Origin of the sequence: Streptomyces violaceusniger Tu 4113 (assembly GCF_000147815.2) — a bacterium.
Lineage (GTDB): Bacteria > Actinomycetota > Actinomycetes > Streptomycetales > Streptomycetaceae > Streptomyces > Streptomyces violaceusniger_A.
This window is the reverse complement of the sequence record NC_015957.1, coordinates 10,203,475-10,657,107: the sequence shown is the minus strand read 5'-3', so window position 1 is coordinate 10,657,107 and position 453,633 is coordinate 10,203,475. Positions and strand designations below refer to the sequence as shown.

Here is a 453,633-nt window from a genome sequence, read left to right as displayed (position 1 = left end):
ATGTGCCATGCGATGTCGCCGGGCGTTCCCTTGCCCCTAGGCTGGGAGGGGAACCGCGCTGTCTTGGTGTCGGCCACCGGTTTGACCGGATGGCGTAACCGCGCGTACCGTAACCAGGTCGAGTTGTCGATGGCTGCTGCCGCCTGCCTCCGATGGGCAAGGATCACGGGCGATATGACCTGTGGTCGTGAAGCGGTGCACTCGGGCGTATTGCGAGCTACTCGTGGGCGCACGGTGACAGCCAAGCGATAGACCGCCACCATCCGATTCATTTCTGGAGCCCCCGAGTGAGCAAGCGCACTTTCCAGCCGAACAACCGTCGCCGCGCGAAGACCCACGGCTTCCGGCTGCGTATGCGCACCCGTGCCGGCCGCGCGATCCTCGCGTCCCGCCGTAGCAAGGGTCGCGGACGCCTGTCGGCCTGAGCAGCCTGATCCAAGGTCCATGACGTGCTGCCTACCGAGCATCGGCTGAGGCGGCGCGAGGACTTCGCGGCCGCGGTACGCCGAGGACGCAGGGCCGGTCGCCCGCTCCTTGTCGTGCATCTTCGTACCGGCCTCACCAGCGGTGATACGGACCCGCACGCACCAGGGGAGAGTGCTCCTCCGGCGCGTGCGGGTTTCGTCGTAAGCAAGGCGGTCGGCGGCGCCGTCGTCCGCAATCTGGTGAAGCGGCGACTGCGTCATCTGATGCGGGACCGCATCGATCGTTTTGGCGCAGGTAGCCTTGTGGTCGTACGGGCGCTGCCCGGCGCGGGTGAGGCGGGTCACGACCAGCTGGCCCGCGATCTCGACACGGCAGTGCAGCGGCTACTGGGAGGGGTGCCGCGATGAAGTACCCGCTGCTGTGGTTGATCAAGCTGTACCAGTGGACCATCAGCCCGATGCTGGGACCGGTCTGCAAGTACTACCCGTCGTGCTCGCACTATGGCTACACGGCCATTGACCGGCACGGCGCGGTAAAAGGAACGGCGCTGACGGCCTGGCGCATCTTGCGCTGCAACCCATGGTCGCTCGGTGGCGTCGACCACGTTCCGCCCCGGAAGCGTCCGGTGTGGCACCAGCGGCTGCGGAACCGCCTCGGCGGGCATCCGACTGTGGAGCCTGCCGCACAGCCCGAGACCCAGCCCAACGCCCAAGGAGCCTGATTCGTGGACACGATCCTCGGTCCTCTTTATGACGTAGTTTCCTGGATCATCGTCCAGTTCCACTCGTTCTACAGCCTTATTTTTGATCGAGACAGTGGCTGGGCGTGGGGTCTGTCCATCGTTTCGCTGGTGGTGCTGATCCGTATCTGCCTGATCCCGCTCTTTGTGAAGCAGATCAAGTCGACGCGGAACATGCAGGCGCTCCAGCCCAAGATGAAGGCGATCCAGGAGCGCTACAAGAGCGACAAGCAGCGTCAGTCCGAAGAGATGATGAAGCTGTACAAGGAGACGGGGACCAACCCGCTCTCCAGCTGCTTGCCGATCCTCGCCCAGTCGCCGTTCTTCATTTCGCTGTACCAGGTCCTCAACCACATCGCGAACAACAAGACGGTCGGCGTCATCGACCAGAACCTGCTGGACAGCGCTCGTAACGCTCATATCTTCGGTGCTCCGCTGTCGGTGAAGTTCATGGACTCGGCCTCGAAGGTCGAGTCCCTCGGCGCCTCGCTGACCGATGTCCGCATCGTGACGATCACCATGATCATCCTGATGTCGGCGTCGCAGTTCTTCACCCAGCGCCAGCTGATGACCAAGAACGTCGACCTCACGGTGAAGACGCCGTTCATGCAGCAGCAGAAGATGCTGATGTACGTCTTCCCGGTCATGTTCGCCGTCTTCGGCATCAACTTCCCCGTCGGTGTCCTCGTGTACTGGCTGACCACCAACGTCTGGACCCTGGGCCAGCAGATGTTCGTCATCCGCCGTAACCCGACCCCGGGCAGCATCGCCTTCAAGGCCCGCCAGGAGCGGCTGCGGGCCCAGGGCAAGCTGAAGGAGGAGCCGGCCGAGGTCGTCGCGAAGGAGGCGGCCGAGACGGCGCGCGCCAACCGTCAGCAGCCCAAGCGCCAGACCAAGGCGCAGCGCTCCACGACCGGCCACAGCAGGGCCGGCGCGCAGTCGGATTCCTCGGCCTCCACCGAGAAGTCCGCTGAGGCCAAGCCCGACGAGAAGCAGGGCGCGGGGCAGAAGAAGGGCGCGCAGGGCGGCAAGCCGGCCGGCGGCTCGGCCTCCGGCTCCTCCCGTGGCGCGAAGTCCGGCCAGCGCAAGGGCCAGCAGCGCCCCAAGCACCCGTCCAAGAAGTAACGAAGGAGTCCATCCGTGACGGAAGGCACCACCCCGGCCGCCGAGGGTGTCGACACCCTCTCCCGCCTTGAGCAGGAAGGGGAGATCGCGGCCGACTACCTCGAGGGGCTGCTGGACATCGCGGACCTCGACGGCGACATCGACATGGACGTCGAGGCCGATCGCGCAGCGGTGTCGATCATCAGCGACTCGACCAGCCGCGATCTGCAGAAGCTGGTCGGTCGCGACGGTGAGGTGCTGGAGGCCCTTCAGGAGCTGACCCGCCTCGCAGTGCACCGGGAGACCGGCGACCGCAGCCGGCTGATGCTCGACATCACCGGATACCGGGCCCGTAAGCGTGCCGAGCTGACCGAGCTGGGCACCAAGGCTGCGGAGGAGGCGAAGGGCACCGCTCAGCCGGTGAAGCTGAAGGCGATGACGCCCTTCGAGCGGAAGGTGGTGCACGACGCTGTGGCCGCCGCCGGGCTGCGCAGCGAGTCCGAGGGCGAGGAGCCCCAGCGCTGCGTGGTCGTGCTTCCGGTCTGAAGCGGTTCCGCATCGTGATCCACACGGCCCCGTCTGCACGCAGACGGGGCCGAATCTTGTCAGCCTTACATCATCGTTCAGCACAGTGTTCGGTACGGAAGGACGGTCCCCGTGACGGAAGCAGCGGAGCTCCCCCCGGCGCCCCCCGAGGCAAGGGACGTATTCGGTGACCGCTTCCCGGAGGCCGTGCGCTACGGCGAGCTGCTGGCCGATGTGGGAGTGACGCGCGGGCTGATCGGCCCGCGCGAGGTGCCGCGGCTGTGGGAGCGGCATCTGCTGAACTGCGCCGTGCTCTCCGAAGTGGTGCCCGAGGAGGTCACCGTCTGCGATGTGGGGTCGGGGGCCGGGCTCCCCGGTATCCCGCTCGCCCTGACTCGCCCTGACCTCCAGATCACGCTTCTGGAGCCCTTGCTGCGGCGGACGAACTTTCTGCGGGAGGTGGTCGAGCTGCTGGGGCTGGAGCATGTGACGGTGGTGCGCGGCCGTGCCGAGGAGGTCCTCGGGAAGCTGACCCCGATGCATGTGGTGACGGCTCGGGCGGTGGCCCCGCTGGACCGGCTGGCCGGCTGGGGGGTTCCGCTGCTGCGCCCGTACGGCGAGATGCTGCTCCTGAAGGGCGACACCGCCGAGGAAGAGCTGAAGCAGGCCCGGGCCGCGTTGGGCAAGCTGGGTGTGGTGGAGGCCTCGGTGCTGCATGTCGGTGAGGGAGTGGTGGACCCGCCCTCGACGGTGGTGCGGGTCGAGGTCGGGGAGAGCCCCGGGGGTGTGCGCTTCGCCGCGAAGCGGGCCAAGGCTGCTCGCCGGACGCCGCGCCGTCGGCCCTGAGCCGAGAGTATTGCTCCATACAAGCTGGCAAAACTACGCATACCGGAGTGTCGCGACCAATCGGCGAGAGCTCCCGTGCATCGTGTTTCACGTGAAACGTCGCTCCCTGCTGCATGGAATCATCAGTCGCGGTCGTGCGGCGGCCTCGCCCCGCGACCGCCGACCCCGTATGAACGTGGATTCATCCACAGGAGAACGGACCTCGCTGGTTCACGACCCCAAAAGCATGGCAGGCTCTGCTTATTGCGAGCCTGATGTCGAGGAGAGTGAATCCTTGCGGTCCGACGCCAACATCGCGGGGCCGATGACCGATCCGGTCCCCGGCCCCCGTACCGAATCGCCGGGGGAGGATGTTTCACGTGAAACGCCACCCCCGATGGACGACACCCCTATTGGCCGTGCCGCTCAACTGGCGGTAGAAGCTCTGGGCCGTGCCGGTGAGGGTCTTCCCCGGCCGGAACAGACCCGGGTGATGGTGGTCGCCAACCAGAAGGGCGGGGTCGGAAAGACCACGACCACGGTCAACCTGGCCGCCTCGCTCGCCCTGCACGGTGGTCGGGTGCTGGTGATCGACCTCGACCCACAGGGCAATGCTTCGACGGCGCTGGGGATCGACCACCATGCCGAGGTCCCATCGATCTATGACGTGCTGGTCGACAGCAAGCCGCTGTCCGATGTGGTGCAGCCGGTCCCGGATGTGGAGGGGCTCTTCTGTGCCCCGGCCACGATCGATCTCGCCGGTGCCGAGATCGAGTTGGTCTCTCTGGTGGCCCGGGAAAGCCGGCTGGAGCGGGCCATCCAGGCATATGAGCAGCCGCTGGACTACATCCTGATCGACTGCCCGCCCTCATTGGGGCTGCTGACGGTCAATGCACTGGTGGCCGGTGCCGAAGTGCTGATCCCGATCCAGTGCGAGTACTACGCGCTGGAGGGTCTGGGGCAGCTGCTGCGGAACGTGGATCTGGTGCGGGGCCATCTCAACCCCAAGCTCCATGTCTCGACGATCCTTCTGACGATGTACGACGGCCGCACCCGGCTGGCCTCCCAGGTCGCGGACGAGGTGCGCAGCCACTTCGGCGGTGAGGTGCTTCGGACGAGCATTCCCCGATCGGTGCGCATCTCCGAGGCCCCCAGCTATGGGCAGACCGTCCTCACCTATGACCCGGGGTCGAGTGGGGCGCTCTCCTATCTCGAGGCGGCCCGTGAGATCGCCCTCAGAGGCGTCGGGGTGCACTACGAGGCCCAGCACGTTCATGCCTTGCCCGAGCTCAGCCAGCACGACCAGCACAGTATGCAGGAGGGGATTCAGTGAGTGAGCGACGCAGAGGACTGGGCCGTGGGCTCGGTGCCCTGATCCCTCCCGCGCCGAAGGGAGCGGACAACGCCGCGTCCTCGGCGGGGGCGGGAACGGTCACGACGACCGGGGCCACCACCTCACCGACCGCGGTCCCGGTGCTCACCCAGGAGCGCGGAGTGGCGGCGGCCAAGGTGGCCGCACTGTCGACGCACATCGCTCCGCAGGAGCCCGAGCCCGCACCGCGGGAGGCGGAGCCCGAGGCCGCGCCGGCGGTGATGCCGGAGGAGGTGGCCGGGGCGCACTTCGCCGAGCTGCCGCTGGACTTCATCACCCCCAATCCGCGACAGCCCCGTGAGGTCTTCGACGAGGACGCGCTCGCCGAACTGGTCACCTCGATCCAGGAGGTCGGTCTCCTCCAGCCCGTCGTCGTACGGCAGTTGGCGCCGGAGCGCTATGAGCTCATCATGGGCGAGCGCCGCTGGCGGGCCTGCCGTGAGGCCGGGCTGGAGAAGATCCCCTCGATCGTCCGGGCCACCGACGACGAGAAGCTTCTGCTCGACGCGCTGCTGGAGAACCTGCACCGGGCCCAGCTGAACCCGCTGGAAGAGGCGGCGGCGTACGACCAGTTGCTGAAGGACTTCAACTGCACGCATGACGAACTGGCCGACCGCATCGGACGCTCGCGTCCGCAGGTCTCCAATACGCTGCGGCTGCTGAGGCTCTCCCCGTCCGTTCAGCGCAGGGTGGCGGCGGGGGTTCTCTCCGCGGGCCATGCGCGGGCGCTGCTGTCCGTGGACGACGCGGAGGAGCAGGACCGGCTGGCCCATCGCATTGTCGCCGAGGGGCTCTCGGTGCGTGCGGTGGAGGAGATCGTCACCCTGATGGGATCGCGATCCGGCGGTACGACGAAGACCAAGAGCCCGAGGGCGGGTGCGAGGGTGTCCCCCGCGCTCACGGATCTGGCGTCGCGTCTCTCCGATCGGTTCGAGACGCGGGTGAAGGTCGACCTCGGTCAGAAGAAGGGAAAGATCGTCGTCGAGTTCGCCTCGATAGAGGATCTCGAGCGGATCCTCGGCTCGCTGGCTCCCGGTGAGGGGCCGGTACTGGAGCAGCCGCTCTCCTCGGAGGGCGGAGCGGAGGACGAGGACGAGTGAGGCGCTGTCCGTGCGGCCATGCCGCACGGAAGGGCAGTGCGGGGCGGGTCGTGTTCCGACATGGTCGGAACACGACCCGCTGTTTGCCCAAGGGCGGTATCGGTGCAATCTCGGCACGGATACGATGCGATCAGGCAGGGCGGATCCAGGTGGAGGCGCCGCATGTGGAGGGCAGGGCCATGCGATCGGTGAGCCGCACCGGACTGGTGGCCACAGGATTGGGCCTGGGAGCTGTCGGCGGCTTCGTCGGCAGTCTGCTCAGGGAGCGTAGTGCGCTGTCAGCCGCCCGTGGCGCGGCTGGCCACGGAAGTGAAGGACTGGCTTCATGGGGCGTCGGCTCGTACCGCTCACGTTGGACAATCTCCCGGACATCCCCAAGCGCTGTCGCGCCTGTGTCTTCTGGGAGCTCGATCCGGTCAGCGGCGAGGCAGCCGTAAGGACTGGCCGGCCGGAGGTGGAGAAGGAGGCATGGATCTCGGCCGTGCTGCTGGAGTGGGGGTCCTGCGGCCGGGTGGTCTATGTCGACGAGGTTCCGGTGGGCTTTGTGCTGTACGCGCCTCCGGCGTATGTGCCGCGTTCCACGGCCTTCCCGACCAGTCCGGTCGCGGCGGATGCCGTCCAGCTGATGACGGCGTGGCTGATGCCCGGATATCAGGGGCAGGGGCTGGGCCGGGTGATGGTGCAGACCGTCGCCAAGGATCTGATGCGCCGGGGCTTCAAGGCGGTGGAAGCGTTCGGGGACGCCACCTGGAAGGAACCGGCGTGTGTGCTGCCCGCCGATCACCTGCTGGCCGTGGGCTTCAAGACCGTCCGGCCGCATCCGCGCTATCCCCGGCTGAGGCTTGAGCTCAGGACGACGATCTCCTGGAAGGAGGATGTCGAGCTGGCGCTGGACCGGCTGCTCGGCGCCGTCCAGAAGGAGCCTGCGCTTCGGCCGCTGTAGAGAGTTCCACGTGAAACACGAAAGGGGCTGCCCTCACGGGCAGCCCCTTCGCGCATCAGCGCGAGGCGTGGTTCGCTCAGCCGATGAAGTCGGCCAGGTCGCGCTCGATGGCCGCCTTGGGCTTGGCGCCGACGATGGTCTTGGCGACCTCGCCGCCCTGGTAGACATTGAGCGTCGGGATGGACATCACGCCGTACTTGGCGGCCGTCGCCGGGTTCTCGTCAATGTTGAGCTTGGCGATGACGATCTTGTCGGGGTGCTCGGCCGCGATCGCCTCCAGCGAGGGGGCAATCTGGCGGCACGGACCGCACCACGCGGCCCAGAAGTCGACGAGTACCGGCTTGTCGCTCTTGAGGACCTTCTCCTCGAAGTCGGCGTCCGTCACGGTGACCGTGGCACCGGCCATGGCAATCTCCTTAGTGAGTTGGTGCAGGGGTGGGAAGCGAAGTCAGACGGTGGCGTCGCCCTGGCCCAGCGAGGCGAGGTACCGCTCGGCGTCCAGCGCCGCCGAGCAACCGGTGCCGGCCGCGGTGATCGCCTGACGGTAGGTGTGGTCCACGACGTCGCCCGCGGCGAAGACACCGGGCAGGTTCGTCCGGGTGGTGGGCGCATCCACCTTGAGGTAGCCCTCGTCGTCCAGGGCCAGCTGGCCCTTGAACAGCTCGGTGCGCGGGTCGTGGCCGATCGCGATGAACAGTCCGGTGACCGGCAGCTCCGAGGTCTCGTCCTTCTTGACATCGCGGAGGGTGAGACCGGAGAGCTTGCCGTCGCCGTGGATCTCCTCGACCGCGCTGTCCCAGACGAACGAGATCTTCGGGTCGCTGAAGGCCCGCTCCTGCATCGCCTTGCTTGCGCGCAGGGTGTCCCGGCGGTGGACCACCGTGACCGACTTGGCGAACCGCGACAGGAAGGTCGCCTCCTCCATGGCCGTGTCGCCGCCGCCGATGACGGCGATGTCCTGGTCCTTGAAGAAGAACCCGTCACAGGTGGCACACCAGGAGACACCGCGGCCGGAGAGCTCGTCCTCGCGCGCCAGCCCCAGCTTGCGGTGCTGAGAGCCGGTGGTCACGATGACGGTCTTGGCGCGGTGGACCGTACCGGCGGAGTCGGTGACGGTCTTGATCTGCTCGGTGAGGTCGACCGCGATTACATCGTCCGGGATGAGCTCGGCGCCGAAGCGCTCGGCCTGAGCCCGCATGTTGTCCATCAGGTCGGGGCCCATGATCCCGTCCCGGAAGCCGGGGAAGTTCTCCACATCGGTGGTGTTCATCAGGGCACCACCCGCGGTCACGGAGCCTTCGAAGACCAGCGGCTTCAAGGCAGCGCGGGCGGTGTAGAGCGCGGCCGTATAGCCCGCGGGCCCGGAACCGATGATGATCACGTTGCGGACGTCGCTCACGGATGTCTTCCTTGTCTCTGCCGACTGCCGGACTGCTGACTGGGCGGGCGGCTCCGGGTGCCCCCGGAATTCCACTGCCACCCCACCCAACGGATCCTACGGGTCAGGCATTCCCGAGCGCTGTCAGGCAGGGCCCCGGGGCGCGCGGTGTGCCTCAGGGACGCGGATAGGTCCGGGTCACCAGGAGTTCCCCGGGAGACGACGGAGACGCCGAGACGCAGGACGCGTCGATCACAAAGGCATCGACGAGCGAGCTGTCGGAGGGGTGCGGGAGGACGACGATATAGGCGGTCTGGCCGTCGTAGGTGTCCTGCTGCGCCGCGAGAGCCGGTTCCTTGCGGCCGGTGCCGCTCTGTACACAGGACGGCACATTCGGGTCGTCGTCGGCGCGCAGCGGCACATCGGGTGAGTTGCCCTGCCCGGTGACCCCGTTCGACGCGGTGGACTTCCGGTCGGCGAGCAGCTCGTGCACGCGGTCCTTGAGCGTGCCCGAGGAGAGGGTGGACTTCCCGGAGCTCTGGCTGGCATGGGCCTGGGTGCCGCTGTCGCCGTGATCACCCGAGGAGCCGCCCTGGATGAAGAAGGAGCCGACGCCGATCACCGCCGCGGCGCAGGCGCTGCCGAGGACGACCTTGGGCCAGCGGCGGGCGCGGCCCGGGCGGGCGCCGGGTCCGGTGGACCCTCGCGCCGGTCCGGTGGCCCCACGCGGGCGGCCGGCGGGCCGGTCCGCCGCGGTGGAGGACTTGGACGGGGACTTCACGGTGTCGGAGGCGGGGATGCCATTGGCGGTTTCACGTGAAACCGGCGTGGGTTCCGGGTGCGGATCCGGAGTTTCACGTGAAACATCGGCCACCGCCTCGGGGGCGGTCGCGTCAAGGAGCGCTTCGGCGGCCAGCGCCGCGTCGATGCGGCCCGCGATATCGGCGGGCATCCGCACCGGCCCTGGCAGGGTCCCGAGCAGGGAGCGGATTTCTTCCAGGGACGTCGATACGTCCGCGCACAGCACGCAGCTCGCGAGGTGAGTGCGCACATCGACGGCGCGGGACGGAGAGAGCAAACCCTCGGTGAGTGCGGAGATCTCCGCGACTTCAGGGTGCTCGTCCGTGTCCGTCGAGGATGTCACGCTCGCCCACCTCCGCCCTTCACGGCATCTGTGTCGTTCGGTCCTGCCGTCGGTGGGACGGACGTCCCCTGCGTCCGGTTCCTTCCCACGCCCGAGGGTGAGCTACCCCTCCCGCTGGGATGGAGATGTGAGAGCAGCGGCAGCAGTCGTGCGCGGCCCCGGGCACAGCGGCTCTTCACGGTGCCGGTCGGCACGTCCAGGACCTTCGCCGCCTCCGCGACGGGATAGCCCTGCATGTCGACCAGCACCAGGGCCGCGCGCTGCTCGGGAGGGAGGGTGCGCAGCGCCCGGAGCAGTTCGCGATGGAGATCACCGCGTTCGGCGGGAGCGGCGGCTGATTCATGGGGTTCCAGAAGTTGCTCGAGCCGCTCGGTGTCGTCCACGGGGGAGGTGCGACGGGAGGCGGCCTTGCGGGCCCGGTCCAGACAGGCATTGACCGTGATCCGGTGCAGCCAGGTCGTCACGGCGGACTGGCCCCGGAAGGTGTGGGCGGCGCGGTAGGCGGAGACGAGCGCGTCCTGGACCGCGTCGGCCGCTTCCTCACGGTCGCCGAGGGTACGCAGCGCCACCGCCCAGAGTCTGTCGCGGTGGCGCCGCACTATTTCGCTGAAGGCGTCCGGGTCGCCGTCGACGTGCCGGGCAAGGAGCTCGCCGTCGCTCGCCCCGCCGATGGTGGCGTCGTCCAACGTTGAGCCCCTCCCCTCTCGGCCGACCGTAGAGGGTCAGCCCTTGACCTTGATCTCCGAGATGCCGCCACGGTAGCGATCAGCGGTGCTGGCCGGAAGCTCGGTGATGTGAACCAGGACGTAACGCGTCCGTACTGGCTTGTCGAGAACGGTGGTCAGCTTCTTCCCGGAGCTCTTCAGATCGGTGAGGTGCTTGGAGAAGGCGCTGAGTGAGGTGGGGTTGGAGGCGGAGGGATCCGCGGCGAGTACTTCCACCTTCTGGCCGGCGCGGTAGAAGTCGATGTCGATACTCGCGACGCTTTTGGCGCTGCCGAGGTCGACGACGATGCCGCTGCCCTGCTTACGCTGGGGCAGGTTACCGAAGTTCGGGTAGTTCCAGAACTCCTTGGTCACCCAGGCGGTGGCCGCGTCGCCGTCCACGGCTCCATTGACCTTGTCGGCGGCGAAGGGCGGACCCAACGGGGAGAACTCCGTGGCGCTCGAGATGTCGAGCGGCTTGCCCACGAGCTGGTCGCCCTTGCCGTCGTCCTTCTCGCTGGAGGACTTGCCCGGGTCGGTCTTGTTCTCCTCCTTCAGGAGGGTGTCCGCGAGCTGCCAGCTGCCGAGGCCGAGGGCGGCGATCAGAAGGGCGGAGACGGTCCACTTGAGGGCCTTGCCCGTGCGGCTCTGCAGCGGCGGCGGAGGCGGCATGGGAGCGGCCGGGCGGGCCGTGTGCGCGGCGCCGCCACGGTTCGGCGGCTGGCCGTACACGCCCTGTTGGTACGTCGTGCGCGAATACGCCGGCGAAGGGGTGTAGGCGGGCTCGGGCGGCCGGATGCGCGGCATGGCCGCGACGGCCTTGGCCAGTTCCTCGGGGGTGGTGCAGGGCTGGTCCTGACGGGAAGCGGTGGCCCCGTCGTTGACCAGGGCGCGCATCGCGAGCTCGGACAGACCGCGGTGCACTCCCGCGCGGACCTGGTCGGGGGCGATCAGGCCCACGCCCTTGGGCAGCCCGGAGAGGCCGTAGGCGTCGGTGTCGTACGGCCAGCGCTGAGTGAGCGCCGCGTACAGCAGCGCGCCGATCGCCTCGGTATCCGTGCGCTGCGGGTGGTCGACGCTGATACCGCGCAGGGCGGCCATGACGGCGAGTCCCCGGATGCGGTACTGGCCGGACTCGGTGCGCAGCACGGAGCCGGGGTTCAGCCGCAGATGGGCCAGGCCCTCGCGGTGAGCGGCGGCCATGGCCTGGGAGACCTGGCTGACCAATTGGTAGGCGTCGTGCGGCTCGAGCGGCCCGGCGGCCAGCACGGCGGTGAGTTCGGTGGCGTCGGGAAGCCACTCATGGACGACATAGACGAGATCGTTCTCCTCGACGGCGTCGAGGACCTGGACGAAGCGGGGATCGCCCAGCAAGGCCGCCGAACGGGCGGCGGCGAGCACCGGCCTGGCGCGCGGATGGTCGGCGGGCAGGACATGCACGCCGACGGCACGCCGCAGCTTCTCGTCCACAGCACGCCAACTGCTGAATCCGTCCAGACGGGTGACGCACTCCTCCAGACGATAGCGTCTGGCCAACTTGTGACCGCTGTGCAGCTCTAGGGGGCCCGCTTCGGCCGCGGCGCCCACCTCTTCGGTGACCGCGGCCTCCGTCCCCTTACCGACCTTCTCTTTCGTCCCCGCCCCGTCGGCCGTGGCCTTGCCCGCCTCGGCGGTCAGCGGCTCCTCTCCACCGCTGTCGGCCACGTCGACGGCAGCCGTGCTCCGTTCCGCCACCGTCGTTCCTGCCTCCCCATCCGTTGCGCCTACTCCGAGCCAAGACAATTGTGCCCACAGTCCGCCGCTATGCACGACACGCGGTGGCGGACGATGGTTGTGCTCAATGATCAGCGTCCGAGTCGTCCGCGCACCATACCGACCATGGCCGTCAGCTCCTCAACGCGCATCCGTTTCGCAGCAATGTAGAAGACCGCGATAAGAACGAGACCGCCGCCCAGCAAACCCGCTACAGAGCCGGCGATGCCCATTCCGAGGGTTTGCATGATGGTGTACGCCGAGCCGCCGCCCAGGAGGGCGGCGGGGATGCTGGCGCCCGCGAGGCGGGTGTAGGTGCGGATGACGCGGGGGCCGTCCAGATCGCCGCCCAGCCGGTCGCGCAGCCGCTTCCAGGCCACGCCCACGCCGGTCGCGTAGGCCAGACCGTAGGCGGCCGCCATACCGGCGACGGCCCAGCGGGCGGGGAGCACGACATAGGCGAGCGCGGAGCCGGCGGCGTTGACGGCAGCGACGATCACCGTGTTGTAGAAGGGGGTGCGGGTGTCCTCGTAGGCGTAGAAGCCGCGGAGGACGACGTACTGCACGGAGAAGGGGATGAGTCCGAGGCCGAACGCCATGAGGATGTAGCCCATGGCTTGGGCCGTCTCGGTGCCCGACGTCCCGAAAAGCAGGGTGCAGAGGGGGATACCGAGCGCGATGAAGCCGAAGGAGAGGGGGACGATGGCGACGGCGGAGGTGCGCAGGCCCTGCGAGATGTCGTCGCGGACCGCTCCGGGGTCGCCGTCGTGGGCCGCCCGGGAGAGCCTGGGGAGCAGAGCTGCCATCACCGACACGGTGATGATGGCCTGCGGCATGTTCCAGATGAGCTGAGCACTCGTGTAGCCGACGTAGCTCGCTCCTGGGTGGCCCCCGTTGTCGGCCTCCGTACCGGCCGCGGTGGCGAGCTGGGTGACCACGATGTTGCCGGCCTGGTTGGCGAGCACAAACAGCACGGTCCACTTGGCCAGTTTGGCGGCCTTGCCGAGTCCGTGGCCACGCCAGTCGAAGCGTGGCCTGAAGCGGAAACCGGCTGCCCGGAGATAGGGGAACATCGCCAGGGCCTGGACGGTGAGGCCGAGGAGTGTGCCGATGCCCAGCAGCCGGATGCCTTCCGGCGTGATGGTCGTGACACCCATGTTGGAGTTGCTGGAGGTGCCGAACACCCAGATGAAGAGGCCGAAAGTGGCGATGACGACAATGTTGTTGAGGACCGGGGTCCACATCATCGCGCCGAACTTGCCCCGGGCGTTGAGGATCTGACCGACCACGACGTGCACGCCCATGAAGAAGATGGTGGGCAGGCAGTAGCGGGCGAAGGTGACCGCAACCTCGTTGGAGGGGGGATCGCTGGCGATGTCCGCAGAGAGCATCCGGATCAGTGCCGGAGCCGCGAACAGTGAAACCGCGACGAGGCTGCCGAGCGCGACCATCGTCAAGGTGAGCAGACGGTTGGCGTAGGCGACTCCGCCGTCGTCGTCCTCCTTCATCGAGCGCACGAGCTGTGGGACGAAGACGGAGTTCAGGCCGCCGCCGACGGTGAGGAAGTAGATCATCGCGGGCAGCTGGTAGGCGACCTGGTAAGCCTGGCCGAGGCTGGCGGCGCCGAGGCCCGCGACGATCACCATCTGTCGGACGAAGCCGGTCAGACGGGAGACCAGGGTGCCTGCGGCCATCAGCGCGCTTGACTGCAGCAGACTCCCGGCCCGGCCCCCTGAGGGCTTCTTCGGCTCCGGCTCGGCCGCGGGGGCGGTCACGACGGGAGCGGCCACCGTGGGAGCGGCGGCCGCGGCATGGGCGGACTCGGATCTCGACGGTCCGGGGACCGGTGCCTGCCCCTGTGCGGGCGCCTGCCCGTGCGGGTAGTTCTCCGGGCCTTGCTGGTAGCCCTGGCCCTGGGCGGCCCCGGGGTCATAGGGCTGCTGATCGCGGTAGAGATGCGCGAAGGCGTCCCGCTGCGGCTGCTGTGGCGCGCCGTAGCCGTCGCCGGGCCCCGGATACCCGGGGCCCGGCTGACCGCCGGTGTACGGCTGCTGTGCCGCGCCCTGGTGGCCGGGGGCGGCTGCGCGCGGGTCGGGGCCCTGCGGTGTGGGGGGCTGCTGGTAGTGCTGCTGCTGGTAGCCACCCTGCTGCGGTGTGTGGGGGGCGTGCCGGTCGTACAGCGGATCTGTCAGCGGGTCGTGGGCGTAGCGGTCCTGCGTCGGATACGGGTAGGGCGTGAAGCTGCCCGTCGCGTACGTATCGTCCAGATACGGATCCGGTGCGTAGTACTGCTGGCCGTACGACTGGCGCGGGTCGGCCTGGGGGGCCTGGTGGGCGTCGCCCAGATACGGATCGCGCTGGTGCGGTTCCTGTCCGTAAGGGTCGTGGGAGCCGTGAGGAGAAGGCTGCGGCGGTGGTGGCACTCGGCCATCACCGTCATACGGCGCGTTCATCGCTACCCCACCTCATCGTCCGCTGCGGCCGACCGGCCCCGGCCTTGCTCAACGCTCCACTTTCTCACCCGAGCCGGACGGGCCAGCGCTTTGCGATCCGGTGTCCGCCGCCGGGTCACTCGGCTGCTCGGGCACGAGGGCGTGCGCGGGGTCACGCCGGTCGGTCTCCGAGGCCTCGCTGTCGTCCTCATCCTGCCCGTGCGCCGTCTCGGCGTCTTCCCCGTCTCCGCCGTCCTCACCGCTCCTGGCGGCCGCGCGCTTGCGCTGGACGTAGATCCGGACACCGGCGAGGACCAGCAGCAGCACACCGCCGGCGATCACGAGAATCACGGTCGACGTGATTTCGGTGACATTCACCTCGAACAGCATCTCGCGGCCGTAAGGCTGTCCGTCCGGGGTGTAGAGCTGGGCCGACACCCACACCGGGCCGTTCGCGTTGGCCGTGGTCCCGAACTTCACGGACTGGCTGTGGCCGCCCTCCACATTGACCAGCTGAGGGTCGCTGATCGCCAGCCGGTTGCCCTGCTGGGAGCGGAGGACGAGCCGCAGCTCGACACCCTGCACCAGGTTGTTCTGCAGGGTCACCGGGACGGTCGCGCTCCGCCCGGAGAGGGTCATGTCCGTCTTGGGGACCAGGCGCACCTTCTTGGTGAGCCCGGACAGATAGGTCTGCACGTCGTGCCGGAAGCCGGCCGCGTTGTGTGCCTCGCTGCGCCATGAGGTCGACATCTCGCGCCTGATCGCGTTCCCGAAGGGAGTGACCACCCGGTACTTGGCGGTCAGAATCGGCTCGAAATTGTCCAGGGTCTTCTGGGTCTCCTGGATCCTGTCGAACGCCTCGGTGGGCAGTTCCCGTGCGCGCAGCGACCGGGGGTACGAGCGGGAGCTCGGCACCCGCTGGGTGGCGCTCGGGTCGGGCTTCGCCTTCGCGGCCTGTCCCAGGCTCAGCGGCTGCGTCCACTGCCCGGAGAGGCCCTCCAGGGCCGCCGCCATCGCCTGCGCCTGGCTGGTGGTGGGCGTCCGCTGGGGGGCGACCACGATGCTGCGCTGCTTGTCCGGCGCCTGCAGGTTGAACATCTGGCTCTGGGCCAGGAACGTCTGGATGGCGAGGGTGGAGTTCTCCGCCTTGGACATGTCGCCGGTGAAGGCCGTCGAGAGCCGTGCGTCGGCGACCACCGCCGTATTGCCGCCGCCGATCTGGCGGGCCGCGGTGGGGGTGTAGGGGAGTCCACCGGTCTCGCGCAGGCTGTCGCTGCGGGCGATGACGTTGTGCGCGCCCGCGGAGGTGGCGACGTCCACGATCGAGGAGTCGACCGCCCCGTCCACGGGCCAGGCGAAGTCCGTGCGCGGCCTCACCCCGAGGATGGTCTCCATGGTCGTCGAGGCGAGCTCGGTGGCGTCCTGGAGGTGGCTGAGGGTGCCGGTGACGTTCTTGCCGCGGTGGGCGAGCGAGGCGAGGTCGGGGTCGGCGAACGGCAGCGCGACCACCTGTTTGCCGTCCACGGCCTTCTGCAGGGCGTCGAGCCACTGCTTGGCGACCGTCTGGCCGTGGCCCGCCGTGGTCCCCTTGCCCGAGGGGTTCTGGACCTCGTACTTCTTGGTCATCGCGTCGACCGTGGCGAGCAGGTCGGGGTCGATCACCCAGGTGATGGGGAGGTTCTTCCCCAGGGCGACCATCTGCTGGAGACGGCCGCCGGGGGCCAGCTCCTCGGCGAGGCGGTCGTCCCGGAAGATCGGGGTGCGGTCCTCGTCGTTGTCCGTGCGCGCCGTCACATGGGTGGCGGAGATCAGTGGCCACAGATAGGTGAGCTGGGACTTCTTCGTTGCCGTGCCGGACTGCCAGGGCAGGAAGGTCCGCTCGATGCCCAGCACCTGCGGCCAGGGCTGACTGGAGGTGCCACCGGTGAGCGAGACGCCGAGCTGATAGACGCCGTTCTCCCCGAGGTGCAACTGGTCCACCGGTATGGAGAGGGAGAAGTCACGGCTGGCGCCGGCGGACAGCTTGCCGATCTTCTTGGCGTATTTGCCGTCCATCTCGGTGCCGTCGAGGCCCTCCGTATAGCCGGTGCGGTGGGCGGCGGTGTCGATCGCGCTGCGGCCGTCCATGGTCGGACCGACGCGGAGGCCCACCCGGGCCCCCGACACCGTGCTCTTGGTGTCATTGGTGACGGTGCCGCTGACGGTGAGGGTGTCGCTCTTCTTCGGCGCGGTGGGGGTCAGTGAGGTGATGGAGACGTCCACCGACCGCGAGCCGGTGGCCTTGCTCTCCGCGTGGGCGGCGGGCGCCGCCGGAATCTGTGTCAGGCCCGCGAGCATCGGCGCCGCGGCGAGCAGGGCCGCTGTGCGCCGCAACCATCGTCGTGCGCGAGCGGAAGTTGTCCCCCGGAGGTCTGCCGCATCGGCCACGCGCTCGCCCGTCCCTTGTCGTCAGTAGGTCGTCAGTGGTCGTCGCAATGTGCGTCCACGAAATGGTAACGATGCCCGCTGTGGCGAAGTGCTGTGGATGGCTCCACAAGATCGTTACGCAGTGGTGGTCCGCGTCGGGTGTGGAGTCCGCGGGGCGCACGGCCACGTACCCTGTTCTGTTGTGCCGAACGCCAACAATGACAGCCGACCCCCGCAGCCGACCAATGAGCTCAGCCAGGTGCAGCGCCGCGCCGTGGGCGAGCTTCTGCGGGTCTCTCCCGTCGCCGACGATCTTGCCCGTCACTTCCAGCAGGCCGGTTTCCGCCTGGCCCTGGTTGGCGGCTCGGTACGGGACGCGCTGCTCGGCCGGCTCGGTAACGATCTGGACTTCACGACGGACGCCCGGCCGGACGAGGTATTGAAGATCGTACGGCCGTGGGCGGACGCGGTGTGGGATGTCGGCATCGCCTTCGGCACCGTCGGCTGCCGTAAGGACATGGCTGCAGGAAGCGGGTCGGATCAGAGCTTCCAGATTGAAATCACGACTTATCGGTCAGAAGCCTATGACCGGACATCCCGGAAGCCCGAGGTGTCGTACGGCGACTCCATCGAGGAGGACCTGGTCCGTCGGGACTTCACGGTCAACGCGATGGCCGTGGCGCTTCCGCAGAAGGAGTTCATCGACCCGCACCACGGTCTGGAGGATCTCGCCGCCCGGGTGCTGCGCACCCCAGGGACGCCCGAGGAGTCCTTCTCCGACGATCCGCTGCGGATGATGCGTGCCGCGCGCTTCGCCGCGCAGCTCGACTTCGAGGTGGCCCCCGAGGTGGTCGCCGCGATGACGTCGATGGCCGACCGTATCGACATCGTCTCGGCCGAGCGGGTACGTGACGAGCTCAACAAGCTCATCCTGGCCGATCACCCCCGTGAGGGGCTGCGGCTGCTGGTGGAGACCGGGCTTGCCGACCGCGTCCTGCCGGAGCTTCCGGCGCTGCGCCTGGAGCGTGATGAGCACCACCGCCACAAGGATGTGTACGAGCATTCGCTGACGGTGCTGGACCAGGCCATCGACCTGGAGGCCGAGGGGCCCGATCTGGTGCTGCGGCTGGCCGCGCTGCTGCACGACATCGGTAAGCCCAAGACGCGCCGCTTCGAGAAGGACGGCCGGGTCTCCTTCCACCACCACGAGGTGGTGGGAGCCAAGATGACCAAATACCGGATGACGAAGCTCAAGTACTCCAATGAGCTGATCAAGGACGTCTCACGCCTTGTCGAGCTGCATCTGCGCTTCCACGGCTACGGCACGGGGGAATGGACCGACTCCGCCGTCCGTCGCTATGTCCGTGACGCCGGGCCGCTGCTGGACCGGCTGCACAAGCTGACCCGCTCGGACTGCACCACCCGCAACAAGCGGAAGGCTACGGCGCTCTCGCGTGCGTACGACGGCCTCGAGGAGCGCATCGCCCAGCTTCAGGAGCAGGAGGAGCTGGACTCGATCCGCCCGGATCTGGACGGCAACGAGATCATGAAGATCCTCGGAATCCCCCCGGGGCCGCAGGTCGGCAAGGCGTACAAGCATCTGCTGGAGATGCGGCTGGAGCACGGCCCGATGGAGCGGGAGACCGCGATCGCCACGCTCCAGGAGTGGTGGGACGCTCAGTCGGAGGGCTGAGCCCCTCCGGTTTCACGTGAAACATCGACCCGCTGGGCGTGCTCCCGGTCATGTTTCACGTGAAACCTGACGAGCAGCGCGGTGGCCGCGTAGATCAGCGCCACACAAATCAGCAGTCGGGCCGATCTGCCGTCCGGCGGCAGTATCACCGCGGCGACCGCCGCGGCTCCCACGAAGGCGACGTTGAACAGCACGTCATAGAGGGAGAAGATCCGGCCGCGGAAGTCATCGGCGATGGCGGACTGCACCACGGTGTCGGTGGCGATCTTCGCGCCCTGGGTGACGAGCCCGAGGACGAACGCGGCGATCAGTATGGGGGCGGGCTCGAAGGGCAGCCCGAGACCCGGCTCCAGAAGGGCCGCGCTTCCCGCACACACCATGACCCAGGAGAGCCGGCCGTCCGGCCGGGAGGACGCAGGCTTCCTGAGCCGGGCCACCGCCCATGGCGTGATCACCGCCGCCGCGAAGAAGCCCGCGCCCGAGACGCCGACGGCCAGCCCCAGAAGCGCGAGCCCCTCGGACTCGGTGTCGGCCCATGCGTAGCGGCAGAGCATCAGTACCGTCACCGTGAGCGCCCCGTAGCAGAAGCGCATCAGCGTCATCGCGGCCAGCGCCACGGTGGGATCCCGGCGCTCCAGGAGATGGCGTACACCCGCGGCCAGACCCCGCGCGGTGCTCATCAGGGCTGCGGGGAGACGGGGTTGAAGGGCCGCGGGATCCGGCCCCAGCAGGCCCGGGGCCATCGACAGGGCCGTGAGCCCGGCGATGAGATAGAGGGCGGCGCCCACCAGGACGACCAGCGCGTCCGACGAGGTGCCTCCCGGGCCGGAGAGCCGGACGATGAAGGCGAGGCTGCCCCCGGCCGTGGCGGCGAGCGTTCCGGCGGTGGGCGAGAGGGAGTTGGCCATGACCAGACGTTCCGGGCTGTCGACGACCCGCGGCAGGGCCGCCGAAAGACCGGCCAGCACAAAGCGGTTGACGGCCGTCACCGACAGGGCCGAGACGTAGAAGAGCCACTCCGGCACCTGACCGAGGACCAGCACGGCGGTTCCGGTGGCCAGTCCCGAGCGCAGCAGATTGCCGTAGAGCAGGACCTGCCGCCGGCGCCAGCGGTCCAGCAGCACACCGGCGAAGGGGCCGAGCAGGGAGTAGGGGAGCAGCAGAACGGCCATGGCGGAGGCGATGGCCGTGGCGGAGGTCTGCTTCTCCGGGGAGAAGACCACATACGTGGCGAGTGCGACCTGGTAGACGCCGTCAGCCGCCTGGGACAGCAGGCGGATGGTGAGAAGGCTCCGGAAGTCACGCAGTTGCAGCAGTACGCGGAGATCACGCACAACAGGCATGACATCAGCCTCACACACCACACGGGCCTCCGGGTGTATTACCCGAAGGCCCGTGATCACGCGGCGGGAATCAGCGCATGGCGCGTCAGCGCTCGACCTCGCCCTTGATGAACTTCTCCACGTTCTGCTGCGCCTCGTTGTCGAAGTACTGCACCGGCGGCGACTTCATGAAGTACGAGGAGGCGGAGAGGATCGGGCCGCCGATGCCGCGGTCCTTGGCGATCTTCGCGGCGCGCAGCGCGTCGATGATGACACCCGCGGAGTTCGGGGAGTCCCACACCTCGAGCTTGTACTCCAGGTTCAGCGGGACATCGCCGAACGCGCGGCCCTCCAGGCGGACATACGCCCACTTGCGGTCGTCCAGCCAGGCCACGAAGTCCGAGGGGCCGATGTGGACGTTGTCGGCGCCCAGATCGCGGTCGGGGATCTGGGAGGTGACGGCCTGGGTCTTGGAGATCTTCTTGGACTCCAGGCGCTCCCGCTCGAGCATGTTCTTGAAGTCCATGTTGCCGCCGACGTTCAGCTGCATGGTGCGGTCCAGGACGACGCCCCGGTCCTCGAACAGCTTGGCCATCACGCGGTGCGTGATGGTCGCGCCGACCTGCGACTTGATGTCGTCACCGACGATCGGCACCCCGGCCTCGGTGAACTTGTCCGCCCACTCCTTGGTGCCGGCGATGAAGACCGGAAGGGCGTTGACGAAGGCGACCTTGGCGTCGATGGCGCACTGGGCGTAGTACTTGGCGGCGTCCTCGGAGCCGACCGGGAGGTAGCAGACCAGAACGTCGACCTGCTTGTCCTTGAGGACCTGGACGACGTCGACCGGGGCCTCGTCGGACTCGTCGATGGTCTGGCGGTAGTACTTGCCGAGTCCGTCGAGCGTGTGGCCGCGCTGGACCGTGACACCGGCCGTCGGCACGTCGCAGATCTTGATGGTGTTGTTCTCACTGGCGCCGATGGCGTCCGCGAGGTCCAGGCCGACCTTCTTCGCGTCCACGTCGAAGGCGGCCACGAACTCCACGTCGTTCACGTGGTAGTCGCCGAACTGCACGTGCATCAGACCCGGCACGCGGGTGTCCGGGTCGGCGTCCTTGTAGTACTCGACGCCCTGTACCAGCGAGGCGGCGCAGTTGCCCACGCCGACGATGGCTACACGAACCGAACCCATTCCGGTTGCTCCCTGTGTGTACTGGATGAGGCCCCGCGGCTGCCGGGCCTCACTTGGCGGTGTCATCGGACGGATCCGGCCGGGATCCACCCCGGTGCCGGGGCGGGCCGTCCGCATCTCCTGACTGGTCCTGCTCCTGCTGTGGCGGCCGGTCCTCATCCCGCTCGATCGCCCGGTCCTGCCCGGCGGTGCCGTCGCGCTGGTCGCGCCCGGCCCGCTCGCTCTCGATCAGCTCGTTCAGCCAGCGGACCTCGCGCTCCACCGACTCCATCCCGTGCCGCTGCAGCTCGAGGGTGTAGTCGTCCAGCCGCTCGCGGGTGCGGGCCATGGCGGCGCGCATCTTGTCCAGGCGCTCCTCCAGGCGGCTGCGCCGCCCTTCGAGCACTCGCATCCGAACGTCTCGTGACGTCTGGCCGAAGAAGGCGAAACGGACGCCGAAGTGCTCGTCCTCCCAGGCGTCCGGCCCGGTGTGGGCGAGCAGCTCCTCGAACCGCTCCTTCCCCGCCGCCGTGAGCCGGTAGACGATCTTGGCCCGGCGGCCGGAGAGGGGCGCCGCGAGGGCGTCCTGGGAGGCGCTGCCGGATTCCTCGATCAACCAGCCATTGGTGACCAGCGTCTTGAGGCAGGGATAGAGGCTGCCGTAGCTGAACGCCCGGAACACCCCGAGCGACGTGTTGAGCCGCTTGCGCAGCTCGTATCCGTGCATCGGGGACTCGCGCAGCAGGCCGAGTACGGCGAACTCCAGGACGCCGGAGCGTCTGCTCATTCCCCGCCTCCCCTCTCCTCCGAGCCAGCTATGTCGAGCTGATGTATCGACTCGATACATCAAGACGATAGATCCGTGCCCCCGGCGGGACAAGAGGGCCCACGGTGAACGCCGTCACATCATCAATTCGTGGCATTCAATCTGACGGTTATGGAGTGAAGGTGGCGGCTGGGCGGGTTTTGACCGTGCGTACTCTGTTCGCCATGCAGACCTATGGGAACCAAGTGACGCCGCGATGCGTCCTCGTCCCGGATGCAGTGCGTCCGGTTGCCTGGTGCGACCGGACCGCACATTGGGGGGACCGGAAGCCATCTGCCGCTTTCAGGCGATAGCGCCTGCCCGAGGAGAAGTCGTTCCATGAGCGAGCACCGTCGCAAACCGCCGCAGCCCCAAGGCGGCGGACGAGCAGCGGCCCGGCGAGCCGGACAGCAGTCGTCCGGCCGCCGCGCAGCACCGACGCACAACGCCGCAGCCGGGTCGGAGGCCACCCCCCAGGGGGAAGAGCGTCCTTACGGCGGCCGCGCGGCAGCCCGCCGCGCCGCACAACGCGGCGGCGGCCGTAGACGAGGAGCCGATCCGGGCGCCGGCGGCGCGGGCCACTCCGGTCGCGGTGGCGGCCGGCGGGGGGCCGGCGGCGGCCGCGGACCTGGCTCCGGGGGCGATGGGCACCCCGGCAAGAAGCGCTTTATCGATTACCCGCGTGGGGGAAGGTCGGGTCTCCGGCACTGGGTTCCGTCCTGGAAGCTGGTGACGGGAACTTTCCTCTTCTTCTTCGCGGTGCTGCTCGGCGCCGTCGGCATAGGGCTGTGGCTGGTGCAGGTGCCGACCGCCCAGGCCGCGTCCCAGACCCAGAAGAACGTCTACTACTGGGCGGACGGCAAGCAGATGGTGGTCTCCGGTGGTGGTGACCTCAACCGTCAGATCGTCCCCCTCAGCAAGATCCCCAAGTCCATGCAGAACGCGGTGATCTCCGCGGAGAACGCCAGCTTCTACCAGGACTCCGGCGTCGACCCGATGGGTATCGCGCGCGCGGTCGTCAACATGGCGCGGGGCGGCGCGACCCAGAGTGGGTCGACCATCACCCAGCAGTTCGTGAAGAACACCTACCTGGACCAGTCGCAGACGCTCACGCGCAAGGTCAAGGAGCTGTTCATCTCCATAAAGGTGGGCGCGACCAAGGACAAGGACTACATCCTCGGGAGCTACCTGAACACCGCCTACTACGGACGTGGTGCCTACGGCTGCCAGGCGGCGGCCCGCGCTTACTACGACCGTGACTGCTCGGCCCTGACGCCCAGCCAGAGCGCCTTCCTGGCCTCGACGCTGAACGGCCCCAACCTCTACGACCCCAACGGCGGCTACGGCGCCGCGGCCACCAAGGAAGCCAACACCAAGCGGGCCAAGCAGCGCTGGGAGTGGACCCTGCGGCGTGAGGTCGCCGTGCACAGGTTGAGCAGGACCGAGGCCCAGGAGTGGATCGGCAAGGGTTTCCCGATGCCGCAGGACCCGAAGGTGGCCACGAACAAGCAAGGCCAGATCGGCTATCTCACCGACCTCGCCGACAACTACATCATCGCCAATACCGGCATCAGCAAGTCGAAGCTGGACAAGGGTGGCTATCAGATCCACACCACCTTCGACCGGAAAAAGATCAGTGAGCTGACCCGGGCGGTCGAGAAGGTCTCCAAGGAGAACATCAAGCCGAAACAGCGCGAGCCGGACAAGTACGTCCAGTTCGGCGGCGCCTCGGTGGAGCCCAAGACGGGCAAGGTCCTGGCCATCTACGGCGGCAAGAACGCGCTGGAGCACTACCGCAACAACGCCGACTACACCGGTGTCCAGGTGGGCTCTACCTTCAAGCCCTTCGTGATGGCCGCCGCGATGACCAATGGTGTCCGCGATCCGAAGGGCCCACGGGAGCAACCCGATTCCGAGCGCACCCTGGTCGCGCCGAACAGTGTCTACAACGGCGACAACAAGGTGACCCTGAAGGACTACGACGGAACCGTCTGGCACGACAAGGACGGCAAGGAGTGGCACCAGCGGAACGACGGTGACGAGGACAAGGGCCCGGTCAGCCTGCGCACCGCGATGCAGTACTCGGTGAACACCCCGTTCATCCAGCTGGGCATGGACATCGGCACCGACAAGGTGCGGGACTCGGCCCTGGCCGCGGGCCTCAGCAAGGAGCAACTGGCGTCGATCACACCGACGTTCTCGCTCGGCACCTCCGCACCCAGCGCCATCCGGCTCGCCGGGGCGTACGCCACCTTCGCGGCCAGCGGCGAGCAGGCCGACCCGTACTCGGTGGAGCGGGTCGAGGACAAGAACGGCTCCGTCTACGACCACAAGCAGGACGCCCAGCTCAAGCGGGCGTTCGACTCGAACGTGGCGAACAACGTCACCGACGTCCTGGAGAACGTGGTCCAGCACGGCACCGGCACCTCGGCGAAGATCGGCCGGCCGGTGGCGGGCAAGACCGGAACCACCGACGAGAACAAGTCGGCCTGGTTCTCCGGCTACACCCCGCAGCTGTCCACCGCGATCGGCATGTGGCGGGTGGACGACCAGGCCAAGAGCCAGAAGTTCCTGTCCATGCGCGGTGTGGGCGGTCAGAAGACGATCCACGGCGCGTCCTTCCCGGCGGAGATCTGGGCCGACTACATGCGCGGTGCCCTGCAGGGCAAGCCGGTCAAGGACTTCCCCGCGGCTACCCCGATCGGTCAGAAGGTCTTCGGCGAGGACGCGAGCCCGAGCCCGACCCCGACGACGGAAAAGCCTCCCGCGTCCCCGTCGGAGACGCCTTCGGAAACCCCGTCGGAGACGCCCTCGGAGACGCCGTCCGGCAGCCCGACCCCGACGGGCACCTGTGACCCGCTCGACTTCAACTGCAACAACGACGGCGGGAACCAGAACGGCGGCGGCCAGAACGGCGGTCCGGGCGGTCCCACCACATCGCCGACCTCGGATCCGCCGGGCGGGCCCGGAGGCATATTCGGCGGCCCGACCGGGGCCCGACGGAGGGCTAGCCCGTAGCCCCGTACGACCCGTTCACCACTCGCCGGCCGCACCGGAGCGAACCCCGCTCCGGCGCGGCCGGCGCCGTTCCGGGCCCTGAACGGCCCTCTGCGCCTCTCGCACCCTGTTTCCCGCCCCGGGACCCACCGAGCCGTCCGCGGCGCGCTCAGCGGCCGCTGGGGCGGTCCTGACTCCTGCCGCCGGGCTCGTACGGCAGGATGGGGGCCATGAGCGTGCGCGAGGACCCACAGGCCGAGCCCGTCAGGCCGACCGCCGAGGACCCGCTGGCCGCGGCCGGCAGCGAGCTGATCGGTGGGCCGGCCGGGCGCCGGGCCCTGCTCGGCACGAGCTGGTGGACCCCGGTGCGGATCGTGGCGATCGCCGCCATCGGCATGTTCGCCCTGGGCATGGTGCAGAAGTTGCCGTGCTACGACGGCGGCTGGTTCTACGGCGCCACCGCCCAGTACACCCACGCCTGCTACTCCGACGTACCGCACCTCTACAACGGCCGCGGCTTCGCCATCGACCTCGTCCCGTACTTCAACCGCATACCGGACAGCGTCTCGGGCGGGATGCAGTACCTGGAGTACCCGGTCCTCACCGGCCTCTTCATGGAGGTCGCCTCCTGGCTGACCCCGCACGGCGGCTCCATCCAGGACCGTGAGCAGATCTACTGGCTGGTCAACGCGGGCATGCTGATGGTCTGCACCGCGGTCATCGCGGTCTGTGTGGCCCGTACGCACCGCCGCCGCCCCTGGGACGCGCTGCTGGTCGCCCTGGCCCCCGCCTTCGCGCTCACGGCCACCATCAACTGGGACCTGCTCGCCGTCGCCCTTACGGCCGCCGCCCTGCTGATGTGGTCCCGCAGCCGCCCGCTGGCCGCCGGTGTGCTGCTGGGGCTCGCGACGGCCGCGAAGCTCTACCCCGGGCTGCTGCTCGGCGCGGTGCTGGTGCTCTGCCTGCGGGCGGGGCGGCTGAGGGCCTTCTGGACGGCGACGGGCGGAGCCGCGGCCGCCTGGCTCGTGGTGAACCTCCCCGTGATGATCACCACACAGGGCGGTGGCCTGCACATCCGCGAGGGCTGGAAGACGTTCTACACCTTCAGCCAGGAGCGCCCCGTCGACTTCGGCTCCCTGTGGCTGATCATCTCGCAGCGCACCGGGAACCCCCTGGAGGACGTCAACACCTACGGAACCCTCCTGATGGTCCTGGCCTGCATCGGGGTGGCGGCGCTCGCTCTGTGCGCCCCGCGCCGTCCGCGCCTGGCTCAGCTCTCCTTCCTGATCGTCGCGGCGTTCGTGCTCACCAACAAGGTCTACTCACCGCAGTACGTGCTGTGGCTGATCCCGCTGGCGGCACTGGCACGGCCGCGCTGGCGGGACTTCCTGGTCTGGCAGGCGTGCGAGGTCATGTACTTCCTCGGGATCTGGATGTACCTCGCGTACACGGGCAGCGGCGACCAGCACCGGGGGCTGCCCGCGGAGGGCTATCAGCTGGCGATCGCCGTGCATCTGCTGGGGACGCTCTATCTGTGCGCCCTGATCGTCCGGGACGCGCTGGTGCCGGAGCGGGACCCGGTGCGCAAGGACGGGGCGGACGACCCCGGAGGAGGCGTGCTGGACCGGGCCCCGGACACGTTCGTGCTGGGACGGGCGCGGCGCGCTTCCCGGTACGAGAGCGCGCCGCTGGTGGACTGGGGCGTCCATCGGGAGTGAGCCCCCGGACGGGAGCCGCTCCCGGCGGCGCGCGCTTCAGCGGTCGAAGAGCCGGTCGAACTGCGTCGTGGTGTGCCGCAGATGCGCCACCAGCTCATCCCCCACCTGGGGTGCCTGGACATCACCGGGCACGAACAGGATGGACACCTGCATATGCGGCGGCTCGGCGAACCACCGCTGCTTGCCCGCCCATACGAACGGCGAGAGGTTGCGGTTGACGGTCGCGAGGCCGGCGCGGGCGACCCCCTTGGCGCGGGGCATCATCCCGTGCAGCGCCTTGGGCGCCTCCAGGCCGACGCCGTGGGAGGTGCCGCCCGCGACGACGACCAGATGGCCGTCGGAGGCGGACTTCTGCTGGCGGTAGCCGAAGCGGTCGCCCTTCGCCACCCGGGTGACGTCGAGCACCGAGCCCCGGTACTCCGTCGAATCGTGGTCGCCCAGCCACAGCCGGGTGCCGATCCGCGCCCGGAAGCGGGTCTGCGGGAACTGCTGCTGCAGCCGGGCCAGTTCCTCGGCCTTGAGGTGGCTGACGAACATGGTGTGCAGCGGCAGCCGTGCCGCCCGCAGCCGGTCCATCCAGGCAATGACCTCCTCGACCGCGTCCAGGCCGTCGGTGCGGTCGAGCGGGAGGTGGATGGCGAACCCCTCCAGCCGGACGTTCTCTATCGCGGCGTGCAGCTTGGGCAGGTCCTGCTCGGTGATGCCGTGCCGCTTCATGCTGCTCATGACCTCGATGACCACGCGCGCGTTCACCAGGCCGTAGACGCCGTCGACCGACGAGACCGAGCGGATCACCCGGTCCGGCAGCGGCACCGGCTCCTCACCGCGCCGGAAGGGGGTGAGTACGAGCAGGTCACCGCTGAAGAAGTCCTTCATCCGGGCGGCCTCGTAGGTGGTCCCGACCGCGAGGACGTCGCTGCCCATGCGGGCTGCCTCCTCGGCCAGGCGCTCATGGCCGAAGCCGTAGCCGTTGCCTTTGCAGACCGGGACTATCCCTGGGAACTGCTGGATCACCGTCTGCTGGTGCGCCCGCCAGCGCGCGGTGTCGACGTAGAGGGTGAGCGCCATTGGCCGGTCCCGGAACCTTTCTCGTTGCCGCGGTGTATTGGAAGTATGGGAAACAGCGAATCGTGGTCAGCGGCGCGACATGTAGATGTCGAGTGCCTTGTGCAGGAGCTTGTTGAGCGGGAAGTCCCACTCGCCGAGGTACTCGGCAGCCTGCCCACCGGTGCCCACCTTGAACTGGATCAGACCGAAGAGATGATCTGTCTCATCGAGGGAATCGCTGATGCCGCGCAGGTCGTAGACGGTCGCGCCCAGCGCGTACGCGTCGCGGAGCATCCGCCACTGCATCGCGTTCGAGGGCCGGACCTCACGCTTGTGGTTGGCCGAGGCGCCGTAGGAGTACCAGACATGGCCTCCGACGATCAGCATCGTGGCCGCGGCCACGACCTCGTTCTCGTGCATCGCGAAGTACAGCCGCATCCGGTTGGGGTCCTCGGTGTTGAGGGCCGTCCACATGCGCTGGAAGTAGCTGAGCGGGCGCGGCCGGAAGTGGTCGCGCTCCGCGGTGATCTCGTAGAGCCGCTGCCACTCGGGCAGATGCTCGTAGCCGCCCTGGACGACCTCGACACCGGCCTTCTCGGCCTTCTTGATGTTGCGGCGCCACAGCTGGTTGAAGCCCTTGTGGACATCCTCCAGGGAGCGGTTCTCCAGCGGCACCTGGAAGACGTACCGCGGCTGGACGTCACCGAAGCCGGCCCCGCCGTCCTCGCCCTGCTGCCAGCCCATGCGCCGCAGCCGCTCGGCGACCTCGAAGGCGCGCGGCTCGATGAAGGTGGCCTCGACATCGCGCAGCCGCTTGACGTCGGGGTTCTGGATGCCCGACTTGATCGCGGTGGAGTCCCAGCGGCGGATGATGACCGGCGGGCCCATCTTCACGGAGAACGCGCCCTGCTGCTTCAGATGCGCGAGCATCGGGCGCAGCCAGTCCTCGAGGTTGGGCGCGTACCAGTTGATGACCGGGCCCTCGGGGAGATAGGCGAGATAGCGCTTGATCTTGGGCAGCTGCCGGTAGAGGACGAGGCCGGCGCCGACGAGCTGGCCCGTGGCGTCGAACCAGCCGAGGTTCTCCGAGCGCCACTCCGACTTGACGTCAGCCCATGCCGGGACCTGCATGTGGCTGGCCGCGGGCAGGCTCTGGATATACGCCAGATGCTGCTCTCGGCTGATCGTCCTCAGGGTCAGGCTCATGCGGGGCGCTCCTCGGCAGGTTTGTCCCCAGGGTCGGGGCTCCGGCTCTCGCGCCGAAGCCTACTGCGACCGGGACGCGCCCCGTTCGGGCCTGTGGGCAACCAGGCTCCGGGCGGGCTCAGCCCAGCACGCCGCCGAAGAGCCCTCCGTGTGCCATGCCGAGGTAGAAGCCGACCCCCGCGGCACCGAGTCCGATGATCAGCACGAACCGCTCACCGGTGGTCGCGGAGATCAGCTGGCCCCAGGCGCCAGTGATCATTCCGACCAGCCCGGTCCATGAGCTGACCAGGTGGAGCTGGGTGAAATGAGCCGTGACGAAGGCGATCGCCCCGATCACCAGCGTGGTCACGGCGAAAGCGTTCTGAACGGGATGCGACTTGCCATCGGTGTCCAGGAAGGAGAGCAAGCCGTGATGGGGTCGTGCTGCCTGTGCCATGGGGCACCTCCAGGTAGGCCCATAGAGCAAAGCGGCGAACTGTAATGCCGCTCACACCCGATGTGTACAGATTGCGGGCTAAGACGCCCGGATTTCAAGCGGGAGGCCGTAGCCAGGTACTGTGTACCGTCCGCGGTGGTGTCTGCACAGGCGCCGAAGCGGATACGCATCACGACCCTCCTGCCACGGAACGACCGTGGCCGCTGAGTCCAAAGGAGGTGGGTTCCACATGCGTCACTACGAGGTGATGGTCATCCTCGACCCCGATCTCGAGGAGCGCGCTGTCTCCCCGCTGATCGAGAACTTCCTTTCCGTCGTCCGTGAGGGCGAAGGCAAGGTCGAGAAGGTCGACACCTGGGGCCGTCGTCGTCTCTCGTACGAGATCAAGAAGAAGCCCGAGGGCATCTACTCGGTCATCGACCTGCAGGCAGAGCCCGCGGTCGTCAAGGAGCTCGACCGCCAGCTCAACCTGAACGAGTCGGTCCTCCGGACCAAGGTCCTCCGTCCCGAGACCCACTGACGCGTAAGCGTTCAGCGGTCATCGGGGCCGTATCGCAACGAGTAGCAAGCAGCCCAGCAGTACCCGCCGAGAGGTTCCCCCAATGGCAGGCGAGACCGTCATCACGGTCGTCGGCAATCTCGTCGACGACCCCGAGCTGCGTTTCACCCCGTCCGGTGCGGCGGTCGCGAAGTTCCGCGTCGCGTCCACTCCCCGTACCTTCGACCGGCAGACCAATGAGTGGAAGGACGGCGAGAGCCTCTTCCTCACGTGCTCGGTGTGGCGGCAGGCCGCGGAGAACGTGGCCGAGTCCCTTCAGCGCGGCATGCGCGTCATCGTGCAGGGTCGTCTGAAGCAGCGGTCCTACGAGGACCGTGAGGGGATCAAGCGCACGGTCTATGAGCTGGATGTCGACGAGGTCGGCGCCAGTCTGCGCAACGCCACAGCCAAGGTCACCAAGACCACCGGTCGCGGTGGTCAGGGTGGTTACGGCGGTGGCGGTGGCGGTGGCGGCGGCCAGGGCGGCGGAGGCGGTTGGGGCGGCGGCCCCGGCAACTCCGGCGGCGGTCAGCAGGGCGGCGGCGCTCCGGCCGACGACCCGTGGGCGACCGGCGCACCGGCCGGCGGCCAGGGCGGCGACGGCGGTGGTGGCTGGGGCGGCGGCTCCGGCAACTCCGGCGGCGGCTACTCGGACGAGCCGCCCTTCTAGGCCCGGAGCGCCGTTTCACGTGAAACCACGTGAAACAAGAGCGCTCGGTCTGGTCAGGGCGACCAGCACATACTTCTTGATCACACTGGAGAGAGACAATGGCGAAGCCGCCTGCTCGCAAGCCTAAGAAGAAGGTTTGCGTGTTCTGCAAGGAGAAGATCTCCTACGTCGACTACAAGGACACGAACCTGCTGCGGAAGTTCATTTCCGACCGCGGCAAGATCCGTGCCCGCCGGGTCACCGGCAACTGCACCCAGCACCAGCGTGACGTCGCCACGGCTGTGAAGAACAGCCGTGAGATGGCGCTGCTGCCCTACACCTCCACCGCGCGATAAGGGAAGGGTGACCCAGTCATGAAGATCATCCTCACCCACGAGGTCTCCGGCCTCGGCACCGCCGGTGACGTCGTGGACGTCAAGGACGGTTACGCCCGTAACTACCTCGTTCCGCGTGGTCTGGCGATCCGCTGGACCAAGGGCGGCGAGAAGGACGTCGAGCAGATCCGCCGCGGTCGTCGCATCCGCGAGATCGCCACGATCGAGCAGGCCAATGAGGTCAAGGCTCGGCTTGAGGGCGTCAAGGTGCAGCTGAAGACCCGTGCCGGCGACGCCGGCCGGCTGTTCGGCTCCGTCACCCCGGCCGACATCGCTTCGGCGATCAAGGACGCGGGTGGTCCGGACGTGGACAAGCGCCGTATCGAGGTGCAGTCGCCGATCAAGACCCTGGGCGCGCACCAGGTCTCGGTCCGTCTGCACGCCGAGGTTGCCGCCAAGGTCGGCGTCGAGGTCGTCGCCGCCTGACGACCGTGACGGTCGCCTTTGGCACCGTGCACCGGAGGGCCGCACCCTGTGGGGTGCGGCCCTCCGTCGTGCCCGGGGGACCGGTGGCTCTGGTCTTGTCCGGGGACGCGCGTGCTGTGGTCCGGTGGGGCTCAGCTTCGTACCGCGCCGGTGACGATCCAGCGGCCGGAGCGGGTGCGCAGCCACAGGGTCGCCAACCGGACCGACATCATCAGCGCCATCGTGCACCACAGCGCGGTCAGCCCGCCGCCGAACGAGGGGACCAGCAGCGCCACCGGGGCGAAGGCGGCGAGGGTGACGATCATCGCCCAGGCCAGATACGGCCCGTCGCCCGCGCCCATCAGCACGCCGTCGAGGACGAAGACCACACCCGAGACCGGCTGGATGAGGGCCGTCACCAGCAGGGCGGGCAGCAGGGCGTCCCGTACCGCGGCATCGGTGGTGAACAGGGGGATGAACAGCGGCCGGGAGGCGACCACCAGCAGACCCAGCGCCACGCCCGAGGCGATGCCCCAGTGCACCATGCGGCGGCAGGCGGCCCGTGCCCCCTCCTCGTCGCCCGCCCCCAGATAGCGTCCGATGATCGCCTGGCCCGCGATGGCGATGGCATCCAGGGCGAACGCCAGCAGACTCCACAGGGTGAGCACGATCTGATGGGCGGCGATGTCGGTGTCGCCGAGGCGGGCCGCCACGGCCGTCGCGATCAGCATCACGGCGCGCAGCGAGAGCGTACGGATCAGCAGCGGTGTCCCGGCGTGGGCGCAGGCCCTGATCCCGGCGGCATCGGGCTTCAGCGAGGTGCCATGGCGCCGTGCGCCCCGGATGACCACGGCGAGGTAGACGGCGGCCATGGCGTTCTGGGCGATCACCGTGCCCCAGGCCGAGCCCGCGATGCCCAGCCCGGCCACGTAGACCAGGGTGACGTTGAGCGCGGCGTTGGCCCCGAAGCCGCCGATGGCGACATACAGCGGGGTGCGGGTGTCCTGGAGGCCGCGGAGGACCCCGGTGGCGGCGAGCACCACCAGCATCGCGGGGATGCCGAGGGTGCTGATCCGCAGATAGGTGATGGCATAGGGCGCGGCGGTGTCCGAGGCGCCGAAGAGGTCGATGAGGGCGGGGGCGGTGGGAAGGGCCACGGCGATGACGGCGGCGCCGAGCAGCAGGGCCAGCCAGATGCCGTCCATGCCCTGCCGGATCGCCCCGGCGAGGTCGCCCGCGCCGACGCGGCGGGCGACCGCCCCGGTGGTTGCGTAGGCGAGGAAGACGAAGATGTTGACGGCGGTGGCGAGCAGGGCCGCGGCGACGCCCAGACCGGCCAGCTGGGTGGTGCCCAGATGGCCGACGACGGCGCTGTCGACCATGACGAAGAGGGGTTCCGCAACGAGCGCGCCGAAGGCGGGAAGCGCGAGTGCGACGATCTCGCGGTCGTGGTGGCGCAGGGTGCTCCGCGCGCTCGTGGGGGCCTGTGTCATGAGGGCAATGTAATCGTCCACAGGTAAGAGACACAAGCCATCACCAGTCCTTACAAGGCGGCGTGCGGGACGATCTTCTCTGCGCCCTTTGTCGTGATCTTGTGCCGGGGGCGAAAGTTTTTCTTCTGCACAGCCCCTGGATAGAGAAACCGCAGGTCAGGGTTGGGTCCTTGGGGTGATTGTGTGTTTGTCCACAGCACTGTCCCCCGACCCGTGCACAGGTTCGCGCGACTTACCCACAGGATGGATCCCATCATCCACATGCCCTGTGGATAACCAAGTTGGCTGGCGGTCCCGACGGGCCTAACGTGGTCCGGCGCCCGCCACCCGATTCGGCCCTGGAATCCCCAGCCTCCGATGCGCCGTGTCCGGAAAGCCGGCCGCTCAGTTGTGTCATAGCCGTGCCGTAAGAAGGACGGGCACGGCGAGGTTCGCTTCGCGGACGGGAGGAGGTGACGGGGTGAGCGTTCCCGAGCCCATGGACGACCCCTGGGCGGACTCCGGCCCGTCCGACCGGTTCCCGTCCCCCCGCTTCCGGCGTGGTGAGGGCGGCGGCCGGGGCCGCGACGGTCAGCAGGACCGCGACGGAGGGGGCGGCTCCGCCTGGGAGGGCTCCGGCTTCGAGCGCGTTCCGCCCCAGGACCTCGACGCCGAGCAGTCCGTGCTCGGCGGCATGCTGCTCTCCAAGGACGCCATCGCCGATGTGGTGGAGGTCCTCAAGGGCAATGACTTCTACCGGCCCGCCCATGAGACCGTCTACCAGGCCATCCTGGACCTCTACGCCAAGGGCGAGCCGGCCGACCCGATCACGGTCGCCGCGGAGCTGACCAAGCGCGGGGAGATCGCCCGGGTCGGCGGCGCCTCGTATCTCCACACCCTGGTCCAATCGGTTCCCACCGCCGCCAACGCCGAGTACTACGCGGAGATCGTCCACGAGCGCGCCGTGCTGCGCCGCCTCGTCGAGGCGGGCACCCGCATCACCCAGATGGGATACGCGGCGGACGGGGACGTCGACGAGATCGTCAACAACGCCCAGGCGGAGATCTACGCCGTCACCGAGCAGCGCACCAGCGAGGACTATCTGCCGCTCGGCGACATCATGGAGGGCGCGCTCGACGAGATCGAGGCGATCGGCTCACGCAGCGGGCAGATGTCCGGGGTGCCCACCGGCTTCACCGACCTGGACTCCCTGACGAACGGTCTGCACCCGGGCCAGATGGTCGTCATCGCCGCCCGGCCCGCGATGGGTAAGTCCACCCTGGCCCTGGACTTCGCGCGGGCCTGCTCGATCAAGCACAGCATGCCGAGCGTGATCTTCTCGCTGGAGATGGGCCGCAACGAGATCGCGATGCGTCTGCTCTCCGCCGAGGCCCGGGTGGCGCTGCACCATATGCGCTCCGGCAGCATGACCGACGAGGACTGGACGCGGCTGGCCCGGCGGATGCCGGATGTCTCCCAGGCCCCGCTCTTCATCGACGACTCGCCGAACCTGTCGATGATGGAGATCCGCGCCAAGTGCCGCCGGCTCAAGCAGCGCAGCGATCTGCAGTTGGTCGTCATCGACTATCTCCAGCTGATGCAGTCCGGCGGCGCCCGGCGCCCCGAGAGCCGTCAGCAGGAGGTCTCGGACATGTCGCGAAACCTGAAGCTGCTGGCCAAGGAGCTGGAAGTGCCGGTCATCGCGCTCTCCCAGCTCAACCGAGGCCCCGAGCAGCGCACGGACAAGAAGCCGATGGTCTCCGACCTCCGAGAGAGTGGATCCATCGAGCAGGACGCGGACATGGTCATCCTGCTCCACCGCGAGGACGCGTATGAGAAGGAGTCACCGCGCGCGGGTGAGGCGGATCTGATCGTGGCCAAGCACCGTAACGGCCCGACGGCCACGATCACGGTCGCCTTCCAGGGCCACTATTCGCGCTTCGTGGACATGGCGCAGACCTGATACGAGGCGAGTGAGGTCTCAGGTCGACGTCGTCAGCTCATGTCGCGGGTCGGAGTCCCGCTCTTCGTGGTTTCGGCAAAAAACTTTGTCGATTCGCCACGGGCGGGGGCAGGTTGGTGGCGGACGCGACCCCACCACGTGAGGCATGGCCATGGACACACAGTTCTGGGATGACTTGTATCGCAGCCGCGACCAGCTCTTCAGCGGCGCGCCCAACGGAGTGCTCGTCACCGAGGTCACCGACCTACCGCCGGGGCAGGCGCTCGACGTGGGATGCGGTGAGGGCGCCGATGCCGTCTGGCTGGCCCGGCGCGGCTGGCAGGTCACGGCGGTCGACATCTCCCGGGCCGCCCTGGAACGCGCCGTCGTGGCCGGCACGGACGTCGAGGGCCGCGTGGCGTGGACACGCGCCGACCTGACCGGCACGCCGCCCCCGGCCGCCGCGTTCGACCTGGTGTCCGTCCACTACTTCCCGCTGGCACACCAGCCGGACCACACCGCGCTGCGCGGCCTGCTGGACGCCGTCGCCCCCGGCGGCACCCTGCTCTTCGCCAGCCACGCGCTCGCCGATCTGTCCCCGGACCCCGAGCAGGGCTTCGACCCCGGCGACTACTACCAGCCCGACGAGATCGCCAGGCTCCTCGACGACGACTGGACCGTCCTGATCAACGAAACCCGCCCCCGTACCGCTCCGGCCCCCGCCGGTACCCATCACACGCAGGACACCGTCCTGCGAGCGCGACGCCTGCGGTAACGGCGGTCGTGGCGGGGTCGATTTCGGCCATCACCTGCCCCGGGGCTGGCCGGGTCAGGGCTGCAACTGGTGGCCCAGGGCCGCGGCCTTCTCCACGCGCCGGGCGAGGACCTGCTCATGGAGGTCCGTCATCTGTCGCAGCGCGTCCTTACGGTCGCGTTTGGAGAGCCGGTCGATGTAGAGATGCCCCGAGAGATGGTCGGCCTCGTGCTGCAGACATCGGGCGAAGTAGCCGGTGCCCTCGATCACCAGCGGGTTGCCGTCCTTGTCGACGCCGCGGACCACGGTGCGGTCGGTGCGTGGTACGTCCATCCGTGCGCCCGGTACGGACAGACAGCCCTCGGCGTCCTCGATGAGCAGCCGCTCGGCCGGATCGGGCTGGTCCAGGACGGGGTTGATGATGTGGCCGACATGCCGTACGCCGTTGTCGTCCGGGCAGTCGTAGACGAACAGCCGCAGCTCGACGTCGACCTGATTGGCGGCCAGCCCGGCGCCTTCGGCGATGTACATGGTGAGGAACATGTCGTCGATGAGGGCGCTCAGCTCGGGTGTGCCGAACTCGGTCACCTCCCGGCAGGAGCGGCGCAGAATCTCCTCACCGACCTCGGTGATCCGGCGCGGTGAACCGCGCTCGGCCTCGGGGGGCAGCGCCGGATACGAGCCGACGGGTTTCCCCTGCACCAGGACGCGCACCGCTGACCTCACCTTTTCCGCCCCCACTGATGGCCGCCCCCGCTGATGGTCATGTCCGGCCAACGTAGCAGGGGCGGTTCGGCCGCGGCTCCGGCTCGGTCAGATCGCCTCGGCGAGCTCCTCCAGCAGCCGCCGCTTGCTGCGGGCCCCGACCAGCGACCGCACCGGCTCGCCCGCCCGGAAGAGCATCAGCGTCGGCATCGACAGCACCCCGTACGCGTTGGTGGTGGACGGGTTCTCGTCCACGTCGAGCTGCACCACCTTCAGCCGGTGGGCCTCCTCCTGCGCGATCTCCGCCAGCACCGGCGCGATCATCCGGCACGGCGGGCACCACGAGGCGGTGAACTTCACCAGTACCGGCAGCTCGGCCGTCAGCACCTCCTCGCCGAAGGTGGCGTCCGTGACCGTGGCCACTCCCCCGGTGTGTGTCAGCGACATCTCATCTCTCCTTCGGAGTTGTTCGGGGCTGTTCGGAGTCGTTCGGAGTCGTTCGGAGCCGTTGTGGTGACGGTGGGACGGCGGGACGGCGGGGCTCACGGCCCGGGCGGCGTCAGCTCGCAGCGCGGCTCCGGGGCCCCTGCGGGCGCCGTCGCCGCGGCCTCCAGCGCCGCGCGGGCCAGCTCCGCCTGGGCGAGCTGTGTCCCGACCCGCTCCCGGATGGCGCTCAGCCGGCCGATGCACTCGTCCAGCTCGGCCAGCTTGCGCCGGTAGACCTCCAGCGAGGCGGGGCAGGAGTCACCGGCCGGATGGCCGGATCGCAGGCATTCGACGAACGGACGCGTCTCCTCCAGCTCGAAGCCGAAGTCCTGCAGTACGCGGATCTGCTGGAGCAGCCGCAGATCGTCCTCGTCGTACGACCGGTACCCATTGCCGGTGCGGCGCGCGGGCAGCAGCCCGAGCGACTCGTAATAGCGCAGGGTGCGGGTGGTGGTACCCGCCCGTTCGGCCAGCTCTCCGATCCGCATGTCCTGACGGTAGACCTTGACCCTGACGTCAAGGCCAGACCGCGGTGCGGTCCCGGGCCGTGGCCCGGCCGCTGACGATCGGCCGGCCGATGGCTGCCCGCTGTCGGACCTCCGCCGTACAGTGCCGACATGACCACACGCGACGCGGATGAGTTCACGGAACCGCTGCCCGCCACCCGCCGTGCCCTGCTGCGGCGCGTCGCCATCGGCCAGACCGAGGGCCGTGCCCCGTCCCTGGTGGGGGCCGTGATGCGGGAGGGGCGGCTGGTGTGGACGGGTTCGCGTGGCGGCGTGGACGGATCCGCACCGGACGCCGACACCCAGTACCGCATCGGCTCCTTGACCAAGACCTTCGTGGCGGTGCTGGTGCTGCGGCTGCGTGACGAGGGGCTGCTGGACCTCGGCGATCCGCTGGCCAAGCATCTGGACGTGCCGCAGGCCGAGGGCGCGACCGTGGCCCAGCTCCTCTCCCACACCTCGGGGCTCGCCGCCGAGGCCCGCGGCCCGTGGTGGGAGCGCACGCCCGGGGCGCTGCGGCCCGAGACGGCCGATATCTTCGGCGAGCGCCCGCTGGTCCACCCCGCGGGCCGCCGTCACCACTACTCCAACCCCGGTTTCGCGCTGCTCGGCGCGCTGGTCGAGCGGGTGCGCGGAGCGCCCTGGGGCGAGGTGCTGGCCCATGAGGTGCTGGAGCCGCTGGGGATGGGGCGTACGTCGCTGGAGCCGCGCGCCCCGCACGCCGGGGGCTGGGCCGTGCACCCCTGGGCGGATGTCCTGCTGCCCGAACCGGCCGAGGACACCGGACGGATGGGCCCGGCCGGGCAGCTCTGGTCGACCGCCGGGGATCTGGCCCGCTTCGCCGCCTTCCTGCTGGACGGGGACGAGCGGGTGCTCGGCGCGGAGTCGCTCGCCGAGATGCGGGCGCCCGCCGTCGCCCCCGAGGAGAGGGACTGGGACGGCGGCTACGGCCTGGGGACACAGCTCGTCCGCCACGGCGGGCGGTTCCTCCACGGCCACATCGGCTCCATGCCCGGCTTCCTGGCCTCGCTGTGGGTGAGCGCCGAGGACCGGCTGGCCGGGATCGCGCTGGCCAACACCACCGCGGGGCCCACGATCGGCGCCATCGCCGCCGACCTCATAGGGATCGTGGCCGAGCACGAGCCGCGTATCCCCGAGCCCTGGCGGCCGCTGACCGACGCCGATCCGGCGCTGCTGGCGCTGACCGGGCCCTGGTACTGGGGCCCTCGCGCCTACCACCTGCGGCTGCGCGCGGACCGCGGACTGGAGCTCTCCCCGGCCACCCAGGGAGGCCGGGCCTCCCGCTTCAAGGCCGAGCCGAATGGCACCTGGACGGGGCTCGACGGCTATTACGCGGGGGAGACGCTGCGGGTGGTCGAGGGGGAGGGCGGCGCCCCCGCCCATCTGGACCTGGGCACCTTCGTGTTCACCCGGGAGCCCTACGCCCCGGACGGCGTGGTGCCCGGCGGGGTGGACCCGGAGGGCTGGCGGGCGCTCTGAGGGGGAGGGGGCGGGAGCGGGGTGCCGTGATCCGGGGCGCGGCGGGCTCCGACGGTTCGCAGGCTTCGGCGCTCGTAGCCTGACCCCGCCAGTGGTACGCACGGCCGGGGGCTGGGCCGGCGGTGCGGCAGGGTCAGGCCAGCGGCAGCTTGAAGCCGACGTGGCTGGCCTCGAAGCCGAGCCGCTCGTAGAAGCGGTGGGCGTCGATACGGGTCGCGTCCGAGGTGAGCTGCACCAGGGCGCACCCCTCGCGGCGCGACTCCTCGACGGCCCATTCGATCAGTTGGGTGCCGAGCCCGCCGCCCCGCTCCTCGGAGTGGATCCGGACCCCCTCGATGATCGAGCGGGTGGCGCCGCGCCGCGACAGCCCGGGGATCACGGTGAGCTGGAGCGTGCCGACGGTGCGGCCGTCCCGGACCGCGACGACCAGCCGCTGCTGGGGATCCTGGTCCAGCCGGTCGAAGGCGGCACAGTACGGGGCCGGGTCGTCCAGGGACTCCCGGTGGGCGCCGAGCGGGTCGTCCGCGAGCATGGCCACGATCGCCGGGATGTCGTCGGCGGTCGCGCGCCGTATCTCGAAGTCGCTCATGCGGTGAGCCTACGCCGGGGCCCGCGAGCCCCTGACGGGCGGAGGGGAGGGGCCAGGGGCAGGGACAGGCAGCGTCCCGGCCGGTGGCGATCAGTACGCTGCGGTCAGCACGCGGCGATCAGTACGTGGCGGTCAGCCTCTCGACGGCGGCGACCAGCGGGGCCAGCTCCGGCCGCCGGGCGGCGTCGCCCAGGGCCTCGCGCAGCGCCGCGTCATGCGTCGGCCGCGCCTCCTCCAGGAGCTTGAGCCCCTCGGCGCTGACGTTGGTGTAGATGCCGCGGCGGTCGCTTGGGCAGATGTAGCGGGAGAGCAGCCCACGGTCCTCCAGCCGGGTGACCAGCCGGGTCGTGGCGCTCTGGCTGAGCACGACGGAGTCGGCGAGCTGCTTCATCTGCAGATGTCCGCCGTCGCCGTCGTGCTGTCCGCTGAGGACGTTGAGCACGGAGAATTCGCGGACGCTCAGATCGTGCCCGGCCTGCAGCGCACGCTCGATATGCGTCTCTATCCGGCCGTGCAGGGAGGACAGGGCGCACCAGCCCTGGGCGAGGGCCTGCCCCGCGGGCGGGGCGACGGCGCCGTGCGTCTTCTCCGGCATGGAACCCCTCCTTGGTGGGTGAGCGGATTCCAGGATAGTCCAGCGATGAAAAAGACCGCGTATGCAATTATCGGTGCTTTGTCGCCCGCAGCCGCCGCCCCCGGGCGGTCAGCCCCCAGGGCTTGATCACCGAGATCGCGGTGAGAAAGGTATAGACGCTCAGGCTGACCGACGGCGCCACGACCAGATCCGTGGTCGCGCCGACCGCCTGGCCCGCCACCACATCGGCCATCGCGGCGTTGATGCTGGCGCGCAGGGCGAAGGCCGTGGCGGCGGTGGTGAGCAGCGTCAGCCAGAACTTCACGTACACCCACCGGTGGCGCGCCAGCCCCCAGGGCGTCCCCAGCGACAGCACGATCCCGCTGGCCAGCGACAGCAGGCTGATCGGAATCAGCAGCCAGTCGCCCAGCACATTCATGGACCGGTACACCGCCCCGGCCTCTTCGGCGGAGTCGGCGACGGCCCCGGTGATCCCCAGGGCCAGCATCCCGAGGGTCAGTCCGAGCCATCCGACGGAGACGACGACATGCACGACGAGGAGGCCCCGGCGGACGGGGCGGGTGAGCTGCTGCATGCCCCCACCGTGGCGGCGCCGCGGCCACCGCGGCGTCTGACGGCAGGAGTATCCACACGTACTCCCGGCGGCGGGCGCGCGGGCCGTGACGGCGGCGCCGGCCAGAGCAGGGCCCGGACAGGGCGGCGGCAGTGCAGGGCAGGACCGGGGCGGCGGCGGGGCCCGGGCCGTGGGCAGAGCAGGACCGGGGCGGCGGGGCCCGGAGGGTTGCCTCTACGCTCGGCTGATATGACCAGACTGCATCTGTTCGATCTGGACGGCACACTCATCCACGGCTCCGCCGCCGCGATCGAGATCTCCCGGCAGCTCGGTCTGGAGCGGGAGATCGCCGCGCTGGAGCGGGGGTTCGCGGGCGGGGAGATGACGACGGCCCAGTTCGCGGAGCGTGCCTGCGCGCTGTGGGAGGAGCTGACGGAGGACCATGTGGCGGCGGCGTTCGAAGGTGCGCCGTGGCTGGCGGGGATCCGTGAGGTGTGGGCGGACATCCGGGCGCGGGGCGAGCGCTGCGCGGTGATTTCGCTCTCGCCGGGGTTCTTCGTGTCGCGGCTGCTGGAGTGGGGCGCGGACGCCACCCACGGATCGGCCTGGCCCGCCGTGCCGTTCCGGGAGCCGGTGGATCCGGCCGGGATCCTGACCCCGGCCGCGAAGGTCCGGATCGCCGATGAACTCTGTGCGAAGTTCGGGTTGACCAGGGATCACTGTGTGGCCTACGGGGACTCGCTCTCGGACGCGGAGCTGTTCACGGTGGTGCCGGTCTCGGTCGCCGTGAACGCCGACCACCATGTGAGCGAAATCGCATCCCACGCCTATGCCGGTCGTGATCTCCGAGAGGCTTACGAATTGCTGGGTAACCGCACGTAACTATCGGTAATTACACGAGTTGGCAGGTGTAACGAATGCGGTGTACTTGGGGCTTGTGAATTCATCCGGGGCCGGTAGGGTCGGGTCCGGTTCCGTGCGGCGTGCTGTAACGGGGTCAGAACGGGCATCCCAGGCCAACCGGCATAACGGGAACGCGGCCCCCGTTCCCCGGACTTCGGGCTATGTGCCCGGGGTGGGGAACGAGCGTGGCATGCTGCCCGGAAGAGAGTCACGGAGAGGGTCGGTACGACCATTCTCGCTTGAACCAGGGCACCAGGACGGGGAATTGCGGGCACATTCCGGCAGCGGAAGTGCGAAGACCGACAGAAAGATGTTCGAGGCGAGGCAACCATGGACGCTCCGACCACCACATCGTCGGCCGGCAGCGACGGCTCCGGCGGAAACAGTGGCGACTGGGGCTGGTTCACCCCGAGCAGGCGACCGGCCGAGGAGCAGGGGGCCCCGGACCGGCAGAGCGATGAGCGTGCGCCCAGCCGCCCGGTGAATCCGATACGGCCGGTCGGCACCGGAGCCGACCGCCGTACGCCCGTGGAGCCGCCCCCCGCGCCCGGCCCACCCGGCCCAGGGGTATCCGGTCCGCGACCGGGCGACCGCCGGGTGGACGAGCGTCGGGTGGACGACCGCCGGGTGGACGAGCGCAGGGCCCCCGGCCCCGCGACCCCCGGCCCAACGGCCCCCGGACGCGAGGAGCATCAGCGTCCCGACGAGGCGGCCCCGGCCCCGCAGGACGTGCGGCCCGGCCCCGACTCGCCGTTCGCCGTCCCCGAGACCGCTTCGCCCGACGCGATCCTCCTGCGCCGCACGATGGCCGAGGTCGAGCCCATCAGCGACAAGGTCACCTCGTACTTCTACGCGCTGCTCTTCGTCCAGCACCCCGAGCTGCGGCCGCTCTTCCCCGCCGCCATGGACGCCCAGCGCGACCGGCTGTTCAAGGCGATACTGACCGCCGCCCGGCTCATCGACGACCCCGACATCCTCACCGACTTCCTCACCCGGCTCGGCCGCGGCCACCGCAAGTACGGCACCCAGCCCGAGCACTACCCCGCGGTCGGCGAATGCCTGATCGGCGCGCTCACCCGCTACGCGGTCACCACCTGGACCGACGAGGCCGAGGCCGCCTGGGTGCGTGCCTACACCGCGATCTCCCAGATCATGATCGACGCGGCGGCCGAGGACGAGCTGCGCGCCCCCGCGTGGTGGCAGGCCGAGGTGGTCGGGCATGAGCCGCGCACCCACGACATCGCCGTGATCACCGTCCGCCCGGACCAGCCGTACCCCTTTCTGGCGGGCCAGTACACCTCGGTGGAGACGCCCTGGTGGCCGCGGGTGTGGCGGCACTATTCGTTCGCCTCGGCGCCGCGCTCCGACGGGCTGCTCTCCTTCCATGTGAAGGCCATCCCGGCCGGATGGGTGTCCTCCGCGCTGGTGCACCGGGCCCGCCCCGGCGATGTGATCCGCCTCGGGCCCCCCGCCGGGTCCATGACGGTCGACCACTCCAACGACAACGGGCTGCTCTGCCTGGGCGGCGGCACGGGTATCGCCCCGATCAAGGCGCTGGTCGAGGACGTCGCCGACTACGGCCGCCACCGTCCGGTCGAGGTCTTCTACGGCGCCCGCAATGATCACGACCTGTACGACATCGACACCATGCTGCGGCTGGCGCAGAAGCATCCGTGGCTCGCGGTCCGCCCCGTCGTCTCCGACGGCCCGACCAACGGCCTCAGCGGCCGGCTGCCGGACGCCGTGCGGCAGTACGGCCCGTGGAACGCGTTCGACGCGTATCTTTCCGGTCCGCCCGGGATGATCCGCAGCGGTGTCGACGCCCTGGTGGGCATCGGCATTCCGTCCCACCGCATCCGGCACGACTCCATCGAGGAGCTCGCCGCGGCCGCGGAATAGGGCGCGCGGACGGCAGACGGCGAAACACCGACATGAGGCAGGCATTCCGGCGATTCCGGACGGCGAATCAGTAGGACGGGGACGAGAACCGTGGACAGTGCGGAGCACCTCGACGATCGCACGTGGCGTCCGGGGAGCGACGGCGAACACCTTCTGCAGGGGCGGCTGGACACGGTCGACCGCGCCGACCGCTTCTACGACGACCAGGTGCTGGACCACCTCAACGTCCGGATGCGGGAGTTCATCGACCGCCAGGAAATGTTCTTCCTGGCCACCGCCGACGGGCACGGGGAGTGTGACAACACCTTCCGTGCCGGCCCGCCCGGCTTTCTGCGGGTACTCGACGCGCGCACCCTGGCCTATCCCGAGTACCGGGGGAACGGCGTCCTGGCCAGCCTCGGCAATATCCAGGAGAACCCCCACGTCGGCATTCTCATGGTCGACTTCTTCCGGGACCGGATCGGGCTGCATGTGAACGGCCGGGCCCGGGTGGTGGAGGACGCCGAGATGCGCGAGGCGCACCCCGGCCTGCCGGTGGACCCGGTACGGGGGCGGCGCGCGGTGGTCTGGGTCGAGGTGACCATCGAGGAGGCGTATATCCACTGCGCCAAGCACATCCCGCACCTCCAGAAGGTCCCGACGCAGCGACGCAGCGGCGGCGGCGACAACCGGCACCGCGGCCCCTCCGGTGACCAGGCCCTCGAGCACGACCGGGAGCGGGACTGGGGGACGGACGACGTCAAGCGGAAGGGCGGCGACTTCTTCGGCGCCGCCGCCGAGGCGCGCGACGGCCGCAGGAACCCGCCCGCCCCGCCCACCACCGCCCCAACGACCCCAACGACCCCAACGACCCTAACGACCCCACCGGCCCCGCGACCGGCGGACCTGCCCGGCCAGCGCGCCCCGGTGGCCCCGGCGGTCCGGGTGCTGCTGGCCCCGCCTGTTCCGTACGCCCCAGTGGTCCCGGGTACGCAGACTCTGGCCATGGCAGCCGTCGCGGGCCCTCAGACCCCGGTCACCCCGGCGGCCCCGGCCATCCCGGGGCTTCAGGCCCCGCCTGTCCCGTACGCCCCGGTGGTCCCGGGTGCTCGGCCCCTGGCCACGCCAGCCGCCTCGGGCTCTCAAACCCCGGTCACCACAGCAGCCCCGGTCGTCCCAGGTCCTCAGGCGCTGGCCACCCCGGCGTTCTCGGGCCCCCAGATCTCAACCGCCCCTGCTGTCCCGGACCTTCAGGCCCCAACCGCCGCCCCGGCAGCCTCGGCTGCCCCGGGTCCCCAGATCCCGGCAGCCCCGACGGTCGCGGACCCTCGGACCCTGGCGGTCCCGGCGGTCCCGGGCCTTCAGGCCCAGGCGGTCCCGGTGGGCCCGGCAGTTTCGGGCCCCCAGGCCCAAGCGGCACCGGCCGCCCCGGGCCCCGTCCCAGCCGTACCGCCAGTCCCAGCCATACCGCCCGTCCCAGCCATACCACCCGTCCCATCCGTACCGCCCGTCCCGGCCGCCCCACGGGCGCCGCGCTCGGTGGACCTTCCTGGCGAGGCCGCGCAGGCCGCTGCCCAGGCCGTCTCGGCCTCGCAGGCCCCGGCCGCCCCACCCGCCCTGTGGCCGGTGGACCTTCCCGGCCAGACCGTTCCGGTCGCCTCGGGCCCGCAGACCCCGGCGGCCCCCGCAGCCTCGGACCCTCAGACCTCAGCCGTCTCAGGCGCCCCAGCCGTCCCGGCCACCCCGGACCCCCAGACCCCATCAGCCGCGCAGGCCGAACCGGCTGACTCGGCTGGGCAAGCGCCGCAGCCCTCCGTGGCGCGCGCTGATCTCAGCCCGGCCATCCGGCCGGAGGTACGCCCCGACGCGGGGCCCGAGGCCTGGCGTGAGGAGGCCGAGCGGGTGCTGGCCGAGGCGCGTCAGCGGGCGGCCCGGAAGACCCAGCAGCCGTTCGGCGGCTGGTTCCGCTAGGTCCTGCCCCGCGCAGGCCCGCCCGGCAGGCGCTAGCCGAGGTCGTCCGCGAGCAGGGCCAGCACGCCCTCGATGTTGGCGTCGAGGTAGGCCCGCAGCGAGGGCGGCACCACCCCGACCGAGGCGATCCCCTCGCGGGTGAACGGGACGCTCACCACGTCGTACTCCCCGCACGGCTCGTCCACCTCCGGGCCGTGCCGCCGGGTGAGGTCCATCGAGGCGAGTCTGCAGACGAAGAAGTGCTGCACCTTCACTCCGCCGGAGCCGCCGGAGCCGCCAGCGCCCTGGGCGCCTTCGGCGCCGTCCGCGCCCTCCGCGCCCTCATCGGGATGGGAGACGGTGTCCACGAACGCGGGCACCACATCGGTCACCTTCGCCCCCAGCTCCTCGTCCACCTCGCGGTGCAGGGCCTCGACGACGGTCGCGTCCTCGGGCTCCATCCCGCCGCCCGGCGTGATCCAGTACGGCGCCTGGCCGGGCTTGGTGCGCTTGATCAGGATTATCCGGGGCGCGGCCTCGCCGTCGAGGAGAATGGCGCGAGCGGTGCGTTTGACCACAGGTCGTTCGGTCATGCAGGACATCTGCCGCACCCTTCGCCCCGCGAAACCACTTACTCACCAATCGACAGCCGCGCGCAACAGCCAATCGTGCGCCCGCGCGATATGCGGCAGCGCGAGCGCCCCCGTCCGCACCACCAGGAAGTAGGTACGCAGCGGTGGCACCGGCGGGTTGAGCAGCGCCACGATCTCCCCCGCGTCCAGCGCGTCCATGCACAGATAGCGCGGCAGGACGCCGAGCCCCGCGCCCTCCGCGACGCAGGCGAGCACCGCGCGCAGATCGGGCGCGATGATCGTGCCGGCGGTGACCGGCCGGGTGTCGAAGACGGCCGACCAGTAGCGGGTGACCAGCGGCAGGCTTTCGTGCACCTCGACGACGGGCAGCGCCTCCAGCGCGCGTACCCCCTTGACCTGGAGCACCGCGGGACCGCCGAGCCGGGCGGCCCAGCGCGGGGCCGCGACCAGCACGTGCTCCTCGTCGCACAGCGGGGTGGCGGTCAGCAGCCGGCCCCGCGGCCGGGCGGTGGTGATGACCAGGTCGTGATGGCCGGCGCCGAGCCCCTCGAACAGCTCCTCGGTGCTGCCGAAGGCGCAGCGCACCGCCAGGCCCTGGGTGACGAGGGTGGTCAGCGCGGGCAGGGCGCGCAGCGCGGTGAACTCCGGAGGGCCCGCGAGATGCAGGGTGCGCAGCGCCGAGCGGTCGTCGTCGAGACCCGCCTCGGTGATCTCCACCAGGGCGTCGAGATGCGGCGCGGCCTTGTGGGCGAGTTCGTCCCCGACGGTGGTGGGGACGACGCCGCGCGCCGTACGGAGGAACAGTGGGCGGCCCAGCTGCCGCTCCAGGGTGCGTATCTGGCCGGTGACGGCGGGCTGGGAGAGCCCGAGCAGCCCGGCGGCGCGGGTGAAGGACCCGGCGCGGTGGACCGCCACAAAGGTGCGTAAGAGGGCCAGATCCATGCGGTTCCCCTCGCCTCGTCGCGCCCCGAACGCATGCCAACTATAAATATGCCGATAGGTCCATGTCGCTACTGTGATTGGACACTGACGCTGAGTCAACTAGCCTTGTTCGAGCGGTTCTCCACGAGAAGAACCGGGGCGTCTCAAGCCACGAGGGGGGAGGCTTGAGACGCCCGCACAGGCGTACCCGCTCGCTTTCAGCCACCCGTCGCGGCGCAGGCCGCATCGAGCGCCCGCAGCACATCGGCGATCAAATCGTCCGGGTCCTCCGCGCCCACCGAGAACCGGATGAAACCCTCGGGCACCGCGTCGCCGCCCCACCGCCCGCGCCGCTCCGCCGTGGAGCGCACACCGCCGAAGCTGGTGGCGTCGTCCACCAGCCGCAGCGCGTCCAGGAAGCGCTCCGCGCACGCCTTGTCCGGCAGGGTGAAGGAGACCACACAGCCGAAGCGCCCGCCGCGCATCTGCCCGGCCGCGAGCCGGTGGGCGGGATCGGTCGGCAGACCGGGGTGGCGCAGCCCGGTGATCTCGGGGCGGTCGCGCAGCGCCTCGGCGAGGGCCAGGGCGGTCGCCGCCTGGCGGTCGACGCGTAGCTGGAGGGTGGCCAGGGAGCGGTGGGCGAGCCATGCCTCCATGGGGCCGGGGATCGCGCCCACGGTCTTGCGCCAGGCCCGTACCTCCGCGGCGAGCCGCGGATCGCGGCAGGTCACATAGCCGAGCAGCACATCTCCGTGGCCGGTGAGCGCCTTGGTGCCGCTCGCCACGGCGAAGTCCGCGCCGAGCTCCAGCGGGCGCTGGCCGAGCGGGGTGGCGAGGGTGTTGTCGACGGCGACCAGCGTGCCGCGGGCGTGCGCGGCCTCGGCGAGCCGGCGGATGTCGCAGACGTCCAGTCCGGGATTGGACGGGGTTTCCAGCCACAGCAGCTTCGTCCGGTCGTCCAGGGCGGCGAGCTGGGCGTCCTCGCCGGTCGGGGCGGTGCGCACCGTGACCCCGTAGCCCTCCAGCCGCTCGACCAGCGCCGGGAGGAGCTGATAGCCGTCCGACGGCAGTACGGCCGCGTCGCCCTGGCGGAGCTGGGACAGCAGCACGGCCGAGATCGCGCCCATACCGGAGGAGAAGACGACCGTCTCGGCGTCGGTGTCCGGTGACTCCAGCTCGCTGATCGCCCGCTCCAGCAGGGACCAGGTGGGGTTGGCGTCCCGGCCGTAGGTGTAGGGGCCGACGGGGTCGCCGGGGAGGTGGTAGTGGGCGGCGAAGACCGGACCCGGCAGCGTCGGCTCGTACGCCTCGGCCTCGGGCAGTCCGGCCCGTACGGCGCGGGTGCCATCGCCGGTCATGCGGGCTCCTTCCCCGGGTCGTCGTCGGCAGGGCCATCGGCGGCCGACACGCTCCTCTTGCTCTCGGCGCTCTGGGCGGCCCTCTCCGGGGTCTCTTCGGCGGTGTTCCCCGCGGCGTCGAGGGCCTCGGTGACCGCGTCCAGCAGCCCGCCGCCGGCGGCCTCGATCATCTCCAGGCACTCCTCGAAGTCGTCCGTCCCGCCGAAGTAGGGGTCGGGTACATCGAGGCCGCCCAGCGCGTTCTGGTCCGCTTCCGGGTCGTAGCTGCGCAGCAGCCGTACCTTCGCGGCGTCGTGCGGGGTCGGCGCGAGCGCGCGCAGCTCATGCAGATGGCCGCTGTCCAGGGCGATCACCAGATCGAGGTGATCGAACCAGTCGGCCCGGAACTGCCGCGCGATGTGATTCTGCTCATAGCCGTGGGCGGTGAGCACGTCGATGGCGCGGCGGTCGGCCCCGTCGCCCTCGTGCCAGGGCCCGGTGCCCGCACTGTCCACCTCGACACGGCCGTCCAGCCCGGCCTCCGCGGCATGGGCGCGGAAGACGGATTCGGCCATCGGCGAGCGGCATATGTTGCCGGTGCAGACAAAGCAGACACGGTAGGGCGACGGGTCTCTCATGCCTCCCATCATCCCCGGCCGGGATCAGTCCTTGTCATCGGGCAGCACGACGTGCAGGGCCCACGCGACTATGGAGACGATCAGGCCGCCGAGCACCGCGGTGCCGAAGCCGTCGACGTGGAAGCTCAGATCCAGCTTTCCGGCCAGCCAGGAGGTCAACAGCAGCATCAGGGCGTTGATCACCAGCGTGATCAGCCCGAGGGTCAGGATGAACAATGGAAAAGCCAGGAGCTTGACGATCGGCTTGACCACCACGTTCACCACGCCGAAGACCAGCGCGACGAGAATGAGGGTGAGCGCTTGGCGGCCGGTGTTGTCACCGGTGAGCGTGATGCCCTTGAGTAGCCAGATGGCGACGCCGAGGGCACCGGCGTTCGCGATCGTCTTGACGAGAAAATTCTTCATGGTTGAGATCGTCGCAGACAGGCCCCGCGGCAGGCAGGGGCCCCGTAGGCAGGGGTGGAGAGCGAATGAAGGCGTTCCGGCTGGATGAGCTGGAGGCGGAGCGGGCCGCGAACAACGGCGCGTATCTGCAGTTCCTGCGGGAGCGGAACATGTCCGTGGGGCTGTACGCGCTGGACGCGGGCCAGCCCGACTCACAGTCGCCGCACAACCAGGACGAGGTCTACCTGGTGGTGAGCGGCCGGGCGTCGGTCACGGTGGGAATGGAGACGACGCAGGTGGCGCGGGGCAGCGTGGTGTACGTACCGGCGGGCGCGGCGCACAAGTTCCACCACATCACCGAGGACCTGAGGGTGCTGGTGGTGTTCTCGCCTCCGGAGGGCTGATGCCGCCGGAGGGCTGACACCGGCCGAGGGTGATGCTGCCCGAGGGCCGGTGCCGCCCGAGGCTTGTCCACCGTGGAGCCGATGCGTGGCGGGACGGTCCCGTAGGGGTCCGCTCAGGGGAGGACGGGGGGCGAGGGACGCCCACGCGCTTCCGTCCCGTCCTAGCATCGAGGCAGGGAAGACCGGCCGTCGGCGTCCGGACCCACGGCTCGGAGAGAAAGCAGGGAGTGACGTGACCACGAAGGGGATATTCCGGGGCTTGCCGTGGTGGGTGACCTGGATCGCGATACCGGTCCTCATCCTCGCCGTGTTCGGCGGCCTGATCATGAGCGTGATCGGGTTTCTGGTGAGCTTTGTCTTCAAGGCGCTGCTGCTGGTGGCGCTGATCGCCGGGCTGGTCTATGTCGTACGGAAGTTCACCGCCTGACCCGCCCCGCCTGACCCGCCCCGCGGCGCTCGCCGCGTCCCACAGGGCCTGACGCATCCCCCGCAGGCCCTGTGGACCCCCACCGCGCGTGGATACGCCGCGCGGGGGATACCGCCGGGGCGGGAGCGCGGTCCGGCGCCACCCCTGCCGTTAAAGTGCGAGACCTCGGCGTTCTTCCTCTCGGCGTCTGCCTCGCAACAACACCCCGGGGGTGCCTGTTGACGACAGCGATCTTCGATACGGCCGGTGCGCCGGCCCCGATCTCCCGCCCACCGGGCCCACGTCGTCCGGCCCCGCGGGTCTCCCCACGGCAACACTGGCCATTTTCGTTCCCTCACACGAGGCAAACCGACTCCGCACAGCGATCGAGTCGCTACGCTCCAGAGTCGGCCATGCGCAAACAACCCGGGGCGGCGAACGATGCGTGACATGCGTGACACAGTTCAGGCGGAAGTGACGATGACCTTCCTGGTCTCGCAGGATCTCTCCTTTCGGATCCCGGTCGAGCTGTCCTACGACAGCAGCGACCCCTATGCCGTCGAGATCACCTTTCATCTGCCCGGCGACGCGCCGGTGAGCTGGGCCTTCGCGCGGGAGCTGCTGCTGGATGGGCTGAGCAGACCCACCGGCGAGGGGGATGTGCGCATCGCTCCCGCCTCCCCCGAGGGGCTCTCGGACGTCTTCATCAGACTCCAAGTGGGCTGTGAACGGGCCCTGTTCCGGGCCGGGGCCGCGCCTCTGGTGGCCTTCCTCGATCGGACGGACCGGGTGGTGCCTTTCGGCCAGGAGCCGGCGGCCTGCGATCCGGTCGGCGATCTCGACGCCGAACTCCACCGCATCCTCGCCGAGGACCGGTTCGCGGGCTGAGCGCCGGATACGCGGCGGCGGGCCGAGGATCGGTGTGCCGCGGCCGAGCCGTCCGCCATCACCTAACCGGCCGGATCACCGAGTCGGTCGGGCGGCGTGCCCGGTTGGTGGCTGAGCGTCTCGTCGTGCCCTCGCCCAGCGTCTCGTCGTGTCCCCGCCCGGCGGCCCAGCGTGCCGTCCCCGATGGCTCGTCGTGCCCTCGCCCGGCGGCTGTGTCCTCGCCCGGCGGCCCTACGTGCCATCGCCCGACAGCTCGGCGTGCCGTGGCCCGGCCGCTCAGCGCGTCTTGGCCCGGCGCCGCCGCCCGCGTCCGCCCCGGCCGGTCCGGGCCCCCTGGGCGCCGCCCACGTCGGCCCCCCGCTCCGCGCCGCCCTCCGCCGCCGGGGCGCGGTCAGCGGAGACCACGAGCACGGCCAGCGCCGTGGTCACCGGCACCGAGGCGACGAGCCCGATGCTGCCCACCAGCGTCCGTACGATCTCCTCCGCGACGATCTCGCTCGTGGCGACCGTGCCCACACCGCTGTCCGCGATGGAGAACAGCAGCAGCAGCGGAAGCGACGCGCCCGCGTACGCCAGCACCAGCGTGTTCACGACGGAGGCGATGTGGTCCCGTCCGATCCGCATCGCCGCCCCGTAGAGCCGGCGCCGGGACACGGTCGGGTCGGCGGCCCTCAGCTCCCACACCGCCGAGGTCTGGGTGACCGTCACATCGTCCAGCACGCCCAGCGAGCCGATGATCACGCCCGCCAGCAGCAGCCCGCGTATCTCGATGTTCGGATAGAGGCCGTGCACCAGCCCGGTCTGGTCGTCCGTATTGCCGGTCAGGCTCGCCCAGGCGATGAAGAGCGAGCCCAGCACCCCGATCAGCAGCAGTGACACCAGTGTGCCGAGCACGGCGACCGATGTACGGGCCGTGAGCCCATGGCACATATAGAGCGCGAGAAGCATGATCGCGCTGCCCCCGACGACCGCGACCACCAGCGGATTGGAACCCTGGAGTATCGCCGGGAGGATGAACAGCGTCAACACCCCGAAGCTGATCGCCAGCGCCACCAGCGCGAACACTCCGCGCAGCCGCCCCACCACCACGACGGCGAGCGCGAACAGCCCCGCCAGCAGCGCCATCGGCATCGACCGGTCGACGTCGGACACCGAGTACTGCAGATCCTTGGGCGCCTTGGGGGCGTACGCCAGCTTCAGCTCCTGCCCGGCGCTGAACTGACGCGAGGCGTTGGGCTGGACTATTTCGGGAAAAGTGCGGCCTTTGTCCTTCCCCGAGGTGACCTCGATGGTGGCCTTCTCGCAGACACTCTTCTTCCCGCCCTGCCCGGGGGCGCCGTTCTGGGCGGCGCTGTCCTGGCCGGGCTCGGTGGGCGCCTGCGGCTGGGCGTTGACGTCGGCGCAGCTCAGCTCCTCGACCTTCACCACCCGTCCGGCGACGGTCTGCTGGTCGAAGCCGAGACCGCTGCGGCCGCTCGCCTTGTGGTCGGGCGTGCCGCCCGGCCAGAGCACGATCAGACCGGCGACGACGGCGACGGCGAAGGGGATGAGCACCGCCGCGATGATCTTGCGGAGGCGGGCGGAGACGGGAGCGGCGGGGCCATGACCGTGGGAGTGGCCGTGGGAGTGGCCGTGGCCGTGGTCGTGCGCCTGGTCGGAGGGGCGGGGCTGCTCGGGCGGGTGGTCCTGCTGGATGGCGGTCACCGTCGCATCATCGCAAGAGGGGTGGGCCCCCTGTTCAGCACTGTGGATAAACCGTTAGCGTGGGCGCGAACCTTTGCAATCGCGGGAGCTCGGAGCACCGGGCTGAGAGGGCGCTGACGCTGACAGCTGCGCCGACCGCTGAACCTGTTACCGGGTAATGCCGGCGTAGGGAGTGGGTCTCATGACTCAGCAGGATGCATCATCGCGCGCCGAGAAGGCCGAATTCGGCTGGCATAAGGGATATGTCCCGGGTTCGCGCCCGGATCTTCACGTCCCGGTCCGCCGAGTGCACCTCACCAACGGCCAGGATGTGACGCTGTACGACACCTCCGGCCCGTACACCGACCCCACCATCGAGACGGATGTCCGTCGTGGCCTGGCGCCGCTGCGGCAGAACTGGATCGTCGCCCGCGGCGACACGGAGGAGTACGCGGGCCGTCCCGTCCGCCCCGAGGACGACGGAATCAAGCACACCTCGCCCCGCGGGGGGCTGCGCAACCTCGACGCGGTCTTCCCCGGCCGCCCGCGCCAGCCGCGGCGCGGCCGGGCGGGCGTCCCCGTGACCCAACTCGCCTATGCGCGGCGGGGCGAGGTCACGGCGGAGATGGAGTACGTGGCGATCCGCGAGAACGTCTCCCCCGAGGTGGTCCGGGAGGAGATCGCGGCGGGCCGCGCCGTCCTCCCGGCCAATGTCAACCACCCGGAGATCGAGCCGATGATCATCGGCAAGCGGTTCCTGGTGAAGGTCAACGCCAACATCGGCAACTCCGCCGTCACCTCCTCCATCGAGGAGGAGGTCGAGAAGATGACCTGGGCGACCCGCTGGGGCGCCGACACGGTCATGGACCTCTCGACCGGCCGCAACATCCACACCACCCGTGAATGGGTGCTGCGCAACTCCCCGGTCCCCATCGGCACCGTGCCGCTCTACCAGGCGCTGGAGAAGGTCGACGGCAGGGCCGAGGAGCTGACCTGGGAGATCTACAAGGACACGGTCATCGAACAGGCCGAGCAGGGCGTCGACTACATGACCGTCCACGCCGGCGTCCGGCTGCCGTACGTCCCCCTGACCGCCCGCCGCAAGACCGGCATCGTCTCCCGCGGCGGCTCCATCATGGCGGCGTGGTGCCTCGCCCACCACCAGGAGTCCTTCCTCTACACCCACTTCGAGGAGCTCTGCGAGATCCTCGCGGCGTACGACGTCACCTACTCACTGGGCGACGGACTGCGCCCCGGGTCGATCGCCGACGCCAACGACGAGGCGCAGTTCGCGGAGTTGCGCACGCTCGGCGAGCTCAACCGGATCGCCAAGGAGCACGGCGTCCAGACGATGATCGAGGGCCCGGGCCATGTCCCGATGCACAAGATCAAGGAGAACGTCGACCTCCAGCAGGAGATCTGCGAGGAGGCCCCCTTCTACACCCTGGGCCCCCTCACCACCGATATCGCTCCCGCCTACGACCACATCACCTCCGGCATCGGCGCCGCGATGATCGCCTGGTGGGGCACGGCGATGCTCTGCTACGTCACGCCCAAGGAGCACCTGGGCCTGCCGGACCGCGATGACGTCAAGACCGGCGTGATCACCTACAAGATCGCCGCCCACGCGGCCGACCTGGCCAAGGGCCACCCGGACGCCCAGGCATGGGACGACGCGCTCTCCGACGCCCGCTTCGAATTCCGCTGGGAGGACCAGTTCAACCTGGCCCTCGACCCGGACACGGCCCGCTCCTTCCACGACGAGACCCTCCCGGCGGAACCGGCCAAGACGGCGCACTTCTGCTCGATGTGCGGGCCCAGGTTCTGCTCGATGAAGATCTCCCAGGACATCCGCCGCGAACACGGCGGCGCGATGGACGCGGCGGAGGCGGAGGCCGGTATGGCCCAGAAGTCCAAGGAGTTCGCGGAGGCGGGCAACCGCGTCTATCTGCCGATCGCGGACTGAGGCGGACTACGGGATAGGGGTCGTACGTCGCTGCCGTGCAGCGGACGCGGGCGCTTTCCTCTGCTTCCCGTTGGCCCGTTTCACGTGAAACATCCCTTCGAGCGTCGGTCCGTGCTCCGAGTCGCCCTTTGGGGCGGTCGGAGCGCGGGCCGCGGGGTGGTTCACGCGGTGAGTGCGGCGACGACTCGGTTGGTCATCTCCTCCTGGGTGGTCAGTGGCGTCGGGGTGTACGAGAGGACGAAGCGGAGTGTCTGGTCGCGGGTGGCGAACATGCGGGTGCGGTAGCCGTATGTCTCGCCGGTCTTCCCCCAGAACGTCACGCCGTTCACCGTGGCCGTCTGCAGGCCGAGGCTGTAGCGGGCCGGGGTGCCGTCCAGCATCCGTACGGAATCCGGGGGCAGGGTGAAGAGCTTGTCCAGCGCGTGGGGCGGCAGCAAGGCGCCGGAGAACAGGGCCCGCTGAAAGCGGGACAGGTCGTCGAGGGTCGAGATCAGCTCGCCTTCGCCCCAGGCGCTGGACTGGTTGTACACGGTGATATCGCGCAGCGACCCGTCGGTCATCCGCAGATAGCCGTGCACCTGCGGACCGTGGAGGCGGGGGTCCTGGCCCGGCAGCAGGGTCCGGGTCAGGCCCAGTGGGCGTAGGACGCGGGACTCGATCGCCTGGCCGTAGGGGCGGCCGGTCAGCTTTTCGATGATCAGGGCGAGCAGGACGTAGTTGATGCCCCGGTACTCCTGTGTGGTCCCCGGATCGAACTTGAGCGGGTCGTGGGTCACCGTCTCGACCCACTCCCGCGGTGTCCACCGGTCCCAACGATGCCGCAGGACCCCTTCCGGAGTGCTGTCGTCCGGCAGCCCTCGATGGTCGGGCAGTCCGCTGGTGTGGTTGAGCAACTGGGCCACGGTGATGCGGCGGGAGAACGCGGAGGGCAGCAGATCCGGGAGGTACCGCCCGATGGGGGCGTCGAGCTCCACTCGGCGCTCGGCCCACAGTTGAAGGACCACGGTGGCCACGAACGCCTTGGTGACGCTGCCCGCACGGAAACGGTCGTCCGGGCGTACGGACCGCCCGCTCGCGAGGTCCGCCGCTCCGGCCGTGCCGTACCAGTGGTCGCCCCGGCGGTCGACGCGCAGTTGCGCGGAGGTCGTGGGTGGACGGGAGAGGTCGCTGATGGCGGCCTGCAGGGCGGCTTCGTCGGACGCGGTGGTCAGCGCGGTGGTTGACGTGGTGGTCCCCGCCGCCGCGCGGGCGCCGGTGGTCCCGGCCACGGCCAGCAGCGTTCCGGCCGCGCAACCACCCATGAAGGTACGTCGGGTCAAGGAAGTCATGGTCAGTCATGCTGTCGAGGCAGCCGTGCCCCGCCATCCGGGATGACCCCACGTGCACCCTCACGCGTGCCCGGAGTGACCCCGGGGCGGCCCCGGACGCGGGTTAGTCCGGCTGGTGCTCCGGCCCGCCGTAATCGGGGCTGGTGAAGTCCGGGCTGCTGTAGCGGGGGCGGGCCTTGGGGCCTTCGCCGTCGGTGCTGAAGCCGGGGCGGCTGTAGCCGAGGTGCGGGGTGCGGCTGACCGTTTCGGGGTTGATCGGGACGTAGGCGGAGGGGGACGGGGCCGAGGGGTTGGCCAGGGCCTCGCGGAGGAACGGCAGGATGCCGCGCTCCAGCAGGGCCTGACGCCAGACCTCTCTGGCGCGGTCCACCTCCTCGAGCTGCTCGCTGCGCGCCTCGCCCCGGATCGCGCTGGAGCCGTTGCGCAGGGCGGTCAGGAGCAGTCCGACGGCGGCGATCAGGATGCCCGCGGCGGTCAGCGCGGCGAAGAACCAACCCGCGGTGACCATCGGCTGGGCGATGGAGGGGGCAGGGTCGAGCACGTTGAGGACGTAGCCGACGATGAGGAAGATGATCGCGGCGGTTCCGGCGAGCACCGGCGCCAGGACCGCGAGCATGGCGACGAGCCCGGCCCCCGCGGCGTCCTGCATCGCGCCGGCGAGCCCCACCGTGCCGTCCGGGTGCTCGCGCTCGCTCACATCCCCGGCGAGCGGGAAGAGCGGCGCGGGCTCGCGCAGTTTGGCGCGAGTTTCGCGGTAGTCCTGATATTCGGCGGCCGCGCATGCCGCTATCGCGGCCGAGGCGCCGAGTGCCATCGTGCGCAACTGCTCGGCTGTGAGCCGCTGCCCGACACCGGTGAGGTCCGGGCGATGGTCGGCGGTGCGCAGTGCCTCGTCGAGAACCCGCTCGAACTCCGGGCGGTCCTCGGTCAGCAGGTGCGGAGCGCTTTTCATGGTGCATCCCCCGATGCTCCGTAGGGCCGTGACGCCGGCTTGCGCCGGGCAGTCGGGCGGAAACGGAGGAGAGCCTGCGACGGATAAGCCGATGGTAGAGCCGATCCGGCGCGGGGTGACAGCAAGTTTCGCGAATTGCTCCCGCGCCGGTGAAGCTCCCTATCTGCCCCGAGCAGCGTCCGCTGAACCCTCAGCCGGCCAGGGGAAGTTGAACGACCAGCAGTTTTCCGGCCATGGTGACGCCGCCGTCCATGGCCACGGCGAGATTGTCCGCGTAGACATGCGGTCCCTCGACGGCGGGTGTGCCGCCGTCCTCGCCGTCCTCGGAGCCGACCTCGCCCAGCAGATACGGGATGGGGCTGTGGCCGTGGACGATGCGCTCCCCGCCGTAGGTGTCGAGCAATTCGCGGGCCGCCATGGGCCCGGCGTCCTCGTCGCGGAAGGCGAACCGCTTGGTGAACTTGCGGAACAGGTCCCAGCACTCGTCGGCGTCGCTGCGCTGCAGCGTCTCGGTGACGGTGTCGTTGACGGCCTCGATCGAGTCGCCGTAATCCAGATAGGCGGTGGTGTCGGAGTGGACCAGCAGATGCCCGTCCTCCTCCGCCATCGCGTCCAGCCGGGACATCCACTGGAGGTGGTGGTCCTCGAGCCGCTCCATATCGCTGCGCTGGCCGCCGTTGAGCAGCCAGGCGGCCTGGAAGGAGGCGGTTCCGGCACCGGAGTTGACGGGCGTGTCGCCGAACCGCTTGGCGCCGATCAGCAGCAGCTCGTGATTGCCCATCAGCGCCTTGCAGTAGCCACCCGCGGCCGCGGCCTCGGCGGAGAGCTGCATGACCAGGTCGATGACCCCGATGCCGTCCGGACCGCGGTCGGTGAAGTCGCCGAGGAACCACAACCGGGCGTTGCCCGCGGCCCAATTGCCCTTCGGGTCGATCAGGCCCTCGGCGGCGAGCGCCTCGCGCAGCTCGTCGTGGTAGCCGTGGACATCGCCCACGACGTACAGCGGGCCGGGCCCCTCGTCCTCGGCGAGCGGGCCGTGCTCGGGCTCGGGCAGCGAGGTGAGCGCGACGGTGGGGCGGTCCTGCGGCGGGACGAGCGGGGTGTCCGGGATGGTGTGCCCGGGGCCCAGGACCGGGAGCCGCTCGGTCGGGGTGTACTCGGCGGGCGGCGGCGTGGCGGGCGCGGGCGGCGCTTCAGGAGCCGGAGCCCCTGGTGCGGGCACCCCCGGTGCGGGCACCCCTGGAACCGGCGCCCCAGGAGCCGCCGGCACGGGCGCGGCGGGGCCCGGCGCCGCGGGCGCGGGCCCGGGCGGTACGGCTCCGGGCGCGCCCATGCTGGGCGGGGTGAACGCCCCGTACGCGGGCACGGGCGGGGTGGGCACCCCGTACGCGGGCACGGGTGGGATCGCAGCCGTGGTCCCTGCCGTGGCTTCCAGACCGGCCCCCTGAGTCATCGACCCCTCCACCATCACGCCGCCGTCCCACCTTGTGGACCTTGCCTGGTCGACGGCGGTCCGCGGTGTCGTCCGCCCATCATAGGAATGACCGTGAGGGCTTGTGACGCACCAGGGTGCCGTCAATCGGTGCTCGCTCCTGCTTGGTCGGACTTTTATCCCGGATTGGCCCGGTAGGGGAAGCCCATTGGACTCAGGTCCTCCTCGGGTCATCCTTGAGTCGCCCTCAGGTCAGCCTCCGGCACGGCTGCGCGGGGCGCTGACCGTCGTACGCGGCGGACGGCGCTGTGACGACGTCCGCACGATCAATTCGGTGGGTATGACCTGCTCGACGGGGTGGTCGGTATCAAGGCCCTCGATGGCGTCGATGAGCAACTGTACGACCGCCGTGCCGATCCGGCGGGGTTTGAGTGAGAGGGTCGTGATGGGCGGCTCGGTGCTGCGGTAGACGGTCGATTCGCTGCAGCACACCAGCAGCAGATCGTCCGGGACGCGCAGTCCGTAGCGGCGGGCGGCGGCGAGCAGATCGGTGCCGTTGGGGTCGAAGAGGCCGTAGACCGCGTCGGGGCGGTCGGGGCGGGCGAGCAGCCGGTCGGCGGCGACGGCACCGGCACAAGGGTCGTGGGCCGGGTACGCCTCATAGACCGGATCCTGTCCCACGCGTTCGCACCACCGCAGATACGCCGTGGTGGACAGTCGGGTGTAGGTGTCGGTGGACGTCCCGGTGAGCAGTCCGATCCGGCGGGCGCCGGCCTCGGCGAGATGGTCGAGCAGTCCGATCACCGCCGCCTCGTGGTCGTTGTCGACCCAGGCGGTGACGGGGAGGGCGCCGGCCGGGCGGCCGTCGCTGACCACGGGGATGCCCTGGTGTAAGAGCTCGGTGACGACCGGATCGTGGTCGGAGGGGTCGATCACCACGGTGCCGTCGAGGGCGACGTTGGACCACACGTCGTGGCGGGAGGTGGCGGGGAGGATGACGAGGGCGTAGCCGCGGGCCAGCGCGGCGGAGGTGGCGGCTCGCGCCATCTCGGCGAAGTAGGCGAACTCGGTGAAGGTGAAAGGTTCATCCCCGTACGTGGTCACGGTCAGGCCGATGAGGCCGGACTTGCCGGTACGGAGGGTGCGGGCCGCTGCGGACGGGCGGTAGCCCAGCCGCTCGGCGACCTCGCGAACATGGCGGCGGGTGGCCTCCGGGAGCCGGCCCTTGCCGTTGAGCGCGTCGGAGACGGTCGTGATCGAGACCCCGGCGGCGGCGGCCACATCCCGGATGCCCGCCCGCCCTAACCGGCGGCCGGCCGACCGGCTCACCTGGTGCTTCCCTGCTGCTGTCATGGCCAGCCGATAGTAGGGCTCGGGTGGGAGGGTTACGCGATTCCGCCATCGGTATTCGGAAGGCACGTTTCTGCATGAACGCCCCCCTCAATTCCCTTGGAAGTGAAGCCAGTTGGGGGATCTACCGGGCCTCTGGTCGCCCCTGGCATATCCACGCCTACTGATTGATACATGTCTCGAAGAGGTCTCAACTCACCTGCACGGGTGATGCGCGCCACGGCGCTCGCCACCGGCGCGCGCGGAAAAGCGGGGCGCTCCCCCCGGTGGGTACGCGGGCGCCGGGGGCGGGTACGCGGCGGCGCCCGGCGGGTACGCGAGACGGGGGAATCCTCATAAGGTGTGCAGTATTGCCGTGTGCGAACGCTGTACACGGTCCGGGACAGGATGGGTCGAGGAGGACTGTCGGTGACCGAGAAGAGCCCCAAGCTGCGTGCCGCGCTGGACGGCGTTCCGACGTACAAGCCCGGCAAGCCGGCCGCCACGGGGGGTCCCCTGGCCTTCAAGCTGTCTTCCAACGAGAACCCTTATCCGCCGCTGGCCGGGGTGCTGGAGACCGTGGCGGACGCCGCCGCGTCCTTGAACCGCTATCCGGACCTCGCCTGCACCGCGCTGATCGCCGAGCTCGCGGAGCGCTTCGAGGTGCCGCTGGAGCATCTGGCCACCGGAACCGGTTCGGTCGGCATGGCCCAGCAGCTGGTCCAGTCCACGGCGGGTCCGGGCGATGAGGTGATCTACGCCTGGCGGTCCTTCGAGGCATATCCGATCATCACTCAGATCGCGGGCGCGACCTCGGTACAGGTTCCGCTGACCGATGCCGAGGTCCACGATCTGGACGCGATGGCCGACGCGATCACCGACCGCACCCGGCTGATTTTCGTCTGTAACCCCAACAATCCGACCAGCACCGTCGTGCGCCGGGCCGAGCTGGAGCGGTTCCTGGACCGGGTGCCGTCCGATGTGCTGGTGGTGCTGGACGAGGCGTACAACGAGTTCATCCGGGACGAGCGGGTCCCCAACGGCGTCGACCTCTACCGCGACCGGCCGAACGTCTGCGTGCTGCGCACCTTCTCCAAGGCGTACGGCCTGGCCGGGCTGCGGGTCGGCTTCGCGATCGCCCATGAGCCGGTGGCGGCGGCGCTGCGCAAGACCGCGGTGCCGTTCGGCGTCAGCCAGCTCGCCCAGGACGCGGCGGTGGCCTCGCTGCGCAGCGAGGACGCGCTGCGGGAGCGGGTGGACGCACTGGTCACCGAGCGGGGCCGGGTGTGGGAGGCGCTGACCGCCCAGGGGTGGACGGTCCCGGACTGCCAGGCGAACTTCGTCTGGCTGCGGCTGGGGGAGCGCACGCTCGACTTCGCGGCGGTGTGCGAGGCGGCGGGCGTGGTGATCCGTCCGTTCCCGGGCGAGGGGGTGCGGGTGACGATCGGCGAGCGCGAGGCGAACGAGATCTTCCTGCGGACCGCGGAGGAGTTCCGCAAGGAGCTGTGAGCCCCGCCTGAGCCCCTGGGCGCACAAGGGGCCCATCGGCCCCTCCGTAAGGTGCGCAGCATACCCGGACGTGCCCCATTCGCCCCCTCCCACCCCCTGTGGGAGGGGGCGAAGCCATGTGCGTATCATTGCTTGTGAATGTGAATACGTTCACAAGCTCGTTTCGCGGGCAGGCACGACCGTAAGGAGAGATTCAGGTGAATCTGGCTCTGGCGCCGGAGACGCTGGCCCGATGGCAGTTCGGCATCACAACCGTCTACCACTTCCTCTTCGTGCCACTGACGATCTCTCTCGCCGCCATCACGGCGGGTCTGGAGACCGCCTGGGTCCGCACGGGCAAGGAGAAGTACTTCCACGCCACCAAGTTCTGGGGCAAGCTCTTCCTGATCAACATCGCGATGGGTGTGGTCACCGGCATCGTGCAGGAGTTCCAGTTCGGTATGAACTGGTCGGACTACTCCCGCTTCGTCGGTGATGTCTTCGGTGCCCCGCTCGCGATGGAGGCCCTGCTGGCCTTCTTCTTCGAGTCCACCTTCATAGGTCTGTGGATCTTCGGCTGGGACAAGCTGCCCAAGAAGATCCACTGCGCCTGCATCTGGATCGTCTCGATCGGCACGATCCTCTCGTCGTACTTCATCCTGGCCGCCAACTCCTGGATGCAGCATCCGACCGGCTACACCATCGACAAGGCCACCGGAAAGGCCCAGCTCACCGACATCTGGGCGGTGCTGACCCAGAACACCACCCTCGTCGTGGTCTTCCACACCCTGACCGCGGCCTTCCTCACCGGCGCCGCCTTCATCATCGGCATCTCCTCCTTCCATCTGCTGCGGGCCAAGCGCCGCCGGGAGCGTGGCGAGGAGCTGGGCGAGCAGCGGAAGAAGCAGATCGGGGCGATGCGGGCCTCGCTGCGGGTGGGCCTGGTCGTCGCGGTCATCGCGGGGATCGGCACGGCGCTCAGCGGTGACCAGCTCGGCAAGGTGATGTTCGAACAGCAGCCGATGAAGATGGCGGCGGCCGAGGCGCTGTGGGACACCCAGGCGCCCGCGCCCTTCTCGATCTTCGCCGTCGGCGATGTCAGCAAGGGCCACAACAGCGTCGAGCTGGAGGTCCCCGCCGCGCTCTCCTTCCTGGCGCACAGCAACTTCAGCGATGCCGTCCCCGGGATCAATGACATCGCCCAGCGGGAGGCCGACGCCTACGGCGGTCAGCCCGATGACTACATCCCCAGCATCTTCATGACCTTCTGGGGCTTCCGGCTGATGATCGGCTTCGGCATGACCTCGTTCGTCGCCGGGCTGATCGGGCTGTGGACGACCCGGCGCAAGCGGTGGCTGGCACCCGCCTTCCGCACCGGCGAGGACGAGGTGCCCCGGCTCATGCTCACCAAGAAGCGCGAGATGAGCCCGCTGCTGTCCACCTGGTCCTGGCGGATCGGCATCCTCACCATGGGCTTCCCGCTGATCGCCAACTCCTTCGGCTGGATCTTCACCGAGATGGGCCGGCAGCCCTGGGCGGTCTACGGGCTGATGAAGACCGCCGACGCGGTCTCCCCCGGGGTCGGCCAGACCGAGGTGCTGATCTCCCTCGGTGTCTTCACGCTGCTGTACGGGGTGCTCGCGGTGATCGAGGTGCGGCTGCTGACCAAGTACGCCAAGGCCGGACCGGACACCGACGAGAAGCCGCCGGCCAAGGACCCGAAGCTGCGGCTGCCCTCGGGCGGTCCGGGCGGTCCGGGCAGTCCGGACGGCGGGGCCGCCGCCGAGGACGAGGACGCCGACAAGCCGCTGACCTTCGCGTACTGACGGCCGGAGAGAATCATGAACCTTCACGACTTCTGGTTTCTGCTGATCGCCTTCCTGTGGACGGGCTACTTCTTCCTGGAGGGCTTCGACTTCGGCATCGGCGTGCTGACCAAGCTGCTCGCCCGCGACCGCACCGAGCGCCGGGTCCTGATCAACACGATCGGACCGGTGTGGGACGGCAATGAGGTCTGGCTGATCACGGCGGCCGGGGCGACCTTCGCCGCCTTCCCCGACTGGTACGCGGCGCTCTTCAGCGGCTTCTATCTGCCGCTGCTGGCCATCCTGGTCTGCCTGATCCTGCGCGGTGTCGCCTTCGAGTACCGGCACAAGCGCCCCGAGGACCGCTGGCAGCGCAACTGGGAGGATGCGATCTTCTGGTGCTCGCTGCTGCCCGCGTTCCTCTGGGGCGCGATCTTCGCCAACCTGGTGCACGGGGTGCCGATCGGCCGGGACGGGAACTACGCGGGCGGTCTGCCGGACCTGATCACGCCGTACGCCCTGCTGGGCGGGGCGGTCACGCTGGTGCTGTTCACCTTCCACGGCGCCGTCTTCGCCGCGCTCAAGACGTCCGGGGACATCCGGACGAGGGCACGGCGGTATGCGACCGGGCTGGGCCTTGCCACCGTCGTGGTCACGGTGCCGTTCCTGGCCTGGACGCAGAGCGACAGGGGGAACGCCCGCAGTCTGGTGGCGGTCGTCATCGCCGTCCTGGCGCTCGCCGTGGCGCTGGTCATGAACCGGCGGGGGCGTGAGGGGTGGGCGTTCGGGCTGTCCGGGGTGGCCATCGCGGCGGCCGTCGCGATGCTCTTCCTGGCCCTCTTCCCCGACGTCATGCCCTCCTCGCTGGACCCGAAGTGGAGCCTGACGGCGGCGAACGCGGCCTCCAGCCCCTATACGCTCAAGATCATGACGTGGGTCGGGGCGATCACGATGCCGCTGATCATGGCCTACCAGGCGTGGACGTACTGGGTCTTCCGTAAGCGCATCGGTACCCGGCACATCCCCGCCGCCCACTGATGCTTCGGGTGGTGTGTTTCACGTGAAACCAATCGACCCCCGGCTGCTGCGGTACGCACGGGCCACCCGGTTCTTCCTGGCCGCCTCCGTGGCGCTGGGCCTGGCCGGAGCGGGTCTGGTCATCGCGCAGGCGATGCTGATCGCCGAGATCGTGGTGGGCGCCTTCCAGCGGGGCGAGGACGTGGGGGCGCTGACGCTCCCGCTGGGGCTGCTGGCGCTGGTCGCCGTCGGCCGGGCGGTCGTCTCCTGGCTGACCGAGCTGGCCGCCCATCGGGCCGGTGCGGCGGTCAAGTCGGAGCTGCGGCTGCGGCTGGTGGAACGGGCCGTGCGGCTCGGGCCGAGCTGGCTGGACTCCCAGCGGACCGGTGCGCTCACCACCCTCGCCACCCGGGGCATCGACGCGCTGGACGACTACTTCGCGCGCTATCTGCCCCAGTTGGGGCTGGCCGTGGTGGTGCCGGTGGCGGTGCTGGCCCGGATCGTCACCGCGGACTGGATCTCCGCGCTGATCATCGTTGCCACCCTGCCGCTGATCCCGCTGTTCATGATGCTCATCGGCTGGGCCACCCAGTCCCGGATGGACCGCCAGTGGCGGCTGCTGTCCCGGCTGTCCGGACACTTCCTCGATGTCGTCGCCGGACTGCCGACCCTCAAGGTCTTCGGCCGGGCGAAGGCCCAGGCCGCCTCGATCCGCGCGATCACAGCCGACTACCGGCGGGCCACGCTCAAGACGCTGCGGCTGGCCTTTCTGTCCTCCCTGGCCCTGGAACTGCTCTCCGCCGTGTCGGTCGCCCTGGTCGCGGTCGACATCGGAATGCGGCTGGTGCACGGCGAGATGGACCTCTTCACCGGCCTGGTGGTGCTGGTGCTCGCCCCCGAGGCGTATCTGCCACTGCGGCAGGTGGGCGCGCAGTACCACGCGGCGGCGGAGGGGCTGGCGGCGGCGGACGAGGTGTTCGCGGTGCTGGAGCGCGAGCCCTCGAACACGGGCGGTGCGCCGGCCCCCGACGCCCGGAGCGCCGCGCTCACGCTGGACGGGCTGGTGGTCCGCCACCCCGGGCGCCGCGAACCGTCCCTTGCCCGGACCTCGTTCGAGATCCGCCCGGGCGAGACGGTCGCCGTCGTGGGCCCCAGCGGCGCCGGGAAGTCCACGCTGCTGAACGCCGTGCTGGGCTTCGCGGAACCGGACGAGGGCCGGGTGCGGATCGGGGGCCGCGATCTGGCCGCGCTGGACCCGGAGAGCTGGCGGCGCCAGATCGCCTGGGTGCCCCAGCGCCCGTATCTCTTCGCCGGGACGATCGCGGAGAACGTCCGGCTGGCCCGGCCGGACGCCGAGGACGCGGCGGTACGGGCCGCCCTGCGGGACGCGGACGCGCTGCGCTTCGTCTCCGCCCTGACGGACGGGATCGAGTCCCGGCTCGGCGAGATGGGCGCGGGGCTCTCCGCGGGCCAGCGGCAGCGGATCGCCCTGGCCCGCGCCTTCCTGGCCGACCGGCCGGTGCTGCTGCTGGACGAGCCGACGGCCAATCTGGACGGTGAGACGGAGGCGTCGGTCGTCGAGGCGGTGCGGCGGCTGGCCGAGGGCCGCACGGTGCTGCTGGTGGTCCACCGCCCGGCACTGCTTCCCCTGGCCGACCGCGTGCTGCGGCTGCCGGGGCCGGACGCTTCTGGTGGGCCTGCCTTCTTGTCGGAGGCTTCTGGTGGACCGGTCCTCCTGCCGGACGCTTCTGGTGGACCGGCCCTCTTGCCCGACGCTTCTGGTGAACCGGTCCTCCTGCCGGACGCTCGGCGTGAGTCGGCGGTGGGCGGCGTGCGCCCGGGGCCGACCGTCTCGCTCCGGCCCGCCTCTGGCGGGGACGGCGCCCACCTGTCCGTCGCGTGTGCCGACGGGCGCCCGCTTGCTGAGGCGCGCGGATCCGTGGCGGGCGGATCCGTGGCGGGCGGATCCGTGGCGGGCGGATTCGCGGTGGGCGGATTCGCGGTGGGGGCGGTCACGGAGGCGGGGTCGGCGCCGTCTCCGTCGGCCTCACCGGGCACGGATGAGCGTGTCGACGTGGCGCGGGCGCCGGGCCGTGGGGGTTCGGCAGCGGGTGAGCCCGCCATCGGTCACGACGTCGGGCTCCTCCGCTCGGGGCCCGGCGCGGGCCCTCCTCCGCCCATGCGCTCCGGGCCGGACGCTGACGCTGACGCGGGCTCGGAGCGATCACCGGCCGTCGTGTCCGGTGGCGCGCAGGAACCGGCGGCGGACGCCGCATCCGGTGGGCGGCTGGGCGAGGCGCGCACGGAGGCGGACGGCGCGGGCTCGGTCGCGCGGGATGGGTTGGCCGCGTCGTATGGTCCGGCCGCGGGGGACGGCTTGACCGCACGGGACGGCTTGACCGCACGGGATGGCTTGAGCACGCGCGACGGTTCGACCACGCTGGTCGGCCCGGTCGCGTCGCGTGGCTCGGCTGCGTCGCGTAGCTCGGCCGCACGTCCGCGCCGGGGCGCGTTGGCGCGGGTGCGGGGCGCCGCGCGTGGCGGGCGGGGGCGGTTCGGGCTGGCGCTGCTGCTCGGGAGCCTCGCCCTGCTGAGCGCGGTCGGGCTGATGGCCGTCTCCGGTTGGCTGATCTCCCGGGCCGCGCAGCAGCCGCCCGTGCTCTATTTGATGGTGGCGGTCACCGCGACCCGGGCGTTCGGGATCGGCCGGGCCGTCTTCCGCTACGCCGAACGCCTGGTCTCGCATGACGCCGTGCTGCGGGTGCTGGCCGAACTGCGGGTCGCCGTCTACCGGCGGCTGGAGCGGCTGGCGCCCGCGGGGCTCGGCCGGACGCGCCGCGGCGATCTGCTCTCCCGGCTGGTGGCCGATGTGGACGCCGTCCAGGACTACTTCCTGCGCTGGCTGCTGCCCGTCGGCACCGCGCTGACGGTGGGCGCGGCCTCGGTGGGCTTTCTCACCTGGGTGCTGCCGGAGGCCGGGGCCGTGCTGGCGGTGGGGCTGCTGGTGGCGGGGGTCGCGGTGCCCGTCGTGTCCGGGGCGCTGGCGCGGCGGGCGGAGCGTCGGCTGGCACCGGCGCGCGGTGCCCTGTCGGCGCAGGTGGTCGATCTGCTGGCCGGGGCCGCCGAGTTGACCGTCGCGGGTGCGCTGCCGCGTCGGCTGGACGCGGTGCGCCGGGCCGATGGGGTACTCACCCGGATCGCCCGGCGGACGGCGGCTGCCGCAGGCACCGGTGCCGGGCTGTCCGCCCTGGTCTGCGGGCTGACCGTGGCGGCCGCGGCGTGGGTGGGGGTGCCGGCCGTGGCCGACGGCCGGATCCACGGGGTGTGGCTGGCGGTCGTGGTGCTGACCCCGCTCGCCGCCTTCGAGGCCGTCGCGGGGCTGCCGCTCGCGGTGCAGCACCGGCAGCGGGTGCGACGGGCAGCGGAGCGGGTGTACGAGGTGCTGGACGAGCCGCTTCCGGTGCGCGAGCCCGACGCGGCGCGGCGCGAGGAGGCGCCCGGTGCGCCGTATCCGCTGGTGCTGCGCGGGATCACCGCCCGCCACCCCGGGCAGTGTGCCCCCGCGCTGGACGGGTTCGGCCTGGAGCTGCGGCCGGGCCGCCGGGTCGCGGTCGTCGGCCCGTCGGGGGCGGGCAAGAGCACGCTCGCCCAGGTGCTGCTCCGCTTCCTGGACACCGACGGCGGCACGTACACCCTGGCGGGCCGGGACGCCGCCGCGCTCGACGGGGACGCGGTGCGGCGGCTCGTCGGCCTCTGCGCCCAGGACGCCCACGTCTTCGACAGCTCGCTGCGCGAGAACCTGCGACTGGCCCGCCCCGGCGCGAGCGATGACGAGCTGCGCGCGGCGCTGGCCGCGGCCCGGCTGCGGGACTGGGTGGACGGGCTGCCGGACGGCCTGGACACGCTCGTCGGCGAACAGGGCGCACGGCTCTCCGGCGGTCAGCGGCAGCGGCTGGCGCTGGCCCGCGCGCTGCTGGCGGACTTCCCGGTGCTGGTGCTGGACGAACCGGCCGAACATCTGGACCTGCCCACGGCCGACGCGCTGACGGCCGACCTGCTGTCGGCGACCCAGGGGCGCACCACTGTCCTGATCACGCACCGGCTGGCGGGCCTGGACACGGTGGACGAGGTGATCGTGCTCGACGGGGGCCGGGCCGTCCAGCGCGGGACGTACGGGGAACTGGCCGCAGCCGACGGGCCGTTCCGCCGGATGCTGGAGCGCGAGGCAGTGGAGGACGGAGTCCTGGTGGGCGCCGGGCACCCGGGCGCTGGGCATATGGGCGTGGGGCACATGGGCGCCGGCTAGGCGGCTCTGTCCGGCGGATCGTCGCGGGCCCGCGACGCCTGGCACGGCGGCCCCGGCTACGGCTGGGAGGCGCCTCCCCCGGCACCGCAGGGAGGCGTCCTCCGGCATCGCCGCGAGGCGCTCCGGCAGCAGACGGCGCGGGCCCCGGCAACGGCCGCAGCGGCTGCGCCACGAGCTGCCGCGGGCCGCGGCACCAGACGGGCGCGGGGCCCGGCAGCGGACGGGCGCGGGGCCCGGCAGCGGACGGGCGCGGGGCCCGGCAGCGGACGGGCGCCGGGCCTGGCAGCGGACGGCGCGGGTCACGGCGCCAGCCCGCAGCGGGCTACGGCAGGAGTTGCCGTGGGCTACGGAGTTAGCTGTCGCGGGTTACGGCACCAGACGGGCGCGGGGCCCGGCACCAGCTGCCGTGGGTTACGGCACGAGTTGCCGTGGGCTACCGCACCAGACGGGCGGGGCGCGGCACCGGACGGCGCGGTCCCGGGTAACGGCCGCAGCGGGCTTTGGTACGAGCTGCCCTGGGGCTACGGCGCTGGCTGTCGTGGGCCGCGGCATCAGGCAGGCGCGGGGCGCGGCAGCGGACGGCGCGGTCCGGGGCAACGGCCGCAGCGGGCTTTGGTACGAGCTGCCCTGGGGCTACGGCGCTGGCTGTCGCGAGCTACGGCATCAGACGGGCGGGGCGCGTCACCAGACGGGCGCGGGCCGCAGCGGGCTACGTCGCCATCTGCCGTGGGCCAGGGCGCCGGCCTCAGCGGGCCTCGCGGTGTCAGCCGACTGATGTCGCAGGCGCCAGTCGACCGATGCGTAGGCGACGAAGATCCACCGGACCGGGCCCAGCGCGAGCAGCGGCGTTCATCTGCGCCATTCATTAGGCTCGACGGCATGGCGGCCGCTGCGCCCTCCCCCGACCCCCTGGACCTGGCCGCGGAGGCGACCCGGGGTCTGCGTGGGCTGTCCACCGAGCTCACGGCGCGGCTGCCGCGGCTGCTGGAGGCGATGCGCTCGCTCGGCGACGGGCCGGACGCGCACACCGTTCTCGACCGGATCGTGCGCACTGCGGCCGAGCTGGTCGGCGCCCGCCGCGCCGCGATCGGGGTGCACCATGCCGACGGCGACGCCGCCGGAGGGCATGGCGGCCTGGCCGATGTGGTCACCTACGGCGACACCGACACCGACACCGACACCGACACCGACACCGACACCGAGGCCGACACCGACACCGAGGCCGAGCGGGAGCGGTGCGCAGCGCTGCTCGCCGACGCACGGCGTACCGGAGCGCCGTCGGCCGCCCAGCCGACGGGCTCGTATCTCAGCGTTCCGCTGCGGGTCGGGGAGGAGGTCTTCGGCACCCTCTGCCTCGTCGGGAAGCGGGATGGCGGTCCGTTCACCGAGTCCGACCGGCAGTTGGTCGAGGTGCTGGCGACGGAGGCGGGGATCGCCATCGGCCACACCCGCGTCCAGGGGGCCACCCGGCAGCGCGAGCGCTGGATCGAGGGATCGGTGGCCGTCACCCAGGCGTTGCTGTCCGGCGGCGCCGGGGACGGGTCGGCCCTGGTCGCCGAGAAGGTCCGGGAACTCGCGGACGCGGTGGTGGGGATCGTGCTGCTGCCGGAGGAGGGCGAGGGCGGGCTGAAGGTCGCGGCGGTGGCCGCCGATGAGCGGTCCGGGCTGCTCGGCGCCGTACTTCCGGCTCGCTCCCCGGCCGTGCCGAGGCTGCTGGCCGGGCAGCCGGTCGTCATCGAGGACCCGGCAGCCGACCCGTTGCTCGGCACCGGCGTCCCCGGGCGCTACGGGCCGAGCCTGATGGTCCCGCTGAGCAGCGGGGACCGGGTGGTCGGCGTGCTGGCCACCGCGCGCGAGCCCGGCGCCCGCCCGTTCACCGCGACCGAGCGCACGCTGGCCGCCCAGTTCGCGGCGCAGGCGGCGGTCGCGCTGGTGCTCGCCGAGGCGCAGCGCGACCGGGAGCGGCTCGCGGTCGTCGAGGAGCGCGACCGGATCGCCCGCGATCTCCACGACCTCGTCGTCCAGCGGCTCTTCGCGACCGGGATGCTGCTGGAGAGCGCGGAGCGCCAGTCGGACGCGCCGGAGGTGCGGGAGCGGATCGAGCGGGCCGTCGAGGAACTGGGCGCCAGCATCCAGGAGGTGCGGACGGCGATCTACGCGCTGCAGCAGACCCCGCCCGAGACGCCGCCCGGGCTGCGTGGCCGAGTGCTGCGGGAGGTCAGGGCGGCGGCCGTGCCGCTGGGCTTCCAGCCGTCCCTGACCTTCATGGGACCGGTGGACTCCCGGGTCGGTACGGCGACCGGCGCCCATCTCGTCGCGGCGCTGCGCGAGGCGCTGTCCAACGCGTTCCGGCACGCGCGGGCGGAGCAGATCGAGGTGGTCGTGGACGCCACCGGGCGGCTCGCGGACGGGCGACCGTCGGTGCGGTTGACGGTCGCGGACGACGGGATAGGCGTGCCCGCGGGCGGGCGGCGCAGCGGTCTGACGAACCTGGTGCGGCGGGCCGAGGCGCTGGGCGGGTCGAGCGGCGTCGGCCCCGGGCTCGGGGACGGCGGGCGCGGTACGACGGTGGTGTGGGAGGCGCCGCTGCCGAGCGAGGGCGTCTGACGGCGCCGTGCGCCTGACGGCGCCGTGCGCCTGACGCCGCTCTGCGCCTGACGGCGGCCGTATCCCTGCGTCTGCCGCACTCCTGTGTCCGCCGCACGCCTGAAGCCGCCGTATGCCTGACGCCGCTGTGCGTCTGACGGCGCCGCACGTCTGATGCCGCTGTATGCCTGACGTCGCCGTATGCCTAACGCGGCTGTGCGTCTGCGTCTGCGTCTACCGTGCGCCTCGCCGCTGTGCGCCTGACATCGGCCATATGCCTGACGGCGGCTGTGCGTCTGACGCCGCCGTATGCCTGACGCCGCCGCCGTACGCCCGCCTCTGCCGTACGCCCGCCTCTGCCGTACGCCTGACCCGTCGTCGCCCGGTGAGGGCGATGCCCGGCGGGCCGCTGTGTGCCCGACACGCCGTTGTGGGGCGCTGGTTGTCGCCCGCCCGGCCCAACGCCTCACCTACGCGGGCCAACTAGCGCGCCGTCGGAGTGCGGGTCGTGGTGGCCGACGGTGGGATGAGTCTCGCGGGCCGTTCGGACTTTCGTATCCCATCGCACTCCGCGACAGATGTTGGCCCGACCGCGGGGAAGGAATTCATGACGTGAACAGCCAGAGTCCCACTCCCAAGCGATCCCGGACGCGCCGCCGGGTCCTCTTCGCCGCCCTTGCTGCGGCGAGCCTCGCCGGCCAGGTGCTGACCATGTCTCCCGCCGCTCAGGCGGACGACACCCTGGGCGGCGGCCGTCCCAAGCCGCCGCGGCCGCCGTCCATCATCCACGGGGTCCAGGAGTTCACCACGGACGGCACCTTCACGCCTCCCGCAGGCGTCACCTCGGTGCACATCCAGGCGTGGGGAGCGGGCGGCGGTGGCGGCGGCGGTGGTGGCGGCGCCAGCGCCACGGCGACCGGCAGTGGCGGCACCGGCGGTGGCGGCGGATCCGGCGGCTTCACCTGGTGCGTCATTCCGGTCACGCCCTTCGCCACCTACACGGTGGACCTGGGCACCGGTGGCGGCGCCGGTACCGCCGGTCCCGGCGGCACCGGTACGGCTGGTGCCGGAGGCGCCGGTGGCACCGGTGGCAACGGTGGCGCGACGTCCCTGGTCTCCACCATCGGTACCCAGCTCATCGCCGGTGGCGGCACGGGCGGCACGGGCGGTGGCGGTGGTACGGCCGCTCCGGGCATTCCGGGCAACGGCGGCACCGGCGGCACCGGCGCCTGCAACAGCTTCTCCGCGGTGAACCGCACCGGTGAGAACGGGGCGTCCGGTGCCGACGGCGGCGCGGGCGGCGACGCGGTCGACGGCATTGTCGAGCTGCCTCCGACGAACACCAGCGCGGGCGGCGACGGCGGCGTCGGCGGCCCCGGTGGCAACACCCCGGGCAGCGCGGGCGCCCCCGGTACCGCCGGCGGCAACGGCTACCTGGTCTTCTTCTGGTAAACGCGGTCGTGCGGACCGCCGCCCCCCGGCCCCACGGCCGGGGGGCGGTCGCGTGCGCTTCAGCCCGCCAGGATCCGCTCGACGATCCGCTCGATGACGGCGGCGACGCCGTCCTCGGTGTTGGCGCCCGTGCGGTGGGTGGTCGCGGCGAGCACATCCGGATGGGCGTTGGCCATCGCGTAGGAGGTGCCCGCCCACATCAGCATCTCCAGGTCATTGGGCATGTCGCCGAACGCCACGACCTCCGCGGCGGAGATCCCGCGCTCGGCACAGCACCGGGCCAGCGTGCTGGCCTTGCTGACCCCGAGCCCGCTGACCTCCAGCAGGGCGGACGGGCTGGAGCGGGTGAAGTCGCCGTAGTCCCCGGCCACCGAGCGGGCGAGCTGGAGGAAGGCGTCGGGTGCCAGCTCGGGGTGGTGGGCGAGCAGCTTGAGGACCGGCATGTCGGCGTGCGCGAATCCGTCGTGGAGCAGCTTCTCGGCGGGGGCGACGATCGCGCCCGGGGCGAGGTGGAACGGCGGGTACTCCGGTTCGTAGAAGATCCCGCCGCTGCGCTCGACCGCGAAGGACGTGCCGGGCGCGGCCTCGCGCAGCGCCTCCACGACGGCGAGGGCCTGGTCGGCGGCGAGCGGGCGGACCTCGATCGGCAGTCCGCCCTGGTGCAGATCGACCACGGCGGCGCCATTGGCGCAGATCGCCAGGCCGTGACCATGCACATGGGCGCTGACGACGTCCATCCAGCGGGCCGGGCGGCCGGTGACGAAGAACACCTCGATGCCCGCCCGCTCGGCCGCCGCGAGCGCCGCCACGGTGCGGTCGGAGACCGTCTTGTCGTCCTGCAGCAGGGTGCCGTCGAGGTCGGTGGCGATCAGTCGGGGCCGGGCCGGGGCCGGGCGGGAAGGCTCTGGGGCCGGGGTGTTCGGCCGCTCGGTCGCAGGAGTCACGGCAACCATCCTCCCGCATATGCCGCTCATCAGTGCCGGGGCTGTGCTCGGGTGGATCGTCGGGAGCCTACGGCGCTGATGGGCGCTGATATCGGTGCGGCGTTGTCACACCCACCGCTTAGGCTCGCCCTATGCGAGTGAGCACCGTGATCCTGCCCGCCTACCGCTGGTCCGAGCGCGGCCGGGAGATATGGCAGCGCGCCGAGGAGCTGGGTTTCCACGCGGCGTACACCTATGACCACCTGTCCTGGCGCAGCTTTCGCGACGGGCCCTGGTTCGGGGCGGTTCCGACGCTGACGGCGGCCGCGGCGGCGACCTCCCGGCTGCGGCTGGGCACCCTGGTCACCTCCCCGAACTTCCGGCATCCGGTGACGCTGGCCAAGGAGCTGATCACGCTGGACGACGTGTCCGGCGGGCGGATCGCCCTCGGCATCGGCGCGGGCGGCTCCGGCTTCGACGCGACGGCGCTGCTGCGGGGCGCCGAGGAGCCGTGGTCGCCCCGGGAGCGGGCGGACCGCTTCGGCGAGTTCGTCGAGCTGCTCGACCGGCTGCTGACGCACGATGTGGTGACGCACGAGGGCACCCACTACAGCGCCCACGAGGTGCGCAACATCCCCGGCTGCGTGCAGCGGCCGCGGCTGCCGTTCGGGGTGGCCGCCACCGGTCCGCGCGGACTGCGGCTCACGGCGCGATACGGGCAGGCGTGGGTGACCACGGGCGACCCGAAGATCGCCGAGACCGGCACCCCGGCCGATTCGGTGGCTGCCATCGCCGGTCAGATCGACCGGCTGGGCCAGGCGTGCGCGGAGGCCGGACGGGACACCGGCGACCTCGGCAAGATCCTGCTCACCGGTTTCACCCCGGCGGCCGCAGGGCCGCTGAGCTCGGTGGACGCCTTCGTGGACTTCGCCGGACGCCATGCCGAGCTGGGCATCGACGAGATCGTGCTGCACTGGCCGATCCCCGATTCGATCTTCGCGGCCGACCTGGGGACCTTCGAGAAGATCGCCACGGAGGGCGCGGCACAGATAGCCGGATAGCGGGCGGCATGAATCGCCGGATAGCGGGCGATACGGATCGCCGGATAACCGAATAAAGGCCGCGGCGCAGATCGCCCTATAAGCGGCAGAATCGGGTATAGAGCCTTTGGCGTCGCGTCACTCGGGAGGCATCCCATGCCGCATACCCGCTATCCCCCGGACCGGGGGCTGACCACCCGCATGGTCATGACGATGTTCTTCATCGGGCTGCTCTATGTGGTCTTCATCGGTGTGCTGCTCGCCGTGTTCAAGGGCGCCTGGCCGCTGATCGTGATCATCGCGGGAGGGCTGTTCGTGGCGCAGTTCTGGTTCAGCGACCGGATCGCGGCGTTCAGCATGGGCGCCCGGGAGGTCACCCCGCAGCAGGCCCCCGAGCTGCACGGCGCGGTGGACCGGCTGTGTGCCCTCGCGGATATGCCCAAGCCGCGGGTGGCCATCGCCGACACCGATGTGCCGAACGCCTTCGCCACCGGCCGCAATCAGCGCAACGCGCTGGTGTGCGCCACCACCGGGCTGCTGCGGCGGCTGGAGCCGGAGGAGCTGGAGGGCGTGCTCGCCCATGAGCTCTCGCATGTGGCGCACCGCGATGTGGCGGTCATGACCATCGCCTCCTTCCTCGGCGTGCTGGCGGGCATCATGACCCGCGCGGCGCTGTGGGGCGGTCTCAGCCGGGGCAGCCGTAACAACAACGTGGGCATCGCGGTGCTGCTCATCCCCCTGATCAGCGCCGTGGTCTACGCGATCAGCTTTCTGCTGACCCGGCTGCTGTCCCGCTATCGCGAGCTGTCCGCCGACCGCGCCGGCGCACTGCTGACCGGGCGGCCCTCGGCGCTCGCCGCCGCGCTGACCAAGGTGACGGGGCAGATGGCCCGGATCCCGACCCGGGATCTGCGCAAGGTCGAGCCGTTCAACGCCTTCTTCTTCGCGCCCGCGCTCTCCGGGGAGAGCGTCAGCCGGCTGTTCTCCTCGCATCCGCCGCTGGAGCGGCGGCTCGACCAGCTCGCCCGCATCTCCACCCAGCTCGGCCAGGCGGGAAGGGGCTGAGCGTGAGGATCTTGGACGCCATCCTGGGCCGCAGCAAGCCGGTGCGCCCCGACCTCGACCGGCTCTTCGGGCTCCCGGGGGCTGCGGTCAGCCTGGAGGCGGGGGCGGGGTTCACCTCGACCGGGCGGGGCTCGGTCTGTTTCGCGAGCGTGGAGGGCGGCGCGTTCTCCCAGCTCCAGCGGGATGTGCGGGAGCTGCTGGACGCGGATACGGACCGGGGCGGGGTGCCCGTGGAGTTCAGCCAGGACGCGTACGGCTACACCTGGCTGCTGGCCCGGCAGCCGTCGGACGATGTGCCCGCCCTGGTGAACGATCTGCACGCGGTCAATTCGCTGCTCCAGGACGGCGGGTTCGGGCCTCAGCTGCTGTGCTCGCTGATCGGCTTCCAGGACCCGGCGGGGCGTTCGCTCGCGTTGGTGTATCTCTACAAGCGCGGCACCTTCTACCCCTTCGCGCCGCTGCCGGGCGCCGCGGAGAAGCGGGACAACGGGCTGGAGCTGCAGGTGCGGGCGCTGCTTGGGGACGATCTGCGGATCGAGGAGGACCTGAGCCGCTGGTTCCCGGTCTGGGGCGCACCGGGTCTCTAGCGGTCCGGTTCCCCGGCTGGATGGTCCCCAGCCGGACGGGCCGACTCCGCCCGGATGAAGCCGTCCGACTCCCCGAAGTGATCAGTGATCCGGCCCAACTCCCCCCGGGCTAAGGGGAATTCACGGACCGGACAGGCCCTCAGGCATAGGAATGGGCTCGCGGGGCACCTTCTACCTTCGACATCGCATGCCGGAAGGTGACCTGACGCCCGGGGGAGGGCCGAATGAACTACTTGCGCGGCTTCATCCCATGGATCGCTCTCGCGGTCGTGTCGACATTTGGCTGGCAGTGGGGCGCCCTGGCCGGGCTGGTGCTGGGTGGGGCGATGCTGGTGCGGGCCCGTAAGGCGGGCATGGCGGCCGACGCCCTCATCCTGGAGGGCAGCACGGTGGCCTTCTTCACCGCGCTGACGATCTGGGCCTTCGCCCGGCCGGACAGCGGACTCAAGGACTACATCGGGGCGCTGGCGCTCAGCTGGCTCGCCGTCACCGCCTGGACGACGCTCGCCGTGGGGCGGCCCTTCACCACCGGTGTCGCCCGCCGCCAGGCACCGCCCGAGGTGTGGGACACCTACGTGTTCAAGCGGATCAATGTGGTGATCACCCGGGCCTGGTCCACCGCCTTCACGCTTTCCGCAGCGGCCATGGTCGTGGTGATCTCCGGCGGTCTGGGCATGGTCGCGGCGCTGGCGGTCCAGTTCGCGGGGTTCGTCCTTCCGGCCCTGTTCACCGCGTGGTACCCAGGATGGGCACGGTCGCGGCTCACACCGGCCGCACACCGGGCATAAGCCTCCGGAATATCTGTGGATACCCGGGGTAACCCCCGCCCATCGGGGCCTGTCCCCTACGGGCGCGTCAGACCCGAGGACGAGGGGAATCCCACCGTCTGGAGTGACGCCGCCTCTGGCTCACACCACTACGGTCGAACACGTGACTGTGATCGCCACCGAAAGTCTGAGCAAGCGGTTCCCCCGCGTCACCGCGCTCGACCGGCTGTCCGTCGACATCGCACCAGGAGTAACTGGCCTGGTGGGTGCGAACGGCGCCGGTAAGTCCACGCTGATCAAGATCCTGCTCGGGTTGTCCCCCGCCAGCGAGGGCCGCGCTTCCGTGCTCGGTCTCGATGTGGCCAAGGACGGCAGCGCCATCCGCGAAAGCGTCGGCTATATGCCCGAGCACGACTGTCTGCCGCCCGATGTCTCGGCGACCGAGTTCGTCGTCCACATGGCGCGCATGTCCGGGCTGCCGCCCTCCGCCGCCCGTGAGCGCACGGCCGACACGCTGCGCCACGTCGGCCTGTACGAGGAGCGATATCGCCCCATGGGCGGCTACTCCACGGGCATGAAGCAGCGGGTCAAGCTGGCCCAGGCGCTGGTGCACGACCCCCGCCTGGTCCTGCTGGACGAGCCGACCAACGGCCTGGACCCGGTCGGCCGCGATGAGATGCTCGGCCTGATCCGCCGCGTCCACACCGACTTCGGCATCTCGGTCCTGGTCACCTCGCATCTGCTCGGCGAGCTGGAGCGCACCTGCGACCACGTCGTGGTCATCGACGGCGGCAAGCTGCTCCGCTCCAGCTCCACCAGTGACTTCACCCAGGCGACGGCCTCGCTCGCGGTCGAGGTGACCGACACCACCGACCACCCGGACGGCACCAAGGCGCTGCGCACCGCCCTCGACCTGGCCGGGCTCACCGTCCAGCCCGCCGGCCGCGGCGCCGACGGGGCGCCCGGCTCGGACCATGTGCTGCTGGTCGACCTCGCGAGCGAGGAGACGTACGACACGGTCCGCGACACCATCGCGGACCTCGGCCTCGGCCTGGTCCGCATGGAGCAGCGCCGCCACCGCATCGCGGAGATCTTCCGGTCCGACGACGATGCGGATGCCCCGGATGCCCCGGACGGCAAGACGAAGCCCGCAGGACCGGCCGGCGCAAGCGCACACGGGAACGGAGGTGCCGTCGATGCCGCCTGAGACCGTGACCCAGCAGCAGCGTGCCGACGTCATTCACAACATCGGCTACCGCCACTACGACGGCCCGCGCCTCGGCCGCGCCTACGCCCGCCGCTCGCTCTTCTCCCAGAGCCTGCGCGGCGCCTACGGCCTCGGCCGCTCGGCGAAGTCCAAGGTCGCGCCGATGCTGCTGTTCGCCGTGATGTGCATGCCCGCCGCGATCATCGTCGCGGTGGCCATCGCCATCAGCGCGAACAAGCTCCCCGTCGAGTACACGCGCTACGCGATCATGCTGCAGGCCGTGATCGGCCTGTACACCGCCTCCCAGGCGCCGCAGTCCGTCTCCCGGGACCTCCGCTTCAAGACGGTCCCGCTCTACTTCTCGCGGCCCATCGAAACGGTGGACTATGTGGTGGCCAAGTTCGCCGCCATGGCCTCCGCGCTGTTCATCCTCACCGGCGCGCCCCTGCTGATCCTCTATGTCGGGGCACTGCTCGCCAAGCTCGACTTCGCCGATCAGACGAAGGGCTTCGCACAAGGACTGATCTCCGTGGCTCTGCTCTCGCTTCTCTTCGCCGGCATCAGCCTGGTCGTCGCCGCGCTCACCCCGCGCCGCGGCTTCGGCGTCGCCGCCGTCATCGCCCTGCTGACCATCTCCTACGGCGCGGTGTCCGCCGTCCAGGCCATTGCGTGGAACGAGGGCGACTCCGGGCCGGTGAGCTGGATCGGACTGTTCTCGCCGATCACCATCATCGACGGGGTGCAGACGGCCTTCCTCGGTGCCGCCTCCTCCTTCCCCGGCGGGATCGGCCCCAGCACCGGAACCGGGCTCGTCTACGTCCTCGTTCTCCTCGGCCTGATCGCCGGCTCGTACGGGCTGCTGATGCGCCGCTACCGGAAGGTCGGCCTGTGACCACGATCGCCATCGACAACGTCTCCCGCTGGTTCGGGAACGTCGTGGCCGTCAACGACGTGACCATGAACATCGGCCCCGGGGTCACCGGGCTCCTCGGTCCCAACGGCGCCGGCAAGTCCACCCTCATCAACATGATGGGCGGCTTCCTGGCTCCCTCCACCGGGTCCGTGACCCTGGACGGCGACCAGATCTGGCGCAATGAGCAGGCTTACCGCCACATCGGCATCGTCCCCGAGCGCGAGGCGATGTACGACTTCCTCACCGGCCGCGAGTTCGTGATCGCCAACGCCGAGCTGCACGGGCTGCCCGATCCGCGCGGTGCCGCCCGTAAGGCGCTCGACACCGTCGAGATGGACTACGCGGGCTCCCGGAAGATCGCCACGTACAGCAAGGGCATGCGCCAGCGCGTGAAGATGGCCTCCGCGCTGGTGCACGAGCCCTCTGTGCTCCTCCTGGACGAGCCGTTCAACGGCATGGACCCCCGGCAGCGGATGCAGCTCATGGATTTGCTGCGGCGGATGGGAGCGGAGGGCCGCACCGTGCTGTTCTCCTCGCACATCCTCGAGGAGGTCGAGCAGCTTGCGGCGCATATCGAGGTGATCGTCGCGGGCCGGCACGCCGCCTCCGGCGACTTCCGCAAGATCCGCCGGCTGATGACGGACCGTCCGCACCGCTATCTCGTACGGTCCAGCGACGACCGCGCGCTCGCGGCCGCCCTGATCGCCGACCCGTCGACCACCGGTATCCAGGTCGACGCGAGCACCGGCGCCGACGGCGGACTGCACATCCAGGCGGTCGACTTCGCCCGCTTCACCGAACTGCTGCCCCGGGTCGCCCGTGACCAGCACATCCGGCTCCTCACGGTCTCGCCCTCCGACGAGTCCCTGGAAAGCGTCTTCTCCTACCTCGTCGCGGCCTGAAAGGAGCCCATAGCGATGTCCTCGCTCTACCACCCCACCGTCGCACGGCTCACCTACCGGGCCCTGCTCGGCCGCCGCCGGGCACTGATCCTCTTCTCACTCCCCGGTCTGCTGCTGTTGATCTCGCTCGCCGTACGGCTGCTCACCGGAGCCGACGACGAGACGGCCGACGCGATCCTCGGCGGCTTCGCGATGGCCACCATGGTCCCGCTGATCGGCGTGATCGCCGGTACGGGCGCGATCGGCCCGGAGATCGACGACGGCTCGGTCATCTATCTGCTGGCCAAGCCGGTGAAGCGGCCGACGATCATCTTCACCAAGTTGATCGTGGCCATCGGCGTCACGGTCGCCTTCTCCGCCATCCCCACCCTCCTCGCGGGTTTCCTGCTGAACGGCAACGCGAATCAACTCGCCGTCGGCTACGCCGTCGCCGCCGCCGTGGCCTCGATCGCCTACAGCGCCGTCTTCCTGCTGCTGGGCACCGTGACCCGGCATGCGGTGATCGCGGGGCTGGTCTACGCCCTGGTGTGGGAGACCTTCTTCGGCAGCCTGGTGGCCGGGGCCCGCAAGCTCAGCGTTCAGCAGTGGGCGCTGGCGATCGGACAGAAAGTCGCGGACGGCGATGTGATCTCGTCGGATGTCGGCCTGGCGACCGGCGTCATCCTGCTGCTGGCCGTGACCGTGGGCGCGACCTGGTACGCGGGCCGCAAGCTGCGCACGCTGACCCTCGCGGGGGAGGAGTGACCACCGGCGCGATCTGCGCGACCCGCGCGAGGTGACGCCCGGCGCCCGGGGGTCCGTGCACGCCTTACGGGCGCCAGGGGCTCGTGCGCGCCTTATGGCGCCCAGGAGTTCGTGCACGCCTTACGGCCGCCACCGCGCAGGGACGGCGGAGCGGCCGCCGGTTGTCTCCGCGGTGGCGGCGGTCGTCGTGACGGCCGCCGCCGCGGCGTGTCCGGGGGCCGCGTTGGCCTGGCCCAGGGCGGAGGCCACGGCCGCGGACGAACCGAGCAGGACGGTCGCCGCCACACAGGCCACCGTCCAGGGGGCCCGCAGCACCCTCCGCCAGGGCCGCCGGGTGCCGCCTCCCGCCATGGCCCGTGCCGTGGGTGGCCTTCGCCTCGGCCATACCGCTCGTACCGCTCGTACCGCTCATGCAGCTCGTGCCACTCACGCCGTCCTCCGGTCCTCGTCGATGCCGATGACACCGAGAGTGGCGGCGGGAGTTGTCGGCCGGCCCTCCGCGGCCTGAGGGCCGGCTGTGAAGGCGTAAGGCCGCTCGGGCTCAAGCCGTTCGGCCCTCCGGGCCGCCGCTCAGGACCGGATCTTGCGGTCGCGTCCCGCGCCCAGGCCCAGCACCGCCAGCACCCCGCACACCGCCAGCATCAGCGTGAGCGGCAGCTCCCAGCCGCCGATGGTCTGGTGCACCACGCCGAGCGCCAGAGGGCCCACCGCGGCCAGCAGATAGCCCCAGGTCTGCGCCATTCCGGACAGCCGCGCCGAGGTGTGGGCGTCCCCGGTCCGCAGCACCATCATGGTCAGCGCGAGCCCGACGGCCCCGCCCTGCCCGACCCCGATCAGCGTCGCCCAGACCCACGCCCCCGAGACGGGAGCCACCAGCAGGCCCGCGATACCGGCGCCCATCAGCGCCGCGACCGCGACGGCCAGCGTCCGCTGGGAGCGCATCCGGCCGGCGAGGGTGGGCACCACGAACGAACCGACCATCTGCAGCATGGTGCTGAACGCGAACACCAGCCCGGCCGTGTTCTTGCTCATGCCGTGGTCGGTGAAGATCGTCGGCAGCCATGCGATGCAGACGTACGCGATCGACGACTGCAACCCCATGAACAGCGTGACCTGCCAGGCCAGCGGGGAGCGGCTCAGCCTCGGCCCCGCGTCCGGCGTCGTCCTTACGGGCGTCGCCGCGGGCTCACCGTGGTGCGTTCCGCGCCGCGCGAGCACCGTCTGGGGTATCCAGACCAGCGCCGCGACCGCCGCCAGCAGCGACCAGGAGGCGAGCGAACCCCGCCAGCCGCCGAGCGCGTTCTCCAGGGGTACGGCGGAGGCGGCGGAGACCGTCGCCCCGCCGATCATCGAGGTGGTGTAGAGCGCGGTCATCCCGGCGGCCCGGTGCGGGAAGTCACGCTTGACCAGGCCCGGCATGAGCACATTGAGGAACGCGATCCCGCTGCCGACGAGGGCGCCTCCGGCGAAGAGCGCCATCACCGGCGGTGCCACGCGCAGCAGGATGCCGCCGATCAGCAGCGCCAGCGCGCTCAGCAGCACCGCCTCGGTGCCCCAGCGCCGGGCGAGCCGGGGCGCGAAGGGCGAGGCCAGGCCCATGAAGATCAGCGGAATGGTCGTGACCAGGCTGCTCATGATCGCGGACAGCCCGAAGTGGCCGCTGATCTCACCGAGCAGCGGGGAGACCCCGGCGAGCGCGGCCCGCATGTTGAGCGACGCCAGCACGATGCCGATCAGGAGAAGGGTGGGGTGGGCCCGCAGGGTGCGCCGCGCGGCGGCCACCTCGGGGGTCGGCCGCAAATCCGTCTCGGCGTCCAAGAGCAGGGGTTCGGCCTCGGGGCCGGGGGTGTGCGGGCGTGGCAAGAAGAGCTCCGTTCCGGTCGTGGTGGAGGTGGTGGGGTTGGGGTGATCCGGGTCGCGGGGAAGCCCGCCAAGAGGGGCTCAGCCGGTGGCGAGCAGGGCTTCGACGGCGCGTTTCGGCGCCTCCAGCAGCGCCCGCGCCGCCGCCTCGGCGGCCGCCGGGTCGCCGGAGGCGATGGCGTCGACGAGGGCGCGGTGGTCGGCGGGGACGATGCTCGGCACCTCGCGGTCGCCGAGCGAGGCCACCAGCGAGTCGCGCACCGAGCTGCTGAACCAGCCGTAGGTCGCGCTCAGCGCGGCGTTGTGCGCGGACTCCACCACGGCGGTGTGGAACTCCAGGTCATGGGCGGCGTGCAGCTCATGGTGGCCGTCCGCGGGCCGCTCCCCGGCGTGCCCGAAGGCCTCGAGCGACTCCAGCGCCGCCCGCATCCGCCGCAGATCGTCGGGGCTGTGCCGGAGCGCGGCCAGCCGCGCGCCCTCCGCCTCCAGCGCGATCCGCAGCTCCAGCACATCCCGGATCCCGGCGCGCCGCACACCCCACATGACCTCGGCCGGGTCGGTCGTGGAGACCACGAAGGTGCCCTCGCCCTGCCGGGACTGCAGCATCCCCGCGTGCACGAGGACGCGGACCGCCTCGCGGACCGTGTTCCGGCCGACCTGGAGCTGTTCGGCGAGGGCATGTTCGGTGGGTACGCGGTCGCCGACCTTCCACTCACCCTCGGCGAGCTGCGCCCGCAACTGCTCCACCACGGTGTCGACCAACGACCGCCGCCCAGCCGCCCGCAACGCCATCCTCTCGGCTCCCTCACTCGATTCACCCGGTTGCCCAGTCATCCTACAACTTTACCGAAAGGCCCGGTGGGCAGGGCGCCACCCCGCCCACCGAGCTCCTCCGATCCGCTACCCGCGCAGCCGCTTGGCGCGCCGCGCCCGCCGCTGGACCGACTCGGCCTTGAGTGTGGAGACGTCCCTGCGGACCTCGGTCATGTCCTCACCGAGATCGCAGAGCCGCTCGCTCATGGCGCAGATGACCCGCCCGTGCGCGTCGAGCCGCCGGTCCATGCCGTCCAGCCGAGCGGAGACTTTGGCCATCCACGGCGCCAGCTCGCGCAGCGTGGAACCGACATCAGCCAGACACGCCTCGACGGCGTCGAGGCGGCCGCCGATCGGCCCGGCCAGCATCCGCTCGGTGAGGATCCGTTCGAGCGGGAGCTGATCCGTTCCGGCTTCCGGTCCGCTCCGGGCCGACTCCTCGACATCGAGGAGATAGGCGCGTACCCGCCTGGCGATATCGCTGTCCCGCAGCAACATTGCGACGTTGAGTACCGCCCGGCGGGGGTAGAGGGTGAGCTGGGTGCATGCCTGTGGATAACTCCGATCCCATAGGTCCATTGTGGACCTATGGAAGCCTTGCAGGTCAGTGCCTCGGAGCGTATGCATCCCGTTGCTGTGGAACTCCTCCCGGTGCCGTTTGGTCAAGCTCTTGACGGCTTCTTCCCCAACCTCGAAGTACTCCGCGACCATGCGTGTGGTGATATGCAGCCCATCCGGCAGCATGGTCAGGATCTTGACCTTGTCGAGGACATCCGTCCGCTCTATGACGCTGTCGCGCAGCGCGCGCGACTCCAGTAGTGCGATCTCAGGTGGCATATGTGTGCCTTCCGGTCTGAAATTCGGGTGATGGTCACGCCCCACCAGCCAGGGGCTAGGCCGCCCGTATCCAGGGACCAGGAGCGGAGGCTGCCTACCTCTTTCGGACCCAACCGCCGTGACATCGCTGCCCGTCGATCCGTCGCCCGGCCGAGGCTCCAACTCGCGTTGCCTCCGCGCATAACGCGTATATGGAAGAACGATCCGATCGCGCAAGGGTTACTCGCACCGCGTGCGTTGACGGACGTCGGCCTCACGCGGCGAAGGGGCGGGCGCCATCGGGCGCCCGCCCCTTGTGACTCGTCGTCCACCGCTCAAGCGTGGACCGGCTCCGCCGGGGATTGCTCGGGGGTCGGCTTCGGGGGTGCTCCGCCGGGGCCGCCGCGGACGACGGCGAGGACCAGCAGGCCCGCCGCCAGGGCCGCGATGCCGGAGATCAGGCAGATGCGGTCGAGCCCGGCCGCGAACGACTCGTGGACGAGCGTGCGCGCCGCGTCCGCGTGGGCCGGAGGCGCGGAGGCGATCACGGCGTCGGCGTGGCCGCCGCTGATGGCCTCGGCGGCCTGTCCGGCAGCCCGGGCCGGGACGGTGCCGCTGTCGTCGACCATGTCCCGCACCCGCGTCGCGAAGACCGTGCCCAGGACGGCGATCCCCAGCGCGTAGCCGAGCTGCCGGAAGGTGTTCACCGCGCCGCTGGCCATGCCCGCCCGCTCCGGCGGGGCCGAGCCGAGGGCCGCCGAGACCAGCACCGGCATGGCCAGGCCGATCCCCAGACCGGCCAGCGCCAGGCCCGGGACGAAGGCCGTCCAGTCCGCGTCCGGGGTCACCATCGCCGCGTTGACCAGCGCGCCCGCGCCCACCATCAGCAGTCCGCCGCCGAGCGCCCGCCCGGGGGCGACCCGGTCCAGCAGCCGTCCGCCCGCCGCGCCGACGACCAGCGAGACGCCCGCCATCGGCGTCACCGCGAGCCCCGCCTGCACCGGGCTCATCCCCAGCACCGACTGCAGCCACAGCCCGGCGTAGGTGAGGTACGGGAAGGCCCCCGCCTGCAGCAGCAGGGCCGCCGCCATCAGCACCGCGAACGTCGGGCGCCGCAGCAGCCCCAGGTCCAGCAGCGGCTGCCGCTTTCCGCGCTCCAGCACGGCGAAGGCGAGCAGCGCGATCGCCGCCGTCACCAGTGTGGCGACCGTCCCGGTGTCGGCCCAGCCCTCCTCACCGCCGCGCATCAGCCCATACGTCAGCGCCCCGGCGCTGACCGTGAACGAGGCGGCGCCCGGCCAGTCGATCCGTACGCCCGGCGCGCCGCGCGACTCGTCGATGGAACGGAGCGTGATCCACACCGCGATCGCCGTCAGCGGCAGATTGACCAGGAAGATCGCCCGCCAGTCGACGTACTCGGTCAGCACCCCGCCCAGCACCGGGCCGATCGCCGCGGCCGCCCCGCTCGTACCGCCCCACACCCCGAAGGCGATACCGCGGTCGCGGCCGGAGTAAGTCGCCATCAGCAGCGGGGTGTTGGTGGCGAACATGGCCGCCGCCCCCACCCCCTGGACGGCGCGGGCCGCGATCAGCACCCCGGCGTCCGGTGCCAGACCGCAGACCAGGGAGGAGACCGCGAACACCGCGAGGCCGACGACATACAGCCGCCGCCGTCCGAAGAGGTCCGCCGCCGAACCGGCCACCATCAGCAGCGCGGCCAGCGCCAGGGCGTAGATGTCCATCACCCACTGGAGGGAGGTGAAGGACGCGTCCAGACCCCGCGCCACCTGGGGCAGCGCGGTGTTCACAATCGTGACGTCTATCAACAGCATGAAATTGCCGAGCGTGATGGCGGCGAGCGGCCACCATGATCTGCGCATGACTGACTCCGGGATTCGGGACGTGCCGACAAGGGGACGCGAGGGCCGATCCCGATGACGGTCCGGCGGTCCCGCGGCTCTTACGGTCGTCCTGACCGGTCCGCACCTCCAGCCGGCACCGCCCCGGTGGCAATATCCGACGTCCGCTAGCTTTGTGCGGTGGAATCCGACGCGTACGACGACCTGGACCGGGCGCTGGTGCATGCCCTTCAGCTCGACGGCCGGGCCCCCTTCAGCCGGCTCGCCGAGGTGCTGGGCGTCTCCGACCAGACCGTGGCCCGCCGCTACACCCGGCTGCGGACGACGGGAGCGGTCCGGGTGCTGGGGCTCACCGACCCGGCGGCGGTCGGCGATGTGGTCTGGCTGGTGCGGGTGCGGTGCCTGCCGGACGCCGCGCTGCCGGTGGCCGAGGCGATGGCCCGGCGGGCCGACACCTCCTGGGTGCATGTGCTCTCCGACGGCACCGAGGTCGCCGCGTCGACACGGGCGGCGTCCGGCCTGGACAGCGACGCCCTGCTGCTGCGCAAACTCCCGCAGACGCCACGGGTGGTGGGAGTGAGCGCGCACTGCGTGCTGCATGAGTTCTACGGCGGCGAGCGGGGCCTGGTCAACAAGACCGAGGCGCTGACGGCCGAGCAGGTCGGGCGGCTGCGCACGCCCGCCGCGGACCGGTCGAAGGGGCCGCGCGGGCCGGTGGGCGCCGAGGACGGCAAGCTGCTGGACGTCCTCGCGCGGGACGGGCGGGCGCCGCTGGCCGAACTGGCCGCCGCCACCGGCTGGTCGCAGTCCACGGTGCGCCGCCGGCTGGCCGATCTGCGCGCCGACGGCACCCTGTACTTCGACGTCGACTACACCCACCGGATGTTCCATCAGAGCGTCACCACCACGATGTGGCTGTCGGTGAGGCCGTCGGATCTCGCCGCCACCGGGCAGACACTCGCGGATCACCCCGAGGTGGCGTTCGCATGTGCGACCACCGGGACGAAGAATCTGATGGCGACCGTGGTCTGCACCGATGTCCCGGCCCTCTACACCTATCTGACCACCCGCATCGCCGAACTGTCCTCCGTGCTGGACATGGAGACCGCCCCGATCCTCCGAAGGGTCAAGGGCCCGGGGCCGCTGTTCGCCCCTCCCTCCCGGGTGCCCCGGCGCGCCTCCTGAACGGCCGCCGCAGCGGCGGTAGTTGGAGGAAAGTCCGAAACTCTGCTGGTCGAACTCTGTTCATCTCTACGTCGGTGTAGATCTTGACGATTGTCAGGGACCTGCCCAACTCTTGGCGTGCGCTGGATCACACCGCGCCGCCCCCCTGCGCCACAAGCCTTTTGAGGGGGCGTCAGAGGTAAAAACGGAGGGAACCCGAATGCGTCGCCTCGTCACGAGTCTCGCGGCCACCGCTGTCACCGCGGCCACCGCCATCGCCCTGGCCGCACCCGCCCAGGCGGCCCCCGCGGACAAGCCGCAGGTCCTCGCAAGCTGGACGCAGACCAGCGTCGGCAGCTACAACACCTGGGTCGCGGCGCGCAACAACCAGGGTGCCTGGGCCGCCTACGGGTTCGACTGGTCCACCGACTACTGCAGCAGCTCCCCCGACAACCCCTTCGGCTTCCCCTTCCAGACCGCCTGCGCCCGGCATGACTTCGGCTACCGCAACCACAAGGCGATGGGCATCTTCGACGCCAACAAGGCGCGCATCGACAGCGCCTTCTACGAGGACCTCAAGCGGGTGTGCAGCGCCTACAGCGGTGCCACCAAGACGTCGTGCGACGGTACGGCGTGGACCTACTACCAGGCGGTCAAGATCTTCGGCTGACCCCTCCTGGGCCGGGATCCCTCGGCGGCGGCCGAGGGATCCCGATCACCGCTGCAGGGCCCGGCTGCCGGGCGGTCCGCCGAGGCGGCCGCACCGGCATCCGGCCGGTTCACCGGTGCGCTGCCGTCACCGGTGCGCTGCCGTCACCGGAGCACTGCCGTCACCGGCGCGCCGCCGGGAAGAGCCGTTCCAGCACCACGGCGATGCCGTCCTCCGCGTTGGACGCGGTGATCTCGTCGGCGACGGCCTTGAGGTCCCGGTGCGCGTTCGCCATCGCGACAGCGTGCTTCGCCCAGCCGAACATCGGGATGTCATTGGGCATATCGCCGAACGCGATCGCGTCGTCGGCGGTCATCCCCAGCCGGCGCGCGGCCAACGACAGGCCCGTGGCCTTCGTCAGCCCCAGCGGCAGCAGCTCCACCAGCCCGGTGCCGGCCATCGTCACCCCGACCAGGCCCCCGGCGGCCGTCCGGGCGGCGTCCGCGAGCGCGTCGTCGCCCAGCTCGGCGTGCTGGATGTAGAGCTTGCTGATGGGCTGCGACCACAGCTCGGCCGGGTCCGTGAACGGCACCAGGGGCATCCCCTCGTGGTCCATCCGGTAGCCCTCGCCGAACAGCACCTCGCCGTCCAGCCCGTCGCGGGCCGCGGCCAGCGACAGCGGGCCGATCTCCGCCTCGATCTTCTCCAGCGCCAGCAGGGCCACCTGGCGGTCCAGCGTGACGGAGGTCAGCAGCCGGTGCTCACCCGCGTGGTAGAGCTGCGCGCCCTGACCGCACACCGCGAGCCCCTGGTAGCCGAGGTCGTCGAGTATGTGCCGGGCCACCGGGACGGTCCGCCCGGTGACCACGATGTGCGCGGCGCCCGCCGCGGTGGCCGCGGCGAGCGCGTCACGGGTCCGCGCCGAGACGGTGTGGTCGGGGCGGAGCAGCGTGCCGTCGAGGTCGGTGGCGACCAGTCGATAGGGAAGCTCGTCCGTCGGTCCGGCGAGCTCGTCCGTCGGTCCGGCGTGCGTCACCGTGCGACCGGTTCCAGAACCTCGCGTCCGCCCAGGAACGGCCGCAGCGCCTCGGGCACCCGGACCGAGCCGTCGGCCTGCTGGTGGTTCTCGAGGATCGCGACGATGGTCCGGGTGACCGCGCACAGCGTGCCGTTGAGCGTGGCCAGCGGACGGACCTTCTTGCCCTCGCGCATCCGGATCGACAGCCGCCGCGACTGGAACTCGGTGGTGTTGGAGGTCGAGGTCAGCTCGCGGTACTTGCCCTGCGTCGGGATCCACGCCTCGCAGTCGAACTTCCGTGTCGCCGACGAGCCCAGGTCACCCGAGGCCAGGTCGACCACCCGGAACGGCAGCTCCAGCGAGGTCAGCCACTGCTTCTCCCAGTCCAGCAGCCGCTGGTGCTCGGCCTCGGCGTCCTCCGGGGTCGTGTAGACGTACATCTCGACCTTGTCGAACTGGTGCACCCGGAAGATCCCCCGGGTGTCCTTGCCGTACGACCCGGCCTCACGGCGGAAGCAGGAGGAGAACCCGGCGTAGCGCCGCGGGAGTGCGTCCGCCTCCAGGATCTCGTCCATGTGGTACGCGGCCAGCGGCACCTCGGAGGTGCCGACCAGGTAGAGGTCGTCCTTGTCGAGGTGGTAGACGTCCTCGGCGGCCTGGCCGAGGAAGCCGGTGCCCTCCATGGCCTTCGGCTTGACCAGCGCCGGGGTGAGCACCGGGGTGAAGCCCGCCGCGGTGGCCTGTGCCATCGCCGCGTTCACCAGTGCGAACTCCAGCAGGGCGCCGATGCCCGTCAGGTAGTAGAAGCGGGAGCCGGAGACCTTGGCGCCGCGCTCGGTGTCGATCGCGCCGAGCAGCTCGCCGAGCTCCAGATGGTCCTTGGGCGCGAAGCCCTCGGCATCGAAGTCGCGCGGGGTGCCGATCGTCTCCAGGACGGCGAAGTCGTCCTCGCCGCCGACCGGGACCTCGGGGTGGACGAGATTGCCCAGCTGGAGCAGGAGCTGCTGGGTCTCTTCCGCGGCCGCGTCCTGCTCGGCGTCGGCCGCCTTGACGGCGGCGGACAGCTCGCCCGCCTTCTTCAGCAGCTCGGCCTTCTCGTCACCGGAAGCCTTGGGGATGAGCTTGCCGAGCGCCTTCTGTTCGGCGCGCAGCTCGTCGAAGCGGACACTGGAGGACCTGCGCCGCTCGTCGGCGGTCAGGAGGGCGTCGACGATGCCGACGTCCTCTCCACGGGCGCGCTGGGAGGCGCGCACACGATCGGGGTCCTCACGGAGCAGGCGAAGGTCAATCACCCCACCAGGTTACCGGTGTGACCTCGGGTGCTCGACGCGATATTCCTTTGCGTCCCGTTTTGCCCTCTTTTGGGGCTGTGGGTAAACCGGGGAATTCCTGCGACGGCCACCGTCAAGGAATGCGTGCGCATTCCCCGAAAAGGAGCAAAGAGGCGGCGTCGAGTCGACCTTCTTCCCTTGTGTGCAGGGTGAGTTGAGGCCCGGTTGTCCACAGGGGTGAGGGGAAGCCCCGGAGTTATCCACAGGCTGTGTGTGAGATCTGTGGATGTCGCGGTCATCGCTTAGCCCCCCAAGTGCTCGGCGATGGATTCCCCTACCAAACCGCGTTCACACACTCCACAAGAGAGGAATCCCTCACTCCAAAGAGTTGGTCGAGGGAATTGGAGTGACAGGTGAGTAATGTTCGGTGATGAGGGTGCATGCGGCTTATGTGGCGATGCGACCGTCTCGCCGGATTGGTGATGTCGACTTATCCCCAGCATGCCGCATCACCCTGTGGATAACTTTTCCGCAGCGATTCCGACGATCCCCAGCACCGACGATCCCCAGCACCGGCGTGCCCCAGCACCGGCGTGCCCCAGCACCGGCGTGCCCCAGCACCGGCGTGCCCCAGCACCGGCGTGCCCCAGCACCGACGTGTCCCGGCGCACGCTCGCTACGGTCGGCCGCTACGGGCGGGGTTCGGCTCAGGCGCGCTTACGAGTGGGCTCGGCTCAGGCCCGGCCGTCCTGGCAGCGGGCCAGCCACTCCGCCGCCTCCGTGAACGCCTCGTCCGAGGTCCCGTGGCGCAGCTCCGCCAGGTCCTCCGCCGTCACACCCGCCCGGGGGTACGAGCCCAGGAACCGCACCTTCGGGCAGACCCGCTTCAGCCCCATCAGGGCCGAGCCCACCCGCCGGTCGGTGATGTGCCCCTCGCAATCCACCGAGAAGCAGTAGCGGCCGATGCCCTCGCCGGTCGGGCGCGATTCGATCCGCATCAGGTTGACCCCGCGGGCGGAGAACTCCTGCAGCAGTTCCAGCAGCGCGCCCGGGTGGTCGTCCCCGAGCCAGATCACCACGGACGTCTTGTCCGCGCCCGTCCGGGCGGCGGGCCGGGCGGGGCGGCCGGCCAGGACGAAGCGGGTCATCGCGTTCTGCGCGTCGTGGATGTCGGTGACCAGCGGCTCCAGACCGTACCTGGACGCCGCGAACTCGCCCGCGAACGCCGCGTCGTACCGCCCCTCCTGCACCAGCCGCGCGCCGTCCGCGTTCGAGGCGGCCGATTCCCACAGGGCGTCCGGGAGGTTCGCCGCCAGCCAGTTGCGGACCTGGGGCTGGGCGACCGGATGCCCGGTCACCGTCTTGATGTCCGCGAGCGCGGTGCCCGGCCGTACCAGCAGCGCGAAGCTGATCGACAGCAGCACCTCGCGGTAGATCATCAGCGGTTCGCCGGTGGCCAGCTCGTCGAGGGTCGCGGTGACCCCGCCCTCGACCGAGTTCTCGATGGGGACCAGCGCGGCCGCCGCGGCACCGGAGCGCACCGCGTCGAGCGCCACCGGCACCGAGACCATCGGCACCAGCTCCCGGGTGGCGGCCTCCGGCATGGACCGCAGGGCGGCCTCGGTGAAGGTGCCCTCGGGGCCGAGGTAGGCATAGCGGCTGGCCGACATCACGGTCGCTCCCTGTGATCAGACGAGACCGCCACGATACTCGCGTCCGCGAAGCGGGCGGACCCGCCGGTCACCCCTTGGACGCGGGCGACCGGGGGCGGCTCGTCCCCGTCTCCTATCCCTCCAAGAGTGCCTGACCCACGTACTCTCCCGGGGCACAGCCCGGGGGCACCGCGAACAGCGCGCTGGCCTCGTGCCGCAGGAACCGCGACAGATCGTCGCCCAGGTCCAGCTTCCGCTGCACCGGGACGAACCCCTTCATCGGATCCGCCTGCCAGGCGATGAAGAGCAGTCCGGCGTCCGGCGCCCCGTCGTCGCGGAAGCCGTCGTGGTACGAGAAGGGCCTGCGCAGCATGGCGGCGCCCTGGTTGGACGCGGGCGCCGCGACCCGCACATGGGCGGCGCCCGCGATGGCCAGCGCACCGTCCCCGTTGACCTTGTCGAGCCGGACCGGGGTGGTCTCCGTGCCGCCGGACAGCGGGGCGCCGTCGGACTTGCGGCGGCCGACCACCTTCTCCTGCCGCTCCAGGGAGAGATGGTCCCAGGTGTCCAGCAGCATCCGGATGCGCCGGACGACCGCGTAGGAACCGCCCGCCAGCCACGCGGGCTCCCCCTTCTCCGGTACGAAGAGCCGCCGTTCGAAGTCGTCGTCGGCCGGCTTGGGGTTGTTGGTGCCGTCGATCTGTCCCATGAGGTTGCGGGTGGTCATGGGGCGGTCGGTGGCGCCGGGGGTGCGGTTGAAGCCGTTCATCTGCCAGCGCAGCCGGGCCGTGCCCGCGGCCTCGCGCTGCAGTGCGCGCAGCGCGTGGAAGGCGACCAGCGCGTCATCGGCGCCGATCTGGATCCACAGATCGCCGTTGCTGCGCTTGGGGTCGAGGGCGTCCGAGACGAAGTCGGGGAGCGGAGCGAGTGCCTCCGGCAGTTGGTCGTCGAGTCCCGCCTTGCCGAAGAAGGTCCGGCCGAAGCCGAAGGTGACCGTAAGCGACGAGGGACCGGCGTCCAGCGCGATCCCCGTGTCGCCCGGTGGGGCCTCGCCCGCCATCAGCTCCTGGGCCGTGCGCGACCAGCGGCGCAGCAGTGCGGCGGCCGCCTTACGGTTCGCACCGGGCGCCAGGTCGAAGGCGAGGAGATGGCCATGGGCCTGGAGGGGGGTGGTGATGCCCGCCTGGCGCCTGCCGTGGAAGGGCACAGCGGTCGCGCCCAGGGAGCTGAGGGGTTCGGGTGCCTCCCGCGTCGCCTCGGACGCGTAGGCTCCGGCGGCTCCGCCCGCGACCAGTCCGGCCGCGCCGGCGGCGCCCGCCGAGCCCAGCAGACGCCGCCGGGAGATGCCGGACGAGGGTGCTTGCTCTGTCGTCATTGAGCGACTTTCACGTTCCTGGTCTCCGTCACCTGGTCGATGTCGGAGGTTCGTACGGTCAGGGAGAGCTGCCAGGTGCCGGCCATGGGGAGCTGGACGGTCTTGGCGCTCCAATGCCCGGTCGAGAGGCGCTCGAGCGGGATGCGCAGCGGCCCGATCCCCTTCGACTTGAGCGTCAGCGACAGCTTGACCTCGGGGACGTCCACGGGACGGTCGGCCAGGTCGGTGGTGAAGACATGCAGCGCGTTGTCACCCGGCAGAGCGGGTTCGATCATGACAACGGCCTTGCCGCGGCCGCTCTTGGGGCCCGTGTTGTAGGGGACCAGCACGCTCACCGGGTCGACGTTCAGCTGCCCGCCGGGCTTCGTGGCCGAGGCGCTCGCCTGCTCGGTCTCGGCCCGGCCGGGCTGGGTGCCGCTCAGCACGGTGGCCACCGCGAGCAGCACGACGGCCACGACGGTCTCGGCGATCACCGACTGGCGCAGACCGCTGCGCTCGCGGTCGGCGTCGCGCTCCCGCAGCGTGGCGGTCTTGTCCTCGGCGGCCCGCTGACGGGCGAGCTGGGCGGCGCGTTCGGGATCGGCGTCGGCGTCGGCGTCGGCGTGGCCGGAACCGGCGCCGTCACCGGGCCCGTCACCGGACTCGGTCTCGGCGTCGGCAGAGGTGTCCGCCGGGGTGTCGACCGCCGCGTCGGCCGCGCCGGTACGGACCGGCTGCGCGGCCTTCACCGCTGTCTTGGCCTCCGCCTTGGCCTCGGCCTTGGTCCCGGCCTTCGCCTCGGCCTCCACCGTGGCCTCCGCGTCCGTCTCCTCCGCCGTGTCCGCGGTGGCATCCGTAAGGCGGCCGGTCCAGCGTCGCGAGATGGCCGCGATGCCCAGGAGCACCGCCACCAGACCCACCTTGACCAGCAGCCATCGCCCGTACTCGGTGTCGGTCAGCGCGCCCCAGGAGCCCACCTGCCGCCACGACTGGTACAGCCCGGTGACCACCAGGGCGACGACCGACCCGAAGGCCAGCCGCGAGAAGCGGCGCACGGCCGCCCGCCCGATCGGCTCACCCGCCCGGAGCGTCACCGCGAGCGAGGCCAGACCGCCCAGCCATACCCCGACCGCGATCAGATGGATCATGTCCACCGGCATGGCCAGTTGCCGTTGGAGGCCGACCGAGGCGTGCTCGGCCATCGCCCAGGTCGCGGAGAGGCCCACCGCCATCACCGTGCCGCCGAAGCCCAGCCCGAAGGCGAGGTCCTGGCGGCGCCGCGCGTCCGCCTCCCGCTCCCCGGTGCGACGGGTGTACGAGCCGAAGAGAACGGCCAGGAAGACCGCCGCCGCGCCGAGCAGCAGCAGCCGGGACAGCAGCGCCGCGCCCGGCTTGGTGGACAGCACATCGCCCAGCCTGCCGAGATCGAGGATCCCGCCGATCCCCTCGCCGTCGGTGTACGGCCCGCGCAGCAGCAACAGCAGCAGGCTGGCCGTGAAGACCGTCACCCAGCCGCCCACGGCGATCTTCCGCACCGGGCGGGAGGACCGGCAGAGCCCGGCGAACACACTGCCGCCCACCAGGGCCGCGAACCCGCCGTAGGCGGCGTACCGGCCGATCCCGTAGAGCGTGCTGACGGTGCTGTCGGACGCCTCGCCCGTGGGCACCTTCGCCGTGGTCTTGGACGGGGTGCCGATGGAGAAGGTGAACGCGCCGCTCACCGGGTGGCTGTCCTCCGAGACCGCCTTCCACGCCACCGTGTAGGTGCCGTCCGGAAGCCCGGAGTGCAGCCCGGCGGCGGCGGTCGACGACTTGCCGCCGACATGGGCGGTCTTCCCGGTGTCCACGCGCTTGCCCTTGGGGTCGAGCACGCGCACCGAGTCGCCGGAGAGCAGCACGCCCTCCGAGAAGTTGAGCGTGACCTCCCTGGGCGCGGTCTGCACCACCGAGCCGTCGGCGGGGTCGGTCGAGGTGAGCGCGGCATGCGCGGACGCGGAGCTCGCGCCCACGCTCAGCGCGCACAGCAGCGCGGCGAGCAGGGTGCCGCAGATCGCCATCAGGCGCCGGGCGGTCGCGGTGGTCCGGGAGGGGGTCGCGGTGGTCCCGGCGGGGGCCAGGGAGGTCAGCGAGGGCATCGGGTGTCAGTCCTTGGGGCGGTACGTCGTCGGCTCGACCGGGACTTTGATCTCGATGGGGGCGGATGTGGCGAAGTGCAGGGTGAAGCTGACCTTCTCACCGACCTTCGGCCGGTGGGAGAGGTTTGTCAGCATCAGATGATCTCCGCCGCTGGACAGCTCGAGCCGGTTGTCCGCCGGGACATCGAGCGAGCTCACCTGCTTCATCCGGGTGCCCTTGGTGGTGTGCAGGGTGACCTCGGAGGCGAGCGGGGTGGTGACGGACGTCAGCTCGTCGGCGCCGCCACCGGCGTTCCGTACGGTCAGATAGCCCGCCGCCATGTCGGCCATGGGCGGCTGGGAGACGTAGGCGCCGGTCACGGACAGCTTGGGGTCGCCCCCGCCCTTCCCGCCGCCGCCGCCGCCGTCGTCGTCGTCGCCCGAGCAGGCGGCGAGCGTGGCGGACAGACCGAGGGCGAGGACCACGGCGGCCGCCTTACGGATGCCGGGAATGCCAGGGGCTGCCGCCGTCACGGGTTCCGCCCCTCGATGATCTTTGGCAGGTCCTTGGCGTAACGATCCGCCGTGGCTTCCGTCGTGTAGATCCAGTGGCCCTTGTCGTCCTTGGGCGAGAAGCCGACCACCTCGGCGCCGTGGCTGACGGTGATGCTGCCGTCCTTCTCCTTCTTCGGCTTCTCGATGAAGATGCCCAGCGGCCGGGCGGCAGCCTCGATGGTGTTGAAGTCGCCGGTCAGGCCGACGAAGTCGGTGCCGCCCTGGGCGTCCAGCCAGGAGCGCATCCGCTTGGGGGTGTCCCGGGCCGGGTCGGTGCTGACGAAGACGACGCGCAGCTTCTCCCGCTCGGCCTTGGGGAGCTTCTTCACGGCGAGGGCGACGTTGCTCATGGTCAGCGGGCAGACGTCCGGGCAGTGGGTGTAGCCGAAGAAGAGCAGGGTGGGCCGGCCCTTGGTCTCCTTGAGCAGGTCGTACTTCTTGCCGTCGGTGTCGGTGAGGGCGAGGTCCGGCTTGGCCTTCGCCTGGTCGAGGACGATGGCCTGCCCCGACTTCTGGCCGCCCTTGACCTCGGCGGCGGCCGCGTTGTCGCCCTTGCCGCCGCTGTCCGAGCCGCCGCAGGCGCTGAGGGTGAGCGCGGCGGTGGCGACGATGGCGGTGGCCAGGATTTTGGTGCGCATGGAGCTGTTCTCCAAAGAGGGAGGTGGTTCGGTGGCGCGCGGAGGCGGCGGACACGGGGCCCGCCGCCCCCGCCGGGATCACGCGGTCGGTTCAGGACCGGAGGTCACCGGCGGTACACGCGTCTCGGTCGGGTGACCGGCGGTCAGGCGGAGCGGCGGCGGCTGACGACCACGCCGTAAGCGACCCCGGCGGCGCCGATGACGATGCCCACGATGCCCAGCACCCGGGCCGTGGTGTCGCTGCTGTCCTTGTCGTCGGAGGAGTCCGCCGAGGCGGAGTTCTCGGCGCCGGCCTTCTCGGAGCCGCTGTCCTTGCCCTGTCCGGAGGCCGCGGCGGCGTCATGGCCGTCCGAGCCCTTGGCCGGCGCGACCAGCTTGAGCACCGGCGCCGGGTTCTCCGGTTCGGCGGCGCCCTCCTTGGGCTCCTCGATCCAGCGCACGACCTCCTTGTTGTCGTACGTCTGGAGCGCCTTGAAGGCGAGCTGGTCGGCGTCGTCGGGGAGCTGGCCGACCGACAGCGGGAACTGCTGGAACATTCCCGGCTCGACCTTGCCGCCGGACCAGGTGACCTTGGTGACCGCCTCGGTGATCTTCTCGCCCTCCATCTCCATGGGCTTGGCGAGCTTGGACTTGGTGACCTTGACGTCCCAGCCGGGCACCGGCTGGGGCATCACCGAGGCGAGCGGATGGTCGGCGGGCAGGGTCACCTCGAGCTTGACGGTGGAGGCGTTGTCGCGCTCGTTCGGCACCTTGAAGTTGATGGTGCTGTAGCCGCCCTTCTCGGCCTGGCCGGGCTGCACGCTGACGTGCGCGAAGGCGGGGCCCGCGGTGAGCAGGACCAGGCCGCCCGCGGTGAGGGCTCCGATGACCGGCAGACGGCGGAGACGCATGGCGTTCATGTCAACACTCCAGGGACAGGAATGATCAGATGGGTTGGCGCGCCTGCGGCGACGTCGCGGCCACCCTCCGGTCCCGCTGGAGGAGCGTCGCGTCGGTCAGGCCGCGAGGTCGCAAGCCGGCGGTCCCCGCCTGATCACGCTGTGCTGGAGGGCGAGGGCTGTCGTCCCGCCCTCGTTCCGCTCGGCCGTGCGCGGTCGGCACGGCCCGCCGTAAGGCGCGTCCGAAGGGGCCAGAAGCACCCGTACGAGCTTCAGGGCAGCGCGCAGCGCCCGTACGAGCGCGGCCTCCGCGACCCCTCGCGCCCCGTCCACCGACAGCCGCACCGCCCGCCATACGGCCATCTCGCCCCGGCGCAGCAGCCAGCCGATGGCGAGCGCGGCGAGCAGATGGCCCAGGGTCATGGGCAGCGACGGCAGCAGGCCCGCCATCCCGGCCGCCTGCTCCGCCGGGGCGGCGGACGACGGCATGGTGTGCGGGCTGTGCGCGGCGGACGGGTCGATGCCCGCGTGCGCGACGATCCGATGCGCCGTGGCGGCGTCGAGCCGTCCGGGGCCCGACGCGCACAGCAGCCTGGCGGCCAGGCCGATGACGTGGCCCTGGGCGGCGTCGGCCCGCTGGGCGGCCTCCTCGGCGGCCGTCGCCCGGTGCTGCCCGAGCGCGAAGAGCGCGTGCAGCGCGAGCTGCCCGATGGCCAGCAGGGCCGCGATCCCGGGCAGCGACCGCTCCCGCCCGGCCAGCGTCAGCGCCACCGTGAACATCGCCGCGCAGCCCACGCCCACCGTCCACAGCGGCACGGTCGCGCAGGAGGCCAGCACATGCCCCGCCGCGGACAGCACGACGCAGACCGCGGTGAAGACCGCGGCCCGCAGCATTCGCAGATCGGCGCCGGCACGGGCGACAGGGGAAGCCATGGCGGCGACATCATCCCACTGGGAGGGCGCGTTCCCTACGGCGGGTGGGGCGTACCGGCGCACACCAGGACAGCCCATACACCGGTTCGCGCATCGAGCGCGTCCGCCGAATGAGCGGAGTCACGTTGATAAGACGCTTACGGACCATGGACCCAGGCAATACGTAACGGTATGTCGAGCCGCGGCCGGGAGGCTGGAGCATGAGCATCTGGTGGTCACTCCATTTGCCCCGCGAGGCGGCGAGCGTTCCGCTCGCACGACGACTGCTCCTCGGCACCATGGAGACGGCCGGAGTCGATCCGGAGATCTCCTACGATCTGTCGGTCGCCCTCTCCGAGGCGTGTGCGAACGCGGTGGAGCACGGGGGCCGCGACGGCACGGGCGGGGATTACCGAGTCACGGCCTATATCGACGGCGACACCTGCCGTATCGAGGTCACCGACTCCGGCCCCGGCTTCGCCGGACGCGGTGCCGTCCGCCGCGAGGGCCGCACCCGGAACGAGCGGCGTCCGGCGGGCGCGCCGAGACCACAGCAGCCGCGCAGTCCGGCTCCGCCCCAGGCGGAGCACGGGCGGGGGCTTTTCCTCATCGAGGCTCTCACCGACCATGTCCGCTACCGGGACCGTCCGGGGCGCGGCGGGGTGGTGGTGAGCTTCGACAAGATCCTCAAGTGGCGTGAAGGGGCGCTGCTGAGGGCGTCGTAACCGCGTCGTAGCCCTTCAAGGAACTCAGGAACCTCAGAGAGACGTCAGGAGGCCCCAGGAAAGCTCAGGACATCAGGTGGCCGTCTGTTCGGTCTTATTCGGTCTGTTCGGGCGGCAGGGCACGGCACAGGGCGTCCAGCGCTCCCGCGAAGGAGTGCTCGGGCGGGGTGGCGTAGCCCACCACGAGCCCGTCGGGGTGCGGTGTGGTGGCGTCCGGATGGCGGTAGTCGCCGAGGCCGTCGAGCGCCAGCCCCTGCCAGGCGGCGGCGCGCCGGGCGGATCGCTCGGTGCCGGGCGGTAGCTCCAGCACCGCGTGCAGACCGGCCGCGATCCCCGAGACGCGGACATGGGGCGCGCGTTCGGCGAGGGTGGCGACGAGCTGATCGCGCCGGCGGCGGTAGCGCTGGCGCATACGGCGCACATGGCCGTCGTAGCCGCCCGATTCGATGAAGTCCGCGAGGGTCAGCTGGTCGATGACGCCGGTCCAGCCCTCGCGCTCCCCCTTGGCGGCCAGCACGCGGTCGACGAGCTGGTCCGGCAGGACCATCCAGCCCAGCCGCAGGGCCGGGGAGAGGCTTTTGCTGACCGAGCCGAGGTAGAGCACCCGGTCGGGGTCGAGGCCCTGGACGGCGCCCACCGGACGGCGGTCGTAGCGGAACTCCCCGTCGTAGTCGTCCTCCAGGACCAGACCGCCGGTCTTCCGCGCCCAGGCGACGGCCGCGGCCCGCCGCTCGGGGTGCAGCGGACCGCCGGTGGGGAACTGGTGGGCGGGGGTGAGCAGGGCCGCCCGTAGGCCGTCGAGGGCGGCCAGTCCATCCGTAAGGGCGCCATCGGCGTCCAGCGGAAGCGGGATCGTACGGATCCCGGCGGAGCTCAGAAGCGAGCGGTGGAACGCCAGGCCGTAGGACTCGACGGCCATCCGGGGACGCAGCAGCCGGGTGCCGCTCAGCAGCCGCAGGGCGTGCGCGAAGCCCGAGCAGACGACGATCCGGCCGGGATCGGTGCGGACGCCGCGGGCGCGGGCGAGGTAGTCGGCCAGGGCGCGGCGCAGCTCCGGGCGGCCGCGCGGATCACCGGGGCCGAACGCCTCATGCGGCGCGGCGGTCAGCGCGCGGCGGGCCGAGGCGAGCCAGGCGGTGCGGGGGAAGGCGGCGGCGTCCGGCTGGCCCTGCAGCAGGTTGTGCACCGGTCGCGGGGCGGGCCGGGGCGTGCGATGACCCCCGGTCGCCCCGGTCGAACGCCCGCCGAGCCCCCGGCCGGGCGTGCGCCGCCGGGGCGGGGGCGGTGCGGGGCGGGGCGCCACCCGGGTCCCGGAGCCCTGGCGGGCGGTGAGCCAGCCCTCGGCGACCAGCTCGGCGTAGGCGTCGGCGACCGTGTTCCGGGCGATGCCCAGGTCGGCGGCGAGCGAACGGTAAGGCGGCAGCCGGGTGTCCGGGGCGAGCCGGCCGTCGCGGATGGCCTCCCGCAGCGCGGCCATCAGGGCGGTCCTGCGGCTGCCCGCGCGGGTCAGCTCCAGATGGAGGTCGCTGCCGAGGATCTCCGCCGAATTGACCCATGAATCTGCCATGGAAATGCACCCTACAGAGGGTCGCTTAGCGGCCTAATTTCATTCCCATGACGACTACGACAGCGACAGCGACGACGGCACAGACGACGACCACAACGGCCACGGCGACGACGCGGCAGACCGGCCGGGTCGACTTCGCGAAGGCCGCCCCCAAGGCGTTCAAGGCGCTGATCAGCCTGGACGCGGCCGCCCGCGAGGGCCTGGACCCGGCCCTGGTGGAGCTGGTGCAGCTCCGCTCCTCCCAGCTCAACAACTGCGCCTACTGCCTCCATATGCACACCACCGACGCCCATAGGGCGGGCGAGAGCAACGAGCGCATCGCCCTGGTGGGGGTCTGGGAGGAGGCCGGGAAGGGCGGGTTCTACACCGAGAAGGAGCAGGCCGCCCTGGCGCTCACCGAGGCGGTCACGCTGCTGCCGGGCGGGGTCCCGGACGAGGTCTACGAGCGGGCCGCCCGGCACTTCGAGGAGCGGGAGCTGGCCCAGCTCATCGCCCTCATCTTCACGATCAACTCCTGGAACCGGATCGCGGTGACCACCCGCAAGGTGCCGGGACAGGGCTGAGAACGGACTGTGGGGAGCGGCGTCGCCGCTCCCCACAGGGTCACGTGGTCAGACGATGAGCCGCCGCCTCACGCGGTCAGGCGGGCCATCCACGCCTCGACGTCGTCGGCGGTCCGCGGCAGCGCGGCCGACAGCACGCGGTTGCCGTCCTCCGTCACCAGGATGTCGTCCTCGATGCGGACGCCGATGCCCCGGTACTCCTCGGGCACGGTCAGATCGTCGGGCTGGAAGTACAGCCCCGGCTCGACCGTCAGGCACATCCCGGGCTCCAGGGTGCCGTCCACATACGTCTCGGTGCGGGCCACGGCGCAGTCGTGGACGTCCATGCCGAGCATGTGGCCGGTGCCGTGCATCGTCCAGCGGCGCTGCAGCCCCAGCTCCAGCACTCGCTCCACCGGGCCCTCGACAAGGCCCCACTCGACGAGCCTGGTGGCCAGGACGTGCTGGGCGGCGTCGTGGAAGTCGCGGTACTTCGCACCCGGCCGGACCGCGGCGATGCCCGCCTCCTGCGCCTCGTACACCGCCTCGTAGATCTTGCGCTGCAGCGGGCTGTAGGTGCCGTTCACCGGCAGAGTGCGGGTCACATCGGCGGTGTAGAGGGTGGTGGTCTCCACGCCCGCGTCCAGCAGGAGCAGATCGCCGGAGCGGACCGGGCCGTCGTTGCGCACCCAGTGCAGCGTGGTGGCGTGCGGGCCCGCGGCGCAGATGCTGCCGTAGCCGACGTCGTTGCCCTCGACCCGGGCCCGAAGGAAGAACGTTCCTTCGATATAGCGCTCGGAGGTCGCCTGCGCCTTGTCCAGAACCTTGACGACGTCCTCGAAGCCGCGGGCCGTCGAGTCGACGGCGGCCTGAAGCTGCCCGATCTCGAACTCGTCCTTGACCAGGCGCTGCTCGCTGAGGAAGACCCGCAGCTCCTCGTCGCGCTCACCGGTGATCTTGTCGGCCAGCGCGGCCTCCAGAGCGGCGTCGTGACCGCGCACGATACGGACCGGGCCTGATGCGGCCTTGAGCTCGTCGGCCAGCTCGCGGACGTCCTTGGCGGCCAGGCCCAGCCGCTTCTCGGCCTCCGTAAGGCTGAGCCGGCGGCCGACCCACAGCTCGCCCTGGCCGTCCAGCCAGAACTCGCCGTTCTCCCGGTTGGAGCGCGGCAGCAGGTACAGCGTCGCGGTGTGGCCGCCGCCCGCCTCGGGCTCCAGCACCAGCACGCCGTCCTCGGTCTGGTCGCCGGTGAGGTACGCGTACTCGGTCGAGGCGCGGAAGCCGTAGTCCGTGTCGTTGGAGCGGGTACGGAGATTGCCCGCGGGGATGACCAGGCGGTCGCCCGGGAAGCGCGCGGAGAGCGCGGCGCGGCGGCGGGCGGTGTGCGGAGCCTGCTCGACGGGCTCCAGGTCGTGCAGCTCGGTGTCCGCCCAACCGGACTGCATGTTCGCCGCAAGCTCGTCGGAAACGCCTGGGTAGAGGCCGTTCTTCCGCTGCTTGACGGGCTCCTCGCCTTCCGGGTTCTCCGGGGCTTCGGGAGTGGGCTCCTCGGTCACGTCTTCCTCCTCGAACTGGACCCCACCCATCGTATGTGCGGGGGCGCGGCGGCAGGGAGGGCCCGAAGCCCGGGGCGGCCACGGCTCCAGCGGGTGCCGTGGTCCCCCTCGAGCCTCAGTCGGACTCGAGCCTCAGTCGAAGTGGGCCACGAGCAGGACGAGGTCCTCGGTGCCGTCCTCCGAGGGCCGCCCCACGGGGGCCGCCGGGCCGTCGGGGAGGACCGTACGGAGCACATGGTCGGCGAAGGCGTCCGGATCGCCCCGGACGCCCTTGGGAGCGCTCGCCGCGGCCGTGTGCAGCCGGGTGAAGGCCCGGTCCATCGGCTCACCGGTGCGGTGGAGCAGCCCGTCGCTGTAGAAGAGGAGCGTCTCCCCGGACGACGGTTCGATCTCGACGCTGGGCGCCTCCCAGCACGAGAGCATCCCCAGCGGCGCGGACAGAGTGGTCTCCACGAACTCGGTGCGCCGCTCCCCGGTGAGCAGCGGCGGGCAGTGCCCGGCCCCGGCCAGCACCACCTTGCGCGTCCCGGGCTCGCAGTAGGCGAAGAGGGCGGTCGCGGAGCGGGCGGGCTCGGTCAGCCGCAGCAGCAGCTCCAGATCGGACAGGACGGCGACCGGGTCCTCGCCCTCCATCACCGCGTACGCCCGCAGCGAGGCCCGCAGCCGCCCCATCGCGACCACGGCGCTCGGCCCGGAACCTGTGACTCCGCCCACCGAGAGCCCGAGCGCCCCGTCCGGCAGCGGCAGCGCGTCGTACCAGTCGCCGCCACCGTGCGGACCGGGGTGGTGGCGGACGGCCAGACGCACCCCGGGGACCCGGGGCAGCCGGGTGGGCAGCAGCTCCTCCTGGACGGTCGCGACGGCGGCGCGGGCGCGGGAGAGCTCGATCAGCCGGGCGATGTGCGCGGCGGCGTACTGGCAGTACAGGCCCACGAGATGGCGCTGGCGCTCCCCGGGCTCGGCGGGCTCGTCGTAGAGCCAGGCGGCTCCGCCGAGCCGCCCGGAGGGGCCGCCTGCGCCCATGGCGGCAGCGATACCGGGCGGGGCGGCGGCCGATACGCCATCGCGACCGTGGCCGGTGCCAGGAGCGCTCGCCGTGCCGGGAGCGCCGGGGGCCGGGCGGTCGCCCGCGCCCGCCGGGGAGCCGGTGCCGGACCCGTCCGCGTCGGGGGCGGGCGAGGGGATGGCGGTGAGGCCGGGCGCGGTACAGGGGGTGGTCCGGAACGGGTCCAGCGGCACCGCGTAGCTCGCGGCGAAGCCGAGCCGTGCGGCCACCTCGCGGTGGCGCGGGTCGAGGTCGGCCTCGCCGGCGATATCGGGGTGGGTCACATCGGCACGCCGCTCACCACCCGGTTCGGGCAGCCCGTCGAGGAGATGACCGGCGGAGGCGGAGCCGCGCGGGATGGTCTCGATCTGGCCGAGATCGGCGTGGCCGAGGCCGAGCCCCACGGTGGTCACCGGGCCGAGTCCATCGGCCGGTTCGAGCGCCACCAGCCCGCGCCGGGCGCCGACCAGGGCCGCGCCCGCGCGCAGCAGTTCACGCAGCGCCTCGTCGAGCGTCCCGGTCCTGACCAGCCGCTCGGTGAGCTCATGAAGGGTGGTGAGATCCGAGACCCAGCTCGCGAGCCGGTCCTGAACACCGGAGTTGGCATCGGTCAGGGGCGGAGGAACGGGGCCCGGGACGGGGTCCGCAGTTTGCGTGGGCGAGGGGAGGGAAGGATCGTTTCCAGCCACTTTCGGCGCGTGGGGCGAGTTCATGGCCCGCTGCCTTCACCCGCCGGGTCCGGCTCGCTCAATAGCATCGCAAACCCCCTGTCGTGCTGCGCCGCTACCGTGCCGCTACTGTCTCCAGATGTACACGGAGCGGAGATGCGATGTCCAGCATCGTCCCGGTGGTCTTGTTGGTGTCTGGGGGGAATTGAACTTGGCTGAAAAAAAGTCGTTAGGCTGTCCCTTCGAGGTCGACTGACGTCATTCGACAGCGCGTCGTCTGCACCGCGGCGGGTACACATTCGGAGAAGGGGCAGGGGCAGTTCGGATCGCCCCGGAACCCCGCGGCCGGTCCAGGCGTCATAGACCACAACGGCCGCGCCCATCCCCGAGTGGCGAGGAACGCACCAACCGGACGGCAAGCGCCATGCGCGCGCCACCCCTCGCCACGTTCCACGCTCGGCCCGCGGCATGATGCGCTGCCTTGTACGCGCAGTGACTTGTGATCCACCTGCTGTGACGGGCTGAATGATGCCGTACAGCGCCACGTAGTGCCAAGTGAAGTGCCATCTGAAGTGCGATGTAGTGCGACGGACAGCCCTCGGCGTTAACGGAAAGGAACGAGCGCTCATGCGCGAGATCCTCGGAAGGCGACGCAAGTTCTCGCTGCGGCGCGGCGCGCGATCGCCGCTGCTGCGTGCGGCGCTCACCTGCGCCACCGAGTGGCAGTGGCCCGTGGTCCCGGGCGTCGGACTCCGGTCCGGCGGCGGACGGCCCCGGGTATGCGGCTGCCCCGACCCGGAATGTGCGGTTCCGGGTGGACATCCGTTCGACCCTGTTCTCCTTGCCGCCACCACCGACCCGCGCATGGTGCGCTGGTGGTGGGGCAACCGGCCCACCGCGCCCCTGCTGCTGGCCACCGGCGGCCCCGCGCCCTGCGCGGTGAGCCTGCCCGCGGTCGCCGCGGCGCGGGCGCTGGCGGTCTTCGACCGGGCGGGGGTGCGGCTCGGCCCGGTGGTCGCGACGCCCACCCGCTGGTCGCTGCTGGTGGAGCCGTACTCCCTCGAAGACCTCGGCGAGCTGCTGAACCAGCAGGACTGGGTGCCCAGCTCGCTGCGGTTCCACGGCGAGGGCGGCTATGTGGTGCTGCCGCCGTCGCAGACGGGCCTCGGGCGGGTGCGCTGGGAGCGGCCGCCGCTGCGCCGCTCCGGGCGGCCCTGGCTGCCTCAGGTGGCCACGGTGGTGAACGCCTTGGTCGAGGCGAGCACCAGCGCGCCCGACGGAGGCAGCCGGCTCGCCTATTGAGGGCGGGCCCCGGGTGCGGGGGTTCGGGGGCCGCTGAGCGCGAGGCTCAGGGGCAGGGATGTGTGGGGCTCGGAGGCCGGGGAGGCGTTTCCCTGGGCTCCGAGCCCGCTCTTTTCCGGCGGTGGCACAGCGCTCTCAGGGCAGGATGCCGAAATTCAGGGCGCTGGGGTTCCGGGCTCCGAGGTCAGGGCTCCGCGCTTCGGATTTCGGGCTCAGGCGCTGGGCTCGGGCTCCGGGCCCAGGCTCCGGACTCACGCTCCGGACTCGAAGTCCGGGCTCAGGCTCCGGGAGCAATTCCCGCGGCGCCGAAGGCAATTGGTCCGTACCTTCTCCCGGCCGCCTCGTGCCGCCCCGCCCGTCTCTCGCGCCGGCGTCCGGACGCGGACATGGAAGCGCCCGGTCGCTGGCGACGGGGGATGCACCAGCGACCGGGCTTTTAGAACCGTAACAAGAGATCGGCCGATAGCAAATTCGATCGCGGATTTCCGGACGCCTATTTGCAGGGCGTAACGGTGAGTTGTGAGCAGCGTCACGTCCCCCCGGTGGCGCCCTCCGGCCGTCCGGCGACCGTCAGCTCAGCGTCACCTGACGGTTGGTGAGGCCGCCCCGGGCGCGCCGCTGCTCGGGCGTCAGCGGGGCGTCGGAGGCGAGCGCCTCCGCGAGCCGCTCGGCGAGGTCCACGGCCGGCTTCTCGGTGTCCTCGGCGCTCATCCCGCGGGGCAGATCCCACACCGGCACCGTGAGCCCGTGGGCCCGGAACGAGCCCACCAGCCGGGTGTTGTCGCCGAGCGAGGAGGCACCCGCGGCGTGCAGCCGCGCGAGCGCGTCGAGCAGCTTCTCCTCGGGGTGGGACATCACCCAGCGCAGGTGGTTCTTCTCCGGCGTCTCACACCAGTAGGCCGCCTCCACAGCGGTGAGCCGGGCGGTGGGGATCGCGGCCGCGTTGGCCCGTTCCAGGGACGCGGCGACCTCTCCGGTCGCGTTCGCGGCGTCGTCGACCCAGAACTCGAACCCCTCGTGCAGGGTCGGCGAGAAAGTGCCCTTCGGGTCGAGCAGATCCTGCAGCCGTGGACCGTCGCCCGGAGCCCGCTCGGCGGCCACCGGAGTGCCCGGATCGGCGGTCAGCGCCCGGCGCAGGGTGTCGGCCAGGTCGCGGCTGATGTCCCCGGAGGGCGTGTCGTTCTGCAGACCGAGCAGCACGGCGCCGCTGTCACGGCGCAGCGCGGGCCACGCCATGGGCAGCACCGTCGCCAGGGTGACCGACGGAACCCCCTCGGGCAGTCCTTCGGCGAGGGGCAGCTCGACGGTCGCGGCGGGCACCAGCTCGCGCAGGGCCACCCAGTCGCATTCGTTGGGGAGCCCCTCGAAGGGGCGCTGCACCAGCTCGGTGGCGGCGTGTGCGGCTTCCCTGCCGTGACAGGCCTTGTAGCGACGGCCCGAACCGCACGGGCAAGGCTCCCGCGCGCCCACCACAGGGATCTCGCCGTTGGCGGCCTGTGGCCCTGTGGCCTTCGTCTGTGGGCGGCGCTTCTTGGCCATGGTGAGGCTGTCTCCCGATCTGCGGCTCAGGGCTTGCTCGTACGCCCGTGACGGTCTGCGTACGGCCGCGGCAGTGCTCTCTTACGGCGCGTACGACTGGTACGGGCGCGAGCCTAGCCCTTTGGCCGAACCGCGTCGGCTCCATGAGCCGCGTCGGCTACGCGAGCTCGTCCAGATCGGCGAAGTCCAGCTCGCGATCGAAATCGGGGTCGATGTTCGCCTCGACGTTCGGGCCCAGGTTCGCGTCGAGGTCAGCATCGAGGGTCGCCCCGAGACTCGGCCCCAGGTTCGCGTCGAGATTGGCGTCGAGCTGCGCGTCAAGATTCGCGTCGAGGCTCGGACGCAGCCCGGAGGCCAGCTCTGTACCCAGGTCGGGGGAGAGGTCCGGGGGAAGCACGACACGACGGGCGAAATCGTCGTCAGGCGGAAGAAGGGCCCATACGGTGACCTCGCCGACTCCGTCCCGCACGCCCCATTCCTCGGCCAGCGACATGATGATGTTCAGCCCGCGACCGCCGCGTGCGGTCACCGAGGGATTGGCCGGAAGTGGCCTTGTAGGTCCTCCGCCGTCCGTCACCTCGACCGTCAGCCGGTCGTGCTCGTCGACGCTCCATGCGGCCCGGACCGTGCCGCCACCATGGCCGGAACGCCAAGGGCGGCCATGTCGCCATGCATTGCTGAGCAGTTCTGAAAGGATCAATACAGCGTCGTCTATGACCGAATCCGATACCCCAGTCCTGCCCAAATCGACACGCATCCGCTGTCTTGCCGCGCGGACACCCGCAGGACCATGGGGTACGGCCATGGTCGACGACGTCGGCACCTGCCGTGCCACCACCAACGCCACCCCCGAGACCTCCTTCGCCCCACGCCACGGGATGAATGCCCCGCGGTGCTGGAGCGGAAACCGGCCAAGTGGCATCGCGTGACGCACTCGTCACGATCGAATACGTACCGAACGCGCCGGTGCACGCCTTGTAATGCCCATTATGAGCGTCCGAGTTGGGACAGTACCTGTTTGGGGCGATTGGTGATCAGTGCGTCGACCCCGAGGCGGACGCACAGGTCGACGTCCTCCGGTTCGTCGACGGTCCACACGTGCACTCGGTGCCCCTCACGCTGCAGTCGCGCCACATAGCCGGGATGGTTCCGCACGATCCGGATGCTCGGCCCCGCGATCCGCACCCCGGCCGGCAGTTGCCCGTCCCGGTGGCGCGGCAGTATGAACTGCATCAGGTAGACGGTCGGGATGGCGGGGGCCCCGGTGCGGATCCGGTGCAGTGAGCGCGCTGAGAAACTCATCACACGGACGGGTGAACGTTCGCCGGGCGGCGGCGCGTCCAGGCCGTAGCGGCGCAGCAGCGTGAGCAGCCGCTCCTCCACCTGGCCCGCCCAGCGGGTGGGGTGCTTGGTTTCGATCGCCAGTTCGATTTGGCGTCCCGCGTCGGCGATGAGCGCCAGAAGCCGTTCCAGGGTGAGGACGGAGGTGCTGTCCCGGCTGTCGCGGTCCGGCTCCTCCTTGTCGGTGGCCCGGCCCTTCCAGGAGCCGAAGTCCAGGGCCGCCAGATCGGACAGCTCCAGCGCCGAGACCGCGCCCCGGCCGTTGGAGGTGCGGTCGACGCGGCGGTCGTGGACACAGACGAGGTGGCCGTCGGCGGTCAGCCGGACATCGCATTCCAGGGCGTCGGCGCCCTCCTCGATTGCCTTACGGTAGGCGGCCAGGGTGTGTTCCGGGGCATCCTCGGAGGCCCCGCGGTGGGCGACGACGGAGACGGTGGGCGGCCCGGGGTGGCTGTCCCGGGCAGGGCGCGCATAGGTCACCGCGTTATGGTGCCACCGCCCGGTGATAGCCGGTGGACTCGGCCCCTCCGTACGTTCGCACGGAATGGCGGTGGGTCGAATTGTCCGGGATAAAGGGTGGTAGTCCGCAGGACCGCCGCTCCTTACGGCCGTCTGACGCGCTGTGGGAAAAGCTGATGACGGTAAGACGTACACGTGGGCCGTCGAGGAAATCTGTCGTGCACCTGAGGAGATTGCTGTGAGCACCGAGAACGAGGGCTCTGCCGTTCCGCCCGCGCCCGGGTCGCATCCGGCCCCTCCGGCGCCGCACCCGAACCCGGCCGTACCACCCGCGCCGGACTATGAGCCCACCGCGGGGCGGCCGACCGCACCCGACGCGCCAATAGGCCCGTCCGACGCGGCAGGGCCGCAGGGAGCGCCCGGCGCCTCGGGCCCCGGCGCGGACGCCGGCCAGTCCAGCACGTGGTGGTCGGCCGACGGCGGACAGCAGCCCGGCGGCCCGGGCGAAGGACAGGGTGGGCAGGGCGGCCCGGGCGGACCGTGGGGGACCGCTCCCGTGCCGCCCTCCGGCCCCTCCGAGCGCAAGCCCCGTGGACTGGTCGCCGCCATGCTGGCCGCCGTACTGGTCGCGGGCGCCATCGGCGGCGGCATCGGCTTCTGGGCCGCCGACCGGGAGAGCAACGGCAGCGACACCACCACGGTCTCCGCCTACGGCAACCCCAAGACGGAGAGCCGCGCGCCCGGCTCGGTGTCGAGCATCGCCAACAAGACCCTGCCCAGCGTCGTCACCATCGAGGCCCAGGGCAACAACGGTGAGAGCGGCACCGGCACCGGCTTCGTCTACGACAAGCAGGGCCACATCCTCACCAACAACCACGTCGTCGCCTCGGCCGCCGACAACGGCAAGCTGACCGCCACCTTCTCCAACGGCAAGCGGTACACCGCCGAGGTCGTCGGCCGCGCCCAGGGCTACGACGTCGCCGTGGTCAAGCTCAAGAACGCCGCGGGCGCCAAGCTCGACCCGCTCCCGCTCGGCAACTCCGACCGGGTCGCCGTGGGCGACGCCACCGTCGCCATCGGCGCCCCCTTCGGCCTCTCCGGCACCGTCACCACCGGCATCGTGAGCGCCAAGAAGCGCCCGGTCGCCTCCAGCGACGGAGGCGGCGGCAACGCCTCGTACATGAGCGCCCTGCAGACCGACGCCTCCATCAACCCGGGCAACTCCGGCGGCCCGCTGCTCAACGCGGACGGCGGCGTCATCGGCATCAACTCCGCCATCCAGTCCGCCGGCAACGGCAGCGGCCTCGGCGAGTCCCAGCAGTCCGGCAGCATCGGCCTCGGCTTCGCGATCCCGATCAACCAGGCCAAGAACGTCGCCGAGCAACTGATCAAGACCGGCCAGCCCACCTACCCGGTGATCGAGGCCACGGTCAGCACGAAGGACTCCGCCAACGGCGCCACCATCGCCTCCAACGGCAGCGGCGGCAGCCCCGCCGTCGTCCCCGGCGGCCCGGCCGACAAGGCGGGCCTCAAGTCCGGCGACGTGATCACCAAGCTCGACGACATGGCCATCGACAGCGGCCCGACCCTCATCAGCGAGATCTGGACCCACCAGCCGGGCGACAAGGTCACTCTCACCTACAAGCGCGGCGGCAAGGTGTCGAAGGCGGACGTCACTTTGGGGAAGCGCAAGGGTGACAGCTGACACGCTAGGCTGATCCCCGCGCCACCGCGAGTGGCGCGGGGAGGCTTGCCCGAGCGGCCTAAGGGAACGGTCTTGAAAACCGTCGTGGCAGCGATGTCACCGAGGGTTCAAATCCCTCAGCCTCCGCGCAGGTCAGCGACGTAGCTGGTCGGAAGGGGTGTCCCTGGTTCGGGGGCACCCCTTCTGCGTGTCCGCCGTCTCGCCTTGTCCCGCCGGAATCCCGCCGTTGACCAGCGCGTGTGGGCCAGGCGTGGGCCAGGCGTGGGCCAGGATCTGGCGTGGTTCCCGGCGCCTTGCGGGGGCTCTCCCGGAGAGTGCCTCAGCGATTCGCCGCAGCTCATAGGCTCAGGCTCGCTCGGCGTGGAACGTTCGGCGTGGACACGTGGCCGTCGCGCAGGACTGAAGCCTCCACGAGTACGGCGACATCGGCCGTTAGCGAGCGGTCGGCGCCTTTGTCCGTCAGTCAACGGGCGGCGGCCACCGTGCCGTAGGTGGACCAGCCGCCGAGGAGTACGACACGCCTGTGCGGGTTGAGCGGGTGCGGCGCCCGGACGACATAACCGCAGTCCCGCGTGACGAACCTCTTGGCCGCCAGGGCGTACGGATCAAGAGGCCCAGGGCCCGGCTGGGGTGAGGTGACTGGGCTATGAGTGGATCGTTCCGTCGGTGTTGGACGGGGTACAGGACGAGGCTGCGCCGACGCAGAACTCGTTGCCTTCTGGGTCAGCCATCAGGATGTGGTGCCCGTCGAACTCCTGCAGGGCGTTTCCGCCCGCTCTTATGAGTCGGTCGGACTCTGTTCTTATCCGCGCCCACCGTTCGTCAGGGCTGCCGTGTCCTGGCACCCGGATGTCGATATGAAGCCGGTTCTTCGCTGTCTTCCGCTCGGGGACCTTGAGGATGGAGAGCCTGGGGCCGATGCCGTCGGGATCGCAGAGCCACGCGCCGTCGTCCGCAGAGTCGTCCTCTGGCAGATCGAACTGTGCGAGCCACTCCTCGCGGGTTCTGAAGGGAGCGGGCGGCGGCTCGTCGACATATCCCAGGGCCGTTTTCCAGAACTCGGCGAGGAGCTTCGCGTTCGTGCAATCAAAGGTCAGATCGATTCTGGCTGCCATGTCAGGACCGTACTGCGCGCCGCTGACAGTCGTGGCCGAGCCGATGGAGCGCCTGCTGTGTGTGGGCCATTGGTGGGCGCGGGCTCCTGGCGTTAGCCGTTCGAGGCAGAGGGGGCGTCGGCGGGCCTGGCTGGGGGTGGGCGGGGTTAGATCTGGCCGAAAAGCTATGGGGTGGGTGTTGGTGCAGGTCAGGGCGGGTGGAATAGGCGAGTGGGGGTGGGCTGGGTGGCGGGGGTGGGGGATGTGGGCTTTTAGTTGTAGCTAAAGGTGGGATCCTGTCGCTGAGGGGTTGAAGCCCAACGGTCGGCACCATGCGCTGGGAGGGTGATGAGTGTGCCGTGGAAAGGCAAGGGTTCGAAGGGGGAGGCCGTGGACTGTGCGGGGGCTCGGCTGGCGCGTCAGGCCACCGTGGAGGTCGCGGGGTTGCTGGGGAAGCGCGACATGAGCCGTGCTGACCTCGCCCGGCTCATGGAGGTCAGCCCGGGGAGGGTGAGCCAAATACTTTCCGGGGACGAGAATCTGACGCTGCGGAGTCTCGCTGCCGTGGCCGAGGCCCTGGATCTGGACATCAAGATCAGTTTTGTGGAGCCCAAGGAGGACGGGGCTCGTCGGACGCGTGGGCTGGGCGATGGGTCCGATGCCTTTGTCTACGCTCCCTGAGCGTGTGTGTCGGGGTGCGTCCCTGACGGGCGTTGTGGTGTGCGGTGTCGCGCCAGGGGTGCGTCGTGTCAGGGGCGTGTCGCTCAGGGGTGCGGGGTGCCTGTCGTGGCCAGGGGCCGCGCCGCCAGGGCCTCGTCGCGGAGCCGCGTGAGCTCGCGGTCGCCGCTCCGCTTGCCGGTGCGGTAGCCGAACTCCAGCATGCGCGCGCAGGCGTCCATGGCCATCGCCAGGGCCTGACGGCGGTCCTCCGCCTCCTCGCGGGTCGGGGTGTGCAGCTCCGGCGGGAACTCCTGGACCTCGCGCTGCCGGCATCTCGCCTCGATATCGGCCTCGACCTTGGTCGCGTCGTCCAGGAGTTGGTCCACCTCCTCGTACAAGGTGTTGATCGTCGTCCTGTCCTTGGTCGCGGCGGCGCAGCCGCGCAGGTGGCGGCGGGCCTCGAAGGCGAACATGCGCAGTTGGGCCACGTTCTCGAAGTCGCGGACCAGCCGGTGGCAGTGGATGTACATGTCGTGGACCAGCCGCCGCTCCAGCTCGCTCAGCAGCACCGCGATGCCCAGCGTGATCACGGCCACGAAGGGCGGCGTGGACTGCTGGTTCTGCTGCTGACGGACGCGAGGCGCCAGGGCCCCGCCCGCGGCGGCAGCGGCCACGGCGGGGGGCACATCGGCGGCGTGCGGCAGCAGCAGGGCGATGGTGAGCAGGGCCGCCGCGCAGGTGCAGGCGATGATTCCGCAGCACAGCGCCGCGGACCTTACGGTTCCCAGCAGGCGGCCCTTGTCGGAGAACCGGTGGACCAGCGAGATCCAGGTGACCAGTGCGCAGACGCCGATGGGTAACGCGAAGTCCGCGAACCACCCCTGTGCGTAGAGCTCGTGCAATGCTCCCCCTGCTCGCGCCTTGGTACCGGTGCGCCGGAGGCGGTCGGCCGGTCACCGGTCGGCCGGTCAGCGGTCACCGGTCGCCGAGCACCGGTCACGGGGAGAGCGGGAATCCGTTCACGGTCCGCCTCAGGGGCGGAAGCACCGGCGAGCGGGCCTGGTTCCTGCGCCGCCTGGTGACCGCGTCGTGCGGTCCCTGCGCCTTTCGGTTCCTGTACGGAGCGCCTCGTCGCGTGGTCACGATAGTGCTCCTCGTTCACGTAACGCACGGCTCACCGTCCGTATACCGCTGGATCGCGCCGCCTCTGGCGTTCTGCCGTACGGCTGCCGCCACTGCTCCGTTCAGCCGGCCCGGGCGTATGCGTCAGGCCCACGCGTCCGGGGGCTGGAGATGGCGGGCGGCGCTGCGGGCCGCGGAGGCGACGGTGGCGCGGGCCTCGCGCGGGGCCAGGCCGGTGTCGAGCGCGGCCTCGATCAGGGCGGGGGCCAACTCCGGCCCGGCGCCCGTCTCGTAGGCGCGGCAGGCGGCCCAGAACAGCCGGTCGTTGCGCTGGCCCTCCCGTGAGGCGCGGACGAACCGTACGAGCCCCTCCAGGGCCGCGGGATGCGGGCCGGGGGACGGCGGCCCGGGGGACGGTGGGCCGGGGCGGTACGAGCGGTGCGGGGCCGGGCGCGGGGGTGTGAGCAGGCGCAGCAGGGCGGCCGGGGCGGGCGCCGGGGCCCAGGCGGGGGAGTCCGGCGCGAGGCGGTAGCTGCCGTGCGAGCCGGATGAGCCGGGGCCGACCAGATAGCCGCCCAGCCCGCGGATGTCGATGCCGGGGGCCAGACGTCCGGCGGAGTTGGGGACGGCGAGGCCGGGCGGGCCGCACAACCAGAGATGGCGGCCGCCGCTCGGGGTGAGCACGGTGACCGTAAGGGGGATGGCGAAGGCATGCTCGCGGGCCAGCCGGGCGAGGGCGGCCAGACCGTCCGCGGTCAGACCGTCCGTGCTGTCCGTGCCGTCCTTACCGCTTGCACCGGGCTTCCTGGTCCTGGCCCGACCGTCCGTGGCGCCCGCTCCCCCGGGTCCTCGGGGTCTTCCTGGTCTTCCGTCCTTGAGATCGAGGTCGAGGCCGATGAGGTGGTACGGGGCGCGTCCGCAGGCGATGCCGTAGCCGGTGGCCCAGGGGGCGGCGGCGAACAGGGCGCGGATCGCCTCGGGGTCCGCCGACGCGTCATGGACTCCGTGGCCCAGCCGGCCGCATTCGCCGCGGCACGGCAGAGGCGCGGGGTCGTGGTGGTGAGGGGAGCGCACGGCGGGCAGCTTCGCGCGGGTCAGCGGGATCACGCGGAAGCCGTGGGCCGCGGCGGTCAGGGCGTGGGCAAGAACATGGGCGAGTGCGGGATTCGCCATGTGACCCATTTTCGGACAAGTGTTCGGTAATGGGAAGGGGGCCCGGCAAGTCGCCGAGGATGGCCGAAACTATGCGGAACCGGTTCCCTCGTAAGGCCCACCCTGCGGCGGGGCGGGGTGCGCGCCCCGTGCCGGCGCACCGCCGCACCCGGCGCATCGGCGCGGTGTGGGGAGTGGAGGTGTGTCGGGCGTTTAAAACAGGTTCATCATGCTTGCGTGGTAATTCCCATGGCCCGTGCGCATCGTCCGGGAATCGGTGGGCAACTCTGCTTCCGCGACACTTCCCGAGCGTCGGAGGATCGGAGGAATCGAGATGGTGAGCACAAAGGCAGGCTCCGGCCGCACCTTCACCGCGCCGCCGTTCTCCGCGTCCAGCGCGGGGCGCGGCTCCTGGGATCTGCCCCGATCGCACGGGGGCAGGTCGCCGCCATCGCGGACGCCCGCACGGGAAACGCAGGGGTGGGGCAATGTCCGATCGATCTGAGTGAGCTGTGGTGATTCATTGAGCGAACCGGGACGGGTGAGGTCGTGCGGTCGCGCGGTGGCGTATCGACGCCATCGCGCGATCGTGCGTGGTGGCCTTGAGGTGTGGCGGCCTGGTTCGGTGTTCTTGACGGGGTCGACTTATCTGACGGATAGTCAGGTTGCTTTCTACGGCAGACATGCGGCAGGGGCAGCGATGACGCGCGATGAGCTGCACGACCTGGATGACCTGAATGAGCTCGATGAGCTGTACGGACGGCTGAGAGCGTACGAGGGGCGGACGGCCGCGAGCGGCGGCGCGGGCAGGGACCCGGTCAACGAGCCCATGATCAGGCACTGGTGCGAGGCGATGGGCGACACCAACCCCGCCTATCCGGATATCGCCCCGCCGACCATGCTGCAGGCGTGGACGATGGGCGGACTGGCCGGGCACCCGGGCGGTTCGGCCCGCTCCGAGGCGTACGACGAGCTGCTGGCGTTGCTCGACGACGCGGGCTGCACCTCGGTGGTCGCCACCGACTGCGAGCAGGAGTACCTGCGGCCGCTGCGCCCCGGCGACCGGGTCACCTTCGACGCGGTCATCGAGTCGGTGTCGCCGCGTAAGACCACCAAGCTGGGCACCGGATACTTCGTCACCACCCGGATGAACGTCCGTACCGGGGACGGGGAACTGGCCGGCACCCACCGCTTCCGCATCCTCAAGTACGCACCCGCGCGGCCGAAGGCGGAGCCGGAGCGGGAGCCGAGACGGGAGCGGGAGTCGGAGCGGGCGGCCGACCGCCCCCGTCGTCCTCGCCCCGTCATCAACCGCGACAACGCGGGCTTCTGGGAGGGCGTCGCCCGGCATCGGCTGCTCATCCAACGCTGCCTGGACTGCGCCGCCCCGCGCTTCCCGTGGCTGCCGGGGTGTGGGGCGTGCGGTTCCCAGCGGTGGGAGGCGGTCGAGGCGTCCGGCGCGGGCACGGTGTTCAGCTATGTGGTCATGCATCATCCGCCCTTCCCCGCCTTCGACCCGCCCTACGCGGTCGGCCTGATCGAGCTCGCGGAGGGGGTGCGGATGGTCAGCGGCATCACCGGGGTGCCGTACGACAAGGTGCGCATCGGCATGCCCGTCGAGCTGGAGTTTCTGCGCGTGGACGAGGAGCTGGAGCTGCCCGTGTTCCGGGGTGCCGAGGCATGAGGGACGGACGAGGCGAACCCTCCGGCGGAGCTGGTGGACCCGGCGGAGCTGGTGGATCCGGTAGACCCGGTAGACCCGGTAGACCTGGCGGACCTGGCGGACCTGGCGGACAGTACGGACGAGGAGGCGGCCCTATGACGGTGCGTACGGGCGATGAGTTGCCCCCGCTGCGTATCCCGATCACCCGGACCCTGATCGTCGCCGGAGCCCTCGCATCCCGGGACTACCAGGATGTGCACCACGACGCCGAGGCGGCCAAGGAGAAGGGCTCCCCGGACATCTTCATGAACATCCTCACCACCAATGGCCTGGTCGGCCGGTACATCACCGATCACTTCGGGCCGCGGGCCCGCCTCCGTAAGGTCGCCATCCGACTCGGCGCGCCCAACTACCCCGGCGATGAGATGGTGTTGACGGGTGAGGTTACCGCGGTCGCGGAGGGTACGGCGGAGGTCGCCGTCACCGGCAGAAACGGCATCGGCCACCATGTGACCGGCAAGGTCACGGTGCAGCTCCCCACCGACGCCCCGGGAACCGGTGACGCCCGTAAGGGGAGCACCGACGCCCCAGCGACCACTGGCACCCACACGATCACCGACGCCCCCACCACCACCCCGGGGACCCCCCGATGAGCGCCCGTAAAGCGGACACCCTGGGCGGCCGGGCCGCCGTCGTCGGCATCGGTGCCACCGAGTTCTCCAAGGACTCGGGCCGCAGCGAGCTGAAGCTGGCGGTGGAGGCCGTCCAGGCGGCCCTGGACGACGCGGGCCTCACCCCGGCCGATGTGGACGGGCTGGTCACCTTCACCATGGACACCAGCCCCGAGATCACCGTGGCGCAGGCGTGCGGCATCGGCGATCTCACCTTCTTCTCGCGCGTCCACTACGGCGGGGGCGCGGCCTGCGCCACCGTGCAGCAGGCCGCGCTCGCCGTCGCGACCGGCGTCGCCGAGGTCGTCGTCTGCTACCGCGCGTTCAACGAGCGCTCCGGGCGCCGCTTCGGCTCCGGCGTACAGCACCGCGAGCCGTCCGCCGAGGGCGCAGCGCTCGGCTGGTCGCTGCCCTTCGGGCTGCTGACCCCGGCCTCGTGGGTCGCCATGGCCGCCCAGCGCTATCTGTACGCCTATGGGCTGACGCCCGAGGTTTTCGGCCATGTGGCCGTCACCGACCGCCGCCACGCGGCCACCAACCCGGCCGCGTACTTCCATGGCAAGCCGATCACCCTCGCCGATCACGCCGCCTCCCGCTGGATCGTCGAGCCGCTGCGGCTGCTCGACTGCTGCCAGGAGACGGACGGCGGTCAGGCGCTCGTCGTCACCAGCGTGGAACGGGCGCGCGACCTGCCGCGTCCGCCCGCCGTGATCACGGCCGCGGCGCAGGGCGCGGGCCGCGGCCAGGAGCAGATGACGAGCTTCTACCGCGACGACCTGGCGGGCCTTCCCGAGATGGGGGTGGTCGCCCGGCAACTGTGGCGCGGCAGCGGGCTGACCCCGGCCGATATCGACGTGGCCATCCTCTACGACCACTTCACGCCGTTCGTACTGATGCAGCTCGAGGAGTTCGGCTTCTGCGGGCGCGGTGAGGCGGCCGGATTCGTCGCCGAGGACGCGCTGCCGCTCAATACCCACGGCGGTCAGCTCGGTGAGGCGTATCTGCACGGGATGAACGGGATCGCCGAGGCCGTCCGCCAGATCCGCGGCACCTCCGTCAACCAGGTGCCGGGGGCCGCCCGCGCCCTGGTCACCGCGGGCACTGGGGTACCGACATCCGGGCTTCTCCTCGGCGCAGACGGCTGAACCGCGCGCGTGTCGGCGGTATCGGGCCGCCGAGATCCACCTTCACTCCTCATATGACCCGAAGAAAGCAGAGCAGGCGGAGCAGGCCGAGCAGGCGGAGCAGGCGGAACAGTTCGAGCAACTGGCAGGCCACAGGCTGGACCGCCGGTCTGGCCGCGGCGCTGGCCACCGCGATCGCCGGTGCCACCCCCGCCGCCTCGGCGGAGGTCCTGCCCGACCCCCGCCCCCTGGGCGCCAAGGTCTTCCAGGGCTGGGCCTTCGACACCTGCCACGCGCCGTCCCTCGCCACCCTGCGGGCGTGGAACAGCTCCCGCTACCGCGCCGTCGGCGTCTATTACGCGGGCCGCGGCCGGGCCTGTGCGAGCCAGCCCAACCTCACCGTCTCCTGGATGCGCGGGGTCAAGAGCATGAAGTGGCGGGTGCTGCCCATCTTCGTCGGATCCCAGGCCCCCTGCGTCCGCAGCGCCAACAAGAAGCATGTGCCGATCGGCAGCAAGCCCTTCTCCCAGGGGCGCGCGGAGGGCAAGGACGCGGTCGCGCGCGCCAAGGCGCTGTCCCTGAAGAAGCGCAGCGCCCTCTACCTCGACATGGAGGCGTACGACCTGACGAAAACGAGCTGCGCCGCCAAGACGCTCTCCTTCATCCGCGGCTGGAACCGCGAGGTCCGCTCGCGCGGCTTCTTTCCCGGCTTCTACAGCAGCGCCGAGTCCGGGGTGCGTCATGTGGAGCAGGCCCGCCGGGCCGGGGTCCATGACCTGCCCTCCGCCATGTGGTTCGCCCGCTGGAAGGGGAAGCCGTCGCTGTACGGTGAGCCGGCGCTGGCCAAGAGCGCGTGGAATCCGCACCGCCGCATCCACCAGTACAAGGGCAACGTGGATGTGACGCACGGTGGCCGGACGCTGCGCATCGACCGCAACAAGGTGGACGCACCGGTCGCGATCATCAAGTGACCCACCGCCACCGGCCCCCGTCCGGGACACCCTTGGATCCTCCGAGGCATCCTCCGAGGTGTCCTCCGAGGCATCCTCCGAGGTGTCCTCCGAGGCATCCTCCGAGGTGTCCTCCGAGGCATCCTCCGAGGTGTCCTCCGAGGTGTCCTCCGAGGTGTCCTCAGAGGCGTCTTGGGAGGCATCTTCGGGGAATCGTCGGGAACTCTCCCGGAGCGCCTTCGGGGACGCTCCCGGGGAACCGTCGGGAGGAACCCTGACCCTCGGCTCGCCCCCTCCCCCCGGAGGAGGTGGTGCCAGCCCCACCCGTACACCCTGAGGCTGATCCCTCTTCGGCACTTATGGCCGATCCGCTCCGACCTGCCCGGCTCCTAGCGTTAAGCCATGACCACGACCGTGTGCACAGGCGTATCCGCCGCCGCGTTCCCGTCGTTCACTTCGTATGTACGGGCGCGGGGGCCGGTGCTGTTGCGCACCGCCCGCTCGCTGACCTCCAACGTGTGCGACGCCGAGGATCTGCTGCAAACCGCGCTGACCAAGACGTACCTGGCGTGGGAGCGTATCGAGGACCACAACGCGCTGGACGGCTATGTGCGGCGTGCGCTGGTCAACACGCGAACCTCGCAGTGGCGCAAGCGCAAGATCGACGAATTCGCCTGCGAGGAACTGCCCGAGCCCGAGACGGTGCCCGCCCCGGACCCCGCCGAACGGCAGGTCGTCCGCGACGCGCTGTGGCGGGCCGTACTGCGGTTGCCGGACCGTCAGCGGGCGATGGTCGTCCTCAGGTACTACGAGGACCTGAGCGAGGCGCAGACGGCGGAGGTACTCGGGGTGTCCGTCGGGACCGTCAAGAGCGCGGTCTCGCGCGCCCTCAGCAAGCTCCGCGAGGACCCGGAACTCGGCTACGCGGCGTGACCGGCCGGACGGCGGCCGACGGGGGCTGACCGGGGGACCGTCCCGGAGGTCGGCAGGGGGACCGACGGGCGATCGACGGGCGACCGACGAGGTCCGGGGGTAGTGACATACCGAGCGGTCGGCTGCAGAATCGGCGGAACCTCAGCCCGCGCGTAACCGGAACCCTGGAGGCCCCGGTGCTCAGCACGATGCAGGACGTACCGCTGACCGTGACCCGCATCCTCGTGCACGGGGCACTCGTGCATGGCCGTACGGCCCATGTGACCACCTGGACCGGTGAGGACGAGCCCCGGCGCCGCAGCTTTCATGACGTGGGCATGCGGTCGATCCAGTTGGCGAACGCGCTGCGCGATGAGCTCGGGGTCGAGCCGGGGCAGGCCGTGGCCACCTTGATGTGGAACAACGGCGAACATCTGGAGGCGTATCTCGCGGTCCCCTCCATGGGCGCCGTACTGCACACCCTCAACCTGCGGCTGCCCACCGAGCAGCTCGGCTGGATCGTGAACCACGCCGCCGATCGCGTGATCATCGTCAACGGCTCGGTGCTGCCGCTGCTCGCCCCGCTCCTGCCCGGCCTCACCACCGTGAAGCACATCGTGGTCGCGGGGCCCGGTGACCGTTCCGTTCTGGACGGCTGCGCCGCCCGGGTCCATGACTACGAGGAGCTGATCGAGGGCCGGCCGCGGCACTACGCCTGGCCGGAGATCGACGAGCGGCAGGCCGCCGCGCTCTGCTACACCTCGGGGACGACCGGGGACCCCAAGGGCGTGGCCTACAGCCACCGCTCCATCTACCTGCACTCGATGCAGGTCAACGCCGCCGAGTCGTTCGGAATGTCCGGGGGCGACACCCTGCTGCCGGTGGTGCCCATGTTCCACGCAAACGCATGGGGCACCGCGCATGCCGCCTTTATGGCGGGCGCCTCGATACTCATGCCCGACCGCTTCCTCCAGCCCGAGCCGCTCGCCGAGATGATCGAGCGCGAACGTCCCACCATCGCGGCCGCCGTCCCCACCGTCTGGCAGGGGCTGCTCGCCGAACTCGACGCGAGGCCGCGGGAGGTGAGCTGTCTGCGGGACGTCTTCATCGGCGGCTCGGCCTGCCCGCCCGCCCTGATGAAGGCGTACGAGGAGCGCCACGGCATCCACGTCGTCCATGCGTGGGGCATGACGGAGACCTCTCCGCTCGGCTCCGTGGCCCATCCGCCGGGCGGGCTCTCGGCGGAGGACGGCTGGCCGTACCGGCTGTCGCAGGGCCGCTTCCCGACGTCCGTCGAGTGCCGGTTGATCTCGGCGGACGGCGAAGTCGTGCCATGGGACGGGAAGACGCCGGGTGAGCTGGAGATACGGGGGCCGTGGATCGCGGGCGCGTACTACGGAGGGGCGGACGGCGAGCCCTTCCGCCCCGAGGACAAGTTCACCGAGGACGGCTGGCTGAAGACCGGCGATGTCGGCACCATCAGCCCCGAGTGCTATCTGACGCTGACCGACCGGGCCAAGGACGTCATCAAGTCGGGCGGCGAGTGGATCTCCTCGGTCGAGCTGGAGAACCAACTGATGGGCCATCCGGAGGTCGCGGAGGCGGCGGTGGTGGCGGTGCCGGACGCGAAGTGGGGCGAGCGGCCGCTGGCCACGGTGGTGCTGACGGACGGCGCCACGGTCGACTACGAGGGCCTGCGGGCCTTCCTCGCCGAACGGGTCGCGCGCTGGCAACTGCCGGAGCACTGGGCGGTGATCCCGGTGGTGCCGAAGACGAGTGTGGGGAAGCTCAACAAGAAGGTGATCCGCAAGCAGTACGCGGACGGGGAGCTGGACGTGACCACGCTGGGCCTGTGACCACACTGGGCTGAGGAAACCCGGGTCGGGGGCGCGGGCCGAGCGGGCCCGAGCCTCCGCCCATCGGTGACGCGGTCACCGTAAGGCCGAGTGTCTCCTTACGGGCGGCACGTCACCGTAAGGACAGCAGGTGTGCCCTTACGGGCGGCACGTCACCGTAAGGACAGCAGGCGTGCCCTTAGGGGCGGCACGTCACCGTAAGGACAGCAGGCGTGCCCTTACGGGCCGCACGTCACCGTAAGGACCGCGCGCGTCAGTTGGTGCCGATCTTCGCCAGCAGGTCCACGATCCGCGACTGCACCTCCGCGCTCGTCGAGCGCTCGGCGACGAACAGCACCGTTTCGCCCGAGGCCAGCCGCGACAGATGCGCCGGATCGATGTCCGCGGAGGTGTAGACGACCAGCGGGGTGCGGTTGAGCAGTCCGTTGCCGCGCAGCCAGTCGACGATCCCGGCCCGGCGGCGGCGTACCTGCATCAGGTCCATCACCACCAGATTCGGCCGCATCTGCCCCGCGAGCGAGACCGCGTCCGCGTCCGTCGCCGCGCGGGCGACCTGCATCCCGCGCCGCTCGAGCGTCGCCGTAAGAGCAGCCGCGATCGGCTCGTGCTCCTCGATCAGCAGAACGCGCGACGGATGCTGCTCGCTGTCGCGCGGTGCGAGCGCCTTGAACAGGACGGCCGGGTCGGCGCCGTATGCCGCCTCCCGCGTCGCCTGGCCGAGCCCCGCGGTCACCAGCACCGGCACCTCGGCGGCGACCGCGGCCGTACGCAGCGACTGCAGCGCGGTCCGGGTGATCGGCCCGGTCAGCGGATCGACGAACAGAGCCGCCGGGTACGCGGCGATCTGCGCGTCGACCTCCTCACGGGAGTTCACGATCACCGGACGGTAGCCGCGGTCGCTCAGCGCCTGCTGGGTGGACATGTCCGGCGCGGGCCACACGAGGAGGCGGCGCGGGTTGTCCAGCGGCTCCGGGGGCAGTTCGTCGTCGGGCGGCGGGGTGCGGTCGTCGACGATCTCGACGGCGCCGTTGGGCCCGTCCAGCGGCTCCGGCCCCTCGGCGCCCTCGTCCGGCGCGCCGATGGCGAACGCACGGCCCGAGCTCTGCGACGCACTCGCGGCACGCTGCGGCTGCGCCCCCGGCCCGGGCTGGGGGCGGGGCTGAGCGCCGGTCTGCGCCCCGGGGTGCGGTTGCGAACGGCTGCCGGCCGGCTGCAGTTCGGCCGAGGTGCCCTGGTCCGCCATCTCGGGCCGGGCGGCCAGCTTGCGGCGCCTGCCGGAGCCCAAGCTGGTGCCTCCGGAGGGCGTCTGGGGCTGGCCCTGCTGCGGCTGGCCCTGGGGGTGCTCCCCCACCTGCTGGGCGAACGGCACCCCTTGGCCCAGGGTGCGCACGCTGATCGCACGCCCCTGGGCGGCGTCGGCGCTCTGCGGGGCCTCGGCGGGCAACGGCTGCGGACGGGGCTGCATGGGCGCGTCCGGCCACTGCGTCGGCTGCTGGGCCGGTCGGCGCCCGCTCGCCTCGGCGGGCTGCGGACCACCCGGGCCACCTGGACCACCCGGGCCACCCTGGGCCGCCTCCGGCTGCTCCTCGGCCAGTGGCCGCCGGGCGCGGCGACGTCCGGTGGGCGGGACATCCTGCGGCTGACCGCCGCCGGTGTCCTGGCCCCAGTTGGGCTGCTGCTCCTCGGGCGTACGGGCGGCGGGCAGCGCGGGCCTGCCCGATCCGACGGGCTGAGCGGCGCCGGAGCCCTGGGCCTGCGGCTGCGGCTGGGGCCGACGCGGGTCCTGGCCCCGCGCCTGACCGGGGTCGGACGGCCAGCCCCCGGGCCGTGCGGCGCCGTTGGGGGGTACGGGCTCGCCTCGTACGGCCAGGCCCCCGCCCGGCTGCGGCTGAGGCGCGCCGCCCCGCGCCTCGCGGGCGCCGTGCTGAGCCGGTACGAGCCCGGCCGGGCCGAGCTCCGGCGGCAGCGCGCCGGGCTGCGCCCGGTCGGCGGCGGCCGGGGGCAGCGCGAAGGGAGAGCGGACGAGACCGGGCTCCCCCGTCGGCTGCGGCTGAGCTTGGGGCTGCGCCTGGCCCTGGGGCTGCGCCTGGGCCTGGCCCTGGGGCTGGCCCTGGCCCTGGGGCTGCGCCTGGTCGGGCGCCGGCAGCTCCGACGCCTCGGCCAGCGTGCGGCGGGCGCGGCGCCGTCCGGTGGGCGGGACCTCTTCCGGCTGGCCTGCGCGGGTGTCCTGGCCCCAGTTGGGCTGCTGCTCCTCGGACGTACGGGCGGCGGGCAGCGCGGGCATGCCCGATGCGACCGGCTGGGCGGGCCGCTGGGGCGTGTCGGAGGCGGCCGCGGGCAGAGCGAGGGCAGGCCGACCGCCCGTGCCCTGGGCGGGGGCACCGGCAGCCTGAGGGCCGCCCTGCTCCTGCGCCGGGGCGCCGCGCCGGGCGCGGCGGCCCTGGGGCTGCTGCTGGGCCGGAATGCCCTGAGGCGGCACAACGCCCATGGCGGCGGCGCCCGTCGGCTGCGGACCGGCGGCCGCGGCCGCCGCCTCGTCGGGGTGGGGGCGCGCCCTGCGCCGCCCGGTGGGGCGTGGAGTGTCCCCGGCCTCGGCCGCGCCCTGCTGCTGGGCCGCGGTGTCCTCGCCGACGACCGCGGGAAGTGCGGCGGGCGCGCCCGGGGCGCCCTGCTGCGCGGCGGTGCGCGGGTCGGCCGTACGGGGGTCGGCCGTCTGCGGGTCGGCCTTACGGAGGTTGGGCGGAGGCGTACCGCCCTGTGCGTCGTTGCCTTGCGTGCCGTTGCCCTGCGTACCGCCGCCGCTGGTGTCGCCTGGCGTGCCGCCGGGGGCCGCGCCGTGTCGGGCGCGGCGTCCGGTCGGGGTCTGGCCGGTGGCGTTGCCGCCCACGGTGCCCGTGCCCGCACCCGTACCCGAGTCGGTGCCCGCGCCGGAGGTGCCCTGTCCCTGCGTACCGTCGCCCTGCCCGGCGGTGTCGCCGTCCGCGCGCTCCTGCTCGGCCGCGGCCGCCGCCGAGATCGGCACCTCCAGGACGTAGGCGTGTCCGCCCATGCCCGGCATCTCATGGGTCTGGAGCACGCCCCCGTGCCGGCGCACGATCCCGCGCACGATCGGCTCGTGCACCGGATCGCCGCCCGCGTACGGCCCGCGGACCTCGATCCGTACGACATCGCCGCGCTGCGCCGCCGCGACCACGATCGTCGAGTCGCTCGCCGAGCTGCCCGCGGCGGTGTTGCCGGTGGAGTCGACCCCGGCCACGTCCGCGATCAGATGGGCGAGCGCCTGGGCCAGCCGCTCCGGGTCCACCTCGGCGTCGATCGGCGGCGCGTGCACGGCGAACTGCGCGCGCCCCGGGCCGATCAGCTCGACCGCGCCCTCCACACTGGCCGATACGACCTCGTCCATCGAGACCGTACGGCGGGCCAGCTCCTCGCTGTGCGCGTCGAGCCGCTGGTAACTCAGGACGTTGTCGACGAGCGTGGTCATCCGGGTGTAGCCGGCGGCGAGGTGGTGCAGGATCTGGTTGGCCTCGGGCCACAGTTGCCCGGCCGGGTCGTCGGCGAGCACGCCGAGCTCGCCGCGCAGCTGCAGCAGCGGTCCGCGCAGCGACTGGTCCAGCACGGCGAGAAGCTGGCTGTTCCGGGCGGTTACGGACTCCAGTTGTGCCGTGTACCGCGCGCGCTCCTCGGCGAGCTGCGTCCGCAGCTCCTCCACGGTCTTCGTGTGCTGGGCGGTGAGGTTCTCCAGCTCCTCGGCGTGCTGGGTGGTGAGGCTCTCCACCTTCTCCGTGTGCTGGGTGGTGAGGCGCTCGACCTCCTCCGTGTGCTGGGTGGTGAGGCTCTCCACCTCCTCGGCGTGCTTGGCCGCCATGGCCTTCTCGGCACGCCGGTCGGTGAAGGTCATCACCGCGCCCACGAGTTGCTCGCCGTCGCGGACGGGCGCGGTGGTCAGATCGACCGGGACCTCGCTCCCGTCCTTCGCCCACAGCATCTGGCCGCGCACCCGGTGCTTGCGGCCGGAGCGCAGGGAGTCGGCGAGGGGCGATTCCTCGTACGGGAACGGGGAACCGTCCGGGCGCGAGTGGTGTACAAGAGAGTGAAGCTCCTGACCGCCCATGTCGCTGGCCCGGTAGCCGAGGATCTGCGCGGCGGACGGGTTGACGAGGACCACCTTGCCCTCGGTGTCCACGCCGACCACGCCCTCCGCCGCCGCGCGCAGGATCATCTCGGTCTGGCGCTGCTGACGGGCGAGTTCGGTCTCGGTGTCGAGCGTCCCGGTCAGGTCACGCACGATGAGCATCAGCAGCTCATCGCCGGTGTAGCTGTACTGATCGGCGTAAGGAGTCCGCCCGTCCTCCAGATTCGCGCTGGTCACCTCGACGGGAATCTGCGCCCCGTCGGTGCGCCGGGCCATCATCCGGGTCGGCTTGATGCCGTCCCGTGGCGCCGACTCGGGGCGCCGCATCGACCCGGGAATGCGATTGGGATCGAAGGAGGGGAGCAGATCGAGCAGACCACGGCCGACCAGGGCGGTGCCCGGAGCCTCGAAGGACTCCAGCGCGATGTGGTTGGCGTTGACGATCGTGCCGTTGCAGTTGACGAGCAACAGCGCGTCCGGGAGGGCGTCGAGTATCGCTGCGAGGCGAGCAGCGCCTCGGGATGGCCTGCTGCTCACGACGACGCTTCCTCCCTGACTACTGCATCTTGCTGACACTCGCAGTCATTCTGCCGTCCCGTCTGCGGAGTGTCTCTAGGGGAGTCTACGGCCACCGAAGCCGGACGTGACGGCGGATGAGAGGGAGGTCGCAGCACGACGTACGCGTCTCGACGCACGCCCGGACAAACTTCTCCGTGCTCTCCTCTTCCCACTCCCGTCCCAATCCCCAGGTCAGCTCCCAGGCGTGCGCAAAACGACGGAGAACCGATTCCATCGGGCGATTTCACACCCGTTGGTGCGGTTGAACCAGGCGTTGACGGGACGCCCCGCCCAGTGACCCGTCACCCGGGCCGTGGCCGGCCCGCCGTACTGCCCGGTGCACATCGCATCGGGCGACACCGGCGCGAACGGATCCCGGCCCCACACGGTCTGCGAATCCAGCTGCGCACACGCGGCCCGGGCCCGGGGATGCGTACCGCCGGTCGGGTGGCAGCCCAGCACGAAGGTCGAGGCGTCGTCGGGATCACCGTTCTGGCTGACGGTGATCATGAGCCGATCGGCGCTCTCCCCGTCGAACGGCAGGGGCAGCGGCAGCGGCGTGGCCCCGGCGGGGGCCAGCGCGCCCGCCATGGCGGCGGTCGTCAGAACGGCGGTGACGACGAGGCGGTGCAGCAGGGGCATCGGGGCACTCCTGGAGTGATCAGACGGGGGCGCGCTGCCCCTGCCCCGTCTAACGCGCCGCCGCCGCGCGCGTTGCGCCGCCATAAGGGCTGCGCTCCGGCATTGGGGCTGCTCCCGGGCGTTAGGGCTTTGCGATGGGCCCCGCCCGCCGAGTACCGTAGTCCGCGATTGGTGACATCCCGCAGGGCTGTGACATCATCTGCACACACCACATCGCGCTCGCGCGAGCGAAACCGGTGTGCTGGAGGCTTCGCCTAGTCTGGTCTATGGCGCCGCACTGCTAATGCGGTTTGGGCCCTAAAGCCCATCGAGGGTTCAAATCCCTCAGCCTCCGCTCTCTGATCAGGGAGCCCGTGCCTATGGCGTGGGCTCCCTGTGTCGTTTCCGCGGGACGCCGCAAACGATCACGGAAGCGACCCGGCACGCCGATGCCCGCCCACGCTCCCCTCACTACGGTGACCGTGACCGTGACTGCGACGCCGGACGACCGCGGCCCCATAACCCTGCCAATCCCGGACTCTCACCGAGGCGACGCAGAGCGACTGCCTTGTATCCCTCCGTGAAGACGGCCGTCACTGCCCAAGCGCCTCGCGACGCGAAGGCCCGCTCCCCGATGTCTCGCGACGGCCGCTCCGGTAGCCCCCGAAAACGGAGTTTTCGCAGGTCAGTAGGGGTGTGGGAAACGGATTTCGCCTGGCGGCAGAGGTCATGTAATGTTGTCCCCGCAACGCCGACCGGCAAGAAAAACCGCCGGGAAGCCAAGCGCTCGTAGCTTAACGGATAGAGCACTTGACTACGGATCAAGAGGTTGCAGGTTCGAATCCTGCCGAGCGCGCACCAGCCAGAGGCCCCTTCCCATCATGGAAGGGGCCTCTGGCGTGTGGATGACATCAGCTCTGACATGAACCGCCGGGAGACGCTCGGGGCAGGGCCGGTGAGCCGGCCGCTGGGCGGTCACTCTTCTGGTGCGGTGGGGCGGAACAGCGCCAGGAAGCCGCCTAGCAGAGTGAACGCGAGAAGGAACAGTTCCGTTTCCACCCTGCTGACGCCGCCCTCGGTCATCTGAGTCCCGAGAATGATCCACGCCGCCGATCCCATGGTCACCAGCAGCTGATTGTCGCGCTCCCGCAGCAGCCGCATCCCTGACCACAGCAGCAACGGCACCAGCGTCAACCAGGCGAATGTGGCCAGAGCCCCTTCGATAAACCCTGTGCCGATGCCCCCGTCCGGGTTGGCATGTCGCGCTTCCGACTCCCACTGCTCGGCGGATTCCCACACCCAGTACGTCCCATGGGCGGCGGTTGCCGAGACGACGATCCCCTTTAACCAGCGGCATAACCTGCTGCTCAACATGGCTTCACCATGCACAGCACAGTTCTCGAGCACCTGAGTACCCATACTCAAAGAGGGCCAGGAGGTGCAGAGAAGGGGGCCTGACGACCACCGCTCCCCGCCTGCTTGAAGTTGTTGAGGGGCTACGCGTCAGGCATCGCCGTACGGCGTCGGCCTCGCGCAGCCGTCTCGGACGAGCCCACGCTCGCCATGGACGCGCGGAAGAAGCTCGTGATGATCATTCGGAATCCCGTGTGGCCCGTCTGGTTCGCGTGACGCAGACACCACACCTCCGGCTGCTTGGCCTCCTCAGCGGCGCCGGATGAGTCGTCGCACGTCGTGCATTCGGCCTCCAAGATCGGCGGGCTTCCTGTGACGTCTGCGCTCAGGGTCCAATCGCCCTGCCGTATGACGGAGTTTCCGGCGGCCGTCACGAGTGCCCCTCTCTACGCTCTTCACCGGCCAGTGAGGCCCGTTCGTCGACAGGAAGTGTGAGGACGGCCCAGACCGCCTTGCCCACGGCTGCCCGTGGGGTCACGCCCCAGTGATCGGCGAGCGATTCGACCAGGACCAGCCCTCGGCCGCGTACGGATTCGGGGGTGGGAGTCCTCAGTTTGGGTAGCTGGTCGGCCGCGTCGTGAACCTCGAGCCGCACCTTGTCGCCCTGGTGCAGATAGCGCGTCTCGATCTGGCGCCCCGGCACCCGTGCATGACGTACGGCGTTCGTTATCAATTCGGACAGCACCAACAGCGCGACCTCTTCGACCGCGATCAGCCCCCAACCAGCCAGAGCCTTACGCAAGTCGGCTCGGGCCAGGGCGACACAACGGGGGTGGCGGGTCCAACGCCTTACCACCACTCGTCCTTCAGGGCCTGTCAGCTCTGGCCTCATGGCCACAAGAGTGCAGGTGAGCCGCCCTCACCGGGACAGCCAACGGGGTACCCCAGGCAGTGCAATGGGGTACCCCAACACTCGGCGCGATCTACGCTAAATGTGACGCATGTCCCTACACCTCGTGAGCGGCCGATGAGTGAACGTGAAGCCAGGCGCAGCGGATACCCCCTCACCATCCCGGCCCGCTTGCTCAACAGCGAGGACATGAAACGGGCGTGCAGACGAAGGAACTTCGGGGAGATCTTCCGACTCGTCAACAGACGAGCCCCAGCGAGCTACGCGGCAATCGCCGCTGCCGTCACCAAGATGACCAGCGCGCGCGTCGGCGACGTGATCCGAGGTGATCGAGGCATTCGCAGCGTCGCCGTCATGGAACGCATCGCTGATGGACTGGGCATTCCCGGCCACATGCTCGACCTGCCCGAGCGGCCGTGGGAGGGTACCCCGTCACCGGGCGCCGCTGCCCAGGACCAGGCTTACGCTCGCAGTAGTCCAGACGGCTCGAACGACCCCACACCCTTACCTGCAACGGGGGCGATCTCTGGTCTGCCGATTGTGCACGTGGACCCCTCGAATTCGGCGGACGCGGATGCGCTACCCGAAATCGTTCTGGTTTCGGTGTACGTCGATGGAAGGGAGCAGATCGTGCCGATAAATCGCCGGGCCCTTCTCGGGCACGCAATTGGTGTCGCCCTGCAAGGAAGCGGGCCCCTCCGCGCCGTGAACGCTTCCGCTGAGATCGTGCGTCCCAAGCCCGCCAGACCACACCGACTCGCCGCCGGACGAGGCGAAGCAGCGATCGAGCACTTCCGCGACATGTGGCACACGCTGGTCAGGGCCGACAACCTTTTCGGCCCGCGTCACGCCCTCGCGGGAGTCCATCAGCAGCTCGACATGTTGCAAGGTCTTCTGGAGGACAGCAGGGGCGAGCACCGGCAAGAGCTGCTGAGGCTCTCGGCCCAGTACGCCGAGTCCGCCGCGTGGCTCCACGAGGACTCCATGGACGTGTCCAGCGCGGAGACCTGGACGAGCCGGGCCATGGAATGGGCCATGGAGGCCGGAGACGAAGCCATGCTCTCGTGGACCCTGTTCCGTCGCAGCCAGCTTGCGGCCGGGAAGAAGAACGCAGGCCAGGCGATCGGACTCGCGCAGGCTGTGCAGCGCCACGAACGAGCACTCACACACCCGATGAAGGCCGCCGCCATTCAGCAGGAAGCGCAGGGGCTTGCCCTCGACGGGGACGAGGTCGCCTGTCTCCGAAAGCTGGACGAGGCCCACGAGTTCGCCGCCATCGCCGAATCCTCCGGTGACGCCCGATCCGGCCACGGGGATTTCTGCACGTCCAGCTACATCGAAATCCAGCGCGCGAATTGCTGGCTCAACCTGTCCCGACCGGACCTGGCAGTCTCCACCTTCCAGACCGCGCTGGCCGAACTCCCGGACGTCTACCAGCGTGACCGAGGATTCGCCCAGGCGCGGCTCGCTATGGCCTACGTGGGAATCCAGGAGTACGAGCAGGCCGCCGCCGAGGCCGCAGTCGTTCTCGACATGGCCCGCGGCTCCGGTTCCGGCCGCACTCTGCAAGAGGCAGTGACGGCGGTCAACGCTCTCGCGGCGGCGAGTAATGTTCACGCTGTGCGGGACCTACTCGACGCAGTCAAGGAGAATGCGGGGTTCTGATGGCCACGTCGAACGAACTGACGGCCATGCGGCGAGCAATCGCCATCTCTGCCCAGGGCCTCGGGACGACGAGCCCCAACCCGCCCGTCGGGTGCGTGATCCTCGACCGCGACGGCGTACCGGTCGGCGAGGGATACCACCTCCGCAAGGGCGACCACCACGCCGAGGTGAACGCACTCACCGCAGCGGGGGAGCGGGCCGAGGGCGGCACGGCGGTCGTGACCCTGGAGCCCTGCAACCACCACGGCCGGACCCCGCCATGCCGACAGGCACTGATCGATGCCAAGGTGTCCCGCGTCCTGATGGCCGTCATGGACCCCACCTCACGCGGAGAGGGTGGTGCGGCGGTCCTGGAACAGGCCGGCATCGAGGTAGAGCGCGGTGTCCTGGAGCAGGAAGCGCTGCTCGTTCTCGGCCCGTGGCTGCACTCACTGCGTACGGGAAGGCCACACATCACCTGGGCGTACACCGTCGGTGCAGATGGCTTTGACGAGGACGGCGCGGGCATTGCCGAGCTACGCCGCACACACGATCTTGTGATCCGACGGACCGGGGCGATCGAGGAAGGCGCGCCAGGAGGCCATGGGACAGAGGTTTTCCGTACGCCTAGCGGACCGCTCGGAGACGTCCCCGGCAAGGCTCTGGGCACCTTGGCCGATGCAGGCGCACGTTCGGTGCTGATTGAGGGCAGCGCAAACGAAGTGGCCCAGTTGCTTGCCGATGCTGTTGACCGCCTGATCATTGACGTGCCGAGGACTCCGCCGTCATCGAGGCCGATCACAGCGAGCGCGGTGGGGCCGGAGCTGGTCCCCAGTGGGTTCCGGCTGGTTGGTGTGCAGCCGCATGGTCTATACGTGCGCCTCATGGCAGAGCAGGCGTTTGCAGATCAGTAGCCGGACCGGGGGCTACGAGCCGCACGCTCGCTACTCATCCCCGCCGCGTATGGTCGCCGGACTCGGTTGGCCCGGTCCGACCTCGTGTGGAACGACGACGATTTGATACTCGTCCTCGTAGACGATCCTCCCTGGATCTGACGATCGCATCATGCAGCACGCGATCCCGTGAGCAGCAAGGATCTCCAGGTAGCCGTCTACTCGCTTGATCAGGTCCTGCGACGTGGACTTGAACCAGGCCGCCGCCCCGGGGTGAAGCTCACGGTCGTAGACCCCCGGATCGACGGAGGAGGGGTCAGGATAGGCCGCGTTGTACCAGTCATTGTTAGCCCGTCTGAAGCGCTCCTGCTCAGCGGTCAGCTTCCCGTCCCGCGCTAGCCCATTGACCAGTCCAAACACGCCTGTGAAGTGTCCGCGCCTATTTCGGACTGTGCTCTGGAAGCGTACGTATAGCGCTTCGTTCGCAAGCCATCCTGCTTCGCTGATCTTCACAGCGAAGATGCTAAGGCTCCGGCTGACCGCGTGTCCCACGGACAGCGTAGGAGCTATGCCGATGGATGGCGGATCTGACAGCGGATGGTGACATCAGCGCTGACATCAACGGTGGCACACAACGTCCGCCAACGGCGCGCGTCGAACACCATGTCAGAGGACCGCCGAGGCCCCCACCAGCCCCCCGCCCGAACCTACGGATCAAGAGGTTGCAGGTTCGAATCCTGCCGAGCGCGCACCAGCTCAGAGGCCCTTCCGATCACCGGAAGGGCCTCTGGCGTATGCGTTGACATCGAGCAGCGGGCCGATATCCCGGTGTCCGCGCTTGTGGACATGCTGTCCGAGGCCCGTGAGCGGATGGACGTACTGGTGTACGCCGCTGTCTTCCTGTAGGAGGCGTACCCCCGGCTCAACGACCTCAGTTCGGGCATGGGATCGAGTGCGGTGTGGGCGACCGCGACGCCGGTAGGGGAGGACTGGCCATGGCGCGGACCGAGTACTACGACGACCCGGACGCACCCGAGCCGAACAGCTTGGTGGTCGCCGCCTCCGCCGTCGTCACCGATGAGGCTGGCCGCATCCTCCTCCAGCGCCGCCGGGACAACGATCTCTGGGCGCTCCCCGGCGGTGGCACGGAGATGACCGACTCTCTGCCGGGTACGGCGGTCCGCGAGGTCAAGGAAGAGACCGGGCTGGACGTCGAGATCGCGGGTCTCGTCGGCACGTACACCGACCCTCGGCACGTCATTGCTTACACGGACGGCGAGGTTCGTCGTCAGTTCAACGTCTGCTTTACCGCTCGGGTGGTTGGTGGGCAACTCGCGATCTCGGACGAGTCCACCGAACTGCGGTTCGTGCCTGACGGAGAGCTGGACGTGTTGCCCATGCACCACACACAACGTCTCCGGCTGCACCACTTCCTTGAGCAGCGCGAGCAGCCGTACTTGGGCTGAGAAATGTGTGGGGCAAAATCAGACCTTCGGTCAAAGTTGATGTTTTCCCAGCTCAGCGGGTGTGGCGCGCATCGGCGTAAGCGTACTGTTATGCGCCGCTGCGTTGTGTTAGCCGTCTGTTAGTCGAACGCCAACGCGGTCTTCGAAGCTGATTGTCGTCCGGGAGCGAGACAAGACAACGCAGCAATGGGAGACACGATGAGCACCACCACCACCAACCGCTTCCGCGGCCGTGCCGGCCGCCGCATCGCCGCCACTATCGTCGCCGCCGCGGCGCTGGGCCTGGGGGCCACGGCCTGCGGGCCTGACTCCGATGCTGCGGACTCCGGCGGCTCCTCGGCCTCTTCGACCGCGTCCCCCTCGCAGCAAGCCTCGAGCCAGCCCACGAGCGGCTCCTCCTCGGGCAACTCCGGCTCGCAGGGCCAGAACGGGGGCGGTACCGCCGACGCGGGTAAAAGCCTCACGATCGTCGGCAAGATGGAGTACCTCGCGCCCGGCAAGCTGATCGTCAAGCCTGAGGACGGCGGCACGGACCAGGCGTTCTTGGTCGCCAACGCCACGACCATCCGCGGCGCGGCCGCGATCTGCACCGCCCCCGACGGCAGCGTGGCCATCGGCGACGACGGCTACGGCACCGCGAAGTGCACCGTGGACGAACTGGAGAAGGCTGCGAAGACCAACAGCGTGACCGTCCGCGTCACCATGGACCGCAAGTCCGGTGGTGCCGATACGGTCGAGGAGAAGTACCACCCGTAAGTCGTCGTCTTGGGCGTGAACGCCCTTGCCGCCCCGGTGTGGCATCTGCGGCGAAGCAGCTAAGAGGCCCCTTCCAGAGATGGATGGGGCCTCTTGCGTTGTCCAGTGACGGTGGTCGTCGCCTGCGGCACCTGGCGGGTTAGTTCTTACGGCGGCGCCGTTGTCCATACGGGCCGCGGCGATCGTGTGTGCGCCACTCCTCCTCATGGATGTCGCGGTCTTCGTTGCCCGCGGTGCTTCCAGGAGTCGGGATTGTCTCCCCGGCGTCGATCCTGGCCTGTGTCGAGGTGAGTTTGCGGTCGGAGCGCTCGTCATCCGAATGCTTGCGCTCAGGCAGCGGTCCCGGGGACGGCGGTGTGTGCGCTATCTGCTTGGTCTTGTGGCGCTGCGGCTCAGGGGTGGTGTTCCCTGCCTCCGCGCCGTTCTGATGCGACCGTGACGTACCGCTCATGGGCAGGGCCCCCGCCTCACTGAAATTCCCTGACAGTGTGTTCAGAGCATTCTCTGGAAGGGCTGCGGGGAAACGGAGTTCAGCACCCGTGGGTGCTGCCCATGTGCCTTTCGATCCTGCCGGAGCTGGCGGCGTCTGGCGTGTATTTATTGCCAGCCTTATCCGTCGGACGTTCCCGCGTATGCAGAGGGGCTGATGACGGAGCAAAAGAAATGCCCTCAAGAGCTGAGGAACGCTCTTTCGGGCATGGCTAAGACGACGTCCTATGTGGTGAGTCGAACGAGTCGTTTGTAGCAGCAGAGCGCGGCGGCGAGTCCGAGAAAGGCCAGGTAGTTGCGGGGGTGGCGCTCGTATCGGGGGCTGAGTCTGCGGTGCCCGCACGTGCGCGGAGTCCAGGACGACACGGGAGACATCGATGAGACCGGCGTCGTCCAGCCGGTGCAGGACTGCTTCGTGGAGACGGCCCCAGACGCCGACTCTCGACCAGATCATGAACCGCCGGTGCACCGTCGACTTCGACACCCCGAAGCACGGCGGCAACGCCCGCCAGGAACAGCCGCTGACCAGCACATAAATGATCGCTGCGAACAGCGTCTCATCAGGCGTGTTCTGCGTGCCGCCACCCTGCGGCCGTGCCCGGTCCTCCGGAATCAACGGCCTGGCGAGCTCCCACAGTCCGTCCGGAACTATCCAACCCCATGTCCCCTGCCCCATGAACAGGTCATACCCAACTCACCACAGATGACTTCGTCTTAAGCGCTGGGCCGCCCAGATGAAGATCCGTATCGTCGGCCTTCCGGGGCCGGCCCGCGGCGTTGACGACCGCGTCGGCCCCAGCGTCGGCGACGAGCGCCGCGATCCGCTCCGGTCCTGCTGTTACAGATCGAAGCCCGCGGGGATACCCGGACGATGCCGAGATCCGGCCGGAAGAAGCCCTCGCTCAGCGTCGTACGTAACCGTGGACCGGAAAGGCGGCAGGACCGTCGTGCATCACCCCCGTAACGAAATGATCCGCTTCCTTGTGCGGGCCGCGTCCACGCCCGTGAAGTGGGCTGATGCACTTTCCGACAGCAGGCGGTCCGTTCTTCCGCTACTTGCGCATGTGGCACGCCGTGGCGGCCTCCCTCGTAGTGGTGGCGGTGGTGGCGTTCCTCGTCCTTCGGCCGTCCGGCGGCGCGCGTGCGGTCCCCAACAGCCCCTGTCGGGCCGTCGATTCGGCGCGCGAGGCCACGCCCGCGACCCCCGACCTCGACGGGGACGGCTTCGTCGATCTGGTGCACGAGATCTCCGAGACGGAGAACTTCGACCTGTTCGTCGTGCCCGGCTCCGAGCACGGTCCTGACCCCGACCGCACGACCGTCTTCGCCCACGACGACCTCGGTGTGCCGCACGACGTCCAGACGGGCGACGACCCGTTGCAGCCCACGGTCGCCGACCTGGATGAGGACGGCCACGCCGACCTCGTCGTGAGCGGCGCCGCCCAGGTCCTGTGGGGAGGCCCCAAGGGCCCGCGGGTCGGCGGAGCGCACGGGCGTGTGCCACTACCGGGCAGCGGATACAGCACCGCGCCGGTCGCCGGCGACTTCGACGGGGACAGCCACACCGACCTCGCGGTGTTCAGGGACTCGAACGAGGCTCGGGAACTGGTTGTCCTCAGGGGACCGTTCAAGCGCTCCGGCGCCCCGGTCAGGACCGTGGAGATCCCCAGCCCGGTCCACGAGGGCGCGTCACCCGTGCTGGTCGCCGGGGACGCGAACGACGACCGCGCCACCGATCTCGCGCTCTACGACTCTCCGTGGGATCCGCCTCTGCTGTTCACAGGCGGCGCCCGTACCGCCGGCGGCCTGAGCAAGGAACCCGAGCGGCTGCCGGAGGGCGAGAACGTCGTCTTCGGCGACTTCGACGGCGACGGGCGCCAGGACATCGCCATTGGTCGGAGCTTCGTCGACAGCTACGACGAGGTCGACACGCCCCACCGGCGCGGCCAGGTCAGCGTCCGCTACGGGAAGGAGCAGGGGAAGTGGGTCACCATGGACGGCGGCGACTTCAAGGAGGGCTTCGGCGCCAGGCTCGCCGTCGGGGACTTCAACGGCGATGGCTGCGACGACCTGGCCGTACAGCTCACCAAGAAGAAGGAGGCGGGGGACGCGCGAATCGAGGTGCTGCGGGGCGGCTCCGAGCACGGGCTCGGATCGAAGCCCTGGCGCTCCACCAAGCGGTCCGTGCCGGGTGACGACGGCCCCGACGGCGGCACGCTCTTCGCCGTCCACGACTGGGACGGTGACGGCCGCGCGGAACTGACCCTTCTCGGCGAGGACAGGTGGTGGATCACCGACGGCACGGGCCGCGACGAGGCATCCTTCCCGGTCGCCCCCAGCAAGGATCAAGGTTCGTAGGCACATGCTTGCTGTCCCGGGCACGTAGTTCCGGGCCCCGTAACGGGTGCCGCTCGGCCGCCTCGGCGATCACGTCCTCCAGCGGAGCCTCGACGACTCCGGCGTCCCGCCACTGCCGAAACCGGTTGTGCACGGTGGACCAGGCGCCGCACCGGTCCGGCATCTCCCGCCACTGGGCTCCCGAGCGGAACTTCCGGATCACTCCACCTTCGCAGCGAGGGCGAATCCAGCAAATTGATCACGACTCGATGCAGCCCTCTGCTGCTACAAACGACTCGTTCGACTCACCACATAGGACATCGTCTAAGAGATGTCGCCGTGAGGTCGGGACGTGGACCTGGGCGGCGTTGCTTGGACGATCTACGGATCAAGAAGTGTTTGGGTCGGAGCCGGACCGCCGTTGCATCTCGGCAGTGATGGCCCAGCGCTCGTGGTCTCTCCACTCGCCGTTGATGAACTGGAAGGCTGTCGAGTAGCCCTCGCGCTGGAACCCCAGGCGCTTGATGAGGTTCAGCGAGGAGGTGTTGTCAGGCTGGATGTTCGCCTCCAGCCTGTGCAGTGCCAGCTGACCGAAGGCGAGCTGAAGCACGAGTCTCAGTCCTTCGGTCATATAGCCACGGCCGGTGGTGGACGCGTAGGCGGTATAGCCCACGGTCCCGCTCTGGAGGGTGCCCCTGACGATGTTGTTGATGTTGATGCCGCCCACGATCGCACCTGTGCCGTTCAGACAGATCACAAAGCCTTCGTGGGTGGGCTGCTCGATCCGCTCAAGGTAGCTCTCGAAAGCTTCCGGCGTGTGATCGCGGGCGCCTAGCCAGGGGCGGAGCATCTCGGCGCTTTCTTGGGCCAGCGCTGTGAGTTCGTCGTAGTCCTGACAGCGGACGTGGCGTAAGGCCACTCGCGGCCCGTGCAGGAGGTAGCTGGTGATTGCCATCCGGGGATCCTATGCAGCCTGCTCGTGGACCCCGGAGGCGGGAATTGCTGCGAGGGCTCACTGGTGCTGGACCGGCGGGCAGTAGCCGGTGTCCGAGCCGATGCTGTTGATCTCGGCGTTGGACCTGGAGTCGTCCGCGTAGTTGATCTGGTTGGTGCAGCGCATGCCGGGCTTCATGGGGGTGCCGGACGGGGTGGCGGACGAGGTGCCGGCCTTTTGCGGCTCCGGGCAGTAGCCGGTGTCTGCGCCGATGCTGTTGATCTCGGCGTTGGACCTGGAGTCGTCCGCGTAGTTGATCTGGTTGGTGCAGCGCATGCCGGGCTTCCTGGGGGTACCCGACGGGGTGCCCTTGGCGGAGTCCTGGTCCGAGCCCTGGCTGGGCTTGGCCGCGGAGGTGGGGGATTGCGTGGCGCTCACGGAGGGGGATGAGGACGAGGAGTTGGTGTCGCCGTCCTGGCAGGCGGTGAGCCCGAAGGCGGCGATGGTGATCAGCATGGCGGCGGCGGCCTTGCGGGCGTGGCGGACTGCGGTGCGGTGCGACATCTTCATTCCTGTTCGCTCGACGTGGTGTTTCGGCTTCGTGAGAACAAGACTGCCGGGCACCGCTGGCGATCTATCGCTGTACGGCTAACGCCCCGCTAACGTCCGGGGCGGATCGTCGGCAGTTCGGTCGCGAGCGTCGGCAAACGGGCTCCCCGCCGCATCGTTCGCAGCGGGTGCCGTCGATGCCGTCGATCACGGTTTTGTTGGGACATGCTGGTGGCCCGCGCCGCCCTGAGCGTCTTGTGTCCCGCCGGTGAACGAAGGATCCGCTATGCCTGAGCGACCGATCCTGGTCTTCGACGTCAACGAAACCCTGCTCGACCTGGATGAGCTCCGCCCCACCTTTGACAGGATTTTCAACGACCCCGGCGCCCTGCGCCTGTGGTTCGCCAACCTGGTCACCTACTCCGAGGCGCTCACGCTCAGCGGAGCGTACGTTCCGTTCACCGACATCGGCGGTGCCGTGCTCCGGATGCTCGCCGCCACACGCGACCTCACGATCAGTGACGCCGACGGTGCCGAGCTCACAGAGCGGTTCGCCGCCATGCCGCCCCATCCCGAAGTCCCGGCGGCCCTGCGCCGGCTGCGCGACCACGGCTTCCGGCTGTTCACGCTCACCAACAACTCGCTGGAGGTCTCCGAGCGGCAGTTGGAGCGGGCGGGGGTGGTCGATCTGTTCGAGCGCTGCTTCAGCGTCGAGACCGTACGACGCCATAAGCCGGCGCCGGAGGTGTACCAGGGGGTGGCCGCCGCGCTCGAGGCCGATCCTGGGGACATCTGCATGATCGCGTGCCACGTCTGGGACACGATCGGCGCTGCGGCGGCCGGTTGGCAGGCCGCGCTCATCCTCCGCGAGGGCAACGCGCCCCTCGACGTCGGCCCGCAGCCCGACTACATCGGGCAGGACCTCGACGCGATCGCCGACCGGCTGATCGAGCGGTATGGCGGTCGTGGCCCGGATCGAGGGTCGGATGGGGGGTCAGATGGAGGGTGAGCGATGCCATAACCGTTGATGCTCTGGCGAGGGCTCGGTGGTGGGACAGCGGCGGAGGGAGCGTGCGCGTCGCCACTCGCCGCCATCACTCCAGCGGTGCTGCGCCGTCGTGAGCCCAGGGAGTGACGACTACCTGGTTCGGGTCCTCGTAGATGATCTTTCCTGGGTTCGATGATTCGATTCGCTCGCAGGCGACTTCATGCAGGGCGAGGATCCTCAGGTAGCCGTCCACCCGGGCGATCAGTTCCGGGGCGGTGGCTTTGAACCATGCCACGGCTCCTGGGTTGTGTTCGGGGTCGTAGACCGAGGGATCGACCTCGGAGGGGCTGGCGAAGTTGGCGTTGAACCAGTCGTTGCCCGCTCGCCAGAATCGATAATTCCTCATCACTCAGTTGGCCTGCCCGCGCGAGGCCGTTGGCCAGTGCGAAGACACCGGGGAAATGGCCTCGCGGGCTTCGGACGGTCCCCTGAAACCTCACATATAACGCGTCACTCATGGCCGCATCTGCTGGGGCAGGGTGAGGATTTCGGCTCCGTCGTCGGTGATGGCGATCGTGTGCTCGCTGTGCGCCGTCCGGCAGCCTGTCGCGCTGCGGAGGGTCCAGCCGTCGGCATCGGTGACGAGCTGGGCGGTGTCGGCCATGACCCACGGCTCCAGCGCCAGCAGCAGCCCAGGGCGCAGCTTGTAACCGCGGCCGGGCCGTCCGGTGTTCGACACGTGCGGGTCCTGGTGCATCGTCGATCCGATGCCATGGCCTCCGAACTCGGTGTTGATCGGGTAGCCCGCCTCGCTGAGGACCGTGCCGATGGCATGGGAGATGTCGCCGATGCGAGCCCCGGGCCCGGCGGCGGCGATCCCCGCGGCCAGTGCGCGTTCGGTCGCGTTGATCATCGCGACGCTCTCCGGGGGCTTGGCGTCGCCCACGATGAAGCTGATGGCGGCGTCTGCGGCGACTCCGGCCTTGGAGACGGCGAGGTCGAGTGTCAGCAGGTCGCCGTCGGCAAGCGCGTAGTCGGACGGCCGCCCGTGGAGCACGGCGTCGTTGACGGCGGTGCAGATGTAGTGGCCGAACGGGCCGCGTCCGAAGGACGGCTCGTAGTCGACGTAACAGGACAGCGCCCCCGCCTCGACGATCATGGCCTTGGCCCACCGATCGATGTCCAGAAGGTTGGTGCCGACCGTGCTACGGCCCTTCAGCGTGTGCAGGATGTCGGCGACCAGAGCGCCTGTGTCCTTTGCTCGGGTCAGTTCGGTGGGGCTCAGGATCTCGATCATGCGGCGTCCTTCTCACGTACTCATGTGCTCATGTAACCAATAACTATACCGGGCTTACTATACCGGTATTAGAATCGGGGCCATGGTCAGGTTGCCGCTCACTCCCGCAGAGGTCGAGCGCGGGCAGCGCCTCGGCGCCCTCCTCCGTCGGGCCAGGGGGGAGCGCTCGATGCTCGACACCGCGCTGGACGCAGGTGTCTCACCGGAGACCCTTCGGAAGATCGAGTGCGGTCGCGTAGCCACCCCTGCCTTCCCGACCATCGCGGCGATCGCCGATGTCCTCGGTCTTTCGCTCGATGAGGTGTGGGCCGAGATCAACCGGCCTGACGGCGAGGTCGGACCCACGGGGTCGGGTCGCACCGCACGCGAGCGGTTGGCCTCCTGAGTCCAGGGCCCCGCAGCTCCGTTGCACCGATCGGCTCTCTCAGCGCGTGCCGATCTATCAGTGCGTGCCGACCCAACGCTGGATGGCTGTGCCGAGCTCCTTGAGGACGGCGTCGTCGGACGAAGCGGTGACGCGTGAGGTGGCCCAGCTGATGACGCCGTCCGGACGTACGAACAGGCTGGGCGGCGACGTGTCGGAGGCGGGGTCCGACGTGTAGGCGATCCTGTGCTGCAGTGGGCGCGCGGCCTGGGCGAAGCGGCCGTAGGGGGAACGGCCGAGGAGGACGAAGCGGCCGTCGTGGGCGTGGTCGGCGAGCCGGTCGCCGGAGGACAACGTGACATCCCCGGTGATCGATCCGACCGGTGTCGCTGCCCGCGTATCAACGTCGGCTGACGTTCGCCTTCGATGCGCTGGCCGGCGGATTGCCCAGCGGCGGATCCCCCAGCGGTGGATCTCCCAGCGTCGGGTGACGAACTTCAGGGCCGGTGAGGCCGGACGGGGCGATGAGGTCAGGCAGGCCTAAATTTCCGCTCTGTGCTGCGGCGCCATGAGCTGGTGGCAACTGGTCGCGGTGAGCCTTTCCTGCGCTCTTGTGCTGGTGGTGCTGTTCGCCGGGGTGATCGTCGGCGGGCTGCTGGTCGCCAGGGACGCGCTGGTCGATGACTATCCGCCCGCGATCCGCGAGCGCCATGGACCGCAAGGCGCGCGGGGGAAGCGGGCGGCCGGGGTCATGGGCGCGTTGAACGCGGTCATCTGCTGACGATCCTCGGCTACGGGGCGGTCGTCGGAGCCGTCTCGGTCGTGGTCGAGGTGCTTCGCCGAGTCGGTGTGGGGAGGGTGGATTTCCCTTAGCGGGGAGAACGACGTAGAGTTACGTTCATCGACGCGGGGTGGAGCAGCTCGGTAGCTCGCTGGGCTCATAACCCAGAGGTCGCAGGTTCAAATCCTGTCCCCGCTACTCGGATACCGAGGGCCCGGCACTTTTCCAGTGCCGGGCCCTCGGTCGTTCGGCCCTGTTGTGGCTCGAGCAGCGGGAACCGGAGCGTCCCGCCGCGGTCCCCGTCGCCGTCACCCCGCTGCCGTCAGTGCTTGACCTTCCAGCTCACCGGCCGTTCGGTGTCGTCGCCTGTGCTGTACGTCACCACCGACGGCCGTATGCCGTTCGGCACCAGGAACACCTTGCACAAGGACACCTTCGCTCCCACCGCGAAGTCGTCCGGGTCCTTGCCCGGGCATGCCGCCACCTCGGTGTCGCCGGTGATGAGCGGCTGGTCGTCCACACCGTTGGTGTCCTCGAGCCCGGTGGGGGTGTTGAGGAAGGGGTAGTGGAGGGAGTTCTCGCCGATGTTCTCGAAGGTCATGGTGACGTAGTACGGCTGGGTCGTCCGTACGTCGGACGGTTCCGTGCCCGCCTTCTTCAGCTCCGCATGTGTGCCCTTGCGCACGCTCATCGCCGTGACCCGCAGGGCGCCCCGTATGTGGTCCGAGCCGCTCTTGTAGGTGATCGACGTGGGCTCGCCGAGCCGGAGCGTCTTGCCGCCGTCGCCGTCGGTCGCCAGGTCGGCGCGGGTCGCGGACTGCCGTTGGCCGGAGCCGGACGCGGCGGTGTCGTCCTCACAGCCGGCGGTGGCGAGGCCGAGGAGGGTGACGCCGAGGGCGCAGATGAGAGCGGCCCGGGATCGGGTGGCGCGAGGCGGGCGGTTGGGCATGGATGGTCCCCCGTGGCTGGTCGTGGTCGGTGACGACGTCGGGCGGGCGGCTGGCCTCAGGCGGTGGCCTTAGGTGGTGGCCTTAGGCGGTGCCTTAGGACGTGGCCTCAGGCGGTGGCCGCCTGGTCTCAGGCGGATACGCCGGTGCCGGAGCGTCGGTTCACCTTGTCGGTTCCCCTTGTGGTGATCTTGTCACCGCAGATCATCATGGGCGTGACAAAACCACTGGTTGAGGCTGTGATCAACTCGCCGTGGCCCTGAGACCAGGCTGTAGCACAGACACCCGGGGCAACTACCGTGATCCGCATGGACGATCCCGCCGTGGTGTCGGTGCAGCGATTCTGGCAGGAGCTCGGGCTGCCCGGACTTATCGATGTGCACACCCACTTCATGCCGCAGCGCGTACTGGACAAGGTCTGGGCCTACTTCGACGCCGTCGAGCCCCGCTGGCACATCACCTACCGCGAGGAGGAGGACGAACGCCTCGCGGTGCTAAGAGCGTTCGGGGTGCGGGCCTTCACCTCGATGCTCTATCCCCACAAGCCGGACATGGCCCGGTGGCTGAACGACTGGTCGGCCGGGTTCGCCGCCCGTACGCCCGACTGTCTGCACACCGCGACCTTCTTCCCCGAGCCTGGCGTCGAGGGGTACGTGGGCGCGGCGCTCGAGGGCGGGGCGCGGGTGTTCAAGGCCCATGTGCAGGTGGGGGCGTACGACCCGGGCGACGCGCTGCTCGACCCGGTGTGGGGCACGCTCGCCGAGAGCGGGACGCCCATCGTCATCCACTGCGGATCGGGGCCCGACCCGGGCAAGTACACCGGACCGGAGCCGGTGGGGCGGGTGCTGGCCCGTCATCCTCGGCTGCGCCTGATCATCGCGCATATGGGGCTGCCGGAGTACGCGGACTTCCTGGCGCTGGCGGAGCGGTACGAGGGGGTGTATCTGGACACCACGATGGCCTTCACCGACTTCACCGAGAGCCGGTGGCCGTTTCCGCGGGCGGAGCGGGGAAGGCTGGCCGCGCTGGGGGACCGGGTGCTGTTCGGGAGCGACTTCCCCAACATCCCGTACGGGTATCTGCATGCGCTGGACGCGCTGACGCGGATCGGCCAGGACGAGGAGTGGCTGCGCGCGGTGTGCTACGGGAACGCGGCGCGGCTGTTCGGGATCTCGGGGATATCCGGGATATGAGACGGCCCGCCCGGCGCCATGTCGGCGCCGGGCGGGGGAGGGAGTGAAGGGCTGAGGGGTTGCGGGCTGAGGGACTCAGCCCTTGTCCAGCGGCAGCGCCTCGGCCAGCGTGCGCCACTGCGCGCGCGGGACGTCGGCCAACGGGCTTTCGGTCACCGCCTGGATCGCGACATGGTCCGCGCCCGCGGCCAGGAACTCGTCGACGCGCGCCCGGATCACCTCCGCGTCACCGAGGGCGAACATGGCGGAGATGAGACGGTCGCTGCCACCGTCCGCGAAGTCCGCGTCCTCGAAGCCCAGCCGCCGGAAGTTGTTGGTGTAGTTGGGCAGCGCCAGGTAGCGGGCGAGGTAGCCGCGGGCCGTGGTGCGGGCGCGGTCCAGATCCGTGTCGAGGACGACCTTCAGCTCCGGCGCGAGCACGGAATCTTTCCCCAGGATGTCGCGGGCCTCGGCGGTGTGCTCCGGAGTGACGAGATACGGATGCGCGCCGGCCGCGCGGTCGCGGGCCAGCTCCAGCATCTTGGGGCCCAGGGCGGCGAGGACCCGCTGGGAGGCGGGAACCGGGGACGGAGCGGAGTCCAGGGCGGTCAGGTACTCCTTCATCGCCGTGTACGGACGCCGATAGCGCTCACCGGCGAGCGCGCTGTGGCTGACGCCGAGGCCGAGGAGGAAGCGGCCGTCGTGGGCCGCGTTGAGCGCGGTGTGCCGCTCGGCCACGTAGGCCGCCTCGTGGTCCCAGATGCTCAGGATTCCGGTCGCGATGGTGATCCGGGAGGTGGCGTCCAGCAGGACGCCGGCCTGATCCGGGCTGGGGCTGCCACCGAGCCAGATCGCGCCGTACCCCAGCTCGTCCAGTTCGGCCGCCACCTCGCTGACCTGCTCTGATGGTAGGGAATCCGTCTTCAGGGCCGCGGTCCAGACGCCGATCTTGCCAAGTGCGGGACGAGAACTCATACAGGGGGAAGCCGGAGAGTCCTTCCGCTTATTCCGTGGCCCCGGGTTGTTCCGCGTTCCCCGCAGGCGTTCCGCGTTCCCTGCCGTCGTTCCGCGTTCCCTGCCGTCGTTCCGCGTCCCTCGCCGTTGCTCCGTGTCCCCACGGGTGCTCCGTGTCGCCACAAGATTCTCAGGTAATTCACAGGTAGCCGAAAGCGACCTCTCAGGACCCGCCCGGAGGGTGGGGCCCATGATGCCGACCTCGCCCCATGGGCGTACCGAGCTGCTACGCCCCGACGGGAGCCCCGTCCGGGTGCTGGTCGTGGACGACGAGTCGGCGCTCGCCGATCTGCTGTCGATGGCACTGCGCTACGAGGGCTGGGAGGTGCGCACCGCGGGCGACGGCGCGGAGGCGATCCGGATCACCCGTGAGCTGCGCCCGGACGCGGTGGTCCTGGACGTCATGCTGCCCGATATGGACGGGCTCACGGTGCTGGGGCGGCTGCGCCGCGAACTGCCCGATATCCCGGTGCTGTTCCTGACCGCGCGGGACGCGGTGGAGGACCGGATCGCGGGGCTGACGGCGGGCGGCGACGACTACGTCACCAAGCCGTTCAGCCTGGAGGAGGTCGTCGCCCGGTTGCGGGGCCTGCTGCGCAGGTCGGGGGCGGCGGCCGCGCGCAGCGAGTCGGTGCTGGCCGTCGGCGATCTGATCCTCGACGAGGACAGCCATGAGGTGTCGCGCGGCGGCCGGGAGATCCATCTCACCGCGACCGAGTTCGAGCTGCTGCGCTATCTCATGCGCAATCCGCGCCGGGTGCTCAGCAAGGCGCAGATCCTCGACCGGGTCTGGAGCTATGACTTCGGCGGCCAGGCCAACGTCGTCGAGCTCTACATCTCGTATCTACGGCGCAAGATCGACGCGGGGCGCAGCCCGATGATCCACACCCGGCGTGGCGCCGGGTATCTGATCAAGCCCGGGGAGTAGCACCGTGGCGCACCCCCCGATCCGGCCGTCCGGGGTCCCTGAGCCGCCTGGTGTCCCTGAGCCGCCTGGTGTCCCTGACGCGCCTCGTGTCCCTGAGGCGCCCGGTGTCCGTGAGACGTCTGCCGTCCCCGGGCCGCCCGGCGCCCCCGAGGCGCCTCCCGCCCCCGGGCCGCCCCGGAGCGCCGGAGCGGCGCAGGGGCGGGCGCACGCCCGGCGCGCTCAGCGGGGCGGGCGCCGCCCCTGGTCCCTGCGCACCCGCCTGGTCGTCTCGGCCGTCGCGCTGATCGCGGTCGTCTGCGCGGTGATCGGCACGGTCACGACCCTCGCCCTGCAGTCGTACCTCCAGGGCCAGGTGGACGACGATCTGCGCGCATCGGTCGGGCGGTTCCTGAACAAGCCGGGCCCGGCGCGCGAACTCCCCCGGGACGATGTGCTCTTCGTCGCCTCGCCCGGTCAGCCCATCGGCACGGTGGGGGCGCGTATCGGCCAGGACGGCGAGATCTCCAGGTCCGGCAAGAGCAATGACTCGCCCATGACGAACGACATGGATGTCGAGGGCCGGGTGGACTCCCTGACCAGCGGACAGCGGAAGGCGCTCGCGGCCGTCCCCCTGGACGGACAGGTGCACACCATCGATCTGCCCGGCCTCGGCGGCTATCGGGCCGTGGCCCAGTGGGACCACCGGGAAGGCGGCATCATCCTCGCCTTCCCGCTCGGCCAGACCCAGGAGACGGTCAACACCCTCATCCTCGTGGAGTTCTGCGTGGCCGCGGCCGGGCTGGTAGCGGCCGGGATCGCCGGGGCCGCGATGGTCGGCATCTCGCTGCGCCCGCTGCGCCGGGTGGCCGCGACCGCGACCCGGGTCTCCGAACTCCCCCTGCACAGCGGGGAGGTGGCGCTGCGCGAGCGCGTCCCGGCCTCGGAGGCCGATCCGCGTACCGAGGTCGGCCAGGTGGGCGCGGCGCTCAACCGCATGCTCGGCCATGTGGAGTCGGCGCTCGCGGCCCGCCAGGAGAGCGAGACGCGGGTGCGGCAGTTCGTCGCCGACGCCAGCCATGAGCTCCGTACGCCGCTCGCCTCGATCCGCGGCTACGCCGAGCTGACCCGGCGCGGCCGGGAGGAGATCGGGCCAGACACCCGGCATGCCCTCGGCCGAGTCGAGTCCGAGGCCGGGCGGATGACGGGGCTGGTCGAGGATCTGCTGCTGCTGGCCCGGCTCGACGCGGGCCGGCCCCTGGAATATGCGGAGGTCGATCTGTCCCCGCTGGTCGTCGACGCCGTCAGCGATGCGCGGGCGGTCGGCTCGGACCACGAGTGGCGGCTGGAGCTGCCCGATGAACCCACGGTCGTCCACGGTGACGACGCCCGGCTGCACCAGGTGCTGGTCAACCTGCTCGCCAACGCGCGTACCCACACCCCGGCCGGTACCACGGTCACGGCGCGGGTGCTGTGGGGCGGGCCGCAGGCGTCGCCGTGCCCCTCGCCGTATCCGGCGCCGTACGGCCTGTCCTACGGGGCGCCGTACGGCCTGTCCTACGGGGTTTCCGGCGGGGTGTCCCCCGGGGCCCCCGGGACCGGTGGCCCCCGTGGGCACCGTAAGGGCGGCGGCTCGCCGTATGCCCCGCCGTACGGATCGCTGTACGGATCGCCCTACGCGGCCGCCCGCGCCGCCGTGGCCACCGGGGCCTTCGGCCCGCCCCAGCCGCCCTCGTACGTCTCGCTGGAGATCGAGGACGACGGTCCGGGCATCCCGCCCGAGCTGCTGCCGCATGTCTTCGAACGGTTCGCACGCGGCGACGCCTCGCGCTCCCGCGGCGCGGGCAGTACGGGGCTCGGCCTGGCCATCGTGCACGCGGTCGTGGCCGCGCACGACGGGCAGGTGACGGTGGACAGCGTTCCCGGGCGCACCGTGTTCGGCGTCCACCTGCCGGTCCACCTGCCCGTCCACCGGGGCGTTCACCAAGGCGTTCACCAGGCTGTAACGGACTCACAGGCAGGCCACAGGCTGACCACACAGCCGTGACAGCGCGGCTCGCGACTGTCGACCTCATGCGAACCGACACCCCTCTCGGGGCTCCGCCCGAGACACCCCTGCAGACCTTGCCCGTGCGCGGGCCGGTGATGGCCGAGCTCGGCCGTCCGGTGCTGGACGTCGTCATCCCCGTCTACAACGAGGAAGCGGACCTCGAGCGGTGTGTGCGACGGCTCCACGACCATCTGGCCCGCACCTTCCCGTACGGCTTCCGGATCACCATCGCCGACAACGCCAGCACGGACCGCACGCCCGAGCTCGCGGCCCACCTCGACGAGTCCATCGAGGAGGTGACGGCGGTCCGGCTGGAGCAGAAGGGGCGCGGGCGGGCGCTGCGCACCGTGTGGTCGCTGTCCGAGGCGCCCGTGCTCGCCTATATGGACGTCGATCTGTCCACGGACCTCAAGGCACTGCTGCCGCTGGTCGCCCCGCTGATCTCCGGTCACTCCGACCTGGCGATCGGATCGCGGCTGGCGCGCAGCTCACGCGTGGTGCGCGGGCCCAAGCGGGAGTTCATCTCGCGGGCGTACAACCTGATCCTGCGCGGCAGCCTGGCCGCCCGCTTCTCCGACGCCCAGTGCGGTTTCAAGGCGATCCGTAAGGACGTCGCGGAGCGGCTGCTGCCGTTGGTCGAGGACACCGGGTGGTTCTTCGACACCGAGATGCTGGTGCTCGCCGAGCGGGCCGGGCTGCGCATCCATGAGGTGCCGGTGGACTGGGTCGACGACCCCAACAGCACGGTCCACCTCGTGAAGACGGCCACGGAGGACCTCAGGGGCGTGTGGCGGGTGGGGCGTGCGCTGGCCACCGGTGGGCTGCCGCTGGACCGGGTGCGCCGCCCGTTCGGCGACGATCCGCGCGACCGCGAGCTGAGCGGGGTGCCGAAGGGCCTGGCCCGCCAACTCGTCGGGTTCTGTGTGGTCGGCGCCCTGAGCACGCTGGTCTATCTGCTGCTGTACTCCCTCTTCCGGCTGGGCACCGGCCCGCAGATGGCCAACGCGCTGGCGCTGCTGCTGTCGGCGCTCGGCAACACCGCGGCCAACCGGAGGCTCACCTTCGGGGTACGCGGCCGGGACCGCGCGATGCGCCACCAGGCCCAGGGGCTGGTCGTCTTCGGCATCGGCCTCGTGCTGACCAGCGGCTCCCTCGCCGCTCTGGACGCCGCCCCCGGCACCGCCTCGCACGGCACCGAACTGGCCGTGCTGATCGCGGCGAACCTCGCCGCGACCGTTCTGCGCTTCCTGCTCTTCCGGGCCTGGGTCTTCCCGTCGGACAGCGGGGCCACCACCGACGACTTGAGGAACGACAACCGATGACGACGTACGACCACGGCACCCGGGACGTCGGACCGCCGCCCTCGCAGCCCCCGGCGGCCCCGCAGCCTCCACAGCCCCTGGCGGCTTCGGCAAGCCCGGTGGCTTCGACGACCCCGGCAGGCCCGGCGGCCCCGGACGGGCGGCAGGCGGCGCGGCCACAGGCCACCGGCGGCTCGCGCCTGACGCGGGCCTGGCGGGGACGGCCGGAGGACCCGCGCTGGGCGCGGCCCGCCCTGTGGGCCCTGCTGGCCGTGACCACCGTGCTCTACCTCTGGAGCCTGGGCGCGTCCGGCTACGCCAACCAGTTCTACTCGGCCGCCGTGCAGGCGGGCAGCGAGAGCTGGAAGGCGTTCTTCTTCGGCTCCTCCGACGCCGCGAACTCCATCACCGTCGACAAGCCCCCGGCCGCGCTGTGGCCGATGGCCCTGTCGGTGCGGCTCTTCGGCCTCTCCTCCTGGGCGGTCCTCGTCCCCGAGGCGCTGATGGGCGTCGCGACGGTCGGGGTGCTGTACGCGGCCGTACGCCGCAGGTTCAGCGCGGCCGCCGGGCTTATCGCGGGCGCGGCGCTCGCGGTCACCCCGGTCGCGGCGCTGATGTTCCGCTTCAACAACCCCGACGCGCTGCTGTGTCTGCTGATGGTCTCGGCGGTCTACTGCGTGCTGCGCGCGCTGGAGGACGCCCGCACCAAGTGGCTGCTGCTCGCGGGGGTCTGCTTCGGCCTCGGCTTCCTCACCAAGACTCTCCAGGCGTGGCTGATCCTGCCGCCGCTCGTGGTGGTGTACGCGGTGTGCGCCCCGGCGAAGTTCGGCCGGCGGATCGGGCAACTGCTGCTCGCGGGGCTCGCGATGGTGGTCTCCGGCGGCTGGTGGGTCGCGATCGTCGAGCTGTGGCCGGCGTCCTCGCGTCCGTACATCGGCGGTTCGCAGCACAACAGCTTCCTGGAGCTGACCTTCGGCTACAACGGTCTGGGCCGGATCAACGGCAATGAGACCGGCAGCGTCGGCGGGGGCGGCCGGGGTGGCGGCGGTGGCGGTGGCGGCGGGTGGGGCGAGACCGGGATCGACCGGCTCTTCGGCTCCGACATGGGCGGTCAGATCGCCTGGCTGCTGCCCGCGGCGTTCATCCTGCTGGCGGCCGGTATCTGGCTGACCTGGCGGGCGGGGCGCACCGACACCCGGCGCGCGGCCTTCCTGGTGTGGGGCGGGGCGCTGCTGATGACGTTCGCCACCTTCAGCTTCATGTCCGGGATCTTCCACCAGTACTACAACATTGCCCTGGCGCCCTATATCGCGGCGGTCGTGGGCATGGGCGCGGCGCTGCTGTGGGAGCGGCGGAACGAAGGCGGGCGGGCCGGGTCGGCGGCCTCGGCGGTGCTGGCCGTCACGGTCGCGGTCACCGCCTATATGTCGTACGTCCTGCTGGGGCGGTCGGCGGACTGGTACCCCTGGCTGCGCTGGGCGGTGCTGATCGGCGGGCTCGCGGCGGCGGCCGGGCTGCTGCTGCCGGCGCGCCTCGGCCGGAAGGCGGCGCTGGCCGCGGCGGGCCTCGGCCTCGCGGCGGGGCTGGCCGGGCCGGTCGCGTACACGCTCAACACGGTGGACACCCCGAAGCGCGGCTCCATCGTGACGGCAGGTCCGTCGGTGGCGGGCGGTATGGGCGGCCCCGGTGGCGGCTTCCCGGGCGGCGGCCGGATGGGCGGCCCGGGGACGCAGAACGGACGCCAGGGCGCGGGCCAGCAGGGGCAGGGCCAAGGCCAGGGCAATCAGCAGGGTGGCCAGGCCCAACAGGGCCAGGGGCAGGGCGGTCGGCAGGGCGTGCCGGGCGGGGGCACCGGCGGCGGTCAGCCGGGCGGTCAGAATGGCTTCCCCGGCGGGGGTTTCCCGGGCGGCGGCCAGTCTCCGCAGAACGGTAAGGGCAACGCCCAGGGTCAGGGCCAGGGGCAGAACGGCCGCCCGGGCATGCTGCCCGGTGGCGGCATGGGCGAGGGCGGCCGGCGCGGCGGCGGCATGGGCGGACTGCTCGACGGTCAGCAGGTCGATGCCAAGACGGAGTCGAAGCTGGAGAGGAACGCCGACGACTACACCTGGGCGGCCGCGGCGATCGGTTCCCAGAACGCCGCGAGCTATCAACTCGCCACCCAGAAGCCCGTGATGGCCATCGGCGGCTTCAACGGCAGCGACCCGTCCCCGACGCTCGCCCAGTTCAAGGAGTATGTGAAGCAGGGCAAGATCCACTACTTCATCTCCTCGGGCACCGGTATGGGCGGCGGGCCGGGCGGTGGCCAGGGGGCCTCGTCCCAGATCACCTCCTGGATCGAGGCCACCTACAAGAAGGTCACCGTGGGCAGCACCACGCTCTATGACCTGACACAGAAGTCCTCGAAGTCGTCGGCGTCCTCGGCGTCTTCCAAGTCCTCCGACTGACGCTCGAGTCCCGTACGTACGGGCCGGTGGCCGGGTTTCCCCCTGGTCGCCGGCCCGTACGCGCGTGCGGCGCGTGGACGATAATTCGCTGTACGCCGTACAGCGGTGCTTGTACGGTGTATAGCGCAACCACGTCGTCATACACCGTAGAAGCCCTGCCTGGAGTCCCCATGACGGTCTCGACCGCCGACGCCGCCTCCGCCCCACCCGGCCAGTCCCCGGGTGGTCATCCACAGCGCTGGCTGATCCTCGCCGTGATCTGCCTCGCCCAGCTCACCGTGTTGCTGGACAACACGATCCTCAATGTCGCGGTCCCCTCCCTCGCCCGGGAGATGGACGCGAGCACCGCCGAGATCCAGTGGATGATCAGCGCCTATTCGCTGGTCCAGTCGGGGCTGCTGCTCACCGCGGGCAATGCCGCTGACCGCTACGGCCGTAAGAAGATGCTGGTCGCGGGGCTGGCCCTGTTCGGGATCGGCTCGCTGTTCGCGTCGCTGGCGCAGGGGGCCGGCCAGCTCATCACCGCCCGCGCGGGCATGGGGATCGGCGGAGCGCTGCTGATGACCACGACGCTCGCCGTCGTGGTGCAGATCTTCGACGCGGCCGAGCGGACCAAGGCGATCGGCCTGTGGGGCGCGGTCAGCTCGCTCGGCATCGCCGCGGGGCCGCTGATCGGCGGCTCGCTGCTGGAGCACTTCTGGTGGGGCTCGATCTTCCTGATCAACATCCCGGTCGCGCTGCTCGGGCTGATCGCCGTGATCTGGCTGGTGCCCGAGTCCAAGGACCCGGTCGGCGACCGGCCCGATCTGCTGGGCGCGGTGCTCTCCACCATCGGTATGACCGGGGTCGTCTACGCGATCATCGCCGGGCCCGAACACGGCTGGACCTCGGTCCGGGTGCTGCTGTCCGCCTTCATCGGGGTCGTGGTGCTGACCGGTTTCGCGCTGTGGGAGCGTCATATTCCGTATCCGATGCTGGACATGCACTTCTTCAGGGACCGCCGCTTCGTGGGCGCCGTCGCGGGCGGCATCCTCGTCGCCTTCGGCATGGGCGGTTCGCTCTTCCTGCTCACCCAGCATCTGCAGTTCGTGCTCGGCTACGACGCGCTGGACGCGGGGCTGCGCACCGCGCCGCTCGCGCTGGTGATCGTGGCGCTGAACCTCACCGGGGTCGGCGCCCGGCTGCTGCCGAAGCTCGGGACGCCACTGACGATCGTCAGCGGTATGGGGCTGCTCGCGGTCGGCCTCGCGCTCATCGCGGTCCTCGGCGCGGACGGCTACGGCGGACTGCTGCTGGGGCTGGTGGTGATGGGGACCGGGATCGCGCTCGCCATGCCCGCGATGGCGAACGCCATCATGTCGGCCATCCCGCCGGAGAAGGCGGGGGTGGGCGCGGGCGTCAACGGCACCCTCACCGAGTTCGGCAACGGGCTCGGGGTCGCCGTCCTCGGCGCCGTGCTCAACTCCCGCTTCAGCTCGCTGCTGCCCGCGGCCGCCGCCGGAGCCGGCTCGCTCCCGGCCGCCCTCGCCGCGGCCCGTACCCCCGGGGACCGGGCGGCCGTCACGGACGCCTTCTCCTCGGGCCTGGAGACCAGCCAGCTCGTCGGCGCGGCGGCCGTGCTGGCCGGCGGGCTGCTGGCCGCGCTCCTGCTCAGCAGGGCCGAACGATCTTCACAGGAGGCCCCGGCGGCATAGCATCTGCAGGGAGTGAGGTGCCCTGTGCCGAGTCCCGGGACACGTGGTGCCAGCGCATCGGAGAAAGAGAGGCGCCGCCATGGCAACCGGCAGCCGTACCGTCCGCCCGCGGTCCAGCGTCTGGCTCTCCGAACGCAAGGCCCCCAAGCGCAAGGGCGATCAGCAGCCCGTCGGGCTCGACCATGTGAAGATCGTCGCGGCGACGATGCGGCTGCTGGACGCCGAGGGTCTGTCGGGCTTCTCGATGCGGCGGCTCGCGGCGGAGCTCGGCGTGACCGCGATGTCGGTCTACTGGTACGTGGAGACCAAGGACCACCTGCTCGAACTCGCCCTCGACGCCGCGATGGGCGAGATAGCGCTGCCCATGGAGGCGGTCGGGCCCGTCGAGGGCCAGGAGCACTCCCCGGCCGAGCCGCGGAACTGGCGTGAGCAACTGCGCCAGCTCGCCGCCGAGTACCGGCAGGTGATGGTCCGCCACTCCTGGCTGCCGGCGCTGCTGGGGGAGTACCTCAACATCGGGCCCAACGCGGTGGTCTTCAGCAACGCCGCGCTGGCCGTGATGCGCAACAGCGGACTGCCGGACGACAAGATCACCAGCGCGCTGTCCCTCGTCTACCAGTTCGTCTACGGCTTCGGCACGATCGAGGGCCGCTTCGCCGCCCGCTGCCGGGCGGCGGGACTCACCCAGGACGAGCTGTTCCACGAGACGATGAGCTCGGTCGCGGACCGGATGGAGTTCGACGAGTCGCGGAAGATCATGAAGGCTCGGGGCGGCAATACGGTCGAGGAGATGCGGGACCGCGACTTCACCTTCGCCCTGGACCTCGCGATCGCCGGTATCGAAGCCCTGCGCGACCGGTAGCGCGTGCCGGGCGGGCCGGGGTGCGGATCTGCTCACGCTGTACGGAGTCATCGACGATGCGCGTGCCGGGCGGGCCGGGGTGCCGCGGATCTGCTCACGCTGTACGGAGCCGTCGATGACGCGCGTGCCCGGCGGGCCGGGGTGCCGCCCGGGACATCGGCCGCCGGAACGGTCTGGCCGCCGGAACGGTCTGGCCGCCGGGCGGGCTGGGCGCTGACCGGTCGGGCGCCGGGACATCGGCCCCCGGACGGTCAGGGCGCCGACCGGTCAGGCCGCGGGGCGGTCAGACTGCGGCGCGGTCGGGCCGCCGGCGCGGTCAGAGCCCGACCGGTCAGCCTGCCCCGAGCGGTCAGGCCGTCGGGAGCTCCTCGCCCTGCACCGCCTGTATGTCCAGCTCCACCCGCAGGGTCGTGCCGATCGCCGCGATGCCCGCCGCGACCACCTGGTTGTAGTTCATCGCGAAGTCCTCGCGGCGCAGCTCGGCGATGGCCCGGAAGGCCGCCCGCACCCCGCCCCAGGGGTCGGGGCCCGTCCCCAGGTACGTCAGGTCCAGGTCCACGTCCCGGACGACGCCGTGCATCGACAGCTCGCCATGGACCGTCCAGCGGTCGGCCCCGGCCGCGCTCAGATGCGTGCTCCGGTACGTCAGCTGCGGGAACGCCTCCACATTGAGGAAGTCGGGCGACTTCAGATGGCCGTCCCGCATGGAGTTGCCGGTGTCGATGCTGGCCGCCTGGATGACCGCCTCGACGCGCGACTTCTCGATGTCCTCGCCGACCTCGATCCGCCCGCCGAACTCCGTGAACCGGCCGTGCACGCTGGAGATCCCCAGATGCTGGGCGACCGCGGCCACCGTCGAATGCGCCGGGTCGAGCGTCCACACACCGGGCGGGGGAAGTTCTACCCCGCCCTGACGTGCCAGCACCACCGTGCCCACGTCGGCCCGCCCGGAGGCGGTGACGATCGCCGTGGACGCGACCGGGGCATAGCCGACGGCGGTGGCGATGATCGTGTACGGCCCCGGCGACAGCGGCTCGTCGGTCCGCACGGCGCCGTCCCCGTTGGCCTGCGCGCGCAGCACCTGCGCGCCCGTCATATCCGTGACGGTCAGCACCGCGTGCTGGACCGCCCAGCCGTCGCGGGTGTGGATCCGGGCCCGCAGTCCCGCTCCCCCGCCTGCTCCTGCTCCTGTGGTCGTCATGCCGCGTTTCGCTCCCGCTCGGGTGTCGCTCGTGTTGCTCGTGCTGCTCGTGCTGCTGGTCGTGCTGGTGTTGCTGGTCGTGTTCGTGGTACTCGTCGAGCTGGTCGTGCTCGGCGCGTTCGCCGGGTACGTCGTGCTGGTGCGCCGGATCCGGGCGGCGGTGTAAGGCCGTCCCCTGCCTTCACTACACCGCCGCCGGGATCCGGGTTCCAGGACCGGCGGAAAAATCCGCCACCCGGACCGGGCCCGGGGCGCGTCTCCGCTCTTACGCGCCCCGGGCCCGGAGTTCCGTCACTCGCCCGGGTGGGCGAGCTCGACGTCGTGGCCGTCGACGCCGGGCCCGGAGACCGTCAGCGCCCCCGCGACCGGCGGGTAGCCGCTCGCGATGACCGTGTAGTCGCCCGCGTCCAGGTCGGTGAAGGCGTACGCGCCGTCCTCACCGGTGGTGGAGGTGGCGACCACGTTCCCGGCCGCGTCCACCAGGGTGACCCGCGCGTCCGGCAGTGGGCGCCGGTCGGCACCGGCCCGGACTATGCCCTGCACCCGGGCACCGGCCTGCAGGGCTATCTCCACCCGGGTCAGACCCTGGGCGCTTACCTCGACGGGGAGGGCCGCGGGCCGGTAGCCCGGCGCGTTCACCGCGAGCGTGAAGGTCCCGGAGACCAGTTCCTCGAAGCCGAAGTCGCCCTGCTCACCGGTCTTCCCGGTGGCCAGCACCTCGCCGCGGACATCGGTGACCACGACCATCGCCGCGTCGACCGGACGGCCGTCGGCGGCGCCGCGCACGGTGCCCACCAGACCGCTGGTGCCCGACAGAACGATGTCGAAGCCGAGCGGGTCGTCCCCGACCACGATCGTGGACGCCTGCGGCTGGTGGCCGTCGGCCGCCGCGATCAGGACGTACGAGCCGGAGCTCGGCGCGTCCAGGGCGTACGAGCCGTCGGGGTGCGCCACCGAGCGGCCAAGCTGCCGTCCGGCGAGCGAGATCAGCGTCACCGCGGCGCGGGCGACGGGGCCGCCGTCCGCGTTCCGCACGAAGCCGTGCACACCCTGCCGGGGCTGATGGTCCGCGCCGTCGCCCCCGGCGGAGGCGAAGGCCGCCAGGCGCTGCGGGGCGGTGGCCGCGAGGGCACCGCCCGAGTCCGGCTCGGGCATCCCGGCGGCCGGGGCGCCCACGAGCGCGGGCTCGAGGTCGGCGACCTGGCCGGCGGCGGCCGTGGCCGCCATCGCGTCGGCCGGGGTGGCGTCGGTGGCCGGGGCGTCCGAGGTGGCCGCGGCGGACTGCTGGGAGCCGGAGTTGGTCTTCAGGGCGACCTCCTTGATGAACAGGGTCAGCAGAAGGCCGAGCAGCGCGGCCGGGGCGGCGAAGAGGAAGACGTTCCCGACACCGTGGCCGTAGGCGCTCTCCATGATCGTGCGCATCGGCTCGGGCATCGCCTTGACGTCGGGGATGCCACCGCCGCCGGTGCCGGCGTGGCTCAGCGCGGCGCCCTTGGGGCCGAGTCCGGCCAGGCCGTCCTTGACGTAGTGGGTGACGCGGTTGGCGAGCACCGCGCCGAGCGCCGAGACGCCCACCGCACCGCCCAGGGAGCGGAAGAAGGTGACGACGGCACTGGCCGCGCCCAGGTCCTGCGGGGCCACCTGGTTCTGGGTGGCCAGAACCAGGTTCTGCATCATCATGCCGATGCCGAGGCCCATGAGCGCCATGTAGATCGCCATGTGCCAGTACGGGGTGTCGTACCGGATGGTGCCCAGCAGTCCGAGGCCCGCCGTCACCAGCACACCACCGATGACCAGCCATGCCTTCCAGCGACCGGTCTTGGTGATGACCTGACCGGAAACGGTCGAGGAGATGAACAGGCCACCGATCATCGGGATGGTCATGACGCCCGACATGGTGGGCGTCTCACCCCGTGCAAGCTGGAAGTACTGGCTGAAGAAGACGGTGCCGGAGAACATCGCGATACCGACGAAGAGCGACGCCAGCGAGGCAAGGGTGATCGTCTTGTTGCGGAACAGCCGCAGCGGGATGATCGGCCTCGCGCGCCTTGGACTCGATCAGGATGAAGATCAGGCCGAGCGCGATCGAACCGCCGACCATCGCGTAGGTCTGCCACGAGATCCAGTCGTACTTGTCGCCCGCGAAGGTCACCCAGAGCAGCAGCAGCGAGACCGCCGCGCTGATGAAGAAGGCGCCGGTCCAGTCGACCTTGACGTCCCGCTTGACCACCGGGAGCTTCAGGGTCTTCTGCAGCACGATCAGCGCGATGACGGCGAACGGAACGCCGACGTAGAAGCACCAGCGCCAGCCCAGCCAGGAGGTGTCGGTGATCACGCCGCCCAGCAGCGGACCGCCGACGGTCGCCACGGCGAAGGTCGCGCCGAGGTAGCCGCTGTACCGGCCGCGCTCACGCGGGGAGATCATCGCCGCCATGACGACCTGGGCCAGGGCGGACAGACCGCCGACGCCGACGCCCTGCACCACACGGCAGGCGATCAGCATGCCGGGGTTCTGCGACAGACCGGCCACCACGGAGCCCGCGACAAAGATCAGCAGGGCTATCTGGACCAGCAGCTTCTTGCTGAACAGATCGGAGAGCTTGCCCCACAGCGGGGTGGCGGCGGTCATGGCCAGCAGGGTGGCGGTGACGACCCAGGTGTAGGCGGACTGGCCGCCGTGGAGATCGGCGATGATCTCGGGCAGCGCGTTGGAGACGATCGTCGACGACAGGATCGCGACGAACATCCCCAGCAGCAGCCCGGAGAGCGCCTCCATGATCTGCCGGTGGGTCATCGGCGTCGAGGAGTCCGCGTCGTGGCCCTGATGGGCCCGGTGTCCTCCTCCGCCGTGCTTGGCGTGGGCGGGGTGCCCCGCGGGTCCCCGCACACCGCCGTCCGGTGTGGTCGTTGCCATGAAGTTCCTTAACGTTGCGAAGGCGTACGGGTGATGCTGGTCTCGGCCTGATGCGGCAGGGCCCGGGAACGCGTGTCCCCGAAACTCCTCCGCAATCGGTCGAGAAGTTCGTTGAGGTGGTCGACGTCCTCGTCCGACCAGTCGCTCAGACAGTTGGCGAGCGCGTCCGTGTAGCGCTCGGACACCTGGCCGAGCAGGGTTTGTCCGCTGGCGTTGATGGTCAGCAGCCGCGACCGCCGGTCGAGCGGGTCGGCCTTGCGGTCCACCCAACCGCGGTCCGCGACATGTGCCACATGCCGGCTGGTCACCGACATGTCGATGTCGAGCAGCTCGGCGAGCTTGCTCATGCGCATCTCGCCGTAGCGGTCGAGGAGCATCAGGACGATGGCGGCGCCCGATGGGCAGTCGGCCGGCAGGACGCGCCCGAGCCCGCGCTTGACGGTGCCGATGGCGCTGAGCTGCCGGGCCAGCTCCTCGTAGTGGCGCTGTGTGGCCACGGCACCCCCAGAGGGATTGGTCAGTTGCTTAAGGCAACCATAGAAGAAGTTAGTTGCAACAGGCAAATGAAAGGGCGGTCTGGGCGGTAAATTGCCGTTAAAGAGTCGTTCTGGAGTCGGTCAAGTGGGGTGGCTGAGGCGTGCGGTGCCGCTGAGACCCGGGGGTGTCCCGGAATCCGCTCGTTCGCTAGGGTCGGGGCCCATGGCGAACAACCCCCAGAGCCCCAACGGCAACCAGGACCCGTCCGGTTCCACTCAGATGTTCCGCGCCTTCGTCGACGAGGGCACGCGACAGCCTCAGGCGTCCACCGGATCGAGCGGCGGTTCGCGCGTCGGTCTGATCGTCGGCGTGATCGCGGCGGTCGTGATCGTCGCCGCGGTGGCCTGGCTGGCGCTGGGCTGAGCCCCGAAACCCTGACGCTTCCAGCGGGGGCATGAGCTCCCGCTGGACCTTACGGCTGCCGGGCCGGCCTTACGGCTTCCAGGTGACCGAGACGTCCCTGGTCTCGATATGCATGCCCAACGGCACCCGCCAGTCGTCCACGCACACCGTCCAGGTCTTCTCCTTCTTCTGACCCGCGCCGATCGGCGCGGGCAGCTCTTCCTCGGACTTGAGCGTCGCCCAGTCGATGCCGAGGAGGTCGATCACATGCGTCGAGAAGGTGACGGTGCCCGAGGCGACAGCGGATCCTCCGGTGTTGTGGAACTCGACCTTCACCTTCTCGCACCAGCGCTCATCGGTCGCCGTGCGCTCCGGCTTGCCGACTTCGAGGACGGCCGGACCGGTGGGCGTGGGGGAGCCGGAGGGGCCCGAGGGGTCCGAGCCGGGTCCGGAGGGCGAGGGCTCGCCCGGCCCGTCGCCATTGGGTCCGTTGCCTTTGGGCCCGTCGTCGCCCTTGGGGCCGTCGTCCGTACGCCCCGGGGTCCCGGAGCCGCCCTTCCCACCGCCCGGGCCGTCCGTACGCCCGGGGGCCGGTGGCGATGCCAAGGGCGCCCGGGAGGCCGGTCCGTCCGTTCTGCCGTCCCCGGTGGCGGTGGGGCCGGACGCGCCCCGATCGCGCTTCCCGTCCGTGCCGCTCTTACCGTCGCGATCGTCCCCTGTGCCGTCCTCGTCCAGGGGCACCAGGTCGACGCCGCCCTTGGGCGGTAGGGCCTTCGCGCTCCGCTGGCCGTCGGGCCCGGCCGCCCCGGCGGCGACATAGCCGTCGCCGCCTGCGCCGCAGCCGCTGAGCAGGGCCCCCAGGCACAGCGCGGCCGCCGAGGAGGCGAGTGCCGTGCCTCGGCGGCCGGTTGTCCGGCTCGATGCGTATCGCATCGGGCCAGTGTGTCTGACGGCCCGTCAGGTGTACAGGGATCCGACAGGGCGACCGGCCGGTCCGGCTCAGTCCGAGATCAGGCCCTCGCGCAACTGGGCCAGGGTCCGGGTGAGCAGCCGGGAGACATGCATCTGGGAGATCCCGACCTCTTCGCCGATTTGCGACTGCGTCATATTGGCGAAGAAGCGCAGCATGATGATCTGGCGCTCGCGCGGCGGCAGTTTGGCCAGCAGGGGCTTGAGCGACTCGCGGTACTCCACGCCCTCCAGGGCGCTGTCCTCGTACCCCAGCCGGTCGGCGAGCGACCCCTCGCCGCCGTCGTCCTCGGGGGACGGGGAGTCCAGCGAGCTGGCCGTGTAGGCATTGCCCACCGCGAGCCCGTCGACCACGTCCTCCTCCGAGACGCCCAGCGCCGTGGCGAGCTCGGGGACGGTGGGGGAGCGGTCGAGCCTCTGGGACAGCTCGTCACTGGCCTTGGTGAGCGCCAGCCGCAGCTCCTGCAGCCGCCGCGGGACCCGCACCGACCAACTGGTGTCACGGAAGAACCGCTTGATCTCGCCCACGACGGTCGGCATGGCGAACGTCGGGAACTCCACACCCCGTTCGCAGTCGAAGCGGTCGATCGCCTTGATCAGGCCGATGGTGCCGACCTGGACGATGTCCTCCATCGGCTCGTTACGGCTGCGGAACCGGGCCGCCGCGTAGCGGACGAGCGGGAGGTTCAGCTCGATGAGGGTGTCACGGACGTAGCCGGCTTCCGCACTGTCCTTGTCGAGTGTGGCGAGCCGCAGGAAGAGGGAGCGGGAGAGGGTGCGGGTGTCGATGGCGTCGCAGTCGTCAGGCATGAGCGGTGCATCGTTGTTGAGCACCTTCGAGCTGCCCAGTTCTACGGACATGCCACCCCCTAGAGGTCGCGGACGGATCCCAGCTGCGCGGTTGGCGTCCGACGCAGCCTCCCCCTGAATACCGGAGGTCGGGCCCCGTCAAACGCGGTTCCTGCAGAATGTCACATGTCGGCAACACGCTGTAGCGCCAAGTCGACATTACAGCCTTGAGGTGCCGGGGCGCAGGTCCCTCGCAAGGATCAGGACTCGATCCGATTTGCGGACCTCAGCCTGGCGAAGCTGCGGGACAGCAGCCGGGACACATGCATCTGCGAGACGCCGAGCTCGGCGCTGATCTGAGATTGCGTCAGATTGCTGTAGTAACGCAGCAAAAGGATACGCTGCTCGCGCTCGGGCAGTTGTACGAGGAGATGGCGCACCAGATCGCGGTGCTCGACTCCGGCGAGCGCCGGATCCTCGTAACCGAGCCGGTCGACCAGCCCGGGCAGTCCGTCGCCCTCCTGGGCGGCCTCAAGGGAAGTGGCGTGATAGGAGCGGCCCGCCTCGATACAGGCGAGCACCTCCTCCTCGCTCAGCTTGAGCCGTTCGGCGATCTCGGCCGTCGTCGGGGAGCGGCCGTGCAGCACGGTCAGGTCCTCGGTCGCGCCGTTGACCTGCACCCACAGCTCATGCAGCCGGCGCGGCACATGGACGGTGCGGACGTTGTCGCGGAAGTAGCGCTTGATCTCGCCGACTACGGTCGGCATGGCGAACGTCGGGAACTGCACCCCGCGGTCCGGGTCGAACCGGTCGATCGCGTTGATCAGGCCGATGGTGCCGACCTGGATCACGTCCTCCATGGGTTCGTTGCGGCTGCGGAAGCGGGCCGCGGCGTAGCGGACCAGCGGCAGATTGGCCTCGATCAGCGCGGCGCGCACACGGGTGTGCTCGGGGGTTCCCGGGGTGAGGCCCGAGAGCTCGGCGAAGAGCACCTGGGTGAGCGCTCTGGCGTCAGCCCCGCGGCTTCTGCCGCTTTCGCTGCCGCCATCGCTCTGGGGCGGGGTTCTGGGCGCGGTACGGGCCGACACGGTCACGCCACCCCTTCACAGTTACTCACCCGGCAAAAGCGGTCATAGCATCACAAGACATGTGCACTGTGTGCAAGCACCGCTTTACCACGTGTTGGTGGAGGAATCGCCAAATAAGGGGCTAAATGGGGTTGCAGTTCGAGAGGTGGGAGCGGGGTGGATCGAGGCTATTTGGTCAGTTCCGTCATGAAGTCGCCGACGCTCGTGGCGGCGTCCGATATGCCCTCGAAGCCGACCTGGACGAGGTCGGCCGCCCTGGCCGGCGTCTTGATGATCGTGTACAGCACGAAGACGATCAGCATATAGAGCACGATTTTCTTCGCCTGGGCCATCTGTGCTGCCTCTCCCGCTGTGCCCCTGTGCAGTCGCGAGAGTCTATCCACACCTCTGGCGCATCAGTCGCATCAGTCGGATGAACAGACCGGTGTTGTGGAAACGGTCCTTCGCCGGTGTGGGCGCCGCGCTACAAATGGGTGGATTCTGGAGAAAGAGGGAGTGACACCAGGCAACACCAGTGGCGGCAGAAGGAGCGGCGGCAGCGGCTCGGGGTGTCGGCGGAGGGAGCGGAGATGCGTGTCGGTGTGCTGACCGGCGGCGGTGACTGCCCCGGGCTCAACGCCGCGATCCGCGGCATCGTCCGAAAGGGCGTGGAGGTGCACGGCTTCGAGTTCGTCGGCGTGCGGGACGGCTGGCGCGGCGTGCTCGAAGGAGCCATCGTGCCGCTGGACGTCCCGGCCGTGCGCGGCATCCTGCCGCGCGGCGGCACCATCCTCGGCTCCTCCCGGACCAACCCCCTGGCCAGCGAGGACGGCGTCGGCCGAGTGCGGGAGACCCTCGCCGAGTACGAGGTGGACGCGCTCATCGCGATCGGCGGCGAGGACACGCTCGGAGTCGCCGCGGCACTGGGCGGCGAGGGCATCCAAGTGGTCGGGGTGCCCAAGACGATCGACAACGACGTGGCCGGCACCGACTACACCTTCGGCTTCGACACCGCCGTCAATATCGCCACCGAGGCGATCGACCGGCTGCACACCACCGCCGAATCCCACACCCGCGCCCTGGTGGTCGAGGTGATGGGGCGGCACGCCGGCTGGATCGCGCTGCACTCGGGCATCGCGGGCGGGGCCAACGTCATCCTCATCCCCGAGCAGCCCTTCGACATCGGCCAGGTCTGCGCCTGGGTGGAGAACCGCTTCAAGATCAGGTACGCACCGATCGTGGTGGTCGCGGAGGGGGCCGTGCCGAAGAAGGGGCAGATGGTGGTCAAGGACTCCAGCCTGGACGAGTTCGGCCATGTCCGGCTGTCCGGTATCGGCGAGTGGCTGGCCCATGAGATCGCCGATCGCACCGGCAAGGAGGCCCGCACCACGGTCCTGGGCCATATCCAGCGCGGTGGCACGCCCAGCGCCTTCGACCGCTGGCTGGCCACCCGCTTCGGGCTGCGCGCGATCGACACCGTCAAGGACCAGGACTTCGGCACGATGGTGGCGCTGCGCGGCACGGACATCGTGCGCATACCGCTCGCGGAGGCCACGGCGGGCACCAAGACCGTCGACCCCGCGCTCTACTCCGAATTCGGGGTGTTCTTCGGCTGAGCGCTCAGAGCGCGGGATGCGGCACGACCGCCACCGGGCAGTGGGCGTGGTGCAGTACGGGATGGGCGACCGGCCCCAGCCGCAGCTCGGTCGGCCGGGTGGCCGCACGGCGCCCGATCACCAGCAGCCCGGCCCGCTCCGAGGCCCTCACCAGCGCCTCCGCCGGATTGAGCAGAATGACGTCCGGCACCACCGTGACCTCCGGATATCTCTCCCGCCACGGCCGCAGGGCGTCGGAGACCACCTGGCTCTCCTGGTCCTCCCACATCGCGCGGTCCTCCTCCAGCACCGTGAGCATCCAGGCCGACGGGGAGGCCGGGGGCAGCGCCCACGCATGCACGACCCGCAGCGGCACGCCCCGCTCCTGGGCGGCGCGGAACGCGAAGTCGGCCGGTGCCTGTGCCGGGGCATGCGCGTCGAAGCCGAGCTGCACCTCGTCCGTATGCGCACCGTCCCATCCGTCGCCCGTACACCGCGCCTCCGGGACCGTGACGACCGGGCACTGGGCCATCGCCGCCACCCGCAGCGCCACGGAGCCCACCGCCAGCCCGTCGAAGCCTCCCCAGCCCCGGGCCCCGACCACCAGCAGCCCGGCGCCCGCGGCGGCCGTGAGCAGTGCCTCGGCCGGTTCGGCGGCGGTGTGCTCCCCTTCGATCTCGAGGTCCGGATCGCGCGCCCGGAAGTCGGCGACCGTCTGCCCGAGCATCTGCTCGCCCACGTACTGCCAGGCGTCCGCCCCGGGCACCGGCGAGACCCTGCGCGGCAGCGGCGGACTGGCGTGCACCAGCCGCAGCACGCGCCCGCGCCGAGCCGCCTCCCGCGCGGCCCATTCGGCCGCCGTAAGGCTGCGCTGCGATCCGTCGACCCCCGCCACGACAGCGCCGCTCATCCGGGTCCTCCTCGGCTGCCGTCCGTTTTCCGGTCCGTTCCCCTGCCAACTGGAGCAGGTCCGTTTAGTCTAGATACGCGGCGAACATCCGACATGGTCGGAGGGGGCGCCGCACACAGACCGCGAGGGGTAGCGACCGCCCCCGGTCCGGGCCACCGGACCGGGGGCGGTTCTGCGAGCGGCGGCGGCCAAACACGGGCCAAGTCCCCCAAAAGTGGGGTGAGATGTCGGGGTTTCGGGGGAAGCGGGGGCGTGCGGGGCGAGCGCAGGATGGGGAGCGAGGTAAGGGAAGGAGAGGGAAATGCGCTCGATCTCATGGCACCTCACCTCACGTCGCTCAGCACTCTTCGTCGGTTTCGTCGTCGTGGTGGCCGTCGTGGTGGTCCTTGGGATGGTCTCCTCCTCCGAAAAGGCCTCCGGGAAAGCTTCCAGAGAGGCTTCCGGGGAAGCCCCCCGATTCGCCTCGACGGTCGAATACCGGCGCGAACCCGTCGGAAAGACGTCCGTCCCCGCGTTCACCTCCTCCGCCGGCCATGACCGCAAACACGTGGTCTCGCCCTCCAACGGAGGCCGGGCCTTCCGCGGCGACACCCCCGGTCTCTACGCCGGCGTCCGGAACCGGCAGCCCTGCGACCGGCAGGGACTGACCCACGACCTCGACGCCGACAAGAAGAAGGGCGCGGCCTGGAGCCGGGTCCAGAACATCAGCCCGGACGACATCCCCGGTTTCGTCCAGCGGCTCACGAGCGCCACTCTGCGCTCCGACACCTACGCGAAGACCTACGGCTACCGCGGCGGGGTGAAGCCGGTGTCCGCCGTCCTCCAGGCCGGAACGGCGGTTTTCGTCGATGAGCACGGCGCGCCCGTCGTGAAGTGCGACTCCGGAAATCCCGTGCGGGTCTCGGCCCCGCCGCGCAACGCCAAGCCGACCTTCACCGGGCCCCAGTGGAACGGTTTCTCCCGGACCACGGTGACCGTCATCCGGCCGGCCACGAAGAACGTCAAGCACCTCGTCCTGGTGGGCATCGGCAAAACCGAGCTCCTGAAGCGCCCGCTCGGCGACGGCGACGGCAGCGGGAACCCGCGCGACACCGTGCTGGCACGGGCCGACTACCCGTCCACCCTGGCGATGCCGGGCGAGCAGCACGCCCCGCGCCTGCGGGAAGCGCCGAAGATCAGCCTGAAGCCGTCCGACCGGTTCACCCCGCTGGAGACCGATCGCCCGTCCGGGACCCCCTCGCAGCAGTCGCAGCCCTCCGACCAGCCCTCCGACCAGCCGTCGGATCCGGGCCAGCAGCCGCAGGACCAGCCCACGGACCCGGGTCAGCAGCAGCCGCAGGATCAGCCCTCCGACCCGGGGCAGCAGCAGCCGCAGGACCAGCCCACGGACCCGGGTCAGCAGCAGCCGCAGGATCAGCCCTCCGACCCGGGGCAGCAGCAGCCCCAGCCGCAGGACCAGCCCTCCGACCCGGGCCAGCAGCAGCCCCAGGATCAGCCCACGGATCCGGGCCAGCAGCAGCCGCAGCCCCCGCCCCCGCCGCCCCCGAACCAGCCGCCGCCCAACCAGCCCCCGCCGAACCAACCGCCCCCGAACCAGCCCCCGCCCCCGCCGCCCCCGAACCAGCCCCCGCCGAACCAGCCCCCGCCGAACCAGCCCCCGCCGAACCAGCCGCCGCCGAACCAGCCCCCGCAGGACCAGCCACAGCAGCAGCCCGACCCCAACCAGCAGCAACCCCCGCAGCAGCCGCCCCCGTCCGGCCCCTGACCGCCAGGGCCGCCCTGGCTCCGCCGTAGTAACGGCGTCCGTTCGGCGCAACCGAACGGACGCCGGGCGCGCTCCGCGCACCGTCCGGCGACAGCATGGTGACCATGGTCCTGCCCGCGTTCCTGACCAGGACGATCAGGCTGCTGCTCGGCCGTGCGGATCGGCCGCTGCATACCCAGGCGGCCGTCGCGGCCACGCTCGTCCTCGGCGTGGTCATGCTGCTCGGGCGGACTCGGTGTTCGCGGGGGCGATGTTCTTGTTGAAGCGGAGCAGGTTGTCGGGGTCCCAGGCGGCCTTGACAGCCCGCAGCCGCTGGTGCTTGGCCTGGCTTCCGTGGACTCCTCGGCGCCATTCCTCGCCCAGGTCGTCGGTGAGGTTGGTGTAGCCGTTGGTCAGGGAGTGGGGTCGCAGGGCGGCGTCGACGGCTGTCGCCCATTGCGCGTATGGCGAGTCCTGCTCGGGCGTGTCCCACATGGCGATCGCTTCCCACAGCCAGGCGGCGCCCTCGCGGGAGAACGCGGTCTCGTCCTCGGCGGTGTCCTGGGAGATCGCGCCGCCCATGCACCACAGGTTGATCGTGGTGGCAGCGCCGGGGTTGGGGGGTGCGGAGGACCCATGGGTCAGGAGGGCGTCGATGGCATCGGCGGACAGGGCCGGAAGGTAGCCGCCCGTTGAGTTCATCCGCTTGCCGTGCGGAGCGATGGCGTCCAAGAGGCTGTTCGCCCGCAGCCACGGCATCGGGGTGACCAGGTTGGCCAGCGGGCGGGCGAGTGCGGCGAGCGGGGCGATGGCCTCGTCGGCCTTGCCGAGGTCGCCGGTGTAGACGGGGACGAGGACGAGGACCGGCTTGCCGTGCACTTCCTCGGGCAGCGTCGGCGCGGGGGCCAGGGTGATCGCGGTGAGCAGGCCCAGCTCGCGCGGGGCGGTGGCCATGTGCGCGGGGAGCCGGCCGAGGACGTCGGCGGCCCGGTCGAAGCCGACGATCAACTGACCGGCCACGACGTCCGGCCCGACCGGGTGCGCGCGGTACTCGAATGCGGTGACGACCCCGAAGTTTCCGCCCCCGCCGCGCAGCGCCCAGAACAGTTCCGGGTTCTCGGTCGCGTCGGCGCGGACCTTGCGTCCGTCCACGGTGACCATGTCGCAGGCCAGCAGGTTGTCGACGGTGGCGCCGTAGCGGCGCATCAGGTGGCCGATCCCGCCGCCCAGGGTCAGGCCGGCCACCCCGGTGGTGCTGACCGTCCCGGCGGGTACGGCCAGGCCGTGCCGCTGGGCGGCGGCGTCCAGCTCACCGAGCAGGACGCCCGGCTGGGCCCGTACCACCCGGGTCACGGGGTCGACGGCGATCGCCTTCATCGGCGAGAGGTCGACGACCAGGGCGCCGCCCGGCATCGCGTATTCGTCGGAGCCGTGTCCCCCGCCGCGTACGGCGACCGGGATGCGGCGGGCGGAGGCGTAGCGCAGGACGGTCGCGACGTCGTCCTCGTCGGCGCACTGCGCGATCAGCGCGGGCCCCTCGTCAGCGGCGCGGCCTTGGTACAGGGCCCGTGCGGCGTCGTAGCGGTTGTCGCCCGGGCGCAGCACCCGGCCGCGGAAGCCGACGGGGAAATCGGTGTGGGGGTCTGCCGAGACGGTCATGTGAGGGCCTCCTCAAGGGGATGCGGCACAGCAGCAGCTAACCGGAAATTCAATTTCCGGTTACGCCATCGCAGGCTAACATCGGGATCACATGAGCCCAGCCACGCCCCCCGCAGACCGGCCACTTCGCGCCGACGCCCGCCAGAACGTCGAGCACATCCTCGACGTCGCCCAGGAGGTCTTCGCCGACCTCGGCTACCAGGCGTCGATCGCGGAAGTCGCGAAGCGCTCCGGCTTGGGCATGGGCACGATCTACCGCCACTTCCCGAACAAGGCCGTGCTGGTCGAACGCATCGCGATCAAGGTGATGCGGGAGAGCCTGGCCGAAGTGCGGGGCGCCCTCGCCGGAGAACCGGCCACCTGGCCCGCCTTCACCGGGGTCGTACGCCACATGACGAGCCTGCGCAGCAGCCAGCTCTTCCCCGTATCGCGTGGGCGGGCCACCGAAGCGGGACCGGAACTCGTCGCCGTCCGCACCCAGCTCCTGGCCGCCTTGGAGGACCTGGTGACCCGGACCCAGCAGGCGGGCATCCTGCGCGACGACGTCAACGCCTACGACATCGTCCTGATGCTGAACTCCATCCCGCCGCGGCACACAGCCGACACGGTGGATGACGAACCCGTGTCCGACCTGGCCGACCGCTACATCGGCGTCCTCCTGGACGGGCTGCGGGCCCCCGGCTCCGAGCCCCTGTCCCGACCCGCCCCCGGCCGCCGGGAGATCGACCAGTTCTTCCGCACCACGCAGGGGCTCTGACGGAGGATCACAGCCCGTCGGACGGGAGGCGTTGTCCGGGGCCGAGCGACAACCGCGCTGTACGGCGTGGCGGGCGTCGGGGTCGGTGGGGCGGGGTTCCCACAGCAGGCCCCGTCATCGACGGCCGTTTCGGCAGGTCGGCTGGGGTCACGCGGGGCTCACGTGCCGGGACGTGTCCACACGACTGGTGGACACATCCACCCGCAAAACACCCCTCTGCCCTGCGATTCCGCAGTTCAGAGGGGTGTGAGAGCGGTAGCGGTGGGATTTGAACCCACGGAGGAGTTGCCCCCTCACGCGCTTTCGAGGCGCGCTCCTTCGGCCGCTCGGACACGCTACCGAGAGAGAGCCTAGCGGACGGGTGGCCGGGAACCGAAATCGGTTCCGGGACGGGGCCGGGACGGGGCCGGGCGCAGGGGTCAGGACTTGCGGAAGAAGGCGGTCAGGGGGGCCGCGCACGCCTCCGCCAGGACGCCCGCGATGACCTCGGGGCGGTGGTTGAGGCGGCGGTCGCGGACGACGTCCCAGAGGGAGCCGACCGCGCCGGCCTTCTCGTCCACGGCGCCGTAGACCAGCCGGTTCAGGCGGGACAGGACGATCGCGCCGGCGCACATCGTGCACGGCTCCAGGGTGACCACCAGGGTGCAGCCGGTCAGCCGCCAGCCGCCGAGGTGGTGGGCGGCGGCTCGGAGGGCGAGGACCTCGGCGTGGGCCGTGGGGTCGCCGTGGGCCTCGCGCTCGTTGCGGCCGCGGCCGAGTACCGAGCCGTCCGGGCCCAGCACGACGGCGCCGACCGGCACATCTCCCGTCTCGGGTGCCCGTACCGCCTCCTCCAGCGCCAGGCGCATCGGGGCGCGCCAGGGATCGCGCAGGGGGTCGGGTTCGGGGCCGGGCAGGAGGCCGGTCAGCGGATCGGTCATGACGTCAGTGTGGATCGGTTCATGCGGATCGGTTCGGTTCGCGATTCGTGTGGATCACTTGGATCAGTGCGGTGACGGGGCGGGTGGCATGGCTGCGGCGGTCAGCGCACCGCCTCCAGCCCCTCCATGCTGCAGCCCAGCATCTCGGCGATCGATTCGAGGGCGTCCCCGTCGAGAGACTTCAGCTCCTTCTCGTCCATGCCGTAGTCGGCCAGGATGTCGGCGTCGCCGAGCGGGCCGAGCGGGACCGGGGCGTCGTCCGCGTCCTCGTCGTCCCGGTCCGGCTCGCCGTCCTCGGTGCCGTCCAGGTCGACCAGGCTGTCCAGATCGTCGTCGGGGTCCCGGCCGAGCAGCTCGTCGGTGAGCATCGTGCCGTACGAGGTGCGGGCGGCCGCTGCCGCGTCCGATACGTAGATGTGCGGGTCGTCCTCGCCGTCCACACGGACGACGCCGAACCACGCGTCTTCGTGCTCGATGAAGGCCAAAACCGTGTCGTCGTCCTTGGAGGCCAGACGGGCCAGTTCGATCAGATCCGTCAGGGTTTCCACGTCATCGAGCTCTGTGTCGCTCGCTTCCCACCCTTCTGCGGTGCGCGCGAGCAATGCGGCGAAGTACACCGTGACTCTCCCACTGGTCATAGGCGTGCCGGGGGCGGGCGGGACAGTGTCCCACCCCAATCGGAATCGTGGCAGAAACCGTCGCGTCGCGAGAGGTCTTCCACGCTGCGTCGTGCACCAGTCCAAAGAGATGTGGCTCACGCGGACGGAATCGAAACGCGCGGAAACCCCCTCCGGCGGTTCGGTGGAAGCCCACCAGGGATCACCAGGAAAAGGTCCGCATGTGTATCGCCCGGCGCATCCGGGCCGCGCGGGCCTGGCGGGGACGCACCCGGTTCCGCACCGCTCTGGCCTCGTTCAGCGCGCGCAGGAAGCGGTCGCGACGGCGGCGGCGTTCCGCGGAGGTTTCCTTCGCGGTCGCGTCGGCCATGGTCAATCACTCCTCGGGGCCGAGGTGTCGCCCGGGGGCACCCCGGGCGCTGCTGCCCACTTTCCCCCGAAACAGCGGTTTGATTCCAGTGCGGCGGCAGACGGTTGAGCGCGGGGGAGGCGCACGGAGGGGGCGGACGGGGTCACCGGCGGCAGCCGGGCTCCGGAGGCTCGGTTAGTGTCGTTGCCATGCGGACCCACGTCGTCGACCACCCGCTGGTGGCGCACAAACTCACCACGCTGCGCGACAAGCGCACCGACTCCCCCACCTTCCGGCGGCTCGCCGACGAGCTGGTGACCCTGCTCGCGTACGAGGCCACGCGCGATGTGCGCACCGAGCAGGTCGACATCGAGACCCCGGTGACGGCCACGACCGGAGTGCGGCTGTCCCATCCGCGCCCCATGGTCGTGCCGATCCTGCGGGCCGGTCTCGGGATGCTCGACGGCATGGTGCGGCTGCTGCCCACCGCGGAGGTCGGCTTCCTCGGCATGATCCGTGACGAGGAGACGCTCCAGGCGTCCACCTACGCCACCCGGATGCCCGAGGACCTCTCCGGCCGTCAGGTCTACGTCCTGGACCCGATGCTCGCCACCGGCGGGACGCTGGTCGCGGCGATCAGGGAGCTGATATCGCGGGGCGCCGACGACGTGACCGCGCTGTGTCTGCTGGCGGCGCCGCAGGGTGTCGAGCTCATGGAGCGCGAGCTGGCGGGCGCGCCGGTGACGGTGGTCACCTCGTCCATCGACGAGCGGCTCAACGAGCAGGGGTACATCGTGCCCGGGCTCGGCGACGCGGGTGACCGGATGTACGGGAGCGCGGGCTGAGCCCTGCTTGAGGCAGCGGCCCAGGGTGCTCTCACGCGAGTGGTAGGCGCCGGGTCAGCGGCAGGGCTTTCCGGAGGGCGCGGGCGAGGGCTTGGCCAGGGCGGCCAGCGCCTTGTCGGCGTCCTTCTGCTTGACCAGGTCCTTGAAACTGTTGCCGATGATCAGGTCGACGTCCTTGCCGTTGCGCGCGTCGTTCTTGGTCTGGGCGCCGCTGAGCTGAGTGCCGAGCACGTTGAAGGCCCCGTCGCCGGCGCCAGGTGCGCCGAGCAGCATCCCGGCGGTCTTGACCTTCTTGTCGTACTCCTCCGGGGCGTTGCCCACCTTCCCGATCTTGAAGCCGCGCTTCTCCAGCTCCTTCGCGGTGTCCTTGGCGAGGCCGGAGCGCGTGGTCGCGTTGTAGACGTTGACCGTGATCTGGTGGGGCTTGGGCAGTTTCCCGCCGGTACGGCCCTGCCGGCCGCCCTGACCGCTCTGGCCGCTGTCGGACCGCCCGGACTTCGCCTTCTCGTCGGGGCGCTTGTCGCCGCGCTCGCAGTCCCCGGTGCCGTGCGCCGCGCGGACCGTCTGGTCGTCGCTGTCTCCGGAGAAGACGTCGATGAGCTGAAGTGTTCCCCAGCCGACCAGGCCGAGCGTCAGGACCGAGCCGAATGCGGCGAACATCAGCCGCCGGCGGCTCCGGGGTCGGCTCATCCGCGGATAGCGATTGCCCGTAATGCGGTACTTTCCGCCCATGCCGGGAGGGGTCAGCATGCTCATGAGCGCAGCGTAGTGCGGCCAGGTGGCGATGCCTACTAAATGATCAATGGTTGGTGCTCAGACCAACCCGAAAGGGTCAACAGAGATCGGAAGTCGATCAGCGACGATCGGTCACCGGGGGTGCGGGCGCGGTCAGCCCTCGAGCTCCAGGACCCGCGCGTGCAGCACCTGGCGCTGCTGGAGCGCGGCGCGCACCGCCCGGTGCAGCCCGTCCTCCAGATAGAGATCGCCCTGCCATTTCACGACATGGGCGAAGAGGTCCCCGTAGAACGTCGAGTCCTCCGCGAGCAGCGTCTCCAGGTCGAGCTGCTGCTTCGTCGTGACCAACTGGTCAAGACGTACCGGGCGTGGGGCGACATCCGCCCACTGGCGGGTGCTTTCCCGTCCGTGGTCGGGATAGGGCCGACCGTTTCCGATGCGCTTGAAGATCACACGGAAAGCCTACCGGGCAAGCCCCTTCCGGCGCAGCCAAGGCGTCCGAGTGCCGGGCCGGGGCCGATCTTCACCGGGCTCGGGAAAACGGAAAAAATGCTCGAAAGGGACTAGGCGCTCAAAGGGGGTCGGAGTAACGTGAAAAGCAGCCTGCGGGGCGAGCGAGGGAGCTTGACCGGAGAGGCGCTCAGGACAGAGGACGTAAGTCCCCCGGAGCGCTTCCTAGAGGGCCGGGCTGAGAGGCTCGAAGGTCGGGGAGACCTGAGAGCGACCTCCACTACCTGATACGGACAATGCCGCCGAAGGGAGCCCACCTCGCAGGTTTTGTCCTGCCCGCGCACCATGGCCTCATGGCTGTTCCCGAGCGTCCTGTTCCCGAGCGTCCGCCGGAGCCGGATCGAGCGGTGGACGGTGCGCCGGAGCGCGCGCCGGAGCCGCGCCGCTGTCTGGTCACCGGGGCCACCGGCTATATCGGCGGCAGGCTGGTGCCCGAGCTGCTGGCCGCGGGGCACCAGGTGCGGTGTGTGGCCCGCTCGCCCGAGAAGCTGCGCGATCACCCATGGGCGGGGCGGGTGGAGACCGTACGCGGCGATGTGACCGACGAGGAGTCCATCGGCGCCGCCATGGCGGGCGTGGACGTCGCGTACTACCTGGTGCACGCGCTGGGCACCGGACCCGGCTTCGAGGAGACCGACCGCCGTGCCGCCCGGATCTTCGGCGATCGGGCCCGGGCCGCGGGAGTCCGCCGGATCGTCTATCTCGGCGGGCTGACCCCGGGCGGGGTCCCCGAGCGCACGCTGTCGCCCCATCTGCGGTCCCGGGCCGAGGTGGGCCGGGTGCTGCTGGACTCCGGGGTGCCGACGGCCTTCCTACGGGCCGGGGTGATCGTCGGCTCGGGCTCGGCCTCGTTCGAGATGCTCCGCTATCTCACCGAGCGGCTGCCGGTGATGGTGACGCCCCAATGGGTGCACACCCGCACCCAGCCGATCGCCGTCCGCGATGTGCTGCGGCTGCTGGTGGGCTGCGCCGCGCTGCCGGACGAGGTGCACCGGAGCTTCGACATCGGCGGCCCCGACGTCCTCACCTACCTCGACATGATGCGGCGGTACGCGGAGGTGACCGGGCTGCGGCGGCGTCTCGTCGCCCCGGTGCCGGTGCTCACGCCCAGGCTGTCCAGTCTCTGGGTCGGCCTCGTCACCCCCGTACCGGGCGCCATCGCCCGCCCGCTGGTGGAGTCGCTGCGCCATGAAGTGGTGTGCGCCGAACGGGACATCGTCCGCTATGTGCCGGACCCGCCGGACGGGCCGCTCGGCGTGGACCGCGCGCTGGAGCTGGCCCTGCGGCGGGTCCGCGACGCGAAGGTGGCCACCCGCTGGTCCTCCGCCGCCACCCCCGGCGCGGCCGGCGATCCGCTGCCCACCGACCCCGACTGGGCGGGCGGCAGCCTCTACCAGGACCGCCGCGTACGCGTGGTGGACGCCTCGCCGGAGGACGTCTGGCGGGTGGTGGAGGGGATCGGCGGGGAGAACGGGTGGTACTCGATGCCGCTCGCCTGGGCGCTGCGCGGCTGGATCGACACCCTGGTGGGCGGCGTCGGACTGCGCCGGGGCCGCCGGGACGCGGCGCGGCTCAGGGTGGGGGACAGCCTCGACTTCTGGCGGGTGGAGGAGGTCCTGCCGCCCCGGCTGCTGCGGCTGCGGGCCGAGATGCGGCTGCCGGGCCTGGCCTGGCTGGAGATGACGGTCGACCGGGACGCGCGGGGCGGGACGGTGTACCGGCAGCGGGCGCTGTTCCATCCGCGCGGCCTCGCCGGACATCTCTACTGGTGGGCGGTCGCGCCCTTCCACGCTCTCGTCTTCGGCGGGATGGCGCGGAACATCGCCGCCCGGGCCGAGAAGGACGTGGCCGGGACGGACAGGGGCGGGACGGACGCGGCCGGGACGAGGGCCCCCGCGTCCCGCTCGCGGTGAACCCCGCCGTCGGCCCGGCGGGTCCCGGGCTCTCCGGACTCGCGAGCCCCTTTGGTTCCGTACTCCCAGGACTCCTGAGCCCGGCGGGTCCCGGGCTGCTGAGCCCCGCCGTCACCGGGACCCGTTCGACCCGTTCGAGGACCCGTTCGGGGATGCCTTCGGCCGCAGTCCCTCCAGGGCGATCGGCAGATGCCGGGGCCCGCGCAGCACCGCGTTGCGCCGGTAGGTCGGCGGGTCCTCCAGCAGCCGGGGCCGGTCCAGCCGCCGGGCCAGCTCGGTCAGCGCGATCTGCGCCTCCAGCCGGGCCAGCGGGGCGCCGAAACAGCTATGGATGCCGCTGCCGAAGCCGAGGTGCTGGTTGTCCCTGCGCTGCGGATCGAACCGGTCGGGGTCGAGGAAGCGCTGCGGATCGCGGTTGCCCGAGGCCAGCAGCAGCCAGACGGACGCCCCTTTGGGAATGGTCACGCCCGCGATGTCGATCTCCGAGAGCGGGGTGCGCTGGGGCAGCATCTGCACCGGCGGATCGAACCGCAGCAGCTCCTCCACCAGCGGGACGACCAGATGGGGAGCCTTGCGCAGCCGGGCGAGCACATCGGGGTTGCGCAGCAGGGTCAGCATTCCGTTGGTGATGAGGTTGACGGTGGTCTCATGCCCCGCCACCAGCAGCAGCGTCGCGGTGCTCAGCAGCTCCACACGGCTCATCCGCCCCTCCGGGCCCTGCCCGTTGACCAGGTCGGAGAGCATGTCGTCGCGGGGTGCGCGGCGGCGCTCCTCCATCAGCTCGGACAGGTACATCGCCAGTTCCGTACGGGCCTGCCGGGTGATCCGCCGCCGCTCGGCGGCGTCCGCGTCCGGGTCGGGGTCCAAACTGGCGGCGAGGGTCTCGGCCCAGACGTGGAAGCGCGGCTCGTCCTCCCGTGGCACCCCGAGCAGCCGGCAGATCACGGTCACCGGGAAGGGGTAGGAGAAGTGGTCGACGAGATCGATCCGGTCCCGGCCCTCGAAGCCGTCGATCAGCTCGCCGACGATACGGGTGAGTTCGCCGCGCATGGCGTGGAGCCGGCGCGGGGTGTGCGGCGGGCCGAAGGGCGCCATCGCGAGCCGGCGCAGCCGGTCGTGCTCGGGCGGGTCCAGCCGCAGGAAGCTGGGCGGCAGCTCCGGGTCGTCCTCCTCGGCCAGCTCCGGGGCGGCCTCGGGGTCCAGGTTGCGCGCCTCGGAGCTGAGCCGGGGGTCGTGCAGCAGACCGTGGATCTCCCAGTAGGTGGAGACGATGTACGGGCCCTCCTCGTCGTGCACCACGGGCGTCTTGCGCAGCTCGGCGTAGATCGGGTACGGGTCGGCACGATGGGCGTAGTCGGTGATCTGCCGCGCGAGTGAGCCTTGCGTCTGCGTCATGGCTGAGTGAGTTCCTTCGTCGGGGTCGTCCCCCTGCTCAGCATCGGTGAGGCGGCCCGGGCCCGCGCGTACAGCCCGGCCAAAGGGGCGAACGCACGACCGGGGCCCGGGGGAAGAGGGGCGGCGGTCCGTCGCTCGCTACCATGTACCGCCACGCGCCGGGCGCGTGCGGTGTGGAAGGAGACGGTGTGACGGACCACGACCGGACCGGCGGGCCCGGCTGGCCCCGCCGCCCCCGTCGGCGTGGCCAGGGCGAACTGGAGGCGCAGGTGCTCGCGGCGCTGCGCCGGGCGCCGGGGCCGGTGACCGCCGCATGGGTGCAGGAGCGGATCGAGGGCGAGCTCGCCTACACCACGGTCATGACGATCCTGTCCCGGCTGCACGCCAAGCAGGCCGTGACCCGTGAACGCGCGGGCCGCTCCTTCGTCTGGCGGGCGGCGTCGGACGAGGCGGGGCTCGCGGCGCTGCGGATGCGCCGGGTGCTGGACGGTCAGGACGACCGCGAGGCGGTCCTGGCCAGCTTTGTGACCGGGCTGACCCAGGACGACGAGCGGCTGCTGCGCGACCTGCTGAGCGATGTGGCGGAGGAGCCGGAGGACTGACCGATGGGTGTCTTCGTCTTCCTCCCGCTGGTTCTGCCCTTGACGGCGCTGCCGATCGCCCGGCTCGCCGAACAGCATCTCCACCCGCGCACCGCCACCCGGCTGCTGACGCTCGTCGGCACCGTCCTTACGGTCTGCTCCACGCTGTGCCTGGGGCTGCTCATGGTCGTCGGCACGGCACAACTGCCGGGCAATCCGCTGCCGGACAGCTGGTCGGACCCCGAAGTACGGGCGGCGGTGCCCTGGGACGTGGTGGCCGGAAAGGCGGCGATCGGCGCGCTGGGGGCGGTGGCCGTGTCCTGTACGGCCACCTGTCTGCGCCATGTACGGGTGCGGCGGGACGCCCGGCTCGCGCTCGCCGGGCTGCCGGAGTCACCGGTCGCGGTGCTGCCCGACGACAAGGCGTACGCGTACGCGCTGCCCGGGACCTCCGGGCGGGCCGGGAAGCCGGGCCGGATCGTGGTCTCCACCGGGATGCTGGACAGCCTCAGCCCCCACGAGCGGCGGGCCCTGATCGCGCATGAGCGCGCCCACCTGACCGCGCACCACCACCGCTATCTGCTGGCCGCACAGCTCGCGGCGCGGGCCAACCCGCTGCTGCGGCCGCTGCGGACCGCGGTGGACTACTGCGCCGAGCGCTGGGCGGACGAGGAGGCGGCCCGGGAGGTCGGCGACCGCCGGGTCACGGCGCGGGCGGTCGGCAAGGCCGCCCTGGTCTCCCACGGCACGCCGGGACCGGCCCTCGCCGGGTTCGCCGCGCCGGGGCCGGTGCCGCGGCGGGTCGCGGCGCTGCTGGGGCCGGTGCCGCCGTCCCGGCACTGGCCGCCGACGTGGACGGCGGCGGGGCTGGCCCTGTGGATCGCGGCGGTGGGCACGGCCGCGTCCGCCCTGTCGTCGGCGAACGCGGCGGTCGCCCTGGTCCTCGTCCTGCACGCCGCGACGCCGCTGTAGGACGCGCCTTACGGCTAGCGGCTTGCGGCTTGCGGCTTGGCGCCAACGACGTGCGGCTTATGGCATGCGGGGCCGTCTTACAGGTCGAACTCGGCCGGCGGGAGGTCCAGTGCGTAGCACGCCTCGCGGACCATGGCCTGCTCGGTCTTGTCGAAGTTGCCGTCGGCGCCACCGATGACGATGCCGATCTGGATGACGGCGCGCGCCTCGGCGGGCTTCTTCTTGGCCTTGGCGACCTCCTGCATCACGCTCACCTTGCCGAAGTCGAAGTCGGCGGTGAGCTTGTTGAGGTAGTCGTTGAAGCGCCGCTGCAGATCGTCGGCCGGGAAGTTCTGCAGCACGTCATTGGTGGCGATGAGCTGGGCGACGCGCTGCCGCTCGGACGGGTCGACCGAGCCGTCCGCCGCCGCCACCAGGGCACACATCGCCATGCTCGCGTCGCGGAACGCGCCGCTCTTCAAGTCGTTCTTCTTCTCGACGAGCTGAGTCTGCATCGTCTGGGCGGATTCCTTGATGCGGTCCCACAGGGCCATGGCCACTCACACTCCATAGGGTCGTTAGCATCTACAGTTGTGTAGAAGTTAGCAGGCGGGGTCGGTCAAGGCCGGGCGGATCGGCCCTCTTCATCGCTCTCTGAACTTCCCGGAGGGGTAAACAAGTTCCCAAGTTGAGGAGGTGAAGGATGCGCTGGGCTGGGCGTAAACCGTCGTACGCGAGAGCTGAGCCTTTTCGGGCGAGGCGCGGCGGGCGCCACTATGGTGCGTGGAATGTTCCACTCCGCAACCCTCCGCCGAAACCTGGAAAGAGGCGGGATTTTCCCCGCAGGTTCCCCAGGAGGCAGTATGTGATGAACGTCTCGTCCTTACTGCCCGCGCGGCGGGCACCGGCGACCCCGCCCCCCGAGGCGGTACCGGCCTCGTCCCCCGCGCCGAAACAACGTGACGCGTTCTTCGACAACGCCAAGTACCTGGCGATCGTGCTGGTCGCGATGGGACATGCGTGGGAGCCCCTGCGGGGCGGCAGCAGGGCGGCGGCCGCGCTCTACATGACCGTCTACACGTTCCATATGCCGGCGTTCGTCCTCATCTCCGGCTACTTCTCGCGGAGTTTCGACGTCCGGCCGGACCGGCTCAAGCGCCTGATCACGGGTGTCGCCGTCCCGTACCTCCTCTTCGAGGTCGCGTACACCTTCTTCAAGCGGTGGGCGGGCGACGATCCGTCCTATCCGATCACCTTGCTGGACCCCTGGTACCTGACCTGGTTCCTGATCGCGCTCTTCGCCTGGCGGCTGACCACGCCGCTGTGGCGGATCGCGCGGTGGCCGGTGGCGCTGGCTCTCCTCGTCGCCGCGCTCGCCACCTGTTCACCGAATATCGGTGACGACCTCGATCTGCAGCGGGTGCTGCAGTTCCTGCCCTTCTTCGTGCTGGGGCTGCATCTGCGGCCGGAGCACTTCCGGATGATGCGGCGACGCGAGGTCAGACGGCTGTCCGTGCCGGTGGCCGCCGCCGCGGTGGTCTTCGCCTACTGGGCCGTGCCGCGGATGAACCCGGCGTGGCTCTACCGCCGGGACAGCGCGCAGGAGCTCGGGGCGCCGTGGTGGGCCGGGCCGGTGATGACGTTCGCCCTCTTCGGCTGCTCCATGGTGCTCACCGTGTGCTTCCTCGCCTGGGTGCCCCGGCGCCGGATGTGGTTCACGGTGCTCGGCGCCGGGACGCTGTACGGCTATCTGCTGCACGGCTTCCTCGCCAAGGGCTCCCGCTTCTGGGACTGGTACGACCACCCATGGCTGCACCGGCCGCTGGGGGAGATCGCGGTGACGGCGGTGGCGGTGGCCGTGGTGACCGCCCTGTGCACACCGCCCGTCCAGCGGATGTTCCGGTTCGCGATGGAGCCGCGGATGGAATGGGCCTTCCGGCCGACCGCGCGGCCCGGCGGCAGAGCCGCCGCCGACCGGCCCGGCAGTACCGAAACGGCCCGGACGGCGACCGCGTCCGCCTCCCGCTAGGCGCGGGTCCGCCTTCCGCCAGGCGTGCTCACGTGCCCCGCCAGGCGCGCTCACCGCGCCCCGTGGTGACCCGGCCGACGGCCCTTGCCACGGGCGCGGTGGGCGGTGGGCGGTGGGCGGTGGGCGGTGGGCGGCACGGTGAGCGGCGCAGGGTACCGGTCTCGGCAGCGCATTCGTGTGACTAATGAGGCTTTCGGATAGGCCGAGAGTGGCATGGGTAGCCCGTAGCCGACCCCGGTCCGTAGCCGGACGGCTACGGGTCACCGTCGCACGGAGAGGTGCCGGCCCAGCAGTGACACAGCCCTTTCAACTCCCCGAGTTCTACATGCCATATCCGGCCCGGCTGAGCCCCCATGTCCAGGAGGCACGGGAGCACTCCACCCAATGGGCCCGCGCGAAGGGAATGCTCGAGGGCTCGGGGATCTGGGAGCAGAAGGATCTCGACGCCCACGACTACGCCCTGCTGTGCGCGTACACCCACCCCGACTGTTCCGGCGCGGAGCTCTCGCTGATCACGGACTGGTATGTGTGGGTCTTCTTCTTCGACGACCACTTCCTGGAGACGTTCAAGCGCTCCCAGGACCGTGAGGCCGGTAAGACGTATCTCGACCGGCTGCCCGCCTTCATGCCGATGGATCCGGCCGCCGGGACCCCCGAGCCCACCAACCCGGTGGAGGCGGGGCTCGCGGATCTGTGGGCGCGGACGGTGCCCTCGATGTCGTCGGACTGGCGGGCCCGGTTCCGGGAGAGCACCGAGAATCTGCTCAACGAATCGCTCTGGGAGCTCTCGAACATCAACATCCACCGGGTCCCCAATCCGGTCGAGTACATCGAGATGCGCCGTAAGGTCGGCGGCGCGCCCTGGTCGGCCGGGCTGGTCGAGCATGCGGTGGGGGCCGAGGTGCCGGCGATGATCGCCGGGTCGCGCCCGATGCGGGTGCTGCGCGACGCCTTCGCGGACGCGGTGCATCTGCGCAACGACCTCTTCTCCTACCAGCGGGAGATCGAGGACGAGGGCGAGCTCAGCAATGGCGTCCTGGTCCTGGAGACGTTCCTGTGCTGCACCACCCAGGAGGCGGCCGACTCCGTCAACGAGCTGCTCACCTCACGGCTGCGGCAGTTCGAGGACACCACGCTCACCGAGCTCGGCCCGCTCTTCGCCGAGCACGGACTGGACGCGGCGGCCTGCGCGGGCGTCCTCGCCTACGTCAAGGGGCTCCAGGACTGGCAGTCCGGCGGCCATGAGTGGCATATGTGCTCCAGCCGCTATATGAACGGCGCGAACGAAGCGGGCGGCGCTCACGGCGCCGACGAAGCGGGCGGCACCGGCCAGGCGGCCGAGCCCGGGGCATGGTCCCCCTTCGCGCTCAGCGGCCTCGGTGTCTCCGCGGCGAGCCTGCCGCTGACCACCGGCCGGGCGGAGGCGGCCAGGGCGCGCACGTTCAGCCATGTCCCGTTCCAGAAGACCGGGCCGTCCCTGCTGCCGGACTTCTTCATGCCGTTCCCCCTCCGGCTCAACGCGCATCTGCCCACCGCCCGCCGCCATCTGACCGACTGGGCACACCGGATGGGCATCCTCGAACCGCAGCCCGGCCTCCCCGGTTCGCAGGTCTGGGACGAGGAGCGGCTGCTCGCCGCCGATCTGTCGCTGTGCGCGGCGGGCATCCACCCGGACGGCTCCCTGGACGAGCTCGACCTGGTGTCGGGCTGGCTGGCCTGGGGCACCTACGCGGACGACTACTATCCGGCGGTCTTCGGCCGCACCCATGACCTCGCCGGAGCCCGGGCGTGCAACGCCCGGCTCGGGGCGTTCATGCCGCTCGACGCCGGTCCCACCCCGGCCCCGGTGACCGCGCTGGAGGGGTCGCTGGCCGATCTGTGGGCCCGTACGGCGGGCCCGATGGAGGACTCGGCGCGCCGCGATCTGCGGCAGTCCATCGAGGACATGACCGCCAGTTGGCTGTGGGAGCTGGCCAACCAGACCAAGAACCGGATCCCCGACCCGGTCGACTACATCGAGATGCGCCGGCACACCTTCGGCTCCGACCTCACCATGAGCCTGTGCCGGCTGGCGCGCGGACGGCGGGTGTCGCCCCAGATCTACCGCAGCGGCCCGGTCCGGTCGCTGGAGAACGCCGCCATGGACTACGCGACGCTGCTGAACGACGTCTTCTCGTACCAGAAGGAGATCGAGTTCGAGGGCGAGGTCCACAACGGCGTCCTCGTCGTCCAGAACTTCTTCGACTGCGACTATCCGACCGGGGTCGCCGTCGTGAACGATCTGATGACGTCCCGGATGCGGCAGTTCCAGCATGTCGCGGAGCATGAGTTCCCCGTGCTCTACGACGACTTCGGCCTGGCGCCGGAGGCCCGGAAGACGATGGACGGCTATGTGCGGGAGCTGCGCCACTGGATGACCGGGATCATGAACTGGCACCGGGAGGTCCCGCGCTACCGCGAGGCGGAGCTGCTCCGCGCGCACCGGCGGCCGGTGGGGGCCGGGGCCGGATCGGGTGCGCGGCCGGTGGCCCCGTGGCACGGGCCCACCGGGCTCGGCACCTCGGCCGCGCGGATTCCGGTGCCTGCCGGGGCCCGTTCGTAACGTCCTTACGGCCCGCACGGTCCGCCCTGACGTCCTTACGGCCCCCCTGACGTCCTTACGGTCCCCCTGACGTCCTTACGGTCCGCACCGCCGTGGAGGACCCCGGGCCGGTCGCCCGTCTCCGTCCCCCGCCTCGTTCCCCGTCTTGTTCGCGGGGACAAGGCAGGGGACCGCTTGTTGGCCGCCCGGCACGAAGCCCGGCGCATTCTGCGGCCGGGGCTGCTGGCCGACCTTCAGCTCCTCACGGTCAGCGGGTTCATCCAGATCGTGCCGGGGCTGCTGGCGGCGATCGGCCGACGGCGGCTGCTGACCACTCGGGGGGCGCTGGCGGGTCTGGTGATCGGTGAGGCGGTGGTGACCTGGCTGACCCTGGCCGAGGTGGACACCCGCCATGTGAACGCGGGCTTGGTCGCACTGGCAGTCAATCTGCTGGTGGCGGTCGTCGGGACGATGCTCTTCCCTGGCCCGGCCGCTTCCCGAACCATGGATTCCGCCCCCGACACCGGCCCGTCGGAGCGGGGCCCCGAGCCCGGCGGCGGGACGATCCGCGCGGCGATGACCACCCAGGAAGCGGCGATGACCACTCAGGAACAGGAAGGCGAGCGACGGTGACGACGACGGATCACGACCTCTGCTTCAGGAGCGCGCTGGAGCTCAGCCGCCTGCTGCGCACTCGCGAGCTGTCCGCGCGCGAGCTGCTCGAGGCCCATCTGGCCCGTATCGAACGGGTCAACCCCGACATCAACGCGATCGTCACCCTCGTCGCGGACCGGGCCCGCGAGGCCGCCGAGGAGGCCGATGAGCGGATCGTCGCCGGTGCGGAGCTCGGGCCGCTGCACGGGCTGCCCATCGCCCACAAGGACACCCACAACACCGCGGGTATCCGCACCAGCCATGGCTCACCGCTCGCCGACGGCGTACCCGACCGGGACGATCTGATCATCGAACGGATCCGGGCCGCCGGGGCGATCACCATCGGCAAGACCAACGTGCCGGAGTTCGCGGCCGGTTCGCACACCTTCAACCCGATTTTCGGCGCCACCCACAACCCGTACGACCTGGGCCGCAGCGCGGGCGGCAGCAGCGGGGGCGCGGCGGCCGCGCTGGCCTCCGGCATGATCCCGATCGCGGACGGCAGCGACACCGGCGGTTCGCTGCGCAACCCCGCCTCGTTCTGCAATGTCGTGGGCCTGCGCCCGTCGCCCGGACGCGTCCCCGTCTGGCCCGCGGCGACCGCCTGGGGCACCCTCGGCGTCAAGGGGCCGATGGCCCGCACCGTGGCCGACACCGCCCTGCTGCTGTCCGCCGTGGCCGGGCCCGATCCGCGGTCGCCGATCGCCTTGGAGGAGCCCGGCGCCCGCTTCGCCCGCCCCCTCGACCGCGATCTGACGGGGCTGCGGGTGGCCTGGTCGCCGGATCTCGGGGGCCTGGTGCCGGTCGAGCCCGAGGTGGCCGCGGCGGTCACCTCGGCGGTGGAGGTCTTCACCGACCTTGGCTGCGTCGTGGAGCGGGCGTGCCCGGATCTGACCGAGGCCGAGGAGGTGTTCCGGACGCTGCGGGCCTCCATGTTCGAGGTCGCCTTCGGTGCGCTCATGGACCGCCACCCCGACGGGCTGAAGCGGGCCATCCGGGAAAACGCCGAGGCGGGGCGCAAGCTGACCGGGCCGGACGTCGCCCGCGCCGAGATGCTGCACACCACCCTCTACCACCGCGTCCGGGACTTCTTCGACCGCTATGACGTGCTGCTGCTCCCGGTCAGCCAGGTGGTGCCGTTCGATGTCGGCATCGAGTACCCGACCGAGATCGCCGGGGTGGCCATGGACGACTATCTGGACTGGATGCGCTCGGCGTATCTGATCAGCTCGACCGGCAGTCCGGCGCTGTCCGTACCGGCCGGGTTCACCCCCGGTGGGCTTCCGGTCGGGGTGCAGATCGTCGGGCCGCACCGGGCGGACTTCGCGGTGCTCCAGGTCGGCCATGCCTTCGAGCGGGCCACCGGGCACTGGCGGCGGCGCCCGGCCGGGATCGGGTGACCAGGTTCCCGGGGCGGTGGCGGGCGGGGTCGGCGGGCGGAGCGGCGGATCGGCGGGTCGGCAGGCGAAAAACACGCGATACCGCCCGCCTGTCCGGCTGTGGCTGCGTGCGCTGCGCCGACTGTAGATCGCGGCTGTAGACCGCGGCCGTAGACCGGCTCCGGGTCTCGGACCGGGGGCGTTTGTCCCGGGCGACATGGCCGGTCCGTGCGCTGCCGGTCCCCGGGACAGTGCGGTGCTCGGCCCCGCCCGCCGATGATGGTGTTCCACCCATGGGAAGGAGCACATCCGTGCCCGCTGCCACCGGTCCGTCCCGTGCCACCGGCCCGTCCCGCCCACCCCGCAGCGCCATCGTCATCGGCGCGGGCATGGTCGGCCTCGCCACCGCCTGGTCGCTGCGGAACCACGGTGTCGAGGTCACCGTCGTGGAGCGGCGTCACCCCGCGGCCGGGGCGTCCTGGGGTAACGCCGGCTGGCTCTCCCCGGCCCTGACGCTGCCGCTGCCCGAACCGGCCGCCCTCCGCTACGGGCTGCGCAGCCTGGTCTCCCCCGAGTCGCCCGTCTACATACCACCCCGGCCCGATCCCCGGCTCGCCCGCTTCCTGCTCTCCTTCACCCGGAACTGCACCCCGCGCCGCTGGCGCGTGCTGGCCGCCACCTTCGCCACGCTGAACCGCCATGCGCTGGACGCGTACGACGCCCTCGCGGCGGACGGCGTCGCCGAGCCGACCCGGCCCGCCGAACCCTGTCTGCTCGCCTTCCGCACCGCGGCCGAGCGCACCGCGATGGTCGAAGAGCTGGAGCGGGCCCGCGCGGCCGGTTTCTCGATCGCCTACGAGCAGATCGACGGGGACCGGGCCCGCGAGCTGGAGCCGGCGCTCGGCGACGGCATCGGCGCGGCCGTCGAACTCCACGGCCAGCGCTATCTGAACCCGGGGAACTTCGTCCGCGCGCTGGCCGACGCGGTGCGGGAGCGCGGCGGCGAGATCCTGGAGCGGACGGAGGTGTCCGGAATCCGGGACCTCGGGCGGGGCGTGGCCGTCACCACCTCCCAGGGGCAACTCCGCGCGGACGTCGCCGTCGTGGCCACCGGCGCCTGGCTGGACGGGCTGGTCCGCCCGTTCGGGGTCCGGGTGCCGGTCCAGGCCGGACGCGGCTACAGCTTCAGCGTGCCGGCCGAGGGCGCCCCCACTCGTCCCACGTACCTGGCCGCCCAGAAGGTTGTCTGCACCCCGCTGGGCGAGGGCCGGGTGCGGGTCGCCGGGATGATGGAACTGGCGCCCGTGGAACGGCCGGTGGACCCGCGCCGGATCCAGGCGATCATCGCGGCGGCCCGTCCGCTGCTGCGCGGCATCGACTGGGACGCCCGTACGGACACCTGGGTCGGCGCCCGCCCCTGCACCCCCGACGGCCTGCCGCTGATCGGCCCGACCGCCTCCCCGCGCGTCTACGTCAACGGCGGCCACGGCATGTGGGGCGTGGCCCTCGGCCCGCTCAGCGGACGGCTGCTGGCCGACGCCATCGCGACCGGCACCTCCCCGGCCGAACTGGCCCCGCTGCATCCGCTGCGCTGATCCGCGGCTGTCCCCGGCTCTGCCTCTGTGCCTGTCGTCGAGCCGATCGTCCGGTCCTGTCGTCGGACCGATCGTCCGGGCGCAGGTTTTGGCCCAGCGCTCTCGGAAACCCGCCGTGGTGAGCGACACGACCGCATCGAAAGGAGTCACCGATGAGCACCGTGCGGGAGTCCGTCGAGGTTGGGGTTCCGCTCCACACCGCCTACAACCAGTGGACGCAGTTCACCGAGTTCCCGAGGTTCATGGAAGGTGTGGATCAGGTCACCCAGGTGGACGAACGCCACAACCACTGGGCGACCTCCATCGCCGGTGTGCACCGGGAGTTCGACACCGAGATCGTGGATCAGCTTCCCGATGAGCGCATCGCATGGCGCACCACCTCCGGTGAGGTGCAGCAGCAGGGCCTGGTGACCTTCGAGCCCTTGGACGAGCGCCACACCCGGGTCAATCTGGCCCTGGTCTTCCAGCCGAGCGGGATGGCGGAGAAGGCCGCGGACCTGACCGGGACGCTCGACCGGCGGGTGAAGGGGGACCTGCGGAGGTTCAAGGACTTCATCGAGCGGCGCGGCGAGGCGGAAGGCGCCTGGCGCGGCCGGATCTCCCCCGGCTGACCACACCGCGCGGCCGGATCTTCCCCGGCCGACCGCGCCGATTCCATACGTCCGTGAGGGGCGCCGACCGCACCGGTCGGCGCCCCTCACGCGGGTCCGATCTCTCAGATCTTGCTCATCCGGTCATACCGGGAGCAAGCTGGATGTATGGGTGTTCAAACGGCGCCTACGCTGATCACATCCGTACAGCGGGCCTTCCGGCTGATGGAGGTGGTGGGCGCGCATGAGGGCGGTGCGCCGGCCAAGCGGCTCGCACGGGAGACGGGGCTGCCGTTGGCGACCACGTACCACCTGCTGCGGACGCTGGTCCACGACGGCTATGTGCGCCGGCTGGAGGACGGCGGTTTCGTGATCGGCGACAAGCTGCGCACCCTCGAATCCGGAAGCCGGGAACAGGCGCTGCTCGCCCGGGTCCGGCCCACCCTGACCGCCCTGCGCGACGAGCTCTCCGCCGCCGCCTATCTCACCTTCTACGACGAGGGCGAGATCCGGATCGTGGACATCGTCGACGGCCCGCAGGCGCCCCGGGTCGATCTCTGGGTGGGGTGCGAGGACGCCGGGCACGCCACCGCGCTGGGCAAATGCGTACTGCGCGAGCTGGACGACGACGCCCGCTACGACTATCTGTCCCGCCACCCGCTCGTCGATCTCACCCCGCGCACCGTCACCCGCTCCGACGATCTGCTGCGCCGGCTGGACTCCCCGACCGGCAGTCCGCTGGTCGCGGACCTGCAGGAGTACGCCCTGGGCACGGTCTGCTTCGCGGTGCCGGTCCACTGCGGGGACCGGCTCGGCTCGCTCGGGATCTCGCTGCCGGCGGACCGGCTGGCCCGGCTGGCGAGGACGGATCCGCACCGTGAGCTGTTCCGGACCCACCTGGTCCCGACGGCGAACCGGGTGAGCAGGCACCTCTCGCTCACTATCTGAAAACGCGGCGCTTGCCGACCTATGGAATCGCTGTTTCTCTGGATGTAACGGACATCTCCGGTATCACTCGTCTCCAGTGGAAGAGAGCAGCGAAGCAGGTCATGTTCCCGGCCCGACTCCGCCCGTCCGACCCTGACCAGCTGGTCGGCCGTCGGCAATTCGCCCCCGCGGTCCCCGTCCTCATCATTTGTGGGGTGGCCCTGCTGGCCCTCGTCACCTCGGAGGGGCTTGCCTGGCTGCCGCTGCTCGCCGTCGGCCCGGCGCTCGCCGCCGCCCAATGCGGACCGTACGGGGTGATACGCATCGGGCTGCTCGCCGTGGCGGTGGGCGCGTTCCTGGGCATCCAGGGCGCGGAGCCGGTGCGCACCCAGGCGATCCTGCTGGCCACACCCGCCGCCGTGTCCCTGGCGAGCTGCGGGGCCAGTGCCCTGCGCATACGCCGGGAGCGGGTTCTCGCCGCCGTCCGATCGGTCGCCGAGGCCGCCCAGAACGCCCTGCTCCAACCGGTGCCCGCCCGGGTCGGCCAGTTCCAGGTGGCCGTCCGCTACAGCGCCGCTGCCGCGGAGGCGAGGGTGGGCGGCGACCTCTATGCCCTGCTGCCCACCCCGTACGGGGTCCGGCTGATCGTCGGCGATGTGCGCGGTAAGGGGCTGCCCGCGGTGAGCACCGCCGCGCTGGTGCTCGGCGTGTTCCGCGAGGCCGCCTACGACGAACCCGACCTGCTCGACGTCGTCGCCAGGATCGAGCGCAGCCTGTCCCGCAACCTGGCGCCCGACGACTTCGTCACCGCCGTGGTCGCCGGATACCCCAACGACGGCCGGATGGAGCTCGTCAACTGCGGACACGCCCCGCCGCTGCTGGTCGGCGAGTCCGGCATCATCGCCATCGAGCCCACCCGCCCAGCCCCGCCGCTCGGTCTGGCCTCCCTGGGCGGCGATCTGCCGAGCCTCCAGGTGGTGCCGTTCGCCGGCGGGGACCAACTGCTGCTCTACACCGACGGGGTCATCGAGGCGCGGGACCGCGGCCGGGAGTACTTCCCGCTGCTGGAGCGGGTGCCGCGGCACGTCTGCGACGAGCCGTCCCGCACGCTCGCCTCGCTCCACGACGAACTGCTGACTCATGTGGGCGGGCGGCTCCACGACGATGCGGCGCTGCTGCTGCTGCGTAAGCCGGTGCTGGGCGCGGTGCACGCGGCGGCCGACATGCCGTCGGTGTCGTCGGCGTGAGCCGTATGCCGTCGAGGTGAGTCGCGCGCATGGCGCGACCGGCTCAGACGACGCCCTGGGCGGCCATCGCCTCCGCCACCCGCACGAAACCGGCGGCGTTCGCGCCCAGGGCGTAGTCGTCGGGAGAGCAGTCGTAGCGGTCGGCGGTGGTGCGGCACAGGGTGTGGACCTCGGTCATGACGGCCGCGAGGCGGGCCTCGGTCTGGGCGAAGGTCCAGCGCTCGCGGGAGGCGTTCTGCTGCATTTCCAGGGCGGAGGTGGCCACCCCGCCCGCGTTGGCGGCCTTACCGGGGCCGAAGAGCACATCGGCCTCCCGGAAGATCTCGATCGCCGCCGGGGTGCAGGGCATGTTGGCGCCCTCGGCCACGGCCAGTACGCCGTTCTTGACCAGGGCGATCGCGCTCTGCTCGGTCAGCTCGTTCTGGGTCGCGCAGGGCAGGGCGACCTCGCAGGGCACCTCGAAGACCGAACCCCGGCCGGAGAAGACGGCGCCCGGCTTGGCGGCGGTATAGGCGGCGATCCGCTCCCGGCGGACCTCCTTGATCTCCTTGAGCAGGGCGAGGTCGATCCCGTCCGGGTCGACCACATGGCCGGAGGAGTCGGAGCAGGCCACCACCCGCCCGCCGAGGGCGTGGACCTTCTCGATGGCGTAGAGGGCCACATTGCCGGACCCGGAGATGACGACCGTAAGGCCGTCGAGATCCTTCTCACGGGTGCGCAGCATCTCCTGGGCGAAGTGGACGGTGCCGTACCCCGTGGCCTCGGTACGCGCGGGTGAACCGCCCCAGCCGACCGGCTTACCGGTCAGCACACCGGCCTCGAAGCGGTTGGTCACCCGCTTGTACTGGCCGAAGAGATAGCCGATCTCCCGGGCGCCCACCCCGATGTCCCCGGCGGGCACGTCCGTGTGCTCGCCGAGGTGGCGGTACAGCTCGGTCATGAAGGACTGACAGAACCGCATCACCTCGCCGTCCGAGCGCCCCTTGGGGTCGAAGTCCGCACCGCCCTTGCCGCCGCCGATGGCCAGGCCGGTCAGCGCGTTCTTGAAGATCTGCTCGAAGCCGAGGAACTTCACGATGCCCAGATTGACGCTGGGGTGGAAGCGCAGGCCGCCCTTGTAGGGGCCCAGCGCGCTGTTGAACTCCACCCGGAAGCCCCGGTTGACCTGCACCTCGCCGTCGTCGTCCACCCAGGGCACCCGGAAGACGAGCTGCCGCTCCGGTTCGCACAGCCGCTCCACGATCCGGGCGTCCAGATACTCCGGATGCGCGCCGAGCACGGGGGCGAGGGTCGGCAGCACCTCGCGTGCCGCCTGGTGGAACTCGGACTCCCCGGGGTTGCGGTGCACGATCTGCGCGTAGACGGCCTCGATGCGGGCGCTGACATCCATGGGTGGCTGATGCCTCTCTGTTGTCTTCTGTCTCATATGCCGGTCCTGTGCGGATGTCCAGGATCTTGTCCCCGGCGGGGTTCACCACGGCGGCGCGCCCAGGGAGTCGCTCGCGGACCGGGAAGGTCAGGCGATGGTGGAGCCTGCTCCACCCCGGGGTGGGGGCCGTACCACCTGCAGGTACGGGACTGTGCTCTCTCCCGCGCGTCCGCGCCCGTTTCTAGCGTTCTCGGTGACCGGCGGAACGGTTCGATCCGCCCGGAGTTGACGGAGGGGCGGACAGATGAAGAGGCAGTGGCGCGGCCGTACGACGGCCACCGCGGAGCAGACGGGGACCCGGCACCACGCGCTGACCCTGGACGGGGTCACCCGGGAGTACCGGTCGGGGGTTGTGGCGCTGCACCCCATCCATCTGACGGTGCCGCGCGGACGGTTCCTCGCGGTGATGGGCCCCTCGGGGTGCGGGAAGTCGACCTTGCTGCAGTGCGCCGCAGGGCTCGACCGGCCGACGGCGGGCACGGTGCGCATCGGCGGCACCCAACTGTCCTCGCTGAACGAGGCGGCGCTGACCCGGCTGCGGCGGGAGCGGATCGGCTTCGTCTTCCAGGCGCACCACCTGGTGCCGTCGCTGAGCGTCGCGGAGAACGTCGCCCTGCCGCTGATGCTCGGCGGCGAGAGCCCCGGCGACCGGCATCTGCGGGCCCTCGCGGCGGTCGGGCTGGGGGACCGGGGCGGCGCCGTGCCGTCGGAGCTGTCCGGTGGGCAGTGCCAGCGAGTGGCCATCGCCCGCGCGCTGGTGACCACGCCCGACATCGTCTTCGCCGACGAGCCGACGGGGGCGCTGGACCCCGCCGCCGCGGAGGAGGTGCTGACGCTGCTGCGGCAGGCCGTCGACCGTGACGGCCATACGGTCGTCATGGTCACCCACGACCCGTTCGCCGCCGCCTGGGCCGACGAGGCGCTGTACCTGATGCGGGGGAAGCTGGTCTGGCGGCAGGAGCGGCCGGAGGCGGCCGACATCCGCCGCGTCCTCAAGGAGCTGGGAGGGCGGACGGCATGAAGGTCGCCGCCCTGCTGGCCGCTCGCGCCACCCGTGCCCACCGTAAGGCGTGGACCGCCGTCTTCGCCGCGCTCACCCTCACCTCCCTGCTGCTCGGCGCCTTCGGGCTGACCCTCGTCTCCGCCTGGAGCGCACATCCACGGGTGGAGCGGTACGCCGGGGCCGACCTCGTCGTGGCCGGCGACCAGACCACCCGCTTCAGCGCCGCGTCGCTGGGCGACCGCGAGACCGTGAGCGCCGGGCTCACCGAGCGGGTCCGGATCCCCCGTACGGCGCTGACCGCGGTGCGCGCGGTGCCCGGGGTGCGGACGGCCGTCGCCGACGTGGAATTCCCGGTGGGCCGCGCGGGCCGGTCCGCCATCGGACGGCCCTGGGAGGCCACTCAGTTGGCGCCCTACGCGCTACGGACGGGGCGCGCCCCGCAGCGCGCGGGCGAGGTCGTGACAGGCGGCGGCGCGGGCCGCGTCGGGGCGCGGCTGACGCTGCGCGTGGGCGGCCGCGACACGGCGTACACCGTCGTGGGCGTCGCCGAAGGGCCCGGCACCGCCGTCTGGTTCACCGGCGCCGAGGCCCGCCGCCTGGCCGGCCACCCGGAGTCGCTGGACGCCGTCGGGGTCGTCGCCGAACCCGGCACGGACCCGGGGGAGCTGGCCGGGCGGGTGCGGAAGGCCCTGGCGGCGGCCGGTGTCACCGACGTCGGGCACCGCGCCGAGGGCGACCCGGCCGCGGTCCGCGTCCTGACCGGGGGCGAGCGGGGCGAGGCCGAGTTCCTGGCCGCCGCGCCCGCCCGCGGCGAGCTGCTGGCGGCGCTCGGCTCCGTGGCCGGTGCCGTCGTCCTGGTGGCGCTGCTCGTGGTCTCGTCGACCATCGTCCAGGCGCTGCGGCAACGCTCCCATGAACTGGGCCTGTTGCGGGCGGTCGGCGCCACACCGGGACAGTTGCGCGGTGCCGTGGGCCGGGAGGTGGCGCGGGTCGCGGCCTGGGCGGCGCCGGCGGGCGCTGTCGGGGCGGTCCCCGTGTACCTGGGGCTGCGCGCACTGCTGGACGCCCGGGGCGCGCTGCCCACCGGACTCGAGCTGACGCTGCCCCCGCTGCTGTGGCCCGTGCCCCTGGTCACCGCCGCCGTCACCGTCCTGGTGGCCGGGATCGCGGCGCTCATCGGCTGCTCCGGGACCGCCAAGCTGCGCCCGGCGGAGGCGCTGCGCGAGCGGGCACCCGGCAGTGCGCGCCGCATCACGGGGCTGGTGCTGTTGTTCGTGGGCGCGAGTTCGGCCGGAACGGCCGCCCTCCAGCAGGGCGCGACCGCGGCGGCCGCGGCCGGCGGGGCGGCGGTGACGATGGTGATCGCCTGCGCCGTGCTCGGACCGTGGATCGCCGAGGGGGCGATGCGGCTGCTCGGCGCTCCGCTGCGGCTGTTCGGCCCCGGCGGCCGCCTCGCCGCCGCCAACTGCGCCGCGTCCGCCCACCGGCTGGGCGCGGCGATCACCCCGATCGTGCTGGTCACCGCGTTCGCCGGGGTCCAGCTCGCCGGGGGCGCGACCATGACCCACGCGGGGGACGCCCAGGCCCGCCGGGTGCTCCGCGCCGATCTCGCGGTGCGCGCGGACGGCGGGCTCCCGGCCGGGGCGGTGGAGCGGATCCGCGAGGTCCCGGGGGTACGGGCGGCGACGGAGGTCGTCCCCGGCACGGTGCTGCTCGCGCAGAGCCGGCTCGGTGCGCCCGAACTGGAGCGGCTGCCGGTCTTCGGCGTCACCCCGGAGCGGCTGACCCACACCCTCGACCCGGGGGTGCGGGACGGGGACCTCGCCCGGCTCCGGCCCGGCACGGTCGCCGTCGGCACCGACCGGGCGGACTCCCTGGGCGCACGGCCCGGCTCCACGGTGACCCTGCGGTTCGGCGACGGTCAGGAGACCCGGCTGCGCGTCGTGGCGACGTACCAACGCTCCCTCGCGCTCGGGGACTTCCTCCTCTCCCGCGAGGACCTGCTGCGCCACACGTCCCTGCCCGCCACGGGCCGGGTCCTGGTCGCGACCGCGCCCGATGCCGACCGTAAGGCGGTCACGAAGGCCCTGGCGCGTGCGGTGCCCGGGGCCCGCGTGGAGCGGGACCCGGCGCCGGTACGGGGTGAGGCGGCGGAGCAGGCGCTGGCCGAGGTGGTATCGGTGGCGGTCGTCGGGGCGGTCGGCGGCTTCACGGTGATCGCCGTCCTGAGCACCCTCGCCCTCATCGCCACCGGCCGCCGCCCCGAGCTGCGGCTGCTACGTCTGGCGGGCGCGGGCCGCCGCCAACTGCGCCGGATGCTGCGCCTGGAGGCCGCGGCCACGGTGCTGACCGGGCTGGTGGTGGGGGCGGCCGTGGCCTCCGTACCGCTGCTGGCCTTCAGCATGGCCATGGCGGGCACGCTGCCGTACCTGCCGCCGGTACAGGCCGCGGTGATCGTCGCGGTGGTCGTGGTGACGGCGGCGGCGGGGTCGCTGCCACCGGTGTGGACGACGCTGCGGGGGCGTTATCCGCGGTCTTCCAGCCCCTCCGGCGTTTGAGGAGCGGGGTCCGGGGCGGAGCCCCGGTGGGGGTGAGGGGGCGGAGCCCCCTCTTTCGGGAAGGGGCGGGGTGGGGAAAGCCACGGCTCACGCAGCCGCGAACGCTGCCGGAACCGAGATCTCGGTGGGCCCGGGACCCGCACCGGGCCCGGGACCCCCACGGACCCAGGACCCCCCACCCGCACCGGGCCCGCGACCCCCACCGGGCCCCGCCCTACCGCTTGTCCGCCGACTCCCCCATGCCCGCCCCCTTGTTGAGATACGCCAGCACCGCCAGCACCCGCCGATGCCCACTGTCGCTAGGCGGCAGCCCCAGCTTCGCGAAGACATTGCCGATGTGCTTGCTGACCGCGCGCTCCGAGACCACCAGCGTCCGCGCGATCGTGGTGTTGTCCCGCCCCTCCGCCATCAGATGCAGCACCTCGCGCTCGCGCGGCGTCAAGGCGTCCACCGGATCGTCACGGCGGCGGGTCATCAGCTCCTTGACCACCTCGGGATCCAGCGCCGTACCGCCCGCGACCACCCGCTCCAGCGCGTCCAGGAACTCCTCGACCCGCCCCACCCGGTCCTTGAGCAGATAGCCGAGCCCGCCCGCGCCATCGGCCAGCAACTCGGTCGCGTAGGTCTCCTCGACGTACTGCGAGAGCACCAGCACCGGCAGGCCGGGAATCTCCCGCCGCGCCGCGAGCGCCGCGCGCAGCCCCTCGTCGCGGAAGCCCGGCGGCATGCGGACGTCGAGTACGGCCGCGTCCGGACGGTGTTCGAGGAGGGCGGGCAGCACCTCGGGGCCGCTGGAGGCGACCGCCACCACCTCATGCCCGGCGGAGTTCAGCAGCAGGACCATGCCCTCCCGCAGCAGAGCGTTGTCCTCGGCGATCACCACACGCACGGCAGCTCCACTTCGATCAGCGTCGGCCCCCCGACGGGGCTGGTCATCTCCACGGTCCCGTCGAGCGCCGCGACCCGGCGCCGCATGCCGAGCAGCCCGCTGCCGCCCGCGGGATCGGCCCCGCCCCGCCCCTCGTCCCGTACCGCGACCCTCAACCTATCCCTCATCCGCACGAGCTCGACCGACGCCCGCTCGGCCCCGCTGTGCTTGGCCGCGTTGGTCAGCGCCTCCGCGATCACGAAGTACGCGGCCGCCTCGACCGCCGCCGGCGCCCGGGGCCCGTCCTCCACCCCGTCGTCGTCCACGGACACCTCGAGCCCGCTGCCGGCCGCGAGCGCCCTTACGGCGCCCACGAGTCCACGGTCGGTGAGGATCGGCGGATGGATGCCGCGCACGACATGGCGCAGCTCGGTGAGGGCCTCCTCGGCCTGGTCCTGCGCGTCCTCCAGCAGCTTGTGCGCCGCGTCGGGGTCCTTGTCGTACGCGCGCCGCGCCAGCCCCACCCGCATCGAGAGCGCCACCAGACGCGCCTGCGTACCGTCGTGCAAATCCCGCTCGATGCGCCGCAGTTCGGCCCCGTGCGCGGCGACGGCGCCCGCCCGGGTCTCGGACAGCTCCTCCACCCGCTCGGCGAGCCGGGTGGTGCGCAGCGCCTCCGGCGACGGCAGCAGCAGCGCCCGCGACCACGCCGCGTCGAGGTCGACGAGCCGTTCGATCAGCGGCAGCACCACGGCCCGCTGCTTCAACAGCCCGCACCACACCCCGTCGGCCATCAGCCCGACGACCCACACCGGCATCGCGCAGCAGGCCAGCAGCCAGCCGTAGACGGCGTGGGCGGCGAGCCAGCGCAGATCGCGGTACGTGCCCGGATCCCCGACCGCGGTCCGCACCCGCGCGAACACCTCCCCGTTCAACGGCTGGTACGCCTCGGGCACGGGCTCCCCGGTCCAGGCGCCCACCCACCGCCGCTTGTACCCGGCCGTCCTGCGCACCAGCAGTACGGACTCGGGCAGCACCCCCGCGCCCACGACGGTGACCATCGCGACGGCGGCGAAGAGCGCCACCCCGATGAACAGATACGAGGCCAGGGCGATCCCGGCCCCCCGCAGCAACTCCACCGAGGCCCGCCCCGCGCGCCACACCGTCTCCCGCATGGCGGTCAGGCTAAGTGACGGAGCGGGTTCACGGCAGCGGGGGTGTAGCGCGCTACACCATCGGTTCGGGGGCGCGGCCCATCGAGGCGGCGGTGCGGAAACGGGATCGTAGACCTCAGACAAGGAACGGCCGCGACACCGGCGGCCGACACCACGGCCCACCAAGGGCCCTCCGAAAGGAACCCCCGATGAAGTCCCTGCTCTGGCTGGTCCTGACCCTCGCCGCCATCGTCAACGTCGCCTCCAGCTTCGCCTTCACCGGCACCGAGCAGATCGTCATCAGCTCCGTCACCGGCCTCACCGCCATCGGTACCGCCACGGGCCTGTACATGACGCGTGACCGCCGAGCCGCCTGACAGGACAGCGCTCGCGAAGGCGCGGGCCAGGTGGGTGCCCAGGTGTCCCAGGCATTGGCTCCGGGTGGAGAGGCCGTGGTCTACGGCGCGCTCTCACCCCATCGGCAGACCGGCCCGGCGGCGCTGACGATTCCGCTGTCGGCGCGCTCCCTCATCTACGAGACCAAAGCGGTCCGCGGCTTCTGGCTGAACCGCTGGTTCGGCACCGCCTCACCTACGGATGTCCTGCGCGCGCTGTCCGAGGTGCGCGGCCTCGTCGCCGATGAAGTGCTGAGCATCCCCAAGGCCGGCCGTTCCCGCTCGAACGCTTCACCGAAGCCCTCTCGTTCGCCGGAACACCTGCGCACGGCGCCAAACCGCTCTTCGTCTTCGAAGACGGCCGGGACTGAGACGACGAGCAGGACGCGGTATTCGCCGGTCAGCCGACGGCGATGACGAGTTTGCCGCCCTTGGGCGTGCGGTTGCGTTCGAGTTCCATGAGCGCCGCGATCGCTTCGGTGAGCGGTACGGTGCGAGCGATCGGCAGCCGCAGTGTTCCCTCCCCGGCGGCTCGCGCGACTTCTTCGAGGTCGCTCGTAATGGGCTGGGCGATCATGACCTGGTAGGGCCCGGGCAGCGCGCTTCTGGCGAATTTCGCAGGGGTGGGGGTGATGTCGATGATGCGGCCGCCGGGCTTCAGCAACGTCCGTGCCGCTTTGATCGGGAGCGTACCGGCGGTGTCGAAGACGAGGTCGAATCGTCCGCTGAGCGCCGCGGGGTCGAAGTCGAAGTCGACGACCGGGGTGATGCCCAGGTCGTGCGCGTCGTGCGCGGCGGTCGCGCGGCAGCTACCTCCCACCGAGGCGCCGCGCACCATCGCGGTCTGGGCGGCGGCGCGGCCGACTCCGCCGAGGCAGCCGTGGATGAAGACTGCCTGCCCGGGCTGCACCTTCGCTTTGCTGGTTATGGCCTGCAAGGCGGTGAGCCCGACAGTGGGGATCGCGGCGGCCTGTTCGAAGGAGAGCTCCGTCGGCTTCTTCACGACCGCCTTCTCCTCGGCAAGGACCATCTCGGCGAACGCCCCCGCCGCCTTGATGCCGGCTCCGCCGAGCACCGCGTCGCCGACGGCGAGCCGGGTGATGCCGTCGCCGACCGCCTCGACGACGCCTGCGAAGTCGTGACCCAGCCCGCGCGGGAAGCTACGGCCGCTCATGATCTTCATCTCGCCGTTGCGGATCTTCCAGTCCATCGGGTTGGCTGCCGCCGCCCGTACCCGGACCAGGATCTCGCCGGCGCCGGGCCGTGCGGGCTCGAAGTTCTCGAGCCGCAACACCTCAGGCCCGCCGTACTGGTGGTACTGGATGCGCTTCAGCGTCGCCATTCGAGACCTCCGGAGAGTGATGTCATCAAGCGACATCACCGTACCACCTGTGATGTCACCTGATGACATCAGGGGTGGGTGATGAGATCCGCGTCGGCACGGAGTGTCACCAAGTGGCGATCGCCTAAGCTCGTGCCATGGGACGGTGGGAGCCTGGGGCCAGTAGTCGGCTGCGCGAGGCCGCGCTGGCGCTGTATCTGGAACGTGGCTTCGAGCAGACCATGGTGGCCGATATAGCCGAACGGGCAGGCGTCACCGCCCGCACCTTCTTCCGGTACTTCGCCGACAAGCGCGAGGTTTTCTTCGACGCGTCGGCCGAACTGGAGGAGAAGTCGCTCGCCGCCCTGGAGGCGGCGCCGGCAACAGCGCCGCCGCTGGACGCCGTCGCGGCCGCGCTCGTCGCCGCGGCCGAGGTCATCGGCGGCAACCGTGAGCTCGCACGGGTGCGCCAGGCGGTGATCATGGCCAACGCCAGTCTCCGCGAACGTGAGCTGATCAAGCTCACGTCCATGTCGGTCGCCGTGGCCGACGGGCTGCGACGGCGGGGTGTCGGCAACGCCGAGGCCAGCCTGGCCGCCGAGACAGGTGTCGCCGTGTTCCGTGTCGCCTTCGAGCGATGGGTAAACGCCGCCGAGGACCGCGCGTTGGGCGACGTCATCCGCGAGACGCTGGCCCAACTGCGGACCTTGACCGCCGCAAGCTGATCCACTCACCGGCGAGCCTGGATGGCCCATGGGCCCATGGGCCCGCGGGCCGAAAGGCCGCGCTGGGAAGTGACTGTCCGTAGAAGGAGTTGTCGTCCAGCGGCAACTGCAACCAAAGCTGCGACCACACACGCCGAAGGGCCCCACCGCGAACGGGTGGGGCCCTTCGACATCGTGCCCGGTGAGGCACTGGCGGAGGATACGAGATGCGAACTCGTGAGGGGTTGCCCCCAACACGCTTTCCAAATGTTCGTCTGCGAGTCCGGGGTTGAGCTGTGGTGTCCTCACCTGCGACGGCACGGGGCTGAGGGTGTGTAGTGGACGGTGCTGAACGGCAGCGAATGCAACCAGAACCGCAACCAGGGTCAGTTCCTGCTCACACTCCGCGCCAAGCGCTGAGCAGTTCCTCAGGGCCGTATACCGCCTGAAGACCGGAACAACCGACCCCGCTGCGGGAGACCGCCACGAGCGGTACCGGCTCGCCGGTGATCGCTGCCCGGTGCTTCTGCAGTGCGGCCAGGTCGTGGCTGTCGAACGCGGAGTTCTCCAGCCACTTGACCGAGCCGAGGAAAAGCAACTGTTTGGCCACCGGCTGCCGGTCGGCGCCAACCAGGTCGATTTCGATGTCGTTGCTGCGGGTCCAGTACCCGCCGATCGCCGGGGCGGCGGGCAGGGGCCCGTCCGGCAGAAGGCGGGCGAGGGATTCCCGGACCAGCGGCTCGATCGCGCGGCCACGCCAGCTCGTCCACTGCTCCTTGATCCGGCTCAGCGTGAGATCTCCCCGCATCCGCTCGATCTCCGCCATGTGCGGATCCAGAAACGCGAGCCAGAAGCGCAGGTAGGGGTCGGCCACCCGGTAGCGGCGTTCCTTCGACGGCCTCAGTGAGAGCGGCAGCTCGGCGGCTACGACCCGTTTCTCGGTCAGGACGTCAGTGGCTCGGGTAAGAGTGGTGTGGGCGATGCCGCCAGCCGCGCGAGCGATGTTGGTGAAGGTTCGCTCGCCCGATCCGATGGCCCGCAGGACCTCCCTGCTCATCGCCTGCGGTGGAAACTCCGCGGCCAGTGAGCGCTCGGCGGAGACCAGCAGTGCCGAGATCGGATTGTCCAGGGAGTCACGGAGGAACTCCCAGACATCCGCTCCGGCCCGCCACTCGGCGCAGACCAGGGGGAGACCCCCCGTGATCAGAGTGGCGTCGAGCGCGGCTGCCGGTGACAGGCCGAGCATCTCGCCGATGTCGGCCGGGTTCAGTGGTCCCACGATCATTTCCCGGCCCCGCTGGTGAAAGGGACGGTCGTAGTTGTTCAGCGCCTCCATCATCGACAGATCGGACCCGACCAGGAGGAGAAGTACCGGCTTGCGGCTGAGCAGCCGGTCCCATGCCCGCTGGAGCATGCCTTCGAAGGCGTCGATGCGGTCCATGAGATACGGAACCTCGTCGATGACGACGACGCTGGGAGAGTCGTCGGGCAGGATCTCCGCAAGCAGCCTGAGTGCTGCATTCCACTGATCGGGGGTCTCCTCGTGGAACAGTCCCCGCTCCGGCAGGGTGGACCTGGCGACGGCGTCGAGCAGCTTCGTCAGCTCGTCCTCCGCCGTGCCGCCCGCCGCGGTGAAGAAGAGGTACGGGGTCTCGGCGCGCCGGAGCAACTCCTCGACGAGGCTGGACTTGCCCACCCGCCGTCTTCCCCGCATGAGGATGCACTGCCCCGGTTTCCCCGACCCGGCGGCGCCCTGAACCGCCTGCAAGGCGTTGCGGAGCACGTTCAGCTCGCGGTCCCGCCCGATGAAACGACGCACGACAAGTTTCCCGATAGCGATAGTCTCGGTAGAGACTCGTGCGCGTCTGATCGGCGTGTGCGGGTAGGGGTATCGCGCGGGTCGGGTCAGTCGCGGGTGGCGCCCTGCGGCCAGACCACTCGGGTGGGGAGGCCGGTGTGCTCGGCGTAGGCCACGACGTCGGCGGTGCCGCCGTAGCCGGCGCCGATCACTTCGCGGTGGCCCGCTCGATCCATTCGCGGTGGGCCGTCAGGTCGGTGTAGATGCCGGGTCCGGTGGCACACTCCGGATCGGCGTCGCCGTCGCGGCTGGTCGCCCCGATCAGTTCCCACCGCCCGGGACGGCCCTTGATCTGCGGCCCGCCGGAGTCGAGGATGCACGCCTGCGCGTTCTTGGTGGGGCTGTCGGTGCACAGCTCGTTGTCCGCGTTGTAGTTCTCGCTGCACCGGTCGTCGGGGACGATTTTGGTGTCCAGTTCCTGCAGACGGATCGGGGGATCCGGGCACTCGCTGCCGTCCTCGCAGGTCATTCCCCAGCCGAGGATCCGAGTGTCGGTGCCCGTCGGAGCTGATTCTGCGGCCAGCTTGATGGGCTTCGCGTCCACGGGGTGGTCCAGCTTCATGACAGCCACGTCGTTGCGGAACGGCTCGTAGGAGAAGTCCGGGTGTGTGATGACCTTGGTGACCTTCGCTTTGGCACCCTTCGTGCGATCGAGGTCGCCGACCTGGACGGAAAGCTGCTGGGGCTTGACGTTCACCGTGCAGTGCCCGGCGGTCACGATCCAGTCCGGTTTGATCAGGGAGGCTCCGCAGTAGTGGTGGCCGTCCTTCTGCACGCTCGCCATGAATGGGTACGGTGAGGTGGCGTCGTGTCCCCCGATGATCGCCGATGCCGACGGTGTCACGGCCATGGTGAGCGTGATCGCCCCCACCACTGCGCACAGTGCCGCCTTGCCGCGTTTGGCCATCTGTCTCTCCTGTGTCTCGTTGAGGGTACGGTCACCCGCGAAGCTCAAGACCGTCTCCGGTCAGGCCGCGCCGAAGGCGAAGACGATCCACGCCACCGTCATCCCGGCCCCGTGCCGGGAGGTGAAGATGCTGGTCGGCGCAGCGGTGACCAGTGCGTCCATCCTGTTCCGGGCGGCACTCTCGGCGCGTCACCCTTTCCGCTCGGGTGGGCCTGACCGAAAGTCGTACGGCACTCCGGCTGGATCGTGCTGCGGGACGACCGCGAGGTGACGGGGAAGTCGCCGACGACACCTCAGCCGAGGACACCGCCCCGGATGCGCTGCGTGCTGGGCGTACCGGGGACGGCGGATACCGTTGCAGGCGATGTTGACCGTACGCGGACGAGGTGGTGGCGTGAGTGACCGTCAAGGTAGTCCTCCTCGACGACGAGGAGTTGGTGCGCAAGGGCATCCGGATGGTCCTCCACGCCGAGCCGGACATCGAGGTGGTCGCCGAAGGCGATGACGGCTCGGTGGCAGTGGATCTGGTGGCCGAGCACCGCCCGGACGTGGTGCTCACCGACATCCAGATGCCCCGCGTCGGCGGCCTGGAGGTCGCCCGGCGGCTCGCCGCGCTGCCCGATCCTCCCGCCGTCGCGGCGCTCACCACCTTCGACGTCGACGAATACGTCTACGCCGCACTCCAGCACGGCGCGGCGGGCTTCCTGCTCAAAGACACCTCGCCGCGCGAACTGGCCGACGCGGTACGGGTCCTCGCGCGCGGCGAGGCGATGCTCTCACCCCGCATCACCACCAAGCTGCTGGCCGCCTTCGCCACTGGCGCGGTCGCCCCGCAAGCGCGATCGCGGATGGCGGAGCTGACCGCCCGCGAGCGCGAGGTCGCCGTGGCAGTCGCCCAAGGCCACAGCAACTCCCAGATCGCCACCGACTTGTTCGTGAGCCAGTCCACGGTCAAGGTCCATCTCAGCCGGATCATGACCAAGCTCGACGCCGCCAACCGCACCCAGGTCGCGCTCATCACCCACGACGCCGGACTGACCTGAGCGCCTGACTCATCGGCGACGTCGCCGAACGGGTTCAGCACGGACGTACGAGGCCGGCTTGATCACCGAGTGCTGCGGGGCCGATCCTGTCGAACACGACGTGTGGCGGATCGGAGAGACGGGTGCTCGGCGGAACGCCACGATCCCCGGCAGGGTCAAGCTCCGGTTGTGGGCGCTCCGGGCACCGAGGTGGGCAGCGCGGCATCGATCCGGAAGCCCCCGTCACCGGTGGGCCCGGACTCGATGGTGCCTCCGGCCAGGCGGACCCGCTCCGTCAGCCCGATCAGCCCGTGTCCCCCGCTGGGCAGCAGAGGCTCACCGTTGGCAGCTGGCTCGGCGGGCATCTCAGGCGGGCCGTTGACGATCCGTACCCGCACGGTTCGCGGGCCGAATGCGAGGTGAATCTGCGTCGTGGCGCCTGGGGCGTGCTTGTGCACGTTGGTCAGAGCCTCCTGCACGACCCGGTGTGCGGCACGCTCGACCGGCTCTGCCAGCGGCTGCGGCGCGCCCTCGACGAGCACGGTGACGGGCAGCCCGGCGGTCCGGGAGCCGTCGGCCAGCTCGGAGATCCTGTCGACGGCCGCGTCGGCGACGGGCCGCCGCTCGGCCGACGCGGCGCAATCGTGTGCCGCGGCCCCTGACTCACCCTTCGCAGCGCCGCTTCCCGCGAGTGTCGGTGGCTCCCCGGCACCGGCGGCCGGGCCGTTTCTGAGGAGCCCCAGCATCTCGCGGAGTTCGGTGAGCGCGCGCCGACCGGCCGTCTGGATGATCTGCGCGGTCTCGCCTGCCACCTCCGGGTCGTGAGTGGCAACGCTGAGCGCGTTGGCGTGTACGACGATCAGACTCACCTGGTGGGAGACCACGTCGTGCATCTCGCCGGCGATGCGCCGGCGCTCCTCTTCCCGCGCGGCCTCGGCGACAAGCCGCTGTTCCCGCTCGGCGCGCTCCGCCCGTTCGACGAGACCGGCGACGACGACGCGCCGTTGGCCCACGTAGAGCCCCAGCAGCAGCGGCACCATGCAGGAGAAGACGAAGTTCACCGCGAACCAGGTCACCACGGTCCGAAAGCTGGACCATACTGCCGCATTCCAGGGCGCGAGGGCCACCAGCCCGACACCGGCCGAGGCCCAGGCGATCCGGCGGCTGTGCGGGCCGCGATAGGCGCCCTCCGCGTAGTAGGCGAGGGGCGTTGCGAAAGCCGAGACCTGGAGGACCTTGGCGAGCAGTCCGACGGCGAGTACCAGTTCGGGGGTTCGGCGCCGTGCGAGCAGCGGCAGTGCGCTCACCGCGGCGATCAGCAGGTTCGCCCAGGGAGCGGCCGGTCCCAGGTAGGGGTTCTGGAAACTGTTCCACACCGCGAGCAGCAACGCGACGACCGTCAGCACCAGGTCCGCGGCGCGCGCCGGGGGGAGAGGCGAGCGCGATACGGGCCGCTTCGCGAAACTCTGCGCTGTGCCCCCGTCGCCGGAGGGCAGGAGCGCCCAGCTGCGCAGCGTGTTCCCGAGCTGGCGGGTGCGACTGGTGGTTCTCACCTGGTGAGGATAGAAGGCGGCCAACCGCAACAGCTCGGGCGGCTTGTTCGCGTAGCCGATGGCTCGACAGCCGTGCGGTGGGCAGCTTCGACGTCGGCCCGAGCGTCGGCCCCAGCGTCGGCACCGTGACGGCGGCTGACGGCTGCGCCGGTGGTCGCCACCGAGTCGTTGATCCGGGCCGTTGATCCGGATTGCCGCCGGACACGTCGGGCAGGGCGTATTCCCCGCTTTGCCTAACCGGCCACCTCGTACTGCCCGACCTCACGGAAGTAGCGCAGGGCTTCCGGGGAGCCGTCGTTGAGGGCAGCGTTGGCTGCGGCGCGCAGGGCATCACTGATGTTCGGAGCCGCGAGCATGCGCGCTATGTAGACGGCGTCGTCCTCGGCTTGGGCCAGCCGGAAGCCGGTCTCCAGCCAGGCGCGCATCTCCTCCGGGGAGTTGTTGTCGAGGAGCTTGTCGGCCTCCGGGGCTTGACCCTGGACCGTGGACACCGGTTGTCATGCGGCGGTGGTCAGCGTAACTGATCGTTGTTCGAAGACGATCGGACTGACCTGACCGATGCTGGAGTGCCTTCTCCTGGTGTTGTAACGGGTGACCCACCGGAACACCGCGAGCCTGGCTTCACGGGATCCTGACCAGCGTTTCTTGCCCTGAAGCGTCTCGCGTTTCAGGGTCGCGTTGAACGATTCAGCGGCGGCGTTGTCCGCGCTCGTGCCCACCGCACCGCGTGACCTGGTCACACCGAGGTCCATGCAGACCTGGGCGAACTCCTGCGAGGCGTACTGAGCTCCGTTGTCGCTGTGGAAGATCGCCCCGCTCAGGCCGCCGGCACCCCGGGCCGCGGCCGCGGCCTTGAGCGCGTCGGTGACCAGCCCGGTGCGCATGTGATCGGCGATCGACCAGCCCACCAGTCGCTTCGAGCACAAGTCCAACACCGTTGCCACATACAGGAATTGGCCATTGCCGATGGGGAGGATAGGTTATGTCGCCCACGTATTTCGTGTTCGGTTCGGCCGCGGTGAAGTCGCGTCGCAGCAAGTCCGGCACCGGCGTCGCCGACGGCTCGGAGATCGTGGTGCGGACCTTCTTGCACAGGTGGAAGCCAACGATGTCCCAGGCGCGCATGACGCGGGCGACGCGCTTGTGATTGACGTGCACGGCGCCGTAGTGCTTTGCCTCGATCGCGGCGACGAGTCCCCTGCTCCGAGGGTGGACCATGGCCCGGCGGCTCCGCTCGGCCTCCTGGTGGTCCAGGATGGCGACATCGCACTCATGCGCCACCTTCGACGTGGTGGCCGCTACGAATACTCCCAGGTGGATCTCCAGCCTCTTCTGTGTGCCCGCGAAGCCCACCAAGACGTGGGTGAAGTCACCCGACCACAAGTTTCCGGGGGACCTGCGGAAACGCAGGGCAGTAGCAGGCTTCCTGCCGTCCTGAGTCAGCAGCGCAGTCCCACCTGCTGCCCGTGCGGCCTCAAGGCATACGACAAGCAGGGATGCCTCGTACAGGTCGGACTCGTCGGCGTTGCCGCGATACACAGGCTGCAGAGCACCGATCGCCTGCTCGATGGCCAGCGCCAGATCGTCCCTGTTCGCTGGATGGCCTCCTCGGGTATCACGGGTTCCTCGGACAGCAGCTCGCGGACGACCGTCAGGGCGACCCGGGCACGCTCCGTCTCCGCTTTGAGGTCGAGGTAGGAGAGCGGCTCCAGTTCCGGATCGCCGAACTCGATCGTCAGCTCCATCTCTCGCTTCAAGGCGATGTCCAGTGTTGCCTTGCGCGATGCGTACATTGTCTCGGCAAGCGTGAGCAGGGCTGATCGTACGAGCTCCATGCGCTCGTCGTCGGTGTACGGGAGCACGGCGATGTCAGCCTTGCCAAGGGGCGGGAGCTCGGCCTCCGCCAGTCGGCTGGCGCGTGCTTCGTACTCCCCCTCCTGTCTGAGTCGCTGCTCGGAAGCTACTCGGCCCTGCCGGACTTCCTGCTTCAGCTGATCGGCGAGATCCGGCAACTCTTCTGCGAGTTGCATCATGATGTGCGCGAAATGATCACTGCTGTCGACAGACAGGCTGCCCTCCCTGATCTCCGGTTCAGGACTGTAACCACTCGGTCTGACAGTCGCGCCGGTGATCGACGTTCTGGTGGCAAGCAGCAGCCACGAAGGAGCGGATAGTCAAGACCACCTCGCGGTACATGCCGGCGGCTGATCGCACGCGGTGGCGGGGAGCTGGTCGGTGACGAGGAGCCTCTACGTAATGCCCGCGTGTAGGGGGTGATGACGAGATCAGCTTGCCGAGAGGAGATAGACCGGACCTGCAGGGCCAGCGAGGAGGGCTGGTCCGTCAGCGACGCCCAGCACATCCGCGATCTCGCCGCTTCACCCTCCCCGGGAGTCGGCGCAGCCGTCCCGGAACCCGAAGCTGATTACGGCCATCGAGCGGGCGGCTGTTTCCGCCGCGCTGGGCTGCCCGCCGTGGGAACTCGGGCCGTGCACCGTGTGTGGTCCGCTGATGCACAGGTACAGGCAGGACGCCGCCATGTTCTGTGGTGCGTCCGCGCCGTTCTCAACGGCCGGTAGCTCCGGCGTCGCATCGACGGGGAACTGAGACCACACACGCCGAAGGGCCCCACCGCGAGCGGTGGGGCCCTTCGACATCGTGCCCGGTGAGGCACTGGCGGAGGATACGAGATTCGAACTCGTGAGGGGTTGCCCCCAACACGCTTTCCAAGCGTGCGCCCTAGGCCTCTAGGCGAATCCTCCGCGGGAAACAATACAAGACCGGATGCCGTGCTCGCGAACTCGTTCCCACCCGGGTCCATCCGCTAAGGTGGGGGCCAGCCCCTCACGTGGCGCTATCTCACCGAACTCCCCCAGGGCCGGAAGGCAGCAAGGGTAAGTGGGCTCTGGTGGGTGCGTGAGGGGCGCCTTGCGTCTGCGGGGGGTGTCTTGCGTCTGCGGGGGGTGTGGGGATGCGGGCGTGGTCCGGTTGTCGGCGGTCCCCGATATCGTCGTAAGCGTGTCGTCCCTCGCGCTGTACCGCCGCTACCGCCCCGAGACCTTCGCGGAGGTCATCGGGCAGGAGCATGTCACCGGCCCGCTGCAGCAGGCGCTGCGCAACAACCGGGTCAACCACGCGTATCTCTTCAGCGGTCCCCGCGGGTGTGGCAAGACGACCAGTGCGCGCATCCTGGCCCGCTGTCTGAACTGTGAGAAGGGTCCCACTCCGGCGCCGTGCGGCGAGTGCCAGTCGTGCCAGGACCTCGCGCGGAACGGACCGGGCTCGATCGATGTGATCGAGATCGACGCCGCGTCCCACGGTGGTGTGGACGACGCCCGTGAGCTGAGGGAGAAGGCGTTCTTCGGGCCCGCGTCGAGTCGTTACAAGATCTACATCATCGATGAGGCCCATATGGTCACCTCGGCGGGGTTCAACGCCCTGCTGAAGGTGGTCGAGGAGCCTCCGCAGCATCTCAAGTTCATCTTCGCGACCACCGAGCCGGAGAAGGTCATCGGCACGATCCGGTCGCGTACGCACCACTATCCGTTCCGGCTCGTGCCGCCCGGGACGCTCCGCGAGTATCTGGGCGAGGTCTGCGGGCGCGAGGCGATCCCGGTCGAGGACGGGGTGCTGCCGCTGGTGGTGCGGGCAGGGGCCGGGTCGGTGCGGGATTCGATGTCGGTGATGGACCAGCTCCTCGCGGGCGCGGCCGACGACGGTGTGACCTACGCCATGGCGACCTCGCTGCTCGGTTATACGGACGGCTCGCTGCTCGACTCGATCGTGGACGCCTTCGCGGCGACCGACGGGGCGGCGGCGTTCGAGGTCGTCAACCGCGTGATCGAGGGGGGCAACGACCCCCGGCGCTTCGTCGCCGATCTGCTGGAGCGGCTGCGCGATCTGGTGATCCTCGCCGCCGTGCCGGACGCCGCGGAGAAGGGGCTCATCGACGCCCCGGCCGATGTGGTGGAGCGGATGCAGGCGCAGGCGTCGGTCTTCGGCGGCGCCGAGCTGAGCCGCGCGGCGGACCTGGTCAATGAGGGCCTTACGGAGATGCGCGGCGCCACCTCGCCGCGGCTGCAGCTCGAGCTGATCTGCGCCCGGGTGCTGCTGCCCGCCGCCTTCGACGATGAGCGGTCGGTGCAGTCGCGGCTGGAGCGGCTGGAGCGCGGGGCCCTCGCGGGCGGCCTGGGCGGTGGAGCCGGTGCTGGTGCTGGTGGCGGTGCTGGTGGTGGCTTCGCTGGGGCGGCGGGGCCCGGGCCCGCCATGGGGTACGTACCGGGGCCCGACGCTCACGCTCCGGCCGCGCCCCCCGCCGCCGGGCCGTCCGGTCCGGCCGCCGCGCGTGCGGCGATGGCCGGGGGCGGGTCCGGGCAGGGGCAGGCCCCAGGGGGGCCGGGCGGCGCCGAGGCCCCCGACGGGTGGCCCGCGGGTGCGCGACCGGCCGCGGACAGCGGTCCGGGCGGCGCCGCAGACGGAGGACAGCCGGCCGGTGCCCCGGCCGCGCCCGTGGAGGGCGGCGGCGGGCAGCGGCCCGGAGCATGGCCGTCGGGTGCCCAGTCGCCTGCGGTGGAGGGCGGCGGATCGCGGCCCGGAGCCTGGCCCACCGCCTCGGCGCCTGGTTCCGGTGCGTCTGGTGCGTCTGGTGCGTCTGGTGCGGGCGGGCCGTCTGGTGCGTCCGCACCGTCTGGTGCTTCCGATGTCGGCGGTGCGACCGGTGGTGGCGGTGCGTCCGGGGGTGCCTCCGGTGGTGGGGCGCCCGCCAGACAGCCCGGTGGCTGGCCCACCGCCACCGCGCCGGGGCAGGGCGGCGGCCCACCTGCGCAGACGCCCGCGGCGCCCTCCGCGCCGACCGCGTCTTCCGGGCCGGCCTCGCCTCCCGCGTCCGCCGCGCCCTCCGCACCCGCGCAGGGCGCACCGAGCATGGCGCAGGGCGCCGTGCAGGTGCGGCAGATGTGGCCGGACATTCTGGAGGCGGTCAAGAACCGCCGCCGCTTCACCTGGATCCTGCTGAGCCAGAACGCGACGGTGTCCGGCTTCGACGGCACCACCCTCCAGCTCGGCTTCTCCAACGCGGGCGCGCGCGACAGCTTCGTGGGCGGCGGCAGCGAGGATGTCCTGCGGCAGGCGCTCCAAGACGCCATCGGCGTGCAGTGGCGGGTCGAGGCGATCGTCGACCCCTCGGGCGGCACCGGACAGCAGGGCGGCGGCCCGGGCGGCCTCGGGGGTCCGGGCGGTTCCGGCGGCTTCGGCGGAGGCGGTGGCGCCACCGGCGGTGGTGGCTTCGGCGGTGGTGGCGGCTTCGGTGGCGGGAGTGGCCCCGGTGGCGGTGGCCCCGGCGGCGGTGGCCAGTCCGCCGCGCCACGGCAGTCCGCGCCCCGGCCCGCGCCCGCCTCCCCGCCCCCGGCCGCCCCCGCCGCGCCGTCCGGCGCCGTGGACGCGAGCCCGCCCCCCGAGGCGGCGTACCGGGAGCCCGAGCCTCCGCGGGTCGCGCTGGAGGACGACATGCCGGCCGAGGACGACCCGGACCTGGACGACACCGCGCTGAGCGGGCACGACCTGATCGTTCGCGAGCTCGGTGCCACGGTGATCGAGGAGATCGTCAACGAGTAGGAGGCGTGGGCCCGGCACCCATGCCCTATGTAGCCGTGTCTCCTCCGTACGGCGTAGAGCAGGGCGCTCGGGGAGCACGTAGGCTCGGGCTATCGAAGAGAACGACTGTCGAGCGCCAGGAGCGAAGCCGTGATCCCCGGTGGTGGCCAGCCGAATATGCAGCAGTTGCTGCAGCAGGCTCAGAAGATGCAGCAGGACCTCGCCGCGGCCCAGGAGGAGCTGGCCCGGACTCATGTCGAGGGTTCCGCGGGCGGTGGCCTGGTGAAGGCGACCGTGACCGGTTCCGGTGAGTTGCAGGGCCTGGTCATCGATCCCAAGGCCGTGGATCCTGAGGACACGGAGACCCTCGCGGATCTGGTCGTCGCGGCCGTCCGTGACGCCAACAACGCCGCGCAGGAGCTCCAGCAGCAGAAGCTCGGCCCGCTCGCCCAGGGGCTGGGCGGTATGCCCGGGCTCCCGTTCTGATCCTCGGGTCCGCCGGGTCTCCTGGGTCCCTCGGGTCCCCCGGTCCCTGGGATTCCGGATCCTCGGGTCCTCGGTTCCTTGGGTTTTCGGGTCCCCGGGCTCTCCAATCTCATAGGGTTCCGTAATCCCACCGGGTCCCCAGGGCTCCCCGGGGCCCACCCGGCTCTCCGGGCCCGGCCGCGGGACCACGGCGGCCCCGGCAGCGAGGGTGCGGCGCAACCGAATATTCATATGCAGTACAGCCACCGCGCGGCGGCGCGAGATTGGATGAAGGCGTGTACGAGGGCGTGGTCCAGGACCTCATCGACGAGTTGGGCAGGCTGCCCGGCGTCGGTCCCAAGAGCGCGCAGCGGATCGCCTTCCACATCCTCCAGTCCGAGCCCACCGACGTCCGCCGCCTCGCGCATGCGTTGACGCAGGTCAAGGAGAAGGTGCGGTTCTGCGCGGTCTGCGGGAACGTCGCCGAGGCCGAGCAGTGCCGCGTCTGCCAGGATCCCCGCCGCGACCGCGCGATCATCTGCGTGGTCGAGGAGCCGAAGGACGTCGTCGCGATCGAGCGGACGCGTGAGTTCCGGGGCCGCTATCACGTGCTCGGCGGGGCGATCAGCCCCATCGAGGGCGTGGGCCCGGACGATCTGCGGATCAGGGAGCTGCTCGGGCGGCTCGCGGACGGGACGGTCACGGAGCTCATCCTGGCCACCGATCCGAATCTGGAGGGCGAAGCCACCGCCACGTACCTCGCGCGCATGATCAAGCCCATGGGTTTGAAGGTCACTCGCCTGGCCAGCGGCCTCCCTGTCGGTGGAGACCTGGAGTACGCCGACGAGGTCACGCTGGGTCGTGCCTTCGAAGGGAGAAGACTTCTCGATGTCTGACGCAACGCTGCACGACGCCCACCCGGACCCGGACGACTTCGCGGTCCAGATCTCCGACCAGATCGAGAGCTTCATCGTCGCGGTCACCGAAGTCGCCAAGGGGGACGAGCCGGACAGCGCTGTGCCGTTTCTGCTCCTCGAGCTGTCCCAGCTGATCCTCGCGGGCGGCCGGCTCGGCGCGCACGAGGACTTCGTTCCGGACGAGCGGTACGAACCGGACGTCGGCCCGGAGCCGGATGTCGACGAGCTGCGTGAGCGCTTCGCCGTGCTGCTGGAGCCGGTGGACATCTACTCGGAGGTCTTCGACCCGTACGTGCCGCGCAGCCAGCCCGTCGCCTGCCGGATCTCCGACGATCTCGCCGGGATCATCACCGATCTGCGGCACGGGATGGCCCACTACCGCGAGGGCCGGATCAGCGAGGCGCTGTGGTGGTGGCAGTTCTCGTACCTCTCCAACTGGGGGACGACCGCCTCGGCGGCCCTGCGCGCGCTGCAGTCGCTGGTCGCGCACGTACGGCTGGACAGCCCGCTGGACGAGCTGGACGGCCTGGACACGGACAGCAACGCGGGCGGTGACGAGGAGCTCGCGGAGGAGGCCGGCCGGGTCATGGCGGCGGAGATCGCGGGACCGCTCGGCCTGCGCTCGGGGCCGCGCTGACGGGTGCCCGGGCCGCGCTGACAGGTGCCCGGGCCGCGCTGACGGGTGCCCGGGACGGCCGCCCGGGGCCGCGCCGAGGCGCGCCCGGGACGGCCGACGGGAAGATCTACAACGGACCGCGGGGGCGACCCGCGGCCCGTCCGAGCCTGTGAGCTGGGTTACGTTCCCGTGTGCTTCGGCGGCGAGCGGGAAGGGTTCGTCGCTGAGCGGGTGGGAGGGATGCGGGGAATCTCGCGGACGCATGGACGTATGCGTCGTGTGATGCCCCCTGTCTCCTGCCCTCCTTGATCACTTTGTGAGGCATTCGTCTCGCTATGTGATATTGGGAGGGTGAATTCCGGCCGCTCGTTAAACTGAGCCGACCGCATTATTGAGAGCTGCGAGGAGCGCACGTGGGCCTTGTCGTGCAGAAGTACGGAGGCTCCTCCGTTGCCGATGCCGAAGGCATCAAGCGGGTCGCCAAGCGAATCGTGGAAGCCAAGAAGAACGGCCACCAGGTGGTCGTCGTGGTCTCCGCGATGGGCGACACGACGGACGAGCTGATCGATCTCGCCGAGCAGGTATCCCCGATTCCTACTGGGCGCGAGTTCGACATGCTGCTGACCGCGGGAGAGCGGATCTCCATGGCCTTGCTGGCGATGGCGATCAAAAACCTCGGTCACGAGGCGCTGTCGTTCACCGGCAGCCAGGCGGGAGTCATCACCGACGCGGTTCACAACAAAGCACGGATCATCGACGTCACGCCGGGCCGCATCCGTGACGCGCTCGAACTCGGCGCGGTCGCGATCGTCGCGGGCTTCCAGGGCGTGTCCCAGAAGAGCAAGGACATCACCACCCTCGGCCGGGGCGGTTCGGACACCACCGCGGTCGCGCTGGCCGCGGCCCTGGACGCCGAGGTGTGCGAGATCTACACCGATGTGGACGGCGTGTTCACCGCCGATCCGCGCGTGGTGAAGAAGGCTCGCAAGATCAACGAGATTCCGTACGAAGACATGCTGGAGCTCGCCGCGAGCGGTTCCAAGGTGTTGCACCTGCGCTGCGTGGAGTACGCGCGCCGGTACAACATCCCCATCCACGTACGGTCGTCTTTCTCCGGCCACCAGGGCACCTGGGTGCGCAACCGGCCGGAAGCGGGAGAAGGAGAAGAAGGCATGGAGCAGGCGATCATCTCCGGGGTCGCGCACGACACGTCCGAGGCCAAGGTCACGGTCGTCGGGGTGCCGGACAAGCCGGGTGAGGCCGCGGCCATCTTCCGCACCATCTCCGACGCCGAGATCAACATCGACATGGTGGTGCAGAACGTCTCCGCCGCGTCGACCGGGCTGACCGACATCTCCTTCACGCTGCCGAAGACGGACGGCCACCGGGCGATGGAGGCGCTGACCAAGGCGAAGGCGCTGATCGGCTTCGACTCGCTGCGCTACGACGACCAGATCGCCAAGATCTCCCTGATCGGTGCCGGAATGCGCACCAACCCGGGGGTCACCGCGACCTTCTTCGAGGCGCTGTCGAACTCCGGGGTCAACATCGAGCTGATCTCGACCTCCGAGATCCGCATCTCGGTCGTCACCCGCGCCGACGATGTGAAGGACGCGGTGGTGGCCGTGCACAGCGCCTTCGGCCTGGACAGCGACAGCGATGAAGCGGTGGTTTACGGAGGGACTGGCCGATGATCGGTCATGGCGGTGCCGCCGGGGGCGACAAGCCCACCCTCGCGGTCGTCGGTGCCACCGGCGCCGTCGGCACCGTCATGCTCTCGATCCTCTCGGAGCGTGCCGACATCTGGGGCGAGATCCGGCTGATCGCCTCGCCCCGCTCGGCCGGCCGGAAGCTGACCGTCCGGGGTGAGCAGGTCGAGGTCATCGCGCTGAGCGAGGAGGCGTTCGAGGGCGTCGACGTCGTGATGTTCGACGTACCGGACGAGATCTCGGCGCGGTGGGCGCCCATCGCGGCGAGCAAGGGCGCGGTGGCCATCGACAACTCCGGCGCGTTCCGGATGGACCCCGATGTCCCCCTGGTGGTGCCGGAGGTGAACGCGCACGCGGCCCGGGTCCGCCCGCGCGGCATCATCTCCAACCCCAACTGCACCACCCTGTCGATGATCGTCGCGATGGGCGCGCTGCACGCCGAGTTCGGGCTGAGCGAGCTGATCGTCTCCTCGTACCAGGCGGTCTCCGGTGCGGGCAAGGAAGGCATCGACGCCCTGCGCGAGCAGCTCGCGCTGGTCGCCGGTACGGAGTTGGGCACCCATCCCGGGGACGTACGGCGGGCGGTGGGCGACACCGGGCCGTTCCCGGCGCCGATGGCGCTCAATGTGGTGCCGTTCGCCGGTTCGCTCAAGGAGGACGGCTGGTCCTCCGAGGAGCTCAAGGTGCGCAACGAGTCCCGCAAGATCCTGGGGCTGCCGGAGCTGAGGGTCACCGCGACCTGTGTCCGGGTGCCCGTGATCACCACGCATTCGCTGGCCGTGCACGCGCGGTTCGAGAACGAGGTGACGGTCGAGGCGGCGCACGAGATCCTGGCGGGCGCCCCCGGTGTGGTGCTGTGCGACAACCCGGCGGAGGGCGAATTCCCCACCCCCGCCGACGCCGTGGGCACCGACCCCACCTGGGTGGGCCGGGTGCGGCGGTCGCTGGACGACCCGAGAGCGCTGGAGCTGTTCGTCTGCGGCGACAACCTGCGCAAGGGCGCGGCGCTGAACACCGCGCAGATCGCGGAGGTCGTCGCGGCGGAGCTGGCCGGCGGCGCCGCCGCGAGGTGAGAGGGCCGCAGGGCCCGTCACGTCACCACGAAGTAGGACCCACCACCACGTAGGGCCCATCACGAAGCAGGACCCACCACGAAGTAGGCTCCGCTGCCCGGTGACGATCCGTGATCAAGTGAGGGGACCGGGCCGCCCTAAGGTGAGCGGCCGTCTTAAAGTGACGTTTCACCAGTGCGCCGACCGGCAGATGTGAATATCCTGTGTGCATGTCACTGGCCTGGACCAGCTGAGCTGGGCCGTTGATCTGATCGACGTATTCGCTCCCCGCCCGCTGCAACCGGCAGTGGGCGGGGAGCGTCTTTCCAGCCGCCCCGTAGTGGGCGCAGGGATAACTGGGGCATTGGGGAAGAATTGATGCGCATGGGGGCATTGAACGCATCGTCAAAAGCGGTGCCTCGCGCGTACAACCCTGACAGGGGGCGGCGTGTCCAACAGGCGTGGCAGAGGTATTCGGCATCGCAACGGTTCCAGGGCGCGGCGGCGCGGCGGTACGCCCCCCGCGTACGCCAGGTGGCATGCCGGTGATCGCGCCATGGCCGACGGCCCGCCCCGCGCACATCACAACAGGGCGCGAGGACACTGACGACGCGATGGCAGCGGGCACCACAGTCGATCACCTCACCGAGACCTACCGCGCCCATTACCGGTCGCTGCTCGGTCTCGCCGCGCTCCTTCTCGACGACACCGCGTCCTGCGAGGACGTCGTGCAGGAAGCGTTCATCCGTGTGCACTCGGCGCGCAAGAGAGTCCGGGATCCCGAGAAGACCCTTGCCTATCTGCGGCAGACGGTCGTCAATCTCTCCCGCTCCGCGCTGCGTCGGCGCATCCTCGGGCTGAAGCTGCTCTCCAAGCCGATGCCCGATATGGCCAGTGCCGAGGAGGGGGCGTACGAACAGCTTGAACGCGATCAACTGATCAAGGCGATGAGGGGACTTCAGCGCCGTCAGCGTGAGGTTCTCGTGCTGCGCTACTTCGCCGATATGACCGAGGCCCAGGTGGCCGAGACGCTGGGCATATCGCTCGGCTCGGTCAAGGCGTACGGCTCGCGCGGCATCGCGGCGCTCCGCGTCGCCATGGAGGCTCCGGCATGAACCACATCACACATACGCCGGACCCGGAGGACCCCGGGCGGCGGACGGGCCATGAGCCCGAATCCCGAGAACCAGTGGAGTCCACGGAGCCGATCGAATCGGTAGAGCCGACGGAGTCCACGGAGGCCGGTGAGTCCGCGGGGTCTGCGGATTCCACGGGAGCCGAGGAGGCCGGCGGGTCTGCGGAGGCCGGTGAGTCCGGCGGGTCCGCCCGGTCCAGCGGATCCACGGGGGCCGAGGAGTCCACCACGCCCGCAGGGGCCAGGAAGTCCGCTGCGTCCGGGCAGGGGCGGGTGACGTCCCTGACGCCCCCCCGTCTTCAGCTCGACGACGACGGGCCCGGCGGTGAGGACGAGGAGGCGCTGCGGCTGCTGCTGCACCGCGCCGTCGACGATCTCGAACCGTCCTCCGACTCCCTCGACCATCTGCGGCGCGCCGTGCCCGCCCGCCGTGCGCGGCGGCGCCAGGCCCTGGTCGGGGCCGCGGCCGCGGTGGTGCTCGGCTGCGCGGCCGTACCGGCGCTGGTGCACGTCGCGACCACCAGCAACGGCGCGGACGACCGCCCGGCCAATGCTGCCAGCAGCCAACGTACCCCTGAGACCAGCGGCGGCCGGCACGGCGAGGGCAGCGGCGGCAAGGGCTCCGACGGGCCCGCCGACACGGTCGAGCAGGACAAGGGCGACAAGGACAAGGACAAGGGGAAGGACAAGCCGCCGAAGGGCGAGGAGGAAGGCGGCCCCGGCGGTACGGCCCCCGACCCCTCCAACACGCTGAACGCCACCTCCCCCACTTGCAGCCGCGCCCAGCTCACCAGCGGTGGCGCCGGATCGGTCGGGGCGGCCGACGCCGAGGGGCGGGTCTACGGCTCGTTCCGCGTCGCGAACATCTCGGACAGCGCCTGCACGGTCGAGGGCAGTGGCTCGGTGGGCGGGAGCGCCCAGGGCGGTGCGGACGCCTCGCGGATCCTCGTCGTCGACCACACGGCGGGGGACGCGGCCGCAGGGCTGCCCGACCCTTCCCTCCAGCCGGGCACGCTCATCCTCAAGCCCGGCCAGGCGTACGAGGTCAAGTTCGCCTGGATCCCGACGGCGGGCGGCGGCACCAGCGGCTGCTCCACCACCGGCACACCGACCCCCGATCCGTCCACGGACCCGGCCCAGGACGGGCCGCAGGACAACCCCAGCACGGGCGAGCCGGGCGGTGGCGGTGGTGGCGGCGGTGAGCCGCAGGACGCGAGCGTCCTGGTCAGCCACACACCGGAGGCGGGTGACCCGGCCGCGGCGAGCGTGACGATCGGCGGCGCCTGCGCCGGAACGATCTACCGCACCGGTCTGCTGGCGTCCCTCTAGATCTGCTGGCGTCCCTCTGGGGCAGTGGGGCAGCGGCCGCCTGGGGAGCCTCCCCCGGGAGGCCGCTGCGGCGCTCCTGACACGCCGCGGCGGGATCCCGGGGCCGACGCGCGGGGGTCTGCGGGGCGGCCCCGCCGCCGGGACCCCGACGCGAGGCCCGTACCGTGGTGGTGTGTATCGGTTTCTGCTGACACCCCGCTGGTGGGTGATCAACGTGTTCACCCTGCTGGCGATCCCGGTCTGCCTCTTCATGGGGAGCTGGCAGCTCAGCCGCTTCGAGACGCGCGTCGACACGCACAACCAGCAGCGGGACGACGCGTCCCGCGAGCGGAAGGCCGCGGCCCGGCCGCTGAGCGACCTGCTGCCGGTCACCGCGAAGACCTCCGGGAAGCGGGCCACCGCCACCGGCCGATACGACACCACACATCAACTCCTCGTGCCCGACAGGCGGCTGGACGGCCGCGACGGCTTCTATGTGCTGACCCTGCTCCGTGTGGACGCGGACGGGGACGTCGGCGGAGGCAAGGGCGTGGCCGACGGCAAGGACGGAGCCGGGGCCAAGGGCATGGCCGGGGCCAAGGCGCTGCCCGTCGTCCGTGGCTGGCTCCCCGGCGACGCCGACGATCCGGCGGCCGCCGCCAAGGTGCCCGCACCTCCCTCCGGTGAGGTGACCGTCACAGGGGCCCTCCAGGCGTCCGAGCACGAGGGCGGCGACGGGGTGAGCGCGGCCGGCGGCCTCCCCCGCGGTCAGCTGGGCATGATCAGCGCCGCCTCCCTGGTCAACCTGGTGCCGTATCAGGTGTACGACGCCTGGGTGACTTCCTCCCAGGCTCCCGGGGCCCTGAAGCCGGTGCCCCCCACGGCGGCGGAGGGCACCGGGCTCGACATCAAGGCGTTCCAGAACCTGGGCTACACCGGTGAGTGGTTCGTCTTCGCGGGCTTCGTGATCTTCATGTGGTTCCGGCTGTTCCGCCGCGAGGCCGAGGCGGCCCGCGATCTGGCCCTCGGCATCACACCGCCCGAACCGACGGCTCCGACGGCGCCGGGTGCGGACCGGACCCCAGATGACGCCGAGCGAACTCGATCTCCAAGCGCAACTGCTTGATCCGCTCCTCGACGACCAGCGAGCCGTGCCCCGCGTCATAGCGGTAGACCTCATGCGGGGCGCCGCGCTGCTCGAGCCGCTCCACATAGTTGTCGATCTGCCGTATGGGGCAGCGGGGGTCGTTCAGCCCCGCCGAGATGTAGACCGGCGCCCGCACCTGATCCACATAGGTCAGCGGGGACGACGCCTCGAACCGCTCCGGCACCTCCTCCGGAGTGCCGCCCAGCAGGGTGCGGTCCATCGCCTTCAGGGCCTCCATCTCGTCGTGGTAGGCCGTCACATAGTCCGCCACCGGGACCGCGGCCAGCCCCAGCGCCCAGGAATCCGGCTGCGTCCCGATCCCCAGCAGCGTCAGATAGCCGCCCCAGGAACCGCCGGCCAGCACCAGCCGCTCGGGGTCGGCGAGCCCGGAGGCCACCGCCCACTCCCGTACGACCGCGATGTCCTCCAGCTCGATCAGCCCGACCCGGTGCTTGAGCGCGTCCGTCCACGCCCGCCCGTAACCGGTCGAGCCGCGGTAGTTGACCCGCACCACGGCGAAGCCGTGGTCCACCCAGGCCGCGGGGCCCGCCGCGAAGGCGTCGCTGTCATGCCAGGTCGGCCCGCCGTGGATGTCGAAGACCGTCGGGAAGGGGCCCTCGCCCGCGGGCTTCTGCACCAGCGCGTGCACCCGCCCGCCGGGGCCGTCCACCCACGCGTCGGTGACCCGCACCGACTCCGGGGCCGCGAAACCGGGCGGGTCCAGCACCGTCCGCCCGCTCGTCGACCGCACCTGGGGCGGCTTCTCGGCCGACGACCACAGGAACTCCACCGTGCCGTCCGGCCGCGCCATGGCGCCCGAGATCGTCCCCGCCGGGGTCTCCAGGCGGGTCAACTCGCCGGAGCCGAGGCCGTACCGCAGCAGCTCGCTGCGCGCCTGATGGCTGTGCTCGACCAGCAGCGCCGATCCGTCCGGGAACCAGTCCGCCCCCACGTCACCGGGCAGATCGATCGCCAGCGCGGTCTCCACACCGGTCACCGGATCCCACACCATGGGCTCCCACCGGCCGCGCCGCTGGTGCCCGACCAGCAGCCGGGTGTCCCCCTCGACGGGCGCGAAGCCCATCACGGACAGGCCCAGCTCCTCGGTGCCGCCCTTGGTGTCGTCCAGCTCCGCGACGGCCGTTCCGTCCAGCCGCAGGACCCGGATCGCCGAGTGCATCGCGTCGCCGTGCTCGGTGTGCTCGATCGCGATCAGCGTCCCGTCATGGGAGAGATCGCCCACTCCGGCGGACTCGCGATGCCGGTAGATCTCCTCGGGCTCGCCGCCCGGCCGCACCACATGGATGGTCGAGCCGTCCTCGTCGGTGGAGCGCCCCACGACCGCCGTGCCGTCGCGGCCCAGCGCGAGCCCCGCGGGATAGGAGGGGTCCAGGCCGGGGGTCGCGGGCTCGTCGGCCGGGCGCTCGTCCCCCTCGCCGGCGCTGAACGGCTGACGCAGCCAGACCCCGAACTCATCGCCATCGGTGTCCGAGAACCACCAGATCCACCGGCCGTCCGGCGACAGCACCCCGTCGGTCGTCCCGTTCGGGCGGTCCGTGACCTGCCGCTGCGCACCGGTCGCCCGATCCCATGCGTACAGCTCGTATGTGCCCGTGGCGTTCGAGACGAACAGTGAGTGGTCCGGGGCTTCTTCCGCCCAGTCGGGCAGCCCCACTCGCGGCGCCCGGAAGCGCTTTTCCCAGTCCGGCATGGACTCCGTGCTCTCAGTCATGCTCACCATTCTGCGCCGCACCCCGACATACGCGCTGGCGTCGCCCCGCGCCTGTGGATAACGTTCCCGGCGGGATGGACGGGGGCCGTACACCGAGGGGGAGCTGATGGCCGATATAGCCGCGACAGTGGAGACATACTGGGCAACGGCCCAGGCCAGGGACTGGCGGGCATTCGGTGCCACGCTCGCCGACGACGTCCGCTACGAACTGCCGCAGACCCGCGAGCGGGTGCTCGGCCGGGACGGCGTGGTCCGCTTCAACGCCGAGTACCTGGGCGAGTGGAGTCTGGAGGTCGAGCGCGTCATCGCCGACGGCGAGCAGGCGGTCTCCTGGGTGCGCTTCAGCGAGGACGAGGAGGAGACACAGGCGATCAGCTTCTTCACCGCCTCGGCGGACGGCCGGATCCAGACGATCACCGACTTCTGGCCGACGCCGTACGAGCCTCCGCGTGAGCGCGAGCAAATGGTCGAGCGCTTCTGAGCTGTTCTGGACGCTTCTGGCTGCTCGCGGGTGATGCCGGGCAGCAGCTTGAACGTTTCCGTCCGCACCCGTCCGTAGCTCCTCAGTGCGCGATTCCGCCCCTTCCCCCGGGTCCCACCTCTCCGGCCCCTACCCCTCCGGTCCCCACCTCTCCGGCCCCAGCCCCTGCCCCTCCCGTTCACCCCGTCCCCTCCCCGGGCTCCGCTACCTCAGCAGCACCGGCAGCTCGTCCACGCCATAGACGATGGAGAGCTTCCGGAAGGAGAGCTTCTCCGCCGGTACGGCGAGTCGCATCTCCGGGAACCGCCGGATGAGCGCGGGGTAGGCGGCCCGGAGTTCCATCTTGGCCAGCTCGGCGCCGATGCAGCGGTGGATGCCGTATCCGAAGGCCAGATGCGAGGGGGCCTGCCGGTGCGGATCGACCCGCTCCATGTCCGGGCCCAGCTTCTCGTCGCGGTTGGCCCCGCTCAGTGAGCACAGCACCAGATCGCCGGCGGAAATCCGCGTGCCCGCGATCTCCATGTCCTCGCGGGCGAATCGCGGGAAGGCCACCTGCACCACCGTGAGATAGCGCAGCAGCTCCTCCACGAACGGGTCCACGGCATCGTCGTGATCACGTATGGCGGCGAAGTGCTCGGGGGCCTGGAGCAGCACCAGCGTGCCCAGGGCCAGCATGCTCGCGGTCGTCTCCAGACCGCCGGTCAGCACCCCGTCGGCGAGCCCGGCCAGCTCCTGGTCGTCGAGTTCATCGCCGTGCTCCTTGACCAGCATGCCGAGCAGCCCGTCGCCGGGCGTCTCACGCTGCTTCCGGACGATCCCGTGCAGATAGGAAAGGGAGTCCGACATCGCGCCGAGGGAGGCGTTCGCCCCGCTGAAGAGGTCGAACCGCGCGGTGCTGTGGCGCTGGAAGTCATCGCGGTCCTCGTACGGCACCCCGAGCAGTTCGCAGATGACCAGCGCGGGAATGGGGAGAGCGAACGCCTCCACGAGATCCACCGGGCCCTCGGCCGCCGCCATCTCGTCGAGGCGCTCCTCCACGATGGAGTGGATGAGCGGGGTGAGCCTGCTGAGCCGCCGCATGGTGAATTCGGGCGTCAGCAGGCGTCGCAGTCTCGTATGCGTCGGTGGATCGCTGAAGCCGAGACCTCCCGGATTCTGCTGCGGGGCGACGCCGATGTTCCGTTCCGCGAGGTTGGTGAAATCGGAACTGAACCCCTTCGCCTTTCCGAGCACCGCTTTGGTCTCGTCATATCCGGTGACGAGCCAGGCATTAATGCCGAAAGGTAGCCATATCTTACTGATGGGTTCTTTTGCCCTGGTTCGGGACAGGTCGGCAATGGGGTCGAGTCCATCGCGCCTCAGCGGCGCCAGCGTGGCGTCCGGGAGGAACGACATCTTGGACAAGTCGAAGCCATTCTTCTGAATTCTCGAAAAGTACTTGCGGCCCAGCCAGGAGACGATGTTTGAGCGGAGGTTCGACATGGGCGCAATACTGCCCTGCCATGGCCGGCCGGCCATGCTCCGGTGCCGGACGTGCCCCGGTGTGATGCGCCACAACGCACGTGCTCCCTGCTCGGGCGGGCGCGCCGGTGGGCATCAAGGTGGCGCCGACCGCAAAATCAGAGGAAAGTGGAGATATCGGGCAGGAAGCGCGAGCGATGACGGCTGCCTGCGGGACGCCTGTGGCGCCCCCAGGGACATGAGTGAGGTGAGCGGCTTTGCGGGAGAGGTTCCGTGCTGTCCAGGGCGCACCGTGCTGGGTGAGTCTCATGGCAGCGGATCTGGACCGCGCGCACACCTTCTACGGAGAGCTCTTCGGCTGGGGCTTCCGCCCCACCCGGCAGGGGCACGGCCGTTACACCATCGCGTACACCGAGGGCGGCGTACCGACCGTCGGCATCGGCGCCTCGTCCCCGTCGGCGGGGGTGACCCTCCCGGTCACCTGGACCACGTACTTCGCGGCGGACAGCGCGGACGAGGTGGCCTCGCGCGTCCAGGAGCGCGGTGGCACGGTCGCGGTCGGGCCGCTGGAGTTCGGCAGCGGCCGGGTGGCCTGGGCGGCCGACCCGGACGGGGCCAACTTCGGCATCTGGGAGGGCGATCTGACCTCCGCCTGGTGGGGCGAGCGCAGACCGGGCGCGCCCGTATGGCTGGAGCTGCGCACCCGCGACGCCTTCGAGGCGGCGCTCTTCTATGGGCAGGTTTTCGGCTGGGACAGCCAGGAGCGCGAGCGCTGCGACGTCCGCTTCGAACATGACCGGGTGGTCCTCCATATCGACGGTAAGGCGGTCGCGGGGCTGCGCGGCGGCGCCCTCGAGGCCGCCCCGGACCCGAACGTCCGGCCCCGCTGGCGGGTCTACTTCTGCGTGAAGGACGTCGACGAGGTCGCCGAACGCGCCGCGGAGCTCGGCGGCGGCATCCTCTCCCCGCCGGCCGACACCCCTTATGGGCGCGTCGCGGCGCTGCGCGACCCGGAGGGCGGGATCTTCAACGTGGCGGCGGTCAGGAAGGAAGCCGCCGACGGGGATTCCGCCTCCGTGGCGTGCGGCTGAGGAACTGGGCCTCGACGGTCGGAGGTGGTGCCGCCTACGATCGGAGATACGGCATCGCGTGTCGGTCACCGGCTGGGTGAGGCATGGAGGTGCCCGTGAGATTGCCTTACGGAGGCATTCCACAGTGTCTGTCGAGTTGAATCACACGATCGTCCATTCTCTGGACAACCGCGAATCCGCAGAATTCCTGGCGAATATCCTCGGTCTCGAGGCGGGAGAAGAGTGGGGCCCGTTCGTTCCGCTGGAGACGAGTAACGGCGTCACCCTGGACTTCGCCACCATTCCCGGTGAGTCGATCGTCATGCAGCATTACGCGTTCCTCATCTCGGACGAGGAGTTCGACGCGGCTTTCGAGCGGATCCGGCAGCAGGGGGTCACGTACTACGCCGATCCCCATCTGAAGCAGCCGGGCGAGATCAACCACCACCACGGCGGGCGCGGGCTGTACTTCATGGACCCGGCCGGTCATGGCATGGAGATCATCACTCGCCCGTACGGCAACGAGGAGTAGCCCGGGGCGGCCCTGGAACATGGGCCCTGAATCGGGCAGACCCTGAACCACGAGTGGGCCGGGGCGCACGCGCCCCGGCCCACCTTCGTCGCGGTCAGCGGTCAGCGGTCAGCGGTCAGTGGTCAGTGGTATCAGTGTTCGGCGATCAGCGGCCGGTGGTCAGCCGGGGCGGTCCTCGTCGTGCTCCATCCGGTCCCGGCGCTCTCGCCACTCCCGGACGACCTCGTCGATGTCGAAGGGCGTGAGATGGAGCGGCGGGCCGGGCGGGGGCCGCCGGATCGCCTCCCGGATCTTGTCATTGACCTCCGAGAGGATCTCCCGCACCCTCCGTTCCGATCGCGCCTTTTCCACGGCGGCGAGCGCGTCCTCCGCCTCTTTGCGCAGCACGAGTGTCGGCGGCAGAAACGACAGATTCTCGCGGGCCATCTTCTCCTTGACCCACCACAGATCGTCGTAGCGCTTGTCGAGGCTCGGGAGAGGCTTTCCCTTTCCCGGGAGGTTCGCGAACGCGCCGCGTTCCTCCGCCTCGCGGATCTGCCGGTCGGCCCATGTTTCGAAGCTGATGCCCGGTGGCTTTCGCTCGGTCACCCTGAGATTCTCCCTCGGACGGTGCGAAACGCGCCACAGGCCGTTTCAGCCCGCTTGTCGGATGCGGAGAGGAGCTTGCTTGTCAGGGCTTGCCCGTCAGGTCAGAGGTGGGAGGCGAGGACCGGCAGCAGATCCTGGAACGTCCGGCCGGTGGCGGGCGCGCCGATCGCCGACATCTGCCAGGCCCCGCCCGTCCCGCCCTCGCGGTGCACCTTGGCCATGATCTGGGCCGTGTAGGGGCCGCCGCCGCTCAGGGTGTAGCGGGCCAGCTCCTGTCCGTTGGTCTCGTCGATCAGACGGCAGAAGGCGTTCTGCACCTCGGCGAAGGTCTGCCCGGTGAAGGAGTTCACCGTGAACAGGATCTGATCGACATGGGCCGGAACGCGCTGCAGATCGATCAGGATCGATTCATCGTCGCCGCCCTGACCGGTGCCACCGACGAGGTTGTCGCCGGTGTGCCGTACGGATCCGTCGTCGCTCGTCAGATGCTGGAAGAACACGACGTCGACGGCTTCCCGCCCGGCGAAGAGCACGGCCGAGGCGTCCAGGTCGATCTCCTTGGCGGTCAACCGGGCGAGCAGCCCCTTGCGCGGCGCGGCCTGCCAGCCCAGGCCCATGCGCACCGCGCTGAGCTCGCCCCCGTCGGACTTGCTCAGGTTGATCCGCTGGCCCTTGGCCAGATTTACGGTCATGTGCTTCCTTTCTCGCTCTTCTGATTGATCCGAGACGGTTTTTGCGACATCTTCAGCCGGTCGCGCAGAAACGGCAGGATGCCGCGGTGAAGCAGGGCCCTCAGCCAGGCGTCGCGGGCCGTGGCCACGGCCGCGTCGTCCCGGCGCCCGACGTGGGACGGGTACGGGTACGGATGCCGTTGGGAGCGCGGGTGCTGGTCGGGGGCCGAGGTGCGGTGGCGTACGGCGGTGGCGAGCAGGCAGGCCACTCCCGCCGCCAGAGTGACCGCCGCGATCGTCGCGCTGGTCAGCCCGGCGGTCAACAGTGCCCCGGCCAGCTCGCGTTGGGAGTGAAAGAGCTTCAGCAGTCCGCCGAGGAGCAGAAAGGCCGCGGCCGAGACACCGGCCAGAGCCGGTGCGAGGACGGCGAGCGCCGGCAGCAGCCCGCGGACGCCGGCTGCGGGGGAGGGGGCGCCCGCAGTAGACGGGGCAGCCGAGGCAGAAAGGGCGTGCGTAACGGGCGCGGTGGACGGGCTCATCGCCGCGGCGGTGCGTTGCCGGAGGTACGCGGCGTATTCGGGCGCGGCGGCCGTCGCGATCGCCTCGCTCTCCACCAGTGCCTGGGAGCGCAGCCGTTGGATGTCCGCGTCCCCGGTGGCTCCGTTGCGCCGCAGGGCCTCACGGATCTCCGCCATACGCAGCGCCTGGTGCAGCGCCCGCTCGAAGTCGGGCCTGTCCTCGGCCTGTAACCCGGGTGGGGCGGTCATGTCCGCTTCCTCGACGTGGAGCCGTGTCCGAACCGTGTGAGCTGCGCGAGCCATTTGGCGGCGGGAGCCATCTGGCCAGGCGAACCGCGTGGCTGCGCGAACCGGCCGTCGGGCCCGCCTCAGGGGGGAAGGGCGGGCCCGACGGCCGCGGGGGAGGGCGTCAGAGATTGACGCCGAAGTCGGAGGCGATGCCCGCGAGCCCCGAGCCGTACCCCTGGCCGACCGCGCGGAACTTCCACTCCGCGCCATTGCGGTAGAGCTCGCCGAAGACCATCGCCGTCTCGGTCGCGGCGTCCTCGCTCAGGTCGTAGCGGGCGAGTTCGGCGTTGTCGGCCTGGTTGACCACCCGGATGAAGGCGTTGCGGACCTGGCCGAAGTTCTGGTCGCGGCCGTCCGCGTCGTGGATGGAGACCGGGAAGACGACCCTGGCGATCTCGGCCGGCACGGCGGCCAGATTGACCTTGATGGCCTCGTCGTCGCCCTCTCCTTCACCGGTCAGATTGTCGCCGGTGTGCTCCACGGAGCCTTCGGGGCTGGTGAGGTTGTTGTAGAAGACGAAGTGCCGGTCGGATGCGACCTTCCCGGCCTCGTCGCACAGCAGGGCGCTCGCGTCGAGGTCGTAGGCGGCGCCCGTCGTCGTCCGCACGTCCCAGCCCAGGCCGACGACGACCGCGCTCAGGCCCGGCGCCTCCTTGCTCAGCGAGACATTGCCGCCTTTGGACAGGGAAACTCCCACGTTCTCCTCCAGGTGCTCGGTGGACCGGAGTTAAAATCTACAGCACTGTAGAAATACGTGGGGTGGGGGCGCAGAGGTTGGCGCGATCTGGCGGACCGGGACCGGGGCCGGGGCGGGGTCGGGGACGTCAGGCAACCGGCCCATCGACCGACCACCACCCGACCACCACAGACGCATCGGCCTACGCGGTGGCGAGCGACACCTCGGTCGACTTGATCAGCGCGGTGACGCGGCTGCCCTCGGTGAGCCCCAGCTCCGCCGCGGCGTCCTGGGTGATGGCGGCCGTGAGCTCCTGGTCACCGCCGATGGCGATGACAACGGTGGCCATGGCGGCCCCGAGGGTGAGGCGGGTGACCGTGCCCGGGAAACGATTGCGGATGCTCAGCCCCGAGACCTCCCCGGTGGCCAGGGCCACCTCAGTGGCCTTGGCCAGCGCCGTGACCTCCGATCCCTCCCCGATGCCGAGCTCCTTCACGGCGCTCATGGTCACGGCGGCCGTCACCATCTGCCCCCCGGACAGCCGTCCCTGGACCGTGGCCATGGCCTCGCCCGGGGTCACGGACACGACGGTGGCGGGGAGCTGATTGCGGATGCTGAGACTCATGGGTGCACCACCCCGGAGGCGGAGGTCAACGGCCTGATACGCCTCACCCTAGATGATCGATTCCAAGGGGTGCCTGCGGAGACGAGAGCGAGGGCATCCAAGATCGTTTTGTGACGAACAACCTGGACACCCTCGCGACAGCACTCTATGCGACGACCGACGATCTGCTGAAGGAGCGTCCGGACTTGGCGCCGTGGCGGCCGGCCGTGGGGATCGCGCCGCAGCTGACCGACGCCGAGCTGGTCACACTTGCGATGATGCAGGCCATGCTCGGTTTCACCTCCGAGGCCAGGTGGCTCCGGCATGCCCGGGCCCACCTGCGCCACCTCTTCCCGTATCTGCCGCAGCAACCCGGCTACAACAAGCGGCTGCGCAAAGCCGCCGACCTGCTCCGCCGGATCACCCGGATGCTGGCCACCAGCACCTCAGTGTGGAACGACGACGTATGGACCGTGGACTCCACACCCGTGGAATGCGGCCGCTCGCGGGAGACCGTCAAACGCTCCGACCTGGCCGGATGGGCCCAGTACGGCTACTGCGCCAGCCACAGCCGCTTCTTCTGGGGCCTGCGCCTCCACCTGGTGTGCACCCTCCAGGGCCTGCCCGTCGCCTTCGCCCTGACCGGAGCCAAAGCCGACGAACGCGAAACACTGCTGGACCTGCTCGCGGCCGAACCGGACCTCCTCGCCGCCCGGCCCGGCCAGACACTGATCGGCGACAAGCACTACTTCGGCCGCACCTTCGAACAGGAACTCGCCCGGCAGGGCATCCAGTTGCTACGGCCGACCCGCAAGGGCGAACGGCAGCGGCCCGGCGGAACCCTGTTCAAGCCGTTGCGGCAGGTCATCGAGTCGGTCAACGAGACCTTCAAGGGGCAACTCGACCTCGAACAGCACCGAGGGCGCACGCCTGGAGGTGTCATCGCCCGCGTCATGCAGCGAATACTCGCGCTGACCGCCGTGATCTGGCACAACGATCACACCGGACGAGCCACCCTCCGTTCGCTCACCTCGTACGATCACTGACCCCTTGGAATCGATCATCTAGGCACCCGCCCAAGGATCCGCGCGCCGACGCACGACGCTTCCCCACAACGCACACCCCCCACGACCACCCCGCCCCCTACGACGCCTGACCACCCCCGCACCGCCCGCCCACCCCCACGTACGATCGGACGGATGCGCCCCTCTCCCGTCGGCCTCGTCCGCGAATTCCACCTGGCCTTCGGCCTCGAGGCCCGTACGACCCCCACCGAGGTCTCACCGGAACTCGCCGCCCACCGCCAAGACCTACTGGCCGAGGAATGCGCCGAAGTAGCCGAGGCGAGCGCCCACGGCACCGTAGACCACCTGGCCCATGAACTGGCCGACGTCGTCTACGTCGCCTACGGCACCGCCCTGGTCCACGGCATCGACCTCGACGAGGTGATCGCCGAGATCCACCGGGCCAATATGACCAAACTCGGCCCCGACGGCCGCCCCACCCTGCGCGCCGACGGCAAAGTCCTCAAGGGCGCCCACTACCAGCCCCCCGACCTCCCGGCCGTCCTGCGCCGCCAGGGCTGGACCGACGCCTCCGCATAGCGACACAACGCGGCACGGGGCGGCCGCAGAGATCCTGCAGTGGGCGGAGGGCGCACACACCGGGTGGCGCCCGAGCGGTATGCGGAAGACAACGCGGAAGCCGCACTGCGCCTGACCGAGAGCTGACCAGGACGCACCGCCCCGACGGCATCTTTGGTGCCGCAGCCACGAGTTGACTGACCGCTAGTTCATGCCCCGTGGCTGTACGTCCTACGAGCGCTGATCCGCCCAGACGGGGGCGAGATGGGGCCGGCCGATCGGCGTCGCGACGCGCGCAGGCCGCGACAAAGTACTGCGCGCCAACTCATGGCCCTCGAGATGGCCCCCGGAACGCGTCAGGGGCCCGATCCGCTTTTGCGGACCGGGCCCCTGACCTGTGTTCCTTCAGTCGGGGTGGCGGGATTTGAACCCACGACCTCTTCGTCCCGAATAAGGTCCGGGCGGGGGCTGTACCTGTCCTGAGTGATGTTCGTACAGGTCAGGGCTTTGGTATGAGTCGGTCTCGCACGGTATTCGGGAGGCGCTGGGAGAAGATCTTCTCCCGGATTTCTCCCAGCGCTGTGGGTCCAGCAGGTGCGTCCCCGCGCCACGCCGATCACCGTGCGAGCGGCACTGGCTCCGGCGCAGGCGTCTCGTCCACGAATCCGTGATCTGTCGATCGGGTGAGGCGTTGCGCCAACCATCCAGAGACCCGCGGCCCACCGTTGACGGCGTCTCCCTCGTGCACGGTGCGGACGTGCTCGAACCCCTGGCGCAGGTAGTAGCACTGGAGTTCCTCGTTCGTCGTCCACGCGTCCAATCGAAGCCACTTGGCCGACGCTCTGTAAGCCCGATCTCCTGCCCAATTCAGCAACCGGCCACCGAGGTTTTGGCCTGCGTGCGTGCGCGCCACGGTGAGCTTGTTGGCGAAGATGGATGGCTCGCTCATCTCTGCCTCCGTCCAGAGCCCGTCTTCAGCCTCCGGGGTGAGGGTGATGGTCGCGGCGGTCTGGTCTCCGTCACGGACCATGAACACGGTGCCCGTCTCGATGCTGGCGAGCAGCAGATCCCCCGGGTAGGGGCGGCTCCACTGGTCGGTGCCAAGCTCCTTCAACCACGACGCGGCTTCCTCTCGGAAAGCAATCAGCTTGGGCAGCTCACTGGGCTGAGCGGGGGTGATGATCACAGATCCTCGTCTCGACCGGCCAGGTCGCCGATCTCGTAGTTCATGCGGTTCAGATCGCCGCGGAATGTGGTGACGGTGCACCGAATGGGCTTCTCGTCGGAGTAGCCCGTGCGCGTCCAGAGCAGGACCGGGACGCCAGCGCCGATCTCCAGAAGTCGCGCTTCCTCAGGAGTCGGCATCCGGGTGGCGATCTCATCGAAGTACCCGATCTGACTGATCCCGTGATCCGCGAGGTAGCGAGTCGTCCCGTCCGCGATATCTCCGGGCTCGGCCAGCCGTGGGGCCCGCTCCACGAGCCACCCCGGGTAGTACGTCGCTTGCGTTGACCAGGGCACATCGTCCACGTACCGGTGACAGAAGCGGAGCACAGTCTTTGCCCCCTCCTTCACCTTCAGCCGCGCCGCGATCTCTTCCGGCGCGGGGAGCATCTCGACGCGGAAGGTCTGGTGCGGTCGCCGACCCGCGTTCGTCACGTCGGTGCTGTAGGCGTCGCCGTTCTGCGGGAAGCTCAGGTTCTCGAACCGGGACGCGTTGAGCTTGAACACTTCGTGTGAGCGCACCTCGTACCCGAGTCCCTGACTGGACGAGATCAGCCCCTCCGTGACCAGCAGGTTCAGCCCAGACCGGACAGTGTTACGCGAGGCTTCGAACCGGGCGGACAGCTCACTCTCTGATGGGAGGCGTGCTCCGGGCGGGTAGGCCCCGTTGTCGATCTCTCGACGCAGCGCGTCGGCCACTTGCCGGTACTTCGGCTGTTTGTTCATTCCCCCATCATGACGCACTCGCGCAACTTGTTGGTACAGGCGGGTTGACGCGGACCGCCCCAACGGTGCAGAGTCATCTTCATCAACTTGTTCCTACAAGTTGAGCAAGGGGCTCAACCCGTGCAAGCGGGTCCGGGCCCTGAGTAGCGCCCGGAAGCCCTTCACAAGGGGGTGTAAAGGAAGCGTCTGCTGCTTGAGAACTTCATAGGTCCCAGTCAAAGCCGCTGATGGGAGGTGTGCGGCACGGCTGGTGGCAGACCAACGGACGGCGCGTAGAGCGTCCCTGCGGGGTCGAGGGTGCAACTCCCTCCCCGTCCGCTATCCGCTCGGAGTTCCCGAGCGGCGAAGGGCCGGACCATCCGGCCCCGCCCAATCTGGGGAGGGCTTATGTGGAGCAGCATCATCGCCGTGGTGGGCACCCTGCTGGGATCGGCCGTGGCGTACGTCTTACAGCAGCGGGCCGGGCGGATCGAGCGGGCCGAAGCCCGCACCGAGGCCCGTCGGCGTGACCGGCTGGCCGCCGTGACCGCGCTGGTGGCGGCGCTCGCCGAGCACCGGCGGGCGATGTGGGTCCGTGAGGATCTGCGGATGACCGGCGACGCCCCCGAGGCGTACGCCGCTGCACGGGCCGACAGTCACACCACCCGCGCCGCGATCACCGCACCCCTGACCACGGTCGCGCTCCTGGCCCCCGAGCTGGCCGGGACGGCTGAGGAAGCGGCGCGAGCCACCTACGCCCTGCGCGGGGCCCCTGACCCCAACGCGCTTGCCGCTCGTCGGCAGGACGCCATCGCGGCTGCTGACCGGCTGGTGACGTCGGCCGCCGCTCAGTTCTAAGGCCCGTCCCCGACGGACCTTCCCACCACCCCAACGGCGCGCGGCTCCGGTGCTGGAACACCGGAGCCGCTTTCGGGCCGTACCACCGTGAGAGGAATCACGACCCATGAAGTACATCGGTGCACTTCAGGCGGTTGTTACCGCCGACCTGTCCGACCGCGAGCCGACCGGCGCTGAGCTGGACGCGATCGACCTTGAGATGCCGCTCATCACGGCCGAGGTCGAGTTGCTGGACGTGCAGATCATGACGCTTGACCGGCCGGTCTCGGAGCTGGACGCCCGCCGTATCCGCCGGGCTCGCCGCCGGGTGCTGGCCGCCCGCCGGGAGCTGGCGAACCGCACCGCCGACCTGAGCACGTCGGAGGTGGGAGCGTGAGCGCCCCGGGGACGTCGACCGCCACCGCGATGGATGCGCGGGTGGATGCGAACCTGACGGCTGCGTATGCGGACGTCAAGGCCGAGATGGCCCGTACCGACAACAAGGTCGCTTTACTGCTGGCGTTCGATGGCGCGGTCATGGCTGGTCTGTGGACCGCCGGGACCGGGCTGTCCCTCCCGGTCGCCGCGCTGGTGGTCGGCGGGGTGGCGGTTGCGCTGCTGCTGGCCTCGATCGGCGTGCTGCTGGCCGCGGTCCGCCCCCGCCTCGGTGGGACCGATCGCTGCTCGTTCCCCTACTGGGCCGGTCTGACGGCCGAGGAACTGCGGGCGGACATGCGCCAGGACCGCCGCCCGGCGGCCATCGTGACGCTCTCCCGCATCGCGGTCGCGAAGTTCGAGCGGCTTCAGCTCGCGGTCGACCTGATCCGGTACGCGAGCATCCCGCTGGTGATCGCGGCCGGTACCGCGATCGGGGGTGCGCTGTGAGCGAGCCGACCACGAACGCCCGCCCCGGCCCGCTGCCCGAGGACGTTGCCGACCTGCTGCGCGCTGTCCTCGAAGCGCTCGACATCCCGTACCCGGCCACGATCGGCGACAGCGACGTACACGCCCGCATCCTCGGCGACCGGGTCATGCACACGGTGATCGCCCTCCACGGCGCCCTCGACGACGAGGGTCCGGACCTCGGCATCGAGTGGACGACCGCCTATCTGCGGAAGCGGCTGGCCGAGCGCCCGCCGACCGGTTACCGCGCGGCGGGCGACCCGCGCAGCGCGGAACGGAGCAGGGAGGTCGAGCGGTGAACCGCAAAGCCAAGGCCCTGCTCGTCCTCGCTCTGGTGGGCGTGGTCGGGATGGCGTTCCGGGTGTCGTGGAACGCGCTGCGGGACGTGGCTACGGCCATCGGCGCCGATCCGACGGCCGCGACGCTGTACGCGTACGTGGTCGACGGCCTGATGGCTCTGGCGCTGATCGCCCGGCTGGTGCTGACGGCCGAGTCGGACCGGAAGTTCGCGCTGCGGGTGCTGGCCTTCTACACCACCGCCTCACTGGTGCTGAACTACGTTCACGGGCTCGTTCCCGAGCTGCACGGCGGTTCGGTCGGTCCCGGTCGGCTGGCCGACTTGGGCAAGGTCGGTTGGCTGCTGGTGCTGCTGGCGACGTCGCTTCCGGTCGGGTCGATCTATTTCGGGTCGGATCTGGTTGCCAAGGTGCTCCACCACCGACCCGAATCGACCGCAGATGCGGAGAAAGCGGCTGAGACCGAGAGTAATCGGTCTATGTCTGACCTGGGGGAGTCGGCCGACGAACCTCCCGCCCCGATCGCCGACCCAATGCCCCTTCCGGCTCCTGCTCCGGTCACACTGCCCGTTCCCGACCGGTCGGCTCCGGTCGGCGCGGCGGTACCGGCTGAGTCGGCCCGCCCGCGTCGGACGCCCGGTCGGGTCCCCCCGTCGGCCCGGCCCGCCCGACCGAAGCGGACGCCCGCCCAACTCCTTGATGAGGCCCGGAAGGCTACCGCCGACTGGTCGGATGAGGAGCTGACGGCCGACCGCATCCGCAAGGAGGTCCGGACGTCGGCGGAGAAGGCGCGCGGTCTGCGGGATGCGCTCCGTGCTGAGCGGGCCGAGCGGGTGACGGACGACGCCGTTACCGATTCTCGTCAGCCTGACACAACGCCTGTGGCCGCCTGATGTCCCCGGCATTCGGCAAGTGCTACGACCCCACCGGCACCACCTGGGGCCTGGCCACGTACCCGTGGAAGCTGGCCCCGGACGGCTACGCGACGCGCCGTCAGTTACGGGCCCGGGGGCTGCGTCCGGGTGGTCAGCCGATAGCGGCGCAGGTGATGCGCCGCTCCCGCCGCCGGAAGTCTGGCGTGTCGGTGGCCTACCTCTACCGCCTGGACCTGGCCAAGCCGGTCCGGCCCATGACCCCCGGCCGGTGGGCGGCACTGGCCAAGGCCATGACCGCCCGCCGCACCTGCCCCCAGTGCTCCACGGACGCCGGTTACTGCATCCCCACTTCGCTCGGGGTCTGTGTGACCTGCGCCTATCCCGACGATTTCACGGAGGCAGCATGAACGAGCCCCTGCCCTACCACCCGCCGGGTGACCCGGTCCCCGACCCTCTCACCCCCGACCTGTACGGCCCCGTCCAGCAGCCGCTGAGCGGGGCCGTTGAACTGGCCGCCGACCGCGGCCCCGTGGTCTACGTGCCCAGCCCCAACGGGGGCATGGTGCCCGTGCTGAAGGACCTCCTGCCGACCGCCCCCGCCCCCGCACCGGCCCCGGTCCCGACCGGGATGGACCCCCAGGCGCAGCGCATCTGGGCTACCGGCATCGGCGGCGGCGCGTTCGCCGCCGGGACCGGATGGGGCCTGGGCCAGTTCTTCGGCGCCCTCACCGGCATCGGGAGCGGGTCCCTGCTGTGGATTGTCGGCCTGCTCCTGGCCGCCAAGACCGTCACCGGCCGGGACCGCGGTGGTGACACCTACATCACCAACAACCACACCACGAACCGGTGGTGGGGCCGCTCCACCACCGGCATCCGCAACCACTGACACCGAAGGGAGCCCGCCCGCATGGAAGCCATCGTCCGCGCCGCCGCACAGATCCTGGTCATCGAGGAAGCCCGCGCCTACGTCGACGCGATCGGCCCCACCGACCTGAACGACCCGGGACGGCTCGCCGGTCACCTCATGGCCGCCGAAACGCTCCTGATGCGGATCGCCGAAGCCTTCACCGAGTCCGAGCCCACCACCACCTGACCCGCACCCGAGCACGCCCACACCCCGCACACCCAATCCGTGCTGTGACCAGGAAGGACACCCTGTGAGCGAGGTCTACCGCTCCTACACCCCGGCCGAGAAGCGCAAGCGCGCATGGCTGCTCGTACGCACCGTCAAGCAGGCCGCCGCCGACGCTGTCGACCCCAAGCTTGACCGGCAGATCGACCGCATCGACGCCGCCGCCGAAGAGCGCGGACAGCGTGAGGCGAGCGCGCTGTTCCGGCAGGACCAGAAGGCCAAGGTCGCACTCGCCGCCGCCAAGGCCGCCGAACGCGCCGCGCGGGGCAAGGACCGCGCCGCCGCCCGCGACGCACGCAAGGAAGCCGAGAGGCGGGCGCGCGCCACCGAGCAGGCGATCCGCCGCGCGGGTCTGTAGCCGCGCCCCGGGGCGGCCATCCCGGCCAAAGGACACCGGCCGCCCCGGGGCCCTACCGGCCCACATCTCACACACGCTCAGGCCAGAGGAGTACCCATCATGACTCAGGCACCCGAGATGGGAAGCCTGCACGACCTCGACGAACACCGCGCGGCCAAGGAAGCCGCCGACCCCCCGGTGAGCCTGGACAAGGCTGGCCCCGCACCCGCGGAGACTGTGCCGGCCGAATCGGCCCCGGCGGGTGAGGCGGTGGACCGGGCGGACAACCCGCTTGCGGACTGGCTCACCGTGCCGGACGCGCCGGTGCTGCCGGTGTGGGCCCGCTCGCGTGCCTCGGTGGTGGCGAACGTGACCGCGCTGGGGCGGCTGACGTGGTGGCACACCCGCTACCACGGCGTCCGCACCCCCAAGTACCTCATGAAGGCCGTTCTGTTGGCCGCGCGTGGCTTCTTCCGGGCCTGTGTGGGCCTGTGGCCGACCCTGTCGGCGCAGGACCACAGTGCGGCGGTGAAGGCGCTTCGGGTGCAGTCCAAGGCGCGGCCGGAGGATGTGGAGCTTGCGGTGCGGCTCCAGGCGGCGCATGCGGAGCGGACCCGTACCCGTCGCTGGCGGTTCGGTGCCGCGGCCGTCGCCGTGGCCGCCGCGGCAACCGGGGTCGCGCTGGCGCCCCCGCTGGTGCAGGTGGGGATGACGGCGGCCGTGATCACCCCGCTGGCCTACCTCGGGCGGGGGAAGGAGACGCGGCTGCTGGATCAGGCGGCGCCGCCGGTCCGGGTGGACATGTCCGCCCAGCAGCTCAATGACGCGCTTAGGGCTGCTGGCCTCCTCAAAAGCGGCGGCGGCAAGGAGGAGAAGGACCTTCCGAAGGTCTCTTGCACGATGGGCCCGGTCCGCGATGGCCGCGGCTGGGCCGTGATCTTCGACCTTCCCCGCGGCGGGGGCAAGACCGCTTCCGACGTGCTGGCCAAGCGCGAGGTCATCGCCCAGGAACTCGGGGTGGACGAGATCCAGGTCATCATGTCCCGCGTGCGCGCGGCCAAGGGCGGCAACGCGGGCCGCGTGTCGATGTGGGTGGCCGATGATGACCCCTACCTGGGCACTCCGAACCCCTCCCCGCTGGAGAAGGCCGAGCGGTTCTCGATCTGGGAGCCGGTCCCCTTCGGGCAGGACGCCCGCGGCACCCGCGTGGCCATCCCGGTCATGTGGCAGTCGATGTTCTTCGGCGGCCTGCCCCGCCGCGGCAAGACCTTCTCCCAGCGCCTTCTGACCGCGGCCGGACTGCTGGACGCCTACGTGCGGCACTACGTCGCGGACGGCAAGGGCGGCGCGGACTGGATGCCCATGAAGACCGTCGCCCACCGCCTCGTCATGGGTGCGGAGGATGACGCGATCGAGGCGCTGAAGGCCATGCTGGCTGAGCTGCTGGCCGAGATGGAACGGCGCTTCGCGCTGCTGCGGGACCTGCCCACCTCGGTGTGCCCGGAGGGCAAGCTCACTCCGGAGATTGTGGCGAAGTACAACCTGCCGGTCATCTTCGTGACGATCGATGAGCTGCAGGAGTACTTCACCGCGATGGAGCGGGAGGACCGGGAGCAGGTCATCAACGACCTGTGCCGCATCGCGCGCCGCGGCCCCGCCGCCGGGTTCATCTCCAACTTCGCCTCCCAGCGCCCCGACGCGGAGAGCGTGCCGCCGAAGCTGCGGGAGATCATCACCATCCGCTACTCGACCCAGGTCGTGGACCGCACCAGCAGTGACATGGTCCTCGGCAAGGGCAAGGCAGCCCAGGGCGCGGACGCCTCGGTGCTGTCGGAGGATCACATGGGTGTCGGCGTGCTGGTCACCGGCCCCGCCTCCTACGTCACCGTGCGGGCCGACCTGATGGACGGGCCCACCTTCGCCGCGCTGTGCCGCAAGGGCCGTGCGCTGCGGGAGGCCGCCGGGCAGCTCACCGGCGACGCCGCCGGGGACGTGACCGCCGCCGCGGACGCGGCGGGGATCACTGTCCCGGCGATCGTGTCCGATGTGCTGGAGGTTATGCGGCACTCGCCGCGGATGTTCACCACCGATCTGCTGGCCGCGCTGGTCAACCTCGATGAGGACACCTACGGCGACTTCAACGCCGAACGCCTCGCCTCCGAGCTGGAAGCGGCGGGCGTGAAGCGCACCAGCAAGCAGGTCAAGATCTCGGGCGCGAACGGGGCGGGGTACCAGCGGCGTGACATCGAGGACGCCGTGCCCGCCGAAATCCTCCTCAGCACCACCGCCGGGTAAAGGGGTCCCCCTCTACCCGACCCCCGGTCCAGACCCCTCCTGCACCCCGGTTCGGCCGATCTTCACCGGCCGCCGGGGTAGCGGGGGCCCTTTACCCCGGTCAAGGGGGAGGTAAAGGGCTCTGACCTGCAAGGTAACGGGGGTAAAGGGGGGCGTGCGGCCTCCTGTCGCACCCCTCCACAGCCACGAAAACGACGAGCGGCCCCCTCTCACGCCAATGAAGCGGGGCCGCCCTCGTCCAGCAACTCCCATCAGAGAACTGGAGACATCCAGCATGACCCAACCTGCCGTCATTCGGCGAGTGATCCCGCGCCCGGCGCGGGAGCTCCCGGACGAGACCGCGCGCCCCGGAGGCATGCGGTTCTACCTGACCACCCACAAGAAGCACTGGCTGCGGGAAACGTCGGTGCCGCTGTTCTTGAAGTCCGAGCACCTTGCCTCGGCCGTCAAGCCGCTGCGGTCCATCGGTCGCTATGCCGTGGACTCTGGCGGCTTCACCGAACTCCAGCGGTACGGCCGCTGGACACGCACCCCGCGCCAGTACGTGGCGGACCTGCGCCGCATCTGGGAGCACATCGGCCCCTACGACTGGGCCGCCGGACAAGACTGGATGTGCGAAGACCTCATCATCAACGGCGGTACATCCCGCGCCGGAACCTTCGTAGGGACGCACCTCAGCGTCGCCGAACACCGCCGCCGCACGGTACAGAACTTCCTGGAGCTGAGGTCCCTGGCTCCCGAACTGCGGATCATCCCCAGCCTTCAGGGCCGGACCATCCCCGAGTACCACGCATGCGCGGACCTGTACGAGTCCTACGGCGTGGACCTGCGCGCTGAGCCCACCGTGGGTCTCGGCTCCGTGTGCCGTCTCCAGTCCACGGCCCAGGGTGCCGCGATCGTCACGGCCATGGCCGCCCGTGGCTACCGGCTCCACGGCTTCGGCTTCAAAACTCTCGGCCTGGCCAAAGTCGGCCACTTACTGGCCTCTGCGGACTCCGAGGCATGGAGCTTCCATGCCCGCAAGCGCCCGCCCATGCCCGGCCACACCACGCACAAGAACTGCGCGAACTGCCTGCCCTACGCCCTGCGCTGGCGAGACCGTGTCCTGGCCGGACTGCCCACCTCGCATCACCCCGCCCCGGAAGGGAGCTCCCACACATGACCAGCACTCATCTGGCCACGCTCCCGCCGCTGCGGACCGCGCTGGAGCTAGCCGCGGCCGGTCTGCCGGTGCTGCCCCTCCGAAGGGGCAAGGTCCCGTTCGGGAACTGCCGCACCTGCGCGAAGGACGCCCGGACGGGCAGGGCCGTCTGTGGCGGGCGGCCGAACATGAAGGAAGCGGGCCCCTGCCAGTGCCCCGGCCCCTGCCACGCGTGGGCCGCCACCACCACCGACCCGTCCGTCATCGCCTCGCCCGCGTGGGCATCGGCGTGGCGGGAGGCCGTGACGGTCGCCTACCACCCCGGCGGCGCGGGGCTGACCGTGGTGGACCTCGACGACACCGCAGCCCTCGCATGGGCCCGCCAGACCCTGCCCGCCACCCGGATCGTGCCGACGACCCGCGGCGAACACTGGATCTACCAAGGCGCCATGCGCTCCGTGAACGCCGTCCGTGACGGTGTCGACATCAAGTCCACGATGGCCTACGCCCGGTGGCTCGGGCCCGGCACCGGCACCATCACGGCCCTGCCGGACATCGTGCGCGCGCTGGCCGTGAAGAAGCCCTCCACCGGCCGGTCGGCCCCGCAGTCCATCGCCATGCCCGCATGGGCCGCCGGGGAAGGGGTGTGCCCTCACCGCACGCCCGCCTACCTGGACCGTGGCATCGCCATGGCCGAGCAACGCATCACCGAAGCCCGCAGCGCGGTCCACACCACCGTCTACCGAACCTTCCTGGCCGTGCTCTCCACCCACGGCCGGTGCGGCTGCCTCACCGAGGCCCACATCACGCGACTGTTCACCGCCGCGCAGGCCAAGGGCGAATCCCCCCGGCACTGCACCGACGCGTGGACCAACGCCCGTACCACGTTGGGACTGTGACCATGTCCGACGACGAGAAGAACCCTGCCCGCGAGGTCATCACCGACTACGCGCAGGCGCACTTCCGGTACTTCCGCACCGCCGACGGGACCGTGTACGCGCAGAAGAACGGCCACCCCGTGGCCCGCCCGATCCGATCCCAGGGCACCACGGGAAGCCACCGCCAGGAACTCATGGTCGGCCTGTTCAGGGACGGGCGCGGCGTGTTCAACGGGACCGCACTCAAGGAGGCATTGGACTTGATCGAAGCACTCGCACTGACCGAGGACGTACAGCCTGTCCACATCCGCGTCGCCCCCGGATTCGACGGAGCGACCTGGCTGGACCTGGGCCGCAACGACGGACAGTCGGTCCGTATCCACCCCACCGGCTGGGACATCGCCATCCCCGACCCGCGCGAGGTGTGCTGGCGGCGTACCCAGCTCACCGGGGAACTGCCCCTGCCGACCAAGGACACCGACGGCAAGGGCATCGACCTCCTGTTGCGGCTGTGCAACTTCGCCAATGCGGAGACCGAGTGCCTGGCCATCGCCTGGCTGATCGGCTGCCTCGGGCCGTCCGTGCCCGTCCCTGCCCCGTTCCTCACCGGCCCGCAGGGGGCTGGCAAGTCCACCGGGGGCCGCATGCTCGTGCGGATCATCGAGGGCCTGAGTGGTGACCTGCGCCGGGCTCCGAAGGATGAGGAGAACCTGATCGCGGCGGTGGCGGCCGGATGGGTCACGGCCCTGGACAACCTCTCCCACATGACCCCGGATCTGTCCGACGCCATGTGCTGCATCGTCACCGGAGCCGAGAACGTCAAGCGCGCCCTGTTCACCGACGGGGACGTCTTCCGCGCCCGCTACCGCCGCCCCCTCCTGCTGACCGGCATCGACGTGGGCGTCATCCGGCCCGACCTCGCGGAACGGCTCCTGCCTCTGCGTCTGGAGCGGCCCCGCATCCGGCGCACCGAGGCCGATCTATGGGTGGAGTACGCGGAGGTTCTGCCCGTCGTTCTCGGGTCTCTCCTGGACCTCACGGTCAAGGTTCGCGCAGTTGAGGTGGAGACCCCCACCGACCTGCGGATGGCGGACTTTGCGCACCTGTGTGCGCAGCTCGATGCGGCGACCGGTCTCGGGGCGCTCACCGCGTACCGGGCCAGCCTGGACGACCTGAACGACGACGTGATTGAGGGCGATCTCCTCGCGCAGACCGTCCTCAGGCATGCGGACACCATGGAGCCGGGCACGGCGCAGCGGATGACCTCCACCGAGTGGCTGCACTGCCTCAGTCGTCTCTACAGCGGCGATGAGCTGCGTCCCCTGCCCAAGGGGTGGCCGACCACGGGAAAGGTCCTCTCCGACCGGCTCAAGCGACTCCAGCCGACGCTGGCCGCCCGTGGCGTCCTCATCGACTCGGGCCGCACCCGCGAGGGCCGCTACCTCGAAATGACCCGCCAACCGGCCCCGCCTCCATACGAGCAGAAGCCGGTGTTCTGACCCGTGACCAAGCAAGAGGAGCACCACGCGCGGCGGGGTGCTCCTCTTGCTGTTCGGCGGAACGCCGCCCAATGGTCGCGCCGCGCAGCGGCTCCTTCTTCACGCTGTGAGGCGCACCGCACCACAACAGACACCTCCTCTTTTGTCCTAAGAGGGAAGACGCTGCGTCACCTGCGTCACGCAGACGGAAAAACGGCTCCCGATCTGCGGATAGAGGCGTGACGCAGACGGCGATGCCTGCGTCATCCTGCGTCATCTGCGTCACACGATGACGCAGCCCATGACGCACACCCTGGTCACTGCGTCACACAAAGTCGCAGGTCAAAAGTCCAAATGACGCAGATGACGCGGTGACGCAGAAATCCGCACCTCGGACACACGCGGTTCCGAGAAACCCCCGAAGCCAGGGAGAGGTCGGTCCCCTCTTGCCCTGCTCAACTTCCAGGAAGAGGAGCCATGAACTCGGGTCAGAGCAGCCACGCCCTTCCCCCGACGTACTCGCCTGCTGAAGTCGCGAGCGCGCTCGACTGTTCGGAGTGGTGGGTGAAGGAACAAGCACGACGGCGCCGTATCCCCTTCATACGGAGTGGGAGCGGCTACCGCTTCACGCGGGACCACGTTGCGGAGATCTTCCAAATCCTTGAGGAGCGGCCGGACAAGGCGAATGCATCGACGGGCAATGCCGCTCCGACACGACGGCGAACCCGCGTCACCTCGCAAGAGCCGGTAGTGCAGCTCCGTGCAAGGCGTCCAAGGCGCGCCCGGAACGCCGCCTGACAGAAGTAGTGACCGCGATGGGTGGGTGCCGAACGGCACCCACCCATCGCATTGCGATGAGAGGGAGCATGGGGTTCGTGGAGGACCGCGGCACGTACTGGCGTGGCCGCTACAAGATCTCACCGGGAAAATACGGCACCGTTGCCGATGGGGACGGGAGCACCATCCGCTTCCGGACGAAGCGTGAAGCCAAGCAAGCCGCCGATGCCGAAGAGGCGAAGGTTCGGGCAGGGGACTGGAAGGACCCGACGGCCGGGCGGATCACGTTCGGCGAGTACGCCACACGGTGGTATGCGGCGCAGGACCTGGCCGCATCCACGATGCAGAACTACCGGCGCCATCTCGAAGAACACCTCCTGCCTGAGTTCGAGGATCGTCCGCTCGCGTCGATCCAGCGTGTGGACGTTGACGCTTGGGACAGGAAGGAACGGGCGCTGTACGCCGCGTCGAGCGTCAAGACGTGGCGTGGCACCCTCCACCTGGTCCTTGAAGACGCGGTGGATGAAGCGCTCATCACGTCCAACCCTGCGACCAAGCGCCGCGGAAGGGGTAAGCGCGCCGGTCGCTCCCGTGACCGGGGGCCGGAAAAGGTTGTCACGGACCCGATCGGCATCCTTCTGACCGCCGAACGCGCCTCGCTCCTCTCCGGGCGTGATGACGAGTTCGTGGGTGTGGTCACCAAGGGCTATACGGGCATGCGCTGGGGCGAAGTCGTGGGGCTGGAGACCGACTTCATCCGCCCTACCGCCGTGCGCGTGGAATGGCAGCTCTACGAACTCGACTCGGGAGAGTTCGAGCGCTGCCCTCCCAAGGATGACAGCCACCGCACCATCGACGCGGCACTGTGGCTGGTCCGTCTCTGGACCAGACACATCGCACATACGCGGCCAACGCCCTGCCCCTGCCACGGGAAGACGTACATGTTCCGCGGGCATGGGGTTTCCCGGACGGGGGAGACGGGAGCGAAGGTGGTGGACGTAGCGAGGCGTGCGGGTGTCTCTACGGGCACTGTGTCCAACGTCCTCAACCGGCCGGACGCCGTCGCCGAGGCAACCAGGGCTCGGGTGCAGGAGGCGATCGATGCGCTCGGGTTCACCCGCGGCGGGGGCGCTGTGGACCAGGCCGCGCACTGGCGCCGGAACGGGTTCGCTACCTGGCTCTTCACGCCCGCGGCTTCCGGCTGGTACCCGAAGAAGGCTCCACAGGAGGCGCGTCCCGTGCCCGTACTCGCAGACCCCTGGCCCGGGGTACCGGCGCGAGGGAGAGGAGCCCAAACACGGGCGGATGCCTGTTGGATGCCGATCGCGCGGGGGCTCACGCCTCACGGGCTGCGCCATACCCACAAGACGCGCATGGAAGGCTTCCGTACCCCACCGAAACTCATGGACGAGCGCATGGGGCACATCGACGGCTCGGTGCAGGCGCGTTACTCGCACATCACCCGCGAGATGCGCGCGGATCTCCTGGCGCACCTGACCGCCGAGTGGGAAGCGGCCCTGGATGCCCGACTGGCGATGTGCCCCACGTCACCCGTAGCCGTGCTCAACGAACTCTTGCAAGAGCGTCTGAGGGTGCGTCGATAGGTGCCTTCTGGGAGCGGGATTCCAAGATCTTCTCCCAGATTTCTCCCAGGAAGGTTCTGCCCAACGAATCAGGGGCCCTCTCCCGTGTGGGAGAGGGCCCCTGACCTGTGTTCCTTCAGTCGGGGTGGCGGGATTTGAACCCACGACCTCTTCGTCCCGAACGAAGCGCGCTGCCAAGCTGCGCTACACCCCGAAGCAACGAGCTCTACTTTAGCGGACCTGTGGCCAGAGACGAAATCCGGTTTCCGAGGTCTCGCAGGTCGGGGCGTTCCGGGCGGTTCCGGTGGGTGGGGGTGGGGTCAGGGGGTCTGGGGGGTCAGGGTGAGGAGGGTGGCTTCCGGGGGGCAGGCGAAGCGGACCGGGGTGTAGCGGTTGGTGCCGCAGCCCGCGGAGACGTGGAGGTACGAGGTGTGGCCGCCGGCCTGGTGCTGGGAGAGGCCCTTGACCCGGCGGGTGTCGAGGTCGCAGTTGGTGACCAGGGCGCCGTAGAAGGGGATGCAGAGCTGGCCGCCGTGGGTGTGGCCGGCGAGGATCAGGGGGTAGCGGTCGGCCGTGAAGGCGTCGAGGACGCGCAGATACGGGGCGTGGACCACGGCGAGGGAGAGGTCGGCGCCCGTCTCGGGGCCGCCGGCCACCTCGGCGTAGCGGTCGCGCTTGATGTGGGGGTCGTCGAGGCCGGTGAGGGCGATCTCGATGTCCTCCAGTTTCAGTCGGCCGCGCGTGTTCGACAGCCCGACCCAGCCGGCCGCGTCGAAGGCGTCACGCAGCTCCGTCCACGGGTTGTGGATGGCGCCGACGACCGGGGCGTTGCCGTTCAGCCCGTGCTGTCCGCTCGCCTTCTCGAGCAGATAGCGGGCGGGGTTGCGCATCTTCGGTCCGTAGTAGTCGTTCGAGCCGAAGACATAGGCGCCGGGGAACTCCATCAGCGGGCCCAGCGCGTCCAGGACCTCCGGCACGCCCTCCGGGTCCGAGAGGTTGTCGCCCGTGTTCACCACGAAGTCGGGACGCAGCCCGGCGAGGGACTGGAGCCAGCGCTGCTTCTTGCGCTGTCCGCTCACCAGGTGGATGTCGGAGATCTGCAGGACGCGCAGGGGTCGCATCCCCTGCGGGAGCACCGGAACGGTGATCCGTCGGAGCCTGAAGGACCGGACTTCGAAGCCGGCGGCGTAGGCGAGGCCGGCCGCGCCGACCGCCGTGATTCCCAGGGGTACTCCGTATCGCGCGCGCATGTTGTCCATGGTCGCAGAACGCAGCCGGGGGAGAAATCTTCGGGTGATTCCCGGCCAGTGCTGGCAGACTCGACGCCATGACCACCACGCTCAAGTCCAGGCTGAAGGACGATCTCACCGCGGCGATCAGGGCGCGCGACGAGCTGCGTTCCTCGACTCTCCGGCTCACCATCAGCGCGATCACGAAGGAAGAGGTCGCGGGTGAGAGGGCCCGTGAGCTGTCCGACGCAGAGGTGGAGAAGATCGTCGCGCGGGAGTCCAAGAAGCGCCGTGAGGCGGCCGAGGCGTTCGAGAAGGGTGGACGCGCGGAGCAGGCCGAGCGGGAGCGGGCGGAGGGCGAGGTGCTCGCCGAGTATCTGCCGAAGCCTCTTACGGACGACGAGCTGAACGCCCTGGTGGCCGAGGCGGTGCGGGAGGCCGCGGCGGGCGGTGCGGAGGGGCAGCGGGCCATGGGCGCCGTGATGAAGATCGTGAACCCGAAGATCGCCGGGCGGGCGGAGGGCGGCCGGGTCGCCGCCGCGGTGAAGCGGCAGCTCGCGGGCGGCTAGCCAGCGGGCTGGTAGCTCGCGGGCGGGCGCCGGGCGCCCCTCGCGTTGCGTCAGGTGGCGTGTGCTGTGCGTTCCGCCGTGGCCCACGCGCTGTGTGCGTTGCGTTGCGTTGCGTTGTGCTTGCGCGCTCTGTGTCGTCAGCCTGTTGCCATGGCAACCGTAAGGATCGCAGCGTCACCATCCCGCCCGCACACGAAGGGGGCCGGACAACTCTGTCCGGCCCCCTTCGGCGCTTCATCGCGAGGCTTCGCTACCGCGGCCAGTGCCAGCCGCCGCCTCCATTGCCGTTACCGCCGTTGCCGCCATTCCCATTGCCGCCGCCGATCAGGTCCGGGGGCAGGGAGATGTCCGGCCACGGGTTGTCCTGGCCGCCGTTGCCGCCGCCGTCGTTGCCACGGCCCGGCTTGTGGTCGCGGCCGCCCGGCTTCTTGCCGTCGTGGGGCTTGCGCTGGTTCGGGTCGTTGATCGGGACCTTCACGAAGTTCGGCGCCGGCTTGCCGTCCAGCGCGCCGCTCATCGCGTCCTTCCAGATCGGGCCGGGGGTGTCCGCGCCGTAGACCTTGTCGTGGGGGACGCCGCCGATGGTGATGTTCTCCATCTTGACGCCCTTGGTGCCCGGGCCGCCGACCCACACCGCACCGGCCATGTTCGGGGTGTAGCCGACGAACCAGGCGGCCCTGCGCTCGTCCGTCGTGCCCGTCTTACCGGCGCTCGCACGGTTCGACAGGCCGGCCTGCTTGCCGGTGCCGTCCTCGACGACCCCGCGCAGCAGCGTGTTGATGGTGTCCGCGGTCTTCGCCGACATCGCGCGGGAGCACTTCGACTGCGGGACCTTGAGCTCCTTGTGGTCCGGGCCGGTGATCGACTCGATGAAGACCGGAGAGCAGTAGACCCCGCGGTTGGCGAAGGTCGCGTAGGCGTTGGCCATCGTCAGCGGCGAGAAGCCCTCGGAGCCGAGGGTGAGGGAGGGCACCTGGTTGTGCTCCTTGCCGTCGGCGCGCTTCACTCCCATCTTGTCGGCCATCTGCGTCACCGGGCAGACCCCGATGTCGCTGATCAGCTGGACGAAGTAGGTGTTGACCGACTTGGCGGTCGCGTCCCTCATCCCGTACGGGCCGACTTCCTTCTCGTTCTCGTTCTCGACGGTCGCGCCCTCGTCGTTGGTCCAGGTGCCCTTGCAGGTGGTGACCGGGCTCGGATACGCCATCTTGTACGGCGAGGAGTAGCGCTGGTACGGCTTCTTGCCCTGCTCGATCGCGGCCGCCGCGGTGATCGGCTTGAACGTGGAGCCGACCTGGAAGCCGTAGTTCGAGCCGCCCATGGACCTGTCCGCGGACAGGTTGATCTGGGTCTCGTTCTCACCGAAGCCGTACGGCCTGGACTGGCCCATCCCCAGCACCTTGCCGGTGCCCGGCTCGACGAGCGTCACGGCGGTGGCCACCGGGTCGGACTGGTAGACATGCGCCTTGATCGACCTCTGGACCGACTTCTGGGCCTTCGGGTCGAGCGTCGTACGGATCGTCAGGCCGCCCTGGGTCCAGCGCTTGGCGCGCGCCTCCGCCGTCTTGCCGAAGGCCGGGTCGTTGAGCAGGGTCTCGCGGACGTAGTCACAGAAGAACCCGGCGCCCTGGACGGCCGTGATGCAGCCGCTCCTGGGCATGCTGACCTTCAGGCCGAGCGGCTTCTTCTGGGCCGCGGCGGCCTGCGCCAGAGTGATGTCCTTCACCTGGGCCATGCGCTGCAGAACGGTGTTGCGGCGCTCCTTGGCGGACTGCGGGGCGCTGACCGGGTCGTAGCGGCTGGGCGACTGGACGAGGCCGGCCAGCAGCGCCGCCTGCTCCAGCTTCAGGTCCTTGGCGGGCTTGCTGAAGTAGCGCTGGGCCGCGGCCTCGATGCCGTACGCCTGCTGCCCGAAGAAGGTGATGTTCAGGTAGTTCTCGAGGATCCGCTTCTTGCCCAGTTCCTTCTCGACCTTGATCGCGTACTTCAGTTCCTTGATCTTGCGGCCGATGGACTGCCGGGTGGCCTGGGCAACCTTCTCCTTGTCGTCGCCCGCCTCCTCGACGAACACGTTCTTCACATACTGCTGGGTCAGCGTGGAGGCGCCCTGGGAGACCCCGCCGCCCTGCGCGTTGGTGTTGACCGCGCGCAGCACGCCCTTGAGGTCGACCGCCCCGTGCTCGTAGAAGCGGGCGTCCTCGATCGCGACGATCGCCTGCCGCATATACGGGGAGATGTCGTTCAGCTTCACGATCGTCCGGTCGCGGGAGTAGACCTTCGCGATCTCCCCGCCCTCGGCGTCCAGGATCGTCGTCCGCTGGCTGAGCGGCGGTGTCTTGAGATTGGCCGGAATTCCGTCGAACTCCTCGACCGTTCCCTTGGCCGCGAGGCCGAGTGCCCCGACGGCGGGAAGCGCGAGGCCGGCCATCACGGCACCGGCCAGCGCGCTGACGCCGAGGAACTTGGCGGCCTGTTGAGCGAAGGACAGTCCGCCGCTCGAGCGCGTGTTTCCCATAGGAGGCAGCCTACGTCTCGAATCGCCGGACAGGGGACCGGGTGTTCGCATACGCTGTTTCACGCCAGTCACAGGTGAGTGGCTGAGCCACACCCCCACCCTCACTCAAGTGAGTGATGAAACCTGCCCGGATTGCGGCCCCTGTCCCGAGTTGCCCGTTGTTCGGCGGGTGAACTGCCCGTATTTGCACTAGTAATCGCAAATGTCGTCAGCTCACTCCGTTGGGTGATCTGCCGCGTACCCATAGTCCGTTCGGACCATCCAAGATTGGGCCTGCAGGGGGTGTTGCGCCTTGTCTCGCTTCCGTAACGTCCTCAACTGGCGACGGTGAATATGCCGTTTGTCGCCGTGGGGGAGCTCCGATTCGGGAGAGGACGGCGCCAGCATGGGCTGGGTAACCGACTGGAGTGCGCAGGCCGCCTGCCGCACTACTGATCCAGATGAACTGTTCGTCCAGGGCGCGGCACAGAACAGGGCCAAAGCGGTCTGCACCGGATGCCCGGTGCGCACCGAGTGCCTTGCGGATGCCTTGGACAACCGCGTGGAGTTCGGCGTGTGGGGAGGGATGACCGAGCGCGAGCGGCGAGCACTGCTGCGCCGCCGGCCGACGGTGACCTCCTGGCGCAGGCTCCTGGAGACCGCGCGCGTCGAGTACGAGCGCAGCGCGGGGATTCTGCCCTTCGACGACGAGGACTATGAGCGCTTCGCCGCGGTCGGATAGGCCGGACGGCGGTGCGCCGGCGGTGGGCTGACGGCCTGCCGGTGTGAGCGTCTCGCCTCACCATCACCTCACCCACCTCTCGTCATCGGCACGAGTGGGGGTGCGAGTACCGCGCGCCTCGTCAGGGGCGGGTACGGGTACGCGCACGCCTCCGAGCACGACCGCGGCCAGGGCCGCGGTCGGCCGTGGGGGCGCGAGCGACACGGGTGACGTCGGCTAACGGGTCGGTGCGGGCCGGGGGTTGGTCTGTGACTGGTCTGTGATGGGGCTGCGATTGATCTGCCGCCGCCTGCGCCACTGGTGACTCTCTGCGCCGCCGGTGACGTTGGCCTGCCGTGTGCCGTGTGCCGTGTGCCGTGTGCCGTGTGCCGCCCGTGTGTTATGCGCCGCTTGCTGGGCAGCCGTGTCCGCCAAGGCCCGCTATGCGCGTCTGCTTGCCTCGGCGCGTCTGCCTGCCTCGGTGATGATCACCCATGCCGACACCGCGGTCCGACGCCGCCATCCGTCACGGTCCATCACCGCTGTCCGTTGTGCGTGCTGCCTGTCGTGCGTCTCCTTCGTGCGCGCGCGGCCGACCGCCGTGCGGGCACCGACTCAGCCCGCGCGTTTGGTCCGTTCCACTGGGACCGCGAGGCGATCGCCGATCGCTCGCAGCCCTGTCAAGTCGTGTACGTCGCCAGGGAGTGCGGCCACTTGGGCCACCGGAACCTCGGGGTGGAGAGCCGTGAAGCGGTCGTGTGTGCGCTGCTCGCGTCCGAGCACCTGCATACGTTCCGCGTGCAGCCGAAGCAGTCCCGCGGCGAGCCGCTCCGCCGACGTGTCCGCCGACGTGGGGGAGACGTCGGGGTCCGCTGTCGAGGGGTTCCGCGCTTGAGCATTCCCTGAGGGGGGATCGACAAATCCGCCGTCGGCAAGATTTTCTGCCCCGGCATCGTTCTTGGCCGGATCGCTTCCCTCCGCCGCGTTCGCGGGCGCATCGTCCGGATCCGCCGGATCCGCAGGGTCGCCCGTCAGAGAAAGGATCTCCGCGGCGGCCAACGCCCGTTCCGCCGAAAGCTGTTCGGCCCCGCTGCCGTGCACCCGGTTCAGCACCAGCCCGGCCAGCGGCATCCGGTCCGCGGCCAGGCGTTCGACGAAGTACGCGGCCTCCCGCAGGGCGTCCCGCTCGGGCGCGGCCACTACGAGGAAGGCCGTACCGGGAGCCTGCAGTAGCCGGTAGGTGGCCTCCGCGCGAGTACGGAATCCGCCGAACATGGTGTCCATCGCGGCAGCAAACGTCTGAACGTCGCGCATGAGCTGCCCGCCGAGCACCTTGCTGACCGTGCCCGTCATCATCGACACGCCCACGTTCAGGAACTTCATCCCGGCCTTGCCGCCCACCTTCGCCGGCGCCATCAGCACCTTGATGAACTTCCCGTCCAGGAAGGAGCCGAGACGTTTCGGCGCGTCCAGGAAGTCCAGCGCCGACCGGCTGGGCGGGGTGTCGACGATGATCAGGTTCCACTCGTCGCGGGCCCGGAGCTGGCCGAGCTTCTCCATGGCCATGTACTCCTGCGTGCCCGCGAAACCGGCCGAGAGCGACTGGTAGAAGGGGTTCGCGAGGATGGCCCGGGCGCGCTCGGGGTCGGCGTGCGCCTCGACGAACTCGTCGAACGTCCGCTTCATGTCCAGCATCATGGCGTGCAGTTCGCCGCCGTTTCCGTCGCCGATGCCCTCCACCCGGCGCGGGATGTTGTCGAGCGCGTCGATGCCCATGGACTGGGCGAGCCGGCGGGCCGGGTCGATGGTGAGGACGACGACCTTACGGCCGCGCTCGGCGGCCCGTACGCCCAGGGCGGCGGCGGTGGTGGTCTTGCCGACGCCGCCGGAGCCGCAGCACACCACGATGCGGGTCTGTGGATCGTCCAGCAGGACGTCGATGTCCAGCCGGGGTGCCACGTCCATGCCCATGCCGCCTCCTGCGTACGACTCGTTGTCCGTGGCGCCCTTACGGCGGGCGCCGCTCATGCCGGCCACTGCTTGCGCAGATCCACCGCGAGCCGGTAGAGCCCCGCCAGGTCGATGCCGTCCGTGAGCAGCTCCAACTCGTGCAGCGGCAGCCCCAGGCCGGTCAGCTCGGCGCGCTGCGCCCGCTCCAGCGCCACCCGCTCGGCGTGCTCCCGCGCCTGCTCCAGCAGCGGGTCGACCAGCCGCTCGGCCATGCCGCCGCGGCGCGCACCGCCCAGGCCCGCCTGGGATAGCGCCTTGGCGACGGCCGCGCGCCGTCCGTTGGCGACGGCCTCGACGGTCTCGTGGTCGAGGACCGCGGGCCGCACCATGTTGATGATGACCCCGCCCGTCGGGAGGCCGTCCGCGCGCAGCTCGGAGATGCCGTCCGCGGTCTCTTGGACCGGCATCTCCTCCAGCAGGGTCACCATGTGGACCGCCGTCTGGGGCGACTTCAGGACGCGCATCACGGCTTGTGCCTGGTTGTGTATCGGGCCGGTCCGGGCCAGCCCCGCCACCTCGTCGTTGACGTTCAGGAAGCGGGTGATCCGGCCGGTGGGCGGCGCGTCCATGACCACGGAGTCGTAGACGAAGCGGCCGTCCTTGCCCTTACGGCGCACCGCCTCGCACGCCTTGCCGGTCAACAGGACGTCCCGCAGCCCCGGCGCGATGGTGGTCGCGAAGTCGATCGCACCGAGCTTCTTGAGGGCACGTCCGGCCGAGCCCAGTTTGTAGAACATATGGAGGTAGTCCAGAAGTGCGAACTCCGGGTCGATCGCCAGAGCGTGCACCTCCCCGCCGCCCGGCGCGGTGGCGATCTTCCGCTCCTCGTAGGGCAGCGGCTCCGTTTCGAAGAGTTGTGCGATGCCCTGACGGCCTTCGACCTCGACCAGCAGGGTGCGCCTGCCCTCGGCCGCGAGGGCCAGCGCGAGTGCGGCGGCGACCGTGGTCTTGCCGGTTCCGCCCTTACCGCTGACGACATGGAGCCTGCTCACACTGGGGAGCCTAACCAGTCGCCCCTCGCCCTACGCACCAGGGCCCGGCGGAGAGGCATTACAGTCGGCCCCATGACCAAGTGGGAATATGCGACCGTACCGCTGCTCGTACACGCCACGAAGCAGATTCTGGACACCTGGGGCGAGGACGGCTGGGAGCTGGTCCAGGTCGTCCCCGGGCCGAACTCTGAGCAGCTGGTGGCCTACCTGAAGCGGGAGAAGGGCTGATGGCGGGCACGGTCGAGGGCAGGCTCGCCGGACTCGGACTGAAGCTGCCCGAGGTCGCGGCGCCCCTGGCCTCCTATGTGCCCGCGCTGCGCACGGGTCCTTACGTCTACACCTCGGGCCAGCTGCCGCTGGTCGAGGGGAAGCTGGGCGTGACCGGCAAGGTCGGCGCGGAGGTGACCCCGGAGGAGGCCAAGGAGCTGGCGCGCACCTGTGCGCTGAACGCGCTGGCCGCCGTGAAGTCGGTCGTCGGTGACCTCGACCGCGTCGTGCGTGTCGTGAAGGTCGTCGGTTTCGTCGCCTCGGCATCGGACTTCACCGGCCAGCCGGGTGTCGTCAACGGTGCGAGCGAGCTGCTGGGCGAGGCCCTGGGCGACGCGGGCGTGCACGCGCGCAGCGCGGTGGGCGTGGCGGTGCTGCCGCTGGACGCGCCGGTCGAGGTCGAGATCCAGGTCGAGGTCGCCGACTAGCGAGCGTAGAAGTCGCGGGCTGGGGAGCCGGACCCGTGGGCGGGCCGCGCCGGTGGGCCGGTGGGCGCGTACCGGTGTGACCGCCGGTACGCGGGCCGGCCCCGGCGTGGCGCCGCCGGTGCCACTCGAACATCAGCCCGTAAGCGCATAGCATCCGGCCATGTCCACTACGAATGGCCAGTGGTATCCACCCGAGTGGCCAGAGCGGATCCGCCTCTTGTCGGCGGGCGAGCTCACACCGGTGACACCGCGCCGGGCCGCCACCGTGCTGCTGCTGCGGGACGGACCGGACGGAACGGACGGGCAGGACACACCACAGGACGCACAGGACGCCCGGGACGGGGACGGGGAGCACTCGCCGGACGAGCTCGACGCACCGGAGAGGCTCGACACGGTGCCGGAGCCCGCGGAGGCCCCCGAAGGTTCTGAAACGCCCCCAGAGGGCCTGCGGGACGCGGCGGGAGGGGCCGACGGGCTCGCCGTCTACATGCTGCGCAGACGCGCCTCCATGGCCTTCGCCGGAGGCGCGTACGCCTATCCGGGCGGTTCCGTGGACCCGCGCGACGAGCGGATGGTCACCTGGGCCGGTCCCTCGCGGGCGCAGTGGGCGCGGCGACTGGGCCTGGACCCGAGCGAGGCGACGCAGGCTCAGGCCATCGTGTGCGCGGCGGTCCGCGAGACCTTCGAGGAGGCGGGGGTCCTGCTCGCGGGCCCGACGCCACACACCGTGGTCGCGGACACGACGGGGGACGACTGGGAGGCGGACCGCGCGGCGCTGGTCGCCCGGGATCTGTCGTTCGCGGAGTTCCTGGACCGCCGGGGGCTTGTGCTCCGCTCGGATCTGCTGGGCTGCTGGGCGCGCTGGATCACCCCGGAGTTCGAACCGCGCCGCTACGACACCTGGTTCTTCGTGGCTGCGCTGCCGCGGGGGCAGCGCACCCGTAACGCCTCCACGGAGGCGGACCGGACCGTCTGGATCCGCCCGGCCGACGCGGCCGACGGCTACGACCGGGGCGAGCTGCTGATGATGCCGCCCACGATCGCGACGCTGCGCCAGCTCGCGGCCCACGGCTCGGTCGCCGACGCACTGGCCGCGGCGGCGGACCGGGATCTGACGCCGGTCCTGGCCCAGGCGCGGGTCGAAAACGGGGAACTGGTGTTGAGCTGGCCGGGTCATGATGAGTTCACCAAGCACATCCCGGGAGCCACGGGGGGACCCTCCGCATGACGTACGCATCCGCTCTTCCCGGCCAGCCGCGTGGGGGCACCATCGGCGGCCCGGCCACCGACCGGGCCTTCTGCGTCCTGGCGCCGAACGCCTCGCCCATGACGCTGGACGGCACCAACACCTGGATCGTCGCCGAGCCCGACTCCGACCTCGCCGTCGTCATCGACCCCGGCCCGCTCGACGACGCACACCTCAAGGACGTCATCGCGACCGCCGAGCGGGCGGGCAGACGGGTCGCGCTGACCCTGCTCACCCATGGCCACCCGGACCACGCGGAGGGCGCGGCGCGCTTCGCCGAGCTGACCCGGACGTCCGTAAGGGCCCTGGATCCGGCCCTGCGGCTGGGGGACGAGGGGCTGGGGCTGGGGGACGTCATAACCACCGGCGGTCTGGAGCTACGGGTGGTGCCCACACCCGGCCACACCGCCGACTCGCTGTCCTTCCACCTTCCGGCCGATGGCGCGGTCCTTACGGGCGACACGGTGCTCGGGCGGGGCACGACCGTCGTCGCGCATCCGGACGGGCGGCTCGGCGACTATCTGGACTCGCTGCGGCGGCTGCGCTCGCTGGCGGTGGACGACGGGGTGGACACCGTCCTGCCGGGCCACGGGCCGGTGCTGAACGACGCCCGGGGCGTCGTGGAGTACTACCTCGCGCATCGCGCCAACCGGCTCGCGCAGGTGGAGACGGCCGTCGAGGACGGGCACCGGACGCCCTCGGAGGTCGTGGCGCATGTGTACGCGGACGTGGACCGGTCCCTGTGGCCGGCGGCGGAGCTGTCGGTACGGGCCCAGCTGGACTATCTGCGCGAGCACGGGCTGATCTGAGGCCGGTCCTCCTGGAGCTTGTGCGGCTGGAGCTCTTGCGGGGCTGCGGCCTGTGGCTCCACAGCCTGTGGTCCGCCCGCTCAGGAGCGCCGTAAGGGCCCCGCCGGAATCGCGCCGTAAGGGCCCCGCCGGAATCCCGGCGGGGCCCTTACGTTCCGTTTTCGCGTATCCGCTCCGTCCGGCGGTTCCGTCCGGCGTCAGCGGGAGCGCTTGGCCAGCCGCTCGACGTCCAGCAGGATCACCGCGCGCGCCTCCAGCCGCAGCCAGCCGCGGCCCGCGAAGTCGGCGAGCGCCTTGTTGACGGTCTCGCGGGAGGCGCCGACCAGCTGGGCCAGTTCCTCCTGGGTCAGGTCGTGGACGACGTGGATGCCCTCCTCCGACTGCACGCCGAAGCGGCGCGACAGGTCCAGCAGGGCCCTGGCGACCCGACCGGGGACGTCGGAGAAGACGAGGTCGGACATCTGGTCGTTGGTCTTGCGCAGGCGCCGGGCGACCGCGCGCAGCAGCGCGGAGGCGACCTCGGGCCGGGCGTTCAGCCACGGCTGCAGATCGCCGTGGCCGAGGCCGAGCAGCTTGACCTCGGTCAGGGCGGTGGCGGTGGCGGTACGCGGGCCGGGGTCGAAAAGCGACAGTTCGCCGATCAGCTCGCCGGGACCGAGCACGGCGAGCATGTTCTCGCGGCCATCGGGAGAGGTGCGGTGGAGCTTCACCTTGCCCTCGGTGACCACGTACAGGCGATCGCCGGGGTCCCCTTCGTGGAAGAGCGCGTCACCCCGTGCGAGGGTGACCTCTCCCATGGAGGCGCGCAGCTCAGCGGCCTGCTCGTCATCGAGCGCCGCGAAGAGCGGGGCGCGCCGCAGAACGTCGTCCACGAGTCTCTCCTTGTCGACATGCACAGGGGACCGACGTCCCCATGATGCCGGACGGTAAAACAGTGCGATCAATCACAAGTTTGACGCACTGGCCTCCCGAGCTGTGCGGCAGGGGTCCGATTGGGGACCTCTTCGCGGTGGCCGGGGCGGATGTCAGTGGGTGGGCTTAGGCTGGCCGGGTGTCCAATACGCCGGTGAGAGCACAGGGCAAGGGGGCCGGACGGGTGACCGCACCTCGTAATTCCGCCGTGGGCGAACAAGGGTCCGCTGAGTCGGCAGAAGCCGCGAAGCCGCATAAATCGGTCAAGGGCTCGAAGGGCGCCCGCCCCGAGTCCCGGCTCGCCCTCGTCCGCCGTGCCCGGCGCATCAATCGCGAGCTCGCCGAGGTGTATCCGTACGCCCATCCCGAGCTGGACTTCGAGAGCCCCTTCCAGTTGCTGGTGGCCACGGTCCTGTCCGCCCAGACCACCGATCTGCGGGTCAACCAGACCACCCCCGCGCTCTTCGCCGCCTATCCGGCACCCGAGGACATGGCGGCGGCCGACCCGGAGGCCCTGGAGCAGCTGATCCGCCCGACCGGCTTCTTCCGCGCCAAGGCCAAATCGCTGCTGGGCCTGTCCGCCGCCCTCCGCGATCGCTTCGGCGGCGAGGTTCCGGGCCGGCTCGAGGATCTGGTCACGCTGCCCGGTGTCGGCCGTAAGACGGCCAATGTGGTGCTCGGCAATGCCTTCGGGGTGCCGGGCCTGACCGTGGACACCCACTTCGGGCGGCTGGTGCGGCGCTGGAAGTGGACCGCCCAGGAGGACCCCGAGAAGGTCGAGGCGGAGATCGCCGCGCTCTTCCCCAAGAGCGAGTGGACGATGCTCTCGCACCGCATCATCTTCCACGGCCGCCGCGTCTGCCACGCCCGCAAGCCCGCGTGCGGCGCCTGCCCGATCGCCCCGCTCTGCCCGGCGTACGGGGAGGGCGAGACCGACCCGGACAAGGCGAAGAAGCTGCTGAAGTACGAGATGGGCGGCCAGCCGGGCCAGCGCCTGCGCCCGCCGTCCGACTACCCCGGCCGTCCCGCCGCCCCCCTGGGAGCTGCCGAGTGACGAGCACGTACGGCGGGGACGTGGAGGTCAGCGCCCATGGGCTGCCCGAGTGGCTGCTGCCGGTGGCGCGGCTGGCCGAGACGATCGAGCCGCGTCAGCTGAGCCGGTTCCTGCCGCCCCCGCAGGGCGGCGGCCGCCCCTCCGCCGTGCTGGTGCTCTTCGGCGAGGGCGCCGACGGCCCGGAGCTGCTCCTCATGGAGCGCTCCGGCTCGCTGCGCTCGCACGCCGGCCAGCCCTCCTTCCCCGGCGGCGCCCTCGACCCGGAGGACGGGGATCCGGACGAGGAGGGCCCGCTGCGCGCGGCGCTGCGCGAGGCCGAGGAGGAGACCGGGCTCGACCCCTCGGGGGTGCAGGTCTTCGCCGTGCTGCCGCGGCTCTACATCCCGGTGAGCGGTTTCGTCGTCACCCCGGTGCTCGGCTGGTGGCGCCGGCCCAGCCCGGTCGGGGCCGTGGACCCGGCCGAGACCGCCCGGGTCTTCACGGTTCCCGTGGCGGATCTCACGGACCCGGCGAACCGGGCCACGACCGTCCACCCCAGCGGCCACCGGGGGCCCGCCTTCCTGGTGGGATCCGCTCTGGTCTGGGGCTTCACGGCCGGAGTGATCGATCGCATCCTGCATTTCGCGGGGTGGGAGCGACCGTGGGACCGCGCCAAGCACGTCTCACTCGACTGGCGCGCGTGAGACGGTGTTCCGGTGAATGTGCTGGACATCCTGCTGCTGCTCGCCGCCGTATGGTTCGCGGTCGTCGGTTACCGCCAGGGCTTCGTCGTCGGTGTGCTGTCGGTGACGGGGTTCATCGGGGGTGGGCTGATCGCGGTCTATCTGCTGCCGCTCATGTGGGACGGCACGACCGACAAGAATTCCCCCGGCACGGTCGGTGCCGTGGTGGCGATCGTCCTGGTGATCGTGTGTGCCTCGGTCGGCCAGGCCACCACCACTCACCTGGGGAACAAGCTGCGGCGGTACATCACCTGGTCACCGGCGCGCGCCCTGGACGCGACCGGCGGCGCGCTGGTGAACGTCCTGGCCATGCTGCTGGTGGCCTGGCTGATCGGCTCCCTGGTGGCCCAGACCTCGCTCCCCACCCTGGGCAGGGAGGTCCGTGACTCCAAGGTGCTGCTCGGGGTCTCCCGCGTCGTTCCGGACGAGGCGAACACGTGGTTCACCGACTTCTCGTCCGTGCTCGCGCAGAACGGCTTCCCGCAGGTCTTCTCGCCCTTCGCCAACGAGCCGATCACCTCGGTGCCACAGCCCGATCCCGCGCTCGCCCAGTCCCCGGTGGCCACCCGGGCGCAGGAGAGCATCGTCAAGGTCGTCGGCACCGCCCCGAGCTGCGGCAAGGTCCTCGAGGGCAGCGGCTTCGTCTTCGCACCGAACCGGGTCATGACCAACGCCCATGTCGTCGGCGGCGTCAGCGACCCGACCGTACAGATAGGCGGCGAGGGCCGGCTGTACGACGCCAAGGTCGTGCTCTACGACTGGAAGCGCGATATCGCGGTCCTCGATGTGCCCTCGCTGCAGGCCCCGGCACTCCAGTTCGCCCAGGACGACGCGCGCTCCGGTGACGGCGCGATCGTCGCCGGCTTCCCGGAGAACGGCGCCTTCGATGTGCGCGCCGCCCGGGTCCGCGGCCGTATCGAGGCCAACGGCCCCGACATCTACCGCCGCTCCACCGTGCACCGCGATGTGTACTCGCTGTACGCGACCGTGCGGCAGGGCAACTCCGGCGGTCCGCTGCTCACCCCGCAGGGGCGGGTATACGGCGTGGTCTTCGCCAAGTCCCTCGACGATGCGAACACCGGGTACGCGCTGACGGCGGACGAGGTGAGCCAGGACATCGAGAAGGGGCGTACGGCCGACCAGCCGGTGGACAGCCAGGGGTGTGCCCTCTAGCGCGGTGGCCGAGGGAAATGCCCTCCGGAGCGGATGCGCCCGGCGGAGTGTGGCCCTCCAGAGCGGAGAGGCCCTCCCACGCGGGGTGATGCCGGTGATGCCGAGCGTGCTACCAGGGGTTTCCGGTGTCGCCGGGGCCCCGGGCCGCGCCGGAGGTGCTGCTAGCGGCCGCGTGGATGGCGCAACCGCGCCGAGACCCACCGGGCCCGGCGGCGGATGATGCGGGGAATCCCGAGGTTCGGGTCATGGCCTTGGGTAGGCCCGGAGCCGCCCCGCTCGGAAACACTCAGCGCGGCATTGGCAGGAGCGGCGGCCTGGGGGCCGCGGCTGTTTGGTGCGTCACGGTAGTCGTGAGTCCAGCCCATACCTCGGTGTCTGCCCCTGACCCAAGGTCCGTAATCGCCGGTGGCTGCGGCAATTGGCCTATGCTCCAGGCAATTGGCTGTTCGAAAAACAGATGTTCGCCCGCTCGTTGTGACGCGGTCGGAATGCGTACGGCCGACGCCGCTCAGCGGTCGGGTTCGGGGTCCTTCAGCCAGTTGATCAGCTCGGAGGTGAAGGCCCGGGGGTCCTCCTCGTGCGGGAAGTGGCCGAGCCCGTCGAAGAGCCGCCAGCGGTAGGGGGCCTCGACATACTCCCCGGAGCCCGCCGCGCTGCGGGTCCGCATCACCGGGTCGAGTGACCCGTGCAGATGCAGGGTCGGGACCTGCACCGGCCGCTTCATCCGCCGGTTGAACTGGAAACCGTCCGGCCGTGCCAGCGACCGAACCATCCAACGGTACGGCTCGATCGAGCAGTGCGCGGTCGAGGGGATGCGCATCGCCCGCCGGTAGACCTCCACGGCCTCGTCCTCGGGCAGTCGCGGCCCGGACCACTCCCGGATCAGCCGCCCCACGGCCGCCGCGTCGTCTGCGACCAGGTGGCGCTCGGGCAGCCAGGGCCGCTGGAAGCCCCACACATGGGAGCTGGCCGCGCTCTGCTTGACGTCCGCCAGCATCGCCGAGCGCCAGCGGCGGGGATGCGGCATCGAGGCCACCGCGAGCCGCCGCACCAGCTTCGGCCGCATCACCGCGGCCGTCCACGCCAGGTATCCGCCCAGGTCATGGCCGACGAGCGCGGCGTCCGGCTCGCCCAGCGAGCGGATCACACCGGTGATGTCGAGGGCGAGGTTGGCCGGGTCGTAGCCCCGGGGCGTACGGTCGCTGCCGCCCACCCCGCGCAGGTCCATCGCGACCGCGCGGTAGCCGGCGTCGGCGAGCGCGGGCAGCTGGTGCCGCCAGGCCCACCAGAACTGCGGAAAGCCGTGCAGCAGCAGTACCAGCGGGCCGTCACCCAGCTCGGCGATGTGGAAACGCGCGCCGTTGGCCGCGACATCCCGGTGGGCCCAGGGGCCGGCGAGCCGTACGACCGACGCGGAGCTATCAGGGACGGTCATGCCGACGAGCGTGTCATATCCCGCACGGAGCGTCCGCCATTGCTCTCGGCACGCGGATGCGGCTTGACGCTCCCCAGTACGGCGGCGCTCTCCTTGGACGAGGCGATCGACCGCTTCGGGGCCTTGACCTTCTTGAACTTGAGCAGCGCCAGCAGCCCCAGGATCCCGGCGAACAGCCAGTAGATACCGCCCACGATCAGAAAGCACCAGGCGAGGCCGAGGCCGGTCCAGGCGCGCATGCCGTAGGCCAGGGCGAAGCTCAGCACCGGCAGCGAGAACAGCAGCAGTACCCCGGCCGCCATCCCCGCGCCGCTGCCGACCGCGGCCTTCTTGGCCCCCACCCGGAGCTCGGCCTTGGCCAGCGCGATCTCGTCGTGCATCAGCGCCGACAGCTCGGTGGTCGCCGTCGCCACCAGCTTGCCGAGGCTGCGGTTGCCGCCGTCGTCGGCTGCGCTCATCGCCATCTCCCTCTGCTCTTGTGCGTCTTCGCTCGTGCTGCGCCGTCCGCGCTTGGTACGTCTCGCTTGGTACGTCATCTGTGCTTGCTACGTCTTCTGCGCATTTCTGCGGGCGTCAAGCCTCTCAGATCATGCCGGACCATCGTCGCCGGAGTCGTTCGCGGCGGCCACTTCGGCAAGCCGCCGGTGCTCGGCGGCCTTTGCCTCGTGAATGGCGGCCATCCGCAGGTGGTATTCGGGGCTGTCCAGCTCATAGACGTCCGGGATGCCGTCCATGTCCTCGTCCCGCTCCTCCTCCTGACACAGCCGCTGGTAGGTGGTGTTGCGCAGCTTGAGGAGGATGCCGGCGAACAGGGCGGCGCTCAGCGAGCCGATGAGGACCGCCGTCTTGATTTCCCCGGCGAGCGCGGGATCGCCGGGGAAGGCGAGTTCGCCGATGAGGAGGGAGACGGTGAAGCCGATTCCGGCGAGGGCGGCCACCGCGAAGACATCGGCCCAGGCCAGATCCTCGTTCAGCTCGGCTCTGGTGAAGCGGGCGGCGCACCAGGAGCCGCCGAAGACGCCGACGGCCTTGCCCACGACGAGGCCGAGGACCACGCCGAGAGTCTCCGGGCGGGTGAAGACATCCGCCACGGCGCTGCCGGAGAGCGGCACCCCGGCTGCGAACAGGGCGAACAGCGGCACCGCCACGCCCGCCGACACAGGGCGCAGCCGGTGCTCGACGCGCTCGGCGGGGGAGCGCTCCTCGCCCTCCCGTACGGTGCAGCGCAGCATCAGGCCCATCGCGACACCGGCGATGGTGGCGTGCACACCGCTGGCGTGCATCAGCGCCCAGGCCACCACGGCGAGGGGGAGATGGATCCAGGCCGTCCGGACGCCCTTGCGGTGCAGCAGCCAGACGAGGACGAGCGCGGCGACGGACAGGCCCAGTGCGATGAAGTTGATGTGCTGGGTGAAGAAGATCGCGATGATCAGGATGGCGCCGAGGTCGTCGACGACCGCGAGGGTGAGCAGGAAGGCGCGCAGTGCGGCGGGCAGGGCGGTGCCGAGCACGGCGAGGACGGCGAGCGCGAAGGCGATATCGGTGGCGGTCGGCACCGCCCAGCCCTTGAGGCCGCCGTTGCCGCTCGCGCTGACGGCGACATAGACGAGGGCGGGCACGGCCATGCCGCAGACGGCGGCGATCACGGGCAGCGCGGCCGCCTTGGGGTCACGCAGCTCGCCCGCGACCAGTTCACGCTTGAGCTCGATACCGGCGACGAAGAAGAAGATCGTGAGCAGGCCGTCGGTGGCCCAGGAGGCGACCGAGAGGTGCAGATGCAGCGCCCGGGGACCGAAGGAGAAGTCCTTGATGTCGCCGTAAAGGCTGCTGAGCGGGGTGTTGGCGAGGATCAGCGCCACGATGGCGGCCACGAGGAGGATCACACCGCCGACGGTCTCGGTGCGCAGCGCGTCGACGACGAACGTCCGCTCGGGCAGCGACAGGCGTCCGAGGAACTTGCGGCTGGTGGGCGCGGCCACAGGCGGGCCTCCTGGGTGAGTCGGTGGTGCGGATACACGTGTGGCGTATGCCGACCAGACTTCCCGGCGCTCCTGTCCCTCATCTTGTCGTAATTTTCATGCGACAGCCACCTGCGGCAATCACGGCCAGGGGCGCCCCCGCCTGGCGGAAGCGCCCCTCGCTCATGTGGTGCTCATGCTGCGCCTGTGGTGCCGATGTGGTGCCTGTGATGCCTCTGGCGCTTTTGGTGTGCCGACCCTGGGCGGGTCGGATCAGTCCTCGCTGGGTGCCAAGGGCAGCTTGCTCTGGATCAGCTCCATGACGGAGGAGTCGGTGAGCGTGGTGACATCGCCCAGCGCGCGGTTCTCGGCGATGTCGCGCAGCAGACGGCGCATGATCTTGCCGGAGCGGGTCTTGGGCAGCTCGGCCACCGGCAGGATCCGCTTGGGCTTGGCGATCGGGCCGAGCTGCTTGGCGACATGCGCCCGCAACTCCTCGACCAGACCGTCATCCTCGGCCGCGCCGCCGCGCAGGATGACGAACGCGCAGATGGCCTGGGTGGTCTGCGGGTCGGTGGCGCCGACGACCGCCGCCTCGGCGACCTTGGGGTGCGAGACGAGCGCCGATTCGACCTCGGTCGTCGAGATGTTGTGGCCGGACACCAGCATCACATCGTCGACCCGGCCGAGCAGCCAGATGTCGCCGTCGTCGTCCTTCTTGGCGCCGTCGCCCGCGAAGTAGCGCTTGTCGAAGCGGGACCAGTAGGTGTCCAGGTAGCGCTGGTCATCACCCCAGATGGTGCGGAGCATGGACGGCCACGGCTCGGTGAGCACCAGATAGCCGCCATGACCGTTCGACACCTCATTGGCCTCGTCGTCCACGACGGTGGCGGCGATGCCCGGCAGCGGGACCTGGGCCGAACCGGGCTTGGTCGCGGTGACGCCCGGCAGCGGGCTGACCATGATGCCGCCGGTCTCGGTCTGCCACCAGGTGTCGACGACGGGCGTGGTGTCCGCGCCGATGTGCTTGCGGTACCAGATCCACGCCTCGGGGTTGATGGGCTCGCCGACGGAGCCCAGGATGCGCAGCGAGGAGAGGTCGAACTTGGCCGGGATGTCGTCGCCCCACTTCATGCAGGCGCGGATCGCGGTCGGGGCGGTGTACAGGAGGGTGACCCCGTACTTCTGGACGATCTCCCACCAGCGGCCCTGGTGCGGGGTGTCCGGGGTGCCCTCGTAGAGCACCTCGGTGGCGCCGTTGGAGAGCGGGCCGTAGACGATGTACGAGTGGCCGGTGACCCAGCCGACGTCCGCGGTGCACCAGAAGACGTCGGTCTCCGGCTTGAGGTCGAAGACCGCGTGGTGGGTGTAGGAGACCTGGGTGAGGTAGCCGCCGGAGGTGTGCAGGATGCCCTTGGGCTTCCCGGTCGTGCCCGAGGTGTAGAGGATGAACAGCGGATGCTCGGCGTCGAACGCCTCGGGGGTGTGCTGCTCCGGCTGGCGCGCCACGATCTCGTGCCACCAGACGTCGCGGCCCTCGTGCCAGTCCACCTCCTGTCCGGTGCGGCGGACGACCAGCACACTGCGCACGTTCTCGGTGCCGGGCCGGGTGAGCGCCTCGTCGACGGCGGGCTTGAGCGCGGAAGCCTTGCCGCGCCGGTAGCCGCCGTCCGAGGTGATGATGACGCGGGCGTCGGCGTCCTGGATACGGGTGGCGAGAGCGTCGGCCGAGAAGCCGCCGAAGACCACCGAATGCGGAGCGCCGATACGGGCGCAGGCCAGCATCGCGACCACGGTCTCCGGGATCATCGGCATGTAGATGGCGACCCGGTCGCCCGTCTGGACCCCCAACTCGGTCAGCGCGTGGGCCGCTTGGGAGACCTCCCGCTGCAGCTCGGCATAGGTGAGGGAGCGGGTGTCGCCGGGCTCGCCCTCGAAGTGGAGCGCCACCCGGTCGCCCAGACCGTTCTCGACATGCCGGTCGACGCAGTTGTACGCCACATTGAGCTTGCCGTCGGCAAACCACTTCGCGAACGGCGGGTTCGACCAGTCGAGTGTCTCGGTCGGCGCGGTCGCCCATGACAGCCGACGGGCCTGCTCGGCCCAGAAGCCCAGGCGGTCCGCCTTCGCCCGCTCATACGCCTCGGCCGTGACATTGGCGTTCGCGGTCAGCTCGGCGGGCGGCGCGAAGCGACGCTCCTCCCGAAGAAGGTTGGCCAGGCTCTCGTTACTCACGACATCTCCCATTCCCAGGGTGTCCGTTGTGTCCCAGGCCATAGCTCATCAGCCAACGGCACACCCTGACAAGGGCTGTCGCCGAAAATTGGTTTAGACCTGTCATGGTCTATGTCACCGCCCCAGCTCCAGGGCCCCCTGGACGGGGTCCCCTCCCCGCTCCGCGACGCCGGAACATCCGCTTCCGGCCTGGGTGGGGGCCGCCGTGGCGAGGCAGGCGGGCATCGGTGCGCCATGGCCCGGACGGACGGGCAGGAATCTCCCCGAGCCTGTGTCCAGGACATACGCCTGCGCCTCCGCCACGTGGAAATACATTCCATGCAGCGCCAGCCCGCCCTCCGCCACCCGCCGTGCCACACAGGCGTGCTCCATCAGATGGTCGAGCTGCTGTCGCACATTGACCAGCGCCAGCCGCTCCACATCGTCGGCGATCGGCCGGCTCGACAGGGCGACCTCGCCGCGCCCCAGTCGATCGATCCGCTCCATCCGCGCCAGCGCCGGTCTGCCGTGGCGCAGCCAGCGCTCAAGCGGCGAGCGCTCCAGCGGCGTAGGGTCCCCGCCGGTGGATACCCCGGTCCCGGGCTGGGGCGGCGTTCGGGGCGGCGCCGATGAGCCGAGCAGCGCATGCATCGCACCGCATCCGGAGTGTCCGCACACCGTGATGCTGCTGACCTTCAGCACCTCCACCGCATAGTCGATCGCCGCGCCCACAGAGTCGCAGGAGCCGTCGGCGCCCGATGGCGGCACCAGATTGCCGACGTTGCGAACGGTGAACAGGTCGCCGGGGCCACTGGAGGTGATCATGCTGGTGACCAGGCGGGAGTCGGCGCAGGTGAGGAATAGCTGGCTGGGCCGCTGCCCCTCCCGCGCCAGCCGGGCCAGCTCGTCGCGGACCAGCGGTGCCGTATGGCGCTGGAACGCGCTCACCCCGCCGAGCAACTGACCGCCTGCGTGCCCGTCGACGCCCGCGGCCGCCGGGGCGGGACGGGTGCAGTGGTGATCACGCCAAGGCGTCCACGGCCGGCAGGCCCGGGCGCCTCCCGCCTCCGCGACCCGCCGAGTCGGCCGTCCATCGGCCGCCGCCCGTCCGGAGCCCGAGGACCGGGGGAGCACCGTGAGCAGAGCGATCGTGAGGAGGGTGACCGCGAGGGCTGCAGCGGCGACCGTGAGCCCCGCTCCGAGCGAGGCGCCGCAAGCCCATGCGATGCCCAGTGAGGCCGGGGTGACGACCAGGGAGAGAGGAGCGGCGAACGGGAAGAGGATGGCCGAGGGGGAGGGATCTCCACGTCTGTGGCGGGAGACCCGGTGGATCCGGTCCAAGAGCTTCAACATTCCCGTCTCCTCCGGGGCTTCGGTCGCGGATAGCGGCGCGGCCGTGGGTCACGGCGTACTGCGGTACTGAATCCCAAGCGTTGGTAAATGAATCGTAATGCTGAGTAAAGTCGCTGGGAAGTCTTTTGGGCGGAAGCGGGCCGTTATTCCCCCTATAGGGTGAATAGTCATTTAAAACGCCTTGTCATCCTCTGTCTTTTCCTCGATCCATGCGAGGTTGGCTCCCATCCGGCCGGATCTCCTGGACACAGCGCGACGCGAGGGACGAGGTGGCGGTATGAGGGCCAGAAGAAACGTCACTGCACTGCTGGCCACGGTCGTGGCGCTCTCCATGCCGGTCGGCTGCTCAGGAGACTCCGCCCAGCCCCATGGACCGGGCGGCACCGCGGGCCCGCGCCACGACAGAGACGGCCCGCAGAAGGGCCCGGGGGTGCCGAACCACCCCGACAAGGCTCCGAAGGCGGTACGGCTCATCGGCGACGGATCGACCTCCGACACCGGCCCGCAGCCCCATCAGCCGAAGGCCGAGCGGCTTGAACCGGGCGAGAGACCACCGCAGTTCGTCGTCTTCTCCTGGGACGGCGCCGGGCAGGACAAACAGAAGCTGTTCTCCCACTTCCGCGCGGTCGGCAGGAAGTACGGCGCGACGATGACGTACTTCCTCAGTGGTGTGTACCTGCTGCCCGCGGAGAAGCGATACCTCTACGATCCGCCCAGGCATCGGCGCGGCGCCTCGTCCATCGGCTTCAACGACGTCAAGGGCATCAAGGCCACGGTGGAGCAGCTCCGCGGCGCCTGGCTGGACGGCAATGAGATCGGCACCCACTTCAACGGTCACTTCTGCGGACGCAAGCGCGGAGTCGGCACCTGGTCGGCGCGGCAGTGGACCAGCGAGATCCAGCAGGCCGAGTCGTTCGTCGAGAACTGGAAGACCAACTCCGGTCTGGAGCACGAGAAACCGCTGCCCTTCGACTACGGCAAGGAACTCATCGGCGGCCGTGCGCCCTGTCTGGAGGGGCAGAAGAAGCTGATCCGGGCGGCCGCGAAGCTGGGATGGCGCTATGACGCGAGCTCGCCCGGCGGGCTGCAGATCTGGCCCCGCAAGATCCACGGAATCTGGGACTTCCCGCTGCAGCAGATCCCCGTACCGGGCCGCTCGTTCGAGACGCTCTCCATGGACTACAACTTCCTCGCCAACAAGCCGCGTAAGAAGGGGGGCAAGCGACCCAAGCGCTCCACCTGGGGCCGTCCGATGCGCGATGGCCTGCTCGCCGCCTTCGACCGCGCGTACGAGGGCAACCGGGCGCCGCTGTTCATCGGCAACCACTTCGAGTCCTGGAACGGCGGAACGTATATGCGCGCCGTGGAGGACGTCATCAAGGAGGTCTGTCCACGCAAGGGGGTGCGCTGCGTCTCCTTCAAGCAACTGGCCGGCTGGCTGGACGCGCAGAACCCCCGCGTCCTCGAGAAGCTGCGGGTGCTGGACGTCGGGAGGCGGCCGCCGGGCGGCTGGAGGAGCTACCTGGCCGCTGAGCCGGGCGTACCCGGGAAGCACGTCTCAGAGGGCAAGCACGTCTCCGAGAGCAAGCACATGGATCAGCACGCGGGCGAGCGCAGGCGGACGTCCGACCGCGAACCTGCGCATGAACGGACGTCCGAGCACCACACGCATACGGCTAAGCGGGAGCGGGAGTAGCCGCCGAACCCTCCTCCGGTGCGAACTCCCGCAGCGCGAAGGCGGGGTCGACCTGGGCGGCCAGATCGGCACCCGTCTTCGCGTTCCCCCAGCTCTGCGCGTTCTTCAGGTGGAAATGCACCATCTGGCGGGTGTACCGCTGCCAGTCGCGCCGCTCGTACGAGGCGTCGGCAGCGTCCCGCAGAGTCCGCAACGCGTCGCGGTTCGGCTCCTCAAGCTCCTCGAACCGGGGCGCACGGCCCTTCTCCATCGCCCGGACCCAGTCGGAGTGGCCGAACGCGACCAGGAGGTCATCGCCCACCTCCGCGCGGAGGAAGTCCAGGTCGTCCGGGCCCTGCACCTTGTTGCCGACCACCCGGAGCGCCACATCGAAGTCGCGGGCGTACTCCTTGTACTGGCGGTAGACGGACACGCCCTTACGCGTGGGCTCGGCCACCAGGAACGTCATGTCGAAGCGGGTGAAGAGGCCGGAGGCGAAGGAGTCGCTGCCCGCCGTCATGTCGACAACGACGAACTCGCCGGGCCCGTCGACGAGATGGTTCAGGCACAGCTCGATCGCGCCGACCTTGGAGTGGTAGCAGGCGACGCCGAGATCGGATTCGGTGAAGGGGCCGGTCGCCATCAGCCGCACCGCCCCGTCGTCGAGCCGCAGGGCGCGGGCGCATGCCTGGTAGACGGGGTTGTCCTCGCCGATCCGCAGCAGCCGCGACCCCTCGCCCGGCGGGGTGGTCTTGATCATGGTCTCGGCGGAGGCGATGCGGGGGTTCGTGCCGCGCAAATAGTCCTTGATCAGCGGGAGATGGGCGCCCATGGCGGGCAGTGCGGCGGCCTCCGCCTCGTCGAGTCCGAGCGCCACGCCCAGATGTTGGTTGATATCGGCGTCGACGGCGACGACGGGGGCGTGGGCGGCGGCGAGATGGCGGATGAACAGCGACGACAGCGTGGTCTTGCCGCTTCCACCCTTGCCTACGAAAGCGATCTTCATGTTCACCTAGCGTAGGTGAGTGATCGCGGACCATGCGGGATTTACGTGAAGAACACCACTCCAACGAGGGGTGCCCGGTGTGGGGTGCGTAGTGTCGTACTCATGAGTACGTCAGCTGATCCGCTCGCCGCCCTGGCCGCGCTGCCCGGTGTGGCCGAGTCCGTGAACGCCGTACGGAAGGCGGTGGACCGGGTCTACGGACACCGGGTGATGCGCCGCCGCAGCAATGAGGTCACCTCCGAGGCGGCGTTGCGCGGGGCGCGGGGCTCCGCCGCGCTGGCCGGTGCGGACTGGGCGCTGGAAGAGGTGCGCCGCCGCACCGACTTCGGGGCCGAGGGCGAGCCGCGCACGGTGGGGGCGGCGCTGCGGCTGACCGCCGAGGCAGGGCAGTTGCTGAGCATCTGGCGTCAGTCGCCGCTGCGCGTTCTGGCTCGGCTGCATCTGATCGCGGCGGGCGGGGCGGAGGGCGATGAGGGGGTCGGACGCCCCCGGCAGCCGGGTGAGCCGGTGGACGAGCCGCTGATCGGGTCCGATCTGCCGCTGCCGGACGCGGACGAGGTGGCGGGGCGTCTCGATGGGTTGGCTCGGCTGCTGCTCGCGGGCAGCGAGGCTCCGGCGCTGGTGACGGCGGCGGTGGTGCATGGCGAACTGCTCGCCCTGCGGCCCTTTGTCTCCCGCAATGGTCTGGTGGCGCGCGCGGCCGAACGGATCGTGCTGGTCGGCAGCGGCCTCGATCCGAGGTCGATCTGCCCGGCCGAGATGGGGTACGCGGAGCTGGGCGTCGCGCCGTACATGGCGGCGTTGGAGGGCTATGCGTCCGGGACGCCGGAGGGCATGGCGGTGTGGATCGCGCACTGCGGACGGGCGGTTGAGCTCGGGGTGCGGGAGTCCACGGCGGTCTGCGAGGCCCTGCAGCGCGGGGCGGCCTGACGCCGGAATAGCGGGCCGATGCCGGAAGGGCGGTCCACGGCCGGAACGGCGGTCTGGGGCTGGGCAAGAGCGGAGGCTGGGCGGGAGCGGCCTGACGCCTGACAAGAGTTGCGGCGGTACCCGTGGGCACCGCCGCTGGCACAGCTACCGGGTTACCATGCGTGCAATCTCATTCGCCCATCAGGTCGGGAACTTATGCCCGTCACCTGGTGCGGCTGGCCCGTAATCGACGGGTCGACGTCGCGTGGGTGCTCAGCGTCTGTGCTCGGTCCGTGGGGCCTTGGCGTCTGAGGGTTTCCTCCCGGATACCCCTGGTCTCGCGGGCCGTCGATTCCTTTGTACTCCTGCGAGAGGCCAAGTGGAACCCCTCACCGCAGATCTTTGGTATTACCCCTAAACGCGGGCATAAAGGGCGCGGCGCCGATTGGTGTACCACACCAGCCCGGCGGTGGCGGCGGCCGCGCCGACGGCCGCCGCCACGGCGAGCACCGGGCGCGGTGGCATGGAGAGCGAGGGCCTGCGCTGCTTCAGCCGGACCGGGCGGTTGAAGGAGAGCACCGGCCAGCCGCGGGCCGCAGCCTCACGCCGCAGCGCCCGGTCCGGGTTGACCGTATGAGGGTGGCCGACCGACTCCAGCATCGGGAGATCGGTCGCCGAATCGCTGTAGGCGTAACAGCGTGACAAGTCGTAGCCCTCCGACTCCGCCAACTCGGCGATCGCCTCCGCCTTCGTCGGGCCATAGGCGTAGTACTCCACCTCTCCGGTGAAGACTCCGTCCTCGACGACCATGCGGGTGGCCACCACGCGGTCCGCGCCCAGAAGCTCGCCGATCGGCTCGACCACCTCCGCTCCGGAGGTGCTCACGATCACCACATCGCGGCCGGCGATGTGGTGCTCCTCAATGAGCGAGGCGGCCTCGTCGTAGATGATGGGGTCGATCAGATCGTGCAAGGTCTCGGCGACGATCTCCTTCACCTGCTGGACATTCCATCCGCGGCACAGCGCCGAGAGGTATGCGCGGATCCGTTCCATCTGGTCGTGATCGGCGCCGCCGGCGAGGAAGACGAACTGCGCATAGGCGGTACGCAGTACAGCGCGGCGGTTGATCAGGCCACCCTGGTAGAAGGACTTGCTGAAGGTGAACGCGCTTGACTTCGCAATGACCGTCTTGTCCAGGTCAAAGAAGGCGGCTGTCCGGGGCAAGGAGTGGTTTTCCACGACGCCGAGCATAGGGCCCACCATTCGGCGTAAGCTCAGGCGCGTGGGTTTGCCTGAGAAGGCTCTCGGGTACACCATGGAAGTCACGGATCGTTCGCGACCGTGCTAACCCCGGCCCGACTCCTCCCCCCCCGAGTCGGCCGTGGGGACGACCCCCGCTCTCCCCCCCGGCGGGGGTCGTCGCATGTCCGGACGCATTTTCGGCGTTCTCACGAGATCTTGATCCCCTCCCTCGGGCCTGTGTGGCCCCGGCTTTCCACAGCTTGAGCGGTAACCGTGCGTAATCGCTAGGCTGCTCTCCGGAAGTCACTGCTTTAGGTGACTGGGATATTCACAAGTGATGAGTTGTCCACAGTTTTGGACCAAGATCCCCAAGATTTTCTGGATCGCAGCACGGTGATTCTCCGCGGTGCTCGCACTCGCTGTTCGCGGGAGTGAGAGCGCGTAACGAATATGGGAGGGGATCGTGACTGCATCCATCACACCGGAACGCCCTTCGGCGGCCGAAGGACAGCAGGGCAGACCGCTCATCGTCACCGAGGACGAGGAGCTTCTCGACGATCTGCTGCGGCTGTGCGCGGCGGCCGGAGCCGAACCGGAAGTGGCACATGGCGCGCTCACTCGCCGGGGCAGTTGGGAGGCCGCACCGCTGATTCTGGTTGGCGACGATTCGGCCGCCCGGCTGTGCGACCGGGCCCGCAGAGGAGGGGTGTTGCTCATCGGGCGGGATCTGGACGACCACGGCATCTGGCGGCGGGCGGTGGCGCTCGGCGCGGACAACGTGGCGTTCCTGCCCGATGCCGAGACCTGGCTGGTGGACCGGATCGCCGATGTCGCCGAGGGCGTGGGCCGACAGGCCCTGACCATCGGGGTCATCGGCGGCCGCGGCGGCGCGGGGGCCTCCACCCTCGCGTGCGCCCTGGCGGTCACCGCGGCCCGCTCCGGTCGGCGCACCATGCTGATCGACGGCGATCCGCTGGGCGGCGGGCTCGATGTGCTGCTCGGCGGCGAGGGCGCGCAGGGGCTGAGATGGCCCGCCTTCGCCGAGTCGCGGGGGCGGGTCGCCGGAAGCGCCCTGGAGGAGTCGCTGCCCGAGCTGCACGCGCTGCGGGTGCTCAGTTGGGACCGTGGCGATTCGGTCGTCATCCCGCCGTCCGCGATGCGGGCGGTGCTGGCCGCGGCCAGGCGGCGCGGCGGGGTCGTGGTGGTGGATCTGCCGCGCCGCGTCGACGACGCGGCGGCCGAGGCCCTGGCCCAGATCGACCTCGGGCTGCTGGTCGTCCCGGCGGAGCTGCGAGCGGTCGCGGCCGCCCACCGGGTGGCGTCCACGGTGGGCATGGTGCTGCGGGACCTGCGCGCGGTGGTGCGGGGCCCGTGCGGGCCGGAGCTCGGCGACGAGGAGATCGCGGGGCTGCTCGGGCTGCCCCTGGCCGGCCAGTTGCCACCGGAGCCCGGTCTGGCCGACATGTTCGAAGGCGGGGAGCCCCCGGGCGGCAGCCCCCGCGGACCGCTCGGCCGGTTCTGCGCCGAGTTCTGGGCGCGTGCCCTCGCCGATGAGGGAGGTGTCACCGCATGAGCGTCGTATCGCCGGATCTGCTGGACGCGGTGCGGCTGCGGCTCGCCGGGAGCGGCGCGGAGCCCACACCCGCCCGGGTGGCGGCGGCCCTGCGTGAGGAGGGGCGGCTGCTCGGCGACACCGAAGTGCTCGGTGTGGTGGAGGCGCTGCGCTCGGAGCTGGTCGGCACCGGGCCCCTGGAGACGCTGCTGGCCGCCCCCGATGTCACGGACGTCCTGGTCACCGCCCCCGATGAGGTGTGGGTGGACCGGGGTTCGGGGCTGGAGCGCACGGCCGTCACCTTCGTGGACGCGGCCGCTGTGCGCAGGCTCGCGCAGCGGCTCGCCGCGGTGGCCGGGCGGCGGCTGGACGACGCCCGGCCGTGGGTGGACGCCCGGCTGCCGGATGGGACCCGGCTGCATGCGGTGCTCCCTCCGGTCGCGGTCGGCTCGACCTGTCTGTCGCTGCGAGTGGTGCGCCCCCGGGCGTTCTCCCTCGCAGAGCTGGAGGCGGCCGGGACGGTGCCGCCGGGCGGCGCGCATCTGCTGCGGGCCATGCTGGACGCCCGGCTGTCCTACCTGATCAGCGGCGGCACCGGCTCGGGCAAGACAACGCTGCTGAGCACCCTGCTGGGGCTGGTCGGCCCGCAGGAGCGGATCGTCCTCGCCGAGGACTCGGCCGAGCTGCGGCCCGACCATCCGCATGTGGTCCGGCTGGAGACCCGCCCTGCCAATCAGGAGGGCCGAGGCCAGGTCACCCTGCGGGATCTGGTGCGGCAGGCGCTGCGGATGCGCCCCGACCGGCTGGTGGTCGGGGAGGTGAGAGGCGCCGAGGTCACCGATCTGCTGGGGGCGTTGAACACCGGCCATGAGGGCGGCTGTGGCACCGTCCACGCCAATACGGCGGCCGACGTTCCCGCGCGGTTGGAGGCGCTCGGCTCGACCGCGGGTCTGGACCGGGCCGCGCTGCACAGCCAGTTGGCGGCGGCGCTGTCGGTCCTGGTCCATCTGGTGCGGGACCGCGGTGGGCGGCGCAGGATCGCCGAGTTGCATGTGCTGGACCGGGACCGGGCGGGCTTCGTCACGACCGTCCCCGCGGCCGTCTGGAGCCCGGAGGGCTTCGAACGGACGGCGGGCTGGCAGCGGCTCCAGCGGCTCTGCGCACGGGGCGGAGGGGCGGCATGACGGGCGCGGGAGCGGACCAGGGGGCGCTGACGCTGTGCGCCGCGATGCTGTGCGCGGGGGCGGCCGTATGGCTGCTCGCCGGGCGGGACCGGGAGCTGCGCCGGGTAAGGCTGCTGTTCGCGAGCGGCGGACCTGTCGAGCCTGCGGGGCCCGACCCGGTGCGACGGCTGTCCGAGACCGCCGCCTGGCTGCGGGAGCGCTGGCGGGTCGGGTACGGCGGGCGGATGGGGCGTGAGCTGCTGTGTCTGCCGGTCGGCTGTGTGATCGCGCTGCTGGGCGCGTCGGTTCTGCCGCTGCTCGGGGCGGTGGTGGCCACTCCGGTCGTCGGCCGGTGGCTGCGGTCCCGGCGGCACGAGCGGGACCGTGTGCGGCGCGCCGCCGGGGTGATCGACCTCTGCGCCGTCGTGGCGGGCGAGCTGCGGGCCGGGCGGCATCCCGGCGAGGCGCTGCTGGCGGTGGACCCGGGGCACCTGAGAGAGCGTTGGGGGCTGGTGACGGCCGCGGCGCGGTTCGGCGGTGAAGTGCCGGACGCGCTGCGGAGGGTGGCCCGGCTGCCGGGTGCCGAGGGGCTGACCGGGGTCGCGGCCTGCTGGCAGGTGGCGGTCGACGAGGGAGCGGGGCTGGCGGCCGGTCTCGACCGGGTGGCGGCGGCGCTGCGCGCCGAGCGGGACCAGCGCGACAGCCTGGACGCCAAGCTGGCGGGGGCCAAGGCCACCGCCGCCGCACTGGCGGTGCTGCCCGTCGTCGGGCTGGTGCTGGGCGGCCTGCTGGGCTCCAATCCACTGCATGAACTGCTGCACACCCCGGCCGGGCTGAGCTGCCTGCTGGTGGGCGGCCTGCTGGAGTGGACGGGCCTGGTGTGGACCGGCCGGATGGTGCGGGCGGCGCGTGAGCCGGGGCGGCCGGTGGCCGATGAGCGCTGAAGTTGTCCACAGCCTGGGGATTTCGCTGTCCGTCTTGGCGGCGGTCCTGTGCGCGGCGATGGCGATGGTCGAGGCCCATCGGGAGCGGGGCGCCCGACGACGGCTGACGGCGCTGCTTCCGGGCGCGAAGGACCGGCGGCCGAGGCGGGCCCGGCCGTGGCGGCGCCGGCGCGCCGGGGCCACTGCGGGCGCGCTGCCTCTCTGGGCCGCGCCGTGCGGCGCTGTGACGATCGCCGTCGTCCTCGTCGGAGGGCCGCCGGGGTGGGTGCTGGGGCTCGCTGTGGCCTGCGGCCTCTGGTGGTGGCAGCGGCACCGCCGCGCGACGGCCGGGCGCTCCGGTCATGACCGGCGCCTCGAGGCCCTCGCCGCGCGCCAAATCCCGCTGGCCGCCGATCTGCTGACCGCCTGCCTGGCGGCCGGAGCGGGCCCGCGGAAGGCGGCGGAGGCGGTGGGAGGTTCGCTAGGCGGCCCGGTCGGCGAGCGGCTTGCCCAGACCGCGGCAGAGCTGCGGCTGGGAGCCGAACCGGCCCATGCCTGGGGGCGCATCGGGGCTCTGCCCGGAGCGCAGGGGCTGGCGCGAGCCCTGGAACGCGCTGGGACAACGGGCGCTCCGGCGGTGGAGCCGGTGTCGCGGCTGGCGGCCGAATGCCGGGCCGAGCAGGGGCGGGCGGCGATGAAACGGGCCGACCGCACCGGTGTGCTGGTCAACGCACCGCTCGCGGGCTGCTTCCTCCCCGCGTTCCTGCTGGTCGGCCTGGCCCCGGTGATGATCGGGCTGGCCCGCGGCCTGATGGGCGACGGCCCCTGAACACCGACGAGAACCAATCACACCAGCACCAACCACACCAGTGAACGACAGCGGCACGGCAACAGCACGACGAACGACGGACGACGAACTGCGGTCAGTGACACCGCGGACAGGGCAAGGGGGGCCGACATGGTGAAGCAGTGGTGGGCACGGCGGTACGCGGCGGCGCGTGCGAAGGCCGAGGCGGGCATGGCCACCGCCGAGTACGCGATGGGAACGATCGCGGCATGCGGTTTCGCCGCGGTGCTCTACAAGGTGGTGACCAGCGGGACCGTCAGCGACGCGCTGCAGTCGGTCATCGGACGGGCGCTCGATGCGCAGTTCTGAGGCGCCGGAGACGGCGGAGCGGACGCGCCCGCGCGCCAGGAGCGGCGCGCGGGGCGTCCCAAGGGCCCGGGGCTTCGCAAGGCTCCGGGGCGCCCCGAGGGCCCCGGGCGTCCCCAGGGCCCCGGGCCTCCCAAGGACCCACGGCGTCTCAAGGACCCACGGCGTCTCAAGGACCCGAGGCGTCCTAGGACCCCGGGGTGTCCCAAGCACCCAGCGCACGGGGCGGGACAGCGGCTTCGTCACGGCGGAGACGGCCGTCGCGCTGCCGGTGCTGGCGCTGTTCGCCCTGATGTTGATCTGGGGGCTGATGGCCGCGGCCGCGCAGCTTCAGTGCGTGGACGCGGCCAGGGCCGGGGCGAGGGCGGCGGCGCGTTCGGAGCCGGGGGCGGACGCGATGGCCGCCGCTCGCTCGGCCGCACCCGATGGAGCGCGGGTCGAGCTGTGGCGGGAGGGAGACCTGGTGCGGGTGCGGGTCCGGACCCATGCCGCCGGTCCCGGTCCGCTGGCGGTGAATCTGCGCGGCGAGGCGGCCGCGCTCGCCGAGGACACGGTGGGCGCGGTGGACGCGGGTGGTGCGGCGGCCCGGGAGGCGGTCCCGTGAGAAGGGCGGACGACCGGGGGTCGGCCACGGTCTGGGCCGCGTTGGCCGCGACGGCCCTGTGCGCGGTGTTCGCGGTCGTACTGGCGGCCGGGCAGGCCATGGTGGCGCGCCATCGGGCGGGCGGAGCCGCCGATCTGGCGGCGCTCGCGGCGGCGGACCACGGCCTGGAGGGGGCTCGTACGGCTTGCGGTCTCGCCCGGCGGGTGGCCTCCGCCCAGGGGGCGCGCGTGGTGCGATGCGCCCTGAGCGGTGAGATCGCGGATCTCACGGCGGAGGTGCGCACCGGCCCGTTCACCCTCCGGGCCAGGGCGCGGGCGGGGCCCGCGGGCACCCCCGTCACCGGACCGCCATCGGTGCCGGGCGGCAGGGAGCGCTCACTCGGCGGCCGGCGGCTGCTCCGGGGCCCCGGCGAGCAGGGTCGTCAGCAGGCGGATGGCGGCCTTCTTGTCCAGCGGGTCGTTGCCGTTGCCGCACTTGGGCGACTGGATGCAGGACGGGCATCCCGCCTCGCACTCGCAGGCGGCGATCGCCTCGCGGGTGGCCGCCAGCCAGCGGGCGGCCGTGTGGAAGGCGCGCTCGGCGAAGCCCGCGCCACCCGGATGCCCGTCGTACACGAAGACGGTCGGCAGCAGTGTGTCGGGGTGCAGCGGGACGGACACCCCGCCGATGTCCCAGCGGTCACAGGTGGCGAAGAGCGGCAGGATGCCGATCGAGGCGTGCTCGGCGGCGTGCAGGGCGCCGCCGAGGGCCTGGGGGTGCACCCGGGCTTCCTCGAGCTGGTCGTCGGTGACCGTCCACCACACGGCCCGGGTGCGCAGGGTGCGCGGCGGAAGGTCGAGCTTGGACTCGCCGAGGACCTCACCGGTGATCAGCTTGCGGCGCAGAAAGGAGACGACCTGGTTGGTGACCTCGACCGAGCCGAAGCACAGCCGCGCGTCCCCCCAGGGGATCTCGGTGGTGGTCTCCAGGATGGAGATCGCCGTGGTGTCGCGGGCCGTGGTCGAGTAGGGCGGAGCGGCCTCCTCCACCAGGGCGACCGAGTCGTCGAGGTCGAGCTGCCTGACGAGATAGCTCCTGCCCTGATGCAGGTGGACGGCGCCCTCGTGGACGGTGGTGTGGGCTGCCGCGGCGTCCACGGTGCCCAGCAGCCGCCCGGTCGCCGCCTCCACGACCTGGACGGGGCTGCCGCCCGCTCCGCGGATGTCGGTGAGGTCGGCGGCGCGCTCACGGCGGGTCCAGTGCCAGGCGGTCGCCCGGCGCCGCAGCAGCTTGCGCTGCTCCAGCTGCGGCATCAGCTCCTCGGTGGCGGGCCCGAAGAGCTCCAGGTCGGGCTCGGTGAGCGGAAGCTCCGCCGCGGCCGCGCACAGGTGCGGTGCGAGGACGTAGGGGTTGTCCGGGTCCAGGACGGTGGACTCCACCGGCTGCCGGAAGAGGGCGTCCGGATGGTGGACGAGATAGGTGTCCAGCGGGTCGTCCCTGGCGACCAGGATCGCCAGGGCTCCTTCGCCGGTGCGCCCGGCCCGCCCCGCCTGCTGCCACAGGGAGGCGCGGGTGCCGGGGTAGCCCGCCACGACCACGGCGTCCAGCCCGGCGATGTCCATCCCCAGCTCCAGGGCGGTGGTGGCGGCGAGCCCCAGCAGCTCACCGGAGTGCAGGGCCCTCTCCAGGGCGCGGCGCTCCTCGGGGAGGTAGCCGCCGCGATAGGCGGCGATCCGGTCCGGCAGCGAGCGGTCCACCTCGGCGAGCCGCTCCTGGGCGATGAGCGCGATGAGCTCCGCGCCCCGCCGGGAGCGCACGAAGGTGACTGTACGGACGCCCTGGACGGCCAGGTCGGTGAGCAGGTCCGCGGACTCGGCCGTGGCCGTGCGGCGCACCGGGGCGCCCTGCTCGCCGTGGAGCTCGGTCAGCGGCGGCTCCCAGAGGGCGAAGACGACCTCGCCGCGGGGCGAGCCGTCCTCGGTGATCTCCACCACGGGCACGCCGGTCAGCCGGCTCGCGGCGACCGCCGGATCGGAGGCGGTGGCCGACGCGAGCAGGAACACCGGCGAGGAGCCGTACCGGGCGCAGACGCGGCGCAGCCTGCGCAGCACCTGGGCCACATGGGAGCCGAAGACACCCCGGTAGGTGTGGCATTCGTCGATCACCACATAGCGCAGGGCGCGCAGGAAGGAGGACCATCTGGGGTGGCCGGGCAGGATGCCGCGGTGGAGCATGTCGGGGTTGGTGAGCACATAGTTCGCGTACTGGCGGACCCACTCGCGCTCCTCCACGGGCGTGTCGCCGTCGTAGACCGCCGCCCGGATGCCGGTGCCCAGCGGGGCGGTGAAGCCGGCCACCGCGCGGCGCTGGTCGGCGGCCAGCGCCTTGGTGGGGGAGAGGTACAGGGCGGTCGTCCCCCGCCCGTTGGGCTCCTCCGAGCCATCCAGCAGCGTGCTGAGGACGGGGGCCAGATAGGCGAGGGACTTGCCGGAGGCGGTTCCGGTGGCCACGACCACGGAATCCCCGCGCAGCGCGTGTTCGGCCGTACGCGCCTGGTGGGCCCACGGGCGCTCGATGCCGGCCGCGCGAATGGCGTTGATCACCTCCGGCCGGATCGCCGAGGGCCAGTCGGCATGGGTTCCCGGACGCGGGGGCAAGTGCTCCGTATGAGTGATGCGCGCGCCCCGGCCCGCCCCGGTGCTCAGCCGACCGAGGACGGCCCGGGGTGAGGGGTGTATGCCCGCCTGCCGCGGGATTTGGTCGTGGGCCATCGACACCGAGTGTGTCACTGGTCTGACGGACAATGGTCTCAAGGCGTCGTGCACGCCTGCTGGTAAGTGATTGAATGCCATCGCGGCTGCCGATCCATGGGGGGCGACCGCTCGATGCAAGGTGCTGGAGGATCCGTGGACCTGTCCCTGTCGACTCGGACCGTCGACGACCGCACGGTCGTCGAGGTCGGTGGCGAGATTGATGTATACACCGCGCCCAAGCTGCGCGAGCAGCTGGTCGAGCTTGTCAACGACGGCAACTACCACCTGGTCGTCGACATGGAGGGCGTCGACTTTCTCGACTCCACCGGACTCGGCGTGCTCGTCGGCGGGCTCAAGCGAGTGCGGGCCCACGAGGGCTCGCTGCGCCTGGTTTGCAACCAGGAGCGCATTCTGAAGATCTTCCGCATCACCGGCCTGACCAAGGTGTTCCCGATTCACACCTCGGTCGAGGACGCTGTCGCGGCGACCGACTGACAAGATCGCCGAAGGAAGACACAGAAGGGGGTTCCGGGCGGCGTACGCCCGGCCCTCCCGATAAGCACGCCCATACGCCCGAGGGGGATGGCATGGCCACCGTCGAACTCCGCTTCAGCGCGCTGCCTGAGCACGTCAGGACCGCTCGTCTTGTCGCGGCCGCCGTGGCGCGTCGGGCGGGGGTGGATGAGGCCGTGCTCGACGAGGTGCGGCTCGCGGTCGGCGAGGCTTGCACGCGTGCGGTCGGGCTCCACCTGAGCAATGGGGTGGAGGCACCGGTGCGGGTGACGCTGACCGAGGAGGAGAAGAAGTTCTCCATCGAGGTCGGTGACGAATCCCCGACCTCGGCGGCCCTGGCGTCCGGCTCCCATCCGGAGATGGGCGACGAGGCCGAGGGCGAGGACGAGATGGGTCTCGCCGTCATCAGCGGGCTCGTCGACGATGTCGAGGTGACGAGCAGCGAGTCCGGTGGAGTGATCCGGATGAGCTGGCCGACGTCACTCCAGCCTCTGGTGTCCTAGTTACCACCGCGCCGGGTCCTGGCCCACTGGGGCTGCTGGGTCCTGCCCCGCGTGCCGAGTCCTGCTCGCAGTGGGCTGTGTCCTGCTCCCGATGGTGGGGTCCTGCTCGCACTGGGCTAGTTCCCGCTCCGGTTGGCTCGGGTCCTGCCCCACGCGGCTGCGTCCTGCTCTCGTCGGTTCGGGCACTGTTCGTGCCGCGCTGAGTCCTGTCCGCACACAGCAGGCCCTCTCCCGGGGCCGGGAGCGGCCTCGCTCGTCCTGATCGCCGAAGCTGGGTCCCTCGTGAGGGTCATCTGTCCGTCATCTCTCACTCGACTCGCAGGACCCGCTGGAACCCACCGGACCGGCCCTTTCATGATCGCCGGTCCGGCTGTTGGCATGCCCGCGCCCGGTCGGCAGCAGGGCCCGGGCGCACCTCTCGGCGCGCGCTATTTCGATCTCTGGCTTAGGCTCTGAACAGCGCTTTTCTCGATGGCGCAAGACTGCCGCTAGATCATCTATATAGATCATTTGTAGAGATCATTTTACATCCGTCAGTAAATTGTCGACCCTCCTTCTTCCGAAGGAATTCATACCGCCAAACCAATTGATCTTCGCTGGTGCAGGCGAATTCCCATTCCGGCGCCCTGTTTTGATCGTGTGACGCTCCCTACAATCCGTCCACATCTCGAGCTCAGGACGCCTGAGCGCGGCGGCTCTTCTGCGGTCGCAGAACTGCTGCGCGCCCATGTGCCAAACGTCAAGGAGGACGAATGGCGGGGCCTCTCACCCCTCATCAGCTGGACCTCACCCCAACCCTGGCCGCCGCAGAGCTGACCGACGACAACCGTGTGATCGTGCTGGTGATCGCCGCCGTCGCGATCGCGGCGCTCGCGGTCGCGGTGGTGCTGGTACGACAAGTCCTCGCGGCGGGCGAGGGCACGGACAGTATGAAGAAGATCGCCGAGGCCGTTCAGGAAGGCGCCAATGCCTATCTGGCCCGGCAACTGCGCACTCTCGGCGGATTCGCCGTGGTGGTGTTCTTCCTGCTCATGCTGTTGCCGGCGGACGACTGGCCGCAGCGCATCGGGCGTTCGGTGTTCTTTCTGATCGGTGCGGCATTCTCGGCGGCCACCGGCTATATCGGGATGTGGCTCGCGGTGCGCAGCAATGTGCGCGTCGCCGCCGCCGCCCGTGAGGCCACCCCCGAGCCCCCCACCACACCCGTCAATGGCGATTCGGCCGCTTCCGCACCCGGTAAGCCGAGCGTGGATCTCACGGCCGTCTCGCACAAGGCGATGAAGATCGCTTTCCGTACCGGCGGTGTGGTGGGCATGTTCACCGTGGGCCTCGGGCTGCTGGGCGCCTCCTGCGTGGTGCTGGTCTACGCGGCCGACGCGCCCAAGGTGCTGGAGGGCTTCGGGCTCGGCGCCGCGCTGATCGCGATGTTCATGAGGGTCGGCGGTGGCATCTTCACCAAGGCCGCCGACGTCGGTGCCGACCTCGTCGGCAAGGTCGAGAAGGGCATCCCCGAGGACGACCCGCGCAACGCGGCCACCATCGCGGACAACGTTGGCGACAACGTCGGTGACTGCGCCGGTATGGCCGCCGACCTCTTCGAGTCGTACGCCGTCACCCTGGTCGCCGCGCTGATCCTCGGCAAGGCGGCCTTCGGCGACGCCGGGCTGGCCTTCCCACTGCTCGTTCCGGCCATCGGCGTGCTCACCGCCATGATCGGGATCTTCGCCGTGGCCCCGCGCCGCGCCGACCGCAGCGGAATGAGCGCCATCAACCGCGGCTTCTTCATCTCGGCCGTGATCTCGATGGCGCTGGTGGCGGTCGCGGTCTTCATCTATCTGCCGTCCAGCTACGCGGATCTCGACGGCGTCACCAACCGCGAGATCCTCGGCCACAGCGGTGACCCACGGGTCCTCGCGCTCATCGCCGTCGCCATCGGCATCGTGCTGGCCGCGCTCATCCAGCAGCTCACGGGCTACTTCACCGAGACCACCCGGCGACCCGTGCGGGACGTCGGCAAGACCTCGCTGACCGGCCCGGCCACGGTGGTGCTCTCCGGCATCTCGCTCGGTCTGGAGTCGGCCGTCTACTCGGCGGTGCTGATCGGGCTGAGCGTCTACGGCGCCTTCCTGCTCGGCGGCACCTCGATCATGCTGGCGCTGTTCGCCGTCGCGCTCGCCGGCACCGGCCTGCTCACCACGGTCGGTGTGATCGTCGCCATGGACACCTTCGGTCCGGTCTCCGACAACGCCCAGGGCATCGCCGAGATGTCCGGCGATGTCGAGGGCGCGGGCGCGCAGGTGCTCACCGACCTCGACGCGGTCGGCAACACCACCAAGGCGATCACCAAGGGCATCGCCATCGCGACGGCGGTGCTCGCCGCGGCCGCGCTCTTCGGCTCGTACCGCGACGCCATCGCGGAGGCCGTGAACGATGTGCACACCTCCGTGGCCGGGGAGATGAATCTGAGCCTGGACATCTCGCAGCCCAACAACCTCGTGGGCCTCATCCTCGGCGCCGCCGTCGTCTTCCTCTTCTCCGGACTGGCGATCAACGCGGTGGCGCGGTCGGCCGGAGCGGTGGTCTTCGAGGTGCGGCGGCAGTTCCGCGAGAAGCCCGGGATCATGGACTACAGCGAGACGCCCGAGTACGGCCGGGTCGTCGACATCTGCACCAAGGACGCGCTGCGCGAGCTGGCCACACCGGGTCTGCTCGCCGTCCTGGCGCCGATCGCCGTCGGCTTCACCTTCGGGGTCGGCGCGCTCGGCTCGTTCCTGGCGGGCGCGATCGGCACCGGCACGCTGATGGCCGTCTTCCTCGCCAATTCCGGCGGCGCCTGGGACAACGCCAAGAAGCTGGTCGAGGACGGTCATCACGGCGGTAAGGGAAGCGAGGCGCATGCCGCGACGGTGATCGGCGACACGGTCGGCGATCCCTTCAAGGACACCGCGGGTCCCGCGATCAACCCGCTGCTGAAGGTGATGAACCTGGTGGCGCTGCTGATCGCGCCCGCGGTGGTGAAGTTCTCCTACGGGGACAACGCCAGCCCTGGGCTGCGTGCGGTCGTCGCCGGGCTCGCCGTCGTGATCATCGTGGCGGCGGTCTACATCTCCAAGCGGCGCGGAATCGTCGTAGGTGACGAAGACAACTCCGAGCGTGTGGCGAAGTCAGCCGACGCGGCGGTGGTGTCCTAGCCACGGAAGGGGCCAGGGGGCCGGGAAAGCCCCTGCGACATGCGGGCGGGCGATGTGCGACAGCGCATCGTCCGCCCGTGTCGCTGTCCGGGGTGTCGCGTCCGCTCGATGAGGCCATGTCCACAGCGAGCGGGGTGCAAATGACTGCAAAAAGATCCATACGGGGCGCTCGCCGGGTGGGCCTTGCCGGATGGACGTGTATGTTCCGGGGCCGAGAGCCATGGAAGGGACCAATCCGGTGAACAAGAAGCTTGTGGCTGCACTGTCCGGCGGTGCGGCACTCGTACTGGCGCTGACCGGCTGCGGGGGCGGCGATGGGGACAAGAAGGTCAACGACTGGGCCAAGTCGGTCTGTGACGAGGTGCAGCCTCAGCTGAAGAAGATTCAGGGCGCCAACACCGCGATCCAGGGTGCGGCCGACGAGCAGGACTCCAAGAAGCTGCAGCAGACGGACTCCAAGGCGTTCCAGGAGATCTCCGAGTCCTACGGGGCACTCGCCAAGGCCGTGAACAAGGCGGGCCCCCCGCCCGTCGACAGCGGCGACAAGACCCAGCAGCAGGCGGTCAAGGAGCTCAACGCCACCTCGGGGGCGTACACGAAGCTGCAGACGTCCGTCGACAAGCTGGACACCTCGGACAAGTCCAAGTTCGCCCAGGGGCTCAAGGGCGTCGCCGACGAGCTCGACAAGCTCAGCAAGTCGGGTGACCAGGCCCTGCAGAAGCTGCAGGAAGGAAAGGTCGGCTCGGCGATGGCCAAGCAGTCCGGCTGCCAGAAGCCGAAGACGACCGGCGGCGCCACGACGCAGTCCTGACGGGCTGCCCAGGGCTGCCCCAGACCGCCCAGGTTCTGCCACTGGGGGACAACGCCGCCGCCTCGCGCCCCCTTTGTCGGCTCGTCAGCCTGGCCGACGCGGGCGATGTCGTCCCGATGCCGACCGGCGTCGCCCGCTGTCGGTCGTTGCCCCGACAATGGGGGGCGTGAGTACGCACCAGCCTCCGTTCCGCCTTCCCGTCGCCGACGCCGAGCGCACCGCCCGCCTTCGTGAGGCGCTGTCGGCCGCCTCCTTCACCGCCGATGGTCTGCCGGATCTGCTCGGCTCGTCCGCCTACGCGGCCCTGGCGCGCGGGGAGACCGTCCCGGCGCTGCGTGCCACCCGGGGCGAGAGCAGCCCGCTGGAGACCCTGGTGCGGCTCTTTCTGCTGCAGCGGCCCGTGGCGTACGAGCGGGCGGCCGCGGCCCTGCCGGCCGAGGACTGCCTCGCCGACGGCTGGCTGGTGCGCGAGGGCGACGAGGTGCGCGCGAGCGTGGATGTGCGGCCTTACGGCGGCCCCGATGGCCAGGACTGGTGGATCGTCTCCGACCTGGGCTGCGCGGTCGGCGGTGCCGGAGGGATCGGCGGCCCGGGCGGCGCGCGCGACCGTGAGGACCGTTCCCGGCTCGTCCTCGGGGTCGGCGGAGCGTCCACCACGCTCGCCGGTCTCACCGTGCCCGCGCCCGTGGGCCGGGTCCTGGACCTCGGCACCGGCTCCGGCATCCAGGCGCTGCACGCGGGCCGCCACGCCACCCGCGTCACCGCCACGGACCGCAATCCGCGCGCCCTGGCGATCGCCCGGCTGACCCTCGCCCTGTCCGGGGCGCCGGAGCCGGATCTGCGGGAGGGATCGCTGTTCGAGCCGGTCCGGGACGAGACGTACGACCTGATCGTCTCCAACCCGCCCTTTGTGATCTCTCCCCGCTCCCCGGAGGGCAGCGAGCTGGTCTACCGGGAGGGCGGGATGTCCGGGGACGACCTGTGCCGCACCCTCGTCCAGCAGTCCGCCGGGCACCTCGCCGACGGCGGCTGGTGTCAGCTGCTGGCGAACTGGCAGCACGTCGAGGGGGAGGACTGGCGCGAGCGGGTGGCCTCCTGGGTCCCGTCCGGCTGTGACGCGTGGATCGTGCAGCGCGAGGTGCAGGACGTCAGCCAGTACACCGAGCTGTGGCTGCGCGACGCTGGTGAGCACCTGGCCCGCCCCGAGGCGTACGCGGCGCGCTACGACGCGTGGCTGGACGAATTCGAGGCGCGGAAGACCAAGGCCGTCGGCTTCGGCTGGATCACCCTGCGCAAGTCGGGCGCCGACCGGCCCTCGGTGACCGTGGAGGAGTGGCCCCATCCGGTCGAGCAGCCGCTGGGGGGCGAGGTCATGGCCCACTTCGACCGGCAGGACTTCCTGCGCACGCATGACGACGCGGCGCTGCTGACCGCCCGCTTCCGGCTGGCGGACGAGGTCGTCCAGGAGCAGGTGGGCCCGCCCGGGGCCGAGGACCCCGAGCATGTGGTGCTCAGGCAGTACCGGGGCATGCGTCGCGCGACGACGGTGGACACGGTCGGGGCGGGCTTCGCGGGTGTGTGCGACGGCACACTGAGCGCGGGCCGGATCCTGGACGCCATCGCCCAGCTGCTCGGGGAGGACCAAGTGGTGCTGCGCGACCGCACCCCGCAGTCCATCCGGCTCCTGATCGAGCAGGGTTTTCTGTGGCCGGTCGACGACGACGGCATAGAGGCGCGATAGAGCGCGCCGGGCGGGTGCTAGGGGGGCGTACGCCGGTGGTACAACGCCCTCCCCCGCGCCCCCGTATGGCAGAAAGCTGCCGCCGGGGCGCAGAAGAGGCCACCGGGGACACGGGCCGTACGAGGTGACGCGCGCTGTTCACCCGGGGTTCGCGCTCACGCCTCCCGTACGTGCCACGCTCCCGTCATGGAGAGCGGACCTGCGATCTTCGCCGGAACGGCATTCGTGTTGTTCGGCGCCGCGCTGCTGCTGTGGACGGCGGCGCGCCTGAGGCTGCGCGCACCGGTGGCACATGGTGTGAGTCCTGTCGCTTCCGCGGCGCTCTCCCTTCTCTTCGGCGTCGCCGCCCTTGGCGGCGGAATCTGGTGCCTCGGTTACGCCTGACAGGGCCTTCCGCGCTGCCTCGTGCCGGTCCGGGCGGCAGACAGGTCGGTTGTCGGGTTACCGTTCGAGTGGCGTTGCGGGCTTTTTCCGTTTGACACGGGGGCGGGATGTACCGTCACACTCCGCAGCGTCACCGTAGAGGGAGGCCGTGTGAGCGTTACCCACGCGGCACTGCCCGTTCACCGAGCGTCGACCGGAGAGAAGAGCCAAGTTGTCCCCGACCACCAGCGAGACCGCACAGGGCGGCCGCCGACTCGTCATCGTCGAGTCGCCTGCCAAGGCGAAGACGATTAAGGGCTACCTCGGCCCGGGCTACGTGGTCGAGGCCAGCGTCGGGCACATCCGGGACCTGCCGAACGGTGCGGCCGAGGTCCCCGACAAGTACACCGGCGAGGTCCGTCGGCTCGGCGTGGACGTCGAGCACGACTTCCAGCCCGTCTACGTGGTCAACGCGGATAAGAAGAGCCAGGTCAAGAAGCTCAAGGAGCTGCTCGCCGACTCCGACGAGCTCTTCCTGGCCACCGATGAGGACCGCGAGGGCGAGGCCATCGCCTGGCACCTCCAGGAGGTCCTCAAGCCCAAGGTCCCGGTGCGCCGGATGGTCTTCCACGAGATCACCAAGGACGCCATCCGGGCCGCCGTGGCCAACCCGCGCGAGCTGAACCAGCGCCTGGTCGATGCCCAGGAGACCCGCCGCATCCTCGACCGCCTCTACGGCTACGAGGTCTCGCCGGTCCTGTGGAAGAAGGTCATGCGCGGCCTGTCCGCGGGCCGGGTCCAGTCCGTCGCCACCCGTCTCGTCGTCGAGCGCGAGCGCGAGCGCATCGCCTTCCGCTCCGCCGAGTACTGGGACCTCACCGGCACCTTCGCCACCGGCCGGGCGGGTGACGTCAGCGACCCCGGCACCTTCGGTGCCCGCCTTACGGCCGTCGACGGCCTCCGGGTCGCCCAGGGGCGCGATTTCACCTCGCTCGGCCAGCTGAAGGACGGCGTCAACGTCCTGCACCTGGACGAGGCCGGTGCCCGCTCCCTGGCCACGGCTCTCGCCGACACCGCTTTCACGGTGCGCTCGGTCGAGTCCAAGCCGTACCGCCGCTCGCCGTACGCGCCGTTCCGTACGACGACCCTGCAGCAGGAGGCCAGCCGCAAGCTGGGCTTCGGGGCCAAGGCCACCATGCAGGTCGCGCAGAAGCTGTATGAGAACGGCTACATCACCTATATGCGTACGGACTCCACCGTCCTGTCGGACACGGCGGTGACGGCGGCCCGGGCGCAGGTCACCCAGCTTTACGGCGCCGACTATCTGCCGGACAAGCCGCGCACCTACGCGGGCAAGGTCAAGAACGCCCAGGAGGCGCACGAGGCCATCCGCCCCTCGGGAGAGCGTTTCCGCACCCCGGCGGAGACCGGCCTTTCGGGCGACCAGTTCCGGCTCTACGAGCTGATCTGGAAGCGGACCGTCGCCTCCCAGATGAAGGACGCGATCGGCAACTCGGTCACCGTCAAGATCGCCGGGCAGGCGAGCGACGGCCGGGACGCCGAGTTCTCCGCCTCCGGTAAGACGATCACCTTCCACGGCTTCATGAAGGCCTACGTGGAGGGCGCCGACGACCCGAACGCCGAGCTCGACGACCGCGAGCGCCGGCTGCCGCAGGTCACCGAGGGCGACCGGCTCTCCGCCGAGGAGATCACCGCCGACGGCCACGCGACCAAGCCCCCGGCCCGCTACACCGAGGCGTCGCTGGTCAAGGAGCTCGAAGAGCGCGAGATCGGCCGCCCCTCGACCTACGCCACGATCCTGGGCACCATCCTCGACCGCGGCTATGTCTTCAAGAAGGGCACCGCGCTCGTGCCCTCCTTCCTGAGCTTCGCCGTGGTCAACCTGCTGGAGAAGCACTTCGGCCGGCTGGTCGACTACGACTTCACCGCCAAGATGGAGGACGATCTCGACCGCATCGCGCGCGGCGAGGCCGAGGCCGTGCCGTGGCTGAAGCGCTTCTACTTCGGCGAGGGCGCGCAGGCCGGCGCCGCCGAGGCCGGGAACGGCGACGGCGACCACCTCGGCGGCCTCAAGGAGCTGGTCACCGACCTGGGCGCGATCGACGCCCGGGAGATCTCCTCCTTCCCCGTGGGCGACGGCATCGTGCTGCGCGTCGGCCGCTACGGGCCGTACGTCGAGCGCCCGACGGAGATCGAGGGCGGCACCGGCCGGCGCGCCGACGTCCCCGACGACATGCCGCCGGACGAGCTGACCGTGGCGTACGCGGAGGAGCTGCTCGCCAAGCCGAGCGGTGAGTTCGAGCTGGGCCCCGACCCCGACACCGGTCGCATGATCGTGGCCAAGGACGGCCGCTACGGCCCGTACGTCACCGAGGTGCTCCCCGAGGACACTCCCAAGAGCGGTAAGAACGCCGTCAAGCCGCGCACCGCGTCCCTCCTGAAGTCGATGTCCCTGGACACGGTGACCCTGGAGGACGCGCTCAAACTGATGTCGCTGCCGCGTGTGGTCGGCGCCGACCCCGAGGGTGTGGAGATCACCGCGCAGAACGGCCGCTACGGCCCGTACCTGAAGAAGGGCACGGACTCGCGGTCGCTGGAGAGCGAGGAGCAGCTCTTCACCATCACGCTCGAGGAGGCGCTGGCGATCTATGCCCAGCCCAAGCAGCGTGGCCGGGCCGCGGCCAAGCCGCCGCTGAAGGAGCTGGGCACCGACCCGGTCAGCGAGCGGCCCGTGGTGGTGAAGGACGGCCGCTTCGGCCCGTACGTCACGGACGGCGAGACCAACGCGACGCTGCGCCGCGACGACGACGTGGAGACCATCACGCCCGAGCGCGGCTTCGAGTTGCTCGCCGAGAAGCGCGCCAAGGGCCCGGCCAAGAAGACCGCCAAGAAGACGGCGGCGAAGAAGACCGCGGCCAAGAAGGCGACGGCGACCAAGACGGCCGCCAAGAAGACCGCGGCGAAGAAGACGACCGCCAAGAAGACGACCGCGAAGACCGCCGCCAAGAAGACGGCAGCGGCCAAGAAGTCGTCGGCCGACGCCGAGTAGGAAAGCGGAGCAAGGCGGAGCAATCCCCGCGCCATCCACGGCTCACCGCCCGTTTGTTCGGCCGGGGGGCCGTGGATTCATGTGATCCGGATAGGCTGGCGGGATGACGCGAGAGCAGCCAACGGACGTGACCGCCACCTCCGGTGCCCTTGCCGCGGACTCCCGCGAGCGGGCCGTACGAGCCCTGCTGCGCTATCAGCCGCTGCGACGGCTCTGGAGCGCCCAACTCGTCGGCGGCGCGGGGGACGCGCTCGCCGTGCTGGTGCTGGTGCTGCTGACGCTGCAGGCGTCCGTGGCGGCCGACTCCTTCGGCGGCGGGTATCGCGGCGCGGCCTTCGCGGTCGCGGTGGTGCTGGGCGTACGGCTCCTGGCGACCGTGCTGTTCGGCGCGGTGCTCCTCGGGCCGCTCGCGGCGCTCATCGGCCCCTCCGGTCCGCTGGACCGCCGCTGGACCATGGTCGGCGCGGACGGTCTGCGGCTGGTGCTGCTCCTCATCGCGCCGCTGTGGATCGACTGGGCCCCGGCCGACGCCGTCGCCTGGCTGCTCATCACCACCTTCGTCGTCGGCGTCGCGGAGCGCTTCTGGACCGTCGCCAAGGACGGCGCGGCGCCCTCGCTGCTCCCGGCACCGCCCGCCGAGGGCGCGGCCGTGCGCCCGCTGCCCGACCACCTGGACGCGCTGCGGCGGCTCTCGCTCCGTACGAACTTCCTGACGCTGCCGATCGCCGCCGCCGGGCTGCTCGTCGTCACCCTCATCGGCAGGCTGCTGGGCACCGGCGTGGAGTGGTTCCACACCCACCAGGCCGCCCTCGGCTCGTATGTCGGCGCCGGACTCTTCGCCGCGTCGATCTCGATCCTCACCTTCCTCGAACTGCCCGGCGGGCAGACCAGCCGCACCCGCTCCCCCCTGGAGGGGCTGCGCCGGCCCCGTGTCGCCTCCGGTACCGGTGCCGACAAGGGCCGCACCGGTGCCGTTCCGCTGCTCGTGCTCGCCTGCGCCGGAGTGGCGGGCGCGATCGCCGCGGCCGTGGGCGTCGCCCCGCTGCAGGCCATGGACCTCGGCGGCGGGCCGGTCGCGTTCGCGCTGCTCGCCCTCGTGCTGGCCGGCGGTCCGGCTCTGGGTATCCGCTGGGCCCCGAAGTTCCTCCCGGGTCTGTCGCGGCGCAGGCTGCTGGCGCTGTCGGTCGCGCTGACCGGGCTCGCGCTGCTCACGGTGGGCCTGGTGCACGACACGACCACCGTCGTGCTGATCGCCTGGGTCGCGGGCGTGCTGGCCGGTATCGCCGCCCACACCGGCCACGTCCTCCTGGACCAGGAGTCCGAGGAGGCCCGCCGGCCCCGGATGACCGCGCATCTGCAGGCCGTCGTCCGCGTCAGCGTCGGGTTCGGCGCGGTCGTCGCGCCGCTGCTCGCCGCCGTCATCGGACCGCACCGGCTCGGCAGCGGCGATTTCGTCTTCGCGCACGGCGGCGCGGCCTTCACCCTGATGCTGGTGGGCGCGCTGCTGCTGCCCGTCGCCGCGCTGGTCCTCGGCCGGACAGACGACCGGCAGGGAGTGCCGCTGCGGCGCGATCTGCGCGAGGCGCTGCTCGGCGGCGGGGGCACGGACGAGGGCCCGACCGCCACCGGTTTCTTCATCGTCATCGAGGGCGGCGACGGCTCGGGCAAGTCCACGCAGGTGGAGGCGCTGGCCGAGTGGATAAGGGCCAAGGGCCACGAGGTCGTGGTGACCCGTGAGCCGGGTGCGACCGCGATCGGCAAGCGGCTCCGCTCGATCCTGCTCGACGTCTCGTCCGCCGGGATCTCGCACCGCGCCGAGGCGCTGCTGTACGCGGCGGACCGCGCCGAGCACGTCGACACCGTCGTCCGCCCGGCGCTGGAGCGCGGCGCGGTCGTCATCTCCGACCGCTACATCGACTCGTCCGTGGCCTACCAGGGCGCGGGGCGCGACCTCGCCGCCACCGAGATCGCCCGTATCTCGCGCTGGGCGACGAACGGCCTGGTGCCGCATCTGACGGTGCTGCTGGACGTCTCGCCGGAGACCGCGCGCGAGCGCTTCACCGAGGCCCCGGACCGGCTCGAGTCCGAGCCCGCCGAGTTCCACCAGCGCGTACGGTCCGGATTCCTGGCCCTCGCCGCCGCCGACCCGGCCCGCTATCTCGTCGTCGACGCCGGGCAGCTGCCGGAGGCGGTCACCTCCGTGGTGCGCCACCGCCTGGACCAGATGCTGCCGCTGTCCGATGCGGAGGTGAAGGCCCAGGAGGAGGCCCGTAAGGCCGCCGAGGAGGAGGCCCGCCGCCGCGCCGAGGAAGAGGCCGCCCGTAAGGCCGAGGAGGAGCGGCTGGAGCGCGAGCGCCAGGAGGCGCTCGCCAAGGCGCGCGCCGAGGAGGAGGAGCGCAAGCGCCGCGAGCTGGAGGAGGCCCGCCAGCGCGAGGCCGAACGGCAGGCGGAGGCGGCCCGCCAGCGGGCCGAGGACGCGCGCCGCAGGGCCGAGGAGGACCGCAAGCGCATCGAGGCCGAGGACCGCGCCCGCGCCGTCGACGAGGAGCGGCGCCGCCTGGAGGCGGAGGCGGAGGCCGTGCGGCGGGCCGAGGCCGAGGCGCGCCGTCAGGAGGAGCAGCGCAAGGCCGAGGAGGCGCTGCTGCGGGCGGAGCAGGCGCGGCTGGCGGCGGACGCGGCGGATGCGGCGGCCTCCTCCGGGGCCGAGGCGCCGACCGTGGAGACCGAGACCCCGGCCCCGCCGCCGCACGACGCGGGCGGCTCGCGGGACGCCGGCGGCGCCCGGGACGCGGCGGGCCCCGCCTCCGGCGACCCGGACTCGACGAAGACGGTCCAGACGCCGCGGTTCGACCCGTGGGCGGAGTACGTCGGCGAGGGCGGCTCCGGCCGTCCCGCCGCCGGGCCGGACGCGGACGAGACCACGCTGCTGCCGCCCGTGCCTCCCCAGAACGGCCCGGACGCCGGCGACACCGCCGTGCTGCCGCCCGTACGGCCCCAGGACGGCCCGGAGCGCCGGGGCGGCCCGGACGCCGAGGAGACGGCCTTCCCGCCGCAGCCGCCCGCCGAGCCGCCCACGAACGCGGCCGACGAGACGGCCGTCCTGCCGCCCGTACGGGACGAGCGGTCCGCCGATCCGGCGGACCGGGTCCCGCCGTGGCTGTTCCGGCCGGACGAGGGCCAGGAGCAGGCGCAGGGCCAGGGCGAGGGGAACGAGCGCACGCGCGAGATGCCGCAGTACGGCCAGGATCAGGGGCATGACCAGGGCCAGGCGCAGGGCGGTGCGGAGTCGCCGCGTCCGCGCCGCCGCCGTCCCGAGTGGGCGGAGGAGACCCCGCTGGACGACCTCCCGTCGCTGGCCGACGAACTGCTCGGCCCGCGCGACGACGAGGACGGCCGACGCCGCTGACGGCAGGGCGCTGACGGCAGGGCGCTGACGGCAGGGCGGTGCGGCAGGGCGCCGACGGGGGATCGCTGACGGCAGGTCGGCGACATCGGGGCGCTTGACCGGGCCTGCTGACGGCAGGACGCCGACGGCTATGTGGGCGAGGACCGGTGGCGGAAGCCCGTCACCGGCGACGTCGACGGCAAGCGCTACACCGCGCAGGAGATCTCCGCGCGGGTGCGGCAGGAGCTCGAGCGCGACGCCGAGGCGTATCTCGGCGAGGACGTCACGGACAGGGTCGCCGACGGCGCGGTGACACGTTGGGGCGCTGGCGGCAGGGGCGCTGGCGGGCAGTCGCTGACGGCAGGGGCCGACGAGGCCCCTGTGACGGAGGCCCCTGTGACGGAGGCCCCTGTGACGGAGGCCCCTGTGACGGAGGCCCGCCGACGGAGGCCCCGCCGACGAGGCGACGGGGCCCCTGACGGCCCGGCCGGCCGGGCGCCGTCGCCGACGGCGTCCTCGGCTGTCGGTGGGGTGGCCCACAATGGGTTGCCGTAAGCACGAACGGCGGAGGCAGCCATGGCGGTGTGGGACGACCTGGTCGGGCAGGACCGAGTAGCGGCCCAGCTGACGGCTGCCGCGCGGGATGCGGAGGCCCTGGTCACGGCGGCGGGCCTGGCGGCCCCGGCCGAGAAGCCCATGGCGTCGTCCAAGATGACCCACGCCTGGCTGTTCACCGGCCCGCCCGGCTCCGGCCGGGCCACCGCGGCCCGCGCCTTCGCCGCCGCGCTGCAGTGCGTCAGCCCGGACCGGGCGCTCGGCGGCGCCCCCGGCTGCGGCTTCTGCGACGGCTGTCACACCGCCCTCGTCGGCACCCACGCCGATGTGGAGGTGGTCCGTACGGACATGCTCACCATCGGCGTCAAGGAGACCCGGGAACTCGTCCGCCGTGCCCAGTTGTCGCCCGCCGGCGGCCGGTGGCAGGTGATCGTCATGGAGGACGCCGACCGCCTTACCGAGGGCGCGGGCAATGTTCTCCTCAAGGCCGTCGAGGAGCCCGCCCCACGCACCGTATGGCTGCTGTGCACGCCCTCGCTGGAGGATGTGCTGCCCACGATCCGCTCCCGCTGCCGCCTCCTCACCCTCCGCACGCCTCCGGTGGAGGCCGTCGCGGACCTCCTCGTCCGGCGCGACGGCATCGACCCCGGGCTCGCCGCCTCCGCCGCCCGCGCCACCCAGGGCCATATCGACCGCGCCCGCCGTCTGGCCACCGACGAGCGGGCTCGCGCCCGCCGCGCCGCCGTCCTGAAGCTCCCGCTGCGTGTCGACGACGTGGGCGGCTGCCTCAAGGCGGCCCAGGAGCTGATCGACGCGGCGGCCGAGGACGCCAAACAGGTGGCGGAGGAGGTCGACGTCAAGGAGACCGAGGAGCTGCGCGCCGCCCTGGGCGCCGCGGCCGGTACGGGCGGGCGGCTGCCGCGCGGCACGGCCGGGGCCATGAAGGATCTCCAGGACCGCCAGAAGCGCCGTGCCACCCGCACCCAGCGCGACACCCTCGACCTCGCGCTCACCGATCTGATCGCCTTCTACCGCGATGTGCTGGCCCTCCAGCTCGGCTCCCAGGTCGCGCTCGCCAACACCGACGTACGGGACGCGCTGGAGCGGATCGCCTCGGGCTCGAAGCCCGAGCGGACGCTGCGCCGGATCGAGGCGATCACGGCGTGCCGTCAGGCGCTGGACAGCAATGTGGCGCCGCTGCTGGCGGTCGAGGCGATGACCATGGCGCTGCGGGCCGGCTGAGTCACCCGTACGGGTTCGCTCCCGCGCGCATGAAGCGTGTCCGTGCGGATACTCTCCGTAAGGGGGCAAACCGGCCGTATCTCCAGGACGCGATCTCCAGGGCCCGATCTCCAGGATCCGAGCGATCAGGGTGATCACCCTGACGACCCTGACCACCCGGATCACCTCGCTCGACGTGATCCGGATGATCCGACCGGTGCGATCCCGCGACTCGACCGCGCGAACCGAGGGATCAGCCCATGAACGCCCCGCACAGCAGCCGCCCGCTCCGGACCCTCGGCGCCGCCCTCGCCTCCGCCGCCCTGCTGTCCTCCGGCTGCTCCGCGGACGCCTCCTCGCCGCCCGCCGCGTCGATGTCGAAGAAGGCCGTCCCCGCCGCCCTCAGGCCGTACTACGAGCAGTCGCTGAGCTGGCGCCCTTGCGGCGGCGCGGACTTCGAATGCGCCACGCTCAAGGCCCCACTCGACTACGCGAGACCCGGCACCGGCCGGGACCTGAGACTCGCCGTCTCCCGTAAGAAGGCGACCGGCCCCGGCCGCCCCCTCGGCTCGCTCCTGGTGAACCCCGGCGGCCCCGGCGGCTCCGCGGTCGGCTATCTGCAGAGCTTCGCGGCCGTGGGCTACCCGACCCGGGTGCGCGCCCGCTACGACATGGTGGCGATGGACCCGCGCGGCGTGGCCGACAGCGAGCCCGTCACCTGTCTGAGCAACAAGCAGATGGACGCCTTCACCCAGACCGACCAGACGCCCGACGGCCGCGGCGAGACCACTCGTCTCGTCGCCGCCTACAAGAAGTTCGCCCACGGCTGCGCGGCCCGCTCCGGCCGGATCCTCCGCCATGTCTCGACGGTCGAGGCGGCCCGCGACATGGATGTGCTGCGCGCCGCGCTGGGCGACCGGAAGCTCCATTACCTCGGCGCCTCCTACGGCACCTTCCTCGGCGCGACTTACGCCGACCTCTACCCGCACCGCGTCGGCCGTCTCGTCCTCGACGGCGCCCTCGACCCGACGCTGTCCTCCCGGCGCATCAACCGCGACCAGACCGCCGGTTTCGAAACCGCCTTCACCGCCTTCGCCGAGGACTGCGTACGCCGCACCGGCTGCCCCCTCGGCACCGGCTCCGTGGCCGCCGCCCGCGACCGGCTCAGCGCCTTCTTCACCCGCCTCGACTCCCACCCGGTCCCCACCGGCGAGTCCCGCGCCCTGGGCGAGCCCCTCGCCACCATGGGCGTGATCTCCGCCATGTACGACGAGACCGCCTGGCCCCAGTTGCGCACCGCCCTCCGCTCCGCGATGCGCGGCCACGGCGGCGGTCTGCTCAGCCTGGCCGACCTCTACTACGAGCGCGACACCGACGGCTCGTACGCCAACCTCATGTACGCCAACCCCGCCGTCAACTGCCTCGACCTCCCACCCGCCTTCCGCACCCCCGCCGAGGTCAAGAAATCCCTCCCCGCCTTCCGGAAGGCATCCCCCGTCTTCGGCGGTGCCCTCGCCTGGGCGGCCCTGAACTGCGCCTACTGGCCTGTCCGCCCGACCGGCAACCCTCACGCCCTGCACGCCAAGGGCGCCGCCCCCATCGTCGTCGTCGGCACCACCCGCGACCCCGCCACCCCCTACCCCTGGGCCCGCGCCCTGGCCGCCCAGCTCTCCTCCGCCACCCTCCTCACCTACGACGGTGACGGCCATACGGCCTACGGCCGCGGCAGTAGCTGCATCGACAACGCGATCAACACCTACCTCCTCACCGGCCGCCCGCCCACCCCCCACACCCGCTGCCGCTGACCAGCCCCGGCCTCGCCTGGGCCCTACCCGACCCCGTACGGAGCACCCCTCGAAACTGTGTAGACTTGGCGACGCTGATGCTGCCAATCTGGCACCGCAGCATGCCGCCTTAGCTCAGTCGGCCAGAGCGACGCACTCGTAATGCGTAGGTCTCGGGTTCGAATCCCGAAGGCGGCTCAAGAAGGCCCAGGTCAGAGCCTTGAAAGCCCCCCACGAAGATCGTGGGGGGCTTTTTCTGCGCCCAGATGGGAACATCCTGGGAACGGCATTCTCCGATAAGTCTTCTATGTCTTGATTTTTGCTAATCGAAGACGGGCCGAGGGTAGCCTGCTGCCGACTGGAGGCGTTGACCGCCGAGCACCTGATTCACCCGCGTCGCCGCGGCGAACGCGAGGCGCTGCGGGTCCTGCTGGCCACCCGTCAGGGCGCCGTCACCTCGTGCGCGGCGGCGATCAATCACCTCAAGGCGCTGATCGTGTCCGCGCCCGAGGACCTGCGGGCCGAGCTGCGCGGCGAGGGCCGCAAGGCGGTGATATAGCACTGCGCCAAGCTCCGGGAGCGGCCGATCCAGGCCATCGAGCCCCGGATGACCGCGCGTGCACTGCGGTCCACCGCCGTTCGGGTCCAGGCGTTGCGAGCGGAGGCGGAGGAGCTGGAGGCCGAGATCGTCGTACTGGTCGAGGCGATGGCGCCCAAGCTGCTGCGGTTGCGCGGCGTGGGTCGATCAGCGCGGGTCAGATCCTGGTGAGCTGGTCGCACCCGGGCCGCTTCCGGTCCGAGGCCGCGTTTGCGGCGTTCGCCGGCACGCCGCCGATCCCCGCGTCCTCCGGCCTGACCAACCGCCACCGGCTGAACCGGAGGTGCGACCGGCAACTCAACCGGGCGCTGCACACCATCGTGCTGATCCGCATGCGCATCGACCCAGCAACCAAGGTCTACATTCAGCGGCGGACCACCGAGGGCAAGTCGCCTCGGGAGGCCCGGCGCTGCTTGAAGCGGGCCATCGCCCGCCAGGTCGTTGAACTGCTCGAACGGGGGCCGGCCGAGGAGAGCTTGACGGCCGCCAACAACCTCGCGATGGCCGCTTGACGGATATAGCAGCCTCGGAAACCGGCGCTGCAGGCAGCCGTCACGGCTGTCGGTACAGCGGTTATCGGTGAGATTGACCTTGGGGAGGCCACCGGTCACGCCGGGCGGCGGCGGCGCCTTGGCGCTACCGGGCGAGGAGGGCGCTTACGGTCTTGCCGCCGGCCGTGTGGCCGGTCACCGTGGTGGCGCGGGCGAGGCGGTTGACCATGGGCCAGCCGAAGCCTCCGGTGCCGCCGTTCAGGTCGGAGGTGCGCATGCGCGGGGCCTGCGGGCTGCGGTCGTGCACGGCCACCTCGATGTTGTCCGGGTGCGCGGTCAGGTCCAGGGTGCAGGTGCCGCCGCCGTGGCGCAGGGCGTTGGTGACGAGCTCCGAGACGACCAGGACCACGGTGTCGGCAGCCTCGGCTGCGATCGGTTGTACGAGACCTTCGAGGAAATCCCGGGCGCTCTCGCGTGCGCCGGCGACGGATGTCGCGGAGCGGACGGTTGCGACGCTGACGCTCATCGTGTCCATCAGGTCACCCTGGTCTCTGTCGTCAATGCCCGGTCCAGTCTGCCTGGGCTTGTGCCCCGGCCTGCGGCCGGTTAACCCGTCGGCAGTGACGGCCTCGCGCCTGCCCTCGTCGCTGTTCGAGGTCGACTACCTCCCTGCCGAACTCGCGGAAATCTATGTCGGCCGGAGTAGACATTGGGCGGTGGTGTGGTTATGGTTTCTCTCGTAGCCCAGAGAGACAGCAGGGCCTGGCAGAGACGAACTGCCGGGCAGCAGTACCCGCAGTTGCAGTTCGCAGGACGGTGCGGTGGTGGAGTTCCGAAGCCAGGGTTGTTGCAGGACGGCGACGGGACTGACGGCCGGACCGGGTGGCCCGCAGTGATCAGGGGCCGCCGTGAGCAGTACCGCAGTTAACGCAAGTGCAGTACCCGTAAGTGCAGTTCGCAGTACCCAGCAGTGAAGTCAGTGAGCAGCACCTCGGTAAAGGCGTCGGCTGCGGGCGCGCGTACCGGGAAGTTCGGCAGTGGGGTTCTAAGCCAGAGCAGACGCAGGACGGGCGACGGGGCTGGCTGCCGAAGAGTGGCGCTGTCGCAGGCCACTGGGTAGTTCGCATCACCAGCAGTTCGCAGTAGAGCAGTACCAGCAGTACGCAGTCCCCCGCTTGGTAAGTAGTTGATCACCGAGGGAAGAACGGAGGAGCCAGGCGCCATCAGGATCGCCCGGGCGGAAGTCTTGAGTCCGGGTACCGCAGGACATCGATAGTGAGGTGGTCTCCGGTCAAGCAACCGCGATCCCCGCATTCCCTGCCCTCTCCCGGGTGGGCGTGCGGACACAGAAGGCCGGCGCGGCACTAGGGCCGGCAGATGGTGTAGCAGTTCCTTCGGGGCCTTGGTGCCAGTACGGCACCAAGGCCCCTCCACGCGTTCCACAGAGAGGTGCAATGACAGCAGACGATTCATTCGGCCGTCTCGATGACGACGACTACCCCGCCTACACGATGGGCCGGGCCGCCGAGATGCTCGGCACCACCCAGGGCTTCCTCCGCGCCGTCGGCGAAGCCCGCCTGATCACCCCACTGCGCTCCGAAGGCGGCCACCGCCGCTACTCCCGCTACCAACTGCGCATCGCCGCCCGAGCCCGCGAACTCGTCGACCAGGGCACCCCCATCGAGGCCGCCTGCCGCATCGTCATCCTCGAAGACCAACTCGAGGAAGCCCAGCGCATCAACGCCGAATACCGCCGCACCGCCGAATCGGCGGGACCGCCCGTGGCTTGAGGCAGCGCGCCCGCCGGGTACCGGCAGGTCCCCGCACACACGTGTCAGGGTGTGACGCAGGGTCGTCTCCCATGGTGGCAGGGTGCGGAAGACGCGCCATGTCCCGTCCGGGCTGGCTGTCATGGTTCGGAAGGTCCCCTTCGCCCACGTCAACCGTGAAGGGGTTCAATGCGGAGAAGAGCTTCAGCTCCATCCCGCAGGACGGCGGAGCAGACGTTCAGACACTCTTCCAGGCTTCGAGGAAGGCTTTGCGTCCAGTGGGATCGTCCGACCTGCCGTCGGCGTGCAGCACGCGCCAGGCGGTGAGTTCGAGATCTCGGAGCCATAGTTCTCCGATGACCTGTGCCTTGAGGTCGGGAAGGTGGTCGGACTCGGCGAGGGCTTGACCGATCACCTCCCCGGCCGCGACGCGTTGGGGCGGGGTCATCTCATCGACAGCCGAGAGGATCTGTCGGGCCAGGGCGGTTCCTTCGCCTGCCAGGGATTGAAGCACCTCAGCCTTGATGTTGGCGGGTAGCAGGTAGGCGGCGCCCGAAGACCTCCACAGGTCCAACCAGAAGCGTTCGCCTGCCTCGGTGGGAGCAGGGAGCGCGGCCAGCAGCCCGAGGAGATGACCGATGGCCGCGTAGCCACCGGAGTGAGCAGCTGCGACGACTGCGATGCCGGCGACGCGCTCCACATCGAGATGGCTGGCTTCGAGGTCTGGAGCCAGACCCAACTGGAGTTCCAACTGGTCTGCGAGGGGGGCGGATACGTGTGGGCGGACTTCAGGAAGCATCGGCGATCCTTGCGGGTAGGCGAGCAGTGGTGCCCGTTCGGAAGCCCTGATCTTTCCCACGATCGGCCGATCTACTCAGCCTCGGGGGCCCATCGGCGGGACCAAGAAGACCGGGGTCCACACGGCGGAGAAACAGCCCAGGCCCGGCGACTTGGGCCTAAATTTCAGGCCAACCTCTCGAAAGGGCTGTCCTGTGAGGTCTCTTAGCATGAGCGCATGATTGCCAGCGACGCCCAGGAGTCCGGGGGAGGACGGGAAGCCATGTGCCGTGACGCCGCTGAGGTCGAATGTGGCCACGTCGCCTCAGAGTGTGGAGAACACCGCGAAGTCGGGCTGGCCCCCGGGCCACAATGTGACGATGCAGGAGAAAAGGGTCACTCGGTTGCCGCTCTGGTGGAGCAGGCGGCCGACCTGGCAGAACCGATCAAGCCGAGGTTGCGTGGCTGGCTCCATGCCGGAATGGTCCCCACCGCGCTGATCGCAGGCATCCTACTCATCTGCCTGGCCGGCACCCCGCAGGCGGCCTGGGCCTGCGCCGTGTACGCGGTCACCGCCTGGCTGCTGTTCGCAACGAGCGCCCTCTACCACCGCGGCACCCGGGGGCCGCTCGGCGAGGCTCTTCTGCGACGTCTGGACCACGCCAACATTTTCCTGATCATCGCCGGCACCTGCACCCCCCTGGCCGTGCTTCTCCTGCCGCCGGACCAGAGGTCCATGCTGCTGTGGATCGTATGGACGGGCGCATTGGCCGGTATCGCGTTCCGGGTCCTGTGGGTCGGAGCTCCGCGCTGGTTGTACACCCCGTGCTACCTGGCCCTGGGGTGGGCACCGGTGCGCTACCTGCCCGACTTCCTGCATACCGGCGGAGCGGCCGTACTCACCCTGATCGTGGTCGGCGGTCTCCTCTACAGCGCGGGTGCAGTCGTCTACGCCCTGAAGCGCCCCGACCCCTCACCCCGCTGGTTCGGCTTTCACGAGGTGTTCCACGCGCTGACCGTGGCAGCCTTCACCGCGCACTACATCGCCATCTTTCTGGCCATCTCCTGACCGCGCCCCCGATCTGTTGTGTCGAGATCGGCTACACAGGCGGACGCCGGGCGAGATGGTGCCACCGGAACAGTTGTGCCCTCCGAGCCGTGAGCAGCGCCCGCCTTTCCTGAAACGCTACGGTCTGGTTGGGGCAGTATCTATGACCGCGAGATGAGGGTTTAACCCGCAGTGCGGGGAGTGTTTTTATGGCAGCCAACGGAGTGGAGTTATTTACCGTACATGGGCCGCTACCTCATGCTACTGTCGATCTCAGTTGCAGTTGTGGTTCCCAAAAACTTGCAAGCTCCTTCGCCGGAATTTCCCGGCCACTGGAAGCTTTTGTATTGTCGGTCTTTTTCCGGACGGGGCATCATCGCGGCGACCCGGCATCCGCGCATCGCGGGTCCCGGCGTACTGCCCCAAAGGAGATATGACGTGGCGTCAGGCACCGTGAAGTGGTTCAACGCGGCCAAGGGTTTCGGCTTCATCGAGCAGGACGGTGGGGGCGCCGACGTGTTCGCCCACTTCTCGAACATCGCCGCCGAGGGCTTCCGTGAGCTGCTCGAAGGCCAGAAGGTCACCTTCGACGTCGCGGCGGGCCAGAAGGGCCCGACGGCCGAGAACATCGTTCCCGCCTGACGCTGACGCGGACTTCGTAGCTGGGCCCGCATCCCTCGGGGTGCGGCCCCAGCTACGGACATTTCCCACAGCGGCGTCACCTGTTGGACAACACTGCCCGCAGCCCCATCCTCAGGGATGCGCGCCTTTTCGGAGCTGTACCGGTCGACGTCCGGGATTTCACGTCCACATGAAGTCACCTATTCCATAGCTTGCATCCTGCACCGGATTCACTGCAAGCCACATTCCTTTTCGCATTCCATTCGGTTCGTTCTTGTGATTCCCCGCGCTGCTCTTTCGCTGCGGGAATTCCTTGATACGCGCCGTATCAAGGAAGGTTCTCGATGAACCCCACACGTACGAACGGCCGTTCCTCCCGCCCCCGCCGGACCGAGGGCCCCGCTTTCGGGTCCGGCGCCGGTTCGAGGCGGGGCGCCCGCTTCGGCTCGCCCGCCCCGACCCGTTCCGGCGGTCCGGGCCGCTCGGGTGGCCACGGCCGGCGGCCCGCCGCGGTCCAGGGTGAGTTCGCCCTGCCGAAGACGATCACTCCGGCGCTGCCCGCGGTCGAGGCGTTCGCCGACCTCGACATGCCCAAGCAGCTGCTAGCCACACTGACCGCGCAAGGCGTGAGCGTCCCGTTCCCGATCCAGGGTGCGACCCTGCCCAACACCCTCGCGGGCCGCGACGCCCTGGGACGCGGGCGCACCGGCTCCGGCAAGACCCTCGCCTTCGGCCTGGCACTGCTGGCCCGCACCGCCGGGCAGCGCGCCGAGCCCCGCCAGCCGCTGGCCCTGGTCCTCGTGCCGACGCGTGAGCTTGCCCAGCAGGTGACCGACGCACTCACCCCCTACGCCCGCTCGGTGAAGCTGCGGCTTGCGACCGTCGTCGGCGGAATGCCGATCGGCAGGCAGGCCAATGTGCTGCGGGGCGGCGCCGAGGTTGTCGTTGCGACGCCGGGCCGGCTCAAGGACCTCATCGACCGCGGTGACTGCCGACTGAACCAGGTAGCGATCACCGTCCTGGACGAGGCCGATCAGATGGCCGACATGGGCTTCATGCCCCAGGTCACCGCGCTCCTGGACCAGGTACGCCCCGAGGGCCAGCGCATGCTGTTCTCCGCCACCCTCGACCGCAACGTCGACCGCCTGGTCCGCCGTTACCTCACCGACCCGGTCGTCCACTCCGTCGACCCGTCCGCAGGTGCGGTCACCACGATGGAGCATCACGTGTTGCACGTCCACGGCGCCGACAAGCACCGGACGACGACCGAGATCGCGGCCCGCGAAGGCAGGGTGATCATGTTCCTGGACACCAAGCACGCCGTCGACCGGCTGACACAAGACCTGCTGAACAGCGGGGTGCGGGCCGCCGCGCTGCACGGCGGCAAGTCGCAGCCCCAGCGCACCCGGACCCTGGCCCAGTTCAAGACCGGACACGTCACCGTGCTCGTGGCCACGAACGTCGCCGCCCGCGGCATCCACGTCGACGACCTCGACCTCGTCGTCAATATCGACCCGCCGACCGACCACAAGGACTACCTGCACCGCGGCGGCCGAACCGCGCGGGCCGGGGAGTCCGGCAGCGTCGTCACCCTGGTCACCCCCAACCAGCGCCGGGACATGACCCGCCTCATGACAGCGGCCGGCATCGTGCCCCGGACCACGCAGGTCCGCTCCGGTGAAGAGGCACTCGGCCGCATCACCGGCGCCCAAGCCCCCTCCGGCATCCCCGTGACGATCACCGCGCCGGTAGTCGAGCGGCGTAAGCGCAGCGCGGCCTCACGCGGCCGGCGCAGCCCCGCTTCGGCGGCCCGGCGCATGACAGCGCGGCAGACCTCCTTCGACGCGGCGGCCTAGAAACTTCGTGATCAGGAAACTGGCCCACCACTGCAGGAGGCACCTTTTGACGCTGGTTCAGATGCAGCCCCGCTCGATGAGTGCCACCCCCGTGCACAGGACGGTGGCCGACGCCATGAACACCGCCGGACCGCAGGTCTGTGACGACATGACCGTCGAGGTGGCCCTGTCCGTCATGGCAAGCGCCCGCACCGGGCATCTGCTTGTCTGCGACGACAGCGGCCTGTGCATCGGACTGGTCACCCAGGCTCAGCTCACCGCAGCCCGTGACGGCTCCACGTACACGGACCGGCTCCAGCTGCGGGACATCCTCGGCGACCGAGGACCGTTCACCTCGCCCGTGACCACCATGGCCGAAGCCGAGCACGCGATGCGCTACAGCCACGTCGATGCCCTGCCAGTGGTCGACGAACACGGCAGCGCCTTGGGCGTCCTCGCCCTTGCCCGCTGAACCGCCTCAACCGCGGCAGAACCACTCCCTCTTCGTTCCTCCCCCTGTGAGGCATCATGCGCTGTGTCATCGCCCGCTTCCCGTTCGACCTCACCAAGAGCGGCGTCCTGGAATCCATGAAGGGCATCAAGCCCGAGCAGGCTTCCGGTGAGTCCGTGATCATCGGCCGCCGCACCTACCCCGTCAAACAGGTCGGCCAAGTCATCACACGCCAGGACCGCCGCGACTTCAGCGCCGGCGAAGTCCTCCGAGCCATGACCCAGCTCGGCTTCACCTGCCGCGAACTTCCCCAGGCCCCCGCACCCACCCGCGTTCTCAACCCGCTCCAACAGGCTTCCGCGATGCTCGGCGCCCCTGTGGCCGCTTGACCGACGGGCGGGCGCGAGCCGGCGTCAAAGCAGTGGTGAGGGTCCGACCGGGGTGCGCCGGTCGGACCCTCACCGCGTACCGAGGTTTCTCGGCGCGGCAATGGGTCAGTGGTCGGAGTAGCTGAAGTCGCCCATCGTCCAGGCACTGACGTCCTTGATCGCCACGCGATACATCCCGCCCGTCTCCGGGATCCCCACCGAACCCTGCAAAATCCGCGCCACATGGAAATGCAGATGCGTGGGCGGCCCCTCCCCGTGCGTCGCAGCGGTGAACACGGCGGAGAAATCTCTCAGGCGGGCCGAGTCCGCCAAAACCTCCGACACCCGCTGCCTCCAGACGACTTCGGGAGCCAGTCGACCCGTGATGACAGCACCACCGGCGACCACTGTCAGAGACATCTGATTGCTGTGCCCGGACTCCACCAGGGCGGCGACGTCAACAAGCAGTTCGTCAGGCTTCGACATGAGAGACGACTTTAATCACCGGCCTTCCGGTCAGCTTCAGCAGTGGTACTCCACGAAAAATCAGGCGAGGGGCGATGCCGACCGGCGGACGCCGAGGTGCCAGGTCCGGACGCTCCTTCAACAGGTCGTCGGTCGTATTGTCGACCGAGGATGCGCCGCGGGGTGACCGATGAGTTACCGCACGTCACGAAGTCTGAAAGGGCGGGGACGGATGTCTCCCTGCCCGAGAGAGAAGTGGTGCCCAATGAGGTTGGTACTGCAGGAGTTCCTGTCGCTGGACGGCGTCTCCCAGGGGCCCGGCTCCCCGGACGAGGACACCAGCGACGGGTTCGCCCAGGGCGGCTGGTTCGTGCCGCACCTGGACGAGGCATTCGACCGCGTGGCCGCCACCTGGCTCGGCAAGGCGGACGCGTTCCTGTTCGGCCGCCGTACGTACGAGAACTTCGCTCGGGACTGGCCGGAGATGACCGACCACCCGAACGCCCGCATTCTGAACGGCTCGCCGAAATACGTCGCCTCCCAGACCCTGACCAAGGTTGGGTGGGAGCCGACCACGATCCTGTCCGGCGACATCCCCGCCCAGGTCGCCGAAGTGAAGCGCCAGCCCGGCCGCGAGCTCCAGATCCACGGCAGCGCCCGGCTCGGCCAGTCCCTGCTGGCAGCCGGCCTGATCGACGAGCTGCGGCTCGCGATCGCCCCGGTGGTCGTGGGCAGCGGACGACACCTGTTCCCGGACGGCGGCACCCCGGCCGGCCTGCGCCTGCTGCACAACGAGACGACGCCGAGCGGAATTGCGGTGCGCGTCTACGAGTCGACGGGCCTTCCGAAGTACGGGACCCACGGGACCGACGCGTAGGCGCCGGACCGGACTGATCGAAACGGGTCGCCGGACGCAGGATCTCCCCGGGCATCCACTGACCCCTTGGAATTGATCCCGCCCCAGCCCCACGAGCGGACCTCGACCTCACTCGTGACTGCGAAGAGTGCCGCGGATGGGGCACCGTGGTCACCACGGAAGGCCGCCACGAACTGTGCCCGGCGTGCCAGCACCCTAGTGAGTCTCACCGCCTGCCCGCGCCCTCGCGGGCAGCCGCCCCTTCCGAGGCGCATTGACGTCGCCGCTCCGAACGTGGCTCCTGTGGCACCCGCCACAACTCTCGTATGCGCACGCTAAGCTACCGGTGTGCGGCTGACCTGCGAAAACGGTCACTGGCTCGACCTCGGGCGCAGGGGAAGCGAGCCCGCGTTCATCTCGATGCCGGTGCGAAGCTCCCCAGTTCGGCCCCCCTCTCCGACCAGCAACGCTGCCGCTCAGCACGTTCCTGGGGCCAGCGCACGGGAACGGAGGGGAACCTGGTGGGAACGGAAGGATCGGGAACGATGCGGCAAGGCCGAGCGAGGGCGGCCACCCGCACCCACCCTGACCTGCAACGTTCCCGAGAATCAGGTCATGTTGATCAAGAGCGGGATGATCACGTGCTGACTCGTCATGCGTAGGTCAGGGGTTCGATTCCCTTAGGCGGCTCACTTGAGGCCCGGGTCACATTTTCTGTGACCCGGGCCTTTTGCGTTTGGCTCAGATGCCGTGACCTGGCTCGCGTCGGGCCTTGTACGCGGGGCTGTCCCCCGTGCGAGCTACGGGTAGGTGTCCACCGTGTGGTGACGATTCCGGGGGGCCGGATCCGTAGCGTTCGGGATCGCCGCGGCGCTTCGGCTGCGGATGTGGCGGCGCATTGCGTCGACCGCCACGGAAAAGCAGCCTTTTCGGCGTCAATTCTCTTACTGGGGAGCAAACATGGTCCGCAATGGTCGGCTGTCTGCCGTGATCGCGCTGTCGTGTGCCGTGGCAGGTGTGGGGCTTGTCGGCTGTGAGGACTCCGCGAAGGCGGATGCGGAGGCGTCCGGCGGCGGGAAGTCCACGGCTGCTCCGGGGAAGGCGGCTGATGAGGGCTTGTTCACCGGTACCAAGAAGATCGAGGTCGGCGGCCGGTTGGTGAACGTGTCCTGTTCGGGGACTTCGGCGGACGCCAGGCCGGTCATCATGCTGGTGGCCGGGGGTGGCGACGGGCTGGAGAAGGTGGCCGGGATTCAGAAGACCCTGAGTGAGAAGAATCGGGTCTGTGCCTATGACCGGTTCGGCGAAGGGGCCAGTGATCAGCCCGATGGGCCTCAGACGCTCGAGAGCACGGGGAAGGTCCTGACCGCCGTGCTCGATCGTGTCGCCGGTGACCGTCCGGTCGTGCTGGCGGGACATTCGCTGGGCGGGCTGATCGCCGCCCGGTATGCCCCCGACCATCAGGACAGGGTGAAGGGGCTGGTCCTGATGGACGCCACCTCGCCGACGCAGACCGCCGATCTCAACAAGGGAATTCCTGAATCCGCCACCGGCCCGGCGGTCGCATTGCGTGATCAGACCCTCGCGATCCTTCACGGAGGGGAGCCGGAGATGCTCACGGTGCCGGACGGGAAGGTCCGTTCCGCCGGGGACATCCCGGTGGAGGTGATCCACCACGGGAAGCAGTACCTCGCGGCGGTTCCCGAATACGGGCCGGGCCTGGAGCGGGCGTGGTCCAAGGGCCAGCGCAAGTGGCTCGCGGTTTCCAGCCGCAGCAAGCTGAGCACCGCCAAGAACAGCGAGCACTACATCTACGTCGACCAGCCCGACGTCGCCGTCCGTGCGATCGAGCGCGTCACCTCACAGGCCGCGGACCGCGCGTAGGACCCGCGTGGGAGATTTCCCTGCGTAGCGTTCCCTTCGGCCGTGGTGCTCCGGCTGTGGAGGGACGAAGGAGTCGATGATGAGACCGGTGCCGGTGATCGCTGTTCGGCGGGTGCCGGAGCTGTGGCGCCGGTTCGATGTCACGGTCCGGGATCTGCCGCTCGGGCTGCTGATCCTCGCCGGGTCGCTCTTGCCGGCGTTCCACAACCACGGGACGCAGCTCGGCGGGCTGCCGGGCCGCCCCTTCGATGTGCTGGCCATCGTGGCGGTCGCCCTCCAGTGCCTTCCGCTCGCCGTGCGGCGGCGGTTGCCGGTCGTCTGTCTCGCCCTGGTGTCGGTCGGCTTCGCCGTCGACCAGCTCCGCGGCTACCACTCGTTCGCGGGTACCGCGGTGCCCGTCGCGCTGCTGAGCGTGGGGTCGCATCTGGAACGGCACCGGCGCGCCACCCCGCTCCTCTTCTCCGCGGCGTATGTGCCGCTGGCGGTCGCGCTCTACCGGCTCGGTTCGGGCGCCGAATCGCCGGGTGAGTTCGTGCTGTACTACCTGGCGCTGGCCCTCCCGTGGGGCATGGGGTCGTGGCTGCGCTCCACCCGGGCCGCGGAGGCCGAACGCCGCCGCCTTGTCGCCGAGCACACCCGTACCGCCGAACGCGCCCGCATCGCCCGTGAGCTCCACGACGTCGTGACGCACCATGTGACCGCGATGGTCGTGCAGGCCGAGGCGGCACGCTATCTGACCGCCGCGCCCGACCGCCTCGACCAGGCCCTGACCGCCGTCAGCGACACCGGCCGACGGGCCATCACCGATCTGCGGCACCTGCTCGATCTGCTCAACCCCGATTACGGCACCGAGGCCAGGACGCCGGCCGTCGGCAGGCTTCTCACGCTCGTGGAGCAGACCCGGCGGGCCGGGCAGCCGGTGGAGTTCACCGAGGAGGGCACGCCGGCGGAGTCGACCGGCAGCGCCGACCTCGTGGCCTACCGGATCGTGCAGGAGGCTCTGACGAACGCCCTCAAGTACGCTCACGGCAGCCGCACCTCGGTCCAGGTGCACCACGGCGCAAGGGAGATCACCGTGGAGGTCAGCACGGACGGGTCCGGCTCGCGGGCCGGGTCCCCTGGCGGGTCGCCCGGCGGGTCGCCCGGCGGGTCGCCCGGCGGGAGCGGGCGGGGGCTGGCGGGCCTGCGCGAACGGGTCGACGTCCTGGGCGGCGACTTCAGCGCGGGCCTGCGGACTGGCGGCGGCTTCGTCGTACGGGCACGGATACCCGCGAGGAGCCCGTCGTGACCGAGCCGATCCGGGTCCTGGTCTGCGATGACCAGGTGCTGGTCCGCACCGGGCTGGTGACGATCATCGACGCTCAGCGTGACCTCGAAGTGGTGGGCGAGTGCGGGGACGGGCAGACCGCGGTCGAGCTCGCCGGCCGGCTGCGCCCGGAGGTCGTCGTGATGGACGTACGCATGCCGGTGCTCGACGGCATCGAGGCCACCCGCCTGCTGGCCGGTGCCGGGGTGCCGCATCCCGTCAAGGTGCTCGTGGTGACCACGTTCAATCTGGACGAGTACGTCTACGAGGCGCTGCGCGCGGGGGCGAGCGGGTTTCTGCTCAAGGACGCGCCGCCGTCCCAACTGCTCCACGGCATCCGGACCGTGGCCACCGGGGCGGCACTGCTGGATCCCGAGGTGACGCGGCAGCTCGTGGGCACGTACGCCGCCCGCATCCGGCCCGCCGAGGGGCCGCCGCGCGACATCCCGCTGACCCCGCGCGAACTGGAAGTCCTCCGCCTCATCGCGAACGGCCTCTCCAACAGCGAAATCGCCGCGACCCTCGTGATCAGCCAGGAGACCGTCAAGACCTTCGTGTCACGCATCCTCGCCAAGCTCGGCCTCCGCGATCGCGTCCAGGCGGTCGTCTACGCCTACCGCCAGGGTCTGGTGACCTGACGCGCCGCGCGTGGCCGGGGCGCGCGGAACCCCAGCTTGGACCGGGTCCGAGCTGGGGTTCTATGTGTCGTCAGCCGTGCTGTCAGCTGTTGATGGGGGGCTTGGAGGACCAGGCCGTCAGCGACAGGGTGCCGTTGTCGAGGTCCTCGCCGAAGGCGACGGTGCTGTGCGAGTTGCTGCCCGTCGGGGAGATCTGCAGGTACTTCGCGTGGGCGGTCGAGGCGCCGGTGGTGGTCCACACCAGGTCGGCCCAGGCGCTCTTGCCCGGTCCGAGGGTGATCGGGTGGGAGCCCGGGTCGGTGGCGAAGTAGGTGCTGCCGTGGCGGGCGGTGGTCTTGATGGCGGTGTGTCCGGCGCCCTCCAGGGCCAGCCCGGCGTAGCCGCTGATCGCGCAGGTCTGGTCGCCGGTGTTCTTCACCCGCAGGAACGTGCCCCGGTGGTTCATCCCCGCCTGGGAGGTACCGGCCGAGTCCAGGGTCGCCCGCAGCGTCCCCGGCTGGCATTCGGCGGTCGCCTGCGCCTTGTCGGACCCCGAGCCCAGGGCCGTTGCCTGCTTGTCCGACTGGCCCGCCTGGTTGTGGATCGAGGTGTCCGACTGCGACGACTTCGCGGAGGACGATGCGTGGGAGGAGGAGTCCCCCTTGGCGTCGGACGACGAGTCGTTGCTCCCGCAGGCGGTGAGGGCGACGGCCGAGGCGGCGGCGATCAGCGCGGCCACACCGGCCTTGCGGACTCGGCGGTTGAGAATGTGGTGCGACATGACGACCCCCATGGGCTTCCGGTTTGTGCGGTTCCTGCTCACGCACCATCCATGGTGTCGGCCGCCGCTGTCGTTCTCTTAACGACCGCTGCCGATTCGCTAACGTCCGGCTAACGCCCGCCGTCACCCCTCGGCCGGGGTCCAGTCGGCCACGAGGTCCAGGAGACCGGGGAAGCGGGCGTCGAGGTCGGCGATCCGGACGTGGCTGCGGCGCTCCAGGCCGTATTGGCGCTGGCGGGTGATGCCTGCCTCGCGGAGGGCCTTGAAGGGTGGGTGAGCGAGGACTTGGGGCGGTCCAGACCGAACCAGCCGCAGGTGTGATCGAACCGTTCCGATTCGAGGAGGAGTTTGCGCACGATGCGGAGGCGGAGGGGGTCGCTCAGGGCGCCCAGAACCGTCTCCAGGCGGATCTCCTCCACGGCCGGCTCCGGGAGCGGGGGCGGCAGGTCGGGGGGTTCGGGGAGCGCCTTGATGGCGGGGCGGGCGCTTTGGGGTGTTTGCGGTGGGTGGGTGGCTTGAGTGGCCTGGGTGGTCATCGGTGGGTCCAAGGGCACCCTGACGGTGATCTTCGCCTGTTACATCGTCGGGCTGCTCGGTTCGCTGCTGGTCTCGGGCGTGGTGTCGGACCGGGTGGGACGGAAGCCCGTGCTGCTGCCCGCGCTCGGGCTCGCGATGGCGGCATGCGCGATCTTCGTGAGCGCGTCGGCCGTGGCGGCGCTGATCGTGGCGCGGCTGTTCAGCGGGATCGCGGTGGGCGCCGTCGTCTCCGCCGGGATGGCGGCGGTGACCGATGTGGCCGGGCCGGGGCGACGGCGGCTGGCGGCGCTGCCGGCCTCGTGCGCGATGGTGTTCGGGGCCGGGCTGGGGCCGTTGCTCGCCGGGGTGCTGGGCAAGGGCGTGTTCGTCCTGGAGGCGGTGCTGCTGGCGGTGGCCGTCTTGGTCGTGGCGCGGATGCCGGTGCGGCGTCCCGTCCCGCCCGCGAAGGGGGCGTGGGTGCGGATACCCGGGGTGCCGCGGGGGAGCGGCGGGCAACTCCTCATGGGCATCGCCGTCTTCGCGCCCGGCATCACCGCCACCTCCTTCGTGCTGTCCCTCGGGCCGTCGCTGCTCTCGGGGTTGCTGGACACCACCAGCCCGGTGGCCGCGGGGGCCATGGCCTTCGTGATGTTCCTCACCGCGACCGGTGCGCAGCTCGCGGTCCAGCGGCTGGACCGGCGGACGATCCTCCTCGCCGGTGCCGTCAGTACGACGATCGGCATGGGCGCGCTCACCGCCGCCGTCCGCGCCTCCTCCGTACCGCTGCTCGTCGCCGCCGCGCTGCTGGCCGGGGCGGGGCAGGGGATGGGGCAGCTCGGCGGGTTGTCGCTGCTCAACTCCGGTGTTCCGGCGAGTCGTCTGGCGGAGGCCAACGCGGCGCTCAACGTCGGGGGCTACGTGCCCGCGGGCGCGCTGCCGGTAACGGCGGGTTACCTCAGCGATGCGGCGGGGCTGACGACGGGGGCGACCGTCTTCGGGGCCGTTCTCATGGCGTTGGCCCTCGTCGGGGGCCTGGTGGTCCTCGCCGGTCCGGCATCCGTCCGCAGAAAGTAGGCATGGGGGCATGAAGGGTGGGTAGACGGGTCCCCGATCAGCCTATGCATGCAGCCGATACAGGGAGTGCGACGGTGAACGACACGGCAACCGTGACAATGTCGACACTGACGGCAGCCGAAGCTGAGCAAGCACGTGGTGGCCAGGTACGTGACATTGCACTCAATGGAGTTGAGACCGCCGGACCGTCCGATCTGCCCACGGTGGACGATCCGGCAAAGGTGGCGCCCAAGGACGCGAGGGTACTGACCAAGACGTTCCTGGACCGGCTGACGGAGCTGGAGGAGGGGACGCACGAGTACCAGTACGTGCGGAACACCCTCATCGAGCTCAACCTGTCGCTGGTCCGGTACGCCGCCCGGCGGTTCCACAACCGCTCGGTGGAGATGGAGGACATCGTCCAGGTCGGCACCATCGGGCTGATCAAGGCGATCGACCGGTTCGACCTGAGCCGCGAGGTCGAGTTCACCACCTTCGCCGTTCCGTACATCGTCGGCGAGATCAAGCGGTTCTTCCGCGACACCAGCTGGGCGGTGCATGTTCCCCGCCGTCTGCAGGAGTTGCGGATCGATCTCGCCAAGGCGAACGAGGAGCTGTTCCAGCGGCTGGACCGGTCGCCCACCACGGCCGAGCTCGCGGAGCACCTGCAGCTGAGCGAGGACGAGGTCGTCGACGGACTGGTGGCCAGCAACGGCTACCTCACCAGTTCACTGGACGCGCCCGCCGAGCAGGAGAGCGGGGCCACGCGTGTCACCACGTACGCGGACCGGTTCGGCGACGTCGACCCGGCCATGGAGGCCGTGGAGAATCTGCACGCGCTCAAGCCGCTGGTGGAAGAGCTCGGTGAGCGGGACCGCCGCATTCTGCAGCTGAGGTTCGGCGAGGAGATGACGCAGTCGGAGATCGGCGCCGAACTCGGCGTCTCCCAGATGCATGTCTCCCGGCTGCTCAGCCGCGCGCTGAGCCGGCTGCGGCGCGGAATGCTCGCCGAGGAGTAGGCACGTCATGCTCGTCGCGTACGTGTAGAGAATTCCGCTCACCGCCGCATTGGCCGTCACTACAGAACACAGATTGGCCGTCACAACAGAACGCAGAAACACAGACCGAAGGGGCCCGGCCGGAGATTTCTCCGGCCGGGCCCCTTCGGTCTGCGCTGTCCCTGGTTTAACCGCACCGTCTACGGGCTACCAGCGGTACCACCGCCCACGTCGCCCACCGACCGTCGGCCGGACGAGAAAGCCGATCAGCCAGACGGCGAGCACGATGACCGCTATCCACCAGAGCGCCTTCAAGGCGAATCCGGCGCCGAAGAGAAGCAGTGCGAGAAGAAGAACGACTAGCAGCGGAACCATGATTACCTACCTCCTTGACGCCGCGAGTACCCCATCGGGAATCCAGCACACCTCATCAATTCATGCCGTTTCGAACACTCTCGTTACCTCTGGTGGATGGGTGGCGTGGCGTCCCACGGTGAGCGGAGGCAGGCTGGAGGGGCAGAGGTCAGAGGGTGATACGTCATGATCCAGCCAGCCGATATCCGTGAGTGGCGTGACCAGGATGTCGTCGATGAGCAGGGCCGCAAGATCGGGGTGCTCGAGGCGATCTACGTGGCCACCGCCACCGATGAACCCGCCATGGCCACGGTCCGCACCGGACTGCCCACCCGCCACCGGCTGGTGTTCGTCCCGGTGGACGACGCGGTGGTCGGGCCGGGCTATGTGAAGGTCTCCTACACACGGTCGCTGGTGAAGAAGGCCCCCTCGCTCGGCATCGACGATGTGCTGCCCGCGGAGCAGGAGGGGGCGATCTTCGAGCACTACGGGAAGACGTACCAGTCGGGTCCGGGCGGCGGGCGGCAGCTCGCACGCCGCTGATGATCGAGGACGCTTGACGCGCGAGGAGAGGTGTCGGCCGTGGCGCTCTTCCTGTTCCTGGTGATCGTGGCCATCGTGCTCGGCCTCATCGGCTGGGTGGTGCACGGGTTGGGCTATCTGCTGGTCATCGGTGTGGTGGTGCTGGTGATCGACATCGTCCTCGGACTGGTGCGGCTGGCGCGGAGGTCCCGGCGGCACCGGATCCGATGACGGGACGCGATGCGGCCGGCGTCCCGTTCGGGGCGCACTCCGTCCCGTACGCCCCCGGCACGCTCCGGCCCTCCGGCGACCCGGCGGCGGCCGACCGGCAGGTGCTGGAGCACTACCGGCGGTGGAAGGCGTCCTTCCTTCGCGTGGGCGATGAGGTGGGCGGCCGGGGCCGGTGCGCGGTGTTCACGCCCGACGCGGCGTACCCCTTCGTCGCCGAGGCCCAGGGCTACGGACTGGTGATCACCGCGCTGATGGCGGGCGCCGACCCCGACGCCCACGCCCTCTTCGACGGCATCCTCCGGCATGTGCTGGCCCACCCCTCCGTCAACCACCCCGATCTGCACGCCGCCCAGCAGGACGCCGGTGGCCGGGACGTCGGGGGACGGGACTCCGCGACCGACGGCGACCTCGACATCGCGTACGGACTGCTGCTCGCGGACCGGCAGTGGGGCGGCGGCCACGGCGACTACAGGGCGCTCGCACTGCGGCGGATCGACGCCGTCATGGAGCGCGAGGTGCACCCCGGCACCCGGCTGACCAAGCTCGGCGACTGGTCCTCGGGCCGCTTCGACGAGGTCTCCCGTACGTCGGACTGGATGCCGGACCACTTCCGGGCGTTCCGGTCGGCGACCGGCGATCCGCGGTGGGACGAGGTGCTGGACGCGCATCTCTCACTGGCCGGTGCGCTGCGCACCCGCCATGCCCCGGCCACCGGGCTGCTCCCCGACTTCGTCGTGGACACCACATCCGGCGATCCGGGGCCCGCGCCGGGGAAGGTGCTGGAGAGCCCGCATGACGGCGACTACCACTGGAACGCCTGCCGCGTCCCCTGGCGGCTCGGCGCCGACGCGGTGACCAGCGGCGACGCACGGACCCGGGCCGCCGCGCGCGGGCTCAGCCGCTGGGCGAGGACGGCGACGGGCGGTGACCCCGGGGGAATCCGGAGCGGATACCGGCTCGACGGCACGGCCTATGGGGATGCCGGCTCGCCCGCCTTCTTCGCGCCCTTCGCGGTCGCCGCGATGACGGAGGGCGAGAGGGGTGACGAAGGAGACGAGGGGGAGGGCGGGAAGGAGGACGAGGGGGCGCAGAGTTGGCTGGACGCGCTATGGGCGCGGATGTGCGGCTCCCCGCCTGATCCGGCCCGCGCCTACGCGGCCGGGGTGCAACTCCACTCGATGCTGGTGGTCAGCCAGAACTACTGGGTGCCGTAGGAGCGCCCGGCTCGGGCGGCGGAACGGCGTCGGCCCGCCGCACCACCGTCTCGCAGAGCGATTCCAGGGCGGCCCTCGCCGGGCAGTCGGGGAGCGTCGACAGGGCCGCGCGGGCGGCGTCGGCCTGACGGGCTGTCTCCTCGCGGGCCCGGTCCAGGACCGGGTGGGTGCGCAGCCGTGCCACCGCCTCCGCGTACCCCGGCCGATCGGCGGGCCCGGTGAGCAGCTCGTACAGCTCCCGGTCCGCGAGATCCGCACGGCCCGCACGATCCTCAGGATCCATGCGCTCCGGCGCTCCCGCTCCCACCCGCTCCGCCAGCAGCAGCAGCACAGGCAGGGTGGGGCGCCGGGCGGTCGGGGTCGCCAGCTCGTCGGCGAGATGGCTCGCCATGCCCAGCCGTTCGCCGTACCGCGCGAGGGCGTCCACGGCGCTCGGGTCCGCACCCGAGACCAGCGCGCCCAGCCGTCCGGAGACGGCGGTCAGCGCGCCGGTCCGGCCGGCCAGCACCTCCAGATGGTGCTCGACGGGGTCGCGGCCGTCACGCGGTCCGGCCGTCTCCAGGATCTGGCCGGTGACCTGCCGCCGGAACGCCTCGGCCTGGAGCCGTACGGCCTGTGGCCCCAGGTCGGCGAGGATGTGCGAGGCGCGGGCGAAGAGGAAGTCACCGATGAGCACCGCCACGGTGTTGTCCCAGTTGGCGTCCGGGCCCCGGGCGCCGGGCCGTACGGCCGTCTCGTCCCGTACGCCGTCGTGGTAGTGCGTGGCCAGATGGGTCAACTCGACGACGACGGCGGCGGGCACCACGCCCGGCGCGCCGGGGTCGCCGAACCGCGCCGCCAGCAGCACCAGCAGCGGCCGGAGCCGCCGCCCGGCCGTGCGGGTCAGCTCCCGCGCGGCCTCGTTGATGAACGGCACATCGCTCTTGGTGGCCTTCAACAGGCCCTCGTCGACCGCCGCTTGGCCGGCCCGGAGGCCGTCCGCGAGCGCGCGGTCCCGCACGGTCAACTGCATGGAGAGAAATGTCTCATATGTCGTCGGTGGCCGGTCTCAGGACGGCGGCTCAGGAATCCGGCGTGGCCGGAACCCTGGCCCGGATGCGGCTTCCCTGTCCGGGACGGCTGTCCACGTTCAGCGTGCCGCCCACCTCACGGGCCCGCTCCCGCATGGAGAGCAGCCCGAGATGGCCGGGGAAGGAGCCCTTGCAGTCGAAGCCCACGCCGTCGTCGGCGACCGTCAGGGTGACGGCGCCCGGTTCGTTGAGCAGATGCAGCCGTACGTTCCGGGCCTGCGAATGCTTGGCGATGTTGTGCAGCGACTCCTGGGCGATCCGGTACAGGGCGTGCTTGGCCTCCGGTGTGGTCTCCGGCTCGACGTCCAGCTTCGCCTCGGTGGCGATCCCGTACCGGGCCCGGAGCGCCTCGACATGCTGGGTCAGCGCGGCGACCAGGCCCTCCGTCTCCAGCGATTCGGGCCGCAGCCGGCACAGCAGCGTCCGGGTCTCGGCGATCGCGGCGTCCGCGAGCCGCCGTATGTAATCGATGGGCTCGGCGAGTTCGGCCAGCTCGGCGAGGTCCACCACCTCCCCGACGGCCTCGTGGCCGCCCGCCGGATCGACCCATACCGCCCCTTCCATCGGGTTCGGCGTCTCGACCCGTCCCACCGGCTCCGCGCTGTCGATGTCGCGTTCCAGCATCTCGCGGGCGGTACGGGCACCCAGTGCGATGCCGTAGAGCGCCTGCGAGACCGAGTCGTGCAGCTCGCGCGAGATGCGCTGCCGCTCCTCCCGGACGGACCTCTCCTCGGTGGCCCCCTGCTGCCGGTCGTTCTCCACCGCGCAGGACGCATGCCCCGCGATCACCTCCAGGAGGGTGATGTCCGCCTCGCCGGGGTCGCGGCCGGGCGGGAAGTGGCAGCACATCGCGCCGATCGCGGTGGATTCGCGCAGCAGCGGCCAGGCGGCCACCGCGCCCCGCGCCGGGCCCTCGCCGTCCGCGCCGGTACGGCCGCCGCCGTGGATGACGGGCGCGGCCCCGGCGATCGCCTCCAGCGCCGGTTTCCGGGACGGCGGGGTGTGGCCGTGGCCGCCGCCGACCAGGCGCAGGTTCGCCGACGGTCCGGGCTCCAGCAGATAGACCGTGCAGCTCGCGGCGCCGGTACGGGCCACCGCGCCCGCGGCCAGGGAGTCCAGGGTCCGCCGTACGCAGGGGCCGGAGGAACGGGTGAACCCCGAGGAACCAGACGAGCCCCAAAGGGAACCCGAAGGGCCCGACGCTCCCGCGAGCCCCGAAGCTCCCGCGAATCCCGAAGACCCGGAAGACCCGGAAGACCCGGAAGCCCCCGCGAACCCCGACGGGTCCGGCAGGCCCGATGACCCCGAGGAGCCCGGGGAACCGCCGGAGCCCGGTCCGGCGGCCGCGGACGCCAGCCGCCGCAGATGTTCCCGGTGCCGGATCTGGGCGACCGCATGGGCCCCGGGGGCCGCGAAGCGTCCCACGGTGCTCACATCGGCGTGGCTGAGCCGCCGCCCGCCGCCGCGGTTCGCCACCTCGATCACCCCCACGGGGTGGCCGCGCACCAGCAGCGGCGCGTCCAGCACCGAGGCCGGGACCGCGTGCCGGGGGTCCCGGCCGAGCCGGCGCGGCCGCCGGTCGTGGCTGGAGACCGTGGGCCGTCCGGCGCGGATCGCCTGGCGGGCGGGGGAGGAGCCGCCGGGCGTCAGGGGTCCGCTCGGCGCGGTCCATGGGGCGCCGTCGGTGGCTCGTATCGTCAGGACGTCGCCCGGCTCCAGCACCATCACCCGGGCCATATCGGCGCCCAGGAGTTCACGCACCCGGCGGGCGATCAGCCGGAGCGTGTCGTCGGCGGTCTCGCCCGCCAGGATGTGTTGGGTGACCTCGGCGAGCGCGGTGGCGCTCCGTCGCCGCCGGATCGGGGTCCATCGTGTATTGATCACGCCGACCACCACTGCTCCCTCGTCGTCGACTCCAGTGCTTCCGGAGGAGTGAGTTCACCCGCCGGTACCAGGCCGGACTGCACCGCGTAGACCGCCGCCTGGGTCCGGCTGTGCACCCCCAGCTTGGTCAGGATGTGGCTGACATATGTCTTCACCGTCTGCTGGCCGATCCGCAGATCATGGGCGATCTCCTTGTTGGCCTTGCCGCGCGCGAGCATGGTGAGGACCTCGGTCTCCCGCTCGGTGAGCTGCTCGGGGCCGCTCGGCTCCCTGACCTGGCCCATCAGCCGGGAGATCGCGGCCGGGGAGACATGGATCTGGCCCACGGCCGCGGCCTTCACCGCGTTACGGAGGTCGTCGGCCTCGGCGTTCTTCAGCAGGAAGCCGATGGCCCCCGCCCGGACCGCGCCCATGACCATGGCGTCGTCGAGGGAGCTGGTCAGCGCCACCACCTCGACCTCGGGGAGGTCCTGGCGGATCTCGGCCGTGGCCGATACGCCGTCCATCACCGGCATCAGCAGATCCATCAGGACCACGTCGGGGCACAGTTCACGGGCCAGCCGTACGGCTTCCCGGCCGTTGGTCGTCTCGCCCACCACCTTGATTTCGTTGTCGAGCCCAAGAATCATGCGTAGGCCCTGCCGGACCACCGCATGGTCGTCTGCGATCAGCACGCGAAGCGCCACTTGGTTCACCTGCCCATGGAGTACATCGCCGCACGAGCGGAGACGGACGCGGAAACGGTCGCGATCAGCGGTTCGAAGAGGGGGAGGACCAGCAGGACGAGGACGCCCGCCAGCCACCCGCCCAGGACGTCACTCACCCAGTGGGTGCCCAGATAGACGGTGGTCAGACCGACGCCGAGCGCCATCACGGAGGCGATCAGCGCGCCCGTCCGCCGGTGGCGACCGGCGAGATAGGCGACGGTGCCCCAGACGACGACGGCGTTGGCGGTATGACCGGAGGGGAAGACCATTCCGCCGTGGAAGAGCTCGGCGGACCCGGGGGTCTGGGCATAGTGCGGGCCCACCCGCCCGGTGAGGATCTTGACGGCGCCGACGCTCACATTGAGCAGCAGCAGCGCCAGGCCCAGAACCAGCGGCGGACGCGGGCTCCGGGTCCTCTCTCCGCGCCAGCAGGCCCAGGCCAGGGCGGCCAGGGCGGCGGGGCCGCGCTGGCCCGTGATGACGAAGGCGTCCAGGATTGGTCGGAGCTGCGGCCACTGTTTGTACGGCTTGAACAGGGCCACCTGCCAGTCGAGCCGGATGAGCTGCGAGCCGGTGAGGACGGCCGCGAGGACCGCCGCGTAACAGGCGGCGGCCACCAGGAAGGCGATCGTGCGTCCGCGACTGAGCGGGCATCGGATCCGTCCATGGACTCGCATGGGGAGGAAACCCGTCTCGGTATGCCCGCGATTCCATCCTAAGGGGGACTTTCTGCCCCATTCGGCCCTCGGCGGCCCCGCCCCGGGTGGTCCCGCCCCCTTCGTACGGGCCCATACGGGGGAGAGCCCGTGGACCCCGGGGACTCCGTGGACCCCGGGGACCCCGTAGATCCCGTGGACCCCGCACGGCCAAAGCGAATGGCCCCCGCGCCGGAGGGGGCCATGGCCATACCCGAAGCCGAAGGGGCTCCGGGGGTCAGCCCGTCACTCTTCCGGCCCCTCCGGCTGCGCGGGCTTGAAGCCGAATTCGGCGGCCCTCGCGACCGCCTCGAGCTGTGAGCGCGCGTCCAGCTTCTCCAGGATCCTGCGCACATGCGTGCGCACGGTGGCGTAGCTGATGCTCAGCCGCTCCGCGACGGCCCGGTTGTCCAGGCCCTGGCTCATCAGCGTGAGGATCTCCTGCTCACGCGGGGTCATGCTGTCCAGGCGCTCGTTCTGCTCGGCGGTGGACCGCGCGTCCTCGCGGTGCCGCGCCAGCACCTCCACCAGGGTGCTTGCCGGGATGAGGGTCTCGCCCTCGGCGGCCGAGCGGATGGCGGACGCGATCTCGTCGCCGCTCGCCGACTTCAGCAGATAGCCGCAGGCGCCCGCCTCCACCGCGGCCAGCAGCGCCGAGTCGCTGGCGTCGGCGCTGAGGATCACGATGGCGACGGAGGGGTCATGGGCCCGTATGCCGGCCGCCGCGTCGGCCCCGGTGCCGTCGGGCAGCCGGAAGTCGACCAGGGCCACATCGGGCTTCAGCTCCTTGGCCATGGGCACGGTCTCGGCGACCGAGTCGGCCCAGCCGACCACCGTGAGATCCGAGTATTCGGCCAGCAGGGCCCACAGCCCCTCGGCCACCACCCGGTGGTCCTCGACGATCAGCACCTTCGTCAGTTCGGGAGGTGCTGTCACGGCTGTGGGTCCCCTTCGGGGGAGTCGGCGGGGTCGAGCGGCGCGCCCGGGGGAGCGCCGAGCGGCACCCAGAACTCCACGGTGGTGCCGGAGCCGGGTTCGCTCTCGATCCGGCACCAGCCGCCCGCGATCTGGGCCCGCTCCTGGATCAGGGAGAGCCCGAGATGGCCGGGGCGGGACTCCACCTCGAGCGGGTTGTAGCCCTCGCCGTCGTCGACGATCCGCACCAGGCAGCCGTCGTCGAGCCCGAGGAGCTGTACGTGGACCGTCTTGGCGTGGGCGTGCTTGCGCACGTTCACCAGCGCCTCCTGGGCGGTCCGGTAGATCAGTGCCATCGTCTCGGCCGGGGGATGGGCCGTGAGCCGGTCCTCCAGCCGGTAGGTGATGCCGGTCTCGGTGCGTATCTGCTCCAGCAGTCCGCGCAGCGCCCCGGCCAGGCAGCCGTGTTCCAGGCTGGACGGCCGCAGGTCGAAGATGAGCTGCCGCAGCCGGCTGAGCGAGAGCTTCAGGGTCTCGTCCAGCTTGTCCATCACCCGCTGCTCGTCCGGGTCCCGCAGCCGCCGGCGCAGTTGCTGGAGGCGGAGGCTGGCCGCGGTGATCACCTGGATGGTGTCGTCGTGGATGTCGGCGGCGATCCGCCCCCGCTCGGCCTCCTGGGCGTGGACCAGATGGCTGAGCAGCGCCTGGCGGTCGCGGTCGGTGACCTCCAGCAGCTCCAGGCTGCGCTCCAGGACGAACTGGGCGCGCTGCACCTCGGTGATGTCCCGGATGGTCAGGACGGTGAGCAGGCCCTCTTCCGTACGCAGCGGGCTGATGCTGACGTCGGCGGGGAACTGCTTGGCGTCGCTGCGCCGGCCGACCAGCTCCACGCTGTGGCCCACCGGCTCCTCCAGGCTGTCGTCCCATTCGCGCAGCGAGACGGTGAGCGGCTGGTCGGGCAGGAGGGCCTCCACGGCCCGGCCGATCAGATGGTCGCGGTCGTAGCCGAAGAGCGCCTCGGTGCGGTTGTTGGCCGCCTGGATCCGGCCGCTGGTGTCCACGATCAGCATCGCGTCGGGGGAGGACTCGATGAGCTGGCGGAACCGGCTCTCGGCCGCCCGAAGCTGGCTCAGGTCGGCTATGAAGACCACTCCGCGGGGCTGCCGGCCCTGCAGATGGCCGCCGCTGAACTGGGCGGGGAACTCGGTGCCGTCGCGGCGGCGGCCGCTCATCGCCGACGGCGAGGTGAAGACCCGGCCGATCAGTTGCTCGGAGGCGGTGCGGTAGCGCTCGGGGACGAGGTCCCGCAGCCGCTTGTCGCGCAGCTCCGCCGAGCTGTAGCCGAACATGTGCCGGGTGTGGGCGTTGGCGTACTCGATCCGGCCGCGGGGGCCGACGATCAGGACGCCGCACGGTGCGTGGCCGAGCAGCTCCAGGAACGAGTCCTCCAGGCGGTTGCCGACCAGGTCCTCGAACCGCCAGGAGGCGCGCTCGGCGCGGCGCAGCGGCTCGGCGCAGTCCGCGAGGAGCTCCGCGGACATGCTGAACTGATCGCGCGCGGCCCGGATGATCGCCTCGAGGATCTCCTCGGCGGGGGTGCCCTTGACCAGATAGCCGCTGGCCCCGACGGCGAGCATGTTCAGCACGGTCTCGCGTTCGCCGTGGGCGGACAGCGCCACCACCCGGGCGTCGGGGACCTGGTCGCGGATGGCCCGGACGCTGCTGGGGGCGTCGCCCCGGGGCATGTGCACGTCCATGATCACGACCCGGGGGCGGTGGTCGACCGCCGCGCGCACGGCCTGCTCATGGTTGATGGCCAGGCCCACCAGTTCCAGGTCGGGGTGGGAGTCGATGAGGTCGGCGAGCGCCTCCCGGACGGCCGGGTCGTCATCGGCCACCACAACATCGATCCGGTTGTCGCCCATCACTACCCACCTCCCTTGAGGACGGCACCCTGCAGTTCGCGGATGCTGAATTCATCGCGCCGGCAGTGCGCCAGCGAGGGCATGACCGCGGCCAGTGGCGCGACCAGCACGTTGTAGTGGCTTCCGATGCGGTCGCAGACGGCGACCGCCGCCGCGGCGTCCCATACCGCGGCCCAGAAGGCCCAGTCGTGTCTCTGGTGGTTCCGCGCGGCGTCCAGGGCGGCCCGGCGCGCCACCGAGGCGGCGACCAGGATCCGGTATCGCTCCTCGGGCGTGGTGGTGCGATGGACCACTGCCCAGCCCTCGGCGCGGGTCTGGCTGGACGTCTGCTTCCACAGATCGGCCACCCGGTCGATTTCCTCTGGGGTGAGGTCCTCGATATGGGTCAGGAATTGTAGGACTCTTCGTGAGTTAGGGCCGAAAACTACGCTCATAGGACACTCCAGGACGCATGGTACATCTACGGAACTGGTGAGCGGCCCTACGGCCGTCGGCGGCCGGCCGCTCCCTGGAACGTGGGCCCGCCTTTCGGCCGTAGTCGCCGTCCGGCACGGTCCGGCCCACGTTCTTCCTCGGTGCCGTTCGCCGGCCCTAATCTCCGCGTCCCTGGGACATGTTGATGCTCGCCTTCGCGACGCCACCGCTCTTCTGGCCGATGAGCTGGAAGGCCACACCGCTCTCGTCCGCCGTGGTGATCTTGTACGAGCCCACGGCCGACGCCTTGCCCCGGCTGTCCACCTGGAAGCTCCCGATCTTGCGCTGGCCCTTCGAGCCCGAACCGGCGTAGGCGTTCACCGTCTCGCCCGGGGCGAACCCCGCGACATAGAAGCTGAGCGTGGTGCCCGCCCTGCCGCCGAAGGCGCTGGGCTCCGCGGACGGGGAGTACGGCAGCACGGTGAAGCCCGAGCGGACCACGGCCCGGCTCTGGTCGCCGATCGCCATCAGCGTCTGCCGTCCCTTGAGGCCGAACGGCACGTTGAACGCCACGTCGCGGATCTGTCCCATGCCGTTCGCCTGGGCGGTGAAGGCCGGCAGACCGCCGGTGGAGTTGATGTAGACCAGCACCCGCTCGCCGGGCGCGAACTTGTTCGCGGACAGCGTGATCCGCTGGCCGGCCTTGAGCGCGTACGGCTTGGACTTCATCGAGGGGTACATGGCCAGCATCTGGAACGGCGCGGTGGCCGTGGTCTTGCTGCGCTTGCCCACCAGGACCAGGGTGCTGGAGCCGGTCGGGGCCACGCCCACCTTGATCGCCGCCTGGCCGACGCCGCCGCTGCTGTCGGTGTGCAGCGTGGTGACGGGGATGCCGGTGGTCCGGCCCCAGAAGACGTCGATCGTCTCACCCGGGCGGAAGCCGCGGGCGGTGACCGTCACCACGTCGCCGGGGCGCCCGACCAGCTTGTTGATCTTCGCGGTGCCGACCGCACCACCGGTGATCACCTTGGCCTGCGCCGCCTTGGTGCTGCCGCGCTGCTGGGCGACCAGGGTCGCGGGCCGGTTGCCCGCGCTCTCGGGCATGGTGAACCGGGCGTAGATCGACCCGAACTTGTCCGAGCGCACGCTGCCGATGGCACGGCCCTTGGTGTCCGACTTCCGGACCTTGAGCAGGATGTCCACCGTGGCCTTCTTGTCGAAGCCACCGCCCTCGACCGCGGCGCTGCTGCCGGGGTTCACCAGGCCCGGGTTGATCACGATGATCGGGCCGGATGCCTGGGGGACCCGCTGGTTGCCCAGCTTGATGGTCTTGGGCTGCTTGGGCGGGCGTATCTCCTGCTCCTGCCGGGAGTGGTGCTTCTTCGGGGCGCTCCCGCCTCCGCCGCCGGTGGTGCTCAGGGCGCCTCCGAAGCCGCCGCGCGCGACCACCTGGACGAGCGATCCGACGATCGCGAAGACCACGAGAGCGAGCAGGACGGTCTTCCAGGTGAGCTTTTTCTTCTTGTCACCGTCGGGGGTGTTCTCCTCGTCGAGGGTGTTCTTCTGGTGGGGGAGGTTCTCCTCGGCGAGGGGGCTTTCCTCCTCGGGGATTTCCTCTTCCTCAAGGATGTCGTCCTCATCGGAGACGTCCTCTTCCTCGGGGATTTCCTCCTCGGGGATTTCCTCTTCCTCGAGGATGTCGTCCTCATCGGAGACGTCGTCTTCCTCGGAGACGTCGTCCTCCTCGTCGGGGATTTCCTCCTCGTTCTCGGGATCATCCCTGTCCTCCCGAACATCCCGGTCGTCGTCGTACTCAGGCATGGCCTTCACCTCCTCTTCCCATGGCTACTGCACACGGTAGATTTCCAGCCTGATATTGCCCTCGGTCACCGACCAGACGCGGTTGGAATTGCGCAGCGCCTGGAGGATCCAGTTCTCCCGGCCGTCGCCATTGTTGAGCATCATGGATCTGCGCATCTTGTTCGACATGATGATGTAGTCCACGTTCTGCCACTTCTTCTTGAACAGTTTGTCGCGGACATCCGGGTCGGACGAGGCGTTCCAGTGGGAGTGCGCGTACGGGTAGAACGGGCGGATATCGTGCAGCTCACTCCACAGGTCGTCATCCATGATGATGCGCGAATTCGGCGGAACGTGCTTGCGAACCCAGGCGATCTGAGCATGCTGCATTCCGGTGAGGTTGATCTTGGACTGGTACTGGTCGGCAATCTGCGTACGGCCCTCGGTATTGGTGTGGACGAGATATCCGGAGGCCGGTGACGCCAGGAGCAGAATGGCGACGAACGACGGCACGGCGACCCGGGTCATGGAATGGGCACCACGCATGAACCGACTGGCGAACGAGCCCTTGAGCAGCCGGTCCGTGACCATGCCGACATTGAGCGCGAACATCGGGATCAGCGGCGTGATGTAGAAGTCCAGCACCACGCTGCCGCGCACCAGATAGAAGGCGTATCCGAAGGCCAGCGTTCCGGCGACCAGAAAGCCCAGGTTGCGCCTGCGGTCCCGCACGCCGACCCACAGACAGATCACCATCGCGCACACCCCGGCGACCAGCAGGAACTTGTCCCGCACCAGCCAGCTCGTCTGAAGCAGTCCGGTGTGGCTGAAGAGGGTGCCCTGGTTACGGTTGAGCTGCCACCACAGGGTGTAGAGCAGCGAGACATGGTCAGCGGGCGGATTGTTCAGATCGAAGTCGAATCCGCTCGGCAGCAGCTCGTTCTTGAGCAGTGCGTAGGTCACATAGGCGCCGATCGGGCTGAGCGCGGCGAACGGCCAGAGGGCCCTGGTGAACCGATGGCTGGGCGATCCCTTGATTCTTCGGTAGAGCAGATACATGAAGGTCGGCACGAAGAAGATGGCGTTCTCCTTGGTGATCAGGGCGATGCCCAGCGCCACCCCGCCGCCGAACACCGATCTGATCGTGACTTCCCGGCGGAGCAGCATGAACAGGCTCAGCAGCAGCCAGAGGATCATCAGGTTGTCCAGCAGGACCTGCCGCTGGAAGTAGACCGCGATCGGCGAGACGTTGAAGAGGAACGCGGTGACGGTTGCGGCCAGCACGCTGCCGGACAGCCGCCGGGTGACCTCGAACAGCAGATAGACGCTGCCGACATGCACCAGCAGCATCAGAAACCGTCCGGTGTTGATCGCGTTCCCGAAGGTCTCGAACTGCTTCGGCAGCGGAAAGGCCCAGCCGGCCAGGGTGATCCAGCCCAGCGGGGCGTGGTCGTAGTCGTAGGTGTACGGGGACAGGCTGGTCTCCCGCAGCACCGACCACGCCCGCTGCATATAGATGCCCTCGTCGGTGAGGTACAGGGGATAGCGGAACAGGTGGTAGCCGTGGGTGAGCACGCCGGTCAGCAGCGAGACGACCAGGGCGATCTTGCCCTTGGTCCCCAGCGGGGGGAACCAGCCGCGCGCCACGGAGAACCGCGGGCCGCGACGCGGACGCCGCGCGGGGGCCTTGGCGTTCTTGCCCGCCACGGTCTTCTTGCCCGGCGCGGTGCTCTTGCCCGCCACGGGCTTGTTGCCTGGCGTGGTGCTCTTGCCCGCCACGGGCTTGTTGCCTGGCGTGGTGGTCTTGTTCGCCACGGTCTTCTTGCCTGGTGCGGTGCTCTTGGCCGGTGCGGTGGTCTTGCCTGGCGTGGCGCTCTTGCCCGGTACGGTCTTCTTGCCCGGTGCGGTGCTCTTGGCCGGTGCGGTGGTCTTGCCTGGCGTGGCGCTCTTGCCCGGTACGGTCTTCTTGCCCGGTGCGGTGCTCTTGGCCGGTGCGGTCTTCTCGTCCGGTGCGGTGCTCTTACCCGGTGCGGTGCTCTTGTCCGGCGGCGTGGTGCTCTTGTTGGGCGCGGTCTCCTTGTCCGCCGCGGTCTTCCGGCCTTCCGAGCCGACGGGCGCCGACCGCGAGGGCGTGGTGTTATCCGACACGCGACTCCGCCTCCTCGGTGGTGGCCCGGTGGGCGCCTACGTGCTGTGTCTTCTCCCAGTCGTGGCGGCCGAGCATCTCGCGCCGCATGGCCCGCAGCGCGGCGTACGCGAGGACCATCTGAAAGGGGAACCAGGCGATGGCCATGCGCATGAGGGCTTTGGGCGAGGCTTCGAGGCCATGGGCGCCGGTGAACTCGTACAGACCGACCGCCTGGACCAGAAAGTGCGCGGCCAGCAGCAGTACGGGCAGATACGAGCAGAGCGCGATCAGCACCGGCACCTTGAGGATCAGGATCATGCCGAGCGAGATCGGCAGATAGAGGCCGAGCAGCGCCTGCCCGCGCGGGAACACCAGGACGTAGAAGGCGAGCCAGCGCTGTTTGCGCGTCGGCATCTTCTTCCACGTGCCCTTCTTCAGAGTCTGTATAAAGCCCTGGCTCCAGCGGGTGCGCTGCCGGATGAAGTGGCCGAGGGTCGGCGGGGTCTCCTCCTTGGTCACATACCGGTCGTCGTAGACGACGCGCACCCGCTCGCCCATGGCGGATATCCGCAGGCCCATGTCGGCGTCCTCGGTGAGGTTGCGGTCGTCCCAGCCGCCGAGCCGCAGCAGCAGCTCACGGGCGAAGAAGACGGTGTTGCCGCCGAGCGGGATCGAGCCGTGGTGGGCGTGGTAGTGCAGCCGGCTCTTGAACCAGAAGAAGTACTCCAGGACGTTGAGCGTCGAGTACCAGTTGGACTCGTAGTTCATCAACTGCACACCGGCCTGGACCACCCTGACCTTCTCCTGCACCATCACGGTGTTCACCAGGCTGAAGATCTCCGGGTGGATATCGTCCTCCGCGTCGAAGATCGTCACCACTTGGTTGGCGGTGTGCGGAAGAGCGGTGTTGAGGCCGTGCGGTTTGTTGATCGGCTGGTCGTCGAACACCACGACCCGCACATTGCGCAGCCCTTCCCGCTTCAGCTCGTCGATCTTCTCCTCGGCCTTTTTGATCGTGCCGTCGTCGTCCTGTGAGCAGATCACGAAGACCTCCAGCAGTTCCGCCGGGTAGTTGGCCCGCACCACGCGCTCGATGGTGCTCTGGATGACGTCTTCCTCATGCCGGGCGGGCAGCAGGACACTGAAGGAGATCTGGGGCGGCAGGAATTCATCCGGCGCCCTGGCCCTCAGTTCGGCATCCGCCCGGTCCCAGGTGTAGAGCATGAGGTAGAGGACGTGGGCCGACTGCACGGTGAGCAGAATCGAGACCACGATCAGCACCAGGTAGATGATGGCGACAATCATCGGCTCCGCCTCCCCCAGACCCAGCCGGTACTCGACGCGAAGTTGACCGCGAAAGCCGCCGCGATGCCGAGGCAGTTCGCCAGCAGCAGATGCGTTCCGCCGCGCACCAGTGACCAGACGATGAGCACATTGACCCCGAGTCCGCCCAGAACCGAGACATTGAACTTGATGAATCGCCGCAGGGACGGAGTGCCGACCGCGAAGGTCCACCGGTCGTTCAGCAGATAGTTGTGAACCACGGCGAGTTCCACCGCTATCGCCGACGCCACCAGGAGCGGAAGTCCGGCCCAGTGATAAAGAACGAAGAGGACCACCGTGTTCACGAGCGCGCCGCCCCCGCCGACGACCGCGAACCGAAGGGCCAGCCCGGGCATACCGGCCATCGGGTTCCGGACCGGGAGGGCTCGCCAGAGCATTCCGGTCCGCTTACGGGCCTTGCCGGCGGAGGTATCCGCCTCTTCGTCCGGCTCTCCGGTGCGCTCGCTGGACGTTCGGAAACGCTGCATCGCGACTCCCTCTACAGGAGGCTCTTATCGCCGTTGACCCAAGAGTGCGTCACCCGAAAAGGAGGTAGTACCCGCGACCGGGGGAGCCGGTGGTACACCTTCGGCGGACCCCTCCGCTCCCCCGTATTGGGGAGAGGAGGGTGCGGGGTATCCCGACCGTCCCCCAAAGAAGGGACGGGTCGCTCACCCTCTCGCGGGTGTCAGTACCTGCGGGGGATGCCCAAGATGAAATGGGCCCGACGGCCTTGCGTCCCATGCGAAGAGAGTAGGTGACGTAATGTCAGGTCACGTGATGTCACGCCATCCATTCGCCGGCCGAGCCGGAGTGTTCATCGCCGCGATGACGCTCGCACTGGCCACGCCGGCTGCGGCAAGTGATTCCCATTCCGGTGGGCTGCATGATTCCGAATGGGCGCTGACCGCGCTCAAAGCGGAACGCGCCTGGAAAATCAGCAAAGGTGCCGGGGTGACCGTGGCGGTCATCGGTACCGGGGTCGACGCGACCCATCCGGATCTGCGCGGGCGCGTGGTCCGCGGAAAGAATTTCGCGGGCGGCACCGGCGGCTTCGGCACCCGGGACGGCGGCAAGGCGGCCGAGCAGTCCACCCATGCCGCCGGAATCATCGCCGGCACCGGCCGCAATTACCGCGGCGACGGGGTGTACGGCCTCGCGCCCCAGGCCAAGGTGATGCCGCTCGACGTCTACCGCGACGGAAAGGCCCTCGCCGACCCCACCGCGAAGGCCATACGCCACGCGGTCGGCCAGGGCGCCCGCGTCATCGATCTGGCCGTCTCCTTCAAGCGTCCGACCCCCGCGCTGCGGTCCGCGGTGAAGTACGCCGTCGCCAAGGACGCCGTGATCGTGGCCGGCGCGGGCGACAACGGCAAGGAAGGCAACAAGCCCACGTACCCGGCCGCCCTCCCCGGGGTGGTCGCCGTGGTGGCCACCGACAAGAAGGGCGCCGTCTGGACCTCCTCCCACCACGGTGGGAAGACCCTCCTGGCCGCCCCCGGCGTCTCCATCCTCACCACCTCCGGCAACAGCGACTACTGGACCGGCGACGGCACCGGCTTCGCGGCGCCCTGGGTCGCGGCGGGCGCCGCGCTGCTGCGCTCGGAGCACCCCCGCTGGAACGCCAACCAGGTCGTCCAGAAGCTGATCGACACCGCCGATCGCAGGGGGGCCGCGGGCCATGACCCGCGCTACGGATACGGGGTGATCGCTCCGGCCAAGGCGCTGGCGGACCGGGCCGCGCCACCGGCCTCCGCCGAGCTCTCCGCTCCCCGCCGCCATGCGGCCGCCACCCCGGCCGCCTCCGCCGCCAAAACCGACGGGGATGAATCAGCCCTGGTCACGATAGGGGTGGTGGCCGGCGTCCTGGTGGTGCTCGCGGTCCTGGCGGTGGTGCTCATCAGCCGGCGCAGGCCCCCGCCCGACAACTTCCACAACGGCTGAGGCCGGGCTGGACTCGCCATGATCACGAAACTGTGCGGACGCGTCCGCCGCCTCCGCCCGTCGGCCGGCGGACGTAAGCCCAGGTGGGCGGGGCGGGGCATTGCCCAGCTGATCGTGATGGTGCTGGTGGTCGAGGTGGTGATGGCGGCGACCACGGTGCAGGCCCTGTTCGTGGGGCCGGTGTGGCAGCCGTACGGCAAGCCGTCACTCCCGGTGGCCAAGCCGTTCTTCCCGGCGACGACCCGCTTCTACACCGACCCCCACAACCCGGCCGCGACCTGGGTGCGGGACCATCCGCACGACCGGCGGGCGGCGGCCATCGGCGAGCGGATCGCCGCCGAGCCCCAGGCCGCCTGGCTCACCGAGACCAATGAGTCCCTGGTCGAGGAGCGGACCCGCTCCCTGGTCCGCACCGCCGCCGCCCGGCGACGGCTGCCGGTGCTGGTCCCGTACACCATCCCGCAGCGCGACTGCCAGCAGCTCAGCTCCGGCGGCGCCGGGGACGCGGCCGCCTACGGGCGCTGGAGCGAGGCCCTCGCCCGGGGGATAGGGGACGGGCGCGCCATCGTCATCCTGGAACCGGACGCGCTCGCCCATATGAGCTGTCTCAAGCGGCGGCAGCAGGCGGAGCGGTACGCGGCGCTGTCGTACGCGGCGCGGGCGTTCCAGCGGGGGGCGCCACGGGCCCGGGTCTACTACGACGCCGGTAACTCCGGATGGCAGCCCGCGCGCACCATGGCCGATCGGCTGCGGCGCGCCGGTATAGAGCGGTACGGGGACGGGATAGCGGTCAACGTCTCCAACTTCAACGCCACCGCCGACGAGGTGCGCTACGGACTCTCCGTGATCAGGGAGCTGCGCCGGCCCCGGCTGGGGGTCGTGGTCGACACCAGCCGCAATGGGGCGGGGCCCACGCGGAAGCACAGCTTCTGCGATCCGCCGGGCCGCAAGCTGGGCAGGCCCCCCACCGCCGCCACCGGCATCCCCGGCATCGACGCCTTCCTGTGGGTCAAGCAGCCGGGGCAGGCGGACGGCTGTGCCGCCGGTGCGGGCATGTTCCTGCCCGGGTACGCGTACCGGCTGACGCACTGAACCCCTGGCCCTCTGACCCCTCTGCCCCCTGCCCCGCTGACCTCCTCCAAGGCGCCGGTCACCCCGTGACCGGCGCCTTTCGCATGCCCTGAGCGCCTCGGACCGACCCCCCATATCGGACATAACTCCCATAAAACGGCCGAATTCTCCTACCTCAATTGAGGTACGCGGAATTCGGTCGTTTGGTGTGCCCGGAATTCCTGCAATTGAGGTACGCAGATTTCAGCCAGCCGTACGGCGATTCGGACCGCGGTCAGTCCCTAATGTCGGTGAGCGAAAGGACAAGCCACGAAGGAGCTCCCATCGATGCGCAGAGTTCTCGTCGTGGAGCACCACCCACTGGTGTTGAGTGCTCTCGCCGATCTCGTTGTCGAGGAGCCCGGACTGGAGCTATCCGGAATTGCAGGGTCGGCCCGAGAAGCAATTTCTCTGGCCAACCACATGCAGCCGGATGTGGTGCTGATCGACGTGGATGAGCCCGGCTGGCAAACGCAGCGGCTGGTCCGCCTGATCGGCGAACTCCTACCGTCCGCGCGGATTGTCCGGCTGACCGCAGTCTCCGACCCGCAGATGGAATGTCTGGAATCTCCGACGAACAACCCCAGCATCCTCAAGACCGCAGTACCCGAATTCCTCAGGAGCATCACCGAATGAATTCCCCCATGGACCAGAACAACGCCCCGACCACCGAGACCAAGCGCACGCCGCGCTCGCAGCGTCTCCGCTTCGGTATCGCCGCGGCCGTCGTCGCTGCTGCTGCCGTGGGTGGCACCGTCACTGCTTTCGCTGTGAACAACACCGATGGCCAGTCGGCCACCACCACCACCTCCGCCGCCGGGGCCAAGGCCACCGGTGCGGGCGCCGAGGGCCCGCTGTCCACCAAGAAGAGCGAGATCGTGGACTCCAACGGCAAGAAGGTCGTCCTGACCGGTGTGAACTGGTTCGGTTTCGAGACCGGCACCTACGCGCCGCACGGCCTGTGGACCCGTAGCTGGGAGTCCATGCTGGACCAGATGGCCAAGCAGGGCTTCAACACGATGCGTCTGCCGTACTCGAACGAGATGTTCAAGTCGTCGGCCAAGCCCAACGGCATCGACTGGCACAAGAACCCCGATCTGAAGGGCCTCACCCCCCAGCAGATCATGGACAAGATCGTGAAGGGTGCCACCGACCGCGGTATCCGCGTGATCCTGGACCAGCACCGTCCGGACCAGTACGGCCAGAGTGAGCTGTGGTACTCGCAGAGCCTCACCGAGAAGCAGTGGCTGGACGACTGGGTCAAGCTGGCCAAGCGCTACCAGAACAACGACCGGGTGATCGGCGCCGACCTGCACAATGAGCCGCGTGGCCAGGCCACGTGGGGCGACGGCAACCCGAAGACCGACTGGCAGCTTGCCTCCACCAAGGCCGGTAACGCCATCCACAAGGTCAACAAGAACTGGCTGATCTTCGTCGAGGGTACGGACCGCCACAAGAACGAGCAGTTCTGGTGGGGCGGTGACCTCCAGGGTGTGAAGCAGCACCCGGTGAAGCTCAAGGAGCCGAACAAGGTCGTCTACTCGGCCCACGACTACGGTCCGGGTGTCTACAACCAGAACTGGTTCATGGCGAAGGACTTCCCGAAGAACATGCCGGCCATCTGGGACAAGCACTGGGCGTACATCAAGAAGCAGAACATCGCCCCGCTGCTGATGGGTGAGTTCGGTGGTAAGAAGACCGCCGGTAAGAGCTCCGAGGCCGTGTGGCAGAACGCCCTGATGGACTACCTCAAGAAGCACCAGATCAGCTACACCTACTGGACCTGGAACCCGGACTCGGGTGACACCGGCGGTGTGCTGAAGAACGACTGGAAGACCATCGACCAGAACAAGATGAAGATGCTGTCCAAGTACCAGACGCCTCTCCTGGAGGCGAAGAAGGGGAAGTAATCGTCGGAGTGACCCCTTCGGTACACCGCCGATGACCACCTGGAGGTCATAGGCAGTGGGCAGCAGCGAGGGCCCGCAGGCAGCCGCCTGCGGGCCCTCGTCTTTTTCCCCGGCCGGAAGGGAAGCGGGGCGGACCCCCGGCGGGTTTCCCTCCCGGGCCGCGGACCGCGCCCGCGGACCGGCCCCCCACCCCCAGGGAGGCCGATGATGAAGCCCCATCCGGCGACCGGCCGGCTCTTCTTCCCCCTGGTCGCGCTCGTCGTGATCGTGGCCGATCAGCTCAGCAAGGCCATGGCGCTGGCCGCCTGGAGCGACACCGTGGGGCCACAGGCCCGGTTCGGGCCGTTCTGCGCGCTGCTGGTGCGCAACACCGGGGTCGCCTTCGGCCTGGGCCACAGCAGGCCCGCGCTGATCGTCGTGATCACGCTCGCGGGCGCGGTGGCCACGCTGGGTGCGGCCGGTGCGGGGCTGCGGGTCCGCGGCCGGGGCGCGGCGCTGGGCCTGGGGCTGATCGCCGGGGGAGCGATGGGGAACGGCGCCGACCGGATGATCCGGGCGCCGGGCCCGCTGCGCGGGGCCGTCATCGACTGGATCACGCTGGACGCCCGCGGGCCGGTGTTCAACCTCGCCGATGTGGCCCTGATCACCGGGACCCTGCTCACCGCGGCCCTGCTGCTGCGCAGAACCTCGCGCGAACGGGCGGTCGCGCTGCCCGGCGGGGGCGTGGGGCCCGACCCGATCGTCAGCCTCCGGCCTTGTGCACCGCGCCCTGATCCGCGTCCCGATCCGAGCCCGGCGCCCTCCCTGGGACCGTCTCCGGCTCCGGCTCCGCCTCCGTCGGCGGCACCGCCCCGGGCACCGTCTCCGTCCCCGGGACCGGCTCGGTCGGCGCAGCCTCCGTCCCCGGCTCCCGGCTCTCCGGCTCGGCGAGGGACTCCGCGAAGTCCCTGAGCCGGTCCAGTACCGCCTCGTCGGTCACCGCGCGGGCGGCCAGCGCCTCGCTGATGCGCTGGTAGACGGCGAGCTCCCGGGCGCAGCGGTGGCACTCGGCCACATGGGTCCGCACCCGGGCCGCGGCCGGCGCCTCCAGCTCCCCGTCCAGATACGACTGGAGCATCGGCGCGCCCAGGGGACACCGCGCGCCCCGGAGATCTTCGGTGGTCTGCCTGGTTCGAGTGGTGCGTGTGGTCCGCCACCATGTCCATCTGCTCATGCGCCACCTCGCTCCGATTCCACTCCCGCGGCCAGCAACTGGTTCCGGATCCGCTTACGCGCCCGGTGCAGCCTGCTCATCACCGTCCCCTTGGGGACGTCCAGCACCTGTGCGGCCTCCGCGTACGACAGCCCGTCCACATGCACCAGCCGCACCACCTGCTGGTCACGCAGCGGAAGCGCCGTGAACGCGGCGTCCACGGCCTCGTCGAACGTCGTGTCGACCACCAGTTCCTCCGGTGTCGCGTCCCGGGCCGGGACCAGCCGCTCCAGTTCCGTATCCGGATCGTCGAGCAGCCGGGGCCGGCGCTGGCGGCGCCGGCTGACCTCCGCATGCCGCATGATCGTCAGCAGCCAGGCCCGTGGATGTCTCCCGTCAAAACGGCCGACTGCCCGGTACGCCCGTAGTAACGTGTCCTGCACGAGATCCTCGGCGTCGGCTCGCTGAGTGGTCAGTGACATGGCCACGCGCAGCAGCACCTCGACCTCGGGCAGCACATACTCAGCGAACATGCGCTGCTGATGGGCGTCCCGGTCAGCCACGGAGTGCCTCCTCGGATCCGGACCCCCCGGGGACGCGAAGCACGACATATCACACTCTGTGTAACATCTCGCTCACCGCGCCGCACGGGATGATCGGCGATCCGAGTGGCAGATCGGACATTGCGGCAGACCGGACGTTCAAGCAGGGTCAGGCGTTGACGTCGCTCAGACGTTCAGGGAGACCAGGCGCTTTCCGTCGGCCGTACGGACCTCGAAGCGTTCGATGTCGGCACGCTTCATGCCCGCGCCGCCATGTGCCCACAGCGGATTTCTCGCCTCCGCCTTGGGGCTGTCCTCGATCCCGTATCCCCACTCGGGCACGGACCAGGTCATCATCGTCTGCTCGTGGCCGTCCTTGGAGATCGCGATCAGGCTGCAGTCCAGGGGACCCTTGAGGTTCTTCAGCCGCAGGACGGCGTCGGTGCCCCACATCTTGTCCTCCAGCGCGACCGCCGCGTTCACCTTGGTGCCCGGGTCGGTGCCCTGCACCTTGTCGGGCATCCCGGAGAAGAGGGCGCTCTCGCCGGGGGTGGCCGTCACGGAGGTGTCCGAGCCGCCGGAGGTGACCGCGATGGTGCCGACCGGACCACCGACGATCAGCACGGCCGCCGCCGCGACCAGGTACAGCCCGCGCCGCCGCCGCTTGGCGCGGGATACGGCCACCTCGCCGACCATGCGCTGGAGCAGCGTCGGACCGGGGCGCGCGGTGAGGGTCTCGATGGCGTGGGGAGTGGCGCTGAAGGAATGCGGCGTGTGGCCCGTGAGCTGGGTCCGCCCGGGGCTGCCGTGGATCCCGGGGATGTCGGCCGCCAGATCGGCCAGCAGGGGTTCCAGTCCGGTCAGCTCGTCGAGCTGCCGTCCGCACTGGTCGCAGCCGACCAGATGCTCCTCGAAGTAGCTGGCCTCCGCCTCGTCGAGCACGCCGAGCACATACGCGCCAACGGCGTCATGTCCCGAGTGGTGCGTCTGCGCTGTCATGCCGTTACTCCTCTCTCCTCGAGCGCGAGCTTCATCGAGCGCAGCGCGTAGAAGACCCGGGACCGTACCGTCCCGCTGGGTATGCCGAGGGTCTGGGCCGCCTCGTTGACGGTCCGGCCCTTGAAGTAGGTCTCGACCAGCACCTCGCGATGGGCGTCGCTGAGGTCCTGCATCGCGTCGGTCAGGGTCATGAGCCGCAGTGCACGGTCGATCTCGTCCTCCGCGGGCATGAGTTCCAACGGGGAGGGGTCGACCTCCTGCGGCCGGGCCTGCCGGCTGCGGTGTCCGTCGATCACGATCCGGCGGGCGACCGTGACCAGCCAGGGCCGGATGGAGCCGGTGGCCCGGGAGAGCTGGTCGGCGTTCCGCCAGGCGCGCACCAGGGTCTCCTGGACGACGTCCTCGGCGCGGTGACGGTCGCCCGCGACCAGCCGCAGGACGAACGCGAGCAACGGCCCGGCGTGCTCCTGGTAGAGCGCGCGCATGAGGTGCTCGTCCGGCGTACCACGCTGGGATCTTGGCGGACGCTCATCGGCCACGGCGGCGTCGTCGTGCACCTGAACCTCCAGGACCTGACCTGAGTTGGACATCTACGGACGCTCCCGGTCTGAGCCCCGGGGGGGATCGGCGGCCATGTCGGCCTCTTCCCCCTTCACTACGCACGGAGGGAGGCAGCCGCTCAACGCGTCGCGAAGAAATTCCGATCAGGTGTCAGGGGCCCGGCGGGCCAGGGGGCCGGTCCGGACGCGGGCGGGGCCGGTCCGGATGCGGGCGGGGTCGGTCCGGATGCGGACCGGCCCCGCCCGGGTCGGTCCGGATGCGGGCCGGGGCGGTCAGGAGACCATCGCGTCCAGCAGCAGAGGCTGCACCTTGCCGTCGAGCATCGCGCCGAGCCCCTCGACCGCGCAGACGTCGGGGTGGTCGGCGATGTTCACCGGCATACCGGTGGCCTCCCGCAGCATCGTGTCGAACCCGGGCAGCACCGCGCTCCCGCCGGCCAGCATGATGCCGCGGTCGGCGAGGTCGGCCACCAGATCGGGCGGGCAGCGGCGCAGCACCGTGCCGATGGCGTCCAGCACCCCGGTGAGCGGGGTGCGGATGGCGCTCCGTACGCTCCCGACGTCGATCCGTACGGTCCGGGCGAGCCCCGTGGCCACGTCCCGGCCGTGCACCTCGGTGCTGGGCGGCGCCGGTGCGCCGTCCGCGCTGTTCTTGAGCAGCAACTGCAGCGGGCGGACGGCCTGGCTGGGCAGCATCAGCGCGTGCTCGTTGCGCAGATACTGGACGACCGCGTGGTCCACGGTCTCCCCGCCCACCGGCACCCGCTCGGCGGCCACGATCGAGCCCAGCGACAGGACCGCGACCTGGGTGGTGGCCGCGCCGCACACCACGATCATCGTCGCCTCGGGCCGTTCCACCGGCAGACCGCAGCCCACGGCGGCGGCGATCAGGGTGTCCACCAGCTCGACCCGCTTGGCGCCGATACCGGTGAGCGTCTCCACGGCGGCGCGCTGGGCGAGCGGGTCGGCGTCGTGCTGCACGCAGACGGCGGCGCTCACCAGCGGGCGGCGCCGCCAGGCGCGCCGCAGCTTGTTGCCCAGCAGCAGCCGCAGCATCCGCTGGGCCATGTCGATGTCGACGACGGTGCCGTTGGAGACCGGCCGTACGACGCGGATGTGCTCGGGCGTCCGCCCGGTCATCCGCTCGGCCAGCGCGCCGACCGCGATCAGCCCGCCGGTGTGGGTGTTCACGGCGGCGACGGTCGGCTCGTCGACGATGAGCCCGGTACGCCTGAGGTAGACACGCGTTCTGGCCGCGCCGAGGTCGACGGCGATGGAGCAGCGGCGCAGTGCCTCGAGGCTGATGGTCATGGCAGGTCTCCCCTGTGGGCGGCGTGGCGGGCCGCCGCCCGGCGGTCCTCCGCTCTCATCGTGTGGGGACGATCAGGGCCGCTGCCTGCGGGGCTGAGCCGGTCGGGGGAGCGACTGCCCCCTGGGCCCGGTGCGGTGGATCTTCGCGGGCCCGCGCCGCCTGGCACGGCGCGACGCCTGGCACGGCGCCCCGTCCGGTCACGGCTGGACCGCTGGGGCTGCCCCCGCATCGGATGTCGGATGCCCCGGGCGTCAGCCGCTGATGTCGCGGGCGCGAGGATCCACCGGACAGGACCCGGGCCGGCTACTTCGCGTCCGCGTAGCACTCCACCGCCGCCATCGTGAGGGGGAACCGCACCGGAGTCGGTCCGAAGGCGATCCGCCCGGCCGTCTCGCCCGCCTCGGCAATCGCCTCCCGGACCGTGTCGGCCTCCTCCTGGGGGCAGTGCACGATCACCTCGTCGTGCTGGAAGAAGACGATCTCCGCGCGCAGCCCCGCCCCGGTCAGCGACCGCCGCAGCGCGGCGAGCATCAGCAGGGCCCAGTCGGCGGCGCTGCCCTGCACCACGAAGTTCCGGGTGAACCGGCCCCGCGCGCGGGCGCTCGCCGTGCTGCCGTACGACGGCTCCTCCTGCTCCCGCGGCAGCCCCGCCTCGTCGGCCGGCTCCTCGGCGCCGCCGCCCACGGGCGGACAGGTGCGGCCGAGCCAGGTGCGCACCAGCCGGCCCTCCTCGCCCGCGCGGGCCGCCTCGTCCACATACGCCACCGCCGCCGGGAAACGCCGCCGCAGGGCGGCGAGATGCTTCAGGCCGTCGCCGGAGGTCTGGCCGTACACCGCGCCCAGCAGCGCCAGCTTGGCCAGCTCGCGGCGGCCGGAGAAGGCGCGGTCGGACAGTGTCGCGTACAGATCCCGGCCGCTGCCCGCGACCTCCATCAGCCCGGGGTCGCGGGAGATCGCGGCGAGCACCCGGGGCTCCATCTGGTCGGCGTCGGCCACCACCAGCCGCCACCCCGGATCGGCCACCACCGCGCGCCGCACCACCTTGGGGATCTGCAGTGCCCCGCCGCCGTTGGTGGTCCAGCGGCCGGAGACGGTGCCGCCGGGCAGGTACTCCGGGCGGAAGCGGCCGTCGCGCACCCAGGACTGGAGCCAGGCCCAGCCGTGGGCGGTGTGCAGCCGGTAGAGCTTCTTGTAGCGCAGCAGCGGCTCGACGGCGGGGTGGTCGATCCGCTCCAGCTCCCAGGCGCGGGTCGAGCCGAGCGTGATGCCCGCGCGGCCGAACGCCTTGACGACCTCGGCGGGCAGATCGGGCCGGACCCGGGTGCCGAAGGCGCGCGAGACCTCCTCGGCCAGCTCGACCAGGCGCTGCGGCTCCAGACCGCCCGGATAGCGCTCGCCGAGCAGCTCGTCCAGCAGCTTCCGGTGGCGGTCGGCGCTCCAGGGCACCCCGGCGCGCCGCATCTCGGCGGCGATCAGCATCCCCGCCGACTCGGCGGTGGTCAGCAGCCGCATCCGGTCCGGGTGCTCGGCCGCCTCCGTACGGACGAGCTGTTCCGCGTACACCGCGAGCAGCGTCTCCAGGGGGTCGGCGCCCGGCGGCAGCGGCGGCGGACCGGGCTCGAACAGCGACGGCTGGCCTCCGGCCGCCCGGGGCGGCGGATCCTCGGGGACGGGCAGCCCGCGCAGCCGCGCCCAGGCGGCGGCGAGCGAACGCGGTGCGCCCGAGCGCCCCTCATGGCCGAGGAGCAGCGCCTCGGCCGCCTCGATGTCATAGGCCCGCTCGACCCGGACCCCGGCGGCCAGCAGCCGTGGATAGACCTCGGCGGTGGACCGCCACACCCACCGGTCGGCCTCGGGGCGGGATCGCACGGCCTCCGCGATCCCGCCCTGGGCCGCCGTGACCTCGACTACCGGTCCGGCGGCCTTTCCCTGGGGGGCGAGCGGGCAGAGACGAACACCCCCGTCGTCCATCTCTGCCGCCGCCCACCTCATGCCCGTGAGTCTCGCAGGGGGGTCTGACACCGCTCCGGCAGGAGGCCGGCTCAACCCGGAGGGGGACCCGGACGTCATACATGACGACTGCTCTTCTTCACTCCGGGCAGGAGATGCCGGGTGTCGGGTGATCATGCAGATACGCATGGTGCACGTGCATCTGCCTGTGCATCTACCTGCGCATACGCAGATGCATTTGCCCATGCGTTTGCAAAGGAACGCAGCTATGATCCGAGACAGTTGACGGCTGCACGCATGCACGAACAGTGGAGAAGCCCAGTGCGCGACCACCCCTACAACGGCATGGCGGCCGCGGACCTCCACGGGGTCGTCTGGCAGAAGAGCAGACACAGCAACTCCCAGGGTTCCTGTGTCGAGTTCGCCAAACTGCCCGGTGGGAACGTGGCCGTCCGCAACTCCCGGTTCCCCGACGGACCGGCGCTGATCTACACCCCGGCCGAGGTCGAGGCGATGCTGCTCGGCGCCAAGGACGGCGAGTTCGACCATCTTGCGCATGATTCGGCCGGTCTGGGCTGATCGCCGCGGACGCGCGACACTGGTAGTGGCGAGCGGGGGCACCCGACTGATGTGAGACGGCGATGAACGGCTCGGTCCGGGTCGGACGCGTACTCGGGGTTCCACTGCGGATGCACTGGAGCGTCCCGGTGCTGATCGTCCTGCTCGCTTACGGACTGGGCCACAAGACGCTGCCCGCGTGGACCCCCGGCCGCACCGGCACCGTCTACGCCCTCGCCAGCGTCGTCGGCGCCGTGCTGCTGATGGGCAGCCTGCTGCTCCACGAGGCCGCGCACGCGGTCGCCGCCCGCCGTAAGGGCGTCTCGGTGGAGGACGTGACGCTCTGGGCGCTTGGCGGCATGACCAAGATGGGACGGCCCCGCACCGCCGGGGTCGCGTTCTGGGTGGCCGTCATCGGGCCGCTCACCAGCCTGGTCATCGGCGGTGTCACCCTCGGCGCGGGGATCGGGGTGCATACGCTCACCGGATGGGGGGTGCCGACCGCCGTCCTGATCTGGCTGGGCTGGGCCAATCTGCTGCTGGGCGTCTTCAATCTGCTGCCGGCCGCGCCGCTGGACGGCGGCCGGGTGGTGCAGGCGGCGATCTGGTGGCGTACCGGGGACCGGGAGCGCGCCGACCGGGCGGCGGGGCGCAGCGGCCAGATCCTCGGCATGGCGCTCATCGCCATCGGCTGGATCTCCTTCCTGCGCGGGAACACCGGCGGGCTGTGGCTCTCGCTCATCGGCCTCTTCATGGTGATCATCGCCAACGCGGAGCGGCAGCGGGCCGGGATCAATACGGCGCTGCGCGGGGTGCGGGTGGCGGACGCGATGTCGGCGCCGGTCGCCGCCGGGGCCGACTGGCTGACCGTGGGACGGTTCATCGACGACGTGGCGGCCCACTCCCGGCATTCGGTGATGCCGCTGCTGGACTTCGAGGGACAGCCCAGCGGGGCCGTCCGGCTGCGCGCGCTCGCGGCGGTGCCGACCGAGGCCCGGGAGACCCAGCGGGTGCGCGATGTGGCGACGCCGCTGTCGCGGTGCACCGTGGCCGAGCCCGGTGAGCTGCTGAGCGAGGTGCTGGAGCGGGCGCGGCCGGGTGGCGGCGGTATGCCGGTGCTGGTGGTGGACCACGGCCAGCTCGAGGGGATCATCACGATGCACGATGTGAACCGGCTCTTCCAGCTCCACGGCCTGGGCATCACCACGGCCCCGCCGGAGTCCACCCGCCCGTGACCGCTTGTACGGAAGGGGCGCTCAGGCGTGGGGGGAGTCGGCTCACGCCGGGGGGAGATGGAAGACGGCCCAGACGATCTTGCCGCGCGGGGTGCCCGGCAGCGGCTGCCAGCCCCAGCCGTCCGTGAAGGACTCCACGAGATGGAGCCCGCGCCCGGATTCCTCGCCGCAGCCCGCCTCGCCGGTCACTGGGCCCACCTCGCTGGGGTCGCGTACGGCGCACACCAGCCGTGAGGGGCCGCGCATCAGATGGAGCCGCACCGGCCGCTCCGGCTCACCGGCCGTCGCCGCGGTGCCGGGCAGGGCGTGCCGCAGCGCGTTGGTGACCAGCTCGGAGACGACGAGCGCGACTTCGTCGAGAAGTTCGGGGATGTTCCACTGCCGCAAGGTGGAGCCGGTGAACTGCCGGGCCCCCTTGACCGCCTCGAAGCGGGCGGGAAGCGCGCAGGAGACGGATCCGGAGACGGCGGAGGGATCGATCGCGGTAAGCCCTTGCCACAAGGGTTCCAGCAGGGCCGAACCTTCGCTCCCCATGCGAGCACTCCTGCATCCGTGGCCGTGACGAACTCTGGCCAGATTTCGTACCAGCTAGCACGTGCGCACAACCTATGGTTCCGAATGCGCACGTCAGATGCAAGGGCAAATGCACGTGCACGCACATCAGTTGGTCCGATTCGATCGGTTTTAGTCGGATATCTGACTCCGTACACTGGCGTACAACCTCGGGCTGAGTAACGACACGCCTACGGCGCGGAGCCCGAACAGTGGCAGACTTCACCCTCAGAGGCTGCGGGGGCGCCGTTCGCAAGGATGCTTTCCGTACAGGGAGGATCGCGGAAATGGCCGCAGGCGAGTCGAGTGGATCGGTCGTGCGCCGTATCCTCCTGGGCTCTCAGCTCAGACGGTTGCGCGAGGCTCGCGGCATCACCCGCGAGGCGGCCGGCTATTCGATCCGGGCCTCCGAATCCAAGATCAGCCGCATGGAGTTGGGCCGGGTGAGCTTCAAGGCGCGGGACATCGAGGATCTGCTCACGCTGTACGGAGTCACCGACGACGCGGAGCGCGCGGCACTGCTCGGGCTCGTCCGCGAGGCCAATGTCGCCGGGTGGTGGCACAGTTACGGCGATGTGCTGCCCGGCTGGTTCCAGACCTACGTCGGCCTGGAGGGCGCCGCCTCCCATATCGCCTGCTACGAGGTCCAGTTCGTGCACGGTCTGCTGCAGACCGAGGGCTACGCCCATGCCGTGGTCACCCGAGGCCAGCCCCAGGCCTGCACCGAGGAGGTCGAGCGCCGGGTGGCGCTGCGCCTCGAGCGGCAGAAGCTGCTGGTCTCCGAGCGCGCCCCGGCGTTCCATGCGGTGCTGGACGAGGCCGCGCTGCACCGCCCCTACGGCGGGCGCGGCGTGATGTCCGCCCAGCTCCGCCATCTGATCACGGTCTCCGAGCATCGACACGTGACGCTCCAGGTGATGCCGTTCGCCTTCGGCGGGCACGCGGGGGAGAGCGGGGCGTTCACCCGGCTGCGCTTCCCGGAGTCCGACCTCCCCGACATCGTCTATCTGGAACAGCTCACCAGCGCGCTCTATCTGGACAAGCGCGACGAGGTCTCCCAGTACGAGCGGGTGTTGGAGCGGCTCAGCGCGGACAGCCTCTCTCCGGAGAAGAGCCGGGATTTGCTCCGAGGGCTCCTTCACGACGCCTGACCCGTCAGTAGGATGACGTTCTGTCAGGAATACCCCCCACCCGTGCGCGGCTGTCGGAGCGCGGCACCGCGTCCTGCAGATAGGGATGGCATGTCCTACTTCTCCGAGTTGGCCCTTCAGTTCATCGACGGCGAGTGGCGCGGCGGAAGCGGTTCCTGGGACATCGTCGACTTCAACCCCTACAACGGGGAGAAGCTGGCCTCCATCACCGTGGCGACCGTCGAGGAGGTGGACCTGGCCTACCGGGCGGCCGAGCGGGCACAGCCGGAGTGGGGCGGCACCAACCCCTATGCCCGGCGGGCGGTCTTCGAGCGGGCGCTGCGGATCATCGAGGACCGCGAGAAGGAGTTCACCGAGGCGATCATCGCGGAGTGCGGCGGCACCCATGTGAAGGCGGGCTTCGAGCTGCATCTCGCCAAGGAGTTCCTGCGGGAGGCGGTCCATTTGGCGCTGCGGCCCGAGGGCCGCATCCTGCCGTCGCCGGTCGACGGCAAGGAGAACCGCCTCTACCGGCTGCCGGTGGGCGTGGTCGGCGTCATCAGCCCCTTCAACTTCCCCTTCCTGCTGTCGCTGAAGTCGGTCGCCCCCGCGCTGGCGCTCGGCAACGCCGTCGTCCTCAAGCCGCACCAGAACACCCCGGTCTGCGGCGGTGGCCTGGTCGCCAAGATCTTCGAGGAGGCCGGGCTGCCCGCCGGGCTGCTCAATGTCGTGGTCACCGACATAGCGGAGATAGGCGACGCCCTGATCGAGCACCCCGTACCGAAGGTGATCTCCTTCACCGGCTCCGACAAGGTCGGCCGGCATGTCGCCACCGTGGCCGCCTCCCACTTCAAGCGCACGGTCCTGGAGCTGGGCGGCAACAGCGCGCTGGTCGTGCTGGACGACGCCGACCTGGACTACGCGGTCGACGCGGCCGTCTTCAGCCGCTTCGTCCACCAGGGGCAGGTCTGCATGGCGGCCAACCGGGTGCTGGTGGACCGGGCGGTGGAGCGGGAGTTCACCGAGAAGTTCGTGGCCAAGGTGGAGACGCTGAAGGTGGGCGACCCGGGCGACCCCACCACCCACATCGGCCCGCTGATCAACGAGGGCCAGGCCGAGGCGATCGCCTCGCTCGTCGAGCAGACGATCGCCGAGGGCGCCACCGCGCTGGTGCGGGGGCGCACCGAGGGCACCCTGATGGGGCCGACCGTGCTCAGCGGGGTCCCGGAGGGCGCGGCGATCCTCGGGCAGGAGATCTTCGGCCCGGTGGTGACCCTGATTCCGTTCGACGGCGACGAGGAGGCCGTCCGGATCGCCAACGACACGGACTACGGGCTCAGCGGGGCCGTGCACACCGGGGACATCGAGCGCGGGGTGCGGTTCGCCCGGCAGGTCCACACCGGCATGATCCATGTGAATGACAGCACGGTCCACGACGAGCCGATCGTGCCGTTCGGCGGGGAGAAGCACTCCGGTCTCGGACGGCTCAACGGCGAATCGATGATCGAGGACTTCACCACCACCAAGTGGATCTCCATCCAGCACGGCCGGAGCCAGTTCCCGTTCTGAGCCGGGAAGAAGGACGCGCGCCGACACGAAGACGCGCGCGACACGCGGACAGAAGCTGACCGCAAGCCTTCCTAACGTGGGGTTCATCGAAGGGCGCCGGATCCGGGCGCCCTCCAGATGAGAGGCGGCAGCCATGCCCGTGATCGTGAACCCCGAGGCATGTAACGACGAGCGCGGTGCGCTGCTCGCGTACCTGGACGCGCAGCGCGGCGGCATCCGGCGCTCGGTGCACGGCCTGACCGAGGAACAGGCCCGCAGCACCCCCAGCGCGAGCGCGCTCTCGCTGGCCGGGCTGCTCAAGCACCTGGCCACCGGCGAGCGCGGCTGGCTGCGCGTCCTCCAGGGCAAGGCGCCGGGGAACGCCAAGGACCAGATGGCCGAGTGGGAGCACACCTTCGAGCCCACCGAGGACGAGACGGTGGAGGCGATGCTCGCGCTGTACGACGAGGTGGCGCGCGAGACCGACGAGGCGGTGCGGGCCCTGCCGTCGCTGGACGCGACCTTCGAGGCTCTCCGGCTCCCCTGGGACGAGGGGGGCACCCGCACCTGGCGCTGGGCCATCCTCCATCTGATCGAGGAAATCGCCCGGCACGCCGGTCACGCCGACATCATCCGCGAGACGATCGACGGCAAGGGCGCCTTCGACCTGGTCTTCGAGACGGGCGCGATGCCGGAGCCGGACTGGTCGATCCTGGAGGGGTGATCCGCCGGGCCCGGCGACGGCCTAGCCTGGTCACGGGCGGGGCCGGGACCAGGATGGAGAAGAGCGGGCGATGTCAGCGATCCGGTTGCTGGTGCTGGGGGCCGTGCGCCAGCACGGGCGGGCGCACGGCTATCAGGTCCGTAACGACCTGGAGTTCTGGGGTGCGCATGAGTGGTCCAACGCCAAACCCGGCTCGATCTACCACGCCCTCAAACAGATGGCGAAGCAAGGCCTGATGCGCGCGCACGATGTCGCGCCGAGCACGGTCGGCGGGCCGCCGCGGACCGAGTACGAGCTGACCGAGGTGGGCGAGGAGGAGTACTTCCGGCTGCTGCGGGATGCGTTGCTGCGCCATGACCAGAAGATCGACGAGCTGACGGCCGGGGTGGGTTTCATCGTCGACCTGCCCCGCGCCGAGGCGATCGCCCTGCTGAAGCAGCGGGTGGCGGCGCTGGAGGAGTGGCGGGCCGAGGTGACCCGGCATTGGACGCCACAGGACGGCACCCTCGAGGAGTGGGGCCATATCGGCGAGATCATGAAGTTCTGGGTGCACTCCGCGGACAGCGGAGCCGAGTGGACCCGTGGGCTGATCGAGCGGCTCGAGGGCGGGGCGTATGTGATGGCGGGCGAGGGGGAGCGCTCGGTGGAGGTGCTGCCGGACGGGGTTCCCAACCCGTTCGCCGTGCCCGACGCGGACTGAGGACGGCCATGCCGAGGGAGGGCGGCTGATGGCGGTCCTCGCCGTTATTCAAGTTTGACTAGTCGGGGTGACGGGCAGTACGTTCCGGTCCCCGTAGTCAAACTTGACTACGGGCCCCGGGGAAGCGCAGGCCCCGGAGAAGTACAGAAGGAGAGGGGAAGACCTTGGCCGACAGCGATCCCGCGATCGTCGTCGAGGGACTACGGAAGACCTACCGGGACAAACAAGCCCTCGCCGGGCTCGATCTGACCGTCCCGCAGGGCACCGTGCACGCCGTGCTCGGCCCCAACGGCGCGGGCAAGACCACCTGCGTACGGATCCTGGCCACCCTGCTGCGGCACGACGGCGGCCGGGCCGAGGTCGCCGGGTACGACGTGCTGCGCGACCCCGACCAGGTCCGCTACCGCATCGGCCTGGTCGGGCAGCACGCGGCGGTGGACGAGGAGCTGAGCGGACGGCAGAACCTGGAGATGTTCGGCCGCCTCTACCACCTGGGCGGTCGGCAGGCGGCAGCCCGCGCGGACGAGCTGCTGGAGCGGTTCGGCCTGGCCGGCACCGGCACCAAGGCCGTCAGCCAGTACAGCGGCGGGATGCGGCGCAGGCTGGATCTCGCGGCGAGCCTCGTCATGCGGCCGCGGATCCTCTTCCTGGACGAGCCGACCACCGGGCTCGACCCCCGGGGCCGTACGGAGGTGTGGAACGCGGTCCGTTCGCTGGTGGACGGCGGTACGACCGTGCTGCTCACCACCCAGTACCTGGAGGAGGCGGACCAACTCGCCGACCGCGTCTGCGTGATCGACGGCGGGCGGGCCATCGCCGACGGGACCGCCGACGAGCTGAAGGCCAGACTCGGCGGGGACCGTATCGAGGTGGTGCTGCGCGACGCGGGCCAACTGTCCGCCGCCGCCTCGGTCGTGGGCAGGGCGGCCCGCGCCGGTGAGGTCGAGACCGACCCCGACCGCCGGCGGCTCGGCGCACGGGTCACCGATCGGGTCGCCGCGCTCACCGAGACCGTACGGGCGCTGGCGGCGGCCGGGATCGAGGCGGAGGACATCGTGCTGCGCCGCCCCACCCTCGACGAGGTCTTTCTGCATCTCACCGGGGAACCGGCCACGGCGGAGAGGTCCAAGGCGGACACAGCCGAGGAGGAGACCCCCGTATGACGACCGCGACCCTCACCGACTCCTGGACCATGACCCGCCGCGGGCTCGCCCACTGGGCCCGGCAGCCCGTCCAGGTGGTCGTTCAGCTCGTCTTCCCGGTGATGATGCTGCTGATGTTCGCCTACTTCCTCGGCGGCGGGATGACCGTCCCGGGCGGCGGTGACTACAAGGACTTCCTGGTGCCGGGCACGCTCGCGCTCACCATGGTGTTCGGCCTCGAAGGGACGATGCTCGCCATCACCCAGGACCTCAACAAGGGCGTCATCGACCGCTTCCGCTCGATGCCGATGGCCCGCTCGGCGGTCCTGGCCGGGCGCAGCGTGCTGGACATGCTCCAGTCGGCGCTCGGTCTGTTCGTCCTGCTCGGGGTCGGTCTGGCGATGGGCTGGCGCTGGCACGGCGGCGTCGGCGACGGGCTCCTCGCCGTCGGGCTGCTGCTGTGGCTGCGCTTCGCGATGCTGTGGCTCGGCATCTTCCTGGGCATGGCCGCCGGACGCCCGGAGATGGTGCAGGCCGTGCAGATCCTGGTCTGGCCGCTGGGCTTCCTCTCCAACGTCTTCGCCTCGCCCGAGACCATGCCCGGCTGGCTCGGCGCCCTCGCGGTCTGGAACCCGATGTCGGCGACGGCCACCGCGATCCGCGATCTGTTCGGCGGTCCCGGTGGCGGCGGCGAGGGCTGGGCGGCGGACCACGCCCATCTCCTCGCCGTCTGCTGGCCGCTGGCGCTCATCGCGGTCTTCGCGCCGCTGGCCGTGCGGCGTTACGGGCGGCTCAGCCGCTGACGACGGTCCGGGCCCGGCCCGCCGGAGCCGGCCGGACCCGGAGCCGACCACACCGCTGCCCGACGCCCGGCGGGTCACACCCCCACCGGTCGTCGCCGGTTGCGGATACGGTGCATATATGGGGAACGACAGGTCGGGCACGGGGGCGGAGACGGTGAGCGGGCCCGGATACGCCCTGCTGCTCGCCGCCGGTCCGGCCGGTAAACAGCGACTGATGGACGCGGCCGCCGCGCTGCCTCAGCTCGCCGCCGTACCGCCGGCGGCGCTGCTGGGCACGCCCGGCGGCGCCAGCGTCGTCCAACTCGTGGACCCGGCCGATCCGCAGACCGTGCTGACGCATCTGCGCACCGCCGCCGCGCACCCGGGCCCGGTGCTGGTCCATCTCGCGGGCCAGCTCACCCTCGACGCCAAACAGCGGCTGCCGCACCTGGCGTTGGCCCGTACGACGCCGAGGACCGCCCGCTATACGGCGCTGCCCTGGCACTGGCTGGCGGCCGAGCTCGGCCGACGGCCGCCGGGCAGCACCGTCGTGGTCGCCGATCTGGTGGCCGACGAGACGGCATGGCCGCCGCTGAGGGCTGCCGGGCCGTCCGGGCTCGCCGCCGGGCTGACGCTGTACGGCACGGTGGCGCCCGCCCCGCCCAAGCGGGGAGCCCCGCCCAAGCGGGGGATGGCGACGCCGGACTACAGCCGGGCGTTCGCCGGGCTGCTGCGGGGCGCCGCCGAGCGCCCGCCGCTCGCGCTGCTGCACCAGCGGGCCGCGATGGAGGCCGGGTTGGGCAGCGGTCCCGAACTGCTGCTGGACGGCGCCGGGCCGGGTGCGGCGTACGCGGTCCCGGATGCCGCTCCTGGCCCGGAGGCCGCCGGATGGGCCGGGCAGACCGGACCTGCTGGGGCAGCCGGGCCGGTGGCGGTCATGCCGCCGCGCATGCCGCCGGGCCCTCCCGAATCGTTCCTCTCCGCCGATCCCCGACCGGCGCCACCATCACTGCGCCCGCCCCAGCCGACGCACGCCCCCCTGCCCCCGCCGCCCAGGCGGGCGCCCGTGGCCGATCCGCTGGCCGCCACGCACGCGGCGATATTCGAGGCGGCCAACTCGGGACGGCACAGCGAGGCCGCCTCGATGGCGGCCGCCTGGGAGCAGGAGGCCCTCCGGACCGCCGGTCCCCGTTCCGACGAGGCGATCCACTGGCTGGAGGTCCGCGCCGATCTCTCCCGTATCGCCGGGGACCCGGCCCGCGCCTGTGAGTTGTGGCTCGCGGTGGCCGACGCGCGGCTGGGCAACGGGGAACCGGTCGGCCACCCCGAGGTCGAGGGGGCCGTGGACCGGGCGCACCACCAGTGGCAGTTCGTCGAGGACCGGGCCAGGGCCAGCGCCCTCGTCCCGCCGCTGATGGAGCTGCGGAGCAGGGTGCCCGGCCGCAAGCCCGGTGCGCTGGAGGCGGTCCGGCGCCGGGCCGAGCTGCTCCGGGCCCCGGCCCGCACGCGCTGACCGCCGTCGTTCCCAGGACCGGAGACACCGGGCTCAGTGGTGGAACGCCTTGACGACCTTCCCCAAGGGCGCGGGCTGCGACCGCAGCTCCGGCAGCAGCGACTCCAGGTCGTTCAGGAAGAGATCGGCGAGGTCCTCCGAGAAGCCGTTGCGGCACACCACCCGCAGCACGGACAGGTCCTCCCGGTTGGGCGGGAAGGTGTACGCGGGCACCAGCCAGCCGCGTTCGCGCAGCCGCCGCGAGACGTCGTAGACATCGAAGGTGCCGACCCCCTCCGCCGTGGTGAACGCGAACACCGGCAGCTCATCGCCGCGGCTGAGCATGGTGAAGTCCCCGAACGCCTCGATCCGCTCGGCGAGCGAGCGCGCCACATCGCGGGTGTTCTGCTGCACGGCGCGGAAGCCCTCCCGGCCCAGGCGGACAAAGGTGTAGTACTGGGCGGCCACCTGGGCGCCGGGGCGGGAGAAGTTGAGCGAGAACGTCGGCATGTCGCCGCCCAGGTAGTCGACGCGGAAGACCAGGTCCTCGGGCAGCGCGTCCGACGTTCGCCACAGCGCCCACCCCACCCCGGGGTAGACCAGGCCGTACTTGTGCCCCGAGGTGTTGATGGAGGCGACCCGCGGCAACTGGAAGTCCCACACCAGGTCCTGGTCGAGAAACGGCGCGATCATCGCGCCCGAGGCGCCGTCCACATGCACCGGGATGTCCAGTCCCGTGCGCTCCTGGAGGTCGTCCAGTGCCCGGCACACCTCGGCGACGGGTTCGTAGGAGCCGTCGAAGGTGGACCCCAGGATCGTCACGACCCCGATGGTGTTCTCGTCGCACAGCTCGGCGGCGGCCTGGGGGTCGAGGTGGAACCGGTTGCCCTCCATGGGCACCTGCCGCGCCTCCACCTCCCAGAAGTTGCAGAACTTCTCCCAGCACACCTGGACATTGGTACCCATGATCAGGTTGGGGCGGGCGGTCGCCGGATAGCTCACCGGGTTCCGCTGGGCCCAGCGCCGCTTGAAGGCCATTCCGGCCAGCATGCACGCCTCGCTCGACCCCGTGGTGGAGCAGCCCACGACCGTGTCCGGATCGGGTGCGTGCCACAGATGGGCGAGCATCACCACGCACCGCCGCTCCAGTTCGGCGGTGCGCGGGTACTCATCCTTGTCGATCATGTTCTTGTCGCGGCAGTCGGACATCAGCTTGCCCGCCTGCGGCTCCATCCACGTGGTGACGAAGGTGGCGAGATTCTGGCGGGCGTTGCCGTCCAGCATCAGTTCGTCATGGACGAACTGATAGGCGGTCGTGGCCGCCATCGGTTCGTCCGGGAGGCGGCGGCGCGGGGGTTTGCCGGTCATGCCGCTGACCGGATTGGCCTCGCCGTAGAGCGGATTGATGGAGATTTCGGGGCGTTCTTCCCTGTCGCGTCGGCCGCGAGTGCCTTTATGAAGAGCCATCTTCGTTAAATTAGGGGCATATCAGGCATAAATCCTGATCCCGCGCCGTGCCCCCGCGCCCGGCCCGCTACCCCGCGCTGCTGAGCGACAGCTTCGCCGCGAAGCCGAGGAAGGCCGCGCCCGCGGCCGCCGAGAGCCCCGCCCTCAGCCGCCGGCGCCGCCGGAAGGTGGCCGCCAGATACGTACCGCTGAAGATCAGCACCGACAGATAGGTGATGCTGAACAACTGCGCCCAGGCGCCCAGCGCCAGGAAGGACAGCGCGGGATGGGCGTAGTCCGGATCCACGAACTGCACGAAGAAGGAGATGAAGAAGAGGATCGCCTTCGGGTTCAGCAGGCTGATGACCAGCGCCCTGCGGTACGGGCGCTCGCCCTCCGCGGACCCGTTGGCCGCATCCACGGACCCCTTGGCCGTGTCCACGGACCCCTTGGCCGTGTCCACGGACCCCTTGGCCGTGTCCACGGACCCCTTGGCCGTGTCCGCCGACTCCATAGAGGCATCCGCCGACTCCGCGGCCCCGTCCGCGCTCCCCGGCCGGCGGCGCCACAGCGCCCGCGCCCCGCGCAGCATGCCCAGCGCCAGCCAGGTCAGATAGCCCGCGCCCGCGAACTTGACCACCGCGAAGAGCACCGGGCTGGCGTTCAGCAGCGAGGCCACCCCGCCCGCCGACAGCGCCATCAGCACGGCGTCCCCGCACAGCACCCCGGCCGCCGCCCGATAGCCGGTACGGGGGCCGCGGCGGGCCGCGACCGACACCACATACAGCGAATTGGGGCCCGGCAGCAGGATGATCAGCGCCAGACCGGCCAGATAGGTCGAAAGATCGGTTATCCCCAGCACAATCGGCAGGATGACAGCCGCCTGCCGCGCCGCCCAGCGGGTTTCGCCATCCGGACTTGCACCTCACGCGACGTAAGGGCGCACCGTGGAACCCGTACCGAACTGAAGGAGAGCGGATCAGGCCATGAGCTACTCCGTGGGACAGGTCGCGGGCTTCGCCGGCGTCACGGTGCGCACGCTGCACCACTACGACGAGATCGGGCTGCTGCGCCCCGGCGCCCGCAGCGCGGCAGGGCACCGGCGTTACGACGACGCCGACCTCGACCGGCTGCAGCGGATCCTGTTCTACCGGGAGCTGGGCTTTCCGCTCGAAGAGGTGGCGGTGCTGCTCGACGACCCGGATATCGATCCGCAGGCCCACCTGCGGCGTCAGCACCGGCTGCTGACCGACCGGATCGAGCGGCTGCGGAAGATGGCCGCCGCCGTCGAACAGGCCATGGAGGCGCGGAAGATGGGCATCAATCTGACCCCGGAGGAGAAGTTCGAGGTCTTCGGGGACTTCGACCCGGACGAGCACCAGGAGGAGGTCGAGCAGCGCTGGGGGAACACCGAGGCGTACAAGGAGTCCCAGCGCAGAGCCGCCTCGTACACCAAGGAGGACTGGAAGCGGATCCAGGAGGAGGCGGACGAGATCAGCAACCGCTTCCTCGCGCTGATGGGCGCGGGCACCCCACCGACGTCCGAGGCGGCGATGGACCTCGCCGAGGAGCACCGGCAGGGGATCAGCCGGAACCACTACGAATGCGGCCATGAGATGCACGCCTGCCTGGGCCGGATGTACGTCTCGGACCACCGCTTCACGGAGAACATCGACAAGGCCGGGCCGGGGCTGGCCGGCTACCTCCGGGACGCGATCCTCGCCAACGCGGAGCGGCACCGCTAGGGCCTAGGGGCATCCCTGGAGGGTGGGGACGAGGGCGGGCGTCCTGGGCGGTGGGAACCAAGGGCACGCACACGGCGTTGATAGCTTTGGGCGGCACACTGCGAAGAACACCTCAGTTCCGCCCCGACCCTGCGGCCGGGCCTCGCACGAGCCTGCTTCCCTCGACCCAGGAGCCTCCCACCCGTGAACACCCTCGCGCTCGGCCCTCAGTGGCTGGACCCGGACCATCTGATCGAAACCTTCGGTCTGCTCGGCGTCCTGGCCATCGTCTTCGCGGAGTCCGGTCTGCTCATCGGCTTCTTCCTGCCCGGCGACTCGCTGCTCTTCACCACCGGTCTGCTGGTGACCACCGATGTGATCAAGCAGGAGCTGTGGCTGGTGTGCGTGGCCGTCGCGGTCGCCGCGATCGTCGGTGACCAGGTCGGCTATCTCTTCGGCCGGAAGGTGGGGCCGTCGCTGTTCCGGCGCCCCGACTCCAAGCTCTTCAAACAGGAGAACGTGGAGAAGGCGCATGAGTTCTTCGAGAAGCACGGGCCGAAGTCGCTGATCCTCGCCCGCTTCGTGCCCATCGTGCGGACGTTCACGCCGATCATCGCGGGCGTGAGCCGGATGAACTACCGCTCGTTCATCATCTTCAACGTCATCGGCGGCGTGCTGTGGGGCACCGGCGTCACCCTGCTGGGCTCGGCGCTCGGGAAGATCGACTTCGTCCATCAGCACATCGAGCTGATGCTGATCGCGATCGTGCTGCTGTCGATCGTCCCGATCGTGATCGAGTTCCTCCGGGCCCGCGGCAAGGCGAAGAAGGAGGCCGCCGCGGAGCCGGATCCGCAGGGCCCGGCCTCGGGTGGGCCCTCCCAGGGGCCGCGCGGACGCCACGCCAAGCGCTGACGCCGAGCGCCGGGGCCGCTGACCGCCCCGGGGTCTCCCGCCGCCGTGGCGCTCCCCGTCACCCGGCGTCTCCCGTCCCGCCTGCACCTCGTTCACCTGCATTCACGCTCGTCACACACACCCGCCCCCACTCCCCCTCGGCGGTCACCGCCCCGCACAATGGGCTCCGGTGGCCGCCGATGCTGCATCCTTGGCTGCTGGAAACCGTACGGGGAGGGCTGGTGAGGAGCGAGGAGACGTGAGGCCGGACCGTCAGCAGACGCCGCGCGGTGCGAGCGGGGTGGACACGGACACGGGGGAGAACCAGAAGCCCCAGTCCGACGAGGCGCACAGCGCTTTCACCCCTCCTCTCGGCATACCCATGCCGCCGCCGCCCGAGGACGAGCACCCGACATCGGAGTTCGCCGTGCCCAACGGGCTGACGGCGGAGACCTCCGTCGACCCCGAGGGCTCGGCCTTCGTGCCGCCGCCCGGGGTGATCACCCCGCAGAGCAACCAGACCACCGGCGGCTTCCCCGCCATCACCCCGCCGAACGGCTTCCCCGTCGTCCGGCTGACCAAGGACGCCCCCTGGCAGGACCGGATGCGCACGATGCTGCGCATGCCGATCAGCGAGCGCCCGACGCCCGAGCGCGTCGAGCAGCAGGACGAGACCGGGCCGGCCGTGCCGCGTGTGCTCGACCTCACCCTCCGCATCGCCGAGCTGCTGCTCGCGGGCGGCGAGGGGGCCGAGGACGTCGAGGCGGCGATGCTCGGCGTGGCGCACGCGTACGGGCTCGACCGCTGCGAGCCGACCGTCACCTTCACCCTGCTGTCGGTCAGCTACCAGCGCTCGCTGGTCGACGACCCGGTCACCGCCAGCCGGACCGTGCGGCGCCGGGGCACCGACTACACCCGGCTGTCCGCGGTCTTCCGGCTCGTCGACGACATCACCTCGGAGGACGACTTCACGCTGGAGGAGGCGTACCGGCGGCTCGCCGAGATACGCCGTAACCGCCACCCCTACCCCGGCTGGGCGCTCACCGTGGCCGGCGGAGGGCTGGCCGGCGCGGCGAGCATGCTGGTCGGCGGTGACTGGCCGGTCTTCTTCGCGGCGGCCATCGGCGCGATGCTCGGCGACCGGCTGGCGTGGCTGGCCTCGGGGCGCGGGCTTCCGGAGTTCTACCAGTTCGTGGCCGCGGCGATGCCGCCGGCCGCGATGGGCGTGGCGCTCAGCCTCATGAACTTCGGGCTTCAGGCGTCCGCCGTGATCACCGGTGGGCTGTTCGCGCTGATCCCGGGGCGGGCGCTGGTCGCGGGCGTCCAGGACGGGCTGACCGGCTACTACATCACCGCGGCGGCCCGCCTCCTGGAGGTCGGCTATCTGATCGTGGGCATCGTGTGCGGGGTGCTCACGGTGCTCTACGGAGGCGTCCAGCTCGACGCCAAGCTGAACCCGGAGGCGGCGCTGCGCCATGTGGAGCGGCCGGTGATCCAGATCCTGGCGGCGATGCTGCTCGCGCTGACCTTCTGCATCCTGCTTCAGCAGGAACGTCACACCGTGCTGTTCGCCACGCTCAACGGCGGGGTCGCCTGGGTGGTCTACGGGGCGCTGGCCGACACCGCCGGCGTCCCGAAGGTGGCCGCCACGACCGTGGCCGCGGGGCTGGTCGGCCTCTTCGGCCAGTTGCTCTCGCGCTATCGGTACGCCTCGGCGCTGCCGTACGTCACGGCGGCGATAGGGCCGCTGCTGCCCGGTAGCGCGACCTACTTCGGCCTGCTCGCCCTGGCCCAGGGCAACCTGGACCGCGGCATTCCGCACCTCACCCAGGCGGTGGCGCTGGCCCTGGCGATCGCCATAGGGGTGAACCTGGGAGGCGAGGCCGCGCGCCTCTTCCTGAAGACCCCCGGCGCGACCATCGACCCCTCCGACCGCCGTGCCGCCAAGCGCACGAGGGGCTTCTGACGGGCGCGCCGACCGGGGCCGTACCCGTCCTGGGCCTCGCCCGCCCGGGGCCGCCGCCGTCCCGGACCCGGAAACGCCGGAGGGCGGGACACCCACAGGGTGTCCCGCCCTCCGGCGTGGTCAGGACTCAGTGGCCGCCGGCGGCCTCGAGGCGCTTGATGGACGCCTCCACCTCGGCCTCGGCCTCGGCGCGGCCCACCCAGTTGGCCCCTTCGACCGACTTGCCCGGCTCGAGGTCCTTGTAGACCTCGAAGAAGTGCTGGATTTCCAGGCGGTCGAACTCTGAAACGTGGTGAATATCACGCAGGTGCTCCACCCGGGGGTCCGAGGCCGGTACGCAAAGCAGCTTGTCATCGCCACCCGCCTCGTCCGTCATCCTGAACATGCCGATGGCACGGCACTTGATCAGGCAGCCGGGGAACGTCGGCTCGTCGAGAATGACCAGTGCGTCCAGCGGATCGCCGTCCTCGCCGAGGGTGTTCTCGACGAAGCCGTAGTCCGCGGGGTAGCTGGTCGACGTGAAGAGTCGCCGGTCAAGACGGATGCGACCCGTCTCGTGGTCCACCTCGTACTTGTTCCGCGAACCCTTCGGGATCTCGATGGTGACGTCGAACTCCACGGGTGGCTCCTCCATGATCAACACATACGTCTGGTGATTAAGTGTCCCCCACGCAGGTGTGTGGTGGCGAAAGGGGCTGGTCGGTCGTGCCTGAAGCCCGATCGTGGCAGGTCAGGGAGTGGCTGAGGCACGGGCTGAGCCGTGGGCGACGCGAGTTCGACCGCGCGCGCGGTCGTGGGCTGTACGAATGGGACCGCGTGCGCGCCCGTATCCGGCGTGAATGGCGGCGCACGCCCCGGGAGCAGCAGCGGACCTGGCAACTGGTGACGGTCTCCGCCGCGACCGGTCTGGTGGTCGCCGTGGTGTCGGTGCTCGTGGCCGGGCCCTGGGACGGCGGACAGCGGACGGCCGAACGCGCCCGAGCCGCCGACGACCGGGCCCCGGGCGACGGGCGCGACGGCGGTCCGGGGCGGCCCGCGCCCAGCGCCTCGCCTGTCCTGGCCGCGCTCGGCGTGCGCCCCGCGCCCAAGTCGCCGGACAGCGGTGGGGACGCCGTGCCGCCGCCCACCGGGGCGGGGCTCGCCGACACGCTCGAACCGCTGCTGGAGGATTCCGCGTTGGCCGATGAGCGCTCGGTGGCGGTGATGGACGTGACCACCGGTCAGCAGGTGTTCGGCAGCAAGGCGGGTACGGCCACGGTCCCCGCCTCGACGATCAAGCTCGCGACCGGTGCCGCCGCCCTCTCCGCCCTCGGCCCGGACCACCGCATCAGGACCAGCGTCGTGGCGGGCGCGGGCAGACACGACATCGTGCTGGTCGGCGGCGGCGACCCCACGCTCACCGCGCGGGCCGTCAAGGGGGACGACCACCCCGCCGCACTCCGCCAGTTGGCCGACGCCACCGCCCGCGCCCTCAAGAAGCGCGGTGCGGGCCCCTACCGGCTCGGTTACGACACGTCGCTCTACTCCGGGTCGAAGCTCCACCCGATCGGCCCCAACGAGAACCTCTCGCCCGTCGTCCCCCTGATGGCCGACGAGGGCCGTAAGGACGACAGCGACCATGGCCCGGCCCCGCGCGCCGAGGACCCGGCCGCCGACGCGGCCGGCACCTTCGCGTCGATGCTGCGCGACCGCGGTGTCGAGGTGACGGGCGAGCCCGGCTCGCGCAAGGCCGCCAAGGGCGCCCGTACGGTGGCCTCCGTCCGCTCCCAGCCGCTGTCCTCGCTCGTCGAGCGGATGCTGACCACCAGCGACAACGACATCGCGGAGGCCCTGTCCCGGCAGACCGCCCTCGCGGCCGGCAAGCCGGCCAGCTTCGCGGGCGGGGCGAAGGCCGTGACCCAGCGGCTGCGCAAGCTCGGGGTGCCGCTGAGCGGTGCCCGGATCGCGGACGGCAGCGGGCTCGACCGCGCCGACCATGTGTCCGCCGGGCTGCTCGCCCAGGTGCTGGTGCGCGCCGCCGACCGTGACCATCCCCAACTGCGGTCGCTGCTCACCGGGCTGCCGGTGGCCGGTTTCAGCGGCACCCTGCGCACCCGCTACGCCCAGGACGCGGTCGGCCGGGGCGTGGTCCGTGCCAAGACCGGCACCCTCACCGGGGTCAACAGCCTCGCGGGCTCGGTCGTGGACGCGGACGGCCGGCTGCTGGTCTTCGCGTTCATGACCAACGGCACCACCGACGCCGACGGCGCCCAGCGCGCCCTGGACCGAATGGCCTCGGCCCTCGCCAACTGCGGCTGCCGCTGAGCGCGAGGGCGACCCGACCCGGACGCGGGGGCGGCCACGCCACGGTGGCCGCCGTAAGGCCACGAGGGTGACCCGGACGCCGGGCGGCCGCCTGTGCGGACCGCGGTGTCCTCCCGGATGGGGCGCGGGCCACGTACCGTGAAGCCATGACGAGCATCGGTGGTGTGGAGATGGTCGACTGGAATCTCGCGGTCGCGACCGCGACCCGGCTGGTGCGCCCAGGGCCCGAGGTGAGTCGTGACGAGGCGCGTGCCGTCGTCGCGGAGCTGCGGCGGCACGCCAAGTCCTCGGAGGAGCACGTCCGCGCGTTCACCCGGATGGCCGTCTCCGGCGGCCCGGCCTCGGACACCCCTGTCCTCGTCGTGGACCGCGCGGGCTGGATCAAGGCCAATGTGGCGGGCTTCCGGCAGATCCTCAAACCGCTGCTCGGCAAGATGCAGGACCGGCGCGGCGGACTGCCCGGCGGGGCCGTGCTGGGCGCCGTCGGCGGCAAGGTGACCGGGGTCGAGCTGGGGATGCTGCTGTCCTTCCTCGCCTCCCGGGTGCTCGGCCAGTACGAGACCTTCGCGCCCGCGACCCGCGAGCTGCCCGGCTCCCCGGGCGGCGGCCGGCTGCTGCTGGTGGCGCCCAACATCGTCCACGTGGAGCGCGAACTCGACGTGGCCCCGCACGACTTCCGGCTGTGGGTCTCGCTGCACGAGGAGACCCACCGCACCCAGTTCACCGCCGTGCCGTGGCTGCGCGACCACATCGAGTCCGAGATCCAGGCGTTCCTCGGCGAGACCGACGTGGACCCGGCCACCCTGCTGGAGCGGCTCCGCGAGGCCTTCCAGTCGCTGAGCGGCGGCGGCCGTCCCGGTGACGAGGGGGGCGAGGAGGAGGGGCGCGGCGCGCCCAGCATCATCGAGCTGGTCCAGACCCCCTCCCAGCGGGAGATCCTGGCCCGGCTGACCGCGGCGATGTCGCTGCTGGAGGGCCACGCCGACTACGTCATGGACGGGGTGGGGCCGGAGGTCGTGCCGTCCGTCGCGGAGATCCGGGAGAAGTTCCAGAAGCGCCGGGCGAGCGGCGCGGGCCGGCTCGACCAGGCGCTGCGCAAGCTGCTGGGGCTCGACGCCAAGCTGCGGCAGTACCGTGACGGTGAGCGATTCGTCCGGGCCGTGGTGAACGAGGTCGGCATGGACGGTTTCAACCGTGTCTGGACCTCGCCCAACACCCTCCCGACCAAGGCGGAGATCAGCAAACCCGCCGAGTGGGTCGCGCGGGTGCACCGTAAGGCGGAGTCCTAGAACCGGCACACTCCCGGCACACGTGGAAACGGACGAACGCTCCCTTTAATCACTCGTCCGAGGGACCGTTGGCGACGGGTAGGCGTGCGATGCTCGGGGAACAGCTCGCTTCTGTCACCATCGACATACGCAGCGTGACGAAAAGCTGCGTAACTCCTCGTACCCCCCGAGGCACCCCCTCGAATGACAGATGGGAAACGGACATGGGTCCCCATCCAGCGGTCGCCGCGATACGCCTCGCGGTCCGCCGCGTCCTCCACGACGTCCTCGTCGCCCACTCGGCCTCGTCCTCCTGCTCGCCCTCCGCCGCCTCTTCGCCCTCGACGCGTTCGGCCCCCGCCCCCCGCGGCTCCGCCCCGCGCGACGACGCGCCCCTCGTACTCGCCGCCTGCTCGGGCGGCGCCGACTCCATGGCGCTCGCCTCCGCCCTCGCCTTCGAGGCCCCGCGAGCCGGCCTGCGGGCCGGCGGGGTCACCGTCGACCACGGCCTGCAGCAGGGCTCCGACGCCCGCGCCGCCGAGGTCGCCGACCGGATGCGGGCGCTGGGCCTGGCGCCGGTCGAGGCAATCGCCGTGTCCGTCGGCCGCGGTGGCGGCCCCGAGGCCGCCGCCCGGGACGCCCGCTACGCCGCGCTGGACGGCGCCGCCGAGCGCCACGGCGCCACCGCCGTGCTGCTCGGCCACACCCGTGACGACCAGGCCGAGACGGTTCTGCTGGGCCTCGCCCGCGGCTCCGGCACCCGCTCGCTGTCCGGCATGGCCTGGGTCTCCGGGGCCGACGGCCGCTACCGCCGCCCCTTCCTCCAACTGGACCGGCACACGGTCCGCGAGGCGTGCCTGGCCCAGTCGCTGCCCGTCTGGGACGACCCGCACAACGTGGACCCGTCCTACACCCGCTCCCGGGTCCGCCACGAGGCGCTGCCCATCCTGGAGAAGGCACTGGGCAAGGGCGTCGTCGAGGCGCTCGCCCGCACCGCCCAGCTCTCCCGTGACGACGCCGACGCCCTCGACGCCTGGGCCGCCCGCGCCGAGGCCGATGTGATGACCACCGCACCGGCGGCGGCCGGTGGTGCGCAGGCGGTGCATCTCGACACCGTCGGCCTGCACGGACTGCCCACCGCCGTCCGCCGCCGGGTACTGCGCCGCGCCGCCATCGCCGCGGGCGCGCCGGCCGGTTCGCTCTTCGCCCGCCACATCGAAGAAGTGGACCGGCTGATCACCGGCTGGCGGGGGCAGCGGGCCATCAACCTCCCCGGCCGCGTCGAGGTCCGCCGTGAGGGTGGCAGACTGGTCATTCGGCAGGGCTGATCCGCCCGAGCCGGATGAGCGGGTACGTCGAACGAAAGTGGCGCGGGTGGACGACAAGGACATGGGCACCGACCTCAAGTCGGTCCTCATCACCGAGGAAGAGATCAACGCGAAGCTGGCGGAGCTGGCGGCCACCATCGACGAGGAGTACGCGGGCAAGGATCTGCTGATCGTCGGCGTGCTCAAGGGCGCGGTCATGGTGATGGCGGATCTGGCACGTGCCCTGTCCACGCCCGTCACCATGGACTGGATGGCCGTGTCGTCCTACGGCGCGGGCACCCAGTCCTCCGGGGTGGTGCGTATCCTGAAGGACTTGGATACCGACATCAAGGGCAAACACGTCCTGATCGTCGAGGACATCATCGACTCCGGACTGACGCTGTCGTGGCTGCTGTCGAACCTGGGCTCGCGTGAGCCGGCCTCGCTGAACGTCTGCACCCTGCTGCGCAAGCCGGAGGCGGCCAAGGTCGCCATCAAGGTGAAGTGGGTCGGCTTCGACATCCCCAACGAGTTCGTCGTCGGCTACGGGCTGGACTACGCCGAGAAGTACCGGAACCTGCGGTTCGTCGGCACCCTGGCCCCCCACGTCTACGGCGGCTGACGGCGCCGCGGGCCCCTGGGAACCTGGCGGGGTTTTCCGCCGTTGGAGCAGGGGAAGGCGGTTTTGTTAACAGTCCACGGCGGCGTCGGGTGACAATGCTGGGGTACCGTCCGAAGGTCAGTCTTTTTTGAGGCTGAGGATTACACAGCTCATACACCGCAAATACACCGCACGCACAGGCGGCCCCTCCAGGGCTGCCGTGCCTCACTGTGGCAGGAGGGACGGGGCGGCTTCGCCCCGTATGGATGGACGTGAAGCGCTACTTCCGTGGGCCGGTCATGTGGATCGTGCTGGCCGTCCTCGCCGTGGTCGTGTTGATGCAGGTCGTCGGCTCGTCCGGCGGCTACAAGTCGGTGGACACCAGTCAGGTCGTCAAGGCGATCAACCAGAACCAGGTCCAGTCCGCCGAACTGACGACCGGCGACGAGCACAAGGTAAAGATCAACCTCAAGGACAACGTCGCCAAGATCTCGGGCAGCGACAAGCTCCAGGCCACCTACATCGGTGACCAGGGCGTCGATCTCGCCAAGACTCTGCAGGCCAATGCCCAGAAGCCCAACGGGATCCCCGACGGGTACAACGTCTCGACGTCGAAGCAGAACCCCTTCGTCGGGATTCTGCTCTCGCTGCTCCCGTTCGTGCTGATCGTCGTGGTCTTCCTGTTCCTGATGAATCAGATGCAGGGCGGCGGCTCCCGGGTGATGAACTTCGGGAAGTCGAAGGCCAAGCTGATCACCAAGGACACGCCGAAGACGACGTTCACCGATGTGGCGGGCGCCGACGAGGCGGTCGAGGAGCTCCAGGAGATCAAGGAGTTCCTGCAGGAGCCGGCGAAGTTCCAGGCCGTGGGCGCCAAGATCCCCAAGGGTGTGCTGCTCTACGGCCCGCCCGGTACGGGTAAGACGCTGCTCGCGCGTGCCGTCGCGGGCGAGGCGGGTGTCCCCTTCTACTCGATCTCCGGCTCCGACTTCGTCGAGATGTTCGTGGGTGTGGGTGCCTCCCGTGTCCGCGACCTGTTCGAGCAGGCCAAGACCAACGCCCCGGCCATCGTCTTCGTCGACGAGATCGACGCCGTCGGCCGGCACCGCGGTGCGGGCATGGGCGGCGGCCATGACGAGCGCGAGCAGACGCTGAACCAGCTGCTCGTCGAGATGGACGGCTTCGATGTGAAGGGCGGGGTCATCCTGATCGCCGCCACCAACCGGCCCGACATCCTCGACCCGGCGCTGCTGCGCCCGGGCCGCTTCGACCGGCAGATCGCCGTCGACCGCCCGGACATGCAGGGCCGGCTGGAGATCCTCAAGGTCCACCAGAAGGGCAAGCCGGTCGCCCCGGACGTCGACCTGTCGGCCGTCGCCCGTCGCACCCCCGGCTTCACCGGTGCCGATCTGTCGAACGTGCTGAACGAGGCCGCCCTGCTGACGGCCCGCAGCGACGGGAAGCTGATCGACAACCACTTCCTGGACGAGGCGATCGACCGAGTCGTGGCCGGCCCGCAGAAGCGGACCCGCATCATGAGCGACAAGGAGAAGAAGATCACCGCGTACCACGAGGGCGGTCACGCCCTGGTCGCGGCGGCTTCTCCGAACAGCGACCCGGTGCACAAGGTCACGATCCTCTCCAGAGGCCGGGCCCTGGGCTACACCATGGTCCTGCCCGAAGAGGACAAGTACTCGACCACGCGCAACGAGATGCTGGACCAGCTCGCCTACATGATGGGCGGCCGGGCGGCGGAGGAGCTCGTCTTCCACGACCCGACCACGGGCGCGTCCAACGACATCGAGAAGGCGACCACCACCGCCCGCGCGATGGTCACGCAGTACGGCATGACCGAGCGGCTCGGCGCGATCAAGTTCGGCTCCGACAACTCCGAGCCCTTCCTCGGCCGTGAGATGGCTCACCAGCGCGACTACTCGGAAGAGGTCGCCGCGCTGGTGGACGAGGAGGTCAAGAAGCTCATCGAGGCCGCGCACAACGAGGCCTGGGAGATTCTCGTCGAGAACCGGGACGTCCTGGACAACCTGGTGCTGGCGCTGCTGGAGAAGGAGACGCTGAACAAGGAGGAGATCGCCGAGATCTTCATCCCGGTCATCAAGCGCCCGGCCCGCCCGGCGTGGACCGGCTCCTCGCGGCGTACGCCCTCGACCCGTCCGCCGGTGCTCTCCCCCAAGGAGCTGGCCCCGGCCAACGGTGCCCAGCCCACCTCGGCGGCTTCGCTGACCAAGAGCACCACCCCGGAGGACGCCGCCGAGCGCCCTGAGGGCTCGGGCTCCGGTTCGGAGAGCTGATCCCCACCATCGGGGGCGGTTTCCGTCCCCGGTGGCCCTGGAATGAATGCCGCGTCCACCAGGTTCTAGCCTGGTGAACGCGGCATTTACGCGTTCGTTGTGTGTATGTGAGGAACGAGGCAGCTCCATGACCGACCCGGTGACGCTGGACGGCGAGAGCCCCATCGGCGTGTTCGACGAGAAGCGCGCCGAGAACGCGATCCGAGAGCTGCTGATCGCCGTTGGCGAGGACCCGGACCGGGAGGGGCTGCGCGAGACGCCGGGCCGGGTGGCCCGTGCGTACAAGGAGATCTTCGCGGGGCTGCGCCAGGAGCCCGAGGACGTCCTGACCACCACCTTCGACCTGGGCCATGACGAGATGGTGCTGGTCAAGGACATCGAGGTGATGTCCTCCTGCGAGCACCACCTGGTGCCCTTCGTGGGCGTCGCCCATGTGGGCTACATCCCGTCCCACGACGGCAAGATCACCGGGCTGTCCAAGCTGGCCCGGCTGGTCGATGTCTTCGCCCGCCGCCCCCAGGTCCAAGAGCGGCTGACCACGCAGGTCGCCGAGTCCCTGATGCGGATACTGGAGCCGCGCGGGGTGATCGTGGTGGTCGAGTGCGAGCACATGTGCATGACCATGCGCGGGGTGCGCAAGCCCGGCGCCAAGACCCTCACCTCGGCCGTCCGCGGCCAGCTACGCGATCCGGCCACCCGGGCCGAGGCCATGAGCCTCATCATGGCCCGCTGAGCGGCTCCGGGCGCCTCAGCCGGGCCTGAGCCTCAGCGGCACAGGGCGAGGCCCGTACGGGTGGACTCGTGCCCTCGGGCGTCCGCTGCGCCTGTCTGTGCGCCTCAGGCGCGGGCCGCGGCGCTCGGGCCGTTGCCGTCGTTGTCGTCGTCCTCCGGGAGCTTGAGGACCCGCTCCAGGAAGAACGCGGCCGCCACCACCCCCGCGGCCGCCAGTACCGACGCCCCGGCGTAGATGGCCTGATCCCGGCGGGCGGGCACATCGAGCTGCTCCATGGCCAGGAAGACGCCCGCCCCGCCGTACATCCCCGCGACCAGCGCCGCCACCAGCGCGCTGGCCTGCCCGAAGAGCACCGCACGGGCGGCCACCATCGGGTCGACGCCCTTGGCGCCCGGCTGCCGCTCGCGCTGGGCGCGCAGCCGGGACCGCAGCGACAGCGCGGTGGCGGCCAGCACGACCGCGATCAGGGCCAGCACGATCGGCGCGGCCACCGGGACGCTCGGCAGCGACCCCACCGTGTCCCACAGCCGGGCGCCCGCCCACGACACCACACCGGCCACGGCGAACAGCCCGACCAGCACCCCGATCCGAAGTTGCTTCACCGAGCGGTCGCCCCTCAATTCAGTACGTGCCAACGTCTCCGGAACCTATCCGGATCAACGTCTACTCGGGCAGTCGCAGTTCCAGATCGGTGCGGACCCGGACACCTTCCTGGCCCATCGCGGCCAGCAGCCCCGCCACCGCCCCGCGCCCGGGGACCTCGGCCCGCGGATCCACGTCGTTCCACGGCACCAGCACGAAGGCGCGCTCATGGGCGCGCGGATGCGGCAGGGTCAGGTGGGGGTCGTCGGACACCACGTCCTGATACGCCACGATGTCCACGTCGATGGTGCGCGGGCCCCAGCGCTCGTCCCGCACCCGCTCGAACGCCTCCTCGATCGCGTGGCCGCGCTCCAGCAGCGAGGACGGCGGCAGCGTCGTCTTGATCAGCACCACCGCGTTGAAGTACGTGGCCTGGGTGCCGGGCTCCACGCCCCACGGGTCCGTCTCGTACACCGGCGAGACGGCCTTGACCCGCAGGCCCGGGGTGTCCTCCAGCGCGTCGATGGCGCCCTGGAGGGTCTCCAGGCGGTTGCCCAGATTGCTGCCGAGCGAGATCACCGCTCGTTTGGGGTTGCTCAACGTCACATCGGCGGCGTCCACCTGCTCCACCACGGAGATGGGAACGGGCTGCACGGTCGGGTCGCTGCTGCTCATACTCGGCTCCGGGTGATGGTGATGGTCACGTCGTCGAAGGGCACGGTGATCGGGGCCTGGGGCTTGTGCACCACGACCTCGACCTCCCGTACCACGTCGTGCTTGAGGCACCGGTCCGCGATCCGTTCGGCCAGCGTCTCGATCAGATCGACCGGCTCACCCCGCACCACGGCCACGACCTCTTCCGCCACCACTCCGTAGTGGACGGTCTTGCCGAGATCGTCGTCGGCCGCGGCGGGCCGAGTGTCCAGGCCGAGCACGAGGTCCACGACGAAGTCCTGGCCCTCCTCGCGCTCATGGGGTAGCACGCCGTGGTGCCCGCGAGCCTTCAGGCCGCGCAGCGCGACACGATCCACCTGAATCACTCCTGCTGGTCGTCGGTACGCGGGCACGCCCTCCTGGCCGGAGCGCACCACCCGTCCCCTGCCGTCTGCGGGGGTACCTGCCTCGCAATCTACCTGCGGGCCCCGGCGGCATGCGCCCATGGGGTGGGCGGTGCCCGCTGCCGACGCTCCGCGCCACAGCCTTCTACCCCCACCTCGCGGGGCTCGAACGGGGTCGGGTCAGCCCGGCAACAACCCGTCGTCGGCGGGGCCTTCGGGACCGCCCGGCTCCTCGTCGTCACTCTCCGCGAGGACCGGGGAGCCGTGGTGCGACCAGACCTTCCAGCCGTCCTCCGTGCGGCGGAACACATTCGTGGCCACGACGAGCTGGCCCACCAGCGGGCCGAGCTGGCCCTCCTCCTCCGCGGGGGCGCCGCTGAGGATGTTCTCGGTGCAGGTCACCAGGGCGGTGTCGGCCATCACCGACACCTCGACATCCGTCAGGAAGAACTGGATGTAGTCCGTATTGGCCATGATCAGCGCATAGGAGCGGAGCACCTCGCCGCGGCCGCGCAGCACCGGCCAGCCCGGGTGGACACAGGACACCTCGGTGTCGGGGGAGTCCAGCCACAGCCGCTGCAGCGTGGTGTGATCGCCCTGCTCCATGGCGTCGTACAGCGCGGTGTTCACCTGCGCCACACGTTCGTTGTCCGTAAGGGAAGTCACAGCGCTCCCGCCGCGTTCTCGGCCGCTTCGATGGCCCGCGCCACGCGCACCGCGTCCGCACTGGCCCGTACCTCGTGCACCCGGACGGCCCAGGCGCCCTCACGCGCCGCGAGCGCGGTGACCGCCGCCGTGGCGGCGTCCCGCTCACGCGCGGGCGGCGGGCTGCCGCCGTCGCCGGCCAGGACGCGCCCCAGGAACCGCTTGCGGGAGGCCGCCACCAGCAGCGGGCGGCCCAGCTCCCGCAGCGCGGACAGATGGGCGACCAGAGTCAGGTCGTGCCCGGCGTCCTTGGCGAAGCCCAGGCCCGGGTCGATCACGATCCGTTCCGGGTCGATACCGCCCGCGACGGCCTGCTCCAGGCCGGTGCGCAGCTCGGCGACGACCTCGCCGACCACGTCCGCGTACACCGCTCGGTTGTTCATGTCGATCGACTGGCCGCGCCAGTGCATCACCACGAACGGCACCTCCGCCGCGGCCACCGCGGGCACCATCGCGGGGTCGGCGCCGCCGCCGCTGACGTCGTTGACCAGCCGGGCCCCGGCCGCCACGGCCCGCTCGGCCACCGTGGCCCGCATGGTGTCCACGCTGATCACGGCACCGGTCGCGGCCAGCTCCCGGACGACGGGGATCACCCGGCGCAGCTCCTCGGCCTCGTCGACGCGCGCCGCGCCGGGCCGGGTCGACTCACCGCCGACGTCCACCAGGTCGGCCCCGGCGGCGACCAGATCGAGACCGTGCTTGACGGCCAGTTCGGTGTCGAACCACCGGCCGCCGTCGGAGAAGGAGTCCGGTGTGACGTTCACCACGCCCATCACCGCGCACCGGTCCCACTCCGGCAGTCCGGCCACCCGGCCCCGCCCATGCAACGTGCTCATGTGCCCAGCCTAGGCGTAGGGGGTGCCTTCTGGATCAGGCCGCCTGCTGCAGCCCCCGCCCGTCGGCCAGCCGCCGATGGGCGCAGGGCCGGGGCTCGGGGCGCGGTCCGCGGCGCAGCAGCCGGGGCAGGGCGAACGAGACGAAGCCCTCGGCCTGCATCGCGGCCAGGCCGATCCGGGGCAGGTCCCGGGTGTTGCGGAAGACCACGAAGCGCGGCTCCCAGCGCGGCTGGAACTTGGCGTTGAACTTGTACAGCGATTCGATCTGGAACCAGCGGGAGAGGAACACCAGCAGCGCCCGCCAGCCGCGCAGCACCGGGCCCGCGCCCAGCTTCTCGCCGCGCGCCAGCGCCGAGCGGAACATCGCGAAGTTCAGCGACACCCGCTCCACGCCCAGCTCGGGGGCGGCCTGCAGGGCGGCCACGATCAGCAGCTCGTTCATGCCCGGGTCGGCGCTCCGGTCGCGCCGCATCAGCTCCAGGGACATTCCGTCCGGGCCCCACGGCACGAAGTGCAGCACGGCCTTGAGGTCCCCGTACGGGCCCTCCTCGGCGTCCTCGCCGGCGGCCTTGTGGGCGGTGGCGATGACCGCGTCCCCGTCCGCCGGGTCGCCGATCCGGCCCAGCGCCATCGAGAAGCCGCGCTCGGTGTCGGTGCCCCGCCAGTCGGCGGCGGCGCGCCGGATGGCCTCCAGTTCCTCGGGGCCCAGGTCGGCGGCGCGCCGCACCCGGGTCTGGTAGCCGGCCCGCTCGATCCGCTTGACCATCTGGCGTACGTTGCGCATGGCGCGCCCGGACAGGGTGAAGTCCGCCACATCGACGATGGCCTCGTCGCCGAGTTCGAGCGCGTCCAGGCCGGTCTCCCGGGTCCACACCTCGCCGCCGGTCTCGCTGCACCCCATCACCGCCGGGGTCCAGGAGTGGGCCCGCGCCTCCTCCATGAAGCAGGCGATCGCGCCGGGCCACGCCTCCACGTCGCCGACCGGGTCGCCGCTGGCGAGCATCACCCCGGAGACCACGCGGTAGCAGACCGCGGCCTTGCCGCTGGGGGAGAAGACCACGGCCTTGTCGCGGCGGAGCGCGAAGTGGCCGAGCGAGTCGCGGCGCCCGTGGGCGGCGAGCAGCTCCCGCAGCCGCTCCTCGTCCCCGGGGGTGAGGCGGGCGGCGGGGTGTTCGGGGCGGAAGGCGAGATAGGCGGTGGTGGCGACGGTCAGCAGGCCGAGCGCGCCGAGCGAGTAGCCGACGGTGTAGTCCGCGCCGTGGCGGTAGCCGACCGGCCCCTCGAAGCCGAACAGGCCCCACAGGACATGTTCCAGCTGCTCGCTGAGCGACGGATTTCCTTCGATGGCGTCCGGATGGGAACGGACGATGAGCAGTCCCACGCCGAGGCTGACCGCGCCCATGACCACGAAGTTGGCCAGCGCCATCCAGCGGCTGCGCGGATCGGGCAGCGCCGCGAACTCGGCGCGGTAGCGGATCAGCACCCCCATCAGGACGAGGGAGAGGACCATGCCGATGACCGAGTGCCGGTAGAGGAGCTGGGCGGCCGCGCCGACGGGCAGCAGCCCCACGGCCGCGACCCAGGCCCGCCGCTTACGCCGCTTGAGGCCGTGGGCCAGCATCAGCAGCAGCAGACCGACCACGATCGAGGCGGCGGCGGCCAGGGAGCTCACGGCGCCCGGCAGCAGCTCGGCCAGCGCGTGCACCCTGCTGTGGCGCAGCCGGGGGAAGACGATGTCCATCAGCCCGATGAGCGTGCAGGCTGTGCCGACGACCGTGGGCATGGCCTCCGGCCTGGGGCCGCGCAGCAGGCGCCGTATCCGGTTGGGAACCTCTCCGGACGTTTCGGCATCTTGACTGTCAGGCATCTGTATTCCCGTCGCTTCGGTCAAGAGGATCTTTGGTTCTGTTGCGTGGCATCCGCACGATTTGCGCCCTGGTAGACGCCGTTTGAGGCGGCGGGGTTCCAACCGCGGCACGGGGGAGCCGGCCGCCCGGCAGAAAGATAGTGATGGGTCTCACGAGCAACAACCTCGTGATCGCGGCGGTCGTAGCGGCGTTGCTGCTGTTCGCGGCCACGATATGGCTGTGGCCCCGGTTGTCCGGGCGCGGAGTGGCTCCCGTGCTCGGCCGGGTCGGCATGTTACTGGGGACACAGCTCACCGTGTTCGCGGCGTTCGGATTGTTCGCCAATCAGTCGTTCGGCTTCTACGGTTCCTGGTCCGACCTCTTCGGTACGCAGGACGAGCCGGGTGTCGTGGTGGACCACGACACCCCCGGTACCCGGGTGAAGGTCACCGAGACCCGTCACCTGGCCGGGGACGGCGGCTCGTCGCCCAGGGTCGCCGGGCGGGTCGAGAAGGTGAACATCCAGGGGCCGGTCTCCGGGATCGCGAGCCCCGCGTACATCTATCTGCCGCCAGAGTACTTCCGGCCCGAGTACGCCCGGCGGACCTTCCCCGCCGCGCTGGTGCTGACCGGATACCCGGGCACCACCGAAGCCCTCATCAATGGCCTGAAATACCCCCAGAACTCGTACAAGCTGGTCAAAGCGGGGAGGATGCAGCCCCTCGTCCTGGTGATGATGCGGCCGACGGTCGCGTCGCCGCGCGACACCGAGTGCGTGGACGTGCCGGATGGGCCGCGGACCGAGACGTTCTTCACCAAGGACGTGCCGAAGGCGGTGGCCGACCACTACCGAGTGGGCCAGCGGGCCCGTAACTGGGGCGTCATCGGAAATTCCACCGGCGGCTACTGCGCCCTGAAGATGGCGATGCGCCACCCCGACGCCTTCTCCGCGGCGGCCGGGCTCTCCCCGTCGTACAAGGCCCCGATCGACGCGACCACGGGCGATCTCTTCGGCGGCAACAAGCGGCTGGAGCGGGAGAACGACCTGATGTGGCGGCTGTCCCGCAAGCCGGCGCCGCCGGTGTCGCTGCTGGTCTCCAGCAGTGAGCACGGTGAGGAGAACTACCGGGACACCGTGCGCTTCGTGAACAAGGTGAAGCGGCTGAACCGGCGCGGGGAGCCGACCCGCATCTCGTCGATCATCCTGGGCACCGGCGGCCACAACTTCAACACCTGGAAGCGGGAGGTCCCCGCCGCGCTGGAGTGGCTCGGCGGCCGCCTCGGCGACCGCTGAGCCTCCGGGGCTCCCCCGAACCCCCGAAAGCCTCCGGAAGGCGTCGGGGGAGTGCGGGGGAGGTCCGGAGGGCCCGGGGGCGTCCTAGACGTCGGCGACGGTCTGCAACTGCACGTCCCCGCGGGCGATGCCGCCCGCGTCGGCGTCGATCGAGCGGCGGAGGGCCTCATGGAGCCGGGCCGGGGTGAGGACGCCGAGGAAGCGGTCCTCGTCCAGGACCGCGATCCAGCCCGCGTCATGCTGCAGCATCGTGCTGAACGCCTGCTTGAGCGGCGCCCCGACCGGCAGCCACGCCTCCATCCGGCGCGCCTGGTCCCGTACGGTCCCCTTCGGGTTGTCGGCCGCGTCCGCCGGGATCCAGCCGTGCAGCCGCTCCGCGTCGTCCAGGACGACGGCCCAGCGCGCCCCCTCCGAGGCCAGCCGGGCGGCCGCCTTGGCGAGCGGGTCGTCCAGGTGGACGACGGGCGGCTGCTCCAGGTCGCCCGGCTCGATGGGGGTGACCGACAGCCGCTTCAGCCCGCGGTCCGCGCCGACGAAGTCGGCCACATACGGGGTGGCGGGCGCGCCCAGCACCGTGGCCGGGGTGTCGAACTGCTCGATCCGCCCCGAGCCGTAGACCGCGATGCGGTCCCCGAGCCGGACCGCCTCCTCTATGTCATGGGTGACGAAGAGCACGGTCTTGCGCACCTGTGACTGAAGTCGCAGGAATTCGTTCTGCAGATGCTCGCGTACGACCGGGTCGACCGCGCCGAACGGCTCGTCCATCAGCAGCACCGGCGGATCCGCGGCCAGCGCGCGGGCCACGCCGACGCGTTGCCGCTGGCCGCCGGAGAGCTGGTCGGGGTAGCGGTCGCCGTAGACGGACGGGTCGAGGCCGACCAGGTCGAGCAGCTCGGCGGCGCGCTCCCGCCCCTTCTTCCGCTGCCAGCCCAGAAGATGCGGCACGGTGGAGGTGTTCTCGAGCACGGTCTTGTGCGGGAACAGCCCGACCTGCTGGATGACATAGCCGATACGGCGGCGCAGGGCGACCGGATCGGCCTCGGCGATGTCCTCGCCGTCCACCAGGATCCGCCCCGATGTCGGCTCGATGAGCCGGTTCACCATCTTCATCGTCGTGGTCTTGCCGCAGCCCGAGGGGCCGACCAGGGTGACCAGCTCACCCTCCGCCACCTCCAAGGAGAGGTCGTCCACGGCCGTCGTGCCATCGGGGTAGCGCTTGGTGACATGCTCGAAACGGATCATGGCTCCTCATTGTTGCCGCATTCGTGGCAGACATTGTTGCTGTTGTGTGGCGATCGGACGAGATTGTCATCTCTCGGGGTTAGGGTCACCAGGAATTGTGAAGAGCAACGGGCCGTGACCCGACGGGGGAGGTGAGCGTATGGCCGACGGAAACTGTCTGATCAGTAACGAGTGGATATGCGGTGAGTATGTACGCACACGTGGTCAGGAGCTGACGGACGCGACGCTCGAGCATGTGTGGATCACGCTCGCCTCGGTCGCGATCGGTCTGTTGGTCGCCCTTCCGCTGGCGCTGCTGGCCCGCCGGTGGAAGGTGGTGTCGGGGCCGGTGCTGGGGCTGACCACGATCCTCTACACGGTGCCGTCGCTGGCGATGTTCTCGCTGCTGCTGCCCGTGTTCGGGGTCTCGGTCGCGGTGGTGATCACCGGTCTGGTGCTCTATTCGCTCACGATCCTGGTGCGCAACATCATGGCCGGTCTCGCCTCGGTGCCCGAAGAGGCGCGGGAGGCGGCCCGGGGCATGGGGTACGGCCCGCTGCGGCTGCTGTTCGGCGTGGAACTGCCCCTCGCGCTGCCCGCGGTGATGGCCGGGCTGCGGATCACCACCGTCTCCACGGTCTCGCTCACCACAGTGGGCGCGATCATCGGATACGGCGGCCTCGGCAACCTCATCTACGAGGGCATGCGCAGCTTCTTCAAGGCCGAGGTGCTCACCGCCTCGGTGCTGTGCGTGGCGCTGGCGGTGGTGGCGGATCTGCTGCTGCTCGCCCTCCAGCGGCTGCTGACGCCGTGGGCGCGCAAGAGTCGGAAGGGCACCACCTGATGGACGTCGTCGCCAAGGCGTGGACCTGGCTGGCCACCGGGTCGCACTGGGCGGGCCCCGACGGGGTGTGGCACCGGCTGGGCCAGCATCTGTTCCTGACCTTCGCCTGCCTGGCCATCGCCTGCGCGGTGGCGCTGCCGATCGCCGTGGCCCTCGGCCATATCGGCAAGGGCGGCGCGCTCGCGGTCAACATCTCCAACGCGGGGCGCGCCGTGCCCACCTTCGCGGTGCTGGTGCTGTTGCTGCTCAGCCCGCTGGGGACGCACGGCGAGTGGCCCACGATCATCGCGCTGGTGCTGTTCGCCATCCCGCCGCTGCTCACCAACGCCTACGTCGGAGTGCACGAGGCGGACCGGGAAGTCGTGGAGGCGGCCCGCGGGATGGGGATGACGGGCGGCCAGCTCATCCGCAGGGTCGAGCTGCCGCTGGCGTTCCCGCTCATCATGACGGGCGTTCGGACGGCCGCGGTGCAGGTCGTGGCCACCGCGACGCTGGCCGCGCTGCCCGGCGGCGGCGGTCTCGGCCGGATCATCACGGCGGGCTTCCGGCTCACCGACACCCCGCAGGTGGTGGCCGGGGCGGTGCTGGTCGCGGCCCTCGCGCTGGTGGTCGAGGGCGTCTTCGTGGTGCTGGGGCTGCTGCTCGACCCGATGCGGCGCAGGACGGGGCGGCGGCCGGCCGCCGCCCGGCGCCCGCCCGCCGACCAGGCCCCGGCCTCACCGGCGCTGACGACGTAGCACCCGCGGGCGCCGAGTCCTCCCGCGACCGGACGCACGCGCGTGCGGACACCCAGCGCGGACCGCGCGGGTGACGCGGATGGCGCGGCCGACGCAGAGAGCGCGGACAACCCACAGAGCGCCGACGACGCGGAAAAACGCGGAACACGCAGAAACGCGGCCGACGCAGCAGACGCGACGACGCGGACAACTACGGATGGGGAACCATGAGCAAGATCTATCGGGCGGCGGCGGCCGTGGCGGGGGTCGCCGCGCTGACGGCCGGGCTGACCGCGTGTGGCGGGGACAGCCTGGAGAAGTCGAGCGGCGGTGACAGCACCGGGAAACCGGGCAAGGGCTCGCTGGTGATCGGATCCGCCTCCTTCTCCGAGTCGAAGATCCTCGCGGAGCTGTACGCGGGCGTTCTGAAGGACGCCGGCTATTCCACTTCGATCAAGACCGTGGACGCCCGCGAGCTGTATGAACCGGCCCTGGAGAAGGGCCAGATGGATGTCGTGCCGGAGTACGCGGCGACGCTGGCCGAATTCCTCAACCAGAAGAAGAACGGGTCGAATGCCGCCCCGGTGGCCTCCTCGGACGTCGACGAGACGGTCACGGCGCTGAAGAAGCTCGCCGAACCGCGCGGGCTGAAGGTGCTGGACCCCGGCAAGGCCGTGGACCAGAACGCCTTCGCGGTCGGCGGTGACTTCGCGAAGGAACATGATCTCAAGACGCTCTCCGACCTCGGGAAGTCGAAGCAGAAGGTCACCCTGGCGGCGGGCGACGAATGCCCCAAGCGGCCCTTCTGCCAGCCGGGTCTGGAGAAGAAGTACGGCATCGACATCGCCGGCATCGACCCGCTGGACATCGGCAGCGTCCAGGCCAAGCAGGCCGTCAAGGACGGTAAGGACCAGATGGTCCTGACCACGACCACGGACAGCACGCTGGATCAGTTCGGGCTCGTCCTGCTCGACGACGACAAAAATCTGCAGAATGCCGACAATGTACTTCCCGTGGTGAATGCGAAGTCCGCCGGCTCGCAGAAGATCGCGGACTCGCTGAACAAGCTCACCAAGGTGCTGACGACCGCCGATCTGCGGGAACTCAACAAGAAAGTTGACGCCGAGCGGCTCAAGCCGACGGATGTCGCCGCCGACTACCTGCGGGACAAGGGACTGGTGAAGTAGGATCAAAACCCCGCTCGGGAGGGCTTGGCAAGGGATCACGGCCGCGCGACCGCCGCTATTTGCCAACGGATTGACAACAGATCTGGCCCGGCGGGCACCCAAGCGACCCCTTTGCACGGTAAGTTTCGGGCCATGCCACGTGGACGCCACCGCCAATCCCCACCCCTGCACAGGCTTCTTCCCTCCGCTTCGGTCGCAGTCGCGTCAATAACCTGCGCCGCCGGAGCCTGGCTGGTCGGCGATACGGTCGTGATCCGCGGGCTTGCCGCGACCGCGGCCGCCGCCGCGGTCGTCGGCGCCTTCCTGATGCGCCGTTGGGACCGCTCGGCCGGCCGCCGCGTCGCGGAGGCCGCGAGCGAGGCCGCGCGCCAGGAGATGAAGTACGAGGAGCGGATCGCGGAGCTCGAGGCGGACGCCGAGAAGGCGAGCGAGCTCCGCACCGCGCTCAACACCCGGCTGCGCGCCAAGCGCGCCGAGCTCGCCCGGCTGCGCAACGAGCACGCCGAGCTGCTGCGCCGCTACGCCACGGCCGAGACCGAGCGGGCCACCGCCCTGGAGGGCCGCCGCCGGCTCGCGCTGGAGGCCGCGTCCCCGGCGAAGGCGCTGGAGGCGGCGACCAGGCCCGCCGAACCCGCCGAACCCGCCGAACCCGCCGAATCTGCCGGGTCGAGCGTCGAGTCGAACGAGCCGGACGGCACCGCCTCCGGGCGCGTCATGCCGTCGGCCACCGCGTACGCCAAGGCCGACGAGGCGCTCAGCCGGCTCAGGGAGAGCGCGCGACGGCAGAAGGAGCGCCGGGAGCAGGCCGCCGCGGGCGCCCGATCCGACACCCCGGCCCCCGCGATGGACGCCGAGAAGGACGCGGAGCGCGACGGGCACAAGGGCCGTCGCGAGAGCCGCGACAAGGGCGGTGCCGCCACGCTGGGGAAGCCCCCGGCGGCCGGCGGGCAGGACGACGACGGCCCCCAGGAGCCGCCCGTCCACACCCGTACGGCCGCCTCGGCGGTGGTGCCGTATGCCGCGGCACGCCGGGCCGCCTCCCGTTCGGAGAGCGGCTTCGACTACTTCGGCACCCAGAAGAAGCACCCGAAGAAGCAGAAGCGGGAGCCCGAACCCGCCGAGGAGGACCTCGCCGATGTGATCGGCGACGAGACCCTCGCGGAGACCAGGAAGGGCGCGGTGGGCGAGGTCATCGACCTCACCGCGCACGATGAGACGGAACAGATCGACCTCGGGGAGCTGCGCAGCGCGATCTCGTAACGGGATCGCCCGCGCAGCGGGTCCGGGATCGCGCCCGCGCGGCGGGTTGGCGTCGCCGACTACTTTTCGATGTCGCCTACTTGTCGATGTCGCCGACGACGAAGAAGAGCGACCCCAGGATCGCCACCATGTCGGCGACGAGAGTGCCCGGCAGCAGTTCGGTGATCGCCTGGATGTTGTTGAACGAGGCCGAGCGGAGCTTCAGCCGGTACGGCGTCTTCTCGCCCTTGGAGACGAGGTAGTAGCCGTTGAGGCCGAGCGGGTTCTCGGTCCAGGCGTAGGTGTGGCCCTCGGGCGCCTTGAGCACCTTCGGCAGCCGCTGGTTGATCGGCCCCGCCGGGAGCTCGTCGAGCCGGTCCAGGCAGGCGTCCGCCAGCGCCAGGGAGTTGTGCGCCTGCTCCAGCAGGCATTCGAACCGGGCGAGGCAGTCGCCCTCCTGCCGGGTGACGACCTTGAGGACGTCCTGGAGCTCCGGGTAGGCCAGATACGGCTCGTCGCGCCGCAGATCGAAGTCGACCCCCGAGGCCCGGGCGATGGGGCCGCTGACGCCGTACGCGTGCACCGCCTCGCGGGCCAGGACGCCGACGTCGCGGGTGCGGCCCCGGAAGATCTCGTTGCCGAGTACCAGGTCGTCGTACACGTTCATCCGGGAGCGCACCTCGGCCACGGCCTGCCGGGCCCGGCCCAGCCAGCCCGCCGGGAGGTCCTCCTTGAGGCCGCCGACCCGGTTGAACATGTAGTGCATCCGGCCGCCGGAGATCTCCTCCATGACGTGCTGGAGGTCCTCGCGCTCCCGGAACGCGTAGAAGATCGGCGTGATGCCGCCCAGTTCCAGGGGGTAGGAGCCGAGGAACATCAGATGGTTCAGGATCCGGTTGAGCTCGGCGAGCAGCGTACGGGTCCACACCGCCCGCTCCGGGACCTCCATGCCCAGCATCCGCTCGACGGCGAGTACGACGCCGAGTTCGTTGGAGAAGGCGGAGAGCCAGTCGTGGCGGTTGGCGAGCATGATGATCTGGCGGTAGTCGCGCGCCTCGAAGAGCTTCTCCGCGCCCCGGTGCATATAGCCGATGACCGGTTCGGCGCTCTGGATCCGCTCTCCGTCGAGGACCAGCCGCAGCCGTAGCACTCCGTGAGTGGAGGGGTGCTGTGGGCCGATGTTGAGCACCATGTCGGTGCTCTCCGCGGCGCCGCCGATGCCGACTGTCGTCTCCGTCATGCCCCCAGTCTCTCAGCTCCCCCGAGGGCCCCCGCGGGGGCTCGTGACCCCGCCCGGGACGCGATGAGGGGCCCTTACGGCCGCAGCGGGTCGTGCGGCAGGCCCACCGGGTGGTGGAGCCAGGTGAAGGCGCCGAGACCGGCGGGGTCGGTCAGCTCCGCGGTCTCGCCCGCCGTGCCGAGGGCGCGGACGTAGCCGGCGGGATCGGTGGAGGCCAGGGCGAGCGGGGGGCGGCGGGCGTCGAGGCCGAGCGCGCGCAGCGCCTCGCGCTGGGTCATCAGCCCGGCGCCGGGCCCGGCCGCGGCGGCGCACGCGTCCATCGCGACATGCGCCGTCAGATCACGGGAGCCGTCCGGTACGGGCCGGACCTCGCGCCCCTCGCGGAAGCCGGTCAGCGTGCCGAAGGGGGGCCGGGCGGCGCGTTCGTGGCCGTAGTCGACGGCGACCGCGAGGCCCGCCCGCAGGGAGCGCACGGCCCCCGCCCAGGCCGCCTCGCGCGGATGGCCGATCTCGGCGCGCAGCCCCGGTTCGGCGTCCGCCAGGGGCCACCAGCGGGCCAGCCACGCGGCGTCCTCGCCGTCCACCGGGTCGCCCAGCCGCTCGGTGCCGTCCCGGGCCGCGAGGTCCACCTCGACCCGGCGCGGCACCCCGTCCTCGTCGGTCTCGGCGACGTCCACGGGCACGTTGTCGAGCCACTCATTGGCGAACAGCAGCCCCGTGCACCCCTCGGGCGGGGCGTCGAGCCAGGCGATCCGCTCCGCCAGGCCCGCCGGCCGCTCCGCCCGCTCCACCGCGTAGGGTCGCAGCCGCCGGTCCAGGTCGTCGGGCAGGCCGGGGGCCAGGGCGAGGACCCGTGTGAGCAGCTCGCCGCGGCCGGCGCCCAGGTCCACCAGGGCCAGCTCGGCGGGGTGCCCCAGCGCCTCGTCCACCCGGCGCAGCAGCTCCGCGACCGCCCGGGCGAAAAGCGGTGAGGCATGCACCGACGTGCGGAAATGCCCGGCCGGGCCCTCCGGGCGGCGGAAGAATCCGCCCGCTCCGTACAGCGCCTGTTCGGCCGCCGTACGCCATCCGCTCCACTCATGCTTCTCGGTCGCCACACCGCCACGCTATGTGGAATGGTCTCCACCTTGGGGAGTAGGGCCGGGCGATACGGATCGCCCCTCGGGTTGACCCGAGAGGGTTCGGCGGTGCCTACGCTGGGTGACGTGCAGCGCCTCTACGAATTTCTCCGCAGGCATCCGACAGGGGTGGACACCTTCTGGGCCGTCCTCCTCGTCGGCTTCGGTTTCCTGTGGGTCGTGGAGGCGGAGATGAGCCGGGGTTCCCGCTTCGCGGCCGTGCCGATCGTCCTGGCGCTGGGGACGACGGTCGCGCTGCGCCGCCGCGCCCCCGAGAAGATGCTGGTGCTGGCCATCCTGTGCGGTGTCGCCCAGCTCGCCACCAGCGTCAAGCCCAATCTGGCCGACTTCGCCATGCTGGTGATCGTCTACACGGTGGCGGTCGCCTCCGCGCGCCGGGCCTCCCGCTTCGCGCTGGGCGTGGCGATCAGCGCGGCCCCCCTCGCCACCCTCCGCTGGCCGCATTCCCAGCAGGGCTGGTGGGAGGACGTCGTCTCGGCGGTCTTCGTCTCCATCCCGTTCGTACTGGCCTGGGTGCTCGGCGACTCGATCCGCACCCGCCGCGCCTACTACGCCCAACTCGAGGAGCGGGCCGCCCGGCTGGAAAAGGAGCGCGAGGCGCAGTCCAAGGTCGCGGTGGCCGCCGAGCGCGCCCGGATCGCGCGGGAGCTGCACGATGTGGTGGCACACAACGTGTCGGTGATGGTGGTGCAGGCGGACGGCGCCGCGTACGTCATGGACGCCTCCCCCGAACAGGCCCGGCAGGCGCTGGAGACGATCTCCGGCACCGGCCGCCAGGCGCTCGCCGAGATGCGGCGGCTGCTGGGCGTGCTGCGCACCGGGGAGCCGGGCGAGGAGAACGACTACGTCCCCCAGCCGGACGTCGAGCAGATCGACGAGCTCGTGGAGCAGGTGCGCGGCGCCGGGCTCCCGGTGGACTTCAAGGTGGTGGGCAGCCCGCGCCAGCTCCCCAGCGGGGTCGAGCTGACCGCGTACCGCATCGTGCAGGAGGCGCTCACCAACACCCGTAAGCACGGGGGCCCGGACGTGGGCGCGAGCGTCCGCCTCACCTACTTCGACGACGGGCTCGGGCTGCTGGTCGAGGACGACGGGCGGGGCGCACAGCGCGAGATGTACCAGGACGGCGGCGCCGACGGCAGCGGCCACGGGCTGATCGGGATGCGCGAGCGCGTCGGCATGGTGGGCGGCACGCTCGACGCGGGACCGCGGCCGGGCGGCGGCTTCCGGATCAGCGCACTGCTGCCGCTGAAGCCGGCCCGTTGAGCGGTGGGCGCATCATGACCCGTATGCGCAGCCGTAACGTCGCGCCATGGCCGCTGTAAGCCGGCTGTCGGCCAGAGGAGCTGTCGGCCAGAGGAAAGGACCCGTCCGGAATGTCGATTCGCGTCATGCTCGTCGATGACCAAGTGCTGCTGCGTACCGGCTTCCGGATGGTGCTCGCGGCCCAGCCCGATATGGAGATCGTCGCCGAGGCGGGCGATGGGGTGGAGGCGCTGCAGGCGGTGCGCTCCACGGAGGTGGACGTCGTCCTCATGGACGTCCGGATGCCGAAGCTGGACGGGGTGGAGGCGACCCGGCTGATATGCGAGCGGGAAGGGGCGCCGAAGGTCATCATCCTGACCACGTTCGATCTGGACGAGTACGCCTTCTCCGCGCTCAAGGCCGGGGCGGGCGGCTTCATGCTCAAGGACGTGCCGCCCGCGGAGCTGCTCGCGGCGATCCGCGCGGTGCACAGCGGTGACGCGGTGGTCGCGCCCAGCACGACGCGCCGGCTGCTGGACCGGTTCGCGCCGATGCTGCCGGGCGGTGGGGGAAGCGGCGGACGGGTCCGTCCGGAGCTGGAGCGGCTCACCGACCGGGAGCGCGAGGTGGTGCTGCTGGTCGCGCAGGGGCTGTCGAACGGCGAGATCGCGGCGCGGCTGGTGCTCTCGGAGGCGACCGTGAAGACCCATGTGGGGCGCATCCTCACCAAGTTGGAGCTGCGGGACCGGGTGCAGGTGGTGGTGATGGCCTACGAGACCGGGCTGGTGCGGGCCGGGGGCTCGGCGGGCCCGTCTCGCTGAGGCGCGGCGGCCTTTCTTGCGGGGGCGTCCTTACGGTGACGTCTTTACGGTGGCTGCGGCGTCTTTACGGTGGAAGCGGCGTCCTTACGGTGGCTGCGGCGTCCTTACGGTGGGGACGGCCGTCTACCGTTCGTTCTCGCCGTTCTCCCGCCGGTCGCGCAGCACCAGGTCGAGCAGTCCGGGGAAGCGCCGGTCGAACTCCGGGCGGCGGAGCCGGTTGACCCGCTTGGGGCCCATGTCGCGCTGTTCGATCAGCCCGGCCGCGCGCAGCACCGAGAAGTGGTGGCTGAGCGCCGCCTTGCCCACGGGGACGTCGAAGGTGCCGCAGGTGTGCTCCCAGTCGGCCGTGGTGGCCAGTTCGCGGACGAGCTGAAGCCGCACGGGGTCGGCGAGTGCCGCGAGCGCGGTCTGCACCGGGACGTCGTCGGGGTGGGTGTGCTCGGGTGCGGCCCGGTGGCTTCGGTTGCTCATCGCTGCTCTGCTCCTCTGCCGCTTATGGCCCGTGCCGTTTGTGGCCCGGTCTGTGTTCACTCTGGGGTGAACATTTTAGGCGGAGCCCCTGGGGCCGCACGCTACCGACAGAGCCCTACCGCAGCACGCTTTCCAGGAAGTCGCTGCCCAGGCGGGCCACCGACGGCAGGTCGAGTTGGTGCAGCACATAGCGGCCGCGGCGGCGGGTGGTGAGGAGACCGGCCTTCTTCAGCACGGCGATATGGCGGGAGACCTCCGGGGGCGTGATGCCGTACGACTCGGAGAGCTCACCGGTGGTGTGCGGGCCGCGGGCCAGGGTGCGGCACAGCCGCATCCGCATCGGGTGGGCCAGGGCCTCGAGGCGGCGCTGGACGAGTTCCAGGGCGGCGGGCGGGGGCAGCTCGGGGGCGGCCACCGGGTACTGGATCACCGGGCGCCAGCCGGGGGCGTGCAGGACGATGAGATGCGGCCAGCCGAAGGCGGTCGGGATGAAGGTGATGCCCTCTCCGTAGGCCGTAGTCCGGCCGCCCGCCAGCTTGTCGGCCAGGATGCTGTGCCCGTCCTCCGACAGCGACAGCGCGGCGGAGGCCGACGCCAGAGCCTCCCCGAGCCCCTTGCGCTGCAGCAGTTCCGCCTTGTGGCGGGCGTCGGCGGCAAGCTGGATCCGCGTCCGCCGCCAGGTGTCGGCGAAGAACGCTTCGTCGCAGTCCTCCAGCAGCCGCCGCAGCCAGACCCGCAGCCCGTCCGGGTCCTCCAGCATGCGGTCGGTGAAGGCCGCCTGCCGCGGTCCCCGGGCGGCGGCCATCTCGCGGACCCGGGCCCGTTCGCCCGCGTCGACCAGCGGCGAGGGGGTGTGCCGGGTGTACGAGGCGGAGCAGGCGATCTCGAAGGCGGCCGCCACGAACGTCTCGTCGTCGATCCGGTCCAGCGCGTCCAGCTCCTCGGCGAGCGTCGCCCCGGGGGCGGCCGGGAGCAGCAGGTCGGAGCGGGCGGTGCGCCACAGGAAGTCCGCCTCGCAGAGCCGGTCCGCGAGGTCCGGCTTGAGCGCCGAGGCGGTGGCGGTGGCCCAGCCGTGCAGCCCGGGATGGTGGCCGGGCTCGGACAGCACATGGAGCGCGGCGCCCAGCTCGGCGAGCGGGGACGGGCAAAAGACGATGCGCTCGGGCGGCAGCCCGGCGATGTCGATGACATTGGCCATGAGCCCATGGTGCGGGAGCCCGCCCCCGGCGCCGCCCTCGTTTGACGGCCGCCGTCAATCGGCGTGACGGGCGCCCGGGGTCCGGCGGACCGTAGAGCCATGTCCCTCACCGAGCAGTACGCACTCGACCTGTACCGGGCCGCCCGGCGCGGCGAGCCCGCCCCGCCCGCACCGGGCCGCCACGACTGGCGCACCGTCCGGGAGCTGCGCGAGTACCGCGACGTCCGGGCCGTGACGGCGGGGCGCCCGGCCCGCCGCCGCGGCCGCCGTGACCGCCTTACGGACGCGCCGGGCGCCGTAAGGGCGATGTCGCATGCCGTAAGGGGCGATGCCGCGCGCCGTAAGGGCGGTCAGGGAGACGCTGGCCGCCCTGCGGCGCCGGTCAGCCGTCCCTCTCCATGAGCTCCCGGACCCGGGCGAGGAAGGCACCGGCCGCGGCCGTGACGTCGTCGGCCGTCCAGTCGAGTGCGGGTGAGGCGACCGTCAGCTCCGTCGTGGCCAGACCGGGCGGCCCCGGCTCCCGCCAGCGACGGAACAGCGTCGTCCCGGTCTCCTCCGCCAGCCGCACCCCCGCCTCGTCCAGCACCGCCGCCGGATACGGCAGCCACACCTGGAACTGGTGGGTGTGCGGCACCTCGGGATGTACCCGGGACCAGCCCACCCCCTCGGCCGTGAACGCCGTCCGCAGCGCCTGCGCCACCACCCGCGCGTGCGCCACGTACGACGGGAGCCTCGGCAGCTCGCGGTCCAGGCCGTCCAGCGCGGCCAGCGCCGCCGGCCACTGCTGGAAAAGCTGGCCGCCGTACCGGTGGCGCCACGCCCTGGCCTCCGCCACCAGGCTCTCGGGCCCGGCCAGCGCCGCTCCCGAGATCCCGTCCACCGACTTGTAGAAGGACACATAGACGGAGTCCGCCAGGGCGGCGATCTCCGGCAGCTCCCGGCCGAAGTGGGCCGTGCACTCCCACAGCCGCGCACCGTCGAAGTGCACCACCGCGTCCCGCTCCCGGGCCGCCTCCACGACCGCGACCAGCTCGTCCCACTCGGGCAGCACGAATCCGGCGTCGCGCAGCGGGAGCTCGAGGGCGAGCGTGCCGAACGGCTCGTCGAGGCCGAGGACCTCCTCGGCGGTGAGCGGCCGCGGCTCGCTCGTCGGATGCACCGCGCGCAGCCCGCTCACCGTCAGATACGCGTCCCGCTCATGCACCTCCAGATGCGCCAGCGGATGCACCGCCACCACCGGATTGCCGGTGCGCCCCGCCCAGCAGCGCAGCGCGACCTGCTGCGCCATGGTGCCGGTGGGGAAGAACGCCGCGGCCTCCATGCCGAGCAGTGCGGCGACCCGCCGCTCCAGCTCCTCGACGATGCCGTCCCCGTAGATGTCCACCCAGCCGTCCCCGCCATATGGCGAGGGGTCGGCCGTAAGGGCGGCCGTGAGGCCGGCCAGCCGCTCGGTGATCCGCCCCTCCGCGGGCCCGCGGGTGAGCGTCCGCTCGGAGCCGTGCCAGGCCGCGCGGCGGCGCACTCGCGCGGCCCGCTCCGTGTCGCCGGTGGCGTCGTCCGCCCCGGTTGGAGTCTCGTCTGCCGTCCCGTCCGCCGTCCCGTCCGCGGTGATGCGCGTGCCGTCCGTCTCGTCTGCCTCGCCCGTCCTGTCCTTCATGGGCCGATCATGTCGTACGGGTGTCCATCGGACCACAGAGTTGTCCACAGGCCCGGGCTGCGGCCAATCTCCCCCGGAAACACTCGCGTAGCATGGCGGGGAATCGTCCGGTACCCCCTGAGGACTGGAACGGAAGGCCGCTGTCGCGTGAACGCACAACCACTTCCCGAGCCGCAGGACCGGCCGGCCCGGCTCACCGTCGGGGTCGTCGGCGCGGGCCGCGTCGGCCCCGCACTCGCCGCCTCGCTGCGGCTGGCCGGACACCGCCCGGTCGCCGCCTCCGGTGTCTCCGACGCCTCCGTGCGCCGGGCCGCCGCCCTGCTCCCCGAGGTCCCGATCGTCCCGCCCTCCGAGGTGCTGGCGCGGGCCGAGCTGGTGCTGCTCACCGTCCCCGACGACGCGCTCCCCGAGCTGATCGCGGGCCTCACCGAAACCGGTGCGGTGCGCCCCGGCCAGCTCCTGGTGCACACCTCCGGCCGCTATGGCGTCAGTGTGCTGGAGCCCGCGCTGCGGGCCGGTGCGCTGCCGCTCGCGCTGCACCCTGTCATGACCTTCACCGGCACCCCGATCGACGTCCAGCGGCTGGCCGGCTGCTCCTTCGGCGTCACCGCCCCCGAGGAGCTGCGGCTGGCGGCCCAGGCGCTGGTCATCGAGATGGGCGGGGAGCCCGAGTGGATCGCGGAGGAGTCCCGCCCGCTCTATCACGCCGCCCTGGCCATCGGCGCCAACCACCTCACCACGCTGGTCGCCCAGTCCCTGGAGCTGCTGCGCGCGTCCGGGGTCGAGGCCCCCGACCGGATGCTCGGCCCCCTCCTCGGCGCCGCGCTGGACAACGCGCTGCGCAGTGGCGACGCCGCGCTGACCGGCCCGGTCGCGCGCGGCGACGCGGGCACGGTCGCCGCCCATGTCGCCGAGCTGCGGCGGCACGCCCCGCACGCCGTCGCCGGCTATCTGGCCATGGCCCGTACGACCGCGGACCGGGCGCTCGCGCACGGCCTGCTCAAGCCGGAGCTCGCGGAGGACCTGCTGGGCGTGCTCTCGGATGTGACCGACGCACGGGGCCGGGGAGGCAGTGAGACATGAGCCCGAAGCTGTGGACCAAGGCGCTTCCTGGGGAGCCGGATGTGGAGCTGTTCCGCCATCGCTCGGAGCTGGACGCGGCGCTCGCCCACTTCGCCGTGCCGGGGCGCACGGCCGTCGTGATGACCATGGGCGCGCTGCACGACGGGCACGCCTCGCTCATCCGCGCCGCCCGCGCCCGGGTGGGCGCCAAGGGCCTGGTGACCGTCACCGTCTTCGTCAATCCGCTGCAGTTCGGCGCGGGCGAGGACCTCGACCGCTATCCGCGCACCCTCGACGCCGACCTGAAGGTCGCGGCCGAGGCGGGTGCGGACATCGTCTTCGCCCCGGCGGCCGAGGAGATGTATCCGGGCGGCGAGCCGCACATCCGGATCACCGCGGGCTCCATGGGCGAGCGCTATGAGGGCGCCTCGCGGCCCGGCCACTTCGACGGGATGCTCACCGTCGTCGCCAAGCTGCTCCAGCTCACCCGCCCCGATGCCGCCTTCTTCGGCGAGAAGGACGCCCAGCAACTGGCGCTGGTCCGCCGGATGGCGCGCGACCTGGACTTCCCGGTCGAGATCGTCGGCGTCCCCACCGTCCGGGAGGGCGACGGGCTCGCCCTCTCCAGCCGTAACCGCTATCTGTCGGCCCAGGAGCGGGACACCGCGCTGGCCCTGTCCCGGGCGCTGTTCGCGGGGCGTTACGCGGGGCTGCTGGCGGCCGGGGAGGGCCCGGCCGGGGCCGAGGAGCACGAGCTCATACGGGTCGCGTCCCCCGCCGCGGTGCGGTCCGCGGCGCGGGTGGTGCTCGACGAGGCGGCACGGCTCGAACCGCCGCTCGTCCTCGACTATCTGGGCCTGGCCGATCCCGCCGACTTCACCGAGGTCTCCGACGGATACATCGGCGAGGCCGTGCTGGCCGTCGCGGCCAAGGTCGGCGCCACCCGCCTGATAGACAACATCCGCCTGTGGATCGGAGCCGCCCGATGACCCATCCGACCGGGCGGCCCGAGGCCGTGGCCCCCGCCACCGCTCTGCGCGCTCCCGCCCCGGGCTGGGCCACCGAGGCCGATGTCGTGGTCGTCGGCTCCGGGGTCGCCGGGCTGACCGTGGCGCTGCGCTGTGCCGCGGCCGGGGCCAGGGTCACCGTGGTCACCAAGGCCCGCCTGGACGACGGCTCCACGCGCTGGGCCCAGGGCGGCATAGCCGCCGCCCTCGGCGAGGGCGACACCCCCGAGCAGCATCTGGACGACACCCTGGTGGCCGGCGTCGGGCTCTGCGACGAGCGGGCCGTACGGACGCTGGTCACCGAGGGACCCGACGCGGTGCGGCGGCTCATCGCCACCGGCGCCCGCTTCGACGCCGACGACGACACCGGCGAGATCCTGCTGACCCGCGAGGGCGGCCACCACCGCCGCCGGATCGCCCACGCGGGCGGCGACGCGACCGGCGCGGAGATCTCCCGGGCCCTGGTCGAGGCGGTGCGCGCGGCCGGTATCGACACCGTGGAGAACGCCCTGGTGCTCGACCTGCTCAAGGACGGCTCCGGTCGGGCGGCCGGGGTCACCCTGCACGTCATGGGCGAGGGCCGGCGGGACGGCGTGGGCGCGGTGCGGGCGGGCGCGGTGGTCCTCGCCACGGGCGGCATGGGCCAGATCTTCTCCGCGACCACCAACCCCGCCGTCTCCACCGGCGACGGGGTCGCGCTCGCGCTGCGCGCCGGGGCCGAGGTCAGCGATCTGGAGTTCGTGCAGTTCCACCCCACGGTGCTGTGGCTGGGCCCGGAGGCGGAAGGCCAGCAGCCGCTGGTCTCGGAAGCGGTGCGCGGCGAGGGCGCCCATCTCGTCGACGCCGACGGGGTGCGCTTCATGCAGGGGCAGCACGAACTGGCCGAGCTGGCGCCCCGCGACATCGTCGCCAAGGGCATCACGCGGCGGATGCAGGAGCGCGGCGCCGAGCATATGTACCTGGACGCCCGCCACTTCGGGGCGCGGATGTGGGAGCGGCGCTTCCCGACCATCCTGGCCGCCTGCCGCGCGCACGGCATCGACCCGGTGACCGAGCCCATCCCGGTCGCCCCGGCTGCGCACTACGCGAGCGGCGGGGTCCGCACCGATCTGCACGGCCGCACCACCGTCCCCGGGCTCTACGCCTGCGGAGAGGTCGCCTGCACCGGCGTCCACGGCGCCAACCGACTGGCCTCCAACTCCCTTCTGGAGGGCCTGGTCTTCGCGGAGCGCATCGCGGAGGACATCACCGCCGGAGCCGCCGGAGCCGCCGGAGCCGCCGGAGCCGCCGGAGCCGCCGGAGCCGAGGGCCCCGTGCGGCCCGCCACGGCCGCCGAGCGGCCCGGACCGGACGAGGGCGTCGGGCCGGACCCGGCCGCCCCCGGCGCGGCGCCCCTGCTCGCCTCCGAGGCCCGCTACGAGATCCAGCACATCATGACCCACGGCGCCGGAGTCCTGCGCTCCGCCGAGAGCCTGGCCCGCGCCGCCGACCGGCTGGCGCGCGTCCACGACGACGCCGCCGCGCAGTTGCGGCGGGACGGCAAGACGGCCGAGCCGGGGGTCGAGACCTGGGAGGCCACCAACCTCCATCTGGTCGCCCGGGTCCTGGTCGCCGCCGCGCTCCGCCGTGCGGAGACCCGCGGCTGCCACTGGCGCGAGGACCGCCCCGCGCGGGACGACGCCGCCTGGCGCCGCCACCTCCTGGTCACCCTCGGCCCCGACGGCGCCCTCGATGTGCGTTCCACGGACTCCGAAGCGTTTCCCCCACCGACCACCCCCCGAACCGAGACGGAGTCCCGCCCGTGAGCAGCACCTCCGAAGACCGCCAGCCATCCGTGTCCCTGCCGCTGCTGCAGATCGGCCGCCCCGGCGAGGCGGCGGGCTGCGGCGACGCCTGCGGCTGCGGCGACGACGCCGACGGCTCCGGGCTCGACCCGATGGAGTGCGGTCTGGACCCCGACCTGGCCGAGCTGCTGATCAGTGCCGGACTCGACCCCATCCAGGTCGAGGACGTCGCGCACATGGCCATCGAGGAGGACCTCGACCAGGGCGTGGACGTCACCACCGTGGCCACCGTCCCCGAGGACGCCTTCGCCACCGGTGACTTCACGGCCCGTGAGGCGGGCACCGTCGCGGGGCTGCGGATCGCCGAGGCGATCCTGTCCGTCGTCTGTACGGACGAGTTCGAGGTCGAGCGGCATGCCGAGGACGGCGACCGGGTGGCGGCGGGCCAGAAGCTGCTCAGCGTCCGTACCCGCACCCGCGACCTGCTCACCGGTGAGCGCAGCGCGCTGAACCTCCTGTGCCGGCTCTCCGGTATCGCGACGGCGACCCGTGCGTGGGCGGACGCCCTCGACGGGACGAAGACCAAGGTCCGTGACACCCGTAAGACCACCCCGGGGCTGCGCGCCCTGGAGAAGTACGCGGTGCGCTGCGGCGGCGGGGTCAACCACCGGATGTCGCTCTCGGACGCCGCGCTGGTCAAGGACAACCACGTGATCGCGGCGGGCGGCGTGGCGGAGGCGTTCGGCGCCGTGCGGGCCGAGTTCCCGGACGTGCCGATCGAGGTGGAGGTCGACACCCTCGACCAGATCCCGCCGGTCCTGGAGGCGGGCGCGGACCTCATCCTGCTGGACAACTTCACCCCGGAGCGGACCCGCGAGGCCGTCGAGCTGGTCGCCGGGCGCGCCGCGCTGGAGTCCTCGGGGCGGCTGACGCTCGCAGGCGCCCGTACGTACGCCGAGACGGGCGTCGACTATCTGGCGGTCGGCGCGCTCACCCACTCCTCCCCGATCCTGGACATCGGCCTGGACCTGCGCGAGTCCGAGGGGAAGTAAGCGATGCTGCTGACCATCGACGTCGGAAACCCCCGCCCGCCCGTCGCCCCACCCACCACCCCAGGGCTCGTCCTCGGCCGTCAGCCCGCCCGGAAGCGGTGCCGCCCATGCTGCTGACCATCGACGTCGGAAACACCCACACCGTGCTGGGGCTGTTCGACGGCGAGGAGATCGTCGAGCACTGGCGGATCTCCACCGACGCCCGCCGCACCGCCGATGAACTCGCCGTCCTGCTGCAGGGCCTGATGGGCATGCATCCGCTGCTCGGCGAGGAGCTGGGCGACGGCATCGCGGGCATCTCCATCTGCTCCACCGTCCCCTCGGTGCTCCACGAGCTGCGCGAGGTGACCCGCCGCTACTACGGCGATGTGCCGTCCGTCCTGGTCGAGCCGGGCGTGAAGACCGGTGTGCCGATCCTGATGGACAACCCCAAGGAGGTCGGCGCCGACCGGATCATCAACGCGCTGGCCGCCGTCGAGCTGTACGAGGGTCCGTGCGTGGTCGTCGACTTCGGCACCGCGACGACCTTCGACGCGGTCAGCGCGCGCGGAGAGTACGTGGGCGGGGTGATCGCGCCGGGCATCGAGATCTCGGTCGAGGCGCTGGGCGTACGCGGGGCGCAATTGCGCAAGATCGAGCTGGCCCGCCCGCGCAGCGTGATCGGGAAGAACACGGTGGAGGCCATGCAGTCCGGCATCCTCTACGGCTTCGCGGGCCAGGTGGACGGGATCGTCCGGCGAATGGCGCGGGAGCTGACCCAGGACCCGGAGGACGTCACCGTGATCGCCACCGGCGGGCTGGCGCCCATGGTGCTAGGAGAATCCTCAGTGATCGATGAGCATGAACCCTGGTTGACCCTGATCGGCCTCAGACTGGTCTACGAGCGGAACGTCTCGCGCGGCTGAGCACCGGCGATCAGCTCTTCACCTGCGTGCTCGACCGTATTGACGGCATTCCGAAACGAATTCCCGCGCTCTGGATTCGCCGGGGGCGCCGATCGCTCTTCGCCATTGGTCACGGAGCGGTCAAGGGAAAGACGGCACTGCGAATTCCGTATTGACAAGCGGAAGGGCCGTCGACCACGTACACCGGCACCCGGATGCGACGGTCCGCCCCGGGTGCCGGGTCCGGACGGGGCCGCCTCGACGCGGCCCCGTCCGGCGCTTCCCCCGTATGGCGGCTCGGCGTCCGCAACGCGCCGCACCGTCCGGCGCTGAGCGAAATTTGTCCGCTTAGCACTTAAAGTCGCCCCATGCCCACGCCATATGGATCCCGCGGCGGAATGGCGTTCAGTGCGGATGAGCTGCGTGTGCTCCGACGCGCCCTCGCCATCGCCCTCCGACCCGACCCCGTCACTCCCTCTGCCGGCCCCCTCGGCCCGGACCGGGCGGAGGAGGTCCAGGACTGTCTCCGGCTCGCCGAGGCCGTGGACGAAGCGGTCCGCGAGGGCGGGCGGCTGCGAGCGTTCCTGCTCGACGAGCTCGCCCGCTACCGCGCCGCCCTGCCCGGCGCCGCCGTCGGCTATCTCGAGCAGCTCCAGGGCGCCCTCGCGGCCGGTTACGAGCCGCTGGCCGAGGATCTGGCCGCGCTCCGCGCGCTGTGCGGGTCGGCCGCCGGGGGTGGTGAGGCGACGCGCCGACGCGCGCTGCTGAGCCACTGCGAGCGCCTTGCCGAGCGGGGCGTGCGCGCCCGGCTCGCGGAGCGCGCCGGCGCCGTCGTACAGCCGCGCACAAGCCCCGTGGGGCCCCGGCTGCGCGCCCTGCCGGGCGGGGTCTCGACGGCGCCCAGGGCGGCCGCGCAGGGGACGGTACGGAAGGGGTCGGAGATCGTGCTGGAGGCGCTCCAGAAGGCCGACGAGCCCAAGCCGCAGCCGCGCAAGAAGCCCGCGGCGCCGGAGCACGGCGACCGCGAGGAGCCGAACCGACGGGAACCGGGCCGCCGGGCGCCGCGCCCGGGGCGTCCGGTGCCCACGCCGGCGGAGGTCTTCCCGCCCAAGCGCCGCCCCTCGCCGCCGCCGGAGCAGGAGTCGCGGCTCGGCGCCGGGGCCCGTTCGGCCTGAACCCGGGCCTGGGCCCCGCCCCTGCCCTCGCCCGGCCCCCGGGCCGCCGCGCCCGGGACCGGTGCCCGGCTCCGGAGGGCCGCGGCGCGCCGCGTAATCTGGTGGTCTCGAGCAAAAGGAGGCCGAGAGCCATGGATTATGTCTCCGCGCTGATCCCGCCCGTCGTGATGGCCGTGGCCTTCACCGCGCTCATCGTGACGATGGTGAAGAGCCAGGGCGGCGCCAACAAGTCCAAGGAGGACGCCGCGGTGGACGCGGCGCTGGCGGCCCGCACCGAGGCCGAGGGCCCGGCCCCGGAGCGCGAGACGGCCTGATCGGATCGATCGGGCCCATCGGGCGCCGCCACCCCCGCACCCCACGGCGGCAGCACGCCGGACCACGCCCCGGGACGCATCGCGTTCCGGGGCGTGTGGCTTTTCCCGCGCAGACCTCCCGACATTCGGGACATCTCCCACTATTATTCTCGGTGTGCCTAGGCCATTGGGAGATCTCGAAGACGCGGTCATGACGCGGGTGTGGAAGTGGAACCGCCCGGTCACGGTCCGCGAAGTGCTGGAAGACCTTCAGCGGGAACGCTCGATCGCCTACACCACCGTCATGACCGTAATGGACAACCTCCATCACAAGGGCTGGCTGCGCCGGGAGGTCGAAGGCCGCGCCTATCGATATGCCGCGGTCTCTACGCGCGCCGCCTACTCGGCCGCACTGATGAACGAAGCGTGGTCGACCAGTGACAACCCCGCGGCCGCTCTCGTCGCGTTCTTCGGGATGATGTCCGAAGAGCAGCGTGACCAACTACGGGATGCCATGCGCGTCGCACAACTGGGGGAGACCGGGGAGAGCCCCGGTGAGTCGGGGCGATGACCCAGGGCGATAGCGTCCGGTCATGTCCTCCCCACTATCAAAAGTAGTCACCGTCCGCCGTGCCCGGACCGGCGATGTACGGGCGGTGCGCCGCCTCATCGACTCGTACGTGGACGATCGCATCCTGCTCGACAAAGCCACCGTGACGCTTTACGAGGACATCCAGGAGTTCTGGGTCGCCGAGCGCGACGAGGACGCTGAGGTCATTGGCTGTGGAGCGCTGCACGTCATGTGGGAAGACCTCGCGGAGGTCCGCACTCTCGCCGTCGATCGGACTCTCAAGGGCACCGGCGTAGGCCACCTGGTGCTCGACAAGCTGTTGCAGACGGCGCGCTGGCTGGGGGTGCGGCGCATTTTCTGCCTCACCTTCGAAGTCGACTTCTTCACCAGGCACGGCTTCGTGGAGATCGGCGAGACGCCGGTCGACGGCGATGTGTACAGCGAGCTGCTGCGTTCCTATGACGAGGGCGTCGCCGAGTTCCTTGGTCTCGAACGGGTGAAGCCGAACACCCTTGGCAACAGCCGGATGCTTCTGCAACTGTGATCGCGGGCCCTATGTCCGAATCGCGCCCCTATCACATAGCTCCGGAACATGACCTTCCACGAGGCTTCCCGCTTGGTGGATCGGTCGAACCTTCCCGGGGGGTTTGTGTTTTTCCGGGAAAGGCGGTTTCCTATTCTCTCGTAGTGTAATTACCTGGGGGTGAGTCATCAGCGGCTAACGCCGCACCCCCGAACCCCCCGTTTTCCCTGAAAGGAACCCCATGGCACAGAAGGTTCAGGTCCTTCTTGTCGACGACCTCGACGGCGGCGAGGCGGACGAGACCGTGACGTTCTCCCTTGACGGCAAGAGCTACGAGATCGACCTCACCACCAACAACGCGGACAAGCTCCGTGACGCCCTGGAGCCCTACACCAAGGGCGGCCGGCGCACCGGTGGCCGGGCCGCCGGCGGCCGGGGCAAGGCGCGCGCGGCGTCGGCCGGCGGCCAGGACACCGCGAAGATCCGCGCCTGGGCGAAGGAGAACGGCTACGAGGTCAACGACCGCGGCCGTGTTCCGGCGACCGTTCGTGAGGCGTACGAGAAGGCCAACGGCTGAGCGCGTCAGCCTTTCCCGGCTCGCCGCTGCCTCGGCAGCGGCCGGGCGCGCACCAATCGGGTGCGGAGGCATTCGGTAGCCGCCGCGCTCACGAGCCGTACGAGATCGGGGGCGCCCCCATCGCCCCCGAAGCCTGTCCTCGGCAGCGTTGGCTCCACCTCGCCCCTCGGGTCGGGAGGTCGCAGCCATACGGCGGCCTCCTGCGGGCATCGCTCTCCGGACGCCCCGGCTCCGGACGCCCCGGCTCCGGACGCCCCGGCGGCCAGGGGCGGCGGCCAGGAGCGGGAGGGGCATGGCGCGGTGATCCGGCCTCCGGCGCCGATCGCGCCCAGGTCCAGGGCCACACCGCCCCACTCCAGCCAGTCGAGCAGCCCCGGAAGCTCGTCGGCGCTGCCAGGGGCCACCAGGAGTCGCATCCAGGCGCCCTCCACCGCGACCGGACCGGTCCGCGGTACGCGCCGCAGCATCGCCCATCCGGCCACGGCCGGCAGTTCGATGACGTCGAAGGCCACCCCCGTGAGCAATTCGACGGGATCGCTGCCGGCCGTCGGCCAGCCCAGCTCCCGCTCGTACCAGCGTGAAGAGGGGGCCGGCGTCGGTGCGGCCGGCCTCGCGCCGTGGGCCCTGTGGATCATGCCCGGCAGAACTCTCCGCCGTCCCGCTTGGTTACGCCCCGGATGACCTACCGTGCGGGCCCGTGCGCGCACTGTGCCCGTAAGGAGCCGTGCAGGGCCGGTGAACGGGCGCAAGGTTGTTCGCCCGTAGCGGAGGGAACCGGCCCCTACGGCATGGACCATCTGTGCTTGCGGGTAAGACATCCCTAGTGGGGAGGGGCGGTCCGCGTGTCGGGAGGAAGCGGCGTTCGCCATCGGCGTACTGGCGGTGGGCGTAGATGCCTGGCCTGCGGGAACATCGTCTCGCACCATCGGGTTAAGGCAGTTGTCGGCTGTTCGGGCAGGAAGCCAGTGGCTGTTACCCCCGCGCGAGCGGGGGTGATCCGGACGGTTGTCGGCAGTTGGAATGAGCTGTCCCGGGTTGCGGGACTAGCATGCGGAAGGACAGGGAGGGGATCGTCCCCGATCTTTCTGACCGCTCTGAGGAGCGATTAACGATGTTCGAGAGGTTCACCGACCGCGCGCGGCGGGTTGTCGTCCTGGCTCAGGAAGAAGCCCGGATGCTCAACCACAACTACATCGGCACCGAACACATCCTCCTGGGCCTGATCCACGAGGGTGAGGGTGTCGCCGCTAAGGCCCTGGAGAGCCTCGGGATTTCGCTCGAGGCGGTCCGCCAGCAGGTGGAGGAGATCATCGGGCAGGGCCAGCAGGCCCCGTCCGGGCACATCCCCTTCACCCCCCGTGCCAAGAAGGTCCTGGAGCTGTCGCTCCGCGAGGCCCTTCAGCTCGGCCACAACTACATCGGTACGGAGCACATCCTGCTCGGCCTGATCCGCGAGGGCGAGGGCGTCGCCGCCCAGGTCCTCGTGAAGCTGGGTGCCGATCTGAACCGGGTGCGGCAGCAGGTCATCCAGCTGCTCTCCGGCTACCAGGGCAAGGAGGCCGCCACCGCCGGCGGCCCGGCGGAGGGCACTCCCTCCACCTCGCTCGTCCTGGACCAGTTCGGCCGCAATCTCACGCAGGCCGCCCGCGAATCCAAGCTCGACCCGGTCATCGGGCGCGAGAAGGAGATCGAGCGGGTCATGCAGGTGCTTTCGCGCCGCACCAAGAACAACCCGGTCCTCATCGGCGAGCCCGGCGTCGGCAAGACGGCGGTCGTCGAGGGACTGGCCCAGGCGATCGTCAAGGGCGAGGTGCCCGAGACCCTCAAGGACAAGCACCTCTACACCCTGGACCTGGGCGCCCTGGTCGCCGGCTCCCGCTACCGCGGTGATTTCGAGGAGCGCCTGAAGAAGGTGCTCAAGGAGATCCGCACCCGCGGCGACATCATCCTGTTCATCGACGAGCTCCACACCCTGGTGGGTGCGGGCGCCGCCGAGGGCGCGATCGATGCCGCCAGCATCCTCAAGCCGATGCTGGCGCGGGGCGAGCTGCAGACCATCGGCGCGACCACGCTCGACGAGTACCGCAAGTACCTGGAGAAGGACGCGGCCCTGGAGCGCCGCTTCCAGCCCATCCAGGTCGCCGAGCCGTCGCTGCCCCACACCATCGAGATCCTCAAGGGCCTGCGGGACCGCTACGAGGCGCACCACCGCGTCTCGATCACGGACTCGGCCCTGGTCGCGGCCGCCACCCTGGCCGACCGCTACATCTCGGACCGCTTCCTGCCGGACAAGGCGATCGACCTGATCGACGAGGCCGGTTCCCGGATGCGGATCCGCCGGATGACCGCACCGCCGGACCTGCGCGAATTCGACGAGAAGATCGCCGATGTGCGCCGGGAGAAGGAGTCCGCGATCGATTCGCAGGACTTCGAGATGGCCGCGGGCCTGCGCGACAAGGAGAAGCAGCTCCTGGCCGCCAAGGCGAAGCGGGAGAAGGAGTGGAAGGCCGGCGACATGGACGTCGTCGCCGAGGTCGACGAGGAGCTGATCGCCGAGGTCCTGGCCACGGCCACCGGCATCCCGGTCTTCAAGCTGACCGAGGAGGAGTCCTCCCGGCTGCTGCGCATGGAGGACGAGCTGCACAAGCGCGTCATCGGCCAGAAGGACGCCATCAAGGCGCTCTCCCAGGCCATCCGGCGCACGCGTGCGGGCCTCAAGGACCCCAAGCGCCCCGGTGGCTCGTTCATCTTCGCGGGCCCGTCCGGTGTCGGTAAGACCGAGCTCAGCAAGACTCTCGCCGAATTCCTCTTCGGCGACGAGGACGCGATGATCTCGCTCGACATGTCGGAGTTCAGCGAGAAGCACACCGTCTCGCGGCTCTTCGGCTCCCCGCCCGGATACGTGGGCTATGAGGAGGGCGGCCAGCTCACCGAGAAGGTGCGCCGCAAGCCGTTCTCCGTGGTCCTCTTCGACGAGGTCGAGAAGGCCCACCCGGACATCTTCAACTCGCTGCTGCAGATCCTGGAGGACGGTCGGCTGACCGACTCCCAGGGCCGGGTCGTGGACTTCAAGAACACGGTGATCATCATGACCACCAACCTCGGCACCCGGGACATCTCCAAGGGCTTCAACCTGGGCTTCGCGGCCCAGGGCGATGTGAAGACCGGCTACGAGCGGATGAAGAACAAGGTCAACGAGGAGCTCAAGCAGCACTTCCGGCCCGAGTTCCTCAACCGTGTCGACGACACGGTCGTCTTCCACCAGCTCACCGAGGAAGACATCATCCAGATCGTCGACCTCATGACCACCAAGGTGGACGAGCGGCTCAAGGACCGCGACATGGGCATCGAGCTCAGTGGCGAGGCCAAGAAGCTGCTCGCCAAGCGGGGCTACGACCCCGTGCTGGGCGCCCGGCCGCTGCGCCGGACGATCCAGCGCGAGATCGAGGACGTGCTCTCGGAGAAGATCCTCTTCGGCGAGCTGCGTTCGGGCCACATCGTGGTCGTGGACACCGAGGGCGAGGGTGAGGAGAAGAAGTTCACCTTCCGCGGCGAGGAGAAGTCGGCGCTGCCGGACACCCCGCCGATCGAGTCCGCCGCCGGTGGCGCGGGCCCGAACCTCAGCAAGGAGGCGTGACGCGGAGCCGCGGCAACGCGGCGTCGTCCATCGCCACGGGGCCGCCCCGGACCGTTTCGGTCCGGGGCGGCCCCCTTTTTCTGTGCGTTGTGCGGGCGGAGCAGTGCCCTTTCGCGTAGGCGCGGCCCCTGAGGGGCCCTGGCGGGGCTCTGCGGGCTCTGGCGGGGCTCTCCGGGCCCTGGGGGTTTCCCTGGACTTCCGGTCTGTCGCGGGGGCGAACGGGAGGCAGGGGCCGCTCTGGCGGCTGGCTGCCACCCTCAGGGGGTCCGCCTCTCCGGGGGCTGGCGCGGGTCCGCCCTCCGGGGTCCGCCCCTCCGAGGCCGTCGGGGGCCTGCTTCTCCGGGGGTCGGCACCTCCGGGGTTCCGCACCTCCGGGGGCCGTAGGGCGCCTGCTTCTCCGGGGTCCGCCCTCCGGGGGGCCGCCCCTCCAGGGGTCTCCCCTTACGCGCCCGCCACGATCACCTGGACGCCTTCCGGGACCCCCGTCACCCCCGTGTTGCGGTGGCTCAGCCGCAGGGTGTGCAGCCGGGGGAAGGCGGCCAGCCAGCTCAGGTCCAGGTCCGCGCCCAGGTCGTAGGCGAGCCACAGCTCGGTCAGCCGCTCCGCCACCAGGCCCTCGGCCAACTGGTCCGGGGCGAGCGCACCGGCTATCTGGACGCAGGGGCGGCCGCCGAGCCGGCGCAGGGCCCGCAGTTCCTCCAGGTCCGACACCGGAAAGTCGAGTTCCCGCTCATCGAGATGGCCGATGATTTCCTCGGCGTAACGATCGGTGTCATATCGCCGCCACGCGCCCGCGAGCTGCGCCCGTACCGCCCAGGAGCCGCGGTCCCGCAGCCGGACCAGATAGTCGATGGCGCGGTCGTCGGCTATCGAGGTGGCGGTGACGGCCAGCCGGTGGGCTTCCTCATCGGATACGCCGCTGGGATCGGGCAGCATTTCCAGCACGATAGGCCCGATCCAGCCCAGCGCGCGGGCCGCTTCCAGCGAGGTCGGGCGTACCAGATCGCGGGTATAGCGATGCACCCGGGAACGCACCTCGGGGTCCAGCTCCGTCGCGTGTTCCAGACATGCGGCCGCCAGGAGTTTGCGATGGCGGGCATGGACCGGCCGGGCGTCTTTACGGGCCGCCAGCAGCCCCTCCAGGAGGTAGCCGCATTCATCGGGGCGGGCGAGAGCGACCGACATTCTGATCACTTCTTCCCAGTCGTCCAGGTGTGCGTGGTCGATCAGGAAGTCAAAATCGTGCCGTTCGACGACCGCTCTCGCGCTGAGATAGTCCTGGAACGTTCGGTGCACGAAATCGACCGAACCGGGTGTGGGCTCGCGCAATAGACCGGTCCGGTTGAGCAGATGTCGGTAGATCTCCTCCGGCCCGCCCTGCCGCGCCGCGTGCGGAATGGCCGGGAGGTGCCGGCCGAGCGTCTCGACGGCGGTGGCCCGGTCCATTTCGGACCGGCCGTTGACGAGCATCCAGTGCGCCAGCTTCTGCAGAAGCTGGATCTTCGGTTCCTGGGGGAGGTCGATTCCCTCCGGCGGCAGCATGGCGCGCTCGCGGTCGCGCCGTTCCAGCAGCATGGAAAGTGCCGCGTCATAGAGGGCTTTCCGGCCGCGCGGCAGATAGCCGCGGCGGTCCCGGTGCAGCGCGCACAGCAGACCGCACATCAGTGGATTGGTGGCCAGCCGGCCGAGGTCCCGGGTAATCCTTACGGCGTCCAGCAGCGTTTCCTCGTCACCACTCAGCCGGTCCAGATCGGCACGGTCGGTGATGTCCTGGCGGGCGGCCGCATGCCAGCGCCGGATGAACGCGGTGACCCCCTCGCGGCTGAGCGGGGAGAGTTTCAGCTCGGTGAAGCGCTCCGAGGCCAGCTCCGAGGCCAGCCAGTTCTCCCGTACGGCCGAGGGGCGCGAGGTGACCAGCCAGACATTTCCCGGATAGCGCGCCGGAAGCTCGCGCAGTGCTTCGCGGAGCCGCTCACGCTCGTCCTCCGGGGCCTCGTCCACCCCGTCCACGAGCAGCAGCCCGCGCCCGTGGGACAGCACCCGCTCGGCCCACCCCGGCGGCTGGGCGGCGGTGTGCGGATGGCGGACGGCGGACAGGAAGCCGTCCGGCTCCGGGAAGCCGTCGCGGCGGAACCGGCGCACGGGGAGCACGAAGGGGACCCGCCCGCGCAGCCCCGCCAGCGGGGTCGGGAGATCACCGCGCGCCACGGACACCGCGAGCCGCTGCACCAGCGTGGTCTTGCCCGACCCCGCCACGCCCCACAGCAGCACCCGTTCGCGTCCGGCGAGGGCCTGTTCGGCGGGGGCGCTCGGGCCTCCGCCGTCGGCCTCGGTCTCCAGGCTGAGATAGGCGGCGTCCAGCGGCCAACTGTCGGGGGAGTGGGCCAGATCGATGCCGTAGATCGTCAGATGGTCGTGGGCGGCCACGATGTCCCGGGCGTAGCGCTCCTCGAACGCGGCGTCCTCGGCGGCCGTGACGAAGGGGGAGCGCCGGACGAGGAAGCGCAGGATGTGCGCGCAGACGGCCTCCCGCAGCGAGGCGTGCGTCCGGGCGTCGTCCGCGTCCAGCCCTTCGTCGGCGTCGGGGGCGGCGATGGCGAGGTGGCGGGCGAAGGCTTCGGGGCCGAGGCGGACGGCCCGCAGGTCGTCCAGGTCGACGGTGCCGAGGGCGTGGAGGGTGCGGGCGAGGGCGTCGGTGAGTTCGGGGCGCGCTTGCGCTGGCGTTTGCGCTTGCTCGGGCGCGGGGTGTTGCTGACCCTGTCCCTGTTGTTGTTCCGCGTTGACGAGTGCGGAGGCGATCCGGGGCAGGTCGCGTTCGGTGAGCGTGCGGCGGTCGCCCTGGAAGGCGACCAGGGAGGCGATGCGCACGGGCCGGTCCACCGGCCCCTCGGCGACGAAGAGTTCCTGGACCAGTGTGTGTATCGCTGCGGGATCCATGAGGCCCCGTCCCCCCGGTGACTGTTGCCGGCCGTATCGAAGAAGCCACCAGGGTAGGCGGGGTCGGCCCGGGGAGGGTGGGGGTTCGGCGTGGGTTCCGGGGGCGGGCGGGGGCACGGGGTGGGTGCGCGGTGCGGGCGCGGTGGGTGCGCGGTGCGGGCGTGGTGCGGGCGCGGTGCGGGCGTGGTGGGTCCGTGGGTGGGTGCCCGGGGGCGGGGTGGGGTGCGTGGTGGGTGCCCGGGGGCGGGGCCTCCGGTGCGGTGCGTTCGGGGTGCGCCCGCTGTTCGTGGTGGGAGCCGGGGGCGGGGCCTCCGGTGCGGCGCCCTGGACCGCATATTTACGGCGCCGGTGCCCGGGGGCGTGGTGTGGGCCGGGGGTTGGCGCCACAAATATGCGAAAGCGTCCAGGACACCACCCCTGCGACCCCACCCCCTCCCGCCGTCCTGCGGCCACCCGCCGGTGGCCCCGGCCCCCGGCTCGGTCCCGGCCCTGATCGGTGACTACTGGCCCGGCTCCTCCTCCGCGAAGAGCTCATCGGCGGAGGAGACGGTGAAGGCGCGGTCGAACCAGCGGTCCAGGGTGTCGAGGTCGGTGCAATTGGTGATGCGGTCGCGGGCCTCGGGCGGGGTGGTGATCCCTCGCCTCTCCAGGGCGCGCAGCACGCTTTGTACCCGCGAATGGACTTCGCCCTCCGCTTTGCCCTTGAGGAAGGTCTCCTCGATGAGGGTCCCCCGGCCGGGGAAATAGCTACCCACTACGGCCATGGTTGTCAGTCGTCCTCGGCGAAGAGCTGATCGGCCGTGGAGACGGTGACGGCCCGGTCGAGCCAGCGGTCCAGGGTGTCGATGTCGGTGCAGTTGGTGATGCGGTCGCGGCTCTCTGCCAGGGTCGGGATCCCCCGCTTTTCCAGGACGCGCAGTACGCCCTGGGCCCGCCCATGGGCTTCGCCCTCTGCCATGCCTTCTGCCATGCCTTCTGCCATGCCCTCTGCCTTCCCCTTCAGGAAGGTCTCCTCGATGAGGGTGCCACGGCCAGGGAAGTAGGTACCCGCGCTCATCTCGTTCCTCCAAGTGATTCCCGCTGGGGTAGTACTCCCCAGACCGATCTCCAGCAATTCCGTGTAGTAGCGGACAGAGTCCGGGTCGCCCGTTCCCATGGCGCGAGCCAGGGCCTTCAGTATGGCCGGGGCGTCCCGGTGGCTGCCATGTGTCAAGGCCGAGAAGGTCGCCAGGGTCAGGTCTTGGGCGGCCTCTTCGGGGTCGAGGATCACCGGGACGTTTCCGGGGCCCAGGACCAGTGGGTGTACGGACAGCGCTGTCCAGTCGTCCAGGCCGAGTTGGAAGGGCCCCATGGCCCAATCGGCTGTTGCCTTGTCCTGACAGACCACGAGCAGCAAAGCCGGGCGCTCGTACTTCGCCGTCAGGTAGCTCAGGTAGTACGCCCAACTGGGCCCCTTTGCCTCGTCGCGGCGTCCCTGTGCCTCGATGGCCAGGAGGAAGCCGTCCCCTTCGAGTGGATTGACGCGTAGCACGCTGTCCACGCGACGTTCCAGCGGACGGATCTCGGTGGCGTCCGGGGTGAGTACTTCGACCGCTGCCTTCTCGGGGAGCGGCAGATCCAGGATGCGGAACACCGGAGCGAGTAACTCCGGTCGTTCTTGAAAGATGCGATGTGCGGCCTCGTGCCGCGAACTGACCATGCGTGTGAACGTAGGGTCATCGGGGCATGTGCACGGGGCAAATGACCGGTGATCACCCGATTGGGGGAAAGGGTCGGGGTGGGGTCAGGCCGCGATCTCGTAGGCGTTCTGCTGCGGGGTGAGTTCGAACCAGAGCAGCTTGCCGCTGATGCCGAAGAGGTCGTCGGCGAGGGGGTAGCCGCCCCAGTTGTCGGCGCACAGCCGGACGATGAGCAGGCCACGGCCGGAGGTCGCGTCCAGGCGGGCGGCGGCCTCGGTGAGGGCGGTGAAGCGGTCGAGGGGGCTGGGCGGGGCGTCGAAGGGTGCGGGGATGGTCGGGTTGGTGTCCCAGATGCTCACGCGGAGGCGGTTTTCGCAGAGGTGGCGGATGCGGAGTTGAGCGGGGCCGTCGGAGTGGCGGACGGCGTTGGTGACCAGCTCGCAGGTGAGGAGTTCCGCCGTGTCGGTCAGCTCGGCCATGCCGTGGGAGGAGAGGACGGCTCGGAGGGTGACCCGCGAGATCCTGGCCGCCCGTGGGTCGTTGGGGAGGCGGAGGGAGTACGTCCAGGGGTCGGAGGACGGCGGTACGTTGGCCATGGAGTCTCCCTCGGTCGGGCGAAGTTGGGTGGCGTGGGCCACACAGTAGGGCCAGTCGTGTTAGTTCTAACGTCGATACAGAGATATGGCTCACGATTGCCCTCGTGTGGGTGACAAGGGAGACCGATGGCGACCACCAGTAGTCCTACGCTCAAGCAGCGACGGCTCGGAGCCGAGTTGCGGAAGCTTCGTGAGCGCGCGGGTCTGACCTCCACTGCGGCCGCCGCCGAGTTGGGTGTCCAGCAGGCCCGCGTGAGCATGATCGAGGCGGGCCGGTACGCCGTGGGTGCCGATCGTGTGCGCGTGATGGCTCGCACCTACACGTGCGCCGATGAGGACCTCGTGGATGCGCTGGCGGACATGACGGGCGGACGTGCGCGGGGCTGGTGGGACGAATACCGGGAACACCTCCCGGCCAGCTTCGCGGATATGGCCGAGTTGGAGCATCGGGCCCGAGCGCTGCGCGTCGCTCTGGTCATCCACATCCCGGGCCTGCTCCAGACCGTGGACCACGCCCGCGCGGTGATCCGGGAAGTAGCTCCGCCGTTGCGGGCATATGAGGTGGAGCATCGACTATCGCACCGGATGAAGCGCCAGGCGATCCTCTACGGCGACAAGCCGGTGCCGTACACCGCGGTCATCCATGAGGCCGCTCTGCGGATGGAATTCGGCGGAATGGAGACGGTCCGCGCCCAGCTTGAACACCTCCTCGCCATGAGCGAGATGGACAACGTCACCATCCTGGTGATTCCGTTCGGCGGCGGAACCTTCCCTGGGACCGGGCAATCGTTCGACTATGTCGTGGGGCCTGTACCGCAGCTCGACACGGTGCAGCTCGACTCTGCCCAAGGAACCCAGTTCATGGATGCAGAGGCCGAGTTGGCCAAGTATCGGGCTGTCTTGGAACGGATGGAGATGACCGCCCTCAAGCCGCGAGAGTCGCGGGACTTCATCCACGGCATCTTGCGCACTATGTGAAGGAGAAGCGTGTCCACGTACCAGTGGCGGAAGCCTTCGTACAGCGGAGACTCGTCCAACTGCGTCAACGTCGGGGTCGAGTGGAGGAAGTCCTCTTACAGCGGGGACGCGGGCAACTGCGTGAACGTCGCCGCTGACTGGCGGAAGTCCACTTACAGCGCGGACGCGGGCAACTGCGTGGACGTCGCCGCGAGCGAGCGCGCCGTCCTGCTCAGGGAGAGCGACGACCCCGACGTCATCCTGACCACCACCTCCGCCGCCCTGCGCGCCTTCATACGTGGTGCCAAGGCCGGTGCGTTCGATCGCATCCACGGGGGCGGGGCGTAAGGGGGCGACGGCCCGTCGGAGAGGGAGGGAGAACAGACGGCCCGTCGCCTGCGCGACCCTACGATCGGGCACTGAGCGGGCACTTAGCGCTTGCTGAGGCCGGAAAAAGGGGAGGCGGGCCGGGTGGCGGCCGGGGTACCGTCATCCGCATGGACTCGTTTCTGCAGATCTACGGCTGACACGCCGCTCTCTCCGGCGCACCGGTGACCACGCCCGGTGCGCTGGATCGTCGTGTCCATCTCGCCGTAGATCTGAAACGAGTGATCTCTCATGTCACGTCCGTCCCGTCGTCGTGCCCATATCGCGATGGTCGGCATTCCCGCCATCAGCCATGTACTGCCCAGCCTCGAGGTCATCCGCGAGCTCGTGGCGCGCGGTCACCGGGTGACCTACGCCAACGATCCCTTCGTCGCGGACGTCATCGAGCCCACCGGTGCCGCGTTGGTGCCGTACCGGTCCACGCTGCCCGTCGCGGACAACAGCTGGCCCGAGGACCCCATCGCCGCCGGCACCGTCTTCCTGGACGACGCGATCCAGGCGCTGCCGCAGTTGCGCGCCGCGTATGACGACGATCCGGCCGACCTCTATCTCTACGACATCGGCGGCTACGCCGGGCGTGCCCTGGCCGAGGCGCAGGGGCGGCCGACGGTTCAGCTGTCGCCGTCCTTCGTGGCCTGGGAGGGCTACGCGGAGGAGGTCGCGGCGGCGCTCAAGGCGCTGCCGGGGGCCGATGCGTATCAGGAGAAGTTCGCGTCGTGGCTGGCCGGTTGCGGGGCGACCACGCTCGACCCCGATGTTTTCAGCGGGCGGCCCGAGCGGGCCGTCGCGGTGATCCCCCGGGCCATGCAGCCGAACGCGGACCGAGTGGACGAGGAGGTGGTGACGTTCGTCGGGCCGTGCCTCGGGGACCGGGCCGGGCAGGGCCGGTGGGAACGGCCCGCCGGGGCGGAGAAGGTGCTGCTGGTCTCGCTGGGCTCGGCCTTCACCCGGCAGCCCGGCTTCTACCGGGAGTGCGTCGCGGCCTTCGGGGAGCTGCCCGGGTGGCATGTGGTGTTGCAGATCGGGAAGTACGTCGACCCGGCCGAGCTGGGGGAGGTCCCGGGCAACATCGAGGTGCACCGCTGGGTGCCGCAACTGGCGATCCTGGAACAGGCCGACGCCTTCGTGACCCATGCCGGGATGGGCAGCAGCGGCGAAGGGCTGTACTGCGGGCTGCCGATGATCGCCGTACCGCAGAGTGCCGAGCAGCCGATGAACGCCGACCGGCTGGTGGAGCTGGGCGTGGCCCGCCGTATCGACACGGCGGATGCCAGCGCCGAGGTGCTGCGTGCCGCGCTGCTCGAACTCACCACGGATCCGGAGGTCGCGCGCGTCTCGGCGCGGCTGCGGGACGAGGTGCGGGCCGAGGGCGGCACCGGGCGGGCCGCCGAGCTGATCGAGGACGCGCTGCGGTGACACGACGATGGCCCGGCTGCCACAAGCGGCCGGGCCATCGGCAGGCGTCGGGCGACTACTTCACGATCGTGATGCGGTCCGCCTTCGGCGGGTCCAGGGGCGAGGACTGCGACGAGTGCGCGCCCAGGTAGGCCGTGAACGCGTCCAGGTCGGAGGCGCCGACGAGCTTGTTCTTGCCGTCCTTGAAGGCGGGGAAGCCGTCGCCGCCGCCCGCGAGGAACTCGTTCATCGCGACGCGGTAGGTCTTGGCGGGGTCGATCGGCTCACCGTTCAGCTTCACCGTGTCCGTGACGATCCGGTCCTTGCCCGACTTGGTCGGATCCAGGGTGTAGGTGAGGCTCTTGGAGACCTGGAGGATCTTCGGGGACGCCTCGTTGGAGCCGCTGACCTGCTGCTGGAGCGCGGTGATGAGCTGGGAGCCGGTCAGGTCGAGCACGTTCATCATGTTGGTGAACGGCTGGACGGTGAACGCCTCGCCGTAGGTCACCACCCCGTCGCCCTCACTGCCCGACGCCTTGTGGGCGAGGTCGGAGCGGATGCCGCCGGGGTTCATGAAGGCGAGTTGGGCGCCGCCCTTGTCGGCCGGGGCGAGCGCTTCGAGCTGGCCGTCGGCGATGACGTCGCCCAGGGGCGTCTCGTACGCGGTGGAGCCGCGACCGTTGACGTCGGCGGAGATGTAGCCGACGGGCTTGTTGGCGATCGGGGCGGCCAGCTTGTTCCAGCGCCCGATGAGCGACGTCATGTCGGGGGCCTTGGGCTGCTCGCGGTCCACGACGTGGTTCGCCGCGTTGGCGCCCTTCACGCTCGTCCGCACGATGTCGCCGGTGCGGCGGTCGTAGGTGAGCGTGGTGTCCGTGTAGAGGCGGCCGAAGGAGGCCGCGGAGGTCACGGTGCGCGGAGTGCCGGACGGGTCCGGGACGGTGCAGGTGTACGCCTGGTGGGTGTGGCCGGTGACCAGGGCGTCGACCGTGGGCGAGATGTTCTTGGCGATGTCGACGATGGGGCCGGAGATGCCCTTGCCCGCACCGCCGTTGTCGCAGTCGTCGTTGTACGAGGAGGAGGCGGGCAGCCCGCCCTCGTGGATGAGCGCGACGATCGACTTCACGCCCTTGCGCTGCAGCTCCTTGGCGTACTTGTTGACCGTCTCGACCTCGTCGTGGAACTTCAGGCCCTTGACGCCCTCGGCGGTGACGATGTCCGGGGTGCCCTCGAGGGTGACTCCGATGAAGCCGATCTTCACGCCCTTGTGCTTCCACACGGTGTACGGCTTGAGGATGGGCTTGTCGGTCTTCTCGTCGGTGACGTTCGCGGCGAGGTAGGGGAAGTCGGCGCCCGGGAAGGTCTTGCCCTTCTCGTAGCAGCCCTCCTTGGGGTGGCAGCCGCCGTTCTGGATCCGGTTCAGCTCGGCGCGGCCCTCGTCGAATTCATGGTTGCCGACCGCGGTGACGTCGAGGTCCAGCTTGTTGAGCGCCTCGACGGTCGGCTCGTCGTGGAAGAGACCGGACAGCAGCGGGCTGGCGCCGATCATGTCGCCGCCGGCGGCGGTGACGGAGTAGTCGTGGCCCTTACGGGCGTTACGGAGGGAGGTGGCGAGGTATTCGGTGCCTCCCGCCGGGATGGTCTTGGTGGTGCCGTCCGGCTGGGTCTCGGTGACGGTGCCCGAGGAGCCCTGCGGGGGCTCCAGGTTTCCGTGCAGGTCGTTGAAGGACAGCAGCTGTACGTCGACGGTGCGCCCGGGCCGGTGCTTGTCCGAGGCGGCGGCGGTGCCCGCGCCCGCCGGGCCCACGGCGGTCAGTACCCCGGCCGCGGCGGCCAGCACCGCGACTCCCGTGGCCAACCGGCGTGCCGCCCCGCGCCGTTGAGGTCTCGCTGGCATGTCGTCCCCTTGTGTGCCCCGTGGTGGATGGTGGGGCGCAGCTTACGGTCAACGCGCGTAGCGGGGCAGGGGCGGGAGGTTAAGAGCTGGTGGCCGATGGTCAACGGTGTGGGACGACTTCGCCCCGTTCGGCGGAAAGGTCCGCATGAGGGGTTTGGGTGGCGGTTCGATATGTGAGCGTGCGGATCATGCAGAACGAACTCACGAAGCAGACGCCCATCCCCGCACAGGGATCCGAGCTCCCGCCGGGCTTCTTCGAACTGGTCGATGACCTCAAGGCGATCGTCACGAAGGCGAGCGTGCGCGCTCAGCTCAAGGTCAACACCGAGATGATCAAGATGTACTGGGAAGTCGGCCGGACGATCCTTGAGCGGGCTGAGAGGGAGAGGTGGGGCTCCAAGGTCATCGACCGGGTCTCGACCGAATTGCGTACGGCCTTTCCGAACCAGCGAGGCTTCGGCGCGCGGAATCTCAAGTACATGCAGCAGATGGCTCGAACATGGCCCGAACAAATTGGGCAACAAGCTGTTGCCCAATTGCCCTGGGGTCACATCACCCTGCTGATGGGCCGCTGCAAGACTCGCCCCGAGCTGGACTTCTACGCTCAGCGGGCCGTGCAGCAGGGGTGGTCCCGCGTCATGCTCGACCACTGGATCGACGCTCAGTTGCACCTCACCCAGGGCGCCGCGCTCAACAACTTCGACGCCACGGTCCCGGAGGATTCCGACGCGGTCAATGAGGCCGTCAGGGACCCGTACCGAGTCGACTTCACCCGGCTGTCGGGCAAGGTGGCAGAGCGCGACCTCGAGGACGCGCTGGTACAGCAGCTCGTCCGGTTCCTGACCGAGCTCGGGGTCGGCTTCGCCTTCGTCGGACGCCAGTACCCGATCAAGGTCGGGGACGAGGAGTTCCGGATCGACCTGCTCTTCTATCACTGCAAGCTGCACCGCTACGTCGTCATCGAGTTGAAGACCGACAAGGCCCGCCCCGCGCACCTAGGCCAGCTCGGCTTCTACGTCACCGTCGTCGACGACCTGTTGCGGGACAAGGAGCGCGATGATCCGACGCTCGGGATCCTCATCGCCAAGAGCCGCGACAAGGGGACGATCGAATACGCCCTGCGGAGCAACAACGCACCGCTCGCCGTGAGCACCTACGCAGCGCTGCCGCCCCATGTGCGGGAGCTGATGCCCAGCGCCGAGGATCTCTCACGTATCGCCGACGACATCCTCGACGGGGATGGGGCAGCCGGGTGACCCGCCGGTAACAAATTGGCCAGCAGCTTGCTGGCCAATTGGGCCGCCGTAGGCTCGGCCCCATGAATGACGTGGTGAACGAGACATCCGGTGCCCGGCGGCTCGATGTGCTGGAGGAGCTGGCGCCCACCGAGGCGCAGGATGTGCTGCGGCTGGTCGCGGAGTCCGCGCGCGCCGATGGTCAGCAGGCCGTGTCCGAGCAGGGGCGGCTGCAGTTGCGGGGGCGGCGGGAGGGGGTGCGGCATCTGGTGCTGCGGGAGCCGAGCGGGGAGCTGGTGGGATACGCGCAGCTCGAGGACACCGACCCGGTGGAGGCCCCGGCCGCCGAGCTGGTCGTGCACCCGGCGCACCGCGGGCAGGGGCATGGCCGGGCGCTGGGAGTGACCCTGCTGAGGGAGTCGGGGAAGCGGCTGCGGGTGTGGGCGCACGGGGGGCATGCCTCGGCGCGCCATCTGGCCCAGGTGCTGGGGCTGACGCTGTTCCGGGAGCTGCGCCAGATGCGCCGGCCCCTGGGGTCGCTCACGGAGCCGGGCTTCGCGGAGCCCACGTGGCCGGAGGGCGTGACCGTAAGGACCTTCCGGCCGGGTGAGGACGACGCCGCCTGGCTGGCGGCGAACGCGGCGGCCTTCGCCCACCACCCCGAGCAGGGCTCGCTCGCCCAGCGTGACCTGGACGACCGTAAGGGCGAGCCGTGGTTCGATCCGGCGGGGTTCTTCCTGGCCGAGCGCGAGGGGCAGATCGTCGGCTTCCACTGGACCAAGGTGCATGCCGAGGAGCGGCTGGGGGAGGTGTACGTCGTCGGGGTGCGGCCGGACGCGCAGGGTGGCGGCCTCGGTAAGGCGCTCACGTCGGTCGGGCTGCGGCATCTTGCCGCCCAGGGGCTGCCGACCGCGATGCTCTACGTGGACGCCGACAACTTCGCCGCGGTCGCGGTCTACGAACGGCTCGGCTTCGTCACCCATGAGACGGACCTGATGTACCGGACCGAGACCTGAGCCGGCCCCGCCCCCGGGGGGCTTAGGAGGGCGGAACCCCTGGGGGCCGGACCCCTGGGGGATGGGTCCCGATTTCCTACGCGCCATGTGTCCGTTACCGGCGATTCAACCTTGGTTGCGAGCATCACTGAATGCAGCCCGCTGTGCCGAATTCGTCGAACCGGAGGCTCCGTGCCGTTTCCGCACCCGCCTCCGCCACGCCGTCTTCGTCTCCGGCGCGGAACAATGAATTCATGAGCGAAAGCAGCGGTCAGGCATCGGTTTCCCCCCAGCCCCAGTCCCAGCCCTCGGTCGGGTCCATCGCGGCCCACCGGCCGCATGCTGTCGCCGGGCCACCGGTGCGGTCGCTCGATCCCGACCTCGACGCGGACCTGGACTCGTACGAGGAGGAGGCCGGGCCCGACGTGGCGGGCGGGGAGCTGCCGCAGCGGCGGTTCCTGGACCGGGAGCGTAGCTGGCTGGCGTTCAACGAGCGGGTGCTGGAGCTGGCCGAGGACCCGTCCACCCCGCTGCTGGAGCGGGCCAACTTCCTGGCGATCTTCGCCAGCAATCTGGACGAGTTCTTCATGGTGCGGGTCGCCGGCCTCAAGCGGCGCATCGCGACGGGGGTCGCCACCCGCTCGGCCTCCGGGCTGCAGCCGCGCGAGGTGCTGGATCTGATCTGGAACCGGTCCCGTGAGCTCATGGCCCGGCACGCCGCCTGCTATCAGCAGGACGTCGCCCCGGCGCTCGCGGAGGAGGGCATCCATCTGGTCCGCTGGCCGGATCTCACCGAGAAGGAGCAGTCCCGCCTCTTCACCCTCTTCCGGCAGCAGATCTTCCCCGTGCTGACCCCGCTCGCGGTGGACCCGGCACACCCCTTCCCCTATATCTCCGGGCTCTCGCTCAATCTCGCGGTCGTGGTGCGCAACCCCGTGAGCGGGCATGATCACTTCGCACGTGTGAAGGTCCCGCCGTCGCTCGCCCGGTTCCTGGAGGCGTCGCCGCAGCGGTATGTGCCGCTGGAGGACGTGATCGCGGCGCATCTGGAGTCGCTCTTCCCGGGGATGGAGGTGCTCGCGCACCACATGTTCCGGGTGACCCGCAACGAGGACCTCGAGGTCGAGGAGGACGACGCCGAGAACCTCCTGCAGGCCCTGGAGAAGGAGCTGTTGCGCCGCCGCTTCGGGCCCCCGGTGCGGCTGGAGGTCGAGGAGTCCATCGACCCGTATGTGCTGGACCTGCTGGTGCGCGAGCTGAAGATCTCGGACGCCGAGGTCTATCCGCTGCCGGGGCCGCTCGACCTCACCGGGCTGTTCGGGATAGCCGCGCTGGACCGGCCGGAGCTGAAGTACCCCAAGTTCGTGGCGGGCACCCACCGGGACCTCGCCGAGGTGGAGTCCGCGTCCCCGCCCGACATCTTCGCGGCGCTGCGCGAGCGGGACGTCCTCCTCCACCACCCGTACGACTCCTTCTCCACCTCCGTGCAGGCGTTCCTGGAGCAGGCGGCCGCCGATCCGGACGTGCTGGCGATCAAGCAGACGCTCTACCGCACCTCCGGCAAATCGCCGATCGTCGACGCGCTGATAGACGCCGCCGAGTCCGGCAAGCAGGTGCTGGTGCTCGTCGAGATCAAGGCCCGTTTCGACGAGCACGCCAACATCAAGTGGGCGCGCAAGCTGGAAGAGGCCGGCTGTCATGTCGTCTACGGCCTCCTCGGCCTGAAGACCCACTGCAAGCTGTCGCTGGTGGTCCGCCAGGAGGGCGACACCCTGACCCGCTACTCGCATGTGGGCACCGGCAACTACCACCCCAAGACCGCCCGGCTGTACGAGGACCTGGGGCTGCTGACGGCGAACTCCCAGGTCGGCGCCGACCTCTCCGACCTCTTCAACCGGCTGAGCGGCTACTCCCGGCGGGAGAACTACCGGCGGCTGCTGGTCGCCCCCAAGTCGCTGCGCGACGGGCTGATCACCCGGATCAACAAGGAGATCACCCACCATCGGGCGGGGCGCCCGTCCTACGTCAAGATCAAGGTCAACTCGATGGTCGACGAGGCCATCATCGACGCCCTCTACCGGGCCTCGCAGGCCGGAGTGCCGGTCGATGTGTGGGTGCGCGGCATCTGCGCGCTGCGGCCGGGCGTCCCCGGGCTCTCGGAGAACATCCGGGTCCGCTCGATCCTCGGACGCTTCCTGGAGCATTCGCGCGTATTCGCGTTCGGTAACGGCGGCGAGCCGGAGGTGTGGATCGGCAGCGCCGACATGATGCACCGCAATCTCGACCGCCGGATCGAGGCGCTGGTGCGGGTCACCGACCCCGGCCACCGCGCCGCCCTCAACCGCCTGCTGGAGACCGGGATGTCCGACTCCACCTCCTCCTGGCATCTGGGCCCGGACGGCGAGTGGACACGGCATGCGACGGACGCCGAAGGCCAGCCGCTGCGGAACGTTCAGGAGATGCTCATCGACGCCCGGAGGCGACGGCGTGGTTCAACGACATGACCTGTCACCGGCCGGGATGACGGGCGCCGCCCAGCCCTGCCCAGGGGCGGCGGACGGCATGACGGATCGCGGTGCGACGACGGACCGGGATGCGGCGACGGATGGCGGTGCGATGACGGGCCGGGGTGTGTCGGGCCGGGGCGCGGCCGATCGGGTTGTGCCGGAGCGCGGTGCGGTGACGGACCGGGCGGCGGAGGCCGCGGCGGCACCTTCGTGGGAGTCGGCGACGGCCGGTGAGGTGCTGTCGGCGTATCTGCACGCCCAGGCCGGGGACTTCCTCCGGAGCCTGCGGCTGCACCGCGAGAGCGGCTCCGATGTCCATGAGGCGGCCGAGGCCGCCCGGCTGCTGCGCCGCGCCGCGCGGCGGATCAGCGGCGCACTCTACGTCTACCGCCCGCTCACCGACACGGCCTGGTCCGATCAGCTCCGGACCGAGCTGGCCTGGCTGTCGGGCACCCTGGCGCGGGAGCACGCCTACGCCGAGCGGCTGGACCGGCTGCGCGGCGCCCTGCACCGGCTCTCGGGCGCGGGCGGCCCCTCGGACCGGTCGTCGCAGGACGAGGGGACGGCCGCCGAGGTCGCGAGCCCCGGTGAGTGGCCCGCCGAGGGCGCCACGAACGCCGCGCATGCCACGAGCGCGGCGCACACCGCGCGCGGCGGGGTCACGATCGCGGTCGACGGCGCGGGCGGCCCCGCGGGCGCTGCTGGTACCGCAGGCCCTGGCGGCGCCGCCGCCTCCGTCCCGCCTCGTTCCACCCGTGCCACACGCCGCAGTGTCTCCCTGGCCGCCGGTGCACAGGGAAGCGGGGCCGTGGACCCTGTCGGGGGGCAGGGTGCCCGGCCCGGTCAGGCCGATGCGGGCGGTGGCGCCGAGGGCGCGGCCGGGACGTCCAGGGACGAGGGCCGGGCGGCCGGACGGCGGCGCGGTGAGCGCGGTGAGCGCGGTGAGCGCGGTGACAAGAACGGCCGGGGCGCCAAGGGCGAGAAGGCCGACCGGCCCGGCCAGCCGGGCGCGGCCCATCAGCGCGCCGGTGCCGAGGAGGAGGCCCGCGGCGGGGCGCTGACCGTGGGCGCGGCCCGCGCCGGAGCGCTGCTGGAGCGCCAGCTCACCCTGGCCCGGACCCGGGCCCACACCGCGGCCCTGGAGGCGCTCGGCTCCTCCCGCTTCCACGCGGTCGCCGACACCGTCGCCCTGCTCGCCTCCGACGCCCCGCTCGACGAGGCCAACGCCGCCCGCCCCGCCGGGCAGGTGCTGCCGCCGCTCGCCGAGCTGGCGAACCGGCGGCTGGCCGAGGCGGTGGAGGCGCTGCCGCTGATCCGCGCCGGACGTCCGTACAACGCGGAGGCGCTGGTCCACGGCCTGGCCGCGACCTCGGCGGCGGACGCCCCGCCCGCCAGCGAGCGCCAGGACGCCCCCTGGCACCAGGTGCGCCATCTGCTGCGGCTGCGGCGGTACGCCCAGGAGGTGCTCGACCAGGTGTGGCAGCAGCCGGACGGGGCAGGCGGGCCAGGTGGGTCCGGGCCAGGTGGGTCCGGGCCAGGTGGGTCCGGCCCCGTGGAGGCCGAGCCGCCGCTGTCCGTACGGCTGCTGGCCGCCGGACAGGCGCTGGAGCGCCACCGCGACGCGGCCGAGGCTGCCGCCGCCGCGGCGGCAGCCGCCCGTACGCCCCGGATCGCCCCGGCGACGGCGTACGCCTTGGGCGTGCTCCATGCCGATCAGCGGCATGAGGTCGAGGCGGCCCGCTTCGCGTTCGGCAGGATCTGGCGGCGGGTGGCCACCAGAACCTCCTGACGGCGGACGCCCGGGGCGAGCGGCAACAAGAGACGGCGCAGACGCACGAAGAATGCGGCGGACATTGGAGACCGGGGAGGGAGACGGCGGATGAACCGGTCGGATTCCCGTGATGACGGGGGAGCGGACACCGGGACGGTCCTGGCGGCGGGCTGTGTGCTGTGGCGACGGTCCCCGCACGGCGGCGGGCTGGAGATCGCCCTCGTCCACCGCCCCCGCTACGACGACTGGTCCCACCCCAAGGGCAAGCTGAAGCCCGGCGAGGACGCGCTGCACGGCGCGGTGCGCGAGGTCGTCGAGGAGACCGGTATGGGCTGCGCCCCGGGGGCGGTGCTGCCCACCCTCCACTACCTGGCCAAGGGCCGCCCCAAGGAGGTCCGCTACTGGGCGGCGGAGGCCGTCGACGACGATATTTTCGTGCCCAACCGCGAGGTCGACCGCCTGCTCTGGCTGCCCCCGGACGCGGCCCGCCGCCGCCTCTCCTACGACCACGACCGCACGCTCATCGACGCGCTGCTGCACGCCCTGCGGCCGTCGTGAACCGCCCTCGACCGGGTCAGCGGCGGCGCAGGCTCTTGTCCGCGAGCGCCGGCGGCAGGTAGTAGCTGTCGCTCTTGTTGAGGTCCGTGCCCGGCGGGACGATCTCGTCGATCCGGTCCAGGACGTCCTCGCTCAGCTCCGTCTCGGACCCGGCGAGCAGATCCTCGAGCTGCTCCATGGTGCGCGGGCCGATGATCACCGAGGTGATGGCCGGATGGGCCCGTACGAAGGCGATGGCCAGATGCGGCAGCGAGAGCCCGGCGTCGGACGCCAGCTCGGACAGTACGCCGACCGCCTCCAGCTTGCGCGCGTTGCCGGGCAGCGTTGGGTCGAACTTGCGCTTCTCCACGGCCGCCCGGCCGCCCGACAGATCGACGTCGGACGCCTTGGTGTAGCGGCCCGTGAGCCAGCCCGCGGAGAGCGGGCCCCAGCTCAGCACGCCCATCCCGTACTTCTGCGCGGTCGGCAGCACCGCCGCCTCCACGCCCCGCGCCAGGATCGAGTACGGCGGCTGCTCGCTGCGGAACCGTACGTGCCCGCGCCGGTCGGAGACCCACTGGGCCTCCACGATCTGCTCGGCCGGGAAGGTGGAGGATCCGACGGCGCGCACCTTGCCCGCCCGGACCAGGTCGGACAGGACCGACAGCGTCTCGTCGATGTCCGTCGTGGGGTCCGGCCGGTGGATCTGGTAGAGGTCGATGTAGTCCGTGCCCAGGCGGCGCAGGCTGTTCTCGATCTCCTGGGTGATCCAGCGTCGTGAGTTGCCGCCTTCGTTGGGGTCCTCGCCCATCGGGAAATGGGCCTTGGTGGCCAGGACGATGTCGTGGCGGCGGCCCTTGAGGGCCTTGCCGACGATCTCCTCGGACTCGCCCTCGGAGTAGACGTCGGCGGTGTCGACGAAGTTGATGCCCGCGTCGAGGGCGCGGTGGATGATCCGTACCGAGTCGTCGTGGTCGGGGTTGCCCAGGGCGCCGAACATCATCGCGCCCAGGGCGTACTCGCTCACCGAGATGCCCGTCCCACCGAGGATCCTGCGCTTCATGGCTGGTGCCTTCCTCTGCTTCCCATGGCGTCCGCTGTCCATGGCGTCTGTTTTCCATGGCCTTATGCGCCTTCAGCCTCGGGTCCCGGCGGACACCTCACCAGGCCCGGCTCAACCTGGGTCTGCCAGAACCACCTGTCCGGCCCAGACCGGCCCAGAAACGGGCGGCGCGCGGATAATGGACGGATGGGCCATGCCGAACCGGAGATCAAGTCGTTTCTCAAGGCGCGCCGCGCCGCGCTCGACCCGGCCGAGCTGGGGCTGCCGGAGGGGGTCGTACGGCGCCGGGTGCGGGGGCTGCGCCGTGAGGAGGTCGCCCAGCTCGCCGGGATCAGCGTCGACTACTACACCCGTATCGAGCAGGGCCGGGCCCCGGCCATCTCGGACTCGGTGGTCGACGGACTGGCGCGGGCGCTGCGGCTGACCCCGTCCGAGCACACCTATCTGCGCAACATCACCCTGCCGCGGCGGCGCGGAGCGACCGACCCTGATCCGCGGCCGCGCGTACGGCCGGAGATCCAGCAACTGCTGAACGCGATGGACGGCAATGTCCCGGCCTATGTCTACGGCCCGGCGATGGACGTCCTGGCCTGGAACCGGCTCGGCACCCGGCTCGGCATCGACTACCCCGCGATCCCCGAGGAGCGGCGCAACGGCCCGCTGCTGGTCTTCCTCGACCCCCGGCTCAAGGAGATCCATCCGAACTGGGCCGAGGTCGCCGACGACACGGTGGCCGGGCTGCGCGCGGAGGTCGGGCGCCACCCCGGCAGTTCACGGGTGTGCCGGGTGACCCATGAGCTGCTGGAGCGGAGCGAGGAGTTCCGGCGGCGGTGGGAGGCGCAGGAGGTGCAGGAGCGGACGCGGGGCGTCAAGCGGTTCCGCCATCCGGAGATGGGGGAGCTGGTGCTGCGGTTCGAGGCGTTCGTCCTGCCCGCCGACCCGGGGCAGATGCTGTGCACGTACACGGCCGACGAGGGGTCGGCGACGGCGGAGGCGCTGACGGTGCTGGCGGGCACGGCGGCGGTGGTCTGACGGCCCGAGCCGCCGCCCCGCGCCCCGCGCTCTGCCGCAACTCGGTTTCGTCCACCTCCTTGACGCGACTGGAAAGTTTCCTTACTTTCAACTCCTCCCACGGTGGCGCGCTAGGGCAATGGAGGTCCGGATGTCCGGCACCGAGGGCGGATTCGTCCGCCGTATCGGCCTGTTCCAGGCGACAGCCATCAACATGAGCCAGATGTGCGGCATCGGGCCGTTCGTCACCATCCCCCTCATGGTCGCCGCCTTCGGCGGACCGCAGGCCGTCATCGGCTTTGTCGCGGGCGCGGTGCTCGCGCTCGCCGACGGGCTGATCTGGGCCGAGTTGGGCGCCTCGCTGCCGGGGGCCGGGGGCAGCTATGTGTATCTGCGCCAGGCGTTCCAGTACCGCAGCGGCAAGCTGATGCCGTTCCTGTTCGTCTGGACGGCGATGCTGTTCATCCCGCTGATCATGTCCACGGGCGTGGTCGGTCTGGTGCAGTATCTGGGCTATCTGTGGCCCGATATGACGCAGACCCAGGGCGATCTGGTCGGACTCGGCGTCATCGTCCTGGTGATCGGGCTGCTGTGGCGGGGGGTCGAGCACATCGCCCGGATCACGGCCGTCATGTGGTGCGTGATGATCGCCTCCGTGGTCCTGGTCATCGTCGCCGCCTTCAGCCACTTCGACGCGGGGCAGGCGTTCACCTATCCGGACCACGCCTTCGAGCTGAGCAGCGGTCACTTCTGGACCGGGTTCGCCGCGGGCCTGACCATCGGGATCTACGACTACCTCGGCTACAACACCGCCGCGTACATGGGCGCCGAGATCAAGGACCCCGGCCGCACCCTGCCGCGGGCGATCGTCACCTCGATCGTCGGAATCATGGGGATCTATCTGCTGCTGCAGATCGGCACCCTCGGCGTCGTCGACTGGCACGAGATGACCGAGCCCGGCTCGGTGGCCTCCCAGTCCGTCGCGTCGGCGGTGATGGAGGAGACCTGGGGGAAGGTCGCGGCCGACGTCGTCACCGTGCTCATCCTGATCACGGCCTTCGCATCCGTCTTCGCCGGGCTGCTGGGCGGCTCGCGGGTGCCGTACGACGCCGCCCGCGAACGGGTCTTCTTCCGTCCGTACGGCAAGCTCCACCCGCGCCATCGCTTCCCCGTGCTGGGCCTGGCCACGATGGGCGTCGTCACCGGGATCGGCTTCCTGATCGGCCGCCACACCGATCTGGCCACGCTGATCCAGTTGCTGACCACGGTCATGGTGATCGTGCAGGCCCTGGCGCAGATCGTCGCCCTCACGGTGCTGCGCCGCCGCCAGCCGGGGCTGCGGCGGCCGTACCGGATGTGGCTCTATCCGCTGCCGAGCGTGGTGGCGCTGGTCGGCTGGGTGGTGATCTACGGCTACGCGGACAAGAACTCCCCCGGACGGCACCCCATCGAATGGTCGCTGGCCTGGGTCGCGGCGGGGTGCGTGGCGTTCGTGCTGTGGGCGCGGGCGGAGAAGGTGTGGCCGTTCGGGCCGAAGGAGATCAGCGAGGAGTACGCGGCGGGCGCCGACCCCGACGCGGAAGGGGGCACCCCGGGCACGCCGGGCGTGGCGAAGGCCCAGGGCGGCACGGGGGACGCCTGAGCGCTCCGCTGGAAGGGCGCTGAGGGGCCGTCGATCGTCTGCGGCGCCGCCGCGGCCGGCCGCGCGCCTACGCGGCGGAGCCGCACGGCGACACAGCCCCGCGCCCCTTCAGGTCGCCACGGTCGCCACGGTCGCCACGGGCGCCACGACGTCCGCCACGACGTCCGCCACGTCCGCCACGTCCGCCACGACGTCCGCCACGGGCGCCACGGCGAACGCCCAGGGGGCACGTCCGGACCACCACCGGCCTCGGCCCGCCCCGGAGCTGTCAGCCCCGGGGTGCCAGTGCCTCCCACCGCACCGTGACCTCGCCCTGCCGCCAGCGCCGTGGCCCGTCGGCGAGCGGCCAGCCCTGTGCGCGGAGCGTCTGGGCGCTGCGTATCCAGCGCTGACGCGCGCTGAGCGGGGCGTACGGGGCGGCGGCCGCCCAGGCGCGGTCGAAGTCGCGCAGGAAGGTGTGCACCGCCTCGCCCGGCACATTGCGGTGGATCAGCGCCTTGGGGAGCCGTTCGGCCAGGTCGGAGGGGCGTTCCAGGGAGCCGAGGCGGGCCGCGAAGGTGACGGTGCGCGGGCCCGCCGCGTCGAGCGCGACCCAGACGTGGCGCCGCCCGATCTCGTCGCAGGTGCCCTCCACGAGCAGTCCGCCGGGCGCCAGCCGGGCGCACAGCCGCCGCCATACGGCGGCGACCTCGCCCTCCTCGTACTGCCGCAGCACATTGGCCGCCCGGATGAGCGCCGGGCGCGCCCCGCCGGGCAGCGGCACCTCGAAGCCGCCGTGCGCGAAGGCGAGCCCCTCGCGCTCGTACGGCCGCGCGGCGGCCACCCGTCCGGGGTCGATCTCGACCCCCACGACGCGCGCCCCGGCCCGTACGGTCCGTAGCCGGTCCAGCAGCTCGACGGCGGTCCACGGAGCCGCCCCGTACCCCAGATCCACCGCCACCGGCGCCTCCCCGGCCCGCCGCAGCGCGGCCCCGTGCGCCGCCGCGATCCACCGGTCCATCCGGCGCAGCCGATTGGGATTGGTCGTCCCGCGGGTCGCCGAACCGATCGGACGGGACGGCGGGGGAACGCGGGCGGGCATGGCGCAGAGCCTATGCGGGGGCGGACGGGGCGTGGTCGACGGGGATCGGAACGTCACGCTTTGGCAAAGCGGAAATGGGAACCATGAGTTCCGGTGTTAACGCCCGAGGAGGGAGCCCGCCCCGTCAAGGAGGTAACGCTCGGTGAGCCAGCACGCGTCCCGGCTCGGCGGTCTGCGAGGCCGGTCCCATATACCGTTCGGCGCCCCGCCCCACCAGCGGCTTCGCCGCATTCCACGGCGGCCGCGGCGGATCGCGATGCTCAGTGTGCACACCTCGCCGCTGCATCAGCCCGGCACCGGCGACGCCGGGGGGATGAACGTCTACATCGTCGAGCTGGCCAAGCGCCTGGCCGCGATCGACATCGAGGTGGAGATCTTCACCCGGGCCACCACCGCCGCGCTGCCCCCATCCGTCGAGCTCGCCCCCGGTGTGCTCGTACGGCATGTGGACGCGGGGCCCTACGAGGGGCTGGCGAAGGAGGAGCTGCCGGCGCAGCTCTGCGCGTTCACCCACGGGGTCATGCGGGCGTGGGCCGGGCACCGGCCGGGCTACTACGATCTCGTCCACTCCCACTACTGGCTCTCCGGCCACGTCGGCTGGCTGGCCACCGAGCGCTGGGGAGTGCCGCTGGTGCATGCCATGCACACCATGGCCAAGGTCAAGAACGCCGCGCTGGCGGCGGGCGACACCCCCGAGCCCGCGGCCCGCGTGATCGGCGAGCAGCAGATCGTCCGCGCCGCCGACCGGCTGATCGCCAACACCGGCGGGGAGGCCGACGAGCTGGTGCACCACTACGAGGCGGCCCGCGAGCTGGTCGCGGTCGTCCACCCCGGGGTGAACCTCGACCGCTTCCGCCCCGCCGACGGCCGGGCCGCCGCCCGGGCCCGGCTGGGACTCCCGGCCGACGCGCTCATACCCCTCTTCGCCGGGCGCATACAGCCGCTCAAGGCCCCCGACATCCTGCTGCACGCGGTCGCCCACCTCCTGGAGGAGGACCCCTCGCTGCGCGAGCGCATGGTCGTGCCCGTGGTGGGCGGCCCCAGCGGCAGCGGCCTGGCCAAGCCCGAGGGGCTGCACAAGCTGGCGGCGCGGCTGGGGATCTGCGATGTGGTCCGGTTCCGGCCGCCGTGTACGCAGGACGAGCTCGCGGACTGGTACCGGGCGGCGTCCGTGCTGGTCATGCCGTCGTACAGCGAATCGTTCGGGCTGGTGGCCATCGAGGCCCAGGCATGCGGCACGCCGGTCGTGGCGGCCTCGGTGGGCGGTCTGCCGGTGGCCGTACGGGACGGGGTCAGCGGCACGCTGATCCAGGGCCACGACCCCGCCGACTACGCCCGCGCCCTGCGCCCCTTCGCGAGCGAGGCGGGGAGGGTGGAACGGATGGGCGCGGCGGCGGCCCGGCATGCGGAGTCCTTCGGGTGGGACACGGCCGCCGCGGCGACGGCGGACGTCTACGCGGAGGCGATGCGTGAGCGGCGTCGCCTACGATCGGCCCATGGCTGACCCCAAGGCTGACATCGCGCCCAAGACCGACCCCCGGGCCGTCATCGAGCGGACGCTGAACGACGCCGAACTGGAGTGGGAGAGCCCGGAGGACGGCACCTACGTCGTCACGCTCCCGGGCACCCGCAAGCTGTCGACCACCTGCTCGCTGCGGGTCGGCCGGCACTCCCTCTCGGTCAACGCCTTCGTCGTCCGCCATCCCGACGAGAACCACGAGGCCGTCCACCGCTGGCTGCTGGAGCGCAACACCCGGCTCTATGGGGTGAGTTACGCGATCGACCAGCTCGGCGACATCTATCTGGTGGGCAAGCTGCCGCTCGCCGCGGTCATCCCGGAGGAAGTGGACCGGCTGCTCGGCACGGTGCTGGAGAACGCGGACGGCAGCTTCAACACCCTGCTGGAGATGGGGTTCGCGACCGCCATCCGCAAGGAGTACGCCTGGCGCACGGCGCGCGGCGAATCCACTCGTAATCTTGAGGCGTTCAGCAATCTGACCCGGGACGCGGCGAAGTGAACGTCGGCGGGGCGCGTTCCGCGCGCGCCTGATGCACGGCGCTGATGTGCCTCCTTGCCATGCCTGACGTACGTCCATCCTGACGCGACCCCTTCCGCGCACCCCTGCCCCATGGCATTCTCACGCCGTCTCTCACCTGAACTGCGTTCACATCCATGGAAGGCGGGGCTGGTTCATGGGCACGGAGATCAACAGAAGGCGGCTGCTCGGCGGCGCGATGGGCGTGGCGGCGGGCGCCACGTTCCTGGGGACGGGCACCCCGTTCCTGACCGCCACGGACGCGGCCGCCGCGCCGCGTACCGCCGCCGGACCGGGCGCCTCGGGCGGGGCGGACACCTCCGGCGGGGCGGGCGCCTCGGGCGGGGCGCGTACGTCCCCCCTCTGGCGTGAGTTCCGCGCCCGGCCGTACACCCATCCGCAGATCCCGTACATCGGCCGCGCCGGATTCCTCGGCGGGCGCAACCAATTCCCCCGCCTGCCCGTCGTCGCCGACGTCCGCGACTACGGCGCCCGGCCCGACGGCTCCACGGACGCCGCCCCCGCGATCAACCGCGCCATCGCCGCGGCCGGTCGGCGCGGCGGTGGCACGGTGCTGGTGCCGCCCGGGACGTACCGCGTGGACGACGTCATCCGCCTCGGCTACGACAACGTCGTGCTGCGCGGCGCGGGCAGCGGCCGCACCACCCTCCACGCGACCCGCAGCCTCACCGAGCTGATCGGCCCGTACGGCAGCCGCTACGGCGGGAACAAGTCGTCCTGGTCCTGGGCCGGCGGCCTCATCTGGATCTGCCCGGACGCCCGCTGGCGCTCCCTGACCGACGCGATCCGGGCCCAGGCCTGGCCGTTCGAGGGCTGGACGGGCAACAAGCGCGACGAGTGGCACACCCTTACCGATCTCGCCGCCCCGGCCCGCCGCGGCGACTGGACGGTGACCGTCGAGGACCCGTCCGCCCTGCGCCGCGGCGACCGCGTGCTGTTCCAGCTCGCCGACGACGACACCCACTCCCTCCTGCGTCATATGGCCGGTGATCTCGAGGGCGCCGCCGACTACGTCTGGGCCGACAAGACCAAGCTCACCTCGTACGTCCCTTACGAATGGCCGTGCCGCGTCGTCTCCGTCGACCGGTGGCGCCGCCGGGTGACCCTCGACCGTCCGCTGCCGCTGGATGCCCGGCCCGCCTGGAAGCCCCGGTTCACCACGCTCGTACGCCCGGTCACCGGCTCCGGGGTCGAGGGCATCACCCTCGACGTCGTCGAGACCCCGCAGTCGCAGCATCTGCTGGACAAGGGGTACAACGGCGTCGCGCTGCAGTGCGCGTGGGACTGCTGGGTGGACGACGTGACCGTCAACAACGTCGACAACGGCTTCCTGCTGGTCGCCGCCAAGGCGTGCACCCTGCGCCGCACCCGGGTGACGGGGCGCGGCAGCCATCATCCTTACTGCTGCCGCGAGGGCTCGCACGACAACCTCGTGGAGGACTTCGTCCTGGCCCGGCGCACCGTCCCGGCCCCGGCGGGGACGTCACTGCACGGCATCAACGTGGAGGGGCTGTCCAGCTACAACGTCTGGTCGCGCGGCCGGATGGAGATGGGCACCTTCGACACCCACCGCGGGATGCCCTTCGCCAACGTCCGTACGGAGATCACCGTGGACAACACGGGGGCGCACGGCGGCGACGCGAGCGCGGGCCCGCTCTACGGTGCGCGGTTCACCCACTGGAACGTCACGGTCGGCAATCAGCGGGCCGGGTGTGTCAAGGTCGACGACATCGCGCCGTACAGCGCGACGGTCGGGATCAGCGAGGTCCGGCAGTTCGGCCAGATCGACGTCCCGGACTTCACCGGTCCGCTTCACTCCCGTATCGAGTCCTATGGCCACCCTGAGGCCGTCCACCCCCGCAATCTGTACGAGGCGCAGCGCGCGATCGGCTGACATCCCCCGGAAAACACGGTGCGAAACGCGGTGAAGAAATACGGTCCATGACGCCTCTACATGGTGAACCGGCTCCGGCCGGGAACCATGAAGAGGAGACACAACGGTGCTCATGGACAATCCGTGGCTCACGGTGGCAACGGTCGTGACGGTGGGGGTGCTACGGCTGATGGGGGACGTCATCCGCTGGCTGGCGGCGCGCTCGGGCGAACGGCTCCGGGCGCGCACGCTGGCCGAGTTGGTGAGCAGAACGGCGCCGGGCACGGTGCTCACCGACCGCCGCCCCGACGGCACGGCGCTGACCATAAGGCGGCGGGTGGAGGAGCGGGACGGGGGCGATCGGGGTGAGTGACACCGTCGAGGAGACCGCGCGTGGCGGCGAGTTCGAGGAGGAGTTCGACGCCTTCTACGCCCGCACCTACCCCTGGCTGGCCGCCCGCGCGGTGATGCTCAGCGGCAATCGGCAGAACGCCGAGGACGCCGTGCAGGAGGCGTACATCGAGGCGATGCGCCGCTGGCCCGAGGTCAGGGCGTACGCCTCGCCCGAGGCATGGGTGACCACCACCATGCGGCGCAAGCTCTCGAAGGACGGGCGGCGGTGGTGGTTCCGCTGGAAGCCGGTCGAGATGGCCGGGACGACCGTCCCGGCCGCCACGACCGCCACCGTGGAGGAGACCGCCGAGGCACTGGCCGCGCTGCGCGCCCTCGGCACGCTGCCGCCGCGCCAGCGCCAGGTGGTCGTCATGCATTCGCTCGAGGGCATGAGCTATCGGGCGATCTCCGCCGAGCTGGGGATCTCGGTCGGCAGCGTCGGCAGCAACCTCAACAAGGCCCGCGCCCGGCTGAGCCTGATGCTGGACGTCTCCCCGGAGCTCGGCCGCCCGACCGAGCGCCTGCTGACCCGCACGCCGGAGGACCCGCTGACGGCGGCGCTGTACGGGGCCGCGGAGTGGCTGTCGGACGGCTTCCGGGGCGACGCGCGGGATGGCTTCCGGCTCGACGCGCGGAAGGGCTTCCGGCCTGACGCCCGGCGCGGCGCCCGTGACGGCACCCGCAACGGCGTCCACGACGGCACCCGCAACGGCGTCCACGACGGCACCCGCAACGGCGGCGCCCACGACGGCACCCGGGAGCGCCGATGATCGCCGCCGCCCGCGCCCTCCTCGCCCTCGCCCTGCTCGCCGTCTTCTACGCGCTGGTCGCGGCCATGGTGCTGCTCTGGGGCGCCTTCCTCGCGGCGGCCTTATGGACCGCCGCAGAGCCGGGGGTCCAGACGCCGCCCATGAGCGTCGTCACCGCCTGCGCGGCGTTCGCCCCGATCGTCTTCGGCATGGTGTGGGCGGTGATCCGCACCGCCCGCCCCGCCGTATCGCGCGAGGACGCGGTGCCGGTGACCCGGCGCGGGGCGCCGGAGTTATGGCGCACGGTCGAGGAGCTGGCCCTCGCCGTCGGCACCCGGCCGCCCGCCCGTATCCGGCTGACCGCCGAGGTCAACGCCTCCGTCACCGAGGACGCACCGCTCCTCGGGCTCGCCCCCGGCCGACGCGTCCTCTACCTCGGAATGCCCCTGCTGGCCTGTCTGTCATCCGCCGAACTGCGCGCCGTCCTCGCCCATGAGCTGGGCCACTTCTCCCGCCGCCACAGCCGCTTCGGCGCGGTCGCCCACCGGGGCGCGGCGGGGCTGGTCGCCGCCCGGCAGGCGATCCAGGACGCGTCGGCAGCCAATGACCTGGTGCGGTTGTACGCGGGCTGGCCCCTGCTGCTGCTCGGCCTCTACACCCACGTCTTCCGCTGGCTCACCCGCCCGGTCCGGCGACGGCAGGAACTGGAGGCCGATCGCGAGGCCGCCCGGGTGGCCGGTCCGGGCGCCATGGCCGACGCGCTGCGCTCGACGGCGGCGCTGGAGGCGGCGTGGCAGGAGTTCCTCGCGGACTTCCTCGCCCCGATGCGCCGGGCGACGGGCCGGATTCCTGACGATCCGTTCCGCGCCTTCGCCCATATGGTCGAGGCCCCCGAAGTACGGGAGCCGCTGGCCGCGTTACGCGCCCGCGCCGTAGAGCGGCCCGCCGACCCCGACGACGCGCATCCGGCGCTGGCCACCCGCTTGGAACGGCTGGCGCGCCTGCCCGCCCCGGAGCCCGGCGCCGAACCTCTTTTCCCGGGCTCCCTGTCCCCGGATCCCCTCGCCCCGGACCCCCTCTCGCTACGGTCGCGGTACGCGGTCGCGATGGGCCGCGTGATGCTGTCCGGCCCGGACGCGGGTAAGCGGGTGCCGTGGCGGGACTGGCTCACCGAACTGGCCGAGCACCGCGCGACGCGGATCCTGACCCCGCTGGCCGAGGCGGTGCGCGGGGTCGAGGCGGCCGAGGGGATGGGACGCCAGAAGGCGGGGCCGAACGCGGAGCCCGTCGCGGAGCCGGACGCGAGGTGGGTCGGGGAGCCGGAAGCGGGGCCGAACGCGGAGCCCGTCGCGGAGCCGGACGCGAGGTGGGCCGGGGAGCCGGAAGCGGGACCGGTCGTGGAACCAGCCGCCCAGCCGGACGCGCTGACGATCCAGCGAGTGCTGCGGCTGCTGGAGAGCGGCCGCCGTATGCCCCTCGCCCGCGCCCTCAACTCCCGTCTGTACTCCCGTCTGTCGAACGGTGAGCGGACACCCCACCCCGAGCAGACCGAAGGCGACGATCCGCTCAGCTCCCTGGCCGACGCCCTGGCCGTGCTGATCGGAGCGCAACTGGTCGCGCAGGGGACCGCGTACTGGGCCATGAACTGGACCGGCCCCAGCATCCTCGTACCGCCCGACGGCATCGCCCCCGAAACCATTCGCACCTGGGCCGACACCGCCGTGCGGCTGCCCGGCCAGACCCAGCGGTTGGGGCTGCACCTGGCCGCCCTGGGCGTGGACGAACGCGCGCCCCTGCCCGGCCCGGCCGGGGGCACGGCGGCTGGGCCGGTGCCGGGGGAGAAGGCGCGGCGGATCAGCATCGCGCCCGAGGTCACCGGCCCCGCGCGCCGGCGCATCATCGGCGTGGGGGCGCTGGCGCTCACCGTGCTGGTGGGGATGACGGGGCTGACGTTCGCGCTGTGGGCGAACAAGGACGAGCCGAGCTACCCCCGGATCCCGGTGACCCGGTGGAACGACCGCTACCAGCCGGGCGGCGGCACCGGCACGGATCCCGCTCCCTATCCGACCTACCAGCGGCCCACTTTCCCGGACCGGCCGACGGTCCCGACCTACCAGATCCCACTGCCCCCGCCCATCCACATCGACCCCGTAATCCCCAGGCCTGCGCCGTAATCGCTGCGGGCCGCGCCCCTAGCCACCGCCACCCTCGCCCACCCCGGCCCGGACGCCGCCCCCAGCACCCACCACACCCTCAGCAGCCACCTCAGCAGCCACCTCAGCACCCACCCCAGCAGCCACGTCGCCCTCAGACGTCCCGCCCTCAGAGGTCCCGCCGTCAGACGTCCCGCCCTCAGACGTCCCGCCCTCAGACGTCCCGCCCACAGGCCGGTTCCGCATCGCACGCCCCAGTGCCGCGTACCCCCCGGCCGCCACGATCCCCACCACGGCGCTGCTCGCCCACAGGGTGTCCGCCCCGAAGCGGTCCATGACCGCGCCACCCACCAGCGGTGCGGTGAGCGAGGCGAGGGACCACGACAGGCTGTACATCCCCTGGTAGCGGCCGCGCGCATGGGTCGGGGAGAGCCGGGCCACGAGCCCCATCTGAGTGGGGGAGTTGATGATCTCGCCGAGCGTCCAGACGGTCACGGCCACCGTGTACATCCCGACCGACCCGGCGAAGGCGGTCAGCCCGAAGCCCCCTCCGGTCAGCAGCGCGGAGGCCATCAGCAGCGGCGCCGGGTCGCGATGTTCGAGGAATCGCGTCACCGGGATCTGTACGGCCACGATCAGCGCGCCGTTGGTCGCGATCGCGATGCCGTAGTCCGTGCTGGACAGCCCCTCCGCCCCCATCGCCACGGGCAGCGCCACGAACGCCTGCTGGATGAGGGTCGCGACCAGATACGACAGCCCGACCACGGCCATGAACCGCCGGTCCCGCAGCACCGAGCCCAGCCCGACCTCCGGCTCGTCCACACCCCCACTCCCGGTGGGGACGACGCCCCGCTCCGGACGGGACTCCGGCACCTTGGCGAAGACGATGACCGCGCACAGCAGCGTCATCCCGGCGTCGCCCAGGAAGAGCGTGAGATAGCCGTGGCTCGCGATCAGCCCGGCCGCCGCCGCGGAGACGGCGAAGCCGAGGTTGATGGCCCAGTAGTTGAGCGCGAAGGCCCGCACCCGGTCCTCGGGGCGGACGATGTCGGCGATCATCGCCTGCACGGCGGGCCGTGACGCGTTGCTGGTCATCCCCACCAGACAGGTCACGACGGCAATGGAGACCGGATCCTGGACGAAGCCGAGCACGGCGACCGTGACCGCCGTCGACACCTGCGAGACCAGCAGCGTGGGCCGCCGCCCCAGCCGGTCGGTCAGCACCCCGGAGACCACCGCCGACACCGCCCCGCCCAGCCCGTAGAGCGCCCCGACCAGCCCGGCGAACATCGGCGAATAGCCCCGGTCCGCGGTCAGGTACATGGCGAGAAAGGTGGCCACGAACCCGCCCAGCCGATTGACCAGCGTGGAGGTCCACAGCCACCAGAACTCCCGGGGCAACCCCGAGACGCTCTCCTTCGCGGCCTGTTTCAGTCGAGCGACGGACACCGGACGACCCCCCCTGTGCGCGACACAAGCCGCATCTGTAAGTGACATCTGTAAGCGACATCTGTAAGCGGCACAACCAGCATCCGCAACTTACCGATGCCGCCCCCGCACCGCCAGCGAATTGACGGGGTCCGTCAACCGACCCCCTCGGACCGGTCCAGTAGGCTCGGCAGCATGGCCGACGCACCGTACAAGCTGATCCTCCTCCGCCATGGTGAGAGCGAGTGGAACGCGAAGAACCTGTTCACCGGCTGGGTGGACGTCAATCTGAACGAGAAGGGCGAGAAGGAGGCTGTCCGCGGCGGTGAGCTGCTGCAGGACGCCGGCCTGCTCCCCGACGTGGTCCACACGTCCCTCCAGAAGCGCGCCATCCGCACCGCGCAGCTCGCCCTCGAGGCCGCCGACCGCCTCTGGATCCCGGTCCGCCGCTCCTGGCGCCTCAACGAGCGCCACTACGGCGCGCTGCAGGGCAAGGACAAGGCCCAGACCCTCGCCGAGTTCGGCGAGGAGCAGTTCATGCTGTGGCGCCGCTCGTACGACACCCCGCCGCCCCCGCTCGAGGACGGCGCCGAGTGGTCCCAGAGCGACGACCCGCGCTACGCGACCATCCCGCCCGAGCTGCGCCCCCGCACCGAGTGCCTCAAGGACGTCGTCGAGCGCATGCTGCCGTACTGGTACGACAACATCGTCCCGGACCTCCTCACCGGCCGCACCGTCCTGGTCGCCGCCCACGGCAACTCCCTCCGCGCCCTGGTCAAGCACCTCGACGGCATCTCCGACGCCGACATCGCGGGCCTGAACATCCCCACCGGCATCCCGCTCTCCTACGACCTGGACACCGACTTCCGCCCCGTCAACCCGGGCGGCACCTACCTCGACCCGGAGGCCGCGAAGGCCGCCATCGAGGCGGTAAAGAATCAGGGCAAGAAGAAGTAGCCTTTGTGATCACGCCCCCGACCTGCGCTTATGGCGCGGATCGGGGGCGTTTTCACGGTCTGGGCCCACTCTGGGGCCCCGGACGCGGCCGGCTGTGGGCCGCTCTCCGTTGATGTCCAGAGATCTTCGTGGGCTCCGGTGTCGGTCAGGCGGCCGGCGGGTCGTCGGCGAGGCCGACGTGGGAGCCGACGTCGTCGCGGTGGGCGGCGTCGAGAACGGCGTTCAGCAGCCCTGGGAAGCGGGTGTTGAGGTCGTCGCTGCGTAGTGTGACGAAGCAGCGGGTGCCTTCCTGCCGGGTGCGGGTGACGCCTGCGTCCCGGAGCACGCGCAGGTGATGGCTGAGGGTGGACTTGGCCACTGGCGCACGCAGTTCGCCCCATCCGTGTTCGCGGTCGTCGGCGAGTACCCGTATCAGGCCGACCCGGATGGGGTCGTTGAGCGCCCCTATCACGTCGATGAGGGTGATCTCGTCCGGAGTGGGTTGTCGCGCCTGTTTCACGGAGACCATGTTACATTATTCGATGTTCTACGAACGACGAACATCGAGGTGTCATGAGCGTCAAGCCCCCCGCAGATCTCGCCGAACGCGTGGTCATCGTCACCGGCGCCGGATCCGGTATCGGCCGGGCCACGGCGCGCGCCTTCGCCCAAGCCGGTGCCCGGGTCCTGGGAGTCGGCCGCCGAATCGACGCTCTTGAGGAGACCGCCGCCGGGCATCCCGCGATCGTCGCCCATTCGGCCGACCTGAGCGGCCCAGGAGCACCGGAGGAAGTGGTCAACGCCGCGGTTGATCGCTGGGGGCAGGTGGACGTGCTGGTCAACAACGCCGGAGCCACCAAGATCATGCCGCTGGCCGACACCACCGACAGGGCCATTACCGACCTGTTCGGCCTCAACGTCGTCGCCCCCAGCCTGCTGGCCCGTGAGGCGCTGCCGCACCTGCGCCGGAGCCGGGGCTCGATAGTCAACATCTCGAGCACCTACGGCCACCGGCCGTTGCCGGGCGGCGCCCACTACGCGGCGTCCAAGGCCGCCCTCGAACAGCTCACCCGCAGTTGGGCAGTGGAACTCGCCGCCGACGGCATCCGCGTCAATGCCCTCGCCCCCGGCCCGACGGAAAGCCAGGCCCTTGCCGCTGCCGGACTCCCCGAGGCGACCATCGAACAGATCAAGCACGAAGAAGCCTCGCGCATCCCCCTCGGCCGCCGCGGCGACCCCGACGAGGTAGCCGCCTGGATCCTGCGCCTGGCCGATCCAGCCACAACCTGGCTCACCGGGCAGATCCTCACCATCGACGGCGGCCTGGAACTGACCTGACGGCCCCGGGCCAACAGGCTCGGGCCCCCTACCTGCGGTTTCACCGCGAGTAGGGGGCTTGTCGCTGCCCTGGCGCCATCTCAGGACCCTCACCAGCGGAAACGCCAAGGCCACCGACCAGCCGAGAATCCTTAGCCGGTCAATGGCGAACCACCTACCACGCAGCTGGGCACCCAGAGCTGGTGCCTGCTTTGCTCTCCACCGAACCAGGCGACTCGTCTCTGCGGAATAATCGAGGCATGGCATCAACGCCCAGCGTCTCCGAGTTCCGCCGCGCCAAGTTCGCTCGGCGGCTCCCCGCCGAGCTCTCACAGCTTGCCGGCCCGGCTCACGGCACCGTCAGCCTGCCGCTGCACATGGCATGGTCCGGGCTCACCCAGTTCGACCTCGAGCAGCCTCGCCTGAAGATGAGCTTCTATCGGATCGTCCTGGCCGAGGGCATGCGCGACGATCTGGTGCAGTTCCTCAACCAAGACCTGCTGATCAGCATGTGGCCCGTCCTCCGCACCTTGATCAGCCGCGATATCCGCGACACCTGGGAAAGCACCTTCACCGAGCTGGCTCCCAACACGACCGCTGTCGCGTGAACCTCACAGACCTGCACCGGCGGCTCCTCGCGGACGTACTCGCCGTCGGAGGCGACCCCCGAATCTCCCCCGGTCAGGAAGGAGTGAACTCGTATTGCAGCTCGTAGAGGTGACCGGCCTTGGCCATCACCGTGGCTTCGATGGGGCGCTGGTCGTCGCTGTAGACGACGCGCAGCGTCCGCAGGACCGGAAGGTTTCCCGGTAGGTCGAGCACCGCGTACTGCTCCTGGGTCGGTACCCGCGCGGAGACCTTGTCGACGCTGAGGCGGGGCGGGTAGCCCAGTTCCGCGAGGAGGGCCGGGGTGCCACCCTTGATCTTGCGGCGGTCCATCATCGCCGTCCCCCGTGCCAGCTCCAGCGGGTAGTACGACTTCACCAGCTCCACCGGCTCATCGTCCATGAGCAGCACCTGTGCCCGCAGCAGCGCCGTGCCGTCCTCCGGGAGGCGCAGGGCTTCGGCGACGTCGGCGGGCGGGCGGATCTCGGTGACGTCGAGGAGCCGGCTGCTTCCACGAGCCTGGTGGCCCGCGGCCTCGCTGATCCATCGGTACGGTGCTCCGGGCGCGGCCGGGGCCATGTAGGAGGCGGGCCGCATGGTGCGCTGCCGGTGTTCGCGTACGGTGACGGCCGCTCCGGCGCGGCCGACCGCCAGCCCTTCGTCCTTCAGGAGCTGCAGGGCTTTCTGCACGGTCGCGTTCGAGGCGGTGAATCGCTCCTTGAGCTGGGCGGTCGAGGGAAGCTTGGCGCTCGGAGGAAGGTCGCCGGACATGATCTCGTCGCGCAGGTCGGCGGCGATCCGCTCATGCAGCGAACGCTGGTCGACTGCGTCCTGTTCGGCCTTCGGCACGGTCATCCCATCCTGAGTTCGTAGCGCAGGCGCTGGCGCCTGGCGGGCATGGTGATCAGGTCGGCCTGAATGGCCCGGTCGGCTCCGTCGAGCACGACCCGCTCCAGACATAGCACCGGCTCGTCCGCACCGATCCGCAGCAGCTCCCGCTCCTCCGAGTCCGCGCCAGGCATCCGCGCCGTCACGTCCTCACGCACCCGCTGGCCCACATGCCCCAACTCGGCGAGCAGCGCCACCGCGCCCCCACGGATCTTCGCGGTGCCCGCGAGGCCGGTGCCTGCCGCGATGTGCGCCGGGTAATAGGAGTCGGTCAGCTCGCACGGCTCCTCGTCGAGGTACATGATCCGGCGCCGTACGACGACCGTATCCCCGTCGTCGAGTCCCAGAAGGCGGGCCACGGCAGCCGGAGCGGAAACCTCCCCGGCATGCACGATGCGCTGCGTCCCACGCCTCCCGCGCGCTGCCGCTTCCGCACCCCATGCGTCGCCCTGACCGCCCTCAACGGGCCGCAGATAAGGCATCGAGGAACTGATCCACGCGTCGCTGGCCACTGAGCCCCTCCTCAAGCGTGATCGACACTCGCCGACCTTGCCGCTTTACACAGTAAGCGACCCCTTGGCCACCACCTCTGGAGCCTACCTCGCCACCTTTCGCGAATAGCGATAAGGTGACCTCACTCACGCACCCAGCTCTGAGGCGGTGACCCGCATGCCCCTGACGCGGCAGCAGTCCTTCACGCGACGCAAGCCATCCATTCGCGCAACGCGACAGTTCGTCACCCGCACGCTCTCCCAATGGGGTTACCTCGATCGCTTGGAGGAGATCCAGTTATGCGTATCGGAGATCGCCACCAATGCCCTCCTGCATGGCGTCCCACCGGGCCGGCTGTTCCGGGTACGGATCGAAGCGGCCGAGGAAGAGGTACGCATCGAAGTACGCGACTCCGGCCCCGGCCGACCGACCGCCCAATCCCCGCGCGCGGACAGCGAGAACGGCCGCGGCCTGCTACTCGTCGGCGAACTCGCGGACGCCTGGGGCGACATCGAGCACACGGTCGGCAAGACGGTCTGGTTCACGATCAAGGCAACGCAAGCCCGGGGACGCGCCCAGTGACGGCCCGTCGCGACCACCATCACGGCTGCAACCTCGACCGGCTCCACCGCGACGAGATCACCGTGGCGATGAACTGGGTGATCCGCACCTGCCAGGACATCATCCGCGCCCACAGCCACAAGACCTTCTGGGTCCCCAGCGGAACCGCGACCGGTGCAGCCCCGACCACGGACCACCTGATCGAGTCGGCCCGCGCTGACGTGCTCGGCAAGCTCAGGCGCCACATCGACGGCGCCGAGTCCATCATCAGCTCCGCGGAGCAGGAACGCGCCAAGCACCAGCGGTGAGTTGCACCCTTCCGCAAGCGTTCAAGGCGCCGCACCATCGGCGCGGCGCTACGACAAGCGAGGCGAAGCTGCCCGACCGGACCAGGGGCCCGCCTGGGCATGGGGCCGTCTCGGGGGCAGCATGCCGATTCGCCCCGGTGTCCGATCAGCAGGAACTGCTACACGTCAACGGCGGCGAGCAGCCAGCAAGAAGGTGACATTTATCGAAGCGATCGCGCCCCAGATCCAACAAACCACCGTGACGTCCGTCGGTGCCAAGGCTGTAGCCAGTACGCCCAGCGCGATCGTGCCCAGCACCACCTTGGCGTTGCGTTTCGTTGCGAGGGCAGCGCGTAGCGGCCCCGGTTCGGCGATCCGGTCCGCGAGATAGGCGTCGAACGCTTCCGCGACCTGGTCGTCGATCTCGTCCCGTATCCGAGCATCCAGTGAGTCAGACATGGACAACCCCCTATGTAAGGCAAGCGGCACCACGGCCCGTGCCGCTGGCCCACCTGCCCGCACCGTTTTCCTCACGCTAGCGATTGCAGAGAAGTTCTGCAAACGTTCTCTGCACAACTGCAGAGACCCTCTGCAGTAGGGTTGCCGTATGCCTGAGCGTCCTGAGACAAGGGTTCTCACCGGCCCAGACCTCAAAGCCTTCTACAAGGCGTTGTCCAACCCGGTGCGCCGAGACATCCTGAGCTACCTCGGCGAGCACGGCGAGGCGAACTCGACCAGCGTCGCCAAGGCACTCGGCGAGAGCACCGGCACCACCAGCTACCACCTGCGCAAGCTCGCCGATCTCAACCTGATCGCCGAGATCGAAGAGAAGTCCACCGGCCGTGAACGCTGGTGGAAGTCGCTTATGGCGGACATCTTCACGCCTCCAGGGCTCGTCATGACGGCCGACGAACGGGAAGCGGCGGTGAAGATCGGTGCGCTCAAGATGACGCAAGATCTGAGTCTCGTCGTGAGTGCGTACTCCGGGTACGACAGCGCGGCAGGTTGGAACCAGATCCAGCGCTGTGCCCTGTGGATGACCAAGGATCAGGTGGCAGCGTTCGTCGAGGAGTACCAGACACTGCTGCGCAAGTACGCGACGGAACCGGGGGACCCTTCTCCCGACTCGCGCCGCATGGCCGTCCGTCTTGTTGTGTTGCCCGACGAAGGGCGTCCCCGGCTGGCGCTGCCTACCGAAGCGGACCACGACTAGTGCCGTCTGTGCTGAGAGCCGCTAGCCGTCACCGTGCCCCATCCGGCCCCGACCGGGAGGGCAACGGGGAATGCGGCTTCGGTGAACGACAGCCCCGAGCGCCGTGCCCGGGTCGCGGGCCAATTCGGGGTCGGTGGCTCATCGGGCCATAAGACCTCTTAAGGACTTACGCTGAAATCGTCCGCAGCGGCCGCACAACCGGGGACGGGACGGTGAGCTACGCATGGCCAAGTACGAGCAGCTCGCCGATGCCCTGCGGCAGAGCATCCGCGCAGGTCAGCTACTCCCCGGGGAGCGGCTTCCGGCCGAGGACAAGCTCGCGGCGCGGTATCGGACCAGTGTGCCGACGCTGCAGCGGGCGCTGTCGGAGCTGGTGGCCGAGGGGCTGATCGACAGGCGGCACGGGGTGGGGACCTTCGTGCGCACTCCGCGCCGGCGGGTCATGCGGAGCAACGATCGGCACCAGTGGGAGAAGGACCGGGCGCCCCGGTCCACGGCGGAGCGCCTGCGGACCGGGTCCACCGAGCACGACACCGGGCTGGAGGTGACCGACCTCGCCTTTCACGCCGAGTACCGCGACGCGAAGGCCGACGAGGACCTGGCGTCCGTCTTCGGGGTTGCGATGGGCACGCGGCTGCTGGAGCGGATCTACCGCACCAACTGCCGCGCGGAGGACGCGCCGTTCGCCCTGGTGCACTCGTACCTGGTCCACGACGTGGTGGCCGCCAATCCGGAGCTGCTCGACGCCGCCAACGAGCCCTGGCCCGGCGGCACCCAGAATCAGCTCTACACGATCGGCATCGAGCTGGATCGCATAGAAGAACGGATCACGGCCCGGCCACCGACGGTGGAAGAGGCCGAGGCGCTCGGGCTGAAGAAGGGTGTGTCGGTGATCGTCCTGCGCAAGATCTGTACGGATATCGGCGGCCGGGTCGCGGAGGTCTCCGACGTGACGCTGTGCGGAGACCGTACGGAGCTGGTCTTCACCACGCCCCTGAAGAGGTGGTGACCATGCCGGACACCACATGCCGAACACCATGAACACCATGAGGACCATGAACACCATCACCGTCATCACCGCGGTTCACGCCCCGGGCGCCGAGCATCTGCCGGACGCCTACAAGTCGTTGCGCGAGCAGGAGCTGCCGGACGGCTGGGACTGGCAGTGGGTCATCCAGGAAGACGGCGAGACCGATGCCGTACGTCCCTACGTCCCCGATGACGCCCGCGTCAGCTTCGGCCAGGGCCGGGCCGGCCGGGCCGCGATGGCCCGCACGATGGGGCTCGCCCGCGCCGAGGGCGAGTACGTCAAGGTGCTGGACGCCGACGACATGCTCACCCCCGGCGCCCTCGCCCGCGACCTCCGCGCGCTCACCGACCACCCCGATCTCGGCTGGGCCACCTGCCGCGCCCTGGACCTGCTGCCCGACGGCTCCACCGTCGGCTTCGAGGGCGATCCGCCGCAGGGGCCCATCGCACGCGGCGCCCTCCTCCAGTTCTGGCGGGCGAACGACTACCGCGCCCAGGTCCACCCCGTCACCCTCTTCGTACGCCGGGAGCTGCTCCTCGCCCTCGGCGGCTGGATGGCCCTCCCCGCATCCGAGGACACCGGCCTCCTCCTGGCCCTCAACGCGGTCAGCCGCGGCTGGTTCACCGCCGAGACCGGCCTGCTCTACCGCAAGTGGCCCGGCCAGGTCACCAGCCAGTCCGCCCACACCGACGAGGCCGAGCGAGCGGCCCGCTTCGCGGTGGTCGAGGCGCGGGCCCGGGTCCTGGCCGCCATGGACGGCTGGCGCTACGACGCGCGCCGATAAGCCTGCCAGGTGTCGGCACCGATGAGTTTGTGCGGCGCCCCCGGTCTGAGAGGAGGAAGAGCTCACCGACCCGGGAAGAGCTCGCCGACCGCTTCCCCCGGAGGGGCATCATGAGGAAGACCACCGCCAGCCTGTTCATCTCGCTCGACGGAGTCGTGGAAGCACCCGATCAGTGGCACTTCCCCTACTTCAACGACGAGATGGGCGCCGCCGTCGACGCCTCCTTCGCCACGGCCGACACCCTCCTCCTGGGCCGTAAGACCTACGACAGCTTCGCCGGAGCGTGGCCGGTCCGTGAGGCGGAGGGCGGCGAGGACGCCGGTTTCGCCAAGAAGCTCGGCGACGCCCGCAAGATCGTCGCCTCCCGCCAGGACCTGACGTTCACCTGGCGGAACTCCGAGCGGCTCAAGGGCGAGCTGGCGGACGCCGTCACCGCGCTGAAGCGCGAACCGGGCGGGGACATCGCCCTGAGCGGCTCGGTCTCCGTCGTCCGGCAACTCCTGGCGCACCGCCTGCTGGACGAGTTGCACCTGCTGGTGCACCCGATCGCCGTCCGCAAGGGCATGCGGCTGTTCGACGAGGCCGACACCACGATCCCGCTGAGGCTGATCTCCTCCGCGACCTTCCGCACCGGTGTGCTGCACCTGGTCTACGCCCTGGCCGAGCCGACGGGCGACGCGACCTACGACGACGCCAAGGTCCACCTGCCCCGAGACGACCAGTAGCACCGTCGACCTCATGAGTTGCCCATGGCTGCGTTGGCGGTGGCGGACCTCCGACGGTGAAGGATGGGATCCGGTCTCAAAGGACTCGGAATCGGCCGCATGCGTCTGCGGTCAGTACTACACATGGCCTTAGCCGGTGACGATTGACTTGAGACGGCGCTGACCGGCGAGGGGGCCAAATGGGCAAACAGGTTAAGTGCGGATCGACTAACACCAATACCGGGAAACCATGCCAGAATCCCGCGATGATCGGCTACTCCCGCTGCCAGTTGCACCGAGGTGAATGGAACAAGCCGCAGAAGAAGAAGCCCAAGAAGCGTCGCTGAGTCGTCCCCTGCGACGCGTCAGGTGCCGCCGTGGGTCGACCGCAGCGACAGACGCTGGCGCGATCGCTGGTGTCCTTGTCGGCGGCGACCGGTAGAGTCCCTCCGCTCATCGACCGGGCGGCTCAACTGGGCTCTACCAACAAGGTGAAGTTGTCACAAAGCGGCCAAGCTCGGACCCGTTCGGGTGTGCATTGAGTGACCAAGTAATGTGAGCTATGTCACGTCGACGGTCGACGCGTCCCCAATGAGCTGGTTTCTTTCCGGTTTTTCCGGTGACCTTCTGTAATTGATGCGCGATCGGCTGTCGCATAGTCCGAGGGGCACAGGGCAAGATGGGGTCCGTCGCGGCGCTCGCTTGTGATGGGAGTCACGTTTCGTACGTCGCGGTAACAAGCACTCGGATACGACGAAGGCCCCACCCGTCGCCTGGCCAAGGTCTAGGTGAGGCCTTCGACTCAGCACACCGGCTGCAGCGTGGCCCCGACCGTTAGGTCGGGGCCTTCGCGTCAAGCGGTCCAGTGGTCTCGCACGATCTTGTAGATCGTGTAGACCGGACCCAGCCAGCGGGCCATCCGATACGACTGGTCCCGCCTGCTGCAGCGGCAGTGCCCCTTTGGCTTGTTGTGCTTCTTCGCCATCGGGTTCCGCCCCTTCCTGGGCCCACGACCGTCGTGGACTCCGCGGAGATTCACGAGGGATGTTGGCCCCCGGGGGGCGGATTGATAAGCGGCACCCTACCGGGCGCTACGCCATCTGTGACTTCGTCAACTTTCAACTAGAGGCCCCTGTTGGCGGCACACCGTGCCACCTTCGACGACCTGAGCGGATGTGTGCCGAGGGCGGCTAGGTGCAGAAACGTTACTTACTGGAGTGTCGCTGACGGATCGTAGGGAACGGAGTGCCGGTTCCCTTGACGCATCACTCGTGAATGTGACGTATGCGACTCGACGCGGTGCGAACCGAGAAGACGAGCTTGCTGTCGGGGCTCAACAACTCATAGGTAAGGGCTCGTTGACGAAGCGTAGCGATCGTTGATCGCTGCCTCTGCTGACCCGCGTGTCCCGAGGTGATCCACCGTCTCGGGACACGAAGGGGTACAGCAATCTCTGCTAGCGGTCCTCTGCAGCCGATCAGGGCAAGGTCTCCGCGTCCACCCGGGAGAAGACCAGGTCGCTTTCCTCGGCGACCGGGCCCCGCCAGCGCATCGGCACCTCCGGCGCGCGCCGGATCGCGTCCGGGTAGGTGCCCGCCGCGTAGTCGTTGGTCAGGCGGTAGACGTGGAAGCCGTGGCTCTTCAGGGCTGTCAGCAGCTCGTCCACGGAGTCGCCGAGGTCGGCCATGCGCTGGGGGGTGACCTCGACGGTCAGTTCCGCGTCGGGGCGCAGTTTGTCCAGGAGGGGGAGGAGGCCGCGGACGACGCCGCCTTCCGCGCCCTCCACGTCGATCTTGATCACCCTGGCCCGGGTGATCTCCTCCTCGGTGAGGAGGCGTGGCAGGGGCTGGGCCGCGATATCGAAGGTGGACTCGGCCGGGCCGTCGTAGGGGACGACGCTGTTCGCGCCCATGTTGCGGGAGCTGGCGAGGATGAACGTCAGCAGTTCGTCGCGGTCGGAGACGGCCGCGTTGATCGCGCGGATGTTGGCGCAGCCGTTGCGCCGTGCGTGCCGCAGGAGGATGCGGTGGAACGTCGGCGAGGCTTCGATCGCCACCACCTTGCCGCGTGCTCCGACGAGGCGTGAGGCCAGGACGCTGTAGTAGCCGATGTTGGCCCCGACGTCGACGAAGACGTCCCCGGGCTTGAGGCGGCGCTGGAGCCACCGCGTCATATGCGGCTCCCAGACGCCGAAGAGGTACAGGTAGCGCTGGATGAGGTCCTGCGTGTCGACGGCGAAGGTGGCGCCGAAGCGGGTACGGGCCAGGCGGTGCAGGGGGCGGTCCCGTAGTGCGGCGTTGAGGTGGTTCTCGACCAGGGCCCGCTTTCCGGCGCTCCAGGGGGCGTGGCGGACGTACTCGCGCCCGAGGTCCAGGGCGGCCTGGTCGAGCCTGCGGCTCCTGCGACTCACGGGGCCTCCAGGGGGTGAAGGGGCGTTCTCGTGCGGCGTCTCCCCCTGACCTGCTTCCCCCCTGACATGGAAGCGCCCGACCGCTGGCGACGGGGGATGCACCAGCGGTCGGGCTGTACCCAAGCGTAACGCGGCTCCTCGCGTGTGGGAGCCGACTCCTCCCTCCGATGAGGAGTTGTGACCGCGATCACGCAACGTTCTCGCAACGTCGTTACCGACCGCAGGGAGGCTCGTACGACAGCCGCGGCAGGTACTCGTGCCATTTCTCCGGTGTCAGCACGCCCCGGGTCATCGAGCAGATACGGCGATCCGCCACGTCCACGTCCAGGCTCCACAGCCGGACCGTGTCGGCGCCGCTGGACACCCCGAGCATCCGGTTCCCGCGGCTGAACGACAGGAAATTGCCGGTCTTGGCGTTGGGGCTCAGCGACTGGCCGATGGACTTGGCCTTGGACGGGGCGGTGACGTCCCAGAGGCGGGCCGTGTTGTCGTTGCCGCCGCTCGCCAGGGTGCTGCCGTCCCGGCTGAACGACAGCGACACGATCGCGTCGGTGTGGCCGGTGAGCGGGGAGCGCAGCCGGGTCGCCTTGCTGGGATCGGTGACGTTCCAGAGCCGGACGGTGTTGTCGTCGCTGCCGCTGGCCAGTGTGCGGCCGTCCGGGCTGTAGGCGAGCGCGTTGACGGGGCCGAGGTGTCCCGTGACGCGCGGGCCCGCTTGGACGGTGTGACGCGGGTCGGTCACGTTCCACAGCCGGATGGTGTTGTCCGCGCTGCCGCTGGCCAGCGTATGGCCGTTCGGGCTGAAGACGAGGGTGTTGACGTAGCCCTTGTGGCCGGTGAGCGGCGCGCCGAGCCGACGGACGTGGGACAGGTCGCTGACATTCCACAACTGGATGGTGTCGTCGTTGTACGCGGTCGCCATGACGCGCCCGTCCGGGCTGAAGCCCAGCGCGCCCGCGAACCGGGTCCGCAGGGGGACGGGCGGCTTGTAGGCGACGGGGTGGGCCGGGTCGGTGACGTTCCACAGCCGCACCTCGCGGTCGCCGGTCATCATCGCGAGGGTGTGGCCGTCGGGGGAGAAGGTCAGTTCACGGATCGCGCCCTCCCCGGGGCTGAACGGCTTGCCCAGTGGCACCGGCCGGCTGGGCTTCTCCACGTTCCACAGCCGGACCTTCTCGTCGCGCCCGGCCGTGGCGAGCACCCGCCCGTCCGGGCGGAACGCTCCGCTGCGGCCGACCATGTCCGACGTCGGCAGCGACCACAGGCGGACCGTGTTGTCGCCGGTCCCGGTGGCGAGGGTGCGGCCGTCGGGGCTGAAGCCCAGGGCGTACATCTCGCCGCTGCTGCCCGCGAGCGGCTCGCCGACCTGCGACGGGTACTCCGGGTCGCTGACGTTCCACAGGCTCGCGGTGCTGTCCTGGCTGGCGGCGGCGAGCATGGATCCGTCCGGGCTGAAGGATACGGACCAGATGGGGCCGGTGTGGCCGGTGAGCGGTGAGCCCAGCGGCTCCGCGCGACGCGGATCGCCGACGTTCCACAGCCGGACGGTGTTGTCCGCGCTGCCGCTGGCCAGAGTCCGGCCGTCGGGGCTGAAGGCCACGGAGTGCACCAGGTCCTTATGGCCGGTCAGCACCGTCTCGATCCGCCTCGGATGGCGCGGATCGGCCATGTTCCACAGCCTGATCGTGCCGTTGTCGCCACCGGCCGCCAGGGTCCGGCCGTCGGGGCTGAACGCCACGGAGCGTACGGCGGCGGTGTGTCCGGTCAGCGCGCCGAGCGGCCTCGGCCGGCCCGGGCGGCTCATGTCCCAGAGGCGAACGACGCGATCCTCCGTGGCCGTGGCCAGCGTGCGCCCGTCCGGGCTGAAGGCGAGCAGATAGATCGTGCCGTCGTGGTGGGACAGGGGCGCGCCGATCGGGCGCGGATGGCCGGGGTTCCGCACGTCCCACAGCCGGACCGTGCCGTCGTCGCCGGCGCTGGCGAGGGTGCGGCCGTCCGGGCTGAAGACCGCGCTGCTCACCCAGCTCGTATGGCCGGTGAGGGGTTTGCCGAGCGGTTTGGGGCGGGTCCGGTCGCTCACGTCCCACAGCCGTACGGTCCGGTCGTAGCTGGCGGTGGCCAGCAGCCGCCCGTTCGGGCTGAACGTGGTGAGGTAGACGGCGCCGGTGTGGCCATGGAGCGGGGTGGCCAGCGGCGCGTTCACGACCGAGAGCAACCGGTTCTTCGTCGCCTCGTCGTCCGGCCGCAACCGGTGTGCCGCCAGGGCGAGTTGGGCGGACAGCGACGGATCCGTGTACTGGAAGCGATCGGCTTCGGTGACCACCTGCTCGAACACCGCGTCGTCCCGCTGCTGCCAGGCGACCACTGCCGTACCGGCGGCCAGCACCGCGAGGACGACCAGAGCCGACACCGCACCACGGCTGAGCCACACCGTGCGCCTGCGCAGCCGGACGGACGCGGCCAGGAACTCCGCCGCGCCGCGGGTCAGATAGGTGCCACCGGCGGTCTTTGCCCAGGTGTGGGCCTGCTCCAGGCGGGAGCCGCGGTAGAGCAGGGACGCGTCGCGGTTCGAGCCCTCCCAGGCCCGGCCGTCCTCCTCCAGCCGCTGGCGTACCAGATGGTCGTTCCGGTCCTCGTCGATCCAGTCGCGCAGCCGTGGCCAGGCGTGGAGCAGCGCCTCGTGGGTGATCTCCACGGTTTCCGCGTCGAGTGTCACCAGGCGGGCGCGGACGAGCGCTTCGAGCGATTCCTCCGTCTTGCCCGGGTCTGTCGACTCCTTCGCGAGCTGGTGCCGCGTCCCCCGCCTGCGGGTGGCCTGGGTGTCCTCGCCCAGCCGGACCAGCCGCAGAAGAAGCAGTCGCGCGGCCGTGCGTGCCTCGGTGTCGAGGTCGGACCAGGCGCGTTCGGCGGTGGCCGCCACCGCGCCCTGGATGCCGCCCGCCGCGCGGTAGCCGGCCAGCGTGAGCCGTCCCGCCTTGCGCCGCTGCCAGGTGGCGAGCAGGGCGTGGGAGAGGAGCGGCAGTACGCCCGCGTCATGCGTGCCGCGGGGGCTGTCGGCGCTCACTTCACGGACGATCAGCTCCGCGAGCCCCGGTTCGAGTTCCAGCCCCACGGCCTTGGCCGGGCCGGTGACCGCTTCGCGCAACTCCGCGGTGGTCAGCGGCCCGAGCACCATATGCCGGTGCTGCAGCGCGTCGGCCAGTTCGGGATAGGCCAGGCACAGCTCGTAGAAGTCGGCGCGGATGCCGAGGACGACGAGCACCGGGGGCGGTTCGCCCGGGCCGTCGGGCGTGCAGACGGCGTGCAGGAGCTGGATGAACGCGCGCCGGTCCGCCTCGTCGGAGCCGAGGGTGAAGGCCTCCTCGAACTGATCCACGATCACCACCGGGCGGGCGGCGGCGGACGTCTCGCGCTCCGCCCATGCCATGACGGCCTCGCGCACCGCGCGCGCGAACCCGGGAGTGCCGGGCTCCCGCGCCTGAGTGCCGGGCTCCCGCGCCTCAGCGCCGCGCTCCCGCGCCTCCGGCTCCGCCGACGCGGGGACGATGTCCGCGAGTTCGGGGATCCGGCCGGCCAGCTCGGCGAGCGGATCGGCGCCCGGCACGAGCTGCAGCACCCGCCGCTCGCGCAGCGCGGGCACCAGCCCGGCGTTCAACAGGGAGGACTTCCCCGCCCCGGAGGCGCCCACGAGCACGACCAGGCCGCCCGTCTCCTCCGCCGCGCAGAGCTGAGTGACGAGGGCGTCCGTGCTCCGCTCCCGGCCGAAAAACCACCGGGCGTCCTGCTGACGGTACGAGGCCAGCCCCCGGTACGGGCATACGCCGCCGGAGACGGCCGGGGTTTCGGCCGGGGGCCGTTCCTCTTCTTCCGCGGACGGGTCGGGGCGCTCGCCGACCGGGTCGGCCACCGCCCGCTCCCACAGCCGCTGCCAGTGGGCCATGTCGTACAGGCCCTTGGACACCGGCACGGGCCGCGCGCGGCGGGCGTCGGGTATCAGGACGAGCAGGACGGCCGCGAGGGCGATGAACTGGGCGGGTACGTTCTTGGCCCGTCGCCAGTCGCTGATCCGCTGGGCGGAGACCCGTACGGGACGCCCTCGCTCGTCGGCCCGCCGGAGTCGGACGACCGCCTCTGACACGCTCTTGAGGGGAGGGTTGCCGGCCTCCCGGTACAGCAGCGCGAGGCGTTCCGCGAAGGCTGTGCGTGCCCCCGAGTCGGAACTCAAGGTCTCCACTCCTTACTTCCCCCGCGCTCTGAACATCCGGACCGGAAAACTCACTTTATACGGCTGACCAGCGGTGAAGCCGATATCGCGATGCCGGAACCTCCTCGGCGGGAGGCACAACTGGCAGGATCATGACGCAGTAGCGCACCCCACCACGAGCCGCCCGGACAGGCCATCAGCTCAGCGCACGGAGAGACAACCCATGACACCGCATGTTCTCGGTCAGCTTTCGGCGACGTCACGTGTTGCGCCGGAGCCACGAGACGGCGGCCGCGGGGCTCGTCGTATGAGTTCGAGAGATCCGTGGAGCCGGTCCCGTCCGGACGGCTGTCGCATCGCCCACGGGTCCGGCCTTCGCACCTGATCCGCACCGGCACGGCGCGGATCGCCACCGCCCCACGGTTCGGCACCGGTCCCCACGAGGGGAGGGACCGGCGCCGGACGTGGGAGCGGGTCAGGTCATCTGGGCGCGGCGGGCCAGTCGCCGGGGCCGCCGCCGTTCCATTCGATCAGCTCGGGGTTGTCGAGGGTCGCGTTCTCTTCCAGCACACCCGCGCGCTGCAGGAGCCGCCGGAGTTCGTCCGCGCTCACCACCACGCCGACGTCCTGGCCGTCGATCAGCACACGACGGCGGCCGTCCAGCGGTTCGTCCACCACCACGCGAGCCGGGGCCGGGGTCTTGTCCTCCATAGCACCAGGCTCGCCGCATCCGGCGCCGACCGCACCTCGGGCGGCACATGCCGACGAGGCCGAACGGCAGAGGGCCTGGCCGGTGAGGCCGACGGCAGAGGGCCTGGAACCGGTCACCCGGTCCCAGGCCCTCCGTCATGCCGGTCGTGCGGTCGTGCGGTCGCGCCGATCCTGCCGGTCGTACGGTCGTACCCGTCAGCCGCAGCAGCCGCCGCACTGGCACGGGCCGCCGGACTGGCAGCCGCAGCCGCAGCCCGATCCGCAGCCACATGCGCCGACAGGGTGGCCGACGGGTTGGGTCGGAGGGGGTTCGGGCTTGGAGAGGTCCGCCATGCGTCGCCTCCTCGGGAGGGGTCACGTCACCTGCCCCTCATGGTGCCGACGACCCGGCGGCCGCGCGCAGGGGCGCGTCGACGGCGCTTCGATGCACGCCGTCGCGGACGCTCACGCCCCTTCGACGTCTCCCTGCGGGGACATCTCGTCGGCGTGCTCACCGGTGACCAGGTAGACCACGCGCTTGGCGACGGAGACCGCGTGGTCGGCGAACCGCTCGTAGTAACGGCCCAGCAGCGTGACGTCCACGGCGGTCTCTATGCCGTGCTTCCAGCGGTCGTCCATCAGGTGCTGGAAGAGGGCGCGGTGCAGCAGGTCCATCGCGTCGTCGTCCTGCTCGAGCTGAAGCGCGAGGTCGACGTCCTTGCTGATGATGACCTCGGCGGCCTTCGCCATCAGCCGCTGCGCGAGCTGGCCCATCTCGAGGATCGTGGCGTGCAGATCGTGCGGCACGGCCGACTCCGGGAAACGGAGCCGGGCCAGCTTGGCGACATGCTGCGCGAGGTCGCCGGAGCGCTCCAGATCGGCGCTCATCCGCAGGCTGGTCACCACGATCCGCAGATCGGTGGCGACCGGCTGCTGCCGGGCCAGCAGGGTTATCGCCCGTCCCTCCAGATCCCGCTGCAGATTATCGACCTTCTCATCGGCGGCGATGACGCTCTCGGCGAGCTTGAGGTCCGCGTCGAGAATGGCAGTGGTGGCACGGCCGATGGCCGAACCGACGAGCCGGGCCATGTCGACCAGGCCGTCCCCGATCGAATCAAGCTCCTCGTGGTACGCGTCCCGCATCACTGACCTCTTTCACTGACTCTCGGTGACGATCTCTGACAGGTTTCTGGCAGATCTCCGTGGCTATTGCCCTCGAAGGCCCCACACTTCCACGCTCCGGCCGGAACGCGTCCGCTTCCGGCATCGGGCGTTAATCACACCTAACTCCCAGGTGAACTCTCGGCAACGTGGCCCCGGCCGCCCCGTGTGGCACTCGTCCGGCGAAACGTCCGGAGTGAACCGATACCGACGCCCCGGTGAACTCTCGGCAACGTCTGACCAAGGGGATCGTCACGGGGCTGTGGAGTGGTCTCGCCGCCCGCATAACCTTGGACGCATGAACGTGAACGCGGCGATCGCCGCAGTGGCGGCGCTCGCCGGGTTGTGCACCGGCGTCATCGCCATGCTGGCGTTCCGCTGGAGCGAGCGTGAACAGGCGAAGCCTACGCGCTCCTCACTGCATACCGACGCCGTGCTGCCGCCCGGCGTCGACACCGTCCTGTCAGTGCTGCGTTCCTCGGCCGTCGTCCTCGACGAAGCGGACGCCGTCGTCAAGGCAAGCTCGGCCGCGTACGCGCTGGGCCTGGTGCGCGGCGGCAAGCTGGCCGTGGAGCCGATGCTGGCGATGGCCCGCGACACCCGGCGGGACGGCGAGATCCGCCAGATCGAGCTCGATCTGCCGCGCCGCGGCACCGGCCGGGGCGGGGACGCGCTCGCGGTGTCCGCCAGAGTGGCCCCGCTGGGCTCCCGGCTGGTCCTGCTGCTCGTGGAGGACCTCACCGAGGCCCGCCGGATCGAGGCCGTCAGACGCGACTTCGTCGCCAACGTCAGCCATGAGCTCAAGACCCCGGTCGGCGCCCTGTCCCTGCTGTCCGAGGCCGTGATGGACGCGTCCGACGAACCGGAGGCGGTCAACCGCTTCGCCGGGCGGATGCAGGTCGAGGCGACCCGGCTGACCAGTCTCGTCCAGGAGCTCATCGACCTCTCCCGGGTGCAGAACGACGACCCGCTGGAGGACGCCGAGCCGGTCCGGGTGGACGAGCTCGTCGCCGAGGCCATCGACCGGTGCCGCCACCAGGCGGGCACCAAGCAGATCACGATGGCCACGGGCGGCACCGCCGACCTGCACGTATGGGGCAACCGCGGCCAGCTCGCCGCCGCGCTCGGCAATCTCGTCGAGAACGCGGTCAACTACAGCCCGGCGCGTACCCGCGTCGGCATCGCCGCCCGCCGCATCCCCGCCACCGGCGGGGACCTGATCGAGGTCGCCGTGACCGACCAGGGCATAGGCATCTCCGAGAAGGACCGCGAGCGGATCTTCGAGCGCTTCTACCGGGTCGATCCGGCCCGCTCGCGGCAGACCGGCGGGACCGGGCTCGGTCTCGCCATCGTCAAACATGTGGCCGCCTCGCACGGCGGGGAGGTCACCGTGTGGAGCGCCGAAGGACAGGGCTCCACCTTCACCCTGAGACTCCCGGAAGCCGGAGCGGCACGGGACCGGGACCGCTCGAGGAGCCAGCCGAGCGAGTCGAGCGAGTCGTACGACACCGGAGCAGACCTCGATGGCGAGGACCATGGCCGGCCGTACGAGACCTTCACCAATGAACCACTCTCTGCCCCGGAGGTCCTTCCGTGACCCGAGTTCTGGTCGTCGAGGACGAGGAATCGTTCAGCGACGCGCTGTCGTACATGCTTCGCAAGGAGGGATTCGAGGTCGCGATCGCGACGACGGGGCCCGAGGGCCTCGACGAGTTCGAGCGCAACGGCGCCGACCTGGTGCTGCTCGACCTGATGCTGCCGGGCCTGCCCGGTACGGAGGTCTGCCGCCAGCTTCGCGGACGGTCCAATGTCCCGGTGATCATGGTGACCGCCAAGGACAGCGAGATCGACAAGGTGGTCGGGCTGGAGATAGGCGCCGACGACTATGTGACCAAGCCCTTCTCCTCACGTGAGCTGGTCGCCCGGATCAGAGCCGTGCTGCGCCGCCGCGGTGAGCCGGAGGAGATCACCCCCGCCGCCCTGGAGGCCGGTCCGGTCCGGATGGACGTGGACCGGCATGTGGTCACGGTCGGCGGCGGCAAGGTGGACCTCCCGCTGAAGGAGTTCGACCTGCTGGAGATGTTGCTGCGCAACGCGGGCCGGGTGCTGACCCGGATGCAGCTCATCGACCGCGTCTGGGGCGCGGACTATGTGGGCGACACCAAGACGCTCGACGTCCACGTCAAGCGACTCCGGGCCAAGATCGAGCCCGACCCGGGTGCGCCTCGGTACCTGGTGACGGTGCGGGGTCTGGGCTACAAGTTCGAGCCGTAAACCGGCCCTGGGCCTCCGGGGCCGCCGGACGGAGTCCGGCACAGCGTCCCGAAGCCCGTGAGGCCCGCCAGGGCCGAGCGGTGCGAGGGGCGCACGCGGGAATGCCGTAGAGCCGGACCCATGCGCGAGGGCGGCCCTGGAAAGCTCCAGGGCCGCCCTCGCGCATGTACCGGGGCCGGTCTCAGTGACCGGCCCCGGTGGCCGGTCTCAGTGACCGCCGCCGTTCGGGTTCGGCTCGCCCGTCGCGATGCCGTTCGGGGCGCCGCTGCTCTGGTCGGAGCCCGGCTGGCCGCTCGCCGAGCCGGACGGGGTGCCGGTGCCGCTGGGCTTGCCACTGGGCGTACCGCTCGGCTTGCCGCTGGGCGTCGCCGAGCCCGACGGCTTCGCGGTCGGCAGCTCGGACGGGCCCCAGCCCTTGAAGTAGCTCCTCGCCGGGACCACGAACGCGGTGATCGGGATATTGCCGGTCGAGCTGAGGTCGAAGACGACCCGCTCCGCGTTGCCGTCCTGGGCGGCCTCGCGCCCGTCGCTGATGACGGCGGAGGCATTGCCCTTGCCGCCGAAGGCCACCGAGCCGCCGGCCGGGACGACGACCGGGCCGGTCTTGCCCTTGGCCGGGCTGAGCTTCACCCGCGCACTGGTGCCGGGGAGGGTGATGGCCTTGACGGTCTGGTCCCGCTTGCCGTTGTTGAAGAGCCGGCCGGTGACGACGGCCGGGCCCTTCGCCGTGCGGTCAGGCTGGGTCACCACCGTGGCGTTCTGGATCTTGATATCGCCGACAGCGGTCGCGGCGTTGTCGGGCTTGACCTCCAGCGTCTGTGCGTCATTCCCGGCTCCGCAGGCGGAGAGCGGGGCGACCGAGACCACGATGGCGGCTGCGGCGAGGGCGCCGCGTCGAAGGCTGCTGCTCACGGCGGCGGCATCTCCTAGGACGAGGTGGACGAGGTGGACGAGGTAAAGATTGGATCAGCGCGCTTAGATTACCGATCCGCCCTCTTCGGCCCGCACCCGACCCGCCCCAAGGCGCTCGGCCCCGGGCTGCGCACCCGTGCGCTGCCGGTTCCGGCGTGCGTTACGAGGTCTGTACGAGGTCCGTACGGCGCCGTCCTGAAGTCCCGAATATCGGCTCGGCCGTTCGCGCCGGAGATTATCGGTAAGGAATCCATGCATGTCCGAGAATTGATCACAGACTTGATGCGCTCTGTGTGATCAATTCGCGAATCGGGGCCGGATCGCTCGCTCCTGATCCGAACGGAGTAGCGGAAGTCCATCGACTGGACTCCGGCAAAACGGGACGTACGGCCACTCGTCCGGGCTTCTTCGGGTGCGTAACGGGCGGGTTTCCGCGTACCCGGACAGCGGCTCCCACCTGCGAATACCCGGTTCCGCACGCCTCGTGCAGCACGTTGCGGTCGCACTTGTCAAGCCCCGAGATATGCCCTGACCTGCGAAAACGCCATTCAGAAGAAGGCGTTCCCGTGTTACCCTGGATAGCCACGGAAGGGGTACCTGTCACATGACGTTCAAGGTTGGCGACACCGTGGTCTATCCCCATCACGGGGCCGCGCTGATCGAGGCCATCGAAACTCGCCAGATCAAAGGCGTGGACAAGACCTACTTGGTGCTGAAGGTCGCTCAGGGTGACCTGACGGTTCGTGTGCCGGCGGACAATGCGGAGTTCGTCGGTGTGCGTGATGTGGTCGGCCAGGACGGGCTGGATCGGGTCTTCGAGGTGCTGCGTGCACCGTATGCGGAAGAACCGACGAACTGGTCCCGTCGTTACAAGGCAAATCTCGAGAAGCTCGCCTCCGGCGATGTGATCAAGGTGGCCGAGGTCGTGCGTGATCTGTGGCGCCGAGAGCGTGAGCGCGGACTCTCCGCCGGTGAGAAGCGCATGCTCGCGAAGGCCCGCCAGATCCTGGTGAGCGAGCTCGCGCTCGCCGAGAGCACCAATGAGGACAAGGCCGAGGCTCTGCTCGACGAGGTTCTCGCGTCCTGAATATCAATGCCGTGGTGCCCGAGTGACTCAGACCTCTGATTCCCGCTAAGTCGTCTGTCGCCGGGCGCTCCGGCATGCCAACGCACCGGACGCTGTGATCTCCGCGCGCTTGACCTCTTGCGAGGTGATCTCCACGCGGTGATCTCTTGCGAGCCCCCGGTCGTCGCACCTCTGTGCCGGTGCGCTCAGCCGCGCCACGGTGCGCGGTGGAAGGTGTGCCGGGCCCGGGCAGCTAACTCGACCGGTCGTCACGGAAGGGGCCGGTCGGGCCATCGCGCCCGGCACGCTGTGGCCATACCCATTTCGGCTGAGGAAGCAAACCTGAACGCCAACTCAATGTCCGCAACCCCGGATCACGGCGGCTCCGGCGCGTCCGGCCGACCCGCCCGCACCGCCGCCGTGATCCCCGCCGCGGGCCGCGGAGTGCGGCTGGGCCCGGGCGCCCCCAAGGCGCTGCGCCCGCTGAGCGGCACGCCCATGCTCGTCCACGCCGTACGGGCGATGGCCGGATCCCGCTCCGTCTCCCTCGTCGTCGTGGTCGCCCCGCCGGACGGCGCCGACGAGGTACGGCGGCTGCTGGACGCGTATCCGCTGAGCGGCAGCCTCACCGACACCACCGAGGTGGTGGTCGTGCCCGGCGGCGAGACCCGCCAGGAGTCGGTGCGCAAGGGGCTGGCCGCCGTCCCCGAGACCGTCACCACCGTGCTGGTGCACGACGCGGCGCGGCCGCTGGTGCCCGTGGACACGGTGGACGCGGTCGCCGCCGCCGTACGGGACGGATCGCCCGCCGTCGTCCCGGCGCTGCCGCTGGCCGACACCGTCAAGCAGGTCGAGCCGCGCACCGGGGAGCGGGCCGGTGAGCCCGAGCCGGTCGTCGGCACCCCCGAGCGCGCCCTGCTGCGTGCCGTCCAGACCCCGCAGGGCTTCGACCGCGCCACGCTCGTGGCCGCCCACGAGAAGATCGCCCTGGAGGGCGAGGGCGCGACGGACGACGCGGGCATGGTGGAGCGGTTCGGCGTCGAGGTCGTGGTCGTCCCCGGCCATGAGGAGGCGTTCAAGGTGACCCGGCCGCTGGATCTGGTGCTGGCCGAGGCGGTTCTGGCCCGCAGGAGGGCGAACGATGGCTTCTGACGCGGTGGCGCTCCCCCTGGTGGGCATCGGCACGGATGTGCACGCCTTCGAGAAGGGCCGTGAGCTGTGGTGCGCGGGGCTGCTGTGGGACGGCGATGAGTACGGAGAGTACGGACTGGCCGGCCACTCCGACGGCGATGTGGCCGCGCACGCCGCCTGTGACGCGCTGTTCTCCGCCGCCGGGCTCGGCGATCTCGGGGCCCACTTCGGCACCGACCGCCCCGAGTGGTCCGGCGCCGCCGGGACGACGCTGCTCGCCGAGGCGGCCCGGATCGTGCGGGACGCGGGCTTCGAGATCGGCAATGTGGCGATCCAGGTGATCGGCGTGCGCCCCAAGATCGGCAAGCGGCGCGAAGAGGCGACGAAGGCGCTGACGGCGGCGGTGGGCGCCCCCGTCTCGGTGTCCGGTACGACCACGGACGGCCTGGGTCTGACCGGCCGCGCCGAGGGCCTCGCGGCGATCGCCACGGCGCTGGTGGTCCGGCGGTAGCAGGGCGGGGACGTTCGGTCGCTGCCCTGCGCGTCCCACGCCCCGGTTTCGTCCCGAGTGTCACGCTTCTGTGTCCCCGCCGGGGAAGGCGCACGGGGCACAGTTCACTTCCCACTACCCTTGATGCGTGACCATTCGCCTGTACGACACCAGCGCCCGGCAGATCCGTGACTTCACCCCGCTCAGGCCGGGCTGTGTCTCGATCTACCTGTGCGGCGCGACCGTGCAGGCGGCCCCGCACATCGGGCACATCAGGTCGGGGCTGAACTTCGACATCATGCGCCGCTGGTTCGCCCACCGCGGCTATGACGTGACGTTCATCCGCAATGTCACCGACATCGACGACAAGATCATCGCGAAGTCGGCGGAGCAGAAGCGGCCGTGGTGGGCGATCGGCTACGAGAACGAGCGCGCCTTCAATCAGGCGTACGACATCCTCGGCTGCCTGCCCGTGACCTATGAGCCGCGGGCGACCGGTCATGTCCCCGAGATGATCGAGATGATGCGGGAGCTGATCGACCGGGGTCATGCCTATGCCGCCGAGGGCAATGTCTACTTCGATGTGCGCTCGTTCCCCGAGTATCTGAAGCTCTCCAACCAGGATCTGGACGGACTGCGCCAGCCCTCCGGCGAGGGCGAGATCGGCAAGCGCGACCCGCGTGATTTCGCCATGTGGAAGGCGGCGAAGCCGGGGGAGCCCAGTTGGGAGACCCCGTGGGGGCGCGGCCGTCCCGGCTGGCACCTGGAGTGCTCGGCGATGGCGCACAAGTACCTCGGGCGCGCCTTCGACATCCACGGTGGCGGCGTCGACCTGATCTTCCCGCACCACGAGAACGAGATCGCGCAGGCCAAGGCGTTCGGCGACGACTTCGCCGCCTACTGGGCGCACAACGCCTGGGTGACCATGAGCGGCGAGAAGATGAGCAAGTCGCTCGGCAACTCGGTGCTGGTCTCCGAAATGGTCAAGCGCTGGCGTCCGATCGTGCTCCGCTACTACCTGGGCACCCCGCACTACCGGTCGATGATCGAGTACAGCGAGGAGGCCCTGCGCGAGGCGGAGTCGGCGTTCGCGCGGATCGAGGGCTTCGTCCAACGCGTGATGGAAAAGGCCGGGACCGTCGAGCCCGCGGCCGAGGTGCCGCCGGCCTTCGCGGAGGCGATGGACGACGACCTCGGGGTGCCGCAGGCGCTCGCGGTCGTCCACACCACCGTCCGCCAGGGGAACTCCGCCCTGACCGCCGACGACAAGGAGGCGGCGGTCGCCCGGCTCGCCGAGGTGCGGGCCATGCTGGGCGTGCTGGGCCTCGATCCGCTCGATGAGCACTGGGCGGGCGGTTCGGACCGCGGTGAGGATCTGCACGGCGTGGTCGACTCGCTCGTCCGGCTGGTCCTGGAGCAGCGGCAGGCCGCGCGGACCCGTAAGGACTACGCGACGGCCGACGCGATCCGCGATCAGCTCCAGCAGTCGGGTCTGGTGATCGAGGACACCCCGTCCGGACCGCGCTGGGAGATGGGCCAGCGCTGAGGCTCTGGCCCCCTGTGAGGCCCTGACCTCCTGTGTTGTGCCGCCCGGCGTCCCGGGCGGCACACTTGGGACCGTACAAATGACCGCACAGACGCCTTGACCTCACAGACGGGTGACGTTCGGCGTCCGAGCCGCTTGCTGAGCAGCGCTGAGCAGTGAAGAGACAGGTGACCATTCATGGCCGGCAACAGCCAGCGCAGGAACCGCCGTACCAGCAACAAGAAGGGTGCGACGGTCGGCAGCGGAGGCAAGCGGCGTCGCTCCCTCGAGGGCAAGGGGCCGACCCCGCCCGCCGAGATGCGTAAGGGACACGCCAAGCAGCGGATCACCAACGCCCGCACCCGCCAGGCGGCCAAGCGCCCCGTCGCGCGCCGCGGCGGCAAGGGGTCGAGCGAGCTGGTGGTGGGCCGTAACTCGGTTTTCGAGGCGCTGCGCGAGGGCGTTCCGGCGAACACCCTCTATGTGCAGCAGTTCATCGACAGCGACGACCGGGTGCGCGAGGCGCTGAAGCTGGCCGCCGACCGTGGCGGCATCCACCTCATGGAAGCGCCCAAGCCCGAGCTCGACCGGATGACGAACGGCCTGAACCACCAGGGTGTGGTGCTCCAGGTCCCGCCGTACGAGTACGCCCACCCCGAGGACCTGAGCGCCGCCGCCTTCGACGAGGGCGAGGACCCGCTGATCGTCGCCCTCGACGGCGTCACGGACCCGCGCAACCTGGGCGCGGTGGTCCGCTCGGTGTCCGCCTTCGGCGGCCATGGCGTGGTCGTACCGGAGCGGCGCGCGGCCGGGATGACCGCAGGCGCCTGGAAGACCTCCGCGGGCACCGCCGCCCGCACCCCGGTCGCCCGCGCGACCAACCTCACCCGGACGCTGGAGGCTTACCAGAAGGCGGGTCTGACGGTGGTCGGGCTGGCCGCGGACGGCGAGGTCGAACTGCAGGACGTCGAGGCGCTGGACGGCCCGCTCGTGATCGTCGTCGGCAGCGAGGGGAAGGGGCTCTCGCGGCTGGTGGGCGAGACCTGCGATCTGCGGGTGCGGATTCCGATGCCGGGCGGCGCGGAGTCGCTCAACGCGGGCGTGGCGGCGGGCGTCGTCCTCTACGAAGCGGCTCGGCGCCGGGCGTAGGCGGCGGGCGGTTGGCGCGGGGCCTTGGCGCCTGGCCCTTGGGGCGGGCCCCCGGCAAGGGGTGCGGTCTGCTTGATGCGGCCGGGCCCTGGCAGGGGTGCCGTCGGCTTGCTCCAGCCGTGGAGCAGGCTCGTCCGGCCGGGGAACAGGCCCGCCGCAGCAGTAAGGCGCGCACGGTTCGGTCGTGGGTCGGGGCGTGGGTGCCCTGGCCCGGGCAGGGTCTGCGGCCGATGATCTTGACGGGCCTCGGACAGATCGGGACGTCCCCGGCAGTGTCTTTCCCGTCCGTCGCTCGGTTAGTTGGGCGTGGAGACCAGAAAAGCCCGCATGCCTTCGCCCATGGCGGGAAGCGCGGGGGGATTCGACGACGAGCCACAGCTGACCATGGCCAAGGTGCCATGCGATCCCGCGCAGGTCGCCGTCAATGCCCCGAGCTTCCGGGTGCAGCTCAGCGCCCCGGTCGTCAGCAGCGCGCTGGCGAACACGGCCCGGCTCACCCGCGTCCCTGCCCCGGGCCGGCGTCGGCCGCCCGTGGTGTGGAGCGGCCGCACCCGCCCCGGCGGGGACACCGCGGCGACCCGGCTGCTGCAGGCCGTGCGGTACTCCGCCGAGGGATTGACCGACAGTCTGTCCGACGGCCTCTCGGACCATCTGTCCGATGCTCTGGGCCGTTCCCGGTCCGGGGAGGGCGCCGAGGACGTGGGCGCCACGCAGGTGCTGCCGCGGATCGCCTTCGACGACGACACCCCCACGGTCATCGGCCCGCGCAGCCCCCGTACGGAGAACGCGCCCCGGTCGTCCGGCGGGCGGCGCCGTCCGGGCGCGGACGGCCCGGCCGAGGCGGGCGGGGCGAGCGCGGTGGCGCGGGCGGCCGGGGCGGAGCGGCGCGGCGCGCCCTCCGGACGGCCGGACGCCATCGACGGCGACGGGCCCGGGCCGCGGAGCGCCACGGTGCCGAGCCCGCGCCGCCACTCCGAGTCCGTACGCCACGCCTACTACCCCGGGCGCCGGATGAACCTCGGCGTCGTCCTGCTCCCACTGCGCATCTTCCTCGGCTTCATCTCCGTCTACGCGGGGATGGGCAAGCTCTCCGACCCCGTCTACTTCGACGGCGGCGAGCGCGGTTCGATGGTCACCTGGCTGCGCGCGCTGCACCCCTGGCCGTTCGCGGAGCCGCTGCGCGATCTGGCGCTGGAGCATCCGGTGGGCGCCGGGCTGACCGTGGCGTTCCTGCAGATCGTGGTCGGGGTGCTCACCGTGCTCGGGCTGTGGCAGCGGCTGGCCGCCTCGTTCGGCGCGCTGCTGTCCGCCGCGCTGATCCTCACCGTGAGCTGGCGTACGGTGCCGGTCTACGACGCGCCCGACATCATCTACCTCGCCGCCTGGAGCCCGCTGGTCATCGCGGGCGCGCCGGTCTATTCGGCGGACGCCCGGCTCGCCGGCGAGGCATGGCGGCGGCTCGGCCCCCGGGCCGAGCTGTGGGAGCTCCGGCGCCGGGTGCTGCGCCGCGGCGGTGTGATGGCGATGGTGGTCGCCGGGCTGACGCTGCTGGTGGGCTCGATGCTGGGCACCGCCGTACGGTCCTCGGAGGTCGTGAAGGCGCCGGAGCCGAGCGATATGCCGACGAACAACCTGCCCGGCTCGCCGCTGCCCAGCAAGTCCGTGGAGAGCCCGCGCGGCGGGCAGCGCGGGCCGATGGGTACGGGCGGCGGATCGGCCGGTGCGCCGTCGCCGCGTGAGCGGCTGCCGCACCGCCCCAAGCCGTCCGCGTCGGCGTCGACGTCCTCCTCCGGGGTGCCGAGTGCGGCGGGCCCGGCGTCCGGCACGTCCGGCCGCCCCAGCGACGGATCGCGGTCGCGCCCGGGCCTGAGCACCACCCCCCGCTCCCCGCGCCACCCCCTCGCCCCGACGGCGGGCCCGTCGTCGCTGGGCGGCGCCGGGGGAGGGATGTCCGCGGGCGGCGCCGAGGGCGGCCCGCCGGAGGACAACACGTCGAGCTACAGCGACCCGGCCGCCGACGAGGCCGCCTTGGGCGGCCTCCTCGGCTGAGCCTGGGCCGGGGCCCGAGTGCGCCCGGGCACCGGAGCCCCCAGCACCGGGAGCCCTCGCCCCACCCCCGCGCACGGCCGCTCAGCCGTGTGGCACCGGGGCTGTGTCGAAGGGGCCGTGGCCGTGAGGTGGGGGGCCCGAGGCGAGTTCCTTGGCGGCTTCGGTCAGGTCCTTGGCGGTGTCGATGGCCCGCCAGTACGCGCCCTGGGGCAGTGGGAAGCCCGCCAGCCGCCGTTCCCGCGCCAGGCGCGGGAAGGTGGTGCGCTCATGGTCGCCGCGGTCGGGCAGCAGCGCGGTGAAGGAGGCGGAGAAGACGTAGACGCCCGCGTTGATGAGATACGGCGAGGGCGGCGACTCGATGAAGTCCAGGACATGCCCGAACTCGTTGGTCTCCACCGCGCCCCACGGAATGCGCGGCCGGGCGAGGGCAAGCGTGGCGGTGGCCCCGCGTTCGTCGTGGAAGTCCGCCATGTCGCGGAGCGAGAAGCGGGTCCAGATGTCGCCGTTGGTGGCGTACCAGGGCTGGTCGGGCTCGGGGAGCCGCGCGGCGGCGAACTTCAGGCCGCCGCCGCGACCCAGCGGCTCCTTCTCGACGACGGTCCGCACCCGCAGCGGCAGGTCCGCCGTCTCCAGCCAGTCCTGGAGGACGGCGGCGAGGTGGCCGCAGGAGACCACGGCGTCGGTGACGCCCTCGGCGGCCAGCCAGGCCAGTTGATGGCCGATGATCGGGGTCCCGGTGCCCGGGATCTCGACCATCGGCTTGGGGCGGTCGTCGGTGTACGGACGCAGCCGTGAGCCCTGGCCTCCGGCCAGGACGACGGCTTGTGTGGGGCGCGCGCTCTGGTGGGGATGCCCGGGTCCGCGCTCGTCGTCATCGCTCATGAACCGCACCATATGCGGTGGGAGGACCGCCGCAGGCGGAGTCGGAGCGGGAACGGCGGCAAGAGCGGGACGAGCATGGGAGGTACGGGCCACGGCGGGAGCCGCGCGGCCTCGGCGGGACGGGTGACGCGGTCAGCGGTACGCCTGGGTGATACCGGACGCGAACGAGGTGTCGCAGACGGGCCGGGCGTACGCCTGGGCGCGGCTCACGCCGCCGTACTTGGCGACCGCGGCGCGGCCGAGCGCACGGGCGATGGAGGCGCAGTGCTGGGCGAGCGAGGGCCGTTCGGCCGTCGCGGCCTGGAGGTGGGTGAGCGCCACGGAGGGGTTTTTCTCCTGGAGCTCGGCGAGCAGCCGGTCGCGCAGCAGCTCATGCGGGGCCCGGTGGGTGGCGTGGGTGGACGCCCGGTCGGAGGAGGTGGTGAGGATCTGCGACTCGGCGCTCGGCGAGGCCCAGGGGACGCGGGTGACCGCGAGGGTGCCGGAGAGGACGAGCACGACGGGGAGGACGAGAGCGAGCGTTCTGCCGATGCGGCGGGCTGCGGTGTTCACGGGGTAGTTCCTCGCGGGTGGGTGGTACGGGACTGCGGTACGTGGTGATCGTAGCGAGGAGCGACGATTTGGCGACATTCCGTCACCAGGCTGGGTGATGGAAAACCACCCTTCGTGGTTGGAGGGTTGACGCCCAAGGTCGAAATGGTCGAAATGTCAGGGAATTTATCGACAACGCAACAACGCAACAACCAGCCCCCGCACAACCCGACAACCGCCCTCGCACAACCCAAACAACCGCCCCCGCACAACGCGACGGCGCCGCCCGTCCGCGTGGAGCGGACGAACGGCGCCGTCGGAACGACTGACGGGCCGGCGGCCTCAGTCGCTGAGCCGCTCCCCGGTGGAGGTCGAGAAGACGTGCATCTCACCCGGCCGCGGCACGACGTGCAACTGCGCGCCCTTCTCCGGCACCTGGCGCCCGTTCACGCGGACGACCAGGTCCTTGTCCTCGCCGCCGACCTCGGCGGCGCCGTAGACATAGCCGTCGGCGCCGAGCTCCTCGACGACGTTGACGGTGACGGCGAGACCGGCCGGGGCGTCGTCGGACGCCTTGGTGAGGGCCTTGGCGGCGCCGCCGTTCTGCTCGACCAGGTCGAAGTGCTCGGGCCGGACGCCCACGGTGACCGTGCGGTCGCCCTTGTCGGCCGCGGCGCTCAGCGCCTCACGCGAGACCGGGACGACGCTGTTGCCGAACTTCACACCGCCGTCGGTGATCGGCACCTCGACGAGGTTCATCGCCGGCGAGCCGATGAAGCCCGCGACGAAGAGGTTGACGGGGCGGTCGTACATGTTGCGGGGCGAGTCGACCTGCTGCAGCAGGCCGTCCTTCAGCACCGCCACCCGGTCGCCCATGGTCATGGCCTCGACCTGGTCGTGCGTGACGTACACCGTGGTGATCCCGAGCCGCCGCTGCAGGCTGGCGATCTGCGTACGCGTCTGCACACGGAGCTTGGCGTCCAGGTTGGACAGCGGCTCGTCCATGAGGAACACCTGCGGCTCCCGGACGATCGCCCGGCCCATCGCCACACGCTGCCGCTGACCACCGGACAGCGCCTTCGGCTTGCGCTCCAGGTACTCGGTGAGGTCGAGGATCTTCGCCGCGTCCTCGACCTTCTGCCGGATCTCGGTCTTGTTGACGCCGGCGATCTTGAGCGCGAAGCCCATGTTCTGGGCGACGGACATGTGCGGGTACAGCGCATAGTTCTGGAACACCATGGCGATGTCCCGGTCCTTCGGCGGCAGGTGGGTGACGTCCCGGTCACCGATCCGGATGGTCCCGCCGTTGACGTCCTCCAGCCCCGCGAGCATCCGCAGGGAGGTCGACTTACCGCAGCCGGAGGGGCCGACGAGGACGAGGAACTCGCCGTCCTCGATGGCGATGTCGAGCTGATCGACAGCGGGCTTCTCAG

General features: G+C 70.7%; 411 protein-coding genes, 8 tRNA genes, 1 other RNA gene and 12 pseudogenes (1 of these 432 only partly in view). 249 read left to right on the top strand and 183 right to left on the bottom strand.

The features are described 5' to 3' along the window. The first annotated feature begins 287 nt into the window (after positions 1 to 287). From rpmH to STRVI_RS43635, 9 genes are all read left to right on the top strand, one after another. Positions 288 to 425 carry a 50S ribosomal protein L34 gene (rpmH, locus tag STRVI_RS49535; protein WP_009716483.1) on the top strand — a complete coding sequence of 46 codons (138 nt, stop codon included), beginning with the start codon at positions 288 to 290 and terminating at the stop codon, positions 423 to 425. A gap of 24 nt (positions 426 to 449) precedes the next feature. Continuing rightward, positions 450 to 833 (top strand): ribonuclease P protein component, encoded by a 384-nt coding sequence (gene rnpA, locus STRVI_RS49530; RefSeq protein WP_078505643.1) that lies wholly within the window; start codon positions 450 to 452, stop codon positions 831 to 833. Then, a complete protein-coding gene (gene yidD, locus STRVI_RS43665; RefSeq protein WP_014061973.1) occupies positions 830 to 1,147 on the top strand; it encodes a membrane protein insertion efficiency factor YidD in 318 nt (105 codons plus the stop codon). Before rnpA ends, yidD begins: the two co-directional genes overlap by 4 nt. Positions 1,148 to 1,150: 3 nt before the next feature. Next, positions 1,151 to 2,290, top strand: coding sequence for a membrane protein insertase YidC (gene yidC, locus STRVI_RS43660; protein ID WP_014061972.1), 1,140 nt, complete (start codon positions 1,151 to 1,153; stop codon positions 2,288 to 2,290). A gap of 15 nt (positions 2,291 to 2,305) precedes the next feature. Continuing rightward, positions 2,306 to 2,815 (top strand): protein jag, encoded by a 510-nt coding sequence (locus STRVI_RS43655; protein ID WP_014061971.1) that lies wholly within the window; start codon positions 2,306 to 2,308, stop codon positions 2,813 to 2,815. Positions 2,816 to 2,926: 111 nt separating this feature from the next. After that, complete coding sequence (gene rsmG / locus STRVI_RS43650; protein WP_014061970.1) at positions 2,927 to 3,640, top strand: 16S rRNA (guanine(527)-N(7))-methyltransferase RsmG; 714 nt, start codon at positions 2,927 to 2,929, stop codon at positions 3,638 to 3,640. Positions 3,641 to 3,866: 226 nt separating this feature from the next. Then, a complete protein-coding gene (locus tag STRVI_RS43645) occupies positions 3,867 to 4,952 on the top strand; it encodes a ParA family protein (RefSeq protein WP_078505641.1) in 1,086 nt (361 codons plus the stop codon). After that, positions 4,949 to 6,091 (top strand): ParB/RepB/Spo0J family partition protein, encoded by a 1,143-nt coding sequence (locus STRVI_RS43640; RefSeq protein WP_014061968.1) that lies wholly within the window; start codon positions 4,949 to 4,951, stop codon positions 6,089 to 6,091. The genes STRVI_RS43645 and STRVI_RS43640 overlap by 4 nt, the downstream gene beginning before the upstream one ends. Positions 6,092 to 6,416: 325 nt before the next feature. After that, complete coding sequence (locus tag STRVI_RS43635) at positions 6,417 to 7,034, top strand: GNAT family N-acetyltransferase (protein WP_014061967.1); 618 nt, start codon at positions 6,417 to 6,419, stop codon at positions 7,032 to 7,034. 76 nt (positions 7,035 to 7,110) lie between these two features. Here STRVI_RS43635 and trxA (STRVI_RS43630) read toward each other — a convergent pair whose 3' ends face one another. The 7 genes from trxA (STRVI_RS43630) to STRVI_RS43600 form a co-directional block, all read right to left on the bottom strand. Next, entirely contained in the window at positions 7,111 to 7,440 is a 330-nt protein-coding gene (gene trxA, locus STRVI_RS43630) for a thioredoxin (RefSeq protein ID WP_014061966.1), read from the bottom strand. A 42-nt stretch (positions 7,441 to 7,482) separates the two neighbouring features. Continuing rightward, positions 7,483 to 8,433 (bottom strand): thioredoxin-disulfide reductase, encoded by a 951-nt coding sequence (gene trxB / locus STRVI_RS43625; RefSeq protein ID WP_014061965.1) that lies wholly within the window; start codon positions 8,431 to 8,433, stop codon positions 7,483 to 7,485. Between the two features lie 154 nt (positions 8,434 to 8,587). Further along, positions 8,588 to 9,556 (bottom strand): hypothetical protein, encoded by a 969-nt coding sequence (locus tag STRVI_RS43620; RefSeq protein WP_014061964.1) that lies wholly within the window; start codon positions 9,554 to 9,556, stop codon positions 8,588 to 8,590. Continuing rightward, a complete protein-coding gene (sigM, locus tag STRVI_RS43615; protein ID WP_014061963.1) occupies positions 9,553 to 10,242 on the bottom strand; it encodes an RNA polymerase sigma factor SigM in 690 nt (229 codons plus the stop codon). The genes STRVI_RS43620 and sigM overlap by 4 nt, the downstream gene beginning before the upstream one ends. Positions 10,243 to 10,278: 36 nt before the next feature. Next, on the bottom strand, positions 10,279 to 11,994 hold the full coding sequence (locus tag STRVI_RS43610; RefSeq protein WP_014061962.1) for a protein kinase family protein: 1,716 nt from the start codon (positions 11,992 to 11,994) through the stop codon (positions 10,279 to 10,281). A 110-nt stretch (positions 11,995 to 12,104) separates the two neighbouring features. Continuing rightward, positions 12,105 to 14,465 carry a murein biosynthesis integral membrane protein MurJ gene (gene murJ, locus STRVI_RS43605; RefSeq protein ID WP_014061961.1) on the bottom strand — a complete coding sequence of 787 codons (2,361 nt, stop codon included), beginning with the start codon at positions 14,463 to 14,465 and terminating at the stop codon, positions 12,105 to 12,107. A 48-nt stretch (positions 14,466 to 14,513) separates the two neighbouring features. Further along, on the bottom strand, positions 14,514 to 16,871 hold the full coding sequence (locus STRVI_RS43600; RefSeq protein WP_078505639.1) for a DUF6049 family protein: 2,358 nt from the start codon (positions 16,869 to 16,871) through the stop codon (positions 14,514 to 14,516). Between the two features lie 181 nt (positions 16,872 to 17,052). Between STRVI_RS43600 and STRVI_RS43595 the strand changes: the two genes are divergently transcribed. Next, positions 17,053 to 18,543: a CCA tRNA nucleotidyltransferase gene (locus STRVI_RS43595; RefSeq protein WP_014061959.1), complete on the top strand. Its 1,491-nt coding sequence runs from the start codon at positions 17,053 to 17,055 to the stop codon at positions 18,541 to 18,543. On the opposite strand, the gene STRVI_RS43590 is transcribed toward STRVI_RS43595, so the two are convergent. From STRVI_RS43590 to STRVI_RS43580, 3 genes are all read right to left on the bottom strand, one after another. Beyond that, a complete protein-coding gene (locus STRVI_RS43590) occupies positions 18,528 to 19,886 on the bottom strand; it encodes an MFS transporter (RefSeq protein WP_014061958.1) in 1,359 nt (452 codons plus the stop codon). The genes STRVI_RS43595 and STRVI_RS43590 overlap by 16 nt on opposite strands. Before the next feature lie 85 nt (positions 19,887 to 19,971). After that, positions 19,972 to 21,054 (bottom strand): inositol-3-phosphate synthase, encoded by a 1,083-nt coding sequence (locus tag STRVI_RS43585; protein WP_014061957.1) that lies wholly within the window; start codon positions 21,052 to 21,054, stop codon positions 19,972 to 19,974. A 49-nt stretch (positions 21,055 to 21,103) separates the two neighbouring features. Beyond that, positions 21,104 to 21,820 carry a PadR family transcriptional regulator gene (locus STRVI_RS43580; protein ID WP_014061956.1) on the bottom strand — a complete coding sequence of 239 codons (717 nt, stop codon included), beginning with the start codon at positions 21,818 to 21,820 and terminating at the stop codon, positions 21,104 to 21,106. Positions 21,821 to 22,177: 357 nt separating this feature from the next. On the opposite strand from STRVI_RS43580, the gene STRVI_RS43575 reads away from it, so the two are divergent. Both STRVI_RS43575 and STRVI_RS43570 read left to right on the top strand, forming a co-directional pair. Continuing rightward, positions 22,178 to 24,856, top strand: a complete 2,679-nt coding sequence (locus STRVI_RS43575; RefSeq protein ID WP_043237509.1) for a transglycosylase domain-containing protein — start codon at positions 22,178 to 22,180, stop codon at positions 24,854 to 24,856. Positions 24,857 to 25,065: 209 nt separating this feature from the next. Next, positions 25,066 to 26,553 carry a glycosyltransferase family 87 protein gene (locus STRVI_RS43570; RefSeq protein ID WP_014061954.1) on the top strand — a complete coding sequence of 496 codons (1,488 nt, stop codon included), beginning with the start codon at positions 25,066 to 25,068 and terminating at the stop codon, positions 26,551 to 26,553. 36 nt (positions 26,554 to 26,589) lie between these two features. Here STRVI_RS43570 and STRVI_RS43565 read toward each other — a convergent pair whose 3' ends face one another. The 3 genes from STRVI_RS43565 to STRVI_RS43555 all read right to left on the bottom strand — a co-directional run bounded on the left by STRVI_RS43565 (position 26,590) and on the right by STRVI_RS43555 (position 29,242). Then, complete coding sequence (locus STRVI_RS43565) at positions 26,590 to 27,621, bottom strand: alanine racemase (protein ID WP_014061953.1); 1,032 nt, start codon at positions 27,619 to 27,621, stop codon at positions 26,590 to 26,592. Between the two features lie 66 nt (positions 27,622 to 27,687). Continuing rightward, entirely contained in the window at positions 27,688 to 28,806 is a 1,119-nt protein-coding gene (locus STRVI_RS43560) for a lipid II:glycine glycyltransferase FemX (protein WP_014061952.1), read from the bottom strand. Between the two features lie 118 nt (positions 28,807 to 28,924). Continuing rightward, positions 28,925 to 29,242, bottom strand: coding sequence for a hypothetical protein (locus STRVI_RS43555; protein ID WP_014061951.1), 318 nt, complete (start codon positions 29,240 to 29,242; stop codon positions 28,925 to 28,927). 229 nt (positions 29,243 to 29,471) lie between these two features. Here STRVI_RS43555 and rpsF point away from each other — a divergent pair, with 229 nt between their 5' ends. The 4 genes from rpsF (at position 29,472) to rplI (ending at position 31,250) form a co-directional block, all read left to right on the top strand. Beyond that, positions 29,472 to 29,762, top strand: a complete 291-nt coding sequence (gene rpsF / locus STRVI_RS43550) for a 30S ribosomal protein S6 (RefSeq protein WP_014061950.1) — start codon at positions 29,472 to 29,474, stop codon at positions 29,760 to 29,762. An 82-nt stretch (positions 29,763 to 29,844) separates the two neighbouring features. Continuing rightward, the gene (locus STRVI_RS43545; RefSeq protein WP_014061949.1) at positions 29,845 to 30,450 is read left to right on the top strand and encodes a single-stranded DNA-binding protein; all 606 of its coding nucleotides are present in this window, start codon (positions 29,845 to 29,847) and stop codon (positions 30,448 to 30,450) included. A gap of 98 nt (positions 30,451 to 30,548) precedes the next feature. Beyond that, positions 30,549 to 30,785 carry a 30S ribosomal protein S18 gene (gene rpsR / locus STRVI_RS43540; protein WP_003978893.1) on the top strand — a complete coding sequence of 79 codons (237 nt, stop codon included), beginning with the start codon at positions 30,549 to 30,551 and terminating at the stop codon, positions 30,783 to 30,785. An 18-nt stretch (positions 30,786 to 30,803) separates the two neighbouring features. Next, positions 30,804 to 31,250, top strand: a complete 447-nt coding sequence (gene rplI / locus STRVI_RS43535) for a 50S ribosomal protein L9 (RefSeq protein ID WP_014061948.1) — start codon at positions 30,804 to 30,806, stop codon at positions 31,248 to 31,250. A 131-nt stretch (positions 31,251 to 31,381) separates the two neighbouring features. Here rplI and STRVI_RS43530 read toward each other — a convergent pair whose 3' ends face one another. Continuing rightward, positions 31,382 to 32,722 carry an MATE family efflux transporter gene (locus tag STRVI_RS43530; RefSeq protein ID WP_043237506.1) on the bottom strand — a complete coding sequence of 447 codons (1,341 nt, stop codon included), beginning with the start codon at positions 32,720 to 32,722 and terminating at the stop codon, positions 31,382 to 31,384. A 460-nt stretch (positions 32,723 to 33,182) separates the two neighbouring features. Here STRVI_RS43530 and dnaB point away from each other — a divergent pair, with 460 nt between their 5' ends. Together dnaB and STRVI_RS43520 are read left to right on the top strand one after the other, a co-directional pair. Beyond that, positions 33,183 to 34,664 carry a replicative DNA helicase gene (gene dnaB / locus STRVI_RS43525; protein WP_014061946.1) on the top strand — a complete coding sequence of 494 codons (1,482 nt, stop codon included), beginning with the start codon at positions 33,183 to 33,185 and terminating at the stop codon, positions 34,662 to 34,664. Positions 34,665 to 34,815: 151 nt separating this feature from the next. Then, entirely contained in the window at positions 34,816 to 35,418 is a 603-nt protein-coding gene (locus tag STRVI_RS43520) for a class I SAM-dependent methyltransferase (protein WP_014061945.1), read from the top strand. 54 nt (positions 35,419 to 35,472) lie between these two features. On the opposite strand, the gene def is transcribed toward STRVI_RS43520, so the two are convergent. The 3 genes from def to STRVI_RS43505 all read right to left on the bottom strand — a co-directional run bounded on the left by def (position 35,473) and on the right by STRVI_RS43505 (position 37,076). After that, a complete protein-coding gene (gene def, locus STRVI_RS43515) occupies positions 35,473 to 36,111 on the bottom strand; it encodes a peptide deformylase (RefSeq protein ID WP_014061944.1) in 639 nt (212 codons plus the stop codon). A gap of 99 nt (positions 36,112 to 36,210) precedes the next feature. Continuing rightward, complete coding sequence (gene trxA / locus STRVI_RS43510; protein ID WP_014061943.1) at positions 36,211 to 36,549, bottom strand: thioredoxin; 339 nt, start codon at positions 36,547 to 36,549, stop codon at positions 36,211 to 36,213. A gap of 95 nt (positions 36,550 to 36,644) precedes the next feature. Further along, positions 36,645 to 37,076, bottom strand: coding sequence for a MerR family transcriptional regulator (locus STRVI_RS43505; protein ID WP_014061942.1), 432 nt, complete (start codon positions 37,074 to 37,076; stop codon positions 36,645 to 36,647). A gap of 129 nt (positions 37,077 to 37,205) precedes the next feature. Between STRVI_RS43505 and STRVI_RS43500 the strand changes: the two genes are divergently transcribed. After that, positions 37,206 to 38,594 (top strand): serine hydrolase domain-containing protein, encoded by a 1,389-nt coding sequence (locus STRVI_RS43500; RefSeq protein WP_014061941.1) that lies wholly within the window; start codon positions 37,206 to 37,208, stop codon positions 38,592 to 38,594. A 133-nt stretch (positions 38,595 to 38,727) separates the two neighbouring features. Here the strand turns inward: STRVI_RS43500 and STRVI_RS43495 are convergent, their stop codons facing one another. The 3 genes from STRVI_RS43495 to STRVI_RS43485 all read right to left on the bottom strand — a co-directional run bounded on the left by STRVI_RS43495 (position 38,728) and on the right by STRVI_RS43485 (position 40,352). Continuing rightward, positions 38,728 to 39,183, bottom strand: a complete 456-nt coding sequence (locus STRVI_RS43495; RefSeq protein ID WP_014061940.1) for a GNAT family N-acetyltransferase — start codon at positions 39,181 to 39,183, stop codon at positions 38,728 to 38,730. Between the two features lie 118 nt (positions 39,184 to 39,301). After that, positions 39,302 to 39,778 carry a MarR family winged helix-turn-helix transcriptional regulator gene (locus STRVI_RS43490; protein ID WP_014061939.1) on the bottom strand — a complete coding sequence of 159 codons (477 nt, stop codon included), beginning with the start codon at positions 39,776 to 39,778 and terminating at the stop codon, positions 39,302 to 39,304. A gap of 67 nt (positions 39,779 to 39,845) precedes the next feature. Then, positions 39,846 to 40,352 (bottom strand): hypothetical protein, encoded by a 507-nt coding sequence (locus STRVI_RS43485; RefSeq protein ID WP_014061938.1) that lies wholly within the window; start codon positions 40,350 to 40,352, stop codon positions 39,846 to 39,848. A 228-nt stretch (positions 40,353 to 40,580) separates the two neighbouring features. Here STRVI_RS43485 and STRVI_RS43480 point away from each other — a divergent pair, with 228 nt between their 5' ends. The 3 genes and pseudogenes from STRVI_RS43480 to STRVI_RS56595 all read left to right on the top strand — a co-directional run. Then, entirely contained in the window at positions 40,581 to 41,213 is a 633-nt protein-coding gene (locus tag STRVI_RS43480; protein WP_014061937.1) for an HAD family hydrolase, read from the top strand. Between the two features lie 351 nt (positions 41,214 to 41,564). Then, on the top strand, positions 41,565 to 43,133 hold the full coding sequence (locus STRVI_RS43475) for a globin domain-containing protein (RefSeq protein ID WP_014061936.1): 1,569 nt from the start codon (positions 41,565 to 41,567) through the stop codon (positions 43,131 to 43,133). A 126-nt stretch (positions 43,134 to 43,259) separates the two neighbouring features. Beyond that, a pseudogene (locus tag STRVI_RS56595) lies at positions 43,260 to 43,940 on the top strand (pyridoxamine 5'-phosphate oxidase family protein); the annotation flags it as partial. A gap of 1,175 nt (positions 43,941 to 45,115) precedes the next feature. Here the strand turns inward: STRVI_RS56595 and STRVI_RS43465 are convergent. The 5 genes from STRVI_RS43465 to STRVI_RS43445 all read right to left on the bottom strand — a co-directional run bounded on the left by STRVI_RS43465 (position 45,116) and on the right by STRVI_RS43445 (position 48,956). After that, positions 45,116 to 45,655, bottom strand: coding sequence for an NUDIX domain-containing protein (locus STRVI_RS43465; RefSeq protein WP_043241720.1), 540 nt, complete (start codon positions 45,653 to 45,655; stop codon positions 45,116 to 45,118). A gap of 42 nt (positions 45,656 to 45,697) precedes the next feature. Further along, positions 45,698 to 46,597, bottom strand: a complete 900-nt coding sequence (locus tag STRVI_RS43460) for a LysR family transcriptional regulator (RefSeq protein WP_014061933.1) — start codon at positions 46,595 to 46,597, stop codon at positions 45,698 to 45,700. Between the two features lie 197 nt (positions 46,598 to 46,794). Beyond that, positions 46,795 to 47,934, bottom strand: a complete 1,140-nt coding sequence (locus STRVI_RS43455) for a cystathionine gamma-lyase (protein ID WP_014061932.1) — start codon at positions 47,932 to 47,934, stop codon at positions 46,795 to 46,797. Continuing rightward, positions 47,931 to 48,551 carry a low molecular weight protein-tyrosine-phosphatase gene (locus STRVI_RS43450; RefSeq protein WP_014061931.1) on the bottom strand — a complete coding sequence of 207 codons (621 nt, stop codon included), beginning with the start codon at positions 48,549 to 48,551 and terminating at the stop codon, positions 47,931 to 47,933. The genes STRVI_RS43455 and STRVI_RS43450 overlap by 4 nt, the downstream gene beginning before the upstream one ends. A 24-nt stretch (positions 48,552 to 48,575) precedes the next feature. Next, complete coding sequence (locus tag STRVI_RS43445) at positions 48,576 to 48,956, bottom strand: phage holin family protein (RefSeq protein ID WP_014061930.1); 381 nt, start codon at positions 48,954 to 48,956, stop codon at positions 48,576 to 48,578. Between the two features lie 65 nt (positions 48,957 to 49,021). On the opposite strand from STRVI_RS43445, the gene STRVI_RS43440 reads away from it, so the two are divergent. The 3 genes from STRVI_RS43440 (at position 49,022) to STRVI_RS43430 (ending at position 50,633) form a co-directional block, all read left to right on the top strand. Further along, the gene (locus STRVI_RS43440) at positions 49,022 to 49,339 is read left to right on the top strand and encodes a cupin domain-containing protein (RefSeq protein WP_014061929.1); all 318 of its coding nucleotides are present in this window, start codon (positions 49,022 to 49,024) and stop codon (positions 49,337 to 49,339) included. A 232-nt stretch (positions 49,340 to 49,571) separates the two neighbouring features. Continuing rightward, on the top strand, positions 49,572 to 49,766 hold the full coding sequence (locus tag STRVI_RS43435) for a DUF5326 family protein (RefSeq protein ID WP_014061928.1): 195 nt from the start codon (positions 49,572 to 49,574) through the stop codon (positions 49,764 to 49,766). Between the two features lie 429 nt (positions 49,767 to 50,195). Next, a complete protein-coding gene (locus STRVI_RS43430; RefSeq protein WP_043237493.1) occupies positions 50,196 to 50,633 on the top strand; it encodes an SsgA family sporulation/cell division regulator in 438 nt (145 codons plus the stop codon). Positions 50,634 to 50,909: 276 nt separating this feature from the next. Here the strand turns inward: STRVI_RS43430 and STRVI_RS43425 are convergent, their stop codons facing one another. Continuing rightward, the gene (locus STRVI_RS43425; protein WP_014061926.1) at positions 50,910 to 52,337 is read right to left on the bottom strand and encodes a YibE/F family protein; all 1,428 of its coding nucleotides are present in this window, start codon (positions 52,335 to 52,337) and stop codon (positions 50,910 to 50,912) included. 181 nt (positions 52,338 to 52,518) lie between these two features. Between STRVI_RS43425 and thiC the strand changes: the two genes are divergently transcribed. Continuing rightward, entirely contained in the window at positions 52,519 to 54,282 is a 1,764-nt protein-coding gene (gene thiC, locus STRVI_RS43420; protein ID WP_014061925.1) for a phosphomethylpyrimidine synthase ThiC, read from the top strand. A 161-nt stretch (positions 54,283 to 54,443) separates the two neighbouring features. On the opposite strand, the gene STRVI_RS43415 is transcribed toward thiC, so the two are convergent. The 4 genes from STRVI_RS43415 to STRVI_RS43400 all read right to left on the bottom strand — a co-directional run bounded on the left by STRVI_RS43415 (position 54,444) and on the right by STRVI_RS43400 (position 59,347). Next, the gene (locus STRVI_RS43415; protein WP_043237489.1) at positions 54,444 to 55,610 is read right to left on the bottom strand and encodes a serine hydrolase domain-containing protein; all 1,167 of its coding nucleotides are present in this window, start codon (positions 55,608 to 55,610) and stop codon (positions 54,444 to 54,446) included. 103 nt (positions 55,611 to 55,713) lie between these two features. Continuing rightward, positions 55,714 to 56,562, bottom strand: a complete 849-nt coding sequence (locus STRVI_RS43410) for a membrane protein (RefSeq protein WP_014061923.1) — start codon at positions 56,560 to 56,562, stop codon at positions 55,714 to 55,716. 190 nt (positions 56,563 to 56,752) lie between these two features. After that, complete coding sequence (locus STRVI_RS43405) at positions 56,753 to 58,015, bottom strand: metallophosphoesterase (protein WP_014061922.1); 1,263 nt, start codon at positions 58,013 to 58,015, stop codon at positions 56,753 to 56,755. A gap of 231 nt (positions 58,016 to 58,246) precedes the next feature. Continuing rightward, positions 58,247 to 59,347 carry a LacI family DNA-binding transcriptional regulator gene (locus STRVI_RS43400; protein WP_043237482.1) on the bottom strand — a complete coding sequence of 367 codons (1,101 nt, stop codon included), beginning with the start codon at positions 59,345 to 59,347 and terminating at the stop codon, positions 58,247 to 58,249. A gap of 405 nt (positions 59,348 to 59,752) precedes the next feature. Between STRVI_RS43400 and hisC the strand changes: the two genes are divergently transcribed. The 6 genes from hisC (at position 59,753) to STRVI_RS55825 (ending at position 71,977) form a co-directional block, all read left to right on the top strand. Continuing rightward, positions 59,753 to 60,832 carry a histidinol-phosphate transaminase gene (hisC, locus tag STRVI_RS43395; RefSeq protein WP_014061920.1) on the top strand — a complete coding sequence of 360 codons (1,080 nt, stop codon included), beginning with the start codon at positions 59,753 to 59,755 and terminating at the stop codon, positions 60,830 to 60,832. Positions 60,833 to 61,029: 197 nt separating this feature from the next. After that, the gene (locus tag STRVI_RS43390; protein ID WP_014061919.1) at positions 61,030 to 62,637 is read left to right on the top strand and encodes a cytochrome ubiquinol oxidase subunit I; all 1,608 of its coding nucleotides are present in this window, start codon (positions 61,030 to 61,032) and stop codon (positions 62,635 to 62,637) included. 15 nt (positions 62,638 to 62,652) lie between these two features. Then, entirely contained in the window at positions 62,653 to 63,654 is a 1,002-nt protein-coding gene (gene cydB, locus STRVI_RS43385) for a cytochrome d ubiquinol oxidase subunit II (protein WP_014061918.1), read from the top strand. 22 nt (positions 63,655 to 63,676) lie between these two features. Beyond that, on the top strand, positions 63,677 to 67,939 hold the full coding sequence (gene cydD, locus STRVI_RS43380) for a thiol reductant ABC exporter subunit CydD (protein WP_014061917.1): 4,263 nt from the start codon (positions 63,677 to 63,679) through the stop codon (positions 67,937 to 67,939). An 879-nt stretch (positions 67,940 to 68,818) separates the two neighbouring features. Further along, on the top strand, positions 68,819 to 70,546 hold the full coding sequence (locus STRVI_RS43375; protein ID WP_014061916.1) for a sensor histidine kinase: 1,728 nt from the start codon (positions 68,819 to 68,821) through the stop codon (positions 70,544 to 70,546). Between the two features lie 591 nt (positions 70,547 to 71,137). Then, positions 71,138 to 71,977 carry a hypothetical protein gene (locus STRVI_RS55825; RefSeq protein WP_014061915.1) on the top strand — a complete coding sequence of 280 codons (840 nt, stop codon included), beginning with the start codon at positions 71,138 to 71,140 and terminating at the stop codon, positions 71,975 to 71,977. A 59-nt stretch (positions 71,978 to 72,036) separates the two neighbouring features. Here the strand turns inward: STRVI_RS55825 and STRVI_RS43365 are convergent, their stop codons facing one another. Next, positions 72,037 to 72,930, bottom strand: a complete 894-nt coding sequence (locus tag STRVI_RS43365; RefSeq protein ID WP_043237479.1) for a Cof-type HAD-IIB family hydrolase — start codon at positions 72,928 to 72,930, stop codon at positions 72,037 to 72,039. A gap of 122 nt (positions 72,931 to 73,052) precedes the next feature. On the opposite strand from STRVI_RS43365, the gene STRVI_RS43360 reads away from it, so the two are divergent. From STRVI_RS43360 to STRVI_RS43325, 8 genes are all read left to right on the top strand, one after another. Next, the gene (locus tag STRVI_RS43360; protein ID WP_014061913.1) at positions 73,053 to 73,961 is read left to right on the top strand and encodes an LLM class flavin-dependent oxidoreductase; all 909 of its coding nucleotides are present in this window, start codon (positions 73,053 to 73,055) and stop codon (positions 73,959 to 73,961) included. A 135-nt stretch (positions 73,962 to 74,096) separates the two neighbouring features. Further along, positions 74,097 to 75,005 carry a zinc metalloprotease HtpX gene (htpX, locus tag STRVI_RS43355; protein ID WP_014061912.1) on the top strand — a complete coding sequence of 303 codons (909 nt, stop codon included), beginning with the start codon at positions 74,097 to 74,099 and terminating at the stop codon, positions 75,003 to 75,005. Between the two features lie 2 nt (positions 75,006 to 75,007). After that, the gene (gene pspAB / locus STRVI_RS43350; RefSeq protein ID WP_014061911.1) at positions 75,008 to 75,592 is read left to right on the top strand and encodes a PspA-associated protein PspAB; all 585 of its coding nucleotides are present in this window, start codon (positions 75,008 to 75,010) and stop codon (positions 75,590 to 75,592) included. A 224-nt stretch (positions 75,593 to 75,816) separates the two neighbouring features. Further along, positions 75,817 to 76,380, top strand: coding sequence for a hypothetical protein (locus tag STRVI_RS43345; protein WP_014061910.1), 564 nt, complete (start codon positions 75,817 to 75,819; stop codon positions 76,378 to 76,380). 115 nt (positions 76,381 to 76,495) lie between these two features. Beyond that, positions 76,496 to 77,566, top strand: a complete 1,071-nt coding sequence (locus STRVI_RS43340; RefSeq protein ID WP_050994141.1) for an ABC transporter ATP-binding protein — start codon at positions 76,496 to 76,498, stop codon at positions 77,564 to 77,566. Beyond that, the gene (locus STRVI_RS43335) at positions 77,556 to 78,458 is read left to right on the top strand and encodes an ABC transporter permease (RefSeq protein ID WP_014061908.1); all 903 of its coding nucleotides are present in this window, start codon (positions 77,556 to 77,558) and stop codon (positions 78,456 to 78,458) included. The genes STRVI_RS43340 and STRVI_RS43335 overlap by 11 nt, the downstream gene beginning before the upstream one ends. Continuing rightward, positions 78,455 to 79,381: an ABC transporter ATP-binding protein gene (locus tag STRVI_RS43330; RefSeq protein ID WP_014061907.1), complete on the top strand. Its 927-nt coding sequence runs from the start codon at positions 78,455 to 78,457 to the stop codon at positions 79,379 to 79,381. Before STRVI_RS43335 ends, STRVI_RS43330 begins: the two co-directional genes overlap by 4 nt. Before the next feature lie 15 nt (positions 79,382 to 79,396). Next, positions 79,397 to 80,125 (top strand): ABC transporter permease subunit, encoded by a 729-nt coding sequence (locus STRVI_RS43325; protein WP_014061906.1) that lies wholly within the window; start codon positions 79,397 to 79,399, stop codon positions 80,123 to 80,125. 120 nt (positions 80,126 to 80,245) lie between these two features. On the opposite strand, the gene STRVI_RS43320 is transcribed toward STRVI_RS43325, so the two are convergent. The 5 genes from STRVI_RS43320 to STRVI_RS43300 form a co-directional block, all read right to left on the bottom strand. Further along, positions 80,246 to 80,476, bottom strand: a complete 231-nt coding sequence (locus STRVI_RS43320; protein WP_014061905.1) for a hypothetical protein — start codon at positions 80,474 to 80,476, stop codon at positions 80,246 to 80,248. 219 nt (positions 80,477 to 80,695) lie between these two features. Further along, positions 80,696 to 81,988 carry a CynX/NimT family MFS transporter gene (locus STRVI_RS43315; RefSeq protein WP_014061904.1) on the bottom strand — a complete coding sequence of 431 codons (1,293 nt, stop codon included), beginning with the start codon at positions 81,986 to 81,988 and terminating at the stop codon, positions 80,696 to 80,698. Between the two features lie 78 nt (positions 81,989 to 82,066). Beyond that, positions 82,067 to 82,777, bottom strand: a complete 711-nt coding sequence (locus STRVI_RS43310) for a FadR/GntR family transcriptional regulator (protein WP_014061903.1) — start codon at positions 82,775 to 82,777, stop codon at positions 82,067 to 82,069. A 108-nt stretch (positions 82,778 to 82,885) separates the two neighbouring features. Further along, complete coding sequence (locus tag STRVI_RS43305; protein WP_014061902.1) at positions 82,886 to 83,635, bottom strand: hypothetical protein; 750 nt, start codon at positions 83,633 to 83,635, stop codon at positions 82,886 to 82,888. A 314-nt stretch (positions 83,636 to 83,949) separates the two neighbouring features. Next, on the bottom strand, positions 83,950 to 85,494 hold the full coding sequence (locus tag STRVI_RS43300; RefSeq protein WP_014061901.1) for an MFS transporter: 1,545 nt from the start codon (positions 85,492 to 85,494) through the stop codon (positions 83,950 to 83,952). A 159-nt stretch (positions 85,495 to 85,653) separates the two neighbouring features. Between STRVI_RS43300 and STRVI_RS43295 the strand changes: the two genes are divergently transcribed. Both STRVI_RS43295 and STRVI_RS43290 read left to right on the top strand, forming a co-directional pair. After that, positions 85,654 to 86,658, top strand: a complete 1,005-nt coding sequence (locus tag STRVI_RS43295) for an Lrp/AsnC family transcriptional regulator (protein ID WP_014061900.1) — start codon at positions 85,654 to 85,656, stop codon at positions 86,656 to 86,658. A 199-nt stretch (positions 86,659 to 86,857) separates the two neighbouring features. Then, a complete protein-coding gene (locus tag STRVI_RS43290) occupies positions 86,858 to 87,307 on the top strand; it encodes a phospholipase (protein WP_014061899.1) in 450 nt (149 codons plus the stop codon). A 160-nt stretch (positions 87,308 to 87,467) separates the two neighbouring features. On the opposite strand, the gene STRVI_RS43285 is transcribed toward STRVI_RS43290, so the two are convergent. The 9 genes from STRVI_RS43285 to STRVI_RS43245 form a co-directional block, all read right to left on the bottom strand. Beyond that, on the bottom strand, positions 87,468 to 88,322 hold the full coding sequence (locus STRVI_RS43285; RefSeq protein ID WP_014061898.1) for an HAD family hydrolase: 855 nt from the start codon (positions 88,320 to 88,322) through the stop codon (positions 87,468 to 87,470). Further along, positions 88,319 to 89,596 carry a serine--tRNA ligase gene (gene serS, locus STRVI_RS43280; RefSeq protein WP_043237475.1) on the bottom strand — a complete coding sequence of 426 codons (1,278 nt, stop codon included), beginning with the start codon at positions 89,594 to 89,596 and terminating at the stop codon, positions 88,319 to 88,321. The genes STRVI_RS43285 and serS overlap by 4 nt, the downstream gene beginning before the upstream one ends. 713 nt (positions 89,597 to 90,309) lie before the next feature. Continuing rightward, positions 90,310 to 91,245, bottom strand: a complete 936-nt coding sequence (pheA, locus tag STRVI_RS43275; RefSeq protein WP_014061896.1) for a prephenate dehydratase — start codon at positions 91,243 to 91,245, stop codon at positions 90,310 to 90,312. Between the two features lie 115 nt (positions 91,246 to 91,360). Beyond that, on the bottom strand, positions 91,361 to 92,602 hold the full coding sequence (efeB, locus tag STRVI_RS43270; protein WP_014061895.1) for an iron uptake transporter deferrochelatase/peroxidase subunit: 1,242 nt from the start codon (positions 92,600 to 92,602) through the stop codon (positions 91,361 to 91,363). Next, positions 92,599 to 94,716 (bottom strand): copper resistance CopC/CopD family protein, encoded by a 2,118-nt coding sequence (locus STRVI_RS43265; RefSeq protein WP_014061894.1) that lies wholly within the window; start codon positions 94,714 to 94,716, stop codon positions 92,599 to 92,601. Before STRVI_RS43265 ends, efeB begins: the two co-directional genes overlap by 4 nt. Before the next feature lie 6 nt (positions 94,717 to 94,722). Continuing rightward, entirely contained in the window at positions 94,723 to 95,229 is a 507-nt protein-coding gene (locus STRVI_RS43260; protein WP_014061893.1) for a copper chaperone PCu(A)C, read from the bottom strand. Next, positions 95,226 to 95,888 (bottom strand): SCO family protein, encoded by a 663-nt coding sequence (locus STRVI_RS43255; RefSeq protein WP_014061892.1) that lies wholly within the window; start codon positions 95,886 to 95,888, stop codon positions 95,226 to 95,228. Before STRVI_RS43255 ends, STRVI_RS43260 begins: the two co-directional genes overlap by 4 nt. A 143-nt stretch (positions 95,889 to 96,031) precedes the next feature. After that, positions 96,032 to 96,787 carry a YcnI family copper-binding membrane protein gene (locus STRVI_RS43250; protein ID WP_014061891.1) on the bottom strand — a complete coding sequence of 252 codons (756 nt, stop codon included), beginning with the start codon at positions 96,785 to 96,787 and terminating at the stop codon, positions 96,032 to 96,034. A gap of 96 nt (positions 96,788 to 96,883) precedes the next feature. Beyond that, positions 96,884 to 97,699: a hypothetical protein gene (locus STRVI_RS43245; RefSeq protein ID WP_014061890.1), complete on the bottom strand. Its 816-nt coding sequence runs from the start codon at positions 97,697 to 97,699 to the stop codon at positions 96,884 to 96,886. Between the two features lie 200 nt (positions 97,700 to 97,899). On the opposite strand from STRVI_RS43245, the gene STRVI_RS43240 reads away from it, so the two are divergent. Further along, on the top strand, positions 97,900 to 98,403 hold the full coding sequence (locus STRVI_RS43240; RefSeq protein WP_014061889.1) for an ATP-binding protein: 504 nt from the start codon (positions 97,900 to 97,902) through the stop codon (positions 98,401 to 98,403). Between the two features lie 94 nt (positions 98,404 to 98,497). Here STRVI_RS43240 and STRVI_RS43235 read toward each other — a convergent pair whose 3' ends face one another. After that, entirely contained in the window at positions 98,498 to 99,970 is a 1,473-nt protein-coding gene (locus STRVI_RS43235) for a PLP-dependent aminotransferase family protein (RefSeq protein WP_014061888.1), read from the bottom strand. A gap of 47 nt (positions 99,971 to 100,017) precedes the next feature. Between STRVI_RS43235 and STRVI_RS43230 the strand changes: the two genes are divergently transcribed. Then, on the top strand, positions 100,018 to 100,533 hold the full coding sequence (locus STRVI_RS43230) for a carboxymuconolactone decarboxylase family protein (protein WP_014061887.1): 516 nt from the start codon (positions 100,018 to 100,020) through the stop codon (positions 100,531 to 100,533). A 68-nt stretch (positions 100,534 to 100,601) separates the two neighbouring features. On the opposite strand, the gene STRVI_RS43225 is transcribed toward STRVI_RS43230, so the two are convergent. Both STRVI_RS43225 and STRVI_RS43220 read right to left on the bottom strand, forming a co-directional pair. Continuing rightward, entirely contained in the window at positions 100,602 to 102,098 is a 1,497-nt protein-coding gene (locus tag STRVI_RS43225) for an aminopeptidase P family protein (RefSeq protein ID WP_050993868.1), read from the bottom strand. Positions 102,099 to 102,200: 102 nt separating this feature from the next. Continuing rightward, positions 102,201 to 103,826 (bottom strand): GAF domain-containing SpoIIE family protein phosphatase, encoded by a 1,626-nt coding sequence (locus STRVI_RS43220; RefSeq protein WP_014061885.1) that lies wholly within the window; start codon positions 103,824 to 103,826, stop codon positions 102,201 to 102,203. Positions 103,827 to 104,408: 582 nt separating this feature from the next. Between STRVI_RS43220 and STRVI_RS43215 the strand changes: the two genes are divergently transcribed. Then, positions 104,409 to 105,083 (top strand): bifunctional DNA primase/polymerase, encoded by a 675-nt coding sequence (locus tag STRVI_RS43215; RefSeq protein WP_014061884.1) that lies wholly within the window; start codon positions 104,409 to 104,411, stop codon positions 105,081 to 105,083. Between the two features lie 570 nt (positions 105,084 to 105,653). Here the strand turns inward: STRVI_RS43215 and STRVI_RS43210 are convergent. The 3 genes from STRVI_RS43210 to STRVI_RS43200 all read right to left on the bottom strand — a co-directional run bounded on the left by STRVI_RS43210 (position 105,654) and on the right by STRVI_RS43200 (position 108,443). Continuing rightward, a complete protein-coding gene (locus STRVI_RS43210) occupies positions 105,654 to 106,622 on the bottom strand; it encodes a DUF5926 family protein (protein WP_014061883.1) in 969 nt (322 codons plus the stop codon). Between the two features lie 157 nt (positions 106,623 to 106,779). Beyond that, the gene (locus tag STRVI_RS56590) at positions 106,780 to 107,469 is read right to left on the bottom strand and encodes an ATP-binding protein (RefSeq protein ID WP_435532606.1); all 690 of its coding nucleotides are present in this window, start codon (positions 107,467 to 107,469) and stop codon (positions 106,780 to 106,782) included. A gap of 140 nt (positions 107,470 to 107,609) precedes the next feature. Continuing rightward, positions 107,610 to 108,443 carry a glycerophosphodiester phosphodiesterase gene (locus STRVI_RS43200; protein ID WP_014061881.1) on the bottom strand — a complete coding sequence of 278 codons (834 nt, stop codon included), beginning with the start codon at positions 108,441 to 108,443 and terminating at the stop codon, positions 107,610 to 107,612. 217 nt (positions 108,444 to 108,660) lie between these two features. Between STRVI_RS43200 and STRVI_RS43195 the strand changes: the two genes are divergently transcribed. Together STRVI_RS43195 and STRVI_RS43190 are read left to right on the top strand one after the other, a co-directional pair. Then, a complete protein-coding gene (locus STRVI_RS43195) occupies positions 108,661 to 110,127 on the top strand; it encodes a S1C family serine protease (protein WP_014061880.1) in 1,467 nt (488 codons plus the stop codon). 39 nt (positions 110,128 to 110,166) lie between these two features. Further along, a tRNA-Ser gene (locus STRVI_RS43190) sits at positions 110,167 to 110,253 on the top strand. Between the two features lie 518 nt (positions 110,254 to 110,771). Here STRVI_RS43190 and STRVI_RS43185 read toward each other — a convergent pair. Next, a complete protein-coding gene (locus STRVI_RS43185) occupies positions 110,772 to 111,242 on the bottom strand; it encodes a VOC family protein (protein ID WP_014061879.1) in 471 nt (156 codons plus the stop codon). 327 nt (positions 111,243 to 111,569) lie between these two features. On the opposite strand from STRVI_RS43185, the gene STRVI_RS55335 reads away from it, so the two are divergent. Continuing rightward, positions 111,570 to 111,902, top strand: coding sequence for a helix-turn-helix domain-containing protein (locus STRVI_RS55335; RefSeq protein WP_286012075.1), 333 nt, complete (start codon positions 111,570 to 111,572; stop codon positions 111,900 to 111,902). Positions 111,903 to 111,985: 83 nt separating this feature from the next. On the opposite strand, the gene STRVI_RS43175 is transcribed toward STRVI_RS55335, so the two are convergent. Beyond that, entirely contained in the window at positions 111,986 to 112,783 is a 798-nt protein-coding gene (locus tag STRVI_RS43175) for a hypothetical protein (RefSeq protein ID WP_014061877.1), read from the bottom strand. 364 nt (positions 112,784 to 113,147) lie between these two features. After that, complete coding sequence (locus tag STRVI_RS43170; RefSeq protein WP_014061876.1) at positions 113,148 to 114,176, bottom strand: bifunctional DNA primase/polymerase; 1,029 nt, start codon at positions 114,174 to 114,176, stop codon at positions 113,148 to 113,150. 679 nt (positions 114,177 to 114,855) lie between these two features. Here STRVI_RS43170 and STRVI_RS43165 point away from each other — a divergent pair. The 6 genes from STRVI_RS43165 to STRVI_RS43140 all read left to right on the top strand — a co-directional run bounded on the left by STRVI_RS43165 (position 114,856) and on the right by STRVI_RS43140 (position 121,331). Then, complete coding sequence (locus STRVI_RS43165) at positions 114,856 to 115,839, top strand: bifunctional MaoC family dehydratase N-terminal/OB-fold nucleic acid binding domain-containing protein (RefSeq protein ID WP_014061875.1); 984 nt, start codon at positions 114,856 to 114,858, stop codon at positions 115,837 to 115,839. Between the two features lie 134 nt (positions 115,840 to 115,973). Next, positions 115,974 to 116,471, top strand: a complete 498-nt coding sequence (locus STRVI_RS43160) for a MaoC family dehydratase (protein ID WP_014061874.1) — start codon at positions 115,974 to 115,976, stop codon at positions 116,469 to 116,471. Beyond that, a complete protein-coding gene (locus STRVI_RS43155; protein WP_014061873.1) occupies positions 116,468 to 117,634 on the top strand; it encodes a lipid-transfer protein in 1,167 nt (388 codons plus the stop codon). Before STRVI_RS43160 ends, STRVI_RS43155 begins: the two co-directional genes overlap by 4 nt. 53 nt (positions 117,635 to 117,687) lie before the next feature. After that, positions 117,688 to 118,584, top strand: coding sequence for a DUF1906 domain-containing protein (locus STRVI_RS43150; RefSeq protein ID WP_014061872.1), 897 nt, complete (start codon positions 117,688 to 117,690; stop codon positions 118,582 to 118,584). Positions 118,585 to 118,965: 381 nt separating this feature from the next. Beyond that, positions 118,966 to 119,496, top strand: a complete 531-nt coding sequence (locus STRVI_RS43145) for a SigE family RNA polymerase sigma factor (RefSeq protein ID WP_014061871.1) — start codon at positions 118,966 to 118,968, stop codon at positions 119,494 to 119,496. Positions 119,497 to 119,672: 176 nt separating this feature from the next. Then, positions 119,673 to 121,331, top strand: a complete 1,659-nt coding sequence (locus STRVI_RS43140) for a long-chain fatty acid--CoA ligase (protein WP_014061870.1) — start codon at positions 119,673 to 119,675, stop codon at positions 121,329 to 121,331. A gap of 253 nt (positions 121,332 to 121,584) precedes the next feature. On the opposite strand, the gene STRVI_RS43135 is transcribed toward STRVI_RS43140, so the two are convergent. Together STRVI_RS43135 and STRVI_RS43130 are read right to left on the bottom strand one after the other, a co-directional pair. Beyond that, positions 121,585 to 126,003 (bottom strand): response regulator, encoded by a 4,419-nt coding sequence (locus STRVI_RS43135; protein ID WP_014061869.1) that lies wholly within the window; start codon positions 126,001 to 126,003, stop codon positions 121,585 to 121,587. Between the two features lie 213 nt (positions 126,004 to 126,216). Next, a complete protein-coding gene (locus STRVI_RS43130; protein ID WP_014061868.1) occupies positions 126,217 to 126,666 on the bottom strand; it encodes an SSI family serine proteinase inhibitor in 450 nt (149 codons plus the stop codon). A 243-nt stretch (positions 126,667 to 126,909) separates the two neighbouring features. Between STRVI_RS43130 and STRVI_RS43125 the strand changes: the two genes are divergently transcribed. Both STRVI_RS43125 and STRVI_RS43120 read left to right on the top strand, forming a co-directional pair. Next, a tRNA-Ser gene (locus STRVI_RS43125) sits at positions 126,910 to 127,000 on the top strand. Positions 127,001 to 127,428: 428 nt separating this feature from the next. Continuing rightward, positions 127,429 to 127,501, top strand: a tRNA-Arg gene (locus tag STRVI_RS43120). 119 nt (positions 127,502 to 127,620) lie between these two features. On the opposite strand, the gene STRVI_RS43115 is transcribed toward STRVI_RS43120, so the two are convergent. Next, positions 127,621 to 128,019 carry a hypothetical protein gene (locus STRVI_RS43115; protein ID WP_014061867.1) on the bottom strand — a complete coding sequence of 133 codons (399 nt, stop codon included), beginning with the start codon at positions 128,017 to 128,019 and terminating at the stop codon, positions 127,621 to 127,623. A gap of 409 nt (positions 128,020 to 128,428) precedes the next feature. Continuing rightward, on the bottom strand, positions 128,429 to 128,890 hold the full coding sequence (locus STRVI_RS43105) for an ATP-binding protein (RefSeq protein WP_050994136.1): 462 nt from the start codon (positions 128,888 to 128,890) through the stop codon (positions 128,429 to 128,431). A gap of 135 nt (positions 128,891 to 129,025) precedes the next feature. Between STRVI_RS43105 and STRVI_RS53880 the strand changes: the two genes are divergently transcribed. Continuing rightward, the gene (locus tag STRVI_RS53880; protein WP_014061864.1) at positions 129,026 to 130,573 is read left to right on the top strand and encodes a hypothetical protein; all 1,548 of its coding nucleotides are present in this window, start codon (positions 129,026 to 129,028) and stop codon (positions 130,571 to 130,573) included. Beyond that, positions 130,573 to 131,466: a bifunctional diaminohydroxyphosphoribosylaminopyrimidine deaminase/5-amino-6-(5-phosphoribosylamino)uracil reductase RibD gene (ribD, locus tag STRVI_RS43095; protein WP_014061863.1), complete on the top strand. Its 894-nt coding sequence runs from the start codon at positions 130,573 to 130,575 to the stop codon at positions 131,464 to 131,466. The genes STRVI_RS53880 and ribD overlap by 1 nt, the downstream gene beginning before the upstream one ends. 30 nt (positions 131,467 to 131,496) lie before the next feature. On the opposite strand, the gene STRVI_RS43090 is transcribed toward ribD, so the two are convergent. Next, positions 131,497 to 131,958 carry a hypothetical protein gene (locus tag STRVI_RS43090; RefSeq protein ID WP_251982839.1) on the bottom strand — a complete coding sequence of 154 codons (462 nt, stop codon included), beginning with the start codon at positions 131,956 to 131,958 and terminating at the stop codon, positions 131,497 to 131,499. A gap of 294 nt (positions 131,959 to 132,252) precedes the next feature. Between STRVI_RS43090 and STRVI_RS55330 the strand changes: the two are divergent. From STRVI_RS55330 to STRVI_RS43080, 3 genes and pseudogenes are all read left to right on the top strand, one after another. Beyond that, positions 132,253 to 132,348, top strand: a pseudogene (locus tag STRVI_RS55330) (XRE family transcriptional regulator); the annotation flags it as partial. A gap of 92 nt (positions 132,349 to 132,440) precedes the next feature. Then, entirely contained in the window at positions 132,441 to 132,911 is a 471-nt protein-coding gene (locus STRVI_RS43085; protein ID WP_014061861.1) for an NUDIX domain-containing protein, read from the top strand. A gap of 198 nt (positions 132,912 to 133,109) precedes the next feature. Then, positions 133,110 to 133,667 carry a hypothetical protein gene (locus STRVI_RS43080; protein WP_014061860.1) on the top strand — a complete coding sequence of 186 codons (558 nt, stop codon included), beginning with the start codon at positions 133,110 to 133,112 and terminating at the stop codon, positions 133,665 to 133,667. Positions 133,668 to 133,806: 139 nt separating this feature from the next. Here STRVI_RS43080 and STRVI_RS52300 read toward each other — a convergent pair whose 3' ends face one another. Together STRVI_RS52300 and STRVI_RS49505 are read right to left on the bottom strand one after the other, a co-directional pair. Next, entirely contained in the window at positions 133,807 to 134,118 is a 312-nt protein-coding gene (locus STRVI_RS52300; protein ID WP_150112963.1) for a hypothetical protein, read from the bottom strand. A gap of 263 nt (positions 134,119 to 134,381) precedes the next feature. Further along, positions 134,382 to 134,832 (bottom strand): annotated as a pseudogene (locus STRVI_RS49505) (transposase). A 341-nt stretch (positions 134,833 to 135,173) separates the two neighbouring features. On the opposite strand from STRVI_RS49505, the gene STRVI_RS43075 reads away from it, so the two are divergent. Beyond that, positions 135,174 to 136,514: an FG-GAP repeat domain-containing protein gene (locus STRVI_RS43075; protein WP_014061858.1), complete on the top strand. Its 1,341-nt coding sequence runs from the start codon at positions 135,174 to 135,176 to the stop codon at positions 136,512 to 136,514. 55 nt (positions 136,515 to 136,569) lie between these two features. Here STRVI_RS43075 and STRVI_RS55325 read toward each other — a convergent pair. The 3 genes and pseudogenes from STRVI_RS55325 to STRVI_RS43065 all read right to left on the bottom strand — a co-directional run. Continuing rightward, a pseudogene (locus STRVI_RS55325) lies at positions 136,570 to 136,719 on the bottom strand (transposase); the annotation flags it as partial. A gap of 162 nt (positions 136,720 to 136,881) precedes the next feature. Next, complete coding sequence (locus tag STRVI_RS43070) at positions 136,882 to 137,448, bottom strand: GNAT family N-acetyltransferase (RefSeq protein ID WP_014061857.1); 567 nt, start codon at positions 137,446 to 137,448, stop codon at positions 136,882 to 136,884. Between the two features lie 57 nt (positions 137,449 to 137,505). Then, entirely contained in the window at positions 137,506 to 137,991 is a 486-nt protein-coding gene (locus tag STRVI_RS43065) for a hypothetical protein (RefSeq protein ID WP_014061856.1), read from the bottom strand. Positions 137,992 to 138,262: 271 nt separating this feature from the next. Between STRVI_RS43065 and STRVI_RS43060 the strand changes: the two genes are divergently transcribed. Next, positions 138,263 to 138,985, top strand: coding sequence for a haloacid dehalogenase type II (locus tag STRVI_RS43060; protein WP_014061855.1), 723 nt, complete (start codon positions 138,263 to 138,265; stop codon positions 138,983 to 138,985). Between the two features lie 85 nt (positions 138,986 to 139,070). Here the strand turns inward: STRVI_RS43060 and STRVI_RS43055 are convergent, their stop codons facing one another. Then, positions 139,071 to 139,370, bottom strand: a complete 300-nt coding sequence (locus STRVI_RS43055; protein ID WP_353477068.1) for a hypothetical protein — start codon at positions 139,368 to 139,370, stop codon at positions 139,071 to 139,073. Between the two features lie 108 nt (positions 139,371 to 139,478). Continuing rightward, entirely contained in the window at positions 139,479 to 140,261 is a 783-nt protein-coding gene (gene map / locus STRVI_RS43050) for a type I methionyl aminopeptidase (RefSeq protein ID WP_014061854.1), read from the bottom strand. Between the two features lie 82 nt (positions 140,262 to 140,343). Here map and STRVI_RS43045 point away from each other — a divergent pair, with 82 nt between their 5' ends. Continuing rightward, entirely contained in the window at positions 140,344 to 140,646 is a 303-nt protein-coding gene (locus tag STRVI_RS43045) for a helix-turn-helix domain-containing protein (protein WP_014061853.1), read from the top strand. 57 nt (positions 140,647 to 140,703) lie between these two features. Here STRVI_RS43045 and STRVI_RS43040 read toward each other — a convergent pair whose 3' ends face one another. Further along, positions 140,704 to 140,997, bottom strand: a complete 294-nt coding sequence (locus tag STRVI_RS43040; protein WP_353477092.1) for a hypothetical protein — start codon at positions 140,995 to 140,997, stop codon at positions 140,704 to 140,706. A 196-nt stretch (positions 140,998 to 141,193) separates the two neighbouring features. Between STRVI_RS43040 and STRVI_RS43035 the strand changes: the two genes are divergently transcribed. Together STRVI_RS43035 and STRVI_RS43030 are read left to right on the top strand one after the other, a co-directional pair. After that, a complete protein-coding gene (locus STRVI_RS43035; RefSeq protein ID WP_208949207.1) occupies positions 141,194 to 141,406 on the top strand; it encodes a hypothetical protein in 213 nt (70 codons plus the stop codon). A 124-nt stretch (positions 141,407 to 141,530) separates the two neighbouring features. Next, positions 141,531 to 141,604 (top strand) — tRNA-Met (locus tag STRVI_RS43030). A gap of 124 nt (positions 141,605 to 141,728) precedes the next feature. On the opposite strand, the gene STRVI_RS43025 is transcribed toward STRVI_RS43030, so the two are convergent. Beyond that, positions 141,729 to 142,355, bottom strand: coding sequence for a hypothetical protein (locus tag STRVI_RS43025; RefSeq protein WP_014061852.1), 627 nt, complete (start codon positions 142,353 to 142,355; stop codon positions 141,729 to 141,731). Between the two features lie 306 nt (positions 142,356 to 142,661). Here STRVI_RS43025 and STRVI_RS43020 point away from each other — a divergent pair, with 306 nt between their 5' ends. Next, positions 142,662 to 143,546 (top strand): amidohydrolase family protein, encoded by an 885-nt coding sequence (locus STRVI_RS43020; protein WP_014061851.1) that lies wholly within the window; start codon positions 142,662 to 142,664, stop codon positions 143,544 to 143,546. A gap of 75 nt (positions 143,547 to 143,621) precedes the next feature. On the opposite strand, the gene STRVI_RS43015 is transcribed toward STRVI_RS43020, so the two are convergent. Continuing rightward, entirely contained in the window at positions 143,622 to 144,500 is an 879-nt protein-coding gene (locus STRVI_RS43015) for an LLM class F420-dependent oxidoreductase (RefSeq protein WP_014061850.1), read from the bottom strand. Positions 144,501 to 144,729: 229 nt separating this feature from the next. On the opposite strand from STRVI_RS43015, the gene STRVI_RS43010 reads away from it, so the two are divergent. The 6 genes from STRVI_RS43010 (at position 144,730) to STRVI_RS42985 (ending at position 153,794) form a co-directional block, all read left to right on the top strand. Then, positions 144,730 to 145,467, top strand: coding sequence for a response regulator transcription factor (locus STRVI_RS43010; RefSeq protein ID WP_014061849.1), 738 nt, complete (start codon positions 144,730 to 144,732; stop codon positions 145,465 to 145,467). 259 nt (positions 145,468 to 145,726) lie between these two features. Next, positions 145,727 to 147,490: a sensor histidine kinase gene (locus STRVI_RS43005; protein ID WP_106686040.1), complete on the top strand. Its 1,764-nt coding sequence runs from the start codon at positions 145,727 to 145,729 to the stop codon at positions 147,488 to 147,490. A gap of 26 nt (positions 147,491 to 147,516) precedes the next feature. Next, complete coding sequence (locus STRVI_RS43000) at positions 147,517 to 148,815, top strand: bifunctional glycosyltransferase family 2/GtrA family protein (protein WP_050994134.1); 1,299 nt, start codon at positions 147,517 to 147,519, stop codon at positions 148,813 to 148,815. Further along, positions 148,812 to 151,238: a glycosyltransferase family 39 protein gene (locus STRVI_RS42995; RefSeq protein ID WP_014061846.1), complete on the top strand. Its 2,427-nt coding sequence runs from the start codon at positions 148,812 to 148,814 to the stop codon at positions 151,236 to 151,238. Before STRVI_RS43000 ends, STRVI_RS42995 begins: the two co-directional genes overlap by 4 nt. Before the next feature lie 170 nt (positions 151,239 to 151,408). Further along, complete coding sequence (locus tag STRVI_RS42990) at positions 151,409 to 152,932, top strand: MFS transporter (RefSeq protein WP_014061845.1); 1,524 nt, start codon at positions 151,409 to 151,411, stop codon at positions 152,930 to 152,932. A 79-nt stretch (positions 152,933 to 153,011) separates the two neighbouring features. After that, on the top strand, positions 153,012 to 153,794 hold the full coding sequence (locus STRVI_RS42985; RefSeq protein ID WP_014061844.1) for a TetR/AcrR family transcriptional regulator: 783 nt from the start codon (positions 153,012 to 153,014) through the stop codon (positions 153,792 to 153,794). A 349-nt stretch (positions 153,795 to 154,143) separates the two neighbouring features. On the opposite strand, the gene STRVI_RS42980 is transcribed toward STRVI_RS42985, so the two are convergent. Beyond that, positions 154,144 to 154,995 (bottom strand): YceI family protein, encoded by an 852-nt coding sequence (locus STRVI_RS42980; protein WP_014061843.1) that lies wholly within the window; start codon positions 154,993 to 154,995, stop codon positions 154,144 to 154,146. Here STRVI_RS42980 and STRVI_RS53210 point away from each other — a divergent pair. Further along, positions 154,994 to 155,161 carry a hypothetical protein gene (locus STRVI_RS53210; protein WP_167543264.1) on the top strand — a complete coding sequence of 56 codons (168 nt, stop codon included), beginning with the start codon at positions 154,994 to 154,996 and terminating at the stop codon, positions 155,159 to 155,161. The genes STRVI_RS42980 and STRVI_RS53210 overlap by 2 nt on opposite strands. 125 nt (positions 155,162 to 155,286) lie before the next feature. On the opposite strand, the gene STRVI_RS56585 is transcribed toward STRVI_RS53210, so the two are convergent. Genes STRVI_RS56585 through STRVI_RS42970 form a run of 3 tightly spaced genes read right to left on the bottom strand, consistent with a single transcriptional unit; the run spans position 155,287 to position 158,406 of the window. Beyond that, positions 155,287 to 156,981 (bottom strand): MFS transporter, encoded by a 1,695-nt coding sequence (locus STRVI_RS56585; RefSeq protein ID WP_435532643.1) that lies wholly within the window; start codon positions 156,979 to 156,981, stop codon positions 155,287 to 155,289. Continuing rightward, on the bottom strand, positions 156,902 to 157,909 hold the full coding sequence (locus tag STRVI_RS56580; RefSeq protein ID WP_435532605.1) for an MFS transporter: 1,008 nt from the start codon (positions 157,907 to 157,909) through the stop codon (positions 156,902 to 156,904). The genes STRVI_RS56585 and STRVI_RS56580 overlap by 80 nt, the downstream gene beginning before the upstream one ends. Positions 157,910 to 157,917: 8 nt before the next feature. Continuing rightward, on the bottom strand, positions 157,918 to 158,406 hold the full coding sequence (locus tag STRVI_RS42970; RefSeq protein ID WP_014061841.1) for a MarR family winged helix-turn-helix transcriptional regulator: 489 nt from the start codon (positions 158,404 to 158,406) through the stop codon (positions 157,918 to 157,920). A gap of 202 nt (positions 158,407 to 158,608) precedes the next feature. On the opposite strand from STRVI_RS42970, the gene STRVI_RS42965 reads away from it, so the two are divergent. After that, positions 158,609 to 158,809, top strand: coding sequence for a hypothetical protein (locus tag STRVI_RS42965; protein ID WP_014061840.1), 201 nt, complete (start codon positions 158,609 to 158,611; stop codon positions 158,807 to 158,809). A gap of 69 nt (positions 158,810 to 158,878) precedes the next feature. Here STRVI_RS42965 and STRVI_RS42960 read toward each other — a convergent pair whose 3' ends face one another. From STRVI_RS42960 to STRVI_RS53205, 4 genes are all read right to left on the bottom strand, one after another. Continuing rightward, positions 158,879 to 159,721, bottom strand: a complete 843-nt coding sequence (locus STRVI_RS42960) for a hypothetical protein (RefSeq protein WP_014061839.1) — start codon at positions 159,719 to 159,721, stop codon at positions 158,879 to 158,881. A gap of 66 nt (positions 159,722 to 159,787) precedes the next feature. Continuing rightward, positions 159,788 to 160,618: an RNA polymerase sigma factor SigF gene (locus STRVI_RS42955; RefSeq protein ID WP_014061838.1), complete on the bottom strand. Its 831-nt coding sequence runs from the start codon at positions 160,616 to 160,618 to the stop codon at positions 159,788 to 159,790. A gap of 188 nt (positions 160,619 to 160,806) precedes the next feature. Further along, entirely contained in the window at positions 160,807 to 161,640 is an 834-nt protein-coding gene (locus tag STRVI_RS42950; RefSeq protein ID WP_014061837.1) for an RNA polymerase sigma factor SigF, read from the bottom strand. Positions 161,641 to 161,801: 161 nt separating this feature from the next. Continuing rightward, entirely contained in the window at positions 161,802 to 161,966 is a 165-nt protein-coding gene (locus STRVI_RS53205; protein ID WP_014061836.1) for a hypothetical protein, read from the bottom strand. Positions 161,967 to 162,203: 237 nt separating this feature from the next. Between STRVI_RS53205 and STRVI_RS42945 the strand changes: the two genes are divergently transcribed. Then, positions 162,204 to 163,229, top strand: a complete 1,026-nt coding sequence (locus STRVI_RS42945; RefSeq protein WP_014061835.1) for a 6-phosphofructokinase — start codon at positions 162,204 to 162,206, stop codon at positions 163,227 to 163,229. A 4-nt stretch (positions 163,230 to 163,233) separates the two neighbouring features. Here the strand turns inward: STRVI_RS42945 and STRVI_RS42940 are convergent, their stop codons facing one another. Further along, positions 163,234 to 164,118 (bottom strand): universal stress protein, encoded by an 885-nt coding sequence (locus STRVI_RS42940; protein WP_014061834.1) that lies wholly within the window; start codon positions 164,116 to 164,118, stop codon positions 163,234 to 163,236. A 301-nt stretch (positions 164,119 to 164,419) separates the two neighbouring features. Here STRVI_RS42940 and STRVI_RS52295 point away from each other — a divergent pair, with 301 nt between their 5' ends. Beyond that, a complete protein-coding gene (locus STRVI_RS52295; RefSeq protein WP_014061833.1) occupies positions 164,420 to 165,883 on the top strand; it encodes a DUF6777 domain-containing protein in 1,464 nt (487 codons plus the stop codon). 213 nt (positions 165,884 to 166,096) lie between these two features. Here STRVI_RS52295 and STRVI_RS42930 read toward each other — a convergent pair whose 3' ends face one another. Continuing rightward, entirely contained in the window at positions 166,097 to 167,521 is a 1,425-nt protein-coding gene (locus STRVI_RS42930) for an FAD-binding oxidoreductase (protein WP_014061832.1), read from the bottom strand. A gap of 91 nt (positions 167,522 to 167,612) precedes the next feature. On the opposite strand from STRVI_RS42930, the gene STRVI_RS42925 reads away from it, so the two are divergent. Continuing rightward, positions 167,613 to 168,278 (top strand): TetR/AcrR family transcriptional regulator, encoded by a 666-nt coding sequence (locus tag STRVI_RS42925; protein WP_014061831.1) that lies wholly within the window; start codon positions 167,613 to 167,615, stop codon positions 168,276 to 168,278. A 253-nt stretch (positions 168,279 to 168,531) separates the two neighbouring features. On the opposite strand, the gene STRVI_RS42920 is transcribed toward STRVI_RS42925, so the two are convergent. The 4 genes from STRVI_RS42920 to STRVI_RS53200 form a co-directional block, all read right to left on the bottom strand. After that, positions 168,532 to 168,618, bottom strand: a tRNA-Ser gene (locus STRVI_RS42920). A 79-nt stretch (positions 168,619 to 168,697) separates the two neighbouring features. Beyond that, positions 168,698 to 169,198 carry a tRNA adenosine(34) deaminase TadA gene (gene tadA, locus STRVI_RS42915; protein ID WP_014061830.1) on the bottom strand — a complete coding sequence of 167 codons (501 nt, stop codon included), beginning with the start codon at positions 169,196 to 169,198 and terminating at the stop codon, positions 168,698 to 168,700. A 101-nt stretch (positions 169,199 to 169,299) separates the two neighbouring features. Further along, entirely contained in the window at positions 169,300 to 169,836 is a 537-nt protein-coding gene (locus STRVI_RS42910; protein ID WP_106685808.1) for a tRNA adenosine deaminase-associated protein, read from the bottom strand. Between the two features lie 181 nt (positions 169,837 to 170,017). Continuing rightward, a complete protein-coding gene (locus STRVI_RS53200) occupies positions 170,018 to 170,185 on the bottom strand; it encodes a hypothetical protein (protein ID WP_014061828.1) in 168 nt (55 codons plus the stop codon). Positions 170,186 to 170,373: 188 nt separating this feature from the next. Between STRVI_RS53200 and upp the strand changes: the two genes are divergently transcribed. Beyond that, a complete protein-coding gene (upp, locus tag STRVI_RS42905) occupies positions 170,374 to 171,009 on the top strand; it encodes a uracil phosphoribosyltransferase (RefSeq protein ID WP_014061827.1) in 636 nt (211 codons plus the stop codon). Positions 171,010 to 171,063: 54 nt separating this feature from the next. Here the strand turns inward: upp and STRVI_RS42900 are convergent, their stop codons facing one another. Further along, positions 171,064 to 171,765 carry a LytR C-terminal domain-containing protein gene (locus tag STRVI_RS42900; protein WP_014061826.1) on the bottom strand — a complete coding sequence of 234 codons (702 nt, stop codon included), beginning with the start codon at positions 171,763 to 171,765 and terminating at the stop codon, positions 171,064 to 171,066. Positions 171,766 to 171,897: 132 nt separating this feature from the next. After that, positions 171,898 to 172,197 carry a type II toxin-antitoxin system VapB family antitoxin gene (locus STRVI_RS42895; RefSeq protein WP_014061825.1) on the bottom strand — a complete coding sequence of 100 codons (300 nt, stop codon included), beginning with the start codon at positions 172,195 to 172,197 and terminating at the stop codon, positions 171,898 to 171,900. Between the two features lie 350 nt (positions 172,198 to 172,547). Between STRVI_RS42895 and STRVI_RS42890 the strand changes: the two genes are divergently transcribed. Beyond that, on the top strand, positions 172,548 to 174,167 hold the full coding sequence (locus STRVI_RS42890) for an SDR family oxidoreductase (RefSeq protein ID WP_078505624.1): 1,620 nt from the start codon (positions 172,548 to 172,550) through the stop codon (positions 174,165 to 174,167). 111 nt (positions 174,168 to 174,278) lie between these two features. Here STRVI_RS42890 and STRVI_RS42885 read toward each other — a convergent pair whose 3' ends face one another. Further along, positions 174,279 to 175,562 (bottom strand): cytochrome P450, encoded by a 1,284-nt coding sequence (locus STRVI_RS42885; protein ID WP_014061823.1) that lies wholly within the window; start codon positions 175,560 to 175,562, stop codon positions 174,279 to 174,281. 188 nt (positions 175,563 to 175,750) lie between these two features. On the opposite strand from STRVI_RS42885, the gene STRVI_RS42880 reads away from it, so the two are divergent. Together STRVI_RS42880 and STRVI_RS42875 are read left to right on the top strand one after the other, a co-directional pair. Then, positions 175,751 to 176,164 carry a BlaI/MecI/CopY family transcriptional regulator gene (locus tag STRVI_RS42880; protein ID WP_014061822.1) on the top strand — a complete coding sequence of 138 codons (414 nt, stop codon included), beginning with the start codon at positions 175,751 to 175,753 and terminating at the stop codon, positions 176,162 to 176,164. A gap of 3 nt (positions 176,165 to 176,167) precedes the next feature. Beyond that, the gene (locus STRVI_RS42875; protein ID WP_014061821.1) at positions 176,168 to 177,115 is read left to right on the top strand and encodes a M56 family metallopeptidase; all 948 of its coding nucleotides are present in this window, start codon (positions 176,168 to 176,170) and stop codon (positions 177,113 to 177,115) included. A gap of 77 nt (positions 177,116 to 177,192) precedes the next feature. On the opposite strand, the gene STRVI_RS42870 is transcribed toward STRVI_RS42875, so the two are convergent. Beyond that, positions 177,193 to 177,648, bottom strand: coding sequence for a tellurite resistance TerB family protein (locus STRVI_RS42870; protein WP_014061820.1), 456 nt, complete (start codon positions 177,646 to 177,648; stop codon positions 177,193 to 177,195). Between the two features lie 314 nt (positions 177,649 to 177,962). On the opposite strand from STRVI_RS42870, the gene STRVI_RS42865 reads away from it, so the two are divergent. The 8 genes from STRVI_RS42865 (at position 177,963) to STRVI_RS42830 (ending at position 188,096) form a co-directional block, all read left to right on the top strand. Next, a complete protein-coding gene (locus tag STRVI_RS42865; RefSeq protein ID WP_014061819.1) occupies positions 177,963 to 179,123 on the top strand; it encodes an acyltransferase family protein in 1,161 nt (386 codons plus the stop codon). A gap of 292 nt (positions 179,124 to 179,415) precedes the next feature. Beyond that, positions 179,416 to 181,725: a terpene synthase family protein gene (locus STRVI_RS42860; RefSeq protein ID WP_208949206.1), complete on the top strand. Its 2,310-nt coding sequence runs from the start codon at positions 179,416 to 179,418 to the stop codon at positions 181,723 to 181,725. A gap of 177 nt (positions 181,726 to 181,902) precedes the next feature. Beyond that, positions 181,903 to 182,337 (top strand): hypothetical protein, encoded by a 435-nt coding sequence (locus tag STRVI_RS42855; protein WP_014061817.1) that lies wholly within the window; start codon positions 181,903 to 181,905, stop codon positions 182,335 to 182,337. Continuing rightward, the gene (locus STRVI_RS42850; RefSeq protein WP_014061816.1) at positions 182,334 to 183,758 is read left to right on the top strand and encodes an amidase; all 1,425 of its coding nucleotides are present in this window, start codon (positions 182,334 to 182,336) and stop codon (positions 183,756 to 183,758) included. The genes STRVI_RS42855 and STRVI_RS42850 overlap by 4 nt, the downstream gene beginning before the upstream one ends. A gap of 290 nt (positions 183,759 to 184,048) precedes the next feature. Next, positions 184,049 to 185,332, top strand: a complete 1,284-nt coding sequence (locus STRVI_RS42845) for an NAD(P)/FAD-dependent oxidoreductase (RefSeq protein ID WP_014061815.1) — start codon at positions 184,049 to 184,051, stop codon at positions 185,330 to 185,332. Between the two features lie 152 nt (positions 185,333 to 185,484). Then, positions 185,485 to 185,943, top strand: a complete 459-nt coding sequence (locus STRVI_RS42840) for an SRPBCC family protein (RefSeq protein WP_014061814.1) — start codon at positions 185,485 to 185,487, stop codon at positions 185,941 to 185,943. 147 nt (positions 185,944 to 186,090) lie between these two features. After that, positions 186,091 to 186,870 carry an IclR family transcriptional regulator gene (locus tag STRVI_RS42835; protein ID WP_014061813.1) on the top strand — a complete coding sequence of 260 codons (780 nt, stop codon included), beginning with the start codon at positions 186,091 to 186,093 and terminating at the stop codon, positions 186,868 to 186,870. Positions 186,871 to 186,971: 101 nt separating this feature from the next. Then, positions 186,972 to 188,096: a PP2C family protein-serine/threonine phosphatase gene (locus tag STRVI_RS42830; RefSeq protein ID WP_014061812.1), complete on the top strand. Its 1,125-nt coding sequence runs from the start codon at positions 186,972 to 186,974 to the stop codon at positions 188,094 to 188,096. Positions 188,097 to 188,139: 43 nt separating this feature from the next. Here the strand turns inward: STRVI_RS42830 and gdhA are convergent, their stop codons facing one another. Next, positions 188,140 to 189,486 (bottom strand): NADP-specific glutamate dehydrogenase, encoded by a 1,347-nt coding sequence (gdhA, locus tag STRVI_RS42825; protein ID WP_014061811.1) that lies wholly within the window; start codon positions 189,484 to 189,486, stop codon positions 188,140 to 188,142. Between the two features lie 283 nt (positions 189,487 to 189,769). On the opposite strand from gdhA, the gene STRVI_RS42820 reads away from it, so the two are divergent. Beyond that, complete coding sequence (locus STRVI_RS42820) at positions 189,770 to 190,546, top strand: ABC transporter ATP-binding protein (RefSeq protein ID WP_014061810.1); 777 nt, start codon at positions 189,770 to 189,772, stop codon at positions 190,544 to 190,546. After that, entirely contained in the window at positions 190,543 to 193,086 is a 2,544-nt protein-coding gene (locus tag STRVI_RS42815) for an FtsX-like permease family protein (RefSeq protein WP_014061809.1), read from the top strand. The genes STRVI_RS42820 and STRVI_RS42815 overlap by 4 nt, the downstream gene beginning before the upstream one ends. Before the next feature lie 214 nt (positions 193,087 to 193,300). Here STRVI_RS42815 and STRVI_RS42810 read toward each other — a convergent pair whose 3' ends face one another. Both STRVI_RS42810 and STRVI_RS42805 read right to left on the bottom strand, forming a co-directional pair. Continuing rightward, positions 193,301 to 193,975 carry a response regulator transcription factor gene (locus STRVI_RS42810; protein ID WP_014061808.1) on the bottom strand — a complete coding sequence of 225 codons (675 nt, stop codon included), beginning with the start codon at positions 193,973 to 193,975 and terminating at the stop codon, positions 193,301 to 193,303. Then, the gene (locus STRVI_RS42805) at positions 193,963 to 195,129 is read right to left on the bottom strand and encodes a sensor histidine kinase (protein ID WP_014061807.1); all 1,167 of its coding nucleotides are present in this window, start codon (positions 195,127 to 195,129) and stop codon (positions 193,963 to 193,965) included. The genes STRVI_RS42810 and STRVI_RS42805 overlap by 13 nt, the downstream gene beginning before the upstream one ends. Positions 195,130 to 195,317: 188 nt before the next feature. Between STRVI_RS42805 and STRVI_RS53195 the strand changes: the two genes are divergently transcribed. Together STRVI_RS53195 and STRVI_RS42800 are read left to right on the top strand one after the other, a co-directional pair. Then, on the top strand, positions 195,318 to 195,485 hold the full coding sequence (locus tag STRVI_RS53195) for a hypothetical protein (RefSeq protein ID WP_014061806.1): 168 nt from the start codon (positions 195,318 to 195,320) through the stop codon (positions 195,483 to 195,485). 75 nt (positions 195,486 to 195,560) lie between these two features. Further along, positions 195,561 to 195,920 (top strand): hypothetical protein, encoded by a 360-nt coding sequence (locus STRVI_RS42800; protein WP_014061805.1) that lies wholly within the window; start codon positions 195,561 to 195,563, stop codon positions 195,918 to 195,920. Here STRVI_RS42800 and STRVI_RS42795 read toward each other — a convergent pair. Further along, complete coding sequence (locus tag STRVI_RS42795) at positions 195,904 to 196,845, bottom strand: NADP-dependent oxidoreductase (RefSeq protein ID WP_014061804.1); 942 nt, start codon at positions 196,843 to 196,845, stop codon at positions 195,904 to 195,906. The two genes, STRVI_RS42800 and STRVI_RS42795, sit on opposite strands and share 17 nt — an antisense overlap. 137 nt (positions 196,846 to 196,982) lie before the next feature. Between STRVI_RS42795 and STRVI_RS42790 the strand changes: the two genes are divergently transcribed. Further along, positions 196,983 to 197,549: a TetR/AcrR family transcriptional regulator gene (locus STRVI_RS42790; protein WP_014061803.1), complete on the top strand. Its 567-nt coding sequence runs from the start codon at positions 196,983 to 196,985 to the stop codon at positions 197,547 to 197,549. 376 nt (positions 197,550 to 197,925) lie between these two features. On the opposite strand, the gene STRVI_RS42785 is transcribed toward STRVI_RS42790, so the two are convergent. The 3 genes from STRVI_RS42785 to STRVI_RS42780 form a co-directional block, all read right to left on the bottom strand. Beyond that, positions 197,926 to 199,347: an ATP-binding protein gene (locus STRVI_RS42785; protein ID WP_014061802.1), complete on the bottom strand. Its 1,422-nt coding sequence runs from the start codon at positions 199,345 to 199,347 to the stop codon at positions 197,926 to 197,928. 86 nt (positions 199,348 to 199,433) lie between these two features. After that, complete coding sequence (locus STRVI_RS55820; RefSeq protein WP_286012093.1) at positions 199,434 to 199,562, bottom strand: hypothetical protein; 129 nt, start codon at positions 199,560 to 199,562, stop codon at positions 199,434 to 199,436. After that, positions 199,535 to 200,293 (bottom strand): S1 family peptidase, encoded by a 759-nt coding sequence (locus tag STRVI_RS42780; RefSeq protein WP_014061801.1) that lies wholly within the window; start codon positions 200,291 to 200,293, stop codon positions 199,535 to 199,537. Before STRVI_RS42780 ends, STRVI_RS55820 begins: the two co-directional genes overlap by 28 nt. Before the next feature lie 398 nt (positions 200,294 to 200,691). Here STRVI_RS42780 and STRVI_RS42775 point away from each other — a divergent pair, with 398 nt between their 5' ends. Further along, complete coding sequence (locus STRVI_RS42775; protein WP_014061799.1) at positions 200,692 to 201,336, top strand: response regulator; 645 nt, start codon at positions 200,692 to 200,694, stop codon at positions 201,334 to 201,336. A gap of 155 nt (positions 201,337 to 201,491) precedes the next feature. Here the strand turns inward: STRVI_RS42775 and STRVI_RS42770 are convergent, their stop codons facing one another. The 5 genes and pseudogenes from STRVI_RS42770 to STRVI_RS42750 all read right to left on the bottom strand — a co-directional run bounded on the left by STRVI_RS42770 (position 201,492) and on the right by STRVI_RS42750 (position 205,630). Continuing rightward, positions 201,492 to 202,868, bottom strand: a complete 1,377-nt coding sequence (locus tag STRVI_RS42770) for a sensor histidine kinase (RefSeq protein WP_251982838.1) — start codon at positions 202,866 to 202,868, stop codon at positions 201,492 to 201,494. 233 nt (positions 202,869 to 203,101) lie between these two features. After that, positions 203,102 to 203,332, bottom strand: a pseudogene (locus STRVI_RS42765) (ALF repeat-containing protein); the annotation flags it as partial. 33 nt (positions 203,333 to 203,365) lie between these two features. Next, positions 203,366 to 204,026: pseudogene (locus tag STRVI_RS42760) on the bottom strand (IS3 family transposase); the annotation flags it as partial. 281 nt (positions 204,027 to 204,307) lie between these two features. Next, complete coding sequence (locus tag STRVI_RS42755; protein ID WP_014061797.1) at positions 204,308 to 204,901, bottom strand: hypothetical protein; 594 nt, start codon at positions 204,899 to 204,901, stop codon at positions 204,308 to 204,310. Positions 204,902 to 205,542: 641 nt separating this feature from the next. Next, a tRNA-Ser gene (locus tag STRVI_RS42750) sits at positions 205,543 to 205,630 on the bottom strand. Positions 205,631 to 205,704: 74 nt separating this feature from the next. Here STRVI_RS42750 and ffs point away from each other — a divergent pair. The 10 genes from ffs (at position 205,705) to STRVI_RS42705 (ending at position 216,788) form a co-directional block, all read left to right on the top strand. Continuing rightward, an RNA gene (gene ffs, locus STRVI_RS46860) (signal recognition particle sRNA small type) lies at positions 205,705 to 205,799 on the top strand. Between the two features lie 87 nt (positions 205,800 to 205,886). Beyond that, complete coding sequence (locus STRVI_RS42745; RefSeq protein WP_014061796.1) at positions 205,887 to 208,481, top strand: DNA polymerase III subunit gamma and tau; 2,595 nt, start codon at positions 205,887 to 205,889, stop codon at positions 208,479 to 208,481. A 129-nt stretch (positions 208,482 to 208,610) separates the two neighbouring features. Further along, complete coding sequence (locus tag STRVI_RS42740; RefSeq protein ID WP_014061795.1) at positions 208,611 to 208,946, top strand: YbaB/EbfC family nucleoid-associated protein; 336 nt, start codon at positions 208,611 to 208,613, stop codon at positions 208,944 to 208,946. Positions 208,947 to 209,221: 275 nt separating this feature from the next. Continuing rightward, the gene (gene recR / locus STRVI_RS42735) at positions 209,222 to 209,821 is read left to right on the top strand and encodes a recombination mediator RecR (protein ID WP_014061794.1); all 600 of its coding nucleotides are present in this window, start codon (positions 209,222 to 209,224) and stop codon (positions 209,819 to 209,821) included. Then, positions 209,814 to 210,479 carry a DUF5063 domain-containing protein gene (locus tag STRVI_RS42730; protein WP_014061793.1) on the top strand — a complete coding sequence of 222 codons (666 nt, stop codon included), beginning with the start codon at positions 209,814 to 209,816 and terminating at the stop codon, positions 210,477 to 210,479. Before recR ends, STRVI_RS42730 begins: the two co-directional genes overlap by 8 nt. 392 nt (positions 210,480 to 210,871) lie before the next feature. Next, entirely contained in the window at positions 210,872 to 212,152 is a 1,281-nt protein-coding gene (locus STRVI_RS42725) for an aspartate kinase (protein WP_014061792.1), read from the top strand. Then, entirely contained in the window at positions 212,149 to 213,240 is a 1,092-nt protein-coding gene (locus STRVI_RS42720) for an aspartate-semialdehyde dehydrogenase (protein WP_014061791.1), read from the top strand. Before STRVI_RS42725 ends, STRVI_RS42720 begins: the two co-directional genes overlap by 4 nt. A gap of 518 nt (positions 213,241 to 213,758) precedes the next feature. Continuing rightward, positions 213,759 to 214,334, top strand: coding sequence for a SigE family RNA polymerase sigma factor (locus STRVI_RS42715; protein ID WP_030829843.1), 576 nt, complete (start codon positions 213,759 to 213,761; stop codon positions 214,332 to 214,334). After that, complete coding sequence (locus STRVI_RS42710; protein ID WP_014061789.1) at positions 214,331 to 215,683, top strand: hypothetical protein; 1,353 nt, start codon at positions 214,331 to 214,333, stop codon at positions 215,681 to 215,683. The genes STRVI_RS42715 and STRVI_RS42710 overlap by 4 nt, the downstream gene beginning before the upstream one ends. A 172-nt stretch (positions 215,684 to 215,855) precedes the next feature. After that, complete coding sequence (locus tag STRVI_RS42705; RefSeq protein WP_014061788.1) at positions 215,856 to 216,788, top strand: SURF1 family protein; 933 nt, start codon at positions 215,856 to 215,858, stop codon at positions 216,786 to 216,788. Here the strand turns inward: STRVI_RS42705 and STRVI_RS42700 are convergent. Continuing rightward, positions 216,694 to 218,520 (bottom strand): S9 family peptidase, encoded by a 1,827-nt coding sequence (locus STRVI_RS42700; protein WP_086019662.1) that lies wholly within the window; start codon positions 218,518 to 218,520, stop codon positions 216,694 to 216,696. The genes STRVI_RS42705 and STRVI_RS42700 overlap by 95 nt on opposite strands. Positions 218,521 to 218,647: 127 nt before the next feature. On the opposite strand from STRVI_RS42700, the gene STRVI_RS42695 reads away from it, so the two are divergent. Then, positions 218,648 to 219,022 (top strand): nuclear transport factor 2 family protein, encoded by a 375-nt coding sequence (locus STRVI_RS42695; protein ID WP_014061786.1) that lies wholly within the window; start codon positions 218,648 to 218,650, stop codon positions 219,020 to 219,022. Positions 219,023 to 219,226: 204 nt separating this feature from the next. Here STRVI_RS42695 and STRVI_RS42690 read toward each other — a convergent pair whose 3' ends face one another. Then, complete coding sequence (locus tag STRVI_RS42690; protein ID WP_014061785.1) at positions 219,227 to 220,504, bottom strand: cytochrome P450; 1,278 nt, start codon at positions 220,502 to 220,504, stop codon at positions 219,227 to 219,229. Between the two features lie 287 nt (positions 220,505 to 220,791). Here STRVI_RS42690 and STRVI_RS42685 point away from each other — a divergent pair, with 287 nt between their 5' ends. Next, complete coding sequence (locus STRVI_RS42685; protein ID WP_014061784.1) at positions 220,792 to 221,574, top strand: VOC family protein; 783 nt, start codon at positions 220,792 to 220,794, stop codon at positions 221,572 to 221,574. A gap of 124 nt (positions 221,575 to 221,698) precedes the next feature. Beyond that, positions 221,699 to 222,085 (top strand): VOC family protein, encoded by a 387-nt coding sequence (locus tag STRVI_RS42680; protein ID WP_014061783.1) that lies wholly within the window; start codon positions 221,699 to 221,701, stop codon positions 222,083 to 222,085. A gap of 159 nt (positions 222,086 to 222,244) precedes the next feature. Here the strand turns inward: STRVI_RS42680 and STRVI_RS42675 are convergent, their stop codons facing one another. The 5 genes from STRVI_RS42675 to STRVI_RS42655 all read right to left on the bottom strand — a co-directional run bounded on the left by STRVI_RS42675 (position 222,245) and on the right by STRVI_RS42655 (position 225,451). Next, on the bottom strand, positions 222,245 to 222,673 hold the full coding sequence (locus tag STRVI_RS42675) for a DUF1992 domain-containing protein (RefSeq protein WP_014061782.1): 429 nt from the start codon (positions 222,671 to 222,673) through the stop codon (positions 222,245 to 222,247). Positions 222,674 to 222,774: 101 nt separating this feature from the next. Continuing rightward, positions 222,775 to 223,365: a TerD family protein gene (locus tag STRVI_RS42670; RefSeq protein ID WP_014061781.1), complete on the bottom strand. Its 591-nt coding sequence runs from the start codon at positions 223,363 to 223,365 to the stop codon at positions 222,775 to 222,777. Continuing rightward, positions 223,362 to 224,111 (bottom strand): hypothetical protein, encoded by a 750-nt coding sequence (locus STRVI_RS42665; RefSeq protein ID WP_014061780.1) that lies wholly within the window; start codon positions 224,109 to 224,111, stop codon positions 223,362 to 223,364. The genes STRVI_RS42670 and STRVI_RS42665 overlap by 4 nt, the downstream gene beginning before the upstream one ends. A 160-nt stretch (positions 224,112 to 224,271) precedes the next feature. Continuing rightward, positions 224,272 to 224,847, bottom strand: coding sequence for a TerD family protein (locus STRVI_RS42660; RefSeq protein ID WP_014061779.1), 576 nt, complete (start codon positions 224,845 to 224,847; stop codon positions 224,272 to 224,274). Positions 224,848 to 225,028: 181 nt separating this feature from the next. Beyond that, entirely contained in the window at positions 225,029 to 225,451 is a 423-nt protein-coding gene (locus STRVI_RS42655; protein ID WP_014061778.1) for a TOBE domain-containing protein, read from the bottom strand. Positions 225,452 to 225,561: 110 nt separating this feature from the next. Between STRVI_RS42655 and STRVI_RS42650 the strand changes: the two genes are divergently transcribed. Next, complete coding sequence (locus tag STRVI_RS42650; protein ID WP_014061777.1) at positions 225,562 to 226,476, top strand: IS982 family transposase; 915 nt, start codon at positions 225,562 to 225,564, stop codon at positions 226,474 to 226,476. A 153-nt stretch (positions 226,477 to 226,629) separates the two neighbouring features. Beyond that, positions 226,630 to 227,034 carry a MazG nucleotide pyrophosphohydrolase domain-containing protein gene (locus STRVI_RS42645; protein ID WP_014061776.1) on the top strand — a complete coding sequence of 135 codons (405 nt, stop codon included), beginning with the start codon at positions 226,630 to 226,632 and terminating at the stop codon, positions 227,032 to 227,034. Positions 227,035 to 227,629: 595 nt separating this feature from the next. Here the strand turns inward: STRVI_RS42645 and STRVI_RS42640 are convergent. Together STRVI_RS42640 and STRVI_RS42635 are read right to left on the bottom strand one after the other, a co-directional pair. Further along, positions 227,630 to 228,199 (bottom strand): GNAT family N-acetyltransferase, encoded by a 570-nt coding sequence (locus STRVI_RS42640; RefSeq protein ID WP_014061775.1) that lies wholly within the window; start codon positions 228,197 to 228,199, stop codon positions 227,630 to 227,632. Then, a complete protein-coding gene (locus STRVI_RS42635; protein ID WP_014061774.1) occupies positions 228,196 to 228,963 on the bottom strand; it encodes a GntR family transcriptional regulator in 768 nt (255 codons plus the stop codon). Before STRVI_RS42635 ends, STRVI_RS42640 begins: the two co-directional genes overlap by 4 nt. A 387-nt stretch (positions 228,964 to 229,350) precedes the next feature. Between STRVI_RS42635 and STRVI_RS42630 the strand changes: the two genes are divergently transcribed. The 14 genes from STRVI_RS42630 to STRVI_RS42565 all read left to right on the top strand — a co-directional run bounded on the left by STRVI_RS42630 (position 229,351) and on the right by STRVI_RS42565 (position 241,495). Continuing rightward, positions 229,351 to 229,800, top strand: coding sequence for a hypothetical protein (locus tag STRVI_RS42630; protein WP_014061773.1), 450 nt, complete (start codon positions 229,351 to 229,353; stop codon positions 229,798 to 229,800). Between the two features lie 106 nt (positions 229,801 to 229,906). Further along, positions 229,907 to 230,176, top strand: a complete 270-nt coding sequence (locus STRVI_RS42625) for a DUF6284 family protein (protein ID WP_014061772.1) — start codon at positions 229,907 to 229,909, stop codon at positions 230,174 to 230,176. Next, positions 230,173 to 230,664 (top strand): Pycsar system effector family protein, encoded by a 492-nt coding sequence (locus STRVI_RS42620; RefSeq protein WP_014061771.1) that lies wholly within the window; start codon positions 230,173 to 230,175, stop codon positions 230,662 to 230,664. Before STRVI_RS42625 ends, STRVI_RS42620 begins: the two co-directional genes overlap by 4 nt. Beyond that, positions 230,661 to 230,981 carry a hypothetical protein gene (locus STRVI_RS42615; protein ID WP_014061770.1) on the top strand — a complete coding sequence of 107 codons (321 nt, stop codon included), beginning with the start codon at positions 230,661 to 230,663 and terminating at the stop codon, positions 230,979 to 230,981. Before STRVI_RS42620 ends, STRVI_RS42615 begins: the two co-directional genes overlap by 4 nt. Then, the gene (locus STRVI_RS42610) at positions 230,978 to 231,871 is read left to right on the top strand and encodes a DUF2637 domain-containing protein (RefSeq protein ID WP_014061769.1); all 894 of its coding nucleotides are present in this window, start codon (positions 230,978 to 230,980) and stop codon (positions 231,869 to 231,871) included. The genes STRVI_RS42615 and STRVI_RS42610 overlap by 4 nt, the downstream gene beginning before the upstream one ends. Continuing rightward, complete coding sequence (locus STRVI_RS42605; protein WP_014061768.1) at positions 231,871 to 232,260, top strand: RRQRL motif-containing zinc-binding protein; 390 nt, start codon at positions 231,871 to 231,873, stop codon at positions 232,258 to 232,260. Before STRVI_RS42610 ends, STRVI_RS42605 begins: the two co-directional genes overlap by 1 nt. Further along, positions 232,257 to 232,739, top strand: coding sequence for a hypothetical protein (locus STRVI_RS42600; protein WP_014061767.1), 483 nt, complete (start codon positions 232,257 to 232,259; stop codon positions 232,737 to 232,739). The genes STRVI_RS42605 and STRVI_RS42600 overlap by 4 nt, the downstream gene beginning before the upstream one ends. 21 nt (positions 232,740 to 232,760) lie before the next feature. Further along, positions 232,761 to 232,946 (top strand): hypothetical protein, encoded by a 186-nt coding sequence (locus STRVI_RS42595; protein ID WP_014061766.1) that lies wholly within the window; start codon positions 232,761 to 232,763, stop codon positions 232,944 to 232,946. 64 nt (positions 232,947 to 233,010) lie between these two features. After that, entirely contained in the window at positions 233,011 to 233,343 is a 333-nt protein-coding gene (locus STRVI_RS50315; protein ID WP_014061765.1) for a hypothetical protein, read from the top strand. 99 nt (positions 233,344 to 233,442) lie between these two features. Further along, positions 233,443 to 235,617 (top strand): FtsK/SpoIIIE domain-containing protein, encoded by a 2,175-nt coding sequence (locus STRVI_RS42585; protein WP_014061764.1) that lies wholly within the window; start codon positions 233,443 to 233,445, stop codon positions 235,615 to 235,617. Positions 235,618 to 235,891: 274 nt separating this feature from the next. Next, complete coding sequence (locus tag STRVI_RS42580) at positions 235,892 to 236,779, top strand: DUF7221 family queuine tRNA-ribosyltransferase-like protein (RefSeq protein WP_014061763.1); 888 nt, start codon at positions 235,892 to 235,894, stop codon at positions 236,777 to 236,779. Continuing rightward, entirely contained in the window at positions 236,776 to 237,657 is an 882-nt protein-coding gene (locus tag STRVI_RS42575; RefSeq protein WP_014061762.1) for a bifunctional DNA primase/polymerase, read from the top strand. Before STRVI_RS42580 ends, STRVI_RS42575 begins: the two co-directional genes overlap by 4 nt. Positions 237,658 to 237,659: 2 nt before the next feature. Next, a complete protein-coding gene (locus tag STRVI_RS42570) occupies positions 237,660 to 239,135 on the top strand; it encodes a hypothetical protein (protein ID WP_014061761.1) in 1,476 nt (491 codons plus the stop codon). An 845-nt stretch (positions 239,136 to 239,980) separates the two neighbouring features. Next, complete coding sequence (locus STRVI_RS42565; RefSeq protein ID WP_014061760.1) at positions 239,981 to 241,495, top strand: LacI family DNA-binding transcriptional regulator; 1,515 nt, start codon at positions 239,981 to 239,983, stop codon at positions 241,493 to 241,495. Positions 241,496 to 241,614: 119 nt separating this feature from the next. On the opposite strand, the gene STRVI_RS42560 is transcribed toward STRVI_RS42565, so the two are convergent. Together STRVI_RS42560 and STRVI_RS42555 are read right to left on the bottom strand one after the other, a co-directional pair. After that, positions 241,615 to 241,688, bottom strand: a tRNA-Pro gene (locus STRVI_RS42560). A 106-nt stretch (positions 241,689 to 241,794) separates the two neighbouring features. Beyond that, complete coding sequence (locus tag STRVI_RS42555; protein WP_208949205.1) at positions 241,795 to 242,724, bottom strand: metallophosphoesterase; 930 nt, start codon at positions 242,722 to 242,724, stop codon at positions 241,795 to 241,797. A 77-nt stretch (positions 242,725 to 242,801) separates the two neighbouring features. Here STRVI_RS42555 and STRVI_RS42550 point away from each other — a divergent pair, with 77 nt between their 5' ends. Next, a complete protein-coding gene (locus STRVI_RS42550) occupies positions 242,802 to 243,272 on the top strand; it encodes a GatB/YqeY domain-containing protein (protein WP_014061758.1) in 471 nt (156 codons plus the stop codon). A 250-nt stretch (positions 243,273 to 243,522) separates the two neighbouring features. Here the strand turns inward: STRVI_RS42550 and STRVI_RS42545 are convergent, their stop codons facing one another. Then, on the bottom strand, positions 243,523 to 245,787 hold the full coding sequence (locus STRVI_RS42545; protein ID WP_014061757.1) for a transglycosylase domain-containing protein: 2,265 nt from the start codon (positions 245,785 to 245,787) through the stop codon (positions 243,523 to 243,525). Between the two features lie 385 nt (positions 245,788 to 246,172). Here STRVI_RS42545 and STRVI_RS42540 point away from each other — a divergent pair, with 385 nt between their 5' ends. Then, positions 246,173 to 246,508, top strand: coding sequence for a WhiB family transcriptional regulator (locus STRVI_RS42540; protein ID WP_014061756.1), 336 nt, complete (start codon positions 246,173 to 246,175; stop codon positions 246,506 to 246,508). A 594-nt stretch (positions 246,509 to 247,102) separates the two neighbouring features. On the opposite strand, the gene STRVI_RS42535 is transcribed toward STRVI_RS42540, so the two are convergent. Both STRVI_RS42535 and STRVI_RS42530 read right to left on the bottom strand, forming a co-directional pair. Then, positions 247,103 to 248,458, bottom strand: a complete 1,356-nt coding sequence (locus tag STRVI_RS42535) for an ArsA family ATPase (protein WP_043241646.1) — start codon at positions 248,456 to 248,458, stop codon at positions 247,103 to 247,105. A 53-nt stretch (positions 248,459 to 248,511) separates the two neighbouring features. Then, entirely contained in the window at positions 248,512 to 249,489 is a 978-nt protein-coding gene (locus STRVI_RS42530; RefSeq protein ID WP_014061754.1) for an ArsA-related P-loop ATPase, read from the bottom strand. 72 nt (positions 249,490 to 249,561) lie between these two features. Here STRVI_RS42530 and STRVI_RS50310 point away from each other — a divergent pair, with 72 nt between their 5' ends. From STRVI_RS50310 to STRVI_RS42515, 4 genes are all read left to right on the top strand, one after another. After that, a complete protein-coding gene (locus tag STRVI_RS50310; protein WP_014061753.1) occupies positions 249,562 to 249,717 on the top strand; it encodes a DUF4177 domain-containing protein in 156 nt (51 codons plus the stop codon). Next, the gene (locus STRVI_RS42525) at positions 249,717 to 250,184 is read left to right on the top strand and encodes a RidA family protein (RefSeq protein ID WP_014061752.1); all 468 of its coding nucleotides are present in this window, start codon (positions 249,717 to 249,719) and stop codon (positions 250,182 to 250,184) included. The genes STRVI_RS50310 and STRVI_RS42525 overlap by 1 nt, the downstream gene beginning before the upstream one ends. A gap of 160 nt (positions 250,185 to 250,344) precedes the next feature. Then, positions 250,345 to 251,412 carry an NUDIX hydrolase gene (locus STRVI_RS42520; RefSeq protein ID WP_014061751.1) on the top strand — a complete coding sequence of 356 codons (1,068 nt, stop codon included), beginning with the start codon at positions 250,345 to 250,347 and terminating at the stop codon, positions 251,410 to 251,412. Next, positions 251,409 to 252,239: an MBL fold metallo-hydrolase gene (locus tag STRVI_RS42515; protein ID WP_014061750.1), complete on the top strand. Its 831-nt coding sequence runs from the start codon at positions 251,409 to 251,411 to the stop codon at positions 252,237 to 252,239. Before STRVI_RS42520 ends, STRVI_RS42515 begins: the two co-directional genes overlap by 4 nt. Before the next feature lie 197 nt (positions 252,240 to 252,436). Here the strand turns inward: STRVI_RS42515 and STRVI_RS42505 are convergent, their stop codons facing one another. Continuing rightward, the gene (locus tag STRVI_RS42505) at positions 252,437 to 253,111 is read right to left on the bottom strand and encodes a Crp/Fnr family transcriptional regulator (RefSeq protein WP_014061749.1); all 675 of its coding nucleotides are present in this window, start codon (positions 253,109 to 253,111) and stop codon (positions 252,437 to 252,439) included. A gap of 224 nt (positions 253,112 to 253,335) precedes the next feature. Between STRVI_RS42505 and nth the strand changes: the two genes are divergently transcribed. The 3 genes from nth to STRVI_RS42490 are packed head-to-tail and all read left to right on the top strand — an operon-like array spanning position 253,336 to position 256,100. Beyond that, on the top strand, positions 253,336 to 254,205 hold the full coding sequence (nth, locus tag STRVI_RS42500; RefSeq protein ID WP_014061748.1) for an endonuclease III: 870 nt from the start codon (positions 253,336 to 253,338) through the stop codon (positions 254,203 to 254,205). After that, positions 254,202 to 254,888, top strand: coding sequence for an NUDIX hydrolase (locus STRVI_RS42495; protein WP_014061747.1), 687 nt, complete (start codon positions 254,202 to 254,204; stop codon positions 254,886 to 254,888). Before nth ends, STRVI_RS42495 begins: the two co-directional genes overlap by 4 nt. A 12-nt stretch (positions 254,889 to 254,900) precedes the next feature. Next, positions 254,901 to 256,100, top strand: a complete 1,200-nt coding sequence (locus STRVI_RS42490; protein ID WP_014061746.1) for a MarP family serine protease — start codon at positions 254,901 to 254,903, stop codon at positions 256,098 to 256,100. 161 nt (positions 256,101 to 256,261) lie between these two features. Here the strand turns inward: STRVI_RS42490 and STRVI_RS55315 are convergent, their stop codons facing one another. The 6 genes and pseudogenes from STRVI_RS55315 to STRVI_RS42465 form a co-directional block, all read right to left on the bottom strand. Next, positions 256,262 to 256,465 carry a hypothetical protein gene (locus STRVI_RS55315; protein WP_078505614.1) on the bottom strand — a complete coding sequence of 68 codons (204 nt, stop codon included), beginning with the start codon at positions 256,463 to 256,465 and terminating at the stop codon, positions 256,262 to 256,264. A 143-nt stretch (positions 256,466 to 256,608) separates the two neighbouring features. After that, positions 256,609 to 257,535, bottom strand: a complete 927-nt coding sequence (locus tag STRVI_RS42485; RefSeq protein ID WP_014061745.1) for an alpha/beta fold hydrolase — start codon at positions 257,533 to 257,535, stop codon at positions 256,609 to 256,611. Further along, on the bottom strand, positions 257,532 to 257,993 hold the full coding sequence (locus STRVI_RS42480) for a phage holin family protein (RefSeq protein WP_014061744.1): 462 nt from the start codon (positions 257,991 to 257,993) through the stop codon (positions 257,532 to 257,534). Before STRVI_RS42480 ends, STRVI_RS42485 begins: the two co-directional genes overlap by 4 nt. Positions 257,994 to 258,122: 129 nt before the next feature. Continuing rightward, positions 258,123 to 259,514 (bottom strand): Na+/H+ antiporter NhaA, encoded by a 1,392-nt coding sequence (gene nhaA / locus STRVI_RS42475; RefSeq protein WP_014061743.1) that lies wholly within the window; start codon positions 259,512 to 259,514, stop codon positions 258,123 to 258,125. Between the two features lie 252 nt (positions 259,515 to 259,766). Continuing rightward, positions 259,767 to 261,728 carry an acetate--CoA ligase gene (gene acs / locus STRVI_RS42470; RefSeq protein ID WP_043241638.1) on the bottom strand — a complete coding sequence of 654 codons (1,962 nt, stop codon included), beginning with the start codon at positions 261,726 to 261,728 and terminating at the stop codon, positions 259,767 to 259,769. Positions 261,729 to 261,842: 114 nt separating this feature from the next. Next, positions 261,843 to 262,817, bottom strand: a pseudogene (locus STRVI_RS42465) (carbonic anhydrase); the annotation flags it as partial. A 520-nt stretch (positions 262,818 to 263,337) separates the two neighbouring features. Here STRVI_RS42465 and STRVI_RS42460 point away from each other — a divergent pair. Then, positions 263,338 to 264,756 (top strand): hypothetical protein, encoded by a 1,419-nt coding sequence (locus STRVI_RS42460; protein WP_014061740.1) that lies wholly within the window; start codon positions 263,338 to 263,340, stop codon positions 264,754 to 264,756. Here STRVI_RS42460 and STRVI_RS42455 read toward each other — a convergent pair. Then, a complete protein-coding gene (locus STRVI_RS42455; protein ID WP_014061739.1) occupies positions 264,737 to 265,741 on the bottom strand; it encodes an ATP-binding protein in 1,005 nt (334 codons plus the stop codon). The genes STRVI_RS42460 and STRVI_RS42455 overlap by 20 nt on opposite strands. 102 nt (positions 265,742 to 265,843) lie before the next feature. Here STRVI_RS42455 and STRVI_RS42450 point away from each other — a divergent pair, with 102 nt between their 5' ends. Beyond that, positions 265,844 to 266,671: a hypothetical protein gene (locus STRVI_RS42450; RefSeq protein ID WP_014061738.1), complete on the top strand. Its 828-nt coding sequence runs from the start codon at positions 265,844 to 265,846 to the stop codon at positions 266,669 to 266,671. A gap of 393 nt (positions 266,672 to 267,064) precedes the next feature. Here STRVI_RS42450 and STRVI_RS42445 read toward each other — a convergent pair whose 3' ends face one another. Next, on the bottom strand, positions 267,065 to 267,901 hold the full coding sequence (locus STRVI_RS42445) for an HAD family hydrolase (RefSeq protein WP_043237453.1): 837 nt from the start codon (positions 267,899 to 267,901) through the stop codon (positions 267,065 to 267,067). Between the two features lie 454 nt (positions 267,902 to 268,355). Between STRVI_RS42445 and ssd the strand changes: the two genes are divergently transcribed. The 7 genes and pseudogenes from ssd to STRVI_RS55310 form a co-directional block, all read left to right on the top strand. After that, positions 268,356 to 269,465: a septum site-determining protein Ssd gene (ssd, locus tag STRVI_RS42440; protein WP_014061736.1), complete on the top strand. Its 1,110-nt coding sequence runs from the start codon at positions 268,356 to 268,358 to the stop codon at positions 269,463 to 269,465. Next, positions 269,462 to 270,628 carry a TadA family conjugal transfer-associated ATPase gene (locus STRVI_RS42435; protein ID WP_014061735.1) on the top strand — a complete coding sequence of 389 codons (1,167 nt, stop codon included), beginning with the start codon at positions 269,462 to 269,464 and terminating at the stop codon, positions 270,626 to 270,628. Before ssd ends, STRVI_RS42435 begins: the two co-directional genes overlap by 4 nt. After that, positions 270,625 to 271,551: a type II secretion system F family protein gene (locus STRVI_RS42430; RefSeq protein WP_014061734.1), complete on the top strand. Its 927-nt coding sequence runs from the start codon at positions 270,625 to 270,627 to the stop codon at positions 271,549 to 271,551. The genes STRVI_RS42435 and STRVI_RS42430 overlap by 4 nt, the downstream gene beginning before the upstream one ends. Then, complete coding sequence (locus STRVI_RS42425) at positions 271,541 to 272,359, top strand: type II secretion system F family protein (protein ID WP_014061733.1); 819 nt, start codon at positions 271,541 to 271,543, stop codon at positions 272,357 to 272,359. Before STRVI_RS42430 ends, STRVI_RS42425 begins: the two co-directional genes overlap by 11 nt. 129 nt (positions 272,360 to 272,488) lie before the next feature. Then, positions 272,489 to 272,686, top strand: coding sequence for a DUF4244 domain-containing protein (locus tag STRVI_RS42420; protein WP_014061732.1), 198 nt, complete (start codon positions 272,489 to 272,491; stop codon positions 272,684 to 272,686). A gap of 223 nt (positions 272,687 to 272,909) precedes the next feature. Further along, positions 272,910 to 273,287: pseudogene (locus tag STRVI_RS42415) on the top strand (TadE family type IV pilus minor pilin); the annotation flags it as partial. Then, positions 273,284 to 273,598: pseudogene (locus STRVI_RS55310) on the top strand (Rv3654c family TadE-like protein); the annotation flags it as partial. The pseudogenes STRVI_RS42415 and STRVI_RS55310, both read left to right, overlap by 4 nt. A gap of 63 nt (positions 273,599 to 273,661) precedes the next feature. Here STRVI_RS55310 and STRVI_RS55305 read toward each other — a convergent pair. After that, entirely contained in the window at positions 273,662 to 276,118 is a 2,457-nt protein-coding gene (locus STRVI_RS55305; RefSeq protein ID WP_167543263.1) for a DEAD/DEAH box helicase, read from the bottom strand. A gap of 54 nt (positions 276,119 to 276,172) precedes the next feature. On the opposite strand from STRVI_RS55305, the gene bldG reads away from it, so the two are divergent. The 15 genes and pseudogenes from bldG to STRVI_RS55290 all read left to right on the top strand — a co-directional run bounded on the left by bldG (position 276,173) and on the right by STRVI_RS55290 (position 294,266). Then, entirely contained in the window at positions 276,173 to 276,514 is a 342-nt protein-coding gene (gene bldG, locus STRVI_RS42405; RefSeq protein ID WP_014061729.1) for an anti-sigma factor antagonist BldG, read from the top strand. Between the two features lie 92 nt (positions 276,515 to 276,606). Further along, positions 276,607 to 277,035 carry an ATP-binding protein gene (locus STRVI_RS42400; protein ID WP_014061728.1) on the top strand — a complete coding sequence of 143 codons (429 nt, stop codon included), beginning with the start codon at positions 276,607 to 276,609 and terminating at the stop codon, positions 277,033 to 277,035. A 752-nt stretch (positions 277,036 to 277,787) separates the two neighbouring features. Beyond that, entirely contained in the window at positions 277,788 to 280,226 is a 2,439-nt protein-coding gene (locus tag STRVI_RS42395; protein ID WP_014061727.1) for a sodium-translocating pyrophosphatase, read from the top strand. A 238-nt stretch (positions 280,227 to 280,464) separates the two neighbouring features. Next, the gene (locus STRVI_RS42390) at positions 280,465 to 281,037 is read left to right on the top strand and encodes a hypothetical protein (protein WP_043241614.1); all 573 of its coding nucleotides are present in this window, start codon (positions 280,465 to 280,467) and stop codon (positions 281,035 to 281,037) included. 157 nt (positions 281,038 to 281,194) lie between these two features. After that, positions 281,195 to 282,778, top strand: coding sequence for a DUF7059 domain-containing protein (locus STRVI_RS42385; protein WP_014061725.1), 1,584 nt, complete (start codon positions 281,195 to 281,197; stop codon positions 282,776 to 282,778). Between the two features lie 186 nt (positions 282,779 to 282,964). Further along, on the top strand, positions 282,965 to 283,162 hold the full coding sequence (locus STRVI_RS42380) for a hypothetical protein (protein ID WP_014061724.1): 198 nt from the start codon (positions 282,965 to 282,967) through the stop codon (positions 283,160 to 283,162). 211 nt (positions 283,163 to 283,373) lie between these two features. After that, positions 283,374 to 286,211 carry a type I DNA topoisomerase gene (topA, locus tag STRVI_RS42375; protein WP_014061723.1) on the top strand — a complete coding sequence of 946 codons (2,838 nt, stop codon included), beginning with the start codon at positions 283,374 to 283,376 and terminating at the stop codon, positions 286,209 to 286,211. Between the two features lie 103 nt (positions 286,212 to 286,314). Next, complete coding sequence (gene tmk, locus STRVI_RS42370; RefSeq protein WP_014061722.1) at positions 286,315 to 289,617, top strand: dTMP kinase; 3,303 nt, start codon at positions 286,315 to 286,317, stop codon at positions 289,615 to 289,617. A gap of 129 nt (positions 289,618 to 289,746) precedes the next feature. Continuing rightward, positions 289,747 to 289,893, top strand: a pseudogene (locus STRVI_RS55815) (Hsp70 family protein); the annotation flags it as partial. A 279-nt stretch (positions 289,894 to 290,172) separates the two neighbouring features. Further along, positions 290,173 to 291,393, top strand: coding sequence for a DNA polymerase III subunit delta' (locus tag STRVI_RS42360; RefSeq protein WP_014061721.1), 1,221 nt, complete (start codon positions 290,173 to 290,175; stop codon positions 291,391 to 291,393). Between the two features lie 239 nt (positions 291,394 to 291,632). Continuing rightward, complete coding sequence (locus STRVI_RS42355; protein WP_014061720.1) at positions 291,633 to 293,177, top strand: alpha/beta hydrolase; 1,545 nt, start codon at positions 291,633 to 291,635, stop codon at positions 293,175 to 293,177. A gap of 103 nt (positions 293,178 to 293,280) precedes the next feature. Then, positions 293,281 to 293,354, top strand: a tRNA-Thr gene (locus tag STRVI_RS42350). A 169-nt stretch (positions 293,355 to 293,523) separates the two neighbouring features. Next, positions 293,524 to 293,715, top strand: coding sequence for a hypothetical protein (locus tag STRVI_RS55300; RefSeq protein WP_043237444.1), 192 nt, complete (start codon positions 293,524 to 293,526; stop codon positions 293,713 to 293,715). 48 nt (positions 293,716 to 293,763) lie between these two features. Next, positions 293,764 to 293,925: a hypothetical protein gene (locus STRVI_RS55295; RefSeq protein WP_251982837.1), complete on the top strand. Its 162-nt coding sequence runs from the start codon at positions 293,764 to 293,766 to the stop codon at positions 293,923 to 293,925. After that, a complete protein-coding gene (locus tag STRVI_RS55290; RefSeq protein WP_043237442.1) occupies positions 293,922 to 294,266 on the top strand; it encodes a transposase in 345 nt (114 codons plus the stop codon). Before STRVI_RS55295 ends, STRVI_RS55290 begins: the two co-directional genes overlap by 4 nt. A gap of 124 nt (positions 294,267 to 294,390) precedes the next feature. Here the strand turns inward: STRVI_RS55290 and STRVI_RS42335 are convergent, their stop codons facing one another. Further along, positions 294,391 to 294,780 carry an ATP-binding protein gene (locus STRVI_RS42335; protein ID WP_014061719.1) on the bottom strand — a complete coding sequence of 130 codons (390 nt, stop codon included), beginning with the start codon at positions 294,778 to 294,780 and terminating at the stop codon, positions 294,391 to 294,393. Positions 294,781 to 295,699: 919 nt separating this feature from the next. Between STRVI_RS42335 and STRVI_RS42330 the strand changes: the two genes are divergently transcribed. Next, positions 295,700 to 296,035 carry a MerR family transcriptional regulator gene (locus STRVI_RS42330; RefSeq protein ID WP_014061718.1) on the top strand — a complete coding sequence of 112 codons (336 nt, stop codon included), beginning with the start codon at positions 295,700 to 295,702 and terminating at the stop codon, positions 296,033 to 296,035. Between the two features lie 217 nt (positions 296,036 to 296,252). On the opposite strand, the gene STRVI_RS42325 is transcribed toward STRVI_RS42330, so the two are convergent. Continuing rightward, the gene (locus STRVI_RS42325; protein ID WP_014061717.1) at positions 296,253 to 296,813 is read right to left on the bottom strand and encodes a hypothetical protein; all 561 of its coding nucleotides are present in this window, start codon (positions 296,811 to 296,813) and stop codon (positions 296,253 to 296,255) included. 459 nt (positions 296,814 to 297,272) lie between these two features. On the opposite strand from STRVI_RS42325, the gene trhA reads away from it, so the two are divergent. The 5 genes from trhA (at position 297,273) to STRVI_RS42300 (ending at position 301,135) form a co-directional block, all read left to right on the top strand. Beyond that, the gene (gene trhA / locus STRVI_RS42320) at positions 297,273 to 297,860 is read left to right on the top strand and encodes a PAQR family membrane homeostasis protein TrhA (protein ID WP_435532604.1); all 588 of its coding nucleotides are present in this window, start codon (positions 297,273 to 297,275) and stop codon (positions 297,858 to 297,860) included. 417 nt (positions 297,861 to 298,277) lie between these two features. Then, on the top strand, positions 298,278 to 298,481 hold the full coding sequence (locus STRVI_RS42315) for a cold-shock protein (RefSeq protein ID WP_014061715.1): 204 nt from the start codon (positions 298,278 to 298,280) through the stop codon (positions 298,479 to 298,481). Between the two features lie 323 nt (positions 298,482 to 298,804). Next, positions 298,805 to 300,316, top strand: coding sequence for a DEAD/DEAH box helicase (locus STRVI_RS42310; protein ID WP_014061714.1), 1,512 nt, complete (start codon positions 298,805 to 298,807; stop codon positions 300,314 to 300,316). A gap of 46 nt (positions 300,317 to 300,362) precedes the next feature. Continuing rightward, on the top strand, positions 300,363 to 300,767 hold the full coding sequence (locus STRVI_RS42305; RefSeq protein ID WP_014061713.1) for a CBS domain-containing protein: 405 nt from the start codon (positions 300,363 to 300,365) through the stop codon (positions 300,765 to 300,767). 56 nt (positions 300,768 to 300,823) lie between these two features. Further along, a complete protein-coding gene (locus tag STRVI_RS42300) occupies positions 300,824 to 301,135 on the top strand; it encodes an SCO5918 family protein (protein WP_014061712.1) in 312 nt (103 codons plus the stop codon). Positions 301,136 to 301,240: 105 nt separating this feature from the next. Here STRVI_RS42300 and STRVI_RS42295 read toward each other — a convergent pair whose 3' ends face one another. Further along, positions 301,241 to 301,600: a hypothetical protein gene (locus tag STRVI_RS42295; protein WP_014061711.1), complete on the bottom strand. Its 360-nt coding sequence runs from the start codon at positions 301,598 to 301,600 to the stop codon at positions 301,241 to 301,243. Positions 301,601 to 301,844: 244 nt separating this feature from the next. On the opposite strand from STRVI_RS42295, the gene STRVI_RS42290 reads away from it, so the two are divergent. The 4 genes from STRVI_RS42290 to STRVI_RS42275 all read left to right on the top strand — a co-directional run bounded on the left by STRVI_RS42290 (position 301,845) and on the right by STRVI_RS42275 (position 306,263). Continuing rightward, on the top strand, positions 301,845 to 302,456 hold the full coding sequence (locus STRVI_RS42290; RefSeq protein ID WP_014061710.1) for a dihydrofolate reductase family protein: 612 nt from the start codon (positions 301,845 to 301,847) through the stop codon (positions 302,454 to 302,456). Between the two features lie 939 nt (positions 302,457 to 303,395). Beyond that, complete coding sequence (locus STRVI_RS42285; protein ID WP_014061709.1) at positions 303,396 to 304,319, top strand: alpha/beta fold hydrolase; 924 nt, start codon at positions 303,396 to 303,398, stop codon at positions 304,317 to 304,319. A gap of 79 nt (positions 304,320 to 304,398) precedes the next feature. After that, positions 304,399 to 305,607 carry a sensor histidine kinase gene (locus tag STRVI_RS42280; RefSeq protein ID WP_014061708.1) on the top strand — a complete coding sequence of 403 codons (1,209 nt, stop codon included), beginning with the start codon at positions 304,399 to 304,401 and terminating at the stop codon, positions 305,605 to 305,607. Beyond that, entirely contained in the window at positions 305,604 to 306,263 is a 660-nt protein-coding gene (locus STRVI_RS42275; protein ID WP_014061707.1) for a response regulator, read from the top strand. Before STRVI_RS42280 ends, STRVI_RS42275 begins: the two co-directional genes overlap by 4 nt. Positions 306,264 to 306,345: 82 nt before the next feature. On the opposite strand, the gene STRVI_RS42270 is transcribed toward STRVI_RS42275, so the two are convergent. After that, entirely contained in the window at positions 306,346 to 307,023 is a 678-nt protein-coding gene (locus STRVI_RS42270) for a DUF4232 domain-containing protein (RefSeq protein WP_208949204.1), read from the bottom strand. A gap of 123 nt (positions 307,024 to 307,146) precedes the next feature. Beyond that, positions 307,147 to 307,559: pseudogene (locus STRVI_RS55285) on the bottom strand (ArsR/SmtB family transcription factor). On the opposite strand from STRVI_RS55285, the gene STRVI_RS42265 reads away from it, so the two are divergent. Beyond that, entirely contained in the window at positions 307,543 to 308,613 is a 1,071-nt protein-coding gene (locus tag STRVI_RS42265; protein ID WP_106685806.1) for an MFS transporter, read from the top strand. The pseudogene STRVI_RS55285 and the gene STRVI_RS42265 overlap by 17 nt on opposite strands. Before the next feature lie 98 nt (positions 308,614 to 308,711). Then, the gene (locus tag STRVI_RS42260; protein ID WP_043237440.1) at positions 308,712 to 309,611 is read left to right on the top strand and encodes an RNA polymerase sigma factor SigF; all 900 of its coding nucleotides are present in this window, start codon (positions 308,712 to 308,714) and stop codon (positions 309,609 to 309,611) included. Between the two features lie 186 nt (positions 309,612 to 309,797). Here the strand turns inward: STRVI_RS42260 and STRVI_RS42255 are convergent, their stop codons facing one another. Beyond that, positions 309,798 to 309,965: a hypothetical protein gene (locus STRVI_RS42255; RefSeq protein ID WP_014061703.1), complete on the bottom strand. Its 168-nt coding sequence runs from the start codon at positions 309,963 to 309,965 to the stop codon at positions 309,798 to 309,800. Between the two features lie 165 nt (positions 309,966 to 310,130). Here STRVI_RS42255 and STRVI_RS42250 point away from each other — a divergent pair, with 165 nt between their 5' ends. From STRVI_RS42250 to STRVI_RS42240, 3 genes are read left to right on the top strand one after another with little or no spacing between them, the layout of a single operon-like run. Then, on the top strand, positions 310,131 to 310,487 hold the full coding sequence (locus STRVI_RS42250; RefSeq protein ID WP_014061702.1) for a PRC-barrel domain-containing protein: 357 nt from the start codon (positions 310,131 to 310,133) through the stop codon (positions 310,485 to 310,487). A gap of 39 nt (positions 310,488 to 310,526) precedes the next feature. Continuing rightward, positions 310,527 to 310,697 (top strand): hypothetical protein, encoded by a 171-nt coding sequence (locus STRVI_RS55280; RefSeq protein ID WP_014061701.1) that lies wholly within the window; start codon positions 310,527 to 310,529, stop codon positions 310,695 to 310,697. Then, entirely contained in the window at positions 310,694 to 311,911 is a 1,218-nt protein-coding gene (locus STRVI_RS42240) for a glycosyl hydrolase family 8 (protein ID WP_014061700.1), read from the top strand. Before STRVI_RS55280 ends, STRVI_RS42240 begins: the two co-directional genes overlap by 4 nt. Here STRVI_RS42240 and STRVI_RS42235 read toward each other — a convergent pair. The 11 genes from STRVI_RS42235 to STRVI_RS42185 all read right to left on the bottom strand — a co-directional run bounded on the left by STRVI_RS42235 (position 311,886) and on the right by STRVI_RS42185 (position 325,260). After that, positions 311,886 to 312,923: a polyprenyl synthetase family protein gene (locus tag STRVI_RS42235; protein WP_014061699.1), complete on the bottom strand. Its 1,038-nt coding sequence runs from the start codon at positions 312,921 to 312,923 to the stop codon at positions 311,886 to 311,888. The genes STRVI_RS42240 and STRVI_RS42235 overlap by 26 nt on opposite strands. A 49-nt stretch (positions 312,924 to 312,972) precedes the next feature. Next, positions 312,973 to 314,865: a sensor histidine kinase gene (locus STRVI_RS46855; protein ID WP_167543262.1), complete on the bottom strand. Its 1,893-nt coding sequence runs from the start codon at positions 314,863 to 314,865 to the stop codon at positions 312,973 to 312,975. After that, positions 314,862 to 315,551: a response regulator gene (locus STRVI_RS42225; protein WP_043237438.1), complete on the bottom strand. Its 690-nt coding sequence runs from the start codon at positions 315,549 to 315,551 to the stop codon at positions 314,862 to 314,864. The genes STRVI_RS46855 and STRVI_RS42225 overlap by 4 nt, the downstream gene beginning before the upstream one ends. A 5-nt stretch (positions 315,552 to 315,556) precedes the next feature. Beyond that, a complete protein-coding gene (locus STRVI_RS42220) occupies positions 315,557 to 316,189 on the bottom strand; it encodes a phosphatase PAP2 family protein (RefSeq protein ID WP_435532603.1) in 633 nt (210 codons plus the stop codon). Between the two features lie 324 nt (positions 316,190 to 316,513). Further along, on the bottom strand, positions 316,514 to 317,203 hold the full coding sequence (locus tag STRVI_RS42215) for a response regulator (protein WP_014061695.1): 690 nt from the start codon (positions 317,201 to 317,203) through the stop codon (positions 316,514 to 316,516). Further along, positions 317,200 to 319,107: a PAS domain S-box protein gene (locus STRVI_RS42210; protein WP_014061694.1), complete on the bottom strand. Its 1,908-nt coding sequence runs from the start codon at positions 319,105 to 319,107 to the stop codon at positions 317,200 to 317,202. The genes STRVI_RS42215 and STRVI_RS42210 overlap by 4 nt, the downstream gene beginning before the upstream one ends. Before the next feature lie 2 nt (positions 319,108 to 319,109). After that, on the bottom strand, positions 319,110 to 319,541 hold the full coding sequence (locus tag STRVI_RS42205; protein WP_014061693.1) for a hypothetical protein: 432 nt from the start codon (positions 319,539 to 319,541) through the stop codon (positions 319,110 to 319,112). Positions 319,542 to 319,698: 157 nt separating this feature from the next. Continuing rightward, positions 319,699 to 321,342: a hypothetical protein gene (locus STRVI_RS42200; protein WP_014061692.1), complete on the bottom strand. Its 1,644-nt coding sequence runs from the start codon at positions 321,340 to 321,342 to the stop codon at positions 319,699 to 319,701. 24 nt (positions 321,343 to 321,366) lie between these two features. Continuing rightward, positions 321,367 to 323,469, bottom strand: a complete 2,103-nt coding sequence (locus STRVI_RS42195; protein ID WP_014061691.1) for a glycosyltransferase family 39 protein — start codon at positions 323,467 to 323,469, stop codon at positions 321,367 to 321,369. Then, on the bottom strand, positions 323,459 to 324,754 hold the full coding sequence (locus STRVI_RS42190) for a glycosyltransferase (protein WP_014061690.1): 1,296 nt from the start codon (positions 324,752 to 324,754) through the stop codon (positions 323,459 to 323,461). Before STRVI_RS42190 ends, STRVI_RS42195 begins: the two co-directional genes overlap by 11 nt. Then, on the bottom strand, positions 324,751 to 325,260 hold the full coding sequence (locus STRVI_RS42185; RefSeq protein ID WP_014061689.1) for a GtrA family protein: 510 nt from the start codon (positions 325,258 to 325,260) through the stop codon (positions 324,751 to 324,753). The genes STRVI_RS42190 and STRVI_RS42185 overlap by 4 nt, the downstream gene beginning before the upstream one ends. A gap of 466 nt (positions 325,261 to 325,726) precedes the next feature. On the opposite strand from STRVI_RS42185, the gene STRVI_RS42180 reads away from it, so the two are divergent. The 5 genes from STRVI_RS42180 (at position 325,727) to STRVI_RS49445 (ending at position 330,687) form a co-directional block, all read left to right on the top strand. After that, positions 325,727 to 326,716 carry a S8 family serine peptidase gene (locus tag STRVI_RS42180; protein ID WP_251982836.1) on the top strand — a complete coding sequence of 330 codons (990 nt, stop codon included), beginning with the start codon at positions 325,727 to 325,729 and terminating at the stop codon, positions 326,714 to 326,716. Between the two features lie 18 nt (positions 326,717 to 326,734). After that, positions 326,735 to 327,808, top strand: coding sequence for a glycoside hydrolase family 6 protein (locus tag STRVI_RS42175; protein ID WP_014061687.1), 1,074 nt, complete (start codon positions 326,735 to 326,737; stop codon positions 327,806 to 327,808). Between the two features lie 306 nt (positions 327,809 to 328,114). Next, positions 328,115 to 328,462, top strand: coding sequence for a response regulator (locus STRVI_RS42170; protein ID WP_014061686.1), 348 nt, complete (start codon positions 328,115 to 328,117; stop codon positions 328,460 to 328,462). Further along, positions 328,459 to 329,736 carry a glycoside hydrolase family 5 protein gene (locus STRVI_RS42165; RefSeq protein WP_014061685.1) on the top strand — a complete coding sequence of 426 codons (1,278 nt, stop codon included), beginning with the start codon at positions 328,459 to 328,461 and terminating at the stop codon, positions 329,734 to 329,736. Before STRVI_RS42170 ends, STRVI_RS42165 begins: the two co-directional genes overlap by 4 nt. 207 nt (positions 329,737 to 329,943) lie before the next feature. After that, complete coding sequence (locus tag STRVI_RS49445; protein WP_167543261.1) at positions 329,944 to 330,687, top strand: signal peptidase II; 744 nt, start codon at positions 329,944 to 329,946, stop codon at positions 330,685 to 330,687. A gap of 91 nt (positions 330,688 to 330,778) precedes the next feature. On the opposite strand, the pseudogene STRVI_RS56265 reads toward STRVI_RS49445, so the two are convergent. The 6 genes and pseudogenes from STRVI_RS56265 to STRVI_RS42130 form a co-directional block, all read right to left on the bottom strand. Continuing rightward, positions 330,779 to 330,853, bottom strand: a pseudogene (locus tag STRVI_RS56265) (zf-HC2 domain-containing protein); the annotation flags it as partial. A gap of 92 nt (positions 330,854 to 330,945) precedes the next feature. After that, on the bottom strand, positions 330,946 to 331,491 hold the full coding sequence (locus tag STRVI_RS42150; RefSeq protein WP_014061682.1) for an RNA polymerase sigma factor: 546 nt from the start codon (positions 331,489 to 331,491) through the stop codon (positions 330,946 to 330,948). 165 nt (positions 331,492 to 331,656) lie between these two features. After that, entirely contained in the window at positions 331,657 to 332,469 is an 813-nt protein-coding gene (locus STRVI_RS42145; RefSeq protein WP_014061681.1) for an anti-sigma factor, read from the bottom strand. Then, positions 332,466 to 333,059: a sigma-70 family RNA polymerase sigma factor gene (locus tag STRVI_RS42140; protein WP_014061680.1), complete on the bottom strand. Its 594-nt coding sequence runs from the start codon at positions 333,057 to 333,059 to the stop codon at positions 332,466 to 332,468. The genes STRVI_RS42145 and STRVI_RS42140 overlap by 4 nt, the downstream gene beginning before the upstream one ends. Positions 333,060 to 333,302: 243 nt before the next feature. Beyond that, a complete protein-coding gene (locus tag STRVI_RS42135) occupies positions 333,303 to 334,340 on the bottom strand; it encodes a rod shape-determining protein (RefSeq protein WP_014061679.1) in 1,038 nt (345 codons plus the stop codon). 304 nt (positions 334,341 to 334,644) lie between these two features. Next, positions 334,645 to 336,333, bottom strand: a complete 1,689-nt coding sequence (locus STRVI_RS42130) for a bifunctional 3'-5' exonuclease/DNA polymerase (protein WP_014061678.1) — start codon at positions 336,331 to 336,333, stop codon at positions 334,645 to 334,647. Positions 336,334 to 336,636: 303 nt separating this feature from the next. Here STRVI_RS42130 and STRVI_RS42125 point away from each other — a divergent pair, with 303 nt between their 5' ends. Continuing rightward, complete coding sequence (locus tag STRVI_RS42125; RefSeq protein ID WP_251983011.1) at positions 336,637 to 336,870, top strand: DUF397 domain-containing protein; 234 nt, start codon at positions 336,637 to 336,639, stop codon at positions 336,868 to 336,870. A gap of 62 nt (positions 336,871 to 336,932) precedes the next feature. Then, a complete protein-coding gene (locus STRVI_RS42120; RefSeq protein WP_014061676.1) occupies positions 336,933 to 338,084 on the top strand; it encodes a site-2 protease family protein in 1,152 nt (383 codons plus the stop codon). Between the two features lie 42 nt (positions 338,085 to 338,126). On the opposite strand, the gene STRVI_RS42115 is transcribed toward STRVI_RS42120, so the two are convergent. Further along, positions 338,127 to 338,618 (bottom strand): ATP-binding protein, encoded by a 492-nt coding sequence (locus STRVI_RS42115; protein ID WP_014061675.1) that lies wholly within the window; start codon positions 338,616 to 338,618, stop codon positions 338,127 to 338,129. 305 nt (positions 338,619 to 338,923) lie between these two features. Here STRVI_RS42115 and STRVI_RS42110 point away from each other — a divergent pair, with 305 nt between their 5' ends. From STRVI_RS42110 to STRVI_RS42080, 7 genes are all read left to right on the top strand, one after another. After that, positions 338,924 to 339,787, top strand: a complete 864-nt coding sequence (locus tag STRVI_RS42110; RefSeq protein ID WP_014061674.1) for a helix-turn-helix domain-containing protein — start codon at positions 338,924 to 338,926, stop codon at positions 339,785 to 339,787. Between the two features lie 90 nt (positions 339,788 to 339,877). Further along, a complete protein-coding gene (locus tag STRVI_RS42105) occupies positions 339,878 to 341,335 on the top strand; it encodes an aldehyde dehydrogenase family protein (protein WP_014061673.1) in 1,458 nt (485 codons plus the stop codon). Between the two features lie 133 nt (positions 341,336 to 341,468). Then, positions 341,469 to 342,038 carry a DinB family protein gene (locus STRVI_RS42100; protein ID WP_014061672.1) on the top strand — a complete coding sequence of 190 codons (570 nt, stop codon included), beginning with the start codon at positions 341,469 to 341,471 and terminating at the stop codon, positions 342,036 to 342,038. A gap of 70 nt (positions 342,039 to 342,108) precedes the next feature. Then, entirely contained in the window at positions 342,109 to 342,738 is a 630-nt protein-coding gene (locus STRVI_RS42095; RefSeq protein WP_014061671.1) for a PadR family transcriptional regulator, read from the top strand. 164 nt (positions 342,739 to 342,902) lie between these two features. After that, positions 342,903 to 343,901, top strand: a complete 999-nt coding sequence (locus tag STRVI_RS42090; RefSeq protein ID WP_014061670.1) for a daunorubicin resistance protein DrrA family ABC transporter ATP-binding protein — start codon at positions 342,903 to 342,905, stop codon at positions 343,899 to 343,901. Beyond that, positions 343,898 to 344,683: an ABC transporter permease gene (locus tag STRVI_RS42085; RefSeq protein WP_014061669.1), complete on the top strand. Its 786-nt coding sequence runs from the start codon at positions 343,898 to 343,900 to the stop codon at positions 344,681 to 344,683. Before STRVI_RS42090 ends, STRVI_RS42085 begins: the two co-directional genes overlap by 4 nt. Before the next feature lie 118 nt (positions 344,684 to 344,801). Then, on the top strand, positions 344,802 to 346,175 hold the full coding sequence (locus STRVI_RS42080) for a hypothetical protein (RefSeq protein WP_014061668.1): 1,374 nt from the start codon (positions 344,802 to 344,804) through the stop codon (positions 346,173 to 346,175). 33 nt (positions 346,176 to 346,208) lie between these two features. On the opposite strand, the gene STRVI_RS42075 is transcribed toward STRVI_RS42080, so the two are convergent. Continuing rightward, on the bottom strand, positions 346,209 to 347,621 hold the full coding sequence (locus STRVI_RS42075) for a glutamate decarboxylase (protein WP_014061667.1): 1,413 nt from the start codon (positions 347,619 to 347,621) through the stop codon (positions 346,209 to 346,211). Positions 347,622 to 347,688: 67 nt separating this feature from the next. Further along, entirely contained in the window at positions 347,689 to 348,462 is a 774-nt protein-coding gene (leuE, locus tag STRVI_RS42070; protein WP_014061666.1) for a leucine efflux protein LeuE, read from the bottom strand. Positions 348,463 to 348,586: 124 nt separating this feature from the next. Between leuE and STRVI_RS42065 the strand changes: the two genes are divergently transcribed. The 3 genes from STRVI_RS42065 to STRVI_RS42055 all read left to right on the top strand — a co-directional run bounded on the left by STRVI_RS42065 (position 348,587) and on the right by STRVI_RS42055 (position 352,181). After that, positions 348,587 to 349,345, top strand: a complete 759-nt coding sequence (locus STRVI_RS42065; protein WP_014061665.1) for a MerR family transcriptional regulator — start codon at positions 348,587 to 348,589, stop codon at positions 349,343 to 349,345. A 183-nt stretch (positions 349,346 to 349,528) separates the two neighbouring features. After that, complete coding sequence (locus STRVI_RS42060) at positions 349,529 to 350,236, top strand: DedA family protein (RefSeq protein WP_014061664.1); 708 nt, start codon at positions 349,529 to 349,531, stop codon at positions 350,234 to 350,236. A 238-nt stretch (positions 350,237 to 350,474) separates the two neighbouring features. Continuing rightward, positions 350,475 to 352,181, top strand: coding sequence for a threonine/serine ThrE exporter family protein (locus STRVI_RS42055; RefSeq protein WP_014061663.1), 1,707 nt, complete (start codon positions 350,475 to 350,477; stop codon positions 352,179 to 352,181). A gap of 127 nt (positions 352,182 to 352,308) precedes the next feature. Here STRVI_RS42055 and STRVI_RS42050 read toward each other — a convergent pair whose 3' ends face one another. Next, positions 352,309 to 352,800 (bottom strand): inorganic diphosphatase, encoded by a 492-nt coding sequence (locus tag STRVI_RS42050; RefSeq protein WP_014061662.1) that lies wholly within the window; start codon positions 352,798 to 352,800, stop codon positions 352,309 to 352,311. Positions 352,801 to 352,886: 86 nt separating this feature from the next. Here STRVI_RS42050 and dacB point away from each other — a divergent pair, with 86 nt between their 5' ends. The 6 genes from dacB (at position 352,887) to folE (ending at position 360,703) form a co-directional block, all read left to right on the top strand. Continuing rightward, entirely contained in the window at positions 352,887 to 354,485 is a 1,599-nt protein-coding gene (gene dacB, locus STRVI_RS42045; protein ID WP_014061661.1) for a D-alanyl-D-alanine carboxypeptidase/D-alanyl-D-alanine endopeptidase, read from the top strand. A 146-nt stretch (positions 354,486 to 354,631) separates the two neighbouring features. Next, entirely contained in the window at positions 354,632 to 355,774 is a 1,143-nt protein-coding gene (locus STRVI_RS42040) for a zinc-dependent metalloprotease (protein WP_014061660.1), read from the top strand. 203 nt (positions 355,775 to 355,977) lie between these two features. Next, positions 355,978 to 357,081, top strand: coding sequence for a tRNA lysidine(34) synthetase TilS (gene tilS, locus STRVI_RS42035; protein ID WP_014061659.1), 1,104 nt, complete (start codon positions 355,978 to 355,980; stop codon positions 357,079 to 357,081). Between the two features lie 61 nt (positions 357,082 to 357,142). Next, positions 357,143 to 357,682, top strand: a complete 540-nt coding sequence (gene hpt, locus STRVI_RS42030; RefSeq protein ID WP_043241584.1) for a hypoxanthine phosphoribosyltransferase — start codon at positions 357,143 to 357,145, stop codon at positions 357,680 to 357,682. 245 nt (positions 357,683 to 357,927) lie between these two features. Beyond that, complete coding sequence (gene ftsH / locus STRVI_RS42025) at positions 357,928 to 359,970, top strand: ATP-dependent zinc metalloprotease FtsH (RefSeq protein ID WP_014061657.1); 2,043 nt, start codon at positions 357,928 to 357,930, stop codon at positions 359,968 to 359,970. Positions 359,971 to 360,097: 127 nt separating this feature from the next. After that, complete coding sequence (folE, locus tag STRVI_RS42020; protein ID WP_014061656.1) at positions 360,098 to 360,703, top strand: GTP cyclohydrolase I FolE; 606 nt, start codon at positions 360,098 to 360,100, stop codon at positions 360,701 to 360,703. A 104-nt stretch (positions 360,704 to 360,807) separates the two neighbouring features. On the opposite strand, the gene STRVI_RS42015 is transcribed toward folE, so the two are convergent. The 6 genes from STRVI_RS42015 to STRVI_RS41990 form a co-directional block, all read right to left on the bottom strand. Further along, the gene (locus STRVI_RS42015) at positions 360,808 to 361,305 is read right to left on the bottom strand and encodes a DUF3180 domain-containing protein (RefSeq protein ID WP_014061655.1); all 498 of its coding nucleotides are present in this window, start codon (positions 361,303 to 361,305) and stop codon (positions 360,808 to 360,810) included. Positions 361,306 to 361,366: 61 nt separating this feature from the next. Continuing rightward, positions 361,367 to 361,960: a 2-amino-4-hydroxy-6-hydroxymethyldihydropteridine diphosphokinase gene (gene folK / locus STRVI_RS42010; protein ID WP_014061654.1), complete on the bottom strand. Its 594-nt coding sequence runs from the start codon at positions 361,958 to 361,960 to the stop codon at positions 361,367 to 361,369. After that, a complete protein-coding gene (gene folB, locus STRVI_RS42005) occupies positions 361,957 to 362,316 on the bottom strand; it encodes a dihydroneopterin aldolase (protein ID WP_014061653.1) in 360 nt (119 codons plus the stop codon). Before folB ends, folK begins: the two co-directional genes overlap by 4 nt. Positions 362,317 to 362,523: 207 nt before the next feature. Continuing rightward, positions 362,524 to 363,009, bottom strand: a complete 486-nt coding sequence (locus STRVI_RS42000) for a nuclear transport factor 2 family protein (RefSeq protein ID WP_014061652.1) — start codon at positions 363,007 to 363,009, stop codon at positions 362,524 to 362,526. After that, positions 363,006 to 363,884 carry a dihydropteroate synthase gene (folP, locus tag STRVI_RS41995; RefSeq protein WP_014061651.1) on the bottom strand — a complete coding sequence of 293 codons (879 nt, stop codon included), beginning with the start codon at positions 363,882 to 363,884 and terminating at the stop codon, positions 363,006 to 363,008. Before folP ends, STRVI_RS42000 begins: the two co-directional genes overlap by 4 nt. Before the next feature lie 34 nt (positions 363,885 to 363,918). After that, on the bottom strand, positions 363,919 to 365,751 hold the full coding sequence (locus STRVI_RS41990; protein WP_014061650.1) for a phosphatidylglycerol lysyltransferase domain-containing protein: 1,833 nt from the start codon (positions 365,749 to 365,751) through the stop codon (positions 363,919 to 363,921). Positions 365,752 to 365,894: 143 nt separating this feature from the next. Here STRVI_RS41990 and STRVI_RS41985 point away from each other — a divergent pair, with 143 nt between their 5' ends. Next, positions 365,895 to 367,025 carry an alpha/beta hydrolase gene (locus tag STRVI_RS41985; RefSeq protein ID WP_014061649.1) on the top strand — a complete coding sequence of 377 codons (1,131 nt, stop codon included), beginning with the start codon at positions 365,895 to 365,897 and terminating at the stop codon, positions 367,023 to 367,025. Between the two features lie 84 nt (positions 367,026 to 367,109). Here the strand turns inward: STRVI_RS41985 and STRVI_RS41980 are convergent, their stop codons facing one another. After that, positions 367,110 to 368,267, bottom strand: coding sequence for an ABC transporter ATP-binding protein (locus tag STRVI_RS41980; protein WP_014061648.1), 1,158 nt, complete (start codon positions 368,265 to 368,267; stop codon positions 367,110 to 367,112). Positions 368,268 to 368,406: 139 nt separating this feature from the next. Between STRVI_RS41980 and STRVI_RS41975 the strand changes: the two genes are divergently transcribed. The 4 genes from STRVI_RS41975 to STRVI_RS41960 all read left to right on the top strand — a co-directional run bounded on the left by STRVI_RS41975 (position 368,407) and on the right by STRVI_RS41960 (position 372,253). After that, positions 368,407 to 369,090: an ABC transporter permease gene (locus STRVI_RS41975; protein WP_014061647.1), complete on the top strand. Its 684-nt coding sequence runs from the start codon at positions 368,407 to 368,409 to the stop codon at positions 369,088 to 369,090. Beyond that, complete coding sequence (locus tag STRVI_RS41970) at positions 369,090 to 369,827, top strand: ABC transporter permease (protein WP_014061646.1); 738 nt, start codon at positions 369,090 to 369,092, stop codon at positions 369,825 to 369,827. Before STRVI_RS41975 ends, STRVI_RS41970 begins: the two co-directional genes overlap by 1 nt. A 206-nt stretch (positions 369,828 to 370,033) precedes the next feature. After that, the gene (locus STRVI_RS41965; RefSeq protein ID WP_014061645.1) at positions 370,034 to 370,993 is read left to right on the top strand and encodes an ABC transporter substrate-binding protein; all 960 of its coding nucleotides are present in this window, start codon (positions 370,034 to 370,036) and stop codon (positions 370,991 to 370,993) included. Positions 370,994 to 371,242: 249 nt separating this feature from the next. Continuing rightward, complete coding sequence (locus tag STRVI_RS41960) at positions 371,243 to 372,253, top strand: hypothetical protein (RefSeq protein ID WP_014061644.1); 1,011 nt, start codon at positions 371,243 to 371,245, stop codon at positions 372,251 to 372,253. A gap of 76 nt (positions 372,254 to 372,329) precedes the next feature. Here STRVI_RS41960 and STRVI_RS41955 read toward each other — a convergent pair whose 3' ends face one another. Both STRVI_RS41955 and STRVI_RS41950 read right to left on the bottom strand, forming a co-directional pair. Further along, entirely contained in the window at positions 372,330 to 373,472 is a 1,143-nt protein-coding gene (locus STRVI_RS41955; RefSeq protein ID WP_014061643.1) for an NADH-quinone oxidoreductase subunit D, read from the bottom strand. A gap of 74 nt (positions 373,473 to 373,546) precedes the next feature. Next, on the bottom strand, positions 373,547 to 374,569 hold the full coding sequence (locus tag STRVI_RS41950) for an SAM-dependent methyltransferase (RefSeq protein WP_014061642.1): 1,023 nt from the start codon (positions 374,567 to 374,569) through the stop codon (positions 373,547 to 373,549). A gap of 108 nt (positions 374,570 to 374,677) precedes the next feature. Between STRVI_RS41950 and STRVI_RS41945 the strand changes: the two genes are divergently transcribed. Then, on the top strand, positions 374,678 to 375,874 hold the full coding sequence (locus STRVI_RS41945) for a sensor histidine kinase (protein WP_043241575.1): 1,197 nt from the start codon (positions 374,678 to 374,680) through the stop codon (positions 375,872 to 375,874). A gap of 110 nt (positions 375,875 to 375,984) precedes the next feature. Then, entirely contained in the window at positions 375,985 to 376,674 is a 690-nt protein-coding gene (locus STRVI_RS41940; RefSeq protein WP_014061640.1) for a response regulator transcription factor, read from the top strand. A 123-nt stretch (positions 376,675 to 376,797) separates the two neighbouring features. Here the strand turns inward: STRVI_RS41940 and STRVI_RS41935 are convergent, their stop codons facing one another. Together STRVI_RS41935 and STRVI_RS41930 are read right to left on the bottom strand one after the other, a co-directional pair. Further along, on the bottom strand, positions 376,798 to 377,145 hold the full coding sequence (locus tag STRVI_RS41935; RefSeq protein WP_014061639.1) for an ArsR/SmtB family transcription factor: 348 nt from the start codon (positions 377,143 to 377,145) through the stop codon (positions 376,798 to 376,800). 115 nt (positions 377,146 to 377,260) lie between these two features. Then, positions 377,261 to 378,343, bottom strand: coding sequence for a DUF5937 family protein (locus STRVI_RS41930; RefSeq protein ID WP_014061638.1), 1,083 nt, complete (start codon positions 378,341 to 378,343; stop codon positions 377,261 to 377,263). 99 nt (positions 378,344 to 378,442) lie between these two features. Here STRVI_RS41930 and STRVI_RS49440 point away from each other — a divergent pair, with 99 nt between their 5' ends. After that, positions 378,443 to 378,745: a hypothetical protein gene (locus tag STRVI_RS49440; protein ID WP_014061637.1), complete on the top strand. Its 303-nt coding sequence runs from the start codon at positions 378,443 to 378,445 to the stop codon at positions 378,743 to 378,745. Here STRVI_RS49440 and STRVI_RS41925 read toward each other — a convergent pair. Beyond that, positions 378,726 to 380,000: a threonine aldolase family protein gene (locus STRVI_RS41925; RefSeq protein WP_014061636.1), complete on the bottom strand. Its 1,275-nt coding sequence runs from the start codon at positions 379,998 to 380,000 to the stop codon at positions 378,726 to 378,728. The two genes, STRVI_RS49440 and STRVI_RS41925, sit on opposite strands and share 20 nt — an antisense overlap. 147 nt (positions 380,001 to 380,147) lie before the next feature. Here STRVI_RS41925 and STRVI_RS41920 point away from each other — a divergent pair, with 147 nt between their 5' ends. The 10 genes from STRVI_RS41920 to STRVI_RS41875 all read left to right on the top strand — a co-directional run bounded on the left by STRVI_RS41920 (position 380,148) and on the right by STRVI_RS41875 (position 388,928). Then, a complete protein-coding gene (locus STRVI_RS41920) occupies positions 380,148 to 381,083 on the top strand; it encodes a Rossmann-like and DUF2520 domain-containing protein (protein ID WP_014061635.1) in 936 nt (311 codons plus the stop codon). Continuing rightward, positions 381,080 to 382,051: a pantoate--beta-alanine ligase gene (gene panC, locus STRVI_RS41915; RefSeq protein ID WP_014061634.1), complete on the top strand. Its 972-nt coding sequence runs from the start codon at positions 381,080 to 381,082 to the stop codon at positions 382,049 to 382,051. Before STRVI_RS41920 ends, panC begins: the two co-directional genes overlap by 4 nt. Continuing rightward, on the top strand, positions 382,048 to 383,874 hold the full coding sequence (locus STRVI_RS41910) for an L-aspartate oxidase (RefSeq protein WP_014061633.1): 1,827 nt from the start codon (positions 382,048 to 382,050) through the stop codon (positions 383,872 to 383,874). Before panC ends, STRVI_RS41910 begins: the two co-directional genes overlap by 4 nt. Then, positions 383,871 to 384,905, top strand: a complete 1,035-nt coding sequence (nadC, locus tag STRVI_RS41905; RefSeq protein ID WP_014061632.1) for a carboxylating nicotinate-nucleotide diphosphorylase — start codon at positions 383,871 to 383,873, stop codon at positions 384,903 to 384,905. Before STRVI_RS41910 ends, nadC begins: the two co-directional genes overlap by 4 nt. Positions 384,906 to 385,012: 107 nt before the next feature. Next, complete coding sequence (locus tag STRVI_RS41900) at positions 385,013 to 385,810, top strand: type III pantothenate kinase (RefSeq protein ID WP_014061631.1); 798 nt, start codon at positions 385,013 to 385,015, stop codon at positions 385,808 to 385,810. 347 nt (positions 385,811 to 386,157) lie between these two features. Further along, positions 386,158 to 386,964 carry a hypothetical protein gene (locus tag STRVI_RS41895; protein ID WP_078505605.1) on the top strand — a complete coding sequence of 269 codons (807 nt, stop codon included), beginning with the start codon at positions 386,158 to 386,160 and terminating at the stop codon, positions 386,962 to 386,964. Between the two features lie 131 nt (positions 386,965 to 387,095). Beyond that, on the top strand, positions 387,096 to 387,278 hold the full coding sequence (locus STRVI_RS41890) for a hypothetical protein (protein ID WP_014061629.1): 183 nt from the start codon (positions 387,096 to 387,098) through the stop codon (positions 387,276 to 387,278). 154 nt (positions 387,279 to 387,432) lie between these two features. Next, a complete protein-coding gene (locus STRVI_RS41885; RefSeq protein ID WP_078505603.1) occupies positions 387,433 to 387,828 on the top strand; it encodes a BlaI/MecI/CopY family transcriptional regulator in 396 nt (131 codons plus the stop codon). 22 nt (positions 387,829 to 387,850) lie between these two features. After that, positions 387,851 to 388,372: an amino-acid N-acetyltransferase gene (locus STRVI_RS41880; RefSeq protein ID WP_014061627.1), complete on the top strand. Its 522-nt coding sequence runs from the start codon at positions 387,851 to 387,853 to the stop codon at positions 388,370 to 388,372. A 220-nt stretch (positions 388,373 to 388,592) separates the two neighbouring features. Then, positions 388,593 to 388,928: a histone-like nucleoid-structuring protein Lsr2 gene (locus STRVI_RS41875; protein WP_014061626.1), complete on the top strand. Its 336-nt coding sequence runs from the start codon at positions 388,593 to 388,595 to the stop codon at positions 388,926 to 388,928. Between the two features lie 5 nt (positions 388,929 to 388,933). Here the strand turns inward: STRVI_RS41875 and STRVI_RS41870 are convergent, their stop codons facing one another. Next, complete coding sequence (locus STRVI_RS41870; protein ID WP_014061625.1) at positions 388,934 to 389,563, bottom strand: SCO3374 family protein; 630 nt, start codon at positions 389,561 to 389,563, stop codon at positions 388,934 to 388,936. Between the two features lie 476 nt (positions 389,564 to 390,039). Here STRVI_RS41870 and STRVI_RS41865 point away from each other — a divergent pair, with 476 nt between their 5' ends. Continuing rightward, positions 390,040 to 392,565, top strand: a complete 2,526-nt coding sequence (locus STRVI_RS41865) for an ATP-dependent Clp protease ATP-binding subunit (protein ID WP_014061624.1) — start codon at positions 390,040 to 390,042, stop codon at positions 392,563 to 392,565. A 441-nt stretch (positions 392,566 to 393,006) separates the two neighbouring features. Here the strand turns inward: STRVI_RS41865 and STRVI_RS41860 are convergent, their stop codons facing one another. The 4 genes from STRVI_RS41860 to STRVI_RS41845 all read right to left on the bottom strand — a co-directional run bounded on the left by STRVI_RS41860 (position 393,007) and on the right by STRVI_RS41845 (position 397,777). Beyond that, positions 393,007 to 395,502, bottom strand: coding sequence for an NACHT domain-containing protein (locus STRVI_RS41860; RefSeq protein ID WP_014061623.1), 2,496 nt, complete (start codon positions 395,500 to 395,502; stop codon positions 393,007 to 393,009). A 500-nt stretch (positions 395,503 to 396,002) separates the two neighbouring features. Further along, positions 396,003 to 396,266: a hypothetical protein gene (locus STRVI_RS41855; protein ID WP_043237433.1), complete on the bottom strand. Its 264-nt coding sequence runs from the start codon at positions 396,264 to 396,266 to the stop codon at positions 396,003 to 396,005. Between the two features lie 5 nt (positions 396,267 to 396,271). After that, the gene (locus STRVI_RS41850; RefSeq protein WP_014061622.1) at positions 396,272 to 397,201 is read right to left on the bottom strand and encodes a hypothetical protein; all 930 of its coding nucleotides are present in this window, start codon (positions 397,199 to 397,201) and stop codon (positions 396,272 to 396,274) included. Positions 397,202 to 397,285: 84 nt separating this feature from the next. Beyond that, the gene (locus tag STRVI_RS41845) at positions 397,286 to 397,777 is read right to left on the bottom strand and encodes an ATP-binding protein (protein ID WP_014061621.1); all 492 of its coding nucleotides are present in this window, start codon (positions 397,775 to 397,777) and stop codon (positions 397,286 to 397,288) included. 126 nt (positions 397,778 to 397,903) lie between these two features. Here STRVI_RS41845 and STRVI_RS41840 point away from each other — a divergent pair, with 126 nt between their 5' ends. The 3 genes from STRVI_RS41840 to STRVI_RS41830 all read left to right on the top strand — a co-directional run bounded on the left by STRVI_RS41840 (position 397,904) and on the right by STRVI_RS41830 (position 400,537). After that, positions 397,904 to 398,755: a helix-turn-helix domain-containing protein gene (locus STRVI_RS41840; protein WP_043237432.1), complete on the top strand. Its 852-nt coding sequence runs from the start codon at positions 397,904 to 397,906 to the stop codon at positions 398,753 to 398,755. Positions 398,756 to 398,764: 9 nt separating this feature from the next. Beyond that, positions 398,765 to 399,082: a DUF397 domain-containing protein gene (locus tag STRVI_RS41835; RefSeq protein WP_014061619.1), complete on the top strand. Its 318-nt coding sequence runs from the start codon at positions 398,765 to 398,767 to the stop codon at positions 399,080 to 399,082. Between the two features lie 270 nt (positions 399,083 to 399,352). Further along, positions 399,353 to 400,537, top strand: a complete 1,185-nt coding sequence (locus STRVI_RS41830; RefSeq protein ID WP_014061618.1) for a macrolide family glycosyltransferase — start codon at positions 399,353 to 399,355, stop codon at positions 400,535 to 400,537. A 55-nt stretch (positions 400,538 to 400,592) separates the two neighbouring features. Here STRVI_RS41830 and STRVI_RS41825 read toward each other — a convergent pair whose 3' ends face one another. Continuing rightward, a complete protein-coding gene (locus tag STRVI_RS41825; RefSeq protein ID WP_078505599.1) occupies positions 400,593 to 402,413 on the bottom strand; it encodes a bifunctional metallophosphatase/5'-nucleotidase in 1,821 nt (606 codons plus the stop codon). A 188-nt stretch (positions 402,414 to 402,601) separates the two neighbouring features. Here STRVI_RS41825 and STRVI_RS41820 point away from each other — a divergent pair, with 188 nt between their 5' ends. The 5 genes from STRVI_RS41820 to STRVI_RS41800 all read left to right on the top strand — a co-directional run bounded on the left by STRVI_RS41820 (position 402,602) and on the right by STRVI_RS41800 (position 409,479). Beyond that, complete coding sequence (locus STRVI_RS41820; protein WP_014061616.1) at positions 402,602 to 403,669, top strand: PDDEXK nuclease domain-containing protein; 1,068 nt, start codon at positions 402,602 to 402,604, stop codon at positions 403,667 to 403,669. 62 nt (positions 403,670 to 403,731) lie between these two features. Beyond that, a complete protein-coding gene (gene mshD / locus STRVI_RS41815; RefSeq protein WP_014061615.1) occupies positions 403,732 to 404,664 on the top strand; it encodes a mycothiol synthase in 933 nt (310 codons plus the stop codon). A 233-nt stretch (positions 404,665 to 404,897) separates the two neighbouring features. Continuing rightward, the gene (locus tag STRVI_RS41810) at positions 404,898 to 407,147 is read left to right on the top strand and encodes an RNA degradosome polyphosphate kinase (protein WP_014061614.1); all 2,250 of its coding nucleotides are present in this window, start codon (positions 404,898 to 404,900) and stop codon (positions 407,145 to 407,147) included. Between the two features lie 58 nt (positions 407,148 to 407,205). After that, positions 407,206 to 408,939 carry a CHAD domain-containing protein gene (locus tag STRVI_RS41805; protein WP_435532602.1) on the top strand — a complete coding sequence of 578 codons (1,734 nt, stop codon included), beginning with the start codon at positions 407,206 to 407,208 and terminating at the stop codon, positions 408,937 to 408,939. A gap of 90 nt (positions 408,940 to 409,029) precedes the next feature. Beyond that, the gene (locus tag STRVI_RS41800; protein WP_014061612.1) at positions 409,030 to 409,479 is read left to right on the top strand and encodes an NUDIX hydrolase; all 450 of its coding nucleotides are present in this window, start codon (positions 409,030 to 409,032) and stop codon (positions 409,477 to 409,479) included. Between the two features lie 16 nt (positions 409,480 to 409,495). Here STRVI_RS41800 and STRVI_RS41795 read toward each other — a convergent pair whose 3' ends face one another. Beyond that, entirely contained in the window at positions 409,496 to 410,521 is a 1,026-nt protein-coding gene (locus STRVI_RS41795; RefSeq protein ID WP_014061611.1) for an aldo/keto reductase, read from the bottom strand. Positions 410,522 to 410,707: 186 nt separating this feature from the next. Between STRVI_RS41795 and STRVI_RS41790 the strand changes: the two genes are divergently transcribed. Both STRVI_RS41790 and STRVI_RS41785 read left to right on the top strand, forming a co-directional pair. After that, on the top strand, positions 410,708 to 411,553 hold the full coding sequence (locus tag STRVI_RS41790; protein ID WP_014061610.1) for a helix-turn-helix transcriptional regulator: 846 nt from the start codon (positions 410,708 to 410,710) through the stop codon (positions 411,551 to 411,553). Between the two features lie 130 nt (positions 411,554 to 411,683). Continuing rightward, positions 411,684 to 413,174, top strand: coding sequence for an APC family permease (locus tag STRVI_RS41785; RefSeq protein WP_014061609.1), 1,491 nt, complete (start codon positions 411,684 to 411,686; stop codon positions 413,172 to 413,174). Between the two features lie 268 nt (positions 413,175 to 413,442). Here STRVI_RS41785 and STRVI_RS41780 read toward each other — a convergent pair whose 3' ends face one another. Further along, positions 413,443 to 414,255, bottom strand: a complete 813-nt coding sequence (locus STRVI_RS41780; protein ID WP_014061608.1) for a class I SAM-dependent methyltransferase — start codon at positions 414,253 to 414,255, stop codon at positions 413,443 to 413,445. 142 nt (positions 414,256 to 414,397) lie between these two features. On the opposite strand from STRVI_RS41780, the gene mshA reads away from it, so the two are divergent. The 6 genes from mshA to STRVI_RS41750 all read left to right on the top strand — a co-directional run bounded on the left by mshA (position 414,398) and on the right by STRVI_RS41750 (position 421,501). Next, positions 414,398 to 415,759, top strand: a complete 1,362-nt coding sequence (gene mshA, locus STRVI_RS41775; protein ID WP_014061607.1) for a D-inositol-3-phosphate glycosyltransferase — start codon at positions 414,398 to 414,400, stop codon at positions 415,757 to 415,759. After that, complete coding sequence (locus STRVI_RS41770) at positions 415,752 to 416,273, top strand: YbjN domain-containing protein (RefSeq protein ID WP_043241547.1); 522 nt, start codon at positions 415,752 to 415,754, stop codon at positions 416,271 to 416,273. The genes mshA and STRVI_RS41770 overlap by 8 nt, the downstream gene beginning before the upstream one ends. Before the next feature lie 175 nt (positions 416,274 to 416,448). After that, positions 416,449 to 418,206, top strand: coding sequence for a glycoside hydrolase family 55 protein (locus STRVI_RS41765; protein WP_014061605.1), 1,758 nt, complete (start codon positions 416,449 to 416,451; stop codon positions 418,204 to 418,206). Between the two features lie 112 nt (positions 418,207 to 418,318). Then, complete coding sequence (locus STRVI_RS41760) at positions 418,319 to 418,558, top strand: hypothetical protein (protein ID WP_150112962.1); 240 nt, start codon at positions 418,319 to 418,321, stop codon at positions 418,556 to 418,558. Then, positions 418,551 to 419,348, top strand: a complete 798-nt coding sequence (locus STRVI_RS41755; protein WP_014061603.1) for an RNA polymerase sigma factor — start codon at positions 418,551 to 418,553, stop codon at positions 419,346 to 419,348. Before STRVI_RS41760 ends, STRVI_RS41755 begins: the two co-directional genes overlap by 8 nt. After that, positions 419,345 to 421,501, top strand: a complete 2,157-nt coding sequence (locus tag STRVI_RS41750) for a M48 family metalloprotease (RefSeq protein WP_014061602.1) — start codon at positions 419,345 to 419,347, stop codon at positions 421,499 to 421,501. Before STRVI_RS41755 ends, STRVI_RS41750 begins: the two co-directional genes overlap by 4 nt. Positions 421,502 to 421,519: 18 nt before the next feature. Here the strand turns inward: STRVI_RS41750 and STRVI_RS41745 are convergent, their stop codons facing one another. Continuing rightward, a complete protein-coding gene (locus tag STRVI_RS41745) occupies positions 421,520 to 422,929 on the bottom strand; it encodes an MDR family MFS transporter (protein WP_014061601.1) in 1,410 nt (469 codons plus the stop codon). A 174-nt stretch (positions 422,930 to 423,103) separates the two neighbouring features. Between STRVI_RS41745 and STRVI_RS41740 the strand changes: the two genes are divergently transcribed. Then, the gene (locus STRVI_RS41740) at positions 423,104 to 423,865 is read left to right on the top strand and encodes a phosphoglyceromutase (RefSeq protein WP_014061600.1); all 762 of its coding nucleotides are present in this window, start codon (positions 423,104 to 423,106) and stop codon (positions 423,863 to 423,865) included. 145 nt (positions 423,866 to 424,010) lie between these two features. On the opposite strand, the gene STRVI_RS41735 is transcribed toward STRVI_RS41740, so the two are convergent. Then, positions 424,011 to 424,373: an ArsR/SmtB family transcription factor gene (locus STRVI_RS41735; RefSeq protein WP_014061599.1), complete on the bottom strand. Its 363-nt coding sequence runs from the start codon at positions 424,371 to 424,373 to the stop codon at positions 424,011 to 424,013. A gap of 44 nt (positions 424,374 to 424,417) precedes the next feature. Here STRVI_RS41735 and STRVI_RS41730 point away from each other — a divergent pair, with 44 nt between their 5' ends. Further along, positions 424,418 to 425,182 carry an SDR family NAD(P)-dependent oxidoreductase gene (locus STRVI_RS41730; protein ID WP_014061598.1) on the top strand — a complete coding sequence of 255 codons (765 nt, stop codon included), beginning with the start codon at positions 424,418 to 424,420 and terminating at the stop codon, positions 425,180 to 425,182. A gap of 239 nt (positions 425,183 to 425,421) precedes the next feature. Beyond that, positions 425,422 to 425,769, top strand: a complete 348-nt coding sequence (locus STRVI_RS41725) for a hypothetical protein (RefSeq protein WP_014061597.1) — start codon at positions 425,422 to 425,424, stop codon at positions 425,767 to 425,769. Between the two features lie 73 nt (positions 425,770 to 425,842). Here STRVI_RS41725 and STRVI_RS41720 read toward each other — a convergent pair whose 3' ends face one another. Both STRVI_RS41720 and STRVI_RS41715 read right to left on the bottom strand, forming a co-directional pair. Then, a complete protein-coding gene (locus tag STRVI_RS41720; RefSeq protein WP_014061596.1) occupies positions 425,843 to 426,622 on the bottom strand; it encodes a GntR family transcriptional regulator in 780 nt (259 codons plus the stop codon). Beyond that, positions 426,619 to 427,167, bottom strand: coding sequence for a GntR family transcriptional regulator (locus STRVI_RS41715; protein WP_014061595.1), 549 nt, complete (start codon positions 427,165 to 427,167; stop codon positions 426,619 to 426,621). The genes STRVI_RS41720 and STRVI_RS41715 overlap by 4 nt, the downstream gene beginning before the upstream one ends. Positions 427,168 to 427,324: 157 nt before the next feature. Here STRVI_RS41715 and STRVI_RS41710 point away from each other — a divergent pair, with 157 nt between their 5' ends. Together STRVI_RS41710 and STRVI_RS41705 are read left to right on the top strand one after the other, a co-directional pair. Continuing rightward, complete coding sequence (locus STRVI_RS41710; protein WP_014061594.1) at positions 427,325 to 427,729, top strand: ATP-binding protein; 405 nt, start codon at positions 427,325 to 427,327, stop codon at positions 427,727 to 427,729. Further along, on the top strand, positions 427,726 to 428,016 hold the full coding sequence (locus tag STRVI_RS41705; RefSeq protein ID WP_014061593.1) for a hypothetical protein: 291 nt from the start codon (positions 427,726 to 427,728) through the stop codon (positions 428,014 to 428,016). Before STRVI_RS41710 ends, STRVI_RS41705 begins: the two co-directional genes overlap by 4 nt. Positions 428,017 to 428,181: 165 nt before the next feature. Here the strand turns inward: STRVI_RS41705 and STRVI_RS41700 are convergent, their stop codons facing one another. Next, positions 428,182 to 428,454, bottom strand: coding sequence for a hypothetical protein (locus tag STRVI_RS41700; RefSeq protein ID WP_014061592.1), 273 nt, complete (start codon positions 428,452 to 428,454; stop codon positions 428,182 to 428,184). Positions 428,455 to 428,602: 148 nt separating this feature from the next. On the opposite strand from STRVI_RS41700, the gene STRVI_RS41695 reads away from it, so the two are divergent. The 5 genes from STRVI_RS41695 to STRVI_RS55810 all read left to right on the top strand — a co-directional run bounded on the left by STRVI_RS41695 (position 428,603) and on the right by STRVI_RS55810 (position 432,073). After that, positions 428,603 to 429,208, top strand: coding sequence for an ArsR/SmtB family transcription factor (locus STRVI_RS41695; protein ID WP_014061591.1), 606 nt, complete (start codon positions 428,603 to 428,605; stop codon positions 429,206 to 429,208). Between the two features lie 223 nt (positions 429,209 to 429,431). Then, positions 429,432 to 430,217 carry a GntR family transcriptional regulator gene (locus tag STRVI_RS41690; RefSeq protein ID WP_014061590.1) on the top strand — a complete coding sequence of 262 codons (786 nt, stop codon included), beginning with the start codon at positions 429,432 to 429,434 and terminating at the stop codon, positions 430,215 to 430,217. A gap of 46 nt (positions 430,218 to 430,263) precedes the next feature. Next, a complete protein-coding gene (locus tag STRVI_RS41685; RefSeq protein ID WP_043241545.1) occupies positions 430,264 to 431,022 on the top strand; it encodes a glycosyltransferase family 2 protein in 759 nt (252 codons plus the stop codon). Positions 431,023 to 431,132: 110 nt separating this feature from the next. After that, positions 431,133 to 431,747 (top strand): dihydrofolate reductase family protein, encoded by a 615-nt coding sequence (locus tag STRVI_RS41680; RefSeq protein WP_014061588.1) that lies wholly within the window; start codon positions 431,133 to 431,135, stop codon positions 431,745 to 431,747. 179 nt (positions 431,748 to 431,926) lie between these two features. Beyond that, entirely contained in the window at positions 431,927 to 432,073 is a 147-nt protein-coding gene (locus STRVI_RS55810) for an HGGxSTG domain-containing protein (RefSeq protein ID WP_014061587.1), read from the top strand. A gap of 1,130 nt (positions 432,074 to 433,203) precedes the next feature. Here the strand turns inward: STRVI_RS55810 and STRVI_RS41675 are convergent. The 4 genes from STRVI_RS41675 to phoU all read right to left on the bottom strand — a co-directional run bounded on the left by STRVI_RS41675 (position 433,204) and on the right by phoU (position 440,173). Then, entirely contained in the window at positions 433,204 to 434,136 is a 933-nt protein-coding gene (locus tag STRVI_RS41675) for an FkbM family methyltransferase (RefSeq protein ID WP_014061585.1), read from the bottom strand. A 211-nt stretch (positions 434,137 to 434,347) separates the two neighbouring features. Then, positions 434,348 to 438,370, bottom strand: a complete 4,023-nt coding sequence (locus STRVI_RS41670; protein ID WP_043237426.1) for an nSTAND1 domain-containing NTPase — start codon at positions 438,368 to 438,370, stop codon at positions 434,348 to 434,350. Positions 438,371 to 438,820: 450 nt separating this feature from the next. After that, the gene (locus tag STRVI_RS41665) at positions 438,821 to 439,051 is read right to left on the bottom strand and encodes a hypothetical protein (protein WP_014061583.1); all 231 of its coding nucleotides are present in this window, start codon (positions 439,049 to 439,051) and stop codon (positions 438,821 to 438,823) included. 444 nt (positions 439,052 to 439,495) lie between these two features. Further along, positions 439,496 to 440,173, bottom strand: coding sequence for a phosphate signaling complex protein PhoU (gene phoU, locus STRVI_RS41660; RefSeq protein WP_014061582.1), 678 nt, complete (start codon positions 440,171 to 440,173; stop codon positions 439,496 to 439,498). Positions 440,174 to 440,489: 316 nt separating this feature from the next. Between phoU and STRVI_RS41655 the strand changes: the two genes are divergently transcribed. Together STRVI_RS41655 and STRVI_RS41650 are read left to right on the top strand one after the other, a co-directional pair. Further along, on the top strand, positions 440,490 to 441,788 hold the full coding sequence (locus STRVI_RS41655; protein ID WP_014061581.1) for a sensor histidine kinase: 1,299 nt from the start codon (positions 440,490 to 440,492) through the stop codon (positions 441,786 to 441,788). Further along, on the top strand, positions 441,785 to 442,465 hold the full coding sequence (locus tag STRVI_RS41650; RefSeq protein ID WP_014061580.1) for a response regulator transcription factor: 681 nt from the start codon (positions 441,785 to 441,787) through the stop codon (positions 442,463 to 442,465). Before STRVI_RS41655 ends, STRVI_RS41650 begins: the two co-directional genes overlap by 4 nt. A gap of 207 nt (positions 442,466 to 442,672) precedes the next feature. Here STRVI_RS41650 and STRVI_RS41645 read toward each other — a convergent pair whose 3' ends face one another. Further along, on the bottom strand, positions 442,673 to 443,377 hold the full coding sequence (locus tag STRVI_RS41645) for a hypothetical protein (RefSeq protein WP_014061579.1): 705 nt from the start codon (positions 443,375 to 443,377) through the stop codon (positions 442,673 to 442,675). A 604-nt stretch (positions 443,378 to 443,981) separates the two neighbouring features. Here STRVI_RS41645 and STRVI_RS41640 point away from each other — a divergent pair. The 6 genes from STRVI_RS41640 to STRVI_RS41615 all read left to right on the top strand — a co-directional run bounded on the left by STRVI_RS41640 (position 443,982) and on the right by STRVI_RS41615 (position 450,787). Beyond that, positions 443,982 to 444,464: a CarD family transcriptional regulator gene (locus STRVI_RS41640; protein WP_009716930.1), complete on the top strand. Its 483-nt coding sequence runs from the start codon at positions 443,982 to 443,984 to the stop codon at positions 444,462 to 444,464. 336 nt (positions 444,465 to 444,800) lie between these two features. Further along, a complete protein-coding gene (gene ispD / locus STRVI_RS41635) occupies positions 444,801 to 445,595 on the top strand; it encodes a 2-C-methyl-D-erythritol 4-phosphate cytidylyltransferase (RefSeq protein WP_014061578.1) in 795 nt (264 codons plus the stop codon). Further along, entirely contained in the window at positions 445,585 to 446,085 is a 501-nt protein-coding gene (ispF, locus tag STRVI_RS41630; RefSeq protein ID WP_014061577.1) for a 2-C-methyl-D-erythritol 2,4-cyclodiphosphate synthase, read from the top strand. Before ispD ends, ispF begins: the two co-directional genes overlap by 11 nt. A 127-nt stretch (positions 446,086 to 446,212) precedes the next feature. Then, positions 446,213 to 447,610 (top strand): cysteine--tRNA ligase, encoded by a 1,398-nt coding sequence (gene cysS / locus STRVI_RS41625; protein WP_014061576.1) that lies wholly within the window; start codon positions 446,213 to 446,215, stop codon positions 447,608 to 447,610. A gap of 177 nt (positions 447,611 to 447,787) precedes the next feature. After that, complete coding sequence (gene rlmB / locus STRVI_RS41620) at positions 447,788 to 448,738, top strand: 23S rRNA (guanosine(2251)-2'-O)-methyltransferase RlmB (RefSeq protein WP_014061575.1); 951 nt, start codon at positions 447,788 to 447,790, stop codon at positions 448,736 to 448,738. Positions 448,739 to 449,065: 327 nt separating this feature from the next. Next, complete coding sequence (locus STRVI_RS41615) at positions 449,066 to 450,787, top strand: DoxX family protein (RefSeq protein ID WP_014061574.1); 1,722 nt, start codon at positions 449,066 to 449,068, stop codon at positions 450,785 to 450,787. A gap of 81 nt (positions 450,788 to 450,868) precedes the next feature. Here the strand turns inward: STRVI_RS41615 and STRVI_RS41610 are convergent, their stop codons facing one another. The 3 genes from STRVI_RS41610 to STRVI_RS41600 form a co-directional block, all read right to left on the bottom strand. After that, positions 450,869 to 451,669 (bottom strand): nucleotidyltransferase family protein, encoded by an 801-nt coding sequence (locus STRVI_RS41610; protein ID WP_043241539.1) that lies wholly within the window; start codon positions 451,667 to 451,669, stop codon positions 450,869 to 450,871. Between the two features lie 132 nt (positions 451,670 to 451,801). Further along, positions 451,802 to 452,221, bottom strand: coding sequence for a hypothetical protein (locus tag STRVI_RS41605; protein ID WP_014061572.1), 420 nt, complete (start codon positions 452,219 to 452,221; stop codon positions 451,802 to 451,804). Between the two features lie 321 nt (positions 452,222 to 452,542). Then, positions 452,543 to 453,633, bottom strand: partial view of an ABC transporter ATP-binding protein gene (locus tag STRVI_RS41600; RefSeq protein ID WP_014061571.1) — the 3' portion only. Its footprint extends 46 nt past the window's final position; 1,091 of the gene's 1,137 nt are visible here — the last part of the coding sequence; its start codon lies beyond the right edge, outside the window; its stop codon occupies positions 452,543 to 452,545.

Coding starts and splice junctions, on each gene's coding strand:
- STRVI_RS42900 (WP_014061826.1), bottom strand. CDS start 171,765: ATGAGCATGCTGACCCCTCCCGGCATGGGCGGAAAGTACCGCATTACG.
- STRVI_RS42145 (WP_014061681.1), bottom strand. CDS start 332,469: ATGACAGCGCAGACGCACCACTCGGGACATGACGCCGTTGGCGCGTAT.
- STRVI_RS42820 (WP_014061810.1), top strand. CDS start 189,770: ATGAAGAGGCAGTGGCGCGGCCGTACGACGGCCACCGCGGAGCAGACG.
- STRVI_RS42270 (WP_208949204.1), bottom strand. CDS start 307,023: ATGTCGCACCACATTCTCAACCGCCGAGTCCGCAAGGCCGGTGTGGCC.
- STRVI_RS43415 (WP_043237489.1), bottom strand. CDS start 55,610: ATGACTTCCTTGACCCGACGTACCTTCATGGGTGGTTGCGCGGCCGGA.
- STRVI_RS41730 (WP_014061598.1), top strand. CDS start 424,418: ATGAGCGTCAAGCCCCCCGCAGATCTCGCCGAACGCGTGGTCATCGTC.
- STRVI_RS42140 (WP_014061680.1), bottom strand. CDS start 333,059: ATGTCCAACTCAGGTCAGGTCCTGGAGGTTCAGGTGCACGACGACGCC.
- STRVI_RS42965 (WP_014061840.1), top strand. CDS start 158,609: ATGGCGAACAACCCCCAGAGCCCCAACGGCAACCAGGACCCGTCCGGT.
- STRVI_RS42655 (WP_014061778.1), bottom strand. CDS start 225,451: ATGAGTCTCAGCATCCGCAATCAGCTCCCCGCCACCGTCGTGTCCGTG.
- STRVI_RS43075 (WP_014061858.1), top strand. CDS start 135,174: ATGCACTTTCCGACAGCAGGCGGTCCGTTCTTCCGCTACTTGCGCATG.
- STRVI_RS42990 (WP_014061845.1), top strand. CDS start 151,409: ATGACGGTCTCGACCGCCGACGCCGCCTCCGCCCCACCCGGCCAGTCC.
- STRVI_RS42125 (WP_251983011.1), top strand. CDS start 336,637: ATGGCGGCCGCGGACCTCCACGGGGTCGTCTGGCAGAAGAGCAGACAC.
- map (WP_014061854.1), bottom strand. CDS start 140,261: ATGATCGAGATCCTGAGCCCCACCGAACTGACCCGAGCAAAGGACACA.
- rlmB (WP_014061575.1), top strand. CDS start 447,788: ATGGCCGGCAACAGCCAGCGCAGGAACCGCCGTACCAGCAACAAGAAG.
- STRVI_RS42435 (WP_014061735.1), top strand. CDS start 269,462: ATGAGCGTCGTATCGCCGGATCTGCTGGACGCGGTGCGGCTGCGGCTC.
- STRVI_RS42710 (WP_014061789.1), top strand. CDS start 214,331: ATGAACCACATCACACATACGCCGGACCCGGAGGACCCCGGGCGGCGG.
- STRVI_RS41975 (WP_014061647.1), top strand. CDS start 368,407: ATGGCCGACGGAAACTGTCTGATCAGTAACGAGTGGATATGCGGTGAG.
- STRVI_RS55335 (WP_286012075.1), top strand. CDS start 111,570: ATGAGTGTGCCGTGGAAAGGCAAGGGTTCGAAGGGGGAGGCCGTGGAC.
- STRVI_RS42385 (WP_014061725.1), top strand. CDS start 281,195: ATGGGGGGCGTGAGTACGCACCAGCCTCCGTTCCGCCTTCCCGTCGCC.
- STRVI_RS42685 (WP_014061784.1), top strand. CDS start 220,792: ATGGCAGCGGATCTGGACCGCGCGCACACCTTCTACGGAGAGCTCTTC.
- folE (WP_014061656.1), top strand. CDS start 360,098: ATGACCGACCCGGTGACGCTGGACGGCGAGAGCCCCATCGGCGTGTTC.
- STRVI_RS50310 (WP_014061753.1), top strand. CDS start 249,562: ATGACCAAGTGGGAATATGCGACCGTACCGCTGCTCGTACACGCCACG.
- STRVI_RS43565 (WP_014061953.1), bottom strand. CDS start 27,621: ATGGCGCTCACCCTCTACGTCGACACCGCGCGCTGGCGGGCGCACCAG.
- STRVI_RS42575 (WP_014061762.1), top strand. CDS start 236,776: ATGACCAGCACTCATCTGGCCACGCTCCCGCCGCTGCGGACCGCGCTG.
- STRVI_RS41655 (WP_014061581.1), top strand. CDS start 440,490: ATGAACGTGAACGCGGCGATCGCCGCAGTGGCGGCGCTCGCCGGGTTG.
- STRVI_RS41805 (WP_435532602.1), top strand. CDS start 407,206: ATGACGGATCGCGGTGCGACGACGGACCGGGATGCGGCGACGGATGGC.
- STRVI_RS43065 (WP_014061856.1), bottom strand. CDS start 137,991: ATGTCGCACCGCACCGCAGTCCGCCACGCCCGCAAGGCCGCCGCCGCC.
- ribD (WP_014061863.1), top strand. CDS start 130,573: ATGGCCACGTCGAACGAACTGACGGCCATGCGGCGAGCAATCGCCATC.
- STRVI_RS42515 (WP_014061750.1), top strand. CDS start 251,409: ATGACGTACGCATCCGCTCTTCCCGGCCAGCCGCGTGGGGGCACCATC.
- STRVI_RS42250 (WP_014061702.1), top strand. CDS start 310,131: ATGATCCAGCCAGCCGATATCCGTGAGTGGCGTGACCAGGATGTCGTC.
- STRVI_RS41935 (WP_014061639.1), bottom strand. CDS start 377,145: ATGAGCAACCGAAGCCACCGGGCCGCACCCGAGCACACCCACCCCGAC.
- STRVI_RS42335 (WP_014061719.1), bottom strand. CDS start 294,780: ATGGACACGATGAGCGTCAGCGTCGCAACCGTCCGCTCCGCGACATCC.
- tmk (WP_014061722.1), top strand. CDS start 286,315: ATGACGCGAGAGCAGCCAACGGACGTGACCGCCACCTCCGGTGCCCTT.
- STRVI_RS43345 (WP_014061910.1), top strand. CDS start 75,817: ATGAACTACTTGCGCGGCTTCATCCCATGGATCGCTCTCGCGGTCGTG.
- STRVI_RS42700 (WP_086019662.1), bottom strand. CDS start 218,520: ATGCCGGACTGGGAAAAGCGCTTCCGGGCGCCGCGAGTGGGGCTGCCC.
- STRVI_RS42450 (WP_014061738.1), top strand. CDS start 265,844: ATGAGTACGTCAGCTGATCCGCTCGCCGCCCTGGCCGCGCTGCCCGGT.
- STRVI_RS43255 (WP_014061892.1), bottom strand. CDS start 95,888: ATGCGCACCAAAATCCTGGCCACCGCCATCGTCGCCACCGCCGCGCTC.
- STRVI_RS41860 (WP_014061623.1), bottom strand. CDS start 395,502: ATGGATCCCGCAGCGATACACACACTGGTCCAGGAACTCTTCGTCGCC.
- STRVI_RS43555 (WP_014061951.1), bottom strand. CDS start 29,242: ATGGCACAGGCAGCACGACCCCATCACGGCTTGCTCTCCTTCCTGGAC.
- STRVI_RS42325 (WP_014061717.1), bottom strand. CDS start 296,813: ATGCTTCCTGAAGTCCGCCCACACGTATCCGCCCCCCTCGCAGACCAG.
- STRVI_RS42580 (WP_014061763.1), top strand. CDS start 235,892: ATGACCCAACCTGCCGTCATTCGGCGAGTGATCCCGCGCCCGGCGCGG.
- STRVI_RS42330 (WP_014061718.1), top strand. CDS start 295,700: ATGACAGCAGACGATTCATTCGGCCGTCTCGATGACGACGACTACCCC.
- STRVI_RS42960 (WP_014061839.1), bottom strand. CDS start 159,721: ATGCGATACGCATCGAGCCGGACAACCGGCCGCCGAGGCACGGCACTC.
- STRVI_RS42790 (WP_014061803.1), top strand. CDS start 196,983: ATGGGACGGTGGGAGCCTGGGGCCAGTAGTCGGCTGCGCGAGGCCGCG.
- STRVI_RS43490 (WP_014061939.1), bottom strand. CDS start 39,778: ATGCCGGAGAAGACGCACGGCGCCGTCGCCCCGCCCGCGGGGCAGGCC.
- STRVI_RS43165 (WP_014061875.1), top strand. CDS start 114,856: ATGACGCGCGATGAGCTGCACGACCTGGATGACCTGAATGAGCTCGAT.
- STRVI_RS41695 (WP_014061591.1), top strand. CDS start 428,603: ATGCCTGAGCGTCCTGAGACAAGGGTTCTCACCGGCCCAGACCTCAAA.
- STRVI_RS41965 (WP_014061645.1), top strand. CDS start 370,034: ATGAGCAAGATCTATCGGGCGGCGGCGGCCGTGGCGGGGGTCGCCGCG.
- STRVI_RS42550 (WP_014061758.1), top strand. CDS start 242,802: ATGACCACCACGCTCAAGTCCAGGCTGAAGGACGATCTCACCGCGGCG.
- STRVI_RS43545 (WP_014061949.1), top strand. CDS start 29,845: ATGGCAGGCGAGACCGTCATCACGGTCGTCGGCAATCTCGTCGACGAC.
- STRVI_RS52295 (WP_014061833.1), top strand. CDS start 164,420: ATGCGCTCGATCTCATGGCACCTCACCTCACGTCGCTCAGCACTCTTC.
- STRVI_RS42540 (WP_014061756.1), top strand. CDS start 246,173: ATGGGCTGGGTAACCGACTGGAGTGCGCAGGCCGCCTGCCGCACTACT.
- STRVI_RS42780 (WP_014061801.1), bottom strand. CDS start 200,293: ATGGCCAAACGCGGCAAGGCGGCACTGTGCGCAGTGGTGGGGGCGATC.
- rpsR (WP_003978893.1), top strand. CDS start 30,549: ATGGCGAAGCCGCCTGCTCGCAAGCCTAAGAAGAAGGTTTGCGTGTTC.
- STRVI_RS43045 (WP_014061853.1), top strand. CDS start 140,344: ATGGTCAGGTTGCCGCTCACTCCCGCAGAGGTCGAGCGCGGGCAGCGC.
- STRVI_RS42625 (WP_014061772.1), top strand. CDS start 229,907: ATGAAGTACATCGGTGCACTTCAGGCGGTTGTTACCGCCGACCTGTCC.
- STRVI_RS43060 (WP_014061855.1), top strand. CDS start 138,263: ATGCCTGAGCGACCGATCCTGGTCTTCGACGTCAACGAAACCCTGCTC.
- trhA (WP_435532604.1), top strand. CDS start 297,273: ATGGTCCCCACCGCGCTGATCGCAGGCATCCTACTCATCTGCCTGGCC.
- STRVI_RS43335 (WP_014061908.1), top strand. CDS start 77,556: ATGCCGCCTGAGACCGTGACCCAGCAGCAGCGTGCCGACGTCATTCAC.
- STRVI_RS42290 (WP_014061710.1), top strand. CDS start 301,845: ATGAGGTTGGTACTGCAGGAGTTCCTGTCGCTGGACGGCGTCTCCCAG.
- STRVI_RS43575 (WP_043237509.1), top strand. CDS start 22,178: ATGAGCGAGCACCGTCGCAAACCGCCGCAGCCCCAAGGCGGCGGACGA.
- STRVI_RS41735 (WP_014061599.1), bottom strand. CDS start 424,373: ATGGTCTCCGTGAAACAGGCGCGACAACCCACTCCGGACGAGATCACC.
- STRVI_RS43015 (WP_014061850.1), bottom strand. CDS start 144,500: ATGAGTTCTCGTCCCGCACTTGGCAAGATCGGCGTCTGGACCGCGGCC.
- STRVI_RS42425 (WP_014061733.1), top strand. CDS start 271,541: ATGAGCGCTGAAGTTGTCCACAGCCTGGGGATTTCGCTGTCCGTCTTG.
- STRVI_RS43115 (WP_014061867.1), bottom strand. CDS start 128,019: ATGTTGAGCAGCAGGTTATGCCGCTGGTTAAAGGGGATCGTCGTCTCG.
- tadA (WP_014061830.1), bottom strand. CDS start 169,198: ATGACCGATCCGCTGACCGGCCTCCTGCCCGGCCCCGAACCCGACCCC.
- STRVI_RS41930 (WP_014061638.1), bottom strand. CDS start 378,343: ATGGCCAATGTCATCGACATCGCCGGGCTGCCGCCCGAGCGCATCGTC.
- STRVI_RS42485 (WP_014061745.1), bottom strand. CDS start 257,535: ATGACCGTCCCTGATAGCTCCGCGTCGGTCGTACGGCTCGCCGGCCCC.
- STRVI_RS43080 (WP_014061860.1), top strand. CDS start 133,110: ATGAGCACCACCACCACCAACCGCTTCCGCGGCCGTGCCGGCCGCCGC.
- STRVI_RS41795 (WP_014061611.1), bottom strand. CDS start 410,521: ATGAAGCGCAGGATCCTCGGTGGGACGGGCATCTCGGTGAGCGAGTAC.
- STRVI_RS42840 (WP_014061814.1), top strand. CDS start 185,485: ATGAGCACCGTGCGGGAGTCCGTCGAGGTTGGGGTTCCGCTCCACACC.
- STRVI_RS42110 (WP_014061674.1), top strand. CDS start 338,924: ATGGCCGCAGGCGAGTCGAGTGGATCGGTCGTGCGCCGTATCCTCCTG.
- hpt (WP_043241584.1), top strand. CDS start 357,143: ATGGGCACCGACCTCAAGTCGGTCCTCATCACCGAGGAAGAGATCAAC.
- STRVI_RS42730 (WP_014061793.1), top strand. CDS start 209,814: ATGTCTGACGCAACGCTGCACGACGCCCACCCGGACCCGGACGACTTC.
- STRVI_RS43310 (WP_014061903.1), bottom strand. CDS start 82,777: ATGGCGTTGCGGGCGGCTGGGCGGCGGTCGTTGGTCGACACCGTGGTG.
- STRVI_RS43480 (WP_014061937.1), top strand. CDS start 40,581: ATGACCAGACTGCATCTGTTCGATCTGGACGGCACACTCATCCACGGC.
- STRVI_RS42645 (WP_014061776.1), top strand. CDS start 226,630: ATGCGCCCCTCTCCCGTCGGCCTCGTCCGCGAATTCCACCTGGCCTTC.
- STRVI_RS42980 (WP_014061843.1), bottom strand. CDS start 154,995: ATGACGACCACAGGAGCAGGAGCAGGCGGGGGAGCGGGACTGCGGGCC.
- STRVI_RS41800 (WP_014061612.1), top strand. CDS start 409,030: ATGAACCGGTCGGATTCCCGTGATGACGGGGGAGCGGACACCGGGACG.
- STRVI_RS42755 (WP_014061797.1), bottom strand. CDS start 204,901: ATGATGCAACTCGCAGAAGAGTTGCCGGATCTCGCCGATCAGCTGAAG.
- rplI (WP_014061948.1), top strand. CDS start 30,804: ATGAAGATCATCCTCACCCACGAGGTCTCCGGCCTCGGCACCGCCGGT.
- STRVI_RS41825 (WP_078505599.1), bottom strand. CDS start 402,413: ATGCCAGCGAGACCTCAACGGCGCGGGGCGGCACGCCGGTTGGCCACG.
- STRVI_RS42115 (WP_014061675.1), bottom strand. CDS start 338,618: ATGGGGAGCGAAGGTTCGGCCCTGCTGGAACCCTTGTGGCAAGGGCTT.
- rpsF (WP_014061950.1), top strand. CDS start 29,472: ATGCGTCACTACGAGGTGATGGTCATCCTCGACCCCGATCTCGAGGAG.
- STRVI_RS42910 (WP_106685808.1), bottom strand. CDS start 169,836: ATGACCAGTGGGAGAGTCACGGTGTACTTCGCCGCATTGCTCGCGCGC.
- STRVI_RS43450 (WP_014061931.1), bottom strand. CDS start 48,551: ATGAGAGACCCGTCGCCCTACCGTGTCTGCTTTGTCTGCACCGGCAAC.
- trxA (WP_014061966.1), bottom strand. CDS start 7,440: ATGGCCGGTGCCACGGTCACCGTGACGGACGCCGACTTCGAGGAGAAG.
- STRVI_RS43405 (WP_014061922.1), bottom strand. CDS start 58,015: ATGACTCAGGGGGCCGGTCTGGAAGCCACGGCAGGGACCACGGCTGCG.
- STRVI_RS43210 (WP_014061883.1), bottom strand. CDS start 106,622: ATGGCCAAGAAGCGCCGCCCACAGACGAAGGCCACAGGGCCACAGGCC.
- STRVI_RS43025 (WP_014061852.1), bottom strand. CDS start 142,355: ATGCCCAACCGCCCGCCTCGCGCCACCCGATCCCGGGCCGCTCTCATC.
- STRVI_RS42395 (WP_014061727.1), top strand. CDS start 277,788: ATGGCGGGGCCTCTCACCCCTCATCAGCTGGACCTCACCCCAACCCTG.
- STRVI_RS41990 (WP_014061650.1), bottom strand. CDS start 365,751: ATGCCTGACAGTCAAGATGCCGAAACGTCCGGAGAGGTTCCCAACCGG.
- STRVI_RS41760 (WP_150112962.1), top strand. CDS start 418,319: ATGGACAATCCGTGGCTCACGGTGGCAACGGTCGTGACGGTGGGGGTG.
- STRVI_RS42445 (WP_043237453.1), bottom strand. CDS start 267,901: ATGCTCGGCGTCGTGGAAAACCACTCCTTGCCCCGGACAGCCGCCTTC.
- STRVI_RS41685 (WP_043241545.1), top strand. CDS start 430,264: ATGAACACCATCACCGTCATCACCGCGGTTCACGCCCCGGGCGCCGAG.
- STRVI_RS55305 (WP_167543263.1), bottom strand. CDS start 276,118: ATGGCATTCAATCACTTACCAGCAGGCGTGCACGACGCCTTGAGACCA.
- gdhA (WP_014061811.1), bottom strand. CDS start 189,486: ATGGATGTCAGCGCCCGCATCGAGGCCGTCTACGCGCAGATCGTGCAC.
- STRVI_RS42400 (WP_014061728.1), top strand. CDS start 276,607: ATGGCCACCGTCGAACTCCGCTTCAGCGCGCTGCCTGAGCACGTCAGG.
- STRVI_RS43150 (WP_014061872.1), top strand. CDS start 117,688: ATGACCCGAAGAAAGCAGAGCAGGCGGAGCAGGCCGAGCAGGCGGAGC.
- STRVI_RS42795 (WP_014061804.1), bottom strand. CDS start 196,845: ATGGCGACGCTGAAGCGCATCCAGTACCACCAGTACGGCGGGCCTGAG.
- STRVI_RS41710 (WP_014061594.1), top strand. CDS start 427,325: ATGCCCCTGACGCGGCAGCAGTCCTTCACGCGACGCAAGCCATCCATT.
- STRVI_RS43430 (WP_043237493.1), top strand. CDS start 50,196: ATGCGTGACACAGTTCAGGCGGAAGTGACGATGACCTTCCTGGTCTCG.
- STRVI_RS42185 (WP_014061689.1), bottom strand. CDS start 325,260: ATGCAGCGTTTCCGAACGTCCAGCGAGCGCACCGGAGAGCCGGACGAA.
- STRVI_RS41770 (WP_043241547.1), top strand. CDS start 415,752: ATGGCTGACCCCAAGGCTGACATCGCGCCCAAGACCGACCCCCGGGCC.
- STRVI_RS41680 (WP_014061588.1), top strand. CDS start 431,133: ATGAGGAAGACCACCGCCAGCCTGTTCATCTCGCTCGACGGAGTCGTG.
- murJ (WP_014061961.1), bottom strand. CDS start 14,465: ATGAACGCGCCGTATGACGGTGATGGCCGAGTGCCACCACCGCCGCAG.
- STRVI_RS42235 (WP_014061699.1), bottom strand. CDS start 312,923: ATGCAGTTGACCGTGCGGGACCGCGCGCTCGCGGACGGCCTCCGGGCC.
- STRVI_RS41890 (WP_014061629.1), top strand. CDS start 387,096: ATGGATTATGTCTCCGCGCTGATCCCGCCCGTCGTGATGGCCGTGGCC.
- STRVI_RS42555 (WP_208949205.1), bottom strand. CDS start 242,724: ATGCGCGCGCGATACGGAGTACCCCTGGGAATCACGGCGGTCGGCGCG.
- STRVI_RS42455 (WP_014061739.1), bottom strand. CDS start 265,741: ATGAAGATCGCTTTCGTAGGCAAGGGTGGAAGCGGCAAGACCACGCTG.
- STRVI_RS43360 (WP_014061913.1), top strand. CDS start 73,053: ATGCGAGTGAGCACCGTGATCCTGCCCGCCTACCGCTGGTCCGAGCGC.
- STRVI_RS41785 (WP_014061609.1), top strand. CDS start 411,684: ATGTCCGGCACCGAGGGCGGATTCGTCCGCCGTATCGGCCTGTTCCAG.
- STRVI_RS42885 (WP_014061823.1), bottom strand. CDS start 175,562: ATGACGCAGACGCAAGGCTCACTCGCGCGGCAGATCACCGACTACGCC.
- STRVI_RS56580 (WP_435532605.1), bottom strand. CDS start 157,909: ATGGCAACGACCACACCGGACGGCGGTGTGCGGGGACCCGCGGGGCAC.
- STRVI_RS43570 (WP_014061954.1), top strand. CDS start 25,066: ATGAGCGTGCGCGAGGACCCACAGGCCGAGCCCGTCAGGCCGACCGCC.
- STRVI_RS43500 (WP_014061941.1), top strand. CDS start 37,206: ATGACCACACGCGACGCGGATGAGTTCACGGAACCGCTGCCCGCCACC.
- panC (WP_014061634.1), top strand. CDS start 381,080: ATGAGCCCGAAGCTGTGGACCAAGGCGCTTCCTGGGGAGCCGGATGTG.
- STRVI_RS41855 (WP_043237433.1), bottom strand. CDS start 396,266: ATGGCCGTAGTGGGTAGCTATTTCCCCGGCCGGGGGACCCTCATCGAG.
- STRVI_RS43000 (WP_050994134.1), top strand. CDS start 147,517: ATGCGAACCGACACCCCTCTCGGGGCTCCGCCCGAGACACCCCTGCAG.
- STRVI_RS43635 (WP_014061967.1), top strand. CDS start 6,417: ATGGGGCGTCGGCTCGTACCGCTCACGTTGGACAATCTCCCGGACATC.
- STRVI_RS43020 (WP_014061851.1), top strand. CDS start 142,662: ATGGACGATCCCGCCGTGGTGTCGGTGCAGCGATTCTGGCAGGAGCTC.
- STRVI_RS43145 (WP_014061871.1), top strand. CDS start 118,966: ATGACCACGACCGTGTGCACAGGCGTATCCGCCGCCGCGTTCCCGTCG.
- STRVI_RS42925 (WP_014061831.1), top strand. CDS start 167,613: ATGAGCCCAGCCACGCCCCCCGCAGACCGGCCACTTCGCGCCGACGCC.
- STRVI_RS43235 (WP_014061888.1), bottom strand. CDS start 99,970: ATGGCAGATTCATGGGTCAATTCGGCGGAGATCCTCGGCAGCGACCTC.
- STRVI_RS41725 (WP_014061597.1), top strand. CDS start 425,422: ATGGCATCAACGCCCAGCGTCTCCGAGTTCCGCCGCGCCAAGTTCGCT.
- yidD (WP_014061973.1), top strand. CDS start 830: ATGAAGTACCCGCTGCTGTGGTTGATCAAGCTGTACCAGTGGACCATC.
- folP (WP_014061651.1), bottom strand. CDS start 363,884: ATGAGCACGTTGCATGGGCGGGGCCGGGTGGCCGGACTGCCGGAGTGG.
- STRVI_RS41615 (WP_014061574.1), top strand. CDS start 449,066: ATGCCTTCGCCCATGGCGGGAAGCGCGGGGGGATTCGACGACGAGCCA.
- STRVI_RS49440 (WP_014061637.1), top strand. CDS start 378,443: ATGTCCCTCACCGAGCAGTACGCACTCGACCTGTACCGGGCCGCCCGG.
- STRVI_RS42095 (WP_014061671.1), top strand. CDS start 342,109: ATGTCAGCGATCCGGTTGCTGGTGCTGGGGGCCGTGCGCCAGCACGGG.
- STRVI_RS42535 (WP_043241646.1), bottom strand. CDS start 248,458: ATGGGCATGGACGTGGCACCCCGGCTGGACATCGACGTCCTGCTGGAC.
- STRVI_RS42175 (WP_014061687.1), top strand. CDS start 326,735: ATGATCACGAAACTGTGCGGACGCGTCCGCCGCCTCCGCCCGTCGGCC.
- STRVI_RS43475 (WP_014061936.1), top strand. CDS start 41,565: ATGGACGCTCCGACCACCACATCGTCGGCCGGCAGCGACGGCTCCGGC.
- STRVI_RS43245 (WP_014061890.1), bottom strand. CDS start 97,699: ATGGCTTCCCCTGTCGCCCGTGCCGGCGCCGATCTGCGAATGCTGCGG.
- STRVI_RS43265 (WP_014061894.1), bottom strand. CDS start 94,716: ATGCCCTCGCTGACCTCCCTGGCCCCCGCCGGGACCACCGCGACCCCC.
- pheA (WP_014061896.1), bottom strand. CDS start 91,245: ATGTCGGCCAGCCGCTATGCCTACCTCGGCCCCGAGGGCACCTTCACC.
- STRVI_RS43215 (WP_014061884.1), top strand. CDS start 104,409: ATGCGCGAGATCCTCGGAAGGCGACGCAAGTTCTCGCTGCGGCGCGGC.
- STRVI_RS55295 (WP_251982837.1), top strand. CDS start 293,764: ATGACCGCGCGTGCACTGCGGTCCACCGCCGTTCGGGTCCAGGCGTTG.
- STRVI_RS41850 (WP_014061622.1), bottom strand. CDS start 397,201: ATGGTCAGTTCGCGGCACGAGGCCGCACATCGCATCTTTCAAGAACGA.
- ftsH (WP_014061657.1), top strand. CDS start 357,928: ATGGACGTGAAGCGCTACTTCCGTGGGCCGGTCATGTGGATCGTGCTG.
- STRVI_RS42420 (WP_014061732.1), top strand. CDS start 272,489: ATGGTGAAGCAGTGGTGGGCACGGCGGTACGCGGCGGCGCGTGCGAAG.
- STRVI_RS43365 (WP_043237479.1), bottom strand. CDS start 72,930: ATGGTTGCCGTGACTCCTGCGACCGAGCGGCCGAACACCCCGGCCCCA.
- STRVI_RS42295 (WP_014061711.1), bottom strand. CDS start 301,600: ATGTCGAAGCCTGACGAACTGCTTGTTGACGTCGCCGCCCTGGTGGAG.
- STRVI_RS43445 (WP_014061930.1), bottom strand. CDS start 48,956: ATGAAGAATTTTCTCGTCAAGACGATCGCGAACGCCGGTGCCCTCGGC.
- STRVI_RS43305 (WP_014061902.1), bottom strand. CDS start 83,635: ATGCCACCTGAGATCGCACTACTGGAGTCGCGCGCGCTGCGCGACAGC.
- STRVI_RS43440 (WP_014061929.1), top strand. CDS start 49,022: ATGAAGGCGTTCCGGCTGGATGAGCTGGAGGCGGAGCGGGCCGCGAAC.
- STRVI_RS41980 (WP_014061648.1), bottom strand. CDS start 368,267: ATGATCCGTTTCGAGCATGTCACCAAGCGCTACCCCGATGGCACGACG.
- STRVI_RS42815 (WP_014061809.1), top strand. CDS start 190,543: ATGAAGGTCGCCGCCCTGCTGGCCGCTCGCGCCACCCGTGCCCACCGT.
- STRVI_RS55315 (WP_078505614.1), bottom strand. CDS start 256,465: ATGGGCTGGACTCACGACTACCGTGACGCACCAAACAGCCGCGGCCCC.
- STRVI_RS42525 (WP_014061752.1), top strand. CDS start 249,717: ATGGCGGGCACGGTCGAGGGCAGGCTCGCCGGACTCGGACTGAAGCTG.
- STRVI_RS42930 (WP_014061832.1), bottom strand. CDS start 167,521: ATGACCGTCTCGGCAGACCCCCACACCGATTTCCCCGTCGGCTTCCGC.
- STRVI_RS43105 (WP_050994136.1), bottom strand. CDS start 128,890: ATGAGGCCAGAGCTGACAGGCCCTGAAGGACGAGTGGTGGTAAGGCGT.
- STRVI_RS43485 (WP_014061938.1), bottom strand. CDS start 40,352: ATGCAGCAGCTCACCCGCCCCGTCCGCCGGGGCCTCCTCGTCGTGCAT.
- cydB (WP_014061918.1), top strand. CDS start 62,653: ATGAACCTTCACGACTTCTGGTTTCTGCTGATCGCCTTCCTGTGGACG.
- STRVI_RS41910 (WP_014061633.1), top strand. CDS start 382,048: ATGACCCATCCGACCGGGCGGCCCGAGGCCGTGGCCCCCGCCACCGCT.
- STRVI_RS43400 (WP_043237482.1), bottom strand. CDS start 59,347: ATGACAGCAGCAGGGAAGCACCAGGTGAGCCGGTCGGCCGGCCGCCGG.
- STRVI_RS42635 (WP_014061774.1), bottom strand. CDS start 228,963: ATGAACAAACAGCCGAAGTACCGGCAAGTGGCCGACGCGCTGCGTCGA.
- STRVI_RS42205 (WP_014061693.1), bottom strand. CDS start 319,541: ATGAGCGTAGTTTTCGGCCCTAACTCACGAAGAGTCCTACAATTCCTG.
- STRVI_RS41900 (WP_014061631.1), top strand. CDS start 385,013: ATGCTGCTGACCATCGACGTCGGAAACACCCACACCGTGCTGGGGCTG.
- STRVI_RS41845 (WP_014061621.1), bottom strand. CDS start 397,777: ATGGCCAACGTACCGCCGTCCTCCGACCCCTGGACGTACTCCCTCCGC.
- STRVI_RS42955 (WP_014061838.1), bottom strand. CDS start 160,618: ATGTCCGTAGAACTGGGCAGCTCGAAGGTGCTCAACAACGATGCACCG.
- thiC (WP_014061925.1), top strand. CDS start 52,519: ATGACTCAGCAGGATGCATCATCGCGCGCCGAGAAGGCCGAATTCGGC.
- STRVI_RS42165 (WP_014061685.1), top strand. CDS start 328,459: ATGAATTCCCCCATGGACCAGAACAACGCCCCGACCACCGAGACCAAG.
- STRVI_RS55810 (WP_014061587.1), top strand. CDS start 431,927: ATGGGCAAACAGGTTAAGTGCGGATCGACTAACACCAATACCGGGAAA.
- STRVI_RS43230 (WP_014061887.1), top strand. CDS start 100,018: ATGACGACTACGACAGCGACAGCGACGACGGCACAGACGACGACCACA.
- STRVI_RS43250 (WP_014061891.1), bottom strand. CDS start 96,787: ATGAACGCCATGCGTCTCCGCCGTCTGCCGGTCATCGGAGCCCTCACC.
- STRVI_RS41720 (WP_014061596.1), bottom strand. CDS start 426,622: ATGACCGTGCCGAAGGCCGAACAGGACGCAGTCGACCAGCGTTCGCTG.
- STRVI_RS43495 (WP_014061940.1), bottom strand. CDS start 39,183: ATGAGCGACTTCGAGATACGGCGCGCGACCGCCGACGACATCCCGGCG.
- STRVI_RS41895 (WP_078505605.1), top strand. CDS start 386,158: ATGCCCACGCCATATGGATCCCGCGGCGGAATGGCGTTCAGTGCGGAT.
- STRVI_RS42630 (WP_014061773.1), top strand. CDS start 229,351: ATGTGGAGCAGCATCATCGCCGTGGTGGGCACCCTGCTGGGATCGGCC.
- STRVI_RS41665 (WP_014061583.1), bottom strand. CDS start 439,051: ATGGAGGACAAGACCCCGGCCCCGGCTCGCGTGGTGGTGGACGAACCG.
- mshD (WP_014061615.1), top strand. CDS start 403,732: ATGAATGACGTGGTGAACGAGACATCCGGTGCCCGGCGGCTCGATGTG.
- STRVI_RS42065 (WP_014061665.1), top strand. CDS start 348,587: ATGAGCTACTCCGTGGGACAGGTCGCGGGCTTCGCCGGCGTCACGGTG.
- upp (WP_014061827.1), top strand. CDS start 170,374: ATGCGGACCCACGTCGTCGACCACCCGCTGGTGGCGCACAAACTCACC.
- STRVI_RS41940 (WP_014061640.1), top strand. CDS start 375,985: ATGTCGATTCGCGTCATGCTCGTCGATGACCAAGTGCTGCTGCGTACC.
- STRVI_RS41840 (WP_043237432.1), top strand. CDS start 397,904: ATGGCGACCACCAGTAGTCCTACGCTCAAGCAGCGACGGCTCGGAGCC.
- STRVI_RS53200 (WP_014061828.1), bottom strand. CDS start 170,185: ATGGCCGACGCGACCGCGAAGGAAACCTCCGCGGAACGCCGCCGCCGT.
- STRVI_RS41790 (WP_014061610.1), top strand. CDS start 410,708: ATGGGCCATGCCGAACCGGAGATCAAGTCGTTTCTCAAGGCGCGCCGC.
- STRVI_RS43240 (WP_014061889.1), top strand. CDS start 97,900: ATGAGCATCTGGTGGTCACTCCATTTGCCCCGCGAGGCGGCGAGCGTT.
- STRVI_RS42870 (WP_014061820.1), bottom strand. CDS start 177,648: ATGGCCCTGTGGGACCGCATCAAGGAATCCGCCCAGACGATGCAGACT.
- STRVI_RS42690 (WP_014061785.1), bottom strand. CDS start 220,504: ATGTCGAACCTCCGCTCAAACATCGTCTCCTGGCTGGGCCGCAAGTAC.
- tilS (WP_014061659.1), top strand. CDS start 355,978: ATGGGTCCCCATCCAGCGGTCGCCGCGATACGCCTCGCGGTCCGCCGC.
- STRVI_RS42240 (WP_014061700.1), top strand. CDS start 310,694: ATGACGGGACGCGATGCGGCCGGCGTCCCGTTCGGGGCGCACTCCGTC.
- STRVI_RS42945 (WP_014061835.1), top strand. CDS start 162,204: ATGCGTGTCGGTGTGCTGACCGGCGGCGGTGACTGCCCCGGGCTCAAC.
- STRVI_RS42285 (WP_014061709.1), top strand. CDS start 303,396: ATGGTCCGCAATGGTCGGCTGTCTGCCGTGATCGCGCTGTCGTGTGCC.
- STRVI_RS42665 (WP_014061780.1), bottom strand. CDS start 224,111: ATGACCGCCCCACCCGGGTTACAGGCCGAGGACAGGCCCGACTTCGAG.
- STRVI_RS41865 (WP_014061624.1), top strand. CDS start 390,040: ATGTTCGAGAGGTTCACCGACCGCGCGCGGCGGGTTGTCGTCCTGGCT.
- STRVI_RS43010 (WP_014061849.1), top strand. CDS start 144,730: ATGATGCCGACCTCGCCCCATGGGCGTACCGAGCTGCTACGCCCCGAC.
- phoU (WP_014061582.1), bottom strand. CDS start 440,173: ATGCGGGACGCGTACCACGAGGAGCTTGATTCGATCGGGGACGGCCTG.
- STRVI_RS42460 (WP_014061740.1), top strand. CDS start 263,338: ATGAGGGCCAGAAGAAACGTCACTGCACTGCTGGCCACGGTCGTGGCG.
- STRVI_RS43320 (WP_014061905.1), bottom strand. CDS start 80,476: ATGGCGGGAGGCGGCACCCGGCGGCCCTGGCGGAGGGTGCTGCGGGCC.
- STRVI_RS43560 (WP_014061952.1), bottom strand. CDS start 28,806: ATGAGCCTGACCCTGAGGACGATCAGCCGAGAGCAGCATCTGGCGTAT.
- STRVI_RS42600 (WP_014061767.1), top strand. CDS start 232,257: ATGAACGAGCCCCTGCCCTACCACCCGCCGGGTGACCCGGTCCCCGAC.
- STRVI_RS43520 (WP_014061945.1), top strand. CDS start 34,816: ATGGACACACAGTTCTGGGATGACTTGTATCGCAGCCGCGACCAGCTC.
- STRVI_RS43580 (WP_014061956.1), bottom strand. CDS start 21,820: ATGAGCAGACGCTCCGGCGTCCTGGAGTTCGCCGTACTCGGCCTGCTG.
- STRVI_RS41830 (WP_014061618.1), top strand. CDS start 399,353: ATGTCACGTCCGTCCCGTCGTCGTGCCCATATCGCGATGGTCGGCATT.
- STRVI_RS41780 (WP_014061608.1), bottom strand. CDS start 414,255: ATGCCCGCCCGCGTTCCCCCGCCGTCCCGTCCGATCGGTTCGGCGACC.
- STRVI_RS41870 (WP_014061625.1), bottom strand. CDS start 389,563: ATGATCCACAGGGCCCACGGCGCGAGGCCGGCCGCACCGACGCCGGCC.
- STRVI_RS42075 (WP_014061667.1), bottom strand. CDS start 347,621: ATGGCTCTTCATAAAGGCACTCGCGGCCGACGCGACAGGGAAGAACGC.
- STRVI_RS41820 (WP_014061616.1), top strand. CDS start 402,602: ATGCAGAACGAACTCACGAAGCAGACGCCCATCCCCGCACAGGGATCC.
- STRVI_RS53205 (WP_014061836.1), bottom strand. CDS start 161,966: ATGGCCCAGGCGAAGAAAATCGTGCTCTATATGCTGATCGTCTTCGTG.
- STRVI_RS43170 (WP_014061876.1), bottom strand. CDS start 114,176: ATGGCGAATCCCGCACTCGCCCATGTTCTTGCCCACGCCCTGACCGCC.
- STRVI_RS42995 (WP_014061846.1), top strand. CDS start 148,812: ATGACGACGTACGACCACGGCACCCGGGACGTCGGACCGCCGCCCTCG.
- STRVI_RS42380 (WP_014061724.1), top strand. CDS start 282,965: ATGGAGAGCGGACCTGCGATCTTCGCCGGAACGGCATTCGTGTTGTTC.
- STRVI_RS42695 (WP_014061786.1), top strand. CDS start 218,648: ATGGCCGATATAGCCGCGACAGTGGAGACATACTGGGCAACGGCCCAG.
- STRVI_RS43460 (WP_014061933.1), bottom strand. CDS start 46,597: ATGGATCTGGCCCTCTTACGCACCTTTGTGGCGGTCCACCGCGCCGGG.
- STRVI_RS42805 (WP_014061807.1), bottom strand. CDS start 195,129: ATGCGGGAGACGGTGTGGCGCGCGGGGCGGGCCTCGGTGGAGTTGCTG.
- STRVI_RS42210 (WP_014061694.1), bottom strand. CDS start 319,107: ATGGGCGACAACCGGATCGATGTTGTGGTGGCCGATGACGACCCGGCC.
- STRVI_RS43225 (WP_050993868.1), bottom strand. CDS start 102,098: ATGGGTGGGGTCCAGTTCGAGGAGGAAGACGTGACCGAGGAGCCCACT.
- STRVI_RS42040 (WP_014061660.1), top strand. CDS start 354,632: ATGACGAGCATCGGTGGTGTGGAGATGGTCGACTGGAATCTCGCGGTC.
- STRVI_RS42940 (WP_014061834.1), bottom strand. CDS start 164,118: ATGAGCGGCGCTGTCGTGGCGGGGGTCGACGGATCGCAGCGCAGCCTT.
- STRVI_RS42565 (WP_014061760.1), top strand. CDS start 239,981: ATGGGGTTCGTGGAGGACCGCGGCACGTACTGGCGTGGCCGCTACAAG.
- STRVI_RS55820 (WP_286012093.1), bottom strand. CDS start 199,562: ATGGATCGAGCGGGCCACCGCGAAGTGATCGGCGCCGGCTACGGCGGC.
- STRVI_RS41880 (WP_014061627.1), top strand. CDS start 387,851: ATGTCCTCCCCACTATCAAAAGTAGTCACCGTCCGCCGTGCCCGGACC.
- STRVI_RS42585 (WP_014061764.1), top strand. CDS start 233,443: ATGACTCAGGCACCCGAGATGGGAAGCCTGCACGACCTCGACGAACAC.
- STRVI_RS42605 (WP_014061768.1), top strand. CDS start 231,871: ATGTCCCCGGCATTCGGCAAGTGCTACGACCCCACCGGCACCACCTGG.
- STRVI_RS43325 (WP_014061906.1), top strand. CDS start 79,397: ATGTCCTCGCTCTACCACCCCACCGTCGCACGGCTCACCTACCGGGCC.
- STRVI_RS53210 (WP_167543264.1), top strand. CDS start 154,994: ATGCCGCGTTTCGCTCCCGCTCGGGTGTCGCTCGTGTTGCTCGTGCTG.
- STRVI_RS41700 (WP_014061592.1), bottom strand. CDS start 428,454: ATGTCTGACTCACTGGATGCTCGGATACGGGACGAGATCGACGACCAG.
- STRVI_RS41985 (WP_014061649.1), top strand. CDS start 365,895: ATGGGTCTCACGAGCAACAACCTCGTGATCGCGGCGGTCGTAGCGGCG.
- STRVI_RS43055 (WP_353477068.1), bottom strand. CDS start 139,370: ATGAGGAATTATCGATTCTGGCGAGCGGGCAACGACTGGTTCAACGCC.
- ispF (WP_014061577.1), top strand. CDS start 445,585: ATGGCTTCTGACGCGGTGGCGCTCCCCCTGGTGGGCATCGGCACGGAT.
- STRVI_RS42355 (WP_014061720.1), top strand. CDS start 291,633: ATGAACGCCCCGCACAGCAGCCGCCCGCTCCGGACCCTCGGCGCCGCC.
- STRVI_RS43300 (WP_014061901.1), bottom strand. CDS start 85,494: ATGCGCAGATCATGGTGGCCGCTCGCCGCCATCACGCTCGGCAATTTC.
- STRVI_RS43085 (WP_014061861.1), top strand. CDS start 132,441: ATGGCGCGGACCGAGTACTACGACGACCCGGACGCACCCGAGCCGAAC.
- STRVI_RS42280 (WP_014061708.1), top strand. CDS start 304,399: ATGAGACCGGTGCCGGTGATCGCTGTTCGGCGGGTGCCGGAGCTGTGG.
- STRVI_RS41875 (WP_014061626.1), top strand. CDS start 388,593: ATGGCACAGAAGGTTCAGGTCCTTCTTGTCGACGACCTCGACGGCGGC.
- STRVI_RS41810 (WP_014061614.1), top strand. CDS start 404,898: ATGAGCGAAAGCAGCGGTCAGGCATCGGTTTCCCCCCAGCCCCAGTCC.
- STRVI_RS42670 (WP_014061781.1), bottom strand. CDS start 223,365: ATGACCGTAAATCTGGCCAAGGGCCAGCGGATCAACCTGAGCAAGTCC.
- STRVI_RS42260 (WP_043237440.1), top strand. CDS start 308,712: ATGTCGACACTGACGGCAGCCGAAGCTGAGCAAGCACGTGGTGGCCAG.
- htpX (WP_014061912.1), top strand. CDS start 74,097: ATGCCGCATACCCGCTATCCCCCGGACCGGGGGCTGACCACCCGCATG.
- STRVI_RS42480 (WP_014061744.1), bottom strand. CDS start 257,993: ATGAGCGCAGCCGACGACGGCGGCAACCGCAGCCTCGGCAAGCTGGTG.
- STRVI_RS42595 (WP_014061766.1), top strand. CDS start 232,761: ATGGAAGCCATCGTCCGCGCCGCCGCACAGATCCTGGTCATCGAGGAA.
- STRVI_RS43585 (WP_014061957.1), bottom strand. CDS start 21,054: ATGGGTTCGGTTCGTGTAGCCATCGTCGGCGTGGGCAACTGCGCCGCC.
- STRVI_RS43035 (WP_208949207.1), top strand. CDS start 141,194: ATGAGCTGGTGGCAACTGGTCGCGGTGAGCCTTTCCTGCGCTCTTGTG.
- STRVI_RS43410 (WP_014061923.1), bottom strand. CDS start 56,562: ATGAAAAGCGCTCCGCACCTGCTGACCGAGGACCGCCCGGAGTTCGAG.
- STRVI_RS42865 (WP_014061819.1), top strand. CDS start 177,963: ATGAACGTCTCGTCCTTACTGCCCGCGCGGCGGGCACCGGCGACCCCG.
- efeB (WP_014061895.1), bottom strand. CDS start 92,602: ATGACGACAGAGCAAGCACCCTCGTCCGGCATCTCCCGGCGGCGTCTG.
- STRVI_RS42720 (WP_014061791.1), top strand. CDS start 212,149: ATGATCGGTCATGGCGGTGCCGCCGGGGGCGACAAGCCCACCCTCGCG.
- STRVI_RS43375 (WP_014061916.1), top strand. CDS start 68,819: ATGGCGGCCGCTGCGCCCTCCCCCGACCCCCTGGACCTGGCCGCGGAG.
- STRVI_RS43590 (WP_014061958.1), bottom strand. CDS start 19,886: ATGCCTGTTGTGCGTGATCTCCGCGTACTGCTGCAACTGCGTGACTTC.
- STRVI_RS41640 (WP_009716930.1), top strand. CDS start 443,982: ATGACGTTCAAGGTTGGCGACACCGTGGTCTATCCCCATCACGGGGCC.
- ispD (WP_014061578.1), top strand. CDS start 444,801: ATGTCCGCAACCCCGGATCACGGCGGCTCCGGCGCGTCCGGCCGACCC.
- STRVI_RS43505 (WP_014061942.1), bottom strand. CDS start 37,076: ATGCGGATCGGAGAGCTGGCCGAACGGGCGGGTACCACCACCCGCACC.
- STRVI_RS52300 (WP_150112963.1), bottom strand. CDS start 134,118: ATGAGCGGTACGTCACGGTCGCATCAGAACGGCGCGGAGGCAGGGAAC.
- STRVI_RS41750 (WP_014061602.1), top strand. CDS start 419,345: ATGATCGCCGCCGCCCGCGCCCTCCTCGCCCTCGCCCTGCTCGCCGTC.
- STRVI_RS53195 (WP_014061806.1), top strand. CDS start 195,318: ATGAAGTCCCTGCTCTGGCTGGTCCTGACCCTCGCCGCCATCGTCAAC.
- STRVI_RS43455 (WP_014061932.1), bottom strand. CDS start 47,934: ATGACCGGCGATGGCACCCGCGCCGTACGGGCCGGACTGCCCGAGGCC.
- STRVI_RS43465 (WP_043241720.1), bottom strand. CDS start 45,655: ATGACCGAACGACCTGTGGTCAAACGCACCGCTCGCGCCATTCTCCTC.
- STRVI_RS43645 (WP_078505641.1), top strand. CDS start 3,867: ATGGCAGGCTCTGCTTATTGCGAGCCTGATGTCGAGGAGAGTGAATCC.
- STRVI_RS42080 (WP_014061668.1), top strand. CDS start 344,802: ATGGGGAACGACAGGTCGGGCACGGGGGCGGAGACGGTGAGCGGGCCC.
- STRVI_RS43070 (WP_014061857.1), bottom strand. CDS start 137,448: ATGGCAATCACCAGCTACCTCCTGCACGGGCCGCGAGTGGCCTTACGC.
- STRVI_RS42105 (WP_014061673.1), top strand. CDS start 339,878: ATGTCCTACTTCTCCGAGTTGGCCCTTCAGTTCATCGACGGCGAGTGG.
- STRVI_RS42545 (WP_014061757.1), bottom strand. CDS start 245,787: ATGGGAAACACGCGCTCGAGCGGCGGACTGTCCTTCGCTCAACAGGCC.
- STRVI_RS41955 (WP_014061643.1), bottom strand. CDS start 373,472: ATGACGGAGACGACAGTCGGCATCGGCGGCGCCGCGGAGAGCACCGAC.
- STRVI_RS42715 (WP_030829843.1), top strand. CDS start 213,759: ATGCCGGTGATCGCGCCATGGCCGACGGCCCGCCCCGCGCACATCACA.
- STRVI_RS42300 (WP_014061712.1), top strand. CDS start 300,824: ATGCGCTGTGTCATCGCCCGCTTCCCGTTCGACCTCACCAAGAGCGGC.
- STRVI_RS42520 (WP_014061751.1), top strand. CDS start 250,345: ATGTCCACTACGAATGGCCAGTGGTATCCACCCGAGTGGCCAGAGCGG.
- trxA (WP_014061943.1), bottom strand. CDS start 36,549: ATGTCGCTGACACACACCGGGGGAGTGGCCACGGTCACGGACGCCACC.
- STRVI_RS42120 (WP_014061676.1), top strand. CDS start 336,933: ATGAACGGCTCGGTCCGGGTCGGACGCGTACTCGGGGTTCCACTGCGG.
- STRVI_RS41925 (WP_014061636.1), bottom strand. CDS start 380,000: ATGAAGGACAGGACGGGCGAGGCAGACGAGACGGACGGCACGCGCATC.
- STRVI_RS49445 (WP_167543261.1), top strand. CDS start 329,944: ATGAAGCCCCATCCGGCGACCGGCCGGCTCTTCTTCCCCCTGGTCGCG.
- STRVI_RS42085 (WP_014061669.1), top strand. CDS start 343,898: ATGACGACCGCGACCCTCACCGACTCCTGGACCATGACCCGCCGCGGG.
- STRVI_RS42835 (WP_014061813.1), top strand. CDS start 186,091: ATGGGTGTTCAAACGGCGCCTACGCTGATCACATCCGTACAGCGGGCC.
- STRVI_RS53880 (WP_014061864.1), top strand. CDS start 129,026: ATGAGTGAACGTGAAGCCAGGCGCAGCGGATACCCCCTCACCATCCCG.
- STRVI_RS42875 (WP_014061821.1), top strand. CDS start 176,168: ATGGGTGTCTTCGTCTTCCTCCCGCTGGTTCTGCCCTTGACGGCGCTG.
- STRVI_RS41610 (WP_043241539.1), bottom strand. CDS start 451,669: ATGAGCGATGACGACGAGCGCGGACCCGGGCATCCCCACCAGAGCGCG.
- STRVI_RS43160 (WP_014061874.1), top strand. CDS start 115,974: ATGACGGTGCGTACGGGCGATGAGTTGCCCCCGCTGCGTATCCCGATC.
- STRVI_RS42100 (WP_014061672.1), top strand. CDS start 341,469: ATGCCCGTGATCGTGAACCCCGAGGCATGTAACGACGAGCGCGGTGCG.
- STRVI_RS42170 (WP_014061686.1), top strand. CDS start 328,115: ATGCGCAGAGTTCTCGTCGTGGAGCACCACCCACTGGTGTTGAGTGCT.
- STRVI_RS42360 (WP_014061721.1), top strand. CDS start 290,173: ATGGCGGTGTGGGACGACCTGGTCGGGCAGGACCGAGTAGCGGCCCAG.
- STRVI_RS42830 (WP_014061812.1), top strand. CDS start 186,972: ATGTTCCCGGCCCGACTCCGCCCGTCCGACCCTGACCAGCTGGTCGGC.
- STRVI_RS43220 (WP_014061885.1), bottom strand. CDS start 103,826: ATGAACTCGCCCCACGCGCCGAAAGTGGCTGGAAACGATCCTTCCCTC.
- STRVI_RS43130 (WP_014061868.1), bottom strand. CDS start 126,666: ATGCCCCTGCTGCACCGCCTCGTCGTCACCGCCGTTCTGACGACCGCC.
- STRVI_RS42130 (WP_014061678.1), bottom strand. CDS start 336,333: ATGAGGTGGGCGGCGGCAGAGATGGACGACGGGGGTGTTCGTCTCTGC.
- STRVI_RS42890 (WP_078505624.1), top strand. CDS start 172,548: ATGGCTGTTCCCGAGCGTCCTGTTCCCGAGCGTCCGCCGGAGCCGGAT.
- STRVI_RS41740 (WP_014061600.1), top strand. CDS start 423,104: ATGGCCGACGCACCGTACAAGCTGATCCTCCTCCGCCATGGTGAGAGC.
- STRVI_RS42190 (WP_014061690.1), bottom strand. CDS start 324,754: ATGATTGTCGCCATCATCTACCTGGTGCTGATCGTGGTCTCGATTCTG.
- STRVI_RS41690 (WP_014061590.1), top strand. CDS start 429,432: ATGGCCAAGTACGAGCAGCTCGCCGATGCCCTGCGGCAGAGCATCCGC.
- STRVI_RS42430 (WP_014061734.1), top strand. CDS start 270,625: ATGACGGGCGCGGGAGCGGACCAGGGGGCGCTGACGCTGTGCGCCGCG.
- STRVI_RS43530 (WP_043237506.1), bottom strand. CDS start 32,722: ATGACACAGGCCCCCACGAGCGCGCGGAGCACCCTGCGCCACCACGAC.
- STRVI_RS42200 (WP_014061692.1), bottom strand. CDS start 321,342: ATGCCTGAGTACGACGACGACCGGGATGTTCGGGAGGACAGGGATGAT.
- STRVI_RS43185 (WP_014061879.1), bottom strand. CDS start 111,242: ATGGCAGCCAGAATCGATCTGACCTTTGATTGCACGAACGCGAAGCTC.
- STRVI_RS43290 (WP_014061899.1), top strand. CDS start 86,858: ATGCGTCGCCTCGTCACGAGTCTCGCGGCCACCGCTGTCACCGCGGCC.
- STRVI_RS43155 (WP_014061873.1), top strand. CDS start 116,468: ATGAGCGCCCGTAAAGCGGACACCCTGGGCGGCCGGGCCGCCGTCGTC.
- STRVI_RS42255 (WP_014061703.1), bottom strand. CDS start 309,965: ATGGTTCCGCTGCTAGTCGTTCTTCTTCTCGCACTGCTTCTCTTCGGC.
- STRVI_RS42985 (WP_014061844.1), top strand. CDS start 153,012: ATGGCAACCGGCAGCCGTACCGTCCGCCCGCGGTCCAGCGTCTGGCTC.
- STRVI_RS42570 (WP_014061761.1), top strand. CDS start 237,660: ATGTCCGACGACGAGAAGAACCCTGCCCGCGAGGTCATCACCGACTAC.
- STRVI_RS41765 (WP_014061605.1), top strand. CDS start 416,449: ATGGGCACGGAGATCAACAGAAGGCGGCTGCTCGGCGGCGCGATGGGC.
- STRVI_RS42310 (WP_014061714.1), top strand. CDS start 298,805: ATGAACCCCACACGTACGAACGGCCGTTCCTCCCGCCCCCGCCGGACC.
- STRVI_RS41970 (WP_014061646.1), top strand. CDS start 369,090: ATGGACGTCGTCGCCAAGGCGTGGACCTGGCTGGCCACCGGGTCGCAC.
- folK (WP_014061654.1), bottom strand. CDS start 361,960: ATGAGCAGCAGCGACCCGACCGTGCAGCCCGTTCCCATCTCCGTGGTG.
- STRVI_RS42135 (WP_014061679.1), bottom strand. CDS start 334,340: ATGACCATCAGCCTCGAGGCACTGCGCCGCTGCTCCATCGCCGTCGAC.